This window comes from Niastella soli (assembly GCF_017742245.1).
In the GTDB taxonomy this organism is placed as follows: Bacteria; Bacteroidota; Bacteroidia; order Chitinophagales; family Chitinophagaceae; genus Niastella; species Niastella soli.
In genome coordinates, this window is sequence record NZ_JAGHKO010000024.1 from 173,015 (window position 1) to 539,433 (window position 366,419).

General features: G+C 43.8%; 289 protein-coding genes. 173 read left to right on the forward strand and 116 right to left on the reverse strand.

Features of this window, described 5'->3' with window-relative positions; all coding sequences use genetic code 11:
• Positions 1-110 precede the first annotated feature (110 nt).
• On the forward strand, positions 111-428 hold the full coding sequence (locus tag J7I42_RS33515) for a hypothetical protein (protein WP_209144646.1): 318 nt from the start codon (positions 111-113) through the stop codon (positions 426-428).
• Between the two features lie 72 nt (positions 429-500).
• Here the strand turns inward: J7I42_RS33515 and J7I42_RS35820 are convergent, their stop codons facing one another.
• Positions 501-572 carry an IS3 family transposase gene (locus J7I42_RS35820; protein ID WP_209145198.1) on the reverse strand — a complete coding sequence of 24 codons (72 nt, stop codon included), beginning with the start codon at positions 570-572 and terminating at the stop codon, positions 501-503.
• A gap of 8 nt (positions 573-580) precedes the next feature.
• Here J7I42_RS35820 and J7I42_RS33525 point away from each other — a divergent pair, with 8 nt between their 5' ends.
• Entirely contained in the window at positions 581-835 is a 255-nt protein-coding gene (locus J7I42_RS33525) for a hypothetical protein (protein WP_209144649.1), read from the forward strand.
• 487 nt (positions 836-1,322) lie between these two features.
• Here the strand turns inward: J7I42_RS33525 and J7I42_RS33530 are convergent, their stop codons facing one another.
• Complete coding sequence (locus tag J7I42_RS33530; protein ID WP_209144651.1) at positions 1,323-1,598, reverse strand: hypothetical protein; 276 nt, start codon at positions 1,596-1,598, stop codon at positions 1,323-1,325.
• Between the two features lie 961 nt (positions 1,599-2,559).
• On the opposite strand from J7I42_RS33530, the gene J7I42_RS33535 reads away from it, so the two are divergent.
• Both J7I42_RS33535 and J7I42_RS33540 read left to right on the forward strand, forming a co-directional pair.
• On the forward strand, positions 2,560-2,766 hold the full coding sequence (locus J7I42_RS33535) for a YgaP family membrane protein (protein WP_209144653.1): 207 nt from the start codon (positions 2,560-2,562) through the stop codon (positions 2,764-2,766).
• A gap of 7 nt (positions 2,767-2,773) precedes the next feature.
• Complete coding sequence (locus J7I42_RS33540) at positions 2,774-3,457, forward strand: thioredoxin domain-containing protein (protein ID WP_209144655.1); 684 nt, start codon at positions 2,774-2,776, stop codon at positions 3,455-3,457.
• Between the two features lie 41 nt (positions 3,458-3,498).
• On the opposite strand, the gene J7I42_RS33545 is transcribed toward J7I42_RS33540, so the two are convergent.
• Positions 3,499-3,696 carry a hypothetical protein gene (locus tag J7I42_RS33545; RefSeq protein WP_209144657.1) on the reverse strand — a complete coding sequence of 66 codons (198 nt, stop codon included), beginning with the start codon at positions 3,694-3,696 and terminating at the stop codon, positions 3,499-3,501.
• 83 nt (positions 3,697-3,779) lie between these two features.
• Positions 3,780-4,580 carry a sulfite exporter TauE/SafE family protein gene (locus J7I42_RS33550; protein WP_209144659.1) on the reverse strand — a complete coding sequence of 267 codons (801 nt, stop codon included), beginning with the start codon at positions 4,578-4,580 and terminating at the stop codon, positions 3,780-3,782.
• Between the two features lie 213 nt (positions 4,581-4,793).
• On the opposite strand from J7I42_RS33550, the gene J7I42_RS33555 reads away from it, so the two are divergent.
• The 9 genes from J7I42_RS33555 to J7I42_RS33595 all read left to right on the forward strand — a co-directional run bounded on the left by J7I42_RS33555 (position 4,794) and on the right by J7I42_RS33595 (position 10,783).
• The gene (locus J7I42_RS33555; RefSeq protein WP_209144661.1) at positions 4,794-5,426 is read left to right on the forward strand and encodes a Crp/Fnr family transcriptional regulator; all 633 of its coding nucleotides are present in this window, start codon (positions 4,794-4,796) and stop codon (positions 5,424-5,426) included.
• Between the two features lie 78 nt (positions 5,427-5,504).
• On the forward strand, positions 5,505-6,905 hold the full coding sequence (locus J7I42_RS33560; protein WP_209144663.1) for an MBL fold metallo-hydrolase: 1,401 nt from the start codon (positions 5,505-5,507) through the stop codon (positions 6,903-6,905).
• Positions 6,906-7,037: 132 nt separating this feature from the next.
• Positions 7,038-7,316, forward strand: coding sequence for a rhodanese-like domain-containing protein (locus J7I42_RS33565; RefSeq protein WP_209144665.1), 279 nt, complete (start codon positions 7,038-7,040; stop codon positions 7,314-7,316).
• A 28-nt stretch (positions 7,317-7,344) separates the two neighbouring features.
• A complete protein-coding gene (locus J7I42_RS33570; RefSeq protein ID WP_209144667.1) occupies positions 7,345-7,548 on the forward strand; it encodes a hypothetical protein in 204 nt (67 codons plus the stop codon).
• Positions 7,545-8,093: a hypothetical protein gene (locus J7I42_RS33575; protein ID WP_209144669.1), complete on the forward strand. Its 549-nt coding sequence runs from the start codon at positions 7,545-7,547 to the stop codon at positions 8,091-8,093. The genes J7I42_RS33570 and J7I42_RS33575 overlap by 4 nt, the downstream gene beginning before the upstream one ends.
• A 51-nt stretch (positions 8,094-8,144) precedes the next feature.
• Positions 8,145-8,945, forward strand: a complete 801-nt coding sequence (locus J7I42_RS33580) for a hypothetical protein (protein ID WP_209144671.1) — start codon at positions 8,145-8,147, stop codon at positions 8,943-8,945.
• A 68-nt stretch (positions 8,946-9,013) separates the two neighbouring features.
• The gene (locus tag J7I42_RS33585) at positions 9,014-9,577 is read left to right on the forward strand and encodes a YeeE/YedE family protein (RefSeq protein ID WP_236065637.1); all 564 of its coding nucleotides are present in this window, start codon (positions 9,014-9,016) and stop codon (positions 9,575-9,577) included.
• 24 nt (positions 9,578-9,601) lie between these two features.
• Complete coding sequence (locus tag J7I42_RS33590) at positions 9,602-10,120, forward strand: DUF6691 family protein (RefSeq protein WP_209144673.1); 519 nt, start codon at positions 9,602-9,604, stop codon at positions 10,118-10,120.
• Between the two features lie 51 nt (positions 10,121-10,171).
• Entirely contained in the window at positions 10,172-10,783 is a 612-nt protein-coding gene (locus J7I42_RS33595; RefSeq protein ID WP_209144675.1) for a class I SAM-dependent methyltransferase, read from the forward strand.
• Between the two features lie 772 nt (positions 10,784-11,555).
• Here the strand turns inward: J7I42_RS33595 and J7I42_RS33600 are convergent.
• The gene (locus J7I42_RS33600) at positions 11,556-11,927 is read right to left on the reverse strand and encodes a VOC family protein (RefSeq protein ID WP_209144677.1); all 372 of its coding nucleotides are present in this window, start codon (positions 11,925-11,927) and stop codon (positions 11,556-11,558) included.
• A 48-nt stretch (positions 11,928-11,975) separates the two neighbouring features.
• A complete protein-coding gene (locus tag J7I42_RS33605; RefSeq protein WP_209144679.1) occupies positions 11,976-12,566 on the reverse strand; it encodes a TetR/AcrR family transcriptional regulator in 591 nt (196 codons plus the stop codon).
• A gap of 947 nt (positions 12,567-13,513) precedes the next feature.
• Between J7I42_RS33605 and J7I42_RS33610 the strand changes: the two genes are divergently transcribed.
• Positions 13,514-14,539: a rod shape-determining protein gene (locus J7I42_RS33610; RefSeq protein ID WP_209144681.1), complete on the forward strand. Its 1,026-nt coding sequence runs from the start codon at positions 13,514-13,516 to the stop codon at positions 14,537-14,539.
• Positions 14,540-14,620: 81 nt separating this feature from the next.
• On the opposite strand, the gene J7I42_RS33615 is transcribed toward J7I42_RS33610, so the two are convergent.
• Together J7I42_RS33615 and nadE are read right to left on the reverse strand one after the other, a co-directional pair.
• Complete coding sequence (locus J7I42_RS33615) at positions 14,621-15,190, reverse strand: hypothetical protein (RefSeq protein ID WP_209144683.1); 570 nt, start codon at positions 15,188-15,190, stop codon at positions 14,621-14,623.
• A 565-nt stretch (positions 15,191-15,755) separates the two neighbouring features.
• On the reverse strand, positions 15,756-16,535 hold the full coding sequence (gene nadE, locus J7I42_RS33620) for an NAD(+) synthase (RefSeq protein WP_209144685.1): 780 nt from the start codon (positions 16,533-16,535) through the stop codon (positions 15,756-15,758).
• A gap of 714 nt (positions 16,536-17,249) precedes the next feature.
• On the opposite strand from nadE, the gene J7I42_RS33625 reads away from it, so the two are divergent.
• From J7I42_RS33625 to J7I42_RS33650, 6 genes are all read left to right on the forward strand, one after another.
• The gene (locus tag J7I42_RS33625) at positions 17,250-19,040 is read left to right on the forward strand and encodes a DUF885 domain-containing protein (protein WP_209144687.1); all 1,791 of its coding nucleotides are present in this window, start codon (positions 17,250-17,252) and stop codon (positions 19,038-19,040) included.
• 139 nt (positions 19,041-19,179) lie between these two features.
• Positions 19,180-19,977, forward strand: coding sequence for a helix-turn-helix domain-containing protein (locus tag J7I42_RS33630; protein ID WP_209144689.1), 798 nt, complete (start codon positions 19,180-19,182; stop codon positions 19,975-19,977).
• A 244-nt stretch (positions 19,978-20,221) separates the two neighbouring features.
• On the forward strand, positions 20,222-22,222 hold the full coding sequence (locus tag J7I42_RS33635; protein WP_209144691.1) for an RICIN domain-containing protein: 2,001 nt from the start codon (positions 20,222-20,224) through the stop codon (positions 22,220-22,222).
• Between the two features lie 480 nt (positions 22,223-22,702).
• Positions 22,703-23,332 carry a hypothetical protein gene (locus J7I42_RS33640; protein WP_209144693.1) on the forward strand — a complete coding sequence of 210 codons (630 nt, stop codon included), beginning with the start codon at positions 22,703-22,705 and terminating at the stop codon, positions 23,330-23,332.
• Between the two features lie 96 nt (positions 23,333-23,428).
• A complete protein-coding gene (locus J7I42_RS33645; protein ID WP_317196283.1) occupies positions 23,429-23,665 on the forward strand; it encodes a helix-turn-helix domain-containing protein in 237 nt (78 codons plus the stop codon).
• Positions 23,666-23,881: 216 nt separating this feature from the next.
• Positions 23,882-26,278 carry an ABC transporter permease gene (locus J7I42_RS33650; protein ID WP_209144695.1) on the forward strand — a complete coding sequence of 799 codons (2,397 nt, stop codon included), beginning with the start codon at positions 23,882-23,884 and terminating at the stop codon, positions 26,276-26,278.
• 65 nt (positions 26,279-26,343) lie between these two features.
• Here J7I42_RS33650 and J7I42_RS33655 read toward each other — a convergent pair whose 3' ends face one another.
• A complete protein-coding gene (locus J7I42_RS33655; RefSeq protein WP_209144697.1) occupies positions 26,344-27,135 on the reverse strand; it encodes a hypothetical protein in 792 nt (263 codons plus the stop codon).
• Positions 27,136-27,393: 258 nt separating this feature from the next.
• Here J7I42_RS33655 and J7I42_RS33660 point away from each other — a divergent pair, with 258 nt between their 5' ends.
• Positions 27,394-28,023, forward strand: coding sequence for a hypothetical protein (locus J7I42_RS33660; RefSeq protein ID WP_209144699.1), 630 nt, complete (start codon positions 27,394-27,396; stop codon positions 28,021-28,023).
• 66 nt (positions 28,024-28,089) lie between these two features.
• Here the strand turns inward: J7I42_RS33660 and J7I42_RS33665 are convergent, their stop codons facing one another.
• Both J7I42_RS33665 and J7I42_RS33670 read right to left on the reverse strand, forming a co-directional pair.
• Complete coding sequence (locus J7I42_RS33665) at positions 28,090-28,653, reverse strand: hypothetical protein (RefSeq protein ID WP_209144701.1); 564 nt, start codon at positions 28,651-28,653, stop codon at positions 28,090-28,092.
• Between the two features lie 87 nt (positions 28,654-28,740).
• Positions 28,741-31,221, reverse strand: a complete 2,481-nt coding sequence (locus J7I42_RS33670; RefSeq protein ID WP_209144703.1) for a TonB-dependent siderophore receptor — start codon at positions 31,219-31,221, stop codon at positions 28,741-28,743.
• 3 nt (positions 31,222-31,224) lie between these two features.
• Here J7I42_RS33670 and J7I42_RS33675 point away from each other — a divergent pair, with 3 nt between their 5' ends.
• Positions 31,225-31,365: a hypothetical protein gene (locus J7I42_RS33675; protein WP_209144706.1), complete on the forward strand. Its 141-nt coding sequence runs from the start codon at positions 31,225-31,227 to the stop codon at positions 31,363-31,365.
• Positions 31,366-31,506: 141 nt separating this feature from the next.
• Positions 31,507-32,196, forward strand: a complete 690-nt coding sequence (locus tag J7I42_RS33680; RefSeq protein WP_081202714.1) for a cell division ATP-binding protein FtsE — start codon at positions 31,507-31,509, stop codon at positions 32,194-32,196.
• On the opposite strand, the gene J7I42_RS35660 is transcribed toward J7I42_RS33680, so the two are convergent.
• Together J7I42_RS35660 and J7I42_RS33690 are read right to left on the reverse strand one after the other, a co-directional pair.
• Positions 32,177-33,298 (reverse strand): glycosyltransferase, encoded by a 1,122-nt coding sequence (locus J7I42_RS35660; protein ID WP_209144708.1) that lies wholly within the window; start codon positions 33,296-33,298, stop codon positions 32,177-32,179. The two genes, J7I42_RS33680 and J7I42_RS35660, sit on opposite strands and share 20 nt — an antisense overlap.
• 3 nt (positions 33,299-33,301) lie before the next feature.
• The gene (locus J7I42_RS33690; protein ID WP_209144710.1) at positions 33,302-34,387 is read right to left on the reverse strand and encodes a glycosyltransferase; all 1,086 of its coding nucleotides are present in this window, start codon (positions 34,385-34,387) and stop codon (positions 33,302-33,304) included.
• 452 nt (positions 34,388-34,839) lie between these two features.
• Between J7I42_RS33690 and rpsO the strand changes: the two genes are divergently transcribed.
• The 5 genes from rpsO to J7I42_RS33715 all read left to right on the forward strand — a co-directional run bounded on the left by rpsO (position 34,840) and on the right by J7I42_RS33715 (position 40,483).
• Entirely contained in the window at positions 34,840-35,112 is a 273-nt protein-coding gene (gene rpsO / locus J7I42_RS33695; protein WP_209144712.1) for a 30S ribosomal protein S15, read from the forward strand.
• Between the two features lie 172 nt (positions 35,113-35,284).
• On the forward strand, positions 35,285-37,429 hold the full coding sequence (gene pnp, locus J7I42_RS33700; protein ID WP_209144714.1) for a polyribonucleotide nucleotidyltransferase: 2,145 nt from the start codon (positions 35,285-35,287) through the stop codon (positions 37,427-37,429).
• 242 nt (positions 37,430-37,671) lie between these two features.
• Positions 37,672-38,487 carry a 50S ribosomal protein L11 methyltransferase gene (gene prmA, locus J7I42_RS33705; protein ID WP_209144716.1) on the forward strand — a complete coding sequence of 272 codons (816 nt, stop codon included), beginning with the start codon at positions 37,672-37,674 and terminating at the stop codon, positions 38,485-38,487.
• Positions 38,488-38,566: 79 nt separating this feature from the next.
• Positions 38,567-39,226, forward strand: a complete 660-nt coding sequence (plsY, locus tag J7I42_RS33710) for a glycerol-3-phosphate 1-O-acyltransferase PlsY (RefSeq protein ID WP_209144718.1) — start codon at positions 38,567-38,569, stop codon at positions 39,224-39,226.
• 438 nt (positions 39,227-39,664) lie between these two features.
• Positions 39,665-40,483: a M48 family metallopeptidase gene (locus J7I42_RS33715; protein ID WP_209144720.1), complete on the forward strand. Its 819-nt coding sequence runs from the start codon at positions 39,665-39,667 to the stop codon at positions 40,481-40,483.
• A 206-nt stretch (positions 40,484-40,689) separates the two neighbouring features.
• Here the strand turns inward: J7I42_RS33715 and J7I42_RS33720 are convergent, their stop codons facing one another.
• The gene (locus J7I42_RS33720) at positions 40,690-41,082 is read right to left on the reverse strand and encodes a DUF3224 domain-containing protein (RefSeq protein WP_209144722.1); all 393 of its coding nucleotides are present in this window, start codon (positions 41,080-41,082) and stop codon (positions 40,690-40,692) included.
• 659 nt (positions 41,083-41,741) lie between these two features.
• Between J7I42_RS33720 and J7I42_RS33725 the strand changes: the two genes are divergently transcribed.
• Both J7I42_RS33725 and J7I42_RS33730 read left to right on the forward strand, forming a co-directional pair.
• Positions 41,742-43,541 carry an RICIN domain-containing protein gene (locus J7I42_RS33725; protein ID WP_209144724.1) on the forward strand — a complete coding sequence of 600 codons (1,800 nt, stop codon included), beginning with the start codon at positions 41,742-41,744 and terminating at the stop codon, positions 43,539-43,541.
• Between the two features lie 570 nt (positions 43,542-44,111).
• On the forward strand, positions 44,112-44,567 hold the full coding sequence (locus J7I42_RS33730; protein WP_209144726.1) for a glycoside hydrolase family protein: 456 nt from the start codon (positions 44,112-44,114) through the stop codon (positions 44,565-44,567).
• A 103-nt stretch (positions 44,568-44,670) separates the two neighbouring features.
• On the opposite strand, the gene dnaG is transcribed toward J7I42_RS33730, so the two are convergent.
• Positions 44,671-46,683 (reverse strand): DNA primase, encoded by a 2,013-nt coding sequence (dnaG, locus tag J7I42_RS33735; protein WP_209144729.1) that lies wholly within the window; start codon positions 46,681-46,683, stop codon positions 44,671-44,673.
• 389 nt (positions 46,684-47,072) lie between these two features.
• Between dnaG and J7I42_RS33740 the strand changes: the two genes are divergently transcribed.
• From J7I42_RS33740 to J7I42_RS33750, 3 genes are all read left to right on the forward strand, one after another.
• A complete protein-coding gene (locus J7I42_RS33740; RefSeq protein WP_209144731.1) occupies positions 47,073-47,348 on the forward strand; it encodes a hypothetical protein in 276 nt (91 codons plus the stop codon).
• Between the two features lie 325 nt (positions 47,349-47,673).
• Positions 47,674-49,809: an elongation factor G gene (locus tag J7I42_RS33745; RefSeq protein WP_209144733.1), complete on the forward strand. Its 2,136-nt coding sequence runs from the start codon at positions 47,674-47,676 to the stop codon at positions 49,807-49,809.
• A 290-nt stretch (positions 49,810-50,099) separates the two neighbouring features.
• Entirely contained in the window at positions 50,100-52,895 is a 2,796-nt protein-coding gene (locus J7I42_RS33750; RefSeq protein WP_209144735.1) for a PAS domain S-box protein, read from the forward strand.
• Between the two features lie 163 nt (positions 52,896-53,058).
• On the opposite strand, the gene J7I42_RS33755 is transcribed toward J7I42_RS33750, so the two are convergent.
• The 3 genes from J7I42_RS33755 to J7I42_RS33765 form a co-directional block, all read right to left on the reverse strand.
• Complete coding sequence (locus tag J7I42_RS33755) at positions 53,059-53,760, reverse strand: gluconate 2-dehydrogenase subunit 3 family protein (protein WP_209144737.1); 702 nt, start codon at positions 53,758-53,760, stop codon at positions 53,059-53,061.
• A gap of 58 nt (positions 53,761-53,818) precedes the next feature.
• Positions 53,819-55,561 (reverse strand): GMC family oxidoreductase, encoded by a 1,743-nt coding sequence (locus J7I42_RS33760; RefSeq protein ID WP_209144739.1) that lies wholly within the window; start codon positions 55,559-55,561, stop codon positions 53,819-53,821.
• A 404-nt stretch (positions 55,562-55,965) separates the two neighbouring features.
• Positions 55,966-56,220 (reverse strand): hypothetical protein, encoded by a 255-nt coding sequence (locus J7I42_RS33765; protein WP_209144741.1) that lies wholly within the window; start codon positions 56,218-56,220, stop codon positions 55,966-55,968.
• 1,273 nt (positions 56,221-57,493) lie between these two features.
• Here J7I42_RS33765 and J7I42_RS33770 point away from each other — a divergent pair.
• From J7I42_RS33770 to J7I42_RS33785, 4 genes are all read left to right on the forward strand, one after another.
• A complete protein-coding gene (locus tag J7I42_RS33770; RefSeq protein ID WP_209144744.1) occupies positions 57,494-57,835 on the forward strand; it encodes a helix-turn-helix domain-containing protein in 342 nt (113 codons plus the stop codon).
• Positions 57,836-58,594: 759 nt separating this feature from the next.
• The gene (locus J7I42_RS33775) at positions 58,595-59,155 is read left to right on the forward strand and encodes an RNA polymerase sigma factor (RefSeq protein WP_209144746.1); all 561 of its coding nucleotides are present in this window, start codon (positions 58,595-58,597) and stop codon (positions 59,153-59,155) included.
• A gap of 98 nt (positions 59,156-59,253) precedes the next feature.
• A complete protein-coding gene (locus tag J7I42_RS33780) occupies positions 59,254-60,300 on the forward strand; it encodes a FecR family protein (protein WP_209144748.1) in 1,047 nt (348 codons plus the stop codon).
• Between the two features lie 17 nt (positions 60,301-60,317).
• The gene (locus tag J7I42_RS33785) at positions 60,318-63,350 is read left to right on the forward strand and encodes a TonB-dependent receptor domain-containing protein (protein WP_209144750.1); all 3,033 of its coding nucleotides are present in this window, start codon (positions 60,318-60,320) and stop codon (positions 63,348-63,350) included.
• Positions 63,351-63,436: 86 nt separating this feature from the next.
• Here the strand turns inward: J7I42_RS33785 and J7I42_RS33790 are convergent, their stop codons facing one another.
• Both J7I42_RS33790 and J7I42_RS33795 read right to left on the reverse strand, forming a co-directional pair.
• Positions 63,437-64,306: a polysaccharide lyase gene (locus tag J7I42_RS33790; RefSeq protein WP_209144752.1), complete on the reverse strand. Its 870-nt coding sequence runs from the start codon at positions 64,304-64,306 to the stop codon at positions 63,437-63,439.
• A gap of 240 nt (positions 64,307-64,546) precedes the next feature.
• Positions 64,547-64,741, reverse strand: a complete 195-nt coding sequence (locus J7I42_RS33795; protein WP_209144754.1) for a hypothetical protein — start codon at positions 64,739-64,741, stop codon at positions 64,547-64,549.
• Between the two features lie 452 nt (positions 64,742-65,193).
• Between J7I42_RS33795 and purU the strand changes: the two genes are divergently transcribed.
• Entirely contained in the window at positions 65,194-66,021 is an 828-nt protein-coding gene (gene purU, locus J7I42_RS33800; protein WP_209144756.1) for a formyltetrahydrofolate deformylase, read from the forward strand.
• 236 nt (positions 66,022-66,257) lie between these two features.
• Here the strand turns inward: purU and J7I42_RS33805 are convergent, their stop codons facing one another.
• The 5 genes from J7I42_RS33805 to J7I42_RS33825 all read right to left on the reverse strand — a co-directional run bounded on the left by J7I42_RS33805 (position 66,258) and on the right by J7I42_RS33825 (position 72,924).
• A complete protein-coding gene (locus tag J7I42_RS33805) occupies positions 66,258-66,953 on the reverse strand; it encodes a YdcF family protein (RefSeq protein ID WP_209144758.1) in 696 nt (231 codons plus the stop codon).
• A 59-nt stretch (positions 66,954-67,012) separates the two neighbouring features.
• Positions 67,013-67,975: an ion channel gene (locus J7I42_RS33810; protein WP_209144760.1), complete on the reverse strand. Its 963-nt coding sequence runs from the start codon at positions 67,973-67,975 to the stop codon at positions 67,013-67,015.
• Between the two features lie 199 nt (positions 67,976-68,174).
• Positions 68,175-70,649: a DUF5686 and carboxypeptidase regulatory-like domain-containing protein gene (locus J7I42_RS33815; protein WP_209144762.1), complete on the reverse strand. Its 2,475-nt coding sequence runs from the start codon at positions 70,647-70,649 to the stop codon at positions 68,175-68,177.
• A gap of 622 nt (positions 70,650-71,271) precedes the next feature.
• On the reverse strand, positions 71,272-71,907 hold the full coding sequence (locus J7I42_RS33820; RefSeq protein WP_209144764.1) for a LysE family translocator: 636 nt from the start codon (positions 71,905-71,907) through the stop codon (positions 71,272-71,274).
• A gap of 93 nt (positions 71,908-72,000) precedes the next feature.
• Entirely contained in the window at positions 72,001-72,924 is a 924-nt protein-coding gene (locus tag J7I42_RS33825) for a hypothetical protein (RefSeq protein ID WP_209144766.1), read from the reverse strand.
• A 300-nt stretch (positions 72,925-73,224) separates the two neighbouring features.
• On the opposite strand from J7I42_RS33825, the gene J7I42_RS33830 reads away from it, so the two are divergent.
• The 6 genes from J7I42_RS33830 (at position 73,225) to tssO (ending at position 79,407) form a co-directional block, all read left to right on the forward strand.
• A complete protein-coding gene (locus J7I42_RS33830) occupies positions 73,225-73,659 on the forward strand; it encodes a GPW/gp25 family protein (protein WP_209144768.1) in 435 nt (144 codons plus the stop codon).
• Positions 73,660-73,758: 99 nt separating this feature from the next.
• Positions 73,759-75,627, forward strand: coding sequence for a type VI secretion system baseplate subunit TssF (locus tag J7I42_RS33835; RefSeq protein WP_209144770.1), 1,869 nt, complete (start codon positions 73,759-73,761; stop codon positions 75,625-75,627).
• A 182-nt stretch (positions 75,628-75,809) separates the two neighbouring features.
• Complete coding sequence (locus J7I42_RS33840) at positions 75,810-76,745, forward strand: hypothetical protein (RefSeq protein WP_209144772.1); 936 nt, start codon at positions 75,810-75,812, stop codon at positions 76,743-76,745.
• Positions 76,746-76,773: 28 nt separating this feature from the next.
• Positions 76,774-77,643 carry a TssN family type VI secretion system protein gene (locus tag J7I42_RS33845; protein ID WP_209144773.1) on the forward strand — a complete coding sequence of 290 codons (870 nt, stop codon included), beginning with the start codon at positions 76,774-76,776 and terminating at the stop codon, positions 77,641-77,643.
• 27 nt (positions 77,644-77,670) lie between these two features.
• Entirely contained in the window at positions 77,671-78,852 is a 1,182-nt protein-coding gene (locus J7I42_RS33850) for a hypothetical protein (RefSeq protein WP_209144775.1), read from the forward strand.
• Positions 78,853-78,885: 33 nt separating this feature from the next.
• Complete coding sequence (gene tssO / locus J7I42_RS33855) at positions 78,886-79,407, forward strand: type VI secretion system TssO (protein WP_209144777.1); 522 nt, start codon at positions 78,886-78,888, stop codon at positions 79,405-79,407.
• 93 nt (positions 79,408-79,500) lie between these two features.
• Here tssO and J7I42_RS33860 read toward each other — a convergent pair whose 3' ends face one another.
• Positions 79,501-80,217: a C40 family peptidase gene (locus J7I42_RS33860; protein ID WP_209144779.1), complete on the reverse strand. Its 717-nt coding sequence runs from the start codon at positions 80,215-80,217 to the stop codon at positions 79,501-79,503.
• A gap of 68 nt (positions 80,218-80,285) precedes the next feature.
• Between J7I42_RS33860 and J7I42_RS33865 the strand changes: the two genes are divergently transcribed.
• From J7I42_RS33865 to J7I42_RS33920, 12 genes are all read left to right on the forward strand, one after another.
• Complete coding sequence (locus tag J7I42_RS33865; RefSeq protein WP_209144781.1) at positions 80,286-81,335, forward strand: PKD domain-containing protein; 1,050 nt, start codon at positions 80,286-80,288, stop codon at positions 81,333-81,335.
• Positions 81,336-81,450: 115 nt separating this feature from the next.
• The gene (locus J7I42_RS33870) at positions 81,451-83,937 is read left to right on the forward strand and encodes an ATP-dependent Clp protease ATP-binding subunit (protein ID WP_209144783.1); all 2,487 of its coding nucleotides are present in this window, start codon (positions 81,451-81,453) and stop codon (positions 83,935-83,937) included.
• A 327-nt stretch (positions 83,938-84,264) separates the two neighbouring features.
• The gene (locus tag J7I42_RS33875) at positions 84,265-84,717 is read left to right on the forward strand and encodes a hypothetical protein (protein ID WP_209144785.1); all 453 of its coding nucleotides are present in this window, start codon (positions 84,265-84,267) and stop codon (positions 84,715-84,717) included.
• A 41-nt stretch (positions 84,718-84,758) separates the two neighbouring features.
• Entirely contained in the window at positions 84,759-86,138 is a 1,380-nt protein-coding gene (locus J7I42_RS33880; RefSeq protein ID WP_209144787.1) for a DUF5458 family protein, read from the forward strand.
• Positions 86,139-86,484: 346 nt separating this feature from the next.
• Positions 86,485-86,871, forward strand: coding sequence for a type VI secretion system tube protein TssD (tssD, locus tag J7I42_RS33885; RefSeq protein WP_209144789.1), 387 nt, complete (start codon positions 86,485-86,487; stop codon positions 86,869-86,871).
• A gap of 115 nt (positions 86,872-86,986) precedes the next feature.
• Entirely contained in the window at positions 86,987-87,376 is a 390-nt protein-coding gene (gene tssD, locus J7I42_RS33890) for a type VI secretion system tube protein TssD (protein ID WP_209144791.1), read from the forward strand.
• A 122-nt stretch (positions 87,377-87,498) separates the two neighbouring features.
• Positions 87,499-89,319, forward strand: coding sequence for a type VI secretion system Vgr family protein (locus J7I42_RS33895; protein WP_209144793.1), 1,821 nt, complete (start codon positions 87,499-87,501; stop codon positions 89,317-89,319).
• A 132-nt stretch (positions 89,320-89,451) separates the two neighbouring features.
• A complete protein-coding gene (locus J7I42_RS33900; RefSeq protein ID WP_209144795.1) occupies positions 89,452-90,816 on the forward strand; it encodes a hypothetical protein in 1,365 nt (454 codons plus the stop codon).
• 46 nt (positions 90,817-90,862) lie between these two features.
• Positions 90,863-91,441 carry a hypothetical protein gene (locus J7I42_RS33905; RefSeq protein ID WP_209144796.1) on the forward strand — a complete coding sequence of 193 codons (579 nt, stop codon included), beginning with the start codon at positions 90,863-90,865 and terminating at the stop codon, positions 91,439-91,441.
• Positions 91,442-91,461: 20 nt separating this feature from the next.
• Positions 91,462-95,562 (forward strand): RHS repeat-associated core domain-containing protein, encoded by a 4,101-nt coding sequence (locus J7I42_RS33910; protein ID WP_209144799.1) that lies wholly within the window; start codon positions 91,462-91,464, stop codon positions 95,560-95,562.
• A gap of 3 nt (positions 95,563-95,565) precedes the next feature.
• Complete coding sequence (locus tag J7I42_RS33915; protein WP_209144800.1) at positions 95,566-95,982, forward strand: hypothetical protein; 417 nt, start codon at positions 95,566-95,568, stop codon at positions 95,980-95,982.
• A 2-nt stretch (positions 95,983-95,984) separates the two neighbouring features.
• On the forward strand, positions 95,985-96,545 hold the full coding sequence (locus J7I42_RS33920; protein WP_209144803.1) for an SMI1/KNR4 family protein: 561 nt from the start codon (positions 95,985-95,987) through the stop codon (positions 96,543-96,545).
• A gap of 90 nt (positions 96,546-96,635) precedes the next feature.
• Here J7I42_RS33920 and J7I42_RS33925 read toward each other — a convergent pair whose 3' ends face one another.
• From J7I42_RS33925 to J7I42_RS33935, 3 genes are all read right to left on the reverse strand, one after another.
• Positions 96,636-97,079: a DoxX family protein gene (locus J7I42_RS33925; RefSeq protein ID WP_209144805.1), complete on the reverse strand. Its 444-nt coding sequence runs from the start codon at positions 97,077-97,079 to the stop codon at positions 96,636-96,638.
• Positions 97,080-97,227: 148 nt separating this feature from the next.
• Positions 97,228-97,713 carry a hypothetical protein gene (locus J7I42_RS33930; RefSeq protein WP_209144807.1) on the reverse strand — a complete coding sequence of 162 codons (486 nt, stop codon included), beginning with the start codon at positions 97,711-97,713 and terminating at the stop codon, positions 97,228-97,230.
• A gap of 242 nt (positions 97,714-97,955) precedes the next feature.
• Positions 97,956-98,258 carry a hypothetical protein gene (locus J7I42_RS33935; RefSeq protein WP_209144809.1) on the reverse strand — a complete coding sequence of 101 codons (303 nt, stop codon included), beginning with the start codon at positions 98,256-98,258 and terminating at the stop codon, positions 97,956-97,958.
• Between the two features lie 173 nt (positions 98,259-98,431).
• Between J7I42_RS33935 and J7I42_RS33940 the strand changes: the two genes are divergently transcribed.
• The 5 genes from J7I42_RS33940 to J7I42_RS33960 all read left to right on the forward strand — a co-directional run bounded on the left by J7I42_RS33940 (position 98,432) and on the right by J7I42_RS33960 (position 101,747).
• Complete coding sequence (locus J7I42_RS33940) at positions 98,432-99,487, forward strand: sensor histidine kinase (protein WP_209144810.1); 1,056 nt, start codon at positions 98,432-98,434, stop codon at positions 99,485-99,487.
• A gap of 3 nt (positions 99,488-99,490) precedes the next feature.
• Positions 99,491-100,243 (forward strand): LytR/AlgR family response regulator transcription factor, encoded by a 753-nt coding sequence (locus J7I42_RS33945; protein ID WP_209144812.1) that lies wholly within the window; start codon positions 99,491-99,493, stop codon positions 100,241-100,243.
• 125 nt (positions 100,244-100,368) lie between these two features.
• Positions 100,369-100,746, forward strand: coding sequence for a hypothetical protein (locus J7I42_RS33950; protein ID WP_209144815.1), 378 nt, complete (start codon positions 100,369-100,371; stop codon positions 100,744-100,746).
• 387 nt (positions 100,747-101,133) lie between these two features.
• Entirely contained in the window at positions 101,134-101,274 is a 141-nt protein-coding gene (locus J7I42_RS33955) for a hypothetical protein (protein WP_209144817.1), read from the forward strand.
• A 2-nt stretch (positions 101,275-101,276) separates the two neighbouring features.
• The gene (locus J7I42_RS33960) at positions 101,277-101,747 is read left to right on the forward strand and encodes a hypothetical protein (protein WP_209144819.1); all 471 of its coding nucleotides are present in this window, start codon (positions 101,277-101,279) and stop codon (positions 101,745-101,747) included.
• Positions 101,748-101,830: 83 nt separating this feature from the next.
• Here J7I42_RS33960 and panB read toward each other — a convergent pair whose 3' ends face one another.
• The 3 genes from panB to ppk1 all read right to left on the reverse strand — a co-directional run bounded on the left by panB (position 101,831) and on the right by ppk1 (position 105,959).
• On the reverse strand, positions 101,831-102,652 hold the full coding sequence (gene panB / locus J7I42_RS33965; RefSeq protein ID WP_209144821.1) for a 3-methyl-2-oxobutanoate hydroxymethyltransferase: 822 nt from the start codon (positions 102,650-102,652) through the stop codon (positions 101,831-101,833).
• 272 nt (positions 102,653-102,924) lie between these two features.
• Positions 102,925-103,830 (reverse strand): Ppx/GppA phosphatase family protein, encoded by a 906-nt coding sequence (locus J7I42_RS33970; protein ID WP_209144823.1) that lies wholly within the window; start codon positions 103,828-103,830, stop codon positions 102,925-102,927.
• Positions 103,831-103,838: 8 nt separating this feature from the next.
• The gene (ppk1, locus tag J7I42_RS33975) at positions 103,839-105,959 is read right to left on the reverse strand and encodes a polyphosphate kinase 1 (protein WP_209144825.1); all 2,121 of its coding nucleotides are present in this window, start codon (positions 105,957-105,959) and stop codon (positions 103,839-103,841) included.
• Between the two features lie 731 nt (positions 105,960-106,690).
• Between ppk1 and rpmB the strand changes: the two genes are divergently transcribed.
• The 4 genes from rpmB to ftsY all read left to right on the forward strand — a co-directional run bounded on the left by rpmB (position 106,691) and on the right by ftsY (position 108,532).
• Positions 106,691-106,927, forward strand: a complete 237-nt coding sequence (gene rpmB, locus J7I42_RS33980) for a 50S ribosomal protein L28 (protein ID WP_209144827.1) — start codon at positions 106,691-106,693, stop codon at positions 106,925-106,927.
• A 23-nt stretch (positions 106,928-106,950) separates the two neighbouring features.
• Positions 106,951-107,133: a 50S ribosomal protein L33 gene (gene rpmG / locus J7I42_RS33985; RefSeq protein WP_209144828.1), complete on the forward strand. Its 183-nt coding sequence runs from the start codon at positions 106,951-106,953 to the stop codon at positions 107,131-107,133.
• Between the two features lie 96 nt (positions 107,134-107,229).
• On the forward strand, positions 107,230-107,403 hold the full coding sequence (locus J7I42_RS33990) for a DUF4295 domain-containing protein (RefSeq protein WP_014218834.1): 174 nt from the start codon (positions 107,230-107,232) through the stop codon (positions 107,401-107,403).
• A 166-nt stretch (positions 107,404-107,569) separates the two neighbouring features.
• Complete coding sequence (ftsY, locus tag J7I42_RS33995) at positions 107,570-108,532, forward strand: signal recognition particle-docking protein FtsY (RefSeq protein ID WP_209144830.1); 963 nt, start codon at positions 107,570-107,572, stop codon at positions 108,530-108,532.
• 135 nt (positions 108,533-108,667) lie between these two features.
• Here the strand turns inward: ftsY and J7I42_RS34000 are convergent, their stop codons facing one another.
• Positions 108,668-109,150: a hypothetical protein gene (locus J7I42_RS34000; RefSeq protein ID WP_209144832.1), complete on the reverse strand. Its 483-nt coding sequence runs from the start codon at positions 109,148-109,150 to the stop codon at positions 108,668-108,670.
• A 220-nt stretch (positions 109,151-109,370) separates the two neighbouring features.
• On the opposite strand from J7I42_RS34000, the gene rimO reads away from it, so the two are divergent.
• From rimO to bshC, 7 genes are all read left to right on the forward strand, one after another.
• Positions 109,371-110,678, forward strand: coding sequence for a 30S ribosomal protein S12 methylthiotransferase RimO (gene rimO, locus J7I42_RS34005; protein WP_209144834.1), 1,308 nt, complete (start codon positions 109,371-109,373; stop codon positions 110,676-110,678).
• A gap of 1,184 nt (positions 110,679-111,862) precedes the next feature.
• Entirely contained in the window at positions 111,863-113,350 is a 1,488-nt protein-coding gene (locus J7I42_RS34010) for an aldehyde dehydrogenase (NADP(+)) (protein WP_317196280.1), read from the forward strand.
• A 247-nt stretch (positions 113,351-113,597) separates the two neighbouring features.
• Positions 113,598-114,599, forward strand: a complete 1,002-nt coding sequence (locus J7I42_RS34015; RefSeq protein ID WP_209144839.1) for a 4-hydroxyproline epimerase — start codon at positions 113,598-113,600, stop codon at positions 114,597-114,599.
• 128 nt (positions 114,600-114,727) lie between these two features.
• Complete coding sequence (locus tag J7I42_RS34020; RefSeq protein ID WP_209144841.1) at positions 114,728-115,975, forward strand: NAD(P)/FAD-dependent oxidoreductase; 1,248 nt, start codon at positions 114,728-114,730, stop codon at positions 115,973-115,975.
• Positions 115,976-116,034: 59 nt separating this feature from the next.
• Entirely contained in the window at positions 116,035-117,066 is a 1,032-nt protein-coding gene (locus J7I42_RS34025) for an acyltransferase family protein (RefSeq protein ID WP_209144843.1), read from the forward strand.
• Positions 117,063-117,872 carry an SMP-30/gluconolactonase/LRE family protein gene (locus J7I42_RS34030; protein WP_209144845.1) on the forward strand — a complete coding sequence of 270 codons (810 nt, stop codon included), beginning with the start codon at positions 117,063-117,065 and terminating at the stop codon, positions 117,870-117,872. Before J7I42_RS34025 ends, J7I42_RS34030 begins: the two co-directional genes overlap by 4 nt.
• Before the next feature lie 78 nt (positions 117,873-117,950).
• Positions 117,951-119,546 (forward strand): bacillithiol biosynthesis cysteine-adding enzyme BshC, encoded by a 1,596-nt coding sequence (gene bshC, locus J7I42_RS34035; protein WP_209144847.1) that lies wholly within the window; start codon positions 117,951-117,953, stop codon positions 119,544-119,546.
• 71 nt (positions 119,547-119,617) lie between these two features.
• Here the strand turns inward: bshC and J7I42_RS34040 are convergent, their stop codons facing one another.
• From J7I42_RS34040 to J7I42_RS34065, 6 genes are all read right to left on the reverse strand, one after another.
• Entirely contained in the window at positions 119,618-120,481 is an 864-nt protein-coding gene (locus tag J7I42_RS34040) for a DUF6929 family protein (RefSeq protein ID WP_209144849.1), read from the reverse strand.
• A gap of 35 nt (positions 120,482-120,516) precedes the next feature.
• Positions 120,517-121,029, reverse strand: a complete 513-nt coding sequence (gene purE, locus J7I42_RS34045) for a 5-(carboxyamino)imidazole ribonucleotide mutase (protein ID WP_209144851.1) — start codon at positions 121,027-121,029, stop codon at positions 120,517-120,519.
• A gap of 68 nt (positions 121,030-121,097) precedes the next feature.
• Positions 121,098-122,426, reverse strand: a complete 1,329-nt coding sequence (locus J7I42_RS34050) for a TolC family protein (protein WP_209144853.1) — start codon at positions 122,424-122,426, stop codon at positions 121,098-121,100.
• Positions 122,427-122,517: 91 nt separating this feature from the next.
• Positions 122,518-125,610: an efflux RND transporter permease subunit gene (locus J7I42_RS34055; RefSeq protein ID WP_209144855.1), complete on the reverse strand. Its 3,093-nt coding sequence runs from the start codon at positions 125,608-125,610 to the stop codon at positions 122,518-122,520.
• Between the two features lie 66 nt (positions 125,611-125,676).
• Positions 125,677-126,738 carry an efflux RND transporter periplasmic adaptor subunit gene (locus J7I42_RS34060; protein ID WP_209144857.1) on the reverse strand — a complete coding sequence of 354 codons (1,062 nt, stop codon included), beginning with the start codon at positions 126,736-126,738 and terminating at the stop codon, positions 125,677-125,679.
• Positions 126,739-126,962: 224 nt separating this feature from the next.
• A complete protein-coding gene (locus J7I42_RS34065; RefSeq protein WP_209144859.1) occupies positions 126,963-128,084 on the reverse strand; it encodes a 5-(carboxyamino)imidazole ribonucleotide synthase in 1,122 nt (373 codons plus the stop codon).
• A 339-nt stretch (positions 128,085-128,423) separates the two neighbouring features.
• Here J7I42_RS34065 and hppD point away from each other — a divergent pair, with 339 nt between their 5' ends.
• The 6 genes from hppD to J7I42_RS34095 all read left to right on the forward strand — a co-directional run bounded on the left by hppD (position 128,424) and on the right by J7I42_RS34095 (position 136,671).
• Positions 128,424-129,551 carry a 4-hydroxyphenylpyruvate dioxygenase gene (gene hppD, locus J7I42_RS34070; protein ID WP_236065638.1) on the forward strand — a complete coding sequence of 376 codons (1,128 nt, stop codon included), beginning with the start codon at positions 128,424-128,426 and terminating at the stop codon, positions 129,549-129,551.
• Between the two features lie 402 nt (positions 129,552-129,953).
• Positions 129,954-131,144: a L,D-transpeptidase family protein gene (locus J7I42_RS34075; protein WP_209144861.1), complete on the forward strand. Its 1,191-nt coding sequence runs from the start codon at positions 129,954-129,956 to the stop codon at positions 131,142-131,144.
• Between the two features lie 643 nt (positions 131,145-131,787).
• Positions 131,788-134,475, forward strand: coding sequence for a 4-alpha-glucanotransferase (locus J7I42_RS34080; RefSeq protein ID WP_209144863.1), 2,688 nt, complete (start codon positions 131,788-131,790; stop codon positions 134,473-134,475).
• 165 nt (positions 134,476-134,640) lie between these two features.
• Positions 134,641-135,672: a mandelate racemase/muconate lactonizing enzyme family protein gene (locus J7I42_RS34085; RefSeq protein WP_209144865.1), complete on the forward strand. Its 1,032-nt coding sequence runs from the start codon at positions 134,641-134,643 to the stop codon at positions 135,670-135,672.
• A 142-nt stretch (positions 135,673-135,814) separates the two neighbouring features.
• Positions 135,815-136,090, forward strand: a complete 276-nt coding sequence (locus tag J7I42_RS34090) for a hypothetical protein (RefSeq protein WP_209144868.1) — start codon at positions 135,815-135,817, stop codon at positions 136,088-136,090.
• 56 nt (positions 136,091-136,146) lie between these two features.
• Positions 136,147-136,671 carry a hypothetical protein gene (locus J7I42_RS34095; protein WP_209144870.1) on the forward strand — a complete coding sequence of 175 codons (525 nt, stop codon included), beginning with the start codon at positions 136,147-136,149 and terminating at the stop codon, positions 136,669-136,671.
• Positions 136,672-137,543: 872 nt separating this feature from the next.
• On the opposite strand, the gene J7I42_RS34100 is transcribed toward J7I42_RS34095, so the two are convergent.
• From J7I42_RS34100 to J7I42_RS34110, 3 genes are all read right to left on the reverse strand, one after another.
• Positions 137,544-140,000: a TonB-dependent receptor gene (locus tag J7I42_RS34100; RefSeq protein WP_209144872.1), complete on the reverse strand. Its 2,457-nt coding sequence runs from the start codon at positions 139,998-140,000 to the stop codon at positions 137,544-137,546.
• A 47-nt stretch (positions 140,001-140,047) separates the two neighbouring features.
• On the reverse strand, positions 140,048-140,383 hold the full coding sequence (locus J7I42_RS34105) for a DUF6686 family protein (protein WP_209144874.1): 336 nt from the start codon (positions 140,381-140,383) through the stop codon (positions 140,048-140,050).
• A 178-nt stretch (positions 140,384-140,561) separates the two neighbouring features.
• Complete coding sequence (locus J7I42_RS34110) at positions 140,562-141,023, reverse strand: carboxymuconolactone decarboxylase family protein (protein ID WP_209144875.1); 462 nt, start codon at positions 141,021-141,023, stop codon at positions 140,562-140,564.
• A 271-nt stretch (positions 141,024-141,294) separates the two neighbouring features.
• Between J7I42_RS34110 and J7I42_RS34115 the strand changes: the two genes are divergently transcribed.
• Positions 141,295-141,768 carry a hypothetical protein gene (locus J7I42_RS34115; RefSeq protein ID WP_209144877.1) on the forward strand — a complete coding sequence of 158 codons (474 nt, stop codon included), beginning with the start codon at positions 141,295-141,297 and terminating at the stop codon, positions 141,766-141,768.
• A gap of 67 nt (positions 141,769-141,835) precedes the next feature.
• Here J7I42_RS34115 and J7I42_RS34120 read toward each other — a convergent pair whose 3' ends face one another.
• On the reverse strand, positions 141,836-142,681 hold the full coding sequence (locus J7I42_RS34120; RefSeq protein ID WP_209144879.1) for a sigma-70 family RNA polymerase sigma factor: 846 nt from the start codon (positions 142,679-142,681) through the stop codon (positions 141,836-141,838).
• A 165-nt stretch (positions 142,682-142,846) separates the two neighbouring features.
• Here J7I42_RS34120 and lepA point away from each other — a divergent pair, with 165 nt between their 5' ends.
• The 3 genes from lepA (at position 142,847) to J7I42_RS34135 (ending at position 146,284) form a co-directional block, all read left to right on the forward strand.
• Positions 142,847-144,640 carry a translation elongation factor 4 gene (lepA, locus tag J7I42_RS34125; RefSeq protein WP_209144881.1) on the forward strand — a complete coding sequence of 598 codons (1,794 nt, stop codon included), beginning with the start codon at positions 142,847-142,849 and terminating at the stop codon, positions 144,638-144,640.
• A gap of 181 nt (positions 144,641-144,821) precedes the next feature.
• The gene (locus tag J7I42_RS34130) at positions 144,822-145,343 is read left to right on the forward strand and encodes a CdiA C-terminal domain-containing protein (protein WP_209144882.1); all 522 of its coding nucleotides are present in this window, start codon (positions 144,822-144,824) and stop codon (positions 145,341-145,343) included.
• A 308-nt stretch (positions 145,344-145,651) separates the two neighbouring features.
• Positions 145,652-146,284: a PH domain-containing protein gene (locus J7I42_RS34135; RefSeq protein ID WP_209145206.1), complete on the forward strand. Its 633-nt coding sequence runs from the start codon at positions 145,652-145,654 to the stop codon at positions 146,282-146,284.
• Between the two features lie 3 nt (positions 146,285-146,287).
• Here the strand turns inward: J7I42_RS34135 and J7I42_RS34140 are convergent, their stop codons facing one another.
• The 10 genes from J7I42_RS34140 to J7I42_RS34185 all read right to left on the reverse strand — a co-directional run bounded on the left by J7I42_RS34140 (position 146,288) and on the right by J7I42_RS34185 (position 155,466).
• Positions 146,288-147,328, reverse strand: a complete 1,041-nt coding sequence (locus J7I42_RS34140; protein ID WP_209144883.1) for a hypothetical protein — start codon at positions 147,326-147,328, stop codon at positions 146,288-146,290.
• Positions 147,329-147,423: 95 nt separating this feature from the next.
• Entirely contained in the window at positions 147,424-147,981 is a 558-nt protein-coding gene (locus tag J7I42_RS34145) for a D-glycero-alpha-D-manno-heptose-1,7-bisphosphate 7-phosphatase (protein ID WP_209144884.1), read from the reverse strand.
• Between the two features lie 12 nt (positions 147,982-147,993).
• Positions 147,994-148,704: a nucleotidyltransferase family protein gene (locus J7I42_RS34150; protein ID WP_209144885.1), complete on the reverse strand. Its 711-nt coding sequence runs from the start codon at positions 148,702-148,704 to the stop codon at positions 147,994-147,996.
• Between the two features lie 64 nt (positions 148,705-148,768).
• Positions 148,769-149,347, reverse strand: a complete 579-nt coding sequence (locus J7I42_RS34155) for a D-sedoheptulose-7-phosphate isomerase (RefSeq protein WP_209144886.1) — start codon at positions 149,345-149,347, stop codon at positions 148,769-148,771.
• Between the two features lie 23 nt (positions 149,348-149,370).
• Positions 149,371-150,390 (reverse strand): GHMP family kinase ATP-binding protein, encoded by a 1,020-nt coding sequence (locus J7I42_RS34160; RefSeq protein ID WP_209144887.1) that lies wholly within the window; start codon positions 150,388-150,390, stop codon positions 149,371-149,373.
• A 44-nt stretch (positions 150,391-150,434) separates the two neighbouring features.
• Positions 150,435-151,553 carry a glycosyltransferase gene (locus tag J7I42_RS34165; protein WP_209144888.1) on the reverse strand — a complete coding sequence of 373 codons (1,119 nt, stop codon included), beginning with the start codon at positions 151,551-151,553 and terminating at the stop codon, positions 150,435-150,437.
• Between the two features lie 3 nt (positions 151,554-151,556).
• Positions 151,557-152,501: a glycosyltransferase gene (locus J7I42_RS34170; RefSeq protein ID WP_209144889.1), complete on the reverse strand. Its 945-nt coding sequence runs from the start codon at positions 152,499-152,501 to the stop codon at positions 151,557-151,559.
• 3 nt (positions 152,502-152,504) lie between these two features.
• Positions 152,505-153,056 (reverse strand): DUF4199 domain-containing protein, encoded by a 552-nt coding sequence (locus J7I42_RS34175; RefSeq protein WP_209144890.1) that lies wholly within the window; start codon positions 153,054-153,056, stop codon positions 152,505-152,507.
• An 11-nt stretch (positions 153,057-153,067) separates the two neighbouring features.
• A complete protein-coding gene (locus tag J7I42_RS34180; RefSeq protein WP_209144892.1) occupies positions 153,068-154,330 on the reverse strand; it encodes a dihydroorotase in 1,263 nt (420 codons plus the stop codon).
• A 182-nt stretch (positions 154,331-154,512) separates the two neighbouring features.
• A complete protein-coding gene (locus tag J7I42_RS34185) occupies positions 154,513-155,466 on the reverse strand; it encodes a D-2-hydroxyacid dehydrogenase (RefSeq protein ID WP_236065639.1) in 954 nt (317 codons plus the stop codon).
• Positions 155,467-155,697: 231 nt separating this feature from the next.
• On the opposite strand from J7I42_RS34185, the gene J7I42_RS34190 reads away from it, so the two are divergent.
• Together J7I42_RS34190 and J7I42_RS34195 are read left to right on the forward strand one after the other, a co-directional pair.
• Positions 155,698-155,931, forward strand: a complete 234-nt coding sequence (locus tag J7I42_RS34190) for a hypothetical protein (protein ID WP_209144894.1) — start codon at positions 155,698-155,700, stop codon at positions 155,929-155,931.
• 82 nt (positions 155,932-156,013) lie between these two features.
• Complete coding sequence (locus tag J7I42_RS34195; protein ID WP_209144896.1) at positions 156,014-157,000, forward strand: NAD-dependent epimerase/dehydratase family protein; 987 nt, start codon at positions 156,014-156,016, stop codon at positions 156,998-157,000.
• 66 nt (positions 157,001-157,066) lie between these two features.
• Here J7I42_RS34195 and J7I42_RS34200 read toward each other — a convergent pair whose 3' ends face one another.
• A complete protein-coding gene (locus J7I42_RS34200; RefSeq protein WP_209144899.1) occupies positions 157,067-157,468 on the reverse strand; it encodes a hypothetical protein in 402 nt (133 codons plus the stop codon).
• A 189-nt stretch (positions 157,469-157,657) separates the two neighbouring features.
• Here J7I42_RS34200 and J7I42_RS34205 point away from each other — a divergent pair, with 189 nt between their 5' ends.
• The 3 genes from J7I42_RS34205 (at position 157,658) to J7I42_RS34215 (ending at position 161,219) form a co-directional block, all read left to right on the forward strand.
• Entirely contained in the window at positions 157,658-160,633 is a 2,976-nt protein-coding gene (locus J7I42_RS34205; protein WP_209144901.1) for a glycosyl hydrolase family 28-related protein, read from the forward strand.
• A 5-nt stretch (positions 160,634-160,638) separates the two neighbouring features.
• Positions 160,639-160,776, forward strand: coding sequence for a hypothetical protein (locus J7I42_RS34210; RefSeq protein WP_209144903.1), 138 nt, complete (start codon positions 160,639-160,641; stop codon positions 160,774-160,776).
• Between the two features lie 71 nt (positions 160,777-160,847).
• The gene (locus J7I42_RS34215; protein ID WP_209144905.1) at positions 160,848-161,219 is read left to right on the forward strand and encodes a cupin domain-containing protein; all 372 of its coding nucleotides are present in this window, start codon (positions 160,848-160,850) and stop codon (positions 161,217-161,219) included.
• Between the two features lie 134 nt (positions 161,220-161,353).
• On the opposite strand, the gene J7I42_RS34220 is transcribed toward J7I42_RS34215, so the two are convergent.
• From J7I42_RS34220 to J7I42_RS34245, 6 genes are all read right to left on the reverse strand, one after another.
• The gene (locus J7I42_RS34220; RefSeq protein ID WP_209144907.1) at positions 161,354-162,970 is read right to left on the reverse strand and encodes a DUF5689 domain-containing protein; all 1,617 of its coding nucleotides are present in this window, start codon (positions 162,968-162,970) and stop codon (positions 161,354-161,356) included.
• Positions 162,971-162,998: 28 nt separating this feature from the next.
• Positions 162,999-164,591, reverse strand: coding sequence for a SusD/RagB family nutrient-binding outer membrane lipoprotein (locus J7I42_RS34225; RefSeq protein WP_209144909.1), 1,593 nt, complete (start codon positions 164,589-164,591; stop codon positions 162,999-163,001).
• A gap of 41 nt (positions 164,592-164,632) precedes the next feature.
• Entirely contained in the window at positions 164,633-168,151 is a 3,519-nt protein-coding gene (locus J7I42_RS34230; protein ID WP_209144912.1) for a SusC/RagA family TonB-linked outer membrane protein, read from the reverse strand.
• Positions 168,152-168,231: 80 nt separating this feature from the next.
• The gene (locus tag J7I42_RS34235; protein ID WP_209144914.1) at positions 168,232-169,047 is read right to left on the reverse strand and encodes a FecR family protein; all 816 of its coding nucleotides are present in this window, start codon (positions 169,045-169,047) and stop codon (positions 168,232-168,234) included.
• 363 nt (positions 169,048-169,410) lie between these two features.
• Entirely contained in the window at positions 169,411-169,977 is a 567-nt protein-coding gene (locus J7I42_RS34240; RefSeq protein WP_209144916.1) for an RNA polymerase sigma factor, read from the reverse strand.
• Between the two features lie 286 nt (positions 169,978-170,263).
• Positions 170,264-170,872: an FMN-dependent NADH-azoreductase gene (locus tag J7I42_RS34245; protein ID WP_209144918.1), complete on the reverse strand. Its 609-nt coding sequence runs from the start codon at positions 170,870-170,872 to the stop codon at positions 170,264-170,266.
• Positions 170,873-171,053: 181 nt separating this feature from the next.
• On the opposite strand from J7I42_RS34245, the gene J7I42_RS34250 reads away from it, so the two are divergent.
• Both J7I42_RS34250 and J7I42_RS34255 read left to right on the forward strand, forming a co-directional pair.
• On the forward strand, positions 171,054-171,410 hold the full coding sequence (locus J7I42_RS34250; protein WP_209144920.1) for a winged helix-turn-helix transcriptional regulator: 357 nt from the start codon (positions 171,054-171,056) through the stop codon (positions 171,408-171,410).
• A gap of 1 nt (position 171,411) precedes the next feature.
• Positions 171,412-172,113 (forward strand): DUF2461 domain-containing protein, encoded by a 702-nt coding sequence (locus tag J7I42_RS34255; protein WP_209144922.1) that lies wholly within the window; start codon positions 171,412-171,414, stop codon positions 172,111-172,113.
• 111 nt (positions 172,114-172,224) lie between these two features.
• Here the strand turns inward: J7I42_RS34255 and J7I42_RS34260 are convergent, their stop codons facing one another.
• The 6 genes from J7I42_RS34260 to J7I42_RS34285 all read right to left on the reverse strand — a co-directional run bounded on the left by J7I42_RS34260 (position 172,225) and on the right by J7I42_RS34285 (position 180,638).
• Entirely contained in the window at positions 172,225-173,274 is a 1,050-nt protein-coding gene (locus J7I42_RS34260) for a hypothetical protein (protein ID WP_209144924.1), read from the reverse strand.
• Between the two features lie 9 nt (positions 173,275-173,283).
• Entirely contained in the window at positions 173,284-174,294 is a 1,011-nt protein-coding gene (locus J7I42_RS34265) for a C39 family peptidase (RefSeq protein ID WP_209144926.1), read from the reverse strand.
• Between the two features lie 16 nt (positions 174,295-174,310).
• A complete protein-coding gene (locus tag J7I42_RS34270; protein WP_209144928.1) occupies positions 174,311-175,753 on the reverse strand; it encodes a T9SS type A sorting domain-containing protein in 1,443 nt (480 codons plus the stop codon).
• A 104-nt stretch (positions 175,754-175,857) separates the two neighbouring features.
• Positions 175,858-177,171 carry a hypothetical protein gene (locus tag J7I42_RS34275; RefSeq protein WP_209144930.1) on the reverse strand — a complete coding sequence of 438 codons (1,314 nt, stop codon included), beginning with the start codon at positions 177,169-177,171 and terminating at the stop codon, positions 175,858-175,860.
• A 45-nt stretch (positions 177,172-177,216) separates the two neighbouring features.
• On the reverse strand, positions 177,217-178,776 hold the full coding sequence (locus J7I42_RS34280) for a transglutaminase domain-containing protein (protein ID WP_209144932.1): 1,560 nt from the start codon (positions 178,774-178,776) through the stop codon (positions 177,217-177,219).
• Between the two features lie 2 nt (positions 178,777-178,778).
• Complete coding sequence (locus J7I42_RS34285) at positions 178,779-180,638, reverse strand: O-antigen ligase family protein (protein ID WP_209144934.1); 1,860 nt, start codon at positions 180,636-180,638, stop codon at positions 178,779-178,781.
• Positions 180,639-181,221: 583 nt separating this feature from the next.
• Between J7I42_RS34285 and J7I42_RS34290 the strand changes: the two genes are divergently transcribed.
• Both J7I42_RS34290 and J7I42_RS34295 read left to right on the forward strand, forming a co-directional pair.
• Positions 181,222-182,232 carry a DUF2278 family protein gene (locus J7I42_RS34290; RefSeq protein WP_209144936.1) on the forward strand — a complete coding sequence of 337 codons (1,011 nt, stop codon included), beginning with the start codon at positions 181,222-181,224 and terminating at the stop codon, positions 182,230-182,232.
• Between the two features lie 230 nt (positions 182,233-182,462).
• Positions 182,463-185,183 carry an alpha-L-rhamnosidase gene (locus J7I42_RS34295; RefSeq protein WP_209144938.1) on the forward strand — a complete coding sequence of 907 codons (2,721 nt, stop codon included), beginning with the start codon at positions 182,463-182,465 and terminating at the stop codon, positions 185,181-185,183.
• A gap of 500 nt (positions 185,184-185,683) precedes the next feature.
• On the opposite strand, the gene J7I42_RS34300 is transcribed toward J7I42_RS34295, so the two are convergent.
• The 8 genes from J7I42_RS34300 to J7I42_RS34335 all read right to left on the reverse strand — a co-directional run bounded on the left by J7I42_RS34300 (position 185,684) and on the right by J7I42_RS34335 (position 198,784).
• A complete protein-coding gene (locus tag J7I42_RS34300) occupies positions 185,684-186,145 on the reverse strand; it encodes an RHS repeat domain-containing protein (RefSeq protein WP_209144940.1) in 462 nt (153 codons plus the stop codon).
• Positions 186,117-186,785 carry a hypothetical protein gene (locus tag J7I42_RS34305; RefSeq protein WP_209144942.1) on the reverse strand — a complete coding sequence of 223 codons (669 nt, stop codon included), beginning with the start codon at positions 186,783-186,785 and terminating at the stop codon, positions 186,117-186,119. The genes J7I42_RS34300 and J7I42_RS34305 overlap by 29 nt, the downstream gene beginning before the upstream one ends.
• Positions 186,786-186,831: 46 nt before the next feature.
• The gene (locus J7I42_RS34310) at positions 186,832-191,268 is read right to left on the reverse strand and encodes a DUF6443 domain-containing protein (RefSeq protein WP_209144944.1); all 4,437 of its coding nucleotides are present in this window, start codon (positions 191,266-191,268) and stop codon (positions 186,832-186,834) included.
• Between the two features lie 117 nt (positions 191,269-191,385).
• Positions 191,386-191,976, reverse strand: coding sequence for a thioredoxin domain-containing protein (locus J7I42_RS34315; RefSeq protein WP_209144946.1), 591 nt, complete (start codon positions 191,974-191,976; stop codon positions 191,386-191,388).
• Positions 191,977-191,981: 5 nt separating this feature from the next.
• Positions 191,982-195,245, reverse strand: coding sequence for an RHS repeat domain-containing protein (locus J7I42_RS34320; RefSeq protein WP_209144949.1), 3,264 nt, complete (start codon positions 195,243-195,245; stop codon positions 191,982-191,984).
• 45 nt (positions 195,246-195,290) lie between these two features.
• The gene (locus tag J7I42_RS34325) at positions 195,291-196,217 is read right to left on the reverse strand and encodes a hypothetical protein (RefSeq protein ID WP_209144951.1); all 927 of its coding nucleotides are present in this window, start codon (positions 196,215-196,217) and stop codon (positions 195,291-195,293) included.
• Between the two features lie 81 nt (positions 196,218-196,298).
• Positions 196,299-197,621 (reverse strand): hypothetical protein, encoded by a 1,323-nt coding sequence (locus J7I42_RS34330; RefSeq protein ID WP_209144953.1) that lies wholly within the window; start codon positions 197,619-197,621, stop codon positions 196,299-196,301.
• A 659-nt stretch (positions 197,622-198,280) separates the two neighbouring features.
• On the reverse strand, positions 198,281-198,784 hold the full coding sequence (locus J7I42_RS34335) for an endonuclease V (RefSeq protein WP_209144955.1): 504 nt from the start codon (positions 198,782-198,784) through the stop codon (positions 198,281-198,283).
• Between the two features lie 124 nt (positions 198,785-198,908).
• Between J7I42_RS34335 and J7I42_RS34340 the strand changes: the two genes are divergently transcribed.
• The 12 genes from J7I42_RS34340 (at position 198,909) to J7I42_RS34395 (ending at position 208,739) form a co-directional block, all read left to right on the forward strand.
• On the forward strand, positions 198,909-199,445 hold the full coding sequence (locus J7I42_RS34340) for a PH domain-containing protein (RefSeq protein WP_209144957.1): 537 nt from the start codon (positions 198,909-198,911) through the stop codon (positions 199,443-199,445).
• Positions 199,446-199,450: 5 nt separating this feature from the next.
• Positions 199,451-200,050 (forward strand): hypothetical protein, encoded by a 600-nt coding sequence (locus J7I42_RS34345; protein ID WP_209144959.1) that lies wholly within the window; start codon positions 199,451-199,453, stop codon positions 200,048-200,050.
• A 272-nt stretch (positions 200,051-200,322) separates the two neighbouring features.
• Positions 200,323-200,694: a hypothetical protein gene (locus J7I42_RS34350; RefSeq protein WP_209144961.1), complete on the forward strand. Its 372-nt coding sequence runs from the start codon at positions 200,323-200,325 to the stop codon at positions 200,692-200,694.
• Positions 200,695-200,844: 150 nt separating this feature from the next.
• Positions 200,845-201,405, forward strand: coding sequence for a hypothetical protein (locus tag J7I42_RS34355; protein WP_209144963.1), 561 nt, complete (start codon positions 200,845-200,847; stop codon positions 201,403-201,405).
• A gap of 195 nt (positions 201,406-201,600) precedes the next feature.
• A complete protein-coding gene (locus J7I42_RS34360; protein WP_209144965.1) occupies positions 201,601-202,638 on the forward strand; it encodes a LacI family DNA-binding transcriptional regulator in 1,038 nt (345 codons plus the stop codon).
• 53 nt (positions 202,639-202,691) lie between these two features.
• Complete coding sequence (locus J7I42_RS34365) at positions 202,692-204,323, forward strand: pectate lyase family protein (RefSeq protein WP_209144967.1); 1,632 nt, start codon at positions 202,692-202,694, stop codon at positions 204,321-204,323.
• A 191-nt stretch (positions 204,324-204,514) separates the two neighbouring features.
• Positions 204,515-205,087, forward strand: a complete 573-nt coding sequence (locus J7I42_RS34370) for a Crp/Fnr family transcriptional regulator (protein WP_209144969.1) — start codon at positions 204,515-204,517, stop codon at positions 205,085-205,087.
• 60 nt (positions 205,088-205,147) lie between these two features.
• Entirely contained in the window at positions 205,148-205,804 is a 657-nt protein-coding gene (locus J7I42_RS34375; protein ID WP_209144971.1) for a metal-dependent hydrolase, read from the forward strand.
• Positions 205,805-205,877: 73 nt separating this feature from the next.
• Entirely contained in the window at positions 205,878-206,429 is a 552-nt protein-coding gene (locus J7I42_RS34380) for a nuclear transport factor 2 family protein (RefSeq protein ID WP_209144973.1), read from the forward strand.
• The gene (locus tag J7I42_RS34385) at positions 206,429-206,992 is read left to right on the forward strand and encodes a dihydrofolate reductase family protein (RefSeq protein ID WP_209144975.1); all 564 of its coding nucleotides are present in this window, start codon (positions 206,429-206,431) and stop codon (positions 206,990-206,992) included. The genes J7I42_RS34380 and J7I42_RS34385 overlap by 1 nt, the downstream gene beginning before the upstream one ends.
• A gap of 51 nt (positions 206,993-207,043) precedes the next feature.
• Entirely contained in the window at positions 207,044-207,385 is a 342-nt protein-coding gene (locus J7I42_RS34390; protein WP_209144977.1) for a YciI family protein, read from the forward strand.
• An 82-nt stretch (positions 207,386-207,467) separates the two neighbouring features.
• Positions 207,468-208,739: an RNA polymerase sigma factor gene (locus J7I42_RS34395; protein ID WP_209144979.1), complete on the forward strand. Its 1,272-nt coding sequence runs from the start codon at positions 207,468-207,470 to the stop codon at positions 208,737-208,739.
• Between the two features lie 192 nt (positions 208,740-208,931).
• Here the strand turns inward: J7I42_RS34395 and J7I42_RS34400 are convergent, their stop codons facing one another.
• Complete coding sequence (locus J7I42_RS34400) at positions 208,932-209,543, reverse strand: hypothetical protein (protein ID WP_209144981.1); 612 nt, start codon at positions 209,541-209,543, stop codon at positions 208,932-208,934.
• Between the two features lie 48 nt (positions 209,544-209,591).
• On the opposite strand from J7I42_RS34400, the gene J7I42_RS34405 reads away from it, so the two are divergent.
• The 3 genes from J7I42_RS34405 (at position 209,592) to J7I42_RS34415 (ending at position 211,879) form a co-directional block, all read left to right on the forward strand.
• Positions 209,592-210,035 (forward strand): hypothetical protein, encoded by a 444-nt coding sequence (locus tag J7I42_RS34405; RefSeq protein ID WP_209144983.1) that lies wholly within the window; start codon positions 209,592-209,594, stop codon positions 210,033-210,035.
• Positions 210,036-210,060: 25 nt separating this feature from the next.
• The gene (locus J7I42_RS34410) at positions 210,061-210,495 is read left to right on the forward strand and encodes a DUF2147 domain-containing protein (protein WP_209144985.1); all 435 of its coding nucleotides are present in this window, start codon (positions 210,061-210,063) and stop codon (positions 210,493-210,495) included.
• 145 nt (positions 210,496-210,640) lie between these two features.
• The gene (locus J7I42_RS34415) at positions 210,641-211,879 is read left to right on the forward strand and encodes a BamA/TamA family outer membrane protein (protein ID WP_209144987.1); all 1,239 of its coding nucleotides are present in this window, start codon (positions 210,641-210,643) and stop codon (positions 211,877-211,879) included.
• Here the strand turns inward: J7I42_RS34415 and J7I42_RS34420 are convergent.
• A complete protein-coding gene (locus J7I42_RS34420; protein WP_209144989.1) occupies positions 211,876-212,883 on the reverse strand; it encodes a zinc-dependent alcohol dehydrogenase family protein in 1,008 nt (335 codons plus the stop codon). The two genes, J7I42_RS34415 and J7I42_RS34420, sit on opposite strands and share 4 nt — an antisense overlap.
• A 186-nt stretch (positions 212,884-213,069) precedes the next feature.
• Here J7I42_RS34420 and J7I42_RS34425 point away from each other — a divergent pair, with 186 nt between their 5' ends.
• Together J7I42_RS34425 and J7I42_RS34430 are read left to right on the forward strand one after the other, a co-directional pair.
• Positions 213,070-213,720, forward strand: a complete 651-nt coding sequence (locus J7I42_RS34425; RefSeq protein WP_209144991.1) for a hypothetical protein — start codon at positions 213,070-213,072, stop codon at positions 213,718-213,720.
• Positions 213,721-213,789: 69 nt separating this feature from the next.
• A complete protein-coding gene (locus tag J7I42_RS34430) occupies positions 213,790-214,737 on the forward strand; it encodes an MBL fold metallo-hydrolase (protein ID WP_209144993.1) in 948 nt (315 codons plus the stop codon).
• Between the two features lie 169 nt (positions 214,738-214,906).
• Here the strand turns inward: J7I42_RS34430 and J7I42_RS34435 are convergent, their stop codons facing one another.
• The 4 genes from J7I42_RS34435 to J7I42_RS34450 form a co-directional block, all read right to left on the reverse strand.
• Positions 214,907-215,794, reverse strand: a complete 888-nt coding sequence (locus tag J7I42_RS34435) for an SDR family oxidoreductase (protein ID WP_209144995.1) — start codon at positions 215,792-215,794, stop codon at positions 214,907-214,909.
• Between the two features lie 78 nt (positions 215,795-215,872).
• Positions 215,873-216,451, reverse strand: a complete 579-nt coding sequence (locus J7I42_RS34440; protein ID WP_209144997.1) for a Crp/Fnr family transcriptional regulator — start codon at positions 216,449-216,451, stop codon at positions 215,873-215,875.
• 28 nt (positions 216,452-216,479) lie between these two features.
• Positions 216,480-216,773 (reverse strand): hypothetical protein, encoded by a 294-nt coding sequence (locus J7I42_RS34445; protein ID WP_209144999.1) that lies wholly within the window; start codon positions 216,771-216,773, stop codon positions 216,480-216,482.
• The gene (locus J7I42_RS34450; protein ID WP_209145001.1) at positions 216,748-218,619 is read right to left on the reverse strand and encodes a transketolase; all 1,872 of its coding nucleotides are present in this window, start codon (positions 218,617-218,619) and stop codon (positions 216,748-216,750) included. Before J7I42_RS34450 ends, J7I42_RS34445 begins: the two co-directional genes overlap by 26 nt.
• 150 nt (positions 218,620-218,769) lie before the next feature.
• Here J7I42_RS34450 and J7I42_RS34455 point away from each other — a divergent pair, with 150 nt between their 5' ends.
• Positions 218,770-219,492: an SDR family oxidoreductase gene (locus J7I42_RS34455; protein ID WP_209145003.1), complete on the forward strand. Its 723-nt coding sequence runs from the start codon at positions 218,770-218,772 to the stop codon at positions 219,490-219,492.
• Between the two features lie 5 nt (positions 219,493-219,497).
• Here J7I42_RS34455 and J7I42_RS34460 read toward each other — a convergent pair whose 3' ends face one another.
• The 4 genes from J7I42_RS34460 to J7I42_RS34475 are packed head-to-tail and all read right to left on the reverse strand — an operon-like array spanning position 219,498 to position 223,349.
• On the reverse strand, positions 219,498-220,427 hold the full coding sequence (locus tag J7I42_RS34460) for a hypothetical protein (protein ID WP_209145005.1): 930 nt from the start codon (positions 220,425-220,427) through the stop codon (positions 219,498-219,500).
• A gap of 58 nt (positions 220,428-220,485) precedes the next feature.
• The gene (locus J7I42_RS34465) at positions 220,486-222,093 is read right to left on the reverse strand and encodes a serine hydrolase (protein ID WP_209145007.1); all 1,608 of its coding nucleotides are present in this window, start codon (positions 222,091-222,093) and stop codon (positions 220,486-220,488) included.
• Between the two features lie 36 nt (positions 222,094-222,129).
• Entirely contained in the window at positions 222,130-222,756 is a 627-nt protein-coding gene (locus J7I42_RS34470; RefSeq protein ID WP_209145009.1) for an anti-sigma factor family protein, read from the reverse strand.
• A gap of 47 nt (positions 222,757-222,803) precedes the next feature.
• On the reverse strand, positions 222,804-223,349 hold the full coding sequence (locus J7I42_RS34475) for an RNA polymerase sigma factor (RefSeq protein ID WP_209145011.1): 546 nt from the start codon (positions 223,347-223,349) through the stop codon (positions 222,804-222,806).
• Between the two features lie 193 nt (positions 223,350-223,542).
• Here J7I42_RS34475 and J7I42_RS34480 point away from each other — a divergent pair, with 193 nt between their 5' ends.
• Positions 223,543-223,836 carry a hypothetical protein gene (locus tag J7I42_RS34480; protein WP_209145013.1) on the forward strand — a complete coding sequence of 98 codons (294 nt, stop codon included), beginning with the start codon at positions 223,543-223,545 and terminating at the stop codon, positions 223,834-223,836.
• Between the two features lie 61 nt (positions 223,837-223,897).
• Here the strand turns inward: J7I42_RS34480 and J7I42_RS34485 are convergent, their stop codons facing one another.
• Positions 223,898-224,635 carry an SDR family oxidoreductase gene (locus J7I42_RS34485; RefSeq protein WP_236065640.1) on the reverse strand — a complete coding sequence of 246 codons (738 nt, stop codon included), beginning with the start codon at positions 224,633-224,635 and terminating at the stop codon, positions 223,898-223,900.
• Between the two features lie 66 nt (positions 224,636-224,701).
• Complete coding sequence (locus tag J7I42_RS34490) at positions 224,702-225,595, reverse strand: helix-turn-helix domain-containing protein (protein WP_209145015.1); 894 nt, start codon at positions 225,593-225,595, stop codon at positions 224,702-224,704.
• A 160-nt stretch (positions 225,596-225,755) separates the two neighbouring features.
• Here J7I42_RS34490 and J7I42_RS34495 point away from each other — a divergent pair, with 160 nt between their 5' ends.
• Positions 225,756-225,977, forward strand: a complete 222-nt coding sequence (locus J7I42_RS34495; RefSeq protein WP_209145017.1) for a hypothetical protein — start codon at positions 225,756-225,758, stop codon at positions 225,975-225,977.
• 7 nt (positions 225,978-225,984) lie between these two features.
• Here the strand turns inward: J7I42_RS34495 and J7I42_RS34500 are convergent, their stop codons facing one another.
• From J7I42_RS34500 to J7I42_RS34510, 3 genes are read right to left on the reverse strand one after another with little or no spacing between them, the layout of a single operon-like run.
• The gene (locus J7I42_RS34500) at positions 225,985-229,659 is read right to left on the reverse strand and encodes a PKD domain-containing protein (protein ID WP_209145019.1); all 3,675 of its coding nucleotides are present in this window, start codon (positions 229,657-229,659) and stop codon (positions 225,985-225,987) included.
• Complete coding sequence (locus J7I42_RS34505; protein ID WP_209145021.1) at positions 229,656-230,669, reverse strand: AAA family ATPase; 1,014 nt, start codon at positions 230,667-230,669, stop codon at positions 229,656-229,658. The genes J7I42_RS34500 and J7I42_RS34505 overlap by 4 nt, the downstream gene beginning before the upstream one ends.
• Before the next feature lie 14 nt (positions 230,670-230,683).
• On the reverse strand, positions 230,684-232,000 hold the full coding sequence (locus tag J7I42_RS34510) for a DUF4062 domain-containing protein (protein WP_209145023.1): 1,317 nt from the start codon (positions 231,998-232,000) through the stop codon (positions 230,684-230,686).
• Positions 232,001-232,193: 193 nt separating this feature from the next.
• On the opposite strand from J7I42_RS34510, the gene J7I42_RS34515 reads away from it, so the two are divergent.
• Positions 232,194-233,954, forward strand: a complete 1,761-nt coding sequence (locus tag J7I42_RS34515) for a DUF4231 domain-containing protein (protein WP_209145025.1) — start codon at positions 232,194-232,196, stop codon at positions 233,952-233,954.
• 92 nt (positions 233,955-234,046) lie between these two features.
• On the opposite strand, the gene J7I42_RS34520 is transcribed toward J7I42_RS34515, so the two are convergent.
• Positions 234,047-234,400, reverse strand: coding sequence for a hypothetical protein (locus J7I42_RS34520; protein WP_209145027.1), 354 nt, complete (start codon positions 234,398-234,400; stop codon positions 234,047-234,049).
• 197 nt (positions 234,401-234,597) lie between these two features.
• Here J7I42_RS34520 and J7I42_RS34525 point away from each other — a divergent pair, with 197 nt between their 5' ends.
• The 10 genes from J7I42_RS34525 (at position 234,598) to J7I42_RS34570 (ending at position 247,707) form a co-directional block, all read left to right on the forward strand.
• Positions 234,598-235,131 carry a hypothetical protein gene (locus tag J7I42_RS34525; protein WP_209145029.1) on the forward strand — a complete coding sequence of 178 codons (534 nt, stop codon included), beginning with the start codon at positions 234,598-234,600 and terminating at the stop codon, positions 235,129-235,131.
• Positions 235,132-235,216: 85 nt separating this feature from the next.
• Complete coding sequence (locus J7I42_RS34530; protein WP_209145031.1) at positions 235,217-236,290, forward strand: acyltransferase family protein; 1,074 nt, start codon at positions 235,217-235,219, stop codon at positions 236,288-236,290.
• Positions 236,291-236,710: 420 nt separating this feature from the next.
• Positions 236,711-238,441: a tetratricopeptide repeat protein gene (locus tag J7I42_RS34535; protein WP_209145033.1), complete on the forward strand. Its 1,731-nt coding sequence runs from the start codon at positions 236,711-236,713 to the stop codon at positions 238,439-238,441.
• Positions 238,442-238,628: 187 nt separating this feature from the next.
• Complete coding sequence (locus J7I42_RS34540) at positions 238,629-239,222, forward strand: LytTR family DNA-binding domain-containing protein (protein WP_209145035.1); 594 nt, start codon at positions 238,629-238,631, stop codon at positions 239,220-239,222.
• A 183-nt stretch (positions 239,223-239,405) separates the two neighbouring features.
• A complete protein-coding gene (locus J7I42_RS34545; RefSeq protein WP_209145037.1) occupies positions 239,406-240,401 on the forward strand; it encodes a hypothetical protein in 996 nt (331 codons plus the stop codon).
• A gap of 10 nt (positions 240,402-240,411) precedes the next feature.
• The gene (locus J7I42_RS34550; protein WP_209145039.1) at positions 240,412-240,828 is read left to right on the forward strand and encodes a hypothetical protein; all 417 of its coding nucleotides are present in this window, start codon (positions 240,412-240,414) and stop codon (positions 240,826-240,828) included.
• Between the two features lie 19 nt (positions 240,829-240,847).
• Positions 240,848-241,597, forward strand: coding sequence for a hypothetical protein (locus tag J7I42_RS34555; RefSeq protein WP_209145041.1), 750 nt, complete (start codon positions 240,848-240,850; stop codon positions 241,595-241,597).
• 11 nt (positions 241,598-241,608) lie between these two features.
• On the forward strand, positions 241,609-242,004 hold the full coding sequence (locus J7I42_RS34560) for a hypothetical protein (protein WP_209145043.1): 396 nt from the start codon (positions 241,609-241,611) through the stop codon (positions 242,002-242,004).
• Between the two features lie 46 nt (positions 242,005-242,050).
• A complete protein-coding gene (locus tag J7I42_RS34565) occupies positions 242,051-245,983 on the forward strand; it encodes a S8 family serine peptidase (RefSeq protein WP_209145045.1) in 3,933 nt (1,310 codons plus the stop codon).
• 44 nt (positions 245,984-246,027) lie between these two features.
• Positions 246,028-247,707, forward strand: a complete 1,680-nt coding sequence (locus tag J7I42_RS34570) for a hypothetical protein (RefSeq protein ID WP_209145047.1) — start codon at positions 246,028-246,030, stop codon at positions 247,705-247,707.
• Between the two features lie 361 nt (positions 247,708-248,068).
• Here the strand turns inward: J7I42_RS34570 and J7I42_RS34575 are convergent, their stop codons facing one another.
• The 6 genes from J7I42_RS34575 to rluF form a co-directional block, all read right to left on the reverse strand.
• On the reverse strand, positions 248,069-249,778 hold the full coding sequence (locus tag J7I42_RS34575; protein ID WP_209145049.1) for a RagB/SusD family nutrient uptake outer membrane protein: 1,710 nt from the start codon (positions 249,776-249,778) through the stop codon (positions 248,069-248,071).
• Between the two features lie 41 nt (positions 249,779-249,819).
• Complete coding sequence (locus J7I42_RS34580) at positions 249,820-253,155, reverse strand: TonB-dependent receptor (protein WP_209145051.1); 3,336 nt, start codon at positions 253,153-253,155, stop codon at positions 249,820-249,822.
• A gap of 189 nt (positions 253,156-253,344) precedes the next feature.
• Positions 253,345-254,394, reverse strand: coding sequence for a FecR family protein (locus tag J7I42_RS34585; RefSeq protein ID WP_209145053.1), 1,050 nt, complete (start codon positions 254,392-254,394; stop codon positions 253,345-253,347).
• Positions 254,395-254,448: 54 nt separating this feature from the next.
• Positions 254,449-255,021, reverse strand: a complete 573-nt coding sequence (locus J7I42_RS34590) for an RNA polymerase sigma-70 factor (RefSeq protein ID WP_209145055.1) — start codon at positions 255,019-255,021, stop codon at positions 254,449-254,451.
• 212 nt (positions 255,022-255,233) lie between these two features.
• A complete protein-coding gene (locus J7I42_RS34595; protein ID WP_209145057.1) occupies positions 255,234-255,845 on the reverse strand; it encodes a hypothetical protein in 612 nt (203 codons plus the stop codon).
• Between the two features lie 119 nt (positions 255,846-255,964).
• Positions 255,965-257,134 carry a 23S rRNA pseudouridine(2604) synthase RluF gene (rluF, locus tag J7I42_RS34600; RefSeq protein WP_236065641.1) on the reverse strand — a complete coding sequence of 390 codons (1,170 nt, stop codon included), beginning with the start codon at positions 257,132-257,134 and terminating at the stop codon, positions 255,965-255,967.
• A gap of 235 nt (positions 257,135-257,369) precedes the next feature.
• Between rluF and J7I42_RS34605 the strand changes: the two genes are divergently transcribed.
• Together J7I42_RS34605 and J7I42_RS34610 are read left to right on the forward strand one after the other, a co-directional pair.
• Positions 257,370-259,163, forward strand: coding sequence for a phospholipase D-like domain-containing protein (locus J7I42_RS34605; protein WP_209145059.1), 1,794 nt, complete (start codon positions 257,370-257,372; stop codon positions 259,161-259,163).
• A 354-nt stretch (positions 259,164-259,517) separates the two neighbouring features.
• Positions 259,518-260,945: a hypothetical protein gene (locus J7I42_RS34610; RefSeq protein ID WP_209145061.1), complete on the forward strand. Its 1,428-nt coding sequence runs from the start codon at positions 259,518-259,520 to the stop codon at positions 260,943-260,945.
• On the opposite strand, the gene J7I42_RS34615 is transcribed toward J7I42_RS34610, so the two are convergent.
• Both J7I42_RS34615 and J7I42_RS34620 read right to left on the reverse strand, forming a co-directional pair.
• Entirely contained in the window at positions 260,942-261,613 is a 672-nt protein-coding gene (locus tag J7I42_RS34615) for a Type 1 glutamine amidotransferase-like domain-containing protein (protein WP_209145062.1), read from the reverse strand. The genes J7I42_RS34610 and J7I42_RS34615 overlap by 4 nt on opposite strands.
• Before the next feature lie 304 nt (positions 261,614-261,917).
• Positions 261,918-262,064: a hypothetical protein gene (locus J7I42_RS34620; protein WP_209145064.1), complete on the reverse strand. Its 147-nt coding sequence runs from the start codon at positions 262,062-262,064 to the stop codon at positions 261,918-261,920.
• A 125-nt stretch (positions 262,065-262,189) separates the two neighbouring features.
• On the opposite strand from J7I42_RS34620, the gene J7I42_RS34625 reads away from it, so the two are divergent.
• The 4 genes from J7I42_RS34625 to J7I42_RS34640 all read left to right on the forward strand — a co-directional run bounded on the left by J7I42_RS34625 (position 262,190) and on the right by J7I42_RS34640 (position 272,449).
• Positions 262,190-263,665: a hypothetical protein gene (locus J7I42_RS34625; protein ID WP_209145066.1), complete on the forward strand. Its 1,476-nt coding sequence runs from the start codon at positions 262,190-262,192 to the stop codon at positions 263,663-263,665.
• A 241-nt stretch (positions 263,666-263,906) separates the two neighbouring features.
• The gene (locus J7I42_RS34630; protein WP_209145068.1) at positions 263,907-265,457 is read left to right on the forward strand and encodes a right-handed parallel beta-helix repeat-containing protein; all 1,551 of its coding nucleotides are present in this window, start codon (positions 263,907-263,909) and stop codon (positions 265,455-265,457) included.
• 710 nt (positions 265,458-266,167) lie between these two features.
• Positions 266,168-267,262 carry an acyltransferase family protein gene (locus tag J7I42_RS34635; RefSeq protein ID WP_209145070.1) on the forward strand — a complete coding sequence of 365 codons (1,095 nt, stop codon included), beginning with the start codon at positions 266,168-266,170 and terminating at the stop codon, positions 267,260-267,262.
• 318 nt (positions 267,263-267,580) lie between these two features.
• A complete protein-coding gene (locus J7I42_RS34640; RefSeq protein ID WP_209145072.1) occupies positions 267,581-272,449 on the forward strand; it encodes an FG-GAP-like repeat-containing protein in 4,869 nt (1,622 codons plus the stop codon).
• A 95-nt stretch (positions 272,450-272,544) separates the two neighbouring features.
• Here J7I42_RS34640 and J7I42_RS34645 read toward each other — a convergent pair whose 3' ends face one another.
• On the reverse strand, positions 272,545-273,858 hold the full coding sequence (locus J7I42_RS34645) for an alpha/beta fold hydrolase (RefSeq protein ID WP_209145074.1): 1,314 nt from the start codon (positions 273,856-273,858) through the stop codon (positions 272,545-272,547).
• A gap of 136 nt (positions 273,859-273,994) precedes the next feature.
• On the opposite strand from J7I42_RS34645, the gene J7I42_RS34650 reads away from it, so the two are divergent.
• Positions 273,995-274,684 (forward strand): ArsR/SmtB family transcription factor, encoded by a 690-nt coding sequence (locus tag J7I42_RS34650; protein ID WP_209145076.1) that lies wholly within the window; start codon positions 273,995-273,997, stop codon positions 274,682-274,684.
• A gap of 96 nt (positions 274,685-274,780) precedes the next feature.
• On the opposite strand, the gene J7I42_RS34655 is transcribed toward J7I42_RS34650, so the two are convergent.
• A complete protein-coding gene (locus J7I42_RS34655; RefSeq protein ID WP_209145078.1) occupies positions 274,781-276,799 on the reverse strand; it encodes a M13 family metallopeptidase in 2,019 nt (672 codons plus the stop codon).
• 205 nt (positions 276,800-277,004) lie between these two features.
• Positions 277,005-278,219, reverse strand: coding sequence for a patatin-like phospholipase family protein (locus J7I42_RS34660; protein WP_209145080.1), 1,215 nt, complete (start codon positions 278,217-278,219; stop codon positions 277,005-277,007).
• Between the two features lie 567 nt (positions 278,220-278,786).
• Between J7I42_RS34660 and J7I42_RS34665 the strand changes: the two genes are divergently transcribed.
• Entirely contained in the window at positions 278,787-279,773 is a 987-nt protein-coding gene (locus tag J7I42_RS34665; protein ID WP_209145082.1) for an EndoS/ChiA family endoglycosidase, read from the forward strand.
• Between the two features lie 128 nt (positions 279,774-279,901).
• On the opposite strand, the gene J7I42_RS34670 is transcribed toward J7I42_RS34665, so the two are convergent.
• The gene (locus J7I42_RS34670; RefSeq protein WP_209145084.1) at positions 279,902-280,447 is read right to left on the reverse strand and encodes an alpha/beta fold hydrolase; all 546 of its coding nucleotides are present in this window, start codon (positions 280,445-280,447) and stop codon (positions 279,902-279,904) included.
• Positions 280,448-280,858: 411 nt separating this feature from the next.
• Between J7I42_RS34670 and J7I42_RS34675 the strand changes: the two genes are divergently transcribed.
• The 28 genes from J7I42_RS34675 (at position 280,859) to J7I42_RS34810 (ending at position 324,298) form a co-directional block, all read left to right on the forward strand.
• Complete coding sequence (locus tag J7I42_RS34675) at positions 280,859-283,993, forward strand: SusC/RagA family TonB-linked outer membrane protein (protein WP_209145086.1); 3,135 nt, start codon at positions 280,859-280,861, stop codon at positions 283,991-283,993.
• Positions 283,994-284,003: 10 nt separating this feature from the next.
• Entirely contained in the window at positions 284,004-285,581 is a 1,578-nt protein-coding gene (locus J7I42_RS34680; protein WP_209145088.1) for a SusD/RagB family nutrient-binding outer membrane lipoprotein, read from the forward strand.
• A 22-nt stretch (positions 285,582-285,603) separates the two neighbouring features.
• A complete protein-coding gene (locus J7I42_RS34685) occupies positions 285,604-286,524 on the forward strand; it encodes a DUF1735 domain-containing protein (protein ID WP_209145090.1) in 921 nt (306 codons plus the stop codon).
• Between the two features lie 203 nt (positions 286,525-286,727).
• Positions 286,728-289,139, forward strand: coding sequence for an outer membrane beta-barrel family protein (locus J7I42_RS34690; protein WP_209145092.1), 2,412 nt, complete (start codon positions 286,728-286,730; stop codon positions 289,137-289,139).
• Positions 289,140-289,618: 479 nt separating this feature from the next.
• Positions 289,619-290,929, forward strand: a complete 1,311-nt coding sequence (locus J7I42_RS34695; RefSeq protein WP_209145094.1) for an IPT/TIG domain-containing protein — start codon at positions 289,619-289,621, stop codon at positions 290,927-290,929.
• 11 nt (positions 290,930-290,940) lie between these two features.
• Positions 290,941-294,045, forward strand: coding sequence for a SusC/RagA family TonB-linked outer membrane protein (locus J7I42_RS34700; RefSeq protein WP_209145096.1), 3,105 nt, complete (start codon positions 290,941-290,943; stop codon positions 294,043-294,045).
• 21 nt (positions 294,046-294,066) lie between these two features.
• The gene (locus J7I42_RS34705; protein WP_209145098.1) at positions 294,067-296,058 is read left to right on the forward strand and encodes a RagB/SusD family nutrient uptake outer membrane protein; all 1,992 of its coding nucleotides are present in this window, start codon (positions 294,067-294,069) and stop codon (positions 296,056-296,058) included.
• 30 nt (positions 296,059-296,088) lie between these two features.
• On the forward strand, positions 296,089-296,994 hold the full coding sequence (locus J7I42_RS34710; RefSeq protein ID WP_209145100.1) for a BT_3044 domain-containing protein: 906 nt from the start codon (positions 296,089-296,091) through the stop codon (positions 296,992-296,994).
• A 571-nt stretch (positions 296,995-297,565) separates the two neighbouring features.
• The gene (locus tag J7I42_RS34715) at positions 297,566-298,090 is read left to right on the forward strand and encodes a UpxY family transcription antiterminator (RefSeq protein WP_209145102.1); all 525 of its coding nucleotides are present in this window, start codon (positions 297,566-297,568) and stop codon (positions 298,088-298,090) included.
• 124 nt (positions 298,091-298,214) lie between these two features.
• Positions 298,215-299,813 (forward strand): phage tail sheath family protein, encoded by a 1,599-nt coding sequence (locus J7I42_RS34720; protein WP_209145104.1) that lies wholly within the window; start codon positions 298,215-298,217, stop codon positions 299,811-299,813.
• 13 nt (positions 299,814-299,826) lie between these two features.
• Positions 299,827-300,354 carry a phage tail protein gene (locus tag J7I42_RS34725; RefSeq protein ID WP_209145106.1) on the forward strand — a complete coding sequence of 176 codons (528 nt, stop codon included), beginning with the start codon at positions 299,827-299,829 and terminating at the stop codon, positions 300,352-300,354.
• Positions 300,355-300,358: 4 nt separating this feature from the next.
• Positions 300,359-301,099, forward strand: a complete 741-nt coding sequence (locus tag J7I42_RS34730) for a T4 family baseplate hub assembly chaperone (RefSeq protein WP_209145108.1) — start codon at positions 300,359-300,361, stop codon at positions 301,097-301,099.
• The gene (locus J7I42_RS34735) at positions 301,096-301,899 is read left to right on the forward strand and encodes a hypothetical protein (RefSeq protein ID WP_209145109.1); all 804 of its coding nucleotides are present in this window, start codon (positions 301,096-301,098) and stop codon (positions 301,897-301,899) included. The genes J7I42_RS34730 and J7I42_RS34735 overlap by 4 nt, the downstream gene beginning before the upstream one ends.
• On the forward strand, positions 301,896-303,209 hold the full coding sequence (locus J7I42_RS34740) for a DUF4255 domain-containing protein (RefSeq protein WP_209145111.1): 1,314 nt from the start codon (positions 301,896-301,898) through the stop codon (positions 303,207-303,209). The genes J7I42_RS34735 and J7I42_RS34740 overlap by 4 nt, the downstream gene beginning before the upstream one ends.
• Positions 303,209-305,203: an ATP-binding protein gene (locus J7I42_RS34745; protein WP_209145113.1), complete on the forward strand. Its 1,995-nt coding sequence runs from the start codon at positions 303,209-303,211 to the stop codon at positions 305,201-305,203. Before J7I42_RS34740 ends, J7I42_RS34745 begins: the two co-directional genes overlap by 1 nt.
• Positions 305,203-305,460 (forward strand): hypothetical protein, encoded by a 258-nt coding sequence (locus J7I42_RS34750; RefSeq protein ID WP_209145115.1) that lies wholly within the window; start codon positions 305,203-305,205, stop codon positions 305,458-305,460. Before J7I42_RS34745 ends, J7I42_RS34750 begins: the two co-directional genes overlap by 1 nt.
• On the forward strand, positions 305,457-308,468 hold the full coding sequence (locus J7I42_RS34755) for an eCIS core domain-containing protein (protein ID WP_209145116.1): 3,012 nt from the start codon (positions 305,457-305,459) through the stop codon (positions 308,466-308,468). Before J7I42_RS34750 ends, J7I42_RS34755 begins: the two co-directional genes overlap by 4 nt.
• A 40-nt stretch (positions 308,469-308,508) precedes the next feature.
• On the forward strand, positions 308,509-309,168 hold the full coding sequence (locus J7I42_RS34760) for a hypothetical protein (protein WP_209145117.1): 660 nt from the start codon (positions 308,509-308,511) through the stop codon (positions 309,166-309,168).
• Positions 309,165-309,524 carry a hypothetical protein gene (locus J7I42_RS34765; protein WP_209145118.1) on the forward strand — a complete coding sequence of 120 codons (360 nt, stop codon included), beginning with the start codon at positions 309,165-309,167 and terminating at the stop codon, positions 309,522-309,524. Before J7I42_RS34760 ends, J7I42_RS34765 begins: the two co-directional genes overlap by 4 nt.
• On the forward strand, positions 309,517-310,644 hold the full coding sequence (locus tag J7I42_RS34770; RefSeq protein ID WP_209145120.1) for a hypothetical protein: 1,128 nt from the start codon (positions 309,517-309,519) through the stop codon (positions 310,642-310,644). The genes J7I42_RS34765 and J7I42_RS34770 overlap by 8 nt, the downstream gene beginning before the upstream one ends.
• Position 310,645: 1 nt before the next feature.
• On the forward strand, positions 310,646-311,161 hold the full coding sequence (locus J7I42_RS34775; protein WP_209145122.1) for a phage baseplate assembly protein V: 516 nt from the start codon (positions 310,646-310,648) through the stop codon (positions 311,159-311,161).
• A gap of 24 nt (positions 311,162-311,185) precedes the next feature.
• Positions 311,186-311,506 carry a PAAR-like protein gene (locus J7I42_RS34780; protein WP_209145125.1) on the forward strand — a complete coding sequence of 107 codons (321 nt, stop codon included), beginning with the start codon at positions 311,186-311,188 and terminating at the stop codon, positions 311,504-311,506.
• Positions 311,507-311,508: 2 nt separating this feature from the next.
• Positions 311,509-311,859, forward strand: coding sequence for a GPW/gp25 family protein (locus J7I42_RS34785; protein WP_209145127.1), 351 nt, complete (start codon positions 311,509-311,511; stop codon positions 311,857-311,859).
• A gap of 3 nt (positions 311,860-311,862) precedes the next feature.
• Positions 311,863-314,472, forward strand: coding sequence for a putative baseplate assembly protein (locus J7I42_RS34790; RefSeq protein ID WP_209145129.1), 2,610 nt, complete (start codon positions 311,863-311,865; stop codon positions 314,470-314,472).
• Positions 314,473-314,495: 23 nt separating this feature from the next.
• Positions 314,496-317,186, forward strand: coding sequence for a putative baseplate assembly protein (locus J7I42_RS34795; protein WP_209145131.1), 2,691 nt, complete (start codon positions 314,496-314,498; stop codon positions 317,184-317,186).
• Entirely contained in the window at positions 317,183-319,351 is a 2,169-nt protein-coding gene (locus J7I42_RS34800; protein ID WP_209145133.1) for a hypothetical protein, read from the forward strand. The genes J7I42_RS34795 and J7I42_RS34800 overlap by 4 nt, the downstream gene beginning before the upstream one ends.
• Positions 319,352-319,381: 30 nt before the next feature.
• Positions 319,382-322,054, forward strand: a complete 2,673-nt coding sequence (locus tag J7I42_RS34805) for a DUF6519 domain-containing protein (protein WP_262898174.1) — start codon at positions 319,382-319,384, stop codon at positions 322,052-322,054.
• A 15-nt stretch (positions 322,055-322,069) separates the two neighbouring features.
• On the forward strand, positions 322,070-324,298 hold the full coding sequence (locus tag J7I42_RS34810) for a glycosyltransferase (protein ID WP_209145137.1): 2,229 nt from the start codon (positions 322,070-322,072) through the stop codon (positions 324,296-324,298).
• A gap of 4 nt (positions 324,299-324,302) precedes the next feature.
• Here J7I42_RS34810 and J7I42_RS34815 read toward each other — a convergent pair whose 3' ends face one another.
• Together J7I42_RS34815 and J7I42_RS34820 are read right to left on the reverse strand one after the other, a co-directional pair.
• Complete coding sequence (locus J7I42_RS34815; RefSeq protein ID WP_209145139.1) at positions 324,303-325,037, reverse strand: glycosyltransferase family 9 protein; 735 nt, start codon at positions 325,035-325,037, stop codon at positions 324,303-324,305.
• Positions 325,038-325,079: 42 nt separating this feature from the next.
• Positions 325,080-326,288 (reverse strand): class I SAM-dependent methyltransferase, encoded by a 1,209-nt coding sequence (locus J7I42_RS34820; RefSeq protein WP_209145141.1) that lies wholly within the window; start codon positions 326,286-326,288, stop codon positions 325,080-325,082.
• A 589-nt stretch (positions 326,289-326,877) separates the two neighbouring features.
• On the opposite strand from J7I42_RS34820, the gene J7I42_RS34825 reads away from it, so the two are divergent.
• The gene (locus tag J7I42_RS34825; RefSeq protein ID WP_209145143.1) at positions 326,878-328,035 is read left to right on the forward strand and encodes a M23 family metallopeptidase; all 1,158 of its coding nucleotides are present in this window, start codon (positions 326,878-326,880) and stop codon (positions 328,033-328,035) included.
• A gap of 66 nt (positions 328,036-328,101) precedes the next feature.
• Here J7I42_RS34825 and J7I42_RS34830 read toward each other — a convergent pair whose 3' ends face one another.
• Complete coding sequence (locus tag J7I42_RS34830) at positions 328,102-329,019, reverse strand: bestrophin family protein (RefSeq protein WP_209145145.1); 918 nt, start codon at positions 329,017-329,019, stop codon at positions 328,102-328,104.
• A gap of 203 nt (positions 329,020-329,222) precedes the next feature.
• Between J7I42_RS34830 and J7I42_RS34835 the strand changes: the two genes are divergently transcribed.
• The gene (locus tag J7I42_RS34835) at positions 329,223-331,598 is read left to right on the forward strand and encodes an FdhF/YdeP family oxidoreductase (RefSeq protein WP_209145147.1); all 2,376 of its coding nucleotides are present in this window, start codon (positions 329,223-329,225) and stop codon (positions 331,596-331,598) included.
• Here J7I42_RS34835 and J7I42_RS34840 read toward each other — a convergent pair.
• Positions 331,593-331,967, reverse strand: a complete 375-nt coding sequence (locus tag J7I42_RS34840) for a winged helix-turn-helix transcriptional regulator (protein WP_236065642.1) — start codon at positions 331,965-331,967, stop codon at positions 331,593-331,595. The genes J7I42_RS34835 and J7I42_RS34840 overlap by 6 nt on opposite strands.
• A 114-nt stretch (positions 331,968-332,081) precedes the next feature.
• Here J7I42_RS34840 and J7I42_RS34845 point away from each other — a divergent pair, with 114 nt between their 5' ends.
• A complete protein-coding gene (locus tag J7I42_RS34845) occupies positions 332,082-333,056 on the forward strand; it encodes an NmrA/HSCARG family protein (protein WP_209145149.1) in 975 nt (324 codons plus the stop codon).
• Here J7I42_RS34845 and J7I42_RS34850 read toward each other — a convergent pair.
• Positions 333,053-333,427: an ATP-binding protein gene (locus J7I42_RS34850; RefSeq protein WP_209145151.1), complete on the reverse strand. Its 375-nt coding sequence runs from the start codon at positions 333,425-333,427 to the stop codon at positions 333,053-333,055. The two genes, J7I42_RS34845 and J7I42_RS34850, sit on opposite strands and share 4 nt — an antisense overlap.
• A 15-nt stretch (positions 333,428-333,442) precedes the next feature.
• Between J7I42_RS34850 and J7I42_RS34855 the strand changes: the two genes are divergently transcribed.
• Positions 333,443-334,351: a DUF6193 family natural product biosynthesis protein gene (locus tag J7I42_RS34855; RefSeq protein WP_209145153.1), complete on the forward strand. Its 909-nt coding sequence runs from the start codon at positions 333,443-333,445 to the stop codon at positions 334,349-334,351.
• A 609-nt stretch (positions 334,352-334,960) separates the two neighbouring features.
• On the opposite strand, the gene J7I42_RS34860 is transcribed toward J7I42_RS34855, so the two are convergent.
• Complete coding sequence (locus J7I42_RS34860) at positions 334,961-335,854, reverse strand: sugar phosphate isomerase/epimerase family protein (RefSeq protein ID WP_209145155.1); 894 nt, start codon at positions 335,852-335,854, stop codon at positions 334,961-334,963.
• A gap of 434 nt (positions 335,855-336,288) precedes the next feature.
• Here J7I42_RS34860 and J7I42_RS34865 point away from each other — a divergent pair, with 434 nt between their 5' ends.
• Positions 336,289-337,212: a hypothetical protein gene (locus J7I42_RS34865; RefSeq protein ID WP_209145157.1), complete on the forward strand. Its 924-nt coding sequence runs from the start codon at positions 336,289-336,291 to the stop codon at positions 337,210-337,212.
• 46 nt (positions 337,213-337,258) lie between these two features.
• Here the strand turns inward: J7I42_RS34865 and J7I42_RS34870 are convergent, their stop codons facing one another.
• On the reverse strand, positions 337,259-338,095 hold the full coding sequence (locus J7I42_RS34870; RefSeq protein ID WP_209145159.1) for a sulfurtransferase: 837 nt from the start codon (positions 338,093-338,095) through the stop codon (positions 337,259-337,261).
• Between the two features lie 297 nt (positions 338,096-338,392).
• Between J7I42_RS34870 and J7I42_RS34875 the strand changes: the two genes are divergently transcribed.
• Both J7I42_RS34875 and J7I42_RS34880 read left to right on the forward strand, forming a co-directional pair.
• Positions 338,393-338,779: a hypothetical protein gene (locus J7I42_RS34875; RefSeq protein ID WP_209145161.1), complete on the forward strand. Its 387-nt coding sequence runs from the start codon at positions 338,393-338,395 to the stop codon at positions 338,777-338,779.
• 402 nt (positions 338,780-339,181) lie between these two features.
• Entirely contained in the window at positions 339,182-339,880 is a 699-nt protein-coding gene (locus tag J7I42_RS34880) for a DUF1826 domain-containing protein (protein ID WP_209145163.1), read from the forward strand.
• A gap of 29 nt (positions 339,881-339,909) precedes the next feature.
• On the opposite strand, the gene J7I42_RS34885 is transcribed toward J7I42_RS34880, so the two are convergent.
• Positions 339,910-340,311, reverse strand: coding sequence for a putative quinol monooxygenase (locus J7I42_RS34885; RefSeq protein ID WP_209145165.1), 402 nt, complete (start codon positions 340,309-340,311; stop codon positions 339,910-339,912).
• Between the two features lie 651 nt (positions 340,312-340,962).
• Between J7I42_RS34885 and J7I42_RS34890 the strand changes: the two genes are divergently transcribed.
• The 3 genes from J7I42_RS34890 to J7I42_RS34900 all read left to right on the forward strand — a co-directional run bounded on the left by J7I42_RS34890 (position 340,963) and on the right by J7I42_RS34900 (position 343,078).
• The gene (locus J7I42_RS34890; protein WP_209145167.1) at positions 340,963-341,643 is read left to right on the forward strand and encodes a response regulator transcription factor; all 681 of its coding nucleotides are present in this window, start codon (positions 340,963-340,965) and stop codon (positions 341,641-341,643) included.
• A gap of 242 nt (positions 341,644-341,885) precedes the next feature.
• The gene (locus J7I42_RS34895; protein ID WP_209145169.1) at positions 341,886-342,419 is read left to right on the forward strand and encodes a UpxY family transcription antiterminator; all 534 of its coding nucleotides are present in this window, start codon (positions 341,886-341,888) and stop codon (positions 342,417-342,419) included.
• Entirely contained in the window at positions 342,416-343,078 is a 663-nt protein-coding gene (locus J7I42_RS34900; RefSeq protein WP_209145171.1) for a 4'-phosphopantetheinyl transferase family protein, read from the forward strand. The genes J7I42_RS34895 and J7I42_RS34900 overlap by 4 nt, the downstream gene beginning before the upstream one ends.
• Positions 343,079-343,088: 10 nt before the next feature.
• Here the strand turns inward: J7I42_RS34900 and J7I42_RS34905 are convergent, their stop codons facing one another.
• The 6 genes from J7I42_RS34905 to J7I42_RS34930 all read right to left on the reverse strand — a co-directional run bounded on the left by J7I42_RS34905 (position 343,089) and on the right by J7I42_RS34930 (position 351,145).
• Positions 343,089-344,054 (reverse strand): FkbM family methyltransferase, encoded by a 966-nt coding sequence (locus tag J7I42_RS34905; protein ID WP_209145173.1) that lies wholly within the window; start codon positions 344,052-344,054, stop codon positions 343,089-343,091.
• 37 nt (positions 344,055-344,091) lie between these two features.
• Complete coding sequence (locus J7I42_RS34910; RefSeq protein ID WP_209145175.1) at positions 344,092-346,551, reverse strand: outer membrane beta-barrel protein; 2,460 nt, start codon at positions 346,549-346,551, stop codon at positions 344,092-344,094.
• A 96-nt stretch (positions 346,552-346,647) separates the two neighbouring features.
• Positions 346,648-348,267, reverse strand: coding sequence for a M56 family metallopeptidase (locus J7I42_RS34915; RefSeq protein WP_209145177.1), 1,620 nt, complete (start codon positions 348,265-348,267; stop codon positions 346,648-346,650).
• Between the two features lie 43 nt (positions 348,268-348,310).
• Positions 348,311-348,706 carry a BlaI/MecI/CopY family transcriptional regulator gene (locus J7I42_RS34920; protein WP_209145179.1) on the reverse strand — a complete coding sequence of 132 codons (396 nt, stop codon included), beginning with the start codon at positions 348,704-348,706 and terminating at the stop codon, positions 348,311-348,313.
• A gap of 128 nt (positions 348,707-348,834) precedes the next feature.
• Entirely contained in the window at positions 348,835-350,613 is a 1,779-nt protein-coding gene (locus tag J7I42_RS34925) for a biosynthetic peptidoglycan transglycosylase (protein ID WP_209145181.1), read from the reverse strand.
• A gap of 25 nt (positions 350,614-350,638) precedes the next feature.
• Positions 350,639-351,145: a hypothetical protein gene (locus J7I42_RS34930; RefSeq protein ID WP_209145183.1), complete on the reverse strand. Its 507-nt coding sequence runs from the start codon at positions 351,143-351,145 to the stop codon at positions 350,639-350,641.
• Positions 351,146-351,527: 382 nt separating this feature from the next.
• Here J7I42_RS34930 and J7I42_RS34935 point away from each other — a divergent pair, with 382 nt between their 5' ends.
• From J7I42_RS34935 to J7I42_RS34955, 5 genes are all read left to right on the forward strand, one after another.
• Positions 351,528-359,792, forward strand: a complete 8,265-nt coding sequence (locus tag J7I42_RS34935) for a non-ribosomal peptide synthetase (protein WP_209145185.1) — start codon at positions 351,528-351,530, stop codon at positions 359,790-359,792.
• Positions 359,793-359,843: 51 nt separating this feature from the next.
• Entirely contained in the window at positions 359,844-361,499 is a 1,656-nt protein-coding gene (locus J7I42_RS34940; RefSeq protein ID WP_209145188.1) for an ATP-binding cassette domain-containing protein, read from the forward strand.
• A gap of 3 nt (positions 361,500-361,502) precedes the next feature.
• On the forward strand, positions 361,503-362,228 hold the full coding sequence (locus tag J7I42_RS34945; RefSeq protein WP_209145190.1) for a thioesterase II family protein: 726 nt from the start codon (positions 361,503-361,505) through the stop codon (positions 362,226-362,228).
• Positions 362,221-363,837 carry an MBL fold metallo-hydrolase gene (locus J7I42_RS34950; RefSeq protein ID WP_209145192.1) on the forward strand — a complete coding sequence of 539 codons (1,617 nt, stop codon included), beginning with the start codon at positions 362,221-362,223 and terminating at the stop codon, positions 363,835-363,837. Before J7I42_RS34945 ends, J7I42_RS34950 begins: the two co-directional genes overlap by 8 nt.
• Before the next feature lie 63 nt (positions 363,838-363,900).
• Positions 363,901-366,419: non-ribosomal peptide synthetase (locus J7I42_RS34955; RefSeq protein WP_209145194.1), on the forward strand; the 2,519-nt coding region annotated here is incomplete at its 3' end.

The window sequence follows — 366,419 nt, forward strand, 5'->3', positions numbered from 1 at the left end:
CGATTAAGGCCCGCCATAATTTAAGGCATAGGTTCGAAATCGAACCTGGCGACAAGAGGGGCGGCAGCGCCTGTATTAAGACCAATTTTAGTACCAGTTGGATTATAATTATGAATAAAAAGTATTATTTTTTTTACTTGGAAATATCTCTCAGGAATGAAGATGATTCAAATATTTATGCTTACGAGAATGTGTCTCATATTCCTACTGAGAGGCTAATTGAAATATTTAAAATTAATCTTGCAAAGGATCCATCATTAACTGAAGGATATTTCTTAACCAAAACAAATTACAGAAAGTATAAAAAATATATTAGCGAAAACATTGGCGAGGTTAATGTAGATGTTTTTGAATATTGTTTAAGACAATATGCTAGTGATGATTTTAACTCCATCAGAAAACTTTATAAAGAGGATCTGATGGAATAATCGAAAGAGGTTGTTTTTGACAAAATGAAGTGATTCCAAAAGGTAGGACGGATTTATAAAGATTTAAGCGGCTTAAGTTCGGTACTGTACTGGGCTCAAGCCGTTTAGTTTTTGTTTAATTCTGCCGTTATTGTAGTTGTGAATAAAAGGAAATGCAAAAGCTTAATGGTTCGAAGACTTATGGAATAGCACATAATGAAGATGCATATGCCGTAGAAGAAAAAATTACCGGTTACAAACGCGATCCTGCTGGATATAAAGAAATTGATTTTACAGTAAAACCGGGCAATAAGGTAAGCGGTACTTTTGAAGGTGTTTATAGGAAAGGAAGTGAAGAAAGGAAAATTGTGGTGTCGGTCACGAACTCAAATGTGAATGACGTCACTGAGATAATAATTAAAAAATAGGATAAATGAGAATTATAGTCTTTTTTTTAAGTTTCTTTTATTTTGGTAAAATGGATGCCTCAGCGCAAAATAAAGGCGTGTTCAGTCCAACAGATAGCGTTAATAAGTTATTTCCCTATCACTTTAAAATATTGGATAAGGCTGCAAAAAAAAAGTAAGGTTGATACTATTTATTGTTGCATGGCATCCGTAGATTTTATGGAACGGTATACTCAAATAGAGCCTGGTACTATGGGAAATTATTTAGGCAGGTTAGGTTTTACAAAAGTAGCATTAAAGCGATGGCACGAATGGTATGACAAAAAATATAAAGTAGGGAACTACTAGTAAAAGGCCGCAGTTCACATTACTGCGGCTTTTATTTAATAAGCGCCTGCTGGATTCTATTAAAGGAGGGAAGCTGATGGTCACTAGCATGGTCGCCTGATCGAATGTAATCGAATAGGGCGCCTTTAAAACTTTTTGAAGGCTGGAGTCGCGGTTGAAGTCAAATCCTTCCAAAATGCTTAACACCCCCCTTTGGAACCTTGCGTTCACCCCGTTCGTTTACCGGGTCGCTTTGTGGTACCTTGTACATGCTTTTGGAAAGTCGACCGGAAGCGTAGCGGTGGGCTGTATTGCGTAAGCCAGGTGATATGCCATGGTGAAGCCAGCGAGCGGCTCTGCCTGCACGGGAAAACTCAGCAGTATTTTCCCGGCTGCATTCAAAAGCCGGATCGGTAAGCACGCGTTTGCGGTTTAATGGTGTTTTCTTCCTCTTCATATCGAACGTTAGGTTTGATAGTCCTTGTTAAAGCTATCGCATAGGCATACAATATAGCCATTTTCCCGGTGATAATCCCATCCGAATGCCATAGGCTATGGGATTCGGATGCTATTTTGCTGGCATTTTGTTGAGAGATGTAGTGGCTATACTAGATATTTACAGGGATATGCGGGGTATATTATATGGGGACAGCATGGGAAATATCAGTTAGAGATAAGTGAAAATCAGTTATCGCCTCTTTTAATATACCCATACGCCTTTGAAATTCAAGGGCTGCAATAAAGTGGCTTTGAAGTGAACGCTGTTGAAATTTTAGTAAGTTCAGAAATTATAAGTTCGAATCCAGCTGTCCCGACTAAAATTTACGAGCCCTTTCAAATCATTGAATTTGAAGGGGTTTTTTGGTTCGAAGTATTCTTGTTAAAATAGGGTTTTCATAAATTCAGGACAAGGTGAAATCATGGGGCATTTTTTGTATCTGTTTATTATGGCCTGCCCGTTACTGGCTTTTTCCTTTGTAGGCTTTTTCAACAGATGTTAAATCAAGGATGTCAGCTTTCATAGCCAGAGTTCCAGCACCCACTTGACGTGCTGCTTCCTTTAAAGTAGTTTCATCACGGCCTGTGCCCTGGTTTACATTTTTGAATAAAAATGCTATTTAAAGCGAAATCAATCCGGTCCCCATTATTATCCTACTTTTGGCACCCCTCGTAATCCCTTTTTCAATCCTTCTTTGTCTAAGTTTGAACCTCTGCTACCTTCTGACGAAAATCATATCTCATCCAACCAAAGTCAATTAATGGGAAAATAAACCCACCTACTTTTATAAGCAATAAAGCCCCCCCTGTAATGAGCAATAAACTGGTGAAGTTTGTATTGACGTGTTTTTTATGCATCGGTATTGTGGCACTTATTGGGTGGCTCATTCAATATTTTCAATCGTAAAAATCATTCTCATATGAAAAAGAATATGGGTACAACCGACCGTATTATTCGCATATTACTTACCGCTGTTTTTGCATATCTTTATTTTGCAGGTATTGTTACCGGTACCGTTGGCCTTATATTGGTTATACTGGGAGGTGTTTTTGTACTCACAAGCCTTGTTAGTTTTTGCCCCCTCTATACCCTTTTTGGGCTTAATACCTGCCCGGTAAAAAAATGATTTACGTATGAGTAATATAGGTCTGGCTGTTGCTGCGATATTATTATTTTCCTGCAACAGTATGGCTCAAAAAAGCAATTTATCTGTGCAGGAGTTTGAAAAAGCCATTGGGCAAAAAGACATACAGTTATTGGATGTAAGAACACCAGGTGAATATCAGTCGGGGCATCTTGCCAATGCGTTCCTGGCCGACTGGACCAACCAACAGGAGTTTATATGGCGGGTAACTGCTCTTGACAATTCAAAACCGGTATATGTATATTGCCTGAGTGGTGGGAGAAGTGATGCGGCCAACCGGTGGCTACACAAAAATGGATTTACCGCTTACAGCCTTTCCGGCGGCATTAATGCCTGGCAGAAGGAAAATAAACCCCTGGTAATTGATAAACCGGTGGAGCAAATGAGTAAGGAAGCATACTTGGCATCCATACCAAAAGATAAAACCGTGTTGGTTGATTTCAGTGCTCAATGGTGCCCGCCCTGCAAAAAAATGGAACCGGTATTGGAAAAACTAGAAAAAGACCATGGTTTAAAATTCACTTTGTTAAAGATAGATGGCGGATCTCAAACTCAATTATGTAATGCTTTGCAGGTTGATGCATTTCCTACATTCATCCTTTATAAACAGGGAAAACCTGTATGGAGAAAAACAGGTATAGTTGAAATAAAAGATTTTATAGATCGGTTATAACTTACAAAATGAATTCAATATAAAACATTCGCGAGTGGTAATCAATACTGATCTGTTTTGCAGTCACCAATACATCTCTTTGGCTTAAAGAAACCGGTGATCAGTATCAACGTGCCAAATAGAATGGCAGGCCAGCCGCCTTCTTTTACATACGTAAAACCAGTACTAATAAAAAGAATTCCGAGTAACCACCGCAGCAACCTGCTGAACCAGATAATCATTTTTACATTCTTGTTCATTTTGTTTTATATCAGTTTTAAGTGCGTAAGTATATGTGTTTACTTGAAAAGAAAGCGCCCTTTTATTACAAAGATAACACCGGTCAGTAAAGTGCTGTCAACTCTTTGACAAGGATGTAAATCCCCATAGCAAGCACAAACCAACCAAATGCTTTTTTTAGGCTGTCGGCTTTGACCTTCCGGTTCAGATAGCTGCCCAATAATATTCCCACAATAGCGAGTGACGTTACTGTTAACAGCAGGGACCAGTTTATCCCTTTATCGTTCAGGTTACCGGTGAAACCTAAAAGTGAGTTCAGTGCTATCACCAGCAACGAGGTGCCAACGGCTTCTTTCATAGGAAGGCGCAGCATTAATACCAGCGCCGGTATCAGCAAGAAACCTCCACCTGCACCCAGTAAACCTGTTACCAGGCCAATACTGGTGCCAAACAGCAGCAGTTTTCTAATACTGATTCTTTTATTAACTGCTGCCTGATCTGTACCGTTCGCTTTATTACGCATCATGAATACGGAGGAGATAAGCATGAGTAATGCAAACAGCACCATGGTAAGCCAGCTTTCCGTTATCACAACGCCATGTATGGAGGCAATTTGCTCCGGAATAGCAGGCACCAGCCATTTACGAGTAATAAAAACAATTGCTACAGAGGTTGCGGCAAACAATAACGCCATCCTTATATTAACTGTGCCTTGTTTGTACTGCCTGGCAGCGCCCACAAGGCTGGTAGAGCCAACAATAAATAAAGAATAAGAAGTAGCTGTAATTGGCGAAACGCCGAACAGATAAACCATTACAGGCATGGTAAGTATGGAACCACCACCGCCGATCAATCCCAGCGAAATGCCTATAAGTAAAGAAGCGAAATATCCCAAGAGGTGCATAGTATTTATTTAGGGTAAAGGTCGAGGGCTTTGTCCAGGCTGTAAGTGATAATAGTCACTACGCGTTTTTATGCCTTTAACAGGTTGTGTAATAAAAGTCACATAATGTGTATGTTAAAAGGCGATATTGCTATCCTTGCATAAGGATAGCTGCCTGCACCGTTATTATACTAAGCTGACTACTGACTGAAATTAAAATCGTAATTTAATATCATGGAAGAACACAATACTTTACGGCAATTATTTCCCGGCCTTGAGGAGGAATTGTACAACGAAATAGATCAGCATGGAGAAGTACGTCAGGTACCAGCAGGCATTACCCTCCTGCGTAAAGGACAAACCATAAGATCAACTATGCTTATACTTGAAGGCATAGTGAAATTATACCAGGAGGATGAGGAGGGCGATGAGTTCTTTATGTATTACATAGAGCCTGGTGAAGCCTGTGCCGTTTCCATGGTTTGTACCTACCGGCAGGAGAACAGCCAGGTGCTGGCCAAAGCAATGACCGATGTTACGGTGCTTACCATACCTATTCAATATATGGATGAGTGGCTGGGCAAATATAAAAGCTGGCATTATTTCGTTCTCAGAACGTGGCGTTCCCGTTATGAAGAGTTGCTGAATACAATCAATGCCATTGCGTTTAAAAATATGGATGAGCGCCTGGAATTCTATATTAAAGGACAGGTTGAAAAACTGGGTCGGCATATAAAACTTACTCACCAGGAAATAGCCACCGACCTCAATTCTTCGCGTGAAGTGATCAGCCGTCTAATGAAAAAAATGGAGAAGGATGGTTGGCTCATTATCCACCGCAATTCCTTTGAATGGATAAAGCCCTGAATATATTTTCATGTGTGACAGGCATCACCTATAGACTCTGGTGCATTCATCATCTTTGTGCTAACAAAAACAATAACGATGTATTTTCAGCACATTTATGATAAGACCCTTGCACAAAGCAGTTACTTTATCGGTTGTCAAAAAGCCGGCATTGCTGCCGTTATAGATCCTAAAAGAGATGTAGATACTTACCTGGCAATTGCGCAGGAACAAAAAATGCAGATCACCCATATTCTGGAAACACATATTCATGCCGATTTCCTGACAGGTTCACGAGAACTGGCAGCTCTTACAGGCGCTGTCATGTATCTGTCTGATGAAGGCGGGGCACACTGGCAATACGAGTTTGATCATGTTGGCCTAAAAGACGGCAGTCGCATTCAGTTAGGCAACCTGGAATTTGAAGTGTTGCACACCCCGGGACATACACCGGAAAGCATCAGCTTTTTATTAACAGATAAGCCCGCAAGCAGTGAACCTGTTATGTTGTTTACCGGCGACTTTGTATTCGTAGGTGATATAGGCAGGCCCGATCTGTTAGAGAAAGCGGCCGGCCTGATAGGCACACAGGAAACAGGTGCACATCAAATGTTCCTGTCACTCAAAAAATTCAGTGCATTACCCCCTTATGTGCAGGTTTGGCCTGGCCACGGCGCCGGCTCAGCTTGTGGCAAGGCTCTGGGTGCTGTTCCTTCTACTACCACCGGCTATGAACAGGTGAGAAACTGGGCTTTCAGGTTTGAACAGGATGAAAACGGGTTTGTACAATATTTGCTGGCCGATCAGCCGGAACCGCCCAAATATTTTGCTATGATGAAAAAGCTGAACAAGGTGAAGCGGCCCCTGCTTACGGAAGTGCCTGCACTGAAAAAGCTTGACGTGGTTTCTTTAAAGCGGGGATTGGATAAAGGCTACAAATTGATAGATACACGCGATAAAAATGTTTTCGCAAAAGGATACATTCCCGGCAGTATCAATATACAGAACAATAACTCTTTCAATACCTGGGCCGGTTGGTTCCTGGATTATGAAACGCCCTTTATCCTGCTTGCCGATCCTGATCAACTTGATGATATTACCCGAAAACTGATGCGCATTGGGCTTGATAATATTTACGGTTATATTCCTTCCATAAAGGTGTGGGAAGAAGAAGACGGCAGACTGGAGCAGGAACCGGTTATTTCAATTGATGAATTTAAAACGCTTTATCAAAACAATGGCATTCAGGTGGTAGATCTGCGTGGCGCTACAGAGTATACAGCAAGTCATATAAATGGAGCCGACCATGTATTTATCGGTTCCCTGCCAAACAACCTCAACAAGATCAGTAAAGATAAAAAAGTGGTGATCCATTGCCAGGGCGGTGACCGCGCTACTATAGGTTACTCGTTGTTGGCCCGCCAGGGTTATAAGAATATATTGAACTTTTCTGAAGGAATGAATAAATGGCTGCAGGAAAAAAATCCTGTTGTACAGTAACGATCCAATGATACCGAACACTTATAAAAGCTCTCCTTTGCAGGAGGGCTTTTATTTTGTATTTCGTTGTGTGACTTCTGTCATTTATAGCCCCAGGACACCAGTGTAGTTTTGTGTTCTAAATAAATTATTATGCGTTTAAAAGAAATAGTAAATGCCGATGCCCTGTTTGTTGACGTAAGAACGAAAGAAGAATTTGCAATCGGGCATCTTGATGGGGCTATAAATATTCCATTGGGTGAAATTGCACACAGAAAACAGGAAATAAAAGAATTAGGCAATATACCGGTGATATGTTACTGTCGAAGCGGCAACAGGAGCGGATCGGCGGTGGCATACTTGCAGAAAGAAGGTTACACCGGGGTTTACAATGGTGGCAGCCTGGAAGAAGTACGTAAACTGAAAAAATAGATAAAATAAATAATCTTTAAAAAAGCAGATGAAAAAAATATTAACAACAGGCTGGAGTTTTATGCGTGTTTTTCGTATCGTAACTGGCATAGCCGCATTAACCTATTCTATTGTAAAGCATGATTCTTTAGCTAGTATTGCCGGATCGTTCCTCCTATTCACTGGCGTATTTAATGTTGCTGCCTGCGGCGAAGGCGGATGCACATTACCTAAACAGAATAAGCAAAAATGAAAATAGCAAAGCATATCCTGAAGATGAATAGGGGAATGTTTTTGCTACTGATGGTTGTAGGGATGCAAACGCCAGTAAAAGCTCAGGTTAATAAAGATACTACCTCCCTGGCGTATGCAATCGGTAATGGCAACATGAACGGTCACCTAAGAAATGTGCTGATGTTCACTAACAACGCCAGGGGATTAAATTATTATCATGCGGATGCTATTGGCGGTCACATTGTGTATAAAACAAGAGCTTTCCACGACTTCAGGTTCATGGTAGGCACTCATTTTACCTTTCCGGTTTTTTCTTACAACGTGGCGCAAGCTGATCCTGCTACGGGCGCATTCAATCGCTATGAAAGTACGCTCTTTGATGTAACGCGGCCCGGCGAGCGAAAGAACCTCGTTTTGCTGAGCCTGCTGAACATTACTTACCAGCGAAAGAATGCTAAAATTTCGTTTGGCAAACAACTGCTCAATACGCCTTTTATCAATATGCAGGATAACCGCATGCAGCCTACTGTCGTAGAGGGATTATATTTCGATATACAGCATTGACAATGGCGGTTGGAAACAGGCTGGTTATATAATATTGCGCCAAGAGGCACCATGCAATGGTTTAGCGTGGCAGGTTCTATGGGGAGATATCCGCAAGGTACAAATATAGATGGCACTAAGGGTAATTACCTGAATAATCTGCAATCGAAAGGAGTTGGCCTGCTGGGCATACATTGGCAGCCCGGTGTAAACCTGCACCTGCAGTTATGGGAGCAGTATGCAGATAACCTGTTTAATACAGCAATGCTTCAGGCCACATACAAAGTTCCTGCAGGCGCCAATGCTAATTGGCTGGCAGAACTGCAGTATATACGGCAGGATGTGTTGAACCGGGGCGGTAATGCCGATCCTGTAAAAACATATTTTAACAAAGGCAACAAGGTAAATATTATCAGTAGCCGGGCCGGCTGGGAAAATAAAAAGACCCGCCTGTTAATGAACTATACAAGGATCAAGGCTGGAGGCAGGTTCACGATGCCCCGGGAATGGGGAACGGAACCATTTTTTACCTTTCTTAACCGCGAAAGAAGTGAGGGTGTTGGCGATTTTCATGCATTATCGGTAACGGTCAAATGGGAATTTCCCAAACAGCGCCTGACTATGGAAGCTGGTTACGGCAGCTATTATTTACCCGATGTAAAAGAATACGCATTGAATAAATACGGTGTTCCCTCCTATGAACATAGTAAGATTGGGGTTGAGTATTCATTCGGTGGCGTTTTTACTAACATGAAGGTATCGGCTTTGTATGTGTATAAGGGCAAAAAGGGCGATGATTATAATAACCTCCGGTATGTCATCAACAAGATAGATCTTTCCCATTTTGCCTTAGTGGTCAACTATCGGTTTTAGCAAAGTGATAATAGTCACCTGTCGAACATTAAACTAAAAATACTTTTGTCATTATAAATTTGATAATCATGTTTCAGTTATTACAACAAACCTGGCCCTGGTATGTAGCGGGCGTTTTAATTGGTTTAATTGTGCCGGCGCTGTTGTTGCTGGGCAATAAACATTTTGGTATCTCCGCCAATCTGCGCCATGCCTGTGCGGCTTGTTTTCCGGCCGGTATTAAGTTTTTTAAATACGATTGGAAGAAAGAGAGTTGGAATTTCTTTTTCGTGGGCGGAATACTGGCAGGGGCCATTATAACTGCACTATTTCTAAAAAATCCTGATCCTGTAGTCGTTCATCCTTACCTGTTAAAAGAACTGGCCTCCTATGGCATCACCGACCATAGTGCATTATTACCGAAAGAGCTTTTTTCGTGGAGCAGCCTCTTTACCGTGCGTGGAATGATCATGCTGGTGGGTGGCGGCTTTCTGGTTGGTTTCGGGGCCCGCTATGCAGGCGGCTGTACCTCTGGCCATGCTATTATGGGCCTCAGTGATCTGCAATGGCCTTCACTGGTAGCTACTGTAATGTTTATGGTGGGTGGTTTTGCCATGGCTAATTTTATTCTTCCTTTTATACTTCATTTATAATTCATCTTTTAATTTTATCGACCAATGTCAACTACAACAAAAGATATAGATATATCAACTTTTCAATCAGACTTTGAAGCACGTTCTCTGGATATGATCTGTATCAATGAATCGAGGCAACAACATCCTTGGTGGTACAATTTTAAGTATATGGCCGTAGGCATGTTATTCGGTATTGTATTTATAAAAGCAGAGATCATCAGTTGGTTTCGGATTCAGGAAATGTTCCGGTTGCAAAGTTTTCACATGTATGGCGTAATTGGAACGGCTGTAATAGTGGGTATGATCTCTGTTTGGCTGATCAAAAAATTCAATATTAAAACCATCCACGGCGAAAAAATTGAATTTCATCCTAAGAAATTCAACAAAGGCCAAATTTACGGCGCTCTGATCTTCGGTTTAGGTTGGGCGTTAACCGGCGCATGTCCCGGCCCGTTGTTTGCTCAAATTGGAACCGGTTCACTGGTTGTATTGGTTGTGTTGCTAAGCGCAATAGCAGGCACCTGGACGTATGGATATTTCCGGGAAAAATTGCCACACTAATAGTCATTGAAAGAAATAGACCGAATTTGTTAAAACTGATAGTTAATGCATATGTCACAAAGAAATCATTGGGACCAAATTTTTGGAAAAAAAGATGATCAGCAAAAAAGCTGGTTCCAATCATATCCGGCAATATCAATTCAATTTATAGAAGAGCTTAATCTTGCCAAAGATGCGCCCATTATTGATGTAGGCGGTGGGGATAGTCTTTTTGTAGATGCTCTTATAGAAAAGGGCTATAGTGATATTACAGTCCTTGATATTTCAGAGGTAGCAATTGCTAATGCCCAAAGGCGACTTGGCAATAAGGCGCACTTGGTTACCTGGATTGTTTCTGATATATTAGACTTTCAGCCAGTCAGGAATTATGCCTGTTGGCATGACCGGGCAGTTTTCCATTTTGTAACTGATGATCAAAAAATTGGACATTATACGACATTAATAGCACGTGCACTAAAAGATGGCGGGGCATTAGTAATCGGTACATTTGCCGAAGACGGCCCGGAAAAATGTAGCAACCTGCCAGTTCAACGCTATTCTCAAAAAGCCCTTACAGACCTGTTAAAGCCATCGTTTATAAAAATTCGCTGTGTCAATCAAGTACATCAAACACCCTTTAATACTATGCAATCTTTCACTTTTTGTAGTTTTAAGAAGGCTTGAAGGGGAAATTAATATTCAGCATTATTGGCAATCGTATTGAGATTTTAAATAGCAGGCAGCTTGCAATTTTTCCGCTTAAAACACCACTTTCGTTAAATAATGCGCGATATGACTGCTCTATGTAATCTGTTGTTAAATGGCGTTACTGAATGCAAGGCGTGCTACATGCCTAAGTCGCCAGAAGAAAATCTCTCAATTTTAGCATTGGATAATTTTGGGGCATTATTAGGTTGTATTGGAATCTCAAGATATCAAAGAAAATATAATTTATATGCAACATTCTTAAATATATAATTAATTGCAATTTAATTATTAAATTTTATTTTTGTCATTCTGGCAGTCGATTTAGTATTCCTATATTAATCTCGTCAAAACTTTATATATTTTATAATTTCTCCTAAAGACTTTAAATCCCTGGTAAATTGGTTAGACAATTGTCCAGCTGACCCGACCAAAATTTACAAGAGTCTTCAAGTCGTTGGATTTGAAGGCTTATTTGGTTCGAAGTGTTCTTGTAAAAAATAAGGTGTTAAAGCATTAAAGTATGATCCATATATTCCAATTCCTCTATGGATGTTTTTAGTGATTTAACGGGTCTGGTTGTGGCTTCGTCTGTATTTTGTCAAGTACAACCGAAGTCAAATAAATAACTAAAAGTGCCGAAACTTTAATCTTTGCACAAGGCTCAGTTCCTGGGAACGACATTCATTTTGAAAAGCGGGGGTATGCTCCAATTAACAAACCTTAAAGATATAAAGATAATGTAGTTGGTTTAGTTGCCAACAGTGCTTATTTCTATTAAGATATTCCCGGGCGCATGTAGATAAAAACCAAACACGCCTCGCATATTATGAGGCTTCTGTTCCAATACAGCGCCATCTTTGTGGAGACGCTGCCAAATGGATTGTACTTCGTCCTGGTCTTTTACGAGAAACCCCATATGAAAGGCATCAGGGTAGATAGAGTTACCGTTCCTGTTAAAATCAGTTGACATCAATGTTAATACAAACCCTTCCTCGCTTTGTAATATGGCCATCATATTATCGCCTTTAATCTCTCGGCATGTAAAATTGAAATGCTTTTCAAAAAATGACTTTGTCTGTGCTACATCAGTCACGGGAAAATTTAAGTGATTTATTTGCATGGTAAATAAATTAATAAAGAACAATTGTTCTTTATTAGGTGAAAAAAATTATGGAACGAGTGATAGCAACACGCGGCTGAACGCCTGGTTGAATTTCTTTTCTGTTAATACAAACTTTTTACCTGTAATGCTTTTGTTCTGCCGGTGAAATTTAAGCAGCTGAAATAAAGGGGCATAGGCTAGTGACCAGTATATTTCCAACGGAAACCTTATCAGTTCATTGTTTTTTATGGCCCTTTCATAGAATTGCTCCATTGTGGAAGTGAATTTTTTTCCCTGAAGCTGCATCACCTTTTCATAGATAGGCGAATGCCTGATCTGCTCGGTAAATTCAATATGTAGCGGGTATTTCGTGAAATACCTCAGGCGGTTCTTCCATTGCAGTTTTAAACCGGTTGCAAAATCCATTTCCGGGTTGAATCCTTCAAGCAATACCTGCTCCATTTTCTTTACCACGCCTTGGTAAACTTTAATAATAAGGTCTTCCTTATTATTAAAGTTAAGATAAATGGTATTGACTGATATGCCAACGCTCGCAGCCAATTTATGCATACTGAACCCATCCAGCCCTTCCTTAACAACAATCTCCATCGTTTTTTGCCTTATCAGTACTTCCTTTTGTGCATCTTTTGTTCGCATAAGGATGCAAATATAAAAGAATGTTTGTTCTTTTATAATTTCTATCCACTATTTTTCAAGCAAACCTTATTTATCGTTCGTTTAGTGAGTCGGGCTATTCGCCCCAACTTCCAAACTTGATTGCTGTTTAGTGTATATAGTATATGTGTAAACCGGTGATTCTTAACAAATCCTTCGTGAAGCAGTTAGACTTGTCCAGCCGCCCCGACTCGGAAAAGGTTCTGATGAAAATCAGTGCCTTTTTTTTGTGCCCTGTTTTTTAATTCAATCAAAATGATCGTTCCATCTGGTTAAACAGTGTGAATTGTTTAACGAACAGGTCCATTTGTTAAATGCCCTGCTGGTTTTTACGCCATTGCAGGCACGATAGGAGACATTTCTGATTTACAATGATTAATAGTCTTCATGTTATGGCACATTGCCAAACAGATTTGATACATAACCTCGCTAATCCGTAACATTGCAAAACCACAAGTGAGAGAATGATACCACATGTTCAGTTCCCACGTCGTCACTTTTATGGAAGAATTAATCCTGAATAGAATATAGATCAAATCCCTAAACTTGATATCCTGTATTCACTGCCCAACATTAAAACCCATCGTCACTATAATAAATTCCCTAAACAATTAATTTACAATATATTTACTATTCAATACGCGATATTGCGTAAGTTTAAAAGCTTTTTTGTTCCAATTTCATTTTTATCAGCAATGCCATGTGGTACTGAACCTCCACCTGCCCGGTATATTCAAAAAAATAGCGATAGATTGAATGATGGGGTAAAGCCGTAGGCCATGGTGGAACCGCAGGAAGCTTGAGCATGGTTATCACCGGTGTGTAATATGGGAAAACCCGTCAATACCGGTACTTTTCCTTCCATTTTTCGATCAGAGGCGCCTGGAACGCCTACTCATCTACTGATCGTCTTCTAATTTGTTATAATTATGGGTTTATTTAATTGGCTTACCCAGGAAATTGCGATGGACCTGGGAACTGCGAATACGCTTATCATCCACAACGACGAGATCGTTGTGAACGAACCATCGATCGTAGCTTTTAATAGAAATAATCCGAAAGAAATGCTGGCGGTGGGAAAACGGGCATTGATGATGCATGAAAAAACACACGATGATATAAGGACGATTCGTCCGCTAAAAGATGGCGTAATTGCCGATTTTAATGCAGCCGAACTTATGATACGGGGATTGATAAAAATGGTTTATCCCAATAAGCGAATTTTCGCGCCATCCTGGCGCATGATGATCTGTATTCCTTCGTCCATAACAGAGGTGGAAAAACGTGCAGTAAGGGATAGCGCTGAGCAGGCTGGTGCTAAAGAAGTATACCTGGTTCATGAACCAATGGCCGCAGCACTTGGCATTGGTATAGATGTGGAAGAGCCTGTTGGCAATATGATCATTGACATTGGTGGCGGCACAACAGGAATTACGGTAATTGCACTGGCTGGGATTGTATGCGACCAATCTATCCGTATCGCCGGCGATGAGTTTACGGCCGATATTAAAGAGGCTTTGCGTCGCTACCACAGCTTACTAATTGGAGAGAGAACTGCCGAACAGATAAAAATTTATATTGGTTCAGCCCTGAAGGATTTGGAGGAACCGCCTGCGGACATTCCTGTCAATGGTCGCGATCTTGTGACTGGCATTCCTAAACAAGTAAACGTTAGCTATCAGGAAGTAGCCGAGGCGCTGGATAAAAGCATTTTTAAGATCGAAGAAGCTATCTTAAAGGCACTCGAACAAACGCCACCTGAGCTGGCCAGCGATATTTACCAACGGGGGCTGTACCTTACAGGCGGTGGCGCTTTGCTTAGAGGCTTAGACAAAAGACTCAGTCAAAAAATAAAACTACCTGTTCATATTGCGGATGACCCGCTTAAAAGTGTAGTGCGGGGTACAGGATTGGCGTTAAAAAATTACAAACATTATCCTTTTATTATGCGATGATCTTTGATTCAAAGTAACGTGAAGATCGATATATTGATATTTATTAAATATTCAATGCTTTTGATGCGCACGCTCCATATTTTAAATTTTACTATTGGCACTGTTTGCTTTATCCTTCATTTTTTTCTGAATATTATCATTGTATCTGTATTCAGCAGTTACTGGGCTGTACCAAGGTGACTCTCCGCCGAAAGGTATAGCGTAGCCGTGAAAACTTAATTTAATGATCATGTCGCCTTTATCCCAAGTATAAAACTCACTGCCACCAAGTTCTCTTAGATTACCATTTCCATATTTATTTTGATACATCTTTAATATTGGATCTTTGAGCATTGGATCAATAAACTTCTCTTTTACATCAATTGGATATTTAGCCTCAGGATTATAGAACTGTAATACAACCCGATCAACTATGCGATTTCCGTCGGCATCGTTTATGCTATAGACATGGATATCTGCACGTAAATCATCTGCGTAATTTATATAATCTAGGTCTCCATCTTTCTCAATTTTGCCTGAGTGCTCAAGCTCCGCCAATTGAATATTTGTAAGTTTTCCTAATTTAATCCCCAGAACGGTTTCAGGATGAGAGGGCTGGCAGGCAATGGTAAACGACATGCTGATAATGAGAAAAAAAGCAAATATATTCATAAGAATTATTAATTTTCTATGGTGCAAAATATTTCTTGAATTTTAAGTTGTCTTTATTCATGGCGTTCTTTCGGATCATTAGAAAAGCTTGTTAGGAGATAGTATGCCAAGTATGAGGGGTAGCGAGTAAATGCAATCATCTATAGCAATGTCTGCAATACTTTTTATGGCCTGAAGCTATTGCTTCATATATAGTTGCAGTATCAATTTTGTGAGCGCAGTTACTAAGACCCTGGCAAATCTTTCTAAGGTAGGCATAGCTGGTTCCCGATAGACATACATATACTTTTGAACTTGGAAGTTGGATAGTGAGATTGTGGCAAGTAGTAACCATTTCATGTCAATAACACCTTTCACTGTGGTGTAAGTGATTAATATAACGCATTGGTACTAAGAATATTTTCCATTAATAAAGAAGATGATTTTGATCAATTTTGGTGTGTTCGACATGGTTCCGATTACCTTACAAATCAGAGTAAACGCATTGGACAGAATATTCCGTTGTATCCTTATCGGAGGTTATTAAAATTATATTGTTCAAGACACATTTGAATCTTTAATTTTGTTAACTTTTAAACTCTTTAGGTATTATGCAAACCGGTATAGGTTCTAATTTATGCTTATTTGCGGCATTGCGACTTTTATAAATATCCATCACCATTTTCTGACGCTCATTCAAAGGGTAATTTTCATTCTTCTCAACATAGTTCATGGCCCATTCCAGTTCAGGATAAGTAGCGCCGATCTGGTCTTCATCAGTACGGTCATCGGCATACAAACCATCGGTTGGTTTGGCACTTAGTATACTTTTCACAACGTTCAATTCTTCAGCCAAATTATAAACCTCAGTTTTGGTAAGATCGGCTATAGGACTCAGGTCTACTCCGCCATCTCCATATTTTGTAAAAAAACCTATTCCAAAATCCTCGACCTTATTGCCTGTACCGGCTACCAATAATTTATAATGCGTTGCAAAAGCATATAGCGTGATCATGCGTACCCTCGAGCGTACATTTGCCATAGTAAGATGATCTTGTATAAAAACAGGGAGATCTTTTTCAAAACCTTTGAAGATATCAGTGAGTTCAACAATTTGATTCTCCACATTCTTGAATTTTTTTTGCAGCCACTCAATATGTTCAACACTTCGGTAAAATTCGTATTGGTGCTGCTTGATGGGTAAGTTCAGCACTATAACACGCTTACCCGTCAAGGCACATAGCGTTGAGGTGACAGCGCTATCAATCCCTCCGCTTATTCCGACTACAAAGCCTTCCGTTTTCGACTGGTCTGAATAATCTTTAAGCCATTTAACTATATGGTCTGTTACTGCTTTCCTGTTCATGGAACAAAAATAACATTTTTGGATGAGGCAAAAAATAACGGTATTAAGCCGCCAGATAGGGGCCCCTGTTATATGATCATAGACGCCCGGGTTAAAATTATTCACGATGGTTCTGAATCTCCGAGGCAAACAATATAAAATATAGCAATTGGCGTTACTATCATGTTCACGTTGATAGGACCGTTGTTTGATATAAAATCACCCTGTGGTATAGGCGCAGGTATTGAAGGTTTATTGCAGCAAAAATAAAACCTGCCGGTATAACCGCGGTTTCTACAATTGCTCCTGGTTATGCAGTTCACATGGTTCTGATTTCTCACTGTTCTCCTCTAGAGAATCTATTGCTGCGGAGTATAATTAAAGTTGTTGAAAACTGAAATAGATGTCAAAATAGTCTGCCGAGCCCCAATTCTGGTATAAGATACATAATGGAGTTTCGATAGGATCGAGGGTGAATTGCTATTATCATGTTTTGATCACCGATCCCATTTTACAGGTTTACCCTACCATTGAAATAAAGTGCAAGATCTAGCGAAAAGACTGTCTTATACCTATTCCATTCACTTCTTCTAATACACTCTAAACCGAAGCTGGTTGGTGAAATATTACTCCACCATATTTGTCTCCTCAAATCCAAATTTCTGATCTACGCTAATCTGATTCAATTTTACGTTGCTCCCAATGCGGAATTTTGTCGCAATGATCAATCTGGCAATGAAAACAACAAATGATAAAAAGTACCTGGCGGTCACACTGCTGCTGACGCTTGTTATATATTCAACCGCGCGAGCCCAAACGGTCAATACCAGACTGAAAAAACTTTTTGACTCCTACTATGCGGAAAGCCTGCATTTTGACCCGATACTTCAAACGGAGTTGGGAGACCACCGGTTCGACGACCAGGTTGCCAATAACCTTACCACTGCGTACCGGCAGGAGAAATACAGTTTTGACAGGAAATACCTAAAGTATCTTAAGGATGTTGATTTCCAAAAACTTAACACTGATGACCAGATTTCCTATGGGTATTTGAAAGAAATGCTTTCGACGGATTTGCAGGGTAGTACCTGCCATTTAGAATATATACCCTTTACGCAATTCATTTCCCTGCCGGTAGATTTCGGCCAGTTGGGACAGGGAAATTCTGCCCAGCCGTTTACTACACCGGAGCAATATTTAAAATGGCTGAAGCGCGCGGAACGATTTATTCCCTGGATGGACACCGCAAAAGCCAATATGCGCAAAGGGATCAACACAGGAATCGTTCTCCCAAAGGCACTTGTCCTGAAAATTATCCCGCAACTGGAGGCGCTTGGCAACTCGGACACTGCAAGCAATGTATTTTTCGACCCGATAAGGCATTTTCCTGCTTCCTTTACCGAACATCAGAAATCGACCCTGAAAGCGAAATATGCTCAAATCATTGCAGGTAAGCTGTTGCCCAGTTACCGTGAAATGGCGGCATTTTTGAAAGAGGAATATTTACCAAAGGCGCAGGATCATGCCGGGTTGAATGCTATTCCTGAAGGACCTGATATGTACCGGTATTATATCCGCCTATATACGAGTACAGATAAATCACCGGAGGAATTCTATCAAACCGGCTTGAAAGAGGTGGCACGCATCACCGGTGAAATGGAAAAAGTCAAGACAGCGTTCGGTTTTAGCGGAACCCTTCAGGAATTTTTTAAATTCCTGCGCATGGACCCGCAATTCATGCCTTTCAAAACGCCTGAAGAGGTGCTCCAGGCTTACAGAAACATTTATGATAAGGTCAAACCGCACCTGAGCACCTTGTTTGATGTAACCCCCAAATCGCAGTTTGAAATCAGGCGCGTGGAAGCATTCCGGGAAGCCTCAGCGAACGGCCCAAGCTACCAATCTGCCTCTTTCAAGGACAAACGGCCGGGATTTTTTTACGTACCGGTTGTTGATGCCACCAGGATCAATACCACTTTTTTAGGCATGGAGGCGACTTTCCTGCATGAAGCAATTCCCGGCCACCATTACCAACTCTCCCTGCAGGACGAGAACACCACATTGCCGGCCTTCAGAAAATTCAACAACTTTAAGGTATTTGTAGAAGGCTGGGCATTGTATGTAGAGACATTGGGCAGCCAGTTGGGCTGTTATACAAGCCTGGCTCAGAAAATGGGCGCCTTGAATAATGACATGCAGAGAGCACTCAGGCTGGTGGTGGACGTTTGTCTTCATACCGGTAAGATGAACAGGCAGCAGGCTATCGACTATCTGATGAACCATGAATCGATAAGTGAAGGAGATGCCATGCTTTCTGTTGAGCGGTATATGGCCTTCCCTGCACAAGCGCTTTCCTATAAGACTGGTCAGCTGGAAATCCTCCGCCTGAAGCAACTGTATGAAAAACAGTTGGGGTCCAGATTTAACATCATCAAATTTCATCATGCGTTGATCACCAAGGGTGATATGCCACTGTCGGTTTTGGATAACTATATGGCCAGGTGGGCAAAAGAACAAAATCGATAATATGGAAAATTCTTCAACTATGAGGCAGCATCCGGTTCGCCGAGGATGCAGATAGATTATAAATCAACCGGATATTTTGCTACCTTCCAACCGCTAACAGTTATTAAGGCAATTAAGCAGCTTCATTAAAAGGAAAAAGATGGAACCTGTTAGATTCGAAAAAGGTTGTTATGTGGGTACAAAGATCAAAGAGCAGGCTTTTGGTTGTATACTGACATCTGAAACGGTCTTTCCCAATGGGTCTGTATCTGAATGGCATTATCACCAGAATCCGCATTATTCACATATTCTAAGCGGTGGCAGCAAAGAGATCAGAAAAACAGGCGCTCAATGGCAGCAGGCAGGTGAGGTACTTTACTATCACCCAGGCATTTGCCACCAGAATTTGCAATATCACCCCGGCACCCGGATATTTAATATAGAGCTGGAACCCAATTTCTTTACCGGATCTGATTTGGGTATACCGTCAGAGGAGCTCATGTTTTCAGACAGTTTAAAGATCAATTGCGCTGGCATGCTAAGAATCCTGAAAGAATGTTACTGCCGGGATCAGGATAGCAGGATAACTGTTGAACAACTGTGCATAGAACTGGTTACAGGAAACACAGTTACCGAACGCCATTACCCGGAATGGTCACGCAGGATCTTAGAGATATTAAATGACCAATGGAATTGTACATGGTCGCTGGCAGGTTTATCTGAACTACTTGATGTTCATCCGGTGACACTTTCCAAATACTTTTCCAAATATTTCAAATGCACCCTGGGTGAATATATCCGCCGTATCAGGGTCGAAAAGGCTTTGAGGCTGATCAGGCAAAAACAACACTCCCTGACCGAGATCGCCTATTTGTGCGGATTTTCAGACCAGGCTCATTTTACCAGAACTTTTGTACTGGTCTCCGGGATGCGGCCTAAACAATATAGGAATATCTGATAATCTGTTTTGTCACCGGGGTAGCGCAAATAAAGCTTATAAATTATCAAAAGGCTAATCTCTGAATATCAACTAAACATTCAGATGCCGGTTCAGCAGAAACGCTGCCTTGTTTATTTTTATCACTTTCTGAAATACTCTCCTCGGTAATGGAATTTCTATCCGTTATTAGCCACATCCATTCCAGGAAGCTATAGGTGTTTGTCTTGGTCTGCAAATGTGCCATGAAATAATCTGGGGATGGTTGTATCTGCCTGAAAAATATTTATTTTGTTGCCATCCAGCAATACTGCTCGCTGGCGGCTATTTTAAATACACTTTAATGATTCTGATAATTATATTACTTCTTATTATTAATATTATTCTACTTATCGTTGCTTATTTTTTAGGCAATAAACTACCTGTAAGGACGATCAAAACGAAAACTATGAAATGCAAAATTTTTTACTTTTTTATTGCGGCGTTGCTTGCAAGTGCCAATTCAATAGGGCAATCTGCTGAATTGGAATTCAATGATGATCCAGGGAATTTTTATAATTATTGCCCATCTTATATTCAGACTTCATCTACTGTGAGATACATGTATTATTGTAAGAATAGTACGAGTAATCAAATTACGGATTTTATCTATTGGAGAAAGGCTACACGTTCCGGCTCCACCTGGACATGGGGAAGCCAGCAAATTGCCTTAACTCCATCTGCATCAGGATGGGATTCAAAACATACTTGTGATCCGGATGTCAAGCAGGGGTCCTTTAGCTATAACCAACACACTTACTCGTGGGTAATGTTTTATTTGGGTTGTGATCAGCTTGACGGTAACCATAATCAAATTGGAATTGCATTTGCCGATAGCCCGGAAGGCCCATGGGTGAAATGGGGCGGGAATCCATTCATTAGTTTTTCCGGCACCAATAATTGGGGGGTAGGCCAGTCCAGCGCAACATGCGTTGATGGATTGGGAAGACTGTTGCTTTTTTATACCAAAGGAGACGCTACCGAAACGGGGATAATCAGAAGAGATATCAATATTTCAAACATGTCTTCACCTTCACTTGGCACAGAATATACGCTCTTTACGAATGGTCTCACTTCCAGAGATAATAATGTTTCGCCTGTTGTTTTTCACGATGCCACATTTGCTTATGACGGGACCACTGACAGAATGTATGTGATCAGGGAAAGAGAGTCCACTGATGTATACGACCCAAATTTTGTCTCTACACAGTTGCAGGTAGCATATACGGCCGGTGGTAATATTTGGAACAATTCAGGCACGTGGACTGTTGATGGCCAGGTAAGTCCCATTAACACAGGCGGTGATAGAAATCATAATGCAGGTTTTCTTACTGATCAATATGGCGGCCTTATCGGTGGGGCAAGCGATTACGTACTTTCCTTTACAAGGTCCTTTATAGGTAGCGGTAATCTTTGGGGCTACCGCATTTACAGGTTGGGTAAATCAGGGTTAACCACTTTTTATCCGCAAGCCAATGCTGTATATGAGTTAATACCGCGACATGCATGGGGAATGAGATTGGATGTTGCCGGAGCAGTTAATGCAGATGGAACCAATGTCCAGATATATCAGGCTAATGGAAATAGTGCACAACAATGGCAAGTCAAATCTGTTTCGGGTGGATATTTTGAGTTAATTCCTCAATGTGGTACAACCAGGCGAATGGATGTGGTAGGCGGTGACACAAGTAATAGTAATGGTACCAATGTTCAAATATGGACAGCAGATATTTTAAGAAAACAGCGGTGGCGAATCATTGATAAATCCGGTTTGCATTTTGAACTAGCCCCCGAGCATGCTTACGGTATGCGATTGGATGTGGCTGGTGCCGGCACTGGTAATGGTACCAACGTTCAGCTATACCAAAGTAACGAGAATTATGCACAACAATGGGAATTTTCGTTCGTGGGCATCGGGGCAAGGTATGCTTCGAATGTTTCCCTTCAAATTGATTCTTCTGCCAGGGAACTTAATTCAATTAATCTATACCCGAATCCAGCCAATCAGGTTGTGAACATAAAATATGTGTCTGAGCGTAATGGGTTGCTAAAAGTTCGTGTTTTAGATATACAGGGAAGACAGGTCTCTACAATTTATACTGGTTATGTGGTAAAAGGTGTTCAGCAATACTTTCAATTGCAAAAGAAGAACCTGACATCAGGTGTTTATGTAGTTGATTTTGTATCGGGCAATCAAAGGCTTCAAAGGAAAGTTATAATTCAATAGTGCAATATAAAAAATAAACTAATGGTTTTTAGTAAAACCTACGGACTTGCCAATCATGGCGCGGTAGAACTGCATACGAGCAATTCTTTTGCAAGCGGGTAAATCAATTCCATATACCGCCCTGGCGATATATTTGATAAAACTACAATAGCGCAATTACCCTTTCGGTTAACCAGCATGGAAGCGCCATAACCTCCGGTTCCACCATTGAGTCCCTGCATTCGGATGTTTTCAGGCATGATATGGCGTTCGTACCATCCCAGATTAGCAGCCACGTCGTTCGGGTGTAACGGTCCGAGCAATTACAGGTATAATAGGCTTAGCGACTGAAGTTGGTTCTCCGGGATTCCGCGTCAGCGCTCGCGACAAGGCACCGATAAATAATCACTGGATCGGAGGCCCTCATTTTCATATGCCGGGTGTCGGAAAAAGTGACCATATTCCCTTTATTCTCTAACTTTAGGTAAAGAGATCATGCCTATGTCGGAAAAGGTGAATGGATTCCTGGTGCTTAGGAAGTCTGGTACTATGGATACGGTAGAACCATATAAAAGATTATTCAGAGTAGGGGCTAAAGAGTACCGTGGAATGGAAAGAGCGCACCTGTATGATATCGACGAAGACTATATTAAGAAAAAATTGCCTCCGGACCTGCATATAATAATAAAAAAGAACCATGAGGAATCAAACGATCTGTTGTTCGTGGAATTGATCAGGGATCTTGAAGAAGCAAAAATAATATTGCAATATGTACGGGGGGAAAATGATCTGAGCGAATTGATCGCGATCCGGTCAGATATCATAAGTGAGATCAAAGGAACGGTGGATATCGATCCTGCAGAGATCGAGTGGTTGGGATACGATATACTTTCGTTCGGCAACGGTTCTTTGATCCTGAACGGGATTTTTTTAAAGCCGGATCATTTTAGAAAGTGGGTTCCATGGATCAATGATAATGGGCTTTTTGCCGGGAAAGAGCAGGTGCAGGCATATATTGACGATTATCTGCAGCTTGCATCGGACGACATCGTAGAAGATCACATCCCTTCTCCCTATAGGTTTGATGCAGTAAGGATCGGAAGGGTGTTACCTGTAAATCCAATGAACTAAGTTTGGGGTAGAGGCCACACCTGAACCAACACGGTCTTTCCCTTTCCAGGGTATATTTATGAATGGCGACAGGAGAGTCTTCCTACTGTTGAATACCTGGCGAAACAATTCAATTTATCAGCCGGTTACTTTAGCGATATGCTTCGTTCGCTGACCGGCCTTACTGCTCAACAGCAAATTCATGAGAAGATGATTGAAAAGGCCAAGGAAATGCTGACAACTACCAACATGTCTGTAAGCGAGATCGCTTATCGTTTTGGTTTCGAATACCCGCAGTCATTTAATAAATTGTTTAAGAATAAGACGAATCAGACGCCGCTGCAGTACAGGTAGACATTTAATTAAAAAAAACTTGTAAGGTTCGCCATCGGAGCTCGCAGAAAAGTCGATGCGCGGGACAAACTCACGCTGAAACGATTGTATCTAAATGCGTACAAGGCCGTATCAAAACCGGACACCCGGTCCCCTGACTCTATGTTTATTTGTTTGATAATCAAGTGAATAATAGTTGGCATGTTGTTTAATTAAGAAGTAACAAAGTTGCCAACTATGTTCCCAATCTATTTCAAAACTGCGTTAAGATCGCTCAGGAATAACCCGGGGTTTAGCATGATCAATATCATTGGTCTGTCTGCTGGTATTGCAGCCTGTATGTTGATCATGCTGTATGTGCAGTATGAACTGGGTTATGATAAATACAATGTAAATGCCAATCTTATCTACCGCATTACTTCGCATGTAAAATTAAACGGGAACGAAGCCTCTTATGCATCGTCGGAAAAACCGCTGAAAGAAGCTTTACAGGTGTTGCCTGAAATTGAAAAGACCGCCCGCCTGGTACCGGTGTCGAGTTTGTTTCTTTCGCCAAAGAAGTTCTTTGTAAAAAAAGACGATGAAGTGATAGAAGAAAATAAGATCGTGTATACCGGCCCGGAGCTGTTTGATATTTTTACATTGCCCATGATAGAGGGTACGGCCAATTCTTTATCAGAGCCTTTTACAGCTGTGATCACGGAAAGTACAGCCCGGAAATACTTTAATCGCACCAATGTAATCGGCCAGGCCATTACGATCAACGATACAAGTTTATACACCATTACAGGCGTAATTAAAGACGTTCCTTCCCAGTCACATTTCAACTACGATTTCTTTTTGTCATTTTCTTCGTTACCCGAGAGCCAGGTGAATGGCTGGGGGTACAGCGGTATTCACAATTATGTATTGTTAAAGCCAGGAACGAACATCCCGAAGCTGGAAGCAGCGATACGGGATATCGAATTAAAACATTACCCCGCGTCCATAACCGCCGATGGCAATTATCTTACTGTTGTTTTAATGCCCCTTTTGAATATCCACCTACGTTCAACAAGTCTATATGAATTGGATAAGGGTGGTGATATCATGTATGTTACTATTTTTTCTGTGATCGCCTTTTTTATCCTGCTGGTCGCCTGTATCAATTTCATAAACCTGTCAACGGCACGATCTGCCAACAGGGCTAAGGAAGTGGGTGTGCGTAAAGTGATCGGCTCTTCCCGGTGGAGTTTGATAGGTCAGTTCCTGACAGAATCAATATTGGTAGCATTCGCCTCTACCATTCTGGCTATGTTAATGGCGCGGTTGATGTTACCCTTCTTCAACCAGCTTGCCGGCAGGCAGCTTCAGATCACCACCAATACCTTGTTATCGGCGGTCCCTGTTTTATTATTGATCACATTGGTGGTGGGTTGCCTGGCCGGGATCTATCCAGCATTGTATTTATCGGCCTTCAAACCGATACTGGTGTTGAAAGGCCGGCTGGCTGGCGGGTTTAAAAGAAGTTATTTACGGAACTTCTTGGTAGTGTTTCAATTTTCAGTATCCATTTTTCTGATCATAGGCACGTTGGTAGTTTATAACCAGCTTAGCTATATGCAAAACAGAGATACCGGGTTTAACAAAAGCCAGATGCTGGTGATCAAAAATGCCAGTCGCTTAGGCAATAGTGTTGAGAACTTCAAGCAAGAGTTAAAAGAATTGCCGGGTGTTCAGAATGTAACCATCTCAGGTTTTTTACCTACGGGTAAAGAAAGAAACATAACAGGACTGTTTCCCCAGCTGCCCATTGATATAAAACAGGATGTGCTTACTGAATTTTGGCCTGTTGATGAAGACTATTTAAAAACGATGGGTATGCAATTGGTAAACGGTCGTAATTTTTCAAGGCAACTGGCCTCTGATTCCATGGCCATCGTTGTAAATGAAGCCTTCATAAAAAAGATGGGCTTTAATGAGCCGTTGAATAAAACCGTTTACAGGTCCAGCTTTGGGGTACAGGCCTATCATATTGTAGGTGTGGTAAAGGATTTCAATTATAGCTCCTTACGCAATGATGTAAAGCCGCTGGCTTTGGTGAATGAACATAATAAGGGCGCTGTAACATTGCAGATCAACAGCACCAACCTGCCTGTTCTTATGGCACAGGTAAAAGATAAATGGGAACAGTTTTCCAACCACTCCGCACAATTCACCTATTCATTTATGGATGATGATTTTGACGCAACCTATCGTACTGAGGAGCAGATGAAGCAGTTATTCATTTCATTTAGCCTATTATCGATCCTGATTGCCTGTTTGGGATTGTTCGGACTGAGTGCTTATGCTGCTGAGCAACGGAATAAAGAGATCGCCGTTCGTAAAGTGATCGGCGCCAGTACCAGTAAGATCATTAACATGTTCTCCGGCGATTTTGTAAAGCTGGTAGCCATTTCCATTATCATTGGCTCACCCATTGGCTGGTATGCCATGAACAAATGGTTACAGGATTTTGCTTACCGTATACACATGAGCTTTACCATATTCCTGTTGGCCGGACTGATCGTGTTATTGATCGCAATGATCACAGTGAGTTTTCAAGCCATAAGAGCCGCAAAGGCAAACCCCGTAAAGAGCTTAAGGGCCGAGTAGGGGAGCCAATGAGTAGGCCCCGTGAAGTCAGCGTAATAATGGACTACCAGATCCATTATGCGATTTTAAACCGAATGTAATCTTATGATCTTCCCATCATAATTCTCAATTTCCTCTTTAAGGCCTAAAACTAAGTATAGTAAATAGGCAAGATTGATAATTTTACTTTCTCTTTCTTCAGCTTCATGTAATTCCACAGGCAGCGTATAAGATTTATTTTGGTTGGCTTGACGAAATTCAATCAATTTAGGAACCAATTGCATAGTTTCCTTATTAAACTCCGTTGAGTTTTCGAGTTCTAATAATGCCAAAATATGAAAGTAGCTATTGGAGGTTGAATTGATATCGGAAATTAGTTGTTCTATTCTTAAAGTTTCCTCATCAGTCTCATGGCTTTTATAGTAATACTTGTTCAGAAAGATCATCAACTCGCCAGAATAGCAAATGATATAATTTAAAAAACCTATTAACTCATCCGACCCGCAGCTATATTCAATATCCTGATTTGATAAAAATTCGTAATCCCATAATAAGGCATGAAAATTTCTTACGGGTGTTTTAGAATGGAGCTCAAAGAATAGATCTAAACCATAATTGCGCATTTCCTTACGCGTTCCATTTTCAGTTCTTTCAGAAAACCAAAGATACAAGCTCCAGAGTTCCTCGGTTGATAGCAGTTCAATATTTTCTTCTATCTTGTTTATTATATTATCGAACTGCAAATCCTTTTCATATTTGCTGTTGTTTTCAATGAGGTATTGTTTGTAGGAAAAATTATCTTCCTCTTTGATCAAAGTAGATAGTTTAGTTCTTGCAATTTCCTTATTGAATTTAAAAAAGTATAATTGTTCTGACATTATTTGTTTATAATTATTAATGCTCTGGAATTGAAGCAAAGATAAACAAATAACCGGCTATATCATAGCGTGAAAAGCCGGTATAGAGACATGATCCAGTGAAAAATAATCTTACAATATTTACGAAACAGTACCCGTAAACGATTATATTTGATTTGGAAGCCACTTGATAAAAGTGGTTTTTTTGTGGCTTGTCTATTCGATGCCTTCGAAAACCCAAATATTGAATTGTTAACCAGCTCAACCCTAAGTCAGTCAATGAAAAAACTCTTTTTCCTTTTAACCCTGTTTGCCTTTTTAATGCTTGCAGTTGGCTGTAATGTATACAAATTAAAATGTGAGACGTTCAATAACCAGGCTGCGCCAGTGGATAGCGTGAATAGCAGAAATTTCATATTGAAAAATGATGGAACAAAAGTATATGGCGATAAGATAACCTACCAATATGGGGTTATTTTAAAACAAAAGATCACAATTGACAACCAGACATTTAATACCCCGGAGGTGAGGGGATACCAGGCAAAAGGAGTGTATTATGGAAGAATTGGTGGCAAGTTTGCAAAAAGGATCATACATGGAAAACTGAATGTTTATGTAGAAGAGTCAATATCAAACAAGTATATGGCTACGAAAAATTTCACTGCGACTTATGTTGAGTGTTTCCATTATGTTCAAAAGGGAGAGATCGGCGAGTTGGTGAAGATAACCACCCAGAAAGATATACTGCAGTTTGTAGGTGATTGCCGGAAAGCAGTTGAAAAAATAAACTTGAGCCCTGCCAAAATCCGCAAGGCCATTGAAAAAGACGATAATTATTTAAATAAAATTTTTGAAGATTATAACGCCAATGATTGTGGTATGGTATCACCTGATCCAGTAAAAAACTAACAACAGCATTGTTACTCCTACATTATTTTCCGTAATTCTTGAAGAAAAAATCGGGAAAGAACGCAACTATACCACCGTTATCATTCCTTCTTTTAATGAAAAATAAAGTTCGTTTAAAATACCCAAAAATAAATTTCGGTTAAATGCTATGGCTATATCTTCTGTTGTCTTCCATATTGCATAATCCATTACACTATCTTTAAACTCCTCGATTATGCTTTGGTACAGACGTGCTAACAGCAATTTATCATCTACCTGGATTGCAAAATCGCTTAAAATGCCTATAGTAAGATGAATCGATATTAATGTAGCCGGATCAGTAAAATCAATAGCTGGTTTTCCCAGGATATCAAAGTCTATTGCTGCATAAGGTCCATCAGATGAAGAAAACGCTGCCTCCCATTTTTGAATATTATTCTTATCAAAATAATAATCACCATTTTTAATTGCCTTTAACAGACTTGCAACGTCCGAAAAAAGAACTAGTTGTTTTTTCGAATTAATCAGCAATTTATCTTTTTCCTCATCTTCCAGATCTAGTCCACTTACTGTATAATAGCATTGATTATCATAGGTGATTTCCAGTAAGTATTTCCTATACTTTTCCGAGGCATTTTCTATAAATTCCATCGTGCCAAATTAACCTTTTTACTCTCTAACACAAAAAAAGCCCCGACGTTACCGTCAGGGCCCACTATATGCATGACCTCGGGAGTATTAGAACTTATAACTCACTGTGGCTGAAAACTGGGTAGGTGCTATAGGATTCACACTGTAGTTTTCATGCACACTCACGTTGTAGGTATTGGTCAGGTTTGACACCTTGGCCAATACTGTGATATGCTTTCTAAAGGTATAACCAGCTGTAACATCAATTGTTGTATACCCGCTTACCGGGATCATCCGGTCGCGGTAGGTATAAACGAGGTAAGGGGTGTTTTTGTCTCTGATCACATCGGAATTCCAGCCACCAAAACGGTCGCCCAGATAAACGATGGTGGTACCTATTTTGAATCCTTCGAGACGGCCCTTGCTAAAAGTATAAAAGATACTTCCATTGGCTGTATGAGCAGGGTTGTTTACCAAACGCTCACCGCTTTTAAAGCTGCCTATAGAAGTGTCGGTTTTAGTATACCGCATGTAGTTATAGCTATAACCGGCAGTGATGTTCAGCCCGTGGATGGGTGATGCGGCCAGGTCTACTTCTACACCATCACTGATGGTGGCGCCTCCTATTAATTTAACATTGGGATCGGTGTTAACTGATCCATCTAATTTGTAAGGGGCCGCTTGGGCCAGGTTGTTATTGTTAATACGATAAAGGGTTACATTGGCAGATAACAAGCCATTCAGGAATTGGTTCTTTACACCTACTTCATATTGATCTATCAATGACGGTTTGATGGCCTTTCCGTAGATGTCTGCACCGGTATTGGTAGTAAACGAATTGGAATAACTTACAAATACAGACGTAGTGCTGAATGGTTTATACACCAGACCCAGACGTGGTGACCAGGCGTTGTCATACCGGGTTTTTCCGGTTACTTTTTTATCGTCGATCAGACTGATTGAATCAATTCCCCGGGTTTCCACATACGCGAATCTTACACCGGCCAGTACATTGAACTTGTCAGAGATCTTTATCAGGTCCTGTACATACCCACCGATACGGTTTATGGGTGCATTTCTTCTTCTGATGGCTGTATAATCCGGCAGATCAGTGCGCCCGGTATATTTCAGCGGGTCAAGAATGTTGATGGTGTCATAAGTGCCGGAAGGGAAGCCATTCATGGCCGGGAAGGTATAGTTATAATCTTTTGTAACGGAACGGTCCGCATCCATCCCAACGAGCAAATTGTGTTCCAGCTTACCTGTATTTACTTTGCCGATCAGGTTTACCTGGCCTGCATAAAACTTTTCTTTGGTGTTGATCTTGCCCAGTGGCCGGCCCCATTTGCCGGTAGCATCAGCCTGTACCCGTTCTACGGCAAAATAATCTCTGTAATAGTTCTGGTACGAAAAAGAACCATTGAGCTTCCAGTTGTTGTTCAACTGGTGTCTTACCGTAAGCGTGCTGGTAGCTTGTTGTGTTTTATTGTACTGCCAGGGGGTGCCGAAAAAGCTTGAGCGCGGCACATTCGGTATCGTTTTACCATCGAGTGAACCAATCCCGAAATCGGGCGTGAATTTATCATTCAGGTAATCGCCCTCTGCGATCAGTTCGGTACGTTTGCCCAGTTTGAACAACAGCGATGGGTTTATATAGTAACGCTCGGAATTTACCTGGTCGCGGAAGCTATTGGCCTTCACATAGGTGCCATTTACGCGATAGGCAATTGATTTTGAAATAGGTCCGTAAATATCAAAAGCTGGTTTGTACAGATCATAACTGCCAATCCCCATCGATACTTCACCGCCAAAATTGAATTTAGGTTGTTTGGTGACCATATTCACCACGCCACCGGGTGCTACCTGTCCGTACAGAATGGCACCGCTTCCTTTCAATACCTCTACTTTCTCCAGGGAGCTCATTTCGGGGATCACACCGGAGTTGATGCGGAACCCGTTTTTAAACAAATTCGTACTTCCCAGGCTGTAACCGCGGGCGCCAAAACTTTCCTGTACATTTCCGCGGGTAGTGGTGAGGTACACGCCGTTTACGTTCCGGATCACATCGCTCAGCTTTAATGCCTGCTGTTCGCGGATCATACCCTGGCCAATAACGCTCAGAGCCTGGGGAACGTCCATCGGGTTCATGCTGATCTTTCCCAGATTAACCGGTTGATCATTTAACCCTTTATGGGAAGTCACCACAATTTCTTCCAGTTGCCGGTGGTCTTCTGCCAGGGTGAAATTTATTACAAGGGCTTCATTGGCCTTTACTACAATCGTTTCTTCTTTAGATTGTAATCCGGTCATGGTGACCTTTACTACATATTGGCCTGGCTTGATATTTTTTATGGTAAAGTTGCCGTATTCGTCGGTATAAGTAGCGCGGTTAGCATCTTTCAAAGTCACTGTAACAAAAGCAGCAGGCTGGTTATCAGTTGTTTGAATAGTGCCTTTTACAATGCCGGTCTCTTTATCTTCCGGCGTTTCGCTGGCATTGGTGGCAGGTGCGGAAAGGTTGTTGGTTTGTGCGGTAGCTTGGTTAATTATAAAAAAGGCTAAAAGCCCGAGTATGTAAAATCTTTTCACGTTATGGAATTAATTTTTGCAAAGGAAATAAAGAACCGGTGCCTGCTTGTGCCGAAAGCGGAAAACGGGTTACGCGATGCGGAAAATCGTCTGAACCGGGATAGATGGGATGAATGGGATTTTTGGGAAAGGGATGTTGTCTGAACTGGGATTTATGGGATGTTTGGGATCATTGGGATGGTATTTTTTCGAATCCTATTATGGCACAAGCGGACGTTTGCGCCATTTTAATGACCGCCAAACTGGCTTGAATTGCTTATTTTTGTTACAACTTAATGGATCAGTATGCAGGAGAATATCATTGACCTACAGCACGTAAATATCTATCAGGGAAATAACCTGGTTTTACAGGATGTAAACTTCAGGGTTCAAAAGGGAGAGTTCGTGTACCTGGTTGGTAAAACCGGGACCGGTAAAAGCAGCCTGTTAAAGACCATGTATGGCGACCTTCGTCTCAAAGAGGGCGACGGCACCGTGGTGGGTTTTAACCTGCGGGATATGGACTGGAAAAAAGTACCGTTCCTGCGCCGTAATCTGGGCGTGGTATTTCAGGATTTTCAACTGCTCACCGACCGTAATGTAAACGACAACCTCCGCTTTGTACTGCGGGCCACCGGCTGGAAGGACGAAAAGCTGATGGACGAAAAGATCATCGATGTATTGGATAAAGTTGGCCTGAAAGCCAAAGGTTTTAAAATGCCTTTTGAGCTAAGCGGTGGCGAACAACAACGCATTGATATTGCCCGCGCCCTGCTCAATTCACCCAAACTGATCCTGGCTGATGAGCCCACCGGTAATCTCGATCCCGAAACCTCCGATGAGATCATGCAGCTGTTGTTCCATATTTCACGCGATTATGGTACCGCTATTGTAATGGCTACCCACGATTATATCGTTATCAATAAATACCCAGCCCGTACGGTGCGTACCGAAAGAGGCCGGGTTATAGACAACGCTAAAATATCCATTGAATAAGACGCTGGGCATTCCGTTTGTTATCGAATGTGGAAAGCAGTAATGTCTTTCGCAAACGGATCTCTTCTTCTGCAAACGGCTGCCGGTACAATTGTACGATCTGGCTTTTAAATGCCGTGGCATTTGTCCCGATATGACAGGCCGATTCCAATCCGGTGCTTTGCACCGTGGCTTCATTTACCAGACAGTGACGCCCATTGAACAAGGCGTTCAATAATTTCAGCTTTACGCCGGTGACATTAAATGAGGGAAGGATGTTTATCTGCGCCTTTCCGATCATGTCCTGCATTTCCTGCTCAGAAGGATCAGCTACCACACAGGCATTCTTTGTTTTTCTAGCAATACGTTGCAATCGGGGAGAGGGAGATTTACCGGCAATGACCAATGGGATCCGCAGGTCGTTAAACACCTTTTTCATTAACCAGATGGCCGCCTCTTCATTTTCATTCACTGACAGGTTCCCGTGGTACAAACAAAAACAACCCACGCCTTCCGGGGCCGAAATTTCAGTAAAGGGCAGGAATACGGGCAGGGTAGCTACCTGTTGGGCGCCAAATTCCTTGCGGTAGGTATTCGTGTCCAGATCATTTACAGCCAGAATTAACCCTTTGTTGGCAATAGATCCTTCGTATTGTTTCAACAGCCTGCTCTCGTTCAGGTAATACATTTTGTGGAACAGGGAGTTACTGTTACGGAACAGCTGTTTATAATACTTATATTCTACATTATGCAGCCGGATGATCATTTTTCGGTTATTGAACCGCTCATCCTGTAACAAGTATGTACAGTGTACACCTTCCAGTAAGATCGGATAACTGTCTTTTAATAACCGGTCTTCCAGTGTGGCATTGGTGCGGGAAGCCACTATATAAGGCAGTTTATGGGAGAAACCTTTATGTCCGCACTGGCGCGGATAATATTGTACTTCGGCACAATATTGTTCCAGTTCGCTCTGTTGTGCCCGTTTGTGTTCAAAACAATGTAAATGGATACGGATGCCCTGCTGATGAAGTGCTACCAGTTTGTAAAACAGGTCAAAATAGCCACCATGATCAACGGGGTAGGGTACGTCGAAAGAAATGATATGTAAATGTTTTTCCACTGGCTAGAAAATATTTTTATAGAACGCTAATAACTTTTTCTCTTCCTGCTGCCAGTTGATGGCTTCGCGTGCCTGTTTACAATTTTGTTGCAATTGATAATATAAATTTTTGTTATCTAATAGTTCATTTAACCGTTCGGCCAGCGATTCCGGCCGCAGGTCACTAGTTAGAACAGCAATATTGTACTTATTGTTTATTTCTTCGTAAGCCGGATATTTCACACACAGTTGTGGCAAACCGGCATGCATATAGTCGAAGAACCGGTTGCCGAGGGAATGGTAATTATTCATCCCGTTATTTTCAAAAAGGGTAACACCCGCCCAGGCTTTCAAGGTATATTGCTGTAGTTCTTCAGGTAATACTCTTCCTTTAAAAACAACTTTGTCCGCTAATCCATGTTCTTTTACGAGTTCATTGGCCTGGCTCATAAAATTGCCGTCACCACAAATAATAAGCCGGGCGTTCACGAATTGCATAGCTGGGATCAGGGTCTCAAAACTGCGGCCTTCATTTACCGCGCCCTGGTATATAATATATCGTTCCGGTTTAGCAGGAATGGCAAGCGGTCGTAATACGGGCACATTACGGACCACCTCATATTGTACACCGTACATTTTATTGAATTCTTTCGCAATGGCATCGTTTACCGTATACCCATGTTTGAATTTGGGTACGGTATAGCGCTCAACCCATTTCCATATTTTATAAACCCCGGGTCGCGTCACCACTTCCTTCATTTCACAAAACAGTTCATGCGCGTCATAAACACGGGGGATGCCTTTTAGTTTGGAAATAAAATAAAAAGGAAGGATGGTATCGAGATCGATGGCACAAACCCCATCGGCTTTAAGGAACAATAAATAAAAAAATAACCGCAGGTTGTATTCGATGTAGCTTAATTTGCCGGTGCGGAGAAAGCAAAACAGTCTTTTTTGCCGAAAAGGGCGGTTAAGCAGGGGCGGGGATTTAGCACCACGCCGGCCTATGAGGGTTACGGAATAGCCAGCTTCGGCCAGGGATGTACAGATCCGTATCATCCGTTGGTCATAATTTAGATCGTTGGTAACGGCGAATATTAGGTGCTTCATCTGGGTTTAGTAGCTGATAGTTAAGCTGTTGCAGTTTGTGGTTTGTAGTCTTTGGTTTGTGGTTGTTTATTTTCGGGATTCATAACTAATTCCTTGCTTCAAAATACCACAGAAGTTTTTTGTTTCGTTGATTTTCGGAGTTCATGATAAATTTCGACCTCAAAATAAGGCAACTGTTTGAATTTTATGCAAATAAGGACGGCTACAATTAATTATGCATTCTGAAATGAGGTCAATAACAAACTCTAATCGACAAGCTGTAAATCTTAATTATTATTTGAAAATGAGGCAACTACAAACCTCAACCGATAAACAACAAACTGAATTATTATAACCCCAAGCTGCTTTTTTAAAAAAAATGTCCCCATACTATCCACTAAAATAGAATTTATTATATACCTTTGCCGCCAATTATAAGAAGATAATTATTGGATGTTTTTAAAAAAATTGAGATGCCTTATTTAACTAAAGAGAAAATTTCGAGCGTATTTGCACAATATGGTGGAGCTGCTACAAACACAGGTTCTACTGAAGGACAAATTGCTCTGTTGACAGAACGTATCAACAGCATTTCTTCACACCTGCAACAAAACAAAAAGGATTTCTCTACTCACCGTGGTTTGATGCAACTGGTGGGTCAGCGTAAACGCCTGCTCACGTACCTGAGCAAACACAACTTGCAAGGTTACCGTGCATTAATTGAAAAACTTGGTATCAGAAAATAAGTGTATATTATAATAACAAACTATTCCCAACTGTTTTCCGGTTGGGAATAGTTGTTTTTATTATACTTTTTCAATCCCAGGTTGCTTTAATAACCGGTTGCTGATTACTATCCGCGCTTATTCCCACCTACTTGCAGGATGTGATAGCGACCATTAAACTACATTTTACATTATGCTCTCTCAACCAATTAGCGTAACTTTTGATATAGGGGGCGGACGCGAGGTTTCTATTGAAACCGGCCGCCTGGCTCGTCAGGCTGATGGTGCCGTTACCGTTCGCCAGGGCAACTGTATAATATTGGCTACCGTTGTTGCCAATAAAGAGCCCAAAGAAGGACAAAGCTTCTTCCCACTGGTAGTGGATTACAATGAAAAATTTGCATCTGCCGGCCGTATCCCCGGTTCATTCTTCAAACGCGAAGGCAGACTGAGCGATTATGAAGTACTTATTAGCCGGTTGATCGACCGTGCGTTACGTCCACTTTTTCCTGAAGATTATCTGTGTGATGTTCAGGTGCTTATAACGCTTATTTCAAGCGATAAAGAAGTAATGCCCGATGCATTGGCCTGTTTAGCGGCTTCTGCAGCGCTGGCTGTTTCGGATGTTCCTATTAAAGAAATTATTTCTGAAGTGCGGATTGCCCGCATAGAAGGACAATTTGTTGTTAACCCCAGCCGTACTGAACTGGCTAAAGCCGATATGGATTTCATCATTGGCGCTACCGAAAAGAACCTGATGATGGTGGAAGGGGAAGGCGATGAGTGTGCTGAGGAAGACCTGGTAAAAGCCCTGGAAATAGCCCACGAAGCCATTCGCCAGCAAATTAAAGCACAGCAGGAGCTTCGTGCCAAAGTTGGAGTAGCTGGTAAAAGGGATTATACCAAACCTGAGCAAAACACCGAGCTGCAACAAAAAGTGGCCGATTTTGCAAAAGATAAGATCTATCAGATCTCCCGTTCTGCTTCTGCCAAACATGACAGAAGTGATGCTTACGATACATTAAAAGAGGAATTGATTGCCAGTCTGGGCGAAGAAGCGGATGATACGGTGAAGAAACAGGCTAAAAAATACTACGACGACCTGCAATGGGAAGTAGTGCGTAATATGATCCTCGACGATCGTATCCGTCTCGATGGCCGCCAGCTCGACCAGGTTCGTCCGTTGAACATGGAGATCGATATTTTGCCTTCTCCCCACGGTTCAGCATTATTCACACGTGGTGAAACTCAATCGCTTACAACTGTTACTTTAGGTACTCCTTTAGACGAGTTGCTGATTGAAAGCGCCGCTGTTTCTGATTATACCAAATTCATTTTACACTATAACTTCCCGCCATTCTCAACCGGTGAAGTGAAAATGATGCGCGCCCCCGGCCGCCGCGAAGTTGGTCACGGTAACCTGGCCATGCGTTCGTTGAAAAAAATGATGCCGGGCAACGAATATCCTTACACAGTTCGTATTGTAAGTGATATCCTGGAATCAAACGGTTCTTCTTCAATGGCTACAGTGTGCGCAGGTTCACTGGCGTTGATGGATGCAGGGGTACCCTTTCCTAAACACGTGAGTGGTGTGGCAATGGGTTTGATCACCCGCGGCACCGATGGTAAATATGCCATCCTTACCGACATCCTCGGTGATGAAGATCACCTGGGTGATATGGACTTTAAAGTAACCGGTACCCGCGATGGGATTTGCGGTGTACAAATGGATATCAAGATCGACGGTTTGGCTATGAGCACCATGCGCGAAGCGCTGGAACAAGCCCGCAAAGGCCGCTTGCACATTCTGGATGCCATGTATGAGTGTACACCTGAGGCTCGTTCTGAGGTGAAACCACATGCACCGAGAATGGAAAAACTGTTCATCGATAAAGAATTTATTGGTGCGGTGATCGGACCCCAGGGTAAGATCATTCAGGAAATTCAACGCGAAACCGGCACTACTATCAATATCGAAGAAATTGGTAACTATGGTGAGGTGAGCGTGTTTAGTCCGGCCAAAGAAGGTTTGGAAAAAGCAGTTGCCTGGATCAAAGGTATCGTAGCCGTTCCTGAAGTAGGTTCAGTATACGAAGCCACTGTAAAAGGCATTAAAGAATTCGGCGCATTCGTTGAGTTCCTGCCTGGCAAACAAGGGTTGTTACACATCAGTGAGATCAGCTGGAAGCGCCTGGAAACTATGGAAGGTGTGTTGAAAGAAGGCGATGTAGTGAAAGTGAAACTGATAGGTATCGATCACAAAACCGGCAAGTTCAAACTGAGCCGTAAGATCCTGATGCCAAAACCAGAAGGAAAGAGACCTGAGAATCCTGCCTAAGGATTATTATATTTCATTTGAATAAAAAGAAGGCCTGTAGTGAAAATTGCAGGCCTTTTTTTATTTTTTAACAAGAGCTGACCTGTAAGGTCTGCTTCGGCAAATTGTGATTACGAGAGGTTCAGCAGCCCCCCGCAAGGCGGGGCAGGCTCATTAAGCAGGACCTCTCAGGAGCGCATAAACCCGCTACAAATGCAAACTCAAAAGGCGCACCTTACAGGTCTGCCTCTTAATTTTAAATCATGCAGAACTATATCCATATAAAATTCCAACCGGTAACAAAAGAACAGCAGGAAATACTGGTTGCGCAATTGAGCGAGCTGGGGTTTGAAGGTTTTGAAGAAGGGTTTAATTATATCTCCGGTTACATTCCTGAAGACAAGTATGACGAAACAGCCATCTATAACCTGGTTGCTGAATCGGGTACCGTTATCAGCAAAGAAGTGATAGCGCCCCGCAACTGGAATGCAGAATGGGAACAGAATTTTCAACCGGTTATTATTGGGGATTTCTGCGGTATCCGGGCCCATTTTCATGAACCGTTACAAAATGTACAGCATGAAATAATCATCACGCCTAAAATGAGCTTTGGCACCGGTCATCATGCTACCACGCACCTGATGATCGAGAGTATGCAGCAATTGTCCTTTCCCGGCAAGAACGTGCTGGACTTTGGCACCGGAACAGGGGTGCTGGCCATTTTGGCTGAGCGCCTGGGAGCGGCTTCCGTTACCGCCATTGACAACGATGAGTGGAGCATTAATAATGCGGCCGAAAATATAGCTTTAAATAATTGTTCAAACATTGCTCTTTCTCAGGCAGATAGCCTGCAAATGCCAGTCACATTTGATATAATCTTAGCCAATATCAACAAACACGTACTTATTGCAAATATGGCTGGAATTAAACAACATTTAATATTAGGCGGCGTTCTAGTCATGAGTGGACTTTTGATAGGGGACAAACCCGATATCGAAAAGTCGGCTGGTAACAATGGATTATCAGTTGTTGATTGTAAAACGAGAGGCGATTGGATGTGTTTGTTGTTTAAAAAATAATAGCCCCAAGAACCCGATAGTTATCAATTAATTAACTTTTTTTCCATATTTTCGTCATCTAACATCAACCAACTATTCAATGAAAGAGGCTTTACTCATTGTAATAGCATATTTGATCGGCTCTATTCCAACAGCTGTTTGGGTTAGTAAAGCTTTTTTTGGAATCGATATCCGTGAATACGGCAGTGGAAATGCCGGTGCTACCAATACTTTCCGTGTTTTAGGCTCCCGCTGGGGCACATTTGTCATGATCATTGACATGCTCAAGGGCGTAGCAGCTTCACTTCTCTGTTTTCTTCTTCCTTATTACGTAGGTGGCGCCAATGAATGGGACCGCACCAATTTTATGGTGGGGCTGGGTTTAGCCGCTGTATTGGGTCATATTTTCCCAATCTGGGCCGAATTTCGTGGTGGAAAGGGTGTTGCAACCCTCTTTGGGATGATCCTTGCCATTCAGCCTGCAGTAGCTGTTCTATGTGTAGGTATTTTCCTGTTGGTATTATACTTGACTCGCTTTGTATCACTCAGTTCTATCTTAGCCAGCATAGCGTTTGCCGTTTTTATTCTTGTTATTTTCAATGAGAAAGAACCTTTATACCGGGCATTTGCCATTGCGGTAGCCTTGCTGGTGGTCCTCACACACCAAAAAAATATCACCCGCTTATTACGCGGCAGTGAAAGCAAAGTTCCCATTTTAAAGTACCGTGATCGTCGCAAAGAAAGACGGAGAAGACAGTAATTCGCAGTTCACTATTTAAAGTTCTATTGTTGTAAATCAGTAGCTTTTTGTTACATAACATTAAGTTGTTAGGGCAATGGTGAATAGGCAATAGTGAATGGGGAATAGGCAATAGTCTTGGCTGCTGAGATTAATAACTATCTTGCGCCGCCAAAAATTTACTGCCGTCTGCCGATTCACGATTGCCGTTTTCAGTTTAAGGTTGTATTCCCTTTGCCTATTGCCTTTATTTGAGGTAATAAATTCCCATCAAGCCAATACAGATCTCAAAAGAGGATATACACACTGTCTCATTTCTTAATTTGATGGTGACGCATTCATTTTATAAGTTTGTTAAAGAATGAGTTATAACCCGCATAATTTGCAGGTATAAATAATTTTGTCGATCAGGTTGGTACAAGGATTGTTTAAAGTAAACTGAAGTAAACACTCATAGTAATGAAACAAGTCATGCACAAAGCAATTATGGCTGCAGTACTGGTAACAGGCATCACTTCCTGCTCCCAGAATGCGATCACGGGCAGAAGCCAATTATCCCTTTACAATGAAGCCGATATTCAATCAATGGCTGCACAGCAATACACCCAGTTCCTGACAGAGAACAAGGTAGTAAACACAAAAGCCAATAAAGATGCAGAAATGGTGCGCAGGGTAGGCACAAGGCTTACCAATGCCATCAATCAATATTATACCCAAAAAGGCCTTACCTCAGAATTAGAAGGTTATAAATGGGAATACAACCTGGTTGATTCAAAAGAAGTGAATGCCTGGTGTATGCCCGGTGGTAAGATCGTAGTATATACCGGTTTATTGCCCATTAGCCAGAATGAAGCAGCCCTGGCGGTAGTATTGGGTCATGAAATTGCCCACGCCCTGGCGCATCATGGTAATGAGCGGATGAGCCAACAGGCAGTAGCAGGTATAGGACAACAGGCTTTGCAAGTTGCTATAGCCAATAAAAGCGCTGCTGCCCAGACTGTTATGATGAGCGCTTATGGTATTGGTTCAAACGTAGGCGCCTTGTTGCCTTTCTCCCGTAAACAGGAGCTCGAAGCTGACCATTATGGCCTGATCTTCGCAGCCATGGCAGGTTACAATCCCAATGAAGCCATTCCTTTATGGGAAAGAATGAAGGCCGCCGCCGGTGATTCAAAACCACCAGAAATTTTAAGTACGCACCCGGCAGAAGACACCCGTATTCAAAAGCTGCGGGAAATGATGCCTGAGGCGATGCAGTACTACAAACCTGTGAAGTAGTAATCTGAAATAATCATATTTGAAAGGCTATCCGGTAACGGGTAGCCTTTTGTTTTTACACTGCAAGAAGTAAGGAAATAAGAAGTAGGAGGTAGGAGGGGAGGCACCCCGCTGAGGCGGGGCGCCAGGTAAGGGTTGCAGGGTATGCAAAACGATAACAAATGAAGCTTATAATATAGTCCGGGAATAAAGTGAACTAATAAAATTTACTCCGGCAGGATATATTCCATTTCGTAAAAATGCTTTTTATCTTTCATGATGATGTTCAGTTTGCCAGCAATGCCGGTCAATTCATCTGTTCCCGAATCTGGTACAACAATAATATTCAGCATGAATTCTCCATTACTCATAGTTGCATTATGTTGTAATACAAAAGAACCCTTTTTGTTATTGATAGTCGCTTCTACCCGCTCGATCGCCACATAACCCGCGGAAGCAGGAACAGCTGTTCTTGCGCTAAGCATTTGCCCCTGACTGGATCCTACTATATCGCCATGAAAAACTTTGTCGATGGATAACCGTCCCAAAAGTGGGATCTCCCGTTCATCTGTTTGCGGAACCAGTTTAACTTCAAATTCGCCTTTTGCGTATCGTGTCATTAGATTGCTTTTATACCGTCAAATGTAATCAAATAAGGCCTAAGCAAACGTGTTTGGAATGTTTGGATGGGCCATGATAATTCATTTATCCTTCCTAATCAACGGTCTAACGTATAATGCCACCCTGGTATTTTTACCATCTGCAGCCGTAATAACTGAATACATGCTGCAAGAATGTGAATAACCAATCCCGATACTAAACCCTTTTTGTGATTTCATCTGGCAAAAGTGGCACATAGCTTGTCTTGGTACCCAGGAAACAAGCAACAGCATCTCCCTAAAAAAAAGCTGTTATACAATAGCGTGGTTAAGGCCAGATCCACTCACTATTTCCGGGTTTTCCCCACTCCGGTTGTAAGTATAGCAGGACCGTTGGAAGAATCCAAATCCAGAGCATTTCGTATCAGCAAGATTATTATATACTGATCATGAAACTTATTCATGGTTAGATGCCTTTTTCGTGAATCGGCAATACCTTTTTATTGCTTGACTTGCGGCTATAGGCAAGTTAATATTGCCGATTGCCGATTCAATGTCGTTTAGTTAAGCGCCCTCCCAGGAGGGGATGCCTTAAAACAAGCATTAACTAAATGACATTGATTGCCGATTGCCGAAAAAAACATTCATCACGAAAAAATATTCGTCTTAACCAGATAAATATGAGAAAGCGAAAACTGATTGTATTGCTTATAGGAATATTGTTGCAACATGCTGTAGAGGCGCAACAACCCATACTGGGTTTGGCTACTTATTTTGAAGAGGCCTACTGGCGATATCCCAATATACCAGCTGGATTGCTGGAAGCCACGGCCTGGTCGGCCTCCCGGCTTACGAATTTACAGCCATCCTTACACGATGCGGATAATTGTAGCGGCATGCCGCAACGGTATGGTCTTTTTGCATTGATCGAAAATGGAAAGGGATATTTTAAAAACAACCTGCTGACGGTTTGCAGCAACAGCGGTATTACTCCTGATCAATACAAAAAAGATGTTCGGTTACAGGTGCTGTCTGTTGCCAAGTTCTTAAGCCGCGAAGCCAGTTTCAGACAAATAGATGTTCGCATTAGTACGGAAGACTTTTCCAGTATACTGGAAAAACTGGCTGAATTTCCCGATGATAGTTCTGCTATCAATAAATACGCGTTGGCCCTGTTCAAATATGACATATACGATCAATTGCAGAAGGGGATAAACACTCCTTCGCTAAAAAGAGCGCCGGTAAAAGTGCAAATGGAGCAAATATTTCCGGCGCCTTTATTACATACCTTACAATCGCCCGCGATTGAGATCAATGTTGATAAAGATCAACTGCTCACGCCTCCCAATACACCCATTTTTACCACCAACCGCCAACCTGATGTGGCAGACAAAGCGCCAACAGCAGCTGATTATTCCCCGGCTATTTATGTACATGCAAATGCCAATAATTATAAAAGCGGGCGTAATGGCGCTGCCATTTCCCATATAGTCATTCATACCGCACAGGGGAGTTATGCCAGTGTGATCTCCTGGTTTAAAAACCCGGGCGCGCATATGAGCACGCATTATATTGTTCGGGCTTCTGACGGTCAAATAACACAAATGGTAAAGGAAAGCGATATGGCGCTGCACGTACAAAATGCCAATGGCTACGCCATCGGCATAGAACATGAAGGCTTTATTGAAAATGGAAACAAATGGTATACTGATAAACTTTATAAGGCTTCAGCATCCCTGGTGCGTGACATCTGCAAACGATATGCAATTGATGGATCGACTTGTTACCGCGGACTGGGTACCAACACAATCAATGCGCAAACCGGGTCTTTACATATTAAAGGACACCAGCATTATAGTGGCAATGCACAAACAGATCCCGGTAAATACTGGAACTGGAATAAATATGCCGATCTGTTACAGGAGAAACAAACTGCCGGTATTGAAAAGGAAATACAATTTGCTACCATTGCCAATGGTGTTTACCGTATTACCAATGTGAACAGTAAAAAAGTAATGAATACGCGTGATTGCTCGGGCAAACCATCAGCCTATGTGACCCAAACAAGCTGGGAGGGAAAATCCTGTCAAAGGTGGCGATTTGAATATGCGGGTGATGGCTGGTACCGGATCACCAATTTGGTAAGCGGCCGCGCATTGGAAGTGCCGGGCGGCTCAAAAGAAAATGTACAAATACTTATAAAAGATACAAAAGAGAATGACAGCCAACTCTGGCGGTTATTCGAAGATGGTAAAAAAGGGGAGTTGCGGATGGAAAATAAAGCCAGTGGCAAAGTACTGGAAATATTTGGCGGTTCGGTCAATAATGGAGCAGCTGTGCTACAAACCGCCTGGACAGGCAAACCCCGCCAAAAATGGCTATTGGCAGCGGTGAATGGAGATGAAGAGGGGGAGGGGAATAGGTTTAAGCAGGTAAACATTGATTCTACTGTAATAAGTGGGATTCCTACTAAACAATAGTGTTTGTGAGTGGGTTGCCGACATGTTTGCGTTCGCGAATAAGATCGAACTTACTCAATATGATGGGATCCCGACTACGCTTCGCTTGTCGGGTCTCAATGAGTTGGACTGGTATCAGAACTCTGTTCGGAATGTTGACCGCGCAAGCGTAGGCATGGTTTACCATTTTTCAGAAATTTATAATAATCGCGAGCTCACTCACAACTGACCACTCACAAGGTCTTTGTCAAACAGACATATAAAATCAAAATGCTATATAGTACAACAAATGCTGCCATTTCGAGGACTGCATTTCGTATTTCCTACTTCTTACATCCTACTTCCTACATCGTTAATCCCGGGATCTGCAACTGCAAAAGCCTTTAGCAGCGCGTGTTTCAGGGCGTTCCCGAAGGAAGTATTTAATTTTTCCTATAGGCTTACAGACTGATGCTTATCATCTTACAATGCAAGATGAACAAAACGTTGCATCATCGTTAAATTATTTTTTATCACGTGCATATCTTTTCATACCTTTGCAATCCCGTCTATTTTTTATAACCTGAAAAGCTTATTACAAAAACCTTCGGCATGTCGCAAAATTTGTTAGAAAAGCTTCAATTACAGGAAGAAAAGAACGTGTTAATCCAGGGTCTCCCTTCCTCAATCGAGAAGCAATTTGTCAAATTATCGTTTGCCAAAAATGTAACGCCACTGTTAAAAACCCGAAAGATCGACTTTGCACTGGTGTTTGCAGTAAACGAAAATCAATTAAACGGTATTTTAAGGGATGTACTTCCCTGTCTTCAGGAAGGTGGTAAATTCTGGATTGCTTATCCAAAAAGCAGCTCCAAGATCGCTACTGACCTTAACAGGGGGTGCAGTTGGGATGGCGTAAGGAACGCCGGTTTTGATAGTTCTGAAGAAGTGGCCTTGGACCATGTATGGACCGCCGTTCGGTTCAACAAGGCTGTAGCCGCAGTTAAAGCTGGAGGCAGAAAGAGAGTTGTTGCTCCTGCACCTGCTCCTGCTGCGATGGCAAACTAATTTCCCGTGCATTATTTAGAATGACATGTAACTGTCTCATCACGACAGCTAATTAAATTAAAAATAAACCCCGATAGGTTCGTCCTCATCGGGGTTTATTAGTTTATTGCTTTTTCAATACAATGCCCGCCATTTTTGCTACTTCTATCTCCATCTCCTTTATATGCATATGAGGCGGTAACAGCTCGAGGAACCGTTCGTACGTATTATTAGTTTCCAGGTCAACCTGGTTTTGCTCCAGCAACTGTTTTATCTTTTTTAATTTCAGGTATTGTATAGTTGATATAACGTCATCTTTAAAACCCTTTTCTTCTTTCATAAGGGCTTTGTGTTTGTATTCGATATTCATGTACTTTCTGAACCCCTGTTCCAATACTGAGAACACCGATTTTTCCGCCAGCCAGTGCTCACTTAATTCATAGGGCGTATTCAGGATCGATACCACCAGCGTACTAACATCATTTTCCTGAGAGAATACAAAATCTTTATCGGTGGGCTCGTGACGTTCTGCCAGCATATCGCGGTACATATGCAACACCCTTACTACCGTTTGATTTTCGATCATCTCTTCCACTATATCCTGGCTGAAGATATATTCCGCAATCTTTTGGGTATGGTCCCATTCTTTTGTGCCATGCTCCAGCAATACCCTTATCAATTGCTTTTCCTGCATTTCATCTTTGAAGATCAGGTTAAAGCTTTCATCGCTGTAACCTCCTTCTTCGCCGCGCATAGCATTATCATCATAGAACTGCGTAGGATCAACACCCATTGCAGCGGCCTGTTTACTTTCGTCTTTGGCCAGTTTTTCGCGGATGTGTTTATTCACCAGGTTCACCAGACCACCTTCTTCGATCTTCAGCAGCTCGGCGCATTTTTTTATATAATCCTGCTGTTTGGTAAAATCTTCCAGTTTGTTGATCTTGGCTATGGTTTCCGCCACCTGGTTTACAAGACCCGCTTTTTTGGAAGAGTCATTACCCACATCTTTCATTTGAACTTCCAGCTGGAATAAGATGAAGTCCTTTTTATTTTTATCGATGAACTCGCGGAAAGCGGCAGCACCAACCTTGTTCACGTAGCTATCGGGGTCTTCCTTATCGGGGATCAGCACCAGTTTTACATTCAACCCTTCTTCCAGCGCCATATCCAACCCACGCAGGGCAGCTTTTACCCCGGCCGAATCACCATCATAAATAATAGTAAGATTTTTGGTATATTTTTTTATCAGGCGCAACTGATCCATGGTTAACGAAGTACCGCCTGAGGCCACTACGTTCTCGATACCGGCCTGATGCAGCGACACCACATCGGTATACCCTTCAACCAGTAAACATTCATCGAATTTATCAATAGCCTGACGGGCAAAATAGGTGCCGTACAGGATCTTGCTCTTTATGTAAACTTCGTTCTCGGGAGTATTGATGTATTTGGGTGCTTTATCATTTTTACCAATGATACGGGCACCAAAACCAATTACCTTACCGGTTTGATTATGCACGGGAAAAATAATACGGCCGCGGTAATTGTCAAGCGGTTTATCATCCCGCACCACCACCAGGCCACTCTTTTGCAAATATTCCAGGCTGTAATGTGCAGACAGGGCCGTTTGCGCGAAGGAGTCGCGGGTAGCCAGACAGTACCCCAGTTGAAAGCGGTTCATGATCTCTTCACGAAACCCGCGTTCTTTTAAATAACTAAGTCCAATAGCCTGTCCTTCTTCACTTTCAAACAGATTTTGAGAAAAGTATTTTTGGGCAAAGCCGTTCAGGATGAATAAGCTGTCGGCAGTTTGTTGTTGCTGCAGCCTTTCCGGACTCATGGCGGTTTCTTCTATCTCCACATTGTACTTGGCGGCGAGCCACCGCAATGCTTCCACATACGAATATTTCTCATGCTCCATAATGAAGCTGATGGTATTACCGCTGCGGCCGCAACCAAAACATTTATAAATTTCTTTGGCGGGGGAAACGGTAAAAGAGGGAGATTTTTCGCCATGGAACGGACAAAGCCCCATGTAGTTGGCACCCCGCTTTTTTAATTTTATAAAGCTGCCTACTATTTCTATAATATCTATCCGGCTAAGGATCTGCTGTATCGATTGCTGACTGATCATCGGGGCAAATTTAATAAATCTGTTGAACTGTAAAGACCGGGTTGATAACTAACAACTGAATGACTTACAATTTTTTGTACACATTTAATAAATTAAGGTTGCAACTATGGTCTATAAATACTTCGTTGCATGTTAAATATCAGTTTATAATTTTAATCTTTTTTATCCTGTTTTTCCGGCAAATGTTTCTTAAATTAGATTAACTACTCACATCAGACTTAGAAAGCCTTACTTCCAACATAAGAAGCTCTTTATATTTCTTCATTTATAAATTTTCTCCCATGGTAACAACAGATATCGCACAGCTGTCAAGAGAATGCAATGCCTGGCGGGAGACATTGCGTTCTTACCGAGATGAATTCGGTCAACTTAAAAACCGTCTCCAGCACTTGGCCGGAAACCAAACCAACAGGGATGTACTTCTGGAGATTGAACACCTCGACAATCAGTTCCACATTCAGCTCATTAACATCCACGACCTCAAACAAGCCATCAAGCTACACCAGCGTAAGTTCGACACAGAAATGGCTGAAATCAACAACCGGAACCTGAACGAAGATACCACCACCGATCACGAAAGACTTTACAACGATTATCAGCAATTAGAAAGCACCCTTTCGGAAGTAAAACAGGAGTTTTCGCATTTTGCAAATCATATAGAATAGCCTTTAATTTATTGTCTGCTTTTATAATAAATAGCAGACTTTTAATTTATTAAGATACTGAAGTAAGAAGTAAGAGATAGGACGCAGGCGGCATGAATGTCTGAAATTTCAGGACTCTTAACTTTAATACAGATTGCTGAAATAGTAGCGAGCTTCCTACATCCTACATCCTGCTTCTTACTTCATATGTCCCGATCTGCCAGCGACGAGCAGATAACCATTCCAGTTGTCAGTTGCTTATTGCTACCTGACAACTACCCCCTTCATCAGCCGCATCCATACCTTTTTAAAAACTACCTATTCTTCATTTTTAAAATTGTTTGCCATGGCTGAATTTGATACCTCACACGTAAAAAATGTAGTCTTGCTGGGCCACGCCGGCTGCGGTAAGACCACATTGGCGGAATGCATGCTATATGAAGCAGGCCTCATTACCCGCCGCGGAACCATTGCCGAAAAAAATACCGTCGGCGATTACCATGAACTGGAACAGGAACGTGGTAATTCCATCTTCTCCAAACTTATGCATACCAAATGGCGGGGTTATAAGATCAATATCATTGACACCCCAGGTTATGACGATTTTGTGGGTGAAGTGATCTCGGCCCTGCGGGTGGCCGATACCGGCGTTATGCTGCTCAATGCCGTTATGGGTGTTGAAGTAGGCACTGATATTATTTGGGATTATACTGAACAATTTAAAACCCCCATGATCTTCGCCGTTAACAAACTGGACGAAGACAATGCCGACTTTGAAAAGACCATTCGGGAGGCAAAAGCACATTTTGGCAGTAAAATAGCCGTAGTGCAATATCCGCGGCAACAGGGCGCTGGCTTTCATGAGATCATAGATGTGCTTCGCATGACGATGTATAAATTTAAAGATACCGGTGGCAAACCTGAAAAATTGCCTATACCAGATGAAGAGCGTGACCGTGCAGAAGAACTCCACAAAGAACTGATAGAGGCGGTGGCCAGCAATGATGAATCATTGATGGAAAAATACTTTGACAAAGGCGAGCTGGACGAAGATGAAATGAAAAACGGTTTGAAAAAAGCCATGATCAACCACGATCTGTTTCCTTTGTTCTGCCTGTCGGCCGAACGGAACATGGGCAGTGGCCGTTTGATGGGCTTTATTGACAATGTTTGTCCAAGCGCCAACGAAATGCCGCCACAAACCACGCAAAGAGGACAATCGTTGCCTTGCGAGGCCAGCGGCCCGGCCTGCATTTTCATTTTTAAGACCATCAGCGAGCCACATGTAGGCGAACTGTCGTTCTTTAAAGTATATTCAGGCACTGTGCAAAACGGCATGGAGCTGGAAAATGAATCGACTGGCGTAACAGAAAAGATAAACCAGTTGTTCCTGGCAGAAGGGAACAAACGCACCAGTACTAACGAGCTGGTAGCAGGGGATATTGGCGCCACCCTGAAACTAAAGAACACCCATGTTAATAATACCCTGCATGTAAAAGGCAAAAACTACGAACTGCATCCCATTGAGTTTCCCCCACCCAATATGACGGTGGCCATTGAGACCCTGAAAAAAGGGGAAGAAGAAAAACTATCACAGGCATTGCACCAGCTGCGGGAAGAGGACCCTACGCTTATTGTGGAAGTTTCACAGGAACTAAAACAAACGCTCCTCCATTGCCAGGGCGATATGCATTTGGCAGTGGCTAAATGGAAAATAGAGCATCTGCATAAAGTAGAAGTAAAATTTATAAAACCACGCATTCCTTACCGCGAAACCATTCGCCGGATGGCCGAAGCCAATTACCGGCACAAAAAGCAGAGTGGGGGCGCCGGTCAGTTCGGGGAAGTGTTTTTACGCATTGAACCCTGGTACGAGGGCATGCCCGACCCCAATGGGCTGAATGTTCGCGGCCGCGATGTGCATGACCTGGACTGGGGAGGTAAACTGGTTTATTTTAACTGTATTGTGGGCGGGGCAATAGACAATCGCTTTCAGCCTTCGATCTTAAAAGGTGTTATGGAAAAGATGCAAACAGGCCCGTTAACCGGGTCGTATGTACGTGACGTGCGGGTATCGGTCTATGACGGCAAAATGCACCCGGTGGACAGTAACGATATTTCTTTTAAGATAGCCGGTTTAATGGCCTTTAAACAGGCTTTCCAGCAGGCTGACCCACAGATCTTGGAACCCGTGTACCAGGTAGATGTGTTATGTCCCGATGACCTTACCGGCGCCGTTATGGGCGACCTGCAAAGCCGCCGGGCTGTGGTGGAAGGGATCGACACCCAGGGACATTTTCAGAAAGTGATGGCCAAGGTGCCGCTGGCCGAAATGGATGGGTATTCCTCCTCGCTTCGGTCTATAACACAGGGGCGTGCCAAGTTCACCATGCGGTTCTTTGACTATGTACCGGTGCCTTTCGAAGAGCAACGCCGGCTTATAGACGATTATTCGAAGACGGCGAAGGAGGAGTTGGTGTAGAATTGGCAGGTTGATCTTGCCCCACCGGTACAAGGCATTCCCAAAATGCGGAGCGGCTAAGTGATAGCGGAGTACTGAAAATTCAGGCATCCACTCACTACTCACAAAAGAACCAACTGGCCCTAGCATATATAATAGCTACCCTCCGGGTGGCTATTATTTTTAGGTAAAAGGTGCATGTAGCAGGTTGAAGGTCTAAACTATGCACACTTACGTAAAAAATTCATTCTAATTCGTTAATATCAAATATTTTTAACACGCGCAAACAGTGTTCAAAATATTTGAATTGTATGGAGGTGACAGCCTTTGATAAAAAGAATTTTGTATTCGAGATCATAACCCAATCACACGTTCCCATGTTCGTAGCGTGGGGACCCGCAGGGACCTTGTTTTATAACGAAGCCTGTCAACCGCTTATTGGGCTGCCGCCTGCGGAGGCCCTGGAACTCCCTGTGCAAACTGTTTTTGCCGGGAATTGGGAAATACTGGGACCAGCCTTTGACAAGGTGATGCAAGGCAAATCTGTTACTATTCCGGAGATACAACTTTTTATTGACCGTAATGGCCATAGGGAACCGGTCAGTTATACTTTTTCCTGCATACCCATTCCGGATGCAAGGTTTAGCCCCTGCGGCATGCTGGTGACCGCCACTGAGAACCCGAGCGTACAGCACGCTGCTCAGAAAAAGATCTACGATATTTTATTACAGCTGCCCATTGGCATTCTGACCCTGCGGATGCCCGATTACCGCATTGAGCTTGCCAATAATTCCTTTTTACAAATTACCACCAAAGAGATTGGTGAAATAACCGGCCGGTCATTATTTGAGGTGAATCCCGGGCTGAAAGGGCAACTGGCTGAGGAACTGATAGATCAGGTGGTACAAACCGGGAAATCGCATATTGAGAATGGCATGCCTTTGCGCATTGAACGGAATGGCGGCCAGGTAACGGCCTATTTCAATATACTTTTTTACCCCTTGCTGGAATCAGATGGCATCTGTTCGGGGGTAATGTTGGTTGGCCGGGAGGTGACCGACATTGTACTGGAGAAAAAGCGCATGGAAAAGAGCGAGCACTATTTTCGCCGCCTGGCCGATACGGTGCCCGTCATGTTGTGGATCACCCGCCCTGATGGCAGCTGTACGTATGTAAATCAGAAATGGTACGATTATACCGGGCAACCACCAGAAAATACCCTGGGGCAGCGCTGGTTGTCCGTAGTGCATCCCGATGATCTGGCCTTAATGACAGGTTGTTTTGAAGAGGCCAATACCCACCAGGTGCCTTTTAACTTCGAATACCGCATCAAGGGAGCGGATGGGAATTATCGTTGGATCCTTGATTCCGGTTCACCCATGTTTGATAACAGCGGCGTTTTTGAAGGCTTTATTGGTTCTGTAGTGGATATCGACAACCGAAAGCTGGCCGAAGATGCCGTTCGGGAAAGAGAAAAAAGGTTCCGCCAGCTGGCCGATTCCATGCCCCAGATCGTATGGACGGCCAATGCCGATGGATATGTTGATTATTATAACAAGCAATGGACCCTGTTGATAGGCGAGGAGAACCAGTTTGGGGATAGCAGTTTCCTGAAGCATGTTCACCCTGATGACCAGGAGCGTTGTTTGGAAAGCTGGCAAGAAGTGGTAAGATCCGGCGAAACCCTGGATGTTGAATTCCGCTTCAAAGTAAAATATCCGGCCGAAACTTACCGGTGGTTCCTGGTACGGGCCCGGCCTATTAAAAACGACGGTGGCCAGATCATTAAATGGTATGGTACCTGTACCGATATTGATGAAGTTAAAACCATTCGACTTAACCTGGAGCTCAGGGTAGCAGAACGCACCCACGAAATATCGCACAAGAACAAAGCGCTGGAAGAAACAACCCGGGAGTTAAAAGAGATCAACCAACAACTGGAACTGCGGCATGAAGAGCTGCGCCAGAGTGAAGAACGCTATTTGCGCATGACCAATGAAGTGGAAGACTATTCAATAATCCTTTTGAGCAAGGAAGGCTATATTGAGAACTGGAATAAAGGGGCGGAAAAAATTAAAGGGTATACCGCCGATGAGATCATCGGCATGCATTTCCGGCTTTTTTATACCTATACCGATCAGCAACATAACCTGCCGGAGAAACTTATAGCGGAAGCATGCCTGCATGGGAAATCGACCTTTGAAGGATTAAGGGTGCGAAAAGATGGCTCTACCTTCTGGGCTTATACGGTGCTCACAGCCCTGCACAATGATAAAAACGACATCATCGGTTTTTCAAAAGTTACCCGTGACCTTACCAAGCAAAAACAAGCTGAAGACCAGTTGAAAATGTATGCCGAGCAATTAGAGCAAAAGAACCGGGAGCTGGAACGCAGTAACGGCGAATTGTCGTCGTTTAGTTATGTGGCCAGTCATGACCTGCAGGAGCCATTACGAAAGATACAGGCTTTTGGTAACCTGATACAGGCCCGGGATGTGGCTAATTTAAGCGATACCAGTAAAGATTATTTCGAACGGATGGTAAAAGCAGCGATCCGCATGCAAAACCTGATCGATTCCTTACTGGAATTTTCGCGCACCACTACGGCCCGCAAAAATTTTGAATCTACCGACCTGAATGTTTTACTGGAGGATGTAAAAAGGGAACTGGCGCACCGCATAGAGGAAAAAAAGGCGGAGATCATTACCGCACACCTGCCTACATTGACCATTATTCCATTTCAGTTCAGACAACTATTGTCGAATCTGATCAGCAATTCGCTGAAGTATTCGCGTGATGAAACAACGCCTGTTATTGAAATAACGGCTTCTTATATAAAAGCAAAAGACCTTGATGAAAAAGCCGCCATACCGGGCAAGGACTATTTCCGATTTAAAGTAAAGGATAATGGAATTGGCTTTGAGCAGGAGTTTGCTGAAAAAATATTTGATCTGTTCCAGCGGTTACATGGCCGTAACGAATACAGTGGTTCCGGTATTGGATTGGCTATTTGTAAAAAAATAGTAGAGAACCATCATGGTTTTATGCGGGCAGAGAGTGAGGCTGGGGAAGGGGCTACGTTCTACTTCTTTATTCCGGTTAAATAGTTGAAAGTTTTATGTTGGCGTGATCTGTTAATCACCGCCAATGGCTTTAAAACAGTGATCAGTTGTAAGGTTACAGTATCCTGATAACATATTTATTAAATAAAAAAGGTCGATTCTTATTCAGAACCGACCTTTTTTTATTTCTTAGTTTATACTTCTTACATTAATATTTAGCGCACTCTTTCATTTCTTTTTCTGTATAAGCTAATCCGTATTGTTTTAATACATCGTCAGGTACGCCATTCCACTTGTTAGGCGTATTACCGGCATAGCCTACGTCTTTAACTCCAATCTGGCTGGTATAAAAACCGGATGTTGTTAAATCGCGCATAAGGCTAAAAAAGGCAATGCCCTGCGCCATTTCAGGTTTTGTTTTTTTGCCTTTGGTTACCTCTTTCCCATTTTCTTTATATACAATTTGCGGATAAGCTATGTCATCAACTATATTTATCTGCTGCGCGGGATCGCATTCAATAAATGATTTATTGAAACGCTTCAGGCTTTGTACATCCAGCCAGCGTAAGCCACCCCGCATTGGGATCTGCTTTTCGGGCATGTCCTTTACAATGTATTCAATAAAATCAGGCACTTTGGCGTCGGAGGCGCTGCCGCTTATTTCATCTTTTGGAATGATGATATCGGCCAGCACGGTGATGGTAGCCATTTCGTGCGGGGTAAAAAAGGTTTTTGAAGTTATTTCCTTTTCCCGTTCCTGTTCTTCCACGGCACGGTCTAAGGTAAATTCGCCGGCAGACTCTGCACCTTTGGCGGCTTCTTTCTTATTATCAGTTTTGCAGGCATCCAGCAACACACTAGCTGACAGGGTACCTACTGCTATCGCTTTTAAGGATTTTCTTCTGTCCATTTTAGTTCTTGGTTTTTGGTTCTACCTTCTTTGTTGTTTGATCTCGTTACTGCGGATTTTACAAATTCCGCTTTTTCATTTCATCGATGATATATTCCGAAGCACGCATAGAGAGCGCCAGGATGGTCCAGGTGATGTTTTTATCGGCCTGAGACACAAACGGTCCACCATCTACACAAAACAGGTTTTTGCAATCATGGGCCTGGTTGTGTTTGTTCAATACAGAGCTCCTTGGATCGTTACCCATACGAACGGTACCGGCTTCGTGAATGATATTACCCGGTGCATGTAAGCCATAATTGTTTTTTTCGTCATCATCACCACCATAAGTGATAATGGCGCCCATGTTATGCATGATCTCTTTGAAGGTTTCCTTCATGTGTTTTGCCTGTTTAATATCGTATTCATGCGGTTTTACATCGAAACGTAATACAGGGATACCATATTTATCAACCACCTTGGGATCGATCTCACATTTGTTTTCTTTTACGGCGAGGGCTTCACCGCGACCGGCCATACCCACGCGGGCGCCGTAGAAGTAACGCATATCTTCTTTCAATGATTTACCATAGCCACCTGGTTCTTTTTGTTGACCTTTTACTTCGAACCTGCCATTCAGGGCCTGCACACTATTACCAAAGCCATAGGCAGGCTGGCCAAAACCACCCCAGTATTCAATATGATAACCACGGGGGAAATCGAGTTTTTTATTATCCCCCCACCAGGGTGTATAAATGTGCGCACCACCCACGCCATCTTCATTATAGCGTTTGCGATCGAACAGTTCAGGAAGTACACCACCCATGTCGGCACCGGTAGAATCGTGCAGGTATTTACCTACTACATCGCTACTGTTGGCCAGTCCGTTGGGATAGCGGGCCGATTTTGAGTTCAACAGCAAACGGGCCGATTCGCAGGCACTGGCTGCCAGGATCACTGTGCGGCCCATAACCTGGTATTCCTGCAGGTCCATCTTGTTTACATAAGAGATGCCGGTGGCCAGTCCTTCATTATTGGTAAGCACTTCACGCGCCATGGCGTTGGTGATCACATCTACATTACCAGTCTCCATAGCTGGTTTCACCAATACTGAAGAAGACGAAAAGTCAGCATACGCAACAGAGCAGGCCCGGTTACATTGTCCGCAAAAGATACACTCACCGCGGGAATCATTGATCTTTTTGGTAAGGATCGAAAGGCGGGAAGGGATCACCGGAATGCCGATGCCGGTTGCTGCTTTTTTGATCATCAATTCATGCAAACGGGGTTTGGGCGGGGGCAAAAAGATACCATCGGGGTCATTTTCCAACCCTTCATTACTGCCAAACACGCCTATTAGCCGGTCTACTTTATCGTAATAAGGTTTTACATCATCATAACCAATGGGCCAGTCATCACCCATTCCATCGATGCTGCGCCGTTTAAAATCTTTGGGTCCGAACCGCAGGGAGATGCGCCCCCAGTGATTGGTACGACCGCCGATCATGCGGGCACGCCACCATTCCCATTTGGTATCATTGGCATGAGTATAGGGTTCACCATCAATTTCCCACCCCCAATAACAAGCATCGAAATCGCCAAAAGGCCTGAATTTGGTACTGGCACCGCGACGGGGTGATTCCCACGGATTTTTAAACTGGGTTACGTTTTTCCTTGGATCATACATTGGTCCTGCTTCAATCAAACAAACTTTTAAACCAGCCTGTGACAACACGTAAGCAGCCATACCGCCTCCGGCACCGGAGCCTACGATGATGGCATCATATTGCTTGGCATTTTTTTTCACCTGAAGATCCCCCATAAGAGTAAGAAAGTTTTATAAATGAAGAATGGTTGGTTTAGAAACATAAATGTAAAGGTTTAGCAATCTTGACCAATTATTTGCAATACCTTTTTTATATGTAGTTGAAATAGTAGCAGCTAATGCAAATAAACTATTAAAAGACGTGGTGGCATTTTCCTGCAACTGTATTGGGGGCGGATTACTTATATGCATCGAGGCAACAGGGTAGCGAGGGCAGGGTTGCAAGCTCCTATAAGGGCACAAGCGGACGCTTACGTAATAATAGGATCATCAGATTGCAAGGCAACAAGACATCGAAGATCAGGCTTGCAAGCCATAAAGTAATGCTAATTAACGAACAGATTGGAATAAAAAAAGTCGCTTCGGGCAGAAGCGACTTGTAGTAGTTATTTAAAATCTAATTAATTCTGGATCGGTCGAAAATAAAAACCCTCTTCATTCAGGATGTGTGAATTGGGTACAAAGCTCATTAATGATTGGCGTACCATATCTTCTGCTGCCATTTGATAACGTGTCCCTACTTCTGGATTCTTTACGGCAAACTTCCAACTTTGAATCTTCAGAAGGGCAATCTTGCTGGCATGGGCAATATGATATTCCAATATCATGAATTTCTCGGCCAGGTAATCCGTTTCATTTTGGATGTATGGGGTCATAGGGATATGTGATTATAGGTTTTTTCAGAATAAATGGACATCGATATAACGAATTTATAGATGTAAAATTGCGTGAATAAAACATAATTACTGCAATCGGTTAACCGATTTTATAGGAAATAAGGGTTTTTCTATATCAGCTGATACTAATATTTTAAATAAAAAACGCTTTCCTTGATATTTACTCAATAATAATGCAGAATTCTTAGATATTATTCAAAAATACCCCTCTAAAAGTGTAACAATTACACCCTCAGTAACAAATGGATAAAAACCATTGATTTTCAAGGTATAAAATCCAGGATTCAAAGTATAAAATTCAGCATTTCAGGGACAAGACTTTGTAGGTAAGTGGTAATTGTCTGAAATGGGATGGTTGGGTTTTGGGAGTTTAAATGGGAGAGAGGATCAACAGGCGGACGATTACGCCATTATACGTCCTAAGAGGCACCCCGCTAAGGCGGGGCACCATTGTAGGAGCCTTGATGCCACACAGCCTTTAACAATTGTTGAAATTTATTTTTCAGATACATAACAGAAACCTATAAATGATAATTGTTTAAGAGATAATTATTAGTATCATGATCAGGGAATGGCACCGATCTATCATTAATGGTTAACCTGTATAAGAATTCACCGGCAGTGTCTAAATATTTTATTTTCAAAATCAACATTCAAAAAGACCTCCTATCTTTGTTTTGGCAACACTAATCAGCGAAGTGAGAAAGAAATGGTGAGACGAGCAATGTAGCCGATGCACAAACCTTATCTGATGGACCGGATTCTATTTATTACGCCACTTCTTTTCTTTTTATCTCTTTTACTTATCTCATATGCCTACGGGCATCTTTGGTGTGCCTTCACCTATTTAGCAGTTACATTCAATCCGTACAAAAGAAAGATTTCAAAAACATTGGTAAGTCATCATCGTCTTAATGCAGTTTGTCCCGCCTTGCGGGTGGTAAGCTGGCCTAACCGGAACCGTGTGCAAAAAGGATGCACAGTGTACGTTCCGGAATGTTTTTTTTGGATCGATAGCAGATAGCGGTCATATGAACACGCAATAAAAAGGATAGCAACAACTCCCAGGTTACTCATGGATCTACAGGAAGATGGTAGATGCCATACAGTCAATTATTGTTTAATAGTAAAAGTAACTAATGTTATTTCAGTAAGGCGCGTGCCAGCTACTGAAGCAAGCTCTTTATTTACGTGAGCAATAAGTAAAGAGGTAGCGTCAACGACTACTGTTATTTGCCATAAACCTTTTCTTATGAAATTGAAAAAAGAGGATATTGAAAGGATCCGGCTCGCAAAAGATCTATTAACTAAAAACAGGCGTTACCACATTACTATAAGTGATCTAAGTCAACAAACACAGCTTAACCGCACCAAATTGCAATTCGGATTTAAACAGTTGTTCGGGGTTAGCATTGATGATTTCCGGATCTTGTTACGAATGGAGAAAGCAAAAGAGTTGTTGGAACAAACCGAAAAAAGTGTAAAGGAAATATCATTACAGGTTGGCTACAAAAGCATGGGCAGCTTCAGTACAATGTTTAAAAAAATATATAGAAAATCGCCCACCGAATGGCGGAACGGGCTTCATGGATAAGCTGCATTGACGATATGAATACAATAACACAAAGTGAGCACCACTTTGAAACAATTGCATTGTCTTGAAAGGGCAATGTAGTTCTTTGCATAAGTATAACAGTATTGCACACGTTATTTTGTGAAATAAAAAGAATGAATTTGTGCAAATAGAAGAAATGTATTTTCGTATATTGCATACAGATATTTGACAAGACGGTTATCAATATATACACAGTCAGCAGGCAGTAGCTGCGGTACAAAACTTATTTTCCTGGGAGCTCTATGATAAGCCCTCAAAGCCAATTTATTGAACCAGGTTAACGATCATGAGTACCGCACTACTTCTTCTGACAATCGCAGCACAATATTTGGCTATAGAATGATGATCCGGGTTGCCGGAAGCGTTTATGAATGTGGTAAAACGATATTTTGCAGGAGGGTCAGTAAAATACCCGCTCATGAATGCAGGGCTGAACGCCGAGTCGCTCCCGGCTTTCACCTAATGACCAGGGAACAATCCCGGCATAGCCGGCTCCCGGATTCATTTTTACATATTTGGTTTTACTTTCTAATTGGCCTTTCTTGATCTATTATAGAAGGTTTTTAACAGTGGCTTGCTTGTACTGCCTTTTCTGTCCAGTAAGGGCACTATAGGTAAGCATCATTGGATTGGGAGATCTTTAATTTTGGGATTTTGAGATTTATCAGACAGCAGAAATTGGTATAAATCACAAGATGTCAAATTCGAAAAATCAGAAATTACATATTAACTTCAGCAATGGACCTGCGGGTACTAACTGATGAGATACTGCTGCAACTGTTAAAGGCCAACAATGAATTGGCTTTTAAGGAGATTTATACCCGTTATTGGCAACGCCTCTTTGAAACCGCTTATCACCGCCTGGCCAGCAGGGAAACCGCCAAAGAACTGGTGCAAACTGTCTTTCTACGTATTTGGGAAAAACGTCATTCCAATCACATTACTCACCTGCAAAGCTATTTGCAAACCGCCATCAAAAACAGCGTTATTAATTATGTAGCAGCCACCCTGGTACATAAAAGATACCTGCAGCATATTATAAACACCGGCTCAACTACTTATCAGGGTGCCGAATCAACCCTTACCATTCACGAACTGTCACAAGCCATAGATAAAGCCGTTGCTGCACTGCCAGCCAAAACAAGACAGGTTTTCAGACTCAGCCGCTTCGATCATTTGTCTATCCGGGAAATTGCCACCATCCTGAACATCTCTGAAAAAGCCGTTGAATACCATATTACACAATCACTAAAGACCTTACGCTCATACCTGAAAGATTATCTTGATATCGCCCTGTAGTAATTCCGCTTCCTAAATTTTCTTACCCCTTTAGGGGTTCTCTCGACCTGCCTGTCTATACGGGAAACCGGTTTTACAACCCGGACAAACCGAACAGTATGGACCGCACCGCATTCAGGGAATTATTAATACGTTATTGTGATGGTTCCGCCACTGCAGAAGAGATGGCACTGGTAGATCACTGGTATGAAGGGTTATATAATGACAAACTGCCAATCCTTAATCAGACCGATCTAGATAATATAGCGCAAGAAATGTGGGAACATATTGAAAAGGAAGGCAACCTCGTGCCCCCCTTAACAGTATATCGTTCTACCAACAGAAAGCGGCTGTATTATTTCACTGCTGCAGCAGTTATAATCGGACTGGTAATAAGCGGCTGGCTGATATTTTTTAGTTCTACCCAAACGTTCTCCTATGACAAAAGCCGAAAGAAGGACCAGTTAGCTGAAAATGTTAACAATACCACTACAACCCAACGAATAAACCTGGAAGATGGCAGTTATATACTGCTGAAACCAGCCTCGAAGATCGCCTATACACAACATTTTGGTGTCAATAAACGGGAGGTGTATCTGGAAGGGGAGGCATTTTTTCAAGTGGCCAAAGATGCCGCCCGGCCATTTTATGTATACACCAATGAGCTGGTAACAAAAGTGCTGGGAACCAGTTTTGATGTACGGGCCTTTCCGCACGATAACACCATTCAGGTATTGGTGCATACTGGTAAAGTGACCGTATACAAACGAAAGACCGGAGCGGCCGAACAGGAACTGGCCAAAGCCAATGCCGCTATTATTACCCCCAATCAGCAAATACTGTTTAACCGGCAACAGGTGAGTTTTACCAGATCTGTAATTACCCAACCGCAGGTTATTAATACACCTGTTACTAAAGACAGTAACCTGTTTGTTTTTACCAATACACCGGCATCTGCTGTATTAAAGGCCCTTCAAGACGCTTATGGCATTCCCATCATTTTTGATGAGGAATTGCTGGGCCATTGTTCATTCACCGGTGCTTTTACCAACGAAACCTTTTTTGAAAGGATCAACCTGGTTTGTAAAGCCATCGAAGCTGTTTATGAACAGGCCGACGGTCAGGTCATCATCACGAGCACTGGTTGTGAAAATGCAACTGAATAATCAATAATACTTAATCAATGAAAAAAACCTTCCCAATCAATGTAATCAAGCATGTCGCCGCGCAATTGCTACTGGCGATCTTTCTCGTTGTTACGGGTTCTGCAGAACCGGGCCATAACCAAAATGTACTGGACCGTGAAGTAACACTGAACATTAAAGAAAAAAAGCTGGAATATGTATTGAATAAAATAGAAGACCAAACAAAAGTAACGTTTGTCTTCAGCCCAAAATTGATCCAAAGCAACCGGCTTGTCACCATTAGTAAATCAAAGGAAAAATTATCGGCAGTATTGAATGAACTGGCCAACGACCTGCATCTTGAATATGAAGTGGCGGGTGATAAAGTGATCCTTAAGCGACAGATCTCAGACAAAAATGGAGTGGAAGTGGACAATAGCGTTCCGGAAATTTCACCGATTCCCATTACAGGTAAAATCACCAACTTAAAAGGTGAACCCTTATCGGGGGTAAGCGTTTTGGTAAGAAATAAAGGCGGCGGCACCTCCACCAATGCCAATGGCGTTTTTACCATTAATGCAGAAGATGGCGACGTGCTGGTTATTTCGATCATCGGTTTTAAAACCCAGGAAATAACAATAGGCGGCCAGCATGAATTAACTATAAGACTGGAAGACGCAGTTGCAGAATTAACTACTGTAGTAGTTGGTTCCCGTTCATTACGGCCAAGGACCAACGTGGAATCGCCGGTACCGGTTGATGTGATCAATAGCAAAGACCTGCTGGCCACCGGACAAATAGAGCCAGCGCAACAAATACAATTCACTGCGCCCAGCTTTGTATCAAATCGTCAAACCATAGCCGATGGCACCGATCATATTGACCCTGCCAGCTTACGCGGTTTGGGCCCCGATCAGGTGTTGGTACTGGTAAATGGCAAACGCCGCTATAATACAGCCCTGGTAAACATTAATGGTACAGTAGGCAAGGGGTCTGTAGGCACCGATCTGAATTCCATTCCTGGCAGCAGCATCGAGCGCATAGAGGTGTTGCGCGATGGCGCCGCCTCACAATATGGCTCTGATGCAATTGCCGGTGTAATAAATGTGGTATTGAAAAAGAAGACCGGCACCCAGGTTTTTGCACATGCCGGCCAGCAATATGCAGGTGATGGGGCCAATTTACAATTTGGTTTTAACCAGGGATTCAAGCTTGGCAAAAAAGGGGGCGTATTGAACCTTACCGGGGAAGTAAGACATCGGCAGCCCACCAACCGCGCCGGTGACTACCTGGGTACGGTATATAATAGCAATGCCACCCAGGATGAGATATTGATTGCGCAAAACGGAGGCTGGGACAGAAAGAACAATATGTATATAGGAAATTCAAAACAACTAAATGCATATGGCGAAGCCAATCTGGAATTGCCCATTTCAAACAAAACCAAATTCTATGCAATGGGCATGTATAGCTACCGCAAAGGAAAAGCAGCTGGGTTTTACCGGTACCCCAAACAAACCACGCAGGTAGTGGCACAATTATATCCCCGTGGTTTTCTGCCGTATATTGAGTCGGAGATCAATGACCGGTCTGTAATGGCGGGTATTAAAGGTAAAATGGCCAGCGCCTGGAACTGGGATGTGAGTACTACCTATGGCGGTAACCAGTTCCGGTTCGATGTGACCAATTCGAACAATGCCAGCATGGGCACGTCAACACCCACGTCTTTTTATTGCGGTAAACTGGGGTTTCAGCAAAGCACTACCAATGTTGACTTCTCCAAAGATTTTGGCTCTAACCTGAAGCTGGCCTCTTTTAACGTAGCCATTGGCGCTGAAATGCGCATAGATATGTTCAAAATAACGCCGGGACAGGAAGAGTCGTGGAAGAATTATGATCCTAATTCCGGCAAAGCAGGCGGCGCCCAGGTTTATCCGGGTTATCAACCCGCCAATGCAGTAGATGAAAACCGCAGCGTAGTTAGTACATATGTAGATGTGGAATCTGATATAACCGAAAAACTCCTGGTCAATGTGGCCGGCCGGTTTGAGCATTACAGCGATTTCGGCAACGCCCTTGCCGGCAAACTGGCATTGCGGTATAAGATCCTGGATGCACTGTCAATACGCGGGGCCATCAGCAATGGGTTCAGGGCACCCTCCATTCATCAGTATTTCTTTAACAATACCAGCACCCAGTTCCAGCTTATAAATGGAACGCTGTCGCCCAGTAATACCTTAACCGTTCGAAATAGCGACCCGATTGCCAAGGCCCTGGGGATCCCTGATCTGAAAGAAGAAACTTCCGTTAACTACAGTTTAGGTATCACGGCAAAACCGAGCCGGAATACTTCTCTTACAATTGATGCCTATCACATAGATATCAAGAACCGCATTTTACTGGCAGGCCCGTTCAGAAGAACACCTGCCGGCACCTCCATAGTTGATCAGGTATTGAACAATGCCGGTTTTGGTACCGATGTGCAGGTGGTACAGGCCTTCAGTAATTTTGTGGATACAAAAACACAGGGGGTGGATATCATCTTCTCCGTTAGTCCGCAATTGGGTAAGGGCAATCTCGATCTCACGCTTGCAGCCAACTTCAATGAGACCAAGATCAAAAAAGTAAAAGGGACAGATAAGATCCCGGCCGTACCGGATTCAGTGGGGAATTACTTCTTTTTTGACCGGGCAGAACAATCGCGTATAGAACTGGCGAACCCGAAAAACAAGGTCTCGTTATCGGCCAATTATCAACTAAAAAAGTTCGGATTTATGGCCCGGGCAACGCGTTTTGGCAAAGTGACATCGTGGAATGCTGATCCCCGGCTCGATGAGACCTATGATGCTAAAGTTGTCACCGATGCCAGCGTCAGTTACAATATACTGCCACAGGTACGGGTAACCATTGGTGCTAACAATATCTTTGATGTGTACCCGGATAAATTGAAATGGTTCCAGATTGGCAATGGCGACAAAACAAATATTTACTACAGCAATACGTCCGACGGGCGTTTTCAATACAGCCGCAATGCCACCCAGTTTGGGATGAACGGCGGGTATTATTATATCAGTCTATCGGCCAACTTTTAAGGCAGGAGATATGTGCTAAAAAACAAAAGGTCGTCCCGATGAATCGAGGCGACCTTTTGTTTCCCATCTATATGAATTACACTACGTTATTTCGCTGTGCTACTAACTGCTAACATATTGTTATAAGTTGAAGCAGAAGTGCCATATTTTATATCATCGAAATACAGTACTCTCAGGTTGGTAGAAGTAGTTTTTGTACCATTCCAGTCTGATTTGTAGATACCCATTTTCCAGTTAGGAAGATGGAAGTCACCAGTGATCTTATACATGCTGGCGCCCTTACGGGAAACGAGCTTTTGACCGTCTTTCCAGATCTCGATCAAACCATCAGAACCTGAAGAGTGAATGATGTGATATACAAACGTATGCCATTTGTCTTTTCCAATTGCACCAAGATCAGTTTTAGCATCGTCTGGTGTTCTCATCACAAGATGACCATTTACAACCCGCATAGAAATAGCCGGGGTTATACCACCACCACCATGCCATTGGCTGATAACTTCGTCTTGTGCCTCATCTTTATACTGAGCGCTTGGCATATACATCGCATAGGAATACCAGAAGTTATTAGTAGTAGGTGTTGGAAAAGATATTTCAGCCCTTGTACCACTGTGATTTTCGGGATCGGTATCTCTTAACTCAAAACGAGCTGATTTGGAACCGCTGAACGCATGGGTTGTAGATTGAGTAATACCATAGGAAGTAGCGGTTTGTATAGTACACATAGAATTTAAAAAGCTGCTACCATCTGCATTCTCCGACCAGATCAGATTTCCACCTGATGTTGATTGTGTTGACACCTGCTCTTCGCTTGCAGCAGCATCATCCGGAGTAGTAGTTGGTCTTTCAACATTTTTCTGACAAGCGGCTAATGTAGCCAGTAATAAGGAAACGGACAGCACGCGCTGATTTCTCTTTAACCAATTGCCTCTTTTGTGCATCATCGTTGTTTTCATTTAGGTGTTAATTTCTCGATTTAAAAAAGTGTTTTCAATTACCGGTAACGTCTTGCTTACGCATAAGACTCCCTGTTCACATCACAAGTGCGTTTTTTTAACCTGTGACGCGTTATGTACCCGCCATGCTGCAAGCGGTAGGCTGCTGCATGTAATTCCTGTTCAAAACACCCTCATGACATGCACATAACAGTGCCTATATCATTCAGATGATTTGCTGTGAACTATGAAGAACAGTGATTAAAACAGATCGCTTTTTGTTGCGATGGCTGCTCTTCTTCCAAACTGAGTTGTTGAGGTTGTTGTTGGCCGCGCGTAGCTAAGTTCCAGCGCGCCTTTTGTAACGATAGTACGGACTATTAGTTTTCTTGTGTCGGATACGGCTGAAAAGATGCTGATCACATCTTTGAGGAATTTTCTAATAGTGTTCATCATAAGGATATTTACATTTTCAAAAAAAGTACTCGAGCGATTCTAACACAAACTTGCGTCTGTATTTTTCTAAGCTAAAGTTCTCAAAGGTCCCGTATTCATCAAATAGCTTTCTTTCAGTACGACAGTGCAAAGTTGCAGCCAATTTCATTCATTTGAATCCTTCAGTAGCTAGAAAGGCAAAAATGTAATCGGTTTAGACTAAGTCGTAATAAGAGTATTTGCTTAAAAAAAGGCGGCTTAAAAATGATTGTAATCAGGACAATTGCAATAGGGTTTAGACAGTATCTGTAAACGGTATCGTTCTTAATAGACCCTCCTGCAGGAAAGGCCGGAGGTCAACAGACCACAAGAACCATATGTAAATAAGGCTTCAATATAATTACATTTATCTAATATATAATAAGATCACCTGACGAAAGAAATAAGTAACTTGCTCGCTATAAAGATTTTATATGATCGTTGTTATTCAGTGTAAAGACCAGGTTGGCTTAGTGGCAGGCATTACCGGCGTGCTTGCAAAAGAACAATTGAACATTGTCTCATTGCGGGAGCATGTTGATAAGATCGAGAATCGCTTTTTTATCAGGGTCCATTTGGAAGTTGAAACTGACTCACAAGCGCTTGAATCAAAACTTAAACAGGTATTGCCGGAAGATGCGGTAATAAAAGTGAATCCGTTGCCTGAGAAAAAGGTAGTGGTGCTGGTAACGAAGGAATATCATTGTTTGGGTGATATACTTATCCGTCATTATTTCAAAACGCTGGGCGCCCAGGTGCAATGTGTGATCGGGAACCATGATACGCTGGAGAATATCTGTCAGCGGTTCGATATTCCGTTTTACCTGGTTTCGCATGAGCAAAAAGACAGGGACGTATTTGAGTCGCAGGTAAGCAGTCTGATAGACAAGTATACCCCCGATTATATAGTGCTGGCCAAGTTCATGCGGATATTATCGCCCGGTTTTGTAGCAAAGTATACTGGTCGACTCATAAATATTCACCATTCTTTCCTGCCGGCGTTTGTAGGTGCCAGTCCTTACAGACAGGCGTTTGAGCGCGGGGTAAAGTTAATTGGTGCTACGGCCCATTTTGTTACCAATGAGCTCGATGAAGGGCCTATTATTGCGCAACAGATCATTCCGGTAACCCATTCCCATACGGCAGGAGATATGATGAAAGCCGGTAAAGAGATTGAAACGGCGGTGTTGGCTAAAGCGTTGCATCTTGTTTTTGAAGACAGGGTATTTGTATACAAGAATAAGACTGTCGTCTTTGAATAGCACGAAGTAGGAAGCAGGAGGTGGGGGTAGGAAATACAAGACCAGCCTACATCTTACGTCTAGCTTGATACTGAAAAGAAAATTTGAGTCAGGAAAAACCGGAGATACGAGGTAAGAAATAGGAAGTAAGAGGTAGGATATAAGAAGTAGGATTAAGTGAGGTAAGTGCCAGGAAATACAGACTCTTCATACTTCCTACGTCTTACTTCTAAAACTTATTATCAAAAATCAACACTTTACTTTATAAGCTGCTTATTAAACCCCATAGCAACCAGTTGCTCATAAGCATCCCAAACATCAACGGGGATCTCCTGATAGATCTGAAAGCCTTTTTCAGGATAGAATTTTATCCGTTGCAGATCGCCCACCATCATGTTGATGAGCTTTTCAACAGAGATATCGGTGGTAGGATATTCTTCAAAAGAAAGCAGGGGTGAGGTCACCAGCAATTTTTTATCAGGCCAGTGTTTTTTAAACGTAGCATAGCTGCGGCGTTCCATATAGGGCTTTTGAACCACTATAAAGCTGTTGAGATGGAGGTTTTTCTCTTTAAGTAATTGTTGTGTGTATAGGATGTTTTCACCTGTGTTGGTGCTTTTATTCTCAATAAAGATCGCTTCGCGTGGTACGCCCCGGTCAAGCGCAATGGTGGCAAAAAGATCAGCTTCTGTTTCTGCCCACATATCTTTAGTAAGCTTACCTAGTCCTCCTGAGAATATAATAATGGGAGCATATCCCTGCAGGTAAATATCAGCGCCCCGTTCGGCAGTGCGGATGTCCAGACTGCCCAACACCAGAATACAATCAGACTGTTCCAGTGTATGGTGTAACTGATGATAGTTCCACAATATTTTAGCGAGTGCTATAGCTTCCTGGTTTATCATTATTTGTACGGTTAGGTTGATGAGCAGCAGTGGCTGCATCCAGATCATCTGGTCTTATATACAATTGTATCTACTGGTAAGCAATAAATCTGCCAATATGGTATATCCTAATATTTCTGAACAGAAACAGCTTCATGTTTGCTGAGTTTGTGCAACTCCAGCACTGTGCCATTGGCCGTTTCATGATACATGGGAATGAATTTACGGTTAAAAAGGATTTCATGGTAAGTATACGAGGTCCTTTGCTGTACTGTATTCCCATACACCTCGTTAAAACCCCGGATCAATACATACACTTCCACATCACCTGCGGCCAGGTCTTCGCTGGTAAAACCAACCAACGGACTTTGATCGTCGATAGGGTGAACCACCGTCCAGTTCATAGGCATGCTTTCAATTTTGCCGCGTTCCAGCGGCAGGGTGTAATACCTGTATTTGGATTCACCGTTCTCATTGACCATCATGGCCAGGTTCACCTGTACTATTACATCGGTAAGCGCATGGTTTTGCTTGTAACACACAAACCGGAACATCAGCGCTGTTTTTTCTTTAAAGGGCGTAATAACGGCCTCATCGCTAAATGCCACGTGCGCACGTGGGCGGGCAAAACGGCCATAAATAAGACCGGTAGCCAGTGCGAAGGACAAAAATCCGCTCATGGCTTCTACGGCCGCCACCAGGTTGGCCAGATCGCCTATGGGGTTTACCCGGCCATAACCAACTGTAGTAAATGTTTCTGTACTGAAAAAATACAGTTCCTTGAAGATATTAACTGGTGCATTGGAGTTAAAACCGATGAACTGGTCGGCGCCTATCCACCAGTAGATGCCGGTATAAACCAGGTTAATGCTAAAAAAGAAAATGATTATTATGGTTATGAATTGCCACAGGGGCAGGGAGATCATAGTATAAAAAATACTGAAGCGGTCCCAGAAAGGCAAACCCTTTTTGTGCAGATTGAACGTTCCATCTTTGTTTATAAACCGGCTGCCATTTATTATACCAGTATTGCTAAAACCGGTATCATCGTTTAATTTGGGAACAGGATTAATTTGCTTAAGTAAAGGCATGTTCTTGGTATTTACCGTGCAAATGTAAATACTAAATCCATTAGTTTTCTAAGAAGACCAGGCAGGAGGTTGGAAATAAGGCGTAGGAAGAGGGAAATAAGACGTAGGAAATGTTCGTATTCAGTATTTCATACTTCGTACTTCCTACTTCTTACCTCGTATTATTCGAAGCCAACAGCTTACCTCTTAAACAAAGCACCTAGTTCCATTTATTGCTTGTTCTGTTCCAGGAAGTGATTCCTATTTTAAACTGCACCGGGTTACTGAATTTATTGGCGGCAGAACCTACCACATATACGCCCAGCTTGAATTTACTCAGGGGATTAAAAGGCCACTTAAAAACCCTTTCAATACCTGCAAAGGTCTCTATATACTGTAAAGACCGTTCCGGCGCTATCAAAAAACCGCCCCCGGCCACTTCCCGCAGCTGCAGCTTTTTCAATAGGGGGATTTTGTTAATAAGCGCACCATTGAATTCATGTAAAAAATGCCCCTGGTAAAACCGCCTGAAAACAGGGAAAGTAGAATCAAGCGCCTGAAATGCTTCCTGTGGGTTCATAAAAAGAAGGGGGTCGCCCCGGCGCTGAAATTTATAATCAACCAGCCGCAGGTCTTTTGTATTGATAAAACTGCCGGTGCGCACGCTGTAGTTGCTGATACCGGCCAGCCCCAGTTTTATTTCCTGTTCTATCCCAAACTCCAGGTAATCGAAATTTACTTTACTGTTCATAATTCCGGGTAACCCCTTGCGCAGGGAAGCATAAAAAGTAGGCCATGCCGACCCCAGAATGATCTTCTCCCTTGGTTCCCGGATGTAGCGCTGCCGGGGCGTATAGGCCAGCCTGATCTTACCATAAGTAGCATTGTAAGGTTCAAAATCAACGGCATGGTTATCTTTAAGCACATCCCCAAACAAACTATCAGTCAGCGAATTTGTTGCATAATCGCTTACCGAACGGCGAAAGGCAATTTCAAGATCGGTATACAGGAACAACCCATTCAGCAATTCTATTTCGTGACCAATTCCCAACCCATTATCCAGGTATACATTGCTGCGTTTTATCTGATTGATCCAGGCATCGCCCTGATAAATAAGCCGGAACTGCCGGCCGGCGCTGACCTTAAGGATACCCCGATTGAAAGGATTGTATAAATATCTTACTGATAAGCTTCCATTGATATCGTGGTTGCGAATGCCATAACTGACATTCGGATCTATCCAGATGCCTCTGCGCGAAGGAAATCGCTTACTATAAAATATCATGGCCATAATACGGGTACCGCCAAACTGAAGGGGCTGGTACAAGCCGGGCAGGGGAGGCAGCGACCAGTGCCGTTCTTTTTCGTGGTCATTGAATTCCTGACCACTCCACAACCATTTCTTCCAGGTTAATTTGTTGATCACCCGGTCTAATGAATCGAGGTATACTTTTGTATGCCGGGCACGATAGATACTGTCTTTGTAATGAATGAACCGGACTTCTTTTTCTGTCAATGGTTCTGTTCTGTTATTCTCCCAGAAGGTGCTGTCTTTTTCATAGGCCTCCTGTGCTGTGGAGCTTATCTCTACACCAAAATATTTTCTATCAAACTGCTTATGTAATTCAAAATCCTTATAGGTAGCAATGGTAATACCTGATTTTTTGCCTTTATTGCTTTTTGAATAATAGGTGAATTGCTGGCGGGTGATCATCCAGGTTGTATCGGCTACCTGTTCATACTGTTGATCAACTTCAAAAAAGTCGTATTCGGGCAAATGGTAATTGGGAAATTTCAGGCGGGTATGGGTGATCACCCAAATACTATCGGCAATGGTTATTTCTCCTTCTACCGTAGCATTACTGATCTGGCGCGGTTTAACACTGATCACATATGATTTATGCGGGCCCACTCGTTCCGTTCTTACCAGTCTGAAACGATACGCCAGCAATCCGCTATAACTGATGGGTGACAGGAATGGGGTTTCAGACAATGCCCGGGTTTTAATGAGGTTGTTGTAAAAATTGAAATCGCCCTGGGTGGTAGATAAAAAAAATAACCCTTCTGTATTGCCCCGGCGTTTTACTCCCAGCCGCTCCTCTTTGCTGGCCTGTGACGATCGATCGAGCTGTAACACAATTTCAGCCATAGCCATTCTATCCAGTTCGGGATTGGTATTTTCAGAAACAACCGGCAGGGTATCGTTCTTTGCCAACTTTTTCTTTCCTTTTAGCTTCAGCGAATCTTCCTGTACAGCTTTGATGTACACCATACAGGAATAAGGCCCGGCGGCCGATTGAATGGCCTCCTTTTTCCGGATCACCTGGCGGATGATCTCTTCCGACCGGTCGCGTGTTTTTCCTTTCACCACCACTTCGGATAGCCCTTTGGAATCATCTGGCTCCATGATTATGTTTTGTAAATAGTCAGTCTTTTGAATGATGATGGTGATTACCTGACTTTTATAACCGATCATACTGATCACCAGGTCGTATTTGCCGGGGTCCAACTCCAGCTCATAAGTCCCATTCTCTTTGGTGACCACGCCATGCTTCCAGCCTTTAACCTGAATAGAAGCAAAAGCCAGTGGTTCCAGCCTGGTGTTTGTTATTTTTCCATGAACTTTATACGATTGCCCAACAGCGTAGGAGGAAGTGAGGCCAATAAGGAAAAGCAATAGTATAGTTCGGTTCATGCAGGTGTTAGGGTTGTAACTTTAAAGTACACCGTTCCCGCATGAAGGAAAAATGGCAGTAATTACTTTAGTTTGAATTTAACAGTTTAGCTTTTTAGTTCATAAGTGCCACGATTCGAAACCGTGGCATCCTTAAGCGGCAAAAGTGAGCCACCTTGATAGCACCTTAATTGCTTCTCGGATTCCGAGGACCCATTGAGGTACTTTCGAGGACCCAAAGAGAAGGATCCGAGGAGGCAAAGAGAAGGAAGAAAAAACCATCACAGGATTTCGACCATTCGTCCCACCACTTTCCTCAAACCGTCCCACCAAAATTAAAATCTCCGAGGAAAAATGACCATTCGTCCCACCGTTTTCCTCGGACCGTCACACCGGTTTCGTATAGCCCGTCACATATTGAAGCTATCGGATAGAGTTAATGGGTAGCTTTGTATTCGCATGCCAACTAAACGGAGTTTATCGGCCTGCTGCCAGGCTTCGCTTCAACAGCATGTGGTAGTTCTTTGACTCATTGGGCATTAATGACTTATTATGACACAAGCAGACGCTTAAGTCATTGAGGAACTTTGATCTAAAGGTCTAATAAACTAAAAAAAAGCAGCCAGGTCCATGAATTCAATAATTACTTTGCCTTATCCAAAGCCATTTTAGCAGCTAATCCGGTAAGTACACTCGCCATAAACCATTTCTGCACCCGTATCCATTTGGGATTGGCTGAAAACCACCGGGCGACCTTAGCCGCCACCAACACAATTATAAAGTTAATAGTAAAGCTTACCATGATCTGCACAAGACCTAGTGTTAAACTTTGGGTGAATACGGAGCCATAACCGGGTTTTATGAATTGAGGAAAAAAGGATAAATAGAAAACAGCCACTTTAGGATTGAGCACATTGGTAAAAAAGCCCATACGGAATAATTTAACCGGCGTATCGGCCTTAAGATCGGTACGGGGCTCAAATACATTTTTACTGCCTGGTTTTATTGCCTGCCAGGCCAGGTACAACAGGTATATTACACCGGCAGTTTTTAAAATGGTATACGCATAGGGTATAGTAAATAGCACTGCGGTCAGGCTAAACGACACCATAAGAATATGAAACAGGAAACCACAAATAACACCAGCCAGAGAGATCAGTCCGGCCTTGCGACCCTGTGTTATAGAGCGGGAAATAAGATAGATCATATTGGGTCCCGGACTTATCACCAGTCCGAAGGCAGCCAGCGCAAAAAGCAGGAGATCACTAACAGGGATCATGTTGTTGGGATTTCCAACAAATGTACTTATGAAAACGGAGTTGTAATTAGGCCAATTTGTGAAAAGCAGATAGGCCAATTCACAACACATAACTTACGCTATCGGGATGCCATACCTTTTTGCCTGTGTTCTAATAAACTGGTCTGCTTCGTTACTTCCATCCGCACAAACCTGGTCCATTTTCTTTCCCAATTGTTTCACGAGTGCAGGATTATTGATCAGAGAGATAGGCCCTTCTTCCGTTTGCACATCAATATTAGGCAGACAGGAAGAATCGCCAAAGGCAGACACTTCATTGGCTTTGGTAACAAATGAGCCGCCAATACCGCCATGTGAGGTATAAAAGAAACGTTCTTCGGCATGGTCAACACCAATATATTTAAGCGACGTATTACCAAAATAAGTTCTTGATTTAACATCAGGGTGACGGCGGGCATGCGCTACGAATTTCACATTTTCCACGCTCATCCCATCCAGACAGCCTTCGCGGTCAACCGAATCATATAAGCCCATAAAGTACACGCGTACCAGTGGACTTAACATTCTGGCCAAAGTGGTTACGGCTAATCCACCGCGGCTATGGCCGATCAATACGACCCGTACATCATCGACAGTAAGTGGTTGGTGCGCCAGCATCTGTTGCGTTACAGTTACCGGTTTGCGGTAGGTGACAGAATAGCCGTGACTGGCCATATAATGCTGGGTGGTGCGTTCCTGGTTCTGCATACAACTGTTCACATCAAAAAGCTCCAGTGGTTTAATGGACTGGCTGCGTATAGCGGGAAAAAGGGAGCCTATGCGTTGATAAATAAAATCCAGCGTTTCCTGTACAATGGGTTCGGTATCGCTTCCGGTAACTACATTGGAAGGACCGTTATACCAGCGCCGGTCAATATCCATAGCACCATAATGAACATCACGAATAAATTTAAAGGTGCTGCTGTTGCTTCCATCTTTATACATCCATTCACGGGAGCCCGTGCCATCTATACCAACAATGATATATCTGTTATTCATGAGAAAGGTTTGATTAATGGTGACTGGGTATTCTAAAAAACGGATAGTGACGTGCCTAACAAGGTTATAACGTCAATCCCTGATTGGCAACAAATTTTACACCAATTTCAGAAATTTATTTTAATTTAAACATCTGAATATTCAAACGGCACGTAAATTGGTTATAAATATTTGCGCATTGAATATTTTTTTATCCTAATTTCGTTTTGCTGCACTGAGAGCATGATCAAGACATTCCCCTTTTGACACGCTTCACTGGTTGCGTTGACTCGTCTACCCAATACATTAACAATTAAGATCATGCGGCTAAAGTATTATACCTTACCATTGGACCCTGAATTACTGATGCAAAAGAAAGAGCATCCTGGTTGTTCCTTAAAACAATCGGTAGGTCATCACCTTCACCTGATCATTACGACAGCCTTTGGTGAAATGCAAAGTGATGTTGACTTTGGTAATTCCATCTGGGATCATGATTTTGATAATCTTACAGCCCGCACCAGACAACAGGAATGGATGAAAGAATCCCTGTTAAAAGCCATTCGCAAACATGAAAAAAGACTGGATGGCATTAAAGTAGATGTATTGGTTAAACAGGAAGAAGTAAACGCACTTACAACAGAACGACGCGTTAAAAAACGCCTCGACATTAATATTACCGCCCGACTCACGGCTACCAGCGAAGACATTACTTTCCGCGACAGCTTTTTTGTGAGCCCGTTATCATATAGTTAATTATTGCCTGTCCGAATGAATTTATTCAGGCGGGATACAGGCCCTGGTCATTAGCAATCTGGTTATATGCAATAGCCAGTAACATACTTATTATATACAATGGAAAATCGGGAACAAATAAAGAACCGGATGATGAAAACGGCTGCCCGCCTGTGGGGTTATCCGGAAGATGAATCTGAATCATCTTTCGACCCGCTGGTGAATGTGCTGTTCTCCGCCACAGCATTGGAGCTGGAAAAGATCTCCAACGAGGTACACGCATCACGCGCCCGTTTGCTGGAACGAATGGTGCAGTTATTATCACCGGAAGTGTTGTGTGGCCCGCTGCCGGCACATGGTATATTGCATGCAAAGTCAATTGAGGATGCTGCGTGGCTGAAGGAAAGCGATCAATTCTTTAGCTCACAGAAAAAAGGCGCCAATTATGAAAACGGGTCAGACGCCACCGGCTATAGAGATTTTTTCTTTACATCAACCGGTCCCTTTCAATTAAACACTGCCGCTGTAAGTTACCTTGCCACCGGGCATCAGTTATTCCGGTATCGCGAAATGATCTCCAAAGAAGTGATCACACATTGTTTACCCGGCAGAGAACTGGAACAACGGGTTTTATGGATCGGCCTCACCGGTCCCCGGATTAAACTGCACAACACCCAATACTATTTCGAGATCAGAAATGAAGTAAACAAAGAATTATTCTATAAAAACCTGGCCGATGCCCGCTGGTTTTATGGCGAACAGGAAATGGAGGTGGTACCCGGATATAACCAGGAAAATATTAGCGGCGAGCACCTGAACATAGAGCAATTGCTCATCAGAAAGAATACGGCTTCCTGGAAATTAAAGGAGTTTGTAAACGCCTATTACAAACCAAAATTCATTACCATTCGTCAGCTTGAGAAATCCGTTGCTGAACAGGAAGGCTGGCCATCGGAATTGCTACAGGCATTTGATAAAAAGGAATTGCAATCGTTACAGGCAGACAAAGTACATTGGCTGAAAATACAATTCCCCGAAAATATTGCCACCTCTGTATTACAGGATGTGATATGTCATGTCAACTGTTTTCCAGTAATAAATTGCAAGCTGCATGAAACAATGCACCACATGCACGACATCCTGAATATTGTACCCATGTATACCAACGATATTTTCTTTGACCTGCATGAGATTGCCGATCAGGATGGGCATGTATTTAATACCCGCGATCTTGAAAAAACCGCACAAACCCAGCTGACAATGATCCTGCGGCAGGGCGGCATTGGCCGCTTTGATGAACGAGATGCCACTATGATCATTGAGAACATTGTGCAATTATTAAGTGATGAAAGCGCTGCATTTTCTGTGCTGGGCAGGGATTTTCTCTCAGGGGAGTTAAAGAATTTACAACAGATCATTTATAAGCTGGAACAGCAAATGATCACCCGGGAACTAAACCGGGAGTATACGCCCTTCCTGGTAGTGCGAAAAGAAAACAATTCACAGCTAAACAACCTCACCATCGCATACTGGAGCACCGCTGGGGAACAGGGTAATGACATAAAAGCAGGCACCACCCTGCAATCGTACAAAACAAACAGTATGTACCATGCTGATTGTACATTGATCACTACAACCATTGGGGGCCGTAACCGGTTGAGCGCCTCAGAAAGTATTACAGCCTATAAATCGGCCTTGCTTTCGCGTGACAGGTTGATCAGCCTGGAAGATATAAAGATCTTCTGCCGCCTGCAAATGGGCAATACAGCAAAACATATAACAGTAAAAAAAGGGGTGATGGTACCCCGGCAGGTTTCACAGGGTTTTACCAGGACCATCGACGTAACCATCAAGCTGAACCGGAAAGATTTTATGGATGCACAGGACAAAAACCAGCTACAGTATTGGAAGGATAGTTTGGTATTGAAGTTGTCTACGAAATCGGCTGGTTTAACACCTTTCAGAGTATTTATTGAACAGGAGAATTGAGTTAACAGGTTAAAGGTTGATAAAACAAACTAAGGATACGAAGTACGAGGCAGGAGGTAGATTAGAACTATACGAGCCGAAGGCGAGAAGAGGTTTTCTTCATTGCCGATTGCCGAAAGAGAGTCTCGAATGTTATGAGCCCTTTCACGTTTTACGTTTCACGAAGTATTCATCATTGACTAATGACAAGACATCAAGCCATAGATACATTCTTAAACGAGCTGTCGGGCAACCTGCACGATATAAAAGCGGAGGTGTTGGTTAACCACGCATTACAAAATAATGTGCACCCCGATGATTTTGTAGTGTTGAACGACGGCCGTTTTTACCGGGAATATCGGACCGACGTATATGCCATTAACAAAATAGAAGATGCCTGGTTGTATCAGTTATTACAGCTTAAGTTATCACGCTCCGGTTTATATGACCTGGTACCCGAAGGGCTTTTTCACCAATCACATACCGGCACCAAATCGAATTCCGCTGCCGAACTGGCTGCCCAAAGCCGTATAGACCGGAAAAAAGAAATGGCCGCCAGAAAGTTCTTTCAACCCATTGAGAACAGCCTTTTCAGACAACGGGTGTTTTTGGAACAGGAAGAGGAAAACCTGCTGGCCGGCATGGACAATGGTTTGTTGAACGACTACTTTTTTACCTTCTGGGAATTTCCCGAAGGGCTTAATAAAACGGCGGCCATGTTGCTGGTATTGCTGTTACCCTATGCACACACCATTGCCGGAGATCCTGCACTTATGCAAAAGTGCCTGGAAGTACTGTTACAGGAAAATGTAACCATTGAACAGGTAACTCCTGCAGTTTGCATAGCGCCGGGCAAAGACAATAGTCTGGGTATGGGCGAACTGGGCAATGACCTTGTATGCGGACAAACCTTTTTAGAAGATTTTCCCTGTTTGCAATACAATATTGGTCCTTTACAACAATCGAGACCGGTTGATTATGTCACCGGTGGTGACAATGATCTGTTGCTGCAGGTATTCAACAATTATTTTGCACCGGCAGAAGCAGATATCCTAATAAACGTAGAAGTTGATCGTACCCGTGCTTTAGTAGAACTGAATGCAGACGAAAGCCCCATTCTGGGTTTTGCTGCCATTTAGCCAATATAAATAAATAGAACCTTATAATATGATGACACCCGAACTTAACAGATTGTTATTGTACCTGGGAATTGGCCTGATCAGCTTTTCAACGATCATCGGTCTCTTTGCCCAAAAAATACGTAACAGTTTTAAACCATTCAGCAAAAGGGCTATCTGGTATCTGTTGATTTCTGTGGCAGTATTTGCATTGACCGGCTTATTTATTGCAGCCGGCTTTTTCTCCAACTACAACAGGTACTTTATTTTCTATCAGGTTTTATTCCTGCTATACGGTGGCTTGCATATTTACCTGATGCAACGAAAAATGGATTGGGGTAAGGACAAGCAAACATTTTTGCCCGATGTCATTTTCACCCTGTTGATCGGGTTAGCAGGCGCTATTTGTTTTATGCTTACCTATCGATGGGTAAACCATGAAGGACTCGAGATCCCAATGATGTGGTCGACCTTCTTTTTCATTATTCCCTTGTTTGTATGGCATACATTCTTAACTGCCCTCGCCATTCCGCCCAAAGTATTGAATCAATGGCATTACCCGGTACATGAGCCCATGGAAGACCCGGAAGAAAGCAAACTAAGAAATATGTTGCTCATCAGTTTTGAATTTCAAAAGAACGGTCAGGACACCTACTTCACCAACTTCAGGGCTAAAGCGCCTGTAGATATGGAACTGGGTGAACTGTTCTATTATTTCATAAATGATTATAATGAGCGGCATCCACAGGGCCAGATCCTGTTTGCCAATGGCATTGGCAAACCACATGGCTGGATGTTTTACAAAAAGCCCAAATGGTATACCATTTTAACCACTTATATGGATGCAGATAAAACCATCTTTCTGAACCGCATCAGAGAAAATGATGTCATTGTGTGCAGCCGCATTATTGAAAATTGAGGATTGAACAAACTAAACTAATCAAGCATGCAGTCAACAACTGAATACTTACCGGTAAACTGGGTAGATGGGATGAAGATCAATAAAACACATTTTATTGCACAGGACAATGCCTTCACTTACCGGCAGGCCCATACCGTAAGCAGTTTTTTAAATGAGCACAACTATGGATTATTGCCAGTGTTCGACCGGCATCATACTTCCGCCAAATTGTTCTTATCGCTCGATAATGAACAAACGGTGCACCTTCGTATTCAACGTTGCCGCGCTATTTCCCGTGGCGGTTATGTGATGGAGTTCGACACAGATACCTCTCTTACCGGTCAGCAATTATCGGCAGGTATTCCGGGTTTACAGGTGCCTTTCAGTGAACTGAAGGACCGGTCTGCATTTTACTATGCAGTGTTAAGCATCGATCCATATGAACGTGTACCATTTGGGACCGCTGACCCAAAGGAAACGCCACCACGCATGCCATTCACCATGCCGGCATACCACCTTACTTTATTGCCAGCCAATGAAACCAGTGCACTTGCATTGGGACAATTCCAGGTGCCAGTAGGAAAGGTGGTGGTAGAAGAACAAAGCGTTCGATTGGTAGAGCATTATATTCCACCCTGCACAGCCGTCAACAGCCATTATGAATTATTGGAAGTACATGCCGGACTGGAGCAATTCTTTGGCCAAATGGAATTGTATGCTTTGCAGATCATTCAAAAGATCTTACAAAAGAAACAGCAGAACGAACTGGCAGATGCCATTCATAAGATCTGTGAGAACCTGTGTCTGTACACCGCAACTGAATACAGCAATTTCAAACTATCATATATCTACCAGCCACCGTTGTTTATGATCACTGCTGTTACAGGAATGGCCCGGTTGATCAAAAATACCATGGATTTTTACGCCGGCACCAGCAAAGATGAACTGATCAGTTATTGTACCGAATGGTGTGGTGTAAGCCAGGGCGAATTGGAATCAGCCATCACCACCCTGTGTAGTTACCAGTATAACCACCTCGACATCAACGATGCCCTGGATAAAGTTTTACAGTTTACCCAGGTCATTTCATCATTGTTCAGCAACCTGGCGCGACTGGAATACATCGGCAAGAAAAAAGAGACCGGCATTTTTGTGAAAGAGCAGGTATTGTTACCACAATCTGAAACGGCGCCGGTTAAAAAGAGAAGAAGTTTCCTGGCAGATTAATCAACGAACCATCAATCAATAAACCAATAAAAAATGCCCAGCATATTAAATTATAAGGAAAGGAACCGCGCATTTTTAAAATTTTTGTTCTTTTTCATTATCTCCGTCTGGCTAATAGTGGGGGCTATTTATTTCGATATGCGTATACCTTACAAAGAAAATGATGTCCTGCGCGAACAGGTTACCCGGTATCGCAACCAAAGTATTGCTCAGGAGAAATTTGTAAGCAGTATGGACCAGGCCAAAATGTTGATAGACTCACTAAAACAACCGGGGGTAAATAGTATGTACCTGAACCAGCAGATCGCCGCCAAATTGCGTGAGCTTACTGATCTTCAATATAAGGACAGCAGCATGTACAGTCGCATGAATAAAAATGTGCTCGATCTGTACCTGCGCTACCAGGATGCTACCAACAAAGTAGTAAGCATGGGCGATTTGCCCAAACAGCTGGAGGATTACAAGGGTAAGTATGAACAAACCCAGCGCGATCTGGACCAGGCCCGTAGAGATATTGACCTGCTGAGAAGAGCCAGTACCGCTGCCGGTTTTTAATTAAGAACACTGAGCGCGTGTCCGCCTTTGGCGGAAATTCGAAGGATCAGTCCAAGGTTCTGAGCGCTCGAAGAACCGCTTTTTGATAAAAGACTATTGTTTACCGCTTTTTGTTGGGGTTTTACCTGGTGTTGTTGGTTTTGTTGTTATGGTGGGCTTTGTAGCCGCAGCTGGTGTATTCACGATCCTTACTCTGCCGGCCGAAACAAACCGTTTTTTCCAGTAAGGGTCATCAAGGCTGGCAATACTTACACCGCTGGATGTAGAAGCATTGATAAAATACTGGTTGTGTAAATACATCCCAACATGAGAGATCGGCTGGCCTTTTACCGTACAAAAGAAAACCAGATCACCCTCAGAAAAATAAGTTTTACCATGAAAAGGCTCCACATTTTTTGTAAAGAACTGCTGGGCAGAAGTGCGGGGGACCTGAATGTTGTATACATCGCTCAGCAGCCGTTGAATAAAACCCGAACAATCGATGCCCTTTTCATCATTTCCACCATACTTGTAAGGCGTTTTCATCCATTTATCGATGAAGGCGTACAGGGTATAATTGGTAAGGCTGTCGGGATCAATTTTAAGATAGGCTCCGTATTTAATAAACATTTCATTTACGGTAATGCCATTGGTGGGCGCCAAAGTGGGATCAGCGGGCTTTACCACAATGGTCTGGTACTGATTGGTTGATTTTCGCGAGCTGGAACAGGAAGCCAGTAAAATCGCCAGGCATAAACAACCGGTAATGGCGAACCAGAAAGATGGGAAGAGGAAACTGTCTCTATCTTGAAAAATGTGAATTCGTTTCATAGCTAACAGAAATACGGTTTGTAACAACACTTCAATTTCAGTTCAAACGCGAACCAAAAAGTAAAAATATGGAAAATAAAAAGATACAGCTGGCTTATCTCGACGAAAAGGTCATTCTTACAATGATCATTACGGCTTTGCTGGGATTGGTGATCACAGGATTTAAATACAAAAACTACGAACATTGTTTCGATTTTCATATAAAAGCAAAAGCCAGTTTTTACCGCACCGACGAACCCATTCATTTTGAGACGGATGCCCTGTATGCCAACCAATTCCAGTGGGATTTTGGCGATAGTGAGAACAGCCAGACAAACATTAGTTCGGTAGTACATGCCTATAACCTGCCAGGCGAGTACACAGTAGCATTAACCATTAATGGCACCTGCACAGAGTACAAAACGATCTATATTACAAAAGCACCCAAACTGGAAAATCCCTTGCTGCAACCCCGGTTTATTTGTCCGCAACAGGCTGTAGTAGGTAAAGCAGTGATCTTCCAGGATACCACACCAGGAGCACATAGCTGGGAATGGCGTTTTGGTGAAACCGCCGTTATTGACGCTACCGCCTCTACCTCCAGTTATGTTTATAAAACCCCGGGACTGAAAACCATCTCCCTGGTGTTAAACAACGATCCCAAACAGCTCGGCGTTTGCAAAGTATACGTGAATGATAAAACAGTGACGCCTTCCCGCTCAAATGCCCGCATGCCAGCTCGTTCTTCGGGACCATCCTTTGTTATTGTACCGGCCAGGCCACAAACGCCAACATTGGAAGAACAAAGCCATCCGCAACCGGCCATGACCGAGCCACCCAAACCACAAGGGGTAAATATCAGTAAACAGGACCTGGAAAGCAAATTGCGTGGTGTAGTGAATAATTATTTAACAGCAGAAAACTTTTCGCAATATTTCTGTAACAACCTCAATGTGCCCGTAAGCCTCAATGGGACCGAGATCACCTTTACCCAATTCTGTACAAAGCTCAGCTCGATCAGGAACGATAAAAAAATAAAACAACTGAACGTACAACAGATAAAAAGCAGCGAAACCAACTGTTTGATAGGATTAAATGTGAGTCTTAAGATGAAACAAGGTTTCTTAGGGATATTTTGAGATTGCGTGAATTATAATTTGGAGATTTTGAGATGTCGTGATTTTGTGATTTGAAATCACAAAATCTCTAAACCCAGAAATCAGAAATCGAAATTAGTACATCAAAAAAGAAGTAATGACTGACCAACTATTAGGGACCACCATATCCGATTCATGTAAAAAGATGAACCATATAGCGCAGGCTATTGCCCGGGAAAACATGCACCCGCATATTGCACCCCCACATTTATTAAAAGCATTACTACATAAAGATGCAGGGTTGCAAACGTTGTTAAAGCAGTTGGACAAAGACATTTACTATATGGAAGAATGGGCTGAAGTGCGAATGGAAACCCTGACCAAAGCTACCCGCCTTGATGATACCCTTACTGCTGATGAACCGGTAAAAGCGGTGATGGAAGAAGCAGACACCATAAGGGTAATGACGGGCAGTGAGGAACTGGAAAACCTGCATGTACTGGCCGCCTTAAGTACCCCAGGGGTTGGATTCAGTTATGAACAATTAAAAACATTTCCCATACAGCGGCAGGAATTGCTGCAACAATCAATAGCCGATAATACCCTGAATAAAATAACAGGCATGGTGAATACCAATGGTATTTCTAAACCATCCAAACACCAGGCGTTATTAAAATACTGCACTCATAAAAACGAACGGGCCAAAACTGGAAAGATAGATCCCATTACCGGCCGTGATAAAGAGATCAGGGCGATGGCAGAAATATTAGGCCGCCGCTCCAAACCCAATGTACTGATCGTTGGCGAACCAGGGGTTGGCAAATCAGCGTTGGTAGATGGCTTCACCCTGGCTATTGAAGAAAAGAAAGTGCCACAATTTTTGGGGAACGCCCAGGTATTTGAGCTGGACAATGGTGCACTGGCAGCCGGCGCCTCCTACAAAGGAGAAGTAGAAGAGCGATTAAAAAATATTATACAGGAAATAAAACAATTTGACAAAGCCATCTTGTTTATCGATGAAATGCACGTGCTGATGGATAAACAGGGCGCCATGGCCGGAGCTGCCAATTTATTAAAACCAGAACTGGCCCGGGGTGAGCTTACCGTTATAGGCGCTACAACTTTGGAAGAATACCGGAAACATATTGAAAAGGATGAGGCATTTGCCCGCCGCTTTGATGTAATACAGGTAGAAGAACCCGATATGGCCACCACGTTCCGCATGATGCAGATCATTATGCCACATTACAGCAAGCACCATGCGATAACGGTAGATGATGAAACCCTGCAGGATACCATCAGGCTGGCAAAACGCTATGTAAAAGACCGCCGTTTACCCGATGCTGCCATAGATCTGGCCGATCATTCCATGGCTGCGCTTCGACTGGCAAGGGATACGGGTAAACAGATAGTATCAGCAATGAGATCGGTATTCGAGGAGATGCAAAAAGGACCAGTACCGGTAGATGACTGGAAATGGCATTATAACCAATTGCGTAATAAGATCAGTCCGATTTTATGGGCGGCGGTACAATCGGAAACGGACCCCATGCAAATGACGGAGATCAATGAAATTATCAACTATTTAAACCTGGCCTACGAAGCGTTGTCAGAAAGAGCGGCCGATGATCGCCAGGCGCTCAATCAGTCAGATGTAGCCGCTATTGTAGCACATAAAACCGGAATCCCTATAGGCAAAGTGCAGGCGCAGGAAAAAGAGCGGTTGCTGAAAATGGAAGAGGTACTGAAACAAAGAGTGATAGGACAGGACCATGCCATCCGTTCTATTAGTGAAGCCGTTCTGGAATCAAGGGCCGGTTTAGGTAAACCTGGTCAACCCATAGGCTCTTTCTTTTTCCTGGGACCAACGGGCACAGGAAAAACCGAGCTGGCCAAAGCGCTGGCCGATTTCCTGTTCCAGGATGAAACCTCGATGATCCGGTTCGATATGTCGGAATTCAAAGAAGAACACAGCGCGGCCTTATTATATGGTGCACCGCCCGGATATGTTGGGTACGAAGAAGGCGGGTTACTTATAAACAAGATCAGACAACAACCTTATTCGGTAGTATTATTCGATGAAATTGAAAAAGCACACCAGTCGGTCTTTGATATTTTCTTACAGATCATGGACGAAGGCAAGCTACACGATAAACTGGGAAAGGAAGGTGATTTCTCCAATGCGCTCATCATTTTTACCTCTAACATCGGCAGCCAGTTTGTGGTGGAATCGTTTAATAAAGGACAGGTACCTTCCGGTACGCAACTAATGGAGATCATGAGCAACTATTTCAGGCCAGAGTTTTTAGGCCGGTTAACCGAGATCTGTCCTTTTGCCCCCATGACCAACGAAATGGTGGAACGTATTCTTAACATTCAACTGAAAAGTTTATACAGTTCACTAGAAAAACAGGGGATCACCTTACAATTGACCGATGCAGCTAAAAAACAATTAGCCTTACAAGGTTTTGCTCCCCAATATGGGGCACGGCCATTAGCCGGTGTTATTCGGAATACCTTACGTCGGCCCTTATCACGCAAGATCATCAGTGGGGAAGCGGGGGCTGCCGGTAACGCCATATTAATTTTAGATGTAGACGATCAGGGAAATTTCTTATGGAATAGCACAACAGAAGTGTTATAACCATAACAGATATATGTCAAATATAAAGTTACTCACGTGCAACATTAATTCAATATGAATTGTGCGTTGAACTAACGGAAATAGGTAAATTTATTGACCATTATTAATGGCAGATTAAAAACAAGTTCGCTGAGTATTTTTACGACAAGGTTACTGGGGATTTTTTATAGTCAGTGTTTGTGTATTAATATTTAGGAATGAAATTTGTTAAACCCACTCGGGACTTTTTCTTCTGATATCCAATCCGTAAAACCACTTTATTCGTAAATTAATTCGATTAGTCATCGCTGAAAGCGGGTCATATTCTGAAAACCAAAAATATCTATCATGAGCATTGAGCCTTACGGAATTGGCGGCACGGAAGTAAAACAAGATGCCTTCGAAGCTTTTGCAGACATTCCTCAAAATCGGGTCTTACTCGCAGAAAAACTCACACACGACCCACCTGTTAAACCTGTTATCACGGAAGGCTTAACAAGTATCGACGATGTGTTTGAACACTTCAAACCAAAAGTTGATATGACCTTTGAATCAGAAGACGGCGGCATGCGCCGGGAAACACTTCATTTCAAAGGGCTGGCGGATTTCGGCGCCAAAGGTATTATTGCACAAAGTGAGTACCTGGGAGATGTGAACATGCAACAGCTGCAATATCAGAAAATAATAAAGCAGTTAAAGACCAACAAACTACTGAAACAGGCGCTTGCCAATCCGGAAACAAAAGAGCACATCATAAAAGCTTTGCAATCATTAATACAGGAACTTGACTCCGCACGGTAACACCCGGGTTCCTTTATTTCCTTTATCATTAAATCATAACCATGAGTTCTGAATCCATTAAACCCGCCCAGCAAACGGCGCTTAAAGAAGTGTCTTTATCATTGCAACCAGTTGAACAGCTGGAAAACAGTGTACAGGGCCTTGCCAAATTCGGCGGTTTTGATCTGCTGGAATCAGCTATAGACGCTGTACAAAACATTAATCCCGAAAGAAAAGCAAGGAAAAAGATCTTCCTTGAAGAGAACAGTAAAAAAGAAGAACGTACTGCGCTTAAAAAAACACTAAAGCTGTGGTTGGATATACTGCAAACATCCAATGATCCTGCAGAGATGATCCAAACCTGTAATGAACGCTCCGAGACCGCCGGCCAGGTATTAAAAAAGAACCTGAAAGCTGCGGTGAAAGAAACAGAGCAACTCGAAAGATCATACCGCTCTGTAGCCCTCTTCTTCAAGAACACAGAAAGCCTCAAAGTAAAAAATGTATCAGTGATCAACGCTGAACCGGACCAGGTAAGAGACCTGGACAATACCCGTTTCATCGATGCAATTCATAATGAATTGGTTGACAATTACGATCGCCTGGATCTGCGTAACAACTATAGTTTACTGATACTGCCAGGTTACCTGGGCAGCAATAAAGTTGTAGAGAAATGGGCAAAGATCGCCTATGAGAATAAAGTGATGCTGGTGACGGATTTCGAAGACCTTGATTCGCCAGACGATGTTATGGAATTGTTTGAAGCCGCTAACCTTACCGGTGGCGACCCATATAGATCCAACGTGATCATGGCTTGTAACTGGCTGGTTGGGCGTGGCCGTTTTGCCGAAATTGGCGAAGAAGATGATCTGCTGGTCCCACCTTCGAGCGCTCTTGCCGGAAAGATCTACAATACCCTCATGTCGCAGGTAACAGCCGGTAAAAAATTCGGTGGCATTAATGAAGTTGATGGCGTTCGGTTCGATCTGAAGAAAAGCGAAATTGCCAGTCTGGAAAAACTGGGATTGATCCCCATGGTGAAAGAATATGGCAAGGTAATGGCCTTCTCTGCCAAAACTTTATTCAACGGCGACAACCTTGGTTTACAAACATACTCAGTAGTACGCGTATTTGATTATGTAACAAAAGTGATGATGGACTTTTTAAACCGTCGTGCTTTTGAAAATTTCAATGCAAGTACCCGTAAAGAACTGAATGGTCAGATCGTTAAGTTCCTGGATGGAATTACTGGTCCCAATAAATTGATTGAAAACTTTACCATTAAGCGGTTTGAACAAGACCCAAATCAAAAAGACCGCATATACCTCGACATTCATCTGAAACCGTATTTCCCCGCAAAAACTTTCATGATCAAATTAGAAGGGCAAAAAGGGGACGATTCTGAAGTGGATTGGTCTTCTAAATACGAGCAGGATAAATAGTCCCGATCTTCGTAGTCGAAGAATCAGCTCTTCGATCCTGAACACATGTCTGCCTTTGGCGGAAAATCGAAAGGTCGACACTTGATTGCAATGCCTTCTTAAAATCCATATCTCCCCCAAAACACGCCCCAATTCCTTTAACAAAGGACAACCCGACTGTAGTATTCATTAACAGTGTTATTAACCAATAATGCTGACAGGAGCCTTTTGCTCAATTGTATAACATCAGAAGATCAGGCAACATTAGCTATTAGTATTTATTGGCCCGCTTAAGTGGGCCAACAGGGATCGTTTTTTATTATTTGGTCTATATACCATTATTTATTAATCATCAAAACCATTAATTATGTCATTTAAGGCAAAACTTAAAGTGGCTGGCAAGGAAGTTAATGTCCTTGCATGTAACTATCAATTGAAACAGGAAACAGATGCAACTGGTCGTCCTTCATCTATCACCCGCGGCGGAAAGATCCAGCTGACAATAGAGTCTACCGGCGACACCACATTCCTGGAGTGGATGACAAACAACTTCGAGCGTAAAGACGGCTCTATCGTTTTCGTCAAACGCGACGACAACGCCACGCTGAAAGAATTGAAATTCGGCGAAGCATACCTGGTTGAGTACCGCGAAAACTTCGACGGCGCAGATACCAGCCCATTAACTGAAAGCTTCACGCTGAGTGCCAAGTCAATTGAATTGGGCAGCGGAAAACACGAAAATGAGTGGGTATAATTAAAAGTATCATCAGTAGTGAGTAAAGGTCCGCCATTCATTCTGGAGCAATCGGGGTGAATGGCTCCTTTTAATAAACGCCATGAGATCATCCTAAAACACTAATCATTATTCCATGTCATTTATAGCAAAACTAAAGTTGGATGGTGAAGAGATGAACATCCTGCATTGTGCTTACCGTTTTACGCAGGCAACCGACGGTACCGGTAAACCAACCGCCATTCCACAAGGCGGCGCCGTTACACTGGTAGTTGAAAGCAATGGCGAAACCGGTTTGTTCGACTGGATGATCAGTCCAACCCAGACAAAAAGCGGCACCATTACTTTTTATCGCCGGGATAACATGAGTAAGTTAAAAAGCCTGCAATTCACCGATGCCCACTGTGTTGATTATTATGAGACATATGATCATAACAGTGACAGTCCAATGCGGGTGCAACTAACGCTCAGCGCCAAAGAAGTAAAACTGAATGAATCAAAATTCAAAAATAACTGGCCCCAATAAATAGCCAGCTTCGGAAATCGCGAAGTCAAGAGGAGGGACGAAGATAAACCTTCAGACTGCCATTTCACGTTTTCCGTTTCCCATTTCACGGCATTAATACCATAAACGACATAACATTTTTTATGGCCCAACTAATTAGTAGCAACATAACCATTGCCGGTAATCCTATTAAACAAATTACCTCTTTTCAGCTAACCCAAAATATTTTCGATCATCATTACTTTCGTTTGGTTTGTCCTGCGGAATCCCTGGAAGGCCTGGAGGGTGGCATGCTGCAATCATCCCGTAACCTTATAGGAGGTATTTTACAGGCGTCCTTCAGCACTCCAACAACCGGAAATGGTTTGCAATTCAAAGGCATAGTAATGCAGGTAGAAGCCGACCGTTTCAGCGGTCATACCGGCAACATCATTATCTCCGGATGTAGTCCTACCATTATACTCGATAACGGCCCGCACTGCAAAAGCTGGGAGAAAAAAGCGATCAAGAACATTGCACAGGATGTACTGAAGCATTTCCCGCAAGACCTGTTGCAGGCGCAGGTTAGCCCGCAGTATCGTGAAACATTGGCCTATACTGTACAATACAAACAAACCGCCTGGCAGTTCCTCACCTTTCTTTGTTCCAGTTATGGCGAATGGTTGTACTACGATGGCAACCAGTTAAAAATAGGCGCAACAAAAGCGTCAGCCGCAACCGCCCTGACATTTGGCAGCAATATCAGCCGTTTCAGCATGGCGCTGCAGGTACAACCTGCCAATAGCCAGATGATGGCATATGATTATCTCAACCACGATGTATATACCAGCACCCCGCAAAGCATTGAAAGCAAGGCCGGTCTTAACGACCTCGGTCGCCATGTATATCAAGCCAGCAATACCGTATATGCAACCCAGCCCAAGTTGTGGAACAACCAATTTGTAAGCAATAAGAAACAGCTGGATGATGCCATTAATATCCGCATGGCCATGCAAACCAGTAATACCGTTCGCTTTTCTGGCAGTAGTGCGCACCCAGGCGTTAAAATAGGCGGCAACATAAACGTACAGGGGAACAATCTATATAACCTGGCAGGCGAAAATTATGGCGAATACACCGTTCTTTCCATCAGCCATTATTTCGATGGCCAGGGTAATTATAATAATGACTTTACCGCAGTTCCATCCACTATAAAGCTACCACCTGTGAAAACAGGCGTTATGCCCCATTCAGAAACACAAAGCGCCATGGTAACAGATAACCACGATCCCAAAGGATTGGGTCGGGTACGCGTTAAATTTCATTGGATGAATGGTACTGAAAAAACGCCGTGGGTCCGCGTTACCAGTCCGCATGGCGGAGGTGGAAAAGGGATGTTCTTTATACCCGAAGTAGGCGAGGAGGTGATTGTAGGTTTTGAAGGTGATAGTCCCATTAAACCATATATAATAGGTACCGTATATCATGGCAAAGCGAGTAACGCTTTTGGCAATGGCGGCAATGATGTAAAGGCGTTGCAAACCCGCAGTGGCAATAAAGTTATAATGAATGACCAGGACGGCAGTGTGTTCGTGGAAGATAAAGACGGCAACAGCATGCTCATTGACGGCGCCGGCAACATAACGGTAAAATCAAACAAAACAGTTTTGATCGATGCCACCAATGAGATCACCCTTAAAACTAAAAAGATCACCATGGTGGCAGAAGATGAAATAACCATGACATCTAAAGTATTCGATGGACAACTGTCAGAAACTTCAACCCTGTTCGGTAAAAATGAAAACAATGTAATATCAACCAAAGAAGTGAATATAGGCTCAGAAAATAAAGTTTCCGTTGGTGGCAAACAGGAAGTGGATGTGTATGGCGGTAAAAAAGTAGCGTTGGATTCAGAGGGTTCAGTAGAAGCAAATGGAAAATTGATGACCACAATTGCCGGCGGACAAGTGAAGCTGAATTGTTAAGTTGATCCGCTAATCAGTTGATGAGTTGACAAGTTTAAAACAAGACTTGAGATTGGAATTCAGAAAACCCCTTTCACGTTTCCCGTTTGACGTTTCACGTAATATGAGTCTGAAAATTAAGCGACCTAAACTATGAATGAACATAATCCAATTACTGTCAGGATCGATGAAATGGTTCAGGTTTGGAAAAATAACGTCCAGCCTCAACACCAGCTTATCCGCTGGATGCTAAAACCAGAAGACCATCGGATGTACGAAGGGTTTTGCCGGCTGGAAGCATCGCCGCATGGAAAACTCGACAACCTGTTTGTTTTCTTTTATACTCCTTTTAACCAGGCCGACACTTACAGCCATGCCTTATTACAAAACTGGTTGAACGAGTATGATGAGCCCCAGAATAAGCAATTGCTGGCTCAGACAGGCAAAGGGGGGTGGGATGTATCAGTTATTAGAAAAGCAGTAATTGAAAATGACTATATAGCCTGTGATCAGTTGTTACCAGCCATGATACAATCCTACAGGAATTTTACCGGGCTACAAGACACCTTGTTTGTACTGGGTTTGTTACCCCAGCAAATGAGCAGTCCCCAACAATTTCTTTTATGGATGCAACAGTGGATGGAACTACCCAAACAACCAGGCATACAACTCCTGGTGTTTGATCATGTAGCGGGAAATTTCTGGGGCCCTGTTTTTGAAAAGTATGAAGCGTATGCCGTAACACTGAAACACGATCTGCGTATGCAGGATGCCATCAGGCAAATTGCTACAGCTGGCGCCGCCACTGACCCTTATGCATTTTTCAGAAAATGTATGTTTGAAATGGGAGAAGCGGCCAATAAAAAGAACAAACCCTTGCTCAATGAATGGGGTAACAAAGCTGTTGAATGCGGAAAAAAGACCGGCGATAAAAGTTTGCTCGCGACAGCTTATATAACCTATGCAGGTATGTTATTCAATTTTAAAGACCATGAATTGATCAACACCCTGCTTGATACCGGTATCCGTCTTTGTAAACAGGAAATTACCAACGGCAACGAATCGTTAAAGCCCATGCTGCTCCAATACTATACTTACAAGGGAGCCGATTGTCAGATACAGAAGGAAAGAAAAGAAGCGCTGGACTGGTTTATGAAAGCCGGTGACGAAGCAGTAGCCTTTGGCTTTACCACGCAGGCTGTATCTGCTTATTATAAGGCCTGGGTATTTGCAGAATATAAAAACTGGCGGGAAGAAAAAATACAGGCCGCAAAAAAGGCATTACAACTTTCCAACCGCCTAACAGAAGAAGAAATACAGGCTTCAGAATACCCCTTCATGGCTTATGATTATGTGCAGCAGAAACAGCAGCAGGACGATGCCCTTGTCACAGAAGTTACCAGTAAAATGATTACCGCGTACGGCAACGACTGGAAAAAAACAGTTGAGGAACTGAAACAAAATTATACCAGGAAAAAGATCAGGGAGGCAAACGCGGGAGAAATGATGGTGTCATAGCGCACTAATAATAAAACCAGTAATTAGTATCCTTTAAATCATCAGTATGGAAAACATTACCGCTGTTAAGTCAAAGATTGAATTGATAGATGAAGAGATCACTCAAAAGTATGCCGATGAATTGCGTGCAAAAGAAAGCCGTATTGACTTCACAAAAGATGGCTGGGTAGAAGAAATGCGAAGCATTGAATCAGAATACCGGGTTAAAATAGAACCGGAACTGACTTTTATTCGCCGAACAATAGGCGAAGTGCTGGCCGGTAATAAATTCAAAGACCTGCAGGCAATAGGTACAATACTGAATGAAACCCAACGATTGAAGAATTATATAACTCCAACTTTCGATGAGCTGGATGAAAATATACAAAGCGGCAGCCACGAATATGTTGTATTGAGCCTCCTATTATTTGAAGCCAGGAACCTGGAACCCGATGCCCGGGATGAAATGATCTACTTCGGCGATCTGCTCCGCTTCTGTGGATCAAAGGCCGTCGATATCAAACCCATACTGCAAAAATTATTGCCATACGCTTCTGAAGAAAGAAAATACGGAGCATATTCCGTACACACATTGATCCATAATGCCATTGAAGAAACCGTTGAACCCGTTCAGAAACAGAAATAGGAAACAAAGAAACTTATTCTATGTACGTTGCCAACACGCACCTGAAACCGGTAATTGGGATCGATATTCACTTTGTGAACACACCCATCCCGTTTATTCCGCTTCCACATCCATACATCGGCCTGGTAATTGATCCCTTCGATTATATTCCTTTTATTGGCGCTACCGTAAAAGTAAATCATGTGCCACGTGGCAACACCGACACGAGTGGCATGATCATTACTTTTATTCATATTCCTTTCGGTATAGGTTTTTCACTAATGCCCATCATTGGGCACGACAGCCAGAATTTCTTTGGCAGCAAAACCGTGTCGGTTGATGGGGCGCCCATGAGTGGGGCGGGGTATATGCTTATGACGTGTAATGATATTGGTATCCCGTTGTCATTCCGCCCGGGAAAAAAATTCAAACCTATTCCCTCTATATATCTTCCCACTTCCTTTTGTATTCCGCTGCAATGGGGCAAGCCGGTATTGGTAGGGGGGCCGCTGGTGCCAAACTTCAGCCTCATGGCTTTATTAAAAGCCTTTGCCTTTGGTTCTTTCCTTAAAATATTTGGCAAACTGGGTGGCAAGCTGTTGAAAGCTTTAAACCATAAGGTACTGAAGAAATTCCCGTCTACTAAAAAGCTCGGCAATATGCTTTGTAAAATGGGCTTTGAACCGGTAGACCTTATCAGCGGACGCGTGAATTATGAATACACCGATTTTGAACTGCCCGGCCCTATTCCTTTAAAATGGACACGCAACTGGGATAGCGATTCATCTATTCAGGGGCAGCTGGGACATGGCGTGCATCTTAGCTACGATCGTTGCATACAAATCTGGCCCGAGGAAGGCTGTATGTCTGTAACCATGGCCGACGGCCGCCTGGTAGTATTACCCTTGCTGTTTTATGGCGAAAGCTATTATCATCCGCAGGAAAAAATATCACTCCATCGTAAACAAAATGGTCATTTTTTACTGGAAGACTTTGATGAATCCCTGTATTATCACTTCAATCACCAGCATCAATCACAGCGTTGGCAGTTGTCGTTTATTGAAAACTATAGCGGCAATCGAATACAGTTGCATTATACAGGCGGATACATCTCAGCCATAACAGATTCCGCCGGCAGGCAACTTCTTTTACAATTAGATAAAAAACACCGCATCAGCGCTGTTGAGGTAAGACATCGCGCAGTACAACAACAACTGGTAAGCTATCAGTATAACGACGATGGTGACCTGATCACTATCTGCGATGCATTGGACCAGCCGGTAACCATCGAGTACCAGGACCACCTGATGGTAAAAAAGACCGACCGTAACGGGCAAAACTTTTATTGGGAATACGACGCCGAACAACGATGCGTGCATACCTGGGGCGATGGCGGTATCCTGGAAGGTTTCATTGAATACTTCAAAGGTTATAACCTGGTCACAAATTCTCTTGGAGAAACCACCACCTATTATTTCGATGAAAATAATTTGTGTGTTCAGGAAACCGATCACTATGGCAATCACCAATACACAGAATATACAGAAGATTTTGAATTATACCGGGAAATAGATGAAGCCGGGAATATAACCGGTTATGCATATGACGAAAAGAACAGGGTAAAAGAACAAACAGACCCCGACGGTACCGTTATTCAATATTATTACAATGCTTACAACCAGATAGAACTTATAATATTCCCCAATGGCACCAGTGAAACCTATGGTTATGATGCAATGCGGCGGTTGAGCTTTATCAATCGCGCCAACGGGCTTACATTAGCATACGAATACAATGACGAAGGGCAACTGGAGAGCATAATTCAAAAAGGCGGTGTCAAGACCCAATTGAGGTATGATGAAGATGATAACCTTATCTCCATGCAATTGCCTGATGGCACAACAGCAACCTGGAAATATGACGCCCTTGGCCGTTGCATACAAAGCAGCAATGGTGCCGGTGAAATGCGGTTTCTTGAATACGATGCCCTAAGCAGGGTACGGACCATTCACCTGCCAAATGGCAAGTTGATAAAAAGAGAATACAATGCTTACGATGAAGTAATTCGTGAAACTGATAATCATAGCACAGTACAGTATGAATACACGCCGCTGGGGAATGTAAAAAAACGAATAGAACAAAACAAAGAACTGAGTTTTATATACGATACGGAAGAACGATTGCAGGCTGTGATCAATGAAGCAGGCCGGCGATATCTATTTGATTACAATAAACGGGGAGAAGTGATTGCCGAAAAAGGTTTCGACGGTTTACTTAGAAAATACGATCGGGACCCTACAGGCAAAGTAATACAAATAAACCGTGCGGGCAACCGTTTTACTAAATATGAATACGACGCCAATGGACGCATAACCAGGGCAGAATACCATGATGGCAGCTGGGCTTTTTATAGTTATGATCCCAATGGAGAATTAAAGGAAGCGAGCAATGAGCATTGCACCATTCGATACACCAGGAACAAACAAGACCAACTGATAGTAGAAGAACAAGATGGGTATAAGGTGTTCAGTGAGTTTGATAAACTAGGCAATCGTACCCGCGTACACACCAGCCTGGGGGCTGATATACAATTCGAACTGAACAATGTAGGACTGGCTACCGCTGTGCGGGCAACGGTTATGGCGCACTCGGATGTACAGGCCAAGTGGAAGGCGCAAATGAAATACAATCAAACCGGCAATGAGCTGGAAAGATCATTACCCGGTGACCTGATCAGCGAATGGAAATATGACCAGGCGAACCGGCCGGGTGAACATAAAGTAAGCAGACGGGGGATGGTACAATCCTGGAAAAAATATACCTGGGTAGCTGATGAGCGGCTTACCAATATTTTTGACGCCCTGGCACAAACCAATACCGGTTTCAAACATAATGCAACCGGCAACCTGATCTTTGCGCAGTATGCCGACCAGAAGCAACACCGTGCGGTTGATGACACCGGTAACATTTATGAAACAGCAGCAAAAACAGATCGCAAATACAATGGCGCCGGTGCGCCGCTGGAAACCGAAAAACATATTTATAGATACGATGAAGAAGGCAACCTGATAAGCAAAACAGAAAAAGCTACCCAGAAAAAAACAGGGTATGAATGGGATGCTGCTGGTCTGTTGAAAAAAGTTATCCGTCCAGATAAATTGCCCGTCACATTTACATATGATGCACTGGGCAGACGTATATCCAAAACCTTTGATGGGAAAATTACCCGCTGGTTGTGGGATGATGAAGTGGCCATTCAGGAGTGGAGCTATGATGAACAGACAAAACCAACAGCCCTAGTGAATGAATGGGGCGACATGATCTATGACAAAGAAGAACCCAATCCGATCAATACAGCAGACGTAAAAGGAACTACCTGGGTATACGAACACGAAAGCTTTGTGCCCTGTGCAAAAATTGAAGATGGCGTAACCTACAGCATCATCTGCGATTTTCTGGGAACGCCCGCTGTTGCCTTCAACGAAAATGGGGAAAAAGTATGGGAAGGAGTGATGGATATTTACGGTAGAGCCAAAACGCTGATCGGAAACAAAAATTTTATACCTTTCCGGTACCAGGGACAGTATGAAGATGCAGAGACTGGCTTGTATTATAACCGGTTCCGGTATTATAGTCCGGAAGAAGGTCTTTACATCAGCCAGGATCCCATTGGGTTACATGCAGGCTGTAATTTCTATGCCTATGTGCCGGATGTGAATTTCTGGGTTGATGTGTTTGGTTTGATCAAGGGTGGCTCGCATTACCGGGTAAGAAAATATAATACCGGTGGCGAGGTGAACCACTTCCCGGCATGGGCTTCTTATAAGAAATTGCGGAGAACCATGCCTAATCTTCCCGGAAGAGGTTCCGGGCCTACGGTATGGATGACCTATGCAGACCACCGGAATACTGCCAGTTGCGGCTCCGGTCATGGCGCTGCTGCCTGGCGTGCCAGACAAAACCGACATATACGCGCTGGAAGATGGGCCGCCGCTATGGAAATGGATATTGATGATATAGTAACTACCCTTAACTTAGGTAAAAAGTATAAAAGAGGATTAAGGGAAGGTATAGGACACGCCTATAAACTGGGCCTGATCTCAAAAGCAGATAAACAAAGATTGAAAGCTAAATGTAAGTAACAGATGAAAAATGTAATCAAACCCTTCAAAGGACTTGGCAATCTCGAATTCGGCATGACGCTGAAACAAGTACAGGATATGGTTAATATTCATGAAAGCGAAGAAACCGATAAATACCTTAAGGAGACAAAGGTCTACGGTGATAAAACATACTATGTATTCAATAAAGATATTCTGGTAACCTTTGAAATGCATTACCAGGATGGGGTGTATTTCAATGATGTTGACATTTTTAATACGAAAGACATTGAAGCGCTCTTAAAAGGTTTTAAGTATGAAACCAAGAAAGATTACATCCATGTACAGGAAATAGGAATGATCCTGATGAGCTTTAAAAAGAAAGATCTGACCAAAAGGGAATTATGGTTCTACTCCAAAGAAATGATCACAGAATTGGAAACCTTTCTTGATGTTGTATAAATATGAATATTCAAACTGAGTTAAAAGATAAGGTCAGACAGGGATTTCCGGAAGGGTTTCCCTTTCCTGCAGAACTGGAAATGTTATGTGATTGGGTTACAACAAATGGTTTCCCCATCAGCGGCTATTTCAGGATCTTTGAGAACGAAGATAAAGAAGCCATCACTTTTTGGATGGGCTTTAACAATGTGAACGATCATTTTGGTGTTTTTGGCAAAAGCGCTGATGGATCAATGTATGCACTGTGGCGCGATGATGCCCAAAACACTTATAAGGTCGTTCACATGGGCTCTGAAGGAGATGAGCGCCTGGTATTAGCAAATAATTTCACCGACTTTCTACGACTGCTGGCTATTGGTTATGATGAGATTGGTTTTTGCGACCTCAGCCTGCCGCCAGAAGAAAATGAGGGATACGATCCCGACACCGTGAATCCCCGTTTCAGTGAATGGGTAAAAACTACCTTCAACGTTACTATTCCACGAACAGGCGATGAAATAGTGAACGTTTATGATAAATCATTCGATAACTGGGTGGAAGACCAGCTCGATGAATATTCCTGATCCGACTCGGAAGATCAACTGCCAGGTTACAATAAATGGGAAGTAAGAAGTAGAAAATATGAAATTGAAGAGCTTCTTACTTCTTATTTCCTAACTCTCTATCTTCTTCTTCTCGTCAAAATATTTATCAACCGACCAGGGTCCGTTACCTGCTATCAGGAAGTAAATAAGTCCGGCCAAACAAAGTAAGGTTATACCCATTTCCTGAAACGGCCGGAACATGGATTGATTAACAAAGAAAATAGCACCGATCAATATTGGTATCTGCATAATACAGGCTGCACGAGTAAGCAGCCCTACTGCCAGCATAAGTCCACCTACCAGGTGAGCGAAAACAATATAGTGGCCCAATAAACTCAAAGAAAAATAACTGTTTGGTAAGAAGGTTCCCATACGGCCGATCATAGCACTCATGTTGTAGAGAAATTCAATCCCTTTATAACACAGAAATATGCCTAGGGCGAAGCGAAAAATATCTGCCCATTTGGGATGGTGCCTGTCACCCCAAAACTCAAGTCGTTGTAAGAGGTTCATTCGGCAAAATTTAGATTAATAAAGAAAGAGCGCTATAAAGGTAGCATTATTTTTACACCTGCGTCAGCAACCCCAGAAAGGCTATAAAATGACAACCCCGACACTGTGGTCGGGGTTGCCCTATTCTTTAAAACAATTAATTCAATGTTTAAACGGAAACTGTAGCTCCTTTATGAGAGAATAACGAATCGAATATTTGCATTCCAGCCATTTTAAGTTTGGTAGGGAAAGAACTGTTGAGATTACCGGTGTAATCAACATACTTCACCACTACTTTGATCATGATCATCGGCTCGTTCTTCGCTTTTTCCTGGCGGGCGGGGGAGGCGGCCAACAAATTTTCCAGCTGGTCAGCATCCTCGATAATAAACCCTTTACCCTGAATTTTCAAACGATAGGCGATGCCTTTCTTAAAAAATTCCATTCTAACGGGAAATTCCTTGTCAAATGCTTCAATATCCTGGGCCGGTTTAGGGATAGCAAACCTGATCTCATCACCATCCTCATTCAGCTCCATTTCAGTAACCAGGTGATTCGGCAATTTGAACAAAGAGTCATTTTCAGCAAAAAACAAAGCGCTGTTCAGTTCCATCAATTTCCTCTTTAACAACTTACCGGGTAAATTAGAATTCATAGTATCCGTTTTATATTATAGAATAGAAAACTCAGTATGGATTACACACTAATGTGGCTTGAGTCCGAAAATACCCAATCGCCATACCATATTCCTGATGAATGATTCTTAATGCGTTAGTGCAGGCACATCAAGAATGCTGTCCCATAACTGGACAAGTTTTTCCAAATTTGACATTCCTTACACACGACCGTTGGATTACCCGGCAATAAAAAAAATGTAGATAGAATAAACTGGATTTATCAGACCTGTGAACCTTTTATCAGAACAACTGATCTTACAGATTGCTCTTTGAGATGTAGATAGCTTTTACGTGTTTCGTCCTGTTGATACTGCTCAAGACCCTGCTCATTTTCAAAAGCTACCAGGTGGATTTCGAATGGTGGTTCTATTGAGTTATCTACAAATGTACTACTTGTTGGCCGAATTCTTAAAAGAAGTTGACCCTTATATTTCCACAAAAGGGGGAGAACGATGTTCTCAAATTCAAAGAATGCATCTTCATGTCCTTCTTTTATATAGATCAGCTGTGTTAGATAGATCATTTTTTAGGGTTTTCTGCAAGATACCGTTGAAAGCTGGGTTAAAACTGCGTATTTTTCACCTATTCTCAGACTAGTATTTTGTTAAAGCCCTTCAAGCTAACCATCTTTAAAAATATTATGCCAGCCAATAAACATTGCGGTTAGTAGGCAGTCTATGTAAAATGACCCCGCGTATGACCGCCAATCCAGCGTTTATTGTATCATCACGCATCAATCTGGTACTCCTTACGTCTTTGGCTATTACTTTATTGATCTCCCTGCCACGGTTATTACTATGGCAACGGTTAACACAGGGAAGGGGTTCTTTTGAAACCAATGTGGCAGAGCTATCATTAAGAGCACTTTACATATTTCTTACTTCCATTGTGTATTTTTTTATCCATTTTCAAACGCACAGTAGTAAGATCGGCTTTGTAACTATAAACTATAACAGTTTTTGGCAACGCACCTTAATAAGCATTGCCATTTTTTTTATCCTCGATCAACTGCTGCTTCACTTTCATATGATTTTATTTTCTCCCAGAACAAACGCCCCCTTGTTTAAATTTCTTTTCAATATTAATATGGTGATCACTTTTATACTCACCATATTGTTTGCACAAATATTTCGTCTGTTACTGTATAACTACCAAATGCGTTTATCAAATGCATCGTTGTTAAAAACAAATGCTGAAACAAAATTTGAAGTACTGAAGAACCAGGTAAACCCGCACTTCTTATTCAATTCATTAAACACTATCAACTCATTGATCGTAACCGATCAACAGGCTGCGGTGCAATTCGTGAATAACATGTCTGAAGTATATCGATATGTATTAAAAAGCCATGAATTGAATTCTATTCCATTGCAGGAAGAGTTGCAGTTTATTACCGCATATACAGCAATGCTGAAAGGCCGGTATGGAAATAAAATGCAAATAGAAGTACAGGTGTCTTCTGTCTGGCAACTATACCGGGTCCCGCCAATGGCCTTGCAGATCCTGGTTGAAAACGCGGTAAAACATAATATAGCTTCACGCAACAGGCCCTTGCACATTCGCATTTTCACTACCGATGCAGCCGCCCTGGTAGTAACGAACAACCGTCAACAACGCCACCAGCTGTATCCTTCAACAGGGATAGGGTTGCAGAATTTAAATCAACGCTGTCAGTATCTGACAAATCACTCATTGACTATTCAACAAACCGAATCCAGTTTTTCAGTAACCATTCCTTTAATGAATGCATAGACCATGAATATTGCAATTATAGAAGACGAAGAAAGGGCTGTTCATCAATTAAAAAGCCTGTTGCCCGAAATAATTCCAGCCGCCAATGTAGTAGCAGTTATGGACACGGTGGAGGACTCGGTTTCCTGGATGCGCCAAGGAATAATCTTCCTGGACATTCACCTGGCCGACGGGGCCTGCTTTTCTATCTTTGAGCAATGCAAGGTTGATGTGCCGGTCATCTTTACCACGGCCTATGATCAATACGCCATAAAGGCCTTTGAAGTGAACAGCATCGACTATCTATTAAAACCCGTAAGAAAAGAAAGACTACAGCAAGCACTGGATAAATTTCAACGTCTTAATACCAGCAGTCAACGGGCGGTTCCTAAACAACAATTACAACTAATAACCCGTGAAATAACAAAAGCAACCAGTTACAAACGCCATTTCCTTATCCCCTATAAAGACCGCCTTATACCTGTATCCGCTGATGATTTTGCCTTTTTTGAAATAAAGGGTGGGGTAGTACGCGGTATTACATTCGATAAAAAGTACTGGCTGCTTGAAGAAAACCTCGATGAGCTGACAGATGAATTATGTCCCGGGGCATTTTACCGCGCCAACAGACAGTTCCTGGTAAGCCGTAGGGCCATAAAAGAAATTGAGTATTACTTCAACGGACGCTTTTGTCTGCATTTGTCACCCAACCCTGAAGAACCCGTACTGGTCAGTAAAGCAAAGGCTGGTAAGTTTAAGGAATGGATGGTTGGATAAGCCGTTATCCGCCGGGTTAAATATTCCAAACAGCCGATTAACGGTTAAATATGTCAGCTTAAGAGTATTGAGCTGATCTATACCATATGTAGACTGTATTTTGTATTAAAATGGAAACCATCAATATGAAAAGGATCATCAAAATCACTGCCATGCTGTCATTGGTTATACTGGCAACCCATGTATCGGCACAATCAAAAATGACTGAAGAACAAAAGGCTGAAGCCAAAGCCAGGTACCAGGAGTTAAAACAAAAATTAAATCTAACCGAAGATCAGTCAAAGAAAGTAGATGCTATAAACGCCTCCTGGTTTGAAGGATTAGCAGAGATAAAAAATTCGAACGAGCCCAAAATGGCCAAGCGTAAAAAGCTCAAATCATTAAATGAAATGAAGAACAGGCAAATGAAGGACGTATTAACAAAAGAGCAATTTAAAACATACCAGGAACAACAAAAGGAAATGAAAGAGGAGTTTAAACAAAGAAGAGCTAACCGTGAATAATATGGCATTGGTGTGCCCGGGTGATCCACAACATGAAAATTATCTTAAAACCAGCGCCCAGACTCACAAATGTTATCAAAACACTTAATCTTAACAATATTTAACATTAAGGAAATATAACTATAAGCCAATTCACTTACATTTGCACTTTCATATGGCAAGCAATCGTTTGAGCCCCTTGTTTCTACAAAGGGCTTCTTTTTTTTATAAAGTGCCGGTTTATTTTCAATTCACAAAGCCACAATAATCACCTCGTAAAAACCCGCACACGCAATATGTGTCTTTAACGATCAACTCATATATTATCTTTAGTCCTCTCATCACCTGGTACTTTTTTAACAGCGCATTTAATAAACAGCTATTATTTTCAATTTCTCAAACGCAGCCATGAAAATCTATAAATTATTTCTGTTACTGTTATCAGTGCCTGTTATAACAATAGCCCAACGAAAAGATTCATCGGAAAAGGCAATATCAAAGTTCACCCTGTTTGCACTGCAGAAAATACAAAAGCGGGTGCAGTCGTAAACTTGTCCAATGTATTATTCTATGTTGATGGATTGCCATCCTGGGAGGAAAACTTAACGGGCAAGCTGGTAAAAGTTACCGGTAAATTAATGCTTGTAAAGAAGGAACCGAAAACATCCGAAGAACTTACCAGGCAACAATACACAATTTTTTATCCTAAATGGAAGCTGATAGGAGAGACTACAACTATTATTAATGAGAATGATTATTCATGTGAGTTTTTAAAACCACTTGGGGAAATTATTCATTGCGGAGTATTGAAGTCAGCCACACTTATGAAATTCCGGCTGGAGGGTAAAAAACAGGAAATAATGGTTTATGTAGCATGCGCTGAATTCTATGGTTTTATAAAAGGCAAGACCTATAAATTAAAACTGACGACAGATATCAGCCAATGTCAGGATTGTTCTTCAAATTATAAGCTACTAAAGAATACATTTCTGCCAATGTATTATGCAATGAAAATTCAATAAAGGAAAGAAGCATATATATAAAAAAGAATGTCGAAGTATATAAACTTCGACATTCAAGATCCATTATTGATCAGTCAATATTATTAATACTGTTCTTTATCGTTCGGAAAGTCCTTTGCCTTTACATCATGCACATAATTTTTTACTGCGCCAATGATCTGCTCATACAGGTTCAGGTATTGCCGTAAAAAGCGGGGCTTGAATTCGGTATTGATACCCAGCAGATCGTGCATCACCAGCACCTGGCCATCGCAATGCATTCCGGCGCCAATACCAATAGTAGGTATTACCAGTGATCCTGACACTTCTTTGGCCAGCGCAGCAGGGATCTTTTCCAGTACAACGCCAAAGCAGCCTGCTTCCTCTAATAATTTGGCATCGTTGCGCAGTTTATTGGCTTCCGCTTCTTCGCGTGCTCGTACTGTATAGGTACCGAATTTATAAATTGACTGTGGCGTTAATCCCAAGTGGCCCATAACCGGAATACCGGCAGCCACAATACGTTTTACCGACTCCAGCACTTCTTCACCGCCTTCCAGTTTAACGGCATGCGCGCCGGTTTCCTTCATAATGCGGATGGCTGATGCCAGTGCTTCTTTGGAATTGGCCTGGTAAGTACCAAACGGCAGATCAACCACAACAAAACAACGGTTTATACCGCGGATAACCGAAGAGGCATGATAGATCATTTGATCGAGCGTAATTGGCAACGTGGTTTCATGACCTGCCATTACGTTGGAGGCGGAATCGCCTACCAGAATTACATCAATACCGGCTTCATCAAACAACCGGGCAAATGAATAGTCGTAAGCTGTTATCATGGAGATCTTTTCTCCAACAGACTTCATTTTTTGTAACGTATGGGTCGTTACTTTTTTTACTTCTTTGTTAACGTGTACCGACATACCTGGGAGTTTTATACTGTGTGTGTATGGGGCGGGAGGGAATATGGCTCTGCATTAGAATAAAACACATTTAATGCTCCTCGCAGTTGTTAGCGGCTGCTAAGGTAGGAGAATTTAGAACAGTACCAAAAGATATCTAACGGATGTTCGTTAAATGGAAATTAATAGTAAGAAATAAGTTATTATAAATGAGATAATTGATAAAGCAATGAGGCGACGGAATGAAAAGAAATAAGCCTATTCACAAATTAACGAACCTAAGAACCCAGGAACTAAGTACTGGGAACCAACTTGCCTTTCTCTTTCAGCTCGTCGTATAAATGCTGGATCAATCCATCTGCCAAACCGATCTTCGGAACATGTATTTCTTCAATACCAGCCCAGCGCATTACATTCACATAAATAAACAGGGCAGGCACGATCACATCGGCCCGATCTTCCCGCAATTTATAGATGCGTATTCTGTCGGCAACGGAAAAACTGCTGAACTCTTTATAATAGTCTTTCAACAATTGTAAAGGCAGGGATTTGCCTTCTTTTCGCTTGGAGAGGGAAAATATTTTATTGATGTTTCCGCCACTGCCTATGGCCATTATATCGTGATAGGGTTTGGTTTCGCGTTTCACAAAATCTTTCATCTCACCCCACAGGTAATCGTCCACCTGATTTTTTAGCAGTCTGATGGTGCCAATATTAAAAGAACGTTTGAAAATAAGCCGTCCATTGGCAAAAAAGGTCAACTCAGTACTACCGCCACCCACATCAATATATAAATAGGTATGGTTTTTATCGAGGTTCTCCGCAATGTGGTTCTCATAAATAAGCGCGGCCTCCGCATCACCGGTGATCACCTCAATGCCGATGCCGGTTTCCTGCTTAACCCGTTCCAGGATCTCGTCTGCATTGGACGCATCGCGCATGGCAGAAGTTGCGGCCGCTTTGCAATATTCCACTCCGTAAGCATCCATTAAAAGTTTGTAAGCTTTGATGGTGTTCAGGATCATGTCCTCTTTTTCTTTTGAGATCGCTTTTTTCTCAAACACATCAAAGCCCAGGCGCAAGGGCACCCGGACGAGGTTGATCTTTTGAAATTGCGGTCTTCTGTTATTGGAAAGAATAACATCCGATATCAGCAATCGTGCCGCATTACTGCCTATATCTATGGCCGCCAGTTTCATGTGTCGTTTTATATCGCCGATTTTTCATCCACCGTTACAATCTCAGAAACCTCCGCATTGGATGAATCGGGTATTCCATTGCTTTTTTGATGTAAGTAATTATATATCTCTACCTGTGACCGCACTTTTTTGATCTTCCGGTCCCGCGCATATCGGTTGCTTAGTTCATTGTCCAAAATTCTGGCTTTTACATTATCACTAAGTTGTATTTCCAGGATATTTTTCAACACTTTTTTAATATTCTCGTCAAAGATAGGGCAGGTAGCCTCTACACGGTGGTCAAGATTGCGCACCATCCAGTCGGCCGACGAAATATATGCCTTTTCACTGCCATTATTATGAAAAATAAATACCCGGGCATGTTCAAGATACTCGTCAATAATACTAACAGCCTTTACGGGTTTTACGAACTTCGTGCTTTCTGTATACATACAGAAGATGCCCCGGATGATGAGTTTTATTTCCACGCCGGCCCGTGCCGCTTCATACAGTTTTTCAATAAGGGCTTCATCGCTCAGCGAATTCATCTTTAAAAGAATGCCAGCCGGTTTGCCTTCTTTGGCAAATTTTATTTCCCGGTTGATCAGTTTTATTAATTCCTTCCGCAGATCAGTAGGGCAGGGAATAATGGTTTTACAGGCCCTCAGGAAATGCATACCCTCCTTTGGTTTCTCCAGAAAGTTAAAGATGCGGTTTACATCGGCCATGATAAACCTGTCGCTCGTTAGCAAACAATGATCACCATAAACGGTAGCTGTTTTTTCATTCAGGTTACCGGTGCTTATAAATCCATAATGAATGGTATGGTTATGCACCCGTTTTTTAATTAAACAGGCCTTGGCATGCACCTTCATGTCAGAAATACTGATCAATACTTTTACCCCCTCTTCTTCCAGCCGTACTTTCCAATCCAGGTTGGCTTCCTCATCAAAACGGGCCCGCAGTTCCAGCATCACCGTTACCTGTTTGCCATTTCGAACGGCATTAATAAGGGCGTTGATGATCTTTGAATTGGTGGCCAGCCGGTAGGCGGTTATTTTAATAACGGTAACATCGGGGTCAATGGCCGCTTCGCGCAGCAGATCTATTATGGGGTTGAAGGAATGATAAGGGAAATTCAGCATGATGTCGGTATATAACACCACATCCGTTACCCGGGGCGTACTTTTCAGCATTGGATGCATAAAAGGCTTTTTCCGGGTCCCTTTTCTTTCAAATACATCTGGAAAGTCCATAAAATGCCGGAAGTTATGGATTCGTCCGCCGGGGATCAGGCTGTCCTTGCGCGACAGGTTCAGCTTGCGGATCAGGTAATCGAGCAAACCGGCATCCATTTGTTTATCAAACACAAACCGAACGGGTTTACCCTTGCGCCGGTTCCGCACCCCTTTTTCTATCTTTTGAATAAGGGAGGTGGAAATGTCGCTGTCCATATCGATCTCTGCATCCTTGGTTACTTTAAATACCCAGGATTCAAACCGGTCGTACCCAAAATAAGAGAAAATGCTTTTCAGGTTGAACCGGATCACGTCTTCCAGTAAAATAATATGATGTTGCCCTTGTGGCGATGGTAACAATTTAAAGCGGCCATTAGCCTTGGCCGGAATTTCAATAATGGCATATTTCCGTTTCAGGCTGCCGTCTTTTCGCGAAAGCACTACCCCCAGGTACAACGATTTTTCGCGCAGGTAGGGAAAATGCGGAATGCTTTCCACCATCAGGGGAATGGTATTCATGCGAACATCTTCCTCAAAAAAGGTTTGTACAAACTTCTGTTGTTCTTTATTAAGGCCCTTGTCGGTGATCAGGAAGATCTTTTCTTTTTCCAGTTCTTTATTTATTCCTTCCCAAATACGGTTGAACTGGCTTTGCTGTTCCAGCACGATCTGTTGAATTTCGTCCAGGATCTTGTTGGGGGCCACTTCCATATGCATGTTCTTTTTGCCCACTTCGGTCATGCGTTTAAGGGTAGCCACACGAACCCGGAAAAATTCATCGAGGTTATTGGAGAAAATGCCTAAAAATTTAACCCGCTCCCGTAATGGCACACTGGGATCAGCAGCTTCCTGCAATACACGGGCATTAAAAGATAACCAACTAATGTCCCTGGCTATGGTCTTACGTTTCATCTGTGTGATCATATTTGTCTTGGCAGAATTCCCCTGGGGTTCCTTTTTTTTAAAGGTTTAAGAAATTAGCTTCCATTTCTGTGCCCGGATCAGGCCTTCATACAATTGGGTATGAAGTTGTTCTACCAAAGGTGAGAAGGCGTAAATTAAAATTAAATTAAGTAATTATTAAATCGCTCGAACAGAAAGTATTAAAATGCCTGTTTAGTACATGCCACCTTCTAGTTGGGTCCTGTCCAGATCCAGTTGGATTCAGATTTGGTTCATGTAAGATTTATTTCTGATATACACATATCCCGTACATATCCCGTATATGTTCCGTATATATCCCATATATATGCCGTTCCTTAATAGGTACGGGACAAGTACGGATCAGGTACAAATCACTTACAGGAAATTATCGGTATACAAATAAATCTATCCTAAATAAAAGAAGATATACAAGCCAGGTAAACAAGCGGACAAGAGGTATATAAAACCCGAAAAAATAACAACTGCGAGATGAATTGCTGCGTTATATGGCAACAGGAACCGAACTTTGGAGGGCTGCGATGGGACGAAGGAGGTCCTAAAGCCGTCGAAAAATGTGAATAACTGTCCATTTTGGGCTATTTTACACATTTCCAAGCCCAACATATCCACAGATGTTGAAAAGTGGCTAAAAAAAGTTTGGTATTAGTTTGATAATTACCTAGATTTTACGACCTTTGCCGTCCTAAATTTTATGCGTCATGTCAAGAGTATGTTTGGTGACAGGTAAAGTTCCCGTAACAGGACACAAAGTATCGCATTCCAATATTAAGAGCAAACGTAGGTTTTTACCGAATTTGCAAACTAAGCGTTTTTACCTGGCCGAAGAAGATAAATGGATCACCCTCAAGTTGTCAACTGAAGGTATTCGTACTATTAACAAAAGAGGCTTGATGCCCGTAGTAAAAGAGCTGCGTGCAAAGGGTGAAAAAATCTAATTAACTTTTAAAGCGTTATAACAATGGCAAAGAAAGGTAACCGTGTTCAGGTAATCCTGGAATGTACTGAGCACAAAAATAGCGGAATGCCTGGTACCAGCCGGTATATCTCTAATAAGAACAAAAAGAACACTCCAGAACGTCTGGAGTTGAAAAAATACAACCCGATCCTGAAAAAGGTAACGGTTCATAAAGAAATTAAGTAAGCTTTGACAATTAGCAAATTTGCCATTGTGCAATTGCTAAACGCAGCTTGTATTAATTTTGGAATTTGCTAATTATCACATTTTCAATTTAGAGTCATGGCAAAAGCAGCTTCAAAGAACGCGAAAACCAAAGATGCTAAAGCAGCCGCTGAAGCAAAGAACTGGACGAAAGTAATTCGTGCTGTACGCAGTGAGAAGACTGGCGCATATACTTTCAAAGAGAATATCGTACACAAAGACAAGGTTAAGGATTTCTTAGCCGGTAAATAATTTGGGTAAGGAAGTATCTTATCAAAAGCTCCGATCTATTGTCGGAGCTTTTTTGCGTTAACTGAATTGAAAGGAGTAACATTAGTGCCTGCCTTTTTATTTGATATTCAACGCTTGTTTCGACTTTACGATTACATTGTTATCTTTAGTCACTAAAATCAGGAAAATGAGTTTTTTCGGGAAGTTGTTTGGCAAAAAAGAAAAGGAATCGCTCGATCAGGGATTACAAAAGACAAAAGAGGGATTTCTGTCAAAGATCACCAAAGCCATTGCCGGTAAAAGTACCGTAGACGAAGAGGTGCTCGATAACCTCGAAGATGCCCTGGTAAGCGCCGATGTGGGCATTGATACTACGGTTAAGATCATTGAACGTATTGAGGAACGCGTAGCAAAAGATAAGTATCTCACTACCACTGAACTAAACAAGTTATTGCAACAGGAAATTGAAGCTGTGCTGGTAGACGCGCCTGAAAATAACAGCTATAATTTCAATACGCCACTACCATCCAAACCATTTGTTATTCTGGTGGTGGGCGTAAATGGAGTAGGTAAAACTACCACCATTGGCAAACTGGCCTATAACTTCAAAAAAGCCGGTAAATCGGTATTGCTGGGTGCAGCCGATACCTTCCGCGCTGCGGCGGTTGATCAGTTAACCATCTGGAGCGAACGGGTTGGAGTTCCCATTGTAAAACAGCCCATGGGTTCAGATCCTGCCTCGGTGGCATTCGATACGGTACAAAGTGGATTGGCCAAAGGCGTAGAAGTGATCATTATAGATACTGCCGGCCGTTTACATAACAAGGCGCACTTAATGGATGAATTAGGTAAAATTCGCCGGGTGGTTCAAAAACTGATCCCCGAAGCGCCCCATGAAGTAATGCTGGTGCTGGATGGTTCCACGGGACAAAACGCGCTGGAGCAGGCAAAACATTTTACCGCTACCACCGATGTATCGGCACTTACCATTACCAAACTTGACGGAACGGCTAAAGGCGGTGTGGTACTGGCCATTGCCAATCAATTTAAAATACCCGTTAAATTTATTGGAGTGGGTGAGAAAATGGAAGATCTACTGGTATTTGATAAACATGAGTTTGTAGATAGTCTTTTTAAGTTGACCAATTAACGAGGGGAACGCAGATAGCAGCAGGTTGATAGGCTCCCGGCTGAGCCGAGACGGATTTTCTGCCGTTTTCCAAACTCTTTATAAGCAAAAAGCCCCGACGGTATCGGGGCTTTTTTATTTTCAGCTATTTCTTTTTTAGAAAGTGAATTTCACCCCTAAACCACCCCAAACGTCAACATAAGCGCCGTGGAGGAATTCAACATAAGGATTTACATCAAGGCTAAGCGCGATAGGAGCGTTTCTGATCTTGTAATCCAATCCTAATACGCCATCAACACCGAAAGACGCTGACCCTTTATCATAATAATGATCATTACGCCAGTAACCTTCGTTATACCAGCCAATGTGAGCGCCGGGTCCAACATACCATTTTAAACCAGGAGCGCTATTGATATCACCGTGAAATTCATACAATCCGGTAAAACGGAAACCGTGACCCCAGAAGTTAAGCAAACCTTCCAGTGCCGCGTCGTCTTTAATAAAATGTTTTACAGTCAATGCACCAGGCCAGAATTTTACCCCAATGGCAGTCTTATAATCAGAGCCTAATGCCTGGGCTTGAGTACGATTAACAGTGAACAGGGCTAGTAAACCTAGTACAACTACGATTTTTTTCATAAATATTCCAATGTTTGGTCAAATACAATTTTAAAAAACTATGCCAAACTTGCACAGCTAGAAAAGATTCTAAACAATTAATGCTCAATTAATTTTAGCATTATTTCCGCAATATTACACCGAAACACCTAAAACGCAAAGGGATTAACAATTGTTGTACAGTAACCCAGCCTATTGCCTATTGTCCATTGCTTATTGTTAAGTACCTTTGCGCCCTTATATGAAAGTTAGATCCCATAAAAAAGACAAGGTAAATATCATTACGCTGGGCTGCAGTAAGAACATGGTAGACAGTGAAGTGTTAAGTGGACAGTTACAGGCGAATGATATAGCTGTGATACATGAGAATGAAAAATCAGATCACAATATTGTAATTGTAAATACCTGTGGCTTTATTGACAAGGCCAAGGAGGAATCTATCAATACCATTCTTGACCAGGTAGAATTGAAACGCCGCGGCAAACTCGATAAGGTATATGTTACCGGCTGTTTGAGCGAGCGTTACAAAAATAACCTGGAACAGGAGATCCCTGAAGTGGATGCCTATTTCGGCACCATGGAATTACCGCTGATCCTGAAAGCGTTTGAAGCCGATTATAAAGCAGAATTGTTGGGCGAACGGCTGCTGGCCACGCCTACCCATTATGCTTATTTAAAAATATCAGAAGGTTGTAACCGCACCTGCTCTTTTTGTGCCATTCCGCTTATGCGCGGGCAGCACGTTAGCCGTTCAATCGAAGACCTGGTGAAAGAAGCTGAGGGCCTGGTGAAAAAAGGCGTGAAAGAAGTGATGCTGATTGCCCAGGAATTGACCTATTATGGCCTGGACATTTACAAAAAACGCATGCTGGCCGATCTGATGAACCGCCTGGCTGATGTAAAAGGGTTGGAATGGATCCGCCTGCATTACGCATATCCTTCTAAATTTCCATTGGAAATACTGGATGTAATGCGCGAACGGGATAACATATGCAATTACCTCGATATGCCGCTGCAACATGCCAGCGATAATATGCTGAAGGCCATGAAACGGCAGATAACCCAGGCAGAAATGAATGAGCTCATCAGCGCCATCAGGGAAAAAGTGCCTGGTATAGGTTTACGAACTACGCTGATCACCGGTTTCCCTGGCGAAACAAGAGACGATGTAGAATCTTTAAAATCTTTCCTGCAACAACATCGCTTCGACCGCGCAGGCATTTTCACTTACTCGCACGAAGAGAACACTACCGCCTACGACCTGGAAGACAATATTCCGGCCGAAGAAAAAGAAGCCCGTGCACAGGAGATCATGGAAGTGCAGCAGGAGATCAATTTTGAAAAGAACCAGGAAAAGATCGGCAAAACGTTTAAAACACTCATCGATAAAAAAGAATCGGGCCGTTACCTGGGCCGCACAGAGTTCGATAGTGTGGAAGTAGATAACGAAGTGATCATTAACAGCACCAAAAAACTACCCATAGGCGAATTCGTAAATGTAAAGATCACCAAGGCGTACGATTTTGACATCGAAGGAGAAGTAATATAGTTTGTGGTTGGTGGTTTGTTGTTTGTGGTTATTTCCGCTTTTTCGACTGACCTATAAATGGCAAATTATTTCAATTAAAGATATCTGCGACCCCAAGATAGCGATCTTGGGGTTTCTTGTTTGTGGTGAATATCTGAAAAGTAAACCTGCTGACAATTGTAGTTCAGCTCGAAATTCGAGTATAACTACAAACCACAAACTACAAACAACAAACCATTTGTTACCACAAAGTTGTATTGTTCCCACTTTTCATAAACAATACCTTTGTGTTGATGATATTGTCATTATTTATCATAGGCAATATCGGGTACTCCTTATCATTCTTTCCATCTCAACAGTTAATCAGTCGGCTTAATAATAATTGGCTCAATTGGAGGCAATGGCAGATGTAAACAGGCCTGAGTGATCAGGATGTTGTTGCATCGTGGATAATTTGGTAGTGCGACAAAAATTTACTGATTATTATCCACTCGGGCAGGCACACAACCTCTTGTGCCTGCCTCTTTATTTATATACGTGCTAAATATGGTTTGCATTCCTAATTAATTAAATAAAAAAGACATACCAGTAACGAAAAAATATAATAAATAGTCGCCCAAAGTTTACAAAATCGTTTAATACCGGGTAAATTTGAGATCAGGTTAATACGCATCTTTAGCATTAGTAGCAACTCTTAGCAAAGAGGGTTTAGGTTCTGATTACTTGAATGCTGCCACCAGGCAGCATGTACCGGAGTTCTTTAACAGGGAAAGAAAGATGATCTTTCTTTCCCGTTAAACCCGGCATCGGCGGCCGAAGCCTTGGCGTAGGCGGTCATCGGCCGCCGTCCTTCGACTCCGCTCAGGACTCGACACTTCGACTCCTCACCTAGGCCCCTCCTTCGCTAAAGCTTCGGTGAGCGAAGCGCTCCCTGCAGGTCCGTTCAGACTCCACACGCCTCGACCAAGTCCGGCGTAAATTGTTTGCCCTTCGAAATCTCGACTCTACTAATGCAGACTTGCTCAGAATTCAATAAAACGCCCACTATACTCAGCGTCAATAGATTCTCCTCAAACTTCCCCAGGTCCACTTTCGGGTCGCCTCCCACTTAACCATTATTATCTAATAATTTTCAATATTTCACGCAGGTATATCGGTTAACGGAATGTATAATACCTTTGTAACCCGATACGACGGTAAATACAATGACTATGTTTAAAGATGCAGCTGAACAAGAAATTGACCAGGTTATGAATCTCGCGTGGCAGGCTTTTCACCAATACCGGAAGTATTCGTTAAAAGACCGCGCCAAATTCATGCGCAGCATTGCCACAGAGCTGGAAAATGCAGGCGATGAACTGATTCAAACCGCTATGCGGGAAACCAATTTACCCGAAGCCCGTCTTCGCGGCGAAAGGGCCCGCACCATGTTCCAGTTAACCAGTTATGCCGATGCCTGTGAAAGAGGGGAGTGGCTGGAAGCAAGGATCGACACGGCCAACACTGCCAAAACACCGCCCAAACCCGATATACGTAAAATGCTGATCCCTTTAGGCCCGGTAGTGGTATTTGGGGCCAGCAATTTCCCATTCGCATATTCAACGGCTGGTGGCGATACAGCGTGTGCCCTTGCAGCAGGTTGCCCCGTTATTGTAAAAGCGCACCCGGCCCATGCGCAAACATCTGAAATGGTGGCGCAGGCCATACTTAAAGCAGCCGCGAGGTGCAATATGCCCAATGGCGTTTTTGCGCATATCCATGGCGCTTCACAGGAAGTAGGAAAAGCGCTGGTGACCCATCCCTATACAAAAGCGGTTGGTTTTACCGGTTCCTATTTAGGCGGCAGGGCCCTGTTCGACTGGGCCAATCAACGCAAGGAACCCATACCGGTGTTTTCTGAAATGGGAAGTGTAAATCCTGTGTTCCTGTTCCCCGAAAAAATGAAACAGGCTTCGGTTGAAATAGCTAAAATGTATGCCGGCTCCATTACGCTGGGAGTTGGGCAATTCTGCACCAATCCGGGTTTGATCTTCGGTATTGAAAGTGAAGAATTGCAACAATTCATCAACACCTTAGGCAATGAAATAAAAGCAGTGAACCCGGGCACCATGCTGCACCCCGGCATTGCAAAAAACTATGTAGAGAACAGGGCCAAAGCCCTTTCGCAACAACAGGTACAAAATATTGCAGAAAGCGATACCAAACCAACCGCCAATCAGGGCGTACCTACTATTGCATCGGCCACCGGCGAAGCCTTCCTGAACAATCCCGTGTTACATCAGGAAGTGTTTGGTCCGTATTCGCTGGTTATTCGTTGTAAAGACAAAAATGAATTGCTGGAAGTGGTGCGTCACCTCGAAGGACAATTGACTGCCACCCTGATGGCCACTGAAAACGATATGATAGCCAATGATGAACTGGTAGAAGCAATAAAAGATATCTGCGGCCGGTTTATCGTGAATGGGGTGCCTACCGGCGTGGAGGTCTGTTTAAGCATGCATCATGGCGGTCCTTTCCCGGCCACTACCGACTCACGCTTTACTTCGGTTGGCGCTGATGGTATTAAACGCTTTGCCCGTCCCATTGCCTATCAAAACTGGTCAGACAATTTGTTGCCTGATGAATTGAAGAATGGGAATCCATTAAATATTTGGCGTACTGTTAATGACGTGCTGACGAAAGACAGTTTATAGTTTGTGGTTTGTAGTTGCTGCCGCGCTTTGAAATGCTCGTTAAAACACTGCATTCTGACAAAGCAGACTGTCTGCATTTGCTCACGCATTTGAAAATAAAGAACTACAAACCACAAACAGCGTTGCCGTTTTATGCGGGATAGAAAAAAGCTTCCGTCCATAAATTTTAATTATTTTACTCGCATAGGTTTATGCTGAGCGTTTATAGAAAACGTTCAGTATGAATATGCGACAAACTTTGGCGTTCATGAAAAAGACCTTTTTCTGTGTCGATGCGCATACTTGCGGCAACCCGGTACGACTGGTAGCTGGTGGTGGCCCCATACTGGAGGGAAAGAATATGAGCGAAAAACGCCAGCATTTCCTAAAGGAATATGACTGGATCCGCAAGGGATTGATGTTTGAACCCCGCGGTCATGACATGATGAGTGGCAGCATATTGTACCCGGCGCACGATCCGCAAAATGATATTGCAGTACTGTTCATTGAAACAAGTGGTTGCTTACCCATGTGCGGGCATGGCACCATTGGTACAATAACCATTGCGATTGAAGAAGGATTGATAATACCCAAAGTACCAGGCACCGTTCGTCTGGAAACACCGGCCGGACTGGTACTGGTCAATTATCAACAGGATGGCAAAAAAGTAAAAAGCGTAAAGCTTACCAATGTACCGGCATACCTGGCTGCTGAAGGGTTGCCAATAACATCCCCCGACCTGGGTGAGCTAACCATTGATGTAGCTTATGGCGGTAACTTTTATGCTATAGTTGATGTACAACCTAATTTCAAAGGGTTGGAACATTATGGCGCCGATCAGTTGATTGCCTGGGCACGTGAACTACGCAAACGGATAAATACAGCCTACTCTTTTGTACATCCGGAAAACCCGACCATCAATGGCTGTTCGCATATTTTATGGACGGGTGCCGTAATTGACAACCATGCTACCGCCCGTAATGCGGTCTTTTATGGCGATAAAGCCATCGACCGGTCACCCTGTGGAACCGGTACGTCGGCCCGTATGGCGCAATGGTATGCCAAGGGAAAGTTGAAAAAGGAGGATGTATTTGTACATGAAAGTATTATTGGGTCGCAGTTTGCAGGCCGTATTGAAGAAGAGACAACAGTTGATGGCAAACCGGCCATTCGCCCAAGCATAGAAGGCTGGGCAAAGGTATATGGGTACAATACTATTACTATAGATCCTGAAGATGATCCATATGCATATGGGTTTCAGGTAATGTAAAAGGCAATGGGAAATGGGAAATGGGGAAATACAAGAAAAGGCGAATGCAGCTTGAACCTTTCACTTTGTCAAAGACGAAATCACTATTGAATTTCAATATCTACCTTGGTTATCATTAAACATACCACATGAGTAAACAGGTTACAATAATAGGCGGCGGCATTATTGGTCTTTGCTGTGCTTATTACTTACAGAAAGAAGGCTATGAAGTTACGGTTATAGAAAAAGGTAACATTACCGATGGCACTTCTTTTGGCAATGCCGGTTATGTATCGCCCAGTCACTTTACCCCGTTGGCTTCACCTGGCATAGTAGCACAAGGCTTGCGTTGGATGCTAAGTGCTACCAGTCCGTTTTATATAAAGCCCCGCCTTAACCTCGACCTCATAAAATGGTTAATGACCTTTTGGAAGCAAGCGAATGCCCAAACCCTGCAACAGAATATACCGCCGTTAAACGATCTCCTGCACCTTAGCCGCGAATTGACCAGTGATATAAAGAATGATATTGGCAATCAATTCCGCATGCAGGAAGTAGGTTGCTTTATGTTATATAAATCGGCCGCTACGGAAAAACATGAAATAGAACTGGCCAAAGAAGCAGCAGCGCTGCATATAGACACCAGGATCCTGAACGCTCAGGAAATACAGGCCATGGAGCCTGAGGTACAGGTTGATGTAAGGGGAGGGGTTTTATACCCCATCGACTGCCACCTGCACCCCGGTGATTTTATGCATACGCTGAAAACCCATTTGGAAAAGGCAGGCGTAAAACTGCAATTGAACACTACAGTGACCGGTTTTGAGAAAAAAGGCAATACTATTACGGCTGTGATCACAAACCAGGGCAAATTCGAATGCGCACAACTGGTGCTGGCCAGTGGAAGCTGGTTACCCGTAGTAAGTGAAAAGCTGGGTGTTTCCCTGCTGTTACAGGCAGGCAAAGGTTATAGCATGACCTATGAGAACGTAAAACGCAATTTGCGTTACCCGGCTATACTTGTTGACAAAAGAGTGGCCATGACGCCCATGGGCCCCGATCTGCGGATGGGCGGTACCATGGAAATAAGCGGGCTCAATTCTCCCATACTGGTAAAACGCGCCCAGGCCATTTATAATGGCGCTAAGGCCTATTACCCCGATCTGGCATTAGACATGATGCCCAAAGAAAAGATCTGGTACGGGTTACGTCCACTTACGCCCGACGGGCTTCCCTATATTGGCGCACATAGTAAATATTCGAACCTGGTGATCGCCGGCGGACATGCCATGCTGGGGGTATCGCTGGCCGCTGCCACTGGGAAACTGGTTGAGGAACTGATTGGTAAAAAGGGGACTTCGATTGAAATAGGGGCATTCAGGCCGGAAAGATTCTAGGTTTGTGGTTTGAAAACTGTTTCCCTTATCTTTACCCTATTACATAATTTTGAATCCAAGTGTCTGAAAACCCTGTTTTTGCTTCAAAAAACATTCCGGTCATTAATTGCCTGCGTGGAATTGCCGCTACAATGGTTTGCTTTTTCCATTTCATTGATACAAAGGGTTATATAGACAATGCTGACATAAAAAGTATCTTCAGGATCGGGCATTCCGGTGTGTATATATTTTTTGTGATCTCGGGTGTGGTAATTCCGCTATCCATGATCCGGGGTGGATACAGGTACCGGAACTGGGGAAATTTCATGTTGAAACGGTTAATAAGGTTAGAGCCGCCATATCTGGTCTGTATTGTTTTGACGCTCATTTATTTTCAGCTCAGGGTGTTTGTTCCTACTGCAACCGATATTAACTTAACCCCCAAAACCACAGACATCTTTCTTCATCTGGGATATTTAATACCGTTTTATCATGGCCAATGGGTTTTAGAAGTGTTTTGGACACTGGCTGTGGAATTTCAGTATTACCTTGTTTTATCACTATTGCTGCCTGTTGCTTTGACTGGCAATAAGATCTACCGTTACTGCTTTTATTTAATACTGCTATCTATCCCGTTCCTTTTGCCAAACAAGGAATTTTTCCCGTTACATGCGCCTCTTTTTCTCATGGGTATCCTTTATACATTTTTGCAAATGAACATTATTGAAAGCAGAGAATGTTTTTTGCTTACGTTGCTTTGCATAGCCGTGTCTGTAATGGTGTCGCCGGTAATTCATGTTATAGCGGGACTAGCTACCATTCTTATCATTCATTTTTTGCCTAATCTTACCACGCCTGTTCTTGAATTCCTTGGAAAGATATCCTACTCGCTGTATTTGCTTCACCTGATAACCGGTAAAGCATTGATAAATGTGTTATCGCATAAATTTAGCGCCGGGTACCAAATAACTATAATAATCATAATCGGGTACCTTTTCTCCGTTTTATCAGCCTGGGTATTTTATAAAATCATTGAAAACCCGGCCCAGAGATGGTCCGGCAGGATAAAATATAATCGCATCTTTATAACCATAAAAAAACAGGACATATGAAAAAATCTGCCATTGCTGTTTTCATGCTCATGTTCTTAGCTACAATTGCTTTTTCCCAGGAACATCAGCTTGTTAAGAAATGGGAAACTGATACCTTGTTGAAGGTGCCGGAATCGGTTTTATACGATGCAGAAAATAAGATCTTATATGTAACCAACATAGACGGGCAACCATGGGAAAAGGATAACAAAGGGTCGGTAGGCAAAGTAGGGCTCGATGGCAAGATCATTGCCGTTGACTGGGTAAGCGGTTTTAACGCGCCCAAGGGAATGGGGTTATATAAAAACAATTTGTATGTAGCCGACGTTGACAAAGTGGGGGTGATCGATACCAAAAAAGGCGTGCTCACCCAAACCATTCCTGTTACCGGTGCCGAAGGCCTGAATGACCTTACAGTTGATAAGAAAGGCGTGATCTACGTATCGGACTCTAAAACCAAAAAGGTACACCGCATAGAAAATGGACAGGTAACAACCTGGCTCGAGAACCTGAAAGGCCCTAATGGGGTGTTCATTGAAGGCAACGACCTGTATCTGCTGGATGCCGGGTCTTTAAATAAAGTGGAAAAAGACAAATCGCTTACCAAACTGGCCGATGGACTGGAACATGTTACCGGTAAAGATTACATCGTGAGCTGCTGGATCGGTACGGTGTATTATGTGAAAGGAGATGGCACCAAACAAATGCTGCTCGATACACGTGAGCAAAAATCGAATACAGCCGATATTGGGTACGATGCCAAAAACAGGATCGTATATATACCCACCTTCTTCAAAAATAAAATAGTGGCGTATGAACTAAAGTAGTAATGGAACGTTAAAATTGACGATCAGTTATGGCAAACGTGCTGTTGATAGTACTTTTATGTTCGTATTCGCTTTTATATGGATTTTAATTCTACTAATTTATCTATTGGGCAGACCGGTTATTTTTCGAAGATCATCTTAGATTATTTGGACCAGTCGCCCTCATTGCAACCTTTTTATAAGCATCCGGTATCGTTGGAAGGGATAAACGCCGCCATTGCCGCCCGGCAATTGGTACAACCCGACCGAGAATTACTGGTAAAAGAATTACAGCAACAATACGCTGGGGTGAACACTACGCCCCAGGTGCAGCAGAACCTTCAACAACTGCTGCAACCCAATACATTTACCATTACCACGGCTCACCAGCCAGCCATTTTTACCGGCCACCTGTATTTTATTTATAAAATAGTACATGTAATAAAGCTGGCCGATCAGTTAAAAAAGGAATTTCCTGATAAACATTTTGTTCCGGTATTCTGGATGGGCAGCGAAGATGCTGACCTCGATGAACTGGGCCATGTTTATCTGGGCGGTGAAAAGCTGGTATGGGATACCAAACAAACCGGGGCTGTGGGCCGAATGACTAACAAGGGGCTCGATAAACTGATCCATCGTATAGACGGTGAGTTATCGGTTCAACCCCATGGTAAAGAATTAATACAACTGTTGCGTGATGCCTATCTGGAGAGCCTCGATATTCAGATAGCCACGTTTAAGCTTATTGATGCCTTATTTGCATCCTATGGCCTGATCGTGATCCTGCCCGATAATGCGAACCTGAAAAAAGTGATGGAACCGGTTTTCCGGGAAGACCTGCTGCAACAAATGCCCGCGCAGATAGTAGGGAAAACCATTGAGCAGTTATCAAAGGAACATAAAGTTCAGGCCTCGCCCCGGGATATCAATTTATTCTACCTGAAGGATAATATCCGCGAACTGATCGAATTAAAAGACGGACGCTATGAGGTAAGGAACACCACCATTGGTTTTACCAAAGAGGAGATCCTCACCGAACTGAGCAATCATCCCGAGCGGTTCAGTCCGAATGTGATCTTACGCGGATTATACCAGGAAACGGTACTGCCTAATATTGCGTTTATTGGTGGTGGTGGCGAAACAGCTTACTGGCTTGAGTTAAAAGGACTGTTTGAACATTACAGTGTACCATTCCCCATGCTGGTGTTGCGTAATTCATTTTTGATAGTAGAGAAAAAGTGGCAGGAAAAGATCCATAAACTGGGTTTGCAATCAAAAGACTTTTTTCAATCAGAGCAACAGCTGCTTACCCAGCTGGTAACACGCCACAAAAACGGGGAGCTGAAACTAAAACATGAACTGGAAGCGGCCATGCACATGTATGAGCAGTTAAAAAATAAAGCAGCGGCCATCGATCAATCGCTCACTCAACATGTAGAAGCATTACAGGCCCGCACGCTGAAGCCTTTACAGGAGCTGGAGAAGAAATTACTCCGCGCTGAAAAAAAGAAATATGAAGCTGAGCAACGGCAGATACAGGTCGTCAGAACGGCTATATTCCCTCGCAACGGGTTACAGGAACGGGTCGACAATTTTATGCCCTGGTTTGCATTGTGGGGAAAGGAATTTATTCAAAAAGTATATGATCACTCGCCCACTTTAGAGCAGGAGTTTATTATTCTGGAAGAAAAGTAAAGTAACGCCTATAAAATTAAAAGGGGCTGACGGAATTCGTCAAGCCCCTTAATTATTTAAAACAGGAAGTATTATTCTTTTACACGTACGGTGAAGATGCCATTATTGCCCGATCTGTTATCGGCCAACAGGTATAATTTCACCCGACGGGATTTATCGGTACGAATACAGACCGACTGCATATTGTAACCGGTAAAACCATTATCTGCTTCATTCAAATGAAACAGGGAGTTTACCTTCATTTTCTTGCGCACCACTTTGCGGGAGGCATTTTCAATAACAGCCAGGTAGCTATCGCCCATGGTCTTGTGGTCTTTGTCAGCACTTTCAGAAAGCAAGCTAACTACCAGCCAATCGTTCTTATACGAATAGGCGAGGCCAGATAATCCAACAACCTGTTTGGGTGTTTGTGGCAGATCAAAACTTACGGTAGTGATCTCTGCATTGGCCTGGTTCTTCCAGAAATCAACATCCGTAACAATGATGTGTTTTTCAGGGGCCGTTTTATGGTCGCGGTTACACAAAATAAGTTTACCCAGCACAATGGCTGCTGATTCAATATTGATAACTCCTACGGTTTCTTTCAACCGGTTATAGAAAACGGAAATATCAAATTCTTCTTTGGTAAAATCATCCAGGTTAACCAGGATAGCCTTGTGGTGTTTGTCTTTAATATCGAAACCCATTACCAATAAGCGGGGAATGCTATTCACCACTATAATGGTAGTCGCTTCGAAATCGGATTTTGACCCAGGCAGGATCTTGGGATCATCGTACCCTAGTAATTGATGTTTTGCCTGTACCTGCCACTTTTTGAGGGCAACCAGGTCACTGGCATCATCATCAACCAGGTATAGGGTGTCATTAAAAAATTCAACATTCGAGCCAACGGGAAAATCCGGAACATCTCTATAGTCGAGCAATTTGAGTTTCATACCGCGCGCAAATTACAAGGATGAAATATATTTGCCTAATCAAATTTGTTTTCCCACCCTTGTTTTTTAAGATTTTCGACCTTTACCAATACCTCTTCTTCCAATTTCTTCTTGTAGACAGCTACCTGATCCCCAATATGTTCATCAAATGAACCAATAATGGAGGCCGCCAGGATACCGGCATTTTTAGCCGCATTCAGCGCTACAGTAGCAACTGGTATGCCATTGGGCATTTGTAGAATTGACAATACAGAATCCCAGCCATCTATTGAATTGGAAGACTTAATAGGCACCCCGATCACTGGCAATGGCGTAAGGGAAGCTACCATACCAGGCAAATGGGCCGCGCCGCCGGCCCCGGCAATAATCACTTTCAGCCCCCGTTCGCGGGCTTTTGTGGCATATTCCACCATCCGCATAGGCGTACGATGCGCGCTTACCACTGTTAATTCAAATGCAATACCCAAACTTTTTAAAACCTCAGCCGCTGCTTGCATAACAGGCAGGTCGCTATCGCTGCCCATAATAATCCCAACCTTTACATCCATATTAAGACTAAGTTATAGGCAAAGAAAAGAAAATATTTGCGCACCCGCAAAGGCTGGCAAGGGCCTGCCTATTTTAACAGGTCACCTTTTAACCGAAGGAGTTCCGTCTCGGCCATTTTGGTATTGTACTTGGCTGTGATCAGGCGAATATAAGCATCCAGCTGGCTTTTTTGGGCTTCGCGTAACTCAAGAGAAGTAGTTACCCCTTGTTTTAAGCGTTGCAGGGCAATATTTACGTTCTCATCAGCCATTAAAATGTTTTCATATTCTACATCGAGCAGTTTTTTTTGCAATTCGTAATCTTTAAAAGAATTGCTGATACCTACATCGATCAGCGAGTGTTGTTTTTCGTAATTCAGCTGCTGGTACTGTACATTCAACTGCGCCTGTTTAATAAGCCGGCGGGTATTAAAACCATTCAGAATGGGAACATTCAACCCGAACCCGTAATTAAATCCTCTGTTCTGGTTATAGAAGGGCTGGTTTTGGTTTACTACCACGCTGTTATTGGTTTTGGCAAAATTATAGGCTGAATTAAAGGATAGGGTAGGCCACAATCCGGCTTTTTGTTCCTTTACACCAAGATTGGCCACATCGATGCTCTTTTTAGCCGCCAGTAACAAAGGATTACTTTCTTCAAACTTCTGGGCAAACTCACCATATTGTAATGTCATATTAAGTGGAATAGTATCTTCCACCTCATATACGGAGCCTAGTTTAAAACCTATTAGCTGGTTCAACTGATCGCGCAACTGAGCCAGTATAGATTGTTGCGTGATCTGAATGGTCCTTTGTGCATTGAAGTCGACCTTGGCTTGCAGCAACTCGGGTTTGCTGCCAAGTCCTACAGATAATTTTTTATCGGCCAGTTGAACTCGTTCTATATAAACGGTATCCTGATTTTCAAGCGCTCTTAAAAATTCTTTCTGGCGAACAATGCCATAATAACTATTGATAACCGCGGCCACGCTGTTTATAACCTGCGTTTTCAGGTTAAGGGCACCCAGGGCTTCCTGCTCCATCAATCTTTCACGGGTCGCAAACATCTTTAACCCATCGAAAAGAGTCCAGTTAAGGCTTACACCATAGTTTAAATTACTGGTACGTACCCCATTACGGCTCACCAAACTATCTTTTCCACTAGTCCGGCTGGCGAATTTCAACTGTTGATTATTGGTATTCCAAACTGCAGCAGCCGTTCCATTCAACTGTGGCATAAAGGCACCGAATGAATAATACCGGTCCAATGCATAAGAAGTAGAATCATTACGGCTCAATAAGATATCGTAATTATTTTTCAAGGCCGCCGTGATGGCATCCTGTAAGGTTAGCTGTTGTTGTGCGTTAACGAGTACGGAACTAAGCAACCCGATAACTAATATTGAAACATATTTCATATTCTGAAGAAACTGTTTGTTATACTTGAAATGGTACAGGTTCCAGGTTGTCCCGACTGGTCGGGATAACTTGAAACCTGTAACCTGTATTTTACGCTCTGTGTCCTTCTTTATCTTCCATCAACTCCATTTCGCTTTTGTGTTTTTTGCGACTAAGGATTGAATAAATGGCTGGTATCACATACAAGGTCAATATCAGGGAGAACATGATACCACCTACGATCACAATACCCAATGGTATGCGGCTTGTGGAGGCAGCACCGAGCGATAACGCCAATGGTAATGCACCCAGGGCCATGGCCAGGCTCGTCATCAATATCGGGCGTAAACGGGCGCTCGCCGCTTCAATTACCGCATCCCGTTTAGACAAACCAGCCAGTTGTTTCTGGTTGGCAAATTCTACTATCAGGATACCGTTTTTAGTCACGAGACCAACCAGCATAATCATGCCAATTTGTGAAAAAATGTTCAGGGTTTGGTCAAACAGCCACAGGCTTAACAGGGCACCGGCAAAGGCCATTGGCACCGTGATCATGATCACAATGGGATCAATAAAGCTCTCAAACTGGGCTGCCAGTACCAGGAATATCAGACCCAATGCCAGGAACAGGGCAAAGGAAGTATTACCGGAGCTCTCCGCAAAGTCGCGGCTGGGTCCCGAAAGCGAGGTCGCAAAGGATTCATCCAGCAATTTTTTAGCAATGCCCTGCATTACCTGAATACCTTCACCCAGGGTATGCCCCGGCGCTACACCCGCTGAAACGGTGGCCGATTTATACCGGTTAAAGTGATATAGGGTAGGGGGCGTAGTTTGCTCGCGCATGGTAACCAGGTTATCCAATGAAATGATCTCATTGCGGTTATTGCGCACATAAATATTCTTCAGATCGGTGGGGTCGTCCCGGTCACTCCGCGCTACCTGGCCAATTACGGAATATTGTTTTCCGGTACGGTAAAAATAACCCATCTGCAGGTTACTCAGGGCCAGTTGCAGGGTTTGCGATACATCGGAAACACTTACCCCCAGCTGACTGGCTTTTATTCGATCAACTTCAATATTAACCTCGGGCTTATTGAATTTCAGGTCCACATCCACACCCTGGAAAACCGGGCTCTTATTTGCCTCTTCCAGGAATTTGGGCAGCACCGTGGCTATTTTATCGAAATCATTGTTTTGAATAACGAACTGTACAGGCAAACCTGACCGGCGATTTACCGAAATGGTTTGTTCCTGAATGGCAAAGGCCTTACCATCGGAGAATTTGCCCAGGTTCCGGTTTATAATGTCAACGATCTGTTGTTGTGAACGGGTACGTTCCTCCGGGTCATTCAACGTGGTACGCACCATACCGGTATTGGTAGCACCGGAACCACTAAAACCAGGGGCCACAATGCTAAGAACAGTTTTGGATTCAGGTACTGAATCCATTACCAGTTGGGCCAGCCGGTCAATGTAAGTATCCATGTAATCATAGGCAGTACCTTCGGGGGCCGTAACCTGTAAACGGAACTGGCTGCGGTCTTCCATAGGGGCCAGTTCTGACTGTATATTGCCACCGATAAAGTATATGATACTTCCGCAAGCCAAAACAATTAACCAGGCAATCCGACGTACGCGCATAAACCGCTTCAGCGAATTGTGATAACCATTCTCCATCCAGCGGAAAAAAGGCTCCGTTTTATGATAGAACCAGCTGTGTTTATGCACATTGCGGGTCAGCTTCACGTTCAATACCGGCGTAAGGGTAAGTGATACCACGGCTGAGATCAATACCGCGCCAGCTACGACAATACCAAACTCGCGGAACAGGCGGCCTACAAAGCCCTGTAAGAAGATGATGGGTAAAAAGATAATGGCCAGCGTTATGGAGGTGGCTATAACCGCAAAGTAAATTTCCTTTGAACCTTCACGGGCTGCCTGGTATTTGTTCATCCCTTCCTCCATCTTTTTAAAGATGTTTTCGGTAACTACAATACCATCATCCACCACCAGACCGGTTGCCAGTACAATACCCAGCAAAGACAATACATTGACGGTAAAGCCGCTGATGTACATAATGAAGAAGGCGCCGATCAGGGAAACCGGGATATCGATCAATGGCCTAAAGGCGATCAGCCAGCTGCGGAAGAACAGGTAAATGATCAAAACCACCAGGATCAGTGATACGATCAGGGTTTCTTCTACCTCCGAAATAGAACGCTTGATGAATTTGGTTTGATCGAGTGCAATACCCAGCTTGATATCGTTGGGCATTTCCTTTTCCAGCTGAGCAAGCCGTTTATAAAACTCGTTTGAGATGGCTACATAGTTGGAACCGGGCTGGGGTACCAGCGCCAGCGCGATCATGGGAATCCGGCTTTCCTTCAGAATGGTTTCTTCATTCTCGGGGCCCAATACCGCTTCCGCCACATCCCTTAGCCGGATGTCGCTGCCATTCACATTCTTTACAATCACATTATTGAAGTCTTCCTCCGTTGTTAAACGGCCGAAAGTGCGAACGGTCAATTCCGTTTTATTTCCGGAGATCTTACCAGAGGGTAACTCCACATTCTCTCTGGATATGGCTGACTGAACATCGCCGGGTGTTAATCCATAAGCGCTCAGTTTGGCGGGGTTGAACCAGATACGCATGGCGTATCTTTTTTCTCCCCAGATCTGAATTGAACTTACCCCGGGAATGGTTTGCAACCTTTCAACCAGTACGTTATTCGCGTATTCTGTTATCTCCAGCTGGTTACGGGTATTACTTTGCACCGTCATGGAAATGATGGCGTCTGAACTCGCATCGGCCTTTGATACTACAGGCGGAGCAGGGAGGTCAGTAGGTAAAGAACGGGTAGCCTGGGATACTTTATCACGCACGTCATTGGCGGCAGCTTCCAGGTCAATACTCAGGTCAAACTCCACGTTAATGCTGCTTACCCCCTGACTATTGGTTGAAGTAATATTTCTAACACCCGCAATACCATTGATTGATTTTTCGAGTGGTTCTGTGATCTGTGATTCTATAATGTCTGCATTGGCGCCAGGATAACTCGTGCGCACACTTACGTTGGGCGGATCGATGGCGGGATAATCACGAACGCCCAGGAAAGTAAAACCGATCACCCCGAACAGCACGATCAGGATGTTCAGTACCGTTGCCAATACCGGTCGCCGCAAACTCAGTTCCGAGATATTCATCTGAAATTTTATATTTTATATTGGCCAGATGCCCGACCGGATAACCCGGTCGGACTGGGAATTCGCTTATTGTACTTTAACTAATTTGATTTTACTTTCAGGACGGATGGCCAGTAAGCCAGTAGTTATTACAGTATCGCCTTCCTTAACGCCATCTAACACCTGCACATACGATGAATCGCGGATACCGGTGGAAACCACCTGGAAATTGGGTTTACCATCTTTATAAACGATCACGCTTTTATTACGGGCCTGTGGTATAACTGCCTGTGAAGGAACGATCAGGGAGTGGTCGTTCTTTCCTAATTGTAATGCTACTTTGGCAAATGCACCTGGTACTAACAACTGGTGTATGCCCTGTACAACCGCCCTTATTTTCAGGGTACGGGTAGTGGCTTCAATATTCGATTCGGTAGCCAGCACAGCCGCATTGAACTTTTGATCAGTTCCTGCTATAGTAAAGCTCACCTTACGACCTTTATGCATGGTTTCACTGTATTTTTCGGGTACAGTGAATTCCAGTTTCAATTGACTAACCTGGCTGATTGTAGTAACAAGGGTAGTAGGACTGATATACGCGCCAGTACTGATATTCCTTAAACCAATTCGACCGGTAAAAGGCGCTCTGATCTCTGTTTTACTGATGTTTACGTGAATAAGGTCGATATCAGCTTTAAGGTTGCTTACCTGTAATTCACTCAGATCATATTCCTGCTGGCTGATACCATTGATCGTCAACAATTCCTTCTGGCGTTCAGCGGTTTTTTGAGCAATCTGTAATTGCACCTGCAGTTTCTTTAATTGAGCCTGCAGATCGCCATCAAACAACTTTATAAGAAGGGCACCTTTTTGCACAAAACTGCCTTCCGGAATATTTAATGCAACTACACGGCCAGAAATTTCAGGGCGGATCTCTGTTACTTCAAAGGGCAACAGGGTACCGGGAATTTCAAGGTTTTCGCTAAGGGCTTTTGATCTAACAATAAATGCTTCAGCCTGTATAGGGCGATTGCCACTACCGGCACGGCCGCCGCTGGCTTTAGGGGAATCATCTTTTTTCTCGCTTTTACAGGAAATAAAAATGAAGGATAGAATAAATCCAATTACAATCCGGCTGTTACGGTTCATCTGAGTTTTTATAATTTTATATCTGGTCCCGACTAAGTCGGAATGAAACGTGAAAGAGTTGCAATTCGTATTAACCGAATTTATATACAATCCTCTTTCATATTTCCATTTCACGGTTTATCTCGATGTTTCGTCGGGATTTTACGCTAACATATCGCCCGCAAAATTAATCTTTTAGCTAAGCATGTATATTAAAAAGAGATGAACGGCAGGCAGAACGGGGCTTAACTAACTACTTTTAATATGTTTTTAATCCTGTTCGCTTTATACGTCAAATCCTGTTTGTCCTTACTGACGATAGTTACATGTCCCATCTTGCGGCCAGGCTTGGTTTGTTTTTTTCCATACAGGTGAACAAATACATTGTCCATTGCCAGCACTTCTTCCAACCCCTGGTATTTGGCGGCTCCCTCAAAACCTTCAGCGCCCACCAGGTTTACAATGGCAGCTGGTAAAATAGCATCCGGATTGCCTAATGGATATTGTAACATAACCCGCCACAACATATCAAATTGCGAACTGTAATTGGCTTCTATAGTATGATGGCCACTGTTATGAACACGGGGGGCAGTTTCATTAACAAATACATCGCCACCTTTATCAACAAATAATTCAACGGCAAAAATGCCAGGGCTTTTTAATCCTTTTACTACAGCCAGCGCAATGGCTTCTATCTTCCATAATGTTCTTTCTGGCACTTCAGCCGGACTGATCTGGTAATCGAGCAGATTCAACCGGGGATCTACAACCATATCAACCAGTGGATATAACACGTTCTCTCCTTTATCGTTTACTGCGATGATCACGGAGATCTCGCGATGAATGGTCACCATTTTTTCCAATACGGAAGGAGCGTCAAAACCTTTTTCCAGGTCGGCAGGTGTATTTAACAGTTGTACGCCACGGCCATCGTACCCGCCGACACCCACTTTATGTACAGCAGGTAAAAAACCGGCATTGGCCCTTAGTTCAGCGAGGTTTTGGGTAATTACAAAAGAAGAGGTTGGTATTTGTTGTTCTTTATAGAACTCTTTTTGAAGGATCTTATTTTTAATTGTGCGAAGGGCTGAAGGTTTGGGATATACCCGTACGCCTTCCTGCTCCAGTTTTTCCAGCGCCTCATCATTCACCGACTCAATTTCAATGGTAATGGCATCCAGTCCTTTGCCAAAATTGTACACATCGTCAAAATTGCGAATATCGCCTTTTACAAAATGATGGCACAAATGAGCTGCCGGGCACTGGTCATCGTTTTCAAGAACAAAGGTTTCAACAGGATAGTTGGCCGCGGCCTGTAAAAGCATTCTGCCTAGCTGTCCGCCACCAAGGATTCCAATTTTTTGCATGGTTAGTGTTTAGTTAAGCGGCAAAGATAAGGAAGTCGGGGCCGGGATTTGGGCAAAAAACGGACCTCAGAATCCCCTAAAAAACCGCCCAAATAAACCAATTATCCCCCTCAGTATCAATTATCAGCATTTTTTCTATCTTTGATATATCGAATGCAACCCGATTACCCACATAAGGTTTTTAACGACAAACGTATGGGCTATTGCCTGCTGATGGAAGCATTGGCAATGGATAGCCATTTATAGATCTCCTTCCCTGAAACGCTACCTGCTGCTGCCAATTATTTTTTAATTGACTGACTGTATTATTCCTGTAATACCAACATAAACTACATTATTATGTCAAAGACATTGATGGCGACTGCGCCCAATACAGAAACCGATTTTTTACCACTCGAGGGAACCGATTATGTGGAGTTTTATGTAGGCAACGCCAAACAGGCTGCCCATTTCTATAAAACCGCATTCGGCTTTCAGTCCATTGCTTATTCAGGCCCTGAAACCGGTGTAAAAGACCGCGCCAGCTATGTGATAAGACAAAACAAACTCACCTTTGTATTAACTACACCTTTACGTGCCGGCAATCCCATGGCCGATCATATTTACAAACATGGCGACGGCGTAAAAGTACTTGCCCTGCGTGTACAGGATGCCACCAAAGCCTGGGAGGAGACCACCAAACGCGGCGGTAAAAGTTATATGGAACCTACCCGCCTGAAAGATGACAGCGGCGAAGTGGTGTTAAGTGGTATTCACACCTATGGTGAAACCGTTCACCTGTTTGTAGAAAGAAAAAATTACACCGGCGCCTTTATGCCCGGTTTTAAAGAATGGAAAACAGTATATAACCCAACCGATACCGGTCTGCAATATGTTGACCATTGCGTAGGTAATGTAGGCTGGGGTCAAATGAACAAATGGGTAAGTTTTTATGAAGAAGTGCTGGGCTTCCGCAACATCCTGAGCTTTGATGACAACGATATCTCTACAGAGTATTCGGCCCTGATGAGTAAGGTAATGAGCAATGGAAACGGATTTGTAAAATTCCCCATCAATGAGCCCGCAGAAGGCCGTAAAAAATCACAGATAGAAGAATACCTGGAGTTTTATGATGGCGAAGGCTGCCAGCACGTGGCGCTCGCAACCAATAACATTGTTGAAACGGTCACTACATTACGCGACCGTGGCGTAGAGTTCCTGAAGGTACCATCGAGCTATTATGATGAATTGCTCGGCAGGGTAGGGCATATAGATGAAGACCTGGAGCCGCTGAAAGAACTGGGCATTCTGGTTGACCGGGATGACGAAGGCTACCTGTTGCAGATCTTTACCCGCCCGGTTGAAGACCGGCCTACTTTATTTTTTGAGATCATTCAGCGCAAAGGCGCTAAAAGTTTCGGCAAAGGAAACTTCAAAGCACTGTTCGAAGCCATTGAACGGGAACAGGAGCTGAGAGGAAATTTATAATGTATTACTGAGAAAATCTGCTGTTTAAAAGGCCTGGAAAAAGATGGGGTAACAAACATCTTTTCTCCGGGTCTTCCTTTTTTAAAAGGCAATCCACCCAAGGAAAACATAAATTTCTTACCTGGTACTGAAATCCGGAAAACCGGTAACTCCCCTCTTTTCGCATAAACATAAATCACAATTTATTGTTGAATACCCTGGTAATGAGCTGCACTACGTGCTAAACTGTTATTTAGCTACAGTTGAACATTCAAAATGGCATACAATAGATTATGTATTTTCCACAATGTGTATAAGAGAACTTGCATTTTGGATGCTCGTTTGTACTAATTTTAACATCAATTAACGATAGTGTAGTAAATAATCGTAACCTATTTTTCGTTATTATCCCAGTTAACTTACATGAGATACGCGTATATACTATTACTGGGGGCCATAAGCCTTGTAAAAACAGCTTCCGCGCAAACCGCAACAGCTGCCAGTATAAATTTTATAGATTACCAACGTGGCTTCCCGCGTATTAACGACGCGATCAAGAAAAAGGAAGACACCTTGATGAAGCAATTTGAGGAGAAGAGATTAGCCTGGCCTGCCCGCTACATTTATATTCGCTCCTTTAAATACGACAGCCAGATAGAAGTGTGGGTTAAACAGGACCTGAGCGATAAGTTTGCACTGTTTAAAACTTACCGGGTATGCGCTATGGCCGGCTCATTAGGTCCCAAACGCATGCAGGGCGATTACCAGGTGCCCGAAGGCTTTTATTATATCAATGAGTTTAACCCACGGAGTAACTACTACCTGTCACTTGGGTTGAATTACCCCAATGCCAGCGACCGGATACTAAGTGATTCCGTAATGCCTGGCGGCGATATTTATATCCATGGCAAGTGTGTTACCACGGGCTGTATCCCCATTAATAATGAGCAAATAGAGGAATTGTACATTCTGGCCGCTCACGCCAAAAGCGAAGGACAGGATTTTATTCCGGTGCATATATTCCCCATTCGTTTCGACAATCCCCGCAGCAGTGAATACCTGAAGAAATATGTAAAGGATTTTCCAGAATACCTGCCACTGGTCGATGAGTTGAAACATGCTTACACTTTCTTTGAAAAGACCCGCAAACTGCCGGTGATCATGGTATCGAAAAAGGGGGAGTATGTAATAGATGGTATAATCCCCAAGGATAAAGAACCAGAACCGATAGCTAAAAAAGAACGCCGTCAGCTGAAGACCTATAACCAGGAGGAGATCTCCAATGTAGTGGAGCGTTTACCGGTTTTCCCCGGCGGCAATGATAAGTTCCAGGCATTTATTGATACCCTGAGCAAAGAAATGGTGCCTTACCTGGGCCAACAACAGAAAACCTTTGCCATGGTTGAATTTGTGATCAATAAAGAAGGAAAAGTGATCTACGCCAATGTTATCAAAGGAGGTAACGACGATCTGAACGATCACCTGATTGAAGCTTTTGAGAACATGCCCCAATGGACACCAGCAGTTAAGCACGATCAAACCGTCTCTGTAAAATTAAAGCAGACCATCTTTATTGAAAAGCCCGAAACGCAGGTTATTGGGAGTGTACAGTAATTCCTGAATCCGCAATCAGCAATCAGCAATGGGTTCCCGCAAATTGAAGGACCCCACAATTTGCAACCGCACTAAAATAATAGTTCAAACATATTCCAAAAACAAATGCCCCTGGCTCAGCCGGGGGCATTTGTTTTATAATAAATTCTAAAATTTTACAGTAAGCGACGTACTAATAAAATCAGGTAATCAAAACAATCATGAGTCTATTACCAATTCAGGATTGCCGATTGCCGATTGCCGATTAAATAATATCCATAGCCTTCACAAAGAATGTGCACACGAAAGGCAGGATCAGGGTCAGATATTCCCAATGCGTAGCAATAGCAAAAAGAAACGCCGCAGTTGATGCTAAAAACAGGATCCAGTACAAAAATTTAGAAGAGCCATTAGCCATATTGGTAAAATTTTGGGGCAAAAGTAGTGCGAAAGTTTTGAAATAGAAAATAGGTGTGTATTTTTTACTATCTTTCAAATCTCAAACCTCCCGGTTGTGGCTCGCTGATTTGTCCTGATTTTCCCGGACCATTAAGGCCTTAATGGTATAATTTTAGAATGCTTGCTATAATTTCGTATTGAGCATGAACATGTTATCTGGCTTTCCCCCTTTTTAAAATCCAGTACATGAAATAAAAACACTATTATGACGATCCATTTCTACATTAGATTTTTTACCCGGCCCGGCGAATCCCTTTCCGTAACTGGCAATACTGACGAGCTGGGAAACAACGATATTGATAAAGCACTACCATTAACCTGGCTCAATCATGACCTGTGGACGGGCACGGTAACCATAAATAATCCACAAACCGATGCCATTCATTACACCTACATTTACAAGGGCATAGATGGATATCTGGCGCAGGAGTGGGACGATCACAAAACGATCGACATCTCCAAAAAGCCCATGCAGGAGATCAGGGTAATGGATACCTGGAACCATCCCGGAGAGTTTGAGAACGCATTCTATACCGATCCCTTCCAGGAAATACTGCTCAAAGAACAGGAAACCCACACCAAGGCCAAGCCTGTTAAAAATGCTACCCACTATTTTAAAGTAAAAGCGCCGCTTCTCGAAAAAAATGAAGTAGTGTGCCTGCTCGGTAGCAATAAAATACTGGCCGACTGGAATGAAGAGGAGCCGGTATTGCTACATCGCGAAAACAACTGGTGGGCGATAAAACTGTCACTACCCAAGGAATCGTTTCCCATTCAATATAAATACGGGGTATATAATACAAAAAGTAAAAGCCTGGTTCGATTTGAAGCAGGAGAGAACCGCTGGTTACATGGTGACGCCCTGTTAAACACCCTCACCATTTTACACGATGGTTTTGTACGATTGCCCAATTCTACCTGGAAAGGCGCCGGCGTGGTACTTCCGGTATTTAGCTTACGAAGTAAAAACTCATTTGGTACCGGTGAATTCACCGACCTGAAACTGCTGGTGGACTGGGCCGCAAAAACCGGCCTGAAAATGATCCAGATCCTGCCGGTAAACGATACTACTGCCACCCATACCTGGCTAGACAGCTATCCATACGCTGCTATTTCAGCATTTGCCTTACACCCGCTGTATTTGAACATCAGCAAGGTTGCAGGCAAAAAATTCGCCGACCTCATAAAACCACTAAAGAAGAAACAGGCACAACTGAACGACCTGCCCGAGGTAGATTATGAAGGAGTGATGCATGTAAAGCTCGCAGCCATAAAAGAGTTGTACATGGTGCAAAAAGAAGAATGGGCAACCGACGAAGATTACCTGGCATTTTTTGAAAACAATAAACACTGGCTGGTACCTTATGCGGTTTTCTGCAGCCTGCGCGACCGCAATGGAACAGCCGATTTCAACCACTGGAAGACAAATAATATTTACAATAAAGAAGCCATTCAAAAACTGGCTTCCCCTAAAAGCAAACAGTACGATGAAGTAGCCATTCATTATTTTACGCAATATCACTTGCATACGCAGTTGCAGGAAGCAGCGGCATATGCGCATAAGAATGGCGTTATATTAAAAGGCGATATTGCCATTGGGGTGTACAGGTACAGCAGCGATACCTGGGTTGAACCGGAATTGTATCATATGGAATTGCAGGCTGGCGCCCCACCAGATGATTTTGCAGTCCGCGGGCAAAACTGGGGATTTCCTACATATAACTGGGAACGTATGGCAGCTGACGGTTATGAATGGTGGCACCAGCGGTTTATACAAATGAGTAATTACTTCGATGCCTTCCGCATCGATCATATACTGGGTTTCTTTCGCATCTGGAGTATCCCCGTGCACGCTGTAGAAGGCATTATGGGCCATTTTGTAAAGGCACTCCCTGTTCATGCAGCAGAGTTTGAACAACGCGGCATCTGGTTCAATCAGGTGCGGTATTGTCAACCATTCATCAACGATACCGTGTTATGGGATATGTTTGGTCCGAATAAAGAAAAGTTCTTACCATATCTGGATACTGTCGGAAATCAATACACGTTAAAACCGGAGTTCGCCACCCAGCGTCAGGTAGAAACACATTTTGATGCGCTGGAACGGAGTGAGGAAAACCAGCATTTGCGGCAGGGGTTATACGATCTTATTTCGAATGTGATCTTATTTGAAGAGCCAGGATCACAGGGACGTGAATTCCATTTCCGCATCAGCATGGAGAATACCCTTTCCTTCCGGCATTTGGAAGGCTATGTGCAGGATAAACTGAAAGAATTATATGTAAATTACTTTTATGAGCGGCAGGAACATTTTTGGATGCAGGAAGGGTTACGTAAATTGCCGGCGCTCAAGCGTTCCACCAACATGCTTATTTGCGGGGAAGACCTGGGCATGGTGCCTCAATGCGTACCGGTTGTAATGAAACAACTGGGTATTGTGAGCCTGGAAATTCAACGGATGCCCAAAGACATTCATACAGAATTCTTCCATCCGGCCAGCGCCCCGTATTTGTCGGTGGTTACCCCATCAACACATGATATGAGCACTATTCGCGGTTGGTGGGAAGAGGACCGCACAAAAACGCAAAAGTTCTTTAATACGGTGTTGGGGCAATGGGGAGAGGCGCCGCAAACTTGTGAAGCCTGGATCAATAAAGCCATTGTGATACAGCACCTGCAGTCACCCGCCTTGTGGGCAACATTCCAGTTGCAGGACCTGTTAGGGATGAATGAGACCCTACGCAGGGAAAACCCGCAGGAAGAACGCATTAACATACCAGCCATACCCAAACATTACTGGCGGTACCGTATGCACCTGACACTGGAACAGTTGCTTAAAGAAAAAGAGTTCAATGAGGAGTTGGAAGAGTTTGTGAAGGAAGCAGGCAGGTAGCATTAAAAATCATGAAATAGGAATGAGAAATTAGAAAGAGGATACAGCATTCTCTTTCTAATTTCTCATTTTTAATTTTTCATTCTTAATTTTTCATTCTTAATTTCAACATTGGAGATACCGGCGCTTGTCGGTGATTCAAAATTCAATATTCATTATTTATAAATGAAAGTAGCGTACAAGACAACCAATCTGCCCTTCAAATACCCTTTTACCATTTCAAAAGGAACCAAAACCCATCAGCCCTCATTGATCGTTCAGCTCGAAAACAGGGGCGCGGTTGGCTATGGGGAAGCACCTGCGATCACCTATTACAATATCCCTGTAGAAAAAATGGTGGCTGATCTGGAACAGAAAAAGCTGTTCATTGAAAAATTCGCCTTTACAGATCCCGAGCGCTACTGGCATTACCTGCACCATTTATACCCGCAAAATAACTTTCTTGTTTGCGCATTGGATATCGCCGCCTGGGATATGTATGGAAAGGTGCGCAACCAACCTTTGTACAAATTATGGGGACTGGAGATGGATGTACAAAAAGCCCCTGCTACTGATTACACCATCGGCATAGATACCATTGAAAAAATGGTAGCCAAAATGCAGGAGAAACCCTGGCCCATCTATAAGATCAAATTAGGCACCGACCAGGATATTGAGATTGTGACCGCTTTACGCAAACATACGGATGCTATTCTACGCGTTGACGCCAATGCCGCCTGGACGGTAAATGAAGCCCTGGAGAAATTACCCGCCCTGAAAGACCTGGGAGTTGAATTTGTAGAGCAACCCCTGGCCAAGGACGACTGGGAAGGCATGAAGCGGTTATACAACGAATCGCCCTTACCCTTAATAGCCGATGAAAGCTGTGTGCTGGAACAGGACGTAAAAAAATGCCAGGGACATTTTCATGGGATCAATATCAAGCTTACCAAGTGCAGTGGCATTACGCCAGCCCGCCGCATGATCAAAGAAGCCCGTGAAGGGGGAATGAAAGTAATGGTGGGCAGTATGAATGAAAGCACCGTAGGGTCAGCCGCCATTGCCCATTTAAACCCCTTGCTTGATTATGTTGATATGGATGGCCCCTTGTTACTGGCTGAGGACATTGCCACCGGATTACAGTTTGATAATGGGAAGGTAACAGTTAGTGAGGCACCGGGGTTAGGGATAAAAATAGATCCTTCACTTTTTTCATAATCCCTGCACAATTATCGGCCAAAACAGCACGCTTATAATAAAAAACTGCGCGCCAATCAATTTCAGCCACCAGGTTGAATAAAATTGCTATTTTACCGGTGGAAGCAAAATATTTGATCGCTCCAACAATAAAAGATTTAATATGACTTCTTTTATTTCAATATTAAAATTCTTTGTTGTTGTTGTTTGTTGTTGGTATGTCGCCTGTATAGTATTTGGTACTCACGAAGCTGCTAGTGATGGCTCTGATGAAATTGGATTTCCTGTTACATTTAAAAGAGAATTTAACGGAAAATGCGATCCTCCATGTGTAGAGACTGGATTTTTCCCTGGAAAGTTTATTCTGGATATTTTAATTGTATTTGTAATTTCTTTTGTCGCAAGGTCCGTAGTGCATAGAATTAAAGTTCGTAAATGAGGGGTTAACGCTTTAAAATTATTAATTTACCGATGGAAATCATAAAAGAAATGAATATGAGATACTTCAGTCTAATCGCAGGAACAATCTTTTTCGCTACCATTGGCTGTAAATCGGAAAGTAACTCAAATACCATACTTTTAAAATCATACGCAACAGCGCCAGCAAAACCCAGTGCTTTTTTCAATAGTATAGAGCAGGCTTCATTTAAATATACCCGTAGCGATCTATTTAAAACGGGCAAATTACCGGCCGCACAATTAATATTTACTGCCGATTCAACCATCCATTCCGGAGGAACTAAGTACCTGACTAAACTAAAGTATTACAATACCCGAAAGGGAATTTTTGGAATGGGCTCACTGGTTACCAGCAATACTACAATGCTATTATTCACAAAGGACAAACAATTTCATACCCTGGAAGTAAAAGGCGCAGCAGGATATTTTGAATTTTTAGGTAACAAAAATGACAAATATTATTTTCGGCTCTCCATGCCCGATGCTGTTACTACCTGTTTTTCTTTAAGTTTAGATCAACCAGATGTTCTTATAACAGAATATACGGTGGAAGGGGAATAAAAAAACACGCCCTGTACAAAACAGGGCGTGCCGATAGAAGCATATTTGCAAGTCAGATTGTACTTCACATAAAAACCTGTTACAGCTATGCCTCCCTGTGCGTGCCGACTTATTCCGTATAACAATAACTATTTAAAGCTGTTTCTACAGCGCATATTCTTGAAATTATAAAAAACATTCAGAAGCTTTAACAAAGAACACTCAGGAGAGTAGCTAGCGGTATCATATACCTGAAACCGAAGTTAAGGATTCCACATTGAATATAACAAAAAAATAATCCGAAATAATAAAAAACCTCCCGCCCATTAGGGCGGAAGGTCAATCTCTTTGGATGGTTTCCAAAAGGATCAGTGATTCGGGTCTTTCATAGATTGGATATTGCTACAAATCGGTGCAATAACGGGTACGAAATACGGATTTACGGATACTAAAAAATCAAGCCTTACCAGGTACAGTGAGTTCAGGTTATTAATCGCTACTATTCAGAGTCAACCCTGATAAAGTCAGGGTCATTTAAGGTCTACTGCTACAATCAGGTTTCAGGACTTAGGGTTCATTCAGGTCATTTAAGGTCTACTTGCTACAGATCAGGCCTTCCTACAAAATGTTCAATCAGGTCTTTTAAGGTCTACTGGGTACGGTTTAGGATCAGGCCTTGGTTTCATTTGTATTGGATTGTTATAACGATGTAAAAGTACACTCTCCGCCCACCTATTTGCAAGTTTTGGCCATAGTGGTTCTTTTAATTGATTATTAATGCTTAAAACCGCTAAGCACATCTACTTAGTCATATGGGTTAGCACCGCATAAACAAAGGGTGTACCCGCAATGGGTACACCCTTTTCCGTGCTCAATATGTCGGCATCACATTATTAAAACTTGAATGCAATGCTGGCGCCGTAATTTCTTAGCTTTTGTGGTATCAGACTGCCATAACCTACCCAGTATTTCTCATTGGTAAGGTTATCCAGCTTTACCGATACCCTGAACTTCGGTTGGTCATAGAATACAGAGGCATTCAACACTGTATATTCGGGTAATATGAAATAACCCAGGCTCTTGCTGTTTATTATTTTGTTATCACTGGCATAATTACCGCCAAAACCTGCTCCCAGTCCCTTTAATTTCGGGCATTGGAAACGGTAACTGATCCACCAGTTGGCAACCCAGGGAGAACCGGCCGTGCCAGGACGCAAACCTTCTATATCTTCCTCAGTGGCCTTTTCATATTTTGAATCATTATAGGAAACACCAGCCATCAGGCTCAACCCTTCAATAGGATTTGCCATGATCTCAGCGTCTACACCTTTACTTACCTGCGTACCATCCTGCACCGAAAAGTTTGGATTACCAGCCATGGGTCGTATCACATCCTTCACTTTTATTTGGTAAAGGCTTATTGACGTGGTTAATTTCCCCTTGAATACATCCAGTTTCACGCCTCCTTCCAATTGATTGGCCTGTTCAGGCTTGAAGTCATTGTGCTTATCATTGGCGTCACCATTAGGATCGCCATTAACACCGTATTTATTGGTAAACGAATTCTGGTAATTGGCAAAAATCGACACCTGGTCTTTTACTGGCTGAAATACGATACCAAATTTGGGCGACAGGAAGGTCTGAGAATACGGAACCGGGTTTACAAACGATAGGCTGTCGACTGGTCCACGATTATCGAAATGATCAAGCCGCAAAGCCGCCAAAACCATTAATTTATCCGTTACATTAAACAGATCAGAAGCATACGCGCTGTAGGTATTGGCCCTATAGTTGGCCGGGTATGTAAAAGAATATCCTTTATCCATATACAGCTTGTCCAGGTTGGTTCGGTTAAAATCATTATAGGTCGGGATGTCACCCAGGGCATATACGGTATCAAACGCATTGCCTGAAAAATACTGGTCAGAAAAATGATGTGTGAAATCAAGTCCGCCTACAAACCGGTTCCTGAAACCACCGATGGTAAAATCACCAGTGAAATTCTGTTGTAATTCTAAGATCCGGTCTTTGCTGTCTTTAGTAAACTGGTCTTCCCGGGAAATATAACCACTGCCAGCTTCATTCGTTCCCTTTACATCACCTGTTGACAACAGATAGAAATAGGGGGATGCCCCATCAGAATAACTGTTGGTAGCAGAAACAGTCGTTTGTGACTTCCAGCTATTTGACATGGTATAATTCATTTGACCAAAGAAATTCAGGTTGCGGGATACCTGGTACAGGTCGTCGCTGGCATAGGAGCGTTTGTAATCAATGTTCAGTTGATCGGCCCTGTTGGTGCCTAAAGCAGACATAGGCAGGAGGTAAGGGAAGAAGTAAACGTTCATACCCGTGTTTTGTCCGCTGTAAAATTCAGCGTCGAGTAAAAAGTTCAGTTTGTCATTTACTTTATAAGAAAGGCTGGGAGCCAGCACAAATCCTTTATTATAGCCATTATCTCTGTAGCTGCCTTCATATCGGTATAAAGCATTTAACCGGAATAGTACTTTTTTAGCAGAATCGAGTGGTGAATTGATATCAACTGCAAAACGGTTAAATTTAAAACTGCCGGTTGAATAGTTGACTTCACCACCAAAATGATCAAAAGGCTTTTTGGTAACCCGGTTCATCAATCCGCCATATGAAGTAAGCACGTTGCCAAATAAAGTAGCCGAAGGTCCTTTGATCACTTCCAGTTTTTCCAGATTGGCAGCATCGGTTAAACCTGACACATTACCAGCAATGCCATTACGCAAGGTGCTTTGTACAATAAAACCACGCATATTAAAATAGCTGCCACCATCGCCACTTCGGCCTGTTGCGTCCCACATTTTTTGTACGCCAGGGGCGTTCCGTAAGGCATCATCAACCGAAAATACCAATTGTTCAGAAAGCATTGTTTTGCCAATGCTTGTATATACCTGCGGGTTTTCCATATTCCGCAACGCCATCTTCGACACATAATCGCTGCTGGTGATGGCATAGCCCTTATGAGCGCTGGTAACCACCACTTCCTGCAATTGTTTGCTTGATAGTTTTAACTGAATTGAAACGGCTGTTATGCTGTTGCCATCTACCCGTACAGGTTGTACAATGGTTTCAAACCCCACCTGGGAGATCTCAATTTCATAATTACCGGATTTTACATGTACAAGGGTGAACGTGCCATTTTCTTCAGTTACAACGGCTTTTTTGGTGCCTTTTAAAACAACAGTAACCGATGCGGCCGGGTGGCCATCAACGGTGGTAACACGTCCTTTAATAGTGCCAAATCCATCATCCGGATCATTGGCTAAAACAGAAAAAGCTGCGCTAAGTAATAGAGCCAGAATAAATGAGAACCTTATCATTGGGAATCTTGTTTTCAGAATGTATCGGAACCTTTTTTTATAAACAGTTATTCGCCGCTCAGGAGGCTCATTAACTGTTGCGACTGCAATTCGGTTTCTGCCATATCCAACATATGATGCAGCTGTTGCAGTTCGCGGGTGCTTAATAAAATGCGAACACCCTCGCAGGGAACCGGAATGGCCAGGTTTTTTTTATTGTAGGCAGCGCCATCGATGGGAGTTTCATTAAACATCCGCTTTATAAATTGGAAGAAATCGTAAAAGTCAGGGCGGTTCCAGGTTAGCAGTAAATTACCAAAAGCCACCTGTATGGAATCGCAAGCACGGCACAGGATCACATAGCCGAATTCATCATTGTGAAATAAGGTCTGGTATGAACACATAAGGTATTAACGATTTAAATTATAAGTGTGAATGGCCTGGTAATTAGTTGGTGAGGCAAAAGTAGCATGGCCCATGCTGTGCAGGTTGCTAAAACGGGAAATCGACTTACGCAATAAGGAAAAGGTTCAGACATAAAAAGGCCCCGACCAAACCGTCGGGGCCTTATTTCCAATATGCTTAAACTGTAGTAGCGGCGGGTACTTTATATAAACCGGATACAAGCCCAAATGAACGAACAAGCCTGTTCCAGGAATTGATCTGCACGATGGCCATGGTAAGATTGGCAATTTCATCTTTGGTGAAATATTTGATCAATTCATCATGTATAGCATCACTGCTTTCTTCAGCCGGCATATGCGTTAATGTTTCGGCAAATGCCAGGGCTGCCTGTTCCAGGGGAGAATAATAATTAGTTTCACGCCAGGCCGATACCGAGATTAACCGGATAGGGGATTCACCGGCATGGATAGCCTCTTTATAATGCATATCCAGGCAATAAGCGCAGCTGTTTATCTGCGATACCCGCACCCGGATCAACTCCAGCAATTTGTAATCAAGCCCGCAACTGTCTACGTAGTTTTGCCCTTGCTTTACTGCGTTATACACGCCAGGCGCCTCTTTAAATGAAATTCTTTCCATGGTAAGATGATTTTGAGGCGTAATGACAAAAAGAAAAGATCCGGCGTGACAGTTTTCAAATATTTTTTATTTCTCCCAACGGGTTCAGTGCGCAGCAATCTTACGTGATTAACAAAAAATCAGTCTAAAAAGGTAACTATGAGCAGGCGCAGGTGGTGCTTGCATATTCAATCAAAAATTTGTTTCTTGCCGGCGCAATGGTTACACATTTGTGCCTATCAATATGTAACTGACAAATACCGCTTAAGCCCAATAAAACCAATATCAATACATGTTTAATTACAACGAAGAAAAGGTAAGGATGGAACCGACTGATACAAAATGTCAGTATTGTAAAACAGGAAATTCCACCAATGCGGACGACAACCATTATATCCCGATGTTTAAAACAAAAGACAGCACCTATTTAATCGTTTACAGTTACGTCAAGTACCAACAGGTGGATGTAGGAATTTCACGATGCGCCAGTTGCAGGTCAATACATGATCATGCGGCACAACGGGCAACATTAATTGCCTGGGTTAGTGCAATAGCTTTTGTAATCCTGATCTTCGCCATTTGGGGAATCTGGGGCATCCTGGGTATTTTTGGCGGTCTTATTATCGGCTTTTTAGGCACTTTTCTGATACAGGTCAAATTGGTTTCAGATAAAGACATTCATACAAAATATGAGGGCATCAAAGACAATCCAGGCGTCCTGGAACTGAAGTTACACGGCTGGTCGCTCAAGAATCCAGCTGCATAGGAACAAAGTTGGAAGTAGGAGGTTAGGTAAACCCCAACTTCTTACTTCCTGCTTTTTAATTCAACTTTTATTTTTCATTTTCCATCTTACTTAAGGCAATTAACTTATCCGGATTTCTCACAAAATATACCCGGTGAATTAATTCATTGCGCCATTCGAAGATCTGGCAATTCACCAGTTTGCCATCTATATAATAGAACAGGGCAGGGTCGTGGTTCACCATTCCTTGTACTATCTGCTGGTCTTCGTAGTATTTATTATGGATCGCATAAATATACAGGGAGGCGCTTTCAACCCCAATAAGCGGATTGATAGCAGCCCTGGCCTTTCCACCGCCATCGGAAACCACTACTACATCGTCGCTCAGGAGTTTTTCCAGCTTCTTTATATCCCGGCTACGGATCACATCCATGTATTTGTTCAGGTAATCAGCGGACGTTACCGCTACTTCCTTAATTGGCTCATTATGAAGAATTGCGCGGGCACGGCTGAGTATTTTTCTTGAATTTTCAACACTAATATCCAACACTTCCGCAATCTCCTCATGGTCATAATTAAACGCTTCCTTCAATATAAAAACAGCTCGCTGTTTGGCATCCAGTTTCTCCAGCAACACCATGAGGGAGTAGGAGAGGATGTCTTTTTGGTTCAGGTCACCATCAGCCGTTTCGGGAGCAACCGGTTCGGGCAACCAGCTACCAGGATAACCCGACTGCATCTTTTGCAACCTGTTGCGGGCATTGATGGCCCGGTTGATCACTGACCTGGTTAAATAGGCCTTTTCATTCTGAATCTCAGCACCGGTACGATTGATCATCTCTAATAAAACATCCTGTACAATGTCTTTCGCATCCTCATAAGACCCGAGGATATTGTAAGCATACGAGGTAAGTAAAGGTCGCAGGGAATCCATAGTGCAAATGTAGGGAAGCCTTTTGGCGCAAACAATTGCCGTACACTAATCCACTTACCGGCTGCATTTACTGAAGACCTTAACCTGAAATCACCCCACTTTCTCTCTGTAATCCCACCAAAATCAGTTACTTTTGCGGGTATTTTAAAGCCGACAATCGACTTAATGAAGAATATCCGCAATTTTTGCATTATCGCACATATTGACCATGGTAAAAGTACCCTGGCAGACAGACTGTTACAGACCACTAACACGATCAGTGAACGGGAAATGATGGACCAGGTACTGGACGATATGGACCTGGAAAGAGAAAAAGGGATCACTATCAAGAGCCACGCCATTCAAATCAACTATAAGCATACGGATGGTCAGGAATTCATCCTGAACCTGATTGATACCCCCGGACACGTAGATTTTAGTTACGAGGTTAGCCGGGCACTGGCCGCCTGTGAAGGCGCGCTATTGCTGGTTGACGCCACCCAGGGTATTCAGGCCCAAACCATCAGCAACTTGTACCTCGCCATCGATAACAACCTGGAGATCATCCCGGTCATCAATAAAATTGATATGGATGGCGCCATGATCGAAGAGGTAAAGGACCAGATCATTGAGTTGATCGGTTGTAAACCCGAGGACATCCTGCTGGCCAGCGGACGTACCGGTATTGGTATCGAAGGCATTTTACAAGCCATCGTAGAACGCATCCCAGCGCCAAAAGGGAATCCTGAAGAGCCATTACAGGCCCTTATTTTCGATAGTGTATTTAATAGCTTTCGGGGTATCATCGTGTACTTCCGGGTACTGAATGGCACCATCCGCAAAGGGGATATCGTAAAATTCGTATCTACCGATGCGGATTACGAGGCGGCTGAAGTGGGTATCCTCAAACTGAAAATGACGGAAAAGAAAGAAGTAGGTGCAGGTGATGTAGGGTACCTAATTACCGGTATCAAGAATGCAAAAGAAGTAAAAGTGGGTGATACCATTACCCTCAAGAATAAACCTACCCAGGAAATGATCAAAGGTTTCCAGGAAGTGAAACCAATGGTATTTGCCGGTATCTTTCCAGTGAATACCGATGACTTTGAGGAATTGCGTGACTGTATGGACAAACTCCAGCTTAACGACGCATCCTTAACCTATGAATTGGAAACCTCGCAGGCCCTTGGCTTCGGTTTCCGATGCGGTTTCTTAGGTATGTTGCACATGGAGATCATCCAGGAAAGGCTGGAACGCGAGTTTAACCAAACCGTGATCACCACCGTTCCCAACGTGAGCTTTATTGCCTACACTACAAAAGGCGAAAAAGTTATCGTAAACAACCCTACAGAGTTCCCTGACCCTGTAAAGACAGACCGGATAGAAGAACCATACATCAAGGCCCAGATCATTACAAAGCCTGAGTACATCGGTAATATCATGACGCTTTGTTTGGGTAAACGTGGCATCCTGATGAACCAAAGCTACCTGACCACTACCCGCGTGGAGCTGCAGTTTGAGATGCCCCTGACAGAGATCGTTTTCGACTTTTACGATAAACTGAAAAGCCAGACCCGTGGATATGCCTCATTCGATTATCATCCTATCGGCTATCGCGAAAGCGATATCGTGAAGATGGATATCCTGTTGAATGGTGACAAAGTGGATGCCCTGAGTGCATTGATCCACCGCGGCCGCTCCCAGGATTTCGGTCGCAAGCTTTGTGAAAAATTGAAAGAGTTATTGCCACGTCAGCAATTCCAGATTGCCATCCAGGCTGCTGTGGGCGCCAAAGTACTGGCCCGCGAAACCATCAGTGCCATGCGTAAAGACGTTACCGCCAAATGTTATGGTGGTGACATCAGCCGTAAACGTAAGCTGTTGGAAAAACAGAAAGAAGGTAAAAAGCGTATGCGCCAGATTGGTAACGTAGAAGTACCGCAGGAAGCGTTCCTGGCTGTGTTGAAGCTCGATGATTAAACGACAACATTAACAGATAACCGAATTTAAAGTCCCGATCTCGCTAAACCGAGACGGGACTTTTTTATTATAAAATAAAATATGTAATATTGAATAGGAATCGTACGCTATCAGTATTAGTATAATTTGATACTGCCATAGGTACGCAGGGGGATTCCAATAACTAAAAATTATTGGAACTATGTTAACTAATACTATCAGTAAAGAACAACGGATATATATCTTACAACAGCCGTTGCACCAGCAATTCATTCTTCACTATACCAATACGAATAGAGGGGTTGTTTTAATTCATAAATTGGTTGATACCGGTGACAGCGACTATGAATTACTCGTTGCTATTGGCATTGTGCTGGCAAACGAAGGCCAAAAAATCGAACTCCTGCCCAAACTCCATGAAAGGGATGTTGATTTCAGAAACAAAGTATTGCCCGGTGTAAGAATGAATAAGAATCCGGATCTCAGGATAGATGGGGAGTATTGGGAGGTAGAGGCACCCCAATGGCCATACAAAAGATTAAGTATCGATAGACGGATCAGGAAAGGTCAAGATCAGGCTAATGCCTTAATTATATTTTTTTCAAAAAAAGTAAATATTAAAACTGTAGAAGGGGTAATAAACGATCGCTTTAAAGAGCATAGGAATTTCAAAAAAGCAGAAATATGGGTAAACTTCAAGCGACTAGGTACCTATACAAAATAAAAAACCCGATAGTCGTCACCATCGGGATGGCCCAATCCGCAGACTGATCCACCACAAATATACATCTTTTGCCATGCATTCCAAATATTTTTCTAAAAGCCTTATTTAAGTAATCGGGTAACAAAAACGGTAGATGGGGGGAGAGGTAGCCATATAAAATAAAAAACCGGAAGTCGTCACTTCCGGGACGGTTCACGCCGTAGCCTGATCCATTACAAATGGAGATCTTTTCCCATGTATTCAAAATTATTTTTCCCCCTACCTGTTAAGTCTGTATTTTTCATTATTTATTGTTTCTAAATTACAGTATGCGTACACCCCTGCAAAAAGGCGAACAGATCTTACTGGTAACCCATACCAGCTGGGTTAAACTTATTCTTCCAGTACTCATTGCATTAGCCGGCTGGGTAGGTTCATTTCTTATTGGCTTTTTAAACTGGGGCTGGATAGCCGCCGTAGTAGGCTCGCTTTATTACTTAATAGTGTATTTCTCCTGGAAAGTAAATATCTGGGTGGTGACCAACTTCCGGGTTATTGATGAAGCTGGTTTATTGAATCATTTCGCGAAAGAAAGTCCGCTTGAAAAAATTAACAACGTGTCGTACGACCAAACGATCTGGGGCCGGCTTTTGAATTTCGGACACGTTGAAATTCAAACCGCAGCTGAAGTTGGCGCTACAGATTACTATAATGTACATGGGCCCAAACGCCTGAAAGATACCATTACGCTGGCCCAGGCCGAATACAAGAACATTCAACTGGCTAATCAGGCACAACATATGGCTACCGCCATGGGTATTCAGACCGGGGAAGTAAAATACTCCTCTTCTGCTGCTGGCGGGGGCATAGCTTCCGAACTGGAGAAATTGCACCAGTTAAAACAACAGGGCATTATCTCCGAAGAGGAATATATAAAGGCCAAGAATAAACTACTCGGTTAGCAGTTATCCCTTCTTTTTAGGGGTTGTCGCTTTTTTAGGAGGCGTAGCTGGTGAAACCGTTCCGCCAGCTTCCCTATCCATATTTCTACGGGAAGCCTCTTCCAAACGCTGCTCATTGGCATTCCCGGCATCATCTAAAATGGCGGATTGCCTGGGGAAATCACCGTCTTTCAGCTTAAAGGCAAAGTCGAGCCGTTCAATATGCACCCATTGACCTTTCTCCCATTTAAAAGCTTCGAAATCGCCGTCGGGAATATAAGTAGATTTTCTTTCCGGTTCATTGCTTTCAGAGATCAGGTGATCAAATACAATGATGTCTTTTTCCGGATCGTAGTTAAAGAAGGTTTTTGCTTCTTTTTTATATTCAATATTAAAACGGTTCTGTATTGGCTTTTTAACTGAATCTTCTTTGAACGAGACCACTGAACCGCCAAATATTGGTTCGCCCCGCTCACTGAAATGCATTACCTCCATCCACTTGCGATTGCTGTTTACACTGAAATCGTCAAAACCCAATAAGGTGTAATATTTGATCCCGTTGTATTCTTTGGGTATTATTTTGTAATAGATGGCGCCTATCCAGTTATTACGGGTACGCACACTATCAAGCGGCTTGGCGGTAAACATGGAATAATCGAACAATGGGAATAGTTTCAGAGAACCATCCGGCATATTCATTTGAATGGCCCCTTTCTGCAGGTATACATACTCGTCCTTTTTCAGCTGCCAGGTAAAAATCCTAAAAGAACTATCGGGAGAATATAACTTGGATATATTCAGCGAATCGAACGGAAAATAAAATGAGTTCTTTATTTTCAAGGCCCTTACAAAGGTGCGGGTAAACACACTGTCTGAACGGAAGCGGTCGGCAGCCTGCTCACTGAACACCATATTCGAAGACAACTTTTGTAAGGAGTCTTCTTTTTTCAACAATTCCTTATTGTCTGTAGTAGCTATCTTTTGTGCAAATGCAGGCAAAATACCCATCAGACAGATCGCTAACAGCCAGCAACTAATAAAATATTTACTATAACGGTTATTCATAGTATTAATTCAACCCTTCACAGGGTGATTTTTGCAAATTTACAACCATCCCAACCGGGTTTCCACAACAGGAACGTGAAAGGGTTGATAAAATTTTATATTAAAGGCAAAGCTTTTGCAAAATCGGGTAATGTGTTAAATGCCAGATCAATAGCAGGGTGGGGGTATGCCTGATCGGGGTGTGTGGTCTTTACGAATACGGTATGAATGCCCCCGTTCCGGCCAAAAGTCATATCGCTCAGGTTATTCCCAACGATCAATGACTTTTGCAGGTCAATGGTTGGGAAATCCTTTTTAGCCTGGTGGATCATGCCAGGATTAGGCTTGCGATTGAAATCTGTGGGATCATTGGCTACACAATAATAAATATGGTCTATACGTCCGCCTGCGCCAACAATATCACGGGTCATTTGGGTATGAATATCCTGCAGTGCAGCCTCGGTCATTAGTCCACGACCAACGCCGCGCTGGTTGGTGGTCAGTATAACCAGGCCAAACTGCGCCGACAATGCCTTAATGGCCTCCAGTACGCCGTCATAAAATATAAACTCATCGTAGGTATATACGTAATCCTGGTATTTTTCAACATTAATTACGCCATCACGATCAAGAAATAAAGTCCAGGATCGGTCAATCTTTTTAAGGTCTAACATTACGTTGTATTATTACTTGCCTGATTTTACCAGTTCACGGTTTGCTTTTTCAAAATCTTCAGGTATTCCAATATCAATAAAGTATTCATCCTGTACAACGCCATACATAGGCCGTAGCGTGTATAATTTCTCCAGGTAATCTTTTTCAAAAGAGAACTTTTCAGGCAGGCCTTCGTTCAAAAAGGTTTCTACCTGCAAAGCATAGATGCCGCCATTGATAAGACCGTTTTCATAGTATTGCTTTTCCTTAAAACTCTTAATGGCACCATTGTCTGCAACCTCAACTACTCCATAGCGATCAAAATTGTGCATAGGTTTTAAGGCCAGGGTACAATGTGCCTGGTGTTGCGCATGAAAGGCAGTAAGTGCCGGTAACTGAATAGAGAACAGGGTATCGCCGTTCAGGATCAGTACATTTTTCTCCGTAGCCTGCCGGCAGGCGAGCTGAATAGCACCACCAGTGCCTAATGGCTCATTTTCTATTACATACTGTTTAGATAAACCGGGATATTCAGCTTCCAGGTAGTCCTGTATCACTTCATGTTTATAGCCCAACGAAAAAATGAATTTCTCCACCCCCTGATTACGGAAATAACCGATCACATGTGCCAGAAAAGGTTTGCCGGCTACCGGCGCCATACATTTTGGCAAATCGGGCACGGCACTTCGCAATCGGGTACCTAAACCACCAGCAAGTATAATACACTCTTTAATAGGCATCATATAAATACTTAGTTACAGGTTGCAGGAAACTAATTTTCTGCAACCTGTAACCAGCAATTTGTTACTATTTATTGAAATATTGTTCTTCTACCAGTTGACAGATAATATGTCCCAGCATAATATGGCTTTCCTGTATACGTGGGGTATCTTTTGACGGTACGTTCACCAGGTGATCGCTGAGTATTTTCATTTTCCCACCGGTATCGCCGGTAAAACCAACAGTGACAATACCTTTCTCACGGGCCGCTTCAAATGCCTTCAAAATATTGACCGAGTTACCGGAGGTTGATAAACCAACCAGCACATCGCCTTTTAAACCTATACCTCTGATCAAACGGGCGTATACTACATCATAGCTGTAATCGTTGGCCACAGCTGTTAAGTAGGACGTATTGCAATGCAATGCCTCGGCGGGCAATGCTTCGCGATCGGTATAAAAACGGCCAGAGAACTCAGCAGCCAGGTGTTGAGCATCTGCCGCACTGCCGCCATTTCCACAAAAATATACCCGGTTACCATTGCGCAGCGCGCTGGTAATGATGGTTGCCAGTTCGTCAATAGTACCCAACAAAACAGGGTCCTTCAAAATACTTTCTTTGGTACTGATCGATGCTTTAATAATATCAACTATCTTATTATTCATAGGTAATTATTTTTTATTAGGATTTATATAGTCCATGTGGTTAGACCATGATCAACAAACTGGTATTGTTTTACAAAACCACCAAACTCTTTTAATTTCTCAATCACAGCATATTTGGTATTGGCCGGGCAATAAAAGGTCATAAATCCGCCACCACCTGCGCCGGAGATCTTTCCGCCCGTGGCGCCTGCTTTTTTAGCCGATTCATATATTTCGTCCATAAGGGAGTTAGAAATACCCTCTGCCATTTGTTTTTTCTGTTGGAAACCGAAATCAAGGATCTCGCCTATTTCATGCAATCTTCCTTTTAACAGGGCTTCTTTCATCAATTGCGCCTGGCGCTTAAGCTGGTGCATGGCATCTATCGGCTTTTCCTTTTTTGATACCACGTTCTGGCTTTGTTTTTCAATGATCCGGGCCGACTCCCGGCTGGTGGCTGTATAATACAACACCAGATTATTTTCCAGTTCAAACAAATACTGGTGCTTTATTCGCAATGGGTTTACTACCACATTGTCGCCATAAAACTCCATATAATTTACTCCGCCGAAAGTAGCGGCATACTGGTCCTGCTTGCCACCCGCCATTTTCAGGTCGTTACGTTCAATTTCATAAGCCAGGTGGGCAATATCATATTCACCCAGCGGCAATCGCAACATTTCGGTAAAGGCGCCCACAATAGCCACCACCAGGGTAGAAGAGGTACCTAAACCCGAACCGGCGGGAGCATCTACATAAGTGGAGAGCTTGAACCCCGTTTCAGGCATTCCATATTGTTGTTGAATGCGGTTATAAACCCCTTTCAACAGATCGAGTTTGCCATCAATAGGCAGTTCCTTACTCCAAACATATGTTTGTTCTTCGTGCCGGTCCATGGCCTGCAACAGAATTTTCTTTTCTGTTATAGGTTCAATGTTGGCATATGCATACAACGATACGGTTGCATTAAGAATAGCCCCGCCATACAGGTCGCTGTATGGACTAACATCGGTGCCGCCACCTGCCAAACCTATTCGTAAGGGTGCTTTACTTCTGTAGATCATTTAAATGGGATGTTAAAAGTCAAATTAGCTTTTTTTGCTAATTATCATATTTCCAGGATAGTCTTAACAAGATTATGCCAGGAATATTTTTCCTTTTCGGTGCGAAGATGCGGTATAAAATGCTGTTCTCCAAGTTCAAAATACCGGGTAATGGCCGCTGCCAGGGAGGTGGGTTCAGGTTCACATACCAGCCCAACTTTTCCATTTGGCACCTGGATGGGAAGGTTACCCACATTGGTTACAACCATGGGTTTTTCGAAATGATAGGCCAGCGGGGTAACACCACTATTGGTAGCATTGCGATAAGGTTGTATCACCGCATCTGCCGCACACAGGTAGTATTTTACCTCACTGTCAGGTATAAAATCGGTTCTCAGGATCAAACTATCCATTATTCCTAATCGATCAATTTGTTCCTGATAAGCTTTTTCATCTTCATAAAACTCACCAGCCACCAATAGTTTTATCGGTTGCCCTTTTAACAGCGGCATGGCCTCCAACAGAATATCGAGCCCTTTATATTTCCGGATGAAGCCAAAAAACAGGATGATCTTCTCATTGCCAGTAATGCCCAGTTTTTCCCTGGCAGCTGACTTTGAAATGGGTTCGCCGAAATTATCGTACAGCGGATGCGTTACCTGTTGTGCCGGTTTGTTTTTTTCAAACGTGCGCAGATCAGACATGACTTTTTCACTCATAGTGATAAAGGCATCGCAACTCTTTAAGAAGTACCGCGTGAATGGTGTATCGAACGGTCTTTTTTCGTGGGGAATTACATTATCGGTAATAGCGATAATGCGGGTGTGTTTGTTCTTTTTTACCCTTCTTAATATAGAACCCAGTGCCGGGCCCATGAAAGGTATCCAGAATCGCACTACTATAATATCGGGTCGAATTCTTTTCAATTCATTCCCTACCTGTAACCAGTTCAGGGGGTGAACAGAATTGATCACCGGATAGATCTCTATATCGGTTGGCGCAGGATCTGTTGAATACTGCGTGGTACCAGGAAACAGGAAAGAAGGGTATTGCAACGAAAAGGAATAGATGCTGCACGTATGGCCTTCATCAATAAACTGCTTGCATAACCGCTGGTTAAAAGTGGCTAACCCACCCCGAAGCGGATGCCCGGGACCTATGATAACAATCGTTTTATGAGCCATATTTTACTCTACCCCAATTTTCTTCTCAATCAAATAATGGTTACGGCCAGGTGAGTTGCGTGCAATCAGTTCGCCTAAAAATCCGGCAATGAACATCAGTGTACCAATTACCATCAGCGTTAAGGAGATATAAAATACAGGCCGGTTGGTAAGGGCATATTCTGGTTCAATGATCTTGGAAGCGATCAGGTACCCGATCATCAAAAGACCCAATAACAAAACAAAAGACCCGAACAGACCAAAAAAGTGCATGGGTCTTTTGCCGTATTTGCCTACAAATGTAATAGAAGCCAGATCGAGAAAACCGTTCACAAACCGTTCCCAGCCAAATTTGGTAGTACCGTATTTGCGTTTGCGATGCTCCACTACTTTTTCACCGATCTTTCTAAAACCAGCCCATTTGGCCAGCACAGGTATATAACGATGCATCTCGCCATATACTTCAATGCTTTTTACAACCTTAAGGCGATAAGCTTTGAGTCCGCAGTTAAAATCATGCAAATTGATCTTCGACATACGGCGGGTTGCCCAGTTAAAGAATTTGCTCGGAATATTTTTGGTGAGGGTATTATCATATCGTACCTTCTTCCAGCCACTTACCATGTCGAATTTATCTTCAACAATCATTTTATACAGTCCAGGGATTTCATCCGGACTGTCCTGCAGATCGGCATCCATTGTGATCACCACAGTACCCATAGCAGCTTTAAACCCTTCGTTTAATGCGGCTGATTTGCCATAATTGCGTTGAAAACGGATGCCTTTTATATGAGGGTTTTTGGAACGCAGTTGCTCTATGACCTCCCAGGAGTTATCGGTACTGCCATCATCGACCAGAATAATTTCATAGGTGAAACTATTGGCAGTTACCACCCGCTCAATCCAGGCGCACAGTTCGGGCAGGGATTCGTCTTCATTGAACAAAGGAACTACAATGGATATATCCATAGTCTATTGGTTAAAAGAATTTTCAAACGGCGGTCGCTTTCTTTTTATTATCGCCGATACTATTAAAGAAACAATAAACCAAAAAATACAGCCAAAAACAAATCCAAGCAGCAATCTGCCTACTGTATAATTGTTTTGGTCCATGGTCTCATCAACTTTTTTTTCAATCTCACTTTCGGATGCACCAAAATTACGCATCCATTGTTCAGCCTTCTGAGCTGTTTCCTGGGCAAGCGCCTGCCTGAAGGGCACATCGATATAATTAAATAACACAAACTGGAATATACTTGCAATTAATGACCCTATCACGAATATCTGAAAAGAGGTCTTTAATGCCTGGCCAAATTCTAAATAACCACCCTGTTGCTTTTTTATCTGAAGCAACCCCAATACACAAACCACAATAGGCAACACTATACCGCAATAGGCAATCGGGCTTACGAACATTTTTGCGCCGCCAAGATATAATAATACCGTAAACACAATAGCTACTGCACCATTAATAAATCCATAAATTAACCCCAGGTTTTTGGAGGAGGATGATTCAACGGTCATACAATTCAGTATTAGTTTAGAATTAAGGTTTCCTTATTGAATATACCTTTTACTGTCCCTTGCAGGGATTTATCGATAAAGGCTGAATTCTTTGATTTTGACCGGAAAGATGCCGTTGTAAAAGTTACCGGTACGCCTGGTTCAAACAAGGTAAAGCAGGCCGGTGCGTCTTTTTTGATCACCGGACATTCCAAACCAAAGATCTTTCTGGGGTTGATACTTACCAGTTCCACCCACCGGCTTTCGGAAAGACCAGGTAAGGCAGTCTTTATGGCACTGTACGAGGTTTCCAAACCGATCATGCCGTTTTTGGCGTATTCAAACTCCAGCACCTTGCTATCGTATTCATGCGGCATATGGTGCGAGGCAATACAGTCGATGGTCCCATCGAGCACCGCCTGGCGTAGTATTTCCACATCACTTTTCGTCCGCAGGGGCGGATATACTTTCAGATTGGTATCGTATTCCATCAGGTCCTCATCGCTGAAAAACAGATGGTAAGGTGTAACCGAGCAGGTTACCGCCAGTCCGGCCTCTTTTGCGCGGCGAATATATTCGAGCGATTTGGGTGCAGTTACCCCGGTGAAATGAAGTTTTGAATTGGCATACCGCACCAGTTTTATGTCGCGGGCAACCAGCAGCTCTTCGGCCATCATGGGTTTACCTGGCAAACCAAGCCGGGTTGAGATAATACCTTCATGCATGAGGCCATTGGCACCCACACTTTTATCGTCGGGTATTTGTATTACAGTACCATCAAATGCTTTCACATATTGAAGGGCTTTCAGCAGCAAACCGGCAGACTGTATCGGGTTCAGGCCATCACTAAACGCTATGGCGCCACTGGTGCGCATATCGTACATTTCGGCCAGGTCTTTTCCTTCGGCTCCTTTTGATATCGCCCCAATGGGGTGAACCGTCACCGGCAGCGACCTCGACTTCTGGCTAATGTATTCAGCCTGTGTTTTGCTGTCGACAACCGGTTTGGTATTGGGGATCACGAAAACATCGGTGTAACCGCCTGCCGCAGCAGCACGGGCACCTGTTTCCAGTGTTTCCTTGTATTCATAACCGGGATCAGCAAAATGGGCAAACACATCCACCCAGCCTGGCGATAAATGCAACTGGTTGCCTGTGATAACTTTATCTGCCTCCGCTGAAATAGCAGGTTGAATATCCTTTATAACTCCTGATTCAATAAGGACGTCCTGCTTGGTACCGTTAAATGGGGATGATGGGTCAGTAATTGTAACCTGTTGAATTAGAATCTTCATTCTCAAAAAGTTGAGCGAAGATACGGTTTTCTGTTTTAAGTGCTGCTTCCCTTCTTAGTTATTGATTAGTAAGATTGTAGATCAATCGATCTAAATGGCCATTTGCCGGATTTCCGGTTACGGGCAATAAATACCGGCAAAATGATCCGCTTTCAAGGCCTGGTAACTGGAAACCGCCATCTTTAATTGACCACATTTCGTGGTACTTGGGCTACTAAAAAGGCCCTGACATTTTCTATGGTAGTTTTCATTACCCGCTGACGCGCCTCTTTGCTTACCCAGGCTATGTGCGGGGTAATAATACAGTTTTTGGCTGTCAACAAGGGATTTTGTGGGGATGGGGGTTCGGTAGTCAACACATCCAAAGCGGCCCCGGCAATTCGGCCCTTGTTCAGGGCATCGGCCAGGTGTTGTTCATTGACCAGCTGTCCGCGGGAGGTATTAATAATACAGGCACTGGGTTTCATTAACTGGATGATCTCATTATTAACAAAACCCATATTATCCGGTTTCAGCGGGCAGTGCAACGACACATAATCAGCTTTGATAAATAATTCCTGCAGCGGGACCCATTGGGCAAATGCATTTTCCTTTGGCGAAGGGTTGAAATAAAGCAGTTCCATGCCCAAAGCCTGCGCTATTCGGGCAGTTTGCTGACCAATATTTCCCCAGCCAACAATACCCAGCGTTTTACCCGCCAGCTCAGTGAGGGGCGACAACTGGTAACTAAAATCTGCAGATCTGGCCCAATCACCGGCTGCTACAGAAGCAGCATGTTTGCCTACCTGGTTGGTTAATTCCAACAACAAGGCAATGGTATGTTGAGCAACAGAGGCTGTGCCATAGGCCGGCACATTACAAACTACAATACTCCTTTTGGCAGCAGCCTGTACATCTATAATATTATAACCAGTGGCTGTTACACCTATCATTTTCAACTGTGTCAATTGCGCCAGGGTAGCTTCATTAAACGGTACTTTATTGGTGAGAACAATATTGGCATCACGGCACCGGTCAACGATCTCTTCCGGTTTTGTTCTGTCATACACGGTGAGCTCTCCTAATAATTTAATTTCATCCCAGCTTAGATCACCAGGGTTTAAAGTATAACCGTCGGTCACTACGATCTTTATCATGAGTCTGCTGCTAATAAAGTTTGAACCGCAAAAGTAGGAGTAAACAGGTAATAAAAGGCAAGTGAGTTGTGAGTTGTGAGTGACTCGCGACTATCGTGACTAATAACTACCTTGCGGCGCCAAAAATCCATTGCCTCGCCCGCCGAAGCTTTAGCGTAGGAGGGCCCATTGCCCTCTCACTCTATCAACCTGTCAACTGGATTTCTATTTATCTTCGCAAATAATTTATATATGGCAGAATACATAATATACGTAGGACAGATAGAAGAATACCAGATGTTGAACGACAGGCAGTCGCTCGATGCCATTTTTCGCAAGGCGCAAAGTGCAGTTGTAGGCGGGGAAGTAGTGGCGCTGGTAAGGCAAAACACTAATGGAACAGCATATCGTTTCGAAGAGATCTCAACCCTGGAAGATCTGAATGCCTATAAAAAGAACGTATACAAATACGTTAAAGAAGATTAAGTTATTAACTCCACCTCCCCCCAACCGGGGAGGATGGAAGGCGGGCTGAAACCAAATATTTTTAAACAGACATTAGGAACATATGAAGGTGTTGGTTACCGGCAGTGCCGGACATTTAGGCGAAGCACTTGTGCGTACTTTACGGCAAATGAACTATGAGGTAGTTAGTATTGATAAACTATCCTCTCCATTCACATCCCATACGGGTACTATAACCGATCGGGCATTTGTAAAACAGTGTATGCAGGGAGTAAAACAAGTGTTTCATACCGCCACCCTGCACAAACCACATGTGGTAACCCACAGTCAACAGCAATTTATCGATACCAATATTACCGGCACGCTTAATTTGCTGCAGGAAGCGGTAGCGGCAGGGGTGGAGGCTTTTATTTTCACCAGTACTACCAGTGTATTTGGCGATGCACTGGTGCCCCCGGCAGGTGCACCTGCAGCCTGGATAACAGAAGAAGTGCCCCCGGTACCAAAGAATATCTACGGAGTTACCAAAGCAGCGGCAGAGAACCTGTGTCAGTTATATTTCCGGAATGCGGGTCTTCCCTGTCTAGTGTTGCGAACCTCCCGTTTCTTCCCGGAAGAAGATGACAACCGGAAAATGCGCGGCATTTATCCGGATACCAATCTCAAGACAAATGAATTCCTGTATCGCCGGGTAGAAATTGAAGATGTGGTAGATGCCCATTTAGCCGCTGCAGCACGCGCCCGTCATATAGGCTTTGGCACCTATATTATCAGTGCCACCACGCCATTTACACAATCCGATCTGGGTGATCTGCGTATCCATGCCAATGAGGTAGTAAAGCGCCTGATACCGGAATATATACCTGTTTATGAACAACGCGGTTGGAAAATGTTTCCGGCAATTGACCGGGTGTATGTAAATGAAAAAGCCCGCAGGGAATTAAGCTGGCAACCGAAATACGACTTTAGGTCCATTATACAACAATTACAGGCTACCAATGAGCTGCGAAGCCCACTGGCTGTACAAATTGGCGCCAAAGGGTATCATACAGAAAAATTCGTTGACGGGCCGTTCCCGGTAACGGAGTAACATACTATATCATAATTGAAAAAGCCCCATCATCATCGGGGCTTTTTCAATTATTAAACTTTCAAATTAGTGTCTTCCATAATGATCGTTTCTATCATCCCTGTCGTACCTGTTATCTCTGTCGAATTTGTTAGTAGTAGTTTTTACCACCACTTTACCATTCCGGTTAATATCGATATCGATCAATTGGGCAGGCGCAACATACATAGAACTATTATAGATCATTGAGGTCTTCTTTCTAAAACCTGCGCTTTCTGTTTTGTAAATGGTAATGGAGTGATTTCCGGTGCGAATATTATCCATTACAAAGGTATTATTCAGGTTATACAGGTTACCATCGATCTTTACCTGCATCATTGCACGGTCGTTATTTGAAATGGAAATTTTAGAAGCTTTAGGACCGGGAGCAGGAGCAGCAAAAGTAGTTACACTAAATAATACAGCGATAAGGGTAAAAATCTTTTTCATATACTGTTTCCTCCATTGTTTGTTTGTATAATAGATGGCCTTGAAGAACAGTTGTTTACTAAAGGAGTGTTAAAGGCTCCTTCGCCCTGGACAGGCTAAATAATCCTGATTATCAGATGCTAATATGCATGCATCAATTGCCAATTGGTTGTACTGTCTGTTTTGGCAATGCCTTTATATTTACCACTTATGTTTATAATAGGAAAACATTGTTTGTTGTTGATTGCCGCCTGCCTGTACCTGTTACCCGTTGTCAGGGCCAACGGCGTTGGCTCTCATTCCACTGATATTAAGCCAACACCACAGGCTACACAAATAGGATACATAAAGAACAATACCATTATAGTGGTAACCGGCAGCACCTACCGGTTTACAGTAGATACGCCGGAAGACCAGGGCCTTGTTTCAACGCGGCCAACGGTAAAGCAATTGCTGGAGCAGTTAACCTCCAAAAATGGATCTATACAACAGTATCGCATTACAGATAAACAGGGAAATACGAAAAGCGAAGGCGGCATTATCGCAGGCGACCGGTTAGTGGTAACAGCGCAGGATGGTATAGCCATGAAAAAGTACCTGCTTGTATTACAGCCAATGGCACTTGGTGGCAAGATTGAATTACAGCAGGAAAAGGTAACGGTAAATACCACAAAAGACCTGATACTCTTCTTTACAGCGGGACAACGCAGTCCGGATGTAACAGTAAAAATATATCTGCCTACTGGTATCCATGCCACTTTACAAAACACCACGGTGAATGTAATTGGCCGTGGTGATGTATTACTGGAAAACTTTGCACAACAATCAATTGGGCGCACCGGAACCAGGTACCCGTTTACTAAAGTAGGAGCGGTGGCTATTACGCCGCTGCCCAATGGTGGTTCTGTTTTACATTTCAGCCACCTCGATTTACGTCCGGCTAATGGGGCCGACCTCAAGATCGTGATCAGGAATGTGCGCTTCACAAAAACTGGCAATTATGCATTCAAAGCAAATTATACCACCGCAAAACCGGAAGTTTTAACCAGTGCAGGCACCGGAGTTGAAACAACCACCCTGCAAGTAACGCCAACCATATCCGATTTTGCAAGGATTATTGATCAGTCATTTCAATACAAAGAAACAGCGAACACTTTTACCACCGTTCAATTTACCTGGAGTACCATTTCCGAAAAAACCATTCAACTACAACAATCCCTTGATTCGGGTAAAACCTTCGTACCCGTTAATGCGACCATCGATTTAAAAAGATCAACAGTTGGCATAAGCGGATTGAGGCCTGACAAATTATATACGTTCAGATTATTTGTTCAGGGTGGTTTGCATAATGGGTTGTCAAACCCGGTACAATTTTATTCAGGTAAGCTGGATGTTAAAATAGTTGGCGCCACCGGCGACAGCAGCCAGGATTGTACCCAGGCCATCAATAAAGCTATCGATTACATGAACAGGATAGGAGGGGGCACCCTCCTTTTTAGCAAGGGCACCTATTCTCTTCGCACGGTCCATTTAAAAAGCAACGTGTATTTGTACATTGATAAAGACGCCACTATAAAAGCATTAAAAGGCGCTGACGCCCCTGAAACTACCTGGTTCAGCGATAAAAAATATCGCTCCGGTTTATCACCAACCGACGCAGGTCCCTATGAAGACCCTGAGAATTATTTAACAAAACAGGATGTGGGCCATCACTATTTCAATAATTCCTTATTCTTCGGCGAACGGCTTAACAATGTAAAGATCATTGGCAATGGCTATATCACCGGAAACGGCAACCTGGTTACCGGCGACAAAGTGATGAACAACGCCCCCGATAACCGGGCCGATAAGTTATTCACCTTTAAACTATGTACTAATATTGAAATAGGCGGTCTTTACCGCGAAGCCGATCTTTGGTACGATAGCACAAAGGACGAACCCTATTATATCAACCAGGATGGCTCCAAAGATTTCGACACGGGTAATATGCTGCACATAGATCGCAGCGGGCATTTTGCATTACTGGCAACGGGTACCGATTCCATACATGTTCACAATACTTATTTTTCGTGGGGCAGCACTTCCAGCGTGCGGGATATCTACGATTTTATGGCCTGCAGCGATGTTACGGTCACCAATATTTATTCAAAAGTCAGTTCCGATGATATTGTAAAACCCGGTTCGGATTGTTCCCTGGGCTTTACCCGGCCGGCTCATCATTATAAAGTGCGCAATGTGATCGGCGATACTAATTGTAACCTGTTCCAGATTGGCTCTGAAACCGCGGATGACATTACCGACATTTGCGTTGATAATATTTATGTGCTCGGTTCCAACAAAGCAGGCTTTTCCATATCTACCAACGATGGCGGTCACATTAAAAATATTCACCTCAACTGCGGACATACCGGCCCGTTGCATCACCGCTCCCTGATGTTCCGCAGCTTTACGCCTTTCTTTATTTCCATTTCCAACCGGGGGCGGGTAATAGGAGCGGAGGCAGGCAAATACATGTTTACCGATAATGGCGAAAAGCATGATGAATTACTGATAAAAAATGTAAACATTGGGCAGGTGGAAAACATCATCCTGAATGGCATCGATATTTATGATGTGTATGCAGGCAGTTCATTCAACGGAAAAAGATGGGCCGGCTATGATGGAAAACAGCGCCGGGCGACCCCAATCATTGCCGGGTATCGTTTACCAACCAATGACCAGGTAACAGGTGGCCTCAACTTTACCCTGCCCAATGGAAAACATACCGGTTATATTAAAAACATTGTGTTCAACGATGTTCAAATCCTGGTAAAGGGCGGTAATCAATTAGCAGATACGGCAGCCACTCCCCCGGAACTAGGCGTGGGGCAATATAATGCGGCTAACCTGAAAATACAGCCATCCTATGGGTTGTGGGCCCGCCATGTAATGGACCTGACCGTAAAAGGATGTTCTTTTAACTACGAAAAACGCGACAGCCGGTATCCCATCTATCTCGATGACGTGATCGGCGCCCATATCTCGCATGTGCAAATGGTTCGTCCTGTTGATAACAAGGAGGTAATAAAGCTGAAGCACGCGGCCAACGTACAAATTGACAATGTTTTTTACTATGAGGACGTCTGGAATAAGGCAGGTACCGGATTGTCCGCTGTAAAACAAATACGAACTATCAATTTGAAGTAAGGGATGTGACTACCAATCTGGTGCTGGCCAGTTTTACATTGACCTATACCCGTTTTCATAACCATACGCTGGTCATAAAAGGGCTGACAGGGATAACAACCGGCACCAACGCCTTCAGTGTCATTGCTGTCAATCCCTATTAACGGAATAGGTCCCTGGTAAACGCAGATTGGAGTTGAAGGATATCGGTATATTTACTGAAAAGATAACAAATATGGAGAACGATTTTCCCTACGACACCAGGCTCGATGTAAAATACAATCACCTTGAATTAATTGATGTACCGTCCATTGTAAAAGCCAATCAACACAAATGGTTCAACCAGACCTTAACGCAGGTGAACAACAGTGTGGTGCGGGTAGCCATTGTAGAAGGGGAGTACCACTGGCATAAACACGATAACGATGATGAGTTCTTTTTTGTGCTGGATGGTCAGTTGCTTATTGATCTCGAAGACAAAACAGTTACCTTGAATCCCTGGGAAGGTTTTACCATTACAAAAGGCATTCTTCATCGAACAAGGGCATTGACGAAAACGGTGATGTTGATGGTAGAAACGAGTGATATTATCCCTACGGGTGATTAATACACGAAGCAGGAAGTAGGCCCATTGCCCACTTGTCCGCCGAAGCCTTGGCGAAGGCGGATTGCCTAGATAAAACAAGAGGCTATCTCTTATTGTAGAAATAGCCTCTTAAAATATAAAGGACGGATCAATGATCACTCAACCAGCTTTGTCACCGCGGGATGTCTTTCCAATGTGTCAATAGTAGCCGTAGTGGGAAACAGTTCCACTATGACTTGTTTACGTGCGGTTGTCCATCTGCCTAGGGTAATATTGTATACACCACCCATCATACTAAACAGACCGGCGTCAGAAGCATCTTTACCATTATTGGGGTGCAGCTCGTTAAAAGGGTAAGCAAAATTCTTCGTATTGCCAGCGGAACGGTAATACAGATAAGGTACTACCACAGGTTTATATGTTGCCGTATCTATAGATACCGAATACATAGAGTACCAGTCGTTATTAGTGATCCTATACCCTAATATGGTTGGTTTGCTTGGGTCATAAATGGTGGTGGTGCCACCTGATCCTAAAAACAACACATCTTCCGGCACGGACTTTTCAGTAATAGTAGTTCCTTTAAAGATGGCTACCCCAGAGGCATTCCCACTGTTGGCCCAGGGGCCGGAGTTGGCAAATGTACTGGCACGAACAAGCCCTCCATCACCAGGGTTTATAGCGTCTTTGGTGCCATTATAGTTTTTTGCGTAAAAATTTGAGGTGGCCGGAAAAGAATAAGTCCCCGCTGAACCATTGATCTTTTTACCCTGGAAGCCAAAATAATAGAATTGACCTTTTTTTACGCTGCCCGATGTGATGTTCCATTTAATAGTACGCATCCCACCTGTAGCCCATCCGGCATCGAGTGGAGTAGCAGAACTGGAACCGCCTGCGTTGTTACAATATACTATGCAATACGGTGTGGCGGCAAAATCTATATCTGTAGTTGCCAGCAGTTGAGTGTATTCATAACCAGCGTCACCCCCTTTAGGGTCAGTCTGGTTCCCGGTTATAAGCAGGTCCTGTGCAGAAGATCCCATATTGATTATATCATCGCCGTTCCTTGTTCTGTAGTTTACACTGCCTTCAGCAGTACGAAATGGAATACCTACATATGCCGCCAGCCCATAAGGCGCATTGTTGGCATAGCTGGCACCTGGGTTGGTATAAAGCGTAAGGTCTCCAAAACCATCATTGATCTTTTTATCACCCCCAATCACTTCCCCGGCTTTAGGGGCGGGATTGAAACTGGATTTATTAACCAGACACAGGGAGCTTTCATACAATTCAGGATGGGCCTGCAGTTGCTCCACCGTAACCGCATTTATCGCAACCAATCCCTTGCCCTTGGCGGTAACGTTGGATGCTGGTATCCCCGTAATGGTTAAAATACCATTTTTACGGGTTAAGGTGCCGCCGATAATATCTATTTGTACCGAGTCTCCTGAATGGTAGTTGGCAGCTTCAGCGCCAATCTCAACAGAAATACCACGCAGCGTTTGCAACCGGCGAATATCCTGCACCACCAGCAAACCTTCAGGTAGATTTTTTTCTGAATGGTCTGAGATAACTACCGCAGCCAGTTTGGATGCTCCATACACATTTTCTTTTGAAAGGACCAGGTCCGATTCTTTATAAAGCTGGCGCATATCCAAAATAGAGATGATCTCGCTGGGTACACCGCCCGGATAATTGTATTTATCCTTATTGCAACCGCTAATAGCGATCGCCATGCTTATTATTAAAAAAAGATTTACAAAATATTTCATCTTAATGATTTTTTTATAAATGATACACTTAAGGGCGTTGCCACCATACCCGGGTATAAATTTCATCGGGGCCCTGTACTGCTACTGCATTACTATAGTTGGTTGGGTTGGCTGCCTGTACATACACCGGGTATACCAGACGAGCAGGCATTACACCCCCGTTTGCCAATCCAGCTCCTTTGGGCAATATTGGATGTCCCGTGCGCCGGTATTCAAACCACTGTTGCAGATCGGTCAAAAACAGTGCATAGTATTTCTGTACGTGGATCAATTCCATTTTATCGTCTAAAGGAAGATTATCATTCCAAAATTCACTGGCCTGGTTAAGATTATTAAGATGAGTGGTAAAGTTGGCATTGCTAATACTTTCATTAAAGTTGGGCACCCAGTAATTGATGGCAGAGGCTATGCCCTGTTGCCAGAAAGTTTTTGTATTGCCCGTGATCCATCCTTTTGCAGCTGCCTCTGCCAATATAAACTGTACTTCGGCATATTGCATAATGATCCCGGTATATTGATTTTGCTGCAGCGACCAGGTATTATCCGCAGTGGTATTATCATAGTCATTGCTTTGAAAATAACACCCTCTTGGATCTCCATGGCCAGGCAGGTATCCGCTTTCCACGCCATACCAGCCACCGCCACTGGCCTGCGAAATTCCCCAACGACCATAGGTACCTGACCCATATGGTGTACCAGAAACATAGCGTGGGTCACTCCAGGCAACCAACTTGTCTATAAAGAAACTGCAAACAGAGGGAGACCGAAAATCTGAGGTACGAACCGCCGTTACATAAGGGTTGGTATAAGGATCAGTAGTGTTGTCGCTACCAGTCCAAAGCAATCTGGCACAGTCCGCATTGCTTTGAAAGATCGGGTATTGAGCCGGATTTTCTACTATCTGTTTTATTTTAGCTATACATTGCTGTTGCACTTCTGCTTTACCCGAAATGCGCAACAAAAGACGCAGGTATAATGAATTGCAAAACTTTCTCCATTTTGTCACATCTCCTTTATAAATGGGATCACTCTTTCCCACTATAGTATCGCCCTTTGAAAGCAGCATGTTGGCTTCTTCCAACTGGTTCTGCAGATCAGCATAAATATCCTGCTGTCTGTCAAAACTCGGCATTACACTGGGGTGTAAAAGATCCGAGTCACCCTGCAATGCATGGAAGTAAGGAATATCGCCATAAGTATCTGTCAGGTTCGCATACACCCAGGCTTTACATACTTTTCCAATACCCTGGTAAGAGTAATTGATGGTGGAGTCTTTGCCGTATCCGTGGGCCAGACTGTCTACCTGTTTAAAGTTGGTCAGTTGCAAAAACCAGTTGTTCCATAAATAATCTGACTGGTTATTTTTGAAGGCATATCTGAATACGGTATTATCACCATCGCTTATCGTTACAGTTACCTGCATCAGTTCGTTGGTAAAACTCCGGTTCCGTATCATCCCGGCCGTTATAGTGTTTACCAGTGCAGGGGCCAGCAGCTTGTCGGCTGTTGTGCCAAGGGCGTTGATAGGATCTGTGTTCAGCTTATCAAAATCCTTTTTGCATGAATAGAGTGTTGGCAGCGCCATCAACACCATACATACTATAATTAATTGCTTTCTCATCCCTGTGTTCTTTTATTATTGATAAGATTTTTATTCAATGATTATAACCCGATTGATAAGGTGAAACCCATACTACGGGTAGAAGGGAACTGACCGGTTTCAAAACCTGTTACAATGTCTGACCCCTGTATGGTACCAAACTCAGGATCGAACATTGGCCAGGGTGACCAGATGAACAGGTCGCGCCCGTAAATACCTACGCTGGCCGAGGATAAACCAACCTTTTTAAGCAATTTTGGCTTAAAGGAATAGGCTACTGACGCTTCGCGGAATTTTACAAAGTCGGTACTAAAGGTGCTTCCCTCCGCATTGTACTGCCCCATGCTGTATTGATAAAACTGGTCAACATCGGTAGCCACCACATCATTTTTGCGGTAAGAACCATCGGGGTTTTCAACCACTCCATTACCAACAAGACCATTGTACCTGCCTGGTAATGTACTTTTGAGTTTTCCCTGCTCTACCATTTTGTAATGGGTAAGCGAGTAGGCCACTGCACCTATCTGAGCATCGAACAGCACGTTTACACTGAAGCTCTTATAGCGAAAATTATTACCCAGACTGAATTTGTATTTAGGGGTTGTGTTGCCGAGGCGAATGATATTACTGGTGATCTTGGGGAACCCGGTGGTAGCATCGTAGATCACCTGTCCGTCCGGACTGCGTTGGTAACCCAACCCATATAGATCACCCATCATGCCGCCTATTTTGGCCACTATTTGACCGCTGGCTATATTGCCGGCCCGTAGCAACACCGTACTATCCGGCATAGACAGGATCTTGTTCTTGTTACGGGCAAAAGTTCCGTAAAGGCTCCAGCTAAAACCGCTTTTGGTCACAATAGGCTTGGCATTCAACTGAATTTCCACTCCATTGTTCCTTACTTTTCCTGCATTGATAATAGCAGCCTGATAACCTGAAGCGGCATCAACCGTTCTGGTTAGGATCTGGTGTCTGGTATTGCCAAAATATACAGCCACGTCTAATCCCAACCGGCCGTTAAAAAACTGCAATTCCGTACCCAACTCGTAGGTAGTGGTGATAAGCGGTTTTAAGTTGGGATTGGGCAGGAATTTAGGCGCCGTTAACGAACTATCGTCATAAATACCACCGTTTACTGCAACCGGATAGGCATAGGCAGTAAGATAAGGCACGGTACCACCGCTACCAACAGCCGCAACCGATGCCCTTAACTTGGCATAGCTGATGAAAGTGGGGAGCTTTGTTACATCCGATAATATGAAACTGGTATTAATAGAAGGATAGAAAAATCCTACATTATCCGTTCTTATGGGAGTGGCCAAAACACTGTTCCAGTCCTGACGGCCGGTAATTTCTGCAAACAGATAATTTTTATAGCTAAGGTTTATAACCCCGTAAATACTGTTGATCTGGTAACGGCTGGTATCGGGGAAATAGGTCAATGGATTTATTGCGTTTTCAAAGCTGTAGATCTGAGGGTAGGGGGACGCGCCGTTCAACGAATCAGGGAAATTTAATCCGTCAGCCCTTACATCCGTTTTGTGATACTCGTTTCTCAACTGGCTGGCGCCAAGGGTTACACCCAGTTTTATATCATGATTGAGTTCTTTCGCGTATTTGGCCATCACATCATAGCTCTTTTCGTAGCTGATGATGTTCTGCTTTCTTAAAGAACCTTTAGGCAGCCGGGAGCCCGCATCGTATGGCCGGTCCTGCTCACGTTTATCATTCATCCAGTCAAGGTTGCCACGCACAAAAAGGCTCAGCTCTTTGGTAAGCTGGTAGTTCAGGGAGATGTTCCCGGTTACATTGTTCCTTCTTGTTTTGTTCAAAAATTCATTGGTGATCGCAAATGGGTTTTCGGGGTAACTGGAGAACGGATACCGGATCACCTTGTATTGATCGTGGTAAATACTGCTATCGCCACCCTGCCAGTAATTTCGCAGCCAGTTATAATCGGCATTGGGCTGCCAGAAAATGTACCAGTACATCAATGACTGGTTTCCATATCCTGCTGCAGGCAGGTTATCGCTTTTTCTATAACCGTAGTTTACTTTGGTATTAAGCTTTAATTTTTTTCCAATTTCTGAATTGGTGGTTAACCCCAGGTTGCTGCGGGAGAAACCTGTATTGGGCACGATCCATGTTTCCTTTTCTGTACCACCATTCAAACGAATTCCGGTATTACCTACTTTCCCGTCTACACTAAGACTGTGCTTAAGGTCTGAGCCCGTTTCCCAAAATTCGTTGATATTGTCATAGGCCCTCCAGGGAGTACGTTGTAGTGCGGTAGTTTGGCGCACCTGATCATACTGAAAAAATGATTGTCCATCGAATTTGGGCCCATAAGCAGAGCTGGTACCGGCTGTGCTGGCCCCATCTTCGGTAGTGCCGTAAGAGTAATATTGAGCCCCAGACGTACCCTGGCCATATTCATATTGCTGGTCGGGGAACCGGTTCACCTGTTCCATGTTTCCGTTAACGGTATAGCGAACGTTAAAATGGCCTTTCTTTTTCTGGGCCGCTGCTTTGGTGGTGATAATGATCGCCCCGTTTGCGGCCCGCAGTCCATATAAGGCAGATGCAGCAGGTCCTTTTAATACAGATACACTTTCTATATCCTGTGGGTTCAGGTCATTCAAAGAGCTTCCATAGTCAGCAGGAAGGTTGTCTGAATTGGTTTGATATGTCGCATCGCCTTTGGCAGCAGAGCGTTTGCCGCTACTGTTATTGATCACTACACCATCCAATACGATAAGCGCTTCATTATCGCCGGTAAGGTTGTTTTCACCCCGGAGAATAATTTTGCTCGAAGCGGCAGGGCCGCCACCGGAACGGATAAGGTTCAAACCGGCTACTTTACCGGAGAGCGCATCCGTCCAGTTTAAACTGGTAGCCTGGGTAAGCTGCGTGCTATCTACTTTTGTAAGCGCATAGCCCAGTGATCTTTCAGATTTTTTTATACCTAATGCGGTTACCACCACATTCTGCATTTGTTGTTCATCTTTTTGAAGTACTATGCTTAACGACTGTTGTGCTTCGGCAATAAATTTCTTTCTCAATGCCTGGTAACCAACAGCGGAGATCTCAATATATCCTGCTGCTATTACGGGCAGGGTCTTGCTGAAACGGCCCATGTCATCGGCTATGGCCACCGCTTGCTTTTGACCATCCTGTTTTATAATTACGGTAGCTCCCGGAAGCGGAACACCACCTTCTGTAACAACGCCTTTCAATACCATGGCGGGCGCTTTTTTAGGGGCATCACTTTTTTTGATCACCCAACTGTCTCCACTGGCAGTTGCATTAAAACCGCCGGGCGCTAATACCGCATTCAACAACTCACCAACACTGCCTGCTTCATAGGAAGCACCGGGTACTTTTACTGCAGTCAACTCATCATTCGCATAAGCCAGCTTCACTTTAAATACACGGCCAAAATCTTCTGCAATGGCAGAGAGGTTACCGGGGCCATGCCGGTAATGCAGTTGTGCCGTTTGCGCATGCAGCTGCAGGATACTTGCTATCAGCAGCACAACAAGCGCGGTAAATGTTTTTGTTAGTTTTGAGTAATCCATATATTTCATATACATTATAAACAATACAATGCCCGTCCGCTTTTCAGCAGAACAAAAAATGCGTGATTGATAAGGAATGCTTAGTGGATATTGTAACCAGTCAATGTGTTCAGCACCGTTAAATTATCCTGCAAAGAAATTGTCAGATCCCAGGTAAGCGTTACTTTTTTATTCTTATTAATAGTGCCGTACGTTAGCTTAACCTGGTAATATGTTTCTATTCTGTTCAGTAATTCTTCCAGTTTAATATTCTGTAACCGCAGCTGATGTTGCAGCCACCAGTCTGCTGTGCCTGGGTCAATCCGGTTTACAACACCTGATTTTGCCCGGGTTGTAATTACCTGTTGGCCGGCAGTCAATAATAAATTCCCACTGGGGTTGTTCAGGGCCACCTTACCTTCCTTAACGGTCAGTTGCAGATCAACCGAATCCAGTTTATGAATGGTAAAAGCGGTTCCTACAACGGTGACCCTTTGCCGGTTAACCCCAATCGTAAAGGGGCGTTGTGCATCTTTGGCCACACTGAAAAAAGCAGTCCCCCTGGTAAGTAAAGTGCTGCGTTTTTTAAAAAAATCAGCATACACCTTTACGGTTGAATGAGGCGCCAGCCATACTACCGACCCGTCTTCCAGCATGATCTTTTTTGAACTCTCGGCACTGGCCAGTTCCTGCCAGGCATTGGCGGTTATAGCAGCGCTATTCCCGGGCATTTTAATAAAAACAGCAACCAGTATGGCCGCTGCAGCGCTTAGCCCAATAAAGAACAATTGCTTTTTGTGCCGCCGACGGTTGTCAATTCGATCATTGATGCTGTTTAGCAAAATCTGCTTTTTCTGCATCCCCATTTGATCGGGTGATTGCCATGCCTGTTGCCATTGCTCATCCTGATTATTCATATTATCCTTCTTGTGCCTTGATTTCCGGGGCATGCAAAAAATAGCTTTGTTAATAGACGGTTAATAGATAAAACTGGTACTAGAGATATTTAGAAAAAAATGGGAGTTAACAATTTGGTCATATTACGGCAATCCTGAATCGGCAATCGGCAATGGGTTCGCGAAATTTGAGCCTTCCGCCTGGTGTCAAATGAGAAAAGGTTAGCCAACTTTGAGAATAATATGTGACCTTGCGCAGCCGAAATTCTATTGCCGATTGCCGATTGCCGATTGCCGATTGCCGATTGCCGATTGCCGATTGCCGATTGCCGATTGCCGATTGCCGATTGCCGATTGCCCGCCGTTAACCAGAAACTGGCAACCTCAAAAGAAGAACTGCACCTGGCGCAACATTTTCACGATCCGTTGTCCGGCAGTATGCAACTGGTTCTTTACGGTTTGCTCGCTCAGCCGCAGTTCAGTGGCTATCTCTTTGACCGAAAGCTGTTCTTCATTCTTCATGGCATAAATGCGGCGCATTTGACCAGGTAACTTATTGGCAGCGTTTTTCCAGATGTGATAGGCCTGTTTGTATTGGTACTGTTCGTCGGGTTGTGGCCGTTCCTCGGTGTGATCGGGCATTTCTGCTATTAAAGTATAGCGCTTTCTTTTATACGCCCGTTGATGATCGCAGATACAGTGTTGAACGATCGTATACAGATAATTGCGGAATGAGGTATGAATAACGATGCGCTGACGTTTATTCCACAGTCGTATAAATACTTCCTGTAGCACGTCATCAGCCTCCTCCGAACCACTCAAACGCATTTTTATATACGTATGAATAGGCTCGGCAAAGCGGTTAAAAATCTCATCAAAAGCAATGCGGTCCCCTTTTCTCAATTGCAGCAATAATTCGCCTTCCTCGGGAACAATTGGCTGAAAATTCATATGGCGCAAACTTACCAACCAAATATAAGCTCATAAAGGAAGTTGTTTTACCAAATGTTTAAGTTTTTTTAAGCTGCTTCACTTTAAAAAGGTTACGCAAACGTTTGCATGGTTATTTTTTGCATAGTATAACCCGCAAAAAGCAGCAAAACGAAAGAATTAGTGCTCGTTCGAAACAAAAAAAGACCATCTTCTTTCAAATTCGAAGATGGCCTTTCTTTAATAAGGCGGGTTCTCCGCCAGCTGGCGGAGAACCCGCCTTTGTATCTTGACATGCTCTTTTCCCTTAAAATGTATACTCATTTACTGCTTCTACCGCCTTGGGGAATGCGGCAGCTGCTAAGTCAGGTAACGCCGTTCCCTCTACCCGGAAGGTCGTGATGTCATTCAACCCGATAAATGACAGAATAAATCTCATAAAAGGTTCTGCAAAATCATATGATTTCATGGGGCCATCTGAATATACTCCGCCGCTGGCCAAGGCCAGAAAGACTTTTTTATTATTCACCAGCCCATGAGGTGCTCCATTTTCATATTTGAAGGTGATACCAGCCCGCACCACATGGTCTACCCAGGCTTTTAGTGCGGAAGGAATGTTAAAATTGTACAAAGGCACGCCGATTATAATGAAATCTGCTTCTTTTAGATCCTGGATGGCCTGATCTGAATAATCTACCAGCTGTTTATGGCTGTCTGTTCGTTGCTCTGCCGGAGTAAAAAATGCGTTCAACTGGTTTTCATGTAAATGGGGAAGCGGATTGGCCGTCAGGTCATGTGTTTTCACCTGGCTGTCGGGATACGCCGCTAACAATTTGTCAATAATAGCGTTAGATAATTTAATGCTAAATGAGTTGTTTCCTTTTGCACTCGACACTATGTTCAATATCTTTTTCATCGTAATCAAATTTTTTGGTAATTGCTTGAGGTTGTAACCGTGTTTTGTTTTCATAACAAAGCTATGTACCTTTGCTATACTTTTGTAAGTACTATACGAGTGTATAGCACTATACTGGAATATAGAACTATACGCGGGTATAGCTCTATACCCCAAAATAGTAACACCAAAAATCAACAACATGGTAAAGAAAGAAGGACGCGAATACCACAAATGTCTGGGGTTGATATTGCCTGTATCTGATGCCATCAGCGTATTGAGCGGCAAATGGAAATTACCTATCATAATATCCTTACAATTCGGCAATAAAAGGTTCAGCGAAATAGCCAAGGACATTCCTAAAATAACAGATCGGATGTTATCAAAAGAATTACGCGATCTGGAAATGAACAAACTGATCAAACGAACTGTATACGATTCCGTTCCTGTTATAGTGGAGTATTCACTTACTGAATACGGAGAATCGCTGGACGATCTGATACATGAACTGTATAAATGGGGCACCAAACACCGTAAAAAAGTAATGGCAAAAGACTGATATGGCCAAACAAACAATAGCACCACCAATAATTCACCAATCGGGTTTCGATTTTTTACTGGCATTAAAAAAGAACAATCACCGCGATTGGTTCAACGCGCATAAAGAAAAGTATCAGCAGGAGCTGGAGCGGATGGAGGTATTTGCCGAAGCATTGATCCGCGAGCTTAACAAACACGATGAAATAGAAACCCCATCGGGCAAAAAAAGCCTGCACCGCATCTACCGCGACATTCGTTTTTCAAACGATAAAACACCTTACAAAACAAACTGGAGCGGAAATTTTAAACGCGCTACTAAATTTCGGCGGGGCGGTTATTATTTTCACCTGGAAGCGGGCAACAGTTATCTTGCCGGCGGTTTTTGGGCACCCAATCCGCAGGACCTGAAACGCATCCGCGATGAAATTGCTTTTGATGCTGCCGGTTTGAGAAAGATCCTCAAAAGCAAAGTATTCATTACCACATTTGGCGAGCTAAAAGGAGAACAGGTAAAGACCGCCCCCAAAGGCTTTGACGCCAGCCATGAAGCCATTGACCTGTTACGTCATAAACAGTTCCTAGTGATCAGGCATTTTTCCGACAAAGAAGTTTTAAGCGATCAATTCCTTACAACCGCCAGTCAAACATTTAAAAATATGCGTCCGTTTTTTGATTATATGAGTGAAGTGCTCACTACTGATACCAATGGGCTGGAGATCTGAGCATAAAAAGATCAGGTATAACCAGGATGATCAATACAGGGACAAAAAGAAAGGCTGTCTGCTTACAAACAATAGCAGACAGCCTTTTTTATAGTTGATACGGTCACCAGTCTATTTCAAAGAAAATACTTCCCTGTCATAAACTTTTGATAACGAATCAAGCGGTACGCTCTTCTCTCTTACATAATAAATTTCCAGCTTTTTGAATGCTTCATTGGCCACCCAGGCATTAAGTCCGCGCTGGTAAATATACCTGGCATATTGTTCCTGAGTAAGCACCGTGTAAACGAGTGGTGCAATATCCCGGTCAATAAACTGGATCCCCGGCCGGCCATTGTATTTACTGCAGTTTAAAAGCTTATTGGTTATCGTTTGCTTTAATAACTCTTTTTGTCTGTTCGATAACCGTACAATAGTATCCATTTCTTTTACAAACAGGTCAAAAACGCCCGCCGTATCGGTTGGGTATCGTTCCGTCCATTTTGTATAGTTGTTGCGTACGAGGTGTTTCCAGCTTTCAGGAGAAGCATTATTTTGCAACAATTGCATTTTCTCAAGATTCTCCTTTTTCAGTTCCACGAACTTGTCTACGCTGCCATACTTATTTACAAGTAACGGTTGGATACCACTATAGACCTGCAAACCGGCATCCACAAATTGTAATTGCCGCTGGTTAACGAATGCTATCTGTTTCATCCTTGATTCTTCCATTAACAGATCAATTGAAAACAGCCTTTTCTCAAAACCCGCTTTCTCAACCATGTTAACCCACTGCGGCACATTTTCGCTGCCGCCATATTCTCCAATGGTCATAAATGACGGCGTGCGCAACCCTTGTTTTTCAATTACCACCACTACTTGGTTATCTTTTCTCAGCAAGGCACGGTAATAATTGGTATCTATCTGCATATTATCAATAGCACTGCTATCAACAATCACCTGCTGGGCGGTCCCGGTAAATTGGCACTGTGGTATTATAATAACCTGAATGGTGTTTGTCAGGAATTCTTTTACCCGGCCTTCTTTTGCCGCATCCTGAAGAATGACCTGTTTAAGCGTGGTCTTATAACGGTCAAGCTCCTTTTCCAGCTTTTCCTGGGCAAACATAGGTGCCGAAAAAGCGCCCAGCAGAATCAGCCATAAAAATTTCATATATCTCATACAACAAATTTATTTTTTACAACCTGAAATGGGATAGGCGTACAGTGCCTGGGAACCGGTGTTCCAATCGTTATACAAGATGGATGACTGCACTCCGGTCTCGGGATCTACATAATACAGGCGACGGTTATTGGGACTTGAATTCTCATCATACCCAATGATCACTACGCTATGATACCCCTGGCTATTTTGAATGGTGGTCAGGATCGGCTTTCCGGCATCCAGATAGTCGATGGCAAATCCGTTATAAGTCTCCGTATTAAATTCAGCATTTACATAGCCCGACATTTCACTTAATGGTATGCCATTCGCCTCAACATCTGCCCCCGAATGACTACTCTCATAATCACTAATATACCAGTTTTCACTATGACTGCCACCACATACTACTTCATTCAAATACGACATAGTTGTAGGAACGCAGGTCATTTGGGAGTTTTGTACCCTGATCCTCAATTTAATATTCTTCTTTACATATTTGGGCTTTGGCTTATCTTCTACAGGCGGCGGATCAAGGATCGGGTCAGGATAACTGTAACCTGGATCATACCCGGTTATATAGGGGTCGTATTTATATACCATCTCATTCATAAGCCATGACCAGTCTGTATCATCCACATCGTAACCGGAATTTGATGAGGCCGTAACTGTTACCGCATCGAGCCACCCCCAGTCAATGCCATCGTCGGTGTGTGTATTTGCATATACGTACACCGTTTCAAGGAATGTCCAGCTGCCATCATCAGCCCCCACATCCCAGGCATCATCCTCAAACCAGCTATTGAAATCATCCTCAATGTCCTGATAAAAATCATCATAAAATCCACCATCGTCCAGAATACCTGAAAATTCTTCATCGGTCATATCATCCCACCAATCGTCCCCAAAGTCGTCATCCCAGTCATTCTCTTCACCCATATCCTGGGCCATTGCTGAGGGGGTGGCCAGTTGTAACGAGCCATTATTGATGTAAGGCACCAACCCCAGCAGTAGTATAGTTAAAAATAGTAACTTTTTCATTGGTTGCGTTTAAAGGTTATTGCTTTACTATCATAAGAGTTTTGGAAACACCATTGCTCACCAACCGCACAACATAATTTCCGGCTGGCGCATGTAACGGTAACGATCTGCGGTAAGTACCTGGCAGCAACCTTTCGGCAGGTTCCGTATAAATGGTACGGCCCTGCAGGTCCAGAACGCTTAACGCAACCCCAGCTTCTTTATCTAAGCGGAAACTGATAGTAGTTGCCTGGTTAAATGGATTGGGATACGCCTGTAATTGGCCAATAGCGCTGATCAGCGGCAGGTTGGTGACAGTTTCCGGCGATTTTTTCACCAGTAATAACGAGAAGGGCTTTCCTGGTTCTCCCCGGTTTGCCGAATACGTTTGAAGATTACCGGCAACGTATATGCTATCGCCCTTTTGCACCAGTTGTAAGGCAGCCTGTTGAAACGTAAAAGTTTCCGGTTTAACCGGACTGTACCGATAAATGCGGTCATACCCCGTATTGCTGAAAACAAGGGCATTTTCTGTAAGCTGCGCATGGATCTCAGTGGTCAGTGATTCGTCTTCCTCTCTCCAGGTCCCGGTCACTTCGGTCCCATTCAGCGTAAGGGTCACATTTACGGTAGCATAGGCGGTTACATGTGTTCCGCTCCAATCATACTTGATCGCATATCCTGTATAATCACCGCCAAGATCTTTTACTGGCACATTGTGTTGGATGCGCTGGTACCGCGAGCCCGATTCACCGGAGAGGGTGCTCACTGAAAATGCCTGCACGAGTGCAGGGGCTGACAATGGTTGAATAGGGTTCTCCGGATCTTTAATAGCAAGCTCTTCCCTTGCCTGGGCACTTCCATGTATAGCCGCCCGCATCAGGTAGCGACGGGCGCTATCAAGATTGCGAATGGTGCCATACCCATTGCGAAAACAAAGACCCGTAAAATACATAGCGGGAACATAATTCTGTAAGGCAGCTTCGTAAAACAGCGAAAAAGCCTGCTGATAATTCTGGGTACAGCCCAGCCCTTTATAAGCCAGGTAAGCTAAATTGTACCTGCCAGACAAATCACCTGCAGCCGAAGCTTTTTCATAATAGCTACGCGCTTTAGAATAGTCGATAGGAGTGCCCTGTCCTTTGCGATATACTTCCCCCAGGTTGCACCAGGCTTTTGAATACCCGTTCTCAGCAGCTTTATTAAACCATTCTATAGCAGCTGTCTGGTTAACAGGTATCCCTGTTCCTTTACTGTACATCAATGCCAGCTCATACATTGATTGTACATTTCCCTGTTGCGCATTTTGCAGGTGAAGCGATTGCGCCTTTCCGGGATCATAAGGCTTTCCGCCCATACCTCGCAGGTATTGCCGCGCCTCCTTTACTATTAATTCCTGAGAAGGAGGCTGCTCCTTGTTGTTCTGCGCATGAACAATGCCACAGACAAAAAGCAAAGAAACAAGTAATTGTTGTCTCATCTCTGTCGGTTTTTTGGTTAAATAAAAAATGGTATTTGGTCAGTTATGGGAATAGGGGGCCTCTCCGTGATATGTACACGGAAGCAGTATTTCAACAGGTAGTATTACCATTTAATGGTACCGGGTACGGGCGTTTCAGCGGCTTTCTCTGTAGTTTCAGGTCTTCTGCGAACTGATTTTAACCGGCGAAGCGCTGCCGGCATATTGTTGTCAACAACTTTTATTTCCGCATTCTGGCGTATCTTATCGTCGGCATAACGGTCACGTGCAACCAACCGGCTAATATTGTATAGTAAAAATTCACGCACTGTTTTTGCGCTATCCAGTTCGGCAGACATACCCCGTTTCACCAGCTCATCCCAATCGCCATACGACCATTTTTCCGCCTGCGGTCTATTAATTATGCCCAGTAGTTTCAGGTATTGGTCTTCCGATAATAACGCAGTAATATGCTCAGCTTCAAACGGGGCGCCATCAAATTTGCCAAGCGGATTTTTTACCATGAACTCCGCCTGCATTTTTTCCAGCGCATAAGCCCGCTCCAGCAACGTATCTACCTGGCCAGACCGTAAATTCAGCGACAACCTGTTTTTTATGGCAATGGAGAATTTTGAGGTGTAGGCAAAAGTGCCATCCCTTTTTAAAGCCAGACTGATCAACGAATCATAATAATTTACGGCCTTCTTCATCAGACTGTCCTTGTAACCGGTATAAGTGGGGAAAGCGTAATTGATAACTGATACACTCCGTTCTTTACTGTTTATCAGCAAGGCAATTTCTTTCATGGCCTCTTTGGTGACCTGGTATTTATGCGCGAGAACATTTACACCCTGTATTGCATTAAAGCGCGACTGTTGCTGAATTTCGCCTTTATACAATACGGCATAATAAGTGGTGTCTTTAACAATAAAATGCAGTACATCATTAAAATAATCGGCATAACTTTTATCGGTGTTTTCGCGGCATAGCCGTAAAAATGCCGTTTGCAGGGCATGTATGTCTTTTGCCGACAGGGGCTTGATCGCATTAAGCGCAGCCAGTTGTTTATTCAGGAATACATTCCCTTTTACTACAAATAACATTTTATTTTCCACCGAATCGTAGCGCTGCAGGATGCTGGTTATTTGTTTATCTAATTGATCGGTACCATGGTAGTCGGCCCAGGCTTTTTTCAATTCCATAGATCTGGAATAATAAAACCTGGTAAGTGATTTTTCCAGATTCGCATCCCCTTCATATTTTCTGGTTAGAAAAGCCGCAGTAAGGGCCGCTTCTTTCTGCAATTGTTGGTTATCGACAGCGGTTCCGGTGATGGGGTCATTTTTTCCTGCGGCAGTTTGTGATACGATCGGCTGGGCACACACAGTGACCAGCAAACAGCTGACGAACGAGGTCAGCAGGCGAATAATGCGTTTCATAGTAGGTTTATTTATTAATGGTTATGATTACGTGCTTTCCGGTTGTTACCACCAGGCCCTTTCCCCGGCATCATTTATGGTAAAAGGCCGTTCCTTGCGCTGCGTATATTCCGGCACCAGCAATAACAGGGCATTGCGGGGCACTTTCGTGAATGTCATTTCATGAGTGCCTTCCTGCGCAGTTTGCATCCCGGCCAGTTTCCACTTATTATCCCAGTAAAAAAGCTTATATTTTTTACCAGCTCGGTAAAACAGGTAGTTATCCTGTTCTTTAATAACAATATCGCGCACCCGCTGCAAGTCGGGCTTTAATGTTAGGGATTGTTTGCTTTTATTAACAGCAACAGGATAGCCGCATGGCACATTTTTACCTTGTATACAATACATGGGCAGGTACACCGCACCGGTACACATGTCACTAAACTGCACTGTATTACCTGTCACCTTTCCCCACCAGGTTGGGCGCCATTCCAGGGCATTCAACACTGCCGCAAATGCCACCTTCCTGTTTGGCGCAGCCTGTTGCAATTGACAGGTGATAGCGATGGTAGGCCAGTATTCGGGCGTAACATCCTTATAATTATAGGTGCGCATAAATCCATCAGGAATATTATCCACTGCTTCAAAGCCAGCCACTACGTCACGTTGCTTTGCATATGTTACCCTGATCACTTTAGCTGGTTCGCGGGTAAATGTGGTGAACCGTACAGAAGAAGAGGATACATCAAAACGCAACTGCTTGTGCTCGTTATCCAGTGTGCTGTTAAAAAAATGGCTGCCCGAAGAAGTAGCCCAATAGGTTACCATATCATTGGTAACAGGAAACCCCTGGCTGCGTAAGGTAAAAACAGTAAGATCGGCAATATCTTCGCATGGTCCTTTTTTCCGCATCAGTAGTTGCATAGGGCCCAGCCTGGGTAACGGTTCTTTCCGGCTCTCCATTTCATAGGTATTGGTGAACCATTTCTTTATATTGTTGGCCAGACAGGTCAACGTTTCCTGGACCTGTTTTCCTTTCGCACTATCCTGTACCCAGTTAAAACGTTGCTGATAGGTTTTGCGCCAGTCCTGTAAGGGCTCTATACTTGCCCGATAGGGAAGGAGGTATTCGCAAAATTCCTCAAATGAAAGGGTCCGCGCCCAGGGTCGCTTCCACACTTCAAAAGCCCGTTCCACATTATCAATAATAAAAACGGCTTTTATACTATCAATGTCCCGGTAGCGAACCGATACCGGATGCAAGCCCCGATGCAGTTTTTTTATCCGGTCAAAATCCTGTAAGGCAGTGGCAAAGTCACTATAATTCAATTCATTGAAAGCTACTTTATTATTTAAACTATCCGCCCAGTAGTAACTGCTGGAATAATGTATGTCCATATTGCCAATTAAAAAACAAACAGCTTTGAATTGTAATGGGTCCTGCTTTTTATTGAAATAATAAAGAGCTTTCTCTAATTCACTCCGGTTGCGGCCTGCCTTTACCAATACTTTGTCTATCTCTTTTCCATAACTGATCGCTTGCTGGCAAACAGCTGCCTGTTGTATTACAGTGAGGACCAACAAGCCAAAAAGCCATTTATATTTCGTGGCAACAGCTTTTGTCATAGTTAAAATACTTTATCAGCTGGTGAAAGGTTTTTTATTTTATGCAATAGCTTACTAGCTTCCGTCTTATACCCATTGGCTTCCTCTATATTACCTTTTGAAGGCAATGCAATGATCTGGTTCGCCATCGATATCAGCCGTAAGGTGTCGCCCGACCGGTAGTATAATTTCATCAATGCATACCGGGGTTTTAACCGTTGTGGTTCCAAATGCGCAGCCAATTGATATTCAGGAATGGCCTGCCCCCATGTTCCGGTTTGTTCATAACAATAACCCAGCGCATAATGAATGTCGGGATCCGCGCTTATTGCGCTGGCCTTTTTCAGTACCTGAATGGCCTGTTGATATTTATGGGAAACAAGCAGTATATAGGCATAATTCCGCCAGAAGCTTTCGGCATTGCTTAATGAGGTATGCAGTAATTGCATCCGTTTGGCAGCTTCTGTTAGCGAGCCTCTTTTTGCCATTATAACCACTTTTTTCAGCAGCACCTGGGCCAGCGCTTCTTTATACCAGTGGAACATCAACCATCCATTGCCTGCAATCAATATAATACCTGCTATTTTCAGCATAGCCTGCCTCCACCTGATGGAGATCCGTACCAGAGGCCTGATGTTATAAACGGGATTCGTGGAGAGTATGACAAAATAGATCAGAAACACACAGTAAACTGGTATGGCCTGGAATGTAAAATTCACCAACGACATAGTAATAAATGCCGCAACACCGGCATAGGCAACCTGATAAGGCACCTGGACTGTTTCCTTTGGTGCCGCGCCAGTGGCAACAGACTGTTTCTTTTTTCGGCTGAACCAGGGGAAAAGCAATAAACAACCGCCAAAACATACCTCCAGTAACAAAGCAGGCAATCCACCCTCCACCGTTGTTTCCAACAATTCATTGTATGCCATGTTAACATAGCCTGCCCCCTCGGGCAAGGGGGTATTGCCTGAAAGCTGGGCCAGGTACGTAGCCTGGAACAAATTGTAATGCTTTTCAAACTGCCCATACCCGTAACCGGTAAGTGGCTTTTCAGTGATCATGCGGCCACTGAGGGCCCACACCAGCTTGCGGCTTTCGGTTGATGCTTTTTTGGTATTATACAACCATAAAGTCAGTAGGGTAAACAGGGCTATTGTTCCCGCCACTATGGTGAAACGCTTAAAAAAACTATACGTTCGAAATCGGGCCGCAATCTGATACTTCCCCGTTAGCAGTATACAGGCTGCTACACCACTGCCAATCAGGGCGGTACGGCATTTAAGCAAAAACAGGGCGGTAACGACCATTATAAGACCGGCCGCCAACACGCCCTGCAATTTTCCTTTTCGTTCAAATAGGGTATATAACAAAGGGGGGATACTCAATGCCAGAAACATGGCAGTAACATTGGGATTGACCCATGATCCGGTAACCACAAAAAGCCGGTTGGTTGAAGGAAGCACCGTTAGCCATTGCAACAGGCAAATACCGGCTTGTAATACGCCCAGGGCTATTATGGTATTAAAGATCCATTTCAGGTGATGATTATCAACACGGTTTATAAAGATCAATAAGCCAATTACGAAAAGCAATCCCGCTAAGGCATACGTTGTTTTATAGGTAAAAGAAGTAAACAAAGAACTACTGATAACCACATACGCGGTAAACAAAGTATATAAGACGAACGGCCAGCTATAAGCGGGTTGGGGATCACGAACAGGCCGTTTCAACAACCATACAGCACAGAAAGCCGTAAAACCTGTAACCACAATAATATATAGATAATAGGCTGCAAGGGAAGCATTGATAAAATGGCGATGGGTATTGATCTGGCTGGCAATAAGGACCATTGCCAACAAGAGTGTAGCAAATCGTTTCAAGCAATTAGTTTTTGGTATCTGGAAGAAAGACGTTCCATCAATAGCCCCTTAAAATGAAGGCATATTGATCACAATAACCGATCACCCTATCTTTCTACTATTTTGATAGGTTAAGTTATGAAAAGAAAAAACCCTTACAAATAAAAATTGTAACTGTGACGTTTTAAGCCATAAGTGTGCAGTTTTGGGCGATAAGTGTGCAATTTACTTTTATCCTACAGCCCTCTGTATAAAAACATTTTTAACCAATGGCGCATTTTAGGGTACACAAAATGGTTATAGCTAAACCGATCAAATTACCACTTTACCAAAACATAAATCCTGCCTGCGATACATAGCATAAAATAACCATATCTATGGAAGTAATTGGTCCTTGTCTTTAAAGCCTTCTGGGGAAAGCATTAAAAAGGAAAACTGATTCTGGTCACCTTATTTAATACTAAAACGAATAGGCAGCCCCTCTCTATTTTATCAGTACGTTAAGAAGCCAAAAAAGGTATAAATACCCATTTTTCTGATTTTGTTGATTGGTACATTTATAAGGGAATTGTGAATTACACAACTCCAGTTAAACCCATTATTTATGCCAATACAACACTATGGCGTGTTAAAGGGAAAAGCATCAGCCAGCCTTCGCGCCACTGCACAAAGCGAACACTATCAAATCCTCATCAACCCCGGCAACCATCCGCACCGAATTGCCATCAACACCAAATCAAGCGAAGCACCCAGTCAGGTATTATATTTTGCCAGCGACGATTTTCATCATGAGATCACGGACGCTTTACAACAGGCCAACCTGCCTGAAGGTTTCACCGCGCTTGAATCAAAAGCGGGTGGCCTGGCGCTCGATTTTATCCGGCGCAATCTGTTCGACAATACCCAAATGATCCCATTGCCTTCCCGCGGCCCGGGCGACAATGACGACTTAAACGACCGCCTTGATTTTTTTGTGCAACAAGCTATTCGCGACAACTCAGCCGTGGTATATGCATTTGGGCAACATTGGCAGGATAATAGCGGTAAAGACAAATATTTCGCTGAAATAAGCCCCAGCACAGGTATCCACGACATCCATATGAACCAGGGCAACCCGCCAGGCAAATATTTTGGCGACAATGGTATTTGGCAGGATGGGGGCTTACTGTTCCATTACGCATCACGCAACCGGTGGGCGGCCGTGTTTACCGCCTTCCAGTCACAATCATTTCATACCGACGACGTACATGGCAACCCCACCTCAGAACCACAACCGCCGGATCAAACAAAGGCAAACATCCGCATCATTGCCGCCATGGTAAACCCCAAGGGCGAAGAACCTGGTAAAGAATATGTGATCCTGCTTAATAAAAGCAATGAGGACGTTAATTTAACTGGCTGGCAAATTGTAGACAAACTGAAGAAGGCCGACACCATCGGCAACCAGATCCTCCCGGCCGGCGATACGCTGCGTATAAAGCTTACAGGCCAGGGCGCCCAGTTAACCAACAAAGGGGGTAACATTACCTTGTTGAATAAAGAGCACGTGAAAGTAGACGGTGTTACCTATACCAAAGAAGACGCCTCCGTAGAGGACCAATTAGTAGAATTGTAATTCATGATTCATAACAGGGACAAACAGCGGTCCCCTCGGCTGAGCCGAGGGGACCATTTTATTTTTACCCAGCCCCCGTTAGGGTGCCGGGAATTTCATCCAACCTCCCGGTAATCCCCATCTCTCATTTATCCCCTGTCCGTTGGGACGCCGATGATTTCAAATCCTAAATCCCATTTATCCCAGTGCTTTTTCTTAACTTGTTCACCTTAAAACTAAAAGGCCTGTCAATGAAAAAGCAACTGCTTATTGCCGGTTGGTGCATCCTGTTAAGTACATTGGGCGCTACCGGTCAGGTTACCTTACAACACCTGCTCACAGAAAATCTCGTAAATCCCCTTGGGATAAACGTCACGGCTACACCACGTTTTAGCTGGCAGTTAGCAAGCAGTCAGCGGAACGTGCAACAAGCTGCCTGGGAAATAAAAGTAACTGCTGGTAAAACCGTTGCCTGGAACAGTGGAAAAATAACCTCCAATCAATCGGTACAGGTACCCTACGCCGGCAGTGCCCTCCAACCCGCTACAAAATACAGCTGGCAGGTACGTGTTTGGGATACCTCGGGGCATGTTACCCCCTGGAGCGCGCTGGCATCCTTTCAAACCGCATTGGCTACGCCTGCCGACTGGAAAGCCCAATGGATAACGCCCGGGTTTACCGAAGATGCCGCAGACCGCCCGGCCATTCTATACCGCAAATCATTCACATTACCCAAAAAGGTCCGCACCGCCACGGCCTACCTTACCGCGCATGGGATGTACGAAGCCCAGATAAACGGGAAACGGGTAGGGGATGCCTATCTCACCCCCGGCTGGACGAGCTACAACAAACGCCTGCAATACCAGGCATACGATGTTACGCCGTTACTGGTAAATGGGCCTAATGCCATTGGCGTTACCGTTGGCAATGGCTGGTACCGCGGTTACCTGGCCTGGAGTGGTAATAAGAACTCCTGGGGCAGCGATGCCGCCCTGCTGATGCAGTTAGTCATTACTTACACCGATGGCTCAACCAAAAATTTCATAACAGACAGTACCTGGAGAACTTCCACCGGTCCTATCCGTTATGACGAAATATACCATGGCGAAACAGTAGATACCCGCCTGGAAAAAAAAGGCTGGGACAGCACCGGTTTTAACGATGCGGAATGGAGTGGGGTGCAAACCGCTGATTTTTCAAAGGAAGTACTGGTTTCCACCTATAACGAACCGGTTAAAAAACACGAAACCTTCAAACCCATAAAAGTGCTTACCACCCCCGACGGAAAAACCGTGCTTGATTTTGGCCAGAACCTCGTTGGCTGGGTAATGGTAAAAGCAAAAGGCAACAGCGGCGATTCCATTGTGATAAAACACGCAGAAGTCTTAGATAAATACGGTAATTTTTATACAGAGAACTTACGCGCTGCCAAAGCAACGGCTACTTATATTCTGGATGGAAAAGAAGAAAGAACACTGGAACCCCATTTCACCTTTTTTGGCTTCCGGTATATTTTGGTGGAAGGGTATCCTGGCGAAATAAACCCGGATAATTTCACAGCGGTAGCTTTGTATTCCGACATGCAACCCACCGGCAGCTTTACCTGCTCGCAGCCATTGCTCAATCAATTACAGCATAATATCCAATGGGGGCAACGCGGTAATTTTCTGGATGTGCCAACCGATTGTCCGCAACGGGATGAACGCCTCGGTTGGACGGGCGATGCACAGGCTTTCTCCCGCACAGCAACCTTTAATTTTGGCGTCAATAATTTCTTTGCCAAATGGCTGAAAGATGTGGCAGCCGATCAAAAAGCAGATGGGTCAGTACCATACGTAATACCTAATGTACTGGGACCAAACGCAGGTGGTTCAACCGGCTGGGCCGATGTTTGCACCATTCTGCCCTGGAACATGTACCTGGCCTATGGCGATAAACGAATACTGGAAGATCAATACAACAGCATGAAGGCCTGGGTAGGTTATATGCAGACCCAAAGCAAAAACGACCTGTGGCAAACGGGTTTCCATTTTGGCGACTGGCTGTTTTACCGGCCCTTCGACGACAATGACGGCAAAGCCGCCGTTACCGACAAATACCTGATTGCCCAGTGTTTCTATGCACACTCAACCCAACTACTGGTAAATGCCGCCAAACAATTGGGCAAAACCGAAGACGCAGCCACCTACGGAGAATTATTGCAAAAAATAAAAGCTGCCTTTGTAAAAGAATACCTGACCCCAAACGGCCGGCTGGTCTCAGGAACCCAAACCGCCTATGTACTGGCCTTGCAATTTGATATGTTACCCGAGGCTTTACGCGCACAGGCCGCCGATAGACTGGTGCAGAATATCAAAGACTATAGGAATCATTTGACCACCGGCTTTTTAGGCACCCCATACCTGTGTCATGTGTTGAACCGCTTTGGTTATACCGATATCGCATACAACCTGCTGTTACAGGAAACCTACCCATCATGGTTGTACCCTGTTAAAATGGGCGCTACCACCATTTGGGAGCGCTGGGATGGCCAAAAACCCGACAGCACATTCCAAACACCCGGAATGAACTCCTTTAACCACTACGCGTACGGCGCCATTGGAGATTGGATGTACCGGGTCATTGCCGGTCTCGATACTTATGAAGACGGCCCCGGCTATAAACACATAAAAATACAACCACACCCTGGTGGCAATTTAACCAACGCAGCCGCCACTCTGCAAACCTATTACGGTACGGTAAGCAGCGGCTGGACGATCAACGGCACCGACATAACGCTGGATGCAGAGATCCCGGCCAACACCACCGCCGATATTTATTTACCCGCCTCCTCGGAAAGTACCATTACAGAAAGTGGGATTGCCCTGTCGGCCCAAAAAGATGTACAGGTAACAACCACCTCAGATGACCAGTACGTAGTGATAAAAGCAGGCTCAGGAAAGTATCATTTTGTGATCAGCGCACGTAAATAACTATTTTATGAAACAAAGGATCGCCCATATAGCCCTGCTACCAACTCCCTCCCGAATTGTCGGGAGGGTCGGGGGAGCAGCCTCACTATTTACAGAAAGTATTCCCTATTAATTTCTTTTTTTGCCAGCTAAAGCAACTCTGCTCACAACCTGTTGTGTCACTCACTTGCACGTTCGGTAATTCTATTCAGCTATAATCCCCATTTTCACCACATATATTCTATCATTTTGATCCTGTATCTATTTACTATATTCGCCTTATAGATAACTTTTCAATAATTTCACACAGCATATTGGTTTAAAAAAATACAAAAGCTCGATCAGCAGCAACTGAACACCGGAAAGGATTTTGTTTCCGCTTACCTGCTTAAAGCCGATCTCCAAAAGAATCTCGGATGCAATAAGTAATTAAAAAGCCGAAGCGGGCGCTGCGGCAGCTTTAGTTATTTTGTTTACACCATTGTTTCCCAATATTTACATTGCCTTCATCAATGGCCGTATCAATCTACTGTATTAAATATATCATGAAGAAATTCTTTGCCGGCATACACCTTTCCTCTACCAGCATTAAAATCATTCCACCAGCCCTTTGTACCATTCCAAGCATTTATTACATGTTGACTTAGTGGTTTACGGCCATCTAAATCAATGGCATTCGGAACCTCATTGCCGGCGAATTGATATGGGGAATAGATTGTGAAAGAATCAGACAATGCATCGACTGTAAAAAACCTTCCAACCTGATTATCATACATCCTTGCCCCATAGTCATACCATTCAAGACCGCTCTTATCTGCAAATTCATTACTTTGCTGCTCTTTACCATTGTATTTGTATTGATTTCCTGGTTCGCCAAAGCCTAACGCTTTTGAAGAAATCCCCGCCATTGTCATCCCAAATGGATAATAATGCGTCTCTTCTAATAAAGATACTTTAATAAACTGTCTGTTTTTTAACCTCATACTCATCAATAATTTCCAAAAACCTCCAATCTATTTCAAATGCATTAAACAACCCATTTGTATCATTTCCTTCTTTCAAAAATTGAAATTCCCAGCACATCTTTTCATGCTTTTCATTATAATTGAATGACACTACATAATGACTTGTGTTAAGTCCCTTTTTAGCAGCTGCTTTCACTGCAAACTTTTCTATTTCCCAAACTGACTTTAACTTATTTTTATCCGAATACCCCACTCTTGGCCAATTACAATAAAGAATTTGTCCATATTGGTCAATTCTAAGATTTATACCATAGGCCTTTATCCCAATTGTTGAGTCTTGTAAAATATAGTCCAGATCATATTTAGGCACTAGCCATTTTCCATTATATGTTTTCGGGTTCTTCTTAAAATAATTTTCAAGATCTATTATCTGCCCATGTGAAAAATGAAGTGCAGGTGTCAAATTTCCAAAACTCAACCTTAAATAGTTATTAACATTATTGACAACCGACTCTGGTAATAAGGAAAAAGTGTTTATTGTTTTAGAAAACCCATCATAATAAGTTAGGCCATGCTTGAAATCATCAACAACCATAAGGTTTTGGGAATAGGCAGGTGCCAAGTAAATTCCCCAAAAAATTAAAATTAACTTTTTCATAAAATGCAGAGTTTATGAATAGAGTTTTGAATTTTTAACTCCCGAATTATTGATTTTGCTTTCTCTTTCTGTCTTCTTCCTCCTCTTTCAACTTACGTAAAGCTTCTCTATAGTTTTTAATGAAATTCTTCTCGGCTTGGTCTGCAGCTTGACCAGTAGGGTTTCCTTCATCATGCCCCTTTTTATCAGGATCACCTATATAAAAACGAGATTTTGCGCTATTTTCTAATGCATATGCTGCATGACCAAATTCATGTGCTAATACTCTAGCAAAATCCTTACTTCCCAAGCTTTGTTCTATTAATATTTGTGGATCACTTAATTTCACCATTTCATTTGCTTCTTTTTCCGAAATTTCGACTCGTTCAACATCTTCTCCATTTTTGATCTCTTTGCTAAACTTAAATTTAGTTGGATCATCATTACCCTGGACCTTATTCCAGACTTTATACGCCGTTGAAAAGTCTCCTAATTGATCAGTATGCTCAGGTGTTCCGGCATAATCAACAGTTGATTTATTCCCTGTGCTAACATCAACAGGCTTAGGTTCTATAAACTGAGTTACACTTATTGTAAAAACTTCTTTTGCTTCTTTTAAGGCCTTATATATCTCTGGATTTGACTTTTCAACTATTGCTAATGCACTATTTATTTTCTTTATTTCTTCAGCAGTCCCTACTGGCTTAATTTCATTTCCACTAGGATCTATGAACCTCAAGGGGTTATTAATTGCGTAACTATAAATTGAATGGCGATAGTATTTCTCGCTCATAGGGTCTCCTATATGCCACCTCCCAATCTGGTTATCATACATCCTCGCTCCATAGTCATAGGCTTCTAGCCCACTACCATCGCTAAACTCTTTATTCTGCTGCTCCTTACCGTTGTATTTGTATTTATTCCCAGGCTCACCAAATCCTAATGCTTTCGAAGATATCCCCGCCATCGTCAGCCCAAAGGGATAATAATGCGTCTCTTCTGTTATCGGGCCACGCTCATGCGTTATCTGAAGGTTATCGAAAAATACTAAATTTTCTGATTCATTACTAACAAATACGTAAGCATACCCATTTTTAGGTGCTTCTTTGGCTGTACCATCAACACGATAAATCGTTTGTCCGCTCCCTTTGGTGCTTACCTGAATGATCTCACTTTGGGAAGGAACAAACCGGAATTGTTCATCAAAGAAGAGAATGTTCAAATAAGCCTTCGGCATAGTTCCTCCACTCCCATTCTGGGACGACAGGAAACTCGTAAACGGAACACTACTGTTTAAATTACTGGTTACAGTTGAACCTACCCCATGAAATACCGGCGTGTTGTTTACCAAATTTGATAGAACTGACAATATTGAACTCAGGCCATTGGCATTGGTGTTGTCTGTTACATCATTTTGAATGTAGTAGTCTGCCTTTATATGCAGGCGGTCTTTTGCCATTACTTTTAACAGCTTTCCTGCACCGATGCTTTGCGTGTTCCTGCGCAAAAGCTGTACTTTATTCCCGTTGGTCCCACTGCTGTAAAAACTGCCTGGACGGGCTACCCGCTGGTCAGCAGCATTTTCGTAATAGAGTTGTTCATTAGCCGTACTGGCATCCTCAAAGGCTACGGGCGGGTAAACGGAGGTATCCTTTTGCGTGGTCAACACCATGCGCACATTGCCCAGGTGGTCTTTTAAGAAATAATCATAAGCTAAAGCAGATTTGATTGGGTCATATCTAACTCGTCCTTCTTCGTGCCCTAAAAATTGCAGGGTGTCGTTTTGGTATACTGCTCCAGCTAAATAAGTGGTGGTAGTTATTTTGACCGGACTAACCGTACTGTCCGTAGCTATCTTCTTCAGTTTATTACCAGCGGCGTCATATTGATATTCTATCTTCCCCTTGCCATTCATATAAATGGTTTGGGGCAGGTTCAGGTAATTGTATACAATACCACTGGCCGCTATATCCTTATTAAGATCTTTTATCAGATTGCCATTCCCGTCGTACGTATAATCTGTTGCAACTGAGGTTTTGTTATTGCTCAAAGCAGTCATATATGCTTTACTGCTCCTGAAATCTCCCAGTTTGGTGGCGGTGTCATTGACCGCATCTATTACATTTTGTAACCTGTTACTATTGCTGTAATAATTATATTGCAGGCTATCGATGGTTGCGCTGTTTACCGACTTCCAGCCTCTTTGCACCATGCTTAACAGGTTACCATTGGCGTCATAAGCAAAATTGTGGGCACTGAAGTCGAGGCCGGCACTTAAATTAAATGCATTATTGTTGTGCTGGGTAAACGTAGCATCGGTGAGTCGGTTAACCGCATCATAAGTGAAGTCATATTTACGTACCAGGTTGTAGCCGGTACTTTTCCAAAGCATACCGCCAATATTTCCATTGTACTGGGCCGCAGTATAGCTTTTTGAGGCCCCATTGATGGTGAAAGCTGTTTTGTCGTAGCCAAGATCAAAACCAAAATAGTTGGCAGTGCTGGTAGTATCTTTAGCATAAGCTCTATTGGCACCTAACAACCAACCGCGAATATTATAGTCGTAGGTTAGAGAATCAAGAGCTCCACCTGCTAATTTCTTTTTTGTTAACTGTCCCAGGGCATCATAACTCATTTCCGCCAGGGTTATCCAACTACTCATCGTACCACCATTCACCTTCGTGTTACTGAGCTTCTTTTCTGTTTTTGCCAGTCTGCCTAAATCGTCATAAATCAATTTTGTGACTACTACGCTGGTTTGCAGGTTAGCACCTCCTTTTTCTTGTTTTTGTATAAGAACCAGGGGTTGTCCGGTAAAGGAGTATTGTGTGGTAAGTATATCCGTGCCGCCTGAATAATTGGTTTGCTGGGTTTGAATGATGCGGCCTTTATCATCATAAATATTTAAGGAGTAAAGAAAGGTATTTGCACCCAGCACTCTTACTGCGGCGCCGGTTACCAGTCCTTTTACTTTACTGCTTTGGCTAACTCCCTGCGGATAAGGATAAGAGCCGTTATCCGGACTTAGTAAATAGTTGTCAAAACTGTTATTTCGGGTGCTGTTTAATGTCGTATTATACCCACCCAACCAATCATAGGAGTCATAATACGTATAGGTGAGCGGCTCAAAGGTGGCGCCGAATGGAATGGCGTATTTATTAACTGCTGTACCCAGCATGATGGTATCGCCCTGTTCACCTGGCCCGCTCACGTTTTCCAGCGTCATTTCTCCCCCGGTGGTTGATTCCGACTCCCTATACATGGTCACAGAGAGTATGGCCTGTTTGGCACCCGATTGAGTACCGGCTAACGACAGGTCTAGTGGAATGCTGTTCCCGGGATTGGAGGCCGTTCTGGTGGTAACATAAGACTGTAAATTACCCATCGTACTGCTATAGATCACCATACCCGTTATTACAGGCCGGTTAACGCCATCATACAGGGTAGCCAGCCACTGGTTATTGCTGCGCATAATAGAGTCCTGGGTAAATACAAGCCTGTCCCGCCCATCATACACCATAAATACTGCACCCGCGCCCGGCACCTTTTTCATGTTCATCAACCTGCGCCCATTGTACTCATAGCGAAAACACTGTTCAGTAAGGATCGCTCCACCAAGCGCACCGATGTTCCAGCTATTGGCTTGTAATAACTGAACACCCCTGGGTTGAACAACCGCTCTCAGTTGATTATATAAATCGTAAATGTAGTAAGTGCATAACCAGCCGCTGTATCCTTTACCCGTGCCCGTATCGACATTGGCAGTCAATTGAACTTTCTTCAATACTACTTTACCTTCGCGGTCCTTAAACTCGATGACCTGTTTATCGTTTTCATCTACGGTAACATGCTTGAACAATTCGCCTGCTTTGTACAAACTATCACAGGAATAGGTACTAAACACCCCTGGCGTATTACTGATATTAACCTTCCAGATACGCACAGAGTCCGTCACTGTGTTCACCCAGTATTTCATTTTTACACCTGTGCCCTGGTTTACCCAGCTATTACCTGGCGCATAGGTTCTGTCAATCCTGTTTAATGGCGATTCCTCATATTCGGTTTTGCCATAGTAGTAGGTTTCTCCCTGGCCTTTAACAGGGCTATTGGAATTGTTATCACTATAAAAGTTCTGCTGTTGCTGAAAAGGATTTAGTTTGAAACCGCCATCTGTAAAAGATGTATTTCCCCCGTAGTTACTGGCGCCAAAAGGTAAATATTGCCTTTGTACCCGTCCCCATTCATCATACACCAACGGGCTTACCAGATCTACTGCACTGCTACCTGTTACCAATGATCCTTGCTTTACCACTGTTTGAATGGGCCTGCCCAGGCCGTCAAAATACTGGGTCGTCAGTCGTGAATGGGTAATAACTGATGAGGTGGAAAAATTACTGCTGGTAGTGTCCGGCTTTATTGCATCCCATATCCTGATATAATTATTTAAGAAAGTGCTATAAGCAGCTGGCGTATTTACGCTGGCATCCTGTGCGTATAATTGCATACAGCCCAGAACTATTATAGCTGTGACTATCGATGATCTATAGCACACCAGATATATTTTTGCAGCCAGAAAAAGGCTTTTTTGTTTACATCGCATATAATGTAGGGGGAATATTTATCAATTAGATACTTGTTTCTGATTAATACCCGGCTTTGCTTCATTGATCTGTTCAGGAGACAAGGAAGGATCTTCCTGATAAATTGCTTTAGCTACCCTGGCATTAACGATAGACATCATCAGCGGACTATCAAAAGACACATCTGCGCCTAACATCACATACAACCTTCCATCTTCGCTAATAAAATATTTACTACCTACCTCGTTCTGTTCACTTTCTGCCGATATTCTTCTTTTTTCACTGATCCATTCCATAACAGACTCTCTTTGTGAGCTGTTCTCTTTTCGTGATGCAATACCCTCGGTCACGATCATTCCTGAATCCATTACCTTACTGATCGCAGAACGTACCGCCAGCCGGTTTGTACCAGGTTTAACTATTGCAATCACCTGCACTTTGTCACCAAACTTTTTTTGAAAACGCTCAATCTGATTAACCAATGCCGTATCAGTATTTACAGGCATTACTACATACAAAAGCTTTTTTCCAGCGAAACCTGAAAGATTTATTGCTGCGCCATCGAGGCTGGTTTGTGCATTTGCGGCAACACACCGGCATAGCATGAACAACAAAAGAATTATTTTACTCATAACGATTAAGGATTTACCAGTTTATATTCATAACGTTTTACTATTTTTCCATTGGTATCTTTGACATTTAGCAGACGGCCAAACGCATCGTACTCATAGTAAGTAATTATCCCTTCAGGCGAGGTCATGGAGGTCATGATACCATAAACAGAAGAATAACTGTAAGTAGTGACCTGTGCCATCGAAGAAGCCAGGTTAGCTCGAACCTTGTCCAGCTCAGTTTTTAGCGCAGCATCGGAGGAAGGATTATCCAGCACGGAAAGATTTATGCCCTGCGTGGCTACTGCATAAGTTTCGCCAATAATTTTAGCTACAGGGAACCGCCCTTTGTAACCCCACAGATACACTTCCCTGAAAGCATTTGTTTTGTATTGTTCTGTCAGATTGCCCCGGTTATCATATCCCGAAAAATTCAGTTCGTTATAGTCAGTTGCCGAGGTATACCCCCTGTATTGCAGCAGTCTTATTTTTCCGGAAGCGTTATTGAAAATATATTTGGCGCCAGCCAGAAATACAGGGTTAGTTCCGTTAGTTTTAATAGAATCTGTAATTTCAATAGGTTGCAGATAGTTGCGGGCTTTCAACGTGTCCTTATTAATTTGTTCACCGCCGGTTAATCCCAAATTAAAGTCACTGACAGCTGTAAATGCATATTTAAAGCTCTGCTCTTTAGTTTGATCATTATTTATTGTTACCTTCTTCTGTTTAAGAAAATAAATGCCCTGGTATTGCTCGTAGCTGTAATTGGTTTTGATAATGGACGAAGTCCCTGGTTGCTGCGGAAAAAAAACAGAATCGATGGTTTGTGCCGGAACGGTAACAGGCAAATAAACACTATAGCTTTGACAATCGGCCAAATCTGCGATACAGTCCAGATTCATATCATTGCATGAACCGGAAGGTTTATTTTCGCCCCAGTCAAACGTATAAAGCCAATACAATTTAAACCGCTTTCCTACCTGTAATGGGGGAGTGCTATAAAGATAAGTGTTCACTGTTTTTTGAAGCAGCGCCCCATCATTTCTATATATCTTTTCCTGGGTAAGTTTGCCGCGGTAATAACTGGCATCACTTCCCGGCACCACAGGAAATGTATTGGATGGCACATCAGCCGCAAAAATAAATTGACGATCTGTCCACCCATTCCCTGTCTCCACGGTCCGCACCTCCGGATACACCACATACGACCCTCCTTCGGATGCCATCGGGTATGCGCTTCCGGGCGGAGATATTTTTACGTAATCACAATTAGTGGTGGGGTTATTTTCCTGAGAAGTGATCTTAACAGGTGACACTAAAAATCCACTGCCCATCGTAGAATCAATAGAATACATTTTATAGTAATAATCCGTCTGATTGGTCTTACCTGTTGAGGGATCGTAATCCTTAAGAGATCTTACACGAACACCGCCTATGTTATACTGCCGCCTTTTCCATGTACCAAAACCGGTATTGATAGTCGAATTATCAGCGGTACCCTCGCTCCAGTTACCCGTAATGCCGCCCATCGTACAGGAAGGCATAGTTACAGTGAGATTTACCTCTGCCCGGTAGTAGCCATTTTTCAAATTACAGGTTCCGTTTGGCTGTCCAGTAAAGGTATAAAGCAACACGCCACCCGTCATCTGTCCTTCAGTGGTGACCTGGTATATCTTAACGTTGTAACTGGTGCCACAATTAAAATTGACGTTATTAAGTGTATAGCCAAACTTCGCCAACCCATAAGTACTATTGATTGTAAATGGTTCTTTTAAACAGGGAACGGAGGTACCCCCATTAACAAAACCCGTCTCCGAAAAATTTTGACTAACCATATAATTGGGATCGGGATGGTAAGTGAAAAAATCCCCCGAAGCTGCAGCTTTGTTCCCTTCATATTCAATCTCCCGGTAACCACCTGTAGGATAGATGATCTTTGTGAGCACATTGGCTTTTGAATACGGCTCGCTGGCGACCCGGTTTGCATAAAAATCCCATATAAAATCACCCCAGCCATTAGAGATGAGGAGATTGGGAATCAGCTCGCTGCCGATATTGGCCTGCCCATTATAAAAACCCCAGGCATCAACGCTGGGACTTAATACACTCGGCAGGTTATTAAGCTGATGATATTCAAATTTATGGGCTATGCTATCCGTTCCTGATGAACCGAACTGTGAAAAGCTTACGAGTTTCCAGCGGTTGCTGCTGAAGCTGGTGCCATAATTAAAAGTATACTTACCCTTATAAGTGCCGAGTGAATCGTATTGTTCAATGTTAACCAATCGTTTGGGCCCGTTGGTAAAATCTGTAGCGTAGCTAAATAATAAATAACCACTATTGGCATCAATACGCGACACAAGATATTCGGTGCCGTCGGTATTAACTGTTCCGCCGTTGCTTGAAAATGAAAAAAGCGGACAGCTCAAACCCGCAGTGGAAAGTGGCCGGGCACTGCCTGCATAAGTAACAAATTGGTTACCACCTGTAGTGTAACTATATCTGATACAGTTTTCACCATTCATGTCATACGCCTCTGTTAAATAATAGGAGATAGAAGAAGGCGCAGAGGGTGATGAACTGCCCCCGCCAGAAGTGTAACTGGAAAAATTAGATATTTTGTAATTACCGGTACCATCTCGTTTTCTGCCATAATAATATTTATTCCCTTTTTCATCGGTAATTATAAAACCACGAAATCCAATACCACCCGGGGCACCCATATTGCTTTCCATGATCGTATCGATCTTAATCCCATCATTGGTCATCTTTACCAGTTCGCCAGTCTCTTTAAAAAAGAATTTTCCGTTATGCCCATTAAAACTGTAAAAGAAAATGTCCGGCTCAAGGTCCAGGAATCCGTTTGCAGCAATATATAAATGTGAATTATTGCCACAGTTAAATGCGGAAGGTTTGGGATTTCCATTAAACATTCCTGTAGACCAGTCATCCGGCTGCCCTCTTACCTGTTGGGTAATACGACCGCCCCCATCGCTTAAATTAAAACCCAGCCCCACACAAGAAGACAATTCCTCCACTTTCAAACCACCTGTTGCGGTATAATTCAATGATAGATCAGCTGATAAAGACCCACTGTTGACATTACACAAAGGGAAATTAATGGGAATGGTTCCGGTAAAAGTTCCTAACGGCCGTTCAAGCACCTTGAACAGGGCAGCTGCGTTGGGTGGAATAGGCTTAGGCTGGGGTAAATTTTGCTGGTATTGGGCCGACAACACAAAAGGAAACAACAATACAAATAAATGGATGGGCCAAGTAAAAGATCGCATGGTAAAGGGTTTATAAATAAATAAAACACCGAAAAGCATTTTTTTTTATTTAGCTACTTGTAACTGACTTATTTTCCTTTTAAGGCCTTCCACTTCTTTATTCAGCGAAATGATATACAAGGTCAGCTCCTCTATTTTCTTTAACAGCGTAGCCTGATTATCACCCACATCCAAAGCATCTTTTTTCACATCCGCAGCCGAAGGCACTTCAGGCAAATGATGATGAAGTTTAATAAATTGTTCTACTTCTGATAGTGGCCTTAAACGGTATGTCGTATGAAAAACATAATCGGGCCAACCCGTCTGTGTAACTTTTACTTTTTTAGAGTAGATGTCACCATTCACCGCGAGTTTTGCCTGGGGATTCACAGTCCCTATACCCACGCTGCCTTTAAAATAGTTAATACCCTCGCCATTTAAAAAGGCCGTATTTTCATAGTACAGGCCCCGGGAATTTACATAATCGTCAATGGCTGTTTTATAGGTAAATGACCAGCCGGTTGGAGCATAGGGAAGCGAATTTTGATTATTATCATATACAGCAGGAGAAACCGCATAATTGGCGTGATAATAGTAGGTAGTGCCTCCGCCGCGCAGCCAGATCACAATGGTTCTAACGGTGCTGCTACCTGAAGCATCTTGCCAGCCTGCAACAAAAGTATTAGGCGTGGTGCTATTAAGCTGATTGAACTGTTTAATGTCGGCATCGATGAATTTGGATTCATGCCCCCAATTGGTGCAATGATACCGGAAACTGGCAATAACAGAACCCCGCCAGCTGGAGTTGGTATGTACACTGGAACGGCCAATAGCCACTTCGGTAGCTGCGCTGCTATCCCAGCCGCCATCATAAAAGGATACCGGATAAAATTTATCCAGGTCGCCATTTACAATAAAACTGCCATTAACCTGAGCGGTTAGCTGTAAAAAAGAAGCCTGTAAAATAATTATAATTAAAAGTGTCCTTCTCATATACGGTATTTAGGAGTTAAGATATTTTCAGATCGTTTATTACTGTTGGGATTTGAGTATTACTGCTATTTATGCTTAAGCTTACTTTATATTATAGCCATACCGGAAAACGAGTGGCTGGGTCCTTGGTAGTTGTGAATAACTTAAATAATCCCAAAGCAGGCTCAAGCTGCCTTTCAACTTTTTACTCACCTGGTATTTTTTGCTGATGCCAACCAGGCCGCTTTGTTGCCATTTATTCAGCCTGTTTAGTTGTTCAATTCGGGTAAACGCGGAGCGATAATTCATCTCATAACCCGCACTTAGCCAACAGGAGCCTTTCAGTTTCCAATCCACAAAACTTCTGGCACCCAGGCCTTCATAACTTACTACTATATGCCTGACACTTTTGCTCCACCCTATATTGCCGGCTATGCCTACGCCGATAACCGATCTGTCATTTAGTTTATAGCCAGCCGAAAGACCTGTTTGCGTAGCTGATGGCAACCAGGCATTGCCGGGGGTGCTTTGCAGGTTGGTGCCCAGCTCCCAACGGTTCCAAAAACTTTTTACGCGTTGTTGGTTGGGGCGAAAATTGGGCAGCTCTCCGTCTGCGCCTCTCCCCATTATATTGATCTTATTTTTAAGCTGTTGTATTTGCGGCTCCGCCTGTTGCAGGTTTGACTGTAAGGCTTGTAAATTATTGGCTCCTGTTGTTTGTTGAATGAGTGAGTTTACTTGTGCGCTGGATTGCAAGCCAGGTAACGCCGGCGTATTTGTATTATAGGAAGAGCCAGTAAACAGGGAGCCGAGAATACTGTACCTTGCCATAAAGTCCTGGAAAGGATTTGTTTTACTAAGCAGGTCAATGACCTTGCGTTCTAATTTATCTGGCTGCTTTAATAAGTCCTTGTATACAGCAATTTGCGCCTGATAGTAATATAATTTTTTATCGTACTGCTTTAATTCCTTTATCATGTTCAGTTTACCCAACCGTTCTTTCAGGTATTGTTGACGGCTATATAAATATTGCTGTATTGATTTGCTTTGCTCAAACCGGTGCTGCATGCTGTTTAGCTGTTCCAGTGATTGGTGGATCATTGAATTATGTGCTAACGCTTTATAATGTTGAAGAAAGCGTATGGCAGTGGTGATCGTATCTAAAAAAGGAATGTAATCGGCCCGCCCGGTAAATTTGCTGGCTTTATTTGTTAGATCGCTTTGTAATGATTGATACTTCGCAACAGATTGGCCGAATAATTGTTTGGCCAGCAGGGGATCTTTTTTGCGCAGCTTCTTTTGTAAACGGCTTTCCTGTTTTGATAGTTGTTTCAGTGCCCGTTCACTGGTATTGATGAGGTGATTTTCAATGCGGGAAGCCTTTTTCTCAAAACTTTCTATAAAGCGAGTGGGTGTTGATAACACCTTATTAAGACTATCCTGAGCGGTTAGCCATTCAGTGTTTGATCAGGCATACCAATAGCATGCCAATAGGATGAAGTCTTTTCATCGATCGGGTAATTAGGGGTATATAAAAATCAGTTTTAGGGTATTGAGGGAGCCTTTACAGAGAACGGACCTAAGTGAAGTATTTGCAAGTGATGCTACTCTCTATAATTAAAACACCGGTGTTTATCAATTGCACTATACCGTTAAAAAATAAATTTTATCACTAAGTGCCTTTGTTTAGTGTTTCATGCATAAACGAACCAGGTTCACCAATAATGGGTGTTTTTCACGTTTTATGGGAGATGAAATTTAAGTATAAGCATTTAAAAGAAGTCCCGACAGACTGCCCCGAACCTGGTTACTATATCCCATATATACCGGACAGCCGATATAATACCGGCTCCGGTAGCATCGACGCCGTAATTTGCCTTAAAATACCCTCAACTATACTTCTGGGATAATTTAAAAAAAACTAAAATAAGGACCAGAATGGCTTCTAATGACGTTACAAGGTGGCAGAAACGGGACTTAGCCGATTTTTAAAAACGGAGCCCAGAAGTACAACGTTTACCCGTGCCGGTAAACCAACTTAACACCGGGGCGATATTCAGGGATGGAACAATTAATGGGTTTAATCAGGGCTCCTTGGTTATCCGGTCCAGCTCCTTTAATACAGTGGGTAACCGGAACTCCCCATGCATGCTTTTGACAAATTCAGCCGCCTGTGGCAGCTCAATACCTACTGAAGTTACGTATAATGGTCTGTCGCTGGTGCCACGGAGCACCGGAATTACCTGTTGTTGATTTTGATGAAAACCAGTTTTGGCAACGCCAATCACTGGTACCTGTTGTTGAATACTTTCATATACATAGGCGCCCAGCCCGGGTTTGCCTGCGTCGTCCAGCACCACAAACCCATCGATCACAATATAACTGATAGTGCTAAGGTCTACGTCTTTAAAGATCTCTAAAATACAAGGCAATTCCCGTTTGTAGAAGGAGCCGGGCTCATATTCCGCCACCTCTTTTATATATTTTAGGATATGTTGTTGCGCAACGGCATCGCCCCAGTTCTGGAACAAAGCGCCAACGGCTTTGGCGGTGTTTTCTTTATAATGAACGTCAATTGCGAGGATCATACTGTTTTCTGTAGGTGCGAATTTACTTTATTGCCGAAAAATAGTGTATAAAAGCAGCATTACAAACTGGAGTTCACCCGTTTTTTTCGTTTATTTACACCCTTCAGGGAATTTAAAACAAGGCATGCATATAACTACTGATAAATTAACCCTGGCCGCTAAAACCGGAGTAAAGTTTGAACCTACTGAATCCATTAAATGGGTAGGGAAACCGAACTTACGCTCATATCTCCTGAATGTGATCAGGGCTTCTATTATGGGGCTTCGTTATTTCGCAGTAGGGATAATAGTTTTGTGTTTTATGGCTTTCCTGTATAAGGCAGACATACCCTGGGACGTCCCGTTATCATTTATTGGTGTAATAGCTGCTTTTTTTATTATCCAGTCTGTCTGGAATTTTTTGAAATACAGGACAACCATTTATGTAATAACAGATCTTAGTATAGTAATACATTGCCCGTTTATTTCAAGGACCAAAGTCATCCACCTTAAAGATATTCGGACAAAAGAATTAAAAAGAACATGCATTGATAAACGACTTAATACCGGAACAATTTCCTTTTACTCAGGCGACACAAGGGAGAATGAAGGATTCACTGAAAAAGTGTATGACCATTTGAATTCAATAGAAGGACCGGGTTTTGTTTATTCGATAATTTGAGACCCATGCATTTAAAATATAAGTCTTGTTTCTGGATGCTTTTAGGTTTATTGGCCATCCAATGCAATACGAATACACCCACTAAAACGAAAACATCCTTTAATAGTAAGGACACAACAACAATTCAGGTTTCCCAAGAAATTGAAGTACCGAAATCGGATACTATAAAGTTTCTAAATGTACAGGACTTAAAGGTAAGCGAACTTATTACCCGCAAGCTCGTTGACACATCCGTTACATCAGAACTGGGTGAAAGGTGCTATCTTGAAAATACCATCGGATTAAATGACAGCATTTATTATACCGTATTTAGTGTTGTCGATAAAGAAGGGGTATGCTCCTATGAATTTGTGGCCAGTTTAAGTACCAAAAGAACAAACGCAATAGCCACCCGGCTTTTGCATCCGGACTGCGACGTTGATTATTCCTGGGACGAATACGATCTTTATGAGCATGCCATAGTTGCCAAAAACAAAATAGAAATAATCAAAAGGACCGTATTCCAAAAAAAGAACAGAACAGAACAAGAAGACACCAACCACGAGGAAATAAAGAAAAGTTATCTCACCATTTCACCAACCGGGAAAATACGAAATACCCAATAACCACATCCTTCTCTTGTACTCATTACTGTATGAAAGAAACAAAGATAATATTACTGACTATCATTTTCTTCCTCCTCATTAATACAGCTTACTTTTGGGAACCAACACAGTGGATCCTTTATTTACTGGTGCTCCTCGTGCTTTTTTACTTTTATTTGGCATTGGTCATAATTTTCTTTCAGCAACTTTTTCTCCTGGTCAAATTTAAATTCAGCAATAGAAAAAAGCTGCTGATTACTGTCAGTTTGCTTTTAGTATTAATAACGACAACCGTGTATCCAAAGGGCCTCATTGACTTCGACCGGCTTTCGGGGAAAGACCTGTTAATTGCTGAGAGGGAAGGGGCTGCCAACTGTATGACAGTGCTTAAACTTAAGAACAATTATACCTTTATTCAAAGAGATGTATGTTTTGGGATCAATGAAATAAAAGGAACTTATGAAATACAGGGTGACACCATCTTATTCAAAGATGTAAAGACAGGCAGAATGTCCGATCATTATTATTCGTATGCGATCGTAAAGCAAACAGCCAGCAGCCTAAACAAAAAATATCCCGGCGAACTGATCCTCTATAAAAGTAAATCAGATCATCCGGACCGGGCACTCGCCATTACAAAAAATGAATTGAACACCCTATTTTAAAGGGTCACCCCACCAAATTTTTAAGATCAAATTTCATTTTCTACTTTTTTTTACTAATTTTCCTCAGCCATACTGTTATTTTTGATATTAGTTCGAATTGATTAGATTGCAAAAACGTATTTTAGCCATATAATAATTCCAATAGGCCCGATGCAAAAACGACTCTTGCTTTTTTCAGCCATTATTATCCTTGCTGCCAGCCTTTCAGCTTTCTGTCAGCATACTGCCAGCACCCAATTTAAATTTATTGATTCCCTTTTTACAAAAGAGCAATACCAGGTAGAATTGCTTGATCTCAGAAAGAAAGGTCCGGCAGAAGTACGGTCAACCGGCTCTGTACAGGTAAACCGCACAGCCAATGTGGTCACCTTTTCAACTCCTGATAAGAACCTGAAATTTCTTGAATCCCTTAAAGTAGATCTCCAGAATGAGATCATCCTGTACATGGATGATACCTTACCATTTTTAGATGAATACGATGCCCCTGCTACCAGTTCTTATGGCGAATGGCATGGGTTTACGTGGTTAAAAAGTTCCTCTTATACTGCCGAAAACGATGTTATAGTCATCGACAAACAAACCATTAAGTCCATACAGGTAGATTTTGGGAAAGTGAAAAACAACAATAAGATCCTGGTACACATAAATTACAAAGAACAGGACCATGGGCACACCAAAGTTCAAAATAACATTGCCTGTTATTTAAATTGACCTGACACGCCAGGTCATTCCCTGTTATTTATTTCCCACCATGCAACCCGTACAGGTGTAAATTCGACATTTAATTAACAACGATCTGATTAACCACGGATTAAAATTAAAACTTTTGTTTTGTGCCGGTCAGATATTTAAAAATTGTTATTTAAATTAGGGTCCTGAAAACGTTTACACTAAAAACGATTGCTTTTGAGTAGTTCCCAAAAACAACCTGCCAGTTTAAAATCGGTCGCTAAAATGGCCGGCGTATCTATTGCTACTGTTTCGAGAGTATTGAATGGGGACCCGGTGGTAAAACCGGAGACCAAACTGGCGGTGGAAAAAGCCATAAAAACGGCTGGCTATCATCCCAATCGCGTTGCCCAGCGTTTACGTAGTTCCTACAAATCGGGAAGGCTTATAGGCCTGGTAATACCAGACATTCGCAACCCCTATTATATCGATGTGATCCGGGGCATTGAAGAATCTGCCTACACCAACGGCTCGGCCGTACTGATCGGGAATTTTTCACAAGATCCCGATAAGGAGAAAATGTATATCAACATTTTAAAATCCGAATCAGTTGACGGTTTTATCATAGCGCCACACCATGGGCACGACAAATATGTGGAAGACCTGATCGAGCAGCACCATGCGGTGGTTTGCATCGATCGCGGGTTGGCAAATTGCAGTACTGACATAGTAAAATCTGACAATGAACGGGGCGCGTTCAATGCGGTGGAACACCTGATCAAATTAGGCCACAAACGCATTGCGCACATTTCAGGAAACCTGTCCATCCCTACCACCCACGAACGTATTGCCGGCTATGTAGCGGCATTGCGTAAATATAATCTACCTGTTGACGATACGCTGATCCGCGGGCGTGCTTCGGACTTCCAAAGTGGCATAGACCTCACAGCGGAACTGCTCGATCTGCCGGAACCGCCTGAAGCCATTTTTACAGCCAACAACCTGCTTACCCTCGGTTCATTGGAAAAGATCCATGAACGGGGCGTGAAGATCCCCGACGAAATAGCCATCGTGGGTTTTGATGACATGTATTGGGCTGCCTCGCTCAATCCGGCGCTCACTGCCGTTCGACAGCACGGTTTTGAGATCGGGAAAAGGGCTATTGAGCTGTTATACCAGCGTATTGAAGACCCGGCGCGGCCTGCAGCCAATGTGATCATCAATACCGAGCTCATGGTCCGACGTTCGTGTGGATTTAAACCGGGTACCCTTTAATACCCTACTATTTTTTCAATCAAGATGTAAACGTTTACAAAAATCTCACTAATATGAAAAAAAACCTTCGGGTTTCTGTTCTGGCACTGGCCTGTATAGGTTATAGCACCGTTACACAGGCACAATATCCTACCATTCCAAAATCAGTGGAAGATTCTGCAGACAGAGTAATGGCAGCAGTAAAGAAAAAGTCGGATGAGGCATGGGCAAAAGCCTTACCTATTATAGAAGCAGATGCAAAAAAAGGAAAACCTTATGTTCCCTGGGCTTCCAAACCTACTGACCTGCCCCAGGCAAAGATCGCAGCCTTTCCCGGCTGTGAAGGTGGCGGCGCTATGAGTTTCGGCGGCCGTGGCGGAAAAGTGATCGTGGTTACCAACCTCAACGACAGCGGTCCCGGTTCATTCCGCGATGCCTGTGAGCAGGGGGGTGCCCGTATTGTAGTTTTTAACGTAGCTGGTATTATACATTTGACAAGTCCGGTTAGCATTCGTGCCCCTTATATTACCATTGCCGGACAAACAGCACCGGGTGATGGAGTTTGTATTGCCGGGGAATCAGTATGGATAGACACCCACGATGTAGTAGTACGTTTTATGCGTTTCCGCCGGGGTGCTACGGAAGTTACCCGCCGTGACGACGCCCTGGGTGGTAATGGGGTAGGGAACATTGTCTTTGACCACGTTTCGGCCAGCTGGGGGCTCGATGAGAATATGAGCATGTACCGTCACGTATACGATAAAGGCGATGGTTCCAAACCCGAGAAATTACCAACCGTGAACATCACTATGTCCAACTGTATTTTCTCGGAAGCGCTCGATACCTATAACCATGCCTTTGGCAGTACCATTGGCGGACACAACAGCGCGTTTATGCGTAACCTGTGGTCGAGCAATATCAGCCGCAGTCCATCGATCGGGATGGATGGCGACTTTAACTTCGCCAACAACGTTGTATACAACTGGTGGAACCGCAGCGCCGATGGTGGTGATGAAAAATCGTTGTTCAACTTTATCAACAACTATTTTAAACCTGGTCCCATTACTCCAAAAGACCAGCCGATCGGTCATCGGATCCTGAAACCGGAATCAAGCCGGGACAAAGAACATCCGAATGATTTCGGCAAAGCCTATGTACACGGTAATATCATGGAAGGCAATGATGCAGTTACCAAAGACAACTGGGCTGGTGGGGTACAGGTACGTGAATTAGCCGATTGCGGCGAGTTCACTTCAAAGATCCGGGTTGACCAGCCATTCCCCATGCCAAAGATCACCATTATGCCGACTCAGCAAGCCTATAACTATGTACTCGAGCATGTGGGTGCCACCCTGCCCAAACGAGATGCGGTTGACGCGCGTATTGTAAAACAGGTGAAAGAAAACAAGATCTATTATACGGAAGGGGGTATTCTAACACACCCCGGTGAAAAATATGTACACCAGCGTTTACCGGTTGATTCTTATAAAAAAGGGATCATCACCGATCCCAGCCAGGTAGGTGGTTATCCTGAATACAAAGGGACGCCGTACAAAGACAGTGACAACGATGGGATGCCTGACGCCTGGGAAATTGCGCATAAGTTAAATCCCAAAGACGCAACAGATGCAGTAAAAGACCACGATGGTGATGGCTATACCAATATCGAAGAGTTTATCAACAGCGTAGTGAAAGATAAAATGTAGTATGAAAAAAAGACCTGTAAGGTCCGCCATCGGGTTTTGAACAATCAGGTGGTTAATGCGGTCCTGACAGGTCTTTTCATATTTTCGACCCAGACCTGTCAGATTCAAACCGCTACTATGGCAAGCTCAGATGATGCACCTTACAGGTCATTATATTAAATTTGGGGTTTACAAAATAATTGGTTCCCCACATGAATGAACTGGAATCCTATATCACTTCATTTTGGAATATTACCGGCACAGACCTTCAACAGGTAGCTTCCTTTTTTCAACCCCAAACCATTCAAAAGGGCGATTTCTATTTAAAGCCTGGTAAAATCTGTAATTCCCTCAGCTTTTTACGCTCAGGGCTCATGCGCGTTTACCTGATCGATGACAATGGCCAGGAAATTACCCAGTGGATAGCAGACAAAGGAGGTTTCATCACCGATCTGGCCGGCATGCTGTTTAATGATGCTTCCCGCTGCTATATCCAGGCGCTGACCGATTGTGACTGTTATACCCTTAACAGGACCGATTATAATGCTCTGGAGAAAACCGTTCCTAAATGGCACCAGCTGGAAAAACTGTTTATAGCACGCTGTTTTATCTTTATGGAACAGCGCGTATTCTCCCTGTTGTCAATGAGCGCAGAGGACCGCTACAAATGGCTATTCAATTACAATCCCTCCCTTTTTAATGAAGTGCCGTTGCAATACCTGGCCTCCATGATGGGGATGTCGCCCGAAACCCTCAGCCGGATCCGGAAAAGAATAAGTTCTTGACATAAGTCAAGCGGTCCCATTTCCTTTTCCATGACATTTGAGTTCTAAATCAAATGACACATGTTTATAGGACACTTCGGCCTGGGAATGGGTTTAAAAAAGACCGCACCCGTGATCTCTCTGGGAACTTTGTTTATTGCAGTACAATTGCTGGACCTCATCTGGCCAACATTTTTGCTGTTACACATAGAAAACGTTACTATACATCCTGAACTCAGCGGCAACCGCATCCTGGAGTTTACCAATTACCCTTATACACACAGCCTGTTAGGCGCTATAGGCTGGTCATTACTGTTTGGCGGCATTTATTACCTGGTAAAAAAGAACCGCAGGAATGCCATTATAATGGCGCTGGCGGTATTCAGTCATTGGGCGCTGGATTTCCTGGTACATTTTGGTGACCTGCCTTTATTGCCAACCAATCATTCAACCCATGTTGGGTTAGGATTGTGGGGTTCACCGGTAGTGGAGATCATTATAGAAGTGATCCTATTTGTGACAGGCATCGTGTTATATCTCCGCAGCGTTCATTTCAAAAATGTATTAGGCAAAATAATTTTTGGCGTACTGATCGCGCTGTTTATTTTGGTACAACTTTCCAGCTTTTGGGGCCCGGCGCCTGAAAGTGAGAACGCCCTGGCCTGGAGTGCCCAGTTCCAATGGTTGTTTGTGTTGCTGGCCTATTGGGTGGACCGCAACACCGTTAAGATCGCCTAAAAATAATTGAGTATACCTGTCCAATCCGGTAAAGTCGATCGTCATTAGTTTTTAAACCTACAATTTATAACTAATGAAAAAAATAATGTTAGTGACATCAGGGCAATGCATGCTGATGTCACTTTTGTTTTTTAGCAGCATGGCGCAGCAACCGGCCGACAAAAACCTGCAGGAAGCTAAAAAGGCAATAGCCGCCAGTAATGAACTGTATTTCCAGGCATTCGCCAAAAACGACTCCGCCTTATTGATCGACCGGTACACAAAAGATTGCTGGATCATGATCCCCCATATGCCCACTCTTTGCGGCCAGGAGGCGCCCCATGAAATATTCAATATAGCCTATAACAAATTTGGCCTCAGGAATGGCCGGTTTATTACGATTGACGTATTTGGCGATGGCATAGAATATGTTACCGAAATAGGTTTTTGGGAAACCTATGGCGCCGACAACCAGCTTTTTGACAATGGCAAATTCCAGGTCCTTTGGAAGAAAACCCCAGCCGGCTGGAAAATGTTCCGGGAATCCTTTAGCAGCGACCGGGCCGTTTCAAAAAAAGTTTCCCAAACCTGTCCAATCCCCGACAATCGATCGTCATTAGTTTTTAACACTGTAAATTATAACTAATGGGACGAGTAATATGCATGATCAACCTCACCGCCGATGGGTTTGCGGATGGTAAATATGTCAATACCGATGCTGAATTTTATGAATTTGTACATGGTTTACTGGCTGAGACCAGCACGGTAGCTTATGGCGCCAATACATTCCAACTGTTCCAGAGCCTTTGGCCCCCCAGACTGGAAGATAAAAACACCCCGGAATACCGGGTAAAGATGGCCAAAGCGTTGCATAACATTCACAAGGCTGTTTATTCATCGACATTGAAAACAACTACCTGGAACAATTCAACAATAGTCACCACGGTAGAGGCAGAAGAGATCAACACCTATAAACAGAAAGACAAAAAGGGGTTGCTTACGATAGGCAGTCTGGGGTTGGTAGCCTCTTTAACAGCCATGGACCTGGTAGATGATTATTACTTCTGCATTCATCCGATCATTGCCGGCAACGGTGAGATCCGGTTGTTCGACAGGGTGAACCTGGACACTACCCGTTCGTTAAAATATGAGGACAGCCAGCAATTAAAAAACGGCACTCATATTATCCATTACACAAGCAACCATTAAATTCGTTCTATCTTCAGTTATAACATTTCAAACAATTAATATTTAAATACAATGAAAGATTTCCTGTTAATATTCAGAACTGATATCGCTGCCATGCCCAAACGTTCACCAGAAGAAATGCAGGCAAACACCAAACGCTGGATGGATTGGATCGGAGGTATTGCTGCACAAAACAAATTAACCGACCGGGGAAACAGGTTGATGCTTACAGGCAAAGTGTTAAACCCCGGGAATGTAATTGCCGACGGACCTTATTCCGAGATAAAAGAATCGATAATTGGGTATAGCATTGTAAAAGCCAATACAGAAGAGGAAGCAACAGAACTGGCAAAAGACTGCCCCATTCTGGCTGCAGGTGGAAATGTAGAAATAAGAGAGATCAGTGTATTGTAATTTGAACCGATGGAGCTGACCTGTAAGAGCCTGCCCCGATTTATCGGGGAACGCATAAACAGTCTGATATTTCAAGACCCGAATGCGTACCTTACAGGTCACCATTTCTTCTATGGAACAAACAGCACTCATACCGCATTTATTCAGGACTGAATACAGAAAAATAGTTTCTGTGCTCTGTAAATTATTTGGCATAGACCATATTGAAATTGCAGAAGACATTGTAAGCGATACGTTTTTGTTAGCATCGGAATTGTGGGGACTGAAAGGACTTCCCGAAAATCCCGCGGCCTGGCTATACACAGTTGCCAAAAACAAAACGAAAGATTATTTAAAACGCAATACGCTGTTTGCCCAAAACATCTCGAAAGAAATAAAATACACCACCACCACTTCAGAAGAAATAGAGATCGATCTGTCGGTAAAAAATATCAATGACAGCCAGTTGGCGATGATGTTTGTGGTTTGCCATCCCTGTAACGCTCCCGAAGCACAAATTGGCCTGGCACTAAACCTGCTTTGCGGTTTTGGGGTCGATGAAATTGCCTCCGCCTTTCTCACCAATAAAACGGTTATCTACAAACGGCTGCAACGGGCAAAAGAAAAACTCAGGATCGAAAAAATAAAAATTGAACAACCAACCACTACAGAGATAAACGACCGCTTACCTGCCGTTTTAATGACATTATACCTCCTTTTTAATGAAGGTTATTATTCCGCCAGTCAGGACATTACCTTGCGTAAAGACCTCTGTCTGGAAGCAATGAGGCTAACCTATATGCTTATTGAAAATGAGCAATTGAACAAACCGGCAGCCAATGCCTTGCTTTCCCTGATGTGTTTCCATTCCTCAAGATTTGACTCAAGATTAAACCAGCAGGGAGAAATAGTTTTATACCAGGACCAGGATACCGCCCGATGGAACCAGGAACTGATTGAAAAGGGAGAGTATTTTTTAAACCAGGCCTCGGAGGGGGATACCCTTTCAAAATACCACCTGGAAGCGGGTATCGCTTACTGGCATACGATCAAAGCCGATACAGTCAATAAATGGGAGAATATTTTACAGCTATACAATCACCTGTTGCTTATTGAATATTCACCCATTGCCGCATTGAACAGAACATACGCGCTTGCCAAAGCACGTACTAAAAAGGAAGCGATCATAGAAGCAGAAAAGATAAACTTAACAGGCAATCATTTATACCATTCCCTTTTGGGTGAATTATACATGAGTATCGACAACACAAAAGCTATTGCACATTTTAATAATGCATTGACACTGACTCACTCAACAGCCGATAAGACACTCATTAACAAAAAGATACAACTTTGTGAACAACCAATAAAATAACGTATCTTTAGTAGGTAACAATAAGTTCATGACTAATAAACTAATATATTGGATCCCAGTAATTGGCGCCTTCTTTAGTTTAGCTAATTATGAAAAGGAAACTGATCTTGGTGAATGGTGGAGTTATTATCAGGCCTTAACGATCATTGCAACAATCTGGATAATATCGTTCATCATGTTTTGGAGATAATACTATAGAGCCATATGGGAAATGTAACCAGCCCTAAACGTATTTACAATTGAAGCAGGAGTAAGAACAGTAACTTCCATTTTATCTGGCTTGACAATACCGGCATCATAACCTGCAGCTGTCCATGCGTACAACTGATCGCCTTTTATTAAAAAAGGCATTTCATCAAGCAATATGAATGTACCATCGGGCAACTGATCGAGATCACTTTGATATGTCCGTTTGGACTTATCAGCGCCCAGGCGTTCCCGGTGCAGGACAGCATCAATTTCCGCAATACTGGTTTTCTCATTGAAATGATAATCGGGATTCCCCAACAGCCAGTATTTCTTAAACCGCAAATGATCTTCCCGTCTGCATTCTTTACAAGGCCGGTGACCTGCTGAAAAAGCAGTGGCTTCATCCAGAAAGAACAATTCGGTATATAGACCAGGCGACATTACAACCCGTTTCCGGGCCTTAAATGCCAACACACAGGTTATCCAGGCCATTAACCGAAAGGGTCTTACGATCTCCTGCTGATCGTTGTGCAGCAGGCCACGATTACCCATCCAGGCGCCTCGGGCCGGCGTTCTTATAATTTCCCCCAATGGATCTACCCGGTTTTGTAGCATACTACCTGATTTTTCAATATGTTTACTTCGAATATAGTTAAAACAAAAATGCAATTAAAGTACGTAAAGCGCTTTTCTGGCGATATCTGGAATGTAACTAATAAAAATCATACATCATTGGGGCTTTGGCGTTCGAATGAAACCACCTTTACTGTTACTCAGGACGGGGAATACAGTTCTCTTTTAACTGGCGGAATCTATTCTATAGTAGATAACAGGTATAAAAAAATCTTCCGTCAGTTACCTGACCAGGTTACTATTCAAAAAATAAAAATAGTAGACCGTCAGTTTCAAACAAGGGTAACCAATTACATTGAACTTATTATTAAAAACAAGATCGATATCCATTCTATTCATACAGAAAATTATAATGGACCCAAGGTATGGCATTACAACGGCCATATATTCGTATCAGGTGAATTAAAAGATAAGTTAATCAAGGTTGGAGGCGACAAACTTGAATTCAACCAAGGATTTTCCCGATTTGGTTAGGCATACGAACTTTTATTTTAAAAAAATGAAACAACTACTCACCCTCATTTTAGTATTATCCAGCATTCACCTTACAGCGCAAACAAAAGCAGATGCCATTATTGGTACCTGGCTTACCGGCGGAAAAGAGTCAGCAAAGATCAATGTATACAAACAGGGGAAGGTTTATTACGGAAAAATAGTCTGGTTGAAAAATCCAACAGCTAATGGCGTTGCCCGGTTAGACAGCAAAAACCCGGATGAAACAAAACGCAACCGGGAAATCATCGGGTTGGTGATCCTGAATAATTTCAGGTTTGAAACTGATGAATGGAGTGGGGGTAAAATTTATGACCCGGAAAGCGGCAATACCTATAGTTGCAACATCTCATTAAAAGATAACAATATCCTGAAAGTAAGGGGCTATATCGGTATCTCCTTATTAGGAAGAACGGAAACTTGGACACGCACCTCCTTGTAGCGATTACTCCACAAACGCATGTTTATCCCATAATGATCGTCTGATGTGGTTAAGTTCCGGTTAAAACATTTAACCTGGCACGGCTATTATATAGAATTGTAATAATATTACGGGTTTAAACCGTCATTACCTAAATTGCCGACTTTTGATACAAAAGCTGATATTATTGTTACTGGTGATAGTGTTGGTTCATAAAAATTTCGCTCAGATCCCTGAATTAGAAAAACAGCCTCCTCAAAATCCCTCTGACAGTATTCCAGCCAAGGCCCCTGAAAAAGATATGGGTGATGTGTTTAATCACCTGTTTCACCGGCACGCACCTGTATTGCCAGATACTGGATTGAAAAAAGATACCCGCAAACATTTTTCAATTGTGCCAGCTGTTGGCTATACCCTGCAAACAGGATTTGCCGGCATCATAAGCGCCAATATGGCCTGGTATACCGATACGGCAAAAGACACCAAGATCTCCAGCATCACTACCAATCTTACTTATTCGCAAAAGAAACAGGTACTCATTCCCTTCCAGATAAACAGCTGGACAAAAGGCAACCGCTATAATATTATTACCGATTTCAGGTTTATCAAATATCCTTCGGTCATTTATGGCCTGGGCGGCGAAGCGGACCCCAATCAGGGTATCACTATAGATTACTCAGCCATTAAAGTGCACCAGACGGTGATGAAAGCATTGGGTCATAACTTTTATGTTGGTCTGGGCTATTATTTTGATAAGCTCTGGAACATCAAGCCCATTGATTCGTTATCTGACAATCTAAAGGACCAGTTGACCAATAAATTAGGTACAACAGAAACCGCATCCGGGGTTGTATTTCGTTTGTTATATGACACCCGGCTTAATCAGATCAATCCCCAACAAGGCCTCTATTTCAACGTTGCTTACCGCTACAATCCCAAAGCATTTGGAAGCGACAGCACCTGGCACTCAGTGTTGATCGATGCCCGGAAATATCTTCATTTTCCTCAAAACTCGAAGAATGTATTGGCTTTTTGGTGGATGGAATGGTTTGTAACTGGCGGCACTTCTCCCTATTTATTGATGCCCAGCACGGGCTGGGATGATACTTATAACACCGGCCGTGGCTATATCCAGGGTCGCTTCAGGGGAAAGACCATGTCCTATTTTGAGACCGAATATCGCTTCGGCATTACCAACAATGGTTTAATTGGCGGTGTTGCATTCATAAACCTGCAACATTTTTCTGACGATATCTCTTCAGCCTATAACAAAGTATTTCCCGGGTATGGGGTTGGTTTGCGGATAAAGCTCAACAAAGTTTCCGGCGCCAATTTATGTATAGACTACGGCTTTGGTCAAAACGGCTCCCGCGGATTCTTTGTAAACCTGGGCGAATTATTTTAAAGGGTAATGATCACTTTTCCAAATGCCTGACCCGATTTAAACCGGTGGAAAGCATCCTGTATCTTTTCCATTGGGAAAACACTATCAATAACCGGCTTCAGGTCATTCTTTTCAATAGCATTCACCAGCCCTTGCAGTTCCTGTGCATTCCCAACTGAATACGCTTGCAAACGCACATAGTTTGTGATCAACGGGATCAGATCGATGGTCAGTTTGGTTCCGGTCATTAAACCGATCAACCCGACAAAGCCATGCTGTTTTACAGCAAGAATACTTTGTTCAATAGTGTCCGGTCCGGCTACATCCAATGTAACATCTACACCAATACCACTATTCAACCGCTTAACTTCATTACTCCAGCCGGGGAAATCTTTATAATTGATCACTTCATCGGCGCCCAGTGCTTTCAACCTCTTTTCTTTTTCCTTGCTACCGGTAGTAGCAATAACTTTTAAGCCGAATAATTTCGCTATTTGCAAGGCAAACAGCGAAACACCACCGCTGCCCTGCACCAATATAGTTTGTCCGGCCCTGATATTTGCCTGCTCAACGAGGATAGTCCATACTGTTAACCCGGCAATAGATAGGGGAGCCGCTTCTTCATCAGTAAGATTATTAGGCGTACTCACCAGCGTATTTTCAGGTTGAATGGTATATTCAGCCAACAACCCCGGGCGGGAAAAACCGGTACGCCATTGATCGTTATAGGGGGTATTGTTCCCTGCTTCCCAGCGGGCAATAAAGGGAATAATAACCCGGTCGCCTTTTTTCCAACGCGTTACTTTACTACCCACATTTTCTACTATACCAACTCCTTCCGTAACCGGAATATGAGGAAGCGGAATGCCAAAAGGTATCCGGTTCTCTACCACAATGAGGTCATGAAACTCAAGCGCCACGGCTGTCGTTCTTACCAGCACTTCATTTTCCCCTACGGTTGGCATAGGTATGTCTCTTAATTGTAAGTGCTCGATACCGTGTTGTTCCAGCAAAATAGCTTTCATTATGTAAAAGTTAAGGAACAAAAGTATTGTCTAATTTAATGGAGCAGGGAGGGCTATCTGGACTTTATGAAAGGGCTATTTAGACAGGCGTTTATTGTAAATAATTGAAAAAATGCAGGCAGATTGATAAAACCTGAAGAAGAATAGCGTATAATAGCAGCGGCCTGCTTAACTAAAGCAAAACTAATGCAACTAATACACACAATTGAGATACCCCCCTATAACCTGGCTAATGAGAAATATGACATGCCCAATGGGAGCCATTATGAATTACCAGAAGAATGGTATCAATACTGGAAAAATTGTCTTTCTGAAAAAAACCTCGGGCGTTTAGAACCCATTAGAAAAACATCTCACCTGGTTAATATTGAAACAATCAATGACGACGAACTGGAAGAAATATTAATGCTTAAGCTTAATGACATGGAATCGCCAATTGAAGATGCATACAAAATGGATGGGGGAATAGCTTTAAAAGAAAACACCAAACTATATATAGAACCGCAATGCTGTGGTGATGTTGGGAACATTTTGGGGTGGGAAGAGATTTCCGGTTCGGACGAAAACCAATGGCATCATCTATGGATCGGGCATCCCCTGGTTTATTACAGAAGAATGAATGGAAGTGTTGAATTTTCAACTTACGTTGAGCCAGGTCCTTCAGCTGGTATAGATTTTGAGGTAATGGTCTCTATTTCTGAACAAGAACTGAAAACAGAATTAATAAAAATAAGAAAATTGCACAATGAGTTTGAGCACAGGATCCGGAAAACCCTTGATAAAATGGGAGTAGCTCATAGTGAAGAGATCTCAAAAATAATGACGGGTAACGAATAGCATTATTCCTTTATCCCCGGAGATAGGAGGGGCAGATTGAATCTTTAGAATTATTGCTAGCTTTACACCATGAAGCATGTATTTGTTACCCTGATAGCCTGCATACTGTTTTGTAATCTTTCATTTACCCAAACTTCTTTCAAAGTCATTCCACTAGGAGTAAAAGGCGGTATAGACGAAAGCAACCTGTCGGCATACATGATCGCACCGCAAGGCAGTGATGCTTTTGTATGCCTCGACGCCGGCACCTTGCATCATGGGATTGAAAAGGCCATCCAGGCAAAATTATTAACCGGCAATGCCACCGACGTATTGAAGAAATACATAAAGGGCTATCTCATTTCGCATGCACACCTCGATCACCTGGCGGGCATGGTCATCAATTCGCCGGATGATAGTACCAAGGCCATTTATGGGCTTGACTATTGTTTAGGCATACTAAAAGACAAATATTTCACCTGGAAAAGCTGGGCCAACTTTGCCAATGAAGGAGATAAACCAGCCCTGGGTAAATATCATTATACTACACTTACACCAGGTACCGAAACACCGTTGGAAAATACCACTATGCAGGTAACGGCTTTCCCGCTCAGTCATTCCAATCCCTATGAAAGTACAGCATTCCTGGTGCGGCATAATGAAGCATATGTATTGTACCTCGGCGATACTGGCGCTGATTCGGTAGAGCGCTCCGATAAAATGTACCAGTTATGGCAACAGGTAGCGCCTTTATTGAAAGCTAAAAAATTAAAAGCGCTGTTTATTGAAGTTTCGTTCCCGAATGAACAGGCAGATAAACAATTATTCGGGCATCTCACACCTCACTGGCTTATGTCCGAATTGCAAGCACTGGCATCGCTCGCCGGCACAGAAACTTTGAATAATTTTCCAGTAGTGATCACACATATTAAACCCGGCGGCAACAGGGAACAAATGATCCATACGCAACTAAAAGCATATAATCCATTGCATATAAAAATGATCTTTCCTGAGCAGGCAAAACTGCTGACCTTTTGAGAAGATACTATGGCTTAAGCAAGCCATTTTTCACGGCATACATCACTAACCCGACCCGGGTCTTTTCATTGATAAAGGCAGAGATAAGCTGAACCGTTACCGAGTTGACAAGCTATCTCTGCCTTTTCCCCTTCGGTCGCCGTAGCTTTAGCGAAGGCGAACCATTGCCTTAAAAATAAATCCCAGGCACCAGCTCATCAAACAATGTTGCGTGCACGGGCTTCCAACCTACTATTGCACGGGTTTGCTCACTCGAAGCCGGGCACCCCATTGAAGCAAAATGCTTGAACCAGCCAAAATGGGCTTCTGCATCCGTCCCCTCTTTACTTGCAACAGGAAGCTGTAATCCATTCGCAATAACGGTAGCGATCTGCTTAAAGGGAATACCTTCTTCAGCTACGGCATGATACACTTTTTGTGCAGGCTGTTGTTCTACGATCAGGCGGTATAAAACGGCCGCATCTAACCGATGAACGGCTGGCCAGTGATTATTACCATCCCCAATATAAACAGATTGGCCTTTTTCTTTGGCGATGCTAATCAGGTAGGGAACAAAACCATGATCACCGGCTGCATGTACTGTAGGCGGTAATCTTACGATGTACGTATTTACACCTTGTTCATTTACAGCAAGGGCAGCTTCTTCTGTAGCTACACGCGGATTAGCGCTGGAGCCGTCAGGTCTGTCGTTTTCAGATACCAGGCGACCATAGTTTAACAGGCCTATACCTGAGGTAATAACCAATGGCTTATTAGTTCCGACTAAGGCCATACCTAATGCCTGTATCACCTTACGGTCATGTTCGCAACTGGTTTTAAAACGGGTAAAATCATGATTAAAGGCAGTATGAATAACCGCATCACATTGAGCAGCGCCTTTTTGTAAGCTCTCCAGGTCTTCGATGTTGCCCAGATAAGGTTCTGCACCAGATTTGCTCACTGCTTCGGCAGCACTGTCAGACCGTACCAGTCCCAGCACCTGGTGGCCAGCCTGCAAGAGTTCTTTAACGATTGCGGAGCCTACAAAACCGGAAGCTCCTGTAACAAATACTCGCATAAATGATTGACTTGATTTTATGGATACAAAATTCAGTCAACCTATTTGGGAAAATGTGGTCATTTGACCATAATTCAATCAACGACGTACCTGTGCGTGCCGGAGGCGGGTGAGGGTTTTCAGTGAAATGCCCAAATAAGCGGCAATCATGTGCAAAGGAAGACGTGCCAGCAGGTCGGGATAGCTGCGTACAAAATCTTCATATTTTTCTTCCGGTGTTGAACTAAGGGTGGTAAAAAGCCGCTGCCGGTTGTTGAAATGGCTGCTGGCAACCAATTGTCCAGACAGCATGTTCAGTTCGGGGATCTCCTGTAAAAGGCGATCAAAATCGGGTTTGGCCCAGAGTAATACCTCACTTCGTTCTACTGTAGCAATGGTAAATTGTGAAGGCGATTGCTGATGATAACTTTGAGGATCCACCGCCCAATTGTTTTCCGGGGCAAAGTGTAAAATATGTTCGCTGCCATCTGCGCCAATACCATAAATGCGCAACAGTCCTTTTACTATAAACACTTTATGCCGGCATATCTGTCCCTGTTGCAACAGCGTTTCATTCCGCTGCAGGGAAATAGCTTTTGCTGCCGAAACGATCTGTTCAATAGCGGCATCATCCAGGGAAATTCGCGAGCGTATATAGGTATCAAATCCGGTGGTCATATTCCCTTCAAAATTAAGAAATATGCGCCTAATTCAGCGGTCGTTGCTTTTTTATCACTTTTGTGGTGAATACACCTTTGCTGTTGATCGTTATTTCGTTAACCGGCCCGGCTTCAATGTCAGCCGCCCCATTTTCGCCTTCGAACATCCATTCATCATAAGTGTAAATGTGGTAGTTTGAATCGATATAAAATGAACGTGAATGGTCCGACTCACCATAGTAACGATAATTACTGTTATACGAAAAACCCTCCCGACTAAAGTCGGGAGGGTTATAAGTTTTGTGTCTGTCGCCCTTATGCATGGGCAGGGGCCATTTCATTCGACCGCACCAGTTTTTTTACCCTGGCCGCAATACTGGCTGCATCGATACCGGCATCTTTCAGCAGTTCTTCCTGTTTGCCCGACTGGGAGATCTTTGTTACCGCCATCTTTTCTACATAATCACCTTCGGCACTAACGGCTGCTGTAATAAAATCACCCAAACCACCATGCGCAAAATGATCTTCCACGGTAACAATAATTTTATACCGGGTACTGTTCAAACAATCGAGTAAGGTTTGCCGATCAACGGGATTTACGGAATAACAATCTACCACCCGGATGTTTATATTTTCCTGTTTTAGCAGTTCAGCTGCCTCCAGCGCTTCATACACCGTAATACCCGAAGCCGCTACGGTAAGCAGGTCATCGTTCGACTGCCGCACGATCTTGGAACCGCCAATAGCAAATTCCTCATCGGGTTTGTATAATAATTTTGTTTTTGGGCGAAGGGTACGCATATATACCATACCGGTATGTGCAACCATTTGGGCTACGAGGCTCGCAGCAGATATGCCTTCACAAGGTTGTAAAACAACTGTATCGGGCAGGGCCCCAAAGAAAGCAATATCTTCCAATGCCATTTGCGATGGACCATCTTCCCCAATGGAAACGCCCACATGCGATCCTACAAATTTTATATTGGCTTCAGAGATCCGGGCCATACGGATCTGGTCGGCAGCCCGCATGAAAAAAGCGCCAAACGTGGCAACAACCGGGATCTTACCGATCCGGGATAAACCAGCCCCTACAGAGACCATATTCTGTTCTGCGATAAAACATTCCACAAAACGTTGCGGGGTAACTTTTAACGCGTCTTCGGTAAAAGTGGAATTCTTTACATCAGCATCCAGTGCATACAGGGTTGGTATGTGTTGGATGATCTGCGCCAATGCTTCTCCAAACACTTCGCGTGTTGCATATGATTTGTTGGTATCAAAATCAAGTTTTACCGCGGTATTAATTTGTGAATCTGTAGCCGCAATTTGGGTCTGTTCAGGTTTCCGCAGTTCAAAACGGGCATTGTCATTTATGGGCCCCAATTCATCCAGGGCTTTTTTCAACTCGTCTTCTTTTAAAGCTTTCCCATGCCAGCCCTCTTTATTTTCAATAAAAGAAACCCCTTTTCCTTTTTCGGTCCTGGCAATAATAGCCACCGGTTGCTGGCCTGCATGGCTATGGGCCTGTTCAAAAGCCTGGTCTATTTGTTCATAGTTATGTCCATCAATGGTGAATACCCTGAAATTAAATGCGCGAAACCGTTGTTCATATTCATTCATGTGGTGACCGAACATGGTCTCTCCACTTTGCGCCAGGCGGTTGATGTCTAAAATAGTTATTAAGTTATTCAACCGGTGATATGATGCAAAGTTGGCAGCTTCCCACACCTGACCTTCGGCCAGTTCACCGTCGCCACACAACACATAAGTGGTAAAAGGCAGGTTTTCTCTTTTAGCTGCCAATGCCAGTCCGGCCCCTACAGAAAGCCCCTGACCCAGCGAACCGGTAGCCGCTTCTGCATATCTGTACTTGGGCACCGGGTGTCCTTCAAAACGGCTGTTAAGCTTTCGTAAAGTTTTTAATTCATTCAGGTCATAGGCATTGCTCATTCCAAACAGGGCATAGAGCAGGGGAGCGGCATGTCCCTTGGAAAGTACAAACCGGTCGTTATAAATATTTAATGGGTTCGACACATCGTAGGTAAAATATTTATCGAACAGAACGGCCGTAATATCCGCCGCCGATAAACAGGAAGTGGGGTGTCCTGAGCCTGCTGCTGTTGTTGATACAAGACTCCATTTGCGAAGCAATTTGGCCTGTTCTTCCCAGGCGTTTATATTTTTCATATCCAGATATGTAAATGATAAATAAGGTAAGCGCACAATTAAAGTGCCATCGTTTGTTAACAGGAATTGTAGAAATTATTAGCCACTGGCCTTATAATTAATTGCCCAACCGCCCATTTCAGGTAATTTTACTTCCCAAACTTTACAACAATGAAATTAACACAGAACAAAATTTTGATCACCGGCGGGGGAAGTGGAATTGGCCTGGGGCTAACGGAAAGATTTGTAAAAGAAGGCAACACAGTTATTGTTTGTGGCAGAAGGGAATCGGCCCTAAAAGAGGTTACCGATAAATTCCCTGCTGTTATTACCCGGGTATGTGACCTGGCAAATGAAGTGGAACGTATAAACCTGTTTAACTGGGTTGGGGAGAATCATCCGGACCTGAATGTGCTCGTGAATAATGCCGGTATTCAAAACTGGATGAACATTACCAATGACGACTTCTATGAAAGAGCGCATGATGAAATTGAAATAAATGTTACGGCGCCGGTTCACCTCTCCAAAATGTTTTTGAACCTGAAGTCCTTAAATACCATTATGAATGTGTCATCAGGACTGGCATTTATTCCTTTGTCAAAAGTGCCTGTTTACTGCGCCACGAAGGCATTTTTACGTTCATTCACCCTATCGCTCCGGCATCAATTAAGCACATCGAACGTGGAAGTGATCGAGATCATTCCACCGGCATTGAATACCGACCTGGGCGGCCCGGGCATACACAATGAATTTCCACCGGTGAGCGAGTTCATTGAATCAATATTCAAACAGTTAAAGGACGGAAAAACGGAATTGACATTCGGCATGAGCGAAGACAGGGCCAACGTCAATAACAACACCATTGCCGAATATTTTGCCAGAATGAACCCATAAGCGTCTTATTGGCTGGTAATACGTTTTTGTGAACGCCATAGGCTGTCATCAGTAGCCAGTGCCTGCTGATTGTAGGCAATAGCGCCGGGATAGCCAAAACCCTGTGCAGACTGCAAGGCAAGGGTGTGGTATTTTTTTGCGCTGTCGAGGTTTTTAACCCGATAAAAATCACCTATAAGTGATAGGCTGAAAGGACGCAACACGAACCAACCTGTCTGTTCCCGCAGCTGGTACGATTCGTACGCATACCCAAGCGCACTGTCTATCTGGTGTTTGTCGAAATATAGTCCGGCCAGGTGACGACGGGCATAAGACTGGGTGCGCCCGTCCCCGGCCTGAGTAGCAAGTGCCAGCGATTTGCGATAATAACCTTCCGCCACACCCAGATCATTTTTTGTGCTGTCGGTGTTGTTCTCGTAACAAAGCCCGATATAAAAACTCGTGAGCGCTTCGCCGGCCTTATCCTGCAACGTTGCATAGAGCCTGTTCGAAGAATTAAAAAGCGCGAGCGCCGAATCCATTGTAGGCTCTCCCTTTAACAGGGCCGCCAGATAAAGATGAAACCCGGTAGTAGTACCGGCGGCAGCCTTTAATGAGTCGGGGACCACTGCCGCATTAATGAACAAATGCGTGGCATACTGTTTTGCCGTATCAAATGCAGTGGCAAAACAAAGTGAATACATGTTCTGCATATCAGCCTGCACCAATGCCACCCGTTGTTTTAAAACCAGGTTGGCAGATAGTTTGTCAACACTATCCTTTAATGCGGCAATCCTGTTTAACGAGGTTCTGAAGTTGCCCCGGTCAAATTCCTGCTGAATGGTGTTTAATTGTCCATTTATTTCCCGGGCAGACACCCCGGGCTTTGTTTGACAACAGATTACGGCAAAACTACTAACCGTAATAAACAGGGGTAAAATTTTAGCTGATAACATGGTATTTGTTTTATCAGCTTAAAGTTAAGCGGGCAGCATCCTGACCACATTGCCGTTCCTACAATTTCACATATTGCTTGCTTTTACTATTTTTTGTTATGGTCAAAGCGGGGATATACTTTGTAAAGGTTATAGCGAGATCTTCTTTCAAGGCAAAAAAATGGGTGCTGTCCCTGGCCGCCAACAAAAGCTCCTTACCATTTTCTTTATAAAATAAATTCACGCCTTCGTTAGTTATAGTTACCGTATCGGCGCCCGGTAAAAAATACTTGCCCGACCACGTTTGTAGCAAGTTTCCGGGAATTCTGTCCTGTGCCAGTTTCAGCAGCGGCTTTTGGGTTTTAAACCAAACAAGCGGATTCATATCTAGTTTGCTGAAGGTTAAACTGGTGATTTTTCCTGTACCATCATTATTGAAAGTCACTCTATAGAAATCTTTGTTTAAAAAAAACTCATCATTACCAGCGAAACCTAATTTGTACCTGGTGCCATTAGGTCTTTGAAATAGCAGTTTCCCGCCTTCCGCCCAAATATTCACCAGTTCTCCAAATTCATTTTCATATAAACCGGTATACACTTTTAACTTATTTTTATCGGTAGGCTGGTCGTCAAAAGCATACGGCTTATTAATAGCTATACCTGCTACTACTCTTGCCTTCGCCCTGAGTTGAATGGCGGGATTGGAAGTATTTGTTAAAATGATCACATATACTCTTTCCTTTGGAAAATACAACGTTTCAGAGGTTTGGTTGTTAGACCCACCACCGTGCCGCCATACAGGGCTCCCATGTAAATTCTGCAGATACCAGCCAAAACCGTAATCGGTAAAACTTCCGTCTTTTAATTGCTGGGGGGTGAACGCCAGCTGCAGCGTTTCTGGTTTCAACAGGATGTTGGCCTGTAATGCCTCGGTCCATTTGAGCATATCATCTACATTAGATTGAATACCACCTGCAGCGCCGGCATTCACTAAATCGCCCACTCTTATATTCGCATTTTTCTCCCACCCATAGCCATGCGCCCTGTTCTTAATGACCAGCTTTGGCTCCTCCATATAAGAATGGGTCATGCCGGCAGGTTTAAAAATATGTTCTTTAAGATATTCCCCATAAGAGGTACCGGTTATTTTTTCAAGGATATAACCCAATGCCGCAAAGTTATTGTTATTGTATTCCCACTTTACTCCAGGTACCAGCGCTTTCACCATGGACGTATCAATACTTTTACCTTTTATTAGATTCCACACTATACCACCGTTTTGTTCTGTTAAACCGGAAGTATGGGAAAGCAACTGCCGGATGGTTATACTGCTAAAAGGGCAGGGCACTCCCGCAAGGAACTTACCCAGTGTATCTTCCAGTTGCAACCTGTTGTTTTCAACCAGTTGCAGAATGGCCACTGCTGTAAACTGTTTGGTATTGGAAGCAAGCTGAAAGATCATACTATCGTTAACCGGTACATTTAACTCCAGATCGGCCAGGCCAAAGGCTTTTTTATAAAGCACCTTACCGTATTTTGCCACCAACACCACGCCACCGGTTTCGTTGGGTTTGAATTGGGTTTGCAAAAACCGGTCAATATCATTCTCTATATTTATTTGTGCGTGGGCCGGGAAATAATGGTTCGCAAAAACGAACAGACATAGCAATGCTTTTACTATTTGCATAGTGGTTATGTTATAAGTAATAAAATATAAACCGGGTCAGGAGATGGGCGGTTCCTTTGCAGCAGGAGCAACTTTCTTCTTTCTTACCGGGTTAACCTGTTGCGGTGGTTGAACGCGGCTTTTCTTTTTAACAGGCATTGTATCTACCGCCGGTACAGGTTGGACTGCTTTCTTTTTAGGACGGGCGGGTAGTGCTGGTGCTGCTGGTGCTGCCTTTTTCTTTTTACGTGGTGTTATAACGGGTACAGTATCTGTAACGCCCGTTGGCACCGTATCTATTGGCAACACAACAGTCCGCATAGTATCAGGCAACACAACCGGGGGTGTTTTTTTAACGGGTGGTTTTGGTTTTATAACCACGACATAAGCGCCCAGCACCACCCCCACAATGCCCACTACCACTGCCGCCGCCGTTCCTACGCGTGTCCACATGTGTTTTACAGGGATGGTCTGTCTCGACTGAATGGTTTGTTTTAACCGTTGCAAAGCGTCGGCTGTTCTGGTCCCGGAAGGGAATTGAGGTTCAGCAGCCATTTGCCACACCGTCTGCAATTTTTCAAAGTGAGCCCGGTTGGCGTTATCTTTCGCCAGCCATTGTTCTACTGCCTCGCGTTCTTCCGGCGAGGCTTCTTCCAAAATATATTTTATTAACAGATCGTCCATTAAAAAAGAATTGAGGGTTGTCAGATTGCCGGTTGATGCATCGGCAGTTACAAATAATCGGCTAATTGGTCACGCAGGTGTTTCAGCGCCCTGCACAGATTGGCTTCCACCGTTTTTATGGAAATCCCAAGCTGTTCTGCGATCTCACGGTATTTCATTCCGCCGTAGCGGCTTAATTGAAAAATGGCACGGCATTGATCGGGCAATTGCGACAGGGCATGCTGCAACCTGGCTTCCAGCTCATTTAGCTCGGCTTTGCCAAAAGCGGGGGCCGCCAGTCCTTCAGCAGTGTTTTGCAACACATGGTGCTCGTATTTTCGCACCCGTTTTACGCGACGTAACCCATCCATGCATTGATGGTACACGCTTATATACAAAAAGGCCTTCATGCTGGTATGCACCTGCCATTGCTGGCGCTTTTCCCACAGGCGACAGAACACGTTTTGCACCGCTTCTTCGGCCAGGGTTTCATTTTGCAATACAGAAAAGGCATAGGCCTGTAGTTTACCATACCAGGCGGTAAACAAGGCATCAAAGGCGGTTTCATTACCGGCCCGTATTTGTTCTATTACCAAAAGATCGCTAGGTTCCAATTTGTCGGATTAATGAGTCCTGAATTAAGGGCTTTATTATTAGACGCATGAGTGTGAGTTTTACCCTATGGGTGGGAAAAGAAATTTCTGTCACCTTTTTATGGGGGTTCATCCATTCAATTATAAATTTAAGGCATACCGGCGATGGTACTGTAATAAAAAGAAGCTACCTTTTATATTAAAATTAAATACCATGATTGTTGTACACGACATTTTTGTTTGCAAACCCGGTAATGCCTCCAAACTGGCGAAACTCTTCAAAGAGATGATGGCCGACAGTGATGAATTTGTAGAAGTGATGACCGATGTAACCGGTCAGTATAACCGGGTTATTATGGTAAGTAAATTCGACAACCTCACCGCTTATGAAAAAAGCTGGGAAGATCAGATGAAGGATGAAGAAAAGATGAAAATGATGAAAGAAAAAATGGCCGGTTACCACGAAATGTATTTGACCGGGTCCCGGGAAATATTCAGGATTTGGTAAGCGAAACACCGCATATAAAAAAGCCCTGCCATGTTTTTATACATGGCAGGGCTTTCTTGTTTTACCACGGACTAATGCCTGTTTCCGGCGCATTGTCATCACTAAAGAAAAGTCCTGAAGGACCATCTGCCCCCAGGGTGGCAGCTTTTACTACCCGGGCAGCCGCATCCGGCACAGTTCCGGGACCGCTATGATTGTTAAAGTCAGTAGCGGTATAACAAGGATCAACCGCATTTATTTTGAATGCCGTATCGCGCAGGTTATAAGCCATTACGGTAGTGTATGCATTAAGGGCAGCTTTAGAGGCAACATAGGAAGCAGGCTTTACATGATAATGTTTCCAGCCTGGATCATTTTGAAGGGTGAGCGAACCAAGACCTGAGGTAACGTTTACGATCCTTGGTGCTGGCGACTGTTTCAACAGGTCAATAAACGCCTGCGTTACTTCTATAACCCCAAAAAAATTGGTTTCAAAAACCTGTTTAAAAACGTTGATCTCCGTGTCATAACCATGTTGGGGGGAACCGCCACTAATACCCGCATTATTGATCAGTACATCCAGCGTCTTTATTTTTTGCCCCAAAGTATTACGGGCAGATTTTATAGAGTCAATATTATCTACATCGATCTCAATGGGCTCTACTTGTTTCAACCCTTCCGCATGCAACTGGTCCACCGCCAGCTGGCCTTTTTGTTTGTCGCGACATCCCAGGTATACATAATATCCCTGCTGTAATAATTGCCTTACGGTCTCAAAGCCAATGCTTCTGTTGGCGCCTGTAATCAGTACTGTTTTCATAATTTATTATTTAACAATACAAAGCTACAGAGGCACATCAGCCTGGTTGTTACACATCCACCGGTTTTAATAGGACATTTTACGGATGCTGGCCCGGTAATCGGCAGGCGTTATCCCAGTTTCCCGTTTGAAGAAGCGGTTAAAATAGGAGGCATCGGTAAAACCCAGATCGAAGGAAATTTCTTTTAAAGAGTTATTGGTATGAAAGAGCAGCCGGCGGGCTTCCATGATCAACCGGTCATGAATATGTTTGATAGCCGGTTTGCCACTTTGCACTTTTACCACTTCGCTTAAATGACCCGCAGACATATTGAGCTGGGAAGCATATTCGCTCACCTCATGCAATTCGCGATAATGCGCATTGATCTTTTCCTGAAACCTCTTTAGTAACAGTTTTTCCGTTGAAGGACCTTCATGGCTGAACTGTTCATTGTACAGCCTGCTCAAGTAAGTAAGCAACACCGTGAGGTAGGCGGTCAGCATCTGTTGCTGCCATTCACCGGGGCGCCGGTATTCCGCATTGAGCTTCGTAATCATTTCCTCTACAAAATTCACGTCCTCCTTCGTGAGCAGCAATTCATGGCAATTGTGTGGATTTTGAATGATCGGCAGCTGGCTCAGGGCAGCGTTTTCCTGAAACGACAAAAACTCACCCGTAAAAGCGATCCCGGTGCTCCACAATTGTTTAAATTCTTCCTTTACGATGATATTAGGAGGGCTTGAAAAGTAAATGGTGTTATCCTGCAGGATGTAAGGCTCCATGTCAATCCATTGCCGGGTGCCGCTGGCATTACGAATGAAAACGATCAGGTAATGGCTCTTCCGGTGTGGGATAAGCAGTTCCGACTGGTCGGGCAGGCTGCCTTCAAAATTATACATCTTAAAACGCCTGTTACCGGTTAACCCATCTGGCTCTATTGCATACACGGGCACCTGCTGGTGGGAGCTAACTACTTGCATAAATTAAAATTAGCACTTTTCTTGATCCCCCGGTAGCAATTATGATCAACCCCGGCATCCCTAAGTCCCTGATAAACCGTTAATAAACACATCAATACCCATTCCGAATGCCTGGAACAGAATTTTCAGTACTAAAGAGGTTCACTTAAATGTTACAGCTATGAAACGAGTGGTATTATATCTTCTGGGGTTGTTTTTCCTTTGCCTGGCTTTTTGCAAAAGTCCCATGCCCGTTACCTTTAATCCCGACGATCAAACCAATGCCAATGGCACCATTGGCTCTGCAAAGCAAACGAACCAGTTACCGCCTAAAAACAATAACGTTCGTATTAAAGCTGATACCATAAAATTACCCAATGATACGGTGGTGACTAAACAATAAGCGGCAATCAATATTTCTTATACTTGGGATTAGTGCGTATTCCTATGTCAAAATGCTGGGGTCTGGCAGTACCTTTTTTTATAAATGTGATGGTTCCTTTTGAAACACCTGAAACTGTGGACATAATTACATTCAATAACTGATCTGCCTCTGTTTTATCTTTTATAAAATAATAACCAACATATGTTTGAGGAACCTTAGCCACACTAGAAGCTTTCACTTCATAACGCTGATATTTTAATTGCATTATTAGATCTTGTATTTCAGCAGAGTCGGCTACCTGGTAACTCAAATAAATACGAGGTTTGATATCATAAATTACCTCTATGAGCTCCCGGCCTGATGAATCCCCGTTTCTCAAAAAAACCTGCACATACACACTATCAACACCCGTCTTCTGTAGACCAGCATAAGCAAAATTATTTGATGGAGTAGTTGACGTTTGAGAGGAGCGATTACCTGGCAAAGTATACCGAACTGCTTTAATACTATCCAGAATGTATCCTCCAAATAAAGAATAGTTGACATTAAGGTACCTTTTGGTCTTATTATCGTAATCACGTGCTTTGCCAAGTACCTGTATATTCTGTAACACATCATAAGCTGTTAGACTTGGCGTCAATTTTGATTTTCGCGATACCGTATCTGAGCGCTGAATCAAATCGTCCTGAGTTTTAACATTCGGTTGTGAATCTACATTTACTGGAGGCGGGTTGGGTATCACAACTTTAGTAGTGACCCTTCTTCCTGGTTTTCTGACATTACCCGTACTATCAGCAGGCACTGAGTTCATCGTATCATTAACAGCCACACAAGTAATAGCTATGGTACCATTGGTGTATAAATCGGATAGTAAAATCTTTTTTTCTACAAGGAAAGGATTACCAAAACGCAATGTAAGATATGCCGGGGAATCCTTTTCGAAGAATAGGTGTAATGGAATTTGTGCAGCAATAGTTCCGGAATCTTCATTATATTGAATAGGATATTCACTGGTATCTATCATAAAATCCCCATTCAAAAATTCACCGATGCTAATCCTTTTCACATATTCCTCCACATCGTACATATAAGTAGAATCCAGATCAATACAGCCTTGCACATCTTTCACCAGTTTATACCTGACTGTAACCTGTTGATTGGGGGCCGCGGTAAACAACCCTTTAAAAAATATGCCGGCAGGTTGCTCCAATGAAGACATATACCCTGACAAACCAGCTGCCAATAATAAAATAATACAGCCGGCAATAGCCCGGTAAAATACAGCATTGAATTTTGAAAGGCCAAAGTATTTGGCCAATTGCACCGACCGGCCTTTAGACCGTACAGGCGTTTTCCATTTTTCATTCCTATCATTTTCCAGGTATTTTCGCACAGAAACATCCAGCACCCGTCCTTCTTCCCACATTTTTCTGAACCTTACCGCCTCTTCAGCATATTGTTCAAAAAGGACCTTATCATGGGCAAATAAAATGAATTTATTTATCAGCAACTGGTCCTCCAGCTCGCTGTCATAATAAAATCCCTGCCCCGACAACCTTGCCTGTTCCAGTAGTTTTATCAATTCCTGGCGGATGGCTATCTCATTTTTCAATTCAAGTTTTTTCAACAACTCCAGTCTCATGGAGGCAGGTATATTCCCAATGATCAACCAGGGAATGCGGCAAATGGCCAACACCTCTTCGTAAGAAATTCCGGCATCGATACCATACAATTTAGCTAAAACCTGGCCGAATACCGGTACCAGTTCCCAACGGAACTTGGGATAAGTTGCAAGCGCACAAAGCCATTGCTCTTTAAAAGAACCATCCAGTTTGGAAAACGCCTCTTCAATATTTTTAAGATCAGCGTTCCGGTCCAATTGCCCGTATTGCAACGCACCTACATATTGTTTTTCGGGCACCGCATGTACATTCTCAATTAATCGCAAGAGATCGTATTCATCGGCACTGCTGATCAGAAAATATTTCGACAATTCTTTTTCTCTAAGCCCCCAGTCTTTACGGGCCAATGGGGTTATTAAAGCCCTGCTTTCCCAGGTATTTAAAAAGGACCGGTATTTTTCCTTAAGCATAGGCAGCAGCAGATAAAAGAACAACTCTCCATCGCCTAAGATCATCAATAAGGAATTAGCATGATTATTAATGAGCTGGTCCGGGGTGATTTGCTCACCCGATTGTAATAAACTCCGGAATATAAACTGGCTGTCAAAATAATAGGCGGATACCCGAACGTCCATTTTATTCATTAAACGGCTTAGATATCCGAACAGGTATGGGAAAACACCATGCGGGTTCGAGGCATCAATAAGTACCAGATAATCCTGAAATTTCTTCCGGGGAGTAAATACGAGTTCGCTTAAACCTTTATTATGGATGGTACGTTGTAACGTCAGGGGAATATTTAATTGACTGATCTCTTCATCGGCCCTCCTTCGCATCAGATGCAGCATTTTGAACAGCTGTTTTCCTGGTCTTATCAGGGCCAGGTCATTGACCTGAAAAGGAACTTCAAATACATTCTTTTTAAAACCGCCAGATTTTGACAACAAAGCTACTTTCTTCTTTTTTTTCCAGATCAAAAACAGCAGTGCGGTAAAACACCCGGCGATGATCCATACAATTACCAGTACCCAGTTTTTTATCTGTTTGTCTGGTGGTGGCAATTGCTTAGTGCCAGTAACCGATAGGGAATACCTTCTCAAATGGTTCGTTACTTCAATAGTGGTATCGCGATACCCATCGCACAAGGGGGCATCGCTAAATACAACTAGTAAAATCTTATGGTACCCTTCGTTTTGAAAGGTATATTCAATAACAGGCGATAGAACACCTATCAACATGGAATCATCTATTTGCCAGTAGCGCACTTCTGCAGCACTGTCTATTACGGCCTCAATACGCATGCGTTTTCCGACGCTGGGGGTGTCGAAAAATTTAAATGCCTGTATTTTGGGTATAGTTTTACAAACTTCAACAAACAAGGTATCGCTTACTTTATCGATATGATAGTAGTTTGAAGACACGGACATTTTTACAATGGCAGAATCAAGTTCTTTATAGACATGTGTTGCCTGGAAACCCTGAATAATTTTTCCATCGCCAAAATCCCAGATAAATGTTAACCGGGAAGTATCTGCGGTTGGCGGAATATAATCGCTTGCCTGTAACCGCAACGTGTCATTTTTTTGAATTACAGTTACGCGCTTATCCACGTGTGAAGCAAATACAACTAAAGCTCTCTTCTTTATTTCATACCGATACCAAACAAGGGAAAATATACCTACTATAAGTAAGACACCCGTAATCAATAAAAATTTCCTGTTCTTTTTGAAAAACGAGGGAGGATTGTTATTTATTAATGGTTCATCCAATATAGAAGGAGTAGGGGGCGTAATTTCAATCTGGTCAACAAAATTGATTATGTCAGCCGCCGTTTTATTTTCCAGCAGTTGAATTATTTCATAAAACCGCGTTTGTTCTCTTTCATTAGTGGCAACTATAGGACAAAGCTTCTGCGCTATCTGGTTTAAATTATCAGCGTTCAGCCGGGTGGCCACCATTAATAAACTGGCATAGCCTTCGGGTGTAACGTTAAACCGTTCATGTCTCAGGATAGAAAAAAGCATTTCTATCTTAAGACAGATCAATGAATTGGTATGATCGTTTACTGGTTGCATCATTTGCTTACCGCTTCCAGATCAACATTGGTTTTTGCCAATACCCCGTAGTACTTGCTGTCTAATGCCTTTTCGTACAGCTTGCCGTCAGCGCCCACCAGTTTATTTTTCCCGTCTTCTGTCCTGTCGTGATAGAGGATATTTACCCAATCCAGCAACTCGGATGTTGTTGGTTTTTTATTAAGTACCTTATTACGCACCTCCTCAAACCTGGCAATAGCACCCATTAATGCAGCATCATATGCTGTATCAGCCGCATTGATCCCCAGTTTTAGCTTCACGATCTCTAACAACCTGTCAGGGTCGGGGAAGTCGATGTGATAGAACACACAACGCCTGAGGAAGGCATTGGGTAAGGTCTTTTCATCATTGCTGGTAAGAATGGTCACGATCCGGCAACCATTTTCGGCCCGTTCTATTACTTTGTTTATTTCCTTTATTTCAAATCTGTATTTTTCGATTTCATTCAAGAGGTCATTGGCAAATTCCCGGGGCGCCTTGTCCACTTCGTCTACCAATACCACACTGCTCATGGGGACGTTTTCCATTGCCCCGTTATTATCTTTGCCTTTATAATTACGAATGTTTTGTAACGTTTCCAGTTGCAGCCCATGGGTTTGCGCAATGGCCAGTCCCATAGCTTTCAACTCAATGTGTTCCCGGGTAATTTTATCCTGTTCTGCTTCACTAAATTTCTCACTTATATTTTGCCGCTGTACTTTACCAAAATGGCTTACGGCATCATAATTATAAAATAGGTCAGCCGCAACTGAGGTTGATTTGGTATAAAAAGAAAAAGGCGTTGGGCAAAAAGGGGCAGGGTCTTTTCTGGTCTGAAACGCCAGCTGGCCGGCCACCCAATCGGCCAGTTTTGTTTTACCAGTGCCAGGTTCCCCCGTCACCAATAAGGGCTTGTTCAGGGCAATGGCCATTTCAATGGCATCAACCATCCCCTTGGCCGGAATGTAGTCCTTCCAGGCATTATTAAGCGTAAAATCATGTAATTGTATCATACGGTTTATTTCACTCACTTTTTCATTTTAGAATAAGCCTCCAATTTCTCATATACTGCAGACATGCTATGTCGTCCTTCTTTGAAATCATAAAAATGTGTATCAAATTCTATCCTGGCTTTTCCGGCATCTTTTTTAAATTCATCCCGGATCCACCGTTCTATTTCCTTTCTGGAAATAGTATCCAACCTGGTGGTATCATAACAACCGGTAAGTGCCGCAATCAGCTTTTTAATTTTAGGAGAACTTACTTTTTTCGGTGCGCTGCCTGTTACTTTTGTAAGCAACGATTGCAACACATTCACGTTAGCTCTTTTTTCAATGATATTTATAAAAAAATAAAAGTTAGTAGTAAAACCCGCTTTCAGTTCTTCGGAGCATTTTTCAACGAAGTAAGTAAGAAAGCCTATCCGGTGTTCATCCAGCATTTGTTCTTCCACATCAATACAAAGAGGTATATTTCGCTGTTTCACCCTTTCTTCAAATGCTTTAAAGATGTCAGTCAATGTATGACAGCAATACGCATTGTTTGTCTTTTTTTGCAGGTGCCGTTTTAATAAGGCGATGGCATTTCCTTCGAGCGAGTCGGAGACTAAATTTAATTCAGCGGTTGTTAACTGGTCGTCCAATAGGCAAAGCTCCCGGATCGCCAGCCGCTTGATCAAATCCCGGCCCAGATCATTTTCGTCCCCTCTTATAATAAAGGCGCTAAACCCACCACTTGTGATCGTTCTATTATTGAAATAATCAACCTGAAAGGAGCGATCGCAAAACAGGTGCAGGAATTGTTCCATTTCATGTTCACCACTGTCAAAAATTACAGTTACCAGTGAATGCATAACCTGAACAACAAGCCCATTTAAATCGGCAAAAGGTTTATTTGGTCCATAATAGCCTGCATCCTCCACTTTCTTCCTGAACATTTCCAGCCTGGCCTTTTTCCCCTCATCAATTACCGGTGGATCCCCATAGGTATCTATACATTTTTTCAACTCCGGGTCAGCACTTTGGGCAGCTATTACCCTCTTATTTAACCTGACTGCCGTCTCAAACTCATGTTCGGTATAAGAAATGCCCTGAGGGTTCTTTTCTGTATTTTTATATACTGAACCATATCGTTCACCCATCAGCAACAAATAATAGTCGCATTCGGTCACATCGGCTTCCACCCGGTCCCAAACCAACTCACCGGTATTAGTGGCAGTCTCAGCACGTATTAATTCAAAAAATGGCTTGAACGAATCACTACTTATAGTGTCAATTATAGCATTACGATACCCTTGCAGATCACCGAATGTTGACGAGAGATATATTTTTTTTCTGATTCCCATTTTAACAGCAGCTCGTTTCATTACTCACATAATCTAAAAAAATTCAGGCAGCCAACAACAGGTGTTTTTCACGTATTTCATTTCCAGCTTTTGTTTAATAAAAAATACCGTGAAAACACCCTGTTTTTTGAACGAATATTTACAGAAATTAACAGGCAGCATTTATAGGTAGAAACCAAGAAACAAACCCAATATGACTGCCACCCCTACAAATACGTTTGACGTATCATTCCCCAATAAAAACACCGCCCGGGTTGTTATTCCTTCCGATACAGAAAGTATTGAAACGATTCACCAGGCACTGGCCATCCCTAATTATAAATCGGTCATTCTGGTGCTGGGTGGTGCCGAGTCAATAGCCGCCGAGATCAAGCCAAACCTGAGCCAGCTATTCGACAGGGGAATAGCGAAGGCCGTTATCCAGGCAGAAGCCCTGGTTATTGATGGCGGCACCCTTTCGGGCGTTATGCAGTTAATGGGGGAAGGATTGGCAGGCCGGGATGCCAGGATAAAGCTGGTGGGTATTGCGCCGGAAAGCCTGGTCACTTATCCTACCAAGAACACAAATGGAAGCCCCGCCCTGGTAGAACTGGAACCTAATCATTCTCACTTTGTGCTGACACCGGGCAAACAATGGGATGATGCAACCGCTACCTTCTACCAGCTGGTCAGATATTGGATCCATAGCACCAACAAAACCAGCAGTAACACGGAGGATAAAACGCCTTGTCTGGCTTTGTTAGCAGGCGGTGGCGCCATTTCAAAAAACGAAGTTTTATACGCCGTTCGTAAAAACATTCCCGTGATCGTTATTGCAGGCAGCGGCGGACTGGCAGATGAAATTGCAAAAGCAATAACTGATAAAGCAACCAATTCACCCGACAGACAAATAGCAGAAATAGTGGCTGATGGCGACATCCAGGTATTCACACTGGGCCATCCCGTAAAAGGGCTGGAGCGACTCATCATTCGTAAACTGGGTATTGACAAACTGTTAAAGCAGGCCTGGGAATCGTTTGCTAATTACGACCACAATGCCAAACGCCAGCAAAAAAAATTTAACCGGCTGCAAAAATGGATCATCTGGACCGGACTAATTGGAACGGCCCTTGTGATCATTAACCAGTTACCCAAATCTGATGGAACATTTGATTGGATAAAAAAGTTTGTACGCTTTGCTGAAACACCCATTCACCTCATTTTATTAATTATCCCAATTACACTGACCATTTTGTTAACCATATACAACAAGTTCAAACCGGGGAACAAATGGTTGTTGTTACGAAGCGGCGCCGAAGCCATAAAACGGGAAATATACAAGTACCGGGTAAGGGGTGGGGTGTATGCCAATAATTCGGAAAACCAGCTTTCACAGGCAATAGAAACGGTTACCCGCCGTATCATGCGCACCGAAGTAAATGCTTCGGCCATCATTCCCTATACAGGCCCTTTTCCGCCCGACATGGACGCTGCCAACAAGTGTGATGACGGATTCTGTGAATTGACACCAGACCAATATGTTGAATTGAGGCTGGGTGATCAGATAAATTACTTTACCGACAAATCGTTGAAGCTGGAAAAAAAGCTAAAGATCTATTCTTACGCGGCGTACATCACAGGTGGGGTAGGTACTTTTCTTGTTGCACTCAATCAGGACCTATGGTTGCCACTTACAACAGCAATAGTAACGGCCATCGGCACCTATTTTAGCTACCGGCAAACAGAAAGCACCCTCGTCAAGTATAACCAGGCTATAGAAGATCTTAAAAATATCCGCAAATGGTGGTATGCCTTAAATGCAGAAGAACAAGCCGATCCGGTAAATATCAATTCACTGGTTGAACATACAGAACAGGTGTTGCAATCAGAAACAGATGGCTGGGTACAACAGATCCAAAATGCATTGGACAACCTTCGCAAAACGCCAGACAAGGCCGATGGAGATGGCAAGTAATAGCTGCGACCTTCGTAAGAAGTTAATACAACAAAAAAGCCCTGAAACCGGTAATGGTTTCAGGGCTTATATCTTTTAGCCTTACGGCGGATCTATGTATTCTTTACAAAGTACTGCTCCTGGTTCTCATAAAAATGCGCCAGGTCTTCTTTGGCGGTTGTCAGGGCCTTTACTTTATCTTCATAATAAAGCTTGCCAATGGAATACTCGTAGGCATTGGCCAGGGTCCTTGATCTTCCCTTTGTTTCCGGGTCGTCTTTATGCGCTTCCAGTTTCTTCATTCTGGCAATAAGCCCGAAAACCCGGTTACTACCCAGGAAATCGATTATCTCGGCAGCCTTGTATCTGTTATCTAAAATTTCATTGCAAAGATCTACCGCAGCCAACCGTAATACCCGGTCACCCACCAGTTCAATCTTTTTAAAAATGTGTTGTGCTTCAGTCATTTACTTGTTATACAGTTGAATTTCAACGCAATATAGGCAATTCGCGCTATTTTTGAATCTTTTTATTTATTTTACCCGCTTAAATCACTGACCCTTATATGAAGTTCCCCATCCTTTTTGTTTTTTTGACAATCCTTGCTTGCCACAGTCAGAGCCAACAACAAATCGCCCCTACCAGGAACCAGGAAAACAATAAGGTGAAACTTGATTTTGATTATATTGATGCCTATAAATTCACAATAGGTAAAACATACCTGTATGGCAATCTTGACAGCTTTCTATCAGAGATGGGTTTGCCCAACATGGTGACACTAAAAAAAGACTTCAACATTCATTCAAAAGCCGACCTTGATCAGGTGCTTTCAACTGCTAAAACGCCTGAAATTGCCACCCTTCATTATCCGGGTATTGATATGTGGTATGGATATGAAAACGATATTATTCCAAGTACTATCGACTTCCGTAAAACAGACAAGAGCGTTACTTACGGAACAACTATTTTTAACAAGGCTTATACAATTGATCAATTTAAAAAACAATTTCCCATCTCAGCCAATCATAAATCTGCCTTGTCACAATCATTCTTTGAAATTGTGACACTGGAAAATGGCAAGAACATGAAACACTTCTATGTTGTGCGCAAATCGAAAGACGACCCCAATGCCACCCCGTTAATTGAGTTTACATTCGATAAGGGAAACCTTATTTTCTTAACATTTTCAAACTTCTGACCAAAAGAAACCCTTCAGCCAGCTGATATTTAACGACTCATGTAATATATTTGGACCCCTAACTAAACAGATCCAAATTTATAGCATGCACAAGACCGACCAACAGCCTGCATCCGTAATTAATAAACCACATTTTGAGATCCTGGACGGCCTAAGAGGTGTTGCGGCCATTGCCGTGGTGGTCTTTCACTTTATGGAAATTGCGGAGCCTGTTCCTTCAAAGAATTTTATGGCCCACGCTTACCTGGCTGTCGATTTTTTCTTTTGTTTGTCGGGATTTGTAATTGCCTATGCGTATGACGATAAAATGGCTACCATTGGGATCGGCCAGTTTCTGAAGAGAAGACTCATCCGGTTACATCCGCTGGTGATCATTGGCTCGGTACTTGGTCTGCTGACCTTTTTGTTTGATCCTTTCAGTAATTTGAGTCAGTCATATGCCGGTAAAATAGGGTGGCTGTTTGTATGCTCCTGTCTGATGATCCCCTTGCCGATTGTAAAGGAAAGGTATTTAAATCTGTTTCATCTTAATCCGCCAACCTGGTCTTTGTTCTGGGAGTATATCGCTAATATTTTTTACGCGCTTATTCTTGTCAGGCTGCCAAAGAAAATCCTTTGGGTTGTAACCGTGCTGGCTGCCATTGCACTGGTATATGAATCCTGGCAATCAAAACAACTAAGCGTAGGGTGGGGCGGTGATAATATCAAAGGCGGGGCCATTAGAGTTGCCTTTTCATTCCTGGCAGGGATGGTCATATATCGTTCCCGCTGGATCATCCGGTCAAAGTTGGGTTTTGTTTCCTTAGGTTTATTACTCCTGCCCGCATTTTTGTTTCCGTTTAACGAAACCTATAACTGGTTTGCAGACCCGCTCATTGTTATCGTTTACTTCCCTTTGATGATCATGCTGGGGGCAGGCGCATTAACACACAAAGCAACGCATACCCTTTGTCAGTTTTCAGGTCAGCTCTCATACCCGCTTTATATGGTACACTATCCTTTTATGTGGGTGTTCTTTAGTTATGTTGACAAGTACCATCCATCAGTCCCCAATACAAGGTTGATCATTATTGTTGGCACGTTATTATTGTTATTGCTGGCTTATCTGGTCATGAAGTATGTAGATGGACCGATCCGTAAAAAGCTAAGCAAATTGTAGAACGCGAAGCGCGATTTTTCATAAGTGAGCTTTCAGTGTTAGGCTGTATTTGTATTGCCCATTGCCTTTTCAATGTCGTTTAGTTAATGCGTGTTTTAAGGAGTCCCCTCCTGGGAGGGGTAGGGGTGGGTTCTCGCTGCACGCCGCAACCTCCGGATGCATCTGATGGATTTAGCTCTCCTATTCGCTTAACTAAACGACATTGATTGCCTATTACCCATTCACACGGACCTGAGCGCAGCGAAGGCCCGCGTCTGCTCTCGGCTGAGCCGAGACCGTCTGCCGTCTGCCGTTTGCCGTCTGCCGTTTGCCGTCTGCTTACTCACCCTAAATGGTGATTGTTAGAAGTTTACTGTTCTATACCTTTATTGAGATAACCCCTTATGCCCTTACACTACAAATCATAAAATCACTTGCTGTATGAAATGCCTGGGTTGGTATTCCTTACTAAGTGTTCTTCTGACAACCTGTAACAGTGATCCTGCATCAAAAAAGCAGGGAGCAACAAATACGGCTCCAGCAATCGTATATGGTTGTTATAATTCCAAAACAACAGATAAAGCCTGGTACCTCGAAGGTAAAAAGGCTCCGCTGTTAAAAGACCTGCAAGGCATTGATCTTCGCATTTCAACAAATAACCAGAAAGCCCGGGAATATGTGAACCAGGGCATGATGCTGGCCTATGGTTTTAACCATGCCGAAGCGGCCAGGTCATTTTATGAAGCTACCAGGTTGGACTCCACCTGCGCCATGGCGTATTGGGGGTATGCCTATGTGCTTGGCCCCAATTACAATGCCGGTATGGAAAAGGATAATTTTGACTGGGCCTATGACGCGGTAACGAAGGCGGTAGCCTTGTCTGGCAAAACCTCCGATAAAGAAAAAGCGCTCATTCACGCCCTGGCCACCCGGTATGCAAAGCCTGCCCCCACTGATCGCAAACCACTGGACATAGCCTATGCCGATGCCATGAAAAAAGTATATGATCAATATCCATCAGATCCGGATATTGGCGCTTTGTATGCGGAAGCCATGATGGACCTACATCCCTGGAACTTATATGACAAGGAATCAAAAACACCCAGACAATGGACGCCGGCCCTGCTGGCAGTGTTGGAACATTTAATGACGATCAATCCCAGACATCCCGGTGCCCATCACTTTTATATTCATGCAGTGGAAGCATCGGCCCATCCGGAAAAAGGGTTGGCCAGTGCAAAACTGTTAGAAACCCTGGTGCCCGGTTCGGGACACCTGGTGCATATGCCTTCACACATCTACATCAATACCGGCGACTATCACCAGGGCTCACTGGTTAACATCGCAGCGATAAAGGCAGACAGCAATTACCTTACTACCTGTCATGCACAGGGAGCCTATCCATTATCCTATTATCCCCATAACTACCATTTCCTGGCGGCCACTGCCACCCTGGAAGGGAATGCTGCACTAGCCTGGATGGCTGCCACCCGCATGCAGCACGATTCAGATACCGGTATTATGCGTTTACCAGGGTGGGGCACACTACAACATTATTATACCATACCTTATTACATTGCAGTAAAGTTTGCGATGTGGGACACCATTCTGACACTGCCATCACCTGCGGAAAAACTGGTCTATCCGCGGGCCCTCTGGCATTATGCAAGAGGCATGGCCTTCCTTGGTAAAAACGATTTAAACAGCGCCAGTAAGGAAATGGACCAATTGAGTACCCTGGCCGCTGACTCGTCGCTAAAAGCCGTTACTATCTGGGACATAAACACTACAGCCGATTTAGCACAAATTGCCAGCAAGGTGCTGGCTGCCGAGATAGCTTCCAACCAAAAACAATGGCAGCAGTCGATCGCTTTATTGAATGAAGCGGTGAACCAGGAAGATAAACTGAATTACAATGAACCGCCCGACTGGTTCTTCTCTGTACGTCATCACCTGGGGGCCGTACTGATAAAAGCCGGCAAATATAACGACGCTGAAAAGGTATATAACCAGGACCTGCAAACCTGGCGTAACAATGGTTGGGCACTGATCGGTCTATATAATGCTTTGTTGTTGCAGAAAAAAAATTCAGCAGCAGCGGCGGTAAAGTCCCGGTTCAACAGATCATGGTTGTACGCCGACATCAAAATAGGTTCCTCCTCACCGTTGTAAGTATGACGAAGATCATTAAACAATAAGTACAACTACTGCAGCACCAGATACAAAAAGTCAATATCTTTCCATCTCCCAGAAAAAGGGGGAAAACACCTGATTTATACATCCGAATAATAGCAATCTTTATAATCCCTTTTACGCCCGTTGCCCCCTAAACCGATAGATCAACTCAACACAAAAAGACATGAGTGAACAGAAAGACAATGTGACAAGCAGTGCTTTCGTGCCTGGATCGGCAGGCAAGGATCTGAAGATCAACGAGGGCATTCAATTAATAAATACTAACATACCCCCACATACGCCGGGTAAACGCAGAAACAGCGCTTACAAAAAAGGCGCTACCGAACACCTGTACAATAAACTGCCGGCACCATTATTACCCCACGAACAGGAGCCGGACAATTTACCTGATCTTCCTCGGCCAGCTATAACCACACCACTTACCAAAGGCCTGTTGCAACTATTTGTAAAAAAGGGGGAATACATCTATGCCCGTCCGGCTGATATTGTACTTATTGAAAGCTGCGATCATCTGGTGCAGGTATATATTGCCTATGGCGAAAAAGCAAAACGTGCGGTGCGTAATGGAACCTTAAAAGATTTTCTATTGCAACTACCGCAACACCAATTTGTACGCCTAAGTCGATTTTGTGCAGTGAACCTCGACCGGCTCTCGGGCGGCAATTACAACCAGCAGGTATTCGAATTTGACTTTCGGGTATCTATTAAATTAAAGCACACCCTTCCTGTTTCTGCATTTAAAACCATCGGTATCTGATTCGTGTTCACGTTTCCGTATCCTCATTTCACGTAATAAAAAGCCTCCTTCACGGTATTCAGCATCGCCCAACGTTGCTTTTGTAATAAGTTAGCATACGATCCGCTACCGGTCTTGTTCACCCACTCCAACTTCCTATCGCTACGTTACCAAAACGTTTTACCACTAATAAAATATTCCATTATGTTAGAAGATTTTCGCGCCAGGGGCATCTATCTCACCGAAGATGAATACCGAACCGGTTTGCGTTCCCTTTTCTCTGAGGACTATCAGCATTTGACTGATGATATGCTGGAAGACATTATTTATGACCGCATAGCGGCCATGAGCCCTTCCGAAGCCGAAGGTTTTTTTAATTCAATCGGCAATTTTATAAAGGACAAAGTAGCGCCGGTAGCAGTGGCTGCTTTACCCGCAGCCACAACCGCAGTGGGTACTATATTTGGCGGTCCAATAGGCGCAGCGGCCGGCGGGGCCGTTGGCAAATTTGCAGCCGATAATATCAGCAAGTACGGAAAGATCAAACCTAACCCGTATGTAGCGTCAGCAGGCGGCATCGCCACTGCGCTTGCCAGTGGAAATTATAAAGCTGCCATACCCAATGTCATCAACCTGGGCCAGCAGATAGGCAACCGCATTTCACCCGGCGCCGGCAACAAGATAGCCGGTGTAGCTTCCAATGTTTACCAGGCAGGTACCGCGTTGGCCAGTGGCAATTATGCAGGGGCTATAAATGCAGGACGCAATGTCGGCAATGCCATCTCACCAGGATTGGGTAACCGGTTTGGCAATATAGCTTCCACCGCTGGCGGAATAGCCGCCGGTATGTTAAATGGTCAGGGTAACAACGCTCCTGCGCAGGCCCAGTTAATGAACTTTATAAAAAGCACCCCCTTTTTACAATCCATGTTGTCTTCCATCGCTACCGGTAACCTGGGAACAGGTTTGCAGATGCTGAAGGAAGATGGTTCGACCACTACCACCAGTTATGTAGAAATGCTGGAGTCGTTAAAATACCTGACCGAGAATGCTATTGCAGAAGCGGACAATGCCGGTGCCTACGGCAATCTGTCCTTTGAATCGGAGAGTGACCGGGATGGCTATATAGAGGCGCTTATAGAAGATATTGGCAACTATGAGAACGCCTTATTACCCAACTATGATACGGTGACCTATTAAATAAAATCGTATGGACTTTAACTCTCTGCTGGAACAGCTACAGACCCAGCGACCCGAATTAGCCGATTCACTGGCGCTTCTTCGCCAGTATCAAAACAATAAGAAAGAAAAGGAAGATGACGACACGGCAGTGGACATGGACCGGGAGGAAAAACTAACCGCCTTACTGGAAAAACAAAAGGAGATCAATAAAGGCATCCTGCATCAGTTTAGAAAACTGGAACGGAACTATCAGTTGCTGATCGAACAGATGGACCAGTTTGCAGAGGCCGTAGGCGCCTGCCCGGAATGCTGGGGCGAAGACTCCTTATGCAATTCCTGCCATGGCAGGGGAAAGCCTGGTTACTATCAGCCCAATCCAACTTATTTCAATATGTATATAAGGCCCGTGCTCAGTAAGCTAAAAACAATCAATAATAATTCTTAACCATTTAATTCATTTTATTATGGCAAGCTATTACGACAGAGTCCTTGAAGATTTTGATCTCAGGGAAGCAAGCTACGACGAAGGTTTACTTGATGAAGGTATCCTCGATGAAGGCATATACGATGAAGGTATATACGATGAAGGGATCTTTAACAGAAAAAAAGCACAGCGCCCGGTAAGACTTCCCGGTGCTATAGGCAAAGCTTCCAACTTTGGAAAAAATGTAAAGCCCACCCCTTCGGCAAATGGCGCTAATCCCAATTATGTAACCAAAGCCGAGTTGAAAAGTAGTTTGAACAGTATTTCCGAAGACGTAAATGCCCTGAAGAAAACAGGCCTTACACTCGCAGCCACTGTTAAAAAACTGGATGACGGGTATGAAAAAATAGTAAAGAGCATTGCCCGGAAAGACAAGACCCAGGACAATATTCTTTCCAGTACTACCATGATGTCGTTGATGAGCACATTGGTTAACAAACCTTCACTTGACCCCACTGCACTGAAAATTGTGCCTGCTGCAACCGGCTCGCCGGAGCATATCGAACTGGACACCACTAAAGACGCCATCACGGTAGACCTGTCCAAAACACTGTTGTTTACCATGCTGCCTACACTCATGAGTAGTAATGGCGGCGGCTCATCGGATAACGGCATGATGATGATGATGATGGTATTGTTACTGGGCCAGAACAAAACATCAAATAGCAATGACAACTCCCTGCTGATCATGCTGCCCATGATGATGATGATGAACAATAAAAAAAGTTAAACCAGATTATTATGAATAACGAAATGATGATGCCACTCATGGTCTACCTGCTTCAGTCGGAAGACTCAAAGAAACAGGCAGACCGGGTCATACAGGAAGTAAAGGCAAACGGAATAAAAGAATTTGCCCCTGGCAAAGAGGTGAACAAAGACTTCATGCCTATAATGAGTTATCTGTCAAGTAACATAGATAAGATCATGGAGGACTCGAAGACACAGGCAAACCGGGTAATTCAGGCAGTGGAGACAAAAGAGTTTACACCTTCTGCAGATGCAACAAAAAAATACAATGAGATGTTGCTCATTTGGACTGATCTTTCAAATAGTATAACATCGCTCAGGGAAGACATTAAAACCCTGTCAGAAAAGCTGGCTGGCAAAGAAAGCGAAAGCTTTGTTAACAGTTAAAACAGTATAGGCTTTTCATACAGGAACCGTTTTCTAATTATGCCGCATGGACCCCCGATTAAAATTGGTATTAAAAGGAGATCCGGAGGAATTGTTACTGCTGCTTGTACGCCTGCAAAAACCGGAGGTGATACCACCTCATTGCAAGGTGATTACCCAGTTTGGTGATATTATCACCTGCCGGGTATATCGAAAATACCTGCTCGAAGTATACAATTCTCCTTACACCTTCTCTGTGAAGGCAGCACGGCTCATACCAGCCCCTTTAAAAGAAGGACTGGATGAAGAAGGGCCTCCTTTACCTGTCGTTCCCTCGCGATCAATAAAAGCACCATACAGCGGCAAGGGCGTTTTCTTTGCCGCTGTTGACTGGGGCTTCGATTTTGCGCATGCGAATCTGCGTAAACCCGATGGCACCACCCGCTTTCTATTTATCTGGGACCAGAACGGTATCTACGATGGCAATAAATACGGCTATGGTTGTTTTTATACCGATGCCGAGATCAACGAAGCGCTGCAAAGCGACACCCCGTATCAAACGCTGGGTTATCATCCCGGGAGAGGTGACCTGTTTGGTGCGGGTATGCATGGCACCCATGTAGTGGATATTGCTGCCGGCACCCCTATTACAGGGGAAGGCGGTATAGCTCCCGATACCATGTTTGTTGGGGTGGAGCTCGGAAGCAACCTGGTCAATGGATCAGACCTGGCGCTGGGCGATTCCGTGCGCCTGGTAGAAGGGCTCGACTGTATCCATTCTGTAACTAAAAAAATAAACATCCCCTGTGTCATCAACATGAGCCTGGGCAGCCATGGCGATTCGCATACGGGCAGATCACTGGCTGAACTGGCTTTTGATAATTTCCTTACACAAAACACCGGATATGCACTGGTGCAAAGTGTAGGCAATTATTACCAGTCCGACTGCCATATCCATCATACACTGGAGCCGGGACAAACCTATTTGATGGAGTGGAACATTCCACGCCGCAACCGGGCTCCCAATGAAGTGGAAATATGGTATGCCGGCAGCGATGAATATGCCGTAAAACTTACTGCTCCCGATGGCGAACTGGTTGCTGAAGTAACCCCTTTCGAAGATATCCAGATCTTATACCGGGGCGATCCTGTTGGGTATATTTTCCAGCGTTCAAAAGAACCCAATACCGGATTGAACCATATTGATATCATCCTTGATGTGACCATCCTAACCGGTAAATGGATCATTGAACTAAAAGGAAACAAAATAATCAACGGCTCATTTCATGCCTATTGCGAAAGGAATGATGCCAGCCAGGCAAAGTTCTCTCGTCATCAAAGCACCCCTTTTACCACCACCGGTTCGGTATGTAACAGTACCAATACCATTACCGTAGGCGCCTATAACCACCGGGATGCACAACACCCGGTTGTATCCTTCAGCAGTTCGGGCCCTACAGCATTTGGCCAGCCAAAACCAGACCTGCTGGCGCCGGGTTATAAAATCCAGGCAGCCTGTTCGGCCCCGCCATCTGCTTATACTGCCATCGATGGGCTTACCATTAAAAGTGGCTCCAGCATGGCAGCGCCGCATGTATCGGGCGCCATTGCGTTGCTTTTTGAAAAATACAAACCACGGTTACTGCCCATATCATTGATAAAAGAATTATTGTTTGCGGCACTCGACCCGCTGCCCCTGCATTATACGCCTCGCGATCGTATCCGCGCCGGCAACGGCATTTTAAATACGGAAGCATTACTAACAGATAAAGCATTTACCATGAACACGCCTTATTATACCCGCCCGGCACGACGCCTGGGAGAATTGGCTCCGGAAGAAGAACTTGTTTTAGAAAGCGAATCGCAAGTCGAATGTGCAGATTGTGAAAATGAAGCGGCGGTAGCATTTGAAACGCAGGAATATTACGACATACCAGAAACCCTGATAGAAGATAGTCCTGCCGGTTTGGTGCCCCCTTTACTGGACTATAAAAATTTACCGCCCGCCGAAACGATCTATGCAGGCATTGACCTGGGATTGCGAAAAGAATGCTGCAGCAGAGACCCAAAGACCTATGCCTGTACCGGAAATTTGATTGCTGATGTAGAAGCCAAAACAGGCATCTTTATACCGGTTTCGTTTACCCCAACACCGGAGATCGATATCCTGTTGTATCTGCATGGGCATAAGGCCGGTTACATAAAAGGCAGAAAAGATGTGCCTATTGACGGTTACTGGAATAAACCGGAGTTTACCTTCCGTGAATTGCTGAACAGCTCAGGTAAACCATTTATTTTGGTAGCGCCTACACTCGGTCCATTTTCCCAGCCGGGAACACTTACTACCGATAAAGGGTTTACCAGCTTTATCAACCAGGTGCTTGCTTCCCTTGCTAATTATAGTGTTGCTTATAAAGGGAAACCGGCACCTGCCATTAAAAGCATCATACTGGCCGCCCATTCTGGCGGTGGCATAAGAATGCGTGCAATAGCCAACCTGGCAGGGAAAAATGCCTATGCCGATCTGATCACAGAATGCTGGGGATTCGACTGCACTTATTCAGGTGATGATCCAAAAGTATGGTACGAGTGGGCGGCTGCCAATCCTGGTAAAACACTGTACCTGTATTCCAGAAAAGGAGCCGACACCAGCATGATCGCGAATAAAATAAAACCCTTACCAAATATTCACTCATTACCGGCCACTACAAACGACCATAACCAGGTACCTGCTATCCATATGCAGGAAAGGCTCACGGGCAAAAGCCCTGCACCCGTTACGCCCAAAAGACCAATACCGGGTGGTCTCAAAACCGGCGCATTAATAAAAGGCGCTGTGGGCAAGGGCGGACAAAACAATCCGGACGATGTGCTGTTGGTCCAGACCTTACTAAACGGGGCCGGTATTCCCATCGCAGTAACCGGACTAACCACCGGTAACGAAGGCGACCCAACGGTATTGGCTATCTTCCATTATCAGAAACGCAAAAAGCTATCATACGACGGCCGGATAGACCCCAATGGAAAAACCATAAGGTCACTGGCGCAACAGGCGGGCCCCATGCCACCACAACCTCAACCTCAGCCTCAGCCCCAACCTACACCGCAGCCCCCAGGCCCGCAGCCACCTGAGGGTTCATTAGAGGCGGAATTAGCCACCCATCCCAATTGCCTGGCCCGTTATAAGACCGTACAGGCATATAAGAAAATAAGGGATCAGGTAGCGAGCTGGCAAAAACCCAAACCTATTGCCAATGTAGCCGACTATATAGAAGAAGCCATTCAACAATGGAATGCCAATCCTGGAGTGCACGGACATTTTAATAAGAACTTCGATGATATTGCAGGTAATAAACAACAGTTTGCTTACCTGAACCTCAAACGCCTGTATGCATTAAAATGTGTAAACGACCCGGCCGCTTATTTCAAAGCTAATATTGTAACTATTCGTTTTTTCAATAAGACCACCCCGGCACATAAGGACCTGGCAGCCATCCTGAACCAGGTGGAAACCGCCCTCAGGGCCGCCGGCCAGAATTATACTTTCAATGACGCCTATTCATTTGTTCCCCGTACCATGAATGAAAAGTATGACACGCTTTCCAACCATGCGCTCGGCAAAGCAATTGATATCAATTACAGGAGCAATCCGCACATTACCAATAAAGACGACTTCAAAGTAATTAATGCGGTTTGTGGAAACCTGCTCCCCAATGGTTTCTTAAAAGAATCAGACCCCGATGTATTTCGCAATGCAAGTACATTCTTTCAGCAAACATTCAATGATGCCTGGATCGCGAAACAGACAGACCCCGGTTTAATTGCTGCTATCACCAAAAGACGCAAGAACCTGAATGGATATGCCATTATTGGATTTTTAACGCTACCCACCATTCTCATAAATGAGCTGAAAAAAGCGGGATTGAGATGGGGCGGCAATTACACCACTGCGAAAGACTTCATGCACTTCGAAATTGTGAAAAGTGATGAATGTCCCTGAACACAGTTAGAAACAATGTATCACTTTACTATAAAAACATTTTTATGAGCGCAGCCTATTATACCCGCCCTGTCAGGCGGTCATCTATTACCGATACAGAACCAGACGAAGGGGTGGGGGAAGAGGAGTCAGTATACCATGCACCTTATTTACACGAAGATTGTGAACAATGCGAAGCGGCCTTGCTCGAAGCCATCAATGAAGATCAGTGGCAATCGGAGGAGTTGTTACCTGCTTTAAATGAAGCGTATTTTAATCAAATGGAATGTGACCCGTTTAGTATCTATCGCCACTTTCATCCCTATTACTCTTTTAATTACTCCCCGTATGAACGGCAGTTTAAACCCATAGCATTGGCGGGCAAACGCCCTGGCACGGACCTGCGCATTGGGGACGTTTTGCTGATGCGCAGCATTTTATCGAATAACACCAAACAGGCTGTCATCACCGAACCCCGGTTACGCTCCCATTTAGATCTGGGAACAGCAATTGCGCAAAAACCGGGTTTGTATGCCCGCGTATATGGCAATGTTGGCGGTAATTACAACAGCAACGGCTTTATCCGGGTCCTGGATAATTATAACCGGACACCGGATGATGTGATCATTATTCGAAAAATAAATTATGGCGAAGGGGAAGCATATGACGAAAGCGCAGAAGCATTAGCTGAAAGTCCGTCACCAAACCTGAAGTATAGAAAATATGGCAAAAGTGGCGGCGGTGGTTATATGTATGCCGGAGACCGCTCCATAAATTATGGTCAGTTAATAGCAGAAAATAACCTCAGTGATTTTGAAGCAAAAACGGCCCGGCATTTTCTGGAAACAGAAGGCGGTATCGATTCTATTAACACCTACGACAACCAGGTGGTCACCTGGGGTTTTGGTTTTGCCGGTAAATCGGGCAATCTTATGATTGCCTTGTATCATTTATTTTCGTCCAATGAAGCGGCCCGGAAAGAGTTCAACAGCAATGGCATTTTTCTCACCTCCGAAAAGAAAGGGGATCTGTCCATTACCGCCGACGGACAAACGTATACCGGTGACGATGCCCTGAAGTTCTGGAAATTGAGCGAGCCCTTCCTGAACATTCTGATCCAGCTTAGCCAGAAATACGCAAAAGATGTTTTCAATGCGCAATGGCAAACCTTTAAACGAATTCACCGGCAGGTATTTACAGCCTTTGACGACCCTTCTTTCCTGGCCAATATTACTGATGAGGTAGAACGCAACAAAGCAAAGGCGGCAGTGCTTCATGCTCACCATCATTATCCCGCCTTTAATCCCCCTGCAGCCTATCGCAATGCATCGTCGTTTGAAGAGGTATTGACTATTTATGTAACGCGGTCCTCCAGATATGGCAGCGTACAGGGCACCGCCAACCACTGGCGGACCAGCCTTAACAAAATATTTTCAGGCAGTGCGCCGGCGCCTGGGCCTACACCGCCTACACCTACACCCACGCCTCCTGATCCGGCTACGATGTCTTTGCGCGGTTCAGTAGGCAGGGGCGGTCAAAACAATGTAGAAGATGTACTGAAAGTGCAATCCCTGTTGATCGCCGCCGGCATCCCCATTCTTGTGACCGGGTTTATTCAGGACAACGAGGGCGACGTTACCATCCTGGCCATTTATCATTATCAGGCCAAAAAGAAATTAAAGTCGTATGATGGCCGCATCGACCCTAACGGCAGCACCATTAAAGCGCTGATGCGGGGATCGTGAAGCGGCAATGGGGAATGGGCAATGGGGAATCGGCAGTCGGCAATCGGCAATTGGCAATAGGGAATAGGAAATAGGCACACGCTTCACGTTTCACGATTTAGCGACACGCGCAGCGTGGAGCATCCTACTGTATTCTATTGCCGATTGCCGACTGCCGATTCACGAAGCGAAACTCGAATGTCGCGAACCCTTTCACGTTTCACGATTTAACCGCGACATGCGCAGCATGGAGCGCATTACGTATTTCATTGCCGATTACCTACTCCCGAAGGAACAAGAGTCCTTTTCACGTTTGCCGTCTGCCGTTTGCCGTCTGCCGTTTGCCGTCTGCCGTTTGCCGTCTGCCGTTTGCCGTTTCACGCTATTGATACCCATCATTCTGCTTCAATACCGCACCGGTATTCTGGGTAATTTCGGTAGTAGGTATGGGCCACAAATTGTGATACGTTTCAATGGACTGTCCCGATTTAGGATTGTATCGTTTGTCGCGATCGTATAACAAACCCAAACGGGTAAGCGTAACAGCCCTGAACTCTTCTAAATACAGTTCCCGCAGCCGTTCGTCCAGAATATAATCCAGATTTATTTCTGTAACCGTGGCCGGCGTAGCACTGGCCCGGTTCCGCAGAACGTTTATATCATCAGCAGCCTTTTGCTGTTGCGACTTTCCCAAATAAGCTTCCGCCCTGAGTAAGTAAGTTTCTGCCAGGCGGGCCATATATTTTTGCATAAACAGCCTGGTTGCGCCATTAAGCAGGATGCCACCAAAAGGGTTGGTCGTGTTGGTTTGCATGGCCGGACCTGCTGCTGCAACAAAGTCTCCGGCAGAAGGAGATGCCTTCCTGATTATGGGATAAAAATTACGGATGGTATCCCTGAAATCCGCTGCCAGTGTTTTTGCCTTATACCCATCTTTCACATACCATTTACCATAATCGGGTGAGGTAGAAGCCACTCCCGAAATACGAATGTCCCTTACTATATTATAAGCTGAATTACGGATATCGCCGGGCGTCCATATTTCATAGAGAAAGTGCGAAGTGGGCCGGATCCAGCCAATACCGTTGGAAGAAATGCTATCTACAAAGCTTCCGTTATACATAACATTTTTCTTGATATTGGTCCCTGTTTCCACATAACGTAAACTGTTAAAACCGGGAATTATGGCCCATGCGGTTTGATCACCTACAGCAGCCGGGTTGTTCAGGGCTGTTTGAATTACCAGCAATCCTTCGTGGTTACCCGTACTGTAATTTTGATTGTTAAACTCAAATAGGTCACGATACACATCGCCTGGTGTAGTGGCCCTTCTGCCAAAACGGTTGGTCATCAAAGACACCCCGGAATAACTGATCACACTGGAAGCGCTGGCAATAGCGCCGTCATAATCTTTTAAAGAGATCAGTACTTCGGTCAGGATGTGTTGCGCGATCTGTTTATTTACAGTTCCATCGCTTACTTCATTGATGTTCTTTAATAAGCCAATAGCCTGCTGCAGGTCCTTTTTGCATTGCTGATATACTTCATCTCTTGATGACCGTTCATAATCATACCGGGGCTCTGTCAATTCGTTCAGCTCTACAGGTACTCCGCCATATAAGTTCGCCAGGACATTGTATGAATAAGCCCTGAAAAACAATGCCTGCCCAAGAAAGCTGTTTTTGTCGGCATCAGAAAGCTGCGCAGCGTTGGGCACCCGGGCGATGACCAGATTGGCATTGGTGATGACCTTATAATACGCAGTCCAGATATTTTGAGGGATCAGGTAGCTTGGTACCATGGTAGCTTTATAGGCATTTAATTTTGCAGCAGGATCATAGTCTGTTGCATTAAAGGCAAAATCAGTGGCATAGTACAAGCCAAAATAAGTATCGAGGTTGATATTTCCCATATAAATATTCCTGACACCATTATAAACATTATTGATGGCCTGCTGGAACTGGGCAGCCGTTTGCAGGGAGTTATCCGGTGTGTAGATCGATAATGGCTCTTCGTCCAAAAAACTCTTCTTACAGGAGAACAGCACCGATCCAATTGAAAGAAGATATATGCTTACAATTACTTTTTTCATGTCTTACAATTTTTTAGTTAACCGTGCCACGGTTATCACCCTTACAGTGATAAGTTTATTCCAAGGGAGTAGTTCTTCATAACCGGGTATCCGTTGGGGTCTAAGCCCAATCCGCCGGGAATTCTTTGCCCAAGCGATGTCCTTTGACTGGCGGCCGGATTGGCTTCGGGGTCCCAGCCATCCCATTTGGTAATGGTCAGCAGGTTTTGCGCATTTACATAAACACTTAATCCTTTTATTCCTTTTATCCGCCGCAAAAAAGCATCAGGAACACTATAAGTAAGCGTTACATCCTGCAGGCGTACAAAACTTCTTGACATATAAGGCCAGAAATTCTCACCCAGCGTAGCCACATAGGCAGCAATGCTTCTGTAGGCAGCATTCGGATTATTGGGCGTCCAGTAATCGAATACAAAGCCATTGTTGTTCCTGATATTATCGGGGTTTTGCAACATAGCGCCCGGTTTGCCCAGGTACCCGTTCTTTCCGCCCTGGACAGAATTGATAAAGAACTTTAATTGAATATTTTTATACGTAAAACTGTTTGAGATGCCCAAACTGTATGAGGGGTCCAGTTTTCCTATGATCTGTTTGTCGTCGGTGGTGATCAGGTTGTCTTTTTTTACATCTTCAATTTTGTATTGTCCGGGCTTAAAACCCTGTGCAGCCAGGGTAGAAGGGATATCATCACCAATCTGGTACATACCCGTGATCTTATAATCATACACTACCCCATAAGGCTGACCGATAAAGAAGCTCAGGATGGGATCAGCACCATTGAGCAGGTCTTTGCCGGTACCATCTATATCGACTACTTTATTTCTGTTCCTGAAAAAATTAAGCGTTATATCCCATTTGAAATCTTTCGTAGCCACCGGAACGGCGGTAACATTTAGTTCCTGGCCGCTGTTTTGAATCTTACCGATGTTGATCAGGTAAGAAGAAAACCCGGTCACGGTAGGAGTGGCCCTGGCGTTTAACAGGTTCTTTGATTGGGAGAAATAGACATCCAATGAGCCGGAAAGCCGGTTATTAAAGAAGGAGAAGTCCAGACCGGCATTGGTTGAGTTGGTGGTCTCCCATTTTAAATTAGGGTTGGGCTGCTGCGACAGATAAGAACCCAGCTGTGCATTCCCCGAGGAGCCATATAAATAGCCATTCCCCAGGCCAACACTCATCTGAGAAAGGGTTTGATACCTGCCTACCGTTCTGTTACCGGTAGACCCATAGGACACCCGCAATTTAAGATCATTTAACCAGGAAAGGGATTGCACAAAATCTTCTTTGGTTATGCGCCAGGCCAGGGCAAGGGAAGGGAATACAGCCGTTTTGTTCTTGCTCGAAAAACCGGAGAACCCATCTCGTCGCACCGTACCGGTGATAATATATTTTCCATTGTATGAGTAGGAAGCCCGCGCCATTTGATAAAGCGCCTGTTCTTTCCAGGGTAGAATGGAAAGATCGTTCGATACAGTAAGGCGCGACGCATCGCCAACATCCAGCCGGTTATAAGATAACGCACCATTGAGGATCCCTGCCGCTGAATCCTTGGAACCTTCGTGTTTGTTTACTTCAGCCCCATATAGCAACGTAACATCCACGCCATGCAAACCAAATTCTCTTTTATAAGTCAGGATATTATCGATTGTCAGAAAATAATCAGTCATGTTTGTTCTATAGGCGGTAGCCTCAACAGTAGGCTGATTGTAATTAAATCTGTTATAGTAAATGTAATTGTTCCCGAAGTTTACGCGGTAGTTCAGGCCTTTCACATGGGGAATGTCAACACTGGCATACACATTACCTATAAAATTGAGGTTCCTGTCCTTATCCTGCGATCTTTTTAAGATCTCTATAGCGGTTGGCGTGGTGGTTGTTGGATAAAACGTCAGCATCTGGCCCGTTGCAGGATCGAAAGGCAGGGTATAAGGCTTTAAGTACATAATATCGGAAAAAGTGGGCGATACCCCACTATAATCATTAATGGATACACCCGTTTGGGCACCAACAGTCAGCCAGTCTAACACCTTTGTATCAATGTTAAGTCGAATGCTGTGTCTTCTGTAGTTATCATTTAAGATCAGGTTCTTTTGATCGAAATAGCCATAACCAAAATAGAATTTGGTCTTCTTTGACCGGCCACTGACACCAATAGAATGATTCTGGATGCGGGGGCTTGAATTGGTAAGCAAACTCCACCAGTCGGCCGTATAACCATTTTTATAATTGCTGGCTTCTACCGCGGCCAGCTTGGTACTGGGGTCCCAGTTAGGGTTCATTTTGGTGGGATCGCTTGGGTCCCGGCTTTCAGACAAATACCAATCGCCCAGCTTTTGGATATACTGGTCACCGGTCATGGGCTTCATTTCCTTTTTGGTCATTTCCTGAATGGAATAAGAACCGGTATAATCAACCGAGATCTTATCCAACCCGCTGGCGCCGCTTTTTGTAGTTATAAGCACCACCCCGTTTGAGGCCTGAGAACCATATACCGCAGCAGCGCTGGCATCTTTAAGCAGGTCGATGCTAAGAATGTCTGCCGGGTTTATTGAAGTGATGGAGCCCCTGTATATTAAACCATCCAGCACAATGAGGGGTGCTGTAGTACCGGAAATGGAGTTCCTGCCACGTACCATCAGCGTTGGGTCGCTGCCCGCTGTGGTTGTTTGCCCAACAGTAAGCCCCGGCACCGTTCCTCTTAAAGCCGACATTACGTTTGAGTTGGGTGACTGTTTTTGCACCTGCAGGTTGGCCTTCACCACGGCCCCTGTAACATCCTGCCGTTTCCTGGTGCCATACCCAACCACTACCACATCTCCTAAAACCGCATCACTGAGTTTTAAGGTTACGGCAACCTGGGTTTGACTGGCAATGGTTATGTCCACCGGTTCAAAATTTATGGCGGAGATCTCGAGCACTTCACCTTCCGCTACCTCAATGGAAAAGTTGCCATCATTGTCGGTACTGGTACCCCTGCTCGTATTTTTTACTTTTATGGAAGCCCCGATAACAGGCGCACCATTCTCGCCACGCACCACACCGGTCACTCTTTTATACTTTGCATTGGCAATAAATGGTTGATTGGAAAGTGAGACAACAACCTTGTAATTGGGGATCAGTCTCCAGTTAAGATGGGTGCCATTGAACAGCGTAGATAGCGTTTGGTTGATCCCCGCATTGTCAAGATCAATTGTAAATCGTTGATTGGTTGGCAGGTCATCGCTGCTATAAAAAAACCTGAATTTGGTTTGACCTTCAATTTTCTTAAAGATCTCCTGCATACTTCCATTAACCACTTTCAGGTTAATGGTCTCCTGCGCATGGTTTTTAGCCGACACCTGTAAAGCAAGAAAAACAAATACCGTGGATAGTCTCATAAACAGTTTGGTTTTCCGTAAGCATAAAAAGGCCCTTACAGAAAAAAAGCAATCGCTAATTTTCATAATTTTGGTTGGTTTTAAAAGACTAAGATTTCGTTTGAAACTAGAGTGGGGGATGTGGCGACATCCCTCACTTTCTTTTATAATATGTATATAACCTGTTACCTCATAGGCGCATGGTTTGTTTTAATAAATAGTGATCTGTTTATTGTTAAGGGTATATTGAAAAGGCTTGATCATTTGTAAGATCTTCAGGATCTCCTCTACGTTAGCCTCATCATAAACACCGGTATACTTATACCCGCTTACTTCCTTATTTTTAAAAACAATACTTACATCAAACTGACGCTCCAGGTCCAGAGCTATTTCAGAAAATGGTTTGTCATAAAAAGCCATCTTGTCGTTCAGCCACGAGGTCTCTACGATCACACTATCCTGTAGTTTTATCCTGGTGAGCTCCACTTTTTTATTGGCGGAGTCAGGTAGGATGGCCGACTCACCCGCTGCATTTTTCTTTACGATGATCTTATCAGACGGCTTCAATAAAATTTTATGCCCGGCATCGGAGTGTACCGTCAGTTCAATACTACCCGTCAGTAACGCAGCTTCCATTTTGCGTTCATTTGAATAGTTGCGAACATTGAATTGGGTGCCTAATACTTTAATATCCGCCTCCTCAGTATGAACAATAAAAGGAACGCTGGCATTATGTGTTACTTCAAAATAAGCTTCCCCGGTCAGGAATACCTCTCTGGTTGTTTTACCAAACCCCTCCCCATAACTAACCTTGCTTTTTGCGTTCAGGCGTACCACAGAACCATCGGGTAAGGTCATGGTAGACCTTGAATCCCGGCCTGTGGCCACTATCGTCTGTTTATTATCCGCTACCCGTTTATCCTTATTTAATAAAAGCCATGTTAGCCCCAGCACAACGATAGCAGCCGCAGCCACCACCAGGCGTTTCAAAGAAAAATACCCCCCGGACAGCCGGATCACTTTATTCGTTTCTTCCTGTGAAGGCGCCGGGAACATTTTCTCCCGATGTGCTGTATAGGCGGTTTCAATGTCTACGGCCGACAGGTCGGCCGAATGCTTTTCTATTTGATTATAGAACAATTGCAGCTCCGGATGACGCAGCAGGATGTTCTCCAGCTCTTCCAGTTCAGCCGGCTTACATTCCCCGGCCAGTTTGCGGCCGAGTAGATCATAAAACCTGGTTTCTACAGATGGGTGCATATAGTGTATTTGAATAGACGTATAAAACGAAGCGTGCCGTGAACGACCGGGAAATTATTTTTTATCAGCTAAAAACGCATCCAGAGCGGTGCGGATCTTTTTTAGCGCAAGCCGCATATGTGTTTCTGCCGTATTGAGGGAAATACCAAGTACTTCTGTTACCTGTTTATAAGCCAGGCCCTGCTCTTTCACCAACCGGAATACCAGTTGCGACTGGGTAGGAAGGGCCCTGACCGTTTTGCTTATAAATTGTTCCAGCTCTTCGCTGGTATACAGATGCTCAGGCGAGTTTTTGTCTATAATAAATTCCTGGATGGTATCAGAAATGGCAACAGTAGGAAGGGAGCGTTTTTTCTTTCTCAGCACATCATAAGATCTGTTGCGGGCGGCTGTAAACAGATAAACGGTTAAGTTCTCGACACGACTCAGCGCCTCGCCCATGGTCCAAACCTTTAGCATTACTTCCGAAACTACCTCCTCAGCATCTTCCTTATTGTTGAGAATAGCCGTACAAAAGCTTAATAAAACAGGATAAAAATGATAGAATAATTGCTTGTAAGAATCTTCGTCCTGCAAATAAGACATTTTTTCCTGCAAGATCAATATCTCCTGGGCACCAAGTTTCACTATATGAGTTAAGTTATGCGCAATATTAACTTAAATGACACAACCGGCCAGCGAATATTGCACGCTTATGTCCCAAAACGACACAGCTATTATCAAATGTGCGCAGATACTAATCGGCAGGAAGGATTGGCAACGCGCCAGGCAAAACAAATTATTTTTGAGAAAATAATTTGATATGTAAGAGTACAGTAAAGTTTGACCTAATTATTTATTCAGCGCTTATACATTTTTACCTTAGAACCATTTTTCGTATCATACGTGATCACCAATTGGGTATCCGTCACCTTGCTTATTTGAATACGGTTCAATACCATTGATTCCTCAAAAAGCTCCTTGGGAAAACTAAAATATTGTTTTTGTCCCGTCCGTACATTTAACAGGATCATCTTGTCATTTTTATCAGGCCCATCATTTTTGCAATACAACAGCAGCTCTTTTTTCTCCTCAACATCTATCCAGGCGGCACCGTTGTTTAATATATTCTTCCCGGTCGCCTTTTTTATTAGTTCAATATAATGCGGATTGCCACCGCCAAAAGAATGAACAAACACAAAATAGCTGGTAAAGTCAGCACCAATATAACCCAGGTTTTTGTTAAGCATTCCCAGTGACACACAGGACAATTCAGTAATTGTTTTCTTACCTTTTTTGAGATACAGGTATTGCAGGCTGTCATCCGCCTTATACGAAAGTGAATACCCGCCTTTTAAGGTGGTGTCATAACCGTATGGCGGCGGTTCAACTTCCTCTTCTTCTGAGGATGTTTGTGCATGTAAAGAAATGGTGATGAATATTGTTAGAGCGAGTAGGCAAGATGGTCGCATGGGGGGGCAATGTTTACTATTCGACCATAAGGTACGATTTATTTGAAGTGCCACCACCCGGCACAAGCGCCTTTGAACGTAATTCAATTCGAGGGCACAAGCGGACGCTTGCGCCATTGCTAGCGACGTCCTTTGCTTCTATAGTTTTTAAAACTGCCTTCTGCGCCTGTTCGTTTTTCCCTTCTGCTTTCCTGTCCTTTCTTTTCTTTACCTGTATTCTTTTCCGGGCGGTTATTCTGACCCTTTCGGGCCTGGGCAGACTTTTCCTTTTTCCAGGTCCGCTCAGTCTTTTTACCGGTTTGGGGTTTGCCGTCTTTTGTTACTTGTTTTGTTGATTTACGCTTACCGGCCTGTTCCCTGTCTTTAGGGGTAAAGCCGCCTTTTGAAGGAGTGGTGGTCGTGTGTTCAGTCTTTTTACCGGTTTGGGGATTGCCGTCTTTTGTTACGTATTTTGTTGATTTACGCTTACCGGTCTGTTCCCTGTCTTTAGGGGTAAAGCCGCCTTTTGAAGGAGTGGGCTTGTGTTCAGTCCTTTTCCCGCCGCGTGCGGCCGGTTTGCCTGAAGGGCTTACCTTGGCGGAATCGGTTATGCTTTCCATCAACGTGGAAAGCTCTGCATCACTGAGGTAACGCCATTTGCCCAGGGCAAGTTTGTCGAGCTTGATATTCATGATGCGGACCCGTTGCAATCCAACCACCGCATAACCGAGGTGTTCGCACATCCGTCTGATCTGGCGGTTGAGCCCTTGTGTAAGCGTAATACGGAAGGTTTGGCGGCCCATCGGCTGTACTTTACACGGAAGTGTGACGGTGTCCAGAATGGGCACTCCGGTCGACATCTGATGTATGAATGCGCCATCGATGGGTTTGTTAACCCGTACGATGTATTCCTTTTCGTGATTATTATCCGCTCGCAGGATCTTATTGATGATATCGCCATCATTGGTAAGCAGGATCAGGCCCTCAGAGTCTTTGTCGAGACGGCCAATGGGAAAGATCCTTTTGGGGTAACCGACGAAACTAATGATATTGTCCTTGATATGCAATTCGGTGGTGGTAGTGATCCCTGTAGGCTTGTTAAGCGCCAGATAAACGCGTTTTTCCTTTTTGGCGGCGGTAATAATGCTGCCATCCACTTCAACCGTGTCTCCGGGTTTATAACGATTGCCCAGCACAGCCGGCCGGTTGTTCAATAGTACCCGGCCTTCGGTGATGAGATTGTCCGCTTCCCGGCGTGAACAATAACCTGTATCACTGATAAACTTGTTTAAACTGATCGAATTGTCCAAGGTTGTATCTTTTTAGTTCGGTCGGCACGTGCTTTCCGGGTGCAAATGTCTGAAATTGAAAGCATTTAACCACGCTTTTTTGCCAGGTAACTTAAAGTGGATCACGCCCCGAAACTACACCGTCAAAACACCTTTTTTTACCAGAAGGGGCGTATCTGGCTTTGTAATTCCATTATCCTGGTATAGATTACCGGGCTTTCCTTCTTATAGCCCCCTTCAATTTTAAATCTTTTATATGTTCACCACCAACAAAAAAAACGATTTCGGTTTTGAGATCAGGGCATATGTGGGTGATGCCAAAACCCTGCTGGCGTTCTCACTTCCTGAAGAAAATACAAAAGATCTGGCCGGTTTTACCATTCTTTGCAGCCCTAAGGAAAGAAAACCCTATTTCCTGTTGAATATGCTGTCATTGAAACCCAATGAAGAGCATGCGCAAGTGGCCACCGAGCCCGCCAATTCAAGCGTGAATGCACCCATACAAAAATTCAGGTGGTTACACGTTCCAGGCCTGTTCCACCAGGATGATAATGTTTTTTTCGGCACTTATGTATATACGGTAACCCCGCGTTTTTTTGATTCAGCTGGCAGTCTGTTACCCCTTTCAAAAAAGCTTTCTTCGGAAGTTATAGTGGAGGTGGCCCCTTTTAAAAAAGGGGACCTGGAACTGGGTTTCACAAGAGGTTTTGTACAGTCCCAGGGGTTTATCAATCACTTCGGTAAAAAAGCCATCTTTAAGCCAAAAGAGGAAAAATTACTGTTCAATACGAATGTAGTAGCAGGGAAAAATAACCTGGGAAAAGAATATACCTTCAAAGATCTGTATAAATGGTCGGGCTTTACCGCCCGCGAAAAGATCTTCAGCATACTTAATACGGTACAGAATAATGATGAGCTTACCCTCGATGTATTTGCCTATGACCTGAATGAGCCAGACGTAATGAAGATCCTGCTGGAGCTTGCCCGGGAAGGCCGCATCCGGATGATCCTCGACAATGCCACGCTTCATCATGACAAAGAAAAACCAACACCGGAAGATCAATTCGAACAGGCGTTCAATAAAGCCCAGGCTGGTGAAGCCGAGCTAAAACGGGGCAAATTCGGACGCTTTCAACACAACAAGGTCCTGATCGTAAAAAACAAGGGAAAGGCAGTACAGGTATTAACTGGCTCAACCAATTTTTCTGTTACCGGCATCTACGTAAACTCCAATCATGTGGCACTGTACAGCGACAGGAAAGTAGCCGATCATTATGCCGACGTTTTTCAGGAAGCATGGAAAGATGAGGTGGTCAGGAAGCCATTTACCGAATCAGATCTCGCTACCCGATCTTTTGATTTTAAGGATTCCAACACGCCTAAAACAACCATTACATTTTCCCCGCATACGCCTGAATTTGCTGCCGATCTGATGGAAGCAATAAATACCAGGTTACAAAAAGAAGAAAGCAGCATATTGTTTGCAGTTATGGATACCGGCGATAAAGTATCGGGACCCATAGCGCCAACGCTGACAAAACTACATGAGCGGGACGATCTGTTTACCGCAGGCATTACCGATTCCAACAACGGAATAACCCTGTTCAAACCAGCTTCCACAGAAGGGATCAGGGTTAGTGGAAAACCAAGCGAGGTATTATTGCCTGAACCCTTTAAAAGCGAGAAATCGGTAGGATTAGGGCACCAGGTCCATCATAAGTTTATTGTTTGTGGTTTCAATACGCCTGCGGCAGTTGTTTGGTTTGGGTCTTCCAACCTGGCGCAAAAAGGAGAGGAGGTGAACGGTGATCAGCTTATAGCAGTGCATGACACGGATGTAGCCACGGTATTTGCCATTGAAGCGCTGGCACTGGTAGATCACTTCCATTTCAGGAACAAGCATTCAAAGCTGGGCGATAATGCACCCGCATCGGCTACTCCGTTAACGTTATTTAGTACAGATAAATGGAAAAACCGTTATTACGACCAAAATGATCTTCATTTTCTGGACCGCGAATTATTTATAGGCAAGGTGGCTTCGCTTGCGTAAGTGCTTCCTACATGCGAAGTAGGAGGTAGGAAGCAGGAAGTACGAAGAGTCTGCTATTTCGGACTCTTTGTTTTCCGCAGATTGCTGAAAACCAGCAAACTTCTTACATCCTACCTCTTACATCCTGCTTCTTACATCCTACTTCTTACATCCCACCTCTTACATCCTACCTCTTACATCCTACTTCTTACATCCCACCTCTTACATCTTACCTCTTACATCCTACTTCTTACTTCATACCTCACCATCCCCCAATCCCAACAATCCCAGTTCAGATATTAGGATATTTAACAATTCACTGCTATATTTAACCGGTTGAATTAGTGCATTAAAAGCTATTTCCAAAGATCCTATATGAATTCCGCCCCCTTGAAGGTCCTGGTATTTCCCATCCTGTTTATTTGTTTTAGTCTGCATATCCGGGCACAGGGACTGACCCCTGCTACCCAAAATCTGGCAAACAAGCTGGCTGCCGGGAATGTAATGGCGCCAGGGACTTGGGATTCCCGATACGCCAAAGGCAAAGATCTGATCAATCGTAACCAGTACGTGGCCTACCGGGCTTTATGCGACAGCGCTGACCTGTCGGAGTTAATACTGTTATTAAATCACCCCAACGGAGTAGTGAAAGGATATGCCGGCTGGGCTTTGGCAGAAAGAAAATATCCGGCCTGCGACAGCATATTCAAGGTATTCCTTGAATCGGAGGAAAAGATACATGACGCCATCAATACAGAGAAAGTAGACCTGTCTGTTGAGTTTTATTTCGGGGTGTATTACAGCAACTGGAAAGATGATATAACCAAAGAAGACACCCTTTTTGCATTAGGAATGATAAAAAAGCTGGATAGTATAATGCTTTATTTACACCGGCCTACACTCTTGCTGGGAATAGCCCTTGATCACAATAATGCGGACCCGGCCACCTACGAACAGGTGAGAAGATGGGCGCTTGAAAACAAAAATGAAAAGGCGATCATTGAACTGGCCAGGTATAAAAAACAGGAAGATATAGCAATATTGAAGCAAAGCGGAAAGACAATCCTTCAATGCGCTGCCCTTTTTCCCGATGAACAGTTCTGGCCTTGTTTAGAACCTTATTTCTCACAGCAGAAAACACCCGAACTTTTTAACGCAGTAGCAGCTTATAAAGATCAACGCTCAGCCAATACGCTTGCCAGCTTCTATTCACAGATTAATAGCATTAAATTAGTTGAAAATTTGTATGAGGCAATCATTACAAACTATTGCCCATATTACAATAATTTGCTGGAAATGATCTGGACCAAAGACAAAGCTATTGAAGGAAAAGGAGCCACCTTTCTGGCAAAAGCAGACCCACAAAAAGCAGCAACAATATTCACAAAAGGGTTATTGAACAAAAAGGAATTCCATTATATCTATTTGAAAGAAAGATATCCGGGAAAGGGGGCCTTATACCTGATGTTTGACAACATTTCAGTGTATAATAAACAACAGCTGGCCGAAGTTATTTCCTCGTGCTTAAATGAGAAGGGCAGGGTGCTCAGCTACTTTTTAGACTATATTGAGGCAAACAACGTAGAGGGTCTTGGGAATGTGTTACTAAATAAGTTCAATCCCGGGCACATGCCTGTTGGAGATATACTCCGGCTGATAAAAATAATACTATCCTATAAAGAGGAACAACTCAGCCAGGAGGTAATAAAGATCCTGAAGGCCTACAAACAAAACAGGTATTGGCATAATGAAGAAAAGAACATCCTGGACCTATTGAAAACATTTAATATGGATCTTGATTAAAAACCAGGGGTAACCAGTTTCCAGTTCCCTTCAGAGATGACTTCTACGGCACCGTCGGTAACTTTAATGGCGGTTTGATCATCGATCAGATAGGAGGGCATGGGCAGGGTGGTAGCCAGCTTTTCCAGGTTGGCCAGCGAATTCTGCGGGAACGACTCATAATCCAGGTGCGGGTGCAACGCAAAATCAAACCAGCCCAGGCATTTATCGCTTTCAGGCGGCAGTGTATGATTACCATAGGTTGTTCCAAAGCGCGTCATCACCATACTTCCGGCGCTCAACCCCACATAGACGGTCTTGCGGAGCAGCGACGGCAACAGCTCGGCCAATCCGGACTGCTGCATCCAGTAGGTCAGATACTGGCAGTCGCCACCGCCAACCAGCAGGGCGTCCGTTTCCTGAAGCAGGGGGAGCCAAAGCTCCTGTTTGATGCTGGGCAGGGCAGTGAGTTCCAGCAGACCCAACGATTTCCAACCCAATTCGCAAAAAGGATCGCCCAATGAACCATTGATCACCCTTCGTACAATATCACCACCACCACGTATACCATATATTGCAGTAGGTACAAAAAGCGCGCTCGCCGCGGATATCGGTTTACCTAACAGGGCTACCAGTGCGCTGCGGATGCTTGTATTGCTGATACCGGCTGAAGTAAGCAGAAGTTTCATATTTTTCGTTTTCTTTGTATTCACATACGATCCTGAAGATAATGAAATTTATCCCTGTCACAGCTATAGCGATTTAGAAAACTTTAGCAAATGCAACTTATTGCAAGATCCACATTCTGTTATTTATTGAAAATATGAGGCTTCTAAATCGATATAAAAATAACGCTAACGGGCAGACCATCAATTAAAATAGCCGCAGCAAATAAGACTTACTGAAACCCGCTCCCTCAGAAGTACCAGTCGAATTCATGTCTTCCCGCTTGAAATACCCTGCTTAGTTCAGGTCAGATTCACTCCAGATATACTAAAACACGCCCATTTCCCTGGTAATAATGCCACTGAACTGCCACTGGAATGCCACTGTAATGCCACTGCGCAGTGGCATTACGGTGGCAGTTTGCCGGGAGCATGGTGGGATAAAGTGCGCATATCCAGGCAATATCCAATACATAAACGGACTGTTTCGCTAGCAGTATACCAGCATGTGGTGTGGGTAAACGTAATGATAACTGTTCCTATTCAATAAATTAGGTATCTTACGAGGCTGATCCTAACCTTAATTTATCTTGATCTAATATGCGATCTTCCATTTTATTGCAGTTAACGGTAACAATATTATTTTTCTCAACAACATGTGTAACCGGCCAAACCATTAACAAAGTTGTATTTGATCCTAAAGATAGTACAGCGGGCTACTATCTCGCCATTCCACCGGCGTCGGGAAAGATCAAAGCCACGCTGGTGTTATTCTCCAGCTTTTCCCGGCTCGAGGACCTGCTACCGGAGACCAGACTACCGGCAGTAGGCTATACTAACGACATCCTGGTGGTATTGGCGTCTAACCAGGAGCGGTTCACGGCAGATTCGGCCGCTATGGACCGCATGAGCGGCATATTGCAGCATATAGCAAAGACCTATCAAACAGATACTGCCACCTATGCATTGGCAGCTTATGATATTCCGGGTAATATGGTGGTCCGTTTTACCGAGCTCACGTATCAGTATCCAAACAGGTATCCAATCCGGCCAAAGGTATTGATAGGCATCGACTGCAATGTGGATCTTATTGGACTTTGGCATTGGTCGGAAAGAATGAAAGCCAAAAATAATAGCGGCGACGCCAAATATATTCTGGAAAAGCTCACAGCGGCCTACGGACCATTATCGACCAACCAGTCGAGGTATGCCGCACTATCGCCCTTTGTATCTGAAAATAGCGTACCCGGCAATGAACAATACCTGAAACAGGTGGCCCTTCGGCTTTATTACGACACTGATATTAACTGGTACCTGCAAAACCAACAAGTAGGATTCTACGACACCAATATACCAGATGGATCGGAATTGATCAGCAGGTTACTCCGTCAGGGGAATCAGAACGCCTCGTTCATAGCTGCCCGCCGCCCGGGCTTCAAGAACAACGGCAGCAGATACCCCTCGGCACTGTCCATCGTAGACGAGGTAGAATGCATCCAATGGATCACGCAACAGTTCGGTATCATTAATCCACATACCTGGGTACCGCCTTACAAGTTCAACCTGCCAGCCAACTGGGGACAGGAACGAATAGCCTTTCCGATCGACTTTGCCCCACAGATCGCGTATAAAGGGATAGAAGACCTGCGGTTTGCGCCCGGCTGGGGCGATCCGGCAAAAGAAGATCATTGGACATATGGATTCTTATGGTGGCTGGAAGGAATACACCAATTTAATGCTACCATGATGAAACAATACATGGAAGCGTATTACAGCGGATTGGTTGGCAGAAATATTACCAGTCGCAATATACCCGTAGAAAAACAGGTACCCACACAGGCGGCTTTTAAAAGCCTCAAACCCGAAGGCGACGACAAAGAAACCTATAACGGCACCATCAGCATGCTCAACTACCTCAATCAACAACCGGTAAAACTGAATTGCACCATCCATGTAAAGTATTGCCCGGCACAACAACGCACCGCTGTTTTCATAGAAGTATCTCCACAACCTTACAGCCATAAGGTTTGGACCGAGCTGAACCAGCTGGTAAATACATTTGAATGCCGAAATTAAATAACCAGGACATATAAATACTTTTAAACGACAATAAAAAAGGAACAGGTCATTCAGCTGATCTGTTCCTTTTTTTACGGCCTTGCTTATCAGGATCGCTGTCATGAACTTTTCGGTTCAAAATTAACGGACAGCATTGTACGTTATACCGCGCGTTCACATTACTGATAAATGTATATGTAACAAGAGCAAAAACGGCACTATTTTTTCTTATTGCACCCAATAATCAAACCTTATGTTAATGCGTAACATTTTAATGCTATCCGTGTTGTTGTTTTGCTTCTCCTGTAAAAAAGATACTGCCGAAAATACGGCGGATGATCCGAAAACTCCGGATAGTGGTGTCAATGGTGCTCAAAATTCGCTTCCTGCTTATTATGTTGATGGGGCAGGGGGTAACGACAAGAATGACGGCCTTACCCTTGCCACAGCCTGGAAAACGATCCAGAAATCGTTTGATGCTGCCGTGGCCGGAAGTACAGTAATGATCAAAGGTGGAACATACTTCGAACAACTGGCGGTACATGTTAGTGGTACTGCTGGCAACCCGGTTACCTTTACTAATTATAATAACGAGCAGGTGATCATAGAAGGATCAAAGATATCCGGGACTACCATACTTACCATCACCGACAAAAGTTTTCTTATTTTCCGCAATCTTACTATTCAGAATATAACAAAGAACAACGCAGTCGGCATTTTGGTTTCGGCAAGTAAAAGCGGGGGAGTAAGCGATCTTATCTTTCGCAATGTGGTCCTCAAAAATATAAATTGGACCAGTAATGCGTCAACCAAACCGAACTCCAATCAAAATTCACAACCATTTATCGCTTTTGGCTACGGGGCAGCTCAGGCAAATGCCATTACGAACCTGGTTATTGATAGTTGTGAATTCACCGGTAATATCACTGGCTACAGCGAAGCATTATCTTTAGATGGGAATATCGACGGATTCGTTATTACCAACAACAAAGTACACGACAATGCGAACATTGGGATTGCGGCAATAGGGCACTATGGAGTAAGTTCCAATTCCGCGCTGGACCAGTCCCGGAATGGTTTGATCAGTGGAAATCTCTGCTTTAATAACAAGGCAAGTTATGCTACAAGTGGCGGCATTTATGTTGATGGCGGAAAAGATATTAAAATTGACCGGAATATATCTTATCAAAACGGGTATGGTATTGAAATAGGCAATGAAGAAAACGGCACGGCCAGTAATATCACTGTCACCAACAACCTGATCTACCAGAATGAAGTTACGGGAATTGCCATTGGCGGGTATGATGATAATACAACCGGTCAGGTGACCAATTGTACCATCAGGAATAACAGCTTTTTAAAGAACAATACCAATAACGACGGCTCAGGTGAATTTTATATAACAAAAGCCTCCAATTGTACCATCGGGAATAATGTTTTTTATACCAACAGCCAGAATACCCTGTTCTCATTGGAAAATATTAGTCCGCAAACAGGAAATGTGATCGACTATAATAACTGGTTTACACAAACAGGCAATGCTTCAGACATCACGATCAACTGGCGCGCTACCAGTTATGGGTCTTTTAGTGATTATAAAACCAAAACGGGGCAAGACGCGCATTCCTATTTTAAGGATCCGCTTTTTACCGGGATTGGAGCGACTCCTGACCTGCATGTAAAAATAGGAAGCCCCTGTTTACGCACCGGCAATGTTTCCTGGATCACTGATGCGACAGAAAAGGACCTCGATGGCAAGCCAAGGGTAGTTAATGGAGCGGTTGACATGGGTGCTTACCAGCAACAATAAACAAACACAAAAATTTCAAATTAATAGGAAAGGCTTCCTCAAATACTATTTTGAGGAAGCCTTTTTTTGTTAGTTGATGGTTGGGCAGCGGCATTCAGTATCGATTCTCCAGGTTGTTCCTGCTGAATTGTTATTATACCAATGATGTTTTAGGGAAGAATTATCCTGCCTTTAGCGGCTATAACCTAAGCATACGGTTTGCAAGCAAATAACGTTGCTTATTTACACATTCACCTTATTCTCCCTTCTATCTTACATCAGCCAATGGCGAAACAATGTTAATCAGCGAGAGAATTTATACCGCAAACACTACAATATATATTATAATCTGTATATTTGATTGCTCAATTTAGTCTACTTTTTCTTTATAGTTTTATTATATAAAAGGCATCATAGTGCTTATCTGTCTCCCTTCTTTATCAACTGTTATTCCTGCCGTATCTATGTCCCAATATCTATCAGAGGATCGGATGTGTGTGCCTGTACAAAAGCAAGGTGTTTGCGAGACGTCAAAAAAAGGAGTTAGGTTTTAATGTAAAACAGACCCGAAGTGCGGAAAGCTGGCATAAGCTTATGATCCGTACTGTCCTTTTTAAATAGAAGGATTGAAATCTTATTGGATCACCCCACTCAAAGCAGCAGCCTGATAAGCGTTTGAACAAAAGATCTTTATGCTTACGTATTTGATTGACAAACTACAACTGCTTTAAATGAATTTAAAGTATCATAAAGAATTAGATGGAGTTAGAGCTATAGCAGCCTTTATGGTTATATTCTTTCACTTCTTCTTTGTACCAGCATTGAATTTGCCCCCGCTTTTAACCAAGATTGCAAATTTGGGCAGAACAGGGGTCTCCCTATTTTTTGTATTGTCCGGTTTTTTAATAACACGTATCCTTATTGAAACAAAAGAATCGCCTGGTTATTTCACGAGTTTTTATGTCAGGCGATCATTGCGGATATTTCCCCTTTATTACTTATTCCTGGCGTTAACTTTTATAATACTTCCATTAATTTCAGGAAAACCATTTGTGCCATTCAATTTACAAGTATATAGCTGGGCCTACCTGCAAAATTTTGCCATGACGTTTAGATGGCCACATGTTGGCCCCGTTCATCTCTGGTCCCTTTCTGTAGAAGAACATTTTTACCTGTTCTGGCCACTTTTGATCTATTTACTAAGCATTAGAAAGATCGTGGTTGCAATTGTACTGATAATGGTCATAGCTTTTATGGTAAGGTTATTTTTGGCTAAGCATGACTATGAATCCTATTATTTTACGTTTGCCAGAATAGATGAATTGTCCATGGGTGCCTTATTAGCTATTCTTGAAATAAAGAATAAGTTAATTGATAAGCATGCAAATAAATTTTTACTGAGCTCCATGATCTTTGCTATTCCAACGATTGCTCTTTTGGCAATATTTACCGATATGAGCAATCCCATTATATATATCATTAAATACAACTTACTTGCTTTTACCTATTTGAGTATGATAGGATATGTAATTTCATTACGGAAAACAGCCTGGGTTAAGCGGTTCCTGCGCAGTAAGCCAATGTTGTTTTCAGGGAAAATAAGCTATGGCTTATACTTATATCACCCGCTTTGTATTGCTACGGTTTGGAGTATTTTTCCCAAAATGAATCTGGTACCACTTTTTGTTATTGCGGTTGGGTTTACATTTTTGGTAGCTTCAGCAAGCTATTATTTATTTGAACTGAATTTCCTGAAACTGAAGCGATTTTTCGATTATAAAAAAGAGCGGGCAATTCGAAGGGAGACAAGCGTTATTCTCAAGTAACCTGCATATACATATTACAGCAATTGCAACCGGTTAAATATTATAACACACAAAGCAGTCCTACACACATAGACCGCCAGTTGGCGGTCTTTTTTTTTATAACCCTTCCGTGTACCGCTTTTTGTCAAATTGTTTATTTTTGGGTTTTTAGGGACTCCTCCGATATCTTTTTGAAATTGTCTATCATCCACAAAGGCTTAGGGAATATATACGCTTAATGAGTAGGACCAGGCGTCTACCATTTAGCATATGCATGCTTTATAAATTATTATAATCTGTTTTACTATTTTAAGAGTAACCTGTTAATCAACTTATTACATGGCAATTATTGGTAAAGGTTTGAAACTTGCTTTCATAACTCTTTTCTTATGCTTCTTTGGGCAACAATTACTGGCGCAACCTGCTATCAATTCTTTTTCCCCCTTGATGGGACCGGTGGGCACAACCCTTTCTATAAACGGGGCCAATTTCAATCCGGTTGCCGCCAATAATGTTGTATTCTTTGGTGCCGTACGCGCCACCGTTACTGCTGCAACTATTAACACCCTCACCGTTATAGTACCCGGCGGCGCATCGTATGCCCCTATTACAGTAACTACCAGCGGTCTTACTGCCTATTCTTCCAGACCATTTACAGTAACATTTCCTGGTGGGGGAGCAATTACCTCCAGTTCATTTGACAACAAAATTGATCTGGGTACCGAGGATAGTCCTTATGATATTGCTTCGGGAGATCTGGATGGTGATGGCAAACCCGATATAGTGGTTGTAAACGGCGGGTATCCTTACTCAATTTCGGTTTATAGAAATACGAGTAGCGGCGGAAGTTTGTCTTTTGCACCCAAAATTGATTATCCAACCGGAATCGGTCCTTTTAGTATTGCAATAGGGGATATAGATGGGGACGGAAAACCAGATGTTGTAGTAGCCAATGAATATTCTTTTACCATATCCGTATTCAGGAATACGGGGACTGCAGGTAGTATTTCTTTTGATCCAGGAAAGGATATTCCAGCTTTGAATCCTTCCGATATAGTTATTGCCGATCTTGACAAAGATGGAAGATCAGATCTGATAGTAACAAATGATGTTGCGAATAGCATTTCATTATTTAAGAACACAGGTGCTCCTGGTACCCTTTCGTTTGCGCCACGAATAGATTATTCTACCGGCAGTTTTCCCGCCAATGCCAGTGTTGGTGATATAGACGGGGATCAATGGCCAGATATAGTAGTTGCCAATGAACAGTCGGATCATCTCTCCATATTCAAGAACAATGGCGTTGCAGGCTCGCTCTCTTTCAACAGTATAACCGGGCCATATACCGGGACCGGCAGCAGCAAGGCCATCCTGTCAGATCTTGATGGCGATAGCAAGCCAGACCTTGGGGTTACCAATCACAATGTTGGTGAAATTGCCATCTTTAGAAACATAAGTAGTGTGGGAAATATAGCCTTTGGTACAAATGCCAATTTTAAGACTACAGCCAACCCAATAGGCCTTGGAATAGCTGATGTGGATGGGGACGGAAAACCGGACCTGGCAATAACCAGTGGTGAAGATTCCATATCTGTTTTAAGGAATGCCAGTTCAACAGGCGTTATTGTATTTGAAGAAAAGGCCGATGTAGCTACAGGCCAGGCGCCTTACCAGGTTGCTATTGCTGATCTTGACGGAGATCATATGCCTGACCTGGCAACTGTCAATCAAACTGATAATACAGTCTCATTGATCAGGAATAAGGTGAATGGACCTAATATTACTTCCTTTACACCAGTCAAAGCTGCTTCCGGTAACGCTGTAACAATACAGGGTACTAATTTTACGGGTGTCACCTCCGTTATGTTTGGGGGTGTATCAGCACAATCATTTACTATAATTTCATCAACAACTATCCAGGCTGTGGTAGGGACAGGTGCTACCGGTGAAGTTCGTGTAACTGCACCCTCAGGGACCGGAACACGAAAAGGCTTTACCTATCTGTATCCACCAGTGATCACTTCTTTTAGTCCGGCAATAGGCAGTATAGGTTCAGAAATAACTATTACCGGAAGCGGATTTACAGATGCAACGGCAATAAAGTTTGGCGGTGTGGCAGCACAATCATTTATGGTATTATCTGATAATACTATCAAAGCAGTAGTAGGTTCAGGAAGTTCGGGTAATATAAGTGTAACCACTGCTGTAGCAACAGCTACTTCTCCCGGATTTACTTATTCAGCGCTTTCATTAGCACCCGTAATTACTTCCTTTTCGCCGGCATCGGGTCCGGTAGGGACTACAGTAACCATTACAGGGAATAATTTAGGGAATTCTCCAGCAGATAATATAGTTTACTTTGGCGCAACCCAGGCAACTGTTCTTTCTGCCTCCAGCACTTTATTGACAGTTCAGGTGCCTGCTGGCGCAAGTTATCAACCGATAACGGTTACCACTAACAGACTTACTGCTTCATCAGCCATACCCTTTACGGTGACCTTTGCAGGCGGACCTGCATTTACTATGGGAACCTTCGACCTTCCGGTAGAAACCCGATCAAACAGTTTACCCTGGGGAGCATGTGCTGCCGATATGGATGGGGATGGAAAACCTGATATCATGCATGGAGATTGGTATGGACCGTACCTCAGGGTGCTCAGGAATACCAGTATTAAAAATGACCTTTCATTTGCTTCGGAAAAGGTTATCCATATAGGGGAATTCCCGATTGGTATTGCGACAGGTGATATTGATGGTGACGGAAAAACTGATCTGGCAATAGCCAAAACCGATAATGGGTCCTGGGGTGGTGGGAAAGTGGCGGTACTGAAAAATACAAGTACCGCCGGGAATGTATCTTTTGCCCCGCAAATTGATTATCCGGTAGGCCCAGGAACGCAAAGTATAGTTTTAGCCGATCTGGACCTGGATGGCAGACCCGAGATGATTGTGGGGGTCAGCAGCGCGGACCTTATTTCAGTTTTTAAAAACACCAGCGTTGGCGGCAATATAGCATTTGCTCAAAATATAGATTATGCTTCAGGTGATGGTCCTGTAGATGTCAGTGTAGCCGATCTGGATGGTGACGGAAAGCCTGAAATTATTTCTACCAATATCAATGCCGGTACCATTTCTGTTTATCAAAACAGAAGTACCAATGGAACGATAAGTTTTGCCAGCAAAGTCGATTATGCCACGGGAGTCAATCCAGCAAGTACCACTTTGGGCGATTTTGATGGAGATGGAAAATGGGATATAGCTGTAGCTACCAGTAACAATTCAGTTGTTGTGTTTAGAAATACCAGTGCTGGAAATACTGTTTCACTCGCATCCAAAATAACGGTTTCAACTCCCAGTTTTCCCGAGACCATCAAGTGCAGTGATCTAAATGGAGATGGGAAACCAGAACTGGCTGCTTTTTGTGGAAGAAATCCCCAATGCATAGCGGTATTTAAAAATACAGGAAGCCCTGGTTCGGTTTCGTTTGCTGCAGGGGTAAATTATCCAGTTGCGTTGGGTACCCAGGACCTTGTTATAGCCGACCTTGACGGGGATGGAAAGGATGACCTGGCTGGTGGTGGTACAGGCGCATGGATAAGCATTTGGCGAAATAAAATAGGCGCAGCCAGAACGGTCCCTTCGGGCGCTAACCCTGTAACCGGTGTTATTGTTGACAAAACAACCATAGATGCAACGGTGAATACCTTTAATGGCTATCCTTACGTACAACGCCATTACGATATAGAACCCGCTTTAAACGCAGCTACAGCCACCGCTACCGTGACCCTGTATTTTACGCAACAGGAATTTGACAACTTTAACGCTTCTGCCGGTCACGGCTTAAATCTGCCAACTGATCCTAATGATATAAGCAATAAAGCCAACCTGAGGATCTATCAGTACCATGGAAATAGTACTGTATATACACCAGGAAGTTATAGCGGCGCCGGAATGGAAATAAATCCGGATGATACAAACATTGTATGGAATAGTAATGCAGCCTGCTGGGAAGTGACGTGTAATGTAACCGGGTTTAGCGGTTTCTTTGTAAGTAGTGCCGGGTTTAACCAGGTTGTTACTCCAACGATCACAGTCGTTGGCCAATCCAGCTTTTGCGGAACGGGTACTGCGCTTTTAACTTCCTCTGCACCTTCCAATAATCAATGGTATAAAGATGGGGTTGCCATTAACGGAGCAACGGCCCAAAGTTTACAGACAACTACCAGCGGAAACTATACCGCTACTGCAACAGCTAATGGGATCACCTCAGCATCTTCTAATGGAATAGTAATAACATTTACGGCCATACCTGCAAAACCAACTATTAATACCGACGGGGTAAGTCTTTTTTCCAGCTCCCTTTCAGAAAATCAATGGTATAAAGAGGGAGTAGCCATTTCAGGCGCTGTAAGCCAGGCATACGTGCCTGCTGAACCGGCATATTATACTGTTAGACTCATAACAAATGGTTGTGCCGGACCGCTTTCCGCTGATTTTTACTTTGTTCCGCCTCCAGTGATAAGCGCTAATGGAAATACCAATTTTTGCCCGGGTGAAACTGTTATACTTACTTCTTCTGTTTTAAAAGACAACCAATGGTATAAAAATGGGGTAGAAATTAAAGGTGCTACTGCCAACAACTATCAGGTAACGGACGCTGGTCTTTATAAAGCCACTGCTACCAGTAATAATGTTTCATCAGGTCCATCCAATACTATAATCGTCACATTGAAACCGGCACCTGCAAAACCGGTGATCAAAGTGAATGGGGCGTTGCTTGAATCCAATGCGGCTGCCGGTAATCAATGGTATCAGGAAGGCGCTATTATCCCGGGTGCTACCATGAAAACCTATAAACCGGTGAAAAGTGCTAATTATTCTGTTGTGGTCACTAATAATGGCTGCGCAAGCGTCGAATCAGACAGGCAGTATTTTGCCATTACCGGTATTATCAATATCGATAACACCCATTACATTAAGTTAAGTCCGAACCCCGTAAGCAGCCAGGTGGTGTTGAACTTTAATCTGGCGGGTACTACTACGGTCAATATCCAGATCGTTGACCTTAATGGGCGGGTATGTGGAACTTATGGAAATCTGTCTGATGGCCATGCGCTTGACCTTGGCGGATTGGCCAATGGGGTTTATCTGGCGAAGGTCCTGGAGCCGAAAGGGAAAACTTACACGCTTAAATTGCTAAAGCAATGATTGGTTCGTCAAATGATAATGAAGTAGTCATACAAATGGCACCATTAATCACAAAGGCCCCTAACCGGGGCCTTTGTAGTTCATTCACAAGCTGTTTATTTCCGTCCCGCATGAAATGACCTACTGTCAGCAGGTGCTTCCTTTCGGTCAAATTTCCCGTAGTCCCTGATCACTTGCGCTATCCTGAGATGATAATCATTAAAAATATATTCTCTGCCTTTTAACTGTGCATTTCTGTGTACTTCCAAATTCCTCCACTGCTGAATAGCGTTTTCATCTGTCCAGAATGACAGGGACAATATTTTTTCAGGATGATAAATACTTTGAAACCGCTCAATGGAAAGAAAGCCATTGATCTTTTCCAATTCCGGCTTCAGACTTGCCGCTATATTCAGGTATTCCTGTTTGCGAGTGCTATCGGCAGGAATAACTTCAAAAATTACGGCAATAGCATGCGAGTTATTTGCCTGAACGTTCTTTTTATACTGTAAAAAGCGGAGCACCTCGTCGTATAATTGTAGCCGATTTTTTTCCAGATGCATCACGTGGGTCCCCCTGGCCAGTACAACATATTTTTTCTCCGCTGCGTTTTCCAATGATCTAAAAAGACTTTCCCCATCAGCATTGCTTGGATATTCATCCCACTCACCCCGAATAATTAAGGTAGGCGCTTTTATCTCAGCCGGATTGTAATAAGCCCTTCCATGAAGCAGCTCCACTATATCCTGTACAGGGCCCGATGGAAAGCAAACGCTGTCTGTTTTAAATATACGGACCAGCGGATCAGATTGTAACCATTCGCCGCCCCATGTTTCAAAAACTTCCTTTTGGAGCTGACATTCCTGTCCGTCAGGTGTAAGGCTTTTCATGCCATATATTCTTTGAGCAGGGGTCATTGTTTCATAGGAGCCCTGGACCTTCTCAGCAACAGTTGTTTCCTGTCTTGCAGTAATGGGCGCAAACAAAACCAACCTGGCTAGCTTGTCCGGAAACTTAGTAGCATACAAAGCAGCAACAGAGCCACCCCAGGAGTGCGCAATTAAGTAAACCTTATTTTTACCGGTCTTTTGGACTATAAAATTTACAGCCTTGTCAACATCATTGTAAAGGTCCAAAGCGCTCCCAACGGGTACTCCTATTGCTGATCTATGTAGCATTTCAGGATAACGATCTGAATGTCCATAACCCAAAAAATCAAGGGCATACACATCATATCCGTTTTCAGCCAGATTATCCATCCAGGAATAATTATCCATTTTAAAATCAAAAGCAAGCGCTGAAGGAAAAGAACTGCCATGCAGAAAAAGCACCGGATAATCAGTGGAGGTAATAGCGGGGCCTTTGTGCGTGATCGCAAGATGTAAACCTGGAATGCGGCTTTCCGTTTTTAAAATTTCAGTCTTGTTCATAACTCCCTGTCCATTTATTTTAAATATGATAACAAAGCATAAAAACGTAGCCAATAGGGTAATTTTCATTTATTTCGGTTTCTGTGTTGCAAAACTAAAACCACTGTACCTTTAATACTTCATTCAATACTTAACAATGGTTGCAAACCTGGAAACTCACTTTGGTACTATAACGGCGCTGATAGGAGACCCCATACGGTCCATAGTGCTCTGGACGTTACTTGACGGCAGGGCATATACGGCAACAGAACTGGCCATTTGCGCAGACACCTCCCCGCAAAATATAAGTATGCATTTGAGTAAATTGGTGCAGGCTGATCTATTGACAGTTGAAAGCCAGGGCAGACATCGATATTACCGGTTCTCCAGACAAGAGGTGGCGTATGCTATTGAAGCATTGGCGAACCTTATTTCCCCTAAAAAGGAAGTGAACATGACACCTGCTGTTGTTTCAGATATAAAATATTGCCGGACTTGTTACGACCACCTGGCAGGCAAAGTGGGGGTGCAGCTCACGGAAAAACTCATTACACAAAACATGATTGAGTTACAAAACAAAACCTATAGCTTAACTACCAAAGGAAATAAATTCTTCAAAAGCTTTGGGATAGACACCCATGAGTTAAAAAACAACAGGCGTGTCTTTGCCAAACCATGCCTCGACTGGAGCGAGCGAAAATACCACATGGCTGGATCTTTGGGCGCAGCCTTACTTGATAAAATGCTACAGGCAGACTGGTTAAGAAGAAAGAAAAATTCGCGGGCCATTGTTATTACCTCCACCGGGCAACGTGAGCTATACAACAAGTTTAAAGTTGCTTTATAGGTCCTGCCGTTTTAGTAATAAAAAACCGTCCCGATAGATCGGGACGGCCTTTTAATTAGATCAAATATAAAGATTGGAGCAACGAGCCCCTCCAATTTACCAGATCTTGATCCGTTTATCATTGTCGAGGTACATCCGCTCGCCAGGTTTTACATTAAAAGCCGGGTAAAAATCCGGTGTGTTCATCAGGGAGCCATTCACGCGCCACATGGGTGGTGAATGGGGATCGTTATTTACCCAGTAGCGCAAATATTCATCTTTCATTTTCACCCGCCAGATCCTGGCTACAGAAAAGAAAAATCGCTGAATGGGGGTAAACCCGCCGATGCGGGTAGTATCCTGTCCCTGTTTGGTCATTTTAAAGGCATCAAGCGCCACGGCAACGCCGCTTATATCTGCAGTATTTTCTCCCACTGTAAGCGCGCCTTTCACATGAACGCTGTCAAGCACGGTGAATGTAGAATATAGGTCAATGACCTGTTTGGTTCTGGCCTTAAACTTTTCAAAGTCTGCCGGTGTCCACCAGTTTTTTACATTCCCGTATTTGTCAAACTGGGCTCCCTGGTCGTCAAACGTATGCGTCAATTCATGCCCGATCACCATACCAATACCGCCATAGTTAAGCGCGTCATCTGCATTATTGTCAAAGTAAGGAGACTGCAGAATTCCGGCGGGAAATACGATCTCGTTGGCGAAAGGATTGTTATATGCGGTAACAGTGGAAGGGGTAGTGTACCACTCGGTCCTGTCAACCGGTTTCCCCAGTTTGGCCAGCTCATATTGAAAGTTGTTCGCGGCAGCCGAGATCACATTTTCAAAATATTTATTCCTGACAATAGTTACTTTATTGTATTCGCGCCACTTATCGGGATAGCCGATCTTTTTGGTGATGGCGAATAATTTCTCTTTTGCTTTTTGTTTGGTGCTGTCACTCATCCAGTCAAGTTGGTCCACCCGATTGGAAAACGCCTTCTGCAGGTTATTCACCAGCTCCAGCATTCGCTTTTTGGCGGCCTCTGGGAAATACAGTTTTGTATATAGTTGTGCCAGCGCCATTCCCAGATAGCTATCTACCGCACCGGCCATGACCTCGCCGCGTGTTTTTTGCATGGTCTGACCCGTAAGGGTTTTGCTATACGCAAAGGAAGCATCCACAAACGGCTTGCTCAGGTAATCTGCATAACTACTAAGATAATTCGCTTTCAGGTATATTTTCCAATCTCCGAGTGGGATCGATTTCAGGAGCGTATTCAATTTTTCATAATAACCTGGTTGGGCCACATCCAGCGAATCCATGGTAGCGCCCAGGTTATGGAGGTATGTCGTCCAACCGATATTAGCTTGTTGCTTGTTTAAATTGGCCAGGGCAACTTTATGAAAATTGCCTTTTATATCCCGCAATTCAATATTGGTCTTATGTGATGCAGCCAGTTGTTTTTCGATATTGTAAACAAGCGCTGCGTTTTTTTGCGCCAATCCGGAATCGCTTCCAGTCAGTAAAAAAATAGCCACGAGATATTTTTTATAGGCTTGTTGGATAGCAACGGTGGCGGAGTCGGTCTTAAAATAATAATCCCTGTCGGGCATCCCGATACCCGTTTGAGTAATATGCGCCATATTTATACTGCTGTTATCCTGGTCGGGCGCAACCTGAAATGCAATGAGGGAAGAGTTGGATAATTGGGCCTGTGCCGCCATGAATGCAAGCATATCAGCAATACTGGTGAGGCCATTGATCCTGTCCAACCCGGTTTTGAGTGGCTCAAAACCACGCTGGTTGATGGTAGTGGTATCCATTCCCGAAGCAAAGAAATCACCGATCTTTTGTTCCAGGCTCCCCGGGGCGTTATTACTTTTAGACACACTGTCCAGGATACCCTGCAACTTAAGACGCTGCTGGTAGTTCATAAACCGGTAAGCGCCCACGCCCGACTGGCTAGCCGGTATTTGGGCGGTATCATACCATTTTACATTTACGTAATTAAAAAAATTATCACCCGGCTGCCGGGTTGAGTCGATCCCTTCAATAGCTATAAAAGAATTTTCGGTGGTAGTACCTGTTTTGCAGGCAATAAAAGAAACTAAAGTAACGGATAGCAAAAACCAATATTTCATATAGAACAGGTTAGTGGTGAAATGAGGTTTAATAATTGCTAAAGATATCATTTTTATGGTTGCCTCATTGACCGCTTATGGATATTGAAAGTCAAAGTAAATAGATCTTCTGTAAGGTTAGGCTAGCCTGTTAAAAACAAAAAGGACCACTTCTCAGCGGTCCTTTTTACTTTTACGCAATTGTAGCTGTTATTTTTTAAACACATTATGCTTTATACGCATCCAACCAGGTTGCTGCGCTTAATTGCTTTTGAATACGAGTAATATCGCCAAATGTGGTCACCAACAGGTCGCGGTTATTTTCCGCCAGGTCTTCTGTAAAATTGTTTCCATTTTGCACTATATAGGCCGCCATTTGTTCGCCGATGGTTTTCATCAGATCGAATTTTGTCACGTCTGCCATATCAATATTTCCCAGGATATCCTCCCCGAGATCATGCAGCCATTCGGAACGATATTTATGTTTATCGAGCGTGTTGGTGTTTGGTAACCGTTGAATGGTTTTCGGATCAAGCGAGATCTGAAACCTGCGGAAATTGATCACCTGGCAGATCATGGGCGACCGGAAGATATCAACCTGCATGGCGCTGGCATCCTGACCAGTGACCGTCATCAGCCAGTTAAGCCAGAATACGATATCGACGCCATGAGGTTTTGTAGGCTCATCCGGTTTTATAAACTCCCTTGAGATGCCCGTGCCGAAACTGAATAAAGTAATCCCATCCAGGGCATAATCCGACTTACCGGGGCTGTTACGAGGCCGGCTATAGGACACTGCCTCCATATACGCTGCCAGGGAAGGATTGTTGTAGGTGGTAGTTCCTCCATCTACGAATCTTTCCAATGGATAGAAATAGGTAGGGGCGCTCATAGTAGCTTCCATTACCGCACGCAGCAGTACATCTTTGTAGGTGCCATAATAAGTACCGTCTGGCTGCTTAAAGCAGGAAAAGAATGTTTCTTCGCCGGCTGACATATCCCGGGAAGTGATCATCATGTCAATATCCCGGTCAGCGCAAGCTTTTTCCACGGTAACATCCTTTACTATATTTTTAAGCAATGACCGGTATTTTTCTTTTGAAAAAGCAGGCGGATTGATAAAACGGTTCCCGAGCAATCGTTTATCAAATACCTGTGTCACGAGGTCTTCATACATCTTTTCAATTTCAGTTGCATTATGGCCCGTTACGATCAGTCCGGCAATGATGCCACCTGTAGATGTTCCTGCTACCATATCAAATAATTCGTAACAAGGTATGCCCGCGATCTCCTCCAGCTTTTTTAGTAACTGGATCGTAAGAATGCCCCGCATGCCGCCACCATCGAGAGAAAGAATAACGCGACGATTTTCATCAATTTTCAATCGTTTAAAGGCCTCACGCCTGGGATCGCTCAATTGACTTCCATTTACTTTTGCCATAATGCTTGTTTTAAAGGTTTCAAAATTCCGCAGAAAAAGTACTCAATACATAAGAGATAAAAAACGTGAAAAACACCTGATTTTACTTCCATTATACATTTACCAAAACCCTATCTGGCAAAATTTCCGACATCCCTGGGTTGTCAAAAACAACCTTAGTTATGAGGTTAGCAGGCAGGAACATAACTATTCCGGAAGGCGGGGTTCAAAATAATACAACTCAAGACATTGAATATACAGAATCCCAATAATTCCGCTTGATCATACGCCTGCGATAAACCGGCCACTTTTATGTTACAGGACAGTACAACCGAAGTATGAAAATCAAATAGTCCACTCCGGCAGTAAATCAATTGTCGATTTTACGTTATTTTTGTAGTCAGTTGATGGCCCTCAAAAGGCGACAACGTTATCTTCAGTATAGCACCGGCAGATTGGTGCCGGAACAAAATTTCACCCAGCAACGATCGACTTCGACTCACGTCCAGGAACAGTTGTCCTTTTTTGTAAAGGCCCTCTCTGATAAATAGCGGCAGGTTGATTTCTTACACCTAAAATATAACGATTATGAAACCACAAGTTTTCTCCAACCGGTGGTGGCATAAGACTGCCATCGTGTTGTTGTTCATCCTGAGCACTGTTTCGTGTTCAAAGTCTGGTTTGAAAAACGAACCATCTTCCTTGTCCGGCAGTGGACCAATGCTCAATACGGAAGCGGCCACGGCCATTCCCAGTCCGCCCAATCACAAAATAGCCTATTACGCATTTGATGCAACCCCAACCGGCAGCCCGGCCGTAAAGCTACCGTTGACCAACTTTGCAAACGCAGCCAATGAAGTGGTGCTCTTTGAAGGAACGCCGTGGGAAATGGCCGACTCAGCCCATTACGGCAGCAGCAGCAGCTATATCCTCACCGTTAACCCCAACTATACCTCTTATGCAGCCATCATAAGAGACGCCAGGATCCTGCAATCGCGGGGCGTTAAGGTGCTGTGGAATGTAGATGATGCCAATTCCTGGAACACCACAACACCTTTTACCACGTACAACGGAACGGGGTTGAACTATCACCAGTTTGCTGCCTTTGTCAAAGCCTGTGTTGTCGATTCATTGCATTTTGACGGGATAGCCCTGGATGTGGAGCACATGGGTAGTACGGCTGCCAACACGAACTATACCAACCTGATCAAGGAATTCGGATTGTATTTCGGGCCCCGGTCATCCAACCCCACCGGCACTATTTATACGGCAGCGATCTATGATGGTGCACGGGCCGGTTTTGCCATCGGTCAATCAACTACCGTTGCAGCCTACCTGAATTTTGTGGAGGATATGGGCTATTTTGAAAACAACACCACGCGTTTCAACCGCTGGGCCAATGTTATCGGGGCTTCGAAAACCATGATCGGGGTATCCAAACAATACAATAGTCTCAGCAATGCTACCACTGCAGCGGCATGGGAACCGGCTGGAGGCACCAAGGCCGGTATTATGGTTTTTGCCGGAAATGTTGATTCCGCTTACACAAATAAGATCTTCAGGGCAGTAAAATAAGCCCGGCATACAAAATCAGGGAGTCCTTGTTCTATATAGATATTCAAAACCAGGGACAAAAAATCTCAATGCACTCGCAGGTCGCCTGAAAAAAAGAAACAGGTCTGCTTTAGCGTACTTGTTTCTTGTTACAATGATCTGATATCGTTTGCTACTATAGACAGATCGTTGTTGAGTTGATGACCACCACTTGCCAATTCCCGAATGATCGCATTTGGCAGGTGTTGCGCATACCTGGCCAGGTGTTCAAAAGGCACTTCCTGATCATCGCGGCAGTGATAAAGAAAAACTGGTGTATTTTTTGGCAGTTTATCAGAAAAGCCAGCGGGGAGCTTTAGACCTTTTATCCAATCTTCATCACCACTCCAAAAAGGTGTGGCGATAAGAAAAATGCCGGCAATTTCTTGTTGGGTGTCTTTTTCTGAAAGATATTTTAACAGCATTGAGCCGCCCAGGGAGTGGCCGACCAAAATAGTTTGCCCCTTAATAGCTGTAATTTCATTTTCAATCTTGTGCAGCCACCCGAAATCTGGTAACGATTCATCGGAAGGCATTCGAGGATACTGTACCTGGTAACTGGCCTCCAATAAAGTTCGTAAAGAAGTAACTAATTTCTCATCTTCTTTATATCCATCATCCCCGCCGCCCTGTATGAAAAGTATATGCTTTTCCATAATGTAGAATATTGAGATATGAGATAGCTATTTTAATAACAGCTATTAGAAATGCCATTTCGCCCCATTGTTCCCTTTCACCCGAACCCAATAATTGCATTAATTATTTTTCAATATCAGCTTCTGCTAAAGAGTTTTTGCGACAAAATGGTGCCTAAGACATCTTTTGACATATTAAGTATTTTACATATTTGCATTTTTAAAACATAACTTAATGATTATTTGCAATTTGTGAATTCCTATAACCATCACTAACAGGTTAATTTTTGTTTAAAACTGGTTAATATTTAATAGTCCATATTTATCATGAATTATGCGCTAACATGATAACTTACAGTTAATTCAGTATTTAAACGAAGTAACTGCATATTCCTTATCGGTTAAATACTAAAACCAAAAATTAACACACACATGAGAAAATTACTACCACTGCTTGCAGTGCTGGTAGGCATTGCAGTTAGTGTATCTGCCCAAACTCCAACTATTTCGGGCAGAGTCGTTGACAAAAGCGGCGCACCAGTCCCCAATGCATCCATTCTAATTAAGGGTACCAAATCGGCTACAGTAGCAGATAATGATGGGAACTTTTCTTTGAAAGTTGGTCCCGGTACAACCCTTACCGTATCTGCTGTTTCCTACAAAACATTTACCATCAAGGCGGCCACCTCCATGATCATAACATTGGAGAATGCCGAAAACCTGATGAATGAAGTAATTGTAACCGCGGGCGGTATTAAATCAAAAAGAAAAGAACTTGGTACGGCTAATACGGTCATTAAGTCCGAGCAGCTGCTAGCCGGTAAATCGAACAGTATTGCTGGCGGCCTGCAGGGTAAAGTGGCCGGTTTGCAGATCAGCGGAACATCGGGCGGCGTAAACCCCAGTTTCCGCCTTACGCTACGCGGACAACGATCACTCACCGGTAACAACCAGGCCCTGGTGGTATTGGATAATGTGATCGTGCCTAACGATATATTAGCCAACCTGAATCCTGAAGATGTGGAAGAGCTGGTGGTATTAAATGGCGCCGGTGCAGCGGCCCTGTATGGTTCACAGGCTTCCAATGGCGCGGTTGTAATTACAACTAAAAAAGGAAAGAAAGGGGTAACTGAAGTTACCTTTTCAAATACCACGATGCTTCAAACCCTGTCTTATTTTCCGAAACTGCAGAAGAAATATGGCCCTGGAGGTACAGCTTATGGTTCCGATGCAGACGGAAAACCTTTATTTTCTTACCTGGAGAACCAGTCATATGGGCCAGAATTCGACGGCTCTAAAAAACCATTGGGGCCTGCCCTGGAAGATGGTTCGCAGGACTCGTCCATTTATGCCTATAACCCTGGCCATTTAAAGTTCTGGCAAACGGGCATAACCAACCAAAGTGATTTCTCCCTGCAAAATGGAGATGAAAAATCTACTCTCTTCCTGTCTGGTCAATATGCCACTACAAAAGGTACCACACCTGGTGATAAATTCAACAAATCATCTGTTCGTGTCAATGGTACCCGCCGTTTGGGAAATTCGATTGCAACAACCTATAGCGCAGCCTATATACAAAACCGGTACGATATCACTTCCAGTACCGGAAATATGTATGTCAATCTGCTTAATATGCCCTCAAACGTAGATATTACTAAATATAAAGACTGGAGGACTAATAAATTTGCCAATCCCAATGGCTTTTACAATCCCTGGTACCAAAACCCTTATTTTACGGCAGACAACTACCGGCAAACCACCAGGAACGATTACTTCACTGCTAACGTAGAAGTAAGGTTTACCCCTGTCACCGGTCTTGATCTTACAGCCCGTCAGGGTGTGGTAACAAAGAACTACTCAGGCAAAAATACCGTAGGTGCATTTAATTATACTGACTTTGCAAAACATACGGATGCAAGTTCAAAGACCGACATCCCGGCTTCTGTTGGTGACTATAGTGCTTATACAACCGAATTATTGACTGATGCCTTTGCCCAATACAACAAAAAGAAGGGCGTATTCGATTTCAAATTAATTGCAGGCGCCCAATGGCGTCAGGACCAATCCAAAACTGTTTCAGTATCAGCGAATGCCCTGGCTGTGCCCGGTTTATTCAATGTAAGCAATGGCGTGGGAACACCCAGCGTAGGTGAATCCAGTTTTAAGGCCCGGCAGATCGGCACCTATGGCGATTTTCGGATAGGCTTCAAGGATTACCTGTTCCTGCATGCTACAGGCCGCAAGGACTGGGTATCGATCTTAGCACCGGAAAACCGTTCATTTTTCTATCCCTCCGTTGACTTGTCATTTATAGCTACCGACGCTATTCCATTATTGATGGAAAAAACACCGGTCACTTATCTGAAGCTCAGGGCCGGTTGGTCGAAGGTAGGGCAGGTGAACCTGGGTAATAGTTTTACCTTTGGTGCCTACAGTTTGCTACCTACCTATTATCAGGCAAGTGGTTTTCCTTATGGCGCATTGCCTGGTTTTACTGCAGGCAATAGTTTGGTTTCAAACAACCTGAAACCAGAAATTACCAAAGGATATGAAATAGGTTTTGACCTCAACATGTTCAATGACCGTTTTCAGTCTACCGTAACCTGGTATGATACAAAAACAGATGATCAAACTGTGACCACCAGCATTTCGAATGCTACCGGTTTCACCAGTCTGTTAACCAATACCGGTCAAACCCAAAGCCGTGGTCTTGAAGTTACCGCACATGTAACGCCATACAGGACCAAGAATTTTGAAGTAACAGTAGGGGGTAATTACACCTACGTAGATAATAATGTGAATTTTATCAGCGCCGATCTGCCAAAACTTTCGCTGTCATCAAGCGGTACGGCCAACTCCTACGCCATAGCAGGCCAGGCCTTCCCGGTAATTATGGGATTTGATTACAACCGCGATCAACAGGGACATGTGATCGTTGATGGCATTACCGGTTTGCCCACGAAATCAGACACCATCTCCATTTTAGGAAATGGACAGGCGAAACACCGCGTCGGTTTCGATGGTTCTCTCCGGTTTAAGAATTTCCGGTTCTCCTTCCTGTTTGAGCACCGGGGTGGTTACAAAGTGTTTAATGGCATTGGCACCGAGCTCGACTGGTCAGGCACTGGCTATCGTACTGGTGTTTACAATCGCGAGCGATTTGTTTTCCCCAATTCAGTTATTGTTGACCCAACCAACCCTGGCAAGTATACGCCAAACACCAGCATCACTGTTAAGAACGGAAATGGTAATAACGGGTTCTGGACTGATGGTATAAACCGCGATGTTACTTCCAACTATATTACATCGGGCAACTTCTGGAAATTAAGAGAAGTGGCACTGGCATACGATCTTCCGACCTCTCTTTTAACTAAAACAAAATACATCAAAGGCGTTACCATCAGCGCCCAGGGCCGCAATTTATTAATGTGGCTGACAAAAGACAACTACTATACAGACCCTGAATTCAGCGCCGGCGGCACCGATAACAATGGTATCGGTTTGAACAGTATCGATCAGGCGCCACCATCACGTTACTATGGCGGAACCATTACCGTAAAATTTTAAATCAGCACACATGAAAAAATTACATGCAATACTTTTTATGGGATTGACAATGCTGGGTGCAACCTCCTGTAAAAAATATTTCGATATAAATACCAATCCGAATAGCGCTACGGCCGCTTCTCCTGAAAACATTTTACCACAGGCACTAACCGCAACCGCTGCCAATTTGAATGCATTTAATACTTATGGTGCACAGCTGGGCGGTTACATGTCCAATGCAGGTGGGTATGGTGGCTTTGGCGTGGCTATCACTTATAACTTTACTACCACTAACTGGACAGGCCTCTGGAGCGGCATTTATGACAACCTGGAAGATTACCAGATCATCATGGATAAAGCAGCCCTGGACCCCACTTATACCTATTATAGTGCAGTAGCCAGAATTATGAAAGCGGTCAATTACCAGCTGCTGGTAGATGCTTATAATGATGTTCCTTATGGAGATGCCTTACGTGGTATTTCGAAACTTTCACCGACGTACACGGATGCAAAGGTCATTTATAAAGACCTCGCCAGTCAGCTCGATACCGCCATCAGCGTCATCAATTCGGGCAGTAGTATAATAGGAATTAAATCGCTGAGCGCCTATGATGTATTATTCAAAGGAGATGTAGGTCTTTGGAAGCAACTGGCCAATACCATCAAACTACGGTTGATCTTACACAGCAGCGGCAAAGTAACTTTTGCCAATACAAGCTTTAGCAGCGATGGATTTCTGACCAGTGATGCGTTAATAAATCCTGGCTACGTGCGCGATAATGGCCGGCAGAACCCTAAATGGAGCACCTGGGCATTTTCAAACACCGGCGCTGCGGGCAACAAAGCCTGGATGCCTTCCACATTTGCCCTTACGTTTTACGATGGTACCAAACTGGATGATCCCTATAGGGGAGCCGCTTCTTATTACCAGTTCCCCAAAACGCCTACCAACCGCCTGGGCGTTGAAAATAACAGCATCGCTTCAAGCCCCGAGGGTTCTTTCTGGTACCCGGCTGTTTTAAGAGGTGGAACTACCGGTAGTGATACAACCGGCGCATTAAAAGGGCCAGGTGCGGGCATGCCGCTGATCACTGCCGCCGAAAGCTATTTCATGCAGTCGGAAGCAGTATTAAAAGGCATCCTGACCGGAGGCAATGCAGCAAAATTATTTACCGATGGCATCACCGCTTCTTTTACCTACCTCTATACAAAACCAGACGGTAAAATAGTAGGAACCCCCGTTAACGATGCTAACGCGTACATTGCCGCCAATGCCACTAATGCCACCAAGGCCTACCTTACCGACATTAGCTTAACCGCGGACCCCAAAGAGAAATTGGAAGCTATTATCACGCAAAAGTACATCGCGTTGAATATGGTCAATAGTGAGGAAGCCTGGAATGAATACCGCCGTACACATTATCCGGTGCTGGTAAACACAGCCGGTGCAGACGGTGAAGAGACCTTTGCCTCTTCCGTTTCGGAATCAACCAGACCCGACCATTTACCCACCAGGATCTTATACCCCGCATCAGAAGGCGCTTACAACTCTTCCAATGTGCCTAAGAACATAGGGGTGTTTTCCTCATTAATTTTCTGGGCGTTATAGTACATTAAATAAAAATGCAATTATGAAAAAAGTACAAATAAATATATTGTTCTTCTTTGCACTGCTGGTGGGGCTGATGTCCTGTTTAAAAAAGGATTCGATGAATATAGATCCGGATTCAGATCCAAAGAATGTGGTAGAATTTGCCAATAGCGGTGACAACCTGGCTACAGCTGCATCAAAATATCCCAGATTTTATTTTGATCTGGGAACCGTTACTTTAAACCAGGCTGTTACTGTAAAAATAAACGTTGGTTACTCAGGAGCTGAAAGTGCTTCGCAGGACATTTCCGTAAACCTGGCCTTTGATACCGCAGCCTTATCGTTATACAACAATACTGATGGTACAGATTATATTGTTCCACCCACCTCCATATTTAAATTGCCGATGTCGGCTGTAATAAAAAAAGGCACCCGGCTCGCACAGGTTGAGATGACGGTAACCGTTAACAGCGATTTTGATTTTAATAAAAGTTATGCGGTACCATTAAAGATCACTTCAGCCTCAACAGGAACGATCAGCAACAACTTTGGCAGCGCTATCTTTTCGTTTGGGGGCAGAAACAAGTATGATGGGATTTACAAAGTAAAAGGTAAGGCAACGCATTCAGAAAATGCAAGTTATACGGGACCATTCGTTGACCCTGAGGTAGAGTTTACTACAACGGGGTCAGCATCTGTGCAGATAGAATCACAGCCTGTTTTCAATCTCTCTACCGGAGCTTTAAGCGCCCTGGCTTCTTACCCCGTATTTACAGTAAATGCAGATAATTCCGTAACAGTGACCAATATGAACGCTGGCGGCATGGCGCCTTCGGTGAGCGATCCTACGTATAAAAACCGGTATGATCCCGCCACCAAAACATTTTACATCAGCTATTCCTATAATGCGTCTAAACCCCGTATTTTTTATGATACCTGTATTTATGTAAAACCCAGATAAGAATGTAAGTTAGTTTTGAGGAGGCCGTCCCGATTCATCGGGATGGCCTTTTTTATGATTTCCATATTATAACACGCTTATAACCTGATTCAACCAGCTTTTGGGTTAAATAACACGCTTATCAAAAAAAGGTGTGCTATGTAAATGAATTAAATAATATTGTTACAACAATAGTCTTAACTGATCTGACTATTTTTATTCATATGTCAATACGTACGCTGTTTGTAACACTATCGCTAACAATACTGTACCAATTCACTACCGCGCAGCTAACCATCACCGGCAATATAACTACTGTAAGCAGGCAAATTCTTCCCTATGTGGTTGTTGGCATTCGGCAGGGCAATGCGCTCATCAGCACCACCATAAGCGACAGCACCGGGCATTACCGGATCCCAAACATTAAAAAGGGTGATTATCATTTGTTGATCAGTCATCGTTCCTACAGGGACTCCATTATACCGGTGCACCTTTTTACAGACACTACCATCAACCTGCAATTGATTTTTGAAAAAATGTTGCAACAGGTAGAAGTTACCGGAAAAAAACCGCTGATACAAATGGAAATAGACCGATTGCGTTTCAATGTAAAAGGCGCTGAACTGGTTGTAGGAAATAATATTTGGGATGTTATTGAAAAAACGCCTCTGGTAACCACTTCATCTGATGGTTCCATACAGATCAGTGGAACTTCCGGCGTAGCGGTTTATCTCAATAATAAAAAGAAAGTATTGACAGGTGCTGCCTTGAAATCATATTTAAGTAGTATGCCGGCTGATAACCTGGAGGCCATTGAAGTGATCACTACACCTTCCAGTAAATACGATGCCGAAGGTGGGGGCGGTATTCTGAACATCATTACCAAAAAGAAAAAAGAAGAAGGGTTCGAAGGGAATACAACTTTCACCGACAGACAAACCGCTACCAATTCACAAAGCGTAAGTGCCTTTCTGAACAACCGAACCGGCAATTGGGATATTTATTCAAATTGTTACCTGGTAAACAGAAGAAGAAAACCTACTGCTGATCATACAATATCTTTTCTGCAACCTCGCTATGACATCCCGTTAAGCAGAAAGATCAGTTCTTCCAGTTTAAACAGTTCTATGTCGGCCGGCGCCAATCTGGGTATTGATTATCAGTTTAACAAGGACCATATTTTTGGCCTAATCTTAGACTATTCAGGGAATCATGACAGAAAGAACAGGGATGCTGGCAGCCAGGACCATTTTGCAGGCACAGACTCCATCAGTTATTCAGAGAACAGGGATAAATTAAATGCTTACACCTATTCGCTGAACCTGAATTATGAAGGCTTGCTTGATGCAAAAGGGAAAAAGTTAGATATCGATCTTGATGTACTTGATTATACGTCTGAAAACACCTCAACCAGCAAAACAACTGCCTTGGATGCTGCCACCTATGATCCTTTGTATATAAGTGATCATTTTAGAAGCTCCGCGCCACAACAGGTAAAAAACCAATCATTCAAAGCCGATCTCCACTGGCCCCTCTCTTCCAATAGCTACCTTGATTTCGGTCTCAGGTCTTCTTTTTCACAGATCGACAACGATCTTCTTTTTGAAAACCAAATGGGCAACTCCTGGACAAAAGACATTTCGCGAAGCAATTTATTTGCCTACAATGAAAATATACATGCAGCTTATATTCAACTGAACCAAAAAATAAATACCACCTGGTCGTTCCAGCTGGGGACCCGCCTGGAAAACACCATTGCCAAAGGATACCTTGAAGGAGAAAGGGTGGTAAACCGGAATTATCTAAATCTTTTTCCAACCGGTTATCTGAAATATTCAACCTCCGGAAAAAAAACATATACACTGGCGGTATCAAGCCGGATAACCAGACCGGGCTATTGGGATGTAAACCCCTTTAGGACCTATACCACCAACAAAGCATATTTTGAAGGCAATCCTTTTTTATTGCCTTCTACCTATTACCGGGAAGAGCTTAGTCATTCAACGAATGCCGGCAAGGGTAACATTATCTTTCAACTGGCAGCAAGCCAAACCATTAACGAAATTTACCCGCTGCCATTTGAAGATTCAACCGGCGTGGTGGTAAATAAAAAAACAAATTATGGTAACAAATACAGTTATTCAGCAGCGGCTATATACTATAATCAACTGAAAAAATGGTGGCAATTGTCAGCCACTATGTTAACGGGGTATGTTGAGTCAAAAGGGGAGTATGGCAACAACATCGCTATCGACAACCAGTCACTTTATGTAAGCCTTTCAACCAATCAAACATTTACGCTTTCAAAAAAGCAGCGGCTAAGCTGTAATCTGATAGCCAATAATTCCTTCCCCGCTACCATTGTGAATACCAGAGTAGGTAACCGGCTCGACACTGAATTGAGGCTAAAAAAATCAGCAGGAGCGTTCAGTTTTACCCTTTCCGCAACAGACCTGCTAAAAACCAATAAAGACAATTACCGGGTAGAAACTGGAGAGCTGTTATTAAAACAACATTATTATAACGACACCCGCAGTGTGGCATTTATTCTTAATTATAATTTTGGAAAATCAACCGTAAAGGAAAAAAGGGACAGGGATCCGGAATTTGAAAATATCAAGAACCGGATCATTTAATTTATTTATCAACAGGTTATGGTCCAAAGGCCACCATCCACAGCCTTTTATATGGATCACATCTCAGCTACTTAATGGCCACACTAACGCGTATGCTAAATTTATAATGTATATTTGACACTTTAACAATCGTTCTTCAAGCGTAAATCCCTCTTTTATGCGATGGTCCTTTAAGGACTGATACGAATTAACCCCTGTTTTTTCCGGCTTACACCCTGTTTCAGATAATCACAACCTATATTTTTACAGAAGCGACAAATAACGATTGCAAGATTGTTGAACTAACATTTTTAAACCAAAACAATTGCCATTATGAAAATAATTATACACTTCCCATTCACTTACATCTAGCTTTCGTATAGGTAATACTCGACTGTACCATTTTCTTCCCGGATAGGGCTGCTTACTCAAGCGGCAGGGATCTCTTTTGCTTCTACCATCCCACATACTATCCATACAACATAACAATAATGAGCTATATGAAAAAAAAGCTACACCATCCTTTAAGGGTGCTAGTGACACTTTTATCAGTAATGATATTTATTTCCTGTAAAAAAGAGGAGGGGACGGCAAAGATCTCGGAAGCTTACCACCCTGATGCTCCCATTACAATAGAAAACGTTTTGCCCGACAGCATGGTGATCCGTACGAAAGTGGTGATCAAGGGCTCAAACTTTGGTAATGACAAATCACTGGTCAGGGTATATTTCGTTGATGATGAGAAACCGCGTAAAGCAACGATAGTCGGTCTGGATAATGAAACCATTTATTGCCTTGCACCCAAACAGAATAATGGGGTCAATAAAATAATGGTTAAAATAGAGAACGACTCTGCAACAGCCACCAAGACCATCTTCTATACGGTTTCTCAAAGCATTTCCAATATCGTAGGTCTCACTGGTGTTGCGGGCTCTATCGACGGATCACTTGCTGATGGCCGGATACAGCGAACCTTCGGAGTGGCAGCGCTGGGTAGTGACCAGGTTATGAGCTTTGAGATGCTGTCCAATGCAGTCCGGTACATTTCAATGAATGACAATAAGATCTACACCGTTCAAACGGGATTTGCGGCGGGCCAGCCCGCCATTAACGGAGCAAGAACTGCTATCTACGCCATACAAAATACATCCCCGCATAAAGTCATTTGCTACAAAAAGGAAAACCTTTGGGCACCGGGGATCCTGGCAGCCGGCATTTATCGGCCGAACGGATCGGTGGTTGCCGGACCGATCGTTGCGGCAGCACTGGACAATACAGAGCAGTGGCTTTATTTCCGCGATAAGGCCGGCGTGTTTGGCCGCCTGGAGATTGCCAATCCGGCCAACGTTCAGATCTTAAGCGAAACCTGTGGTCCGGCAGGCTCGGCCGACTATAATTATTTGGCCTATAGCGCCGTGGACGACTGCTTTTATTTTACGGTACAAAACATTCATTCCATTTACAGGGTACAGAAAGATGGCACCAATGTGCAATTATATTCCGGTTCAAGCCAGGGCTCAGTTGACGGCCCCCGACTGGAGGCAAAGTTTAACAGTCCGGCCGGAATAGCCGTCGATGGTGAGGGTAATATTCTGGTGATGGACACCAATAATCACACAGTCAGAAAGATCAGTCATAATTCCGGTTATGTATCCCGGGTGGCAGGCGTAACTGGCACATCGGGGTTTAGTAATGGAGATCCGCTTGCTTCCGCTCTCAGCTTTCCTTATTGCATAAGCGCCGATGAAAGAGATAATTATTTTCTCGGTGAAAGCTGGGGTGTCACCATAAGAAAATTAGCCATCGAGTAAAACTAATTGTCATGAAAATATTATTAAGCATAAGCATCCGGGTATTTATGTCGTGCCTGTATTTATTGCCGGCCGCTTTATATGCACAACATACATTTACCGTATCAGGCACCGTGATGGACGTGAACGGCAAGGAGATCCCTGCTGTTTCCGTGGCTGTAAAAGGTATAGCCGGCAAGGGAACCAATACAGACAATGACGGTCATTTCCGCCTGGAGAACATAGAGGCAGGGGCGGTACTGGTCTTTTCACATATCAATTTCAGTAGTTACGAGTTTCCTGTTCTGGGACAGAAAGACAAGATCAAGGTGGTATTGGAACAGAAGATCAACAGCAATGATGAAGTAGTGGTGGTGGGCAGAGGTGCGCAGCGCAAGATCACGACTACAGGGGCCGTGACCAGTGTAGATCCGAAGGACTTACAATTGCCTGCCACTTCCGTGAGTAATATGCTGGGAGGCAGGGTCCCTGGAATTATCTCGGTAACCCGTAGCGGCGAGCCCGGAAGCGACTTTTCAGAGTTCTGGGTGCGGGGCATCAGCACATTTGGTGCAAGCTCCGCTGCACTGGTGCTGATCGACGGGGTAGAGGGAAACCTGAATAATATTGATCCTTCAGATATTGAAAGCTTTGCGATCTTAAAGGATGCCTCCGCCACAGCTGTATTTGGAGTGCGTGGCGCCAATGGCGTAGTTACCATCACCACAAAACGTGGGAAGGCGGGTGCACTGAAAGTGAACTTTCGCGCCAATACGACGCTGACCCGGTCGGCCAGAATGCCCGAATATGTTGATTCATATAATTATGCATTACTGGCAAATGAAGCAAGAAAGGCCCGCGGTCAAAGTCCCGTATACTCGGATGTTGAACTGGAGCTATTCAAATCCGGTCTTGATCCCGACCTGTATCCTGACGTGAATTGGCGCGATGTGATCCTGAAAGATCATTCGAGGTATGACCAGTATAATTTGAATGTTTCCGGAGGAGGGACCAACGCCCGCTATTATATGAGCCTGGGTTATTTGAACAAAGAAGGCATATTTAAACAAGACTACACCGAACATAAATATGACGTTAACACCAATTACAAAAAATTCACCTTCAGGGCTAATACAGATGTTGACCTTACCCGTACAACAAAGCTGTCACTGCTGATGGATGATGCCATTGTGAAGCAGGGAGCGCCTGCCTATAATCCGGACAACAGCTACCTGTGGAATTCCCTGGCGAATATTGTGCCCGTGGCCGTACCGATCAAATATTCTAATGGTCAATTGGCGGCTTATGGTGCCGGTGGCACTGACCTTACGCCTTATTATCTTTTAAATTATACGGGTTTCAGAAAAACGGATGCTAATACCATCAACGCCAAACTCAGCCTTGACCAGGATCTCCGGTTTATTACACCCGGTCTTTCTGCACGCGGACTGTTTTCATGGACCTATTCGGGCACCAATACCGCCACACATGTCAAGCTTGGCGCTGATGCGTACCGGCAGATCGGCCGCGCCAATGATGGAAGCCTGGTAACTATACGTTCAATAACTGCCAGCGTACCGGTTTATGCTCAGGCAGCAGGGGTGAACCGCAGTATGTATATGGAAGGCCAACTGAATTATGTGCGCAGGTTTAATAATGTACACAACGTGTCGGGCCTTGTGCATTATTACCGTCAGGAAGATATCACCTCCAATGTTGCAGCTTATGAGTTACCGTATATGAGCATCATTCCTTTACGAACGCAAACCGTATCGGCTCGTGCCACCTATTCCTATAAAGACATTTATCTTTTAGAAGGTAATATTGGTTATTCAGGTTCTGAAAATTTCAAACCAGGTGAACAATACGGTCTTTTTCCGGCTGTATCTGCCGGTTGGGTGCCCACCCAGTATGAATGGGTAATGAACCACCTTACTTTTTTAGATTATTTCAAGATCAGAGGGTCAGTTGGTAAAGTAGGCAACTCCAGAATAGTGAACAGCAGCGACCTGTTGGTAAGATTTCCTTACCAGACGATCATGAGCCTTGGTTCCAACAGCTGGGGACTAACGTTAACAGAATCGAAGGTTGGTACCGATAACCTGAAATGGCAGACATCTATCAAATATGATCTGGGGCTGGAAATGAAACTCTTTCACAATACATTGGACCTGATCGTCGACCTCTTCAAAACAGAAGCAAAAGACATCTACCAGCAGCGGGTCACCATTCCCGAAGAAGTAGGTGCGGCTCAAAGCCCTTACCTGAATACTGGCTCAATGCGTAGCTGGGGAGCAGATGGAACACTGGGGATTACCAGGCAACTAAATAAAGACCTGCTTGTAACAGTTAGAAGCAACTTCACTTTCTCCCGCAATAAGGTAACGCATTGGGAGCAAACGGGCATAAATTATCCCTACCAGTCTTATTCAGGAGTACCATATGGAGTGCAGCGCGGCCTGATCGCATTAGGGCTTTTTGAAGATGATGCGGATATCGCCAGCAGCCCTCGCCAGACATTTATGACCAACTACCTGCCTGGAGACATCAAATACAAAGACGTGAATGGGGATGGTATTATCAATACCGACGATGTAGTTCCATTGAACTATTCCAACGTACCCAGGATAGTAATGGGGTTTGCTGCTGTTGTCAATTTTAAGAAGTGGTCAATGAATGTGCTCTTCACCCGCCAGTCAAAAGTGAGCTATTTCCTTGGTGGTACTGGTTATTATCCATTCGCAGGCCAGTCTACCGGCAATGTACTATCAATTGTAGCAGATCCGGCAAACCGATGGATCCCTTCCTCTATGGCTGAAAAAGGGATCTCAGAAAACTCGAATGCCAGGTTCCCGCGACTTACTTATGGCGATAATCCCAACAATAACCGCTCGTCGACCTTCTGGCTGTCAGATGCCTCGTTTTGGCGACTTCAGAATGCGGAGATCAATTACCGCTGGGAATCTGCCTGGTTAAGAAAGTGCGGCATTAATGCAGCTACCTTCAGTTTACTGGGGGCCAACCTGGCGGTTTGGGATAACGTGAAGCTTTGGGACCCCGAACAGGCTTCAAAGAATGGGGCCGCTTATCCATTACAAAGGACATACACCCTGCAGCTTTACCTCAACTTTAATTAATCAGATTAAACATATTTCTCAATGAAGACGCTTTATTCATTGCGAGCCCTTTTTCTTCTCCCTTTTATGGCCGCTGCCATTACTGGAGTAGTTTCCTGTAAGAAGTCGTACCTCGATGTGAACGATTATATCTATGATTTTGTAAGTCTGGACAGCGTTTTTGCTTCACAAAGCAAGCTGCTGCAATACATCAATGGGATCGCTTCTTATTTACCCGCAGAAGACAGGTTATGGACCAATGCCTGGTCGCCATTTCAGGGCGCATCGGATGAAAATTTCACCTCGTGGAATGATATCCGGCATGCCGCAATAAAATTCCCCCTGGGTGAGATCACTCCCTATACAGCCAATTCCTATTATAATAATTATGAGAGCTGGTACAGAGGTATAAGAAAAGCCAATACGGTGATCGCAAGGATTGAAGAATGCAAAGACCTGTCGCTGGTTACAAAGCGGCAATACCTGGGTGAAATGTATTTCTTCAGGGGTTATTTCCTGTATCATCTGCTGCAGCAATATGGGCCAGCTGTCATCCCACCAGACGATGTACTGGACCTTGGTTCTGATGCCGAAACACTTTCCCAGGACAGAAGTACTTATGATGATTGTGTGAATTATATCATCGACAATATGGAGCAGGCATATAATCTTTTGCCAGCTACCAAAGAGGCGCTCGCTGAAATATACCGGCCAACTTCAGGTGCTGCGCTGGCCGTTATGAGCCGGGTATTGTTGGTCGCTGCCAGTCCAATGTTTAACGGAAATCCTTCTTATGCCAACTGGCGGCGGGCAGATGGAAACCTTTTCATTTCCAATACCTATAACAACAATAAATGGGGGCGGGCAGCAGCTGCGGCTAAAAGGGTGATGCAGACCAATCGTTACGACCTTTACACCTTTCCAAAGGCAGCAGACACCGATCCGCTGGCGCCCAATGTTCCCACTGCGGCCTATCCGAATGGTGCGGGTGGCATAGACCCTTACCGCTCCTATAAATACACTTTTATCGGCGAAATACCGGCAACCAGTAACCCTGAGATCATCTGGTGCCGTAACGCTGCAGTGGCTGGCGACTCTCCGCTTTGGTTGTCTACGCCCTCTCATATGGGCGGAGGCAATGGGCTGAACCTCACACAGGACCTGGTAGATGCTTTCAAAATGAAGGATGGAAATGATATTAATCATTCAAGTGCAGACTATCCTTATCCCGACGCCGCCACAGCCTATCAGCCTATTGGAGTCGTTAAAAATATCGCCGATGTGCAACTGGTTGCCAATACACCGAAAATGTATGCAAACAGGGAAGCGCGCTTTTATGCTACGATCGGCTTTAATCACTCCTTCTGGAAAGGTACCTCCTATACAGGCACCAACGCCAATTCCAAGAATGTAGAAATCACCTACTACTCCAATGGAACAGCGGCACCGAATAACAATTATCCCAATGATTACAACCATACGGGATACACTTGTATAAAGTATAATCATTATGCAGACAATATGCTTCAAACAGCGTCTGTGCTGCCCAAGGTGTTCCCGATCTTCCGGTATGCAGAAATTTTACTGAATTATGCCGAGGCGTTAAATGAGCTCGATGCACCCTTTACGGACACTACTACAGGCATTACAGTCAACCGGAATGTTGCAGAAATTGCCGCAGCATTTAACAGGGTGCGTTTCAGGGCGGGACTACCAGGTTTAAGCGGTACGGAACTGGCCAGCCAGGTAAGTATAAGAGAGGCGATCAAAAGAGAAAGGCTGGTGGAGTTTGCCTGTGAGGGTCGCCGTTATCATGACCTTCGTCGATGGCTCGATGCGCCTGTCGCGTATTCGAAGCCAGTTACCGCAATGAACGTAGCAGCTACGTCTGGCAACAGACAGCAGTTTTTCACCAGGATCACCCTGAATGAACCATTAACCCTTAGGAACTGGAGCTTTAAGATGTATTTCTGGCCGATCCCCAAAAATTCACTCGACAAAAACGCCAAGCTGGTGCAGAATCCCAGTTGGTAAATCGTCATTAAACCCATTGAACGAATAAGTATGAAGATCATAAATAAAGTAAGCTATTTGGCAGCCGGCATTTCCCTGATCATTACAGGATGTACCAAACTGGAAAACCCGTTGGAAGTGGAGCAGTACCAAAAAAATGTGTATCTGGTTGGCGCCAATATGTCAAACAATGAAGGGCTTCAGGTGGTTGAACTCCCTTACGGCGCGTCCGCTTCAGAGCTGGCAAGCACTTTTATTTCGGCCGGGACCGGTGGAAGCCGGCTTATCAACAAGGACATCTCAATAGAAGTGGTCGAAGCGGGTACTGATGTGATCACGCAATACAATGCCCTGTATCTATATAAACCGACAGATATTAAATATCAACAGCTGAATGCTTCATTTTATTCCATTCCGGATCATAATGTAACAGTGAATACCGGCGAGTCTTATGGAAGAATGCCACTAAGTATCAGAACATTCAATTTACATTGCGATTCCCTGTATGCGCTTACATTTAAGATAGCCTCCGTGTCTGATCCGGATTATATCTCGATCAGAAAAACAGATTCGGTACTTTTATTTTCGTGCAGGTTGTATAACAACTACTCAGGCACCTATCAGGAAACCGGGCGCTATTATAAAAATGCGGCTGGAACACCCGATACGGCAGCCCTGGCCCTGTCCCGGACTTTCAAGGCAGTGAATTATAACACGGTACGGTTTTTCCACCTTGCCAATAATGAAACATTAGCCAACCTGCCGGCCTGTGGCGTTACGGTAACCATTAATTCCGATAACACGCTTGGGGTTAGTAGTTGGGGAGCAGGACTCACGATCACTGGTGGCGGAGGAAATTATGACCCCACCGCCAAAAAGTTGACTATATGGTATAACTATTTGTCGGGCACCACCCCTTACCAGTTCAAAGGCACTTTCATTCGTTCGGGGAATTAATTTATGCGCAGTCGCCCCAAACCCGGCAGCCAATTCATTATTACCACTAAGTGGCATATGCGGAACAAAATATATTCATATATTTAACGTGCGTTTTTAAATATAATTGAAACCAGTTCAATGCCGTCATATTTTCTAAATTATAAATATAACGAACGGGCCTATCCATTTTATAACCGTAGGCGGACAGGCTAAAGTTTTAAACATCATAACAGGTTTTTTTAAAATTATATTATATTCGACATAGAATTTGCTTTAGAAAATTTTACCATCCAATCTTTTGAATGACCTTATTCCGTTTGTCTTATGAACCTGTGCCGTAACGTGTTTGCAGGTATTCCCCTTGAGTTATTACAGCTTTTCCGACTTATAACTGTTGAACAAGTGCAACCAGAAGACGTGTGCCGTTGGTAACAGGGCTAATTGTACACATATTTTCCTTATACTGAATGTAAGAGTGTGACTTACATTAGCGATAGCTGTGTCATTTCAATTTCATATCCAGTTTATACTAATAGCGCACTTTAAGCTGACGCTCTTGCAACAATAATTTAATTCGTCAAACAAAAAGATGATGGATCAATTATCTTCAGGATGGTATGTATTATACACAAAGCCCCGGCATGAAAAAAAAGTGGTACATGAATTAAGCGGATTGAAAGTCATATCTTATCTCCCCATGGTAAAAAGACTTCGAGCCTGGTCAGACAGAAAAAAGTATGTTGCCATGCCACTTTTCCCATCTTACGTTTTTGTAAACATCGAAAGTCATGAAAATTATTACAGCAGCCTTGAGATAGAGGGGGTATTATATTATGTTAGAAATGGCAAAGCAATAGCAAGAGTAAATGAGTCTATTATTGAATCAATACAGATGCTGGTAAGCCATGACGATAACAATATTGAAATATCATCGGAATATTTTCAACCAGGCCGAAAATTAAATATCAAAGATGGGCCTTTTACAGGCTTTTGCTGTGAAGTGATCAACTATAAGGGCAAACAAAAAGTGTTGGTAAGAATAGAACTGTTACAAAGAAATATCTTATTCGATATACCGGCAGCATATTTAATGCCCGCTGCTGTTCTAAAGTAGTTATTATCCTACAATCCGGTTTACCTCGGTTAGAATACAATTTCTGTTATTACACCTGTGCACGCTGTACAATCCCATTTGATTGTACTGTTAACAAAGTTTATCAATTTAAAAACTTAATACTATGCCGGTTCAACCAACCTATCCGGGAGTTTATATTGAAGAAATACCCAGTGGCGTACGAACGATTACAGGGGTAGCTACTTCCATAACTGCGTTTATCGGAACTGCCATTCGTGGTGAATTAGATAAGGCGGTTACCATCACCAGTTTTGCCGATTTTGAAAGATTATTTGGCGGCCTCTGGGTTAAAAGTTTAATGAGCTATGCTGTAAAGGATTTTTATTCGAACGGAGGCAGTAAAGCGGTGATCGTTCGTATTGCAAAGAACGCTGCCAAAGCAAGTATTGATCTGCCTGCTGAAGGTAGTCCGCCTGATGTACTTACGCTTGAAGCAGCCAGTGAAGGGAGTTGGGGTAATCATTTACAGGTGTCGGTCAATCACAAAACAAAAGCTCCTGCAGACGCTACTTTGTTTAATCTGGTTGTGCAGGAAGTAATAAACGGAATTATTGTAAATACAGAGAAATTTTTAAACCTGTCCATTTCAGAAGACGACCCCCGATTTGTGACACGGGTACTAAAACAAAGTTCATTATTGGTAAAGGTAAAGGGTTCTGTTCCGGCAAGAAGGCCTGCACAAACGTTGGTGGTATCGTCGGAAACGCCGCCGTCAAGCCCGGTAAAGATGGTTGATTCTCCAATAAACATAACCGTAGAAGGCAGCGATGGAATTGATGTGACTGCTGATGAATACAAAGGCAGCGAACAACATAAAACAGGCCTCTGGGCATTGGATAATGAACCATTCAATCTTTTATGTATTCCGCCACCAACAAGAGAGCTGGATACCGACAATGGCGTATACAGTAACGCACTGGACCTCTGTGTTAAAAGAAGAGCCATGCTTCTTGTTGATCCGGTTGCTGCATGGGGTGATGTACAGTCGCCAGCAGTAGCTGTTAGTAATGCGGCCACAGGGTTGACCGATCTGAACCTCACAGGTGACCGGGCCAGAAATGCCGCGTTGTTCTTTCCCCGTGTTTTGCAGGCAGACCCAAATCGTGATGGGCAACTTGAAACTTTTGTTCCCTGTGGCATCATAGCCGGCGTGATGGCCAGAACAGATAACGCAAGAGGCGTTTGGAAATCGCCTGCCGGTATTGATGCTTCCCTGAATGGAATAAGTGGCTTACAGGTAAATCTTTCCGATGATCAAAACGGCCAGTTGAATCCGCTGGGCATCAACTGCCTCCGCAAATTCCCTCTGGCCGGAAATGTTGTATGGGGAGCACGCACATTAAGGGGCGCTGATGAATTTGCCGACGAGTATAAATATATAGCCGTACGACGTACTGCATTGTTTATAGAAGAAAGCCTTTACCGGGGAACCCGGTGGGTAGTATTTGAACCCAATGATGAACCATTGTGGGCACAAATAAGGCTGAATATTGGCGCTTTCATGCATGGCCTTTTCCGTCAGGGTGCCTTTCAGGGTACTACCCCCAGAGACGCCTATCTCGTCAAATGCGACAAGGAAACAACTAACCAAAATGATATTAACCAGGGCATCGTCAATATCCTGGTAGGTTTTGCACCATTAAAACCGGCTGAATTTGTAATCATCAGGATCCAGCAGATGGCCGGACAAATTGAAATTTAAAAAATCAACATTCATGGCACAGTTTACAGTAAATGCCCAGCGATTTGACCCTTATAAGAATTTTAAATTTCGGGTAAAATGGGATGGCAGGTATGTAGCAGGAGTAAGTAAGGTCGGCGGGCTTAAAAAAACAACGGAAGTAGTAAAATATCGGGAAGGAGGTGATCCAAGCAGTAGCCGTAAATCACCCGGTCGTACTGAATTTGAAGCTGTTTCGCTTGAGCGTGGAGTTACGCATGATACGGAATTTGAAAAATGGGCCAATAAAGTCTGGAATTTTGGTTCAGGGTTGGGAGCAGAAGTATCATTAAATGATTTTCGTAAAGACATAATCATAGAATTATACAATGAAGCCGGGCAGCTTGCTCTTGCGTATAAACTTTACCGGTGCTGGGTTTCTGAATACCAGGCCTTGCCCGATCTGGATGCGAATGCAAATGCCGTAGCTATTCAACATATCAAACTGGAAAATGAAGGCTGGGAGCGCGACTATGCGGTAACCGAACCTACAGAGCCATCATTTACCGAACCTCAGGACTAGTATCATGAGACCATTAACAACGGTTGAGTTGCTCAATATCTGGGAGGCGGGCATTCATCAGACTTTAATGGAAAAATCCCTTCACCTTGTAACAACCGCCTGTTCTTTAAGTAGTATACATGAGGCTGCAAATTTGCCCATTGGCGAACGAGACCACAAATTGCTTCAATTGCGTGAATGGATGTTCGGTTCTCGTCTCATCAACACAATGAATTGTCCATCCTGTAACGAAACCGTAGAATGGGAGACAGACCTGAGGGAATTGTATCTGCAAACCGCTCATGACACAACAGCCAGCAGGGAATATAATCTTGAATCGGATGGTTTCAATATTCGTTTTCGTTTGCCGAACAGTGGTGACCTGTTGAATGCCATATTGAACAATGCTTCAAATCTGGTTGCCCAAAAAGTACTCGCCGGTTGTATACTCGAGGCCAGGCGCGATCAAAATACAATCACTATTGATGAGTTACCCAATGAGGTATTTACCGCACTTAACCAGCATTTGGGAAAAGAGGACCCGCAGGCTGATATCTGGATGTTATTAACCTGTCCGTATTGCTCGCATCAATGGGAAGGGCAATTTGACATTGTAAGTTATTTGTGGATTGAAATTGACAATTGGGCAAAACACATGCTGCATGAAGTGTACCTGCTTGCCACCACCTTCGGATGGTCTGAATATGATATTTTGAATTTAAGTCCCCAACGCAGGCAATTATATCTGGAAATGATAAGATCATGAACAGTTTTATAGACAATCTGATTTCCCGGCACAGCCACACATATCCGACAGTACAACCTCGCATCCGGGGAAAATTCGAACCGGTAGGGCTTTCTTCTTCAGTCATACCTACAGAGGATTTTGAAGCACCAGCAATGCATCCTGAATACAATTCAGCAGCGACAACAGCCGGCGAAAAGATCAGGAATGCAGGCTCACATAACATCAGGTCAGTGGAGCCGCAGGCTTCAAATAAAATGGAAGCAAAAAATCAAATGAATTCTCCATGGCTATTTTCTTCTTCATTGAATGACCGATTGCAGGAAAAAAATTATCAAAATGAAGAATATTCCGGAGAACGTGAAACGCACGCAAATGCCCCGAATTTCGCAAAGCCTTCCGGGAACAACAACCACCCGGTAATAAAAGGCGTACAGGATACCGGTACACTGACCGGCATGGACCAACAAAATAAAAATGCTGTTGCATTTTCAAAAGAGATCTCATATACACCAGCGCTTATTCAACCAGTATCTAAGAAATCGCTGTTTGAAAAGTTCAAAACACCAGGTAATACGAAGTCGTTTAAAGGGATATTGGGAGAACCACCTGGCTTACATAATTATAATAGTAAATTAAATAGTGGTTCGATTGAGATGAATGTAAATAGAGAAATGATGCCGGTGATAAAAGTAACCATTGGCCGTATAGATGTGAGAGCCATTACTAAACCGGCGCTTCCGGTTACCGCTAAAACAACTTCAAAGCCAAGAATGTCGCTGGATGATTATTTAAATAAGCGAAACAAAGGTGAACAATGAGTACAGCCCTCGCCATTGCATCAGTAACTCATGTTCTTAAGGACTTGCTTAATAACAAACTTATTGATCATGATATAACAGGGTCGCTGGGTGGAAATGTTACCATCACGGCATTACCCCCCGACAAGATTGATGTAACAACTGCAACAGAAAGCCAATTGAATCTTTTTATGTATCAGGCCACACCCAATCAGGGCTGGCGAAATGCAGGCTTGCCATCGCTTAATACGCAGGGGGACCGTATCAATAACCCGCCACTTGCCCTTGATCTTCATTATCTGCTGACTGCATACGGAGCAGAGGAATTACATGCGGAAATTTTGTTGGGATATGGAATGCAATTGTTTCATGAAACCCCGGTATTAACCCGCAATGCTATCCGCAAATCGCTTACAGACCCGCCTGTAAGTGTTCCTGGCGGCGGACTTCCGCCAACTTTACGGGCCATTTCCACGTCAGAACTGGCAGACCAGGTTGAACAAATAAAAATTACACCGGAAATATTGAATACAGAGGAGATCTCGAAACTGTGGACGGCTTTTGGAGCGAGGTACCGGCCCAATGCAGCCTACAAAGTTTCGGTAGTGCTTATTGAAAGCCGTAAATCAACCAGACCGGCCCTGCCTGTTCAGACACGGAATATATACGTATTTCCTTTTAAGCGCCCGGTTATCGAAAAGATCAGCTCACAGGCTATGCCCGGTTCGCCTGTTGTGGAAAATCAAAAAATATTAGCCACTTATTCTCTTATTCTTACCGGTGAGAACCTTAAAGGAGAAAATACTTTCGTGGATATTGATGGAATGGAAGTAGCACCAGCTATAAATGAGGTAACAGACAGTGAAATTCATGTTGCATTGCCCACCGGGCTTCAGGCCGGCATTCACGGTGTTCAGGTGATGCACAAAATATTAATGGGCTCTCCACCTTTACGTCAGCTGGTTAGCTCAAATGTGCAGGCCTTCGTGCTCAATCCTACTGTTGAAGTACTGGCAGTTACACCTGTTTCGGGTGATCAAACACGGTCGGCAACGATCAGTTTAAAGGTTACACCCGCTATCGCCCCCATGCAACGCATGGTATTGTTCCTAAACGAATATCAAAGTACCAGGGCTACCCCGTTAGCCTATAGTTTTCAGGTGCCTGTTGTGTCGCTGCTTAGCCCGCCCGCACCGGCAGAAATAATTAACATTGGCATTACAGGAGTAGCGGCCGGCATCTATTTGGTTCGTTTGCAGGTTGATGGCGCCGAAAGTCCATTGCAGGTTGATGCCGCACATAACTATAATGCACCTCAAGTCACCATCTGATGAATACAAAAAAAACGCCTAACTGGAACAGTGCTAACCAGCGTTACTTAATGGCCGCCATTAAGGTATTGCAGGAAGAGCTGGAGACTTCAGCCATTTATACAGGCAAAATCGATGAGGATAACAGGCCCACATCCATTGCACAGGAAGAAATGGAAAATGCCATTCAGGAGCTTTCAGATCCCGCTGCGTTGGAAACACTTGTTACCGTATTAGGTCTCACTTCATTTGAGCGCAAATTATTGCTTCTGTGTGCAGGTGTTGAACTGGATGCCCAATTCAGTGAAGGGATAGGTACATTGCAGGGTGATCCCTTCCTGGCGAATCCTACATTTAGCCTCGCACTGGCTGCTTTTTCCGATGCACACTGGGATGCTATCGCCCCCGGTTCACCGCTCCGCTACTGGCATTTGATAGACATAAGCACCGACAAAGGATTAAATAAAAGTCCTTTAAAGATCAATGAGCATATCCTGCATTATCTGACAGGTGTTCGTTATCTCGACAAACAACTAGAGGTAATTTTAGAACCTGTATATGCGCAAAACAGTATTGTGCCATCACAAATGGAACTGGTAAAAGCTATTTTATTTGCCTGTTCCGCGGAAGCCGGTTATACCCGGCTTCCGGCATTGCAATTTAGCGGTGACAGGGCTGATAAATTGAATATAGCTGCGCTTGCCTGCGCTGAGATGGGGCTTCAACTTTATAACTTATCAGCATTTTCCATTCCTGGTAATTACAAAGAAATGGAAGAATTGATCCGATTGCTGAACCGCGATACGGCACTCAATTCCTTTGCGCTTTATTTGGATTGTACACAACTCGACACCGCTGATAAATTGCGCGTACAGCTGGTAACCCATTTTATTGAAAAAATGGAAAGCGTGTTAATGGTAGATACAGAACAATGGATACTGGATCTAAAGCGTGAAAAAATTGACATTAATGTGTTAAGGCCAACATTGGATGAGCAGAAGCAATTGTGGGAAAAATGTTTGGGAAACAATAACCAGATCGGATTATCAGATAAGATCGTTGCTCATTTTGATCTCAGCGCCAAAACTATTGATCTGGCCGGTAGGGAAACAGCTGTTCAACTGGCACAAAACAAGATTCAGGAAGGAGGTATAACCGAACTTGAAAAAACAATCTGGAAAGCCTGTTGTAAACACACGCGTCCGAAAGTGGAAGAACTGGCACAGCGTATTGAACCCATGGCCGGGTGGAACGACATCGTATTGCCCGAAACCTCAAGGCAAATGCTAAAAGAAATAGCCATGCAGGTCAAAAATCGCTATAAGGTATACCAGGAGTGGGGGTTTGCAGGCGCCAGCTCACGCGGACTGGGCATAGCTGCTCTTTTCGCCGGTGAAAGTGGTACGGGCAAAACCATGGCTTCTGAAGTATTGGCCAACGAACTGAATTTAGACCTTTACCGCATCGACTTAAGCCAGGTGGTGAATAAGTACATTGGTGAGACCGAGAAAAACCTGAAACGGATCTTTGATGCAGCAGAAGAAGGGGGAGCTATACTGCTTTTTGATGAGGCAGATGCTTTGTTTGGAAAACGTAGTGAAGTGAAAGACAGTCATGACCGGTATAGCAACATAGAAGTAAGTTATTTGTTGCAGCGGATGGAAGCCTACCGTGGCCTGGCAATTCTTACTACTAATATGAAAGGGGCTTTGGATAAAGCTTTTCTTCGCCGCATCCGTTTTGTGGTCCCTTTTCCATTTCCTGATGCCATGTTGCGGGCAGACATATGGAACCGGATCTTTCCTGCCGGTACACCTGTTACAGATTTAAACGTAGACAAGTTATCAAGATTGAACATACCAGGCGGCAACATTCGGAACATTGCACTCAATGCAGCCTTTATGGCTGCTGAGGAAGGCCAGTCTGTTCAAATGACGCACCTTTCAAGAGCAGTAAGGACTGAATATGCAAAAATAGAAAAAGCATTAAGTAATTCGGAAATAGGGGGTTGGTAATGAACCAACATATTGAACTGCACATAGAAGAATTAGTGCTTCATGGGTTTACAGGCTACCATGCTTCCGGTATTGGCAACGCCGTGCAGCGCGAAATAGCCCGGATCTTATACGAAAGAGGCTTGCCGGCTAATATGGCCATCGAAACAAATATCGATCAGCTGCATGCAGGCAGCTTTATACTGCAACCGGGCGGTAAAGCAGAGACAATAGGCAACAATATAGCTAATACAGTATATAAAGGATTGGCAAAATGAAAGGTTCTGCTTCCTTACAAACAGAGAAAAAAACTTCCATTGCACCAGGTTCTTCCTTCAATAAGGAAGAATCGGCAATGCCCGTATCTGTTAAGACAGGCGCCTACGGATTGTTGCATAATTTTGGCAGTATTAAAGTAAGCAATAGGGAAAGCTTTTCAGCTACGCCCGTACGAATACAGCCCAAATTAAGAATTAACCAACCGGGCGACAGGCACGAACAGGAGGCCGATGCAATGGCAGAAAGAGTAATGCAGCATTCTTCTCAGGAAAATGCAGCGCTCGCCCCAAAGGATTCGGCTGGCGGAGGAGTGGCGATCCCGAAATCAGATCAGCTCCTGAGCCAGGACAGCGGGAACCCACTACCTGCAGACACCCAGCATTCCATGGAAAATGTTTTTGGAACAAATTTCTCCAACGTTCGTATACATGCGAACGATCAGGCAGCTAACATGAGTGAAGCCATTTCAGCAAGAGCATTTACATTTGGCAACAATATTTACTTTAACAAGGGACAGTTTTCACCGGATACAAAAAGCGGAACACAACTACTGGCACATGAACTGACGCATGTTGTACAACAGTCGGCATCCCCTTCGGCTCAGGTTATTCAACGAGACGAAACCGACGAAGCAGGTCAAAGTTCAGGGCAATCTGAAGGATCCTACCTTGATTCATTAATTGAACGCGCCTCTGTCTCTGTAGCACAGGTAATGAGGCGTGCCCTGCCAATCCCAATTCCAGAAACAATCCTGGCAGCGCTTACCGCTGCCGAGTCAGCATTTGTGATCAGGGGTTTTCAGCGTCTTGTTCTGCAGGGAGAATACCTAAGTATTGTATCCCGGGTTCGGGAACTGGCCAGCCCCAGTGTAGCATTGGAGTTTGGTGCACGATACATTTGGGGGGTGCTTAAAGGACTGGTGTCTCCCATAACAGGTTTGGTAGAATTAGCCGGTGCCGCCATTCAATTTCAGAATACTGCTTTACAATGGGCAGTGACAAACGCATCGCGATATCCCGAGTTGATTTCAGAGGCGGAAGGTCTTCGGAACCAATTTCAACAATTCACCGCTACAGCGCAGCAAACGTTTCAAACCCTGCGTCAGCGAGAGCATCTAATGCAATTTGCCTCCGTTGTTCTTTCATCCGCTTCAGGCGCCGCAGAGCAATTTGAGCAACGGCTTGTTCGCACAGCCAGGCAAAAAGGGCAGGATGCAGCCGATGAACTGGTGAATCATCTGTTACAAACCCCGTTACCCCAGTTAGCCGAAACAGCAGGAGAGATAATAGGTACGGTAATTATAGAATTGGTGATGTTGCTGTTTACCGATGGCATCGGGAATCTCATCACAAAAATTGGCGAGTCGGTTCGCGCCCTCCGGTTGGTTTCCAGTGTCCGCGGGGTAGCCATGGGAGTAGAAATGGTCATACAGGTCGGGAGAGTGATAGCCGAACTGGAGCATATCATTGGTGCGTTGATGAGTCGTACCGTTATGCGGCCGCTGATGCCCCTTTTTGAAGCGCTGGAACCGTTGCTTGGCAGAATGCGGCAATTTGCACAACGCTTTGCTGGCCGGTTAAGCGGCGAAGCAGGCACCACAGCCGCCCGGGCAGGTGTCACGGCTGTTGAGAGAACTGCAACTGATGCTGCGAGGACCGGAACAACCGCAGTTGAGCGAAGCACTACAGGCGCCGCAAGAACGGGTACAACGGCCGTTGAACAAAGTACTACTGCATCTGCCCGTGCTACGGAACAAGCCGTTGCACAACCACCGAGACGACCACAACTACGGTCAATACAAGGCGGTGGACAAAGAACTGCGCCCCGAACCGGCCACCTGCAGGATGTTTCCGCGCCATCGCGTACGGCGGCGCGCCCCGTTTCTACCACTGCAGCGGAGACAGCTGAAGAGGTGGCCGAACAGACAGCGGTTCAACAAAGCACTACTGGCGCTGCAAGAACGGCCACAACGGCTGTTGAACAAAGTACTACAGGTGCTACAAGAACCGGTACAACGGCTGTTGAACAAAGCACTACCACATCTGCCCGTGCTACGGAACAAGCCGTTGCACAACCACCGCGACGACCACAACTACGCGCCGTACAAGGCAGCGGACAAACAACTGCGCCACGATCCGGCCACCTGCAGGATGTGTCCGCTCCATCACGTAGAGCATCGCGCCCCGTTTCCACCACTGCTTCTCAGACCGCCGAAGAGGTGGCTGAACAGACAGCGGTTCAACAAACAGAAGCAGTAGAAGAACAATTGCTGGCAGCAGGCGCCGAACCACGCGGGCCCGTAGCTTCTGCTAGTAGCGGAGGCCGGCGTCCTCCCGTTTCAACCAGGAGAAGCACCCCCTCAAGAACAAGCACAACGACTACAACAGGAGGAGGCGGTGGTGGCAGCAGATCAAGCACAGGTCAACCCCGAAGAGGATTTGAATTAGATGAGGAAACACAAGAAATGTTATCCGGATCCCGGGTGGCGGATGATGAAACGCGGGCTTTGCCTGAGGAATTAAGAGATCTTACGGTTCAGGAAATGGAGCGTTTTCCCTGGCAAGTCTCGGAAGAAGAGTTATCTCTAATACAAGCAGAATTCCCCGATTTACCGGCCGAAGGCTGGTTTCGACAACGACCAGTCGTGCGACGCGGTGGTCAATCTGTTGTTATAGAAAGAGGCCGCACGCCACGGGGTAGTACCATACCTGAATTATATCATCCAGGAACGCCCACTCATCCGCCGATAAGCCTGGAAGCAAAAAATTATTTATTGGATGACATTCGAGTTGGTGAAAATCCTGAACTAATGCGTGATTTCATTGAAAGAACCGCAGATCAGGCACGACGGCGTGCTACTCAACTTCCCGCGAATGCAGAACAACATATACTTATTGATATACGAGGACAGCAAGTATCACAAGCAGCACGTGACGGTATAAGAAGAGATCTAGAACGTTATTCAGAAGGAGCCCTCCAACAAGATCGAATACGCTTCTTAGACTAAAAGGAAGGATGACCATTTTTTACTTTTTGAATATTAACTTATGTCCACATTCCCCGGTTCGCCCCGCATCATTAAAGGTGGCATCGTATTGATCAATCCTTCCACGTCTGCGGTAGAACGAATAATCACATTACAATACAACCCTGATACGCTTACCCGTACTTTTCAGATCAAAGGCATGGGTGGCGAAGGCGGTGATCGTTCAGAAGCCTTACGCCTTACCGGGCCGCCGGTGGAATCGATTAAACTGGATGCCGAAATTGATGCTACCGATCAGCTCGAAACAGCACAGCCTGGTTCTGCTGTATTACAGGCAGGGATCCACCCACAACTGGCCGCGCTGGAAACAATTATTTATCCGAAAAGCGGCCAACTTCAATCGAATAACAGGTTGGCTCAAATGGGAACCATTGAAATTGCGCCGATGGAATCAGCCCTTACGCTTTTTATCTGGAGCAGCAACCGCATTCTTCCGGTGCGCCTGACTGAATTCAGCGTCACGGAAGAGGCCTTTGATGTTAACCTTAATCCGGTTCGGGCTAAAGTGAGTATCGGTATGCGGGTGCTGAGCGTAGAGGACCTTGGTTTCGATCACCGGGGAAGCAGCCTGTACATGACCTATCAGCAAAATAAAGAAAGGCTTGCCGGAATGTTCACCGGTGGCGCATTATCACAACTTGGTATAACAAGAACTATATGACGGACCCACTACAAATACTCCTGCAACAGGCAGGTTTAAAAAGCAATCCCTTTTCACCTGCCAGCCGCTATTACAACGTTGCTGCCGCAACGCTTAAACAAACTAACGGAGACGAAATAGTATACCTCAGTCGGCGGATCGTTCCTGCTGCAGAAAGATTTTCATTGCTGCAGGAACATACCACTACACAAGGCGAACGGTTAGATCTTATCGCTTTTCAATACCTGGGCGATCCTGAACGGTTTTGGCAGATCTGTGATGCCAACAACGCCATGGACCCAGATGAACTGACTGCAGAAACAGGAAAAAAAATCCGAATCACTTTACCGGAAGGAATACCAGGCAACAATGCTTAAAGGGATCTATCTTACACTGATGATTGGCCCGGCTGTTCCGGTGCCTGCGCCTCAAATTGTAATGGACTCCTTAAGCAATATTCAGGTGACCAACAGTAAAGACCGGAGCGGTTTTCAACTTACTTTTACCGTGGGTAAAAATTCTCCGCTGCTGACCACTATGCTGCCTGCAGGTTATTTGGACCCCATTACCACCCGCGTCATAATTATAGTAACACTGAATGGAATGCCCCATGTCATTATGGACGGCATTGTTACCAACCAGGAGTTTTCTCCATCGAGCGAGTCAGGAAAATCCAATCTCACCATAACCGGTGAAGACCTGAGCGTAGTTATGGATTTAATTGAAAAAGTGATTCCATATCCCGCAATGCCGGTAATTGCCAGAATTTATACGGCCCTTGCGCCCTATGCGGCCTTAGGAATAACACCAGTAGTGATCCCCCCAATTATACCTGTCACAAAAAATCCCGTAACGGAGGGATGGGAAACGCAGAAAATGACAGATAGGGCATATATAAAATCAGAGGCCTCAAGGATAGGATATATATTTTTTGTACAACCAGGCCCATTGCCTGGACAAAGTATTGCATACTTTGGACCGGATGCTAATTTACCAATGCCACAGCCAGCGTTGTCTATTAACATGGATGCGCATACAAATGTTGAATCCCTGAGTTTTTCTTTGAATGGCCTGGCTAAAACGATCCGCATTTATACAATCCTGGACCCGGTTACGCGGAAGATCCCTATAGTGATACCTGCACCTAATATCAGTCCTTTTAAACCACCGTTAGGTATAAAACCCAATTTGCCGGCCAAATTAGAATATGCAACGCAGAGTGCGCAATTGTCGCCTGCAGAGGCAGCTCAGGACATACTGGGATTTTTATTAAATAATTCCTCGGCGGTAAGCGGAAATGGTTCGCTGGATGTAATGCGTTACAAGGGTCTGCTTCGTGCCCGCATGTTGGTTGGTGTAAGAGGAGCGGGCATTACTTACGACGGGCTTTATTATGTAGACAGCGTAACACATAACATAAAACAAGGAGAGTATAAACAGAATTTCACGCTTTCCCGCGACGGATTAATTTCAAATACACCATTTGTAAACGTATAGTATGCCACAGTATTTTGGTAAATATAGAGGCACAGTTGTAAACAATATTGACCCTGAAATGCGGGGCAGGCTTATATTAAATGTACCCGATGTATTAAATGTTGTGCCTTCCTCCTGGGCAGAGCCCTGTGTACCGTTGGCCGGTCCTACGGGACCACCTATGGGCGTTTATATGGTACCACCGATTGGCGCAGCTGTTTGGGTTGAATTCGAACACGGCGATCCTAATCGCCCAATATGGGTTGGTTGCAGGTGGGGCGCAGCATCAGATGTGCCACCCCTGGCAAGAGCCGGTTTGCCTGTATCGCCTAATGTGGTGATGCAAACGGTTGGGCAAAACACTTTTGTGATCAGTGACCTGCCCGGACCCACCGGCGGCATCATGCTAAAGAGTGCCACCGGCGCATCCATCATTGTAAATGATACAGGCATATATATACAAAATGGAAAAGGCGCCAGCATAGTTATGGTTGGCCCCTCCGTATCCATTAATAATGGCGCCCTGGCTATCATCTAATTACTCATTTAATCATTCTACTTTATGCCCGGCTTTTTACTTCATGTGGGAGCTACCGTACTGTGCGCACACGGCGGACAGGCCCAACCGACCGTACCCAACCCGCGGGTTACAGTAAGTGGCCAGCCTGTTGTTACACAGACAAGCCCTTATATCATTGCCGCCTGTCCCTTCAACGTTTCCGGCTCACCGGTCCCCTGCGTTACGGCCCAATGGATAACGGCTGCAACCCGAATCACCTCCAACGGAATGCCCCTTTTATTGCTGGATAGCCAGGCCATCTGTGCACCCAATGGCACTCCATTAACAATCACGGTAACACAAACAAGGGCAACCGGCATGTGAGTATGAATATCAAATTTCCTTATCAGTTTAATACCGAAGGGCGCACTGCCTCCACAGACGATAACACGCATATCCGTGATATGATCGAGCAATTGCTATTCACCACACCTGGTGAACGTGTTAACCGGCCCACCTTTGGCTGCGGGTTGTTACAATTGGTGTTTCAACCAAACAGCAATGAGTTGACCGCCACTATTCATTTTTTGATACAAGGATCTTTACAGCAATGGCTGGGAGATCTGATTGAAGTAAATACTGTGGATGTTCAGCATGAAGAAGCAACATTGCAAATCACTATTATTTATACGGTACGACGTACCAGCCAGCGTCAAATCGCTCAATTTACACGTTAAGAAATGAATTACTTCTGTTGTTCTGATACAAGGAGAAATACCATTCGGGACCATCCCTACTTAAACGGCATTGATTATGTTGAAGTACTGGATAATGAATCTGACCCATACCATGAACGACAAACTACGCTTTTCGTTCATTTTCTTAAATCATTGCATCCTGGCACCCTTAACATTTCCAACCTGAAAATAGAAGGGGGTGAAAGAATAAAAAATATTAAGGTCGTTAGTATAGCGGCTGAAAATGAAGCCTATTATCCGCTGTCGCCGCCAACGGAAGAACAAAACGTGTTGATGGTAAAAGTGTCTGAAGCAGGAGATTTTTCTACCTATACGTTGCGTTTGGTAAAGGACAGGCGGAACGACGCTCCGCCTGATGGCTTCGATACCGTTCTTTCTACTGTTGATTTTTCATTTAAAGTATTATGCCCGGGCGATTTTGATTGTAAACCGGCATGTAGTTGCCCAACGGAGCCAAAGTCCTCGCCGCAGATCAATTACCTCGCTAAAGACTATACGAGTTTTCGGCAGCTGATGCTGGACCGGATGGCATTGCTGCTGCCCGGTTGGAAAGAACGCAATGCAGCTGACATAGGTATTGTTCTGGTTGAACTCCTGGCTTATACAGCTGATTATTTAAGTTATCGCCAGGATGCCATTGCCACAGAAGCTTACCTGGAAACAGCACGAAAGCGGATCTCGATAAAGCGGCATGCCCGGCTGGTAGATTATTTTATGCATGACGGTTGTAACGGAAGGGCATGGTTGCATGTTCAGGTGCCACCTGAAGTTAACGGATTGGAATTTAAAAAAGGGCAGGGCAGCGACATCACCAAAATTTTAACCAGGGTAGAAGAGTTACCTGCTGTCATCAGGCCAGATTCTCCGGAATTTGAAAAAGCCATGAACGCAGAAGCAAAGGTTTTCGAACTAATGCATGATATCACACTGCATGCTGCTCACAATGAAATGACATTTTATACCTGGTGCGGAAAAAACTGTTGCCTGCCCAAAGGTGCAACCAGCGCTACCATACGTGGCAGCTTTCCCCATCTGAAGCCTGGCAATATCCTGGTCCTTGCCGAAAAAAAAGGACCGGAGACCGGAATGCCAGAAGATGCCGATCCTCTTCATCGTCATGCAGTACGATTAACAAAGGTGACACAATTATACGACCTGGCTTGTGACGAAATACCTGGCTCTCCCTTGTATAGCTCACCACTGTATGGTTCACCTCCACATTATTTCCCCGTTACAAAAATTCAATGGGCGCAGGAAGACGCACTACCGTTTCCACTTTGCATTTCTACACCCAGCGGTGAACAGGATGTTAGTGTTGCCCTGGGTAACATCGTCCTGGTGGACCATGGACATACCATAGTGGATGAAAAGAAAAGTTCGCTCCAGCCTTTTGTAGTACCAGATATAACTACAACGTTCGTAACCGATACCGGGAATGACTGTAACCATTGTGAACCAGAAGAGCGAACGCCGGTGCTTCCCCGTTTTCGCCCCAGACTGGTCAATGGCCCGCTTACCTATGCTGCGCCATTTGACCTGGGTATGGAACCGATTTCCGCTGCTGCATTAATAAAATCGGAGGTGCAGTTGGCGATACCTGTCATTACCCTTCATGAAACAGCAGCAGGAGGTAGCGTACCTGACAGTCAGGTGTGGAAGCCAAAACTCGACCTCCTGAACAGCGCCTCCAATGCAAAGGAATTTACAGTGGAACAGGAATCTAATGGCATCGCTTACATCCGCTTTGGCGACAACAAACAGGGGGCAAGGCCGGCATCGGGCACGCAGCTTTTTGCCAGCTGTCGTATAGGTAATGGCATAAATGGAAACGTTGGTGCCAACACATTGGCACATATTGTCACCAATGATGCAGCTGTGATTGCCGGTTTGCAGCAGGAGGTTGTAGTATGGAACCCGCTGGCTGCACAGGGTGGTACGGAAGCCGAAACGATAGCAGAAGTGAAACAATATGCACCCGTGGCATTCCGCCGCCAGGAACGGGCTGTTACTGCAGCCGACTATGAAGAATTTGCCCGGCGATGTAATGCAGACGTACAAAAAGCAGCGGCTACTTTCCGTTGGACAGGTAGCTGGAAAACCGTCTTTTTATCTATTGACCGGTTCGGTGGGCGGGAAGTAGATCCAGGTTTTGAAAAGGATTTACGAACCTGCCTCGAAAAATACCGCCTGGCCGGATTTGATCTGGAGATTGATGTGCCCATCTATGTTTCGCTGGAATTAAACATGGAGGTTTGTGTTCATCCCCAATATATCGCCGGTGATGTAAAGAAAGCTTTGTGGGTATTATTTAGCAACCAAATGCTTCCCGATGGCCAACCGGGCGTTTTTCATCCCAATAACTTCAGTTTTGGGCAACCAGTGTATTTAAGCCGGCTCTATGCTGCTGCACAGTCTACGCCGGGTGTGCTCTCTGTAAAGATCACCAGGTTTCAACGACAGGGATTGGATAACAGCGATGCACGGTCGGCAGGTAGACTAAAAATAGGAAGACGCGAAATAGCCCGGCTGGATAATGATCCTGATTTCCCTGAGCGGGGTGTATTTAGATTGACCATGCTGGGTGGCCGTTAGTTAAAACAATAAAGCAAATATCAATGCAAAGTCAGAATGCTTGTGGCTGTTGTGAAGGACTGTCAGTTGAGGTGCCTGTGCAGGTGTATAACCGGCCAGGCTTAAAAGCCATTACATACAGGGTAGGAACGCATGCTCAATTCAAAGAAAGTTTATTAGCGCAACTTACAATTTCAAGACTTCGGGCTTTACGGGAATTAACAACAAGAAATAACGACGACTTTACCATTGCTGTTCTGGATGCGTGGGCAACGGTTGCCGATGTGCTCACTTTTTATCAGGAACGCATTGCCAATGAATTGTATTTGGACACTGCCACAGAAGAATTTTCCATTGTTCAACTGGCCCGGTTAATTGGCTATCAACTTAGACCCGGTGTTGCAGCCGGCACCTGTCTTGCTTTTACATTGGATGAAAACACAACGGGGCCATTAACGAATCCTGATAGCGGTAATAACAGCAAGCCAACACCTCCGCCATTGACAATTGAAGCCGGAATAAAAGTGCAAAGTGTACCCGGACCGGGAGAAGAAGCGCAGCTTTTTGAGACGGTAGAAAAAATAGAGGCCCGCGCTGAATGGAATAGTATCAGACCAGTATTGACCCAGACGCCCCATTCCATTGATGCGAGTAAGATCATAGTTGTCACTGGCGCAAACAATGACCTGAAAACAGGAGATGTAGTGCTGATCCTTAAACAGGGAAGGACTGACAATGCCCTGTTAAAAAGGGTCCTGAATGTAATTCCCAACGATGAGTCAAAAACCACCTCGCTTTTTCTGGATACAGCAGCAACCCAGCCTTCCTTTATCCTGCCTGCATTAACAGTTACCGGTAACATCGCTGCCTATTCTGCAAAAGTTCCTTTAAGCAGCGAGGTCGTAGATGACATTATCAGTAAAACCTGGAGAAGTGAAGAGCTCGCTGTTTTAATAAACACCCAGGGCTGGCCGGAGGATGAATTAAAAAAAAGTATTGAAAAAAAGTTAGCCAGGCCACCAGCTGTAGATGATAGTATTTTTGTATTTCGCAAACGGACGGCTGTTTTTGGGCATAATGCACTTAAACAACCAGGTTATACCAATGGGGTGCCCGATTTACCGTCTGCCTGGACCGACTGGCCGTTGAATGAAGTGGAAGGTAAAATTCACCTCGATGCTGTATATGAACAGGTGTTGCCAGGCAGTTATATAGCTATTCAAAGATCATCAGATGCACTCGATGGCATCACAACGGTTTTTCAGGGCACTGAAGTGGATCATCGCCCACGCACTGAGTATGGAATAAGTGCAAAATCAACTGTTATTACCATCCCAGCCGATGATCCATGGTGGGATACCGATCTTAATGACCTTGCCGCTATTCGCGGTGTCATCGTATACGCACAGTCGGTACCATTAACCCTTGCAGCATCTTCTGTTAATGATGAGGTGAGCGGGGATCTTATTATGCTCGACCGGCTTTATTCTGGCTTGAAACAGGGTCAAAAGATCATTTTATCGGGCGATCGGACCGATCTCATTGGCACGCAAGCCAGTGAGCTTAGGACCCTGAAAGAAATACTGGTAGTAAAGGGTATAACTGTTATTAAATTCGATAAGCCATTATCATGGAAATACGTTCGGGGCAGCGTGAAAATAAACGCAAATGTTGCCGCTGCTACCCATGGAGAAACGGTTAAAGAAATTTTGGGAAGCGGCGACGCTACCCGGTCATTTCAGCAATTTACGCTGAAACAACTGCCATTGACCTTTGTTAGTGCAACAACTCCATCGGGCATCTCATCAACACTCGAGATCCGCGTCAACGATCTTTTATGGAAAGAAGTGCCTTCTTTGTATGATCATGGACCCAACGACCATATTTACATCACCCGGCAAGACGACCAGCAAAGGACTACCGTGATCTTTGGCGATGGGAAGAACGGGGCACGATTGCCGTCAGGACCCGACAACATCAAAGCTACTTACCGAAAAGGGATTGGGGTAAGTGGACTATTAAAGCCCGATAAACTTTCTCAACTGCTAACCCGGCCATTAGGTATAAAAGGGGTGACTAATTCAATAAGTGCCACCGGCGCAGCTGATCCCGAACGGCTGGAACATGCCAGACAAAATGCGACACTTACCATTTTTACGCTTGGTCGCATTGTTTCCCTGAAAGATTACGAAGATTTTGCCCGTGCTTTTGCCGGGATCTCAAAAGCCATCGCTACCTGGGTATGGACCGGACAGAAAAGATCGGTACACCTGACAGTTGCCGGGTATGATGGCGCAACCATTGATCCGGCGGGCGCACTATATGAGAACCTCTCTGCAGCAATAGCGGCATCGGGCATACCTGAGGTATTAGTGATCATTGAATCTTATCAGCCACGGTTCTTTTGCGTGACTGCGGGGATACTGGTACACCCTGATTATCTTCCCGAATTAGTGCTGGCATTAGTAAAACAAAAATTGCAGGAACAATTTTCCTTTGAGCAACGCAATTTTGGACAGCCTGTTGTGTATAGTGAGGTGATCGCAGTAATGCAACAGGTGGAAGGCGTAACAGCTGTAGATATCGATGATTGGTATCGGTTAGACCAGGCGCCCAATGGCCCTGAAAAAGCGAGGATCGATGCGAAAACTACCAGATCTGGCAGCGACAATCCTTTTGCCGCCGAATTACTTACCATTGACCCTAATTCCATCAATCTGCATTTAATGTTATGAGTTTTGACAAAAAAAAGCTGTATGAATTACTGCCTGCCTTGTATCGCCTGCGCGATAATGAGATAGGCAAAAGAATGCTGTCTCCCGAAGAAATAAGGTCGATAGAAGAGCTTGCTGCAGATCCTGATGAACTTATACAAGGACCGCTTAAGTCTTTACTTACTATTATCGCCGGGCAAATAGCCGACCTGGAGGAAAATCTGGAGCAATTGTACGATGACCAGTTTATTGAAACGTGTGCAGAATGGGCTGTTTCATATATCGGACAACTGGTAGGAACAAGGCCGTTGATCTCCATACCCGATTCATCATTCAGCCAGCGGGCCGAAGTGGCCAACACCATCGGTTACCGCCGGCGTAAGGGCACGGCCTCCGTTATTGAACAACTGGCCCGGGATGTAACCAATTGGGATGCTAATGTGGTGGAATATTTTCAGGTATTGGCAACCACGCAATACATGAACCATATAAGACCTGAAAATCTCTCTGTTGCCAGTCTCAGGAACGGTGAAATGCTGGAATACTCCAATACACCCTTCGATAAAATTGCACATACAGCCGATGTACGATCGATAGAAAAAAAAAGGGGCAAATATAACATTCAAAACATTGGCATCTTTCTGTGGCGACTGAAAAGCTTTTCATTGACGCATTCTCCGGCCTGTAAAATTGATGATTACCGGTATTGTTTCAATCCGATTGGGATAGATCAGCAACTGTATAATTTACCTGAAACAGAAAATACTATTACGCATTTGGCAGCACCGGTAAATGTACCGATGCCGATTAGCCGCAGAACATTAGCCAATCACCTGGAAACGTATTATGGGAAGGATAAGGACGGAAAAGTGAAAAGCATGCTCATTTACCAGGATGGTCATGAAGTATTGCCCGATGAAACAACCTCCACAAAGCTGCAGGACCTGATAACAGTAGGTAACCTCAGCGATGTATTGGACGAATACGGTGTAATAACCGGTTGGGCGCATACACCTGAAAATACAATTTGTATTGACCCGGTTTTGGGCCGTATTGCATTTCCCACATCAAAACCGCCACCCGGCGATGTTCATACTACGTTCTATTATGGCTTTAGTGCAGACATGGGAGGTGGTGAATATGGCCGTGCCAACAGTTTTACAAAAGACGAACCGCAAAAAAGGGTTATTAAAGTTACTGCCGGTGATCAAACCATTCAGGGAGCATTGGACCAACTTGTTCAAACCGGGGGTGTGGTGGAGGTACATGATAACGAATATTATTTTGAAAACCTTCTTATCAGAGTGGCTGAAGGGAAAACTATTGAAATTCGTGCAGCAGATAAAAACAGGCCTGTTTTGGTGTTAGACGGGGAAATACTGATTGAAGCGGAAGAAAATGCCACCGTCATATTGAATGGATTGCTAATTAGCGGTGGCCGCATCCGCATGCCATTGCAAACACAGCATGGCAAACCAAATAAACCTGAATTACTGCGTGTATTGCATTGCACCTTGCTTCCGGGCCCTCTTCGCTCCATTCGCACCGTGGCGGCTCAACCTTCCATGCCAAGAATAATAGTGGAATGTGCGGGTACAGTTGTCGAATTGGATAAAACGATCTCCGGAGCGCTAAGAATAGCTGAAGATGCTAAAGTATCTGTAACCAACAGCATCATTCAGGCAAACGATGAATTTTCCGTTGCCTATTCAGGGTTTACAGATAAAGAACCCGGTGGCGTACTTCGTGTCGAAAACAGCACCATAATTGGTAAAGTGTATACCCGTATTATGGAAATGGCCTCCAATAGTATTTTTATTGCAAGCCTTAAGCAATCCGAAAGCTGGCCTTCCCCTGTAAGGGCTCAAAGGCTCCAACAAGGTTGTATCCGTTTTTCTTATCTTCCTCCGGGTTCTAAACTTCCCCGGCCATTTCACTGCCAGCCGTCATCACCGGCAATGGCCGGCCGTGTACACCCTGTATTTACTTCCTTACAGTATGGCGATGCCGGGTATTGCCAGCTTAGCAGGCATTGTGCAATGGAGATAACAACGGGTGCAGATGATGAAGCAGAAATGGGCACTTTTCATGACTTACATCAACCGCAACGGATAGCCAATCTTACAACCCGGCTGGATGAATACCTGCGGTTTGGATTGGCGGCAGGGATCTTTTATGCATCTTAAATAAAAACTCAATAACAGGAGAAATTAAAAATGGCTGGCGATTACTCACGTAGAACCTTTAATGCAGAAAAGCATTATAGCAGTGTGCTCATGCAGCAAGGCAGAGTACAACTGGATGCCGACTGGAATGAACAGGCAGAAATTGAAACCTATCGCAGGGAGACCGGAACTGCAGATATCATTGGAAATTCTGGTGCGCCTATGCACAATGCAGGATTTAAGGTTGAACCATTTGTAGCGTCGCCTTTTATCGGTTCACCACCTGAGGGTGCAGGGAATTTTTATATCACTGCAGGTCACTATTATGTTGATGGCATCTTGTGCGAAAATGAACATCCAATTTTATTTACTGAGCAAATTGATCTGCCCGCAACGTTACCAGTTCATGCTACAGGAACCTATTTAGCTTATCTGGATGTATGGGCACGCGAGATCACTTCCCTGGAAGATCCACAGATTCGTGAAGTGGCTTTGGGTGGACCTGATACAACAACAAGAAAAAAGACCATTTGGCAGGTAAAACTCCTGCGTTTGGGAAATAATACGCTGGTTACAAATTGTATGCAGGATTTGCCAGTGTGGAATACAGCGATCGCATCAGGAACAGGAAAGTTAAGTGCGCAGGCAGAAGAAAATGTCCCGTCGCAAAATCCCTGTAATTTTATTTCAACCGGTGGTTACACCGGCCTGGAGAATCAATTGTACAGGGTGGAGATCCATAGGGCAGGGGATAGAAATAACGCAACCTGCAAATGGTCCCGGGATAATGGCTCTGTTATAACAAAGTGGGAAGATCAGGATGTCAATGACAAAAACAATTTAATAGTAAGCAACATCGGACCAGATGAAATACTGGGCTTTGCCGGTGGGCAATGGATCGAATTGACAGATGATACCCATGAACTGCTGGGAAAACCGGGAATTCTGGTAAGGCTTATCAAAGCAGAAGGTCAGGTATTGACTATTGATGCTTCTACTATTAAAGATCCCGACAATCCTACCGCAACTTCTGTTGATATCCATAACTTTCCCGCTAATCCAAAAATCCGGCGCTGGGACTCAGCAGGCGAACTATCACTTAATTCCGCTGCCTGGATAAATCTTGAAGACGGTGTTCAGGTTCAATTTAGTGCCGGCACCTATAAAACCGGAGATTTCTGGAATATCCCCGCCCGTACCTTTATTGGCGACATTGATTGGCCGATAGACCAGTCAACGAACACCCGCATATTTCAGTTGCCGCAAGGCATACAACATCACTATTGCAAACTGGCCATCTTGAAATTTGATGGTATTCATTTTACTGTCGAATCCGATTGTCGAAAAATATTCCCGCCCATTACAGAATTGACCAGCCTGTTTTATGTTAGTGGTGATGGGCAGGAAGCAATGCCTGGATTTAAATTACCTAATCCACTAAAGGTTGGGGTTACCAATGGACAGTGGCCGGTAAAAGGAGCTACCATTGAATTTAAAATTGAAACAGGGGGCGGTAGCTTATGGCCTTCACCCGACGAAACCGGGGCAACGGCATCATTAGTAAAACTAGTCACTACAAATGAGGACGGGATAGCCGCATGCACCTGGGCATTAGGCTCGTCAGGCGCCCAAAGAGTAACAGCTACCCTGCATAACGCAAGTAATGCACCCGTTCACTTGCCTGTGATTTTTACAGCAAATCTTAGCCTTGCCAGCAAGATCTTATACGATGACACCAGTTGCCAAAACTGGGGAAATGAACCACATGGCACTGTAGCGGAAGCCATCACCTCTTTGTGCAAACGAAGTAATACAACAAGAAGGGGCTGTTCGGTAACAGTTGGAAGAGGAGGGCAGTTTGAGTTACTGGAAGAGGCATTTAAAAATGTGCAGGAGGAAGACATTTGTATTTGTCTTTTACCAGGTGAACATCCTACAGATGGGATCAGAGCGCAAAGAAAAACAATAAAAATAACAGGTTGCGGCGCCACTATAGTATTGAAGTCGGAATTCAGATTGGATGCCGAAAAGATCACGCTTGGCAATATTGGTTTTCAGGCAGCCGCAAAAAATGCGCATATTATCTTAATGGCAAATGAAGTAGATGGCAATAACTGCACATTTATAAGAGCAAATGACGACAACGAGAAAACGCCTTTTGTGCTGATCCTGTCAACAAAGGAAAAAGGAACAGATACCCACTTATACTGGAATGCCAATACCATTACTGCCCGGATTGCGCTCGCATTAACCAACGGGGTAAATGGAAGCATCATTAATAATACGATAAACGGAGCAGTCATACTTCAATACACCCCTGATTATGTTTGGGCTACAGAGGAAGAGAGAGAAATAATCAAGATGCTCACTGAAAACAAGTTAACACATACCGGATCGTTGCATATTCATGGAAATAGCATTGATAATGTGCTGACCAATGCTTTCGGCATTTTGAAAAGTGCCGAAAAACTATCTTATAAATCACTTATTGTTTCCGAAAATGTCTTCAAAGGAGTCAACAACAGTTTTGTCGCTCATGTGCTTACTGGTGTCAACAATCACTTCATTGAACCCGTGATAAAGAACACGATTGCTTTTTTAGGCATACAAGTCACATTGATGGGCAATGTAGCTGTCAATGACAATACCGTTATTCAAACTTCTTTCGGCAAACCCATGGGCGTTAATCCAAACTTTAACTTAGTTAATATACAAGTTTTATAAGCCAAATCAACTGCTATGGTATCAGGCACTGAACCATTGATCTCCTGTATCATGCCCACCTACAACCGCCGGGAATTCATTCCACATGCAATTCGCTATTTTCTTCGCCAGGAGTATCCAAATAAAGAATTAATAGTTATAGATGATGGAACTGATACTGTTCAGGATTTAATACCCGACAACCCACTGATCAGGTATATTTATCTGGATAAAAAAATAACGCTGGGGGCCAAATTGAACATGGCCTGTAGCAGTGCAAAAGGAGAGATCATTGTGCATTGGGATGATGACGACTGGTACGCTCCCTGGCGCATCCATTACCAGAAGGACGTACTTGATAATGAAAGAACAGATCTGTGCGGCATCAACAATTTATTATATTATGATCTGCGAAATAAAAAAGCCTTTAAATACATCTATCCTTCCAACCAGCGGGTATGGTTGCTTGGCAGTTCATTGTGCTATAAAAAGAAGTTATGGTGCAAAAATCAATTTGCAGATATAGATGTGGGCATGGATGGCTTATTTGTTTGGGCAACCCCACCGGAAAGGATCAGTGTGCTGACGGACCATTCCTTCTCTGTGCACATGATCCATGACTACAATGTAAGTCCTAAAAAAACGGATGGCGCATGGTGGCATAAGCATCCTGTAGAGCACATTCAGGAGATCATGTGTAAAGACTGGGACCTGTACCATGCTAAAGAACCTGCCAATTCAACCAGGCAGAATGGCACATTTACAGGCGTTGCTCAGCACACTTCCCAAAAACAATCGCCTAAACAAATACAAAACATATACGCTTGTCTGGTACACGAAAATGAAGATTGTATTATTGACCTTGTACGTAACCTGCATTATCACGATCCATCCTCAGTCATTTTACTCTACAATGGCAGCCAGGACCGGCGCCTGATCTCAAATCGCTTTTGTTTTGATCAATTCCGGGCTGCGCTTGTACCCGATCCCATTCCGGTAAAACATGGCTATTTACATGAATTTGCACTGCGGACCATGCAATTCGCCCTGGAGCACTATTCGTTTGATACTATTACAATTGTTGACTCAGATCAGTTGGCCATCCGGAAAGGATATTCAGTTTATTTAACCGCCTTCTTCGCCTCCCGATCAAACATTGGAATGCTTTCCAGTGCACCGGAAAAAATAACCGCAGACAATAAGACAAATTTTGTAGCGCTTCAGGCTTTTAAGGAGTTAAACCTTTGGAAACCCTTTTTAGCCAATTTTCCTGATGGGGAAGATAAGTTTGTTCACTGGACTTTTTGGCCGGCTACTGTTTTTACCCAGCCTGCAGTACGAGACCTCGTAAAAATTTTTCGTGAAAGCGAGCAGTTACGGGACATAATAGCGCAATCAAAAATATGGGCCAGCGAAGAGGTGATCTTACCAACGCTTGTCAGGCTCCTGGGCTATGAAATTGCTTTAAACCCATGCCGCTATGATTATGTTCGGTTCCGGAAAGCCTATTCTATGAATGAAGTGAATGAAGCATTAAACAAGCCGGATGCATTCTGGATCCATCCGGTTCCACGTAAATATGACGATACACTAAGAATTCTATTACGCGAGCATGGGCAACAGTATTCCTGTAATACCGGTGTTGAATCGTCAGACTATCTTTTACCGGGCGAGTCACAGCACACGTCCTTAATAAATAGAATCCGAAAAATAGAAGGCTGGCTAAGCGACCGCGAAGCGGAACTGCTTATTTCCGTCACCTTGCACGTTTGCAGACATTTACCGGGGCCGCAGGTGATAGCGGAAATTGGAAGTTACCATGGCAAAACAACGGTGCTGTTCGGCAGTATAATTAAAGCTTGCGCAGCGCAGGCAAAAGTGTACGCCATTGATACACATGATGGCAGGCTTGGTGCGGTAGATCAGGGCCTGCAAACATTTCCACCATCTTTTGAACCTTTCAAAAGAAATCTTGTAAATGCAGCCGTATGTGATGTAGTTGAAATTATTCAAGACAGATCATATAACCTGAAATGGGACCAACCGGTTTCACTGTTTTTTATAGATGGTCTTCATGATTATCTGAATGTATCAACGGACTTCCGGCATTTTGCTGAGTGGATAGTGCCGGGCGGATATGTGGCTTTTCACGACTATGCCAGTTATTTTCCCGGAGTGCAGACTTTCGTAAATGAGCTTATAAGAACAGGTGAATACCAAAGAACGGGCCTGGTGGATAGTTTGATCTTGCTGCAGAAGAGATAGGTCTTTATGAATTGCCATGTAAGATCCCTGTCACCCGCTCTGCTTTTAAGTCCGGGATATGATCTGATATTTGAATGGCTTCCGGATTATTACCCCACGTCATGGTTTGATTGGTAAGTAAATAATTCTTTACGCCGAGATGAAACGCCAGGTGTGAAGGCCCTGATACCACGCTGATCAAACCTTTCCCCGAATTTCTCAACGTGTTGATGACTCTTACAAGTGGTTCATTATACATTTGAGAAATATTACTTCCAGTTACAAAATCTCTCTCATCTCTCTCATGACCTATAATACAAAACGACTTATCAGGCATCAGGTCTGTTAATCGCTGCCATTGTTCCCGTGGCCAGCGTTCCTGCGGAGGCAGCGACCGGGAAAAAGGAGCCAAAATATAATCATAACCAGGGGTTTCCATTAATTCATATTCAAGTTCAGCTACTGGAGGTTTTTCAGGCACAGGTAAACCCAAACAGGCATAATAGGATTGTGTCATGTGGTAATTGTGACGATGCGATAGCTCGAACGCTTTATTTATGTCCAGTTCTAAAACCCTGTCGAACCCTGATCCCATCTCCTGTAATTTTATATTGTATTTTTGAGGTATTAACTGGAAAATGAGCTCCGCTTCCGGATGAATACAAACCTGAAGTGTGTCCTGCCTGGCCAACTCAATCATTATAGGTATAACACCAAGAAAATCCCCGATTAAACCATCCCTGTAAATTAATAGTGTCATAATTGAAGGGCTTTATTTTTCCAATCCGGCATTCATGTACGCCTACTTATTACTCCAATAGTTTGCATTACAAAAGTCAACATTTCTACAATACAGGGAAAGCACGCGCGGCTGTTCCTTGCCTGAACTGATCCAGAATTCACAACCCAGCCGCTTACTGTCCACGGCATCCCAGATTTGATAGCGTGGATGATCATAATAGTTTTTGAAATCCGCCAACTTACGCAGATATTTGGTAGAGGCATACCAAAAATTACCACAAAAGTGAGAAGTAGGATATTGTTCACGCCAGTTCACACCAACCACATCATATTTTGGCAGCTGTGACAAACAATACTCACGGTTTTGCACCAGTTCCCTCATCATCAGTCTTCTCCATTTTATCTTGGTTCCGTCAGCCGGATTACTAACTCCTTTGCTATGCAGGTATAATACAAAACCCTCATTCTTTTTAGCGTACTCCTCAATTGCGTACAGGGCAGGTTTTTCAAAGTGAGTAAACTCAGTTGCGCTAAAAAGTATCTGGATGTCCATTTGTAATTCATAACAGATCGTATCTACAACTTGTACATCCTGCGCGGTGCCAAGTATTGTTAGCATAATTTTTCGAAAGTTATGTTGCCGAAGTTGTAACAGTTGCTCTTTAAACACCTCCTGCCAGTTTCCCATACAAGCCAGATGGTAAAAAACGCTTACCCATTCAGATAAATAAGCAGACACAGTTTGTTTATACTCGAGCAACCACGAATAATTCAGTTCGTAAAGGAGTTTCTCAGGCAGCTGTAATTGTTTAGGCACCTGCATTTGCGCCGTATCTATCACACCACAACCCCAGTCGGTATCTATCAGTGAGCATTTATAAACACATTCATTGAACACCCTCAGCACTGCCTTCCATACCGTCCCATTCCAGTTTTCCCCCACCTTATAGGCTTCCGGCTCCCGTTGATGCCATGCATCGGGGGGCATACAGTCATGTATTACAATTATTCCATTAGGCGAAAGATGCCCAAAGGCTTCCTGAATATCTGTTAACACCTGTTCTTCAGTATGTATTCCATCTATGAAAATAAGATCAAACTGCTCGTGGTTACTGGCAAAAAAATCATTCGAAGAGGCAGGCCATGTGGCAACCTTGTATGGGCAATGGATATGTACAAAATTGTTTTGATGATGATGAGCGGTCACCTCCAGATACCGACGGGCATTCCGTTGAACTATCAGGTAGTTGATGAGTGCTATGCGATCCATTGCCGCTTACGTTTAAAGGTTATATTTAAAGATAAATATAAATAATTATCTACAGTTACATCATAAAAAAGGCCCTGATTTTCATCTGAACCTTTTAAACCACCGCCTGGAGCCAGGATACCCGAAATTGATACATCAACCCTAAAAGGGCAGCTATAACGGCAACAGGATGGCCTTTTGCAATACACAAAGCGTTCATACAAACACACCGTTATGTATTGGCCGTATCTTCTTAAACGCTACACAAGTAAATAGTATCATCCTTTTTGTAAGCTAACACTAATCCTTACATGTAGTACATAAAAATAGTGGATAACCTTTTATCCACTATTTTCATTTCTGGCATGCAAATAGAACAGTAGTGCGTATACTATTTCTACCCCCTGTTATTAATTCAATAACAATACTTCCCGCAATTATTTTCGAACGCGTGTTTCAAAAATAGCCCTGAAGCATACCCCTGGTGCAGAATAACGCATAAGCGTTTTTCAATGCTGTTCATATGTAAGTTTTTACTGGTTACATATGGGCGGCCTGCAAACTATTTGTTCATGGCTAAACAATTACTTCATATCTAAAACCTTCCTTAATGAGAAAATTTCATGTATTGACCTGCTTGTTTTTACTGTTTCTGGCATCCTGTAGCAAACAGTTTGAGAAATCGAAGCAGAACCCGGCTGAACAGTACAACGAAGACGATACAACTGCAGTCAGGTTGCTTACTACTGGCTCCGCAACCATTGATGTATTTCCAGTACGCGGGTTGCACAACACCGGTTATGACCATTCACTCGACGGCGGAAGCAAAGCATCCTGGAACTGCAACCGCGGTTATTCAAACAGCGATTTCGTAGGCGGCGATCACCTGGGTATAGATATCTGGGCGGCAGAAGGCACGCCAGTTGCCGCTACGGTCGGTGGCACCCTCACATTGGTGGGCTGGTCTGATTATTCAGGGAACAAAGTCACCATTAAAACATCCACGGGCTGGTATCATTTCTTCTGTCATTTGAAATCCATTGCCTCAGGTATGGTGAATGGAAAAGTAGTAAAGGCTGGTGACATCATCGGATATGTAGGAAAAACAGGTACTGCTTCAAACGGAGTGATCCATCTACATTATTCGCTGTACCCCGATGGAGTATATAATAATGCGATCAACCCCTGGTCGTTATTATATGCCAAAGAATTGAACGTATGTGCTACGCCCACACCCACTATTAAAGTGCTGGATGACTTTTCCAAAGGCGTAGGCCATTTCACCACCCAGCCAACGTATAGCGGAAGTACTGTTGGGATTGCCACCACATCAACGGCTCAGCATTATGTCGATGGCGACCATACCCACTTACAGCTGAATTTGGTTGATAATACTTCGGTCACTACGGCCTGGCGCGTACGAATGTTATCGGCTGAAGGAACGCCGGCCAGCAACGTGTCCTTTTCAAAGAACGGTATTGTGAAGCTATGGTTGAAAACATCCAATGCGGTGAGCGGGGCTACCGTGCAGATCTACTTAGATGACAGCGATGGAACAGAAGGATCGGTAACCCTGCCTGTGATCAATGATGGCGAATGGCATGGTTATATTTTTGATCTGACCGCCTGGGATGGCGTAAATGTGAGTGGGGGGAATGGGGTATTAGATGCTGCCAATCTAACGTTAGACGCTATTGTATTGAACTCACCCAACCGGTCGGGGACCTGGACTGCTTACATCGATGATGTAGAATGGCAATCTAAATAATGAATTCAACCGTATTGTGATGCCCGGCAATGACCTGTACAAACAGGTTGTTGCCGGTTTTTATTATTAATCCACCACATCCAGTGCATCGTTTGGAACAGTACCGGTTGGCAGGCCGGCCGACTCTAACGTTGTGTATTCTATCATCTGACACATTTGGGTCAGCGCCAGATCATTAGCATCTACCCCAAAAGGTTCTTCGATCTCATCTGCAATGGCCTCAAATGCCACAAAGGTGTAAGCAATAAAAACGACAATAAAAGGAGTGAGCCAGCCAAGACTGTCTACAAGTCCAAACGGCAGTAAGAAGCAATATACATAGACGGTGCGGTGCAGTAACACCTGGTAGCTGTAAGGGATAGGCGTAGAAATTATTCGCTCACATCCGCCGACCACATCGGTGAGCTTATCGAAGTTCTCATCAAAACGTGCTTGCAGGTTGGTATCAATCCGCCCAGCCGTCCGCTGCCGGGCCACCCAGGTTGCCATCAGGTTAAGCAGTATGACCGGTTTATATTTTTCCCGACTGATCTCTGCCAACTGTTCCTTATCCAGTCTTTGTTTTAGATCATCAGTAGGGTCTGAGCCCCTGAGCTGGTGTTTCAAAGCATAAGTAAACGCATTAAGCAGTCGTACAAAAGACTCGATACGTGCGGGATCCGCTGTACCACCTGGCAGCGTAAGTGCCTGTCGCACCAGTGAGCGGTTGGCATTTAATAATGCGCCCCATAGTTTACGGCCTTCCCAATAACGATCGTAACTCGCACCATTACGAAAACCCAAAAACAGCGCCAGCACAAAGCCAAAGAGGGTTAATGGCATGGGATTCAGCGGTACTTTAAAAGAAAAGATCGTCCCATGCAGATACACCACGACAAGGGATAGTAAAAACAGCATGATAAGCCGGGGAAGAAGACCTGGCAGCACAGAGCCCTGCCAGATAAACAACATCCTGAACCAGTGTTCTTTTTTTCTAATGATCATTTCTTCATTTCTCACCCCAAAACACCCGGTTTGATCTTTAGTTTAATACATATCTGCCCAATATCAACAGCCCGCAACCGGTTTGTAAAGAAGTACTATCAATCCGTTTACTGAATAAGACTACCTTTGTATTAATCACTCCAAAAGTTCAGCAGAACTATTATCCCATCCCGCAACTTACCTGCTAAAATCAAAACAACACTATGCAAGAAGATAATCTTAATAATACATCCCCTGAGCAGACAAACAACAAAGAACCTGCTGCAGAAAATCCCTATCAATTGTTAGATCTCAAACTAACCAGGGTAGGTAAATGGGCCGCAGGCGTGCCAGCTGTGATGGCCGCTATGAGTGATCTGGTGGAAGAAAAAACTTTTTTCCGGGGGAACAGGGCCCTTTTAAAAATGAATCAGTTTAACGGGTTTGACTGTCCCAGCTGCGCGTGGCCTGACCCGGACGATGAACGTTCTCCAGTAGGTGAATACTGTGAGAACGGCGCCAAAGCGTTGGCAGAGGAAGCCACGACTAAAAAGATCAATGCCGCATTTTTTCAGGCCAATGCTGTTTATGAACTGGCAAAACTGGATGATTACAAAATCGGTAAAATGGGCCGGCTTGCCGAACCCATGTATATGCCTCTTGGTGGCACCCACTACCAACCAATCAGTTGGGAAGATGCTTTTAAAAAAATTGCGGTACACCTCAATCAGTTGGCATCTCCCGATGAAGCAGCTTTTTATACCTCGGGCAGAACGAGTAATGAGGCTTCTTTTGTTTATCAGCTTTTTGCCAAAGTGTATGGCACCAATAATATGCCTGACTGCTCCAATATGTGTCATGAAACTTCCGGTTCTGCCTTACTGCCAACGATAGGTATTGGCAAGGGGACCGTTAAGCTGGAAGATTTTTATGATACCGATGTTATTGTGATTATTGGGCAAAATCCGGGCACTAATGCGCCCAGAATGATGAGCGCCCTGGAGAAAGGGAAAAAGAAAGGCGCCAAAATCATTGCTATTAACCCTTTACCAGAAGCAGGTCTGATGGGTTTTCATAACCCCCAGCAAATAAACGGTATTGTAGGCAGCGGTGTAAAGCTGGCAGATCTTTATTTACCAGTAAAGATAAACGGTGATATGGCATTGTTAAAAGCCATTGAGCTCCTGCTGTTGGATTTTGAAAAAAAATCACCCGGCGAAGTGCTGGACCATGCCTTCATTGAAGAAAAAACAACTGGGTATAATGCATTTCTCAGCCAGTTTGAAAAGTATGATCTGGCGGAGCTATCCCGGCAATCCGGTGTCTCCGAGGCTGATATCTATGAAGCCGCCCAAATGATGGCATTCAAAAAACGCATTATCATCTGCTGGGGTATGGGGCTTACCCAGCAACATAATGGAGTGGCATTGATCAGGGAGATCCTCAATCTGCTCCTGCTCAAAGGCAGTATCGGTAAACCGGGTGCAGGTATTTGTCCTGTCCGTGGACACAGCAATGTTCAGGGAAACCGGACGATGTTGATTGATGAAAAACCTACCGACGAACAACTGGACCGGCTCCAGGATTTCTTTGGTTTTGAACCGCCGCGCAAACACGGTTATGATGTTGTCCATGCTATTAAGGCAATGCATGATGGCCGGTTAAAAGTGCTTTTTTGTATGGGCGGGAATTTCTTATCCGCCACACCTGACACAACCTATACAGCGGAAGCAATGAGAAGACTTTCACTGACAGTCTATGTTTCCACAAAATTAAACCGGAGCCACCTGGTGCATGGTCAGGAGTCATTGATCTTGCCAACGTTATCCCGCAGTGATATAGATCTGGTAAATGGGGTGCACCAATTTGTAAGTACAGAGAATTCCATGGGTGTAGTGGAATGGTCAAGGGGTATGTTGAAACCAGTTTCTGAGCACCTTATCAACGAAACACAAATTGTTTGCAGGATGGCAATCGCTACCCTGGGCAGCAGGTCTGTCATTAACTGGCAGCGCTACCACGATAGTTATGATGCGGTAAGAGATGATATTGAAAAATGCATTCCTGGTTTTGAAAATTACAATGTCCGCATAAGACAGAAAGGCGGATTCTATCTACCCAATACAGCACGGGATGGCATTTTTAAAACAAAAACATTTGGTGACCGGGCTCCGTTTACACTAACCGAAATCCCTGATAATACGCTGGCGACAGATGAATATTTAATGGCAACCACCCGCACCCATGATCAGTTCAATACTACGATCTATGGACTGGATGACCGGTACAGGGGCATTAAAAATGAACGGCGTGTTATCTTTATGAACTCAGTTGATATTGAAAAGGCAGGTTTTAGTCCCGGCGAAAGGGTAGACCTTTTCAATTATGACGATGGCATTGAACGGATCGCCCCATTATTCATTATTGTTTCTTATCAAATACCCGAACGAAATGCTGTCACGTATTTTCCCGAGACGAACGTCCTGGTATCTATCAATAATGTAGTAAAGGAGAGTAATATGCCTGCATCCAAATATGTAAAGATCAAAATTAAAAAACACGATCCTACAATATACAACCGGATAAATCAGGTGTTATAAGGAATTTACAAACTCACCCTTTTGCGCAGCGATCTGATCGCCCCAGCCAATAATGGCATGGAGTACAGGGGAGAAGGACTTGCCAAATTCAGTTAAACTGTAAACAACTTTAACCGGTGGCTTTTTCCCAAACACCTGTCTTGAGATCAATCCATCTTCCTCTAATTGTTTTAATTGCAAACTCAACGTTCGTTCAGTAACGCCCGGCATTTCCTTCCTAAGCTCACCATAACGCTTATTGGTATCCTTTAAATGATACAGAATAACCGCTTTCCACTTTCCGCCAACCAGGTCCATAACGAGGCTAACAGTGCAGGGGTATAATTTATTATTGACTTTTATAAAATCACTCTGACATTCCAGTCCCATAAAATGTATTTGATAAGCTATCCAAATGGATAGTTATTGTAAAACTATTTAACACTGAATAGCTTTGCAACTATATTTTTCATAGTTGTAAAACTCACTTAAATAACAGAACACATGGCATTTAGTTTAAACGCGGAGGAAATGGTCCAAAAAGACAAGCCACTCATTACTATCGTTGGGGTACTGGGTAAGCAAGGGCGCAGTGCGGCCAATACGTTGTTACAGAGCGGGCGTTTTCGGGTACGCGGGCTCACCCGTCGGGTTGATTCGCCAGCGGCGCTTAGTTTGGCAGAACAGGGAGTCGAGGTGGTGAATGTATCGCTTGCACCGGGAAATAAAAAAGCCTTTGTGGAAGCATTCCGCGGCTCTGACGGGGTTTTCCTACTAACACCAGGCATTGTTCCGCCGGCAGCTTATGAACTGGAGTTGGGTAAACAGTTGGCTGACGCGGCCATGGCAGCCGGGGTACGTCATATTATCTTCAGCAGCCTGGAAAATGTGGACAGCATCACAGGTGGAAAAATGTTTGCACCTCATTTTACAGATAAGGCGAATATCGAAGCATATATTCGTACGTTACCGGTCACCAGCTCGTTTATTTACATGGCTTTCTTTTACACAAACCTGATTGAATTCTATCCGCCTTCTATGAAAGGCGACACGCTTGTATTTCCGATTTATTTACCGAAAGACTTCCGGGCCCCATTTGTTGATCCGCTTACGGCCACTGGCCCTGCTGTTCTGGAGATCTTTTCAAACCCGGCATTGTACGCCGGTAAGTCCCTTCCTGTAATTGGCGACATTATCTCCCCACAGGAAATGGTTGACACGTTCATCCAGGTCACCGGCAAGAAGGCGGAATACAGTTCTGCATTCACCCGGCCGGAATTGCTCCACCATTTTCCGGAGTTTAGCTCAAATGAGATCTTAGTACGTGAGATATTGGGGATGGTAGACTACGCAGTTGAATATGGATATTTCCAAAAAGACCGCGACCAGCTATGGAGCCGGCAAATAAACCCGAACACCCTCAGTTGGGAGCAGTTCCTGCGTACAACTGATTGGAAAGGCGAAAAGCTGTCTTATTAATTCACAAAACCGAAGTTAAAACTGGTTTGTCCCTGATCATTTGATTGCAGGCTAAAATCGATGCCATGGTTGATGAGAATTTCTTTTACAAGCGTCAACCCAATTCCCTGTCCATCGGTTTTGGTGCTGAAAAAAGGGGTGAAAAGCTGATCGATCTCGTCCGCAGGAATTCCTCTTCCATTATCTGTAATGGTAAGTTGTTTCTGTGAAATGTTGGTGGTAAAAGTAACCATTCCTTTTTTGTCAATGGCCTCAATCCCATTTTTAACAACATTGATGATCACTTGTTCCATTTGCTGTTCATCAGCCAATATGATAAAAGGTTGCTTACACAGCTCATAAACAAAGGAAATCTCCTTTTCACCCTTCATTGTGCAATGGCTAACATGCCCAACCTGATTTCGAAAACGAAAATTCAAAAAACGCTTATCTTGGGAGTTTATATGCGTATCTGGAAAGAGAAGGTTTTGAAATCTTATTTTCAAAAGCTTCAATCAAATAGATTCTACAGAAAGTTTTACCCTGAAATCAAAAAAGCAGGCGGATTGCCCAATGCCCTAAATCTTGAATTTGAAAAGATAAATTCAACATGCAGGGCTGCAATTGATGACAGTTCGGGAAGATTACCTGTCATTTACGCCAGGGTTCAATCTGACAATAAGTTTTCTCAAATATACATTGCGGCAGAAAAAAAACTATACCTGTCCGACTTCTGGCGAGACGGCGTTTGTCTGGCACAGGCCAATATCGGCAACATAACTGATCTTGCAAAGACGATTGACTATTGGCTAAAAGAAAACGTTTCAACCCAGGAGTTCTCTCTGAAATACCCCTTTGTAGAACCAAATGAAAAAGCAAAAGCATTTGACAATCATAACGAAGTTGAATACGCCTGGAATTGTTTATTAGGGGATGGTAAATCACCATTGGCGGAATTTATACAACTTGCCAGCAATGACGAAATTCTAGGTAAACTTTTCCCCTTTACAAGTTTGTATACTTTATGCTTTAGCAGATGCACAGGTTTTCCATTTGACTCAGAAGAGTTACCTAACATAACACCCATAGCGTATATTCATTGGGTACTACCAAAAGACACCGTGGAATATGCCAGCGTAAAACATTACGCTGACACGCATGGAAAAGCTAAGATCTTTGTTGTTACAAAAAATAAAAACCAATACCTTGGCGAGGGTACTGCCAGGGAAGCACTTAGCATTGCCCGGAACAATCTTGCAGCCAATACCGGCCCGGCAATAAAAGGGATAAAAGCTGAAATTAATAGGCAACTTTAGAACACCCTATAACGCCATAAGAAGTCATTCTGGCGCATATTTCTTCCTCAACAACAATTACCACCTCGCGCGGCCACGGGTGTTTTTAAGGCATATTATCGCGCCAAACTTACCGGTATAGGTGCAAAACTATACCAGAATGATATCAAAGAGTTGTAAACCCCTGATCAGCATGTAATTGAGTCCTTGTCAGACTCTAGTCAGATTCCCTCCAGATAGCCATTTCCCGCTTAAGAATGCCATAGGAATCCCATCCGAATCCCATAAGAATGCCATAGGCTATGGCATTTGGTGGGAGTCTGATGCCAGTCTGGTGGGATATCTGGTATACAAATGCCCTATTTTGTTAGGATCTGCACTATATCTGACGAGGGGCTTATTCGGGATTTCTTTTGCTTTTCCCGAAGAAAAGCAGGTATTCTCCCAGGGAAGATCAAAGGAAATCCCGAACAAAAATGCGTTAATGGCTTATCAAACAATTGGCGTTCAATTAAATACAGCCTGAAGACAAAAACATCACCCTCATATCTAACTGTAATTCAAACTATTATTAAACTTTCTCACCCCCATTAACGGATAATAAGGATAGGGGGGACACTGGATGGAGGACTACAACAAATCCTGTAGATTTTTCTTGAAAAAGCGGGCACTTTCCTGAATACTCTCCATGGAGCTCTTTTTAAAATTTCCACCTTGCTCAATATAATAGAATTGCAAGCCGCTTAGTTTGGCATCCGGGAGGATTTTTGTATAGTCTATTGCTCCATTTCCCATTTCGGTATAGTCTTTGGAAACTTTGTCCATATCTTTTATGTGCCACATTACAAAACGCCCGGGTTGTTTTCTGAAAAGCGCCGCCGGTGAAATGGCAGCTACCCGACACACCCAATACAGGTCAACCTGTAATTTGACGAATTGGGGATCTGTCTCCTTAATGATCACTTCATATCCATTTGTACCATTATGGTCAATAAATTCAAAATCGTGGTTATGATAAGCAAAGCCAAGACCAGATTTGGTGATCCGTTCGCCTATCAAATTAAGCTTTGTGGCGAGTAATTTAAATTTGTCCATAGTCCTGTCTGCAGGATCAAGCCAGGGCCAGGTGATATATTTTTGCTGTAATATGTGTGCCCCTTCAATGCATTTATCAACATAATCAAGCAATTCCTGCTCGGGGGTGTTTAGATATTTAAACAGATCGTAGTGGCCACTGGTGGTAGAAACGCCGTTTTGTGTAAGCAACTGAAGAAAGTCTTTCGCTTTATAGCCATAGTATGATCCAGTTAAAGGATCATACCCATATGTTTCTGTATCCTGGTAACCCATGGCAGCAATTTGTTTTATACTCTCGGCCGCGTTTCTTGCCATGGCATCCCGGATGGTATATAATTGTAACCCCATTTTATATTCTCGACCCAGGTCTGCTAAAAGCGGGGAAGCAAACAGTACACTGGCAGTGGCGAGTGAGCTCTTGTAGATAAAATCTCTTCTGGTGGGCATGGCAGTTAATCGTTTATTGGGTTTAGAATTTCAAATCAATCGCATTGCAATATTATACAATATTGCTTGTTTTAACTATCACTTCTTATACCCGCTATTCGCACGATTGGTTCTCACATCATTGGCCAAACGTTCCTTATCTCTATGAAAAGAATACGGCAAACCATCCCTTGGATACTTAGCAATAAAAGATCTGTTGGGAGATACGGTATTTAAAAAATGCCTGCTGGCATTTATGGACCGGTGGCATGGCAAACACCCCATTCCCTGGGACCTCTTTTTTACCTTCAATAATTAACGGCGGTATTTTTATGGATGCTGACACGAGCAATAACAGGATGACGCTTGAATAGACTGGCGAACTTGCGGCTGAAGCCAGTAAACAGCCCTTAAAATAAAGTTCACCGAATTTCGTTTAGAGGGAAACTGCTTACATGAAAATAAAACATTATTCATTCCTGTCCATATTTAGCCTTAGTATATTTCTATTTTCCTGTAAAAAGGAAAAAACCAATGATACAACCTCAGAAGCAAACCTTGTTCTCAAATTTAAATTTGACCCTACCCAGGAACGCCTGAATAATCTTGGCCAGCCAGCGCCGATGGCGGCGGGACATGCCGGGCAAAGTCCCTCGTTCAATGGCATGAGCGCTCACTACGTTGAGCTGGCTCAAACGGGCACTACAGCCTTGGGAAAGGGAGCCATTCTTTACAAAGCCGCGGAAACAACTACAGGTGGCAGTAACGCCATTGAATTTGATAAATCAACTGCATCGGGCAATAACGAGGTCTTTTTTAAAACACCATTAAAAGATATAGCGCCGGGTATATATGAATGGCTGCGTCTGTCGCTGGCTTACCAGAACTATGATGTAAAATACTATGTGGACACAGTGATCGCAGGAATAGCCATCAAACAGGAATTTAATGGAACACTGGCTTCCTTTATTGGCTTCAATACCTATATCAAAAATTATAAAATAAAAGATCAGACCCTTGCTGTAAATGCCAATAAAAAGCAAGGGTATTGGGGTTTTGAGACCACTCCGTCGTTTAATGGTATCAGCTATCCCTTTACAACAACCGGCCAGGCCCCTGAAGGAGCTACCACCGTGGTAAACCCGTTATTTGCCACGTCACCTGTTCCGGCAGGTTCCTGTGTTGTGACCAGCGATTTTCCATCAGGTGGACTGACAATTACCGGCAAAGAAACAAGCGATATCGTTGTTGAAGTATCGCTTTCTACCAATAAAAGTTTTGAATGGATTGAAGTGGTCAATGATGGAAAATGGGCGCCTTCCAAGGGTGAACAGGTAGTGGACATGGGCATCCGCGGCATGAAATTGAAATTGCTTTAGTAAGGGCTTACCAGGTCAGCCCGCTGGTTGACCTGGTAACCAAATACTATTTATCCGTAGTAGCGATCGGCAAATCCCTTCTGGACCATTCACTCCAGGAACCAACATACAATTTTGGTTCTGTTATGCCGGCACTGGCCATGCCCAGTAATGTATGGCATGCAGTAACCCCCGATCCGCAATGTACAATTACCTGCTCAGGTTTAATATCACCAATAGTGTCCCGGTAAAGTACTGCAAGTTCTTCCGGTGACAGGTATTTCCCATCTTCCCCCAGATTTTTGGCATAAAATAAATTACTGGCCCCGGGAATATGGCCGGCAATAAGGTCAAGCGGTTCAACCTGGCCAAGATAGCGGGCGTTCTCGCGCACATCGATCACAATGCGGTCATCGCTTTTAGCCGCTTCCCCAACCTCGTCAATATCGGCAGTTCCGCTGTATTCAGCAGGAACAGGATAAGCTGCGGTTGATTTGGGCTGGTGATCATCTTTGCTTAGTTCAATGCCTGCATTAATAGCAGCTTTTAATCCGCCGTTCAATACCTGCACCTTTTTATGGCCGATGGCACGAAGCATCCACCATAAACGGGCGCCACCCATTGCAGCGGCTTTGTCGTCATAAACAATTACATGGCTGTCGGGAGTAACGCCCCACTTTGATAAGGTGGCAGCAAAGTTTTCTAATGAAGGGAGCGGATGCCTTCCACCAAAAGCGGGGTCGGCAGGTTTACTGGCCAGGTCGTCATCCAGCGTTGCAAAAATTGCCTGTTGCAGATGGCCTGCCAGGTAGCGTTGGCGCGCATCGGCACCTGCCCGAACATCTACAATTATAGTTTCCGGATCAAAAACTGCCGGATCGGTAATTTCAATTAGTGGCGACATTACAATACATTTTATACCCCAAATATAATGAAGCAGTCACATTTCAGGCTGATCAGTAAATGTTCCATTCCAGCCTATGATAATCCGACAAATATCATAACCTCAGGCAAACATTTTTTTGGGAGAACCGATTTAATTTGTTACTTTATAATGTCTTCCTCTAGATAACTACCTAAAGAATGCGTTGCTGATCCCATGCGTGCCCCATAAGAATTAAGTGCTACCTCAGTTTTCTACCCTCACGATTGATGAGGCGTTTTGTTCTATACATAGATTCTTAAAAAAGCCCCATATTTTATGGAATGGATAACTCATGTGTATGATTGCACTGGCAATCTTATCTTCATTGATCAAATCATTGTAGATGCCAATAAAAAACCAATTGAGCTGTATTTAGACCAGTATTTGCATATTGTTGAAGCGGTTTCAGCGCCAACCCTGATCTTTGAATTAAATAAAAAATGCCCAACGCGCTATTATTATTGCGCAGCAAAGCATCTGACTAAACCTGTATTAATTGGCGCAAACATAAAAAACGGTACCTGGAAAGTAAAAGAGTATATGGAGGATCCATCGGCATCGCTTTTACTTACACTGTTAAAGCAACACTTACTAGACGGGGGAATTACTATATACATGGAAAATGGGATTGAAGATAAATCACTGGGGAACCTTTTTATTTAGCAGACCGGAATATTTCCAATACACATACTCTTGCCATAGATAGCCTCAGACAAACTGAAAGCAGATCAGGGAAACCGCTGCTTCGGTCATTATTATCAGCGTTAAAAATCCTTAGAAATTCGAGAGTTTGTTATTAGATCATCGTCACTGGCACCTGTAATTAGTCCAGGCCCAAGTATTTTCAGTATTTTCTTAATTCTTGCTAAAAATCCTTTAGATGTTCGCATTGGAAGTTCACATGCAATTAATATTCCTTTCTTTAAGGTACCATAACGCCGTTGTTTTACTATCTGTTAGCTTTTTGTTGTTATCTTCATTAATAGTTTAACAATCAATTTTTATCCTGGCCTGACCGGCTATTATTCCCATAGTTCGTTGTCAAATGGTCTTATATTAGCTATTATGATAGATTTATCTCATGCTGAGAATCAAATTCACTGTGTCACTAATTTTCAAGACCTGGTTTCTATACCTTTTAATGGAGCAATGAATGCGATCTGCTGGGCCCGTAACTTACCTGGCGACTTCTCTGAGATTGTTAATAAGATAGAACTAAGCGGAAATATAACAACAATTGAACCAGCCGAACTTTGTGAACTTCCCTTGAGTGATCAAGGTCAACTTGCCCGTGACATTCTTTTAAACGACTTGCAGCTATTGACAGCTCATGGCGCATCGCCAGTCCTTAATGTGATCAAGTACTATGATCAGGATGATGCCTATCCGTTTTTTCCAACCGATGTTTATTCCTGGCATGTAGATCGATCGCCTATCCCCACCGATACCATTTTATGTACTTACTATGGCGCGTCGAGTGAAATATTGCCCAATTCACAAGGGAAACAGAAAATACATATTCCTGAAATAAGGGATGAACTCAAAAAACTATATCATGGAGCAGCAGAAGGTTTTGATTCATTTTTAAGCGAGCATTTCTTTGACCTGCACTATCAGGCAGCACCCAATGCACGTCCAATAAGCTTAGGCCTTGGTAACCTATGGCGGTTAGCGGTTGATCATCCTGAAAGTAAGGTCGCGCCCTGTCTTCACCGTGCACCAAAAGAAAAGCCTGGACAGAACAGGTTGTTGCTGATCTGTTGAACACGAAATTGAAACCTGAAATAGACTTGCTACTTGATCTTCAACGCTGGAATAAGCGGATCTGTTTCAATTAATTCTAAATTCTTTACCATATTCATGGTACCATTTTTATATTTCAAAAAATGGGTTGTTTTCAAATGGGACTGGTATGCCGCTTCAGTTGCATATATTTCCAGGATGGTGAGATGGGTAGGTTTTTCTTTTTCAAATACTGCATATAAAGTCAACACGCCTGGCTCTTTACTTACCGATGCTTCAATCTCTTCCTTTAAGAAAGCTTTATAATTTTCCAGTTGAGTTGAATCAACAACGACTTTGGCAAGGCGAACTTTCTTCGGCATCTGTGGTGTTCTGTCAGCTTTACAGGCGACAAGGGCGGTAGCCAGGCAGGCAGTACAGAAGATCCGTATCGCGAAGTTGAATGTTCTCATTTCTGAAATTATTTTCTAAAGGAGTAATTTGACCATTGCGCTAAAGATATAAAGTATTGTTTAAAAATTTATTATCTTGGCCAGGAGCCTATGTGAGCCTGAAAAACATAAAAGTATTTCTTGATAGATACGGCGTTAGTAGTCTCGAACTGGATAACGTGACAAAGTTGATGCCATCCAAGGTTGAGCATTAAAACTCAATTCAACCTGTTATCCCGAGAGAGGGGTTAAGACGAATATTCTCAGAAAATAACGGCAAGAGAAATAAAGGTAAAAAGCGCGGACACTAAAACGTTTTGGTTTATAATTATTATTTTATTAGCTTTAGAATCATATAAGTCAGAGCCCTTATCTGATCGGATAAAGTATTTAAACAATTTATCCTTTAAGCGAATGAAACCTATCCTTTTCTTCCTGGTGACCACATATTTGTGTGAGCAGGTGTTCCCAATATATCCCTGCGTTGAAAACACCTGTTTTCTACCTCCTTAGAATGAATGATTACTTACCGCCTGTACATTGTAGCATTTCCTGATTACTTCTCCGGACCTTTAACCGGCTTCTGTACTCTTTGAACGCAATGCTGCTCCTCCCTAATTATTAAATCAATAAATATGAATTAATAATAAGCGAAATTTAAAATTAAACCTTATGCTATCCCAATCTGTAAATGTGGCAATTGTAGATGACCATACCTTATTCAGAAAAACGTTAAAAAATTATCTTTCGGAACAGAAAAACATTAATGTCGTTATTCAATCTCCCGACATTCCCGATCTGCTGAACCGGTTGCAGGAAGCCAGGGTTCAGGTGCTGCTGCTGGATGTATTTATGCCCAAACTAAATGGCATTGAAGCTGTCAAAGTACTCCGGCAAAATTACCCCGATACCAAGATACTCGTATTGTCTATGTGTACAGACATGGACCTCTTATGTGAAATGCTGGAACTGGGCGTTTATGGTATCCTGTCAAAATCGGATGAACCTGAAGAGTTGCTAAATGCTATCAAATCACTTTCTGAACACCGCATTTACCGTAACAAGCTGTTTACAGAAGTGATGTACTGGAACAAGCAGATCGCTATAAAAACGCAGCCAGAAACAAGGGCCATTTCCCTCAACATCCGGGAAAAAGAGATCCTGCAATTATTGTGGGAGGAAAAAAGCAACAAGGAAATTGCTAATCACCTATTTTTGAGCGTTAGGTCGGTAGAGAAGATCCGACAGGATATGAAGGAAAAATTGGGTCTAAAGTCGACGATTGGCTTGCTTAAATACGCAATTAACAAAAAAATAATTATCACCTCTCCGCGTGAAGTCAGATCAATTTAACCGCCTCAAAAACTTACTTCACAAATCAGTAATAAAAAATGCAAAGATCGGCTGTCGTTTTTTGTTACTTTTAAAGCACGATGACTGCTATTTATATTGGCGATAGTTAAGATGCCAGTATGTCCATTACACTTCACTGTTAAAAGAGTTTCACCTTCTACTATTTAGCATCACACCAGGTACCCGATACCATGGTGGGTAATGATTGCGCTTATTTGATCATTATATAAAATTGTGCCGTTATGAAAAAGTTCAATGCCGGGTGGTATGTCATTTACACAAGGCCACGTCATGAAAAAAAAGTGGCTACCGAATTGTCGGATGGAGCAATAACTTATTATTTGCCAGTGAAGAAAGAGCTCAGGAAATGGCATGACCGCAACAAAGTAGTGGATGTGCCGCTTTTCCAGTCTTATATTTTTGTACACCTCAATACCTTACATGATTATTATGAAGGGTTGAAGATCGATGGGGTATTGAATTATGTGCGAACAGGAAAGGAAATGGCGCAGGTACATAACAAGGTCATTGAAGATATACGGCTGATGATGGAATACGGCGAAGAGGTGGAAGTGTCTTCCGACTATTATCAGCCGGGGCAGCAGCTGATGATCAGGTACGGGCCATTAACAGGAATGGAGTGTGAAGTAGTGCAAACCGATAAAAAACAGAAAATATTGGTAAGGGTGCACTTGTTGCAAAGAAATCTGTTGGTGGGTCTTCCCGCTGATCATTTTATTACCAACCATGCTGCCACAGAAAAATTAATGTATTGAAGTCTATCGCCGTATACTATACCGGCTTTTTTCAAATGCTGCCTGCTGATTGCTATAATCGGTATTTACAGCAGCTGCCTGTGCAAATGCAGGAAAAGAACAACCGTTTTGTAAGATGGCAGGATAAGATGGCCGACTTGCTGGGAAAAATGTTATTGCTGAAGGCGCTTCGTTCTTTTGGGTACCAGGCCCAAAGCCTGCAGTGTTTGCAATTCAACGAAAACAACAGGCCCTATCTTAATACACAGACCGACTTCAATATTTCGCACTCTGGTAATTATGTAGCCTGTGCCATTACAAACGGGATACGGGTGGGTATAGATATCGAGGAAATAAGGCCGGTGCAGCTGTACGACTTCAAACATGTTATGACAACCAGCCAATGGCATTCCATAGCTATTGCAGAAGACCCGCTACGGGAATTTTACCGGGCCTGGACCATCAAGGAAAGTGTAATAAAGGCAGATGGTAAAGGCATGAGCCTGCCATTGACTGCTATTGAATTTGATAAAGGAAACGCATATGTTGGCAGCCTTACCTGGAAACTGATAGAGTGGGGGATCGATCCCGGTTATGCAGCCTGTATGGCTACTGATTACCAGGCAGACGATCTGCATATTGAATATTACCGGTATGCCTGCCACAAGCTCGATGTATAGCCTATATCACTTACTTGTAAAATAACAGGTCGGCCGATTGATGGCTGTTGTACAAATGCAACAGGATACTGGCTATTTCCTGGCCACGGTATTCTTTTCCCTGCTGGCTGATCACCTGCTGTACTATTTTCATACCACCAAAATGGCTGGTAATGGTAGTGGTAAATTCTTCCACCGAAACATTAGCCACATCCGATAAATGTTGGGGCACAAATTCGATATACAGGTAGGAGGCATTTGCCAGACAGCGGCCCGCACCCTGGAGCGCGAAAAATTCTGCGCCTTCAATGTCCATGATCAGCAGGTTGGGTAAAGGAAGCTGATGCTCTTCAACAAAGCGGTCAAGGCTTTTTGCAGGCACCTGGATCACCTCGGGGTTGTCATAATGATAGGAATAACTATCCTTTGCCGGTTTCAATTTGCTACCACCTGAATTGGCGGTGCTGTTATAGAATGGCAGTTCGGTCTCTTTGTGATAAATAGCGTAATTAAAGGCAAGCACATTATGCCGTTCATTGAGGTGAATGTTGTGCATCAGGTAACGGAAGGTGGCAGGATTGGCTTCGAATGCGATCACCTGTTTGGCCACCTTACTAACCGGCACCAACAGGGTACCGATATGCGCCCCAACCACATATACCTGGGAATCGCCCGTAACCAGCGAGGTAATAAATTCCAGTTCAGATTTGTTATAGGCGCCGGCAAACCCCAGCACATTGTTGATCTGTACGTCCTGCACATTGTTTACAAAACGGCCATTATAGGTATCGAACACTATGCCTGAAAGGTATTTTCCAAACATTGCCCCCATGATGCCTTCCTGCAACCTGCTTTTAAGCTGCAACAACCTGAAGATATTCTTTTGCCGTTTATAGGTATTGTACCACCTACCAATAAGCGGCATTGCAGGCAGGAAACGTATTTTGCCAAACAGCCAGTTGATGCGAATTGCCAGGATGAAATATTTGAATAGCATAGAATATAAGGTTTATGTATTGCAATAGGGATTGAGATCAATCCATGTCTTTGATCCGGTTTTGCTCATATTGCGCGCCTCCGGTCCTGCGTCGCCGCGCACTATTAAATGTTTTACCGAAATTATACGTGGCACCCAATACAATGACCTGGGTGCTGGCCATGTTGCGGATGGAGGAGGTGGCGTTATTCAGTCCGGCTACCCTCGCATTCGGTTTCAACGTATGGAAAATATCCCTACCCGTTAATTTAAGCGTTAACCGGTTGTTCATAATATTTTTCTGCACCCCGGCGTTTGCCTGCCAAAGGGGATCTTTCAAGTACTGGCCCGATACACTGCGTGTAATATAAAATCCGCTAATTTCCCCGCTCCACCCCTTATTGAACCTGAATTGTTGATTGGTATTGATATACCAGTAAGTGGACCCTTCATCGAGCTGACTGCCATACAGATCACCTTTGAAACTGTTGTTGATCACTTCGGTATAGATATTTAACGTCCACCATTTGGTGGGTTGCAGCGATGCATTGACAGAGATCCCCATAAATTTTCTTTTGCCAATATTACCAGGCCGGTTGATATACACCGTGCTGGTTTGTTCGGAGGTTTGCGATTGCCAGTTGGTAGCCCGGTTGTACATCAGGGTGGTCAGTATTTTCTTCTTAAAGAACCAGGATAATTCAATGTTGTTGGAGAATTCGGGCAATAAGAAAGGATTGCCGGCGAAATAGGTGAATTTATCCAGCGGGGCAATAAATGGGTTCAGGTCCTGGTAATAAGGCCGCGTAATTCTTCTTCCATAGGAAAGATTCAGCTGATGCTTTTCCTTTTTATCCAGTTTGTAAGTCAGATACAGGGTTGGAAAAAGATTGGTATAGCTGCGTTTGAAAGAAGAATCTGGTTTTGCAGTATTTCCCAGCTGGTGGCCTTTCATCATCGTATTTTCGAGCCGCAGCCCGGCCTGAAAAGAAAACCTGTTGAAACTTCTGTTGGTGTTTATATAAGCCGCATTGATATTTTCCTTATAGCTAAAATGATTGGTAAGATCGATATTTTCCAGCCGTTCATCATTGATGATGTCAAAATAATTGGCTTCATTGTCGGTGGAAATATAACTGGCCTTCACACCTGTTTCTACTTTAAGTTTTGGTGCCGGAAAGAATGTGTAATCGGCCTTCGACGAATAGATGTTCATACCGGTAGGTACATGCCCCTGTAGATGGTCCAACCTGGTCAGTGTTAGATCAGGCAGGTAGGTATAGTTCAGGAAATCCATATTACTGCTATTGCTATACCAGATATAATCCACATCTACATTCAGCATTTGTCCGGAAGTATCAAACCGGTGCGTTAAGTTTAGATTGATGCCCGACCGGGTGAATCTTGCGTTGTAATCATAATCGGCCGAGATCAGGGAATCCGATACAAAATGAGGGTTAAAAAATTTACTGGCTATCTCGCGTTTTTCGGATGACCGGTAATGGGCGCCATTCCATACAAAGCCAATGCTCGTCTTGTCGGTAAGACTGTAGTCCATACCCAACTGTGCATTTCCGGATTTTGAGGATGTTTTGAAATCAGTGGTTTGTTGAAAGATGGAATACAGCTCGTGATCGTCCCTGAAATACCGTCTTTCTACATCCAGCCGGCGATACCCATTTTGCCGGTTATACCCGATGCTCCCGAAAATGGTCAGCCGGTCGTTCCGGTAATTCAGGTTGAGGCTTTCATTGGTTTGCCAGTAGATCGACTGACCAAAAGAGGCAGACAGGTTGCCATTGAATCCTTTGACCTTCGACCTTTTCAGTCTGATATTTACGACCCCGCCGCTTCCGGCGGCATCGTACCGCGAGGAAGGATTGCTCATGAGTTCTATTTTATCCAGCTGGCTGGCTGGTAACGACCGCAGGTAGTTCGCCAGTGCCACGCCCGACAGGTACGTGGGTTTATTGTTGATATACACCGTTACGCCTGATTTTCCTTTCAGATTGATATTGCCGTTTTCGTCTACCGTTAAGCCCGGTGTTCTTTCCAGTACATCTAAAGCAGTGGAACCGGCTGCCGTGATCATGGCGTCGACATTCACCACCATCTTATCAATTTCCTGTTCTACCAGATTTTTCTTTCCCACCACAGTAACCTGTTGCAAGGTTTTCCCATCCAATTTCTGCAGCTGTATGGCTGGCAGGAGGAGAGGGCTGCTTTCTGGTTGCAGGGATACAGGCGCACTGTAATACTTGCGGTAACCAATGGCAGTGACCGCTACCAGCAGCGAATCGGCTGGTACATTGTCAAATTCGAACAGGCCTTCATTATTGGTTGTACCGGCCAGTACCTGCAATGAGTCGTGCAGGTGTATGAGGGCCACGCTGGCAGCAGGAAGGGGTTTGCCTGTCTCACTCAGTACTTTACCTGAAATCCTGAGGGTCGTTTGTGCATGCAGCCATGCGGGGATAAGTAACAGGAGGACGTATAGCAGGGTAATGCTATTTTTCATGGTAAGATATTTTTTGGTTAATGGCAATACGCTGTCACCTGCATGCCTGTTGCAGCATAATAATTACGGAAGCAAGCGGGGAATTACAATCCCGGCTTAGTAATAAGTGGAGGGTGAATGGTGGTATACGTTCAGTTTATCACCGGGGCTTTTTACATATTTTGAAATGATGCGTTGATGTATTTCGTTGGGCTGTTTGACCCCATTCACGATCAGTTCGGTATTGGTAAGCGCGAATGTTGTATTGGCCGCATCAGAAATAATATGCTCGCTTATAAGATCTGCAAGCACTTTCTCAGCCAGCGTGTTTTTTACTGTCAGCCGCGCTGGTTCGTAATGGAGGGGCTGTTCCGGCTGCCGGCTATTCTCTTTTTTCAACAGGCTGTTTGTATTATAGACCGGGGCTACATACACCTGAGGGGCGGTATACAAACTGTTGTTCATATTAGCATCTTTTATGGTGGTATCGACAGCTATTGGCGATATCCGCCTGGCTGCTATTGCTGAGTGGGCCCGTTTCCGGGAACGTTCAGGAAGCGCAGTAGCCGGGTGTGTATTGGCAGGCAGGGGGACAGGGGAAATGGATTGCGTGGCAGCAGGTATTGTTGAAGAACCGGTTGCCATAGCAGCTTGCGGCGATGTAATGGCAACTGATGCCCTGGTAGCTGGCTGGTCTTTTTGGGCAAACGCGAAAGCCATGCAGGTAATACCCAGTAGGGCAACCGAGAATAACAGCTTTTCCTTACCGCTTAATGTAGTGTTGTTATTGTGAACAATCCGTAGTACCCGGTTCAGCAGGTGGCTTTTTTTGCTGCCGGCAAATGCTGGTGTGACCATAAATCCACTGCTTGTATACTCCTCGAACGATAGGAGCGCGTTTATATACTGCTTTTTATTACCGGTGATGTTCACCGCTATTTCATCGCAGCAGCTTTCTCTGGTATCCCTGATCAGGGAAGATAGCCATAACAGACCTGGATTGAAAAAAAAGACGGTTTCTGTAAAGAGTTGAATGATATTGACCAGGTAATCCTTTCTTTTAATATGGGCCAGTTCATGCAGCAGGATCGCTTCTACCTGGTCTGGCGGAATATTGCTCAGCATGCCCGCCGGAATAAGAATGATGGGTTTCAGCAGTCCGGTAACAGCCGGTACTTTAACCAGCTCCGATTCCAGCATGAGAATATAGTGTGATATATTAAGCCGTTGCGCCAGTTGCTGCACTTGCAACTGCCAGCAATCAGCCGGCCGGGTGCTTTTACGGTTTTTTATTGTTGCTATGCGGCCAAAGCCCAATACGGTATACAGGCTTTTGCAAAAGAATATGACGAACCAGACCGTGATGAATGCCGCAGCATACTCGTTGCAGAAATTAATGAACCGTTGGCCTATTGCTGTTGTGCCTTCATTTTCATTGATCAGCTGGTTGCTGGAGATGAAGTTGCTAAACTGTAATACACCACTGCCCGAACCCATATGGCGGTTGGCCAGATACAACTGGTTGAGGAAAGTATACGAGGTCGTCGCAAGAAAAACAAAAAGCAGGCTGGTGAGCAGGTTGTACCGGTAGATGGGCCTTGCTCTTTGGGTAAGTGAGATGACCACAGCTGCCATCATGGCGATCAGTAATGCCTGCCACAGCGAATGCAGCAAGGTCCAGCAAAGCGCTTTTACTATCACATCCGGTATCATGACTTTGATCAATGGCAATTGCATATTACAAGCTTTACATGGTTAATGGAATTTGATGCTGATCTGTTTATTTATCGATCTCCTTTAATATATCCCTGATAGCGTTTATTTCATCTTTCGAGATCTTTTTATTGCCCAACAACTGCTGTACCAGGTTATTGACCGAACCATCATACATGGAATCAACAAAACGCTGCAGCAGGAAGCCTTTGGTCTTTTGTTCTTCTTCGATGGGTTCATAAATATGTTTCATGCTGCTTTCATCCCGTTTCAACATACCCTTTTCCACCATGATCTGCATCAGCTTCAACGTGGAAGTATATTGCACTTCTCTTTTTTGTTCATTCAGCAGGTCGTTCACAAACCGAACGGTGGAAGGACCATGCTTCCATAACACCTGCAGGATCTCCAGCTCAGACCTGGTAGGTTCTATTTGTTTGGCGGCAAATAAGGATGGCTTCATGTGATAAAGGTAGGAATTTTTTCGTACGAACAAATTATTATGTCATATTTGTTATCCTAATTCCTTGTTCACTGTAAACCAACAAGTAATACATGATCCCATAAATCTTATTTTACCAGGACTCTTTTTTAAGCATCTTCCAGCGACAGCACCCTTCCTTTTATATAAACATCCTGCTGAAGCATTTTCTCATCCTTTTGCCCAATAACGCCCTTAAGTACCAGTTTATCAACCATTGACCGGAAATGCTTTTTCAGGTTATGCTTTAACTGTAACGAGGAGCAGTTCACTGCATCCAGAAAATATTTAGGTCTGGGGATAATATAGGTTAAAACAATACATTCATTCAGCGTCAATGCTTCGGGTTGTTTTGAAAAATAATAATCGGCTGCTTCGCATATACCATAAATGCCCGGTGCAAATTCAATGATGTTCAGGTATATTTCGAGCAGTTTGCTTTTCGGTATCCTGAACACGTTTTCGAGCAGCAGCGTGATGAACAGTTCCTCCAATTTTCGATAGATGGTCTTATTATGGTCCAGGAAAAGGTTCTTCACCAGCTGCATGGTGATGGTACTTCCTCCACGTGAAAATTTTCTTTTCATCAGGTTTTCGATTAGGGCATATCCCACAAATATTTCGTCCACGCCATAATGCGAATAAAAGTTTTCATCTTCTGCATGCACAATTATACTGGCCAACAAGTAGGGGATGGTGTCTATTGTTCTATAGTACCGGTTCGAGGGGCAAAGTGTAAGGCTCCGGATAAGTTCATTATGTTCGTATATATGGTGCGTGAACGGCTGATTGATATCGGGCCAGTTGTCGGGCACCCTCGTAATTTGTAGCCTGTCCTTCAATTCCGCGCGAATGCTGAACTGATAGTCAAACGGCGCATGGGGATCGAAAGAAAAGTGAATATGGATAGCAGGGATCCGGCCCGTAAATGAGAACTGGTACAGTTGCCGGCAGGTAAAGTAGGGGAATGACCGTAAAAAATCACTGACCTGCGTTTCCCTGATCACCAGACACGACTGAAAGGTGTTATCCCCACCTGAATTACAGCTGGCAGACAGCTGGCAGTTGATCTCATTGAATTGAATGACCGAATTGTCCTCCACGGCAAATGAGCCCGCATGATACCGGCAGTGCAGCTGCAGGGCAAAAACGGAAAAATCAATTTCCCGGGAAGCGACCACAGGGCAGTTCAACCGGCAGTTCTTTACAGAAAAATATACAGTAAGTCCGTCGGGTGCTGTTTTGTTGACCTGCAGGTGTAATTCCCTGGCCTGGATAAACATATTCTTCCCCGGGATCTCTACAGAACAACTGCTGCCTGGATTATTGCTGCCCTCGTGCTGTACCGTGATCAGCATTGCTTTTTTATCGATCTGACCTTGCAGGTGGCAGGCAGGCATCTTAATACCGCGGGCGCTGATGCATAGGGTGTATGCATTGTCATGAAGCTGCAGGTCATGTAGTTGCCATTCAAGGGGTTCACCGAAGAGGTTGGCCGACAGATCGATCTGTTCAATATGCAGTGTACGGGGCAGGTATTTGAACAAGCGATCGGGGAATTGACATAATAAACGAAAACAGCGCAGTAGCCAGTCAAGCGAAAGGGCATTATTTTCTGTTGGTTCAGCCAGGATCTCCTTATGATCAGCAGGCGCCCGCATACAGCTGACCTTGCCAATGTATACAGCCGCAAAAGGCAGCTGGCCTTTTAAAAAGGCAAGGGGAGAAAATTGAAGTTCCAGGTGATCGATGCGAATGACCCATTGCTGTTTGTAAAGGGTGAGCTCATTGATCACTATTTTCAGGGGCAGGCGCCACTCAATTGATCTTATCCCTACGCGCATTTTCAGCACCCTGCCTAATTTAGCTGCAAACGCTTGGTGTATCATGGTATCTACATTAGCGGTGATCCGTTTACTGCTTAACAATAAGGGCGCCGTACCGGCCATATTCATCAAGCGATTCCGGCACGAACTTTAAGATATGCCCGCGGCTTTTTGTTTGCACATATTCTCTGTAGTAATTGATATGCATATCATCTACAAATAAATAGCCACTGCTCAGTTCAAGTGCTTTTTTGAAATAGTAGATCCTGGTCTCGATATTTCCATAGTCATAATAAATGAAAGGGAACGACTGGTCGTTTATAGCCGTGATAGGCCCGATATCGAGGTCTTTAAAAATATTGGCCGCAATAAACTCCTTTGTTCTGCTGGCCCAGTACGGATTGTCATCTAAGGTTTGCACATTGTCGAACTGCGAATGAAACACCACCGAGCTTAATCCACTGCCCAGGTCGAGGATCTGTGAGGGCTTTTCTTTCCTGATCAGATTTACACAGTACTGCAACGATTGAACGCTGGCAGCCATGGGTCTTTGGATCTCACCAAATTCGAGGAAATATTTTTCTATTATTTCCATAGTAATGGTTTAATGATACAGTAAATAGTTGGGAGGGACCCTTCAAAGTAATTATTTATTAAGCAGCTTAATGGTAGTATCAATTCTATTTTTTATTTCGGGTTTTACTAAATGATAATATATCACAAGTGGTGTATACCGTTATTAAGTAACCGTTAACAGTTTTTAGTAAAACCCGCATGTCAATTTAGAGCTACTACTATAGGGATGGGTTTTGTTTTGCACTTACTTTGACTACAGGACACCTGATATTTTTCTCGTTTTAAAATAATGCAAGACTGATCATGTTACTTGCATTTGCGATAGCACTGGCTGGTTCCCAGCGATGCATTTCGCCAGTATGGGCGTATTCCTCTCTTTCAAATTACATTTATTTAATAGCATGAGTATATCAACTGCATTGATGATTGCAGCACAGGAAGACTGTGCCGGCATTCGCTTTGTGCAGCCGGGCGGGGTAAGCGAACAACTCTCTTACCGGGAGCTGTACATCAGGGCATTGCTGATGCTCGGCAGCCTGCAACAGCAGGGTGTGCTGGTGGGAAATGAAGTGGTGATCCAAACGGAAGACAATCAGTTGCTATTATGTGCGTTTTGGGCATGTGTGCTGGGCGGTATCATTCCGGTACCCCTGTCGCCGGGTATTCAAACTGCACAAAAGTTAAAAGTGGCTAAAGTATGTGCCTGTCTGCTGCATCCTTTTATAGTTGCGGAGGAACAGTATATACCAGCCATCCGTTCAGTCGTTGATGAACAGCAGGTCACTAACGACCGTATCATTCCGTTTTCGAAATTATCACAGAGCACACATCCGGCCGAGCCAGTAGTGGTTGCAGATACAACACTTGCCTATATTCAGTTCTCCTCCGGATCAACCGGCGATCCCAAAGGGGTACAGCTGACCCACCAGAACCTGCTGTCGAATGTGGGCGATATCATACAAAGCCTGGCCATCACCCAGGCAGATACGTTATTAAGCTGGATGCCCCTGACACACGATATGGGCATGATCGGCTTTCACCTGGCGGGCATCGTTAAAAACATAAATATAGTTGCCATCCCGACTGCTGTCTTTATCAGAAGACCGTTATTGTGGATGAGCAAGGTAACAGAACACCGTGCTACCGTATTGTATGCGCCTAATTTCGGGTTTCATTATTTTTTATCGGCTTACCAGAAAAAGCAGCAATATGATTGGGACCTTTCTTGTGTTCGCATCATCATAAATGGTGCTGAAATGTTATCTGTAGCCTTATGCCGGCAGTTCACCGATAGCCTGTTACAGTATGGACTGCACGAACGCTGTGTAGTGGCTGCTTATGGCCTTGCCGAAGCTACGCTGGAAGTAAGCGCGATACCGCCAGGGACCAATTTGCAATATTATTGTCTCAACCGTTCGGGTCTGAACATCGGTAACACCATTGAGCTCATTGATGAAGGCGCAGCCGCAGCGGTTACCGTTGTGGATGTGGGATATCCGGTGAGTTCCTGTAGGGTAAGGATCTGTAACGACCAGGATCTGGAATTGCCTGAAAATACAATTGGGCATATCCAGATCCAGGGAAGCAGCGTTACATCGGGCTACTATAATAATCCGGAGCAAACCGGCCGTTTGTTTTCGAACGATCACTGGCTGCGCACGGGTGATATTGGTTTCATGCGGCATCAACGACTGGTGATCACCGGCCGGGCAAAGAATATCATCATTATCAATGGGCAGAATTATTACCCGCATGATATTGAGGAGGCTATTATACACGCGGGTTGGGCCGATTTTGGAAAAGTGGCGGCCTGTGCCATCCGCGATGAGCAGGAAGGCCAGGAGCAACTGGTGGTTTTTATCCTCGATAAAAGCAGTAAGGAACAATTTGCATCGGTTGCTAATGCTGTAAAAGAAGTGGTGCTGTCAAACATCGGCATTCCAGTACATGAGGTAGTGCCCGTTAGAAAAATACCTAAAACAACCAGCGGCAAGATCCAGAATTATCTGCTGGTGCAGGAATATATAGGCCGGAATAAAAGCGGACCAGCACCTGACACCGACGTATCACCGGCTATCTCTATAGGTGACGCATCATATGGCGAGCTTGAAGTGGTTGTGCTGGAAACAGTCCGCGCCTTATTGGGACATCCCAGCCTTTCACCGCAGAGCATCCTGCCAGACCAGGGACTGAACAGTATAACGGCCCTGCAACTGGTGAACAAACTGCAGCTATTGACCGGGGTAGCCGTGTCGCCCGATCTGCTGTTCAGGTATAATACCGTGCAGGATTTGACTGAATATATTAAAACAGCGGGCAGCAGTGCTGCTTCTTCTTATAGCTGGGCAATATTGCCACCGGTACAGGACACCACCCTGCCACAGAAAATGATGTGGGCCGAATATCAGTTGAACAGCAACACAGCAGCGTGGCACCTGCCGCTGGTATACCGCATTACCGGCGCCTTTGATCCGGCTGCTTTTGTAACGGCCGTACGTGCCCTGGTGCATAAATACGAGTTGTTACGCACCGCATTTGTGCTGGATGGTCATGAACTGAAACGCGAAGTGCATACGTACACCGATGCATTGGTAAACATACAACAGATCGATCTTCGAGATACCAGTAATGAGGCGTCAGCTATTGCCGCATTATGCCATGGATTGGTGCATGAGCCTTTTGAACTGGAACGGCCATCACAATTGCGGGTGCGTATAATAACCTTACCCAACGCCACCCTGGTGGTATTAGTGATTCATCATATCCTCATCGATGGATGGTCGCTTGCCCATCTTATTGCCGAATTAAGCGGCTTATACAGCAGGCTGCTGAACGATCTGCCGTTGAATATAGAACAGCCACAGGTGCACTTTGATCATTATGCCGCCTGGCAAAAGGCGATGACCTTTTCCGCAGACCTGGATGCCCAACGTGATTACTGGTTGCAGGAGTTGAGCGATTCGCCCAGACCGGTTGGATTATCGGGTCGCCCGGCGGCCCGGCAAGCAGGAGAGGTGATTGCGGTAAGACACATTACAACCATCTTCCCGAAAGAACAAATGGACCATTTACAGGGTCTGTGCAAACAATTTGCCACCACTCCCTTCAATATATTGATGGCACTGCTGGGCGTTTTGATCAACCGGTATGTACAAAGAAAGGATATGGTCATAGGCTTTGATGTATCGGGCCGTATCAGCGAAGACATGGAGCAGATCATTGGCTATACCTTGAACACTTTATGCCTGCGGTTTTCATTAGATGCTAATATGACCTTTGCGGACGTTGTGCTGGCTGTAAAGGAAAAATTGTTTAAAGCCTTTCAACATCAATTGTATCCATTCGAACAATTGCTGAACGATAAGAAAATAGATCAGACCCAACAGGGAAATGGCTTATTCGATATCTTGGTATTGTACCAGAACTTTGCAGGCCATGACCTGGATTTTCAGCTCCCCCGATGCAAAGTACAGAAAGAGCCAGCGCTTGCACAGCATGGGTATGTTGACCTAATGCTGGAATTCAATGAAAAAGGAAATGGCCTGCACCTGCAAGTGCAGTACAATGAGTGCCTGTATACAGCTGCCGAAATAGAACGTTTTACTGCGCATATACAATTACTCCTGGCAACAATGGCTGCTGATGCCAGCCAGGATATAGCAACCTGCAATTTTTTAACTGAGCAGGAGCGTCATTGCCTCTTCCCACAGGAAAAAGACCTGGCGGAAGTAAAGCATATTAAATTACCTGTGCACCAGGTTTTAGAAAGAAATGCGGTCTGCATGCCCGATCTGGTGGCTGTTAGTGCGGGGAGTAAACAGCTTACCTATAAACAATTGAACGAACAGGCCAATATCGTAGCGAATGCTTTATTATCAAGAGGGACCATTGGCCCCGATACCCGGATTGGATTCCTTGTCGGCAGAAATGAGCATATTCTCATTGCTATGCTGGCCATTCTGAAGGCTGGCGCCGCCTATGTAGCCATCGATCCGGCGCTTCCACCTGTTCGTTATTCACGTATGCTGGCCGACAGCGGCATAGTATGTTTACTGGTGGATGACGATAACTGGGAGGTTGTTAGTGACTTATTTGGCGAAGACCTTTTACTGAATATTGATGACAGGTTACATTTTGGTGGTAACCGTCATAATCCTGTGGTACGTACTGCCCATCACCACCTTGCTTATGTGATCTACACATCGGGTTCAACCGGCGAACCAAAGGGAGTGATGATCGAGCATCAATCCCTGGCCAGTTATGTCCGGTATTTTATCGAATACTTTGATATCACCCGGCAGGATATTTTTTTACAACAATCGTCCCTTGCGTTCGACACATTGATAGAAGAGATCTTTCCGGCCCTTTGCACCGGAGCTCAGGTGGTAATAGCAGCAAATGGGGGGCGTGATATTGACGAACTGCTCGAGCTTATAGTGCGGCATCGGATCACCATCATTTCGTGCACACCACTGGTGATCAATGAGCTCAACAACCACATCAGCAGCCGTATTGCCAGTCTTCGGCTGGTTATAAGCGGAGGGGATGTACTGTATCCCTCCCATATTGATAAGCTGCTGCGCAATGTTCCTGTATACAACACCTATGGTCCCTGCGAGATCACGGTTTGCGCTACCTATAAAGCTGTTACCGATTGCAGACAGGCTGCTATAATAGGCCGCCCTCTGCGCGGTTACTGGATCTATATACTTGATGAGCACCGGCAAATGATGCCATTGGGAAAAACAGGTGAGATCTACATTGAGGGTGGTCTTGCACGCGGATACCTTAACCTGCCCACATTAACGGCAGAGAAATTTATCGAAAACCCTTTTAACAGCAACAAGCGATTATACCGCTCCGGCGACCTGGGCCGGGTTACCGAAAACGGCGATATCGAATTCATGGGCCGTGCCGACTACCAGGTGAAAATAAGAGGATATAGAATTGAGCCCGCCGAAGTGGAAAAAGTGATCTGCGGTTTTGAACAGGTAAAAGCTGCCGTTGTAGTGCCACATAGTAATAATGGGCAACTCGTAGCCTTTTTGATCGTTGCCGACCATTTTTCGATCAATGCACTGCGTGAATATACCAGCGCCCACCTGCCTGTTTATATGATCCCACAGCGATTTGAAATTGTAACGAAGTTCCCGCTAACCAATACAGGAAAAGCAGACCGGCTGGCCCTGACTGCTTTAACAAACAGCCTGATAAGCGCACCGGGCATACCGGTAGCGCCGGCCAATGCGCAGGAAAAGCAATTACTCGACATTATAAAAAATGTACTGGATACCGACAGCATGGGCATGACTGATAACTTCTTTGAATGCGGCTGCAACTCTATAAAAGCTACCCGCATAGCGGGTCTTATACATAAACAGCTGAAATATAAAATTGAGCTGCGCGATCTGTTCATTTTTCCTACAGCCGCTTTATTGCACGAGCGGGTCCGCACAACCGGGATGGAGGAATTCCAGCCAATCCCGGTTGCCGATACGCAGCTTTCATATGCAATGTCACCTGCACAGAAAAGACTGTGGCTGATCGATAAAATAGAAACAGGCGCCTTTGCCTATAACGAAAGTGTGGTATATGAAATGCACGGCCATATCGACCCCGGGATGATACAAAGGATCTTTGCGCTTCTTTCAGAAAGACATTCCGTACTAAGGACCACATTCATTGAAGTGAATGATGAGCCGGTACAGATCGTTCACCAGCCGGGCGAGTTGGAAGTGGAATTTATTATCGACGATGATGGCAGTGAGGATACCACCCGGGCAGCGCAACTGCTGAAGCAGTATACCTGCAGGAAATTCGATCTCGACAAAGGCCCTTTATACCGGGTGGTATTGATCAGACTTTCGCAGCACCGGGCCATGTTGGCTGTTGTCATGCATCATATCATTACCGACGATCGCTCCTACGATATTTTGATGAAGGAGTTTACCGCCCTGTATCATTATTTGAAGAATAATAAAGTTGCATTCCCCGCCAGGCAGCCAATACAATATGTAGATTATGTTGAATGGCTAAATGCCAGGAAAGACTCAGCCGATAGCTACCACCAGGCCAGGTACTGGCAGGAAACCCTGCAGGGCGAACTACCGGTCCTGGATATTCCGGCAGATAAACAAAGACCGGCGCTGAAGCAAAACAATGGCGCGGCTGTGCATGAATTGATAGACCAGTACACATTTGCCTCTATGCAGGCTTTCTGCAAAGATCATAATATCAGTTTGTTCATGCTGCTGTTGTCGGCGACCGGTGTTTTGCTGGCCCGGTATACCAGTCAGTATGATATGATAATTGGTACACCGTTATCTGGCAGGGACCATCCTGATCTGGAAGAGGTGACCGGTTTTTTTATCAATACCGTGCCTTTGCGGTTACGCTTCGATGCTACCGATACAGTGGCGGCATTGATGCAAAAGGTTAAAACTATTTGTCTGGATGCTTACGAGCATGGCCGCTATCCTTTTGATGAACTGGTGGCCAATCTGGATGTTAACCGGGACCTTAGCCGGTCAGCATTATTCGATGTATTGATCAACCTGACCACCAGGATAAACGACAGCGAGGTGCTGGAATTAGAAGACCTGCTGCTGACCAGGTATCATAGACCCAGCTATAGCAGTAAGTTCGATCTGGCTTTCTATTTTGAAGAATCTAAAAGAGGTTTATCCTGTATTGTGGAATACGACTGCGACATATACACCCAAAGCCGCGTGTCGTCGATGCTGACGCATTTTATCAACCTGCTGCGCTCTTTCCTGGCCAATCCCCAGGTGGAAGTGGGAAAGAGCGATCTTTTGTTACCCGCCGAAAAATGGCAAACCCTGCAGCAATTCAATAAACCGCGGCAGATTACGCCCAACTGTAGCGTTGTTGATCTGTTCCTTCAGGCCGTAACGCAATATGGCCATCAAACCGCGATCATTTCCAGGGGAAAGGAAATGACCTATGATGAGATCAACTGCCAGTCTGACCTGATGGCCAATCACCTCATAGGTGACTATGCTGTACAGCCGAACGACCGGGTATGCATTGCTTTTGACCGTGCAGAAAATATCATTATTTCCATACTCGCCATCTGGAAGGCCGGTGCCGCCTATGTGCCCATTGACCCCGGTTCCCCGTCCGAGCGCATTGCCTATATGTTGAATGATACCGCTGCCAGATTGCTGATCACCGATAACCTGGAGCTGGCCAATCCATTGCTGGCAAAAGGATTTACCTGTTACCTGCTATCCTGCATTCGGAAGGCCAATCCTTTTATGGCCGGAGGAGAATTGATCAACCTCCCATTACCGCCTGCAGACATTGCTTATGTTATGTATACCTCTGGTTCTACCGGTGTTCCAAAAGGCGTTGAAATTTACCACCGGTCGGTAGTGAACCTTTTACTAAGCCTGCAGTCTGCTCCCGGTATTACAGCCGCCGACACCTTGTTATCAGTTAGTAATTGCACTTTCGATATCTCAGTAGCGGAATATTTTCTTCCATTGATCAGCGGCGCCCGTTTGATATTGGCAGCACGCGAACAGGTGATGGATACCTCCGTACTTAAAAGATTGTTCGAGGACGTATTGCCCACTTATATGCAGGCCACTCCTTCGTTGTGGAAGGCACTGATCGACACTGGCTGGCAGGGTAGCCAGCAGTTAAAAGCGATCACCTGCGGCGAACCGCTGTCAGGAGTTTTGCAAAAGCAATTGCTGATGCGAACAGGCAGGCTTTGGAATATGTACGGGCCTACAGAAGCCACTATATTTTCTACGATAAAAGAAGTGAGTGAAGCAGATGAAGTGATCACCATAGGATCGGCTGTAAGAAATACCGGTCTCTATATCCTCGATAGCCTGTTACAGCCGGTGCCGGTAGGCGTATTTGGCGAATTGTTCCTCAGCGGGGAAGGGTTGGCCCATGGCTACCTGAACCAGCCAGCGCTTACTGCAGAAAAATTCATTGCCCCCGGCCCTTTCATTCCCGAAAGACTGTATGCCACGGGAGATCTGGGCCGCTGGCTGCCCGATGGTACGGTAGAGTTGAAGGGACGTAAAGACAACCAGGTAAAACTGCGCGGTTTCCGAATAGAGCCGGGTGAAATAGAAAATGCTATCCTGCGGCATGCCGGTGTAAGATCCGCTGTGGTATGCCAGCAAACAGGACTAAGCAGTGAGAACAGCCTCGTGGCATTTATTGAATTGATGGCCCATGCAACGGCAGGTGAAGAAGAACTGCGCGCCCACCTGCGACAATATGTTCCTGCCTACATGATACCAGCTGCTTTTGTGATCGTATTGGAAATGCCGTTGAACAATAGTGGTAAAGTAGACCGGAAAAAACTGATAGCTGTAAACAGCAGCAAACTCACCCCCCATGAGCAGCAAAGAAAAGTAGTGCTGCCCGTGAATGAGACCCAAACCCTGCTGATGAAGATGTGGCAGACTTTGTTAGACCGTAACGACTTTGGTATCACCGACAGCTTTTTTGATATTGGCGGCCATTCGCTCATGGCCAATAAACTGGTGAACCTTATTTACCGCGATCTTGGCGTAACAGTAAAACTGTCGGAGATCTTTTCCCATTCCACTGTAAAAGATCTGGACGATCTAATAGCCAGGCATGAGGAGAACATGTATGATTATATAGAGATCAGCTGATAGCACAGCAATACACTTCCGCATTCATCCACTTGTACATATCACACTTATATGAATATTCTTCAGGTTTTTCAATCCCGGTCAAAGATATTCTATGTGTTCCTGCTGATACTGGGACTCATCAGCAGTCTTACCAGCATGGGTATTCTTATGCTGATCAACCAGACCTTAACCGGTAAAGCTGTAATCCTGGTAGGGGCTCCGGAAAATAATTATATCGCTTTTATTGTTTTGATCACCCTGTCCTTTTTATCGACCAGCTATTTTCAGAACTATATGGTGGAGCTTACCAATAGTATTATGTTCAACCTCGAATTGTCGGTAGTACAAAAAGTACGTAATGCCTCGTTCGAGTCTTTTGAACGCCTGGGTTCCGAAAAGATCTATGCAGCGATTGCAGACACCAGGGTATTGAGCAGGGTGCCCGAGATCTTTGTCACCCTTATCAATGCCTCCATTACCATCATCTGTTCTTTTATTTACTTTTTCTGGGTATCGCCCCTGGGCTGCATCGTGGTATTGACGTTAATGACCCTGCTGTTGCTGTTCTATATATACCGTAATAAGAAGATGGTAAAAGACCTTAATACCGCCAGGGACCTGCAGGACGCTTACTATTTTTCCCTGCGTGAATTACTAAGCGGATTCAGACAGATCCGCATCTCTTCAGTACGGAACAATAACCTGTTCAATAAATATATCAATGCCAACAGAACCAAAGTGCAGGAGTTAAGCATTCGAACTTCTAAAAAATACATCGCCAATGAATTGACCGGCTCTTATAGCTGGTATATAGTGTTGGGCATGGTGATCTTTGTACTGCCCGCTATTTTTCATATCACGGCAGGGCAGCTGGCCGCCTTTATAACCACCGTTCTTTTTATGATGTCGCCTGTATCGCGGCTGGTCATGATCATTCCTTTTTATTCATCGCTGAGAATTGCCGTGGAAAGGATCGAGAAGATCGATAAGCAACTGGCGGTAGATGCTTTGCCCGATGCCGCTAAAGTAAATACGAAGGATGATTTCAGCTCTGTGCGCTTCCAGGATGTACGGTATGGATATAACCAGCATGAAAAAGAGGCTTTTCACCTCGAGTTATCTGAATTCAATATCTCTAAAGGCGAGATCATTTTTATCATAGGCGGGAATGGCAGCGGGAAAACAACCTTTGTGAACCTGTTGACAGGATTGTGCAGGGCTTCGCAAGGAAAGATCTTCATAAACGAGAGGGAAGTGGAGTGGGAAGAGTTTTCGGCTTTCAGCAACCATATGGCCGTGGTGTATACGAACCAGCGTCTGTTTCACGCCAATTACGATGACCATGACCTGTCTGACAAAAACGAGCGCATGCATTACTGGAAAGACCTGATCAACCTGAACGGTGTTTTGAAAATAAACAACGCAAAAGACTGCATCGAAGTAAATGTATCACGGGGACAGCAGAAAAGGATCGCCTTACTGATGGCGCTGATGGAAGACAAACCCCTGCTGGTGCTAGATGAATGGGCTGCCGAACAGGACCCCACGAATAAAAAACTTTTCTATACTAAATGGCTACAGGAGATAAGAAGCATGGGTAAGACCCTCATTGTTGTGTCGCACGACGATGATTTCTACCATGTGGCGGACCGTATTGTAAAATTCGACTTCGGAAGGATCACCAGCGATACCGCTAATGTCGTTGACCTCGAAAAAAATATGTAACACATGAAATCCATCAACCTTTTTTGCCTGCCTTTTGCGGGCGGAAATAAATATTCCTACAGAGACTATGAAGCCACGGCACCTTCTTTTGTGCAGCTGCACCCACTGGAATATCCGGGAAGGGGCAGCAGAAGCAATGAGCAGCTGTTGAGTGACATGGAAGATATCGTTAATGACGTATATGGGCAGATGCAGCACCTGGTATCTTACCGGCCTTATGCCGTATATGGACATAGCATGGGTGGCATTACGGCCTATTTGCTGGTGCAGAAACTGATCCGCAACAAACACGAGGCGCCTGTTCATCTTTTTATCACCGGCACCATGGGGCCTTCCGCCCATTCGAGATCTGAAAAGCAGCGGCATCTGATGAGCAGGGAAAAATTCATTGAAGAAATAAAAAGGCTCGACGGTCTTCCTGAAGAGATCCTGGCGCAGGATGAACTGATCGATTATTTCGAACCCATTCTCAGGGCCGATTTCAAGGCCACAGAAAATTATGTATACCGTCCTGCTGCACCTTTAGATATCCCCGTAACTGTGATCACCGGCACCGAGGAAACGATGGACAGGGCGGAAATACAACTCTGGCAAAAAGAAACCACCCGGGAGGTAGATTTCAGGACTATGCCCGGTAAACACTTTTTCATTTTCAAACAGCCTGCGGCCATTACCAATATCATTTCCGATAAATTAAAAACACACACTAAAATCATCCATTATGAGTAGTAATAAAGTTTGGCTTAAGCCAAACGTAGTATTCGAACCATTGGTAGACAGATGGTATGCCTGGAGTCACCTGATCTCACCTGCTACGGCTGCCATGAATATCACAGGAAGGCATCTTACCATCATGGAATCTTACCTGATGGCGCCTAATATTCATGCCGAGGCTGTACTGAACCCTAAAATGAGGGGAGGCCCGTTCATGGATTTTGGCGGCGGCCGTATTGATGAAGTAAAAGCACTGGAGCAGGATACGATCAGCAAACGCTCGCATATGATCGAATTTTCAAAAGCAGTAAAGGAGCTCGACAAACTACTGGCGCAGGAAGCTAAAGGGTTTGGCCTTGAAAACCTGTACGAGAAAGTACCGCCCATTCTTAAAGGATATGTGGAATTATTCTACGACAGGAATAACAACCCTGCATTCCGTTTCTTTGAATCGCTGTTGTATACAAGCAGGTTCTATAATAAGGAAGCGCAAAGCATGGCCTTTTGGATAACCAATAATGATCACCGACCATTTGTACTGAGCACACCACGTCTGGAAGAGCGGCAGGTGCTGCACCTCGACATCCCGTTCGATCATCCCGGTATCGACAAACTGGCAATGATGAAAAAGGACCCACAGCCGTTAGACATGATTAAGGAGCTGCTGGGAATAACAAAGGCGCAGGGACCACTATTCGAAACTTTCTTTACAGATGAGCCCCATCCTGCCTACAACAAATACACTGGCGATAAGATCCGGATGCGGTATTTCGGACATGCCTGTATCCTGATAGAGACCAAGGATGTGACGATACTCGCCGATCCTTTGATCAGTTATTATGGCTATGTATCCGACATCGACCATTTCTCTGACCTCGATCTGCCCGATGTGATAGATTATGTGGTGATCACCCACAACCACCAGGACCATATCTTATTTGAGACGCTGTTGCCCCTGCGTCATAAGATCAGGAATATCATTGTGCCAAAGGCAAAGGGAGGCAGGCTGGAAGATCCGGACCTGAAACTGATGTTCAATAATATCGGGTTCAACAATGTGATCGAGATCGAGGAAATGGAAACCATTCATTTTGCAGATGCAACCATTACCGGCATACCATTTACCGGTGAACACAGCGATCTGAACATTCTGGCAAAATCATGTCACCTGGTCCAAATAGGCCAGTTCAAATTGTTGTTTATGGCCGATTCACGGATCATGGAGCCGGCTCTGTATAAACATATTCATGATCAGGTAGGGGATGTAGATGTAATATTCCTGGGTATGGAATGTGATGGCGCCCCGCTTACCTGGTTGTATGGCCCATTGCTTAGCAAAAAAGTACCCCGTGATCAGGACAACACCCGACGGCTCAACGGATCTGATTGCAGCCGCGGCATGGCCCTGGTAGATATTTTCAATCCCAAAGAAGTATACGTATATGCGATGGGACAGGAGCCCTGGGTGGAATTTATCAGCAGTATAAAGTATACCGACGAATCGAATCCCATTGTGCAGTCGAATAAACTGGTACAACTCTGCCGCGACCGGGGCATTGTAGCAGAACGATTATACGGCGAAAAAGAATTGTTATACGACAAGCAGGTGGCCGCCTTGGTGTAATACTGCTTCGTAACAAGCACTTCCGTTTTAATACTATCTCTATTTACTATTACAGCGATCAATATGTCAAAAAGTATTGTAGACATCATTATGTCCAGGGCCAGCGAGATTGGTCTTAGCTTCCTGATGGATAATGAAAAACTGAAAGTTAGGATACCCCGGAATGTTGTAGTGGACCATGAACTGCTGCTGCTGATCGAGGAGAATAAGGAACTGATCAAAACATCGCTGCGCAACGATCCTTTACTGCATGACAGGAAACCGGCCAGACGGATAGAACGCATGGTACGGAACAGTGCCGCCCGTTTGCCATTGTCGTTTGCACAGGAGCGGCTTTGGTTTATAGACCGCCTGCAGGGAAGTGCCCAGTACAACCTGCACTGGATCTTCAGGCTGCGTGGCAACCTGGATGTAAGGATACTGGAATCGTGCTTCAGGGATATTATCAACCGCCATGAAGTGCTTCGCACAGTAATTGCGGAAGAAGACGGTATTCCATACCAGCAGATCTGCACCGTGGCTGACTGGAATATGCACTATACAGATCAGCAGTCGATCGTATACCGGGGAAAAACACTGGAAGAATATATAGAAGCGGAGATCAGCCGGTCCTTTGACCTCTCTGCGGATGTGCTTTTGCGTATTACCCTCATCAGGACCCAGCCCAATGAACATCTGCTGATCGCTGTAATACATCATATCGCATTTGATGGCTGGTCGGTTTCTGTATTGGTGCAGGAGCTGAGCCGGTTGTATAAAGCTAAGCTCACCGGTCAGCCTGTGATGCTAAAGGACCTGTCGCTGCAATATGCCGACTATTCAGCCTGGCAGCGCAGACAGTTCCCCGAAGAACAGCTGAAGCAACATTTGTTGTACTGGAAAACCCACCTGTCGGGAGTGGAACGACTTCATTTGCTACCCGATCATAAGGGCCCGGCAGAGAAGAGCATCCGGGGCAGCGTAGTAAATCAAAAGGTTGAGCGAACCGTGCGTCAGGCGTTGGCTGCTTTATCGCACCGCGAAGGCGTTACCCTGTTCATGACACTGCTCGCCGCCTTCAAAGTGTTGTTGCAACGGTACAGCGGGCAACAGGATATTTGTATAGGCAGTCCGGTTGCCGGCAGAGACTTCCAGGAAGTAGAAGAGATGATCGGTTTTTTTGTGAACATGCTGGTGTTGCGTACAAACTGTGATCCCAATAACAGCTTTCGCGATTTTTTACAGCATGTCAAACAAACAACCCTGCAGGCTTATGATCACGGCTATGTTCCCTTTGAACGTATTGTAGAAACGCTGGACCTACCCAGGGATGTGAACCAAAATCCTTTCTATGAAGTAGTGTTTGCATTTCATAATACACCCGAGCCCGACGAATTGTATTTGGGGGATGTGATGGTAAAACGCGAAAAGCCCGGATCGGTATCGGTGCAATTCGACCTGGTATTGCATGTTACCGAAGTAAATGGAGAACTACAACTGGAGTTTGTTTATAATACGGATATGTATCGTGCCGATACGATCCACCGCATGCTGGAGCTTTACGGGCAGTTACTGAATAATATAATAAAGCATGCAGACCTGCCGCTGAGCAGGCTGAAGATGCTGTCACCTGTACAGGAACAGCGGTTGCTGGAAGATTTCAGTCACCCCCGTTCCTTGTTTGCAGCCGATACAGAAGGCACCGTGCTGCAGTTGATAGCAACTGCGGCCATCAAAATTCCGGATGCAATCGCTGTGGTGGATAGCACTACACAGCTTAGTTATCAGCAGCTACAGGAACAAAGCAACCAGCTGGCGTTGTTTGTACAACAGCAGGGCGTTGGTTTGGAAGAACCCGTAGTGGTATGCATGGAAAGATCGGCCGCTTTAATTACTGCTATGCTGGCCATCTGGAAAGCCGGCGCAGCCTATGTGCCCGTTGATCCCTCGTATCCGGCCGCACGGATCAATCATATTTTAAAGGATACAGGTGCCAGGATCGTGCTGGTCAGTAATGCAACGGCTTCTTTGATTGAAAAGGATGAAAATGTAAAGATCATAAACATACAGGCGACGGAATGGAAAGATGGAGTTGATGGAAAGTCTTTGTCTGACAAGCAACCAACAGGACCGGGTCTTGCTTACGTAATTTATACATCTGGGTCCACCGGTGTGCCTAAAGGAGTGATGATAGAACATAAGGGAATACTGAACCTGGTACGTTGGCATCACCGGGCTTACCAGGTGCAACCCGAAAGCCGAAGCACCTGTATGTCGGCGATCGGCTTTGATGCCTTTGGCTGGGAAGTATGGCCCTATTTAGCGGCCGGCGCCACCTTGTATGTCCCTGCTGATGAGGTGCGGCTGGACAGTGAACTGTTAAGCAAGTACCTGACCGCACAAAACATTACGCATTGCTTTTGTGCCACAGCGCTTGTAGAAAGCCTGGTGGAAGCCATGCGGGGCAGCGAAGGAGCCTTACAATACCTGCTTACAGGAGGCGACCGTCTGGGTGGCATCAATACAAAGGGCTTACCCTATAAATTGATAAACAACTACGGACCTACCGAAAATACCGTGGTAGCCACCAGTTACCTGGTACA

Bases quoted from the DNA above. Each gene is read 5' to 3' on its own strand.
- J7I42_RS33515 (WP_209144646.1), top strand. From the start codon at position 111: ATGAATAAAAAGTATTATTTTTTTTACTTGGAAATATCTCTCAGGAAT.
- J7I42_RS33525 (WP_209144649.1), top strand. From the start codon at position 581: ATGCAAAAGCTTAATGGTTCGAAGACTTATGGAATAGCACATAATGAA.
- J7I42_RS33530 (WP_209144651.1), bottom strand. From the start codon at position 1,598: ATGAAGAGGAAGAAAACACCATTAAACCGCAAACGCGTGCTTACCGAT.
- J7I42_RS33535 (WP_209144653.1), top strand. From the start codon at position 2,560: ATGAAAAAGAATATGGGTACAACCGACCGTATTATTCGCATATTACTT.
- J7I42_RS33540 (WP_209144655.1), top strand. From the start codon at position 2,774: ATGAGTAATATAGGTCTGGCTGTTGCTGCGATATTATTATTTTCCTGC.
- J7I42_RS33545 (WP_209144657.1), bottom strand. From the start codon at position 3,696: ATGAACAAGAATGTAAAAATGATTATCTGGTTCAGCAGGTTGCTGCGG.
- J7I42_RS33550 (WP_209144659.1), bottom strand. From the start codon at position 4,580: ATGCACCTCTTGGGATATTTCGCTTCTTTACTTATAGGCATTTCGCTG.
- J7I42_RS33555 (WP_209144661.1), top strand. From the start codon at position 4,794: ATGGAAGAACACAATACTTTACGGCAATTATTTCCCGGCCTTGAGGAG.
- J7I42_RS33560 (WP_209144663.1), top strand. From the start codon at position 5,505: ATGTATTTTCAGCACATTTATGATAAGACCCTTGCACAAAGCAGTTAC.
- J7I42_RS33565 (WP_209144665.1), top strand. From the start codon at position 7,038: ATGCGTTTAAAAGAAATAGTAAATGCCGATGCCCTGTTTGTTGACGTA.
- J7I42_RS33570 (WP_209144667.1), top strand. From the start codon at position 7,345: ATGAAAAAAATATTAACAACAGGCTGGAGTTTTATGCGTGTTTTTCGT.
- J7I42_RS33575 (WP_209144669.1), top strand. From the start codon at position 7,545: ATGAAAATAGCAAAGCATATCCTGAAGATGAATAGGGGAATGTTTTTG.
- J7I42_RS33580 (WP_209144671.1), top strand. From the start codon at position 8,145: ATGCAATGGTTTAGCGTGGCAGGTTCTATGGGGAGATATCCGCAAGGT.
- J7I42_RS33585 (WP_236065637.1), top strand. From the start codon at position 9,014: ATGTTTCAGTTATTACAACAAACCTGGCCCTGGTATGTAGCGGGCGTT.
- J7I42_RS33590 (WP_209144673.1), top strand. From the start codon at position 9,602: ATGTCAACTACAACAAAAGATATAGATATATCAACTTTTCAATCAGAC.
- J7I42_RS33595 (WP_209144675.1), top strand. From the start codon at position 10,172: ATGTCACAAAGAAATCATTGGGACCAAATTTTTGGAAAAAAAGATGAT.
- J7I42_RS33600 (WP_209144677.1), bottom strand. From the start codon at position 11,927: ATGCAAATAAATCACTTAAATTTTCCCGTGACTGATGTAGCACAGACA.
- J7I42_RS33605 (WP_209144679.1), bottom strand. From the start codon at position 12,566: ATGCGAACAAAAGATGCACAAAAGGAAGTACTGATAAGGCAAAAAACG.
- J7I42_RS33610 (WP_209144681.1), top strand. From the start codon at position 13,514: ATGGGTTTATTTAATTGGCTTACCCAGGAAATTGCGATGGACCTGGGA.
- J7I42_RS33615 (WP_209144683.1), bottom strand. From the start codon at position 15,190: ATGAATATATTTGCTTTTTTTCTCATTATCAGCATGTCGTTTACCATT.
- nadE (WP_209144685.1), bottom strand. From the start codon at position 16,535: ATGAACAGGAAAGCAGTAACAGACCATATAGTTAAATGGCTTAAAGAT.
- J7I42_RS33625 (WP_209144687.1), top strand. From the start codon at position 17,250: ATGAAAACAACAAATGATAAAAAGTACCTGGCGGTCACACTGCTGCTG.
- J7I42_RS33630 (WP_209144689.1), top strand. From the start codon at position 19,180: ATGGAACCTGTTAGATTCGAAAAAGGTTGTTATGTGGGTACAAAGATC.
- J7I42_RS33640 (WP_209144693.1), top strand. From the start codon at position 22,703: ATGTCGGAAAAGGTGAATGGATTCCTGGTGCTTAGGAAGTCTGGTACT.
- J7I42_RS33650 (WP_209144695.1), top strand. From the start codon at position 23,882: ATGTTCCCAATCTATTTCAAAACTGCGTTAAGATCGCTCAGGAATAAC.
- J7I42_RS33655 (WP_209144697.1), bottom strand. From the start codon at position 27,135: ATGTCAGAACAATTATACTTTTTTAAATTCAATAAGGAAATTGCAAGA.
- J7I42_RS33660 (WP_209144699.1), top strand. From the start codon at position 27,394: ATGAAAAAACTCTTTTTCCTTTTAACCCTGTTTGCCTTTTTAATGCTT.
- J7I42_RS33665 (WP_209144701.1), bottom strand. From the start codon at position 28,653: ATGGAATTTATAGAAAATGCCTCGGAAAAGTATAGGAAATACTTACTG.
- J7I42_RS33675 (WP_209144706.1), top strand. From the start codon at position 31,225: ATGGAATTAATTTTTGCAAAGGAAATAAAGAACCGGTGCCTGCTTGTG.
- J7I42_RS33680 (WP_081202714.1), top strand. From the start codon at position 31,507: ATGCAGGAGAATATCATTGACCTACAGCACGTAAATATCTATCAGGGA.
- J7I42_RS33690 (WP_209144710.1), bottom strand. From the start codon at position 34,387: ATGAAGCACCTAATATTCGCCGTTACCAACGATCTAAATTATGACCAA.
- rpsO (WP_209144712.1), top strand. From the start codon at position 34,840: ATGCCTTATTTAACTAAAGAGAAAATTTCGAGCGTATTTGCACAATAT.
- pnp (WP_209144714.1), top strand. From the start codon at position 35,285: ATGCTCTCTCAACCAATTAGCGTAACTTTTGATATAGGGGGCGGACGC.
- prmA (WP_209144716.1), top strand. From the start codon at position 37,672: ATGCAGAACTATATCCATATAAAATTCCAACCGGTAACAAAAGAACAG.
- plsY (WP_209144718.1), top strand. From the start codon at position 38,567: ATGAAAGAGGCTTTACTCATTGTAATAGCATATTTGATCGGCTCTATT.
- J7I42_RS33715 (WP_209144720.1), top strand. From the start codon at position 39,665: ATGAAACAAGTCATGCACAAAGCAATTATGGCTGCAGTACTGGTAACA.
- J7I42_RS33720 (WP_209144722.1), bottom strand. From the start codon at position 41,082: ATGACACGATACGCAAAAGGCGAATTTGAAGTTAAACTGGTTCCGCAA.
- J7I42_RS33725 (WP_209144724.1), top strand. From the start codon at position 41,742: ATGAGAAAGCGAAAACTGATTGTATTGCTTATAGGAATATTGTTGCAA.
- J7I42_RS33730 (WP_209144726.1), top strand. From the start codon at position 44,112: ATGTCGCAAAATTTGTTAGAAAAGCTTCAATTACAGGAAGAAAAGAAC.
- dnaG (WP_209144729.1), bottom strand. From the start codon at position 46,683: ATGATCAGTCAGCAATCGATACAGCAGATCCTTAGCCGGATAGATATT.
- J7I42_RS33745 (WP_209144733.1), top strand. From the start codon at position 47,674: ATGGCTGAATTTGATACCTCACACGTAAAAAATGTAGTCTTGCTGGGC.
- J7I42_RS33750 (WP_209144735.1), top strand. From the start codon at position 50,100: ATGGAGGTGACAGCCTTTGATAAAAAGAATTTTGTATTCGAGATCATA.
- J7I42_RS33755 (WP_209144737.1), bottom strand. From the start codon at position 53,760: ATGGACAGAAGAAAATCCTTAAAAGCGATAGCAGTAGGTACCCTGTCA.
- J7I42_RS33760 (WP_209144739.1), bottom strand. From the start codon at position 55,561: ATGGGGGATCTTCAGGTGAAAAAAAATGCCAAGCAATATGATGCCATC.
- J7I42_RS33765 (WP_209144741.1), bottom strand. From the start codon at position 56,220: ATGACCCCATACATCCAAAATGAAACGGATTACCTGGCCGAGAAATTC.
- J7I42_RS33770 (WP_209144744.1), top strand. From the start codon at position 57,494: ATGAAATTGAAAAAAGAGGATATTGAAAGGATCCGGCTCGCAAAAGAT.
- J7I42_RS33775 (WP_209144746.1), top strand. From the start codon at position 58,595: ATGGACCTGCGGGTACTAACTGATGAGATACTGCTGCAACTGTTAAAG.
- J7I42_RS33780 (WP_209144748.1), top strand. From the start codon at position 59,254: ATGGACCGCACCGCATTCAGGGAATTATTAATACGTTATTGTGATGGT.
- J7I42_RS33785 (WP_209144750.1), top strand. From the start codon at position 60,318: ATGAAAAAAACCTTCCCAATCAATGTAATCAAGCATGTCGCCGCGCAA.
- J7I42_RS33790 (WP_209144752.1), bottom strand. From the start codon at position 64,306: ATGAAAACAACGATGATGCACAAAAGAGGCAATTGGTTAAAGAGAAAT.
- J7I42_RS33795 (WP_209144754.1), bottom strand. From the start codon at position 64,741: ATGATGAACACTATTAGAAAATTCCTCAAAGATGTGATCAGCATCTTT.
- purU (WP_209144756.1), top strand. From the start codon at position 65,194: ATGATCGTTGTTATTCAGTGTAAAGACCAGGTTGGCTTAGTGGCAGGC.
- J7I42_RS33805 (WP_209144758.1), bottom strand. From the start codon at position 66,953: ATGATCTGGATGCAGCCACTGCTGCTCATCAACCTAACCGTACAAATA.
- J7I42_RS33810 (WP_209144760.1), bottom strand. From the start codon at position 67,975: ATGCCTTTACTTAAGCAAATTAATCCTGTTCCCAAATTAAACGATGAT.
- J7I42_RS33815 (WP_209144762.1), bottom strand. From the start codon at position 70,649: ATGAACCGAACTATACTATTGCTTTTCCTTATTGGCCTCACTTCCTCC.
- J7I42_RS33820 (WP_209144764.1), bottom strand. From the start codon at position 71,907: ATGATCCCTGTTAGTGATCTCCTGCTTTTTGCGCTGGCTGCCTTCGGA.
- J7I42_RS33825 (WP_209144766.1), bottom strand. From the start codon at position 72,924: ATGAATAACAGATATATCATTGTTGGTATAGATGGCACGGGCTCCCGT.
- J7I42_RS33830 (WP_209144768.1), top strand. From the start codon at position 73,225: ATGCGGCTAAAGTATTATACCTTACCATTGGACCCTGAATTACTGATG.
- J7I42_RS33835 (WP_209144770.1), top strand. From the start codon at position 73,759: ATGGAAAATCGGGAACAAATAAAGAACCGGATGATGAAAACGGCTGCC.
- J7I42_RS33840 (WP_209144772.1), top strand. From the start codon at position 75,810: ATGACAAGACATCAAGCCATAGATACATTCTTAAACGAGCTGTCGGGC.
- J7I42_RS33845 (WP_209144773.1), top strand. From the start codon at position 76,774: ATGATGACACCCGAACTTAACAGATTGTTATTGTACCTGGGAATTGGC.
- J7I42_RS33850 (WP_209144775.1), top strand. From the start codon at position 77,671: ATGCAGTCAACAACTGAATACTTACCGGTAAACTGGGTAGATGGGATG.
- tssO (WP_209144777.1), top strand. From the start codon at position 78,886: ATGCCCAGCATATTAAATTATAAGGAAAGGAACCGCGCATTTTTAAAA.
- J7I42_RS33860 (WP_209144779.1), bottom strand. From the start codon at position 80,217: ATGAAACGAATTCACATTTTTCAAGATAGAGACAGTTTCCTCTTCCCA.
- J7I42_RS33865 (WP_209144781.1), top strand. From the start codon at position 80,286: ATGGAAAATAAAAAGATACAGCTGGCTTATCTCGACGAAAAGGTCATT.
- J7I42_RS33870 (WP_209144783.1), top strand. From the start codon at position 81,451: ATGACTGACCAACTATTAGGGACCACCATATCCGATTCATGTAAAAAG.
- J7I42_RS33875 (WP_209144785.1), top strand. From the start codon at position 84,265: ATGAGCATTGAGCCTTACGGAATTGGCGGCACGGAAGTAAAACAAGAT.
- J7I42_RS33880 (WP_209144787.1), top strand. From the start codon at position 84,759: ATGAGTTCTGAATCCATTAAACCCGCCCAGCAAACGGCGCTTAAAGAA.
- tssD (WP_209144789.1), top strand. From the start codon at position 86,485: ATGTCATTTAAGGCAAAACTTAAAGTGGCTGGCAAGGAAGTTAATGTC.
- tssD (WP_209144791.1), top strand. From the start codon at position 86,987: ATGTCATTTATAGCAAAACTAAAGTTGGATGGTGAAGAGATGAACATC.
- J7I42_RS33895 (WP_209144793.1), top strand. From the start codon at position 87,499: ATGGCCCAACTAATTAGTAGCAACATAACCATTGCCGGTAATCCTATT.
- J7I42_RS33900 (WP_209144795.1), top strand. From the start codon at position 89,452: ATGAATGAACATAATCCAATTACTGTCAGGATCGATGAAATGGTTCAG.
- J7I42_RS33905 (WP_209144796.1), top strand. From the start codon at position 90,863: ATGGAAAACATTACCGCTGTTAAGTCAAAGATTGAATTGATAGATGAA.
- J7I42_RS33910 (WP_209144799.1), top strand. From the start codon at position 91,462: ATGTACGTTGCCAACACGCACCTGAAACCGGTAATTGGGATCGATATT.
- J7I42_RS33915 (WP_209144800.1), top strand. From the start codon at position 95,566: ATGAAAAATGTAATCAAACCCTTCAAAGGACTTGGCAATCTCGAATTC.
- J7I42_RS33920 (WP_209144803.1), top strand. From the start codon at position 95,985: ATGAATATTCAAACTGAGTTAAAAGATAAGGTCAGACAGGGATTTCCG.
- J7I42_RS33925 (WP_209144805.1), bottom strand. From the start codon at position 97,079: ATGAACCTCTTACAACGACTTGAGTTTTGGGGTGACAGGCACCATCCC.
- J7I42_RS33930 (WP_209144807.1), bottom strand. From the start codon at position 97,713: ATGAATTCTAATTTACCCGGTAAGTTGTTAAAGAGGAAATTGATGGAA.
- J7I42_RS33935 (WP_209144809.1), bottom strand. From the start codon at position 98,258: ATGATCTATCTAACACAGCTGATCTATATAAAAGAAGGACATGAAGAT.
- J7I42_RS33940 (WP_209144810.1), top strand. From the start codon at position 98,432: ATGACCGCCAATCCAGCGTTTATTGTATCATCACGCATCAATCTGGTA.
- J7I42_RS33945 (WP_209144812.1), top strand. From the start codon at position 99,491: ATGAATATTGCAATTATAGAAGACGAAGAAAGGGCTGTTCATCAATTA.
- J7I42_RS33950 (WP_209144815.1), top strand. From the start codon at position 100,369: ATGAAAAGGATCATCAAAATCACTGCCATGCTGTCATTGGTTATACTG.
- J7I42_RS33955 (WP_209144817.1), top strand. From the start codon at position 101,134: ATGAAAATCTATAAATTATTTCTGTTACTGTTATCAGTGCCTGTTATA.
- panB (WP_209144821.1), bottom strand. From the start codon at position 102,652: ATGTCGGTACACGTTAACAAAGAAGTAAAAAAAGTAACGACCCATACG.
- J7I42_RS33970 (WP_209144823.1), bottom strand. From the start codon at position 103,830: ATGAAACTGGCGGCCATAGATATAGGCAGTAATGCGGCACGATTGCTG.
- ppk1 (WP_209144825.1), bottom strand. From the start codon at position 105,959: ATGAAACGTAAGACCATAGCCAGGGACATTAGTTGGTTATCTTTTAAT.
- rpmB (WP_209144827.1), top strand. From the start codon at position 106,691: ATGTCAAGAGTATGTTTGGTGACAGGTAAAGTTCCCGTAACAGGACAC.
- rpmG (WP_209144828.1), top strand. From the start codon at position 106,951: ATGGCAAAGAAAGGTAACCGTGTTCAGGTAATCCTGGAATGTACTGAG.
- J7I42_RS33990 (WP_014218834.1), top strand. From the start codon at position 107,230: ATGGCAAAAGCAGCTTCAAAGAACGCGAAAACCAAAGATGCTAAAGCA.
- ftsY (WP_209144830.1), top strand. From the start codon at position 107,570: ATGAGTTTTTTCGGGAAGTTGTTTGGCAAAAAAGAAAAGGAATCGCTC.
- J7I42_RS34000 (WP_209144832.1), bottom strand. From the start codon at position 109,150: ATGAAAAAAATCGTAGTTGTACTAGGTTTACTAGCCCTGTTCACTGTT.
- rimO (WP_209144834.1), top strand. From the start codon at position 109,371: ATGAAAGTTAGATCCCATAAAAAAGACAAGGTAAATATCATTACGCTG.
- J7I42_RS34010 (WP_317196280.1), top strand. From the start codon at position 111,863: ATGACTATGTTTAAAGATGCAGCTGAACAAGAAATTGACCAGGTTATG.
- J7I42_RS34015 (WP_209144839.1), top strand. From the start codon at position 113,598: ATGAAAAAGACCTTTTTCTGTGTCGATGCGCATACTTGCGGCAACCCG.
- J7I42_RS34020 (WP_209144841.1), top strand. From the start codon at position 114,728: ATGAGTAAACAGGTTACAATAATAGGCGGCGGCATTATTGGTCTTTGC.
- J7I42_RS34030 (WP_209144845.1), top strand. From the start codon at position 117,063: ATGAAAAAATCTGCCATTGCTGTTTTCATGCTCATGTTCTTAGCTACA.
- bshC (WP_209144847.1), top strand. From the start codon at position 117,951: ATGGATTTTAATTCTACTAATTTATCTATTGGGCAGACCGGTTATTTT.
- J7I42_RS34040 (WP_209144849.1), bottom strand. From the start codon at position 120,481: ATGAAACTCAAATTGCTCGACTATAGAGATGTTCCGGATTTTCCCGTT.
- purE (WP_209144851.1), bottom strand. From the start codon at position 121,029: ATGGATGTAAAGGTTGGGATTATTATGGGCAGCGATAGCGACCTGCCT.
- J7I42_RS34050 (WP_209144853.1), bottom strand. From the start codon at position 122,426: ATGAAATATGTTTCAATATTAGTTATCGGGTTGCTTAGTTCCGTACTC.
- J7I42_RS34055 (WP_209144855.1), bottom strand. From the start codon at position 125,610: ATGAATATCTCGGAACTGAGTTTGCGGCGACCGGTATTGGCAACGGTA.
- J7I42_RS34060 (WP_209144857.1), bottom strand. From the start codon at position 126,738: ATGAACCGTAACAGCCGGATTGTAATTGGATTTATTCTATCCTTCATT.
- J7I42_RS34065 (WP_209144859.1), bottom strand. From the start codon at position 128,084: ATGCAAAAAATTGGAATCCTTGGTGGCGGACAGCTAGGCAGAATGCTT.
- hppD (WP_236065638.1), top strand. From the start codon at position 128,424: ATGTCAAAGACATTGATGGCGACTGCGCCCAATACAGAAACCGATTTT.
- J7I42_RS34075 (WP_209144861.1), top strand. From the start codon at position 129,954: ATGAGATACGCGTATATACTATTACTGGGGGCCATAAGCCTTGTAAAA.
- J7I42_RS34080 (WP_209144863.1), top strand. From the start codon at position 131,788: ATGACGATCCATTTCTACATTAGATTTTTTACCCGGCCCGGCGAATCC.
- J7I42_RS34085 (WP_209144865.1), top strand. From the start codon at position 134,641: ATGAAAGTAGCGTACAAGACAACCAATCTGCCCTTCAAATACCCTTTT.
- J7I42_RS34090 (WP_209144868.1), top strand. From the start codon at position 135,815: ATGACTTCTTTTATTTCAATATTAAAATTCTTTGTTGTTGTTGTTTGT.
- J7I42_RS34095 (WP_209144870.1), top strand. From the start codon at position 136,147: ATGAGATACTTCAGTCTAATCGCAGGAACAATCTTTTTCGCTACCATT.
- J7I42_RS34100 (WP_209144872.1), bottom strand. From the start codon at position 140,000: ATGATAAGGTTCTCATTTATTCTGGCTCTATTACTTAGCGCAGCTTTT.
- J7I42_RS34105 (WP_209144874.1), bottom strand. From the start codon at position 140,383: ATGTGTTCATACCAGACCTTATTTCACAATGATGAATTCGGCTATGTG.
- J7I42_RS34110 (WP_209144875.1), bottom strand. From the start codon at position 141,023: ATGGAAAGAATTTCATTTAAAGAGGCGCCTGGCGTGTATAACGCAGTA.
- J7I42_RS34115 (WP_209144877.1), top strand. From the start codon at position 141,295: ATGTTTAATTACAACGAAGAAAAGGTAAGGATGGAACCGACTGATACA.
- J7I42_RS34120 (WP_209144879.1), bottom strand. From the start codon at position 142,681: ATGGATTCCCTGCGACCTTTACTTACCTCGTATGCTTACAATATCCTC.
- lepA (WP_209144881.1), top strand. From the start codon at position 142,847: ATGAAGAATATCCGCAATTTTTGCATTATCGCACATATTGACCATGGT.
- J7I42_RS34130 (WP_209144882.1), top strand. From the start codon at position 144,822: ATGTTAACTAATACTATCAGTAAAGAACAACGGATATATATCTTACAA.
- J7I42_RS34135 (WP_209145206.1), top strand. From the start codon at position 145,652: ATGCGTACACCCCTGCAAAAAGGCGAACAGATCTTACTGGTAACCCAT.
- J7I42_RS34140 (WP_209144883.1), bottom strand. From the start codon at position 147,328: ATGAATAACCGTTATAGTAAATATTTTATTAGTTGCTGGCTGTTAGCG.
- J7I42_RS34145 (WP_209144884.1), bottom strand. From the start codon at position 147,981: ATGTTAGACCTTAAAAAGATTGACCGATCCTGGACTTTATTTCTTGAT.
- J7I42_RS34150 (WP_209144885.1), bottom strand. From the start codon at position 148,704: ATGATGCCTATTAAAGAGTGTATTATACTTGCTGGTGGTTTAGGTACC.
- J7I42_RS34155 (WP_209144886.1), bottom strand. From the start codon at position 149,347: ATGAATAATAAGATAGTTGATATTATTAAAGCATCGATCAGTACCAAA.
- J7I42_RS34160 (WP_209144887.1), bottom strand. From the start codon at position 150,390: ATGATCTACAGAAGTAAAGCACCCTTACGAATAGGTTTGGCAGGTGGC.
- J7I42_RS34165 (WP_209144888.1), bottom strand. From the start codon at position 151,553: ATGGCTCATAAAACGATTGTTATCATAGGTCCCGGGCATCCGCTTCGG.
- J7I42_RS34170 (WP_209144889.1), bottom strand. From the start codon at position 152,501: ATGGATATATCCATTGTAGTTCCTTTGTTCAATGAAGACGAATCCCTG.
- J7I42_RS34175 (WP_209144890.1), bottom strand. From the start codon at position 153,056: ATGACCGTTGAATCATCCTCCTCCAAAAACCTGGGGTTAATTTATGGA.
- J7I42_RS34180 (WP_209144892.1), bottom strand. From the start codon at position 154,330: ATGAAGATTCTAATTCAACAGGTTACAATTACTGACCCATCATCCCCA.
- J7I42_RS34185 (WP_236065639.1), bottom strand. From the start codon at position 155,466: ATGATAAAGATCGTAGTGACCGACGGTTATACTTTAAACCCTGGTGAT.
- J7I42_RS34190 (WP_209144894.1), top strand. From the start codon at position 155,698: ATGGCAGAATACATAATATACGTAGGACAGATAGAAGAATACCAGATG.
- J7I42_RS34195 (WP_209144896.1), top strand. From the start codon at position 156,014: ATGAAGGTGTTGGTTACCGGCAGTGCCGGACATTTAGGCGAAGCACTT.
- J7I42_RS34200 (WP_209144899.1), bottom strand. From the start codon at position 157,468: ATGAAAAAGATTTTTACCCTTATCGCTGTATTATTTAGTGTAACTACT.
- J7I42_RS34205 (WP_209144901.1), top strand. From the start codon at position 157,658: ATGTTTATAATAGGAAAACATTGTTTGTTGTTGATTGCCGCCTGCCTG.
- J7I42_RS34215 (WP_209144905.1), top strand. From the start codon at position 160,848: ATGGAGAACGATTTTCCCTACGACACCAGGCTCGATGTAAAATACAAT.
- J7I42_RS34220 (WP_209144907.1), bottom strand. From the start codon at position 162,970: ATGAAATATTTTGTAAATCTTTTTTTAATAATAAGCATGGCGATCGCT.
- J7I42_RS34225 (WP_209144909.1), bottom strand. From the start codon at position 164,591: ATGAGAAAGCAATTAATTATAGTATGTATGGTGTTGATGGCGCTGCCA.
- J7I42_RS34230 (WP_209144912.1), bottom strand. From the start codon at position 168,151: ATGGATTACTCAAAACTAACAAAAACATTTACCGCGCTTGTTGTGCTG.
- J7I42_RS34235 (WP_209144914.1), bottom strand. From the start codon at position 169,047: ATGAATAATCAGGATGAGCAATGGCAACAGGCATGGCAATCACCCGAT.
- J7I42_RS34240 (WP_209144916.1), bottom strand. From the start codon at position 169,977: ATGAATTTTCAGCCAATTGTTCCCGAGGAAGGCGAATTATTGCTGCAA.
- J7I42_RS34245 (WP_209144918.1), bottom strand. From the start codon at position 170,872: ATGAAAAAGATATTGAACATAGTGTCGAGTGCAAAAGGAAACAACTCA.
- J7I42_RS34250 (WP_209144920.1), top strand. From the start codon at position 171,054: ATGGTAAAGAAAGAAGGACGCGAATACCACAAATGTCTGGGGTTGATA.
- J7I42_RS34255 (WP_209144922.1), top strand. From the start codon at position 171,412: ATGGCCAAACAAACAATAGCACCACCAATAATTCACCAATCGGGTTTC.
- J7I42_RS34260 (WP_209144924.1), bottom strand. From the start codon at position 173,274: ATGAGATATATGAAATTTTTATGGCTGATTCTGCTGGGCGCTTTTTCG.
- J7I42_RS34265 (WP_209144926.1), bottom strand. From the start codon at position 174,294: ATGAAAAAGTTACTATTTTTAACTATACTACTGCTGGGGTTGGTGCCT.
- J7I42_RS34270 (WP_209144928.1), bottom strand. From the start codon at position 175,753: ATGAGACAACAATTACTTGTTTCTTTGCTTTTTGTCTGTGGCATTGTT.
- J7I42_RS34275 (WP_209144930.1), bottom strand. From the start codon at position 177,171: ATGAAACGCATTATTCGCCTGCTGACCTCGTTCGTCAGCTGTTTGCTG.
- J7I42_RS34280 (WP_209144932.1), bottom strand. From the start codon at position 178,776: ATGACAAAAGCTGTTGCCACGAAATATAAATGGCTTTTTGGCTTGTTG.
- J7I42_RS34290 (WP_209144936.1), top strand. From the start codon at position 181,222: ATGCCAATACAACACTATGGCGTGTTAAAGGGAAAAGCATCAGCCAGC.
- J7I42_RS34295 (WP_209144938.1), top strand. From the start codon at position 182,463: ATGAAAAAGCAACTGCTTATTGCCGGTTGGTGCATCCTGTTAAGTACA.
- J7I42_RS34300 (WP_209144940.1), bottom strand. From the start codon at position 186,145: ATGAGGTTAAAAAACAGACAGTTTATTAAAGTATCTTTATTAGAAGAG.
- J7I42_RS34305 (WP_209144942.1), bottom strand. From the start codon at position 186,785: ATGAAAAAGTTAATTTTAATTTTTTGGGGAATTTACTTGGCACCTGCC.
- J7I42_RS34310 (WP_209144944.1), bottom strand. From the start codon at position 191,268: ATGCAATTATACGCACAGGATGCCAGCGTAAATACGCCAGCTGCTTAT.
- J7I42_RS34315 (WP_209144946.1), bottom strand. From the start codon at position 191,976: ATGAGTAAAATAATTCTTTTGTTGTTCATGCTATGCCGGTGTGTTGCC.
- J7I42_RS34320 (WP_209144949.1), bottom strand. From the start codon at position 195,245: ATGCGATCTTTTACTTGGCCCATCCATTTATTTGTATTGTTGTTTCCT.
- J7I42_RS34325 (WP_209144951.1), bottom strand. From the start codon at position 196,217: ATGAGAAGGACACTTTTAATTATAATTATTTTACAGGCTTCTTTTTTA.
- J7I42_RS34335 (WP_209144955.1), bottom strand. From the start codon at position 198,784: ATGATCCTCGCAATTGACGTTCATTATAAAGAAAACACCGCCAAAGCC.
- J7I42_RS34340 (WP_209144957.1), top strand. From the start codon at position 198,909: ATGCATATAACTACTGATAAATTAACCCTGGCCGCTAAAACCGGAGTA.
- J7I42_RS34345 (WP_209144959.1), top strand. From the start codon at position 199,451: ATGCATTTAAAATATAAGTCTTGTTTCTGGATGCTTTTAGGTTTATTG.
- J7I42_RS34355 (WP_209144963.1), top strand. From the start codon at position 200,845: ATGCAAAAACGACTCTTGCTTTTTTCAGCCATTATTATCCTTGCTGCC.
- J7I42_RS34365 (WP_209144967.1), top strand. From the start codon at position 202,692: ATGAAAAAAAACCTTCGGGTTTCTGTTCTGGCACTGGCCTGTATAGGT.
- J7I42_RS34370 (WP_209144969.1), top strand. From the start codon at position 204,515: ATGAATGAACTGGAATCCTATATCACTTCATTTTGGAATATTACCGGC.
- J7I42_RS34375 (WP_209144971.1), top strand. From the start codon at position 205,148: ATGTTTATAGGACACTTCGGCCTGGGAATGGGTTTAAAAAAGACCGCA.
- J7I42_RS34380 (WP_209144973.1), top strand. From the start codon at position 205,878: ATGAAAAAAATAATGTTAGTGACATCAGGGCAATGCATGCTGATGTCA.
- J7I42_RS34385 (WP_209144975.1), top strand. From the start codon at position 206,429: ATGGGACGAGTAATATGCATGATCAACCTCACCGCCGATGGGTTTGCG.
- J7I42_RS34390 (WP_209144977.1), top strand. From the start codon at position 207,044: ATGAAAGATTTCCTGTTAATATTCAGAACTGATATCGCTGCCATGCCC.
- J7I42_RS34395 (WP_209144979.1), top strand. From the start codon at position 207,468: ATGCGTACCTTACAGGTCACCATTTCTTCTATGGAACAAACAGCACTC.
- J7I42_RS34400 (WP_209144981.1), bottom strand. From the start codon at position 209,543: ATGCTACAAAACCGGGTAGATCCATTGGGGGAAATTATAAGAACGCCG.
- J7I42_RS34405 (WP_209144983.1), top strand. From the start codon at position 209,592: ATGCAATTAAAGTACGTAAAGCGCTTTTCTGGCGATATCTGGAATGTA.
- J7I42_RS34410 (WP_209144985.1), top strand. From the start codon at position 210,061: ATGAAACAACTACTCACCCTCATTTTAGTATTATCCAGCATTCACCTT.
- J7I42_RS34420 (WP_209144989.1), bottom strand. From the start codon at position 212,883: ATGAAAGCTATTTTGCTGGAACAACACGGTATCGAGCACTTACAATTA.
- J7I42_RS34425 (WP_209144991.1), top strand. From the start codon at position 213,070: ATGCAACTAATACACACAATTGAGATACCCCCCTATAACCTGGCTAAT.
- J7I42_RS34430 (WP_209144993.1), top strand. From the start codon at position 213,790: ATGAAGCATGTATTTGTTACCCTGATAGCCTGCATACTGTTTTGTAAT.
- J7I42_RS34435 (WP_209144995.1), bottom strand. From the start codon at position 215,794: ATGCGAGTATTTGTTACAGGAGCTTCCGGTTTTGTAGGCTCCGCAATC.
- J7I42_RS34440 (WP_209144997.1), bottom strand. From the start codon at position 216,451: ATGACCACCGGATTTGATACCTATATACGCTCGCGAATTTCCCTGGAT.
- J7I42_RS34445 (WP_209144999.1), bottom strand. From the start codon at position 216,773: ATGAAATGGCCCCTGCCCATGCATAAGGGCGACAGACACAAAACTTAT.
- J7I42_RS34450 (WP_209145001.1), bottom strand. From the start codon at position 218,619: ATGAAAAATATAAACGCCTGGGAAGAACAGGCCAAATTGCTTCGCAAA.
- J7I42_RS34455 (WP_209145003.1), top strand. From the start codon at position 218,770: ATGAAATTAACACAGAACAAAATTTTGATCACCGGCGGGGGAAGTGGA.
- J7I42_RS34460 (WP_209145005.1), bottom strand. From the start codon at position 220,427: ATGTTATCAGCTAAAATTTTACCCCTGTTTATTACGGTTAGTAGTTTT.
- J7I42_RS34465 (WP_209145007.1), bottom strand. From the start codon at position 222,093: ATGCAAATAGTAAAAGCATTGCTATGTCTGTTCGTTTTTGCGAACCAT.
- J7I42_RS34470 (WP_209145009.1), bottom strand. From the start codon at position 222,756: ATGGACGATCTGTTAATAAAATATATTTTGGAAGAAGCCTCGCCGGAA.
- J7I42_RS34480 (WP_209145013.1), top strand. From the start codon at position 223,543: ATGATTGTTGTACACGACATTTTTGTTTGCAAACCCGGTAATGCCTCC.
- J7I42_RS34485 (WP_236065640.1), bottom strand. From the start codon at position 224,635: ATGAAAACAGTACTGATTACAGGCGCCAACAGAAGCATTGGCTTTGAG.
- J7I42_RS34490 (WP_209145015.1), bottom strand. From the start codon at position 225,595: ATGCAAGTAGTTAGCTCCCACCAGCAGGTGCCCGTGTATGCAATAGAG.
- J7I42_RS34495 (WP_209145017.1), top strand. From the start codon at position 225,756: ATGAAACGAGTGGTATTATATCTTCTGGGGTTGTTTTTCCTTTGCCTG.
- J7I42_RS34500 (WP_209145019.1), bottom strand. From the start codon at position 229,659: ATGATGCAACCAGTAAACGATCATACCAATTCATTGATCTGTCTTAAG.
- J7I42_RS34505 (WP_209145021.1), bottom strand. From the start codon at position 230,669: ATGATACAATTACATGATTTTACGCTTAATAATGCCTGGAAGGACTAC.
- J7I42_RS34510 (WP_209145023.1), bottom strand. From the start codon at position 232,000: ATGGGAATCAGAAAAAAAATATATCTCTCGTCAACATTCGGTGATCTG.
- J7I42_RS34515 (WP_209145025.1), top strand. From the start codon at position 232,194: ATGACTGCCACCCCTACAAATACGTTTGACGTATCATTCCCCAATAAA.
- J7I42_RS34520 (WP_209145027.1), bottom strand. From the start codon at position 234,400: ATGACTGAAGCACAACACATTTTTAAAAAGATTGAACTGGTGGGTGAC.
- J7I42_RS34530 (WP_209145031.1), top strand. From the start codon at position 235,217: ATGCACAAGACCGACCAACAGCCTGCATCCGTAATTAATAAACCACAT.
- J7I42_RS34535 (WP_209145033.1), top strand. From the start codon at position 236,711: ATGAAATGCCTGGGTTGGTATTCCTTACTAAGTGTTCTTCTGACAACC.
- J7I42_RS34540 (WP_209145035.1), top strand. From the start codon at position 238,629: ATGAGTGAACAGAAAGACAATGTGACAAGCAGTGCTTTCGTGCCTGGA.
- J7I42_RS34545 (WP_209145037.1), top strand. From the start codon at position 239,406: ATGTTAGAAGATTTTCGCGCCAGGGGCATCTATCTCACCGAAGATGAA.
- J7I42_RS34550 (WP_209145039.1), top strand. From the start codon at position 240,412: ATGGACTTTAACTCTCTGCTGGAACAGCTACAGACCCAGCGACCCGAA.
- J7I42_RS34555 (WP_209145041.1), top strand. From the start codon at position 240,848: ATGGCAAGCTATTACGACAGAGTCCTTGAAGATTTTGATCTCAGGGAA.
- J7I42_RS34560 (WP_209145043.1), top strand. From the start codon at position 241,609: ATGAATAACGAAATGATGATGCCACTCATGGTCTACCTGCTTCAGTCG.
- J7I42_RS34565 (WP_209145045.1), top strand. From the start codon at position 242,051: ATGGACCCCCGATTAAAATTGGTATTAAAAGGAGATCCGGAGGAATTG.
- J7I42_RS34570 (WP_209145047.1), top strand. From the start codon at position 246,028: ATGAGCGCAGCCTATTATACCCGCCCTGTCAGGCGGTCATCTATTACC.
- J7I42_RS34575 (WP_209145049.1), bottom strand. From the start codon at position 249,778: ATGAAAAAAGTAATTGTAAGCATATATCTTCTTTCAATTGGATCGGTG.
- J7I42_RS34580 (WP_209145051.1), bottom strand. From the start codon at position 253,155: ATGAGACTATCCACGGTATTTGTTTTTCTTGCTTTACAGGTGTCGGCT.
- J7I42_RS34585 (WP_209145053.1), bottom strand. From the start codon at position 254,394: ATGCACCCATCTGTAGAAACCAGGTTTTATGATCTACTCGGCCGCAAA.
- J7I42_RS34595 (WP_209145057.1), bottom strand. From the start codon at position 255,845: ATGCGACCATCTTGCCTACTCGCTCTAACAATATTCATCACCATTTCT.
- J7I42_RS34605 (WP_209145059.1), top strand. From the start codon at position 257,370: ATGTTCACCACCAACAAAAAAAACGATTTCGGTTTTGAGATCAGGGCA.
- J7I42_RS34610 (WP_209145061.1), top strand. From the start codon at position 259,518: ATGAATTCCGCCCCCTTGAAGGTCCTGGTATTTCCCATCCTGTTTATT.
- J7I42_RS34615 (WP_209145062.1), bottom strand. From the start codon at position 261,613: ATGAAACTTCTGCTTACTTCAGCCGGTATCAGCAATACAAGCATCCGC.
- J7I42_RS34620 (WP_209145064.1), bottom strand. From the start codon at position 262,064: ATGTATTGGATATTGCCTGGATATGCGCACTTTATCCCACCATGCTCC.
- J7I42_RS34625 (WP_209145066.1), top strand. From the start codon at position 262,190: ATGCGATCTTCCATTTTATTGCAGTTAACGGTAACAATATTATTTTTC.
- J7I42_RS34630 (WP_209145068.1), top strand. From the start codon at position 263,907: ATGCGTAACATTTTAATGCTATCCGTGTTGTTGTTTTGCTTCTCCTGT.
- J7I42_RS34635 (WP_209145070.1), top strand. From the start codon at position 266,168: ATGAATTTAAAGTATCATAAAGAATTAGATGGAGTTAGAGCTATAGCA.
- J7I42_RS34640 (WP_209145072.1), top strand. From the start codon at position 267,581: ATGGCAATTATTGGTAAAGGTTTGAAACTTGCTTTCATAACTCTTTTC.
- J7I42_RS34645 (WP_209145074.1), bottom strand. From the start codon at position 273,858: ATGAACAAGACTGAAATTTTAAAAACGGAAAGCCGCATTCCAGGTTTA.
- J7I42_RS34650 (WP_209145076.1), top strand. From the start codon at position 273,995: ATGGTTGCAAACCTGGAAACTCACTTTGGTACTATAACGGCGCTGATA.
- J7I42_RS34655 (WP_209145078.1), bottom strand. From the start codon at position 276,799: ATGAAATATTGGTTTTTGCTATCCGTTACTTTAGTTTCTTTTATTGCC.
- J7I42_RS34660 (WP_209145080.1), bottom strand. From the start codon at position 278,219: ATGGCAAAAGTAAATGGAAGTCAATTGAGCGATCCCAGGCGTGAGGCC.
- J7I42_RS34665 (WP_209145082.1), top strand. From the start codon at position 278,787: ATGAAACCACAAGTTTTCTCCAACCGGTGGTGGCATAAGACTGCCATC.
- J7I42_RS34670 (WP_209145084.1), bottom strand. From the start codon at position 280,447: ATGGAAAAGCATATACTTTTCATACAGGGCGGCGGGGATGATGGATAT.
- J7I42_RS34675 (WP_209145086.1), top strand. From the start codon at position 280,859: ATGAGAAAATTACTACCACTGCTTGCAGTGCTGGTAGGCATTGCAGTT.
- J7I42_RS34680 (WP_209145088.1), top strand. From the start codon at position 284,004: ATGAAAAAATTACATGCAATACTTTTTATGGGATTGACAATGCTGGGT.
- J7I42_RS34685 (WP_209145090.1), top strand. From the start codon at position 285,604: ATGAAAAAAGTACAAATAAATATATTGTTCTTCTTTGCACTGCTGGTG.
- J7I42_RS34690 (WP_209145092.1), top strand. From the start codon at position 286,728: ATGTCAATACGTACGCTGTTTGTAACACTATCGCTAACAATACTGTAC.
- J7I42_RS34695 (WP_209145094.1), top strand. From the start codon at position 289,619: ATGAAAAAAAAGCTACACCATCCTTTAAGGGTGCTAGTGACACTTTTA.
- J7I42_RS34700 (WP_209145096.1), top strand. From the start codon at position 290,941: ATGAAAATATTATTAAGCATAAGCATCCGGGTATTTATGTCGTGCCTG.
- J7I42_RS34705 (WP_209145098.1), top strand. From the start codon at position 294,067: ATGAAGACGCTTTATTCATTGCGAGCCCTTTTTCTTCTCCCTTTTATG.
- J7I42_RS34710 (WP_209145100.1), top strand. From the start codon at position 296,089: ATGAAGATCATAAATAAAGTAAGCTATTTGGCAGCCGGCATTTCCCTG.
- J7I42_RS34715 (WP_209145102.1), top strand. From the start codon at position 297,566: ATGATGGATCAATTATCTTCAGGATGGTATGTATTATACACAAAGCCC.
- J7I42_RS34720 (WP_209145104.1), top strand. From the start codon at position 298,215: ATGCCGGTTCAACCAACCTATCCGGGAGTTTATATTGAAGAAATACCC.
- J7I42_RS34725 (WP_209145106.1), top strand. From the start codon at position 299,827: ATGGCACAGTTTACAGTAAATGCCCAGCGATTTGACCCTTATAAGAAT.
- J7I42_RS34730 (WP_209145108.1), top strand. From the start codon at position 300,359: ATGAGACCATTAACAACGGTTGAGTTGCTCAATATCTGGGAGGCGGGC.
- J7I42_RS34735 (WP_209145109.1), top strand. From the start codon at position 301,096: ATGAACAGTTTTATAGACAATCTGATTTCCCGGCACAGCCACACATAT.
- J7I42_RS34740 (WP_209145111.1), top strand. From the start codon at position 301,896: ATGAGTACAGCCCTCGCCATTGCATCAGTAACTCATGTTCTTAAGGAC.
- J7I42_RS34745 (WP_209145113.1), top strand. From the start codon at position 303,209: ATGAATACAAAAAAAACGCCTAACTGGAACAGTGCTAACCAGCGTTAC.
- J7I42_RS34750 (WP_209145115.1), top strand. From the start codon at position 305,203: ATGAACCAACATATTGAACTGCACATAGAAGAATTAGTGCTTCATGGG.
- J7I42_RS34755 (WP_209145116.1), top strand. From the start codon at position 305,457: ATGAAAGGTTCTGCTTCCTTACAAACAGAGAAAAAAACTTCCATTGCA.
- J7I42_RS34760 (WP_209145117.1), top strand. From the start codon at position 308,509: ATGTCCACATTCCCCGGTTCGCCCCGCATCATTAAAGGTGGCATCGTA.
- J7I42_RS34765 (WP_209145118.1), top strand. From the start codon at position 309,165: ATGACGGACCCACTACAAATACTCCTGCAACAGGCAGGTTTAAAAAGC.
- J7I42_RS34770 (WP_209145120.1), top strand. From the start codon at position 309,517: ATGCTTAAAGGGATCTATCTTACACTGATGATTGGCCCGGCTGTTCCG.
- J7I42_RS34775 (WP_209145122.1), top strand. From the start codon at position 310,646: ATGCCACAGTATTTTGGTAAATATAGAGGCACAGTTGTAAACAATATT.
- J7I42_RS34780 (WP_209145125.1), top strand. From the start codon at position 311,186: ATGCCCGGCTTTTTACTTCATGTGGGAGCTACCGTACTGTGCGCACAC.
- J7I42_RS34785 (WP_209145127.1), top strand. From the start codon at position 311,509: ATGAATATCAAATTTCCTTATCAGTTTAATACCGAAGGGCGCACTGCC.
- J7I42_RS34790 (WP_209145129.1), top strand. From the start codon at position 311,863: ATGAATTACTTCTGTTGTTCTGATACAAGGAGAAATACCATTCGGGAC.
- J7I42_RS34795 (WP_209145131.1), top strand. From the start codon at position 314,496: ATGCAAAGTCAGAATGCTTGTGGCTGTTGTGAAGGACTGTCAGTTGAG.
- J7I42_RS34800 (WP_209145133.1), top strand. From the start codon at position 317,183: ATGAGTTTTGACAAAAAAAAGCTGTATGAATTACTGCCTGCCTTGTAT.
- J7I42_RS34805 (WP_262898174.1), top strand. From the start codon at position 319,382: ATGGCTGGCGATTACTCACGTAGAACCTTTAATGCAGAAAAGCATTAT.
- J7I42_RS34810 (WP_209145137.1), top strand. From the start codon at position 322,070: ATGGTATCAGGCACTGAACCATTGATCTCCTGTATCATGCCCACCTAC.
- J7I42_RS34815 (WP_209145139.1), bottom strand. From the start codon at position 325,037: ATGACACTATTAATTTACAGGGATGGTTTAATCGGGGATTTTCTTGGT.
- J7I42_RS34820 (WP_209145141.1), bottom strand. From the start codon at position 326,288: ATGGATCGCATAGCACTCATCAACTACCTGATAGTTCAACGGAATGCC.
- J7I42_RS34825 (WP_209145143.1), top strand. From the start codon at position 326,878: ATGAGAAAATTTCATGTATTGACCTGCTTGTTTTTACTGTTTCTGGCA.
- J7I42_RS34830 (WP_209145145.1), bottom strand. From the start codon at position 329,019: ATGATCATTAGAAAAAAAGAACACTGGTTCAGGATGTTGTTTATCTGG.
- J7I42_RS34835 (WP_209145147.1), top strand. From the start codon at position 329,223: ATGCAAGAAGATAATCTTAATAATACATCCCCTGAGCAGACAAACAAC.
- J7I42_RS34840 (WP_236065642.1), bottom strand. From the start codon at position 331,967: ATGGGACTGGAATGTCAGAGTGATTTTATAAAAGTCAATAATAAATTA.
- J7I42_RS34845 (WP_209145149.1), top strand. From the start codon at position 332,082: ATGGCATTTAGTTTAAACGCGGAGGAAATGGTCCAAAAAGACAAGCCA.
- J7I42_RS34850 (WP_209145151.1), bottom strand. From the start codon at position 333,427: ATGAAGGGTGAAAAGGAGATTTCCTTTGTTTATGAGCTGTGTAAGCAA.
- J7I42_RS34855 (WP_209145153.1), top strand. From the start codon at position 333,443: ATGCCCAACCTGATTTCGAAAACGAAAATTCAAAAAACGCTTATCTTG.
- J7I42_RS34860 (WP_209145155.1), bottom strand. From the start codon at position 335,854: ATGCCCACCAGAAGAGATTTTATCTACAAGAGCTCACTCGCCACTGCC.
- J7I42_RS34865 (WP_209145157.1), top strand. From the start codon at position 336,289: ATGAAAATAAAACATTATTCATTCCTGTCCATATTTAGCCTTAGTATA.
- J7I42_RS34870 (WP_209145159.1), bottom strand. From the start codon at position 338,095: ATGTCGCCACTAATTGAAATTACCGATCCGGCAGTTTTTGATCCGGAA.
- J7I42_RS34875 (WP_209145161.1), top strand. From the start codon at position 338,393: ATGGAATGGATAACTCATGTGTATGATTGCACTGGCAATCTTATCTTC.
- J7I42_RS34880 (WP_209145163.1), top strand. From the start codon at position 339,182: ATGATAGATTTATCTCATGCTGAGAATCAAATTCACTGTGTCACTAAT.
- J7I42_RS34885 (WP_209145165.1), bottom strand. From the start codon at position 340,311: ATGAGAACATTCAACTTCGCGATACGGATCTTCTGTACTGCCTGCCTG.
- J7I42_RS34890 (WP_209145167.1), top strand. From the start codon at position 340,963: ATGCTATCCCAATCTGTAAATGTGGCAATTGTAGATGACCATACCTTA.
- J7I42_RS34895 (WP_209145169.1), top strand. From the start codon at position 341,886: ATGAAAAAGTTCAATGCCGGGTGGTATGTCATTTACACAAGGCCACGT.
- J7I42_RS34905 (WP_209145173.1), bottom strand. From the start codon at position 344,054: ATGCTATTCAAATATTTCATCCTGGCAATTCGCATCAACTGGCTGTTT.
- J7I42_RS34910 (WP_209145175.1), bottom strand. From the start codon at position 346,551: ATGAAAAATAGCATTACCCTGCTATACGTCCTCCTGTTACTTATCCCC.
- J7I42_RS34915 (WP_209145177.1), bottom strand. From the start codon at position 348,267: ATGCAATTGCCATTGATCAAAGTCATGATACCGGATGTGATAGTAAAA.
- J7I42_RS34920 (WP_209145179.1), bottom strand. From the start codon at position 348,706: ATGAAGCCATCCTTATTTGCCGCCAAACAAATAGAACCTACCAGGTCT.
- J7I42_RS34925 (WP_209145181.1), bottom strand. From the start codon at position 350,613: ATGATACACCAAGCGTTTGCAGCTAAATTAGGCAGGGTGCTGAAAATG.
- J7I42_RS34930 (WP_209145183.1), bottom strand. From the start codon at position 351,145: ATGGAAATAATAGAAAAATATTTCCTCGAATTTGGTGAGATCCAAAGA.
- J7I42_RS34935 (WP_209145185.1), top strand. From the start codon at position 351,528: ATGAGTATATCAACTGCATTGATGATTGCAGCACAGGAAGACTGTGCC.
- J7I42_RS34940 (WP_209145188.1), top strand. From the start codon at position 359,844: ATGAATATTCTTCAGGTTTTTCAATCCCGGTCAAAGATATTCTATGTG.
- J7I42_RS34945 (WP_209145190.1), top strand. From the start codon at position 361,503: ATGAAATCCATCAACCTTTTTTGCCTGCCTTTTGCGGGCGGAAATAAA.
- J7I42_RS34950 (WP_209145192.1), top strand. From the start codon at position 362,221: ATGAGTAGTAATAAAGTTTGGCTTAAGCCAAACGTAGTATTCGAACCA.